Genomic DNA, 461,373 nt, shown 5'->3' with positions numbered 1-461,373 from the left:
CTGGATATCATTTCTGTAAAAACACCTGTACAAGTTGATGTTCTTTTGGATAAAGAAGTAACGCTGCCGAAACATGTGCTTGATGAGGTTTCATTAGGGGCTGAAGTCATGTGCAAATTGTATGCATCCCCCAAAACGGATGAATTGGCTGAATATTTGAATCGTTTCTTGGAAAAGTACGGTGTGTATCAGGAGGTTCCTATTCATGAACTGTTTGATGAGGATTGGGGTCTGGGTATACCGGAAATGTATCGTTCAAATGAAAAAAAATCAATGGGCATGGAGGCATTTAAACGCAACGCTGTTCTCTTTCAATGGGTTTCGAATGTCATTTCTAATCATGAAATAGAACTCGCCCTTACAGATGAACAGTTAGAGCAACTGATGATTTCTGATAACTACGACACTTCCCCAGAATCAATGGAGATCTATTACAGTATATTTGCTGATTCTCCTGAAAAAGTTGATTCTGGAGACTATTCGCTTTTACTTGGAGCCAGTGCTGGCTCGAATAGAGCGGGTAAAACCTTTGGACGTTTTCTGGATATGTTTAGTGAGGAGTTTGTACAAAAATTCTCCGAAATATATGATCATCACCGATGCTTTCATCCCGATGCGTTATTGTCAGAGATGGTTTTTATGCCGGAACAGGGGAAAATATCAAATATCTCATTAAGCAAAAATTTAATGGCATATGAGATTGTGTCGGGAACCACCTCTTCTAAAGATGAGGACCATACGCTCTGTATTGATGATTTAGTGGTGGGTGCTACTCATGATCGTTTTTATGTCAAGTCCAGACGTTTGGGTAAGGAAATAATCCCCTTGCAAACACACATGCTGAATTACAAACTTTCACCACATATATTCAGATTTCTAACGGATATTACCAATAAAGAGATTGGTACGTGGTCTTATTTTGACTGGGGGCCATTAGAGCAGTCCCCTTTTTTGCCAAGACTAGTATATAAAAAGATCATTATTAGTGCTGCGCAGTGGAAACTGAGCAAAGCTTCATTGAATATTTCAGAATCATGCGAGTCCAAAGAAGGAGAAGAACTTTTCCATGTGTGGAGACAACAATGGAATGTACCGCGCTATGTTTATCTAACGATGGGGGATAATCGCCTTTTATTAGACCTATGTAACCTCTTCCATATCAAAGAATTGCTACATGAGGTGAGCAAGACACGTGAAGGACAGGAACTTCTTCTTACCGAGTGTTTGGGTAATCCCTTCCATACCCCAGTACAGGGGACGGCAGGAAGATATATGGGAGAATTTGTGTTTCCACTAAAGAAGAAAAAAATAAAGGTGAAACCGAGTATCCCTAGTTCACAAAACCATATTGTTTCTCAAAACTTCATTACTCATACTCCTTCCAGCATTCATAGAGGCATATTTCCAGGAGGGGAGTGGCTATACCTTAAATTGTACGGAGTCAAGGAAAGAGAGACTGACCTGGTAGGCTTAAGCCTAGGGCATCTCTTAAAACAGCCGGGGTTTAAGGATTGGAGTCGAAAATTTTACTTTTTGCGATACGTTGATCCTGAACATCATATCCGTTTACGTTTTCAGGGAGAGCCCGATAAGCTATGGACAGCTGGTTTGGCGCAATTAAATCAGTGGGCAGCCGAGTTACGTGAAGAGGGGCTAATAACGAATATGGTCATAGATACATACCATCCTGAATTGGAGAGGTATGGAGGACAGACACTTATGGAGCTGGCAGAACAGGTTTTTGACGTGGATAGTCAATGGGTCATCGCCTATATGAAGGGAATTCGCTCTAATGCTTTCAATCTGGACATAGAGATTGCGGCTGTGATTAACATTATTCATTATCTGAGTGGTTTTGGTTTAACGATTCAGGAGCAAGTGAAATGGCTAGAAGAGAGAATTGATTGCAAGCCTCATATGAAGGCGTTCAGGGATGTCAAAAAAACATTGATTACCGCTGTAGAATCGAATTATGAATGGATTGGACAAGCAGATACGAACACACAGGTTGCTTTCTTAGCGCTTGTAGAAAAAAGACAGACTATGATTCAGCAGTATGCTCAAGCGATAATCCTGGCTAAAAATAATCACGAACTTACCAATCCTTCTGATGATATTTTAGGCAGCATCATTCATATGCATTTGAATCGTCTGCTTGGTGTAAATAGGGAGCGAGAAATAAAATGTATGGCTTTAGCTAAGCATACAGTAGCTAACCTGTTGCATAGGAAAGGGGTAAGCTATGTCACAGTCTAATGGACAAACCAATGACCTGATCTCTTTGTCCTATAAAAATATATTTCGTACCTTTTTATTTTGGCCTCGTATATTCAGGCTGCTTTGGGACACACATCCTTCCTTTTTGATTGCTATACTCATTACGAATTTATTGAAGGGTGCAATTCCTGCTGTGATCCTTTTAACCACGAGAGAATTAATCAACAGTGTCGTGGCCGGAGCGTCAGGGGGCAGCTTTCAACCTGTTTTTATAGCTTTTGGCGTCTTGATCGGTGTCAATTTGCTGTACGATCTGATCAATATTGGCGAAAGCTTTTTTCGTAAAATGTTTCAAAGCCGGCTATCGAACCAGGTAAATATCAGAATTATTGAAAAAGCACAAAAGATGTCTTTGCAGTCGTTTGAGGATGCAGATGTGCAAAATATGCTCCAACGTGCTCAGGGAGAGGCAGATTTTAGGCCGTTTGAAATATTTACTCAAATCCTTGCCATTATTAGCAGTGTTGTAACCTTATTTTCGACGGGTGCGATTCTCATCGCATGGAGATGGTGGGCATTCTTATTCATTTTTCTCATTCCATGCTTATCATTTTATTCTTTTTTACGTATCGGGCAAAGAGAATTTAATGTTCACTTTCAAAGAGCAGGAAGACAACGTGAATCCTGGTACTTGTCGTTTTTAGTGACAAGAGATAATAGTTTTAAAGAAGTGAAAATATTTCAACTGGGAGACTATTTGCGAAAAAGATATAAAACGATACTCGAAGGGTTTTATCGCGAGGATAAAGTGCTAGCGGTTCGTAGATCCTATACCTCTCTTGTATTTCAGATTGTAAATCAGGGTGCGTGTGCATTTATTATTTTCATGGCCATACAAGCCACTTATGTTGGTCAAATTTTAGTGGGGAACTTGGTGAGCTTAATTCAGGGTATCACGTTAACCCAGTCAACATCGCAGAGCATTGTACAAGGGATTTTAAGCTTGTGTCAAAATAATTTGTATATCAAGCAGCTATTTGACTTTTTGGATATGCCGGAAGAGGCAAAAATACAAAAAACGGTTCAGCAATTGCCTTTGTCCACTATTCACAGTATTGAATTTCGGAATGTATCGTTTAGATATCCGAACACAGAGGAGAATGCCATTTCTAATGTTAGCTTCAAGCTTCATCAAGGAGAGAAGCTAGCCATTGTAGGGAGAAATGGATCGGGTAAATCAACGATTGTGAAGTTACTGACTCATTTGTATTCCGATTTTGAAGGAGAAATCTTAATTAATGGACACTCAATACATGAATTGGATAAAGACAGTTTTAGAGAAAAGATAGGCGTTGTTTTTCAGGATTTTGTACATTATGAGATGGCTGTTAGAGATAATATTGGCTTTGGTAATGTGGCTTCGAGAGAAAATGATGAGGCCATTTGGACAGCTATAGATAAGGCGGGGATTACAGATTTGATAGTCGGCCTGCCTGATAAAATGAATACCTTGCTTGGAAAATGGTTTGAAGATGGACAGCAGCTATCTGGAGGACAGTGGCAGCGTATTGCAATAGCCAGGGCCTTTATGAGAAATGCGGATATATATGTCTTGGATGAACCGAGCTCTTTTTTGGATCCACACGCGGAGAAAGAGGTTTTTCAAAAGTTTGATCAGCTTATTCATGAGAAAATTGGAGTGTTTATTTCACACAGATTGTCCTCCGCACGTATGGCGGATACCATTATTTTAATGGAGGAGGGCAAAATTGTGGAAGCAGGTAGTCATGAACACTTAATGGATATAGACGGAGTGTATGCAGAAATGTTTAGGCTGCAAGCCTCCTCGTATCTTTCACAACGAGAACGTGGTTTTGAGGAAGGAGATCTGTCGCCCTCGTTAGTAAGGACGACAGGTGGAGCCTAAGAAAGGACAGATGCCCTCCTATTGTAGGAGGGTAATTTTTTTCTTCACCACAAAAGTCGAATTACAGCCATACTCACAATACCGACAACGACGGTAGCCAGCAGGTTTTTGCTCCACAAGGCGGTCACTAGCGTAGGAAGAACAGCCATAAGCACTTGCCCATTAAGAGTGACTGAGGTTTCGGTTCGAACGAGCAGATTTTCCATCACGAGGGCCGTGAATATGCAGATGGGAATATAGGAAAGCCATTGTAGCACTGGCTTGGGTAGCGCCAGCCTTTGCAGCACGACAAAGGGAATGATCCTTGGAATCGCCGTGACAATCATGGCACCGATAATGATATACAGGACATTGGGATTAATGTTCATTTGTCGGTTAACACTCCAATCGTTGCGGTGATCATGGTCGCTATAATGACGGCGATATGTGATGGCACCCACCAGGCCAAAAGGTACATCAGAACAGCCATACATAGCACAAGCAGCAGACGATGCTTGAGTTTGGAGGTCTGGACACTTTGGAGCTGGGAAATGAGCAGGGCAAGAAACATCGCTGGCAAGGCAAAGTCCAGACCAAAAGCCTCCGGCCGGGAAATCCAGTTCCCGAGAACCCCTCCCGCTACACAGGATGCAATCCAGGCGAGATAAGCTGTAATATTAAGCCCGTTCATCCAGCGGTCACTGACCTGCCCGCCTTTAGCCAATTTATCCGACGCTACTCCAAAGGATTCGTCCGTCAAAAGAACACCGATGCCTATGTTTTTCCACAATGAATATTTAGAAAAGTAAGGAGCCAGCGACGCACTTAACAGCAGATGACGAGCATTCACAATGAAAGTCGTTAAAATAATGACGGATGGAGGACTGGCTGCAGCCAGCATCGAGCACATGATAAACTGGGAGGCTCCTGCGTATACAAGCGCCGACATGAAGGCAATTTCCATGGTGCTAACCCCTGATGAAGCGCCCACAATGCCTGCCGCGAACCCAATACATACATAACCGAGCAATGTAGGAATACAATCTTTAACCCCTTGTAAAAAGCTGAGTGAATCGTGCTTCGTTCCGCTCAACTCCGAAGCTATGGACATTTTAACCTTACCCCCAGTGTATAAATTTTATAATAGTATATAACGTAAGTTGTAAAGTATCAATATATTATACGTTTGTATGTTATGTTGAATAGTTCCTGCAGGAGAATTGCTCTTAAAAAGCTGTTTTACTGTTGACAACCCAATGAAGGCTATGTACTTACCAAAAAGGTTCGGTCGTGTTCCGGTTCCAGACGATTTGGCAGCAGCCAGTCATCCAAAAGTGGTGTTCAAATGTGCTCCCGATGAGCTCTTCGAAATGGAAAATGAGCAAGAACTGATGATGAATCAAAGCAGCTCGGATGTGTTCATACAAGGGCTGTTTTGACTGAATGGGGAACTCGTAAAAAAAGGGCGTCCCAGTCAGTTCATGACTTATGGGACAACCCTAAGGTGGTGATTTATATAAGCTCCTGCCGCTTTTTCAGATATCCGTAGAGAATAATTCCCGAGATCGCGCAGATGGCTGCGCATAGACCGATAACTCCATATCCCGCCTGAAGTCCGCGCAGTATGCCAAGCTCAGTGGTTGCGCCGTAGACTATCTTGACCCCTTCGATTACCCAGCCGATCACATAGTTGCCAATGACACTACCTATGCCCATCAGCGTGACGACGAACGTAATAGCTGTATCACTGTCCTTCGGATATCTCCTTGCTATGAACGCCATCACGGTCGGATAGATCATTGCAATACCTGCACCCGATACGGCAAAGAGAAACGCCAGTCTCTCTCCACCCGCGATTGCTGCGAACGTACATATCGCTGAGAAGGCGGAGAATAGAATCGTCGAAAGCACGAACCCCATCCGGTCTGTGAGTGGACCAAGCAACAGGCGCCCCAACGAGAAGGTAAGAAAGAACGCTGAGAGCATGCTGGACGCCTTCACCGTGTTCCATGAATACGCTTTCTCTAAAAAGTTGACCAGCCAGCCCCCAACTGCGAGCTCAGAGACTACTCCAAACGACAGGATCATTACCATCATCCAGAGTGCTGGATCGCGGGTTAGCGTCTTGAGTGAGGTTCGATCCTCATGCTGCAAATCGTCTCCCGGGAAGGTGCTGAGCAGTGCGGCCACAATCGGCAGCAAGCAGAGCGACAACATAGCCAGATACATCCCCCGCCAGTCCAGCATATGTCCAAATACCGTCAGTGACATGACTCCCGTCGCCAGCAAAGGGGCGACTGTTGAGCTGAGCCCATAGAAAAAGTGGGACAAATTCATCATCGTGCCGGTATTTTTCACAAAAATCCTCGCCCCCAAAATTGCGAGCGCAATCTCCAGCATGCCGTTCCCGATATACATCAAGAAGTAGGACGAGGCGAAGAACGGATACGTGTGCGACAGATAGATGAACACTCCCGAGATGATCATGGAAGCAAAGGAAATGATGCTGACCGCCTTGATTCCCCACTTACGGACAAGGACAGCGGTGAACGAGCAGGCAATCAAATAACCAAGTGCGTTTAGAGACAACAATGTTCCGAGCTGCTGTTCATCCAGATTGAAGTCGAATTGGATGCGTGGAATGGCAGGGCCTTTAATATTTTCCGAGATGCCAAATACAATAAAGCCAATAAAAATTGTCGCCAGCTGCATCGTATACATGTGGCGGGACTTGCGGGTTTGCAGATTCAAATTTAGTCCCTCCTAGATAGCCAAACTTGATTTTCTCACCTGTTGGGTGTTCAGGGACGGAAAAGTCATAGGATAGCAGCCCTCCTTCAGGATATTACAATAGTTTTGAAAAAAGTTTTAATAAGTGAAAAGTTTAAGGACATTTATATTCAATGTCAAATGTTTTTATTGCATGTTGAAGTAAGCGAGGAACCTGACCATATTACAATTACAGTAAATTGTAGCATGTCTACTTCCCGTTTAAGCTTTGTATTACCTTGATCGGCTACACTTAATTTACTGTGGATAATAAGTCATGCATCCAAAATTGCAAAAGATAAATGATATTTTACGATACAGTCTATATATAGCGAACACACAGTCTTTTGTGTATTCTTCTTATATAGACTTTTGGATACAAGGAGGCATCGTCCGTGGATTCAATGCAGCATATTATTGGCTCTAATTTGGCTCAAATCAGGAAGACTAGAGGATTAAGTTTGGATAAGGTGGCTGAACTGACAGGGGTCAGCAAAGGGATGCTGGCTCAGATTGAGAAGGGGAAATCCAATCCTACGGTAACAACCCTTTGGAAAATTGCGAACGGTTTGCATGTATCCTTCTCCACCTTTCTCAAAGAAGATCCGCCGCAAATCACGAAGATTCGGAGGGAAGACCTGCATCCGGTTATTGATGAGGACGGTAACTATTTTGTTTACCCTGTATTCCCGTATCACGCTGAAAAGAAGTTTGAGGTGTTCACGGTAAGTCTGAAGCCAGGTTTTACACACCAGGCAGAGAAGCATTTGGGGGAGGAAACGATTCTCATGATCCGTGGGGAAATGTACTTTGAAATGCAGGGGCAACAGCTCAAGCTGAGTGCAGGGGATGCCGTGCAATTTCAAGTATCTGACATACATACCTACCGGAATGATTCGGATGAGGATGCCGATTTTTATGTATTGATTTATTATGCGGATTAGTGGGATGATTAGCATAGTCTAAAACAGGCTTCCACATCATGATTTTGCAAAATCCTGAGATATAAAAAGAGAGCAACGAGGAAAAGAGAGGAAAGAATCCATGGAAAGCAAGTACATCCGAGAAACCTACTGCTTCAAGACGTCCCGAGTATTTCCCAACGATATCAACAATCATAACACGCTCTTCGGCGGCCGATTAATGTCGTATATCGACGATATCGCATCTATTGCAGCTGCTAAGCTGTGTCGTACGAACACAGTTACAGCCTCTACGGATTCGGTGGATTTTTTGCTACCTATCCATCCGAGTGATTCTGTCACTCTAGAAGCGTTCGTAACCTGGACAGGCCGTAGCTCGATGGAGGTGTTCGTAAAGGTAATTCGTGAAGGACTGATGACTGGTGACCGAAAAATCGCAGCCACCGCCTTTCTGACCTTTGTGGCATTGGACGAGAACAACCGTAAGGTGACTGTCCCGCAGGTGATTCCAGAAACAGAAGAGCAGTTACAATTGCACCAGACGGCTCCATCACGCGCAGCCATACGGCGTCAGCGGAGGGAAGAAAGCAAACAGTTGGCTAGTTTTTTGACAACAGATTATCCGTGGGAATTGTAACGTACTAGAGATTATCAATTTCATCGTTTTACGTAAAAAGGAGCCGTCTTTTCCGTTAGCAGTCACCATGTCTGCTCGGAATACGGCTCCTTTTGAAAATAACTTGAGCTATTCTACTTTAACTACACGGAAATGCTGATTCGTCCCACCATTATCGCCCCATTGAATGGCTTTGGCTCCATCGGCGGTGGCGCCTTCAGAAATATCGATCAGCTTGCCGGTTGCCCGATTTTTCAGCTTGTAATAACCACCGGTTACGGATACTAATTGCCAATGCTGACTGGACCAGCCTCCGTCACTCCACTGCTCAATAACTGTACCGTCTGTTGTGGTACCGCTTTCAACACCAATTAGCTTTCCGCTGTTGCGGTTCACAATTTTATAATATCCGCTGCCTGCATCCTTGAGCTGCCATTGCTGGTTTGCAGCTCCGGAATTTGCACGCTGCTCCAGGTCTGCGCCGTCCGTCGTTGCATTGCCAATAATGCTTAGTGGCTTATTGCTCTTGCGATTCACTAGCTGATAATAGGCATCCGGATCAATGGCAATTGGCGTTGTTATCCCCTCGACCACACCACTGGCGGTGTCAATATTAATGCTGTCGAACCAATCCATGGCTAATGAAGTCGCTGTTGGAAAACGCAGTGGCAGCCATACATATTGAGAATCCTGCACAGGACCGCTCCACGCACCCGCCCAACGGTCGCCCAAATACAGGTATGAAGTTGTCTGGGCACCTTCAACAGGAATCACGTAAGCCGACTGTGAACCATATGTCGTACCGTCCCCGAAGTTTATCGTATTACTCCAGGTTCCTTCAATGCTGGATGCGGTAGCATACTTGGCTTGATTGGGATTCCAGCCGGTTGCCCCGGATGTAATCAGGAAGTAGACGTCTCCTTTTTTGAACATCGCCGGAGCTTCACGATATTGTCCTGGCCAAAGTGTAGTCACCAGCGATTCAACTTGCAGAAAATCCGGTGTCAGACGATAGATGTTCAGATCCGCGTTTACCCGGGTAGCCGAAATGAGGTAAGCTGTACCGTTATCGTTGTATACGGTCATATCGCGCGAATCGTGATCCAGAGGACGGAAGCTGCCCTGATACGTGTAATCGCCGTCCACGGTATCGGAAGAAGCGACAGCCACTCGGGCCTCGTTGTAATTAACCCCATTCTCCTTATGCATCCATAATACGTATTTACGTGTTTTTTCATTGTAAATCACTTTCGGACGTTCAATATTCGAAACATTCAGCTCTACAGCGGAGCTGCTGGTTAGTACGTTTTTACGAAACTCCCAGTTTTTTAAATCAGAGGAACGGTAGGCGGATACCGCCTTGAACGTGCCGTTGGGATTACGATTTTCACCAAACCAATAATAGTAACCGTCTACTTTAATCATACCACCCCCATGGGCATGGACCACGTTTCCATCTGTATCTTTAAACTGAATGCCATTCACAACATTCGCTGAAGCGGCTGAAGCGATCTTAGGTGAAAACATCTGAAAAATGCTCAACGTCAGCAAAATAGAGAGCATAATACACAGCAAGCGGGCAAAATCATATTTCATTGTTTCGTCCTCCTCTGTATGCGTTATTTTAAAGCGCTTTCATTAATAGGCTCTATGAAGTAGTTTTAATAGAGATGCTTATCCCAATTGTATCCATATTGAATTGAAAGTGCTAGAGTAGTATATTGACCATGTACACGGCACACGCCATCCATATCTAACAGACTTCAATCGAACGGTGAGTGTTACAAACTGGCTGATATTCATTAGATATACAGGAGGCAACCATGAAAATATACGCGATTGATACGAGCAAGCCGGAAGCTGAGGAGCATTACGAATTACTGGTAAATCGGGTTTCGCTGGAAAAGCAGCACAAGTTAGATCGTTTTTTACATCGGGAAGATGCTTTGAGGGGCTTATATGCCGATGTGCTGCTAAGATGGTTGGTCTGCCGGCAATTGAAGGTATCTAATGCTAGTCTTCAATTTACATACAATGCGTTCGGTAAGCCTTCCTTGATAAATGCACCCGCATTCCATTTTAATGTTTCTCACTCGGGAAAATGGGTGGTGTGCGCTATTGATGATCACCCGCTTGGAATCGACATTGAACAGCTCCGTCCTATTGATTTTGAGGTAGGTAGAGTGTGCTTTTCGGACAAAGAGTATGATGCGTTAATGCGTCAGGACGCAGACAACCGATTGTCCTATTTTTACGATCTATGGACGCTTAAAGAAAGCTTTGTGAAGGCCGAGGGGCAGGGACTAACTCTACCGTTGAAGTCTTTTTCATTCGAACTGAAGGCACAACCGTTCATAGGCTTCACGACAGAGGGCTTTACCACCGAGTATTGTCATTTTAAGCAGTATGAGTTGGATCAGGATTATAAAATGGCTGTCTGTGCAGCTCATGACCAATTTGCCCAGCAGGTGCAGCAGATAGATATAAATACACTACGCTTGGAAGTGGCAACACAGGCGTAATATGAAGTGGATATGCGTATAGTTGAAAAAAGGAGATGAGTGGCGTTGACATTCGTTTTGTTCAAGCACGGCCGGTTGCATGGGGATTGGGCTTCCAAAGGAGACTCCATCGTTGTACAGCAGGGTCGGATACAAGCCATCGGATATGCTCGGGAGCTTGAATTGCAGTTGACCGGTAAGGAATATGAAACTGTGGATTGGGAAGACGCCTATGTACTGCCAGGCTTAACCGATTCACATATGCATTTGTCTATGCATGGTATGAAGCTGGCTATGCTGGATTTAACATCAGCTACCTCCAAGGAAGAGATGCTGGCTATGCTGCGCAAACGGGTCGCTGTAACACCGCCGGGAGAGTGGATTTTAGGACTTAACTGGAATGAAAATGCGTTTATTCCTGTTGAAATTCCGGGTATAGCCGAGCTGGATGCCATTACAGATCAGCATCCGGTATATCTCACTCGTACGTGCTTTCATACGTTCTTGGCCAATTCAGAGGCATTTCGGCGTGCGGGTATTAGCGAGGACACCCCTGACCCGGCTTCGGGAGCCTATGGACGAGACGCACATGGACGGTTGAACGGATTGATTTATGAGGAAGCATCCTTTGCCTTTACTAGCGTGCAGCCAGAGCCGGATTATTCGGTTAAGAAGGATACGATTCGGCGGGCTTGCCTGGATGCGCTACGGCTTGGTCTAACTGCTGCGCACACGGAAGATTTACGTTTTTTGGGCAGCGTGGAGACGATGCAGCGAATTTACAGGGAGCTGAGGGAAGAAGGTCTTGCTTTTCGCACACACCAGCTCATCTATCATCCCTTTATGGAAGAAGCGAAAGTGCAAGGGCTGCGTGCAGGTACCGGAAATGAGTGGTTTAAAATCGGTGCGATTAAAATGTTTGCCGATGGCGCTATTGGTGGAAGAACGGCATTATTGTCAGAACCTTATAGTGATGCTCCACATACCCGCGGAATGGCGATTCAACCGCAGCCAGAGCTGAATCAGATGGTGGCAGCTGCCAGGGCCGCAGGCTTTCCAGTGGCTGTACATGCTATAGGGGATGGGGCAGCGCACATGATTTTGACAGCGATGGAGGCCCATGTGCTCACGGAGGAAAGCGGTTTGCCAGATCGCCTGATCCATGGACAGGTGCTTAGGAGGGATTTGGTCAAGAGAATGGCGAAGCTGCCGCTGATTGCGGACATCCAGCCCCGTTTTGTCGCAAGTGACTTCCCTTGGGTACTGGATCGGGTGGGGAAAGAACGGACTGAATATTTATATGCCTGGAAAAAGCTGTTGGAAGCAGGCATTCCATGTGCTGGAGGTAGTGACGCGCCGATTGAGCCGTTAAACCCTTTTCTTGGTATTCATGCGGCAGTGACTCGCGCCAAGCCGGAAGAAATGCATGAGGGCTATCTTCCCGCTGAAAAGCTGGATGTACATGAAGCCATTCGTCTGTTTACCACGGGAAGCGCAGTAGCAGCCGGAGAAGCTGATGAAAGAGGGGCGATAGCTGAAGGGAAAGCCGCTGACTTTACAGTCATTGACCGTGATGTATCGGAAAGCCCGCAAGCTTTACTTGACGTGAGGGTACGAATGACAGTTGTAAACGGGAAAGTAGCATATCGGTCATAGGCTGGTGATAAGTTGTATGCCAAAAGCCTTCAACTTCACTTTTCACGTGAGGTTGAAGGCTTTGTATTTTATAAACCACGCTGTATAAATCGGTCTGCGTTTTTTACACTGGACCATAGATCAGAGCTGGCTCCGCCCGGATACCAGTAGGCGAAGCCAGCAAACCCAGCATCCTGCCCCAAGCGATACTTACGAGTGAAGGATCGTCCTTCCTCAAGCCACAGCTTATGAAGCTGTGTGTCTTTGTAAGACACGGTATACTGCTGAATATCCTCATTCCAGATTGGTTTGGAGACGGAACGGGATACTAGCTGGTTTTGCTGATCTAGTGATATATCAGAGGAAGCGATTGAATGTCCGCTAGCATTAAGAGTCCAGTTCCGTGTAAATAATGGCAACGCCAAGATCGCTTTTTCCGGATAGGTGGTTTGTACGAAACGCCGCACGCTTTCACGGAGCCATGGCAATGAGGACACAGAGCCGGGGATCGAGCTACCTCCCCAATGCTCGTCATATCCCATCAGGATCAGATAGTCTGCCGCAGCGCCAAGCTGTTTATAATCAAAGGCGGCAGTCCAGTCCGTTCCGTAATCAGGAGATACACAAATCGCCAGTACCGTATTCTGACTCTTCAACTTAGCTTTTAATTGTTGGACGAACAATGTTAAATTGGCACGATCCTGACCATCTACATTTTCAAAATCAATGACAAGTCCGTTCAAACCGTATACAGATACGGCATTGGCAAGCTGAGTTATAGTTTTATTCCGTAGAACCTCACTGGATAGAATTTGGTGCGTCAGCACCAGATTGGAACGGTTGCCTACCATAGCCCAGATATTTTTATGATGCTGTTTGGCCCAGGTAAGCAGCGACGCATTGGTATAGTCGCTTATACTACCTGTTTCATTTAGAAAAAACCAACGTGGTGACAGGGTGTTGATGTTGGATTGGAGCACCGTATTTTCAAACTGCTGAACGGTTTGATCATATTGCCAGCCTAGTCGGATGGAAGAAGCGGTGGAAGCAGTTTGGTTAGCATGCTTTGTTGAATACGTTAGCAGACGCTCCAGCAATGCCGCTGTTTCTTCGCGGGTTAGAGAGGATGCTGGACGAAAATAGTTACTTTCACCTTTCATAAAGCCGTAACGATTTACGGTGGTTACCGCATCAAGAGCCCAATCTGCAATTTCCCCAGTATCTGTGAAGGAGGAAGTAGCATTTCCTGATCCGCCCGAAGAACGGATGAGACGTGCGATCATCAAGGCCGCTTCTTGACGGGTTATAGGACTATTAGGTTGGAATGTGGCAGACGTTCCCCCCTGAACGATATTGAGTTGAGAAGCCGCTTCAATCCATCCATAGTACCACGTCTTTTGGGCAACATCTCGGTAGGAGGAAACGGCTGCTTGTACAGGCTCCAGACCGAGTGTACGGTCCAGTGCGGTAACCCATTCGGCTCTGGTAACAGCCTTTTTAGGAGAGAAGTAACCAGGTTGTGTACCGTTCAAAATTCCTTTAGCGTGCAGGGAAATAATAGACTGATAGGCATAGCTGTGTGCAATATCTTGGAACGTAGCGCCGGATGATGCTGCTGCTGGAGCAGCTAAGTATGAAGTGAATGTTGTGAATATTGTGATGGCTGCAGTTGCTGAAAGGGTGAGCCTGGTTAACCAACGTGATCGTTTGGAACTCATACCAAATAACCTTCTTTTTTATGATAGATTGTAGATTCATATATCGTTACTCGACGAATAATACTATCAAAAAGAGGAAAGTTATTCATTGCTAAATTGCTGGAAAAACACCAAAAAACCCGCTACCTATGCGGCAACGGGTTTGATATTGGATAAACTATGCTTTTTTGGCATACATAATACCGATAGTCTGTGGACCACAATGACTGGAAATGACACAGCCTGCTGTAGTTAGCAGTACCTCTTGTGCGTTCGTTTCTTCTTTCAAGCGAGCTTGCAGCATCAGCGCATCTTCCTCGGCCAAAGCGTGCACGACAATAATGATATCGTTATCCATCTGATCTCGTTGATTCAGAGCGTTTTGCAGCATCTGATCCAGTGCTTTTTCACGTTTGCCGCGGACTTTGTAGGCAGGCGTCATTTTTCCGTCAATCACTTTGATCACCGGACGAATTTTGAGCAGACTGCCAATCAGGTTTTGCATGCCTGAGCATCTTCCGCCTTTATACAGGTATTCAAGTGTATCAATGACAAATTCCGTGTCTATTAACGGCCTGGTTTTTGTCAACATGTCTACAATCTGCTCTATCGTATTGCCGTTGGTTGCCGCACGAGCAGCTTTCATCACAAGCAGGCCAAAGCCGCACGACAAATTCAAGGAATCAAAAACCGTAATGCGACCTTCCGGAAATTCGGAGGCAGCGAGTAGCGCATTCTGGTACGTCGATGATAGCTCGGAAGACAGACTGATATATAAAATGTCGTCCCCTTGTTCTATGTAGGGCGCAAAGGCTTGAATAAAATCCGACGGAGAAGGTGCGGCGGTACGCGGTAAATGTCCCTCGCGGCTTACACGTTGAAATAATTGTTCTGGGTGAATGTTTACACCATCCTGCAATGCCTCATCACCAAATACTGTATACAATGGCACAATACTAATTTCGTACTGTTGACGCCAGTGAGCAGGAATATCACTGGTACTGTCGGCAAAAATTTTAATTTTGTTCATACATTGAATCCTCTCTGTGTGATGCAGAAAAATTATAAAGATTGCACGGAGGAAGGATAGATATCCGCTGTGCTATTCGGAACGGAAAGACCGATGGCAAGAAGTGCAATAAAGCCCACAATAATAAGTGCATTAATGATTAAGCCTGTAATAGCAAAGGTTTTCTTACGGTTTTTTAACGCAATTCCAATGATACCGACCACAAGTCCGCTACAATTCAGCAACAGGCTGCCTAAAAAAATAAAAGGAAGCAGTACCGTTCCGGTTTGCTGCAGAGCGACTTCCGGGTTCATCGTTTGGTATTGGCCGAAATGAGCCAGCAGATTAATAACCATAATAGCCAGAATAATATATCCGATCAGGCTGACAAGCGACATAATAAAAGAAGCAATTCCGGGACCGGAATGTTTGAGCTTGACCGGAGGCTGGAACACAGGAGTTTCTGAAAAAACAGGGTGCTCCTCAGGCGCAGCAGGCTTTTGCAAATTAGGATCTTGGTAACTCATTTTTTCAACTCCTTGAACATAGTCCGAACAGGTACTAATTTTCCACAAAATAAACAAAAAAGCAAGCCACCCTACACATTACCCTTCAAAAGACAGGGTCTAATCATCCAATTCTGTATGCGGTCTGTTCACACACGCTGGCTGGTAAACTTCATACGGTTTCGATAAAATAAGAAGAACATTCGGTTAAAAGGATGAGATGAAAAGGAGTACACAAACATGCAACGAAAATGGATATTTGTGGGATCTATAATGATGATGTTGGCGGTAGCCATTGGAGCGTTCGGGGCACATATTGTGAAACCCCGGATCGACGCGGATGCTTTGGCCGTGTATGAAACAGGTGTGAAATATCATATGATTCACGCTGTCGGTTTGCTGATCATTGCGTTGGCTGCTGGACAGTGGGGTTCTTCCAACCGTTTGAGATGGGCAGCGCGTCTGTTATTAACGGGTATCATTTTGTTTTCCGGCAGCTTGTATGTGCTAAGTTTGACCGGAATCCGTGTGCTGGGGGCTATCACCCCCTTAGGAGGCGTGTGTTTTATTGCAGGATGGATATTGCTGGCATGGGCTGCCATGGGCCTGAAGAAAGAGGATTAGAGTTCTTTTCGGATAATGCAAAAAAAAGAGAACGGGCAAGAAAAACGTTATGTTTTTCCTGCCCGTTCTCTTTTTTTTTTGCTTCGTTTTTTTATGAAGTATTTACATTTACGATGTGATTTCATCGATCTCATTCATTTTAAAGGAGTACACTTGTTTCTCATCTACATGATACACACTCAGCAGGCTATTATCATGATCCAGATTGAGGATGCGGCAAGGGATGCTACGCTGTCCGCCATAGCGGTTCACGATTAACCGTACAAGCGTATTATCTTGTATATAGCGTTTGATCCATTCATACGTACTAAGTTCTTGTTGTGTTGCAGGCTTTGGCTGTACGTGGGATTGTTTGATCTCTTGAACGACTGGCGGCTTGTTCGTAACTGCGGCTGACTTCTTTTTGGAGAACTTTTCCGCAAGCGTAGCAGCTGCGTCAGACGGGTTATTACTGGCTGACTGTTTTTTTAGATACAGTGCAGCTTCGATTAAATTCCCAAGTTCAATACCGGATTGAATCCGGCTATCCGCAATGTGTTCGTTTTGGCTCAAGAGATTAAGCAGGAACTGAAGGGCCTCTACGTTCGAACGGCCTTTAACTAACACATCTACATTAAATAAATAACTGGTTTCGTCTTGATTTGATTCCTTTTTCATACATCCTCCAGCCCAAGCCATGGGTAATTAGTCTTTTATAGTACCTATCAATATATCATTAAAACGTAATCTATCATAGTGCCTAAGGCCCTGTTGTTGGATATTAACAAAAATAAAATCTATATAAAGCCCTATGTGTAAAATTTTAATGGAGTACACCGGAATTGTACATTTTTGCATGTGTACACGAATGAGGTCAGTATGTGAGCACTAGATATAGATAAGCAAAGCCAGAGTTACATATACAGAGAATAAAGGAGGTAGGGGGTGAAATCAAGTAGTTTAAATTTTAAACATGTTACGGTGGAAAAATATAACGAAGCAGTATCATCCATCCAGAAGAAAAGTAAAATCCCCCTTAACGAAAGGGGGGATGGGGCATATCAAAAACATGATATATTATAGTAATCGCAATTAAAGTAAATTTTATTTGCGATCAAAAGGGGATTCGTTGTGGTCGAATAAGGTAGTCATGTTCGACTGCCCAACTCACAAGACCACTCCAGAAATCTTCACAGGCTGAAATGATCTTCGCTGGTTCAGCTAAATCTCCGGACATCACCAACTTAACTACATGATCAAATCCTTCTGGACGACTCGGCAGTTCCAGGGCCTCCGGTAGAACCATTGAACCCGTTGAGAAAAGCTTCTGATTGTGCAACCCAACTAACATAGCCCCATATTGGGCAAACTGCATTACCAAGTACGGCAAGTAGGTATGAGGGCCATTTACACGGACATTTCTAAGCTTTCCTATAAACTCGTACATTTCACCTACAAGCACTTCGTTGATGGCATGCCTGAAATCTTCCTTTGTTGGGGATTCGGCCGCTTCCTTTAATATAGAAAAAAAGTTTTTAGGATCATACAGACGAAGTGGGGAAAAGAAGGGTTCATGTGTCAATGGCCAATCGCCCTCAACAGTAGAGGCAATTTTAAGAAGAATGTCTGAACTACAGACGTTCACCTCAGCTTTCCAGGGCCCCGCCGACCATTCATGGCTAAATTCTACGGGGCCGTTTGGTTCACTTAGTACACAAAACATTTCAATGTCCGAGAAAGGGCCGTCAGTACCTTTGGCAACAGATCCATAGATCCCTATAGCCAGAATTTTGTCTCTGTATACTTCATGTAACCTCGCAGCTATTTCGTGGCAAGTCTGAAGTCTCTCACTTCGAGAAATGTTGACAGGTCCATTCATGTCCATTAGTGATCTCCCTCTATTTCCTACGGTCTAAGTGACTTGTCCAATTTACGGATTTGCCATTCAGCGAGGGTTTAATTTCACTTGTGAGCCCTTGCCGCCCGTCTGGATTCCAGTTTCCTTCACTCCGGCTTCCTTCAGATCGACCAGTAGCCGCTCTAGTACCGCTTTAGCAACAGGTGCTTCTTTTGCTCCAGAAGCTTTAACGACCAACTGCACCGGTTTGCCGGAACGCAGATGTTTGTCTGCCTGACGCAGCTTCGTGTCGTAATCATGCTCCTCAATATGAGCAGTGAAGCGAAGCTCCTTGACCTTTTCTTTGCCGCTGTTTTTTGCGGTTCGGCCGACATTCGTTTTGCTTGCTGCGGCTTCTTTTTGCGCAATCGCTTTTCCTTTGCCCTTTGCGACCAAGCTACAGGGCGGTGGACTGCTCATCAGTGAGGTGCAGACCAGGTCCACCCCTTTGGATCGGGCCATAGCCAAGGCTTCTGACTTCGAGACAACGCCGAGCTTCTCCCCTGCGAGTCCAGTGAGTACCACTTCGTCAGCTTTAATTTGCTCGTTGATTAATACTGCCACGTAAATGTAGCCTCCCTTAAACAATGATAAAGCTATCATATACGGAACCCGTTTGCGATTCAATTTTAGATCTATCCGTATTGACAAAAGTCACTAAGCCCTATACTCTTTTACTGATAATGATTATCATTTTCCAATGCAATATACATACAGGGGTGATTGAGAGAAATGAAAAAGATGTTGAATAGCCTATTGTTATTTGTAGTATTTACTATTGTATTGGCGGGCTGCGGTGCAGCTGGGGATAGCTCGAAGACGGAAGGTACTGCTGGGTCTGAGCAGACATCTACTACGGCTGGTCCGGTTACGGTTAAGGACGACCACGGGGAAGTCAAGCTGGACAAGCCAGCGGAACGTGTCGTTGTACTCGAATGGACGTTTACCGAGGACCTCATTGCACTTGGCGTACAGCCTGTCGGCAATGCGGACAATGAAAACTACAAGCTGTGGGTAACACCGGAGGCAAAGCTGGCTGATACCGTAACTGATATCGGCACACGGGGCGAACCGAATCTAGAAGCGATTGCGGCGCTCAAGCCAGATCTTATTATCTCTAACGCCGATAACAATGCAGCGATCTATGCACAGCTTAAGGGGATTGCACCGACGATAGAATTCGATCCTTACAAGGGGAACGGCTATGATTACGACCGTATGGTCGAAATTTTCAAGCAAGTCGCTGTGGCTTCCGGAAAAACGGAACAGGCTGATAAGGTCCTAAGCGAACTTGACCAGCACTATATAGATGCAAAGGCTACATTGGAGAAGGCAGGCAAAGCAGACTTTCACTATGCGCTGACACAAGCCTTTACAGCTCAAAATGCTGCCAGTCTGCGAATGTTCAAAGAAAATTCGGTTGTAGTGGGAACGCTTGCGAAAATCGGCATGGTGAACGACTGGAAGTCGGACAAGACTGAGAAATATGGGTTTAGCACCGTTGGCATTGAAGCTCTTCCAGCTGTGCAGGACAGCAATTTTATCTATATTACGCAAAAGACGGACGATGTATTTGGAGCCGCGATGAAGAACAACTCGGTATGGAACGGACTGAACTTTGTCAAAGAAAAACGGACCTACCCACTGGACGGTACAACATGGACGTTCGGCGGCCCAATCTCATCTAAAGTGCTGGTTGATCAAGTAGTCGGAGCTCTGACGAAATGACCCGAACAGGCACAACGGGTTTATCGAAGACTTGGCGTGTAGGAAGCATTTTTGGGGGCGGATTGATCGTCCTCATCGTGCTTTTTTTTGTAAGCTTGTGTTATGGAGAGGCTTCAATCCCGCTGCATACAGTAATTGAGGCGTTGACCCAGCGTCAGAATACGCTCGATCATAACATGGTGTGGGATCTCCGAATGCCGCGTACGGTCATTGGAATCCTAGCAGGTGGTGCGCTGGCCATCGCCGGTGCTCTGCTCCAGGCCATCACCAAAAATCCGCTGGCGGCTTCTGATACACTAGGAATTAACGCCGGTGCCTACTTTGTGGTCGTCCTTGGCGCGGTGATGTTTCCCGGATTGCTGCATCAGGCGCCGTTTCTATTTGCCGCTGTCGGCGGCCTGCTTGCAGCGGTGCTGGCTTACTTCATGGGCGGGGGACGATCTGGAAGTCCAATTCGGTTGGCGCTTGCCGGTTTGATTGTATCCATGGTTCTCGGTTCGTTTACCGGAGCTTTGCATATCTTTTATTCATTTGAAACGCAGGGACTGTTTCTCTGGGGTTCTGGCTCGCTTGTGCAAAACGACTGGAGCGGGACGACTTACGCCTGGCCCTGGGTCGTAGGACTCTCGATCATTGCCGTTCTGCTGTCAAGGCAGTTTGATGTTCTGGATCTGGATGAGTCCACATCCACGTCGCTCGGACAAAAGGTTAGCTTGACCCGGGCGGTGGGAATTGTATTGGCTGTACTGCTGTCGACCATTACAGTCAGCGTCATTGGACCCATTGGTTTTGTGGGTCTGGTAGCTCCGCATTTGGTTCGCTTAAGCGGTCTAAAAATGCATCGTTGGGTGCTGCCTGGTTCCTTCCTGTGGGGGGCATTACTGTTGACTGGCGCTGACGTGCTGGCGAAAATGGTCCACCAATCAAGCATGGATTTGCCGACCGGAGCAATGATGGCCTTGATTGGGGCTCCTTGGTTAATTTGGCTGATTCTGTGGAAAATGAAGCTGCCTTCTGGTATTAGCGGGCAGTCTTCAATGAACATAGGTGTGCGCTCTCGGAAATTACCGTATGGCAGGCTGGTCATGTTGCTTGGGTGCGGTGCCGTGCTGTTGACCGTATTCAGCCTGATGTTTGGAGGAATGCGAATTCCGGTCGGCGATTTGCTGTCCGGCCTGTTCGGCGGTGAGAACACAAATTCGGCCTTGCTGCAGTTTAGAATTCCGCGCACGCTGGTGGCAGCCGGGGCTGGTATCGCACTTGCGGTCAGCGGTGTCTTGATCCAATTAGCCGTTCGTAATCCCTTAGCGGATGCCTCGATCATTGGTGTTTCTTCAGGGGCTGGTTTCGGCGCGCTTGCAGTAATTATCGTTTGGCCTGGGCTGCCTGTTTATATGCTGCCCATCGCGGCGATTGCCGGAGCGACGGTTTCGGCGGCGGTGATCTTCTTTTTATCATGGAACAAGCACCTAAACCCGTCTGTGGTCATCCTACTTGGGATTGCCGTATCAGCGATCGGAGCAGCTGGCATTCAGATACTGATTATCCAAGGTTCGCTTTGGGGCAGCACAGGCTATATTTGGCTGACGGGTAGTACCTACGCTCGAAACTGGGGGCAGGTGGCGACGATTCTGGCTTTTCTGCTCGTGTTGTTGCCAATAGCCTGGTGGCTAGCTCGCCGCTTCGATCTTTTGGTATTTGACGATAGCAGCGCCATGGGACTGGGACTTCCGGTGCGCCGCACCCGGCTGCTGGCCATGACAGTGGGTGTGCTGCTGGCGGGCGGAGCGGTGGCCTGTGTGGGTACAGTTGGCTTCATCGGGCTGATTGCCCCGCATATCGTGCGTACGTTGATTGGGCACCATGTACGCCGCTCCATTGTTCTGTCGAGCATCTTGGGAGCGGTAATGCTGGTGCTGGCTGATACGATTGGCCGGACAGTGCTTGCGCCGACCGAAATTCCTTCTGGATTGCTGATCGCACTGATCGGTGCACCGTATTTCCTGTACTTGATGTATCGCTCCAATAAGAGTAAGTCAGTGTAGTTGAATATGTACACAAACAGGCTGTTTCCCAGCGGATTTCTGTGGGGAAGCAGCCTTTATTATTAATTCTCCTACGTAGTCATTGGGCTTTATATTTACAAATCTAATAAAATAGATATAATATTTTATATGGAACCGTCATTGATTTATAAAGCATTGTCAAACGAAACTCGTCGTCTAATTATGCTGTGGTTAAAAAAACCAGAAGAGTTTTTTGATGAACAGGCTTATCTAAAGCAAGGGCTTAATTTTCAAATTGGTGTATGTGTGGGAGATATTCAGGCTAAAGCGGGACTTGCGCAGTCTGTGATTTCAAGTTATTTATTAACGATGCAAAAATCCGGTTTGTTAGAGTCTGAGCGTATTGGGAAGTGGACGTACTATCGTCGGAATGAAAAAACAATCCGGGAATTTGCCGAGTACGTTCAAAAGGAACTATAAACAGAAAGGAGGTTTTTTTTTACATAACATATCTACAAATCTATATATATAATTAAATTGGAGGCTTATACTTAAAATGAAAAAGGTTAACCCGTTACTTATTATCATTCTGGCTTTAGGCGTATTCGGCATTATTACAACGGAAATGGGGATTATAGGTGTTCTCCCCCAAGTAACTCAAAAATTCAATGTATCAGCTGCCCAGGCTGGTTGCCTCGTCAGTATTTTTTCTTTAGTTGTTGCCATTTCAGGTCCGTTCTTGACCTTACTCGTTTCCGGCATGAATCGTAAAGTCATTCTATTAACCGCTGTATTCAGTTTTGTCATTTCCAATATTGTCTATGCCTATACCACTCATTTTGAGGTCATGCTCATTTTTCGTGTTCTTCCTGCTATTTTTCATCCTGTCTTTTTTTCGGTCGCTCTCGTGACTGCATCTCATCTTGTCCCCCCTGAAAAGAGTAGTAAAGCGGTCACCAAGGTTTTCGCTGGAATTACAGTAGGATTTGCGTTTGGCGTGCCTTTGACTTCCTATCTTGCTGATAAGATATCGTTAGAAGCTGCTTTCTTATTTGGTGCTGTCGTAAGCATGATTGCATTTGTAGGAATACTCGTATGGCTTCCTTCCCTGCCAGTTCAGGAAAAGATGTCTTATGGCAAACAGCTTGGTATATTACGTAAACCTCAATTGTGGTTCAACATTGTGACTGTTATTTTTATCTTTGCAGCTATGTTTTCGGTGTATAGCTACTTTGCCGAATATCTTGGAGAAGTAACTCTTATGAACGGGTCATGGATCAGTATGATGTTGATGGTCTTTGGAATCGTCATGATTTTTGGAAACTTTTTATTTGGAGGATTATTACATAAAAATCTGACTAAGACCGTCATCATGTTCCCATTGCTATATATGGTCATTTACGTATTCACTTATGCTCTGGGGGCATCTTTCCTACCGATGATTGTGGTTGTGCTCATTTGGGGGGCCGTGCATTCCGGGGGGCTAATTATTAGTCAAACATGGTTAACCACTGAAGCGAAAGAAGCTCCAGAGTTTGGTAATAGCCTGTTTGTCTCATTTTCTAATCTAGGTATTACGATGGGAGCTGCTATAGGCGGCTGGTTTATCTCTCACTTGGGAATACACCAGCTCATCTGGAGCGGAATGATGTTTGCGCTGCTAGCGTTTTTATCTATGATTATAAAAATAAAATTGTTCAATTCGAATGCAACGGAAGCCAGCGTGCGTTAAAATATGGATAGACATTAGAAGAGTACTCTACATTATGTATTGGGAGGAATAGATGAATATTCGAATGTATCATGATCTGGAGGCTTAATTGGAAGAGGAAATTTGGGCTCTTGGTGAGGAAGCAGCTCATATACTCCCATTAGATAGCAACTTAGCTGAGGAAAAAGCACAGAGGGCCTGGGATCTAATACCCGAACCTAAGCATACATGAGGCATTACAGGTGTAACCCTACATCAATACGTTCAAATTCTTAATTATAACGGGCATACTCAGCGATCAGTAGAGCTTTTAAATGGGGAGATTATAGATTTGGAAGGTTCAGGGTACCGGATTATACATGCTGAACCTTATATCCAGATGGCGGAAACACTTCTTCATCAGAGCAAGCTTGTATTAGCTCATGAATATCTCCAGAAGGCATACTCGATTGGGAGTGCAAGAGCATTTCGGGACCAGCCCAAGCTTTATCTCAAAATGGCGAAAAGTAAAGCACTGGATGAACAGGATATACTACTTCAATTTGCAGCGTTAGATGTGAATGCCAAACTTCTAAGCGATTTAAAGGATAATCAATAACCAATGAAATGGCCTCATACAGTCTGAGATAAAATGCTGATCTGGATACGACGGAAAATGGGTTTCAATATTATTTATGGGGAGGACCAATGCATTGAAATTAAAAGAAGTGCTCTTAGGCACCCACAGTTTCGAAGCGATAAAAGCTTTTTACGGCTCTCTCTTGGATTTGCAGGTTGTGGAGGAGAACCCTTCGCGGTTGTCTTTTCAAGTAGGGGAATCGGTTCTTGCTTTTCAGGAATCTTCTCACATGGAAAATGAATTTTATCATATTGCGGTTACGATTCCAACGAATAAATTCATAGAAGCAAAACAGTGGATAATCGACCGTGGGATTTCATTGATTTCAAGACCCCAAGAAGATGAGTTTTTTTTCGAAAACTGGAATGCAACAGCGCTTTACTTCTATGATCCGGATCATAACCTTGTCGAGTTCATTGCTCACCATACACTCAACAACGCAGTCACTGAAGCTTTCGGGCCCCACTCTCTACTTCGTATAAGCGAGATCGGTCTTCCTGTCGATGATGTCTCCGAAGTATCAAGGATAATCACCGAAACGTTCCAACTTGATTCATGGGGAGGGGCTGGACAGAAATTCGCGCCGCTAGGGGATGTAGAAGGATCATTTATAGTCATAGACAAGCAACGGCCTTGGTTCCCTGATGATAGGCTTCCGGCCGTATTTAACACCAGAGTCTTGTTCGAAGCTCCATGCTCTGCCAGTCTTTCGCTTCACAATGGTTTGTATGAATTGAGATCAAACTGATTTAGGGCTTCCCCGGATTTCTGGAATAAAGCTTGCACAAGGGGGAAATCCGGGGGGCCATAATACATTCAGGAGAGAATATATGAATATTAGACTACTTGATTCAAATGAAAAATATCCATTAGAGCTCTTGTTACTAGCTGATCCTTCGCACCAACTTGTTGAGGAATACTTAAAAAGAGGGCAGTGTTTTGTAGCAGAGATTGACCATCATATTGTTGGAGTCTATGTTCTTTTACCTACAAGACCTGAAACAGTTGAGTTAGTGAATATAGCAGTATCAGAAGGTATGCATGGTAAAGGAATAGGCAGACAATTAGTAACACATGCAATTGAAACAGCTAGGGCACAAGGTTATAAAACGATGGAAATGGGCACAGGAAACTCTAGCATTGGGCAGTTAGCTCTCTACCAAAAATGTGGGTTCAGAATTGTTGGTGTAGATCTAGATTTCTTTGTCAGACATAACTATCTAGAAGAAATTTATGAGAATGGCATACAGTGTAGAGATATGATTCGTATGTCTCAGGATTTATAGAGCTTAATTTCTTTGCAAACCCTTCAAAGGTATCTTAAGTAAGGTTCTGAAAGGTATATGATATTGTGCCAAAAGATGGTACAATAAATTGCGGAAAGGCTATACAATCATTGGATTGCAATAGTCCTCTTTTTAATGAGTTGATATCCTAACAAGTTCCTGATAAGGGGTGGTTACTTTTGTACAACACAACCACGATACTCACAGAGATAACAAAACATATGAAAGATAAAGATTTAATCCTTAGTGATCTTGCCAGAGAGGCAGAAATGAATCCGGGAACCATGAGCAGTATTATTAATGGGAACCGCACTCTTTCAGTGGATCAGCTAGACCGAATTACAAAAGCAATGGGGCATCCCGTTGGCTATTACTACGAACGGTATGTGTCTGAGTATTTAACAGAGGCTAATCCGAATTGGCGTCGAATGAGTCCTTTTATACATAATTGTGCGAAATTGAACAAACTGGACTGCATTCATGATGTGGTCAATCTATTAATGGATAAGTTGGGCTATTCAGAATCCTTATTTGAGCTTGCTGAAGAATTATTTCATGAAAAGATGTACCAAGCGGCAGCCATACTTTATGAAAATGTAGCTGTAAGTGAGAAAAAACAATACTCAGAACGTCTGGCTATGTGTCAGTACCGCTTGTTCCATACGAGGCAAGGAGACAATCAAGAGAAAAACTATGAAGCGGCAGTTCAATTTGAAATATATGTTGAACGACTAGATGAGATAGATCAGTTAGAAGCGTTAAAAGATTTGGCGAATACATACCGTTCGTTACGTAAATGGGACAAAGTAGAATTGTTCGCTAAAGCTTTGGGAGACAAAGCTAAAATTCAATACAAATTGGAACAACAGCGGCACCATGTGAAAAAAGAAAATTCAAAGAAACCAAGTTTTCCTCTGTTTGCTTATTGGGCATTTTCTCATTTACTTCGGGCACAAGCATATGACGAGAGGAAAGACTATGAAAAGGGACTTCATCATATCAAAAAATATGCTGATTTAAGCTGGGTTACTGATACAGATGAAGAAACATTGAAATGGAAGTATAAATATGAGGATTGGGCAGTAGTAAATACGTATGTAAATAAGCTTCTTTCAGGCGAAGAGAGCGTAATTCCCGAGTATGTAGCTTATATTTCTTCAAGAAAAGATGAGGTTCTTCCCGCACTTGATAATATCCTTGAGGCGGCAAATCGATACCATTTTGATGTAGATGATATTTTAGAGCAATTCGAGGAGGATATTTTATCTTATTTGGAACAACAAAAAATCGAAGGCTTTTATACTCAACGATTTATAACAGAGCGTTTTATACATTTTTCTAAGGAATTATCAGTCTACTTTTTGACTAAAGGAAGATTTTCTGATGGCTTTAAATTTTTATTAAATTGTTTGGGAAAATCTACATTAATCAATAATAAATCATATATAATCAAATGTATGAGGCTGTTTGAGTCTTATCAGGAGCATGCATCATTTGAGACGAAGACAGCTTACAGAAATTTGATTAATGAGGTGGATCAAGATGAAGCGTAAAATAATTCTGACCTTTTTAGCAACCAGCTTTATGTTAGTAGCGATAGTTACTGCCCCTTTACTTTTTCATGGTCAAGAACATGGCTATCAACCGAGTCACCATGGCGAAATGTAATTCTTTCTAACAGGAAAAGATACTTGATATTTAATTCAATTAAATGGGTCGGAATATTAAACCAAATGGATAATGGAACAGGTTAGATGGAATGATCCGTCTAGCCTTTTTATTTCCTGTTTTGCTGTATTTAAGCAATATGAGGAAATCTTCTTTTGAGAAATTTATGTAAAAGGTGTAAAAATGTAATGTGTGCTGTTGCAAACAACTAAAGGGTATATGGCTTTGTTCTAAAAGACGGTACAATTATGGGTGAAAAAGTATTTTTTCCAACTGTTTCTCTATTACATGGTTTAACTATGTATCATATGCCGAGTCTACGTTGAAAGGGTGGTTTATTCATGGAAATCACACTTACGATTGCAGCAGAATTAAAGCAATACCTAATACAAAAAGGCTTGAGTATGACTGAGTTTGGACACATCATTGATTTGAATGTAGGTACGGTTAGCAGTATTGTTACTGGAAATCGTATTTTATCCGTTAACCAATTGGATCGCATTACTGCCGGAATGGAATTGCCACCAGACTATTTTTATGAACGTTACATTGAGGAGTGTATCTTAGAAGAAACGCTCAACTGGCGGAGAATTAGCCCTTTTTTGTACCGATGCGTGGAGCTTGGCCGACTTGATTGCTTGCAGTGCGTTGTATTTCTGTTGCTGGATAACCCAATCTATCCTCCGTTACTCTTTGAAGTAGCCGAGAATATTTACAGAGATGGTTACAAGGAAGCAGCGGCGTTTCTTTATGAAAATGTGAGCGAGAGTGAAAGGCAGCAACATTCAGAGCGATTGGCAGTGTGCCAGTATCGATTGTTTACGATTCGTATTGGAGACGATCAAGAGAAAAACTATGATGCAGCCATTCAATTTGAGCCTTACGTTGATCGATTAGATGAGCTAGATCAGTTAGATGCCTTAAAAGACTTGGCGAATACATACCGCTCGTTACGAAAATGGGACAAATTAGAATTATTCGCTAAAGCTCTTGGAGATAAGGCTAAAATTCAATACAATTTGGAACAAAAACGGCATCATATGAATAAAGACATTTCGAAGAAACCCAAATTTCCTTTGTTTGCGTATTGGGCATTCTCGCATTTACTTCGGGCAGAAGCTTGTGAAGGAAGGAAAGACTACGAGCAAGCACTTCAGCATACTTATGCTTACACCGATTTGAGTTGGGTGAACGCTACAGATGAAACTGCTTTGAAGTGGAAGAGGCAATATGAAGACTGGGCAGTAGTAAATACGTATGCAAATAAGCTTCTTTCTGGTGATAAGGGCGTTCTTCTCAATTATGTAAATTATATTTCTTCAAGAAAAGAGGAAGTTCTTCCCGCACTTGATAATATGCTTGAAGCGGCAAATCGATATCATTTTGATGTAGATGATATTTTAATACAATTTGAAGGAGAAATTATTTCCTTTCTGGAGCGAAAAAAAGTGGAAGGGTTGTATACTCAACGCTTCATAACAGAGCGATATACTGATTTCTCAAGGGAATTAGCAATCTATCTTTTGCGCAAAGGAAAGTTTTCAGACGGTTTTACATTTTTGTTAAGTTGTTTGGAAAAGTCTGCTGAAGTTAATAATAAAATACAAGCAATTAGATGTATGAGGTTGTTTACGTATTTTAAAGAACATGCATCTGCTCACACGAGGGCAGTCTACGGAAATCTAATTAAAGTGGTTAATGAAGATGAAGAGTAAGTTGATCCCGCCCTCCTAGTATCCAGTTTTATGTCAGTAGCATCAGTAATTATGATCCAACTGGACAATATAGAGGAATGTTGGAATAAAATAGTCTCAAGTTCAAGATCACAGTAGACTTAGAAAAACAACTATGATCAAGAGGTTAGATGGAATTATCCGTCTAGCCTTTTTTAAATGGCCTGTTTTGCTCTACATAAATAAGCTTCTAGAAGTGACTTAGCTTGGACTTTTATCTGTCAAATGCTTATTCGATCATTGGAAGATTATCATTGGAAGATTATATAATGTGGAAAGTAGTATTTAAATAACAAGACATATTGCCTATTCCCTTCATTTCCCTTATGATAATTGCACTACTACCAAAGAAGGAGATACATATGAAGAAAGCTATTCTACTATTATTGATGTTTGCTATTTTAATTCCATCACAAGTATTGGCAGCAACATCTACAAAAGCAATGTCAACAAGTGAAATCGAAAAAATATACTTTGAGAATTACAAAGATCGTGTGAAGGAAATTAAAATTGCACAAAAAAAACTTAATGCTGTTCTGGGGGCAGAAGTTCGTGAGCTAACTCAGAGATTAAGTCAAGCATCAGCGCGCTATAAAAACGAAGTGAAAAATAAATCAAGTAAAGCGGTAATAGCTCAAGCCAAGGCTGATTGTGATAAATTAAAGAAGCAGCTCGGCGTGGCTAAGGTGGAACTAAATAAAACAGTTAAAAATTACAAAAAAGAAAGCGAACAAGCATTAAAGGATATTGCAAGTCAGAAAGCAGAGCTTATAAAATTCATTAAGAATCACACAGCAGGAAAAGATAAACTTACGGAGTCTCAATTTAGCAAACAAGTTAATGGAGATATTATGTCGATTGACGGCTCATTTACTGGCATTTTAAAAATGTTGACGGAAGCTGAATAATGGTGAGTAAAGGCAGCAGGTATCACCTGTTGTCTTTTTAATTTAGGCTTAGAATGGAAAGGTATTGTTAGTCGACTTTGGATTGCTGTGAAATGGGGACAAAGAGGATATATGGATATGGATGAAATGAATTTGTTCGTTTTTATATAATGAAGTACGATTAGCGAGGAGAAAAATTTATGAATCGTAAGTTTTTTATCATGGCTTTGATAAGGGGTATTTTCGGGTATTTCCCTTGTGGGCTGGGAGTTGCAGTATTATTGGAGGCTTATAGCAGATATAGTCTAAGAGGTTTTTTAATTGGAGCTACATTTTTCCTTATCGGGGGATTGGTGCTTTATTTCACAAGAAGCTATGAATCATCAGATTGGTTACTATAGATAAAACAAATATTTCATTACAAGGAGTATATGATGTTATCACCAAAACAAGAAGAGAGCCTTAGTAAATTTATGAGTAAAATTCTTAGGCATACACCAGAACAGTTTGGAATTAAGTTGGATCATGAAGGTTATTGTCACGTGCATGACTTAATTTCAGCAATTAAGTCAGAGAATAGATGGTCGGATATAGGAGAAGCAGGGATTGATCAAGTCGTAACTAATTGTCCAAAGAAGCGATACCACATGGTAAATGGATACATACGAGCGAACTACGGGCACAGTGCAGGAAGATTAGATTACGAAGAATCCATTCCGCCAACTGCTCTTTATCACGGAACAAATAGCAAAGTAGTTGATAAAATTATTACCGAGGGAATTAAACCCATGGGGAGAAAATATGTTCATCTATCTGAGACACTTGAATTTGCAACATTGGCAGGTAAGAGACGTGGTGAATTAGTCATTCTTGAAATCGATACAGTAAAATCAATGGCTAACAATGTTAAGTTCTATATCGCTAACAATGGTGTTTGGCTTGCGGATTTTGTGCCCCCACAATATTTTAAAAAAATTTAACACTGATATTTTCGTTTATATTAAAAAGAGGCTTTATACAATACTTTTGACATAGTAAATCTGTTTATATCAGTCCATTTGTCACATAATATAAAAGGAAATTTCAGGATAACAGGTGGATATCCCTAAACATCTCCTTCTGATAAGATTATTTCCATCTAAATTAAAATGGACGTGATCAATTGGGGAGAATATTGGTTCCACCTGACAAGCTTATGGAAGTGGCTGACCAGTTCTTGCATGGTAAACACGAAATGGAACGTATGTTGAATTTACTGAATGGAAGAATTGATTTTGTCCAACAAGGTTGGTTTGGTGCTACCCGAGAGAGGTTTTCCAAGATTTTCAGGTCTCTAGACAATCCATGGGCGTGACGCTTGAACGACTTTCTACGGTTGCACAAGAACTCATTTTTATTTCAAAAAACTTCACACAGGTAGATGGAGAAAAAGTCGTACTGGATGTGCCGGGGAATGGTGTGCCTGTTAAAACGGCATCAAGCGGTGAAGGTTGGTTACATAAAATCTTTGAACAGATCGGTAAAGCTGAGATCACAAAAGCCGAAGCTCAGATGGAAGCTAGTAAGCTTCAAGGGGAAATTTTGTGGGATACTGCTCAGGGAGCGAAAGGTGCTATTCAGGAAGATTTAACCTTGGGAATGCTGCCCGACAAAGACCGTGACTATGATCATCCAATGGCAGCTAAAGTAGGTGAAATTCTCGGTCACGTAGCTACGACATTGCAGGGGGCTGGTGAGGTAGTAGCTGGAATAGGTGGAGAAGGATTATCAGTTGCTGTTTCATCCACGGGAGTTGGTAGTATTATCGGAATACCTGGATTGATTGGCTCAGCAGCTTTAGCGGCACATGGAGGTACAACCGCAGTTAAAGGCGCAAGCGGAATAGGAAAAAGCTCAGCGGAATTGTGGCAGATGATGAAGGGAGAAGGTGTACCTTCTTATGGGAAAAAATCTGTTCCAGCAGGTCCTTATCGTGAAGTTGACAGTTACCCTGTAAAAGTAAAACACGGAGATCAGGAGAAGCATATTGTTGGGACGCCCAACTACAAACAAGACTTAGCCAATGGTAAGAACAAGAGTATTTTCTATGGTGATAACAAAACCGCACAAGAATTACTTGATAGTTATTCTGGAAAAGGTGCTATGTTTAAAGCAGGGCGAGAAAGGATTGATTTCGGAAAACCTATCGGGAAATATTATAATAGAGATACTGGTATGTTCGAAGAAACAACAAAAGGAATTATTCATTACAGTAAAGATGGCGCACATATTGTACCAGCAGCGCCTTAAACCAAGGAGGAATATATGGGATATGATTCTTTGATTAAAGCCATTATTTCAGTACCGAAAGAAGAATTAACTATTCAGTGGGGAAGTGGATTTAAGATTATTGGTACTAGGGACACCATTTATGAAACAAACAATGGTTTAGATGAAGATGATAATGAATTCATTGAATATGATGCTGCGGTTATTGAAGTTAAAAAGATAGTATCTAAGCCGATTAACGACGAAGGAAGTATATATAATTGGTTACAAAAAGGAAAGAGCCCCTTTATTGAAATTTCTCTCCATAACGATCCTCCCAGCATGATAACATCTACTGATGGATCTATTATTTGGAAATATGAATAACTCTGGAAATCCTCAATTGTGTATTTTTCACTCAATCGAGGCTAGATGGGATTATCCATCTAGCCTTTTTGGTTTGTATGGGTACCACATAAATTGTAAGCACGACAAAGCATATAGTCCCCTATGGTCTAACATTCGTTATAAAGTAGTAGGATGCCATTACACCTAAGAAAATTAAAACAATTGCGCTACATGCGATGTAGACTACACGGATCATGGAAATTCAAAGCAGCATCCAGAGTGGCCTCATGAACATGTTTTTGAATGGAAAGAAGATGGGACATTTAAAAGAGTTAACAAGAAGTAGGAGGGACTGTTTTGGAATATAATGAATTGGTGGAACGTTTTGAAATGGGGGAAGAGTTTCAGTTCTACTATAAAAATGATAGCTATTGGATTAGCCAGAATGAAGAAGAGTACTTTCTTACTCGTCAAAGAGACAGTTTTTCGCAATCATTTGAATCAGCAAGAGAGTTGTTCAATAATGGGAAGATTGAAGATAAGACTATTTTAGAGTTGTGGGATAGCATAGAGATTTAAAAAAGTACAATTTGAGTCTGCTCCTTAACAATAAAAATGGGAGTGGGCCTTTTTACATAGTTAGCCAATCTGAATAAAGGAGGATGACATTTACAACCACCTTGCTTCAAACGAAGGTGCGTCAAATTCAGGTCACCATGTTCCAATATCAATCATGATCAAATTGTTGAGCTAAGGATATGGGAATCAAGCAGATGAACAAAATGTCCCTATAAAAAATACTACCGATATTGTTCAGGAACTCGGTATCACGAAACAACAGCTACAGAACTATAAAAAACTCCTAAAGTTGATTCCTGAGTTACAGGATATGATTGAAGATCAGGAGTGGAAAGCGATGACTATAAGCTTTTGGTCATAGGTATAAAGTTATCTTATTTCACATAACAATTAGGAATTAAGTTCGTTTTCCATAAATCGGAATAATGTTACTATGTCATAACGAACTCAAACAGAGGTATATTATGACAACAATTAAAGTGACACCTGAGCAGCTTATGACTGCCTCCAAGCAGTTTGAGTTAGCACAGCAAACGGCAACTCAAATGAATAGTAATTTAGTACAACAAATTTCATCTATGGGGCAATTGTGGGAAGGACTGACTAAAGAGCACTTTTACTATTCCTTCCAAACCTCTCAGAAGAATATGAATGACTTTGTTACCTTGACGGATTCTATTGCTAGGGAATTACGTCACCATGCAGATAAATTCAGATTAGCAGATCTGATGGAAGCAGGTAACATTGACGCAAGTTGTTTACCACCTCCACCGAATTCATGTGCTGTTCCTGCTCCAGATACACGGAATGCGTTCCAGAAATCAGTAGATAGCTTAACTGAACTAGGTCAGGATTTTGTAGACGCTAACTCAGTACGCTATGAGAAAAAGTTTAATTCAGTCTGGAGCTTTCTAGATTATATGTCATATGGTATTCCAAAAGGAATGTACCAAGGGTACATGGAACGGGCAGCTAAACAAAACGATTCATGGAATGACATGCTCAATTTCGGTACATTTGGAGTAACAGGTATGATTCAAGGGGCATTTAATCCAAACAATGCCTGGTCAAAGGAACACTGGGCTAATATGATCGGTACAGCAGGATTGTTTGGAGGAGTTAGTTCGGTAATCAAACCTAAAATTGGGATTGGTAGTACAATAAAGTTAAACGGTGAAGTTAGACCATTTCCCAAAGGCCATGATCTAGATTTGAAATTGTGGGAAGAGATGCCTGTAAGCGGTCAGAGAAGGTTAACACCAGATGGATTAAAAATTATGAATGTTAGTGAAATAAAAGCTTTTAAAAAAGAAATGAATGCTATTGATGTAAAAGTTATAATTGATAAAAAGGGCGCTATACTTCCAGAAGAAGCTGTGGGTGGCTTTAATCCTAGTACAGGACAGATTGTTATACGACCAGATGCTTCCTATCTAAGTGCAATTCACGAATCTTACCATGCAAAACACTTTGGAGAACTTGGAAAAGAAAAATATATGAATTTATCCACTATAGCTAAAGAAGAGTATGTTTATAATGAAATCATCAAAAATAAAGACAAATTTAATTCCTCAGAAATATACGAAGCACAGAGATACATTTATAAAGTGAGAAACGGACAGTGGCCTCTGTCTAATTGGAAAGGGTATGAAGAATAATGGATGAAAAAGTGGATACTAAATTAACAGCTACTCAAGCTAGAAAAATTGCTCAGGATTATCAAGAAAAATATAAGTTATATGGTGTAATACATGATGACACTGAGCAGTCCGTCAAATTTTACCCGGAATTCTACAGGGTTGAGGGTGCTGCATGGTTAGTTTTAGCTGATATCACACCAAAGAGTTATGAAGGTGATGATGAGATTACTTTTGTTGTCTCGGATAGAGATGGGGTTGTGGATCATGTACTTGATCATAATGGACTACCACAGCGTTATCATGTACCTAGCAATAGAGATTATACAGATGAAGAGTTTGAAGCTATTTTTAATGATGAAGAAGAGTAAGTTGCTTTACAATACCAGCGTCATATAGTCAGTGTTAAGCTTGCTCCTTTAATAATAAAAATGGGAGTGAGCTTTTTTATAGTTATCCAATCTGAATGAAGGAAACTGTGATTTTTAATATACCTTACTTCAAAATAAGGTGCGTCAAATTCAATTCACCATGTTCCAATATCAATCATGATCAAACTGGAATAGTGACAAAGGAAATAATTGCAAAAAAGGAGATGCACAATGAAGCGAAGGTAAAGTGGTTTGCTCTAAATGCTAGTCGAAGAATTACAAGGACAATACATATAACCGTGATCTTGTTCCAAAAGTAGAAGTGATTGAATGAAGTACGAAGTGCTAGGTAATTCCTAGATTTAAGATGAGTAAATAATTTGAGATCGGCAATTTGATATTGTTTATTTGTCTTAGAAAGTCTTATTGTTGGACAGAGAAAAGGGAGTGTAATGGAAACGCGGCTTCGGGAAATTGGAGTAGTCTGTCTTGTGCTAGTGATTTTGTTTTGATATTTGATAACTGTATTAATGATATACACAATAGGTGGAACTTTCTTTGTTTCGGGAGAAAGCATTATCTTTGTATACGCTCAACTGCGTAATTATCACATAGTTTGCTCAATTACGACAATACTTAGGGTCAGTTTAGGTGAACGGAATTAATATTGAGAATTGTGGAACTTGATGTTATTTCGTCTATCTATCAGGATTTAAAGTTGTTTGTTGTATGCTTTTTTGGGAATAGATAAAATCAGCGGGAGTATTTTTATAGATGAAAAGCGTCATTAATTTGTAAAAATTGTCTATTTACCTTTGGTTAAAGGTATTTATGCAATGAACAGAAAGGAGAAATTTTGACATAAACAACAAGGCAAAGGATTACTTTTCAGATGTACTAACTGAACATATCCACAAATGGCAACGTGGAGATATTATTACAATAGAAGCTGGCTGGATTGTTTGGAGGAGTCAGCTCAGTTAGTTAGAATGGAGATGTTCTTTTGGAGATTATGAAGTTAGACGATATTATTAAAACACCCAATAAAGGAATCATTTTAATTGGAACAAATATTGGATTAGATAAGCAGGATCATACGAATCTGAAAAGTTTGATAGGTTCAAAAATACAAGTAGATAAGGTAGATGGGACAAAATGTGAACTGGACGTATTGGATATTAGCCTTTCTTTTTCCATTGCTAACCTTCCACTCATTGGTATTAGTGTAAAGGATTCAGAAAATATTAAAGATATAAAAAAGGGAACACAAGTAGTGCAATTGTTGGATGGATAAGGTAATCAAGCAGATGGACAAAATGTCCATATAAAAGATATCCCCGATTCAATTGGAGAAGATGAATGGGTTGAAGACTATAAATGGTATGCTGCAATAGCAGCAAGGAACAGCCACATCTGAGCAAGTAAGGATGTTGGACCAGAGATACTGAAGGAATAATATTGTGAACACAGATAAAGTAAATGTGTCCACTTTCTAGTCTAGACCCATAAGCCTCCTAATATTTTGAATGTATCCACGGGCGTCCACACTTACCCGGAAATGCTGCATAAAATATCCCGGGTGAACAAAGAGGAGGTGCATGTAATAACCATGATACACATGGAATCCGTGCAAGTGGGTGAGCATACATTTATCGGAGTTGAGGTCAAACTGCCTAAAACAACGCTGTTGACGATCTCTAACTCCCGTGGTTACATCATGTGTGGTGCCCTGGATGTTGGACTGCTCAATGAACGGCTGGCGGATCGGAAAATTCTTGCCGCACGAGCTGTGGGGGTAAAAACGCTGAAAGAATTGTTGGAAGCGCCGATGGAATCGGTGACGACAGAAGCGGAGCAACTGGGGATTAAGCCAGGTATGCCAGGATACGAAGCACTTTTGAAACTGGTGTAATGAAGCCTATGTGCATATGTTGCATAAGAGTAGAGGAACAAGAACGAAAAAAAACCGGACTTTTTGGCTCCGGTTTTTTTCTGTGAAAAGTTTTATTCTATCGAGTAGAATTATCATTTGAATTATATACGAACGGTATGACATGCAAGAACAATTATTCGGCAAACAAATGGGTCAGGTTCTCGCTAAAGGGTGCTTGTACAATCCCTTTTTCGGTAATGATGGCGGTAATGTACTCATGAGGTGTAACGTCGAATGCTGGGTTGTAGACTTTGATGCCCTGCGGGGCGGTCCTTTTACCAAAGCTTTCGGTAACTTCCTCAGCAGAACGCTCCTCGATCGGAATATCTGCGCCTGTTGCGGTCTGCAAATCAATGGTAGATAGTGGCGAAGCGACATAAAAAGGAATGCCATGCGCCTTCGCTAGCACAGCTAGGCTATAGGTGCCGATTTTGTTGGCCACATCTCCATTAGCAGCGACTCTATCTGTGCCGACAATAACGGCCTGTACCCATCCTTTGGACATCACCATGCCCGCCATATTGTCACAGAGCAGGGTGACATCAATGCCTGCCTGCTGAAGCTCGAAAGCGGTCAGGCGCGCCCCCTGCAGCACGGGGCGGGTTTCGTCGGCAAATACTTTGAGGTGAATGCCGTTCTCCTGCGCAAGGTACATCGGCGCGAGCGCTGTTCCGTATTTCGCTGTCGCCAATCCGCCTGCATTGCAGTGAGTAAGTACGCCCATCCCGTCCTCGAACAGAGGTAAAGCATGGATGCCGATCTGGCGACATACTTCCTCATCCTCTGCCTGAATGGCTGTGGCTTCACGCTCCAGCCCGGCATTCCAGTCTTCGACCTGACCTCCGCTAGCTTCAACGATGAGTTCCCCAGCCCGCTTCTTCATGCGGTCCAAGGCCCAGAACAGGTTCACTGCCGTCGGGCGTGAAGTAGCCAAATGTCCGCACACGGCGTGTACATGCTGCAGCCACCCAGCAGCGTCGGTGCCGTCGTAGGCGGTAGCTCCTAGCACAACGCCGTAGGCCGCAGCCATCCCGATAGCGGGCGCACCACGTACCTTCATGGCATGTATGCCATCCCATACTTCCTCGGCCGTGAATAAATCCAGCATGACAATCGTTTCGGGCAGTAGACGCTGATCCAACATAGACAAGCGGTTGCCTTTCCACACCAGCGAAGATAGAGCCTGACTGGGCACTGCAGCTTTCCCAGAGGTTACGTGCGACGATTCTTTCTTTTCACTCATATTCATTAAGCTCCTTTAGTTTGGGCAGCTGTTGCTGTCCGAACAATGTCTCCCAGTTCCCGAATCGAATGAAGCTCGCGATTGCGAAGAACCAAGGATTTACCGATAGATAACGCCAGACGTTCCGCAGCTTCCTTGATAGCAGGATCGGCAATGGTGTCGATATCTGCCACATGCGACAGGCTGATGATACGGCGAATCACTTTGCACCCTGCAAAACCAATCGTATCTTGCAGTACTTTCTGGAGATACAAGTCCTGATATCCCGCTGTACGTGCCATATGATCGGTGACATGCTCGTCCCACAGTTTGCGGAACCTACGCTCAAACTGCTCCCATACCTGAATGGCGGTCTCCAGAACCCAGTCACGCCTTTCCTTTAGAGCCTTCTCGCCAGAGGTCCATCCGGGTTGTGCTGCGTAGTTCAACAGCAGATTGGCGATCACCGCTCCGATATCAAAGCCCATGGGTCCGTAGTAGGCAAATTCAGGATCAATGACTTTAGTCGATTCGGTCGTTACAAAAATGCTACCAGTATGAAGGTCACCGTGCAGAAGCGCTTCGGTTCGTGTCAAAAACTTTTCTCGCAGCAAAGCCACTTCCAGGTGAAGCACTTGATCTGTACGTAGTGCCTCTGCTTCGTCTTCGATGTACGCACCATAGTTGTTATTATCTGAGATCCGATACGGTTCATCCAGAATCAGATCTTCAGTTATTTTGCAGAGATCCGGGTTGATAAAGCGTTTAACCAGGTCTTTTTTATCCTGCTGATTCATGCCCAAATCTGAGGTGAAGAAGAGCGTGCGTGCCAGAAACTCCCCAATATGATTAGCGAAATATGGATAGGTGTTTCCTTCTATTAGTCCCTTGCGCATGATGGTGTGTGAGCTAAGATCCTCCATCACGGTCAACGCAAGCTCATCGTCATACGCCAGTACCGCAGGAACCAATTCGGGGCAAATGTAGTGTTCCTGCTGAAGTGCCTCGCGTTCAATACGGGCACGATCCAGTGAAAGCGGCCAGGATTCACCCACAATTTTTACATAGGGAAGTGCCTGCTTGGCAATGATACTCTTGTTAGATTCAGAATCCGTAATATGAAAAACCAGATTTAAGTTACCATCACCGATTTCTCGGCATTCCAGATGGGCTTCCTGACTAAAAAATCCGGGGATGTTCTTCACGAATTCGATTGCTTCTTCAGTCGTTAAAGGATGATATTGGGACAACGAAGTCACCTCCATAAAATGTGCGCATGTAAATAGTTTAAAAAATATCACAATATTAAACCAAGTATTTTGATAGGATAGAGAAAGTATAACGAAAATCATTGAAGTTTTGTACATTTTTTTTATGGGAATTGAAAGAGGAAGAAAGGAGTACTCTTTTTTTGTTTCGTCTCCGTATAGAGAGGGTAAATATGAGACAGACGTCCGGCAGGTGATATTAGGATGCCCGCTGGCGTCTTACCGTCAGCAATGGCGGTGATGGATACGTAAACGTTCCTGAAAATCAATTTGATGAAAAAGGAAGGGATTTATGATGGCTAAAACAACAAGTAACTCGAAAAATACGCAAACCAAATCGGTGGAGGAACTTTTAAACCGTCAAGTCGCTAACCTCAATGTGTTATATGTAAAAATTCATAACTATCACTGGTATGTGAAAGGCTCCAGTTTCTACACACTCCATGTTAAATTTGAAGAGTTATACAATGAAGTGACATTGAAAATGGATGAGATCGCCGAGCGTTTGCTCGCGTTGAAAGGTTCTCCTTCCGCAACGTTGAAGGAATACCTGGAGCTGTCGTCGATTCAGGAAGCAACCGGCAACGAAGATGCTCCTAAGATGGTACAAACCTTGATCGAGGATTTTGCAACTGTATGCGAGGAGTTTCAGGAAGGTATCGAACTGGCGGAAAGCAATTCCGACCAGCCAACTGCAGATTTGCTGATTGGTTATAAAGCGGATCTGGAGAAACATATGTGGATGCTTCGCTCTTATTTGGGCTAATTGGCCGAATTTCGCTCCATCACTCAATGCCTAGTTCGGTGAATTTAATTCCACTCCATAGTGATGGGGTTACGCTCTGAAATAAACTCTCTACATGTAAAACGCTACTGACGTCATGCTGTCAGTAGCGTTTTTATGGCTGGAAAAAGATCATGCATCCCATGTTTTTTGTACAAATTTATAATTATATGAACAACCACAGGATGAATTTTGCTATTTGTGTGCCTGGTAGGGTGAACATTTTATGAAGAAAGTTGGATAACGTGTGTCTGTTGGTTGCACCCTTAAAGATATTTATTATAAAATAACTTGAGAATCATTGAGAATCAGTTTAGAATGATTATAAATAAATTTTTAAATATTACTTGAAATCAGGGGGCTCCCCTGTTTAAATATACTTTCTGATTTCGACACCACACTACATTTTTTGGAGGGTATTGCGAATATGGCTACAAACTTTAAGATTGAAGGTCTCAAGGCGACCATTGAAGGCAAGGAAATTTTGAAAGGTATTAACCTCGAAATGAAGGGCGGAGAAATCCATGCCATCATGGGTCCTAACGGTACGGGTAAAAGTACACTCGCGTCTGCTTTGATGGGTCATCCTAAATATGAAGTCACAGATGGCAAAGTAACTTTGGATGGAGAAGACGTGCTGGATATGGAAGTGGATGAGCGTGCACGTGCAGGATTGTTCTTGGCGATGCAGTATCCGAGTGAAATTGCAGGGGTAACGAACTCCGACTTTTTGCGTAGTGCGATCAACGCACGCCGTGAAGAAGGACAAGAAATCTCCCTGATTAAGTTTATCCGTCAAATGGAAAGCAAAATGAAAGAGCTCGAAATGAATCCTGAGTTTGCTCACCGTTACCTGAACGAAGGCTTCTCTGGTGGTGAGAAAAAACGGAATGAAATTTTGCAAATGATGATGATTGATCCGAAAATTGTCATTCTTGATGAAATCGACTCCGGTCTGGATATCGATGCTTTGAGAATCGTGGCTAGCGGTGTCAACGCTATGCGTTCCGAAGAGCGTGGTTTCCTTATCATTACTCACTATCAACGTCTGTTAAACTACGTTAAACCAGATTATGTACATGTAATGATGCAAGGACGTATCGTTAAATCCGGTGGTCCTGAGCTTGCTGAGCGTCTGGAAGCGGACGGTTACGACTGGATCAAGGAAGAGCTGGGTATCGTTGATGAAACTGTAGGACAAGAGGCGTAAGCCGGAAGCGAGGAGGAAAACTAATGACTACACAAACAATCCTTCCGGTAGATTCCGAGCAACTGCGTGTTCTGTCCGAACGTAACGGCGAACCATCTTGGTTGGCCGAAGACAGACAAAAAGCACTTGAGCTTGCAGGCAAACTGGAGCTTCCGGTATTTGAAAAAACAAAAATCGAACGATGGAAATTAAACGATTACGGTCAACATAAACAGAACGAGGTCATTGCATCGGTAGGGCAGGTCCCGGCAGCCATTGCTGATCTGGTCAAAGAGCAACAGGAGGGTGGTCTGATTATTCAGCGCAACTCCGGCGCGGTATATGTGAAGCTGAGCGAGGAATTGGCGGCGCAAGGCGTCATTTTCACGGATTTACAAACAGCGGTTAAAGAGCATGCTGATTTGGTTAAAGCTCATCTGAACACAGTTATTAAGGCTGAAGAAAATTCATTATCTGCATTGCACGCAGCACTCTGGAACGGTGGAGTATTTGCTTATGTGCCTAAAAATGTAGAACTGAACGTTCCGCTTCAAGCTGTATTTCTGACGGACGATGCGACTGCAACGTTTGCACCGCATGTGCTGCTCATTGTTGAAAGCCACAGTTCCGTGACTTACGTAGACAACTATGTATCTGCGGATTTGGCGGCACCTGTTCTTCATAACGGTGCGGTAGAAGTTGTTGCAAATGCAGGAGCTAAAGTACGTTATGCGACAGTCCATCAGTTTGGAGAGCAAGTAACGGATATTTCGATTCGTCGTGCTACGTTGGGAAATGACGCAGCTATCGAATGGATTGTGGGCGAAATGAACAACGGTAATACAGCAAGCAATACCATGTCCGTGCTCAAAGGCAATGGCTCCAATTCGGATGCCAAGATCATTGCTGTTGGTTCCGGCTCACAAAAGCTGAACTATACGACACAAGCACAGCATTTTGGTAAAAATTCCGCCAGTCAGATGATTACGCGCGCAGTAATGCGTGAAGAAGCGTCTTCCATCATTAACGGAATTACAAAAATTGAAAAAGGTGCTACCAAAGCAGACGGTCAGCAAACAGAACGTGTTCTGATGCTCAGCCCGAAAGCGCGTGGTGACGCTAACCCGATCCTGCTGATTGATGAAGATGATGTAACGGCAGGTCACGCAGCATCGGTTGGTCAGGTAAACCGTGAACAAGTGTATTACTTGATGTCCCGCGGGATTAGCCGTGCAGAAGCTGAACGTCTGATTATTTATGGCTTCTTGGCACCTGTCGTATCTGAAATTCCGCTCGAAGGACTTCAACATCAGCTGCAAAGCCTTGTTGAAAGGAAGTTAGGCCAATGAATACTGCATTGATCCGTGAACAGTTCCCGATTTTACATCAGGAGATTAACGGTCATCCGCTGGTTTATTTGGATAATGCGGCCACTTCGCAAAAACCGCTGGCGGTCATCGAGGCGATCAAGCACTACTACGAATATGATAATTCAAATGTTCACCGTGGTGTGCATACCTTGGGTAGTCGCGCAACGGATGCTTATGAAGGTGCGCGGGAGAAGGTAGCCCGCTTTCTGAATGCAAAGCGCAGTCAGGAAATTATTTTTACAAGAGGAACAACAACGGCGTTGAATCTGGTCGCTTCTTCCTATGGCAGGGCTAATTGCCAGGCAGGTGATGAAATTGTCATCACACAAATGGAGCATCACAGTAATCTGATTCCGTGGCAACAGGTAGCCAAAGCCACAGGCGCGACTTTGAAATATATTCCACTTCAAGAGGATGGTAGCGTTGATCTTGCTGATGTTGAGAATACCATTACAGAAAACACGAAAATTGTAGCGATTGCGCATGTCTCCAATGTGCTGGGTGTTGTGAACCCTGTCAAAGAGATTGCAGCTATTGCGCATCGCAACGGCGCAGTCATCGTTATAGACGGTGCACAAAGCACACCACATATGAAAGTAGACGTGCAAGACATCGATGCTGACTTTTATGCCTTTTCGGGTCACAAAATGTGTGCTCCTACTGGGATCGGAGCACTGTACGGCAAGAAGGCGCTGCTGGAAAACATGGAGCCCATTGAGTTCGGCGGTGAAATGATCGACGATGTGGGATTGTACGAATCCACATGGAAGGAGCTGCCTTGGAAATTTGAAGGTGGTACCCCGATTATAGCCGGAGCCGTTGGTTTGGGAGCTGCCATTGATTTTCTGGAAAGCATCGGACTGGACGCCATTGCACAGCATGAAAGCCGTCTGGTCGACTATGCTCTCAAACGTCTCCGTGAAGTGGAGGGATTGACGATTTACGGACCTGCAGACCGTCATGTTGGGCTCGTAACATTCAACTTGGATGATGTGCATCCGCATGATGTAGCTACCGTATTGGATAGCAAAGGGGTGGCTGTACGTGCAGGCCATCATTGCTGCCAGCCATTGATGCGCTGGTTGAAAGCCAGTGCGACTGCACGTGCCAGCTTTTACCTCTATAACACGGAAGAGGAAGTCGACGCTTTGGTCAGCGCCTTAATCCAAACAAAGGAGTATTTTGGCGATGCAACTTGATGACTTGTACCGACGCGTGATTATGGATCATTATAAAAATCCGCGCAATCGCGGACGTTTTGAGGACGATGCCGTTACGGTGGATTTGAATAATCCTACGTGTGGTGACCGGATTTCTCTTCAACTCAAAACGAAAGACGGCGTGGTCGAAGATGCCCGTTTTACTGGCGAAGGCTGCTCGATTAGTATGTCCTCAGCTTCGATGATGACAGAAGCGGTCAAAGGAAAAACGATTGATCAGGCACTGGATATGGCAAGCCGCTTCTCTTCTTTAATGAAGGGAGAAGCCGTTGAATTCGATGATTATGAAGAATTGGAAGCTTTGTCAGGCGTAAATAAGTTCCCGGCCCGCATCAAATGTGCGACACTGGCTTGGAACGCGCTGCGCAAAGGGATTGATGAAGATAAATAATTTAAATAGAACAGAGGAGGTTTGAGAAACATGGCCAAGAAAGCACCGGAAATGGAAGAGTATAAATATGGCTTTCGTGACGAGCACAAGTCCATTTTCCAAACAGGTAAGGGTCTCACTCCGGAAATTGTAAAGGAAATCTCCAAAATTAAGGATGAGCCAGAATGGATGCTGGAGTTCCGTCTGAAAGCACTGAAACAGTTTGAAAAAATGCCAATGCCAAACTGGGGCGGAGATATGGATGAACTGGATTTCAACGATATCCAGTACTATGTAAGACCTTCCGAGAAACAAGGGAAGACATGGGAAGAAGTTCCGACGGAAATTAAAGAAACCTTTGATAAACTGGGTATTCCTGAGGCGGAGCAAAAGTTTTTGGCTGGTGTATCCGCACAGTATGAATCCGAGGTTGTCTACCACAGTATGCAAAAGGAACTGGAAGACCAGGGCGTTATTTTCATGGATACCGATACGGCGTTGCGTGAGCATCCTGAGATTCTGAAAGAGTATTTTGCAACAGTTGTACCTCCTGCGGACAATAAGTTTGCTGCACTGAACAGTGCGGTATGGTCAGGCGGTAGCTTCATCTATGTACCAAAAGGTGTGAAATGTGAAGTTCCATTGCAGGCTTACTTCCGTATCAACTCGGAAAACATGGGTCAATTTGAGCGTACGCTTATTATTGCCGACGAAGACAGCTTTGTGCATTATGTAGAAGGTTGCACGGCTCCAATTTACAGCACGAACTCACTGCATAGTGCCGTGGTCGAAATTATTTGTAAGAAGAACGCACGCGTTCGTTATACAACGATCCAGAACTGGGCACCAAACATCTATAACCTGGTAACCAAACGTGCGGTTGCAGAAGAAAACGCAACGATGGAATGGGTCGATGGTAACATCGGTTCCAAGTTGACGATGAAGTATCCAGCCGTTGTATTGAAAGGCCGTGGAGCGAAAGGGATGGTCCTGTCCATCGCTGTTGCAGGCAAAGGCCAGCATCAGGATGCAGGTGCGAAAATGATCCACTTGGCACCAGACACCACCTCCACAATTGTATCCAAGTCGATCAGTAAGCACGGCGGTAAAGTAACGTATCGCGGATTAGCTTCATTCGGTCGTCAGGCTCAAGGTGCAAAATCGAATATCAAGTGTGATACGCTGATTTTGGATAATCAATCAACTTCAGATACTATTCCTTATAATGAAATTATGAATGACGACATCACGCTTGAGCACGAAGCAACGGTTTCCAAGGTATCGGAAGATCAGCTGTTCTATCTGATGAGCCGTGGTTTGACTGAAGCAGAGGCAACGCAAATGATCGTTATGGGCTTTATTGAGCCGTTCACCAAAGAGCTGCCGATGGAATATGCGGTAGAAATGAACCGTTTGATCAAGTTCGAAATGGAAGGTAGTATTGGTTAAAACGCAGTAACCCTTGGTGTGACAAGGTTTTTGAGGTATTCTAAAGCTGTTAAATTGGAGTCGTGTCGATTTTGTGCCGACTCGGATTTCCTGCTAGTACAGAAGGCGAACTTTTTAAGTTCGCCTTCTTCTATTTTTTCCGTAATGTCTAAAAAGATGTCGGCAGTTTTCTGAATTGTCTTATGATCTAACGCTTTTATAAGGGGAGATAGAATTAAAAAAAATTATTGTTAGGACTGCGGATAATTGCCTAGCACTTAACTATGTTTGCTTAATAGGATATTGTAAAGCCACAAAACATAAGGAGGCAGGCAACGGATGCAGAAGAATAAAGCTGGAGTGAAGAAGAAAACCCTCTCTTCTAAACAGACACAGAGGCATGTACATGAATTTGAAGGTAGTACCAAACTGGCTGAAGAAGGCGCAGACCGACATAACCACCGCTTTGCAGGTGTTACTGGGCAAGCGATTCGAGTTGGAAGAAGTCATGTCCATGAAATTGATCTTTCAAAAACTGATTTCGTGAACCATTTTCATAATCTGAGAAGGATTAGAACAGGACCCGCTATTCCAGTCGGAAATGGCAAGCACGTACATTTTGTTACGGGCCAAACCACATTAAATGATGGTCATGTACACCAGTTCAATTTCGCAACATTGATTCAGGCACCTCTTATTTAATAAACAAATGTAGCAAATAATATAGTAGTAGAAACGCGTTTTTATTGTTTTTGATCGTTGTAAATTGTGACTAGGTTAATGTCCCTAACATAAAAAGAGGCTGTCCTTCGCAGAAGAACCTACGAATCAAGGACAGTCTCTTTTTATTCGCGTAGCCTGGGCTTCGGCAAGACATTTCGTTCCACCGAAGTAACGCCGGGAGGCAGTAGCGGATCAGGATTCCAAATAAATTTCATCAATGGATACATGGCGTTCCCTAGACAAATCTACATATTCATCATCGTTAATTCTCACTAAGGGTCTGAAGTAATCGGCAGGATTGTTCAGAATAATCGTTCCTGTCTGCCCTGTAGTCAGCAGAACCTGCTTATTAATGAAATTAGGAAGCATATGTCTGATGAACACTTGGGTAGCTTCTGGGTTTAAATGTCCAAAACTCATGCTGTGCAGCTCGCGTAATACGGCGAGTAGCTCCTGCTTCGTCTGGTACACACGATTGGAAATCATCGCGCTATACACGTCTGCAATAGCTGTTATGCTGGCAAAAGGATGAATTTCTTCCTTGAACAGTCCATGGGGATATCCACTTCCATCTTCACGCTCGTGATGCTGCAAGGCGACAATTGCAGAAATCTCATCGCTGGTTGAATTGCGAATAATATCATAGCCATAGAGAGAATGTTTCTTCATTTCATGAAATTCTTCAGGTGTCAGTTTATCCGGTTTGTTCAAAATTTCATCCGGTATCATGGATTTGCCTATATCGTGTAAATATCCGGCTTTACCAGCGGCATAAGCTTCTTCTTCTGTATATCCAAGCCATGTGGCAATGTAATATGACAGTACACCTACTTGGAGAGAATGATTATAGGTATAGTGATCTCCCCGCTCCATAATTAACAGCAGAGATACGACATCTTTTTGACGAGCCAGCTCTGAAACGAGAGGGCCGAACAGTTCATCAACTCGATATTCATCAAATTTTCCAGTTGAGGAAGCTTCGAGAAACATGCTTTCAAAGCCACTGATCGTCTGCTCCATGAGGGGAACGGCGCGTTTGAGGGATTCAGGGGAAGCTGGAACATCGGGGGCAAAGTCAACCGGAATGCTCGCAGAACCGGCATCAATGTCGATATAATCGACACCATGCATAATGAGTTTGGAAATGTCGTCATGCTGAAGCTCGGTGCCCTGAATCATGACAGGTACACCGTGCCCATTGTATGTATCGGATTTGAGGCGATCTCCCGGCTTGGCATCGGTAACGTGAACTCTCATGTGCTAACCTCCTTATTGTCGTAAATTTGTCGAAAATATGAAACAACCCTAATATATCAAGAATTATATGGGATGACAACGACTAAATTACTATTATTCCAAGCTGTAAAATAGGTCCCAGGAACCCGTTTCCTATCAGATACCTACAGTAGATAACGTCAATGCTTTTCACTATGTTTATGATGTGAGATTGTTCAGAGAGTACAGCGAAGCTTAAGGACTATGTCCACTCATATGTACCATATTGCTAAATAACATGGTATGCTTAAACATTAGAAGCTCCAAAGTCGATATATATAAAGTATAGAGGAGGGCGGTTATGGAGATGACGACTCGGCAAACGTTGACCATTTTGCATACCAATGATATCCATAGTCATTTTGGCAGTATGCCTTCGATAGCCGCGATGATCGATGAACGAAGAGCCGCATCACGGGATGCGCTGCTTGTGCTCGACATAGGAGACCACATGGACCGGATGGCCCCCGAAACGGAAGGAACGCTCGGTGGGGCAAATGTGGATGTGATTAATCTAACAGGATACGATGCAATTACGATCGGTAACAATGAGGGACTGACTTTTACCCCGGATATGATTGAACAGGCATATGCGGGAATTCATTGTCCGGTCGTATGCTGCAATATGACAGAGCGTGCTACGGGGATGAGCCCTTCGTGGATGAAGGAATCCCTTATCGTAAACAAAGCTGGAATCAAGGTCGGTTTACTCGGTGTGACGGCTCCTTTTGTAGAGTTTTATCAATTGCTGGGCTGGGATGTGCTCAATCCGTTTGAGGTGCTGGGGAAGCAGATCGCGGCACTGAGAAAGCAGGTTGATGTTTTGGTCGTGATGTCGCACCTGGGTCTACCTTCCGATCAAAAATTAGCGTCGCAGTTTCCTGAAATTGACGTTATCCTTGGAGGTCACACCCATCATGTGCTGGAGGAACCGCTTTGGATCGGAAAAACAGCTTTATGTGGGGCGGGGAAGTTCGGAACGCTGCTGGGTGAAGTGACACTAAGTCGTAACAATAGCCTCGAACCGTTTCGAGTCACGTCAGGCGGCGTAGTTCCTGTAGATCAGACACTACTGGACGAAAAAGTGGCATCGGCCATTGTGGTGCATCGCAGACAAGCAGAGCGCGCCATGGAGAGCACCATTGCGGTGACGGATCGGAAACTGGAGATTGCATATGATCAGGAATCCCCTTTTGGGAATATGCTGGCACAAGCGGTGTCCCATTTTACAGGAACAGAAATTGCCCTCGTCAATGCGGGACAACTGCTCGGCCCATTACCTCAAGGGGATATCAGCAAAGGAATACTACATTCCTTATGCCCTTCGCCGATTAATGCCTGTGTTATGAAGTTGCGGGGAAGAGATATTCGGTTGGCGCTGGAGCAGTCCTTGCTGCCTGAATTTACAGACAAGCCCATGACGGGCTTTGGCTTCAGAGGCAAAGTGCTTGGCACGATGTGTGTGGAAGGCTTGGCCATTCAGTATGACTCGGGCCGTGCTTCTTATGAAAAAGTGACGGACATTCGTGTAGCGGGTCAACTATTGGAAGAGCATGAGGAATACACAGTGGGCACGTTGGATATGTTCACTTTCAAAGCAGGTTATGAAGTGCTTGCGAACGGAACAGATCTCCGATTTATGCTTCCAGAATTTTTACGGGATTTGATTGAAATGGAGTTGAAGCGTCCGGGCGCGATGGAAGAATGTTTTGCAGCTAGGTGGCTTCAGGTATCAAAACAATCGGGAGAGGATTAAGCTGCGACTGGTACCTGTTACATTATTGAGAGCCGGCATGAAGCTGGGCAAAAAAATATACAATGAAAACGGAATGGTGCTGCTCTCGGAAGGTGTTGAGCTTACTTCGCGATTGATTGAACGTCTAGGCCAAGTCGGTATTGGATATGTATACATTGAGGATGCTGTGACAGAAGATATCGTCATTCCTGAGATGATCCATGAACAGACAAGGGCCGCGGCGCTACAGGAAATCAAAAAGCAGTTTCAAGGGTTGTCATCCTACTCCGTAGATCATAAGCACAAATATTTTGGCAAGTCATTTTACAAGGTGATGGAATCCATTCTGGACGATATTGGAGGCCGTCAGGACACCATCATTATGTTGATGGATATCGGGGCCGCGGATCAGGATTTGTATCATCATTCTTTGAACGTATGTTTATATTCACTAGTACTTGGAATATCCAATGGCTACGATAATAACCAGCTCATGGAGCTGGGGATAGGTTCACTACTGCACGATATCGGTAAAATGAAAATTTCACCTCAAGTACTCTATAAGCCGGGTAAATTGACGGATGAGGAATATGAGCATATGAAAACACACACGGTGATCGGCTACAAGCTGCTCAAAGACGAGCCTGGAATTCCCTTGTTGTCGGCTCATTGTGCATTACAGCATCATGAGCGTATCGACGGTAGCGGATACCCACACGGTTGGAAAAAGGACCAGATCCACGAATATGCGAAATGGATCGGTCTGGCGGACTCGTACGACGCAATGACAGCAAGTCGGATATATAAACAGGCTTTGTTGCCTTATGAAGCGATGGAAGTGCTGTACGCCGGGGCAGGAACGTTATATGAGCAGCGAATGCTGGAAGCCTTTCGTGACTGTGTAGCTATTTACCCCCTGGGACTCTCTGTGGTGCTCAACACGGGGGAAGAGGGGGTCGTGGTGCGTATACATCCCAAAATCCCGCAAAGACCCGTCATTCGCATCGTAAGGGACCGGGATGGGCAGGAAGTGAAGGCACCTTATGATGTCGATTTGTCCGTATCCCTCTCGGTTATGATTACAAACACATTGGGCGCTACTGCCGCCCCTTTCGGAGGAGTACACGTAGATTAGCAGATGATGTGGAAGAAAGCATGCAGACACTTTACACATCATGATATGATAATTATACGTCTTTTGAGGTTAATAACAGAAATAAGGTGAAAACATAATGACAGTTCTACAAAATAACACGCTACCCCAAATATCGCCAACCTATGATCCGTGGGACCCGATTGTCTCACTGCGTACACATGGTCGTCATTTGCTAACGAGTGTGGAAATGACCGTAACGCATCTATGTAATATGCGCTGTGAGCATTGCGCTGTTGGCGACATGTTAGTTATGAAGGAGGCCCCTTTCCTACCGTTAGACCTAATGCTGAAGCGTCTGGATGAAGTCGAGCATCTGGAGACCATCAGTATTACAGGCGGGGAACCTGCTTTACTCGATAAAACAGTGGATGAAGTGATCGTTCCACTGCTGAAATATGCCAAGGAGCGCGGTATTCGCTCGCAAATCAACTCCAATCTGACGTTAGATATTCGCAGATATGAGAAGATGCTTCCTTATCTGGATGTGATGCATATTTCGTTTAACTATTTGAATGCGGACGATTTTTATGAAGTGGGTTTTGCAAATACCGGCCGGCCGACTCCACGTGCGGGCGCTGTTCGCCTGTATGAAAAAATGATGGAAAATACCCGCAGATTGAGTGAAATGGGAATGTTCATTTCAGCTGAATCCATGATTAATTATCGGACACACACGAAGCTGGAGGGCATTCATCAGTTAATCAACGAAATGGGATGCCGACGGCATGAAGTTCATCCAATGTATGCGTCGAATTTTGCCTCTGCTTTGCCTGTGCTTTCACTCGACGATATGCGAAACTCTATCCATAAGCTGCTGGATGTACGTAATCAGGACATGTGGATGTTGTTTGGGACATTACCGTTCTTTGCTTGTTCGGATCGGGAAGAAGACCGTAAACTGCTTCGCCGCTTGCGTCAGGAACCGAATATTACGGTGCGTAATGATCCAGACGGAAGAAACCGTGTGAATGTGAATATGTTCACGGGTAGCGTGTATGTGACGGATTTTGCAGACATTCCGGCTTTCGGAAACATTCAGGAAGACAGTCTGGACGATATTTTTGGTGAATGGCTGAATGAGCATCCGCTGAATCAGACTGTGAACTGTCATTGTGATGCCGCTGCCTGTTGTGGACCGAACCTGCTCGTGGCGGATATGTACTACAAAGGAATAGACTTTAAATCAAGAAAAGCATTACAATTATGAGTATTTTTGCATGATTTTAATTAGCAACTTCCAATCAATAAAATTTGGATTGAATTGCTTGCAAACCAAAAGATGCAAAATGCAAACTATAGAAATGGGGAGTTCGTATTGGATGGTCATACCGAGTTTCATTGGGGATTGCTAGCTGTGAATCTCCTCTTGGTACTGCTGCTTGTCTTTCTAAATGGTGTATTTGTGGCCGCAGAATTTTCGTTGGTCAAAATGCGCCAATCCCGATTGACGCAGCTCCAAAGCGAGGGTCATCGCCTGGCAGGCTATGCGCTGAAGGTGAACCAAAAGTTGGATGCTTATCTGTCCGCCACCCAATTGGGCATTACGCTGGCTTCATTGGGCCTAGGTTGGATTGGAGAGCCAGCAATATCCGGCTACCTGATAGAGCCACTCATGCACAAACTCGGTGTAACTGACGGTACACTGATTACAACGGTATCCGTTATCGTCGGATTTTGCGTAATTACCTTTTTGCATATCGTATTGGGGGAACTGGCGCCAAAGTCCTTAGCGATTCAGAAGACCGAAGGTGTGGCGTTGTTTTTATCGGCGCCTTTGCTGCTTTTTTATAAGGTCTTTCTGCCTGTGATCTGGGTACTGAATGCTGCGGCAAATTTACTGTTGCGTGCATTCGGCATTCAGCCGGCGAGTGAAGCCGAAGCGGCTCATTCGGAGGAAGAGATTCGTATATTGATGAATCAGAGCGCCAAAAGCGGTGTGATTGATAAGGACGAAATTAAGCTGATGGATAATATTTTTGATTTTTCTGACTTGCTTGCCCGCGAAATCATGCTGCCGCGTACAGATATGGATTGTTTGTACACGAATTTGTCGTTTAAGGAAAATCTCAAGATTATCAGCGAGACCAAGCATTCCCGTTACCCGGTAGCGGTTGAGGATAAAGACCAGATTATCGGTTTTGTCCATATTACGGATCTTCTGCTAGCTGAGCAGGGAGAGCAACTGGATCTGGCTTCGGTGGTACGTCCGATTTTGAATGTGCCGGAGTCCATGGAAGTGAGTCACGTGCTACGCCTTATGCAGAAAAAACATTCCCAAATGACTCTCGTGGTAGATGAGTACGGAGGAACGGCCGGGCTGCTGACAGCGGAGGAAATTTTGGAGGAAATCGTCGGGGATCTCTATGATGAATTTGAGGATGAACGCCCGAGCGTGGAAATGAAGGAGAACTTCATCTCTGTGGACGGTCGTATGCTCATTGAGGATGTCAATGATTTGACTGGAGTGAATATTGAAGACGACGAGGTGGATTCCATCGGGGGATGGCTGTTCAAGGAATTGGAAGGCATTCCGGTGAAAGGGAAGAAAATTGAGTTTTATAACCTTACCTTTGAGGTGGAGGAAGCAACAAGGCTTCGCATAATGAGAGTGAAGATTCACCGCAAGCCTGAGCCTGTGATTGAAGATGAGCTTTCTACCGATTGATTCCTGATCCACAGAGATAGGTAAGATCAGTTGAGGTATGTAAGTTATTATAGAGTGCTGAAGAAAGAGCCTTTAGATCCACGTACCGTGGTTTTAAAGGCTCTTTTTTGATTAGAAACAGTTCTATAGTTATTTTCTTTGAACAATTATTTTTATCTGTGATTTTTTGTTCGAGACTTGGGCGATGCGGCATATGTTGAATAGTAAAGCAGATGGATCAATCAAAGGAGGTCCCGGCCCGTGAAATTTCCACAGCAAGGTGAGTATGCCCCGTTTGTCGGCCCGTTCGATCCGTGTCCACCCGTCCTGTGCAAGACTTATGTGCTTCCGCCAAACTTATTTGTACAATTTCAGCCCCCTGGTCTACCGCAATTCAGTCCAGATGAGGCGCTGACGAAGGGGACACTATGGCCTCTACTTTACAGCCCTTATGAGCCTATGAGAAACCAGGGGGGAGGCGAATAGAATGGAGAATCCAAAACAGGGTCAGTCCCCAAACCCATTCCAACAGCAAATTCAGCATGAGAGTGGGTATCAACAGCCGAATCCATATCAAAGCCCTTATTCAAATCCGTATTCATACCAGAACCAGTATCAGAGCCAAGCTCAGGACTATAGTCAAGCCGGAAACCCAGCCCAAGGCTGCACGCCCCAAACCAAGCCGGGTGATGCCCAGTTTTATGCGCTGTTGGAGAAGCTTCAGGCGGTAGATTTTGTATTGGTGGAACTGAATTTGTATCTCAATACACACCCGGATGATTTACAGGCTATCGAACAGTTCAATAAGCTGACGCAGGAAAGAACGGCGATTGCTAACGAGTACCAGATCTTATATGGGCCTTTACAAAATTTTGGCCGTGCCTATTCCAAGTATCCTTGGGAATGGAACCAAACTCCTTGGCCGTGGCAGGTCTAGGTAGGTACAACCTTTTATAAAGGAGGAACATGAATGTGGGTATATGAGAAAAAACTGCAATATCCCGTACGTGTCAGCAAATGTGATCCTCATATGGCCAAACTGCTTATGGAGCAGTATGGTGGAGCGGATGGCGAGCTGGCGGCGGCTTTGCGGTATCTGAATCAGCGGTATACGATTCCGGATAAGGTTATCGGCGTACTTAATGATATAGGTACAGAAGAATTTGCGCACCTCGAAATGATTGCGACTATGATTTACAAGCTGACCAAGGATGCGAGTGTAGAGCAAATGAAGGCAGCCGGGCTGGGGGAATATTATGCGGCGCATGATCATGCGCTGTATTACCAGAGCGCAGGCGGAGTTCCTTTTACAGCGACCTATTTTCAAGCCAAGGGTGATCCAATTGCGGATTTGTATGAGGATATTGCGGCAGAAGAAAAGGCGAGAGCTACATATCAGTGGCTGATTGATTTAACCGATGATGTGGATTTGCAGGATAGTCTGAAGTTTCTGCGTGAACGTGAAATAATCCATTCGCTCCGTTTCCATGAGTCTGTGGAAATTTTGAAGGGGGAAAGAGACCGGAAGAAAGTGTTCTGAGAAAATGATACACAAGGTCTCTTGGTGAGCTTAAGCTTGCAGGAGACTTTTTTCTTTTGAAGTCATCTAAGCTATGAAATGGTCGTTCCCAAGGAGTAGCAATGGGCATTTGTATATATGAGGGGGCAAAAATAAAAGCCCCCAAAAATTGAAGGCTGTCAGCCCGGGTATCGTGCCGAGCACATATCGGCATGATGACTAAAAGGCCGGCTACATTAAACGACCTTCCCTGGCGCGTCTTTCTCATCCCTATTGCTTCAGTTGTGCAAAATATTGCTCGTTATATAACACGCTTGGATGGGTAGGATGGTGCAACTGAGCGATGCGATGATGCGATTTTGCCTTTTCGATGTCACCGATTCGGTCGTAACACAGGCATAATTGCAAGTGTGGAAACCAGGTATAGTACGAGGAATTGGTTAAGGCCATCACATCTTGTGGAGGCTCTATCAGCGTCGCCTGACGAAACCAGTAAATGGCTTGAGTATACTGCTCATCTTCAATGAACAAATTGCCAAAGGCACAGCAGAACTGTGCGCGTGGTACATCAAGGTTAAGTGTGCGAAGCAGAGCCATACGCTGCTCCTGTTTCTGACCCTGGTGAGCGTAGCAATCCGCTAGCTTAAAGCAAGCAGCAATCCGATCTTCAATCCATCCGAGATCTAGACCCAGATAGTGTTTGTACTGCTGGATGGCTTCTAGTATGCGTCCGTTATCATAAAGTTCATTAGCGAAGTAGTAGTGATCTCGTTCAGAAAATGCGGTGCCTTGCTCCCGATGCTTGAGATAGATATGCAAATTACGATCAGTGTAAGCACGTGTCTTTTTATGAGTCACCGCCATATTACTGTGAAAGGTACTGCCTGTCACATTCAGGAATTCGTGAACAAATCCGATCCATCTGAAGTTACGATCACGTCGCACCATTCGGTTTCTTTTGAGCTTATGCAGCGGCTGCCCCTGTTCATCTACAGATAGCACATAATCCATCGTAATGCTGTCATACGAGACGGTGGCTTGTTTTTTCCAGTCGAGAAATGCCAGTCGGTCTTGCTCTTCTAGGATGTCGTCGGCATCCAGCCAAAATTGATATTCCTGTGTTGCCTGATCAAACGCATAATTGCGGGCTGCGGAAAAATCATCACACCATTCAAAAGGGTATATCCGAGCGTTGAACGATGCAGCTACCTCTTGGGTACTGTCGGTAGAGCCAGTATCAACGATAATGATTTCATCTACCAGGTCATGGACTGATTTCAGACAGGTATGAAGTGCTTCTTCTTCATTTTTGACAATCATACATAAGCTGACAGTTACCATGCTCTTTGTCCCTCCCAAAAAACTTGATATAATCTCCATTTTATGTAGGATAGCTTGCTCATTATGTAGTAATTCCGATGGAGCATTTAGAGGATGTGTAATGATCATAAATTCAAACTTGCTCTAATAAATTAGAAAATCAAAGTCTGATATGAAGGGGGAGGAGATTGTGCGAAATTCGATATTATCAAGTGCGACCGGGAAATAAATTTGATGGCTAAATGTAGTTGGAAAACAGGTGAAAAACAGAAAAAAGGCAGTTAACTGGATGTTAAGGTTGTATTTTTGTATTGATGTCGTTTTCATTGATATTTCCAGGTGTAAGTCCATTCCTACCACGCTCACTCCCATATCGCTTGGTCGCATATGGTATGCCTTAGGACATGGAGGGAGAACGGTTTATGAGGCTTCTACCTGATGGAGGCGTTGAATCATGCGTATACTAATCGGTAGCCCGGTGCACCAGAAACCGGAAACATTGTCTTTATTTCTTCAAGCTTTGGAGCGACTGGAGGCACCTGACGTGCTGCCCGATTATTTATTTGTCGATGATAATGACAATCCGACTTCAAGCCAATGGCTTGCCGATTTTTCCAATCGACTGCCAGGCAGGGTTTTGCCCTTGTTGACAGGCTCACAGCAAGTGGAGAACCGAAGTGATGAGCACACTCATTATTGGCCGCCTGCCCTCGTCTGGAAAGTGGCTGATTTTAAAAATCGTCTTATTGATTATGCACTTCAGCATAATTATGACGCGCTGTTTTTGGTCGATTCAGACCTGATTCTCCATTCCCGTACCTTATGTAAACTGGTAGAGGCGGAGAAGGATATTGTATCTGAGATTTTCTGGACACGCTGGCAGCCGGAGGGGCCTCTATTGCCTCAGGTGTGGGTTAGTGATGAATATAATTTGTTCCATCGTGAAGAAGGCGAAGTGTTGTCGGCAGAGGAGCGAGCGCAACGCGAGTTGCATTTCATACACCAATTGCATGTTCCTGGTTTGTACGAGGTGGGTGGTCTAGGCGCTTGCACCCTAATCCGCAGACGTGCACTGGAAGCAGGGATTCACTTTGGTAAAATCAAAAACGTTTCCTATTGGGGAGAAGATCGACATTTCTGTATTCGGGCAGCTGCATTTGGATTTCCACTTTTTGTGGATACACACTATCCGGCGATGCATCTGTACCGGGAAGCGGACAGAATAAAGGCAGAGCAGCTACTATTCACCCTAAAGTATTTTACAACGAGTGGTGTTCATACGGACCATTCAGAACATTTAGCATATCTGGATCACTCCGATACTTCTACTAACTCTCCTGCCTTCAATCATTCTGCATCATCAAGTCCCTCTAAGTTCTCTGAACCTCCTGTTATACCTTATGATCTCCGTGAGTCAGCTGTCTTTGCCAAGTACACTGCAGATTCTTTTGCTGTACCACAAACATTCTCTGGTCCACGACAAAGTGAACTTCATACGCCGCCTGTCTCCAAACCCAAATTGACGCTGACCATGACGGTATACAATGAGGCAGATCGCAAGCTCATTGACGTGCTGCGGAGTCATCGGGAATATATTGATGAAGCGGTCATTATTGATGATGGCAGTCAGGATGATAGCGGAGAGTTGTGCCGTGAGATCCTGAAGGGAATCCCATTGCGTTTAATACGCAATGAAACAGCTTCTTTTACCAATGAATTAGAGCTGCGAAAACAGCAGTGGAGAGAGACGTTGGCATCCTCTCCCGAATGGATATTAAACATGGACGCTGACGAAATGTTCGAATCCCGTTTTGCTCAAGGGGTACATTCGTTGTTAGCGGGAACGAAAGCGGATACGATTTGTTTCAGGTTGTTTGATATGTGGACTTCCACGCATTACCGTGATGATGATTATTGGCAGGCTCATCAGTATTACCGTCCTTTTTTAATTCGATATAAGGAAGGGTTTTCTTATAAATGGAAGGAGCAGTCCTTGCACTGTGGGAGATTTCCCGAAAATGTGCTTGACCTACCCAGTGAAATCAGCAACTACCGCATCCAGCATTGGGGATGGTGTACACCTGCTATTCGCATGGCCAAATTTCAGCGATACCAGTTGCTTGATCCAAGTGCTCGTTATGGCTGGAAAGAGCAATATGAATCTATTTTGGACCCGAACCCCCGACTCACGCTTTGGGTAGATCAGGACAACATAAATGGAGAAAAAGAAACTGCACCAGAGTATGAAGCTGCCGATGATGTGAACGCCATGGATGTTGCTGAGATTGCGAGTGTCCAGGTTATTAATAATTCCGACCTACAAATAAAAAGTGAAACAAAGGACTTACTTTATAGTAAATGCAAACTGTGTGGCTCATCCGACACGGCAGTATTTCATAGCTATGAACGCTTTACCTTGATGGGATGCGGCTCCTGCGGATTGGTTTTTCGTAATGATGTGGATCATATACAGCCAGAGGATATGATTGCAAAAATTTATAATGCCGAATGGGTTGCTATGCGGGATAGTGCAGCAACTTCAACTTATGGAGATCATGCCCTTTTTGGACTCATGCTGCTGGATATGTTCAGTACCGGTAAAGGAAAATTGCTTGAGATTGGATCAGGTACCGGAGAATTTATCCATGCTGCCCTTCAAGCCGGCTGGGATGCAGTGGGCATTGAACCTTCCATAGACTCGCGTGCTTACGCCAAATACAAATATGACGTGGATTTATTGCCGGGTTACTGGGGCGATGAAGCCGAAGAAGATACTCAAACCGAAGAAGCACATGAAATACAGGAATTGAATGAAGAACAAGAAGCAGAAGAAGATACTGACTTAGCACTGGATCATAAATACGAGGCCGTAGCATGCTGGCATGTGTTGGAGCATATTGCGGACCCTGTTACATTTTTGACAGATTTAGGCGAACAGCTTCAACCTGACGGAACGTTATATATTACGGTGCCCAACAAAAACTCGTTCACCAATGAGGCTTATGGTGTTTATTCGCCTTTATTTACGGAGGAAGATCATTTGTATCATTATTCTGAGCACACGCTTGCGCTCTTACTAGCAAAGTCTGGCTTCCGCCCAGTGGCTATGTTCACCCGCCAACTTCCCTCTGGTTTGGATGCCCTGCTGCAAGCCCATCCTTTGTACGGTGAGCTTGCCTTTACGGAGCAAATGGGATTGTTAGCCAAACTTCAAGGCGAGAAACGGGGTCATGAACTGTGCTGTGTCGCAAGAGTAATTTAATCATCCCTAAAAGGAGGCAGCATCCATGAACATGTCTGACCCGTATCTGTCTCGCTTTTTTGTATATTCTGATCCCAACTCCTCCAGCATGATTTACAGACTCCCCCAAAGCTGGTGGAGTCGCCCCTATGAGTATGAGTGGTGTCTTCAATTTATGTCTGGGCAAGATACAGTGCTGGACGCAGCATGTGGAATCCCACATCCATTCAAATTTGAGTTGGCCCGCCGTTGCGCTCAGGTCTATGCCTGCGATCTGGATATTCGGATCATTTCCGTGGATGCCATTTTGGCCGAGGTGCGGCGGGATATCGGAGAGGAGGCTGCCGAGCGCATTCAGGAGATTTTGCCAGTTCGGCTCCACTCCGCACATGCCAATCTGACGGCTCTGCCCTATGAGGATGCCAGTTTTGACAAAATTGTATGTATTTCGGTGCTGGAGCATTTAACACCTGATGAATCTTTGGCAGCCTTACGTGAATTTCACCGGACCTTACGCGATGACGGAATGCTTCTGCTGACGTTTGATTACCCTACAGTGGACCTGTCAGCGATGGAGCAATGGATAGAGCAGGCGGGATTTTCGTATTGGAATGGTGTGGATCTCAAGCTTCCACGGGGTGCTTTACACACGGATATGTGGGGTGGTTTGCATTGTTTCAGGACTGTTTTAAAAAAATATAAGAGTTAGCGGTATGCGCAATGAGGTTTACACGGACCTCTCTTATTGCTTATCATGAGAGGGGTTAGAGTTGTAAACCTACATAGGAAAGGAATGACTGATAACTACATGAACAATGCACCTGTGTTGAAGAAACCTGAGGCTATGGTATTTGATATGGACGGTACACTTTTTCAGACGGAGACGCTATTGCTTCCTGCGTACCACAAGCTGTTTGATACGCTGCGCGCCGAAGGGCTTTATGAAGGAGAGACTCCTCCCGAGGAGCTTATTTTGAATAGTTTGGGCATGCTGCTGGATGAAATCTGGAGAAGAGTGATGCCGGAAGCCAGCGAAGCGGCCCATAGAAGAGCGGACGAGCTGCTGCTTCAGCTGGAACTGGAAGGATTGAAGAACGGAAGTCATGCCCTGTATCCACATGTAAAAGAAACACTCCAGACCCTTCATGAGCAAGGTGTTCGATTGTTCGTAGCCAGTAACGGGCTGGAGGACTATGTAAAGGGGATCGCTGCTGCGTATGAAATGGTTCCCATTTTTGAAGGACTGTACAGTGCTGGGGAGTACAGCACGCTTTCCAAAGTGAATTTGCTGGAAATTCTGTTGAGCAAGCACGATATTTCGAACGTATGGATGGTAGGAGATCGTTCCTCAGATGTGGAAGCAGGCAAAAAGAACGGACAGACGGTGATCGGTTGCGCTTATGCTGGATTTGGTGTGAACGATGAGTTGAAGGGGTCCGATGCGATTATTACAGACTTTACGCAACTGCTTACACTTTATAAAAACGCCGAGTAACTGTGAAACACAGGTAATTGGTTATAAATAGGCTCGACGCACCATATAATTAAAACATGCTGGTACTGTCGGGCAGACGAAAAAAGAAAGGAAGGCAGCCACTTTACGTGGAGCCTTCCTTTGTCTTATTCTCTGTCTTATTCTCTGTCTTATTTTCTGCTTTATCTTCTGTTTTATCTTCTGCTTTGTAGTCCGTCTGAGGCTTAGGATTAATTTGTGTGTGGTAGACCCACAAAGCATATTCCATGGGCTTGGCGATGGAACGGCGATAGGTTTCTTTTTCACCAATACGTGAAAAGACCTCACGGGCTGGCTTCGGGTTGACTTCCAGCACGTATATATGACCGTCCTTATTAATTGCCAAATCGAGCGCAAGCTCGCACAATGCCCCGTAGCTTTCTTCCAGATATGCAGCGATGTCCAGTCCGAGTTTTTCCCCTTGCTTGATGATTTTCTCTCTATGGCTTTCATCACGAATCCATTGCGTCAGCAATTGGCTCATCGGTACCGCCTTGCCTCCACCATGCAGGTTGGAAGTGACACTCCGATGTGCCCCGATTCGCCCGGCACATCCGGTTAGCTCCCATACTCCTTGGCTATTTTTCTGTACCAGCATACGGTAATCATGGACTCTGCCATTCGGCAACTGCACAGGAATGCCTTCCTGAACAATGTAGTTATCCATGTTCCAGCTGCTCAGACGCGGCTCCAGACGGTCTAGACGTACCCGCTGCTGGGGAATAATATGGCGTTTGCGATTGCGGCCCTCAATCAGATACAGGCCTCCTTGCTTGTTAACAGGTTCAATACGTAAAATGCCGCGGCCTCCCGTACCGTTAATCGGCTTGAGGTACACTAGTGAATTCTGTTTAAGCATCCGTTTTACACTATGAAATCCACTGAACAGCTCTGTTGCAGGCAAATGGGCGCGAAAGGCAGACCTCCTCGCAAGCTGCTGATGAATGACCCACTTGTTACTCAGCGGTCGGTTTAAATATACAAGGTCTGTGTATTGCAATCGGAACTGCTTCAACTGACGATATCGCTCACTGCGCTGTACCCGGCAACGGTCGAAAATCATATCTGGAAACTCTCGCCATTTTCGGGTCCATTTTCCGCTGTGTGGATCATAGATTTGGGCAAGGAGCAGCCTGCGATCCTTGTGGACATCTGCAGGAGTGAATACATATATATCCAGTCCCAGCCTTTTCCCTTCTGCAATCATGCGCTCATATATGTCGCGCTCCTCCAATTGCTTCTTGTTGTTCAAATACAAGGTCATGATGCCTAGGACAGGTTTTGGCACAGCATTCCACCTTCCTCTGCCGTCTGCTTATCTTGGGATAACTCCCCGTGAAATATCAGCGTGGGTTTCCCGGTCGGTCCAGTCGTCATTTCGTGCGCAACAAGTCCAGCGCGGAAACAGGTTTTGAGACTGGACATATTGTCGGCGGCTACGCTGCACGTCAGACGGCGCAGCTGTTTGAGCTGGGCGGACAGCAGTCTAGCGCCCAGTCTGCGGCCCCGGTAAAGCGGACGAACAATTACGATGCAAGCATCCTTCCCGTAATTCAGAGCGAGGGAAAATCCCGCAATCCGCAGCCCCTTCTCCGTGCGCACATATGCGCACAGGAGGGAGGAGCCAGGGGTGTTCAATAGCTCGGGCGTTAAAACTGCCAACTGCCGCAGAGCATTACGAGTAATGCGCATGCCCCCTGAACTGCGGGCCAAAAACAGCAACTGTCGTCGTCTCAGTAGCCAGCTCCGGGCAGGCAAATGTTGAACATCGCTAATTTGCGGCATGATTCCACTTCCTTGATCATGATTTCAATCGTCCGGCCAAAAAGGAGCTGTACTGGAATATGCGTCTAAGCGACTTTTGGCGGATTTCCGGCTCGTCAAATTTCATCGGTTTGGCATTGGCCTCAAAAAACCAGAGTGTTCCGAGCGTATCCACGCCCAAATCCATGGACATTTCGCCGTGAGAAAGACCGGATGCACGTTCAATTTGACGTGCAATCTGTATGGCCGTACTTTTAACTTTGTTCAGTAGATCCGTGCTGTCCTCAGGCCCAAACAGCGAGGACAGCAGCTTGAACGGGTCCTCTACACTCCCGCCACGCGGGACATGTGTGGTGATGCTCCCTTTACCCGCCAGTCTGGCACCGACCCCGGTTATACTCCAGGAGCCACGGATATTTTTTTGTACCAGGATACGCAGGTCGAAGGGTTTTTTCTGATAGGTTGCCAGATCGATACCCTGTTGAATGATATAAGGCGAGTTGCCTGCTTCCCGGCGGATACGTCCCCACAGCCGGGATAGCGATACAGATTTGTAGGTTACACTTTTTTTGTCATGCTGAATGGTCAGTCTGTAAGCCATGAGATGGTCTGGGTGGAATTTAAGAATCATAATCCCTTTTCCGGCCTTACCGTTTTCCGGCTTGAGATACAGGTATGGATACGCAGACAGCATTTTTCCTAATGAAGACAGGTTGCTTAACCGTTTGGTTGCCGGAACAAGCTGACGAGTGGTTTCCGAGGTACGCAACCACTTGAACAGTTCCCATTTGTTAAAAAAGCCTGGATTGTACAGTTCAATGCCTGAGGCATGTGAAATTTCATCCAACTTTGTGCGCACAGAGGTTTTAAGTTCATAATTACGGTTTGGGATGCGATTATAAATGACCTGTGGAGGTGGGAAATTCTGTTCCTCCCACGTCTGTAAGCTCTTGTTGAAGACATAGCCCTTAACCGTCTCATCTGCCAGTTTCAGGTCCCTGACGGTAACAATGTACACCTGATATCCCATCCGTGTTCCCGTTTCAAGAATATCCCTGAAATTGCGCTGATTGCCCTTGAAAAATTGCCCTTCGTCGTGCACTGTCAATACAGCAACGACTGGCTTATGCTCCGCCCGGGTATTCATAGTTCCTCTTTTCTGCGGAATTTACTGAGGTAAAGACAGTGGTCCAAAATATGCTCCACGGATGCTTTACCCTCCGCACGCAACGATGGATGCTGAAAAATGGATCGGCCTGGCTTGGAGTTGGCTTCAAACATCCATACCTTTTCATCCTGATCAATGCCCAGATCAAAGCCGATTTCACCCAGTAGATGCTGGTGGTGGTGTTCAATGGCTTCAGCGAGCGTAACTGCTACGTTCTTGGCACGTTGAAGCACTTCACCCGCCCGGTCTCCGAATACCCGGTTCAACGCCTGTTCAGGTGTCATAAGGGAGCCACCATTTTTGATATGGGTTGTGACACTGCCACGTCCGGATTTTTTAGCTCCAATGCCGACAACGACCCACTGGTTATTTCCATTTTTATGCATGTGAAACCGGAAATCAATCGGGCAATTGTCAATCTCGATCAGCTGGATGCCCTGTTGAATGACATAACCCTTTAGCATCTGTCCCTGATTGGAGTGAAGCATCCTGAGCATGGAGTTAAAAGAGGTGAATTTTAGCAATACATTGCTATTTTTCTTACGGTACCTCACATAATATCCTTGCTTGGGAACATGGGACAGACGGTAGATTCCTTTACCGAGACTGCCTCCACTTGGCTTGTAATAAGCAAATTGATGTCGCTCCAGCATACTTCGGATACGTTCAGAGCTGGGATTCGTGTATGATTCAGGGACATAGCGGTTAACATCTGGGTTATTCTCCAGCAGATTATAGATATCGGACTTATTGAAAAAGCTCCAGTTAAAGAAGGGAATTCGTTTGCGGGAAAAGCGTTCGCGTAGTTGATTGATCGCCGGGGAAAAATCAGAGCGACGGCTCGGCAAACGATTATAGATCACGTCTGGCAAAGGTACAAGTTTACGTGTGAATTCCCCGCTGGATGACAGAAAATAGCCGTTAATCGTATCATTTTGCCAGTTGATATCCCGAGGGGTGAAGGCAAAAATATACGATTTTTTGCTACCTTCCTTCAGCAGTTGCTTAATAAAGCCTGTGCGTGATCCGAAAGGGCGAGTGGTGGAGGTGGTACCGTCAGACAGCACGCCAATCAACGGCCCTAGCTGTATATCACCATCCAGATTTCGCAAATAGATGGACCCGCTTTTGGGAACACGGATTGCGTTACGTAAGCCGGAGGTCAAGTATAGATGGCGTCCCGCCTTCTGAATTGGTTTTACTGTAGCGGGGATCTGATCCTTACCGAGCCGCAGACGAACGGACTTGGCTCCGGATAATTTAAGGCTTTTCAACAAGGCAGTGGATATATACGCCACCTTGTCGGGCTGCTGTGAGAAATGCACATTGCAATGCGTTAAACTCATCTGTTTATCCTCCTATACCGTATGTTCAAGGGAGGCGTCCGCGCCCTTTGGCCCTGTCGCTTTGGAATGGGTCATTAAATATCGAGCATATTCGAGCGGGCGGTTGACCGACTGGAAAGCGCACTCTGGCTGACGGGTCTGAAAAAAGGAGGCCCGCCCAGGTCGGGAATTAACCTCCAATAGCCAGATGTTCCCGATCCGGTCAATACCGTAATCAATTCCCAACTCGCCAAGGCGGCCATAACGTTCCTCCAGCGCCCTGGTAATGGTCAAGGACAGCGTCATCATCTGCCTGATGATGAGACGCGTGGTGTCCGCGCCAAATTGTTCACGAAGGTAAGGCTCAGCAGGATGGGCTTCGCCTCCACCGTGCAGATTAGAAGTCAGGGTTCCTTTTCTGCCTTCTCTTACGGCAAAGCCCGTCAGGCACCAATAGCCGTTGCCATCCTTTTGCATGAGTGCGCGAACATCAAAGGGATGATTGCTTTGGCTTGTTAATTTCAAATAAGGCTGCACGATATAAGCGCGTTTGTGTGCAATTCCGTGGATCCATGACAATCCTGCATCCAATTCGGAAAACGAGCGCCGGAACGGGCGGTTACGGGAGTCTCTACCCTGTACAAGTAGTCCCTGCCCTCCTTCTGCCAGCCGGAGATACAGTGTGCTCTTGCCATGTGTTCCGGTCTGTGGCTTCATAAACAGCTCCGAATGGCGTCGTAGCCATTCCACAAGCTGAGTCGTGTCTCGGTAAGGCGCCGTAGGCGGCACAAAGGGACGCACTTTATCTACCGCATGCAAAGCGCGATACACCTGCCATTTGCCAGGTAAGTTACGCGACCAGTAGATGAGCTTGCGCGATTTTTGCTCCGCCATGTCTTCCAGTGTGCGCCTGACATTCTGGCTCTCGTGGACATGGAGACAGCGGTTATACACAATGTCCGGCAACGGAAAGCGGCCGGATGTCCATACTCCGTTACGATAAACATAACCTCGTATGGAGTGATCTTCAGGTGAGACTCCTTCGGCGGTAAACGCCATTACGCTAAGACCAGAGCGCCTGCCCAACAGACTTAGCCTGCGGCAAAAATCGGCTTCGGTAATAGGGGGAGTGACGGCCTGATTCCGGCTAACAAGCACGCCCAGCGTACCTGGCACAACAAGAGACACCGACAACAGCTCCTTTGGCAGCCAGACTCTGGAAGAGATGAATTCATTTGAAGCCGGCTGAATAACAGCAGTATTCAATCATTTTTTTAACGGACGGGCGAGTTTTCTGATCATTTAACGGCGTGTTGTCATTCTTTGATGGCTTAGAATTGACCTCCAGCAACCAGATGCGCCCTGTGCTATCTATTGCCAGATCAATACCAAATTCCGCGAAATGGGCGGGAATTTCTTTTTCCACTCCGCTTGCGATATCCAGTGCTGCTGTTTTCAGAGAGGTATGCCCATTCGATTTAACGGTTGCGGGCAGCGTGGTTTTGGCAAGTGCTTCCTTGACTGTGCTCAGCGTGCCGCCTCTTGCCAGATTGGACACAAAGTGGCTTCCTCCAGCGATCCGGGCGACAATGGATGTTACGGTCCAGGTTCCGGACGAATTTTTCTGTACAAGCGCACGAAAGTCGACCGGACGCTTACCGTGATCAATCAAGGTAAGTCCCTGTTGGAGTTGAAAGCGTGTTGTTTTCATTTTTCCCGCTAAGCTTTTGTACAGCTTATCTACGTTGGCATACGTTTGCTTGCGGGGCGTGCCCGCTGTTGTGGATAACACCGAAAAGGTGCCATCGGTTTGCTTGTTAATGCGCATTATGCCTTTACCTAAGCTTCCGCGCACTGGCTTGAGAAAAACAGCGGGATACTGGTTGCACATTTTTTTGAAAACAGCAAAGGTTTGCAGCAAGTGGGACTCGGGTAAATACTTGCGCAGGGAAGAATTTGATTTAAGCGCATCAAATACTTCATTCTTATCCAGAAACTTTTCGTTAAAAATGGTCGTGCCGTACTGCGATTTTACTTCTTTCATGAAATGCTGTACGCTAGTTCTGTTCTCGAGTTTACGGGAGGTAAGACGATTATTGACGACATCGCCGGCGGGCATGACCGTCTTTTTCCAGCCTCCGTCATACACCCATCCCTGAACTCGCCCGGGCTGACTTCCGATATGCTCCGGGGTGAAAAAATACACATATGCTCCTTGTCTGCGGCATTCCCCGACTAGTTCACGGCAGAACAGGGTGATCGACCCGAAAGGCTTGTCGGGCTGTTCGGGATAGTCCCGACTGACCAGCACGCTAATAAGTGGGCCCACTCGAAGTGTCCGGCGACCTCGGCTGTAGGTTACTCGCAGATCACAATTGGCATGAAGCCCCATTTTTCGGGCTAGCACGCTTCCCACACGTAGGCCGCTGTAGCGGGGCACCGATATGACGGTAACCTCTTGGCGGAACGAACCGAAGGCGAGCTGAACGGGGTGGCCAGCGGATATTTTCCATTTGCGAAGCAGGGACTCGCCGACCATGAGTACGTCATCCTGCAAGATGCCCGATCCGATGATTTGAATCGTTGTTTTTTTGATGGACATCGTGGATCTCCTTCCGGGCAGCAACTTGATGTCTTGAAAGTAACGGGAAACGTGAATGGGCTGTAATAGCACTGATTCATCATATGAGGACATATATCCCTTGGTGATTGACGGACAATGTGAAATGTTGACACTAAACTTGTATTGGAGGAATAAACAATCATGAACATCTATGACAAAGCCCATGATTTAGCGAAAGCATTGAAGGAAAGCAAAGAGGTAGAGGAAATTACGTCAGCGATGAAGCTGATCGAAACCGATCCAGAAGCTAAGAAAATGCTCGACGATTTCCGTGAACGCCAAATGGAAGTACAGCAACGGATGATGAGCGGCGATATGCCAGCACAGGAAGAGATGGAAAAGATGGAGAAGCTGTTTGAGGTACTTAGCTTGAACCTCAACATCCGACGCCTGTTCGACGCTGAACGCCGCTTGAGCGTGATTATTGAGGATGTTAACAAAATTATTGCAGACAGTCTTCAAGATTTGTACGGTTCATCTCTGTAAGTTTGTCTCATATTCCTTCCTGTCCTCTCATAGACTAGATACATAGAGTCACAGGGAGAGGAAGGGATACGATTGGGTTCTTTTAAAAAATGGAAACACGGTTTGTACACACTGATTGCGCTGGCTATGGTCTTGGTTGCGTTACCACGCATCTCGCTTGCAGGCGGTTTGAACTGGGTCAACGGCTTTGGAATAGTATGGGTACTTTTTGCGCTGCTAGTCATCGGGGCGAACATGCATTTTTTGCTGGGTGTGGATGAGGAAAAGCGCAAAACGCTGGAGCGTGTGCGGCGGGCCAAAATGCAGCAGTGGCAGATGAAATGGGATAAAAAAGCTGACAAAGGTAGCATGCAGTGAGTTTTTTTTAGCTTGTCCTGGGCTTGCCCCCAGATACAAATCAATCATAGTAAGAAGCGTTCCTTGTAATAGAGGGGATCGCTTTTTTGCTATTTCCGAAGCAGAAAACTCAAAATGAACAAAGGTCTAAAATAAAGGGATTTTGTGCTATAATAGATACAGAATGATACAGATTGAACGTTGGGGGTGTAACAGAGTTGGACGGGCTAGATGAAACAGTTACGAAGCATGAGCAGCTATTGCGACATATCGAGCAGTTGAAAATAGGCTCCAAAATTTCTGTGCGCAGGTTGGCTAAAGAAATGAGCGTCAGCGAAGGAACGGCCTATCGGGCCGTGAAGGAAGCCGAGAACCTGGGAATTGTCATTACCAAGGAACGGATCGGAACAGTACGAGTAGAGAAGCGTCCGCGCGGCTTGTCCGAGCAGCTGACCTTTGCAGATGTCGTGAATATTGTAGAGGGACATGTGCTGGGCGGAAGTGAGGGGCTGGAGAAGCCCTTGCACAAGTATGTTATTGGGGCGATGCGCGAGGAAGCTATGGCCCGTTATATTGACGCTGGCAGTTTGCTGATCGTTGGTAACCGTGAGGATGCGCATTCACTTGCATTGGAGCAGGGGGCAGGTGTGCTGATTACAGGGGGATTCGGTACGAGCCGAGAGGTTAAGCAGCTCGCAGACAAGATCAGTCTGCCGATTATTTCCTCACGCCATGATACTTTTACAGTGGCATCTATGATTAATAGAGCCATATTTGACCGCTTGATCAAAAAGAAAATTATGCTGATTGAAGACATTGCGGCAGGCAAACCGAAAACGTTGACCTTGAAAATCAACAGCACGCTTACCGAGTTTGAAGAACTTTCGGTGACGACTGGACATCATCATTTTGCAATAGTGGATGAATGGAATCGTTTAATTGGTATCGTCAGCCGCAAAGATGTGGAGGGGCTTCAACCTGAGCATACGATGGATAAATGTCTTATCCGCAATCCGATAACGGTCACTTACCAGACCTCGCTGGCTTCAGCCGCGCAAATGATGGCGTGGGAAGGTGTGGATTACTTGCCGGTCGTGGACCGCAACCGCAAGCTGCTCGGGTCCGTTACACGGCGTGAGGTGCTGGAGGCGCTGCGTAACGCCCAAAAGCAGCCACAACTTGGCGAGACGTTCGACCAGTTGATCTGGAACGGGTTTGCTGAAGAGCGTAATGAGGATGGATCGTTATTTTTCCGCGGTTTTATCATTCCGCAAATGGCGACCAATTTAGGTACGATCTCGGAAGGCGTACTGGTCAACGTGATGACACAAGCGGGCTACCGGGCAGCTAGAGACATGACCGGCAAGGATTATGTGCTGGACAATTTAACGACTTATTTTATTAGACCCGTACAGATAGAGGATGCTGTCGTTCTTCGTCCGTTGTTGCTTGAGATGAGTCGCCGTACCTGCAAGCTAGAAATTGCAATTTCACGGGAAAATCATTTGGTATGCAAAGCAGTGATGACGCTTCAATCCATTGAACATGGTTAGTCTACCAATGGATTGGAGCAAGGTGTGAAGGCGAATAGATCGACTTAGTGGCTTTCAGGCAATCTTTCTTTTGCTTCCAGCCAAATTTGCAGCACACCTTCCATTACAAGCATCGTTTTGACCTGGATCGTATACTCCTTGTCACGAACGGTGTATTTTTTTTGGTGCAGCAACATACGTACCAGCTTGCTGTCAGAGTCAATCTCAAACATATCTCTGCCACGCAGCACCTCCAGATCACGACTGACACGGCGCAGAAGTTCCTTTAGGTTAATAGAATCAATTTTTTCGGCCGAAGCTTCCTCCGGAATCAGCTTGATCTCTTTGACAACGGTTTGGCGCTTGCTGTATTTGCGCAATGTTTTGTTGTCCTCCTCGGCTTGCTGGAGCTGGAATTGAAGATCCTGGTTGTTCGTCCATAGCTGATTGAAGCTGGCATGCCAGATGGCATTGTAGATCATTCCTCCCGTAATCATACCGAGTACAAAGACGGAGGATAATTGCATAAAAGGGCGCAGGCGCTCAAAAGGGGGGACTCTCATAGTCGTTTCACCTCACGGCCGTCCGTTGCCGCATACCCACTTGACCAGCTCTGCACCCATATGAGCGCCTAAAAAGGCGAAAATCAAATACAATATCTGCTTAATGGCAGGTGACAAATTACCATCCAACATATTGCTTTCAATGACCCGGATCGGGTCCATCGTCCCCCCCACAGCAGCGGCAAGCGCCCATATTTTAATTCTTCCAGCAACCTCCAGCATCGTCTGGGTAGGCGGCTGAAGCGATACCACAGCTCCCATTCCGCCGAGCATGGCTCCCCCGAGCACGATGCCGAAGGCAATGAAGAAGTCGAGAATCGCTTTGGATATAAAAGTGCTCATGCTCTTTTCCTCCTTAGGTATACGAATCAGGACCGCGCTTGTCCGCCGAGGTCTGTACTTTTATTCTATGGGCGCTACTAACGCGGATATGATAAAATAGTTTGAAGAAAATCAAGCGGTGAAAGGAAGAGAAGCGCATGAGTTCATTTGTGCATTTGCATGTTCATAGCGAGTACAGCCTGCTGGACGGCGCGGCTCGTACCGCGGAGTTGGTCAAACAGGCATCAGCTTACGGAATGAAGGCGCTGGCCCTTACAGATCACGGGGTCATGTACGGTGCCATTCCTTTTTATAGAGCGTGTGTAGAAAACGGCATTAAGCCGATTATCGGGTGTGAGGCCTATATGACGGCAGGATCGCGCAAGGAGCGTGGCAGCCGGAAGGATCAGCCCATATATCATTTAATTTTGCTCGCCAAAAATAAAACAGGCTATCAAAATCTGATGAAGCTGTGCTCCATCGGCCATTTGGAGGGCTTTCACTACAAGCCGCGCATCGACATGGAGGCTTTGGCTGCCCATCATGAAGGTATCATATGCCTGAGCGCTTGTTTGGGCGGTGAAGTGCCGCAGCATTTACTGCATGGTCGGGAAGCCGAAGCACGACGAGCAGCGGAGCGATATCGTAACATTTTTGGTGATGATTTTTATCTGGAACTCCAGGATCATGGTCTATCGGAGCAAAAACGCGTAAATCCTCTCTTGATCGCACTGGCGAAGGAACTGGATATTCCACTGGTGGCGACGAATGACGTGCATTACTTGACTGAGCCAGATGCAGACGTGCAGGACGTTCTGATCTGTATCGGGACAGGGAAGACAGTTGACGATGAGGAGCGCTTGCGTATACCAACACGTCAGTTGTATCTGAAAAGTCAGGAGGATATGGCTCGTTTATTCCCGCATGTGGCAGAAGCCATCGCCAACACGGTGCGTATTGCTGAAAAATGCGAACTGGAGCTGGAATTCGGTCAATCCATTTTGCCTGAATATCGTCCGCTGCCGGAAGGAATGACCTCTTCGTCCTATTTACGCAATCTGTGTGTGCAAGGGCTGGAGCGTCGCTATGGAAGCGATCCCGGATGGGAGCAACTGGAGGAACGGGAAAGGCTGAACCAACGGCTAAACTATGAGTTAAATACCATTGACAGTATGGGTTTCAGCGATTATTTCCTGATTGTATGGGATTTTATTGCCTTCGCTCATAAGCATAAGATAGCAACGGGACCGGGGCGGGGTTCCTCAGCAGGCAGTTTGGTTGCCTATGTGCTTAACATCACGAATGTCGATCCGATGAAATACAACCTGCTCTTTGAACGGTTTCTGAATCCCGAACGAATTAGTATGCCGGATATAGATATTGATTTTAGTGATGAACGGCGTGACGAGGTTATCGACTATGTAGTACAAAAGTACGGAAATGAGCATGTAGCGCAAATTATTACCTTTGGAACGCTGGCGGCAAGAGCCGCTGTCCGTGACGTCGGTCGTGTATTGAACGTGCCATATGGCGAGGTGGACAAGGCAGCCAAGCTGATTCCGGCGCAGCTAGGCATTAATATCCGTCATGCGTTGGAAATTACCCCGGAGCTGAAAACGCTATATGAAACGAAGCCTAAGACACGTGAACTGCTGGATATGGCGATCAAGGTTGAAGGAATGCCTCGTCATGCTTCGACACATGCAGCAGGTGTTGTCATTTCGCGGACTCCATTGACCGATGCGGTTCCGCTTCAAGAGGGGAGTGAAGGGGTACCTTTGACGCAGTACTCGATGGAAAATCTAGAGCGCATTGGTTTGCTTAAAATGGATTTCCTTGGGCTGCGTACACTCTCCATTATTGAACGGTGCATACACTGGATTGCGGAAGACCATGGAGAAACGCCTGATTTTAGCCGTATTCCCGATAATGATCCACATACCTATGACTTGCTGGGCAAAGGAGATACAGGAGGCGTATTCCAGCTGGAGTCGGCCGGTGTACGCCGGGTACTCAAGGATTTGAAGCCGAGTGTATTCGAGGATATCATTTCTGTCCTGGCTTTGTATCGTCCGGGCCCGATGGGCTTTATTCCTAACTTTATACAGGCCAAGCATGGTCAGATTGAGATTTCTTATCCGCATCCTGACCTGGAACCGATCTTAAAGGACACGTACGGTATTATTGTGTATCAGGAGCAAATCATGCAGATTGCTTCGCGCATGGCGGGTTTTTCCCTGGGAGAAGCCGATCTGTTGCGCCGGGCTGTGTCCAAGAAAAAGCGCGAAGTGCTGGATCTGGAGCGCGGGCATTTTGTCGAAGGCAGTATCAAGCAGGGATACACGGAGGAGGAGGCCGGAAGGGTTTACGATATGATTGTCCGTTTTGCTGACTACGGCTTCCCGCGTGCCCATGCAGCTGCTTATGGTGTGCTAGCATTTCAGACGGCTTATCTAAAGGCCCATTATCCGGTACAATTTATGGCTTCAATGCTGACAGCGGTGATGGGAAGTCATCGAAAAGTGGCTGAATATGTTGTCGAATGCCGTCGTATGGATATCGCAGTGTTGCCACCTGATGTGAATGAGAGCGGGGTGCTGTTTACTCCGTTACAGCAGGGAGGCATCCGCTTCGGCCTGGCTGCGATTAAAAATGTCGGCACACAGGCGATGGAGAGCATTCTCGCTGTTCGCAAGGAACGGCCTTTCGACAGCCTGCTCGATTTTTGTCGACGTGTCGATTTGCGGGTATGTAATAAGAGAGTAATTGAATCGCTTATTCAGGCAGGGGCCTTTGATTCGTTGACAGGTCATCGGGCACAGTTGCTTGCCATGCTGGATGAAACGGTGGATGCAGCCGTCAAATGGCGCAAGGAACGGGATGACTTGCAAATTGATATGTTTGGTTTTGTGGAAATGCCCAATTGGGATATCGAATATCCCAATGTACCCCAATTTAGTGCCAGCCAGCAATTAGAGCTGGAACGTGAACTGCTGGGACTGTATTTATCGGGGCATCCGTTGGATGATTTTGAGTCGCTGTTGGAAAGCAGCGAGGCGGATCGTTTGATGGAGCTGGGCGATGTCCCCGATGAAACGGTTGTTGTGACTGCAGGCATGGTAGTGTCACTCAAAACGATTACGACCAAGCAGGGTAAGGCTATGGCCTTTATTGAGCTGGAGGATCAGATTGAGCGCTGTGAGGTTGTGCTGTTTCCTGAGGTATGGAAGCGAAGCCAGCAGTGGATTGAAAAGGGAGCTTTGCTTACGCTTCGAGCCAAGATGCAGCAGCAGGACGAGCACTTCAAGCTCCTTGCGGATGAGACCGCCCCGCTGGCGGAAGACTCGCTGGCACGGCTCCTCCAGCGCCGACGTGCCAGTACGCGCTCGTCCGCCCCTGGAACATCCGTGCCAGCTGCTGGCCCTGCTGCTGGCCCTGCTGCTGGCGGCGCGGGTGGGAGAGCGTCGCGTATGTCGTCTCCGCCTTCGGCAGCCACTGCATCTGCTTCGCCTCAGCCGAAGGCGGCCCGTCCCGTGACGGCTGCTTCACCGCGCGGAGCCGAAGCGGATCGCGGTGAACAGGTGCCGGTCCCGCGCAGCGTGGAGTCGACCACTCGTCAGCGGGTGTTTGTCAAAATCACTCGCCATGCCGAGGAGGACGCCAGCTTGCTGGTCAGTCTCAAGGCACTGCTACAGGAGCATCCCGGTGCTATGCCTACCGTACTTTTTTATGAGAGCAACCAGCGTCTGCTGGCGTTGAGCGATGCTTACAACATTAAGCCTTCTCCTCAGCTGTTTGATCAAATGGAGTCGATGTTGGGTGAAGGCACGGTGAAAGTCAAATGATAGGCACACAGCAAACCGCCCTTATTGTAACGGTTTAATGAACATTTTCCTTCCTTCCCGCATACACTTGGAAAACTGGCGGAACAGGAGATTCAACACGTACCCTGCACCATAAGGTCCCGTACGGTGAAAGAATAGAACTGCACGGTGAAAGCGGGAGGGAAATTATGTCCTATGAATATGCAGAAACTTTGTTAAATCGCAGAGGCATTCGGATCGAGTCCATTGCGGACATTGTTTTTCAGCTTCAGCTAAAATATTATCCTCATTTGACGATGGAAGAATGTATAGACAGTGTCAAAGCGGTTTTGCAAAAGCGCGAGGTTCAATATACGTTGCTCACAGGTATTGCGCTTGATGAACTGGCCGAAAAAAAACTTCTCCCCCAGCCATTGCAAGCCATTATGGAGGCTGACGAACCGCTGTACGGAGTGGACGAGACACTGGCTCTTGGAATTACGAGTGTGTACGGTATGATCGGCTTAACCAGTTTTGGTTATCTGGATAAGGAAAAGACGGGGATTATTGAACAGCTGAACCAAAAAGGCAGTGGTATTCATGTGTTTTTAGACGATCTTGTCGCCGGACTGGCTGCCGCTGCTTCTTCGCGCATTGCACATCGGAGCCTCCATGCTAAGCATTATCCTGCATCATTGGACGCTTAATTGACCTGTGTGGACAGAGTTGATGATTTTCTAGGCCCTCCGACGGAACTTGAATGATCAGGAGGGCTTTTGTTGCGGGAAAAAAGTAAGGTATGTTATCATGAGTCTATTATATGGGCTCAGAACTTGAGGCTTAGGGGGTAGAAACAAGGCATGTGGACGGTGATTTATATTGCACCGACGGCCAGACTGGCTGACATGATTAAGCTCAAACTGTCTGAAGAAGGTTTTATGGTGCAGGCCCGGGCCATCAGCGCATCCAAGCAACAGTTTGAGATACTTGTGCCTTCGGGTGAAGTCGAAGAAATACAGGAAGTGCTTAATTCGATTTTGCGCCCTTGAGTCCGGAACGGCGGAAGTGATACAGCAGCATGAGTGGAACAAAGGATGCACGATCGGCGGTAATGTTTTAGTAACAGGCGTTGACGTGTGTATGAACATAATGCTTAGAGGTGCCGCATAGACGGCAGAGGACCTTGTATCGGTTACGGCTGACAAATAAACGGCTGGAGAGGTGTAGTTGTGTTTAAAGATTTATTCCAAAAGAAGCGTAAATACGCGACCATCCCTTCGGAACGGGCGCTGAGCGGCGATCAAGCGGACATGCCGGATCGTCCCAAACGGGAAATTCCCGAAGGTCTTATGACCAAATGTGGCAAGTGCGGAAGTATTCAATACAGCAAAGAACTAGAGAAAAATTTGAAAGTGTGTCCGGTGTGCGGATACCATATGCGTTTGAATGCAATGGATCGCATTCGCATGGTGCTCGACGAAGACACGTTTACGGAATATGATGCAGATATGATTTCGGTTGACCCGCTGGACTTTCCGGGATATGCGAGCAAGCTGGAGCAACAGACCCTGAAATCTGGCTTGCGAGAGGCTGTCGTTACAGGCGACGGCCTTATTTATGGACATCCTGTTGTCGTTGCTGTGATGAGCTTTGACTTTTTTACTGGCAGTATGGGTTCGGTCGTAGGAGAGAAAATTACACGCGCCATTGAGCAAGCAATAGACAAGCGTCTGCCGCTAATTATTTTCTCAACTTCTGGCGGGGCACGTATGCAGGAAAGTATTTTAAGCTTGATGCAGATGGCCAAAACAAGTGCTGCTCTTGCTCGTCTGGATGAGCAGGGCTTGCTCTATATTTCTGTTATCACCGACCCGACTACAGGCGGAGTATCCGCCAGCTTTGCTACGCTTGGAGATATTAATATTGCGGAGCCAGGAGCTGTATTCGGCTTTGCAGGGCGTATTGTAATTGAACAGACAATCAGACAGAAGTTGCCGGATGATTTTCAAACATCCGAATTTAATTTGCAGCACGGACAATTGGATATGGTTGTACACCGCAAGGAACTGCGTGATACCCTCGGGCAACTGCTTGATCTGCACAGTGTGAAAGGGGTGGAATAGATGGCTGGTGAATTGCCTTATGAAAAGCCCCTGGTCGAGATGCGACAGAAGATCGAAGAACTCAAGCAATTCGGACAGGATAAGCAAATTGATTTTACAGATGAAATCAACCGTCTCGAGGACCGTTATCTCGAGATGGAAGAAGAAATATATTCGAACATTACAGCACCACAAAAAATGCATTTGGCCCGTCATCATCAAAGACCAACGTCTCTTGATCTGATTGAGCAGGTGTTTACGGACTTTATTGAATTACACGGCGACCGCTTGTTTGGAGACGATCTGGCGGTTGTGGGCGGAATTGCCAAGCTAAATGGCATTCCGGTGACCGTCATTGGTCAACAGCGTGGTAAGGATACGAAAGATAACATTGCACGTTTCTTTGGTAGTGCTCATCCGGAAGGATTTCGTAAAGGCTTGCGTCTTATGCAGCAGGCTGATAAATTCAAACGCCCTATTATTACATTCATTGATACGAAGGGCGCTTATCCGGGTAATACAGCAGAGGAGAGAGGTCAATCGGAAGCGATTGCCCGCAACTTGCGGGAGATGGCAAAGCTTTCGGTGCCTGTTATTTGTGTGGTCATCGGCGAGGGTGGAAGCGGCGGTGCGCTTGCGTTTGCAGTTGGTAACCGTGTGCTGATGCTGGAACATGCCATTTATTCGGCCATTTCTCCAAACGGTGCTGCCTCGATTCTATGGAAAGATGCTTCCAAGGCCGATCAGGCAGCTGAAGCCATGAAGATCACGGCTAATGACCTCCTGCGCATGGAAATTATCGAGGATATTGTGCCGGAGCCGAAAGGGGGCGCGCATCGTAACTATGAAGTGACCGCTGCCGCAATCAAGGAGCTATTGGAACGTCATTTGGCAGACCTTACGAATATGAGCTGCGATGAATTGAGGGAAGATCGGTATCAAAAATTCCGAAAAATAGGTCAATACACCTTCTTGAAGTCTTCGGAATCTGAGCCTATGTTGTAATACGCTGTAAACGGGTAACAATAAATATGACGAACTTCCTATACAAATAGGAAAAAGTGTAGTAGATTTAATTGTTGGAAAAAGATATAAAGAGTAGCACCTTTGAAAACGGAGGAAAAACCCAAATGCGCAAAACTAAGATTGTATGTACCATCGGTCCTTCCAGTGAGTCATTGGAAAATGTGAAGAAACTGATTTTGGCTGGTATGAACGTAGCCCGCCTGAATTTCTCTCACGGTGATTTCGAGGAGCATGGCAACCGGATTAAAAACATCCGTCAAGCTTGTAAGGAGCTTAACAAGAACGTTGCTATTTTGCTCGATACGAAGGGGCCGGAAATCCGGACAGGAAAGCTCGAAGTTGAACCTATTGAGCTTGTTCAGGACGAGTTCATTACGCTGACAACGGAAGAAATTCTCGGTACGCAAGATCGTATTTCTATTACGTACAAAGATCTTCCCTCGGACGTGGAGCCCGGCTCCACCATTCTGATCGACGATGGTCTGATCGGACTCACCGTTATTGAAGTATCAGGCACTGAAATCAAATGCCGCATTGTTAATGGCGGAACGATCAAGAGCAAGAAGGGCGTTAACGTTCCAGGCGTCGCTATTTCTTTGCCTGGTATTACGGAAAAAGATGCTAATGATATCATTTTCGGTATTGAGCAGGACATTGATTTCATCGCGGCTTCTTTTGTTCGTAAAGCAAGTGATGTGCTGGAAATCCGCGAATTGCTGGCGAAACACAACGCAAGTCATATTCAAATCATCTCCAAAATAGAAAATCAGCAAGGTGTTGACAACCTGGATGAAATTTTGGAAGCTTCGGATGGCCTGATGGTTGCTCGTGGTGACCTCGGTGTGGAAATTCCTGCTGAAGAAGTGCCTCTGGCGCAAAAATTGATGATTAACAAATGTAATGTTGCTGGCAAGCCTGTTATTACGGCAACACAAATGCTGGATTCCATGCAACGTAACCCGCGTCCGACTCGTGCGGAAGCAAGTGACGTGGCGAATGCTATTTTTGACGGAACAGACGCAATTATGCTGTCCGGCGAAACAGCTGCGGGTAAATATCCGGTAGAATCCGTATTGACGATGTCACGTATTGCAGAAAAAGCTGAGTCTTCTCTGAACTACCGTGATTTGTTCAAAAAACAAAGAACGGCTCAAGAAATTAGTATTACAGAAGCAATCAGCCAATCCGTTTCTATTTCTGCGCTTGACCTGCATGCCAAAGCGATCCTGACGTCCACACAAAGCGGAACAACGGCGCGTATGATTTCTAAATACCGTCCTGAAGCTCCGATTGTTGCTGTTACAACACAGGAAAGAACAGTTCGCCGTTTGGCTCTGATCTGGGGTGTACATGCAGTACAAGGCAGACCAGTCGTTGACACAACAGATAGTCTGTTTGACAATGCGCTGGAAGGCGGTCGCAAATCTGGCCTCGTTAAAGAGGGCGATTTGGTTGTGATTACTGCGGGCGTACCTCTTGGTGATTCCGGTTCTACGAACCTGATCAAAATTAGCTGCGTTCCAGCACAAGCGTAATTAAAGTCTCGAAATAATACCGAGGCTGTATGTATTCGTTACAACAAGCAAAAGAGCATTCAAGTCAATAAGACTTGGATGCTCTTTTTTTATGTTCTCTAGCTTTTTATTTCCAGTCCTTCTCGTCGTATGAAATCAAGGAATGCCTGTTGCGTCAAGTTCATGTGTGTATCTTGTTGGTACACGATGTTTATTTGATAATGACTCCTTTTGTTATCAGCCTCGGGATAAGGAAGCCATTCCACCGAGGGAACAGCATTTTCATTATTATCGACTCCACTTGCAGGAAAGAAGGCAAGCGCTTCTCCGCCGCTTACGACTTGCTTTACCGCTTCCCAAGAGTTGATCTCCAGATGAGGCTTAACTAGCGAGGAATACTGATCTACAACTGATGAACCGCTATATTTTACCCATGTGTGCTTGTCCAGCATATCGGGTCCATCGAACTCCTCTGATATGGATGCAGGTGCAAGTGCAGATGCAGAACGGATAACTCCTACTTGATCTGAAGCCACTGGCTCTGCCACCGTATACTCTGAAAGAGAATCTCTATCGTCGAGAAAAGCAAAATCAATTTCTCCCTGTTTCAGTAGCTGCTTAATGGCATCCGGGGATTGAATCTCCAACTGAATACGACAATCTGGATATCGTTGAGCAAACTTAGCCATCAAAGTGGGGAGGAGATACGTACCTGATATCGACTCTGCACTCAGATGTAATTGACTCTGTGACTCTTCTGTCAGTTCATCTACAGCTTGTCTAGCTTCTTGCTCCAGAGAGATGATCTGTTTTGCGTAAGGTAATAATTTTTTTCCAGCTTCCGTTAGCATAATCCTGCCTTGTTGAAGAGAGAATAGGGAAACACCCATTTCCTTTTCCAAGCTTTTCATATGAAAGCTGACGGTAGGTTGTTTGACTTGCAAAGCTTCGGCCACATCCGTCGCCTTATGGAATTTGTCGATCAGCATCAAGATACGCAATTTTAGAATATTCATGGAATCCAGCAGCTCTCCTTATATGTCATTCATATGTGAATTTCAAACTATAGATTAATTATATACCGAAAAAAAATTTATCTATCAATATTTTATATTTGTTTTACAAAACCACGTCGTTCGTCTAACATTCCAGGCCTACAATGTAAAAGTGTTGATGGTCATAAATAAAAAACCGTCACTTAACTAAGGGGAGGACAATAAAAAATGTTGAAAAAATGGCCGTTCATTCTGATGACTCTCACCATGGTATTTGCACTTGCAGCTTGCGGATCAGGTAACAATGCTGCACCACAAGGAGAAGCTGCTACAGGAACAGACAATAAAGCAGCTGCTGAACTGACAGGAAATATTCTGGCTGTTGGCTCCACTGCACTTCAACCATTGGTAGAGCAAGCGGGACAAAAATTTATGGCTGTCGATAAATATAAAGGCATTGCAGTTCAAGTACAGGGCGGCGGTAGCGGTACTGGCTTGACTCAAGTTTCCGGCGGACAAGCGGACATCGGTAACTCCGACGTGTTTGCAAAAGAAAAACTGGAGAGCGGCGCAGATGAACTGGTCGATCACCAAGTAGCTGTTGTAGCCATGTCAGCGGTAGCGAATCCTAAAGTAGGCGTTACAGACCTGAAAAAAGATCAATTGGTACAAATCTTTACAGGTAAAATCACGAACTGGAAAGAAGTTGGCGGTGCAGATCAAAAAATCGTTATCGTAAACCGTCCAAGCAGCTCCGGTACTCGTGCAACATTTGAAAAATACGCATTGGGACAAAAAACGGAAGATCTGCCGGGCTCCATTCAAGAAGATTCCTCCGGTACTGTGAAAAAACTGATTGCTGAAACACCGGGTGCGATTGGTTATCTGGCTCTGTCCTACATCGACAACACAGTAACTACTTTGAAATACGATGGCGTTGAAGCTAACGTTGAAAATGTAGAACAAGGTAAATATCCAGTATGGGCTTACGAGCATATGTACACTAAAGGTGAGCCAAAAGAGCATGTGAAAGCATTCCTTGACTACATTCTGTCAGATGAAATCCAAAAAACGGATGTCGTAGACTTGGGATACATTCCAGTAGCAGGTATGCAAGTGAAACGTGATGCTGACGGTAATATCACGAAATAAGGAGAGTCACACCTCCTGTTCGATGAACGCAGCTAACGCGAGTATATTCACGAAGAAGAGGCGGACTAGCGTCCTGCCTCTATTCTTCGGTTAAAGGAGTTACAGTATGGAACCAATTGAAGGGAAGGCATACATGGAACAGAATAAACGATCCCGAGTTATGAAAGAAAGACATTACTGGGAAGAATGGACCGGCCGCATATATACGTCGGTTTGTGTCGTTTTTTTAGTTGCAGTCATTGTCTCCATCGTATATTTTGTTGCCTCCAAAGGTGTAGCTACATTTGCGGTGAATGGAGTCAGTCTGCGAGAGTTTTTCTTTGGAACCAAATGGAGCCCGGATGGCGAGCCTAAGTCCTTCGGAGCGCTTCCGTTTATTACGGGTTCTTTTGCAGTAACCATACTGGCGGCTTTAATTGCCAGTCCGCTCAGCTTATGTGCGGCTTTATTTATGACGGAAATCGTGCCGAAATCGGGTAAACGTATCCTTCAACCCGCGATTGAATTATTATCTGGTATTCCGTCGGTTGTATATGGCTTTGTCGGCTTGACCGTCATCGTCCCGCTGCTGCGGAACGTGTTTGGAGGACAAGGCATTGGCATTCTGGCAGGCTGCCTAGTGTTGTCAGTCATGATTTTGCCGACGATTACGAGTATTATGGCGGATGCGTTGTCTTCCTTACCGGGGGGGCTGCGTGAATCCTCTTATGCTTTGGGTGCTACCCGCTGGCAGACAATTGCCCGTGTTATTATTCCGACGCTGCTGCCTGCTCTTTTAACAGGAATTATTCTCGGTATGGCTCGTGCCTTCGGGGAAGCGTTGGCTGTACAGATGGTAATCGGGAATGCTCCGCACATACCGCATTCCTTGCTGGAATCCGCTTCGACCTTGACCAGCGTCATTACACTTAGCATGGGGAATACAGCGATGGGCTCCGTTCATAACAATGCTCTCTGGAGCATGGCGCTTGTTCTTCTGCTCATGACATTCATTTTCGTGCTGCTGGTAAGGCTGCTTGAAAGGAGAAACCGGGTTTGATGAAAGCTAAAACGACCGACAAGATCGCTACATTTGTAATCTGTTTCTTCGCCTTGTTCATTGTTGCGCTTTTGGTGGGATTACTGGGCTTCATTTTGGCCCGCGGAGTCAGTCATATTTCTTTTGACTTTTTAACCAGTGCTCCCCAAACATTACGTGCAGGCGGTGGCATTGGCCCACAACTATTTAATTCCGTATTTTTGTTAATCTTAACTTTGATTATCACCATTCCGATTGGCTGGGGCGCAGGTATTTACATGGCGCAATATGCAAAGCCGGGGAAAATTACGGACTTTATACGACTTGTCGTCGAAGTATTGTCCTCCTTCCCGTCTATCGTCATCGGATTGTTTGGACTACTACTTATCGTAAATACGTTTGATTTTGGCTTTTCCCTCTTATCAGGAGCCTTGGCTTTGGCCGTATTCAACCTGCCGCTGATGGTTCGCACAACTGAGCAGGCTTTCCGAGCTGTGCCGAAGGAGCAAAAGGAAGCTGGACTCGCGCTTGGATTATCCAAGTGGAAAATCATCACCTCCATTTTGTTGCCAGCTGCGCTGCCAAGCTTGATTACGGGTACGATTTTGGCCGCAGGCCGTATTTTCGGGGAAGCCGCCGCACTGCTGTTTACAGCAGGGATGAGTACGCCGCCGCTTGATTTTACCGATTGGAATCCATTGCATGCCAGATCGCCTATTAACCCGATGCGACCTGCTGAAACATTGGCTGTTCATATTTGGAAGGTCAACAGTGAGGGGATTGCTCCTGACTCCAAAGATATTGCTGCAGGCGCTTCTGCCGTACTGGTGCTGCTTGTGCTTGCATTCAACTTGAGTGCAAGATGGTTCGGAAGAGTTGTATACCGCCGTCTGACAGCTGCCAAACGTATGGATTAGAAAGGGGATGGAGAACAATGGAACATGTGATTACGCGAACGGCAAAAACCGCCGCACCAGCAACATCCGTTCAGTCTACGCGTTCGGAACAGCTTGCGGGGCAACCGCCGCATCCGTTCAGTACTGAGGATTTGAGTATTTATTATGGCAGCTTTGAGGCTGTGAAAAAAGTGAATCTGGCCTTTCCCGAGCAGACTGTGACTGCCCTGATCGGGCCTTCCGGCTGCGGTAAATCGACCTTTTTGCGCTCCCTTAATCGAATGAATGATGAGATTGCATCTTCCTCTACAACAGGTCACATCTGGATGGATGGACAGGATTTGACAGCACCGGAAACGGACGTGATCAAGCTGCGTCAGCAAATTGGCATGGTGTGGCAGCGTCCCAACCCTTTTTACAAATCTATTTACAATAATATCGCCTTCGGTCCCAAATACCGTGGGGTGCGTAAGAAGAAACAGCTTGATGAAATCGTCGAAAGTAGCCTGCGTAAAGCAGCATTATGGGATGAGGTCAAGGATCGCCTTCATGACTCCGCTCTGGCGCTGTCTGGCGGGCAACAGCAGCGGCTTTGCATTGCACGTGCACTATCCGTTCAACCGAAAATTCTATTGCTTGACGAGCCAGCCTCCGCGCTGGACCCTGTGTCTACAGGCAAGGTAGAAGAGCTCATTACCGAATTAAAAAAAGAACTGCGCATCGTTATTGTGACGCACAATATGCAGCAGGCTGCACGAATTTCCGATTATACTGCTTATTTTTATATCGGAAGTCTGGTTGAACATGGGAAAACGAACGATATTTTCACGAATCCTGAAAATGAGCTGACTCAGGAGTACATCATGGGTCGATTTGGTTAAGCGATGTTGCTCATCGACCTACTATATATTAGCTGCACGTAAAATCCTCTTACTAATCCAGCATTAGTAAGAGGATTTTTATTGTTTTCAACGTTTTGTAACTTTTTTAATCTATTAGTAAATTAAAATATATTGATCGTTTGGATATATTTTCATATAATACAACTAACTATTTATCATGCATAAATAGTGGTTCAGTTCCCTTCGCTATCAAAAAGAATCTTCAGCAAGAATATATAGGGTTAAACTGAACGCAATTACCCAACTCAAAATAAGGGAGAGGTTCAAATGAAGAAGAAGATGTGTCCAACCGTAAAGATGATAGCGCTCTCAAGTTTGGCGATTACAGTAACGTCAGGACTCCTAAGTCCCTCATGGGCTGCGGCACAGGAGATGGTGCCGGCTACATATGATTCAGGACGTGAATCGGCGACTGCTTCTTATGAGCTTACCACAGATTCAGCTGTGGGACGGGACGTTTATGGTGACGGTGTAAATTCAGGTGTTTTGGATCGTGAGCAATTATTTGGGCTGTCGGCTGTGACGAAGCCAACCGCTGTTGTGAATACAGACAGCCTCCTGAACAAAATGCGCGACTTTAGCAAGTTCTCTACGGGGAATACATCCAAGGATACTACACTTGCCTTAAATATTGTATCCTGGCAATTACCACATGGCGGATTCTTCAAAGCTATGGAAAAGAATTATAAATCCAAATGGGATGGCAAAACTGCACGCTCCACATGGAAGAGCAAGGATGGTGTTGAGCTCGGAACGTTCGATAACGAGGCCACGACAACCGAGATTCGCTTTTTGGCGGATGTATACAAAAAAACAAAAAATAAAGACATTAAGAACAGTGTACAAAAAGCAATTGACTTCGTTTTAACCTCTCAGTATTCCTCCGGTGGCTGGCCGCAAGTATACCCTAAACGTGGTAATTATTCCGATGCTGTAACTTATAATGATGATGCGATGGTTAGAGTTATGGTTTTGGCTGACGATATTGTGAACAAGAAGCAGCCGTTTGATAGCGATATTTTGGACGATGCATCTCGCTCCAGACTTCAGCAAGCGCTAAACAAAGGTATCCAGTACACAATTAAGTCTCAAATTGTAAATAATGGTACACCGACAATCTGGGGTGCACAGCACGATCCGGCTACTTATGCATCTGTTGAAGCCCGGGCATTTGAGCTACCTTCCAAAACAACTACGGAATCAGTAGGCATTACTGCTTTTCTCATGTCCCAGCCGCAAACCGCTGAAGTGAAAAAAGCGGCTCAGAGCGCTTTGAAATGGTTCGACGCGAACCGAATCGACGGTATCAAATACAATCGTCAAGGTCCGGAGTTTTTTCAAAAGGATGCATCGAGCGTAATGTGGTATCGTTTCTATAATGTGGAAGACAATAAGTATTTCTTTTCAGACCGGGATGGCAAAAAGTATACCGACATCATGAAAATTAGTGAGGAAAGACGACTTGGTTACGCCTGGGCGGGAAGCCAGGCTAAGAGTTTGCTTAAGCTGGCTTCGGATAGCGGATATTATAAACTGTCCAAGCCGTTGCCACAATAATAAAGGCATTATTATATATGATTTGCGAGGGTGGACCGGTCGGTCTGCCCTCTTTTTGTTCCTGGGCTGTAAATATGGTTTAATGGAGAGAGGGCAAAATAGAGATAAAGATGCACAAAGATAGGAGAGCTTGTATGACTCAAGAGGAGAAACAAACGGAATTACGCTGGTATGGCGCACCGCTACGTGTCCGTTATCAGGAAAGCGACCAGATGGGGGTCGTATATCATGCAAATTATTTGAACTGGTTTGAGATCGGGCGTACCGAAATGATCCGGCAGGCGGGCTTTAACTATCGGAGCATGGAGGAACGAGGAGTCTTGCTGCCAGTTATTGAAATCAATGCGAAATATGCGAGTCCTGCTCGATATGATGATTTAATTACCATTTATACGGCAATTACGGACTTCTCTAGACTACGTCTAAACTATACCTATGAGGTTCGACGGGTAACGGACGATGAGCATCAAAGGTATCTGGGAAAGGTATGGACCCAGGCAGACACGCTACCGGGAGAACTGCTTGTCACAGGGATGACACGTCATGTATGGTTGAACACCGAATGGAAGCCTGTTCGACTAGATCAGGCGCTACCTGAGCTGTACACTGCATTAAGGTTTGCTTTTACAGGCGGGGAGGGGCAGAAGTCATGATGATGCGTAAACGTCTATGGCTGTTGCTGCTGCTCATTCCTTTGGCGGAGCTGTACGGGTTTATATGGGTAAGTCATTGGATTGGAGCGGGCAAAACGATTTTACTCATCATTCTGACGACCCTAATCGGGGCTGCCATGATGCAATTTGAAGGTCGTAAGGTGATTGCCGATGCGAAAAATGAAATGAACCGGGGGCAAATGCCCGGCCGTAAAATGCTGGATGGATTATGTGTCTTTTTCGGTGGGAGCTTGCTGCTTATCCCCGGATTTTTAACAGATATTATTGGTTTTACGTTGGTATTCCCTTTAACACGAGCGTTGTACCGACGCTTTTTATTGAAGTGGCTGGAGAAAAAAATGAAAAACGGCAGTATTACGTTTCGGCGATTTTGACGTGAGCTGCCGTTTTTCCTATCCATGATCTAGCGGACTCTTCCAGCGAGAATATAGTTGCGCAAGTCCTGAATGACATTCGCGCGATTCAGTGCATCAACGACAATCAGTGATACAGGTCCGATAATTAGTCCTAAAACGCCAAACAGCTTGAGCCCGATGAACATACTGATGAGGGTGGGAAGCGGGTTCAAGCCCACGCTGCTGGCCAGCACCTTAGGCTCCACGATCTGTCGTCCAATCAACAGGATGATATAAAGGATCGACAATCCTACCCCTAGTGCCAAATTACCAGACATATACGCATACAGTATCCACGGAATCATCACAATGCCAACCCCCAAATAAGGTAGCAAGTCCACTAGCCCGATCATCAAACCGATGGTAAAGGCGGATTCCACACGCAATATGAACAGCCCAACAATGACTGTTAATGCCGTAATGGAGATAATAATAAACTGTGCACGCAAATAGCCGTACAGTGCTTTACGCAGATCGTGCCATATATCCGACAATGGTTTGCGAATCGTATCAGGAACCGTATTTGAGAGCATCCGACTATGTCGGTCCCAGTCCTTACTAATAAAAAAGGCTGCTAATACAATAACCATTAGAACTGCTCCCATATTAGGCAGAGAGGTTAGCAAGTTCAAAACTCCATTAAAAAATTGAGCGACTAGCGTAGTGACAGCCGAACTCACGGTTTGAGTTGTCTTATCAATATTACTGTTAATGGTATGTTGGTAATCCGGATTATCCCGGATAAAATGGTTAATTTCAATAATTACATTTTGAATCAAATCGCTTTGTGTCCAATCGATAAACAGACTTTTAAAACGCTCAATATGTCCGTCGAAAGTCATGGCCAACTTTATAACTTCTCGGACCATGCGGGTGATTGCCGCAGATAGGATAATTGCAATTCCACCTAAATATACAAATAATGAGACCGTGACAGCCGTCCAACGCGGCATACGGGCTTTGTTACGCAGAAAACTAACCAGTGGATTCATGGCATAAGCCACAAGCCAGGCGAATAGGAAAGGATAGATGAGAGGGAAAAGCGCATATATGCCCAGTAACAGAGCTACAATCACGATTGCCACCCATAGAGCACGAAATATGCGATTCAGGATTAACCGGCTCAAGCTCTCACGGCTCCTTTCTTTTGCGATAGTTTTTCATAAAATAAATGCTCTACTATACATATGCGGGAAAGGGGGGAGACAAGACCTGTGTAAAAAAGTGCAAATGAATCAATAATTTTTGTAAGGGGTTTCAAAAAATTCTTTATGGAAGCGATAAATAAAAAACACCATCGAACGTTGATATAAAAGGGGTTTGGGTTTTTTCTTCCCACAAAAACCCCACGGTCAAATTATTCCGTCCATTAAACTGTCGAGTTTTTCAACTGCTGCTCGACGTCTTTGCTTGGTTACATGTAAATAAACGGCCTTAGTTGTGTGATCGCTACTGTGCCCTAAAAGTTTTTGGATAGCCTCTAATTCCACACCTGCCTCTGCCATTAATGATGTATATGTGTGTCTGAGAGAGTGGGGGGTTAGTGGGTGGTTTATTCCAGCTGCTTTAAGCGCTGCGGACATGTAATTGTTAGCCTCGTATAAGCGCAACGGATAACCCATAAAACGCCCTTCGGTAAAAAATATAAAATCTGATTCATCATTGAACCATCTTCTATATTCCATTCTAAATTTATTTTTCCAAGCGATTTGTTCTTTTAAAATTGATATAACTCGTGAGCTCACGTCGATTTTTCGAATGGACGATTTGTTTTTCGGAGTATTCAGCTTATAATCTTTCAAAGAACCTGGAACGTATAGTGTTTTTGTGATTGATATTTTTTTGTTCACTTCGTCTACATCTTTTATTTTCAAAGCACATAATTCACCTATTCGCATACCAGTGTATGCAAGCACAAATAGTAACCTAAACGCTTGAGGACTTTCGAGCTCTTTGGACTTTTGAAGTAGGGTAGCCAGTTCTTCCTTCTCTAAATACTTAGGGATCTCATCTTTAACTTCTAATTCTTCAACAGTTTCAGAGAAAGAAGGAAGTATTGCATATTGAGTTATATCTTTCTTGATAAGCTCTAATTCTAAAGCTTTTTGGAAAATCATTCTCATTACTGCATGGAAATTCGTAATAGTACTCTTTGATTTATTTTCAATATTTTTTAAAGTGAGTAATTCTTTTTCGTATCTTGCAGTAGTTAGCTCTTGTAATTTCAAACCTCCGAACTTTTCCTTTATTTTTTTTACAACACTTTTTCGAAGATCCACTGTTATTCCTTTGACGTTAGTCGCTTTATAAAACTCAATCCATCGATCTGCAAATTCACCTATTAGTATTTTTTTGTTTTCAATATAAGTTCCGTTAATTATTTCTGCTTCAATTATTTTTCCGGCTTCTGAAGCTTCTTTAGCGCTGGTGAATCCGGGTGTTTCTTTTTGGATTCTGTTACCATTTGCATCTTTTATACTGTAGCGATAATGAAATTTTCCTTTTCTCTCACGTACATTCTGATATTTTTTGGCCATAGTTCCCCACCCTAGTCTTTTTTGATAGAACGTTCCATGAGTAGATTGAACATTTTGACTTCTTCATCTGGAAGTGAAAGTATCAATTCAATTGCTTTACGCTTGTCCTCGCTCAATTCCTCGGTGTCAATGTTTAGTTTATTTTCGATTTCTTTGTATGTATTCTCAAATAGGAGATCATCGATAGTTACGTCTAATATCTGTGCGATGTGATCTACTTTACCCATCCTCGGTTCATTACGTCCGCTTTCCCAGTAACCAACAGTTACGCCTGATACTCCAATGCGTGCGCCGAGTTCTTCCTTGGATAACCCTTTATTCTCTCTAAACTTTTTTAGATTTTCTGCAAAATTTAGTTTGTTCACAATAACTCTCCTCGTAATTAATTTGACTTAATAGTACCACTAATAAAACACTATTTCCACATTTTTTCTAACTTATACTTAAAAAAAACGGTTTTTCCGTTGACATTTAACTTTAAGTTAGATATAGTGAAAACACGCAAGGGGGTGAGCATATGCCGTACCGTCGCAGAACACTAAGGGAGTGGAGAGCTTATAGAAAGCTATCTAAAACTGCTGTAGCTGAAAAATTAGACATCCATACAAGTACTTATACGCGTATGGAAGAACGTCCTGAGACTATAACAATGTTGGAGTCAATGAAACTAGCTAAGGTGTTTGGATGTGTCGTTGGGGAAATCATTTTTTTTGAAGAAAATCCTAACATTATGTTAGATGTATCGATTGGTTCCTAACAAAAGGAGGGAAAGAGAATGGAACATCTGCCTTCAATTCTAACTGTAGAAGATGTCATGGAGTATTTCAGAGTAAGCAGACCAACAGTGGCTAGAGCAATTAAGGCACGGAAGCTTAAAAGCTATAAGTTAGGTGGTCAAAGACGAATAAAGTTGGAGTGGCTAAAAGAGTACGAAGATTTACTTATAGCCTCTTCTGCTGAGGGAGGAGAAACAGTATGACTCAATTAGTATTTATCCGTGAAGGACAAGCCGTAACGGACAGTTTGACCGTTGCCCGAGAGTTTGGAAAAGATCACGATCATGTAATGCGCGACATTCGTCAGCAACTTAAAAAATTGCAAGAGGCAGATGAAACAGAATGGAGTGTCGCCAACTTTGGGGAGGCCCAATATCAACATCCTCAGAATAAACAATGGTATCCCAAATTTGATATGACGGAAGATGCTTTTGCGATTGTAGCAATGTCATACACAACCCCGGAAGCAATGAAAATGAAGGTGAAGTTTATTACTGAGTTTAAGCGAATGCGAAACGAATTAACTATCAATACACAAGCATTATCGCCAGAATTGCAAATGTTTAATCAAATGTTTCAGGCTGTTGCAAAAGTAGAGTTGGAAAACTCGCAACTAAAAAACGATGTGAACGCCGTAAAACAGCAACTTGATAACCAAGCCGAAATTTTGGCCCTGAACCCCACAGAATGGCGCAAGAAAGTCCGCTCTCTACTGAATAAGATTGCACAGAAACGCGGCGGTCATGATGCGTACTCAGAAGTGAACAGCGAGAGCTACGAACTGCTTGAACAACGCGGGAACTGCAAACTGGGCATCCGGCAGGAAAACATCAAGAAGCGCATGGCTCTGGAAGGTGCCGCTAAATCGAAGATCAATGCAATTAGTAAGTTGGAAGCAATTGCGGAGGATTCGCGCTTGACGGAAATATACCTAGCTATTGTTAAGGAAATGGCAATCAAGCACAGCGTTAAGGTGGACTAATAAAAAGGAGTGAATACCTTGAATTTAACCAAACAAGAAAGCGAACTTATCCAATTTATTCGTACATTAGATTTTGACGACATGCTGAACGTGCTGGACGGCATTAAAGCAGTAGCAGAAGACTTGTCTACTAAATCTGTGGTGCATGCATCCAAAGGTAATGACAGAACCGCACAAGCCTTTAAAGCCCAAGCTGAAAACATGGACAAGCTTGAGCAGTTACTTGGTGAAGCAAATGAAGAATACCGTAAGGAAATCTATTCTGGATTAGAAGAAGGAGAATGAAGAATGTTATCACATCAAACACAGGCGGTAGTGGAAAAGACAATTGTAACGTTATGCGAATTGGCTCAAAAAAAGCTAAATAGCAATTCAATGTCCAATGGAAGTTTTTCAGAAGTGAAATTGTTAGTAGAGGCAGCAGCTGAGCTTGTTGATTCTGTGAGGAATTGAAAAACTCGGCAAAACCAATTGGATGCCGAGTTCATGGACAATACATTATCTACCTTGTAAAGATTCATTCACAGATTTAGCAATGATTTTATAAAACGCTCCAATTTCTTCAGCACGCTTTTGGTTGTAATGGCTTAATTGCTGGTCGGTATAACCTGATCCATTGGCTGGCGCGATAATAAAACCTTTTTCAATAGCTGCAATCGTTATTTCCTTTGCAATTTCAGATGGTGTTTGGTTCGACATTTAAATCACCTCCATGGAAAGTTTAATTTAATTAATCTCAATCAGTGAAACTAAATCAATTTGTTTATCTTTGAGATTAATAAATGGCAACTTAATGGATTTGTCTAAAGATGTTGCGTTTAACAGATACGGATAAAAAGGAGTCGGCTCATCCTTAACATCAGCCAATTCAATAATCTTCAATAAAGTATCAAAAAATAATTCGAGATCTTTGATGCTGAACAGTGGATTGCTCCAATAAGATCTTGGAGATGTAGTCTTTGTTAGGGTTTCCCATGTTTTTTGCAGAAGCCCTGTTGCATTAGTGCCATCAGCATAAAAATGCACAGGTTCAACGTCTCCAGAATCATCAATAAAGGATTGATATGGAACGCCATCATCATATTTGATGAAATCCCCAAAAAATAATTGTCCTTCTAAGTTGATGACAAGTTTTAGATTCTTTCCGAAAAAATTTGATCGTTGTGTACGTGTGATGCGTTCAAGAAGGAAATCAAACGCTTGTAATTGTTGAATAGAGTACATTTAATCACCTACCTTTCGTGAAATAGCGTCTGGACAACTCTATTTTAAACGAAATGGAATAGATTGGATAGTAAAAAAATGTAAAAGGAGAATGAGTATGAGCGACTTACAACAACGTATTGCCGAACTAGAGAATATGTATGATCTGCTCGCGGATAATCCATCGTGGGTACATCCAGAAGTATCACTGGCATCCTTCGGCTGGCTGCTGAACGAGATTATGAGCCTTCGGGCGTTGTTGCCAGCAGAAAAAAGAGTGGCGTCATGATATGGCGATGGTGGCGTAAACGTCCTGTGGTAGTCACCAAGGATCTTACGGGGCTGAGTGTACTAACGGATGAACATCTGGAATACTTGGGCCGATTGTATGAGCAGGAACCGGAATATGGCCTTATCAAAAACCGTATCTCATTTGGTCGTTATGTTGAGTTGGCGCAAAAGATTCAGTGGGAGGTTTGATATGGTGATCAGATGTGGATGCGGAGCTGAGGCAAAGTATCTGGTATACGAACATGAGGAACCACACTGCAAAGAATGCATGTTGGATGCAATTGAGTGTAAAAATCAGGTGCTTGTGAGGGTGATAGACAATGCATATGGGAATAAGGATCAAGGCCAGTGATGAATTTGAAGATAGGTTTGCCTTAACTTTAGTCGGTGGTTGGGTAGTAGATGGACCGCATCCAAAGTTTGCATTTAAAAACGAGGTGCAACGCCGTGAATACGATCGGATTCGAAAACAGATCAAGGAGGGAGAACATGCAGAACCTACAGCAAGCCCGGAATCACGTCCAGTCAGCCATCCGAAGATTAGAAGCAATCGCAGAAAACACGGATACCAAATCTAATTCTACAGCAGCTATTTTGGAAGCACTTATGGAAATGTACCGTTACGAGGATATTCCTAAAATGGTGGACGAGCTTAAACAAGTGGATTTGTATCTGGAAAGTAAAATGACCCCGGTTGCAGCCGAAGTCAAATAAAGCACTTATTAATAACAATTTACGGAAACAATATCACACTTTTAGGAGGTTGTAAAGATGTCTGAAGAGGTCAAACTTAATTTGTTTCAGAAAATCAGCGCTGTTATGCGAGACGTGGAGTACCTTTCCAAAGACGATAAGGTGGAATTTGGCAACACCAAGTACAAGGCTATCAGCGAGGAAAAAGTTACCGCTACGGTACGGGCGAGTCTCATTAAACACGGTCTTATTGTTCTACCTATTAAACAAGTTCATACCAAGGAAGGTAATTTGTCTACGGTCGATGTGGATTACAAGATTATTGACATTGATACAGGAGATCACGAAATTATCGTTTCTTCTGGTACGGGAGCCGACACGCAAGACAAAGGCGTGGGCAAGGCTATGACCTATTCATATAAATATTTGTTCCTGCGGACGTTTGCTATTCCAACTGGAGAGGACCCCGACAAAATTACCAGCGCAGAACTTGATGAAAAGCAGCGAAAGGCTGAGGAAGAAGCAAAGAAACCGCCAGCTTCGTTACGCGCCAAATGGAAGATGTTAAGCGGTGGGATAATTGCTGGCTTTGACGATTGGGTTGTTCAGCAGGTCAAAAAAGGCTGGAGCTTTGCAGACATGGAACGTGCCTTGTTGACCAAGATCGAAGAGAAGAAAGCAGAGGAGGAAGCTGCTAATGCTTAATCGCACGATTTTGATAGGACGCTTGGTTGCTGATCCTGAACTTAAATATACACCTTCGGGCGTTGCCGTTGCTCAATTTAAACTGGCAGTAGATAGACCGTTTACTAATAACGGTAATCGTGAAACTGACTTTATCCCAATTGTGACCTGGAGGCAGCTTGCAGAGACATGCGCTAACTATCTTCGTAAAGGCCGTTTAACCGCCGTAGAGGGCCGTGTACAGGTGCGGAACTACGAGAACAACGAAGGCAAGCGTATCTATGTAACTGAGATTGTAGCGGATAATGTGCGGTTTCTGGAGTCGAACCGCAGCCAACCGGACCCGAACGAGCCGGATCATCGCCGCAATTATGATAAAGACCCGTTTGCAGACGATGGGAAGCCAATTGATATAAACGATGACGACTTACCTTTCTAGGAGGATAAATGGAAGTAGCTAATGTAACGCAAGAGTTGTATGCCGCTTCAAAACGGCTTGGTAAGTCAGCGGATGCCTTGTTTGGTCTAGGCCGTGATAAAGCAGAAACAGAGCGCATCTACCGCGCTGAACTGGCTAAGGAAATGTTTAAGCTTCGGCAGGAAAAAATGCCCGTGACTCTTATACCGGATCTGGCAAAAGGAAATGTGTCAGAAAAACTATTTGACCGGGACTTGGCAGAGACACAGTTTCAAGCTGGTATTAAAGCGGCGGATGCTATCAAGGTTCAAGTTTCGGCATTGCAAAGCATCCTCAAATTGCAGACGGAAATATAGGAGGGCCTATGAAGATAGATTTAATGGATGAATGGTATCCCGTTCCTAAGCCCGGCAAAAGCAAACGTGTAAAGCTCACACAGCGTCAAAAGGGAGATATAAGCCAACAGGTAGATAAGCAGCTTAAAGCACGGTCACACGGGCTCTGTGAGCTTTGTGACAACGCATTGGCTACTGAACGAGCTCACTTGATCGGACGTAAGCACATTAACCATAAAACGAGAGTAACGGACTTATTACATTTATGTACAGAGTGCCACGACTGGTTGGACGAAACGCCAGAAGGAATACGAGCACGCCGCTGCATGGCGATGCTGGCAAACACGAACGAGAGGGGAAACAAAAATGAAGAATATCGGACTTAGCATAAAGGGGCTTTGTAAACAAATCAAGGCGGATAAAAACCGGATGATCTGGTCCTTAAAAGATGGGGTGTACTCCATAACCAACCGTCACTGGATGATTACTCTAACCGAATTGCCAAGGGAAGTGAAAACAGTATTGCTAACTATCTTTGGGGATTTCCCAGAAGAAGGCCGTTGCTTACAAAACACTTCATATAGTGCGATTCCTCTAAACAGTCCATCGGTAGATGGTTTGATACTAGACCGTGAGCATGCCGTTCCTGCTAGAAAAACAGATTATTTGTTATCGTCTAGCAAGGTAGGTGATTTGAGGATTTTCAAGGCTGGGGAAGATTTCATTTATATAAAAGAATCATTTTTGGAAGCAATCGATCCAAATTTAGGATTTGAAAATATGAGTTCCTTTGGGAAATTATCACCATTTATTTTTGAAGATTTGAATTATGTTGTGCTACCTGTACGGATCGGGGAAGAAAAAGATTTGCTTACACTCAAGGAACTAACTAACGAGTAGGTGGTGAAATGTCCGGGAAAGGTTGGATCAGCGTACACCGTAAAATGCTGGATAATCCGGTTGTATGTAAAGATGGCGACTACATGGCGGTATGGATGTATTTGCTTCTGAACGCCACTCATACCGAGTATCCAGCGCTGTTCTCCGGGAAGAAGGTTATCCTTCAACCCGGGCAGCTTATAACCGGTAGAAAGTCGATATCAGAGAAATTGAACATTTCAGAAAGCAAGGTACAACGGATACTAAAATCGTTCGAAAGTGAACATCAAATTGAACAACAAAACGGAAACAAAAACCGCTTAGTAACAGTGGTTTCATGGTCTGAATACCAAGAGAGCGAACAACAAAATGAACAACAACTGAACAACAAGCGAACAACAACTGAACAACAAGTGAACACAAACAATAATGTAATAACAGAACAACAGAATAATGAAAATAAAAAACCACCTTCTCCGAAAAATCCTAAACGGATTTATTCCGAGGACGATCGGAATTTTAAACTGGCTAAAAGATTTCACGAACTGGCTTATCAAAATGCATTAGAGATTGGAACGGATCATTTAATAGAATCACCTAACTTTCAGAAATGGGCCAATACGTTTCGTTTGATGATTGAAAAACAGAAACTATCGGAAGCCGAAATTGGTGAGGTTGTTAAATTCGCTTTATCGGATTCATTCTATCGAACTATCATATTCAGTCCGGATAATCTTCGAAAACAGTATCAAGCTATTTTAACCAAAATGAGAACACAGGGAGGCGGTGGACGTGGACAGCGTAAAGCCAGCTATGCAGCAACTACTCAAACGGGTGGAGGCTATGAAAGCCCAACAGAAGACCTCATCCTTGGAAAATCAGGATCAGAAGAAAAATCTGTTTCCGAAGAACTCTTACAGAGAATTAGAAGCACCTGAGGGCTGCGCTAAGTGTGATTACACAGGAACCATCAACGTAATGCGCTGGATAGAGAAAGAGGGCTACACGGACAAGTACGGGGCTCCTATGAAGGTCCAGGTCGCCCAGGTAGAACCGTGCTCATGCTTACTGGACAAACAACTCAAAAAATACACAGCAAACAGCAGCTTCAGCCATGAGCAAAAACAGAATACCTTCAAAAATGCTGTGATTGACGCAAAAAACGCTGAACACTTCGCAATAGTAACTGATTTTCTTAACAATATCGACTCTCACAAAGAAGACGGAACATGGCTTTATATCTTCGGGGACGAAACCCGGATTAAGGGGAATCAGAGCGCTTACGGCACTGGCAAGACGTTTTTAATGGACTGCATTGCCAATGCTCTAGCAGAACGGCGCATACCAGGCCTCTACGTGACCGAGGAGACGCTTTTCGGGGATATCAAGTCTACTTACAGCCGGAACAGCGAAGAGAGCGAGAACGAGGTCCTAAGCCGCTATTATAACGTACCTGTGCTGATGATAGACGACCTGTTTACGGCTTCTTATACCGAATGGTCCGAAGGCAAGCTGTACAGCATCCTGAATGAACGCATGCAGAATGGCATGATAACGATTATAACTAGCAATTATTCTACTGATCGGATACATGAGCGACTACCGCTAAATGGCCGAAAGATTGCCAGCCGGATTGTTGGACAAGCTCAGCGGATTGAAATGATTGGCCCTGATCGGCGTGAAAAAAAGGCCCGGGATAGACTCCAATAAGAAGGGAAGAAGATAGATGGGTCATTACACGCTGATAGAGAAATCTACAGGTCGGAAGATGGGGTGTGCCTGCGGAAAGCTTCCTGATAAGGTACTGGAGAAGTTAGACGCCCGGATGGAAGAAAGTAACGCAGAGGATTGTGAAGAGTGCTTGGGAGAGGGGATAGAGGAATGATCCTATGGACTAAATACGACCCGAAGGATAGATCGATTGAAAGTCACGTAGACCACTTGGTTATAACGAGTTCAGGGGGTTGCAGTATTGCACAACATGCTAAGTCACTGGTTAGTGATGGATATGTTTGGTGCGGCATTGGTGGTTACAGAATCAACAATGTAACGCACTACTCAAGAATTAATACGCCGTAGGCCCCCGAATCGACCGAACAGCCTAGCGAAGCGGCAGCCGAATAAAATCATAGCCCCTAAAGGGCAAGGAGAGGAGATAACAGAATGATCAAATGGATCAAACCTCTGATCTGTAGATACAGGGGGCATAAGTGGGAGACATATACAGTCAGCACAGGTTACGGGAGCAATGAAATAGAACAAGCAGGTTATTGTGTTCGGTGTGGTTGGGACACTCATGGAGAATATGAAGGGCAGCATGAAACCGAGGAATCATTTGATTATGTTGAATCTTGGGAAGCTGAGGAGGTCTAAACCATGTATAAGATAAAAGTCCATTTGAGAAACGGAAAAGAGATTGAAATTTGTGCTAAGGATTTTGAATTTGAACGGTCTAACGATGGTGCGAGGTTTTCAGGATATAAGTTTGGCGGTATAACCTCACATGCTAAGTTTGGCTTTGATATAGCTGAAATCGTTGCATATGAAGCATGGGAATTGACCGTAGATAGTCCAGCTAATGAGCAAAGGGAAGAGGTTGATAAGGTTGGATAAGAAGATACAAGAGATACGAGAAGCACTGGCAGCAGCTACACCGGGCGATTGGCAAGAAGAAGGCGCGGAAATTTGGAAGCGTGGCAAAGATTATCAATGCGATAACAGACATGTGCATATCTGCGATGTTGTTGATGATAGCAATCGCAAGTTAATAGCTAATGCACCAACCTATATATCCTACCTCCTACAACAGATAGAGATTAAGGATAAGGCACTTGGGTTTTATGCTGATTTAGAAAATTGGGAGCAATATTATGGGTCACTGGATATAGATTCTGCGATTCTCAATGATTGCGGCATTATAGCCCGTGCAGCTTTGAAAGGAGAGGATACAAATGAGTAGACCCATAAAATTTAGAAAGTGGGATAAGGATTTAAAAAGGATGCATGTGTTCGGTGAGGATGTCCGTGACTCAATAATTTTCGATGATAACCAAGAAGCATATTATTACAGCGAGGCGTTTTATTACAGTCTCCAGAATGACAGTGCCCGTGAATTGATGCAATATACCGGACTAAAAGACCGTAACGGTAAAGAGATATACGAGGGAGATATATTGGCGTGGCAGGATCACAAGCATTTATGGTCTACGGCGGATGATAGATTCACCGCAAAAGCAACAGTGGAGTTTGATCTTGTGGAATTAAAGTATACGGTTGGTCATTTATCTTTGTCGGCAAAACGTGAGTTTGAAGTGATCGGCAACATCTATGAAACTCCATTGGAGGATACCCCATGAATCCAATAGACCCCAAGCAAATGGCTGATGCAGATTTAATCATAAGCCTTTACGATAACACGTTATGCACGGATTACCGTCAAGAACTGGCTAAAGAAATCTATCGGAGGGCAGGCGAAGCGGATGGCTATAGCAAAACGGATTGACGCATTCTATCAGAAAGAGCGGGGATACAAGATTAGGGACCAGAAAGGACAAACAGTAGGCGAAGTATATTACCTAAGCCGCTGCCTGACTCCTGATAAACGGATGATGATCCTAAGGAGGACGAGCCATAGATGGAGCGACTAATATTGCCGGGGCTGGCACCAAGTGTTAACCATATGTATCGAAATGCAATGGTGAGAGGGCGGCGGATGCGGATTAAAACCGAAGTAGCTGAACAGTGGTTCGCAGATACGATTCTACGGGCTAAGGTGTGGCAACGGGAAAATAAGTGGTCTACCGCCACAGGAAAGGTCACTGTGAGACTCTGGTTTTACTTTCCGGACAAACGGAGGCGGGACACGCACAACGCGCTCAAGGCGCTGCTAGATGCCTTAGAAGATGCGGGTATGTACGAAGACGATAAGATGGCTTTGCCACAAATAATAGATTTTGAGATTGATCAAAAAAAACCGCGCATCGAAATTGAGTTTGAAAAAATGACAGAATAAGGGTGGGGAACATGGATGACGCGAAGGTGATCAGAATGATTGAAGAAAATCAAGGGCTAGTACACAAGGCAGCTCAAAAATATTTGGAAGTATGCAAAACCAAACGAATTGACTATGAGGATATGGTCAGCGAAGGCAATATCGGTTTACTACTTGCTGCAAGAAGATTTGACGAAACCCAGGGACATGCGTTTTCGACATATGCTACACGATATATTCATGGGTATATGCTGATATATATAAACGACAAAAGCGAATTAATAAGGGTGCCAAGAAACCAAAAAACACGTGGTAACATGGCACAAAAATTCAAGTATGTATCATTCAACCGGAAAATACATCGGGATGATAAGGGCGGCGATGCTGGAAGAACGATGGGAAACGTTTTATGCCAAGACGACGACGATAAAACAAGGATATATGTTGAGGAATTCTTGGATATGTTGACACCGAAACAACGGGTAATTGTCGAAGGTCTGATGCAAGGTAAAACACAGCAGACCATGGCTAAAATAACTGGTATGAGCAGGCAAAACATGTCTGACAATGTCATCAAAAAAATACGAAATAAAATGAAATTATATCAAGAGCTATCATCAAAGTAGAGGCCATCAAAATGACAGGTAAATAATTATGTAATTCATATAACAACGAATAAAGGAGTGTTGATAATGGAGAACAAGACTCTTAAATATATCCCTGGCTATTATCCATATCGTATCGACGAAGACGGAAAAGTATTTGCTCCACATGCGAAAACAGGCTTTCCGGTTTTGGTGAAAGAGAGCAATCGGATGGTAAATGTCCGTCAAGATGGGCGGACAAAGAAAGTAAAAGTAGCTGAATTATACCGTAGAGCATATAACAAGCTGCTTCCAGAGGATTAAATATATAGCCCCCAAGGGCAGAGAGGACATAACAATGGATAAAGTGAAATTGACGAAGGCACAGGCGTGGCATTTGGAGAACTTGAGAGAACATCATAGTGAACGCGATATTGTGGCGACTGCTATAAACGATCCGGGAATTACAGCACACGTAAAAGGAGGTATTAATTCAATAGATCACGATACCTTGATTCGTGCTTTATATATCGGATATGAAGTGGAACAAACATTGGAAGAGAAACTACATGAGGCATTTGAGGATACTCCACCCAGTCTCCCTAATCCTTCATGGACAGATGAAGATAATGTCAGAATGTCATATCAGTGCGGTTTTAGGACGGCGCTTCGTACAGCAGGCATTAAAGTACCCGGCATTAACAATTAAGCCCCATAGGGGATAAGAAGGAGGCTTAGCCCTCCATAAGGGGGAGAGACACATATGCAAGGAGTACGCAGCCCATTGATTTGGTTTGGTGGCAAGAGCAAGTATGCGCAGCACATCATTAGTCGCTTCCCGGCACATCGGAAGTACGTGGAGCCGTTCGGTGGTGCAGCTCATGTTATTGCTCAGAAGCCACGCATAACCCATGAGGTATACAACGATATTGACGGTCTGGTGGTTAACTTCCTGATGGTCAATATAGGGGATCCTGAACGGTTACGCGTTGCTTGTGAGGCACTTCCATATAGCCGCCAACTATTTGAACGGTGGAAGCGTGAGCCGATGCCGCAAGAGCCATTTGAAAAGGCCGTTCGCTTCTTCTACCTGAATCGTTCGGCTATAGGAAAGGGCAACGCCGAGGAAGTACCGCAAACAGGCTGGCGACACAGTACAGTTTCTGGCCAAAGCCCAGCGAACGGATACCTTAGCGCCTGCAAGCTGCTACCGGACTTCGCGGAGCGGATGAAAGGTGTGATGATCGAGCATACAGATTTTCGGACAATTATTGAAAAATATGATGATCTACACACACTGTTTTACGTTGACCCACCTTACGTGGGCAGGGAGAAATATTACGCAGGCAGCTTCACAGAGCGTGATCACCGCGACCTGGCGGACTTGCTTCATAGAGTACAGGGGAAAGTTGTCCTGTCCTACTATGACGATCAGCTTGTAAAAGAGCTTTACCCTGACTTCACTCGAGATCCATTCGACGCGCATAAGCAAGTAGTTGGCGGCTCCGGCGCGGATATCGACACTGAGGAAATGTTGCTCATGAACTTTGACAATCGTCAATTAACCCTATTTTAAGGGGGATACACCCCCTACTACCTATAAAGGAGAGATATACATGATTAGACCATCAAGCATTAATCCAGATAAAACATTTATCGGCAAAAGTGGACTTATGAGACGGGTTAACAAATTCAGAGTATGCGGTGTTGATGGGTCTGGACCGATTGGGGACGTATTTTACACACCCATCGACCGGAGCGGCAAGGAAGGCAAAGAAAAGTCTTGTTACTCGTTTGATTTTGCAAGATGGGCAGTGAGTGAAGTGAATGCTCAGGAACCGCTAAAGCCCGGTGATCAGGTTGTAATGCACGATTGCTATGAAGCCCGTAAGGAGAAGTACAAGGATAAGGTTTGGACGGTAGAATCTGAGCCTTGGGACCTGTGCGGATCGGAAGTTGTCCGGTTGGAAGGATACAGTGGAGGCTTTGCAACGGAAAATCTAAAAAGGGTTGAGGCATAACAGCCTCTTACCCTATACCCCTATATACCTTAAAGGAGCGAACCGATTTGGATGGACTAATCATTAAACCTAATTGGGCTGACATGGTGCTGTCGGGCATTAAACCGTGGGAGATACGCGGCAGCCGGACACACAAACGCGGCACCATCGGAATTATCAAGAGCGGCAGCGGTCTTGTATACGGCACAGCAAACCTTGTAGACTGCATCCCGCTTACCATGTATGAGTGGGCCGCTAATAAAGATAAGCACCATGTAGATTACGTAGATATAGACTACAAAACACCGTATGCATGGGTAATGCAAAATCCAGTCATTTACCCGGAGCCTATACCTTATAAGCATCCACAAGGGGCAGTTATATGGGTTAAGCTGCCCTATAACCCGGAGCTGCTACAGCCCCAAGGAGGCGGTAAAGGTGAGTGAACGGATAATTAATTTACCGGATGGTCTGCAACCTATGTCAGAAGAAGATTTGAAAACTATTTGGAACAAAGCCGACGATGCTCGGGGTGAAGAAGCTCATATGAGTAATGATGTGTTTGATTTGGTCAACGCTCTTGATGCCGCCTATGCACAAATAGACTCACTCCAGCAGCAGTTAATCCAGAAAGACCGTGAAATGTCACATGTATCTGAAAGACTTAAATTCATTGACGATGGGATGGACAAGACTGTTGCTGGTTTTGATAGGGTTGTTGCACAACGGGATGCTCTCCGTGAGCAGATTGCAGAGAGGGACCGCAAAATAGCCTGGCTTACTAACGAGTTAGGGGAGTAACCACCAATACAATACGCTCAGTCACCCTGACGGAGCGTTGGAAGGATGATAGATATGTCAGTGGATATGATAGACGAGAAATTAGATTTTGCTCTTGCTGGTTTGTTGGGCTGGGTGAATGTGTGGGATGGTGTGAGGCTTATATGGGTTGATGGAGCCACAAAAGAGTTTCGACGCAAGGTTACGGATTGGCACCCTTCATCCGATCCTGCCGCCTCTCTGGAGGTACAGGCAAAGGCGCTGGAAGCGTCCTACGTGAAATACTGCGAAGAACTGAGGAAGGTTACGAATCCAACGGGCAAGTGGTATTCCGATGCCATCGAACTAGCCGCAAGTCTTCTCGGATCAACAGCAAGGCAGAGGGCAGAGGCTGCTTATATGACATTATCAAGCAGGGTGTAGGTCCTGCACCCACTAAGGGAGGATATATAAACCATGAACGTATACCAAATTGGACGGAACTATATTGCTGCCGAAAATCTGGAGAAAGCCTACTACGAGCATTTGGAACATGAGAATAACCTTGAGTTTTTGTTCGACGGTATCAGCCTTGAACCGGGAGAAGAAACAGAAGTAACCATTGAAGCTCGTCGATTGACGGAAAAAGAGATAGATAATGAAACTGTTCCATGCTGTCAGGATGGATGCGATGAGTGCGAGGATTTAGATGACCATGTTTATAAAACTTACCGTCAGTTAATCAACGAAGGCGGAGAATTTCCTAAACTCCTGGCTTTTGATCTCTAAGGAGGAACAACAATGACAGATAAACCACGTAACTGGCAAGAGGATATGAACGGATGTGCTGGCCTGCCACCAACGCCTTGGACATGGGTAGAAACGGATGAAGCTGAGTGGATAGAAGATTCTAAACAGGAAATAGTCATTGGTAGTGAGTTTGAGTATATTTTTGATGATTTACTTGGTCCAAATGTCAGAAAGGAAGCATTCATGCGTTTCATGATTAATGCACCTGAAGCCCTTCCTTACTGGCTCCAACAATATGACATAGAGTTGAGAGGACGTATACGCTGGTCAGAGGTTGCTAAAGGATTGGGAGATGACCTAGAACAGCAAGGCAAGGAAATGATTAGATTACAAAAGGTTATACAACAAAAGGATGCAGAGATCGCGAGGCTAAAGAAGTCTATAGAAGGCCTACAGCTGATTACCAAAATAGAAAGGTCAACGCGTGTGCAACCTGAACATACGTCTTTCCTGCGAGATAAAGGAGACAAGCTATGACCATAGCTGATTGGATGATGGCTCACCCTTGGATGGCATTCTGGATGTGGATCTTCTTCTGTGTAAGTACAACCTATTGGGGGAAAAGTCGATGATAAGAGCCTATACCTCTATATTATGCGCATTACTGTTATATGTGGGTGTAGTCAGTATAGATAGGTATATGTTGATTGAGAAAGTGCCACCAAGCGAGGTGAGTATAAAATATGGCAGATAACAACGATAAAGTAACAGCTACAACGCATTGGGTATGGACAGCCAAGGCAGAAAAGACCAATGCCAGCCGATCCGTTGAGGGTGAACCTATTTGGCCTCATTACCAGCAGCGGGCGCCGAAGCGTTGGTTAGATGAAGGGTTGATACAAGATTCAACCGAATTTGCGGGTAAAGGACAAATGGATCTTTACGAATTGATATAAAAAGGAGTGGTCAGGTGGAGGCGATGCAGATGGAATTATTCCCGACAGCAAATAGGTCAGACATGCAGGCGACTCGAAGCCTTTTGAATCGGTACACCAGGATGCGTAAAACCGTTGATAGCCTGTCCGCCAGGAGTACAATAGGTGAGAAAGAACGGCTGGTTATGGAGGAATATAGACAGAAGACAGAGGCTGTAGAAATGGCTGTGAGCCTTATTATGGACGATAACGTTCGCCGGGTAATGGAATTCCGATTTATTCGGGGCAATACGCGCTGGGGTACTGTGAGCCGGTTCAGTAGCATAACAGATCGATCAGTTGATAGGCGAATTGTACGAGGAGTAGAATCCGTTGCGGAAACTCTGAAGTTAATTGGCATTATTTAAATATCACTATTTAGTATTATATGTATAAAATGTAATTTTAAGTATTACTGAAGCGTGAATATAAAATCAAAAAAGAGCTTAAAATACTTTATGTAAATTCAAACTATAAGGAGTGGTTATCTATGCAAGTTGATACTGTGACAGAAGCAAATTTTTCGAAAAGTTTATTAAATATTGGGTTTGATCGTTTACCGGATTACGTAAGAGCAACAGCAGATTATGAGGTTAAGCCGGATTTTACTGCAGATAAGGCTATTGACGGAATAACTGATACTTATTGGACAAGTGGTCTTTTTACAGGAGCAGGAAATTTAACCTTATATTTTCAAGGTCACCCTCAATCAATTTCGGTGCTGAGAATAAAAACAGGATACTTTGTTCCAAAATCCGCTGTTTTTCAAATATATGCAAAAAAAAGCATAAGTGATAATCAGTGGATAGATGTTGGAAGAGCTTCAGTACAAATTAATGCAATGGATATAAGATATCCTCAGACAGTAGATATTTCAATTCTTCATGATTCGTATGAAGTTGTTCGAATACAATGTGAAGGCGTACCAGTTATAAATGAAATAGAGACGCTTTAAAGTAAATTTGCGTCTGTACCACGTCTGCACCGTGTCCGCACGTTGTCTGTGGGTCAGCCTTACAGTAGGGATATAGGGAATAACTTCCCGGGTATCCCTGCTGCCCCTTATCGCCGCAGGACTCGTCTGCGTCGAATCAGCGTTGAAGCCTTTCACGGAACAGAGCGTGAGAGTGGAGCTGTAGCACAAGTAGCAATTAGATGTTGCGGCGGCGTGGAAGCGGGGAAGGAAGGGTTAAAATCCCTTTCAAGCGCTCCGCCCGGGCGCTATAGAACTACGGGCAACAAATCAAATAATCACTCATGACCTTCATGGTAGAAAGTATTGAGTGAAAAGAAGACGAAAAGCGACGGCAAACCGCCGCTTTTTTGCTATGTAAAGGAGGAAACAAACAATGGCACAGAATTACGCGTATCTTGATCAATACGGCATTCTGCACTTGCATAACCAGCAAGAGGCCGCTAAGCACGGTAAACATGTTGCTACCAATCTGCAAGCGGACGATAGCGGCTATCCGGTAGTGGATGGCGAAGGTGTGGTTTACTACAGCCAAGAAAACGCAGCATACATCCGTGGTAACCGTAAAGACGGAGAACGAGTAGCTACGCCGGCTGTAATCAAACAGCTTGCTGATCAACTAAAGTAACACCTTTTTCCCGGCATAGTCCGGGGATATGACACATACAGGATTATAGCGGTTCGATTCCGCTGTGTGTATAAAAAAAGAATGAGAATAAATTTACTATTTAGACTATATTATTATACTAAAACTACTTCGAAATCTGTTGCAACAGGATATATACTGAATGTATTCCAAATTTAGGGGGTTTTCTAGGTGAAAAGATTTGGTAGTTCCTTCGCGATTCTACTTTTTTTAATGTTTGCTTTGGGAACACAGGTATTTGCTGATGATAATCAGGTCGGTGCTCTTGCTAACGGTAATACGAAGGAATCAGGAATCATTTATGGGCAGCACAAGTATGGTATGTTACGTATGGTTCATATTTCTGGTAACTTTGATGTAATTGTTAGGATACAAGAATTGACTTCAAGTAATTCTTGGAAGGATATTTACGCAAATCATGTTAATGCTAGTAATCCTAAAGTTGACATTTCTTATTATCTTGAAGGTGGTAAAGCTTACAAATTAGTAGTCCAGAGTGCAGGCGCTGGTGGGGCATATCTTACTAATTATCTTCCTTAAAAAATTTAAGAGATACTAAGCACCCTTCCGGGTGCTTTTTTCGCGTTACATACAAAACCAACACAACGCCGGGGGTGGTGATCCATGTAGTGGCTGAGCAACGTTTACTAGCCAAAGCCGACTATCAAAGCGGCATGAAATACAAAGAGATTGCTGAGAAATATAACGTATCCCTTAATACCGTCAAGAGTTGGAAGCAGAGATACGGGTGGGATCGAAAAAAGGGCGCACACAATCAGAAAAGGGCGCACACAAATAAAGGCGGCGCACCACCAGGAAATCAGAACGCCAAGGGGAATCGCGGAGGTCCAGGAGGACCGCACGGCAATGATAAGGCGGTAACACATGGATTCTTCCGTAAGTTCCTGCCAGATGATACAGCCGCAATTTTGGATGCCATAGAAGATCGTTCGCCACTGGACATGATTTGGGATCAAATAACGATTCAATACGCCGCTATACTACGGGCACAACAAATTATGTTCGTTAAAGACCGCGAGGATGTGACCAAGGTACTGACCGAATCCACAGACAACGCCTTTGGCGGATCTGAAAAGTGGGAATACCAGCATGCTTGGGATAAACACGCTGCTTTCATGAATGCTCAGAGCCGCGCTATGACCACGCTACAAGGACTCATTAAGCGGTATGAGGAAATGTGCAGGCTTGGTTATGCCGATGAAGAACAGCAGCTACGCATCAAGAAACTCAAGGGTGAAGTCGAGAAGATCAGTGGCGAAGAGAAGAAGCAGCCTATGCACATTACAGTTGATTATGGTGATGCGCCATGACTGCGGTAACCGTTTCGTTCAATCCGAATTTCAAGGAAATGAACTTCACTCAAAAGCGTTACAGAGTATTCAAAGGCTCTGCGGGTTCTGGCAAATCCGTAAACGTGGCTCAAGACTTCGTTATCAAACTGTCAGATTTGCGCTATAAGGGCGCTAACCTTCTTTGTATCCGTAAGGTCAATGACACTAACCGGAACAGCACATACGCAGAGTTACAGGCCGCAATCAATCGCATCTATGGTGACCAAGTGGATGATTATTGGGATATGCCGCAATCGAGGTTGAGTATTAAACATAAGGTTACTGGCAATGAAGTCATTTTCCGTGGCGTTAACGATGCTAGGGACCGGGAAAAGCTTAAATCAATCAACTTTGCTCATGGTAAGCTGACTTGGATATGGGTCGAGGAAGCAACTGAGCTACAAGAATCGGACATTGATATACTTGATGACCGGCTTCGGGGGATATTGGATAATCCAAATCTGTATTATCAGATGACTTTCACATTTAACCCAGTGTCCGCCACTCACTGGATCAAGGGCAAATACTTTGATACCGAGCATGAGGACATCATAACGAACCATAGTACGTACCTGATGAATCGTTTCATTGATGATGCTTACCACCGCCGTATGATGCTCCGTAAAGAGCGAGACCCGGACGGCTATAAGATATATGGCCTTGGCGAGTGGGGCGAATTAGGGGGAACAATCCTATCTAACTTCATAGTGCATGACTTTGAAACGTCATTCTCCATGTTCGATAGTATGACATTCGGACAAGATTTTGGTTTCAACCATGCTAATGCGATACTCTCTGTCGGTTTTAAAGATGGGGAGATTTTTATATGCAATGAAATCTACGTTCATGAGAAGGATACAGGCGAGATCATAGCGTTGGCTGATGGAAAACTGGACAAGCGTATACGGATGTACTGCGATTCTGCCGAGCCCGACCGTATTAAGACCTGGCGTAAGGCTGGTTACAAGGCTAAGGCCGTGGTGAAAGAACCAGGCAGCGTAAACGCCCAAATTGACTGGCTAAAGAAACATAAAATACACATACATCCGAGTTGTGTGAACACGATCAAGGAGATACAACAGTGGAAATGGAAGCATGACCCTAAGACGAATACCTATACGGATGAACCAGTCAATGTGTTTGACGATGCAATGGCTGCGCTTCGTTATGCTGTTGAAGGGATGCGTAAAGGACCTACATTCTCTTTTGATTAAGAAAGGGGGATTTAATTGGACGCAGTAGGCACGACAGAGGAAATGATCCGAGTAATAGAGGCGGGAGCTGCATCAGCCATGTCGGACGAACAGATTATTCAACAAGAGATTGGCGAATGGCTTCTTTCTCCCGAGAGACAGGCGATGCTTGAAGGCGAACGGTATTACAAAAACAAGGGAGATATCACGCGGCGCAACCGAGAGACCATTGGCGAGGATGGGAAGCTGGTTGAGGCCAAGAACCTCGCTAACAACAAATTGGTGCATGGTTTCCTTCGGAAGTTGGTAGACCAAAAAGCCGGATATTTACTTAGCAAAGAAATGAGCATCCAAACAAAGGATACAACCTATAATGAATTGCTTACAGACATCTTCGATAAGGGATTCAGGCGCTTACTTAAGAGCTTGCTTAAGGAGAGTATCAAAAAGGGCAAGGGATGGCTGCACATCTATTACGATGAAAAGGGAAACTTTCGTTTCAAAAAGTTGCCTTCTGAAGAGATTATCCCACTCTGGCGAGATAAGGCACACACAGAGTTAGATGCGCTGATCCGTATTTATAAGGTGGAAGTGTACCAAGGTATCACAAAAACAATTGTACAAAAAGTGGAATTTTGGCATAGCGGTGGGGTGAATCGGTATGAGTCAGGACAAGGGAATTTTAGTGCGGATACAAACAACCTAATTCCAGATGTAGAGTTGGGTGAGACTGCTCCACACATCATGTCTCGGGGCAACGAAAACAAAGGATTTAATTGGGATCGGCTACCTTTCGTTTGTTTTAAATATAATGAGGATGAGTTGCCGCTTATATCTCTGCTTAAGTCTCAAATTGATGAGTATGACCGCAAAAAGTCCGACAACAGTAATAACTTAGAGGATTTACCTGAGAGTATTTACGTAATTCGAGGGTATGACGATGAGGACTTGGGGACGTTCAGAAAAAACCTGACCACATTCAGGGCCGTCAAAGTGAGCGCAGAAGACAACGCTGGCGTGGATACACTTAACCTCGAAATCAATACAGAGGCATACAAAAACCACATGCAGATGACACGAAAAGATATTTACGAATTCGGTCGCGGTGTGGATACTCAATCCGATTCGTTCGCAACAGCACCAAGTGGAGAGGCGCTGAAATTCCTTTATGCTGATCTTGACATGGATGCGAATGATATAGAGAACGAGTTCCAGGCAGCCCTTGAACAGTTAATGTGGTTCGTGAACACGCACATCTCTAATACTACTCGTACGGATTATTCAAACGAAACGGTCAATTTTATTTTTAATCGCGATATTGTCATTAATGAGTCCCAAGTTATTACCGATGCCAAGAATAGCGAAGGAATCATATCCAAAGAAACTCAACTGGCAAATCATCCTTGGGTTACTGACGTTAAAGAAGAAATGAAACGAATGGATGCTGAGAAAAAGGATGCTGAAAATAGAATTGGGGAATACGGTGGTCTGCCTGCCAATACGCCCCCAGAGAGCGACGAAATCGGAGCCGCTGACCAATGAAGTCCGAGGAGTACTGGTCTAAGCGGATGGATGCCCTCAACGAGGCGCAGCTAAGCAAGGGTGATGCTTACGTTCGTAAGATGGAAATTGAGTATGCCAAGGCTACCGCATCCATACAACGTGACATAGACGCCTTTCACCAACGGTTCGCAAAAAATAATGAAATCGGCCTGGCTGAAGCACGGCAAGTGCTCAAAGCTGGGGAACTCAAAGAGTTTAAGTGGACGGTTGAGGATTACATTAAAGCAGGCCGGGAGAATGCCGTAGATCAGCGTTGGATGAAAGAGTTAGAGAATGCTTCCATAAGGGTGCGTATGACCCGCTTAGAGGCTCTAAAGTTACAGATGCGGCAACATGTCGAGGTGTTGACTGGGAAGCGGCAGGCAGGCGCTAAAGAGCTTATGGGTGATATATACAAGGATGGGTACTATCATTCCATCTTTGAGCTCCACAAAGGCACTGGGTTGGGCGCTACATTCTCTAAATTGGACAAGCGGCAGATTGAGGCGGTCATAAGTAAACCTTGGGCGGCAGATGGCTCAAACTTCTCTGCACGGATCTGGAAAGACCGTGACAAGTTGGTGCATGAGCTTCAAACCGTGCTTACACAAGGTATGATAAGGGGCGACACGCCGGACAAGATGATTAACGCCTTATCTGACCGTATGGGCGTTTCCCGATCAGCTGCAGCAAGGATCATACAAACGGAATCAGCCTACTTTGCCGGACAGTCCCGTATGGATGCCTATAAGGAGCTGGGTGTAGAACAATACAAGTTTACGGCTACCCTGGACAAACGCACATCCTCAATTTGCCGTCACATGGATGGAGAGGTATTTGGGGTGTCTGAAGCTGAGGTAGGGGTGAACTACCCACCATTGCATGCTTATTGCCGTTCTACCACGATTCCACATTATGAGGAAAATGTCCAAGAGCGAGTTGCGAGGGACGAAGACGGTAAGAATCAGGCTGTTCCCGGTGATATGACTTATTCCGAATGGGAAAAGGAATATGTGAAGCCGAACGCACCGAATGAACCCACAGAAAGCAACGTGCCAGATCCTGAGGTTGAAGAACCTGGAGGCAGCTTTAATCGGAAGTACAATCCAAAAGCTTCTTACCATGTTGATCTGCCAAACGTCTCCGAACCGGTATTAGAAAAGTTAGCTGAGGTTAATCGCAGTCTTGCCCGGGAAGGTCACAAAGCAGGCAAAGAAATCATGGTCATTATGGATCAGACAGCAGGTAAGAAAATCGGCAGAGCTGATGGTGTCATAAATAAGGTTACATTTACTCCTGAGATACATGAGTCACTTATCAAAGCACCGCCGAATAGCGTAATCCTTACTCACAATCACCCACGAGGAACAAGGGTTAACGTTAAGGATATTCGCAACATGGCGATTTATCCGGCCATTGCTAGCCTGCTTGCAGTTGGGCATGATGGTGGAGTGAGTGGAGTATCATCCAATGGTAAATCTTCTGATCTACTTGTATTTAATAATGTGCTGGAATCCACTGCCATGACTGCTCTTGAACAGTTACAAAGCAGCGAGAACTATGCTACAATGTCAGAAACAGCCAAGAATGAGTATATGGATTACCTTTGGTTGCAACTCATAATTAAGAAGCTGGGGTGGACGTATGTCGAAGACTTCTGGGCAGCCAAAGCGGACTATCGGTTTAATCGATGACACGCCGCTGAAGCTGGATTTTACTAAAACGCCTGAAGAAATAGCTGCTGACATGCTAAGGCAAGTCAAAGAGCCATTTGAAAAACAAAATAGTAAAGATTAAAGCCTGATTGCACATTTAGATGCAGCAGGCTTTTTATTTTGCCCTGCCATACGGCTATAAACTGGGTACCGCCCTCTTTAAAGGTTCGGGGCTGACTGAACGTATCCTATGCGTGGTGGGTTACACGTCATAAAAACTAATTAGGGGTGTTAATGATGGATTTGAAAGAATTGCTTGGAGAAGATTTGTATAACCAAGTTGTTGAAAAGGCTGGTGATAAGAAGCTAGCGGTCGTTAATGATGGCAATTGGTTCCCAAAAGAAAAATTCGATGAAGTGAACAATACAAAAAAACGACTCGAAACGGATCTGAAGGACCGAGACAAACAATTGACTGATTTGCAAAAGTCAGCGGGAGACGTACCAGCATTACAGGAGCAAATTACCAATCTCCAAGAGGCGAACAAAGCGACTGCAAAGCAATATGAAACTGATATGAAAGAGCTGCGCCTCAACACGGCTCTAAAACTGGCTCTAAGCGGACAAGCACACGATCCAGACATTGTGGCTGGACTGCTGGACAAATCAAAAATCGAACTGGACGACAACGGCGCTGTAAAAGGTGGCTTGGACGACCAAATCGCAAGCCTACGCGAAAGCAAGGGCTTTTTGTTTGCGGAAAAACAAGAGACTGGTGGGAAAGAGTTTACGGGCATCACTCCCAAAGACGGTAACGACAAGAGTATAGAACAACCGGACTTTAGCCGCATGTCTGACGAGGAGTATTACCGTTACAAAGAAGCAAAAAAATAATACCGGACAAGCCGGACTATGGAGGAATTACAAATGTCTAATACATTTTTAACAGCTCAACTTATCGCGCGTGAAGCTTTGCCTTTGCTGCAATCAAACATGGTTATGCCTTACTTGGTACACCGTAACCACTCGGACGAGTTCAAAAAGAAGGGAGACACAATTCAAATTCGTAAACCAGCCGTATTCGTTGCGGACGAGTTTGGCGGAACAATCAACCTGCAAGATGTAGGGGAAGGCCAAGTGCTGGTGAAATTGGATAAGATTGCGGACGTGTCTGTTGAGCTTACATCCAAAGAACTGACACTTAATGTAGAGGATTTCAACCAACAAATTCTTGGCCCTGCGGTACTGGCGATTGCTGAAAAGGTCAATCGTGATCTGTTGGGACTTTATGTGGACGTGCCGTATCACGTTGGTGCGGCAGGCTCGGTACCTAGTACACTGCAAAGCTTTGCAGATGCTCGATCGGCTTTGAACAGCCGAAAAGTGCCATTGGCTACCCGACGCGCTGTATGGAACCCTGATGCAGATGCTCAACTGTCAATCATCCCTGCTGTTGTTAACGCTGAGAAATCCGGCACCACTCTGGCTCTGCGGGAAGGTTCTATGGGCCGTATCCAAGGCTTGGACAACTACATGGCGCAATCAGTATTCACACACGTCGCCGGTGGATACACGTCGCTGGCTGATGTGACTGTAACGGCTGCTAAGGATGCGACTGTTATTAAAATGGAGAGTACGGCTGGAACTGCAACTACGGCACTTAAAAAAGGTGATATTTTCACTTTGGGTGGTAACCAGTATGTAGTAACTGAGGATACCACTTCGGCCGTGGCTGGTGATATTGCAAGTGTGAAAATCTACCCTGCACTTAAAGCGGCTGTAAGTAATGCACCGGTTACATTCACGGATCGCACATCCGCAGCGCACGCTGCTAATCTAGCGTTTCACGAGTCGGCGTTTTGCTTGGTTACGAGACCGTTGGAATTGCCACGCGGGGCTACTGAAGCATATGTCACTAGCTTTAATGGACTTAGCCTTCGGGTAGTTTTTGGATACAACGTTACTACTAAAAAGCAAACAATGTCTGTGGATATGCTTTATGGCGTAAAGACTATGTATCCAGAACTTGCTGTACAAGTCTTAGGATAATCTTGCAGGAGGCTGAAATGCCTCCTAGAAGGAGGAGTATACATGATTTGTCACATTTGTAACAAAGATTTTTCTTCCGTGGTATATCCATATCATGTAGAACGTTGCCAAGCAGAGCCGAAAACCCCGGAGGATATGAAGTTACCAGAACTCAAAAAATATGCTGAGTTGAATGGTATTGATCTAGCGGGTGCAACTAAAAAGGAAGATGTGCTCGCAGCCATACTGAAAGCGGGTGAAGGCAATGGAACCGAGCCGCAGGGAAGCGCTGCTGACCAAGCTTAAAATCCTACTTGGCATCCCGGTTACTGATACAAGTAAGGATGTACAACTTGGATTTTCCTTGGATTTTACCATTGACGGGATACAAAATTACTGCAACATATCCGATATTCCGACCCAACTGGAAAACACGGTGTTGCAGATTGCAGAGGACTACTACCGCACTAAATACTCAGAAGAGTTTGCAAAGGCTGCTCCGGTTGTTACTAGCGTTAAACGTGGAGACGTAACGACTGCATTTGGGCCAACCAAAGCGGCAGTATCAGCAGGCTCAGGTACAGCGTTTGTGCGTAACTATGCGGTGCAACTGAACGCATTCAGGAAATTGAGGTGGTAATGTGTCATTTGGAATTGCGGAAGCAGAACGAGCGGCATTGGAGAGCACTTATGAGGGTGTTTGCCGAGTCGAAGGACAGACAACCAGCAAAGACCCAGTAACAGGCACTGAGCGACCGCGCAAAGGCGTTATATTAGATAACCAGCCTTGTGCATTGTCTCAAGCGTCTTTGCCAAGCGCGGCCCAAACGGACACGAACAATGATGTCGCATATGACGGCAAGCTGTTTATTGCTCCAGATGTCACAATACCATCTGGCAGCCGTATCTTTGTTACGCAGGATGGTATGAATTATGAGTTTCAGCAGTCAGGCGAACCATTTATCTACCTGACTCACCAAGAAGTAAAAATGAAGCGGGTTGGTAAGGCATGAGTTTTGCAGAGTTTGATTTTAGCGAGTTCGAACAACTGGGTAAGAACTTAAAAAGGATGCAAGCTGATTACCCACAATTCGTCGAGAACTGTATACGAGAACTTGCCAGCAGGCTACTAGCTAAAACGGTGGCGAGGACTCCCGTAGATACGGGGATGCTCCGGCGTAACTGGCAGCTAGGCCCCGTAGAGCGTGTAGGGGGCGGTTACAGCATTGAGTTATTTAATCCCATCGAATATGCGCCTTATGTGGAATATGGACACCGCACAAGGCTGCACACCGGATGGGTGGAGGGGCGGTTTATGCTCACTATCTCTGAACGAGAGTTGGAGCGCGAATTGCCTGCACTCATGGATCGCAAGCTTAGACGCTTTATGGAAGACCATCTGAGGTGATGCAATGGAAGATGTCAAAAACGGAATATTGAAGTACCTGAGCACCTTTCAAACGGGTGTGAAAGTGTACGACGAACGAATTGAGCAGGGTTTTCATGAACCGTGCTTTTTTGTGCTGCTCATAGACGGCGCACAGGCACGAGAGTTAGGCCGCCGCTACATGCGGACTGATAGTTTCGATGTTCACTATTTCCCGGACCCAGACAACCTGGAAAAGCGCCGTGAATGCGAGGCGGTGGCCAACAGGCTGTATGAGGAACTGGAATACATCCAGTGGGAAGGCAGCCTGTACAGGGCGGTTGGGCTGAAACACCAAATTGTTGATGATGTGCTGCATTTCTTCTTGGATGTAAATGTCCATTTAATGCGTCCAAAACAGGAAGAAACAAAAATGAGGACTTTAAAACAGGAGGCTGGTATACGTGGCTGATAACCAAGAAACAGAAACTGGGGCAACGCCTGCTGTGACACCTACGAAGAAAGAGACGGCAACATCGTCAGCTTCGGTAGAACCCCGTTTTGCCAAAGAACAATTTCAAGAATCACAGCAGTTTACACAGATCGAAAAAGATACACTAAGCGTCCTACTTGAAGACGGACAGAATTACACCATCGGTGAAGCTAAACGAGTTCTTACCGAATGGTTAGTGAAGGAGGTTAAATAATGGCCGGTACTTGGGTTACACAGAACAAGGATCTACCTGGCGTATATACCAACGTTGTTTCTGAGCCTAAACCACTAGGCACGTTAAGTGATCGTGGTACCGTCACCCTGCCGTTGACATTAAGCTGGGGGCCAGCAAAACAAATCATTACCATTGATGCTGGTGACGATATCGCAAAAGCGTTGGGGTACGACATTACAGATACAAGCCTCCTGCTGGTTAAGGAGGCTCTTAAGCGCGCCAAAACGCTGCTGGTGTACCGATTAAACGAAGGGACAAAGGCCACGGTTACCAGCGGTAATTTAGTCACCACAGCTAAATATGGCGGCGTACGGGGTAACGATATTTCCATTGTGATTCAGGCTGACATTGATACGCCTTCGAATTTCAATGTTCGTACATTAGTTGAGGGTCGGGAAGTAGAAACGCAGAAGGTCACGAACATTGACGGTCTGGTAGCTAATGAATGGGTGAGTTTCAAGGCATCTGCTACTGATAAAACACTGGCAGCTACGGCAGGAGCCCCATTAGCTGGCGGGGCAAACGGCACTGTAACCAACGCAGATCATTCCGATTATATGGCCGCCATTGAGACTCAAGATTTTAACACCGTTGGAGTTCCTTACGATGACGCAACCCTGAAGCCTTTGTATACCACCTATGTTAATCGCCTGCGCAATGACGAGGGCAAAAACGTACAGGTGGTACTACCAAACTACAGCGCGGCCGACAACGAAGGAGTAATAAACGTCACGAATGGAGTTATTCTTTCAGACGGCACAGTGATCGACAAGGTGAAGGCAGTTGCTTGGGTAGCAGCAGCGACAGCAGCGGCCAACGTTAACGAATCCCTCACTTACGCTGACTACGATGACGCGGTAGATGTAGACATTAGATTTACAAACCGTGAAGCAATTGCAGGTGTGCAAAGCGGCCAATTCTTCTTTATCTATAAAGGCGGCAAGGCCAAGGTACAGCAGGATATCAATACATTCCGTAGCTTTACGCCTAAAAAGAATAAAGATTTCCGGAAGAATCGCTTACTTCGTACATTGGATGGTATCAATACTGATTTACAGAGAGTTTATGAAGACTCCTACATCGGTAAGGTAGATAACAATGCTGATGGCCGCAATCTCTTTAAGAAAGAAGCTATCTCGATTTTCGAACTTAACCAAAGCATCAACGCAATCGAGGATTTTAATAGCCAAACGGACGTAACGGTAGTAGCTGGCACTGACAAGGATGCGATTTACGCTGAATACTTTGTTAAGCCTGTGGATAGCATCGAAAAAATCTATCAGAAAGTGCGGGTGAGATAATATGGCATACTTAAAAGCCGGAGATACGATCTCCGGTCAAGAGGGACGAGCTTTTGCCACGATTAACGGCAACGTAGAAGAAATGTTTTACGTTAAAACCCTCGAGGCAACAGCTGAGAAGGAAAAGACCGATGTCAAAACACTCGGTAAACGCGGCACCCAGCACAAGGCCAACGGCTGGAGCGGTTCGGGCAGCATGACGATTTACTATACAACAACACGATTCCGACAACTAATGTTGGATTATATTAAGACAGGTAAGGATACCTACTTTGACATTATGATCGTCAACGAAGATCCGTCTTCGTCTATTGGCAAACAAACCGTAGTTCTGAAAAGCGTGAACTTAGATAGTGTGATCATGGCTAAAGTCGATACCGACTCCGAAGTTTTGGACGAGGATATCGACTTTACTTTTGACGACGTGGATGTACCTGATAGCTTCAACGCCCCTACATTGGGAGCCTAATTTAAACTAAAAGGAGATCAATATAATGAGTGACTTGACTTTGTTTTACGCGGAGAATGTGGAATCTGAGATTACTGAGGAGATTGCTCTTTCTGAGCGTTTTAAGGATGCGGAAGGAAAACCATTATTGTGGAAGATTCGTAGCGTTTCAGAGAATGAAACATCCATAATCCGAAAGGAATCCGCTAAAAAAGTAAAGGTGAAAGGCGTTTACCAGACCGAGACTGACTCTGACCTCTTTTCAGCGAAATTGGTTGTGGCTGGAGTGGTTCATCCTAACCTTAAAGATGCTGGACTGCAATCGTCTTATGGTGTTATGGGGGCGGATTCCCTGATCCGAAAAATGTTACTTGCTGGGGAATATACTACGCTCATTGAACGTATTCAGACGCTGAGTGGATTCGATCGCGACATTAACGATCTGATGGATAATGTAAAAAACTAATCGTGGAGAGCGATCCAGATGCAACCTTTGCATACTACGCTCTCCATGAACTCCATATTCTGCCGCACGATCTCATGGCAATGAGTCAGCGAGAACGCGCTGCTATTTACGCTATGATCTCTTATCGGATTGACAAAGAGAAGGCAGCACAAAAGAAATCTAAGAAAAAATAATAGACGTTCCCTGAATGGCTTGGTAGAATGATGGTAAAATCTACCCATTCAGGGAGGGTCATCTGTGAAGAAAGTCCTGACTTTATTTTTGTTGGTTATTTCATTAACGATTGTTTCTGCGTGTTCTTCCGCTAAAGAAGAAGCGGCTACACCTGCTCTTGATGATTATGTAAAGGCGCTTACGGATGCTGGGGCTAAAGATCAGGGAGAAAACGCATATGCTTTAGTCAATGCTTCTAACGGGAAGCTTCTCGCGCTAGGCACTACCCCAATACAAATTATAGAGTATGATTCGGTTGACGAAGCGGAAACGGCATTGAAAGAACAGCCCAAACTCAAAAAGTGGTCAATTCGTGGGAAGGTGCTATACAGCACCAAAAGCGACGAAGCAAAAAAGATACTTGATGAACTAAAAAAATAAATTGGTTGAGAAGGCGCCTATGAAGGCGTCTTTTTTTATGCCAGAAAGGAGAAGCGATGGCAACAGTATCGGCAAGTCTCCAGCTATTCGATAATTTCTCGCAACGGCTGAATACGGTTAATCAAGCAGTAGAGAATGCAACAAGGCATATGGAACGTTTGCAAGCAATTGCACGAAATAATATACGAATCAGCGCAGATGGCAGTAACGCTATTCTACAATTAAACGCTGTACAACGCGCTCTGCAAGCCATTAATGATAGGATATTGATCCATATTGACGCTGCGAATGCTATAAGAGAGCTTGAAGTCGTTAAGAACCACATTAGGCAAATGGGTTCAGGGTCAGTCGTAAGCATCATCATAAATTCAGCGGACGTATTAAGGGAAGTATCGCTTATACGCGACCGCATTAGGACGATGTTTACTAGGTCGGTTGTAGATATAACGCTGAATGCTGGGGATGTGATTAGCCAAGCAAGACGTATACGGCAACAAATCGAAAGCCAATTGCGCCATATACACGCTCGTATACAGGTTGAATTACCGATAGCCCTGCAAGCAATGTTCGGAAACTTACAGATGCTTGTACTAAGGCTGATTAGAGTAGTGCGGCAATTACGGACAACCAGCGGTGCAAATGCCGCTGAACTTCAAAATGCATTGCTACGGATAGCGGATTTGGAACGAAAAATAGCTCAATTGCAAGAGCAGATAAACGGAAGTTTGAGAAGAGGGGAAGGTGCTTCATCAGGTTTACTGGCTAACCTCAAGGGCATGGCGGCTGCTTATCTGTCACTCCAAGGAATAAAAGAATTATTCAGTGCTACCGTGGGCGGCGCAATGGATCAGCAGAAAATGGAAGACATGTTCGTTGCGCGAACAGATCGAGAAGATGTCGGACAAGCGATGTTTGACCGTTTTAAGAAAAACGCATTGGCAGCCGGACAAGATGTGAATGAATCTTTACAAGGAACTCTTTCATTTTTCTCAGCTACCCAAAATGTCAACCAGCTCGAAAAATTGAACAACCTTGCTCAACGCCTAAATGCGTTTGACAGTGCGGGAAACGGGATAGAAGGAGCAAATTTCGCCCTAAAGGAAGCGTTGAGCTCTGACATTGTTTCTTTAGCGGAGCGCTTCAACATGGGTAAGTCAGATATTCGGGCGTCTGGAATTGTGGACATGGCTAAAGCGGGAAATATCGACGGTTTCATAAAAAGCTTCGACAAGCTGTTGGAATCTCAAAAGATGGGGCAAAAAGCGTTTGATACTATGTTGGCTAGTCCTGCTAAACAGTTGGAAATCATGAAAAACAATGTGAGATCCATGTTTGCGGATGCTGGCGGAGCTGCTACCAAGTCACTTCTTCCAATGATACAAATGTTAAACAACGCCTTTAAGCAAGGCAAATTTGACGCATTTTTTGCTAACCTGAGCAAAGGTTTGGATTGGGTAGTACAGAATGCAATTAAAGCTTTTAATGCTATATCTCAGGTATATGGATTCGTATCAAGCAATTGGCAGAACATAGCTCCTATTGTTAAAGGAGTAGCGGCAGCGTTTATCGCTTGGAACATTGCAATGAAAGCTGTAGCAGTCACCCAAGGGATTATAGCTTTTGCCACAGGAAGTAGTACAGCCGTGATCTTTGCCCAAACGTTAGCTACTCGTGGGCTCTCTGCGGCCTGGGCAACTCTGAATACAGTTATGAAAGCAAATGTGTTTATTGCCATCTTAACAGTGTTGGTCGCTATAGTGACGTGGATGTATGAAGTTTATACAACTAACGATATGGTAGCGGCGGCAATGTTGCTAAAGTGGAATGAAGTATTGAACTTCTTTGATCAAGTCCCAATCTTTTTTGCAAAAGTTGGTGTGGGTATTGCTCAAGCGTTTATGGATGCTAAAGCTAGTGTTATGCAAACAATGCAAGACATGGCCAATGGTGTTATAGACAAAGTTAACGATATGATTGAGGCTCTAAATAAAACGAGTTTGGTAGAAATTGATTATGTCAGTCAAACTCGGTTTGCAGATGATTCAAAGATAGCTGCTGATAAATTTCGAAACGATTCTGCAGCTAAGATTGCAGCAATGGAAGCCAAGGCAGCAACTAAAGCGAAAAAACGCCAAGACGACACTATGGACTATATCCGTAAACGTGATATGGATCGACGGAAACAAAACGCCGCTGCTAATCCTAAAGCCGATAAGCCTTTTGACTTCACCAAATGGAATGCAGCAGCTGACGCAGCTAAAAAAGCTAATGCTGGCGATGACAAAAAGAAGAACGTTGGCAAGGTGGATAAAGTCGGCAAGATTGAAGACAAGGTAGATATCTCATCGGAGGATTTGAAGGTTATGAGGGATATCGCAGAAATGAAGTCTATACAGAACTTCGTGACTCTTACCCCTACCGTCCAAGTGAAGACCGGGGACATCAACAACGGCGCAGATATCGACGTGATAATCAAGAAGATTGGTGACCATCTGGAAGAAAAGTTCGTATCTACCGCACAAATGGTTTACGACTGAAGTGGAGAAGTAAATGTTATACGAACAGCGTGATAAGTGTACGCGAGTGATAAATAAATCAGGTATTAAAGAATAAGAAAAGTCGCTGTTAAACAAGCAGCGACTTAAATGAAAATAGAAATAATTAATCAATGTTGTTCTTGGCGGTCACACCTACAATCTGATCTGGGAACAAACATAGATCTCCAAAATGAATAGAGTTTTGCGGATTGGAGAATGGCTTTACCTCAACATTTCTGAGGTAAACCACTCCCCCGTCATTTGTTAAACGGCGCAATCCACCTTCTGCTTCAAATCTTTCGACAAGAGAGTTCCTTTGCTCAAACATGTGTGTGAACATAAACTTATTGAAATCATTAAAAATTAATTCCGGATCGTCATTATTTCCTAAATCATCAACATAATCACCCGTTATGTAGCCGAAATTAGTCAAGATAACGAGTTCTAATTTGTGGGGTACTTTTATTTGCTCAATTTTCCCACTGTTAATAACCTTCAATACGCCGTCCAATGCAGAAATAGTTATCGCTTTCAGATCTACCCTTTCATTTAGTAGGTTAGCTAGCTTTTTCGTTGGTTCATTTTCCATATTCGAGGCCTCTTTCCAGGTTTATAGTAGTTCCAAACAACTACATCATAAAATAAAAGGGAAATTATTGAAAGCTTGAATTTTATAAGGAGGGATTCGCTTAGTGGAACACGCCATACTACTAAGTTACAACAACGGAGAAGAAGCATTCCGCATTCCGGTCAATCCGCCTGAAATGAGCATCAAGGAAGCTGGTGACGGCTCCACATTTAAAATCGTGGACGGGGGCGAGATTAACGCAATCCAGTCACGGAAACTTACGGAAATATCGTTCTCCAGCTTCTTTCCTGGTCAGGCATATCCTTTTGTGAACACGGATGAATTGCTTCCAATTCCTGAATATATCGCACTAATCACTAAGTGGATGGACACCAAGCGGCCCATCCGCTTTATTTATTCTGCGATCAGCTTTGAGCCTGGAGCGCAGAAAAGTCCGCAGGAAATTGCTATAAATATGCCAGTCACAATAGAAGAGTTTGAATGGAAGCCTGTTGCTGGTACATCGGATATTGATTACACCATCACATTTAAGAAATACGTGTTTTACAATGCGGTGCAAGCCAAGGTGAAGCAGACCACAACCAAGGCAGGCGCAAAAAAGACGACAACCACCAAAGCAAAGGCCAAGCGGCCTAACGAAAAGATTAAGCCTAAATCCGTGAAAGTGAAGGCCGGGGATACGCTTTGGATTATCGCTAAGAAGAACCTGGGTGATGGGTCCCGTTACAAAGAGATTCAAACACTCAACAAGATTACAAACGCACAGGCCAAACGGCTAAAGGTTGGGCAAGTGCTAAGACTGCCGGGGTGATGGTATGGATATTTTTATCGACAACCGGGATGGTAACGTGTGGCAAGTGTCTGGCGAGGCGATGGCCAGCAAAGAAAATGCGGCCGGGTTGGTTTCTGAGCTCACATGGAAGACCGAGCGCACTGGGAGCCCAGGTAGCGTAGATATCACGCTAGTCCGTGACGGAATCTACCAGAACAAAAAGTTCAAGGTCCAGAACGGGGATATCGTCCGAATTACCAGAGGCAAGTACAAGATATTTTACGGCTATGTGTTTTCGGTGGAACAATCGGAGAAATCCGACATGAAGATCACGGCCTATGACCAAATTCGCTATCTCAATGCCAATGACACTTATGTTTTTAAAAACCTGACGGCCGGAGCGGTGATAAAACGGATTGCAGAGGATTTTAAGCTGAAAACTGGAATGATAGCCGACACGGGATACAAAATACCGGCAATGGTCGAAGACAACCAAAAGCTTTTGGACATCATTTACAAAGCCATCGACCAGACGCTTATGTCTACTGGATCAATCTATGTATTTTACGACGATTTCGGTGCTCTGGCCCTTAAACGTGCCGCTGACATGCTTGTTTCGGTGTCGGTGGGTGATGGTAGCCTAATGACCGGATATGCGCTTAAAAAGAGCATAGACAGCGAGACCTACAACTATGTAAAGCTGGTGCAGGACAATAAAGAGTCAGGCAAGCGCGATGCCTACGTATACCAGGACAGCAACAATATCAAAAAGTGGGGCAAGCTCCAGTTGTACGACAAGGTAGATGAAAAAATGAACGCAGCACAGATTAAGCAAAAGGCGCAAAACTTGCTCACCTTACACAATAGGGAAAGCAAAAGCTTGAGTATAGATGCTATGGGGGATTTAAGTATACGGGCAGGGTGTTATGTGCCTGTGTTTATTGATGATTTGAAGGTGAGTCAAGTGTATTTGGTCGATTCATGCACACATAAATTTTCAGGGCTTGAGCACACGATGAGCCTGGAACTGAAGGTGATCTAATGATAAAACAACTGCAGAAAATAGCGTTAGGCAGCATGGAAGCATCCAAACCAAGCGAGAGCATGGTAGGGCAGGTGACGGGAGTAGATCCGCTTGAAATTACCGTTGATCAACGACTGGTGTTGGATGCAGATTTATTGCTTGTCACAGAACGTGTAAAACGGTATGTGGTTAGCCTTACACACAGCCATGTATACAAAGATGAGACTCCAACGGAGACGGCTACCAAGACCACTCAGACGGCGTTACCCGATGTGTTGGTGATTCGTGAAGGGTTGAAAATTGGGGATGCAGTTATCTTGCAACGAATGAAAGGCGGTCAGCAGTTCGCCGTAATGGATAAGTTATGATACCAGAGGGCGGCAGCATCGTTGATGAGGAAATAGAAGAGGAAGAAATGCCCACCAAGACATACGCCTTAGACTTCACAAATGGACGCGCACGCGGCATTGTAGACGGCCTAGAGGCTATGCGGCAGGTGGTGTATAAGATACTTCAAACACTGCGATATGAAAATCTCATTTATTCTGACGATTATGGCGCTGAAGTAGACCGGCTGCAAGGGCAGAGCCGGTTATTTGTGCAGACAGAGCTTAAGCGGCTGGTGCGTGAAGCTTTACTGGCGGATGACCGGATTACAGATGTGAGGGATTTTCAATTCACCTTTACAGGATCGGACGTACTGGCAGAATTCGAAGTTGTAACTACGCAAGGTAATTTCAGGAACGAAACGGGGGTGAGCGGCATTGTATGAGGCTCAAACATTTGAAACCATCTTAGAGCGCATGTTAGCACGTATACCGGACAGCATGGATAAACGGGAGGGCAGCGTTATATATGATGCGTTGGCCCCAGCTGCTTCCGAATTAGCGCAAATGTACGTGGAATTGGATACGAATATAAGCCTGATATTCCCGAATGCTGATAATGAGGAATATTTAGATTCGGCTGTGGCTTGGTCTGGCATAGTGCGAAAGGCGGCAACAAAGGCGCACTGGAGAGGTAAGTTTTACGATAACCAGGGCGCATTAATGGATGTACCTATTGGTAGTCGCTACAGTTACGAGGATCTAAACTATGTCGTGCTCAGCAAATTGGGTGTCGGACAATTTGTCGTGGAATGCGAAACGGCTGGCGTAATAGGTAATCAATTTTCGGGTTCACTGTTGCCGATTGACTTTATTAACGGGTTAGCTAAAGCGGAATTGGTGGATCTACTTGTTTCCGGCGAGGATACTGAAACGGGCTCGGCTCTATTTGATCGGTACCAAGACAGAGTAACTAAAGCTATCACCAGTGCAAATAAAAACCAATATGTTAACTGGGCAAGGGAAGTGCCAGGCGTAGGTGATGCTAAAGTATTCCCTCTGTGGAATGGTAACGGCACGGTAAAGGTAGTTATTTTGAATAATGAAAAACGTGCTCCATCGGCAGCAGTAGTTCAAGCTGCGCAAGACTATATAGATCCTACACAAGACGGACACGGCGAGGGTCAAGCGCCTATCGGACCAATCGTAACTGTTGTTGGAGCTGGGGAAGTGCCTATAAACGTCAGCGTGCGGGTACAACTGGCACGAGACGCGACAACGGACGATGTAAAAGAGCAGTTGGAAGCCAGCATTGCTAAGTATCTGGAAGGGCTGGCTTTTAACGAAACGGATACATTGGTGCGGATTACTCGGATCGCTAATTTTATCTTGGACGTGCCGCCTGTAATTGATTATTTCGACCTTACTATTAACGGCGTAACCAGCAATATCCAAGTGCCTTTGGACAGCGTGGCAGTGCTCGGGACGGTGAATGTGTATGTCTAAAAAGCTTATGTCTTACTTACCGGATTACTATGAGGAAATCCAAGAATTTGTTGAGATAATGCAGTCGGAAGATATCGAGTTCGACAAGCTTAATGCTGCGATAGTAGATACATTCCGGCAGTTTCACCCGGAAACAGCAACCTGGGGAATCAAGTATTGGGAGAAGGATCTGAAAATAGTCTCCATACCTTCGAAACCGATTGAGCAGCGCCGCAGCGTGGTTATCTCTAAGATGCGTGGGAGCGGCAAGGTGTCTGCAAGCATGATTAAAAATGTGGCAGATAGTTATGATCGCGGCGAGGTAGATGTCACGGTGTTCCCGTCCGAGTATTATTTTGTTATTCGGTTTATCGGGACTCTAGGCATACCGCCAAACCTGCAAGATTTGAAGGACGCCATAGAGGAAATAAAACCAGCACATTTAGAAGTGCGATATAAATTTCGCTATTTGGTTATTCGTGAAATACACCATGTAATGCGGATAAATGAAATAAATAAAACACCATTAAACAATTTTGCAGGAGGTGTAAGGATTGGCTAGTAATACACCTAATTTGAGCCTATACATGAAGGACCCGGTGGCAGAAGGTAACGATTTCTTTGATGTGAAAACCATGATGAATGATAACTGGGAGAAGATAGACGGTTTTGCTGGTGTTATGGATGAGGTTAAAGAACGCTTTGATACTATATCTCGACAGGAAGTAACGCTGAATGCAGGAGTACAGATCATCACCGCCATTAAGTCAGCTTTGTTTTCTTTGGACGGTGTGACCGGGCGAATGCTCGTAAACTTGCTCGGGCGTATGGGTAATTGCGAAAGCGTGGGGTTATGGTCGTCCAATACCACAATCGCAACAGATACAGCTAATAAAACCAGCGGAACCAGCAGTTTCAAGCTTACACTTGGCTCTGTACCAGCTACAGCATCGGCAAGCTTTTTAACCATGCCGGGCAAAAAGTATGTAGCCATTGCTGACGTGAAAAACGGAAATACCAGCAAGGTTGCCATATCCATAAACGGTATTGCTGGTGCAGTTGGAAATGAAGTAACATCGGCCTCTGCTTTTGCTCCGTCTGTTGTGCGGTTGGCAGCTACAGACTTTTTTCACATCTTGACCGTTACAGGCACGGGTGCGGTTGGCAGCACGTTTAATATGGACAGTGTGCGTGTTTATGAGGTATCGGACGCAGACTATGCAGCATCGGCAACCTTTACGCCTGCTCAAGTAGCAGCAAAGTGGCCTTACGTGGACAGTATAATGCCTGTGCGCAATCCATATGCAATCCGCTGGACAGATACAAACAAGACCGATATCGCGTCCATGCTGGCATTACAAACTGACCTGTACGCCGATCCGATTACAGGAGCTAATGCAGATACGGTATTCGAGCGTGACGGGCAATACTTCATGAATAAAAATTGGCAAGGATTGACGTTAAACGGATCGTTACCATGGGTCTATTACGAAACAGCGACAGGTTATAAGGTTGTACGGCTCCCGATCACAAACGGACTTTCCGACAAAGAACGCGTAGCGAAATACGACGGGAAACTCATTCAGCATGCTTTCCCAGTTAGTGCTTCCGACCAATCATACCTAAGCGCTGCCTCTAATGCCCTTGGTCTCTCAATCCCTGTTGCAGACAGCGGATGGGCAGACGGATACACGCCAACGACAGACGACATCAAGGCCTATTTTTACGGTTATAAAGCATATGACGCTAATACATTCTTTCCCGCAGACGCTCAAGTAGCTACTACGGCAACATGGAGCGGTACAGGTACCAAGTATTGGGTTCAGCGTGTTGGGGCGGCTAATTACACGCAAACCGTTCCGCAGGCATCCTATGCAGGGTACACGCCGTACCAGCTCGTATACCAACTTGCAACGCCTACCGTGGAACCTATCATAAGCGAGGGGCGGCTCGCCTTTGTTGAGGGAGACAATCAGGTTGAAGTAGGTACGGGGATTGTATTGCGCGAAGTGGTCAAGCCACAGCTTAATGGGCAATATTTTATTAATGGTGCTACGACTACGTCTTCCGCTCTTAAAAATAGAGTCGGTGACATTTTACGTATTTATCGCAATAGCAAGGATGATAAGGCGTGGGAGATAATCGCGCATAGCGTACCTGCAAACCAAAATTTATACGGCTTTAAGCAGGCTAGGCTGGATGCATCTCTATACGATCCATCAGCATCCTACAGCGTCACGTACCTAATGCTGGACAAATCGCCTGTCGCTGCATTTGTTGGTTCTTACGCAGCCAATGAAAAGACGCTGCTTGCGGACTTGGTAGATAGTGTACAGCAAACTAGTACACGTCTGTCTGTGGTAGAGAACAAGAAAGCAGAAAAGGATGCCCCATCGTGGATTACACCTACTACACTACTCAATGGTTGGGTTAGTATGGGTGTGCTGGGCTACCGTAAAATTGACAATAAGGTACAAGTTAAGGCCCGGATTAAAAGCGGTGTAATAGGCCAGCCGTTTATGATTCTGCCAGAAGGATATAGGCCGCTTGTGGGTCAGGTTCGTCCGGCACACTCTTATACGACGACGGACGTGTTTGCCGCCGTGCTAATCAATGCAGACGGTAAATTCATCGTGTCGGGTGGTAGTAATAACGAAGTTAATATTTATTTGGAATTCACAACGGACTAAGGAGGGCAGCGCATGAAATCAGTAGCTAAAGTAAATACAGACGGCCTCTATTTGGAGGACGAGCTAGTGGACGATGCCTTTTCGGGTGTCGTCCCTTTTTATGCCGAATCCGTTGGAGAGCAGGACGATTTAATAGCACCTCAAAAACCAGCGCTTGCAGGCTACGCGGTTGGCATACCGATTTCAACATCGGGCCTGTACAAGCCGCGTTTTGATCTTGCCGCGTGGGAAACGTACCAAGCAGCCGTTTATGAGGCGCAGGAGGCGTATATAGCCGCGCTAAACGATTGGCAGGCTAAGGGCAGGATTGCAGAGGAGCAGCCTGTATATGTTGCACCTAAAGAGCCAGAAAAGCTATGGACAGAAGGACTCACTCCAGAACAGATAGCGGAGCTAACCAAACAGCCAGAACCGCAGCCGAAACTTCGTGAAGAACTTACAAATACGCAGATTGCAATGGCGGATATGTATGAGCAAATGCTTGCTATGCAGGCCGAACTTAAAGCTCTTAAAGAGGGGAGGTGATTAACGTGGCAGCCATATATGGATCTCTAATCATGAAAGGCATAAAGACGTTTGCTCAGGTGCCAGATATACAAAAGGAACCGGTTAGGGCATATCTAGCTAGTTGGGGATTAGACGTGGATGGCACACCATTAGAAAAGCGGGAAGAGTAGAACAGGAAAAGTTTCCTGAGCCAAAATAGAGAGAGACGGGGGAAAGGTCATGAACGAAACGGGGGATATCTTCAAAGGAGGGGAAGGTGATGTAGTGCCTTTGCAGAGACTCGAGGACGTGGAAAAGGGATTGGCTCATTTGTCTAATGAACTTTTGCTTATATCTGCTGAAAATGCTAAGTTTCAGAACCAAATTCAAGTGTTGCAAACTACGACAGAGCGACATGAGAAAGAAGTCAAAGAGATCAAAGATTTAACCAGTGAATTACGCATGCAGTATAAGGACATAAAAGAAAAACTGGATGGGTTAGATACACGTATTTTTTTGCTATTACAACAAAGCACCACCGAAAATCATTCTGTGAGCAAAAGTATTTTTGAATTACTAAAGTATGTAATAGGTGGAACGATTATAGTCATGGTCGCTGCGCAATTCGTGGGGGCTAAGTAAAAGGAGTGATTCATAAAGTGTTTAATCCAAATAAATACACGATTGAACGGCGCTACATCAACAAGCGCCATAACGTAAGACCGGGTACTCGATTAACATCGGGTGCGCCGGTCTTTTTGGTTGCACACGATACAGGTAATCCTGGAGCATCTGCGGATAACCATTACACCTATTTCAATGGGCTGGTAGATCGTTCTGCTTCAGCACAGACGTTCATAGACGACAAAAAGATTCTTGAGATAATCCCAACTGGTACCGGACCCGATCCGGCAGAAACGGCGTGGCACGTCTTATATAACATTAAGTTGGATAACGAACTGTACGGCGACGACGCAAACGATATAGCTTTGGGTGTGGAATTGTGCTTCGGTGGCAAGATTGACACCTTGGAGGCTTACAAACGCTTTGTATGGTATCTGGCCTACTGCTGCAACAAATGGGGGATTAACCCACGCACCCACATACCGAGCCATAAGCAGCTTGACCCTGTTCGTAAGAGGGACGTAGACCAAGCATTAGCTACGATTGGCAAGACGCTGAAGGATTTGGTTTATGACGTAGAAACAGAGCTCAAAGGCGCTTCTACAGCTCCAGCTGCGCTGGACTTCACGCCGTTGCCCGTGTATATCGCTCAATCCTTAATTGATAACTATGTATCCCCAGCTTGGTTCGCAAGCCAGAAGGCAGCGAATCAGGAAGGCAAGACACATTTTCATAACCTCGCCAACAACCTTCGGGCGGCAGCCGGGCTGAATGAAAAGAACCTGCCTCTTGCGGGAGCTGTGAAACTGTTTAAATCCAATGCACAAGAAATCATTTTCCGCTGGCTCCAACCAGCTTGGTTCAAGGCTAAACAAGCCGGCGACAAAGAACAAATGCAACATTTCAACAATCTGGCTAATTATCTGCGTTCTGCCGCAGGTCTGCCGAAACAATAATAGGGGGATTTATCATGCAAACAATTATTGAAACTGTACAACCTTATGTAAGCACCATTGTCACAGCTATTTTAGGAGTCCTAACGGCTCTTGTTATCGCCGGGCTAAATACAATTAAGGTAAAGGCCAACACATGGATAGATGCCCGTACAACAGAGTCGCAGCGCGTCCTGTTACACAAGCTGGCTGAGGAAGGATTTTCCCTTGCAAAGACCGCCTATAAAGAGGAAGATGGGCCTAAGAAACTTCAGGAAGCTTTGTCCTATGTTACCGGACAGTTGGAGCAAAAGGGAATCAATCTGACTTCAGTGGAAGTCCAAGCGGCGATTGAAAAGGCCTACCTAGACTACAAAGCCAAGTCCAAGCAAAAGCCCATTAGCACGGAGGAAGCCACTATAGCAGATGCAGCAGCCAAGGTTAGTACCGAAGAAGCGGCTCAAGCAGCAGCGAAAGAGGCTATGGCTGGTTTGGCAGCTAGGGTAAACGAACTGTTGGCTCAGGCTACGGCAGAGGTAACGCCCGTTGCTCTTGCTCAGGTTCAACCTGCACCTGAGCATATTCTGGAGCCAGCAACGTCCGAATAAGTGCCTATTACTGAGGAATAAACTCATAAAGTTAATGCCCTACTGGTTTCGGGTGTTATGTCAGTTAAGGGGTTGCTTGAACTGACGTTTTAAGTACAAAACGTGAACAACGAAAGACGACAAAGCTGCTTAAAAATCAAAAAAACGCCCTGCCGAGCAACATTCCCTGGCAGAGCGTTTTTTTTTGATTTAGATTGTTTTTTTCAAAATTATAGGATATAATATATTTAGGGATCGGGATTACCCGGTCGACCGCCCGGCGATGCTGTGGCGGCTTTTATTTTTTTAAGGCCTCCAAATTTTTAATCCCCAACCGTTGTGTCTTGGATATTTGTACAACTTTTTCTCGACAATATCGTATGAGGGATTACCTTTGCTTAGGTCACCCCCTCTATGTTGTTTATGGATAGGAAAACAAACCAAATCGGCGTATTCTAGAATAACAAAAGAACTTTGGGAGTTATCGTTTTCCCACCACTTTGGATTGAAATATACTCCTGCTATATTACGAAAGTGTCTTGGTGAATTTGCATTCGTGCCTTCTTCTATTATTTTAACAATATAATCAAGCACAAATTGATCTTCTTTTTTTCCTCTCGATTCCAGCATAACGATACCTGTCATACCGCCTTCATTTAATCCGTTACAGAATCTTTCAAGTATAAATTGCGCTGACAAATGATAGGGATGTATAGGAGTAGTGTATTTTTTATAATGAGCCAACTTATCTATGTGACAAGAGATAATTTTGGCATCTACAGCTTGTATCATCTCGGTAATAGATGTTGTAAAAAGAACAGGATCCAAGGTATTGAAAGGGGCAGATTTTTTACGTATGTCTCTCGAATGAAAACAAACTCTTTTCGGAACACCTTTATATTCACTTAGACCGTTTTCCCAATATTTAAACTTAACAGCATTCACTGCTTTTTTTAGTTCGTCATATCTATTCTTATCTACTATAACTCCAGTTAATGTGAAATCTTTCATAGTGAAGTCTATTTCGTGTTCTTTACCAGTATTCATTTTTCTGCTGATTGAAACAAGGTCAGCAGTGCCGCTTTCGTCCATACCCATTACGTAATCGACGCCATCGGGCCAATATTCTATGATTTTAGGCCTACTTTTCCAATCGACTTCCATGGTACATTCCTCCTGATTCTAAAAGACTACTTATATCATATTTTGTTGGTTTGGAAATTTCAAACATTTTTTTTAGGTCGAGGGGAAGTAGACTGTTTGAAGCTGAATCATACATGCAAATTATTTACAATATCAAACAACCCATATATACTGACAACAACACATACGGAAGCACCGTTGTGCAATCCGAAAGCATCGGTGATACCCTGCTGGCATACGCTGGTGGGGTATTTTTCTGTTTGCCGTTGAAAAGATATCAAATTAAACAGCTCAATTTCCGATATTATATTAATAATGCAGTGTATAATTTTATAAACCATACAGGGATTTAAATATGAAACTTATAAACTGTAATAGCGTAAAGGAATAATATAACATTTGGATTTTGAGTGTTAGGAGGAAGTGTTTATATATGGGAGAACAAGCTATTTTGTGGATTTTTGTTATTGGTGCTTTTTCTGTTTTTTGTATAATACCGATTATAATGCAAACATGGGAAGACATGGACAACAAAAAGAAGCCTATTGTGACCCGTGTGGCTAAGGTACTTGATAAGCGAATGTACCAAAAGGAAGACAGTTCGATTAGATACTACTATTTTACCTGTGAATTTGAAGATGGAGAAAGGGGAGAATTTGAAGCACCTGAATCTGAATACGGAGTAACTATTGTTGGAGATAGAGTTATTGTACTTCAGCAAGGTACATTTTCAAAGGTCGAGAGAGTTGTTGGCAATTAATAAGCATTGAGGTTCTACTTGCGTACTGATAACAACACATTTTGAAGCGCCGTGGCACCCTATTGGCTAAGCTGGTAGGGTGTTTTCAAGTGTGTGAAAGCAATATTGTATGTATAATATTAACATACGTAAGGGTGATTGTATTGAGTATTAGAAGAGAAGTAGCGGAGGGTATTAGAGATTACAAAACTGCTGGTTTTGCAGAGGGGTTTGTTCTAGCTGAAATTTTGTTTCTGTGTGTAGTTACTGGTATATGGGCTGATAGAACTTGGTGGCCAGAGGGAGAATGGTGGGTTGGTGCTTGGGTTTTTATCGTGTGCCTACTTCTTCTTTTTGTTCCTGTAACATGTCTAATTATGACTGTTGTATTTGGTCTAGCTTGTGGCATAGCGGGCTGGATGATAGGTGACTATTTATTTGAGAATTTAGGTGCTTCTGTTGTAATTGCAATCATATCTGGAGTATTAGGGCTAATGATAAATATGGTAGGCTGTCCTAGATTTACTTCAAAGCGTTTAGCCCAAGAGTTTATTGATAAACTTTAAAAAATCTAGAGGGAGCGAAATTTATTCTATAGAATAACCATATATGCCTTCCTGTTGTGATGCTATGTATAGCTTAAAAAAGCCAAATGATGAGATATTAAATGCTCCGCCTAAAGGGAAAGGAGCAACACTTAAAATAATGTACTTAGTATAAAGAAATTTATTTGGAATTTCTTATGGAGGGACAATTATGGGGTGGATTGTTTTATTAATTGTTATTGGATTAATAGTATGGGGATTTATTGCGTTAATGCGAAACGATGAGAAAAATGCTAAACAGCCAATAATAGTAAGAAATGCAACAGTGGTTGATAAGCGGGTACAATGGAGCGAAGGGAGCTCTTTAAAGTTTTATTATCTGACTTGTGAATTTGAAGACCTCGAACGTGAAGAAGTAAGTGTACCTGAAAAAAAGTATGGTCTATTTGTTGTTGGCGATGAGGTCAAGGTTACAAAGCAGGGAGACTGGATACAGGCAGAACGTATCTTAAAGCGAAGTGATCAGAATGAACCACACATATAAAGTCTTAAAGTCGGATATAGAACTATTTGCAGCTGCATTAAGCCAGGTAAGAGTATATGTAGTACAGCCGTTGGGAGAGGATTTGATAGATATTGTGGACTATGGGGGTGCAGTAGAGAAGATTACACCAGAATCTATCAAGATTAACGGATCTTATTTCTTTCGTAATCAGTTTGAATTTAGAGTAGATGTGAAAAAGGACTCCACTGGTATGTAACCAGTACGGAGTCCTTTGTTGTTTATTTACTTAAAAACACGCTTATTTGAACGTGTACATCGTATTGTAGTTATACGGTCATTATGGCTAGAATGGTTATGCCTTTCGAATTAATCAGGTTTGGTAATATAACCTTGATAGTACGCCACGTATACATTATTTACCAGTGCAGTGTCATACAATGTTAACGATCCACCCCAACCAGTTCCAGGTTCTGTATAACCATAAGTAGTAGGGATTTTATCTCCTTTCTGATATTGTCGTGTAATACCGGTTACATATTTCTGGGGAAGACCTTGTGGTGTAACTACAGACGATGTTTGACTATTCGTGGATATTTGATTATCAATGGGTGTTGAAGCAAACGCGGCTGACGAACTTCCTAACAAAGCTAATGACAAAAGGGAAGTGGCGACGATCTTATTCAACTTCATTCAAAAACATCCTCTCGAATAAAATTTGATTACTTATTCAATATATAGTATATATTGTTATTTTTAATGCGAAATAGATCACATTGAATTGACAAATTACTATTTGATTAGTGCGAATTAGGTAGACGTAAAGGACTCTGCAGGGTAATTGGCGAGTCTTTTTTTGTTTTACGACATGCTTTGCGATACTTCGACATGACTCTCCAATTAGTATAGAGAAGATTTAAATAATATGGAGGTGTCATATGATAAAAGTAATCGCAAAAGGATTAATCGTATTTTTACTAGCTGCTATTTTTTCCATTCAAGGCGTCTATGCTGAACCGGCAGTAATTAGTCAACAAGCAACAGGGTATACGTTGGAGTTTCCAAGCTCACGCTACCCTGAAACCGGAGCGCATATTAGGGATGCCATTGCAGCCGGACACTCTGCTGTATGTACAATCGATAGAGATGGAGCCGAGGAAAACAGGAAGGAGTCTCTAAAGGGATATCCGACTAAAAAAGGATATGACCGCGATGAATGGCCAATGGCAATGTGTGCTGAAGGTGGCGCAGGTGCTGATATAAGATACATAAGCCCTAGTGATAACAGGGGAGCAGGATCATGGGTAAGTCATCAGTTAGATAAATATGCTGATGGAACTAAAGTGAGGTTTATTGTTAAATAGTAAAAGGCTCTGCTAACCTTAATTGGTCGGCAGAGCTTTTGTTATTTGAACAATTTTCCGATCAGCTTAAACAAATCAAACGTTGACCGATTGTACACCTTATTGTAAGCCGCCTTACGTGGGTTTCTGAGCCATCCCCAGCCCCGTGGCATCTTGAGTCCTGCGCGGTGTACAATCTGCCGTTTGAGGCTGGTACGAGCTACTAAACGCTTGTTTAGGCTGGGTTTACGCGGGCCGTATTTCATGGCTATTCCTCTCTTTTTCGGATCAATTTAACCACCGCTATAACCAACCCAGTCAACGCGACAATACTGACCAGTATAGTAATAATCATAAACCAAATTGCCTTTACCATAAGTTTACCTCCTAATATAGAGGAGCCTCAGAAATATGTTACTTACTCAGTTTATATAGGCAATACTGATTCAGGGAGATATTTTCGGCCGCTGCTCGTTCGGATAACTGGCGGTGTAGACTTTTGGGAACACGTAAGTTAAATTTTCCGCTGTATTCGTCTTCTCCTGGCGGCTCTGGAATAGGATCACCGTATTCCAACTTCACGGACAAGTACCCTTCCATGGCTTCACGAACGCTCTCATAAGCTTCTGCAAAGGTTTCCCCGTCACTTTGGCATCCGTCTAATTCCGCTACAGTAGCAAAGAAGTAGTGTCCGCTTTCATCGTTCATTGGTCTAATCTGTATAGTGTACGGAAGCGCCATGTAATACGCTAAATCTTTATGCTGATTATTATTTGCCATTATATATCGGCTAGGATATATTGAGGATTAAGGAAAGGGGAGCGGTCACTCCCCAATCCGACCCAGTACGTCTTTGACGTACGCCGCCTTTAATGGGTTTTTCTTTTTGATGGTGATTAGGTCCCCTTTATCATTCCGGAATTGGCAATGTGACGTTCCATCGTGTCTTGCCTTTATGTATCCGTAATGTTCAAGTACCTTTTCAGCTTCTTCAAATCGAATCCCGTTAGGGCGGTCTTTCATTTTCTGGATCATTTTATCTATCCTAGCCATGTCTCACCTCCTGTATTTATAGTACCATATACAGTACCATTACACAAGGGGTGATGGAAATATATTCTCTGTTTAATAAGAACGTGTGTTTGTATATAATAGTAACAAAGGAGTTGGTTGCTTTGTTACCCGATATCGAACGTAAGCTACTACGGATACTCTACAACTATTCTGCTGGGCGAAGACGGATGCCAACGATGAAGGAACTGGAGATAAAGACCGGTAGGAGTGTAGCGGATATAGAGGCGGGCCTGTTGGCTTTGGAACAAGACAACTATATTGTGTGGGAAAACAAATCGGATACTCGGCATATCGTAATTATTGAAGGCTGGGACAGGGACCAGAAGATTGTAACGCCGCCTGGAGTGGCAAACCGATACTACACAGAGTATTGAGCCTCGGAGAGATCTGAGGTTTATTTTTTTGTTTTCTGGAAAACATATTCCTTGTAAGGAACAAATGTTCGTAATATAATCGGTACATAACACATCAGGAGGCTACATACATGTCTAAAAAATTAGAAGAAAATGGCTTGTGGGAAAGCAGCCGCATTATCATACCGGAACACAAGGAAGCTTATTTAAAGCTCATGCAGGATCGCCAGAGGCGGGGAAAACCGGAGTTGGACGACCAGGAGGTACAATTGATTGAGCAGGCACTAATAGAGTCTTACAACTCACGTATGTCTGTCACGGTGACCGTATTCAGCCCGTTTGATGATGAAGAACTGACAGGGGTAGTTACTTCTATAAACACGGCTAGACGTGAAGTAAAACTGTTTCGTGGGGAAGATGATTTCAACTGGATTAAGCTAGAGGATATTGTTTCAACCGGTTAAAGCGAAAGCCCTGAATTTCTTCAGGGCGATTAATCATTTCAGACCATATTGCGCTTTGTTTGTGAGTTTGCCACCTTGAAACATCAAGTTTGCATTTGCTCCAAGGGAACCTTCTCCTTCGTACTGATAAATAATTGTGTGAAATGGTGTACCTTCTGCTTCGCCTTCAGAGAGCACCTCTCCATAACCGCCAATAATGTCAGTTGCCTGATCGTATGACATGCCTATTTTCAGACGGTTGAACTCACTTAAGTTAATCGTTGATGGGTTTTCGACAATCTCCTTTTTTGAAGGCTCAAGTTGGCTGTTTTGTTGAGTTGCATCTGGCGGGGATGACACTAATGCCAAGGCATTGCTTACAACAAGTGCAATACATATAACAAGTGATCCGATAGATGATAGAAACACCCATTTTGCTTTCCCTGTTTTTTTAAATAAATGCACTATAGATAAGACAATTAAAAGAAGAAAGAGGAGGAAACACAATATTGATAATAAAACCATAAATAACCTCCAGATAGATGACTATATTCACGACCCAGTCTATCAGACCTTGGGATATTTTTCTATAATCGCAAAATAAAAAAAAGGTGGTATTTAGAATGCATATTAATCAATTTCCTCAGGAAACACAGGATTATATCCATGAGCTTTGCGCAAAGGCGATTTTGAGGGCAATGCGCAATGGTACATTTATTGAAGATTTATCTTCTAAAAAGGAGGGGCAGAATGAGGAGTAAACAGGACTTTCTTGAAAAATTACTGAAGGACATAAATCAATACATAGATGAAGAAGTTGAAGTACGTTACAGCGAAAGGATATTAAGCGATAGCGAATACGATATATCGACTGTGGCCAAAGAAAGGAAGACATTAAAATCGCTTCCAGACGTACTTACATCTAATGATATTGCTAAATATATGAGCATCTCAAGACGTACTGTATATGAGTTATTAAAAATAAATGAGGACTACGGTGGTATTCCTAATTTTTCAGTGGGTAACAGCAGAAGAGTCATGAAAAGCGACTTTTTAGATTGGATTGAAAAACGTAAACAAGAACAAAGAGATAGTTATAGTAAAGAGTAACTATTATTGAGATGACGCAATTATAGAATTTGGAAAAAAGATAAAAATATTTCTCTTGTATATGGACAAAAATTACCAGAATACTAGGTTATTGCATTGCCACAAATTCCAGTAAAATATACAATTACAGCAGGCGAAATAAGAGGATGGTGTTTCTGTGTTATCTGCTTTTTTGTATATTTTACTAGGCGTTTGCGATGCATTTGCTATGCTGTTGTTGGTCTTGAAATTGTATATGATGCCTGTCTTGAAGTATAGGAACAGAATAGTTTTATTTGTTTTATTCATTGCGGTTTTTTCTTATCTAATCCGAATTGTTCTGGGTGTTCCTAAATTTGATTTACCGTTACAATACCTTTTATTTGTTATCTTCTTGAGGTTTGGAATGGGGATAAAACTTCATCTAGGTGCTTTTATTTCAGGGGCCGGTATAAATGCATATATTGCGCTGCAATTAGCATTCTATTTTCTTCTAAATTTATTAGGGAGCACAAATACAAATACTCTTAGTCAGAATACAGGTTCCACGGTTTTTACACTGCAAATAATAACTATCTTGGCTGCTGTTCTAATAGCTACTTTGTTCAAGTTATTTAATCTTGGATTCTCTTTCATATTTTCTCCACCACATGATTTTCTCATCAAAGAAAACTACATGACTAAGACCAACAAAATGATGATATCAGGTGCCGTTATATCGCTTGTGACCATCTCTCTAACGCTATATTTGCTCTATAATTTGAATGCAATAGGAACGTTAATAATGACATCGATCACTTTTGCTGTTTCTTACTACATGTCAGATCGGAGTGATTATGAAGATGTTAGAGAAGCTGTCGAGGCTTATCGCGAAAAAAATAAAAGAAACTGATCCAGAGGGGCCTGGCTCCGTTGAAATATTTGAATGGGAATTAGGCATTAGATTAAACCTTATTGCAACCATAATTTTAACGTTGCTATTTGGGTGGTTATTTGGACATATTATTTTGTCTCTTGTAAGTTTATTGACCTTCATTTTAATTAGGAAAGCATCAGGCGGCATACATATAAAATCACTAACTTTATGCGCTATCGTATCTGCCTTTATTTTTTCTGTGATTCCTTTTTTGAAATTGGAAATGTTGGAGAAGGTTTTATTAAGCTGCATAAGTTTCTTGATTTTTTTGAAATGGGCACCTAATGATTTTGAAGAAGTGTATACAACTAATAGTTTTAAAAAATTAAAATGGGCATCCGTTATTATTGTTTTAGTTAGTTTTATTTCTCAATGGCCTGTATTAATACTAACCGTATTCGCGCAGGCAATCACTATATTACCGATTTGGAAGTCTTGGAGGGGAGGTGGAGACATTGATGAACAAAATAGCACGCTACATGTCTAAGGATCTAACAAGAGCTGCAAGTAAGTCCGTTAAAAAAAGAAAAAGCGTAATCGGAGCTAAAACGATTCCAGAAGCGCTTAAAAGTGAAGTGAAAAAATAAAAAATGCCTATGCCACGTAACGTATTCGCTATAGAGGTGGATCTTGATGGCAAAGTGGGCAATCTTTACTCTTTCCCTGAGGACCTTATCCTTTTTATAACTACGTGGAAGCCAAAAAGCAATTATCAAATCCCCTTAATCTATACGAGGATAGGAATATTTACGGTTGCTACAACCTTAGAGGAATGCAGTTTTGGTCTACCTAACTTTGTTAAAATCCAGAATTCACTGATAATTAATCCTGATCACGTTGTGCATATCTTTGAAAGTCAGACAGGAGCGCAAATCAAATTTGATAATAGCGCTCCTGCCATTAGTATCTCAGACTATAAGTGGCGAGGTTTTGATTGGAGCCTTGTTTTAAACAAGGAGGAACAAAGTCCAGATTGGTTTATACCCGCAGTGTCATTGGATCGGCGTGACAAGGCTTCAGGAGTTTGTTTTGTGAAGGTTAAGGATATCTATTCAATAGAGGATATTAAATTGAAAAGCAATTATTACGTACCTAAATTCTTGGGTATTTCATCTAGTTATAGTATTGCGACAACCCTTCAAGCGTTTCAGGAATTATTCCCCAAATTAGTTTCCATGGGTAAGGATAGTCTAGTCAATCTTGACGAAGTCGAACGAGCAGAAAAAATACCGTACGATATAATTGTATATTTTAAAGATTCAAAGCACACTACAACTATGGCTAAAAACAAAGAAAAGTATTTTAAATTCTTATTCAAATAAAGCCCGTACAAACATGCAACGGGCTTTATTTGATGCATATAATCTATCGTGTGTCAAGTTTTTTTCACCCTAGGATGATTCGATTCGCAAAATACGACAAAGAGTGACATGTTACGCGAAAACGTTGTGGTAAAATATGAGTAGGAAGGAAGAAATATTATCAAAGTCGATAAAAAAGGTCGAAAGAATCGAAGTTAAAATGATTTTAGGACCTAATAGGTCTTAAAATACCCGAGGGAGCTGCGGGCAACCCGCAGTACCTACTCCAAAGTCCACTCGTAAAAACGTTCCATGGGTACGTCCAGTATAATGTGAGCCATGTACAAAGCTTCAACGGACATCCGTTTATCATTATTGCAGTAATGAGAAACAGTTCGAACGTTAATACCAGAACGTCGAGCGAATTCGGCCTGAGTCATCTTCCGGACATTCAGCCAATTTTGGAGCAGACATCTCCCTCGGGAGACATTTGCCACTTTTTTCGGCTCCTTCACATTAAGAAAGGGAGGTATATTACATAATATTCAAACCGTAATTATACAGGAAAATAGTTTTAGGGTAAACCGACTTATTTATCAATCACATCAGGGGAGAGAAATAGATGGAAAAAACAAAAAAAGTAGGTATAGGCACTGTAAGGCATGAACTTGGATACAGTATCGAAGAAGCTGCAACCTATGCTAACATTACACCCGATGAATTGACGAGTTATGAAGCTGACCATAGCACAACTCCGATTATAGTAGCCGTTAAGTTGTTAGAATTTTATGATGTTCCCTTCGAAAAAATCGCCTTTAGAAATTGAAAATCCACCCCACATTTTTCCCACAATTCGCGTGAATCACGTTGAAATACGTTGATTCACGTTGAATATTTTTTTGTGTAGAAAAGTGCAAATAACATTCACGCTCCGCACAAGCTGATATCCAGTGATACACGTTGAAACAAATTATTGAAAGCGGTTCTTTATGGAAGCGATAAAACATTTGAATGTGTTGGAATAGCCCTCAATGTTCACATAAACGACAAAATCCAGTATAGTGAAAGAAGGTTTAAATATTGACATATGGCGTTAACATTACTCAGCTATTTAAAAGACATATCTTACTTTTGAAAATGTTTACATTGCAAGTCCGTTCACAATGTTTTTACAAAGGAGAGATGTAACGATGACAGCGACTAAAGGTCTGGAAGGGATCGTAGCGACCACTTCCTCCATAAGCTCTATCGTAGATGGCGTTCTCACGTACCGGGGTTATAACATTGATGATTTGGCTGTTAACGCCGATTTTGAAGAGGTAGCTTATTTGTTGTGGTTTGGAAAATTACCTGATAAAGAGCAATTGCAGGAGCTTCGCAACCAGTTAAGCGAATACGCTGCTATTCCGGATGAAATTGTTACTCAATTAAAGTTATACCCGAAAAATTTGAGCACGATGGCTGCCTTGAGGTCAGCCGTATCGTCTCTCGCTTTGTATGACCCAGAGGCGGATGATATGTCGAGAGAGTCTAATGTGACTAAAACCGTCAAGCTTCAGGCGCAATTGCCCACCATTGTGGCAGCGATAGCACGTATACGCGAGGGCTTGGAGCCGATTGCGCCTAAAAAAGGTATTTCCATCGCTGAAAACTTTTTGTATCAGCTGACTGGCAAGGATCCAGAGGAGACGGCTATTAAAGCGTTCAATCAGGCTCTTGTGCTGCACGCCGATCATGAATTAAATGCTTCTACCTTTGCTGCGCGTGTAACGGTAGCCACATTGTCGGATATTTATTCCGGAATCACATCTGCTATTGGAGCTTTAAAAGGACCACTGCATGGTGGGGCCAATGAGGCTGTGGCCAAAACGCTGGAGGAGATTGGTGGTTTGGATCAGGTGGACTCCTATATTCAGGCGAAACTGGATAACCGCGAAAAAATTATGGGCTTTGGACACCGAGTCTATAAAAACGGTGATCCGCGTGCCAAGCACTTGCACAAAATGTCCCGCGAGCTGGGGGAAATGAACGGTGACACAACGTTGTTTGATATGTCAGTTCGAATTGAAGGAATTGTAACAGGGCAAAAAGGCTTGAAGCCCAATGTGGATTTTTATTCTGCCTCTGTGTATACCCAACTGGGTATCAAGAGAGACCTGTTTACACCTATTTTTGCTGTGAGTCGTGTATCTGGATGGACCGCACACATTTTAGAGCAGTATGAAAATAACCGCCTGATTCGTCCTCGCGCCGAATATACAGGTCCAATGGATCAAAAATATGTATCACCAGAGTTGCGCTAACCCCTTGTCGAAGGAAGATTGAGGTTGTATACCCTGAATTTAAAAAATAAGGTACAATAGAGGGGACGACGAGAGATGTACGTTTTTGTCAGTGATAAAGATCATGTCTTTCGTCCTGTACCCATTCATATCTGAGGAGGAAAAGGAACTTATGGCGAAATTTGAAAAGTTTGAGCTCCCAACTGAAGGCGAAAAAATTACGATTGATAACGGTCAACTACAGGTTCCGAACCATCCGGTAATTCCGTTTATCGAAGGTGACGGCACGGGTCGCGACATCTGGAAAGCTTCCAAACGCGTACTGGACGCAGCTGTAGAAAAAGCATATAACGGCAGCAAAAAGATTGCCTGGTATGAAGTATTCGCTGGTGAGAAAGCTTTCAATACATACGGCGAATGGCTCCCTAACGATACTTTGGAAGCCATCCGTGAGTATATTGTAGCCATCAAAGGACCACTTACGACACCTATTGGCGGTGGTATTCGTTCGTTGAATGTGGCATTGCGTCAAGAACTGGATTTATACGTATGTCTGCGTCCTGTTCGTTATTTTAACGGTGTTCCTTCTCCAGTGAAACGTCCTGAATTGGTAGACATGGTTATTTTCCGTGAGAACACAGAAGATATTTACGCGGGGATCGAGTATGCTGAAGGGTCCGAAGACGTGAAAAAGGTTATTCAGTTCCTCCAACAAGAGCTGGGTGTGAACAAAATCCGTTTCCCTGAAACCTCTGGTATTGGCATTAAGCCAGTTTCTTCCGAGGGTTCAAAGCGTCTGGTGCGGGCTGCCATTCAGTATGCTGTTGACCACGGACGCAAGAGTGTAACGCTCGTACACAAAGGTAACATTATGAAATTTACCGAGGGTGCCTTCAAAAACTGGGGTTATGAAGTGGCTGAGGAAGAATTTGCAGATAAAGTATTTACTTGGGCCCAATATGATGTAATCAAGGAAAAAGACGGTGAGGATGCGGCGAATGCAGCTCAAAAAGCAGCTGAAGATGCAGGCAAAATCATTATCAAGGATGCGATTGCTGATATTGCACTTCAGCAAGTACTGACTCGTCCTTCTGAATTTGATGTGATTGCTACGCTCAACCTGAACGGGGACTATCTGTCCGATGCTCTTGCTGCCCAAGTTGGTGGAATTGGTATTGCGCCAGGTGCGAACATTAACTATGTAACAGGGCATGCTATCTTTGAAGCTACACATGGTACAGCTCCAAAATACGCCGACAAAGACGTAGTGAACCCTGGTTCCGTAATTCTGTCGGGCGTAATGTTGCTTGAACACTTGGGTTGGCAAGAAGCGGCTGACCTGATTTACAAAGGGCTGGAGACGTCCATTAATAAGAAGATTGTAACTTATGACTTTGCTCGTCTGATGGATGGTGCTACACAAGTGAAATGCTCCGAGTTCGCAGATACCATTATTAGTAACCTGTAAGGAAGGGGAATACCACTTGTCCATTCAACGTAAAAAAATATCCATTGTTGGCGCCGGTTTTACCGGTGCCACTACCGCATTGCTGCTGGCTCAAAAGGAGCTAGGTGATATCGTACTCATCGATATTCCGCAACTAGAGAATCCGACCAAAGGCAAGGCGCTTGATATTTTGGAGGCCGGTCCGGTACAGGGATTTGACAGCCAGATCACGGGCACTTCCAATTACGAGGATGCAGCTAACTCGGATATCGTCATTATTACAGCCGGGATTGCACGCAAGCCGGGTATGAGCCGTGATGATTTGGTAAATACGAACGCAGGAATTGTAAAATCCGTTTGTGAGAACGTGAAGAAGTATGCGCCGGATTCTATCGTCATTATTCTGAGTAATCCGGTAGATGCTATGACCTATACTGCCTATCAAACGCTTGGGTTCCCGAAAAATCGGGTTATTGGCCAATCAGGTGTGCTGGATACAGCGCGATATTGTACCTTTATTGCACAAGAACTGAACGTTTCTGTCGAAGACGTGCGCGGCTTCGTTATGGGTGGTCACGGTGATGATATGGTGCCCCTGGTACGCTATTCCAGCGTTGGAGGTATACCTATCGAAACCCTGATTTCGCAGGAACGTATCGAAGCAATCGTACAACGTACACGCGGCGGTGGCGGAGAGATCGTTAATCTGTTGGGTAATGGTAGCGCATATTATGCTCCGGCAGCTTCGCTTGCACAAATGACAGAAGCGATTGTAAAAGATAAAAAACGGATTATTCCGGTCATTGCATACCTGGAGGGAGAGTACGGCTATCAGGATTTATTCCTTGGCGTACCGACACTTCTTGGCGGCAATGGCATCGAAAAAGTGTTCGAGTTGGAATTGACAGCCGAAGAAAAAGCAGCGCTCGATCAATCCGCCGAATCGGTCCGCAGTGTGATTAAAATAGTTACCGTATAGATTCAATTTTCTACTAAGACGGTATACTTTTACTTGAAGAGGTGTCCCCAAGCCATAGTCATGGCCGCTGGACACCTCTTTTACTTTTAAGTAATCTATTCGTTTTCTTCTGTATTCCTTTGCTTTGACCCACTTCCCCGGTATAATAGAGTCATATGTATTGATAGTTACATGAGGATTTTGCAAAATCCTGACATAGAAAAGCATGTCCCAAAACACTGAAAAGATGGTAGTCATTCGTTGGAATATGATCGTTCTATGGAAAAAAAGTTTGTAAGAAAACAAAGAAATGGAGGTTGTAAAGAATGTTTTTTATTCACATTATTGGATCACTGGCAATGGGTTTTTATTTATTGCTCCCCTTCGTTGTGGGCAAAATCGACAAATTGGCTCCTAGCGTGCAGGAGGGAACGATATCGGCTGTTCAGCTATTGAACCGTTTGGCTCAATTTGCACTGATCCTTGTGCTTGTTAGCGGTATCTATATGATTTTTCCCTGGGGTTCTTATTCGGTAGCATGGATCGTTGTCGTTTTGCTGTTGTTTCTCGCCATTTCTGGTATCGCGGGAGCCATGGGTAAGCCGTTACGGCTGTCGCTGGAAGCGATTCGTAGCCAACAGCCTATTACGCAATACGCTGGCAAAATGCGAATGTTCAGTACGCTGCTTGCCGTCTTCCTGATTTTAATTACGTTTTTAATGGTATACAGCCATATTATTTAATTATGCATTTGGTGAGAGCCTGTAATCGAATGATGAAAAATGCTAAATTGAAAAAACGGTCTGTGCTGAATAAGCATAGGTCGTTTTTTTGTGCGCTCAAATAACTACATTTTTCGTTTAACGAATAACTTTGTGTGGTAAATCAGGAGTAGAGTGGATGCAAATGTTGCATCCTAAAAAATATCTGATTTTGAAGGGAGAATGTACAATGCCTAAAAGTAACCAACCTCAGCAAACCTTGCCCCCACAGCATCAGGACCAGCAACCGGGGATTGAGTCCAAAATGTCGCCTGCACCCCAGTTTGAAAAACCAACTTACAAAGCTGCTGGCAAGCTAACAGGTAAAGTTGCACTTATTACTGGTGGAGACAGTGGAATTGGACGGGCTGTAGCTGTCACGTATGCCAAAGAAGGTGCGGACGTAGCTATCATTTACTTGAATGAACACAAGGACGCGGAAGAAACAAAACGTCAGGTAGAGCAGGAGGGACGCAAATGTGTGTTGATTCCTGGCGATATCGGAGATGACCAATTTGCCAAAAAAGCGGTTCAACAGACGGTTCACGAGCTGGGCAAGCTCGACATCGTTGTGAACAATGCGGCAGAGCAGCATCCACAGCAAAAGCTGGAGGATATTACCAAAGAACAGTTGGAGCGTACTTTCCGTACGAATATTTTTGGTATGTTCTTCCTGACGCAAGCAGCATTGCCGCATTTGAAGAAAGGAAGCACTATCGTCAACACAACATCGATTACCGCGTACGCTGGGAACAAGACACTCATTGATTATTCATCGACGAAAGGGGCAATCACATCCTTTACTCGTTCCCTTTCACTCAATTTGGCGGATCAAGGTATTCGGGTGAACGCTGTAGCACCAGGGCCAATCTGGACGCCGTTAATCCCGTCTACATTTGATGCCAAGACGGTCAGCGAGTTTGGAGGAGCACAGCCAATGAAGCGTCCGGGCCAGCCGGAAGAATTGGCGCCAGCCTATGTGTACCTTGCTTCAGACGATTCTTCATATGTAAGCGGGCAGGTTATTCATATCAACGGCGGTGAAGTTATAAACGGATAAGAGGATAAAGGAAAGGCTGGGGGCGTGTTATGCCCTGGCCTTTTTTTCTTTTCACAGTGGAACATAATGAAAGTAGCCTGTAGAATGAGACTTAACCTACATAAAGGATGGGCATATTTTATGAAATCGTTTCGTTTCAGGCTTACCCTGATCATGCTGATTTTGATTGGCGTATCTGTCCTTGCTGCTGGAATCACGATGGGACAAATTTTTAAAAATTCGAATATGAAGGTGCTAGAGGAGAACATGGGACGGGAGATTGACCTTCTTCGGGCTACATTCCCTTTTGTTAATGCAGATGCCCTGTCTAGTACGGATTATGTCTCTTATTATTCTCAAAAGGCGAAAGAAATTGCTCGTCTGACGGAATCGCGGGTGACCTTCATTCGCAAGGACGGGACGGTGGTTGGCGATTCGTTAAGTGATCCTCGTAAGATGGAAAACCACGCATCTCGTGATGAAATACGGCAAGCCACGGCGGAAGGAATCGGTCGGACAATACGCTACAGCGAAACTCTGCAACGAAACATGCTATACGTCGCTGAACCTGTTGTATCGGACAAGGGCTTTGATGGGTATATCCGTTTGTCTATGAGCCTGAAAGCGGTGGAGGAGGGAGTACGGCGTGGCTGGACGGCCATCGGGATTGGTCTTGTGTTGCTGTTTATTGCTGCTGGACTGGTGAGCTATCGTATTGCTCGCAGCCTCACCTCGCCCATTGAACATATTACAGGGGTAGCCAACCGCATATCAGGGCTGGATTATGACGCAAGAGTCGGTGTACAGCGCCGGGATGAGGTAGGGCAACTGGGTGAAGCCATTAATCGTATGGCTGACAGTCTCCAAAACCAAATGAAAACGATACGCGACAATGAGGATCTACTCCAGAGCGTCATGAGTAATATGACAGGCGGAATTCTAATGATTGATGCAAGTGAGTGTATTGCGCTTGTAAACCGTGAGTCTGAGCGAATGCTTGGTGTCGTGGGTAAACGGGTGACGGACAAGCCGTATCATGAGTTGAAAAAGCACTATGAGCTCACAAAGCTAATTGAGGGCAGCATACAAAGCAGAGAGAGGTTGCATGGTGAGGTTCATTTGTACAATCCCGAGGAGAGACTCGTGTTGCTGGACGGTGTCCCGATGTATGAGGATGAAGGCGGATACCGCGGGATGCTGTTCCTTTTACAGGATATTACGGCCATTCGACGGTTGGAAAATATGCGGAGTGAATTTGTGGCTAACGTTTCTCATGAGCTAAAAACACCGATTGCCGCGGTCAAGGGCTTTGCCGAGACGTTACTCGGTGGCGGGGTTAAAGATGAAGAAACGGCCCGCTCATTTTTGCAAATTATATATGATGAAAGCGAACGATTGAATCGGCTGATCGGTGACATTCTGGAGCTATCCAAAATTGAATCCAAGCGTTCTCCGCTGGATTGCTCGCCGGTGCACGTTTCGTCGTTCATAGATTCATTGCTGGAAAAACTGAACAATGTTGCGGCCAAAAAAAGAATTACGCTACACATGGATATCCCGGATGAGTTGTTTATGGAGGCAGATGAAGATAAGCTTCAGCAGATTTTCTTGAACCTTTTGTCTAATGGCATCAACTATACACTTGATGGTGGCAAGGTAAAGATTAAGGTTCTAACGATACAGCGGGAGAATGACACGGAAAAGGTCGTATTTACAGTCAGTGATACAGGTATTGGAATTCCGAAGAAGGACCTGCCACGTATCTTTGAGCGCTTTTACCGGGTGGACAAAGGACGCTCGCGCAACTCTGGCGGAACGGGGCTGGGATTGTCGATCGTCAAACACTTGGTCGATTTGCATCATGGCACCCTTTCGGTGGAAAGTGAGCTTGGATTGGGTACCACGTTTACAGTTGAATTACCACTATTGCAACAGGAAGAATGAACTAGAACATTTTTTACATTCTGTTAACAATGCCGTGATAAAATAAACGGGTGTCGCATGAGTATGGAAAAGGTTTCAGGATTTTGACCAATGCGCCTTTAACAGGTAAACAGGAGATGAAGTTATTTATGGGACAACGCTTGCTGGTTATTGAGGATGAACCAACGCTTGCCAGATTGCTATCCTACAATTTGATACAAGAAGGCTTCGAAGTGGACACGGAGGATCATGGCAGTGCCGGGTTTGAGAAAGCCTCCAGAGAGTCCTACGATTTGATCCTGCTGGATTTGATGTTGCCGGGAATGAACGGACTGGACATTCTGAGCAGACTTCGCCATCAGGGGCTGACGACGCCTATCATTATTTTAACGGCCAAAAACGGTGAAGCAGAGGTTGTTCAAGGGCTGAAGTCGGGTGCGGATGATTACATCACGAAGCCTTTTGGCGTTTCTGAGCTGTTGGCCCGCGTGACGGCTGTGCTGCGAAGAACTTCCGGCGGGGATGAAGGAGTGTTGTCTGATCAGAAAGATAGCTCCAAAATTCAATTGGGCGAGCTGGAGATTTACCCCGAAAAATATGAAGTCATTCTTGGAGGTCAGTCCATCAGCCTCAGACCAAAGGAATTTGAGGTGCTTCTTTATTTGTCCCGCAAGCCGGGTGTGGTATTGACCCGAGATGATCTGATGAATGCTGTTTGGGGTTTTGACTACATTGGCGGTCAACGGACCGTGGATGTGCACGTCAGTTCCTTACGTAAAAAGCTGGAGCTAGATCCCGACTCGGTTCATATTGATTCGATCCGTGGAGTGGGGTACAAGCTGGTTGTAAATAAAAAAAGAAGCGCTTCTCATTTATTATAAATGAGGAGCGTTTTTCTTTGTCCAAAGCAGTTTCCGGCGCTTTTGTGTCCATTTCGTGATTTTACATTTCATTAACAAAACTAGTCGCTAGAATCAACAAATGACCGATATGATGTTCCCGTCACTCCAAGTAGTTAAAAAAAGGGGACTTCAGAACGATGATAACGGAACCAAAGACCCAGCCGAGTTCCACTGCCGTGATTGAACGTGAAGCATACAAGCCGATTACTACCTATGTGCCATGCCGGGAGGTTCCGATCATTGGTACGGACATGTCTTGTAAAGAACTGTTAGCACTTATGAAAACACAGGAAGATATACCTTGTGTTATTGTTGTGGATAAAAATGATCTTCCACTGGGCATTATTATGAGAGATGCGTACAATCGCCATTTTACGGGCAGATTTGCTGCGGCGTTGTTCTATGACAAGCCTGCGGCCATATTTGCCGACCCCGATACATTAATTGTGGATTTAAAAAGCCGGGCATCGGACATTGTGGAATTGGCGATGTTGCGTGAAGAACAGCGTTTTTACGATTGTGTGTTGATTAAGGAAGGCACACGATTACTCGGCGTACTCACGATTCGTGATATCCTGTCCGTCGTGCAGCGAATGCAAAGAGAAGCGGACGAAGAGCGGGGCGATGTGATTCGGCATAGCTATGACGGAGTCCAGCGTATTCAGCTGACTGTGCTGGATGCAGCTAAAGAGGCCGATGACAGTGTGCGGCTAACCCGCTCAATGAGTGAATTATCCCGCCGTGGCAAAGTAGAATTGGAGGATGTTTTGCTCTCCTATCGTGCGGTCACGGAGCAAATGAAGCGCCAGCATGAGCAGATGACGGCGTTGACCCAATCGCTGAATGACATTGCGGGCATGGCCTCATCCATTCGTGCACTGGCAGATCAAAGCGGACTGCTGGCGATCAATGCGTCCATTGAAGCGGCGCATGCTGGCGAACACGGACGAGGCTTCCAGATTGTGTCTCAGGAGGTGAGGAATATGTCACTCCAGACGAAAGCTTTTTCCACGCAGATTACAGGCTTACTCACCCATATCGAGCAGATGCTGCGTGACACTGCTGAACTGACGGATACGAGTATGCAGCAGATTCATACAGGCTCTCAATATATTTCTGCTGGAACACAAACTTTTGCCAAACTATTGCAGGCTGTCGATGAAATTGAAGCCAAAAACAGCGAAATGTCCCATTCCGCAGAGGAAGCGGCTTTGAATGCAGCCGAAATTGCACAGGAGCTTGAACTCATGCTAAGTTCTTGATCATTTTACATACCGTTAACAAATCCACCACACTAAATTTACACACAGCTTATATAATCTTCATATTGTGCAAATCAGGTGCAATGCTTGAGGATCATAACTGCAACACGAAGGAGATCATAAATCCATGAATGATTCCGTAATCCGGATTGATAAGCTGAATTTATATTATGAGAAATTTCACGCGCTGAAACATATAAACCTCGATATTCCTGAAAAAACGGTAACTGCCTTTATCGGCCCGTCCGGCTGCGGCAAATCGACCCTGCTGCGTACGCTGAACCGGATGAATGACATGATACCGGGAACGCGTATTGAAGGCACCGTGAGTATCGCAGGTCAGGATATATACGGCGATACTATGGAAGTAGAAACTCTGCGTAAGCAGGTAGGAATGGTTTTTCAACAGCCTAACCCATTTCCCAAATCGATTTATGATAACGTGGCCTACGGCCCACGTCTGCATGGAGTTCGGCAAAAGGACAAGTTGGACGAATTGGTCGAGCAAAGCCTGCGGCAGGCGGCACTCTGGGAAGAGGTCAAGGACTTTCTGAAGCGTTCAGCTCTGAGCTTGTCCGGTGGACAACAGCAGCGGTTGTGCATTGCCCGGGCGCTTGCTGTACAGCCAGATATTTTGCTTATGGACGAGGCGACATCTGCGCTAGATCCGATCTCCACGATGAAAATTGAAGAACTGGTTCAGGAATTGCGAGACACATATACCATCGTCATGGTGACGCATAACATGCATCAGGCAGCGCGTGTGTCCGGTCGAACTGCGTTCTTTTTAAATGGTGTTGTGGTGGAAGCGGCGGATACAGAGACGATGTTTTCCACGCCGCAAGATTCACGTACAGAAGATTATATTTCAGGGCGATTTGGCTAAAGCCTACCAGATGAATATGCCAGAAGGGGTGACTTCGAAATGATACGTAGAAAAGGTTTTGATGAAGGGTTAGATGAGCTGAGAGCCGTACTGCGCGAAATGGGTGCACACGTTTCGAAGGCGCTCGATCAGGCCATTGAATGTTTGCAGACCAAAAATATAGAATTGGCTCAGCAGGTGGTCAAAAATGATGCATCCCTCAATACGCTGGAAGAGAATATTCTCGATATGGGTTCCAAGCTCATTATTACCCAGCAACCGGTAGCGAAGGATTTGCGCCGGATCATTGTTGCATTTAAAATTTCCAGTGATCTGGAACGAATGGGCGATTTGGCACTTGATATTGCCAAGGTGACACTTCGTTTGGAAGGGCAGCAGATCATTAAGCCTCTGGTGGATATTCCGCACATGGCTTCCATTGTTAAAGAAATGATAGATGATGCGATCAAATCCTATTTGGATGAAAATACAGATCTGGCCTACAAAATGGCCAAAGAGGATGATCGTGTGGATTCCATGTATAGCCACATGATCAGCGATCTGTACGCCTTTATGGTAGAAAAGCCGGCAGAGGCTTCACAAGCCATGCTGCAACTGCTTGTAGGACGATACATTGAACGAATTGGTGACCATGCTACGAATATCGGTGAAAGTACTGTATATCTCGTGACAGGGGAGAGACCAGATTTGAACCAGTAGAGCTTTCAGGTATATAGCGGTTGTTTCTGACCCAGACTTGTCTTTGAGCAAAAGGCAAATTTGGTTAGGAAGCAGCCGTTTTTTTCTGAAAAAGGAGTCTTGTATGTTAAGATAGGAAGAGGAATGCGTAAAACGTAAGAACGTTACGAATGCATTGATGAACTTGCGAGGTGCTAAATGGATAAACTCATGCTTATAGATGGTAACAGTATCATTTACCGGGCGTTTTTTGCTATGCCACCGTTAACGAATTCGAGCGGGCAGCAGACGAACGCGGTGTACGGATTTACGACGATGTTATTGCGGCTCTTGGAGGAGCACAAACCAACACATATTCTGGTTGCCTTCGATGCCGGCAAAATAACGTTTCGCCATAAAGGATACGAGGATTACAAAGGTGGACGGGAGAAAACACCGCCAGAGCTGTCTCAGCAATTTCCGTTGCTGAAAGAGCTATTGACCGCTTTCGGCATTGCCCAGTTTGAACTGGATGGCTATGAGGCGGACGATATTATAGGCACCCTGTCCAAGACAGCGGACGAAGCCGGTTTTAATGTGCTGGTCGTGACTGGGGACAAGGATATGCTCCAATTGGCCTCAGACCATGTCACAGTCGGCTTGACCCGCAAAGGGGTTACTGAGGTGGAGACGTATGGACCTGAGCAAATTCAGGAACGATATGGCCTGAAGCCGCTGCAAATTATTGATCTTAAGGGTCTGATGGGCGATACGTCGGACAATATTCCTGGTATTCCTGGCGTGGGAGAAAAAACAGCGCTCAAGCTGCTGCATCAATACGGTTCAGTCGAAGAAGTGCTGGCGCACACGAATGAGCTGAAGGGCAAAATGAAAGAACGTGTAGAGACACATGCTGATGATGCGCGAATGAGCAAAGATTTGGCGACCATTTATCGGGATGTAACGTTGGACAAGCAGCTGGAAGATGTGGCCTTCGGCGGGCTGCAAGCAGAAACGGCCGGGCCAGCTCTGGCGAAGCTGGAGTTCAAGTCCTTGCTGGAGCGTTTATCCTTTTCAGGTGAGGTTGGAAGTACTGGGGTAGACGTAGAGGAAGCCGAGGCTGACGTAACAGTGCTGGATGAGCAGCGGATTAGCGAATTGGTAGAAGTGTTGGATCGTGTGGATGTGCTGCATGTTGAGACGCATGGTGATAATCCGCATCATGCTGACATTGTAGGTCTGATATTTGCCGCAACGGGACAGCAATTTTTTATGACACTGGATGCACTGCAAAGCGATGCAGCTACACCTATTCGCGCATGGCTTGCTGACCCTGAACGCAAAAAACGCGGTCATGATCTGCATCGAACGGATTTGGCTTTACACTGGCATGGAATTGAGTTTGCAGGTGCCGAGTTTGATGTGCAACTGGCAGGGTACTTGCTGGACCCAACCGATGCAAACCAGACATTGAGCGGATTGGCAGCCAAATATGGCTTGTCTTCGATCCGTCCAGACGAAGAAGTGTTCGGCAAAGGAGCTAAATATAAAGTCCCTGACGTGGATGTACTGTCCGATCATGTGGCGCGTAAGGCAGCGGTGATTGAAGCTTTGGTGCCTGTGCAGCAGGCGGAGCTGGAAAAAACGGAAATGCACAAGCTGTTTCATGAACTGGAGATGCCGTTGTCCCGCATTTTGGCGGATATGGAGAAGCAGGGCATCTTGGTGAACGTAGAAGAACTGCGCGCTTTGGGGAAAGAATTTGAAGCCCAGATTGCAACGTTGGTGGGTGAAATCTACAGCATTGCCGGAGTAGAGTTCAATCTGAATTCACCTAAACAGCTGGGTGAGATTTTGTTTGATAAACTGGGTTTGCCTGTCATTAAAAAGACGAAAACGGGGTACTCGACCGATGCGGAGGTATTGGAAAAGCTGGCCCCCTATCATGATATTGTGCAAAATATTTTGCAGTACCGCACTATTGCCAAACTCCAATCGACGTATGTCGAAGGATTGCTGAAAGAAATTTCGGAGAAAACGGGTAAGGTGCATACGTATTTCCGGCAGACGGTTGCAGCAACTGGACGCTTGAGCAGTCAATTTCCGAATTTGCAAAACATTCCGATTCGTCTTGAAGAGGGTCGTAAAATCCGCAAAGTGTTTGTTCCGTCCGAACCGGGCTGGTCTATTTTGGCGGCAGACTACTCACAGATTGAGCTGCGGGTGCTAGCTGATATTTCGGATGATGAACGTTTGAAGGAAGCCTTTGTCCACGATATGGACATCCATACCAAGACCGCATCCGATGTGTTTGGTGTAGCAGCGGAAGATGTGGACTCCAACATGCGGCGTTCTGCGAAGGCAGTCAACTTTGGGATTGTCTATGGAATCAGTGATTATGGTCTGTCACAAAATTTGAATATTACGCGGAAGGAAGCGGCTCGCTTTATCGACCAGTATTTTGATGTGTTCCAAGGCGTTCGCCGTTACATGGATGATATTGTGAAGGATGCGAAGCGGGACGGCTACGTAAAAACGCTGTTGGAACGCAGACGCTATTTGCCGGAGATTAACGCCAGCAATTTCAACCTGCGTTCATTCGCTGAGCGTACAGCGATGAATACGCCGATTCAAGGTACCGCTGCCGATATTATCAAGTTGGCGATGGTACAGATGGATAAGGCGCTACGTGAACGTAATCTTCGCAGCAGAATGCTGCTCCAAGTACATGATGAGCTTGTGTTCGAGGTTCCGCCTGAGGAAATGGAGACGATGAAAGAGCTTGTCCCGGCTACCATGGAAGCTGCATTAAAGCTGGCTGTGCCGCTCAAAGCCGAAGTAAGCTATGGAAGCAATTGGTATGAGGCCAAGTAAGATATTTCAATGAGTAGATAGTCCCAATTTGACGCTGCTTCCGTTATAATATAGGGTGAGGTGAAGACATCATGCCGGAATTACCGGAAGTAGAAACAATTAAACGAACGCTAAACGAGCTTATCGTTGATAAACATATAGATCATGTCACCGTGAATTTACCGCGGATCATTCAACGGCCCGATGATATCCATGCTTTTGCGATGGAATTGGCCGATCACCGGATTACAGGGGTGGAGAGACGCGGAAAGTTTCTGCGGATTTTGCTGGACGGGCTGGTGTTGGTCTCCCATCTTCGAATGGAAGGGCGATATGGATTGTATTCGCAACATGATCCTGTGGAAAAGCATACCCATGTCATCTTTCATTTTAAAGATGGTACGGAGCTGCGTTATCAGGATGTGCGCCAGTTTGGCACGATGCACTTATTTCCGGCAGGACAGGATTTGCTGGAAAAGCCGCTGAACAAGCTTGGTTTGGAACCGATGGACGAGGCCTTTACACCCGAAATGCTGCGTGTCGCTGTTGGAACTCGTTCGACTTCGATCAAGGCAGCGCTGTTAAACCAGTCATATGTGGTGGGCATTGGGAATATTTATGTAGATGAATCGTTGTTTAAGGCGGGGATTCATCCAGCACAGCCAGCCAAAAGCCTAACGGATAGCCAATTTCATGTCTTGCATGAAGCTATTGTCTCCACGCTGGGTGCGTCGATTCAGGTTGGAGGCTCGTCCATTAAATCGTTCGTTAATGGACAGGGCAAAACGGGCGACTTCCAGCATCAATTGCAAATCTATGGACGTAACGCGAAGCCTTGCATTAACTGTGGCACATTGATCGAAAAATCTGTCGTAGCCGGACGTGGCACACATCATTGTCCGGTCTGCCAGCCTCTGCGCTAAACAGGCACAGTCACCCCAAGCCCATCCCTCTCATATATTGTTCCAAGTACCAATACTGCGGAGGGTTTCGGTTGTTATAAGGCCCTGCCTTCGCAATGGGAGGGAATTGGAGTGGCTAATCATTGGGGAGCCCTGCTGTTACTGGCATTTGCGCTAAGTTTGGACAGTTTCGGAGTCGGTGTTACATATGGTCTGCGCAAAATGAAAATTCCACTGTTGTCGATTGCTATCATCTCCGTATGTTCAGGTTTGGTGATTGGCATATCCATGCAATTGGGCGCATTACTATCTCGTGTCCTGTCTCCTGTATATACGACCGTTTTCGGCGCTGTCATCCTGATCTGTATCGGCTGTTACTCTTTGTTTCAAGCTCTGCACCGCAAAGAGGATTCGCTAGAGGATTCAGCGGAGGCCTCTCGGGGGCTGCTTCTTACAGAACAGACTGATCCAGTGAGCAGATCTGTTCTTGGAGAGAAGAAGAGTATAGAGGATGCTGATACAGAGGCTTTCCTTAGCTCAAGAAAAGATCTGTCGGCAGAAGCTTCTGTAGAGCAGCAGGAGCGAACGCTATTTTCTCTGGAGTTCCGCAAATGGGGACTTGTTATTCGGATTCTTCGAAGCCCGTCTGCTGCGGATATGGACCGTTCTGGCAGTATATCTGCTACCGAAGCGGTTTGGCTGGGTATTGCATTATCGGTCGATGCGTTCGGAGCGGGATTAGGGGCAGCTATGCTTGGTTTTCAGCCACTGTCTACTGCGCTGGCTATTACGTTATTCAGTGGAACATTTTTGATTGCAGGGATGAAGGCAGGCTTCTTTCTATCAGCATTTCGATTTATGAAGGCGCTGGGTGTATTGCCGGCATTATTACTGATTATGATGGGCATATTGAAGCTGTTATGAGGTGAAAGAGCATGAATATCGGATTAACCGGAGGTATTGCTACCGGAAAAAGCACCGTGTCGGCTCTTTTGGTCGCCAAAGGTGCGCTGCTGATCGACGCAGATGCCATTGCCCGGGAAGTGATGCTTCCGGGGCATCCGGTGCTGGCGGCGGTCATACAGCATTTTGGACAAGCTATAGTGAACAGTGACGGAACCCTGCACCGCAAAAAACTGGGTGAGATTGTATTCGGAGACCCTGCCCAGCGGCAGGCACTTAACGATATTACACATCCTGCTATTCGTGAGGAAATGCGACTGCGTATGGAAGCATATGAACGGGAACAGCCGGACAAGCTTGTTTTGGCAGATATCCCGTTAATGTACGAGTCCGGGCTGGAGAGCTTGTACGAGGAAATTATGGTTGTGTACGTACCACGTGATATTCAGCTCCAGCGTCTGATGCTCAGAGACGGTCTGACGGAGGAACAAGCTGGACTTCGGCTGTCCGCACAAATGGATATTGAACAAAAGAAAAACTTGGCCGATATCGTTATCGATAATAGCGGAACACAGTCTGAGACGAAACGACAAATTGATCAATTTTGGCAGCGGAAGGGACTTGCATGAATATTTTGCGAAAGAAAAGAGTCCTGCTCACTTTGTTTGTCGGGTTTGTCCTGATTCTGTTCCTCAATTCAAATTGGATGTCCTGGTTCTATCCGATTCAATATAAGGATGAGATTCGGCAGTATTCACAAACGTATGAAGTGGACCCATTTTTGGTGGCGTCTATTATCCGCGTAGAAACCAATTTTAAAACCAGTAAGCAATCGCATAAGGGTGCACTGGGGTTGATGCAGATTATGCCGAATACAGCAAATTGGATTATGGACAGCGCCCAGATTCAAAAGGTTCCGCTAGACAGTGTCAAGCACGAGCCTGGTACCAATATAGAGCTGGGAACCTGGTATTTGCATAACCTATCCATGAAGTTTCAGGATAATCCTGTAGCAATCGTAGCTGCTTACAATGCAGGGCCGGGTAAAGTTCAAGAGTGGCTCGATAAGGGAGTGTGGGATGGAAAAGAAGAGTCCATTAAGCAAATCCCTTTTGGTGAGACACGACATTATGTACAGCGGGTCATTTATTACTACAGGCAATACACGAAAATTTATAATGATTTTTAAAAGACAAGTTAATGACATGATGAGCCTTTTCGCTTTAAAATGAAAAAAAGCGCAGGACAGGCTGTTTTTAGCAGCCCGTCCATACACTTTTTCTTGTTATTTCTGCATTATTACCGCGATTATTGGTATTGACCTGCCAATTGTTGTTCGGCGATCGTTACGAGGCGTTTTGTGATGTAGCCCCCGATCGAACCGTTCTCATAGGAAGTCATGTTACCTTGGTATCCATCTTGAGGAATGCTGATACCCAGCTCTTGAGCGATCTCATATTTCATTTGCTCCAGAGCGCCGGAGGATCTGCTGACTACCAGATTGTTGGAGTTGCCATTGTTTCCTTGTGCCATTGTTGTTCACCTCCTCGCGATGTGGTAAACATATTATGATCCGTTTTGACAAAATTATTACTAAAAATCTTCGGGAATTTATTGGAAAAAGAAAGTGGTGAGATTATGAAATGTCCGTATTGTGCCTACAATGGCACAAAAGTGTTGGATTCGCGACCTGCGAATGATAACAAGTCCATCCGTCGCCGCCGTGAATGTGAGCAGTGTGCCAGGCGTTTTACCACCTTTGAAATGGTGGAGGAAACCCCACTCATGGTCATCAAAAAAGACGGCAGCCGTGAAGAGTTTAGTCGTGATAAAATGCTGCGCGGTCTCATTCGAGCCTGTGAGAAGCGCCCAGTATCCGTCGAGCAATTGGATATGATCGTATCCCAGGTGGAGAACGCTATCCGCAACACAGCAGCCACAGAAGTCGATAGTCAGCAGATCGGGGAGCTGGTCATGGAACAGCTTTACCCAGTGGATGAAGTCGCCTACGTACGTTTTGCGTCCGTCTATCGTCAGTTTAAAGACATCAATATGTTTATGAAGGAACTGAAAACATTGTTATCTAAAGATACAGCCAGCGACTGATCGCTGACTGTATCTTTCTTGGGTCAAGGTGGGAAGATGATTATATTTTTTTTATAAAAGTATTGACACAGGAATAAAAATTTTATATGATATAGAAGTCGCTTGAAACGTTGATTAACTTACTTATGATGGGGCCTTAGCTCAGCTGGGAGAGCGCATCGCTGGCAGCGATGAGGTCAGGGGTTCGATCCCCCTAGGCTCCACCAAACTTTTATTATGGACTCTTAGCTCAGTTGGTAGAGCAGTTGACTCTTAATCAATTGGTCCAGGGTTCGAGTCCCTGAGAGTCCATCCTTTTAGAAAAAACGGCAGAGATGCCGTTTTTTTGTTGTTTATAGATCTATTCCCAGTCTAACCGAGAACAGTTATGGGGTTTTCATTAGCATTTTTTCATTAGCATATCAAAAGAAGTATGGCAAAAAAGAACATCATTGTTTAACGCTGACTGACATAATCGGAAAGGGATTTGAGATACTCACCATTCACCAATTTTCTTGGGGCGAATACGGCTGTTAAGAAAGTTAGAGATTTTGAACGCGCGATTTTTTCATCCATCATGGAATGGTCGGCTTCAGGTAAATGAATCACGGACAGCAGTTCTGGAGGTATTTTCTGGCGATAGACTCGCTCGGTATCCTTTACATCAACATTAATATCTTTGCCAGCCAGAACCAAGAGTACAGGAGAATGGAAGTGACTTAATTCTTCGGTGGAATCAGACAGAAAATTTTTGCCTATAAAGCTCCATCTTTCTTTGGAAATCATATCGTCAGGATCGGCTATGCCTAGATATTCTTCATAAGAAGCATGCTTTTTCAGTAACTGTAGAACTTCTTGATCGTAGTTCAATGTCTTTTGAATTTCTTGCGGAGTAGCTCCTTCTTGTTCCATTTCTTTTCTGGTATTAAATTGTCCTTGGGAAATCCAGTTCACGGCAGGCGATACAAGGATGCTGAATGCAATACCATGCTCCTCTTTAACGATCTTCGGAATGACCCATCCTGCTTGACTGGCTCCCCATAGGCCGATTTTTTGCTTATCAATCATCGGTAAGCTTCTTGCCCAGTCTATTGCATATCGGATCTCCTGTGCGCGGTCCTCCATGCTTTGGTCGAGCCAATTGCCAGGAGCGCTGTTAATACCGGGCTTATTCAGTGACAGGGAGGCATAACCCTTGGAAGCGAACTTTTCCCACAGTGGTTTGTATCCATCATCATATGTGTCATTAATAGGACCATCCCCATGGACAAAAACAACCAATCCAACCTTTCCCGAGTAGTTCTTAGGCAAAGCTAATGTACCTGTTAACAGCCCTTTAGGTGTCTTAATTTGTATTTTTTCTTCTGTCATCTTGTAGGAATTTTGATATAGAACAATTAGTATCAAGGCAACAGCCAGAGTTGCCGCAATACCAAAAGTAAGCTTGAATGTTTTTTTCAACGATGCTCTCTCCTCGAATGCAGGTTCTCTTTCCAACTCATCAGATACCATACAGGCTCCTTGAACCAAAAATGCCGTAACCCATTATACTTGGATTGTTCTACTTCAAACGCCAGTTTGTGATACAAACGGATAGCCCCTTGGTTCTTATGCGCTACATGAAGCGTCAATGCATGAAACCCAGATTCAACCGTAAATTGCTGTGCGAAAGCTAGAAGACGGCGCCCTATTCCCTGGTTACGATGACTTGAACGAATTGCCAAATGATCAATGTAACACTCATTTGCAGCGGGGGTATACTCCAGCGCATGCATACCTGTCAAAAATTTAAATACATTGAAGCAACCAAACTGTTTTAGGAGCGGAGCTAAAGAAATGGGATTTGTTTCAGGAAGTGAAGAGGAGGGTGCCTTCCATTTGAGGGAAAGAACACCGACAACATCTTCGTTCTCTTTGGCTACAAATTGTTTCATAGATGAAGAATAAGGATTTTGAACCCAAACCTGCATTAACAACTTCTGTATATCTTGCTCCTCCAGTGTAACAAGAGATTGGAATTTTGCTTTAAACGATTCGACTAAAAGACTGCAAACAGCTTCATGGTCTTGTTTCTGGTATGCGACAATGTCAAAGGATTTTGCACTCATTTAACGCCCTCCAAGATTTATTCTACTTTAACCTGAATTTCGTATTGCAGCTTGTTGTTGTCGAACATCGAAAGATAAGATTTTTCTACTAGAACAATCTTGCTTTGGCAGTTATATTGGTGATGAGCTACATATCGTTCCATTTGTTTAATTTCATAATCAATCTCTGGTTCTTCAATGACGGAAAGATGCTTATAAAGATAGTTGCCCTCTTCCAGAATATAGTCAGCCACATCCGCCGTTTCATAACATAGCTTCGCCTGTCCAGCATCAGACAAGTAATGCAGGTCATTTTCAAATAATCGAGGTGGGGCAGGGCGGTGTTCAAATAGGTTACCGGCAGTGAGCTCTTGACCATTCTCCAATGCAAACCATAGCTTTAAATGACGGGGAGCTAATCGTTTGACCTGATACTCATCGTCCTGCTGGGTCCGATTATTATGTTCTTCTAACACTTTGTGAATAAACTGTTCATGCATCTTCAAGTTAGCTATTTCGGCCTGTACCTTCTGCAACGAATGCTCTAAAAGCTGGTTATAGTCATCGGCAGCATAGGAAGTCATACATTCTTGAATCTGACCGACAGGGACATTTAATTTGCGTAATAATAAAATATGCGAAAGCTGATAAATCTCATGAAGCCCGTACATTCGATATTGATTTTCTTCTGTATGTGATGGATACAGGACTCCCTTTTCTTCAAAATATCGCAGTTGATGTACAGATACATTCATGAGCTGAGCAAGCTGGCTGATCGTAATGTGTTCTTTCAATGACAGGACTCCTTACTGATAGTTGAATAACTCCACTATAAACCTTAGGTCAGACCTAGGGTCAATAGAAAATATCAAATCAAATCTTGGATAGGCGTATGTGTCGAGCATTTGATGCCCACACCAAGGGGGAGACTGGAGAGTTTACCTGTCGGTGATAACCCGTTATAATCATAAGATTAGTGAGCATAAACAAGATGCTCCGGATGAAGGTTAGAATGGGGAAATCATGTTGAAAACTTTTAAAAAGGTATACATTGAGATAACGAGCATTTGCAATCTCGCATGCAGTTTTTGTCCTCAAACACAGCGTGTCAAAAAATTTATTGATCCGGAAGTCTTTCGAAATGTGCTTGATCAGGTCAAACCACATACGGATTACATCTATTTGCATGTAAAAGGAGAGCCGTTGCTCCATCCGAAAATTGATCTTTTGCTGGAAAGTGCTCATGAGAAAGGCTTGAAGGTCAATATAACCACCAATGGTACCTTGCTGCCGAAGACCGGACATAAGCTGCTTGGGCAACCAGCGCTGCGTCAGATGAACTTCTCTCTCCACAGTTTTGACGGGCATGAAGGCTCCGTGGATCGAGAAGGATATTTGGGTAATATTTTCACGTTTGTAAGAGAAGCGGTGAAACACAATGTCATTATTTCGTTCCGTCTCTGGAACTTGACTGAAGATAATTTGACTAATGTGCAGCGTCAGCGCAACCGGGAAACACTTGAACGACTGGAGCAAGAATTTGGACTGGACTATCGGATTGAGGAAAAGGTGATACCAGGCAGTGGGGTCAAAATCGCACCAAACGTTTATTTGAATCAAGACCATGAATTTGAATGGCCGAGCCTCAGTGCCCCCGAAGATGACGGAAAAGGCTTTTGCCATGCACTCCGTAGCCAAGCGGCGGTATTGGTGGATGGAACGGTGGTCCCTTGCTGTCTGGATGGAGAAGGTGTCATTAATTTAGGTAACGTGCATGAGCAATCTTTTTCCGACATTGTGGAAGGGGAGCGTGCAAACCGTCTGTACTTCGGGTTTTCTAAGAGAGAAGCGGTAGAAGAGTTATGCCGAAAATGCGGGTACCGCAAACGATTTGGAACATAACGGAGATTTGGCAGGTGGAGACTTCGAATCTCTGACAAATCGTTACCTCCGTTTTGAGTTTAGATTCTTAGGAAAAATCCGCTAAACATCAAGGATTTCTTGGTGTTTAGCGGATTTTTTGCATACGTAAAACATACTTACATTCAACTATTAACCAGCGCTTTGGCATACTGTTTGCCTGCCGAGAGAAGGCTGTCACTCAGTTTAGGATCATTAACAGAACGTGCAAGCACAAGAGAACCAACCATACTACTGAACAATGCACTGCCCTTGGACTGATCCATTCCCCCCAAATTGGAGATAAACGTAATCATTCTTTCCAGCTCCTGCGTGAATATCTGCCGGATTTCTTCGGAAGAACGGGCTATTTCTACGGAAAGGGCAGGAATAATACAGCCTATTTCTGTTCGGTCACGGTGATGGGTGCTTAAATAGTAATCGATGACAACATTAATTTTAGGATCTTGCTTTTCTTGGTCAACGGCCTCCTGAAGCAGTGCGAGGGTATCACTGACGGCATAGCGACAGGCTTCGGCGACTAGCTGTTCTTTGTTATCAAAGTGTGAATAAAACCCGCCGTGAGTTAATCCTGCCCCTTTCATAATAAAGGGCACACTTACATCTTGAATACCGTTGGCACGGAAAGCTTGGGCAGCACTTTCAACGATCTTACTCCGCACTTTCATCTTATGGCCTTTTGGATAAGGCATTGTAATCACTCCACGGGTTCATAATGCTAACTTCAAAATATTATAATCATCATAATAAAACGTGTCAATTTGTCTTCCTATAACGACAACTTCAGAAAGGCTGATCAAGACTATTGACGCTTTTAAAATATGATGATTATAATATATTATAATCATCATATTTTAAATCATGCCATTTTAACAGGAGGTATTAGTTATGAGCAAGCTTGAATCTGTAGAAACACTGGTCATTGGATCAGGGCCAGGAGGTTATGTGGCAGCATTGCGTTCTTCTCAGCTTGGAATGAAAACGGCGATTGTTGAACGCAGTCAGCTAGGTGGAGTGTGCACGCATGTGGGCTGCATTCCATCCAAAGCTTTGATTGCCGAAGCACATCGCTATGAGATACTCAGGCAGGTAAATCAGGCAGATGTAGCGATGTCATTCGTGAATGCTCAGGCTTTCAAACAGGGGATTGTGAATAAGCAGGCAGGCGGAGTTGGCTTTTTAATGAAAACGGCGGGTGTGAGCATTCTGGAAGGGGAGGCAAGTTTGGTTGATGGGCATACAGCCATCATCAATCAAAATGGAGCGGAACAAACGATATCCTTTAAGTATGCCATATTGGCAACCGGCTCCCGTCCAATCGAGCTGAAAGCATTTCCGTTTGGCGGACGTATTTTGTCCTCTACAGAGGCGCTTTCGCTTCCAGCGGTTCCGTCCAGCCTGATCGTGATAGGTGGTGGATATATTGGCGTTGAGCTTGGACAAATGTATGCCAAATTTGGAACAAAGGTAATGATTCTGGAGGGAGGGGAACGGGTGCTGCCGGGATTTGAGACGGACCTTGTGGCCCCTGTTGTTAAGCAATTGAAAACAGATGGTGCAAGCATCGTAACTGGGGCGATAGCCGAAAAAGTCGTGCAGAATACGGATACTATTACGCTGCATTATTCAAAAGATCAAGAGCAGCATCATGTCACCGCTGAGTTTGTATTAGTTACTGTAGGCAGAAAACCGAATACGGATGGCAGATTAGGATTGGAGCACATTGGCTTGCCACTGACGAGCAGGGGGTTGATCGAGACAGACGAGCAGTGTAGAACGGCTATTCCGCATATTTTTGCCATTGGAGATATTACGGAGGGTCCAGCCCTTGCCCATAAGGCTTCCTATGAAGCGAAGATTGCGGCAGAAGCGATTGCAGGTCAAGCTGCTAAAGTGGATTATAAAGCCATGCCGTTGGTTGTCTTTTCTGAACCAGAGCTGGCTAGTGTTGGCCTAAGTGAAACAGAAGCAAAGGAAAAAGCCTTACCGATTGTCATTGGCAGAGCTTCCTTTGCAATTAACGGCAGAGCATTGGCGCTAAGGGCAGCAGAGGGGTACATCAAAATCGTAGCAAAGCAGGGGTCGGGGATCGTACTGGGGGCGCAAATCGTCGGCGTCGAAGCTTCAACACTCATTTCCGAGCTTGCTCTGGCTATAGAGATGGGAGCAACCGTAGAAGACTTAGCTCTAACCATTCATCCCCATCCTACATTGGGAGAAGTAATCATGGAGGCTGCGGAGAATGCGATCAGAAAAATGGACCGTCCAAAGTAGAGGCTCCGTATGAAATCACTTCATTGCCTGTGAGAATAATTATCAACTATAATATATTATAGTTTGAATATGAGTGTGAGCAGGTACGTGGATGGTTTAGATCGGGGGCTGAACAAAAGCAATGAAGTTGAATGATCACATTTTGCTGTGGAATCATGTTTTTATACAGGTGATGGATGTTCGTCATAAGAAGATCGAAGAAGGGGAGGAGCTACGAACCTATCGACTTCCTGCCAGTGCGTTCTTGTATGCCGTTCGTGGAAACGCACGGGTACGGTTGGATAACAGTATTCACAGGGTAGAGCGTTTCCATGTACTGCATGGCGGAAAAGGAATGTGCCTGAGTATCCTCGCGGAAGAGGTGCTTGAATATTACATCATTTTGTACAAGGCAACGTTGGCCCTGCCTAGCCGCAAAGAGATTGCACAATTGCTGGAAAAGGAAAATCCTTTTCAGAACCAGTATGCTTTCGCACCTCATTACCCACTGCCTCTGTACGATAAAGTGAAGCTGTTGGAGCAAGAATGGCGTGAAGCTTCCGGACTTGGCAAACTGCATGTCAAAGCCTTATTTCAACAATTTGTATATGAGTTGTTGCAGCAGTTGTATCGGCAGGGCATTGAGCCTCTTAAGCCCGACCTGGTATCGCAGGCTGTAGCCTATATTCGTGAGCATTTTAGCCGGCCTATGGCACTTGAGTCCATTGCAGAGGAGCTAGAATGCAGTACCGGACATTTATCCAGGTTGTTCAAAAATAAAATGCATACCAGTCCGATTCATTACTTGGGCCAAGTAAGAGCAGATCGAGCGGCAGAACTGCTAATGCAGACGGACGCCACTTTGCAGGAGATCGCAGAGCGTGTGGGATATCCAGATGCCCATTCTTTAAGTCGCAGCTTCAAGAAATATAAGGGACTATCTCCCGTACGATTCAAAAAGGAACGGGAGCATCATGCTCAGAAGCAAGATCAAGATATGCCCCAAACGATGCTTAAATATGCCCTTCAGCGGACATCTTTCGCACGTTATACTGATATTGATTATCAATATCGGTATAACGCGGAAGGAGATTTGTTTATGCACGGAAGAGTCAAAATAACGGCCATGATGATTATGCTGTGTTTATCATTGATGCTGGGAGCTTGCTCGGCTCCGACGAATACAAATGGAAGCTCGCAAACGAAGGCTAATCATACAGCGACATCATCCAACAGCGATGGACAAGCGGCAGTGCAAGCACAGACAAGAACGGTTAAGACATTAAAAGGCGATGTGGAAGTACCTGCAAACCCGAAACGAGTGGCATCGGATCAGTATATGGGTCATCTTTTGAAGCTGGGGATTATTCCGGTGGGGGTCAGAAGTTTTATGCTGAATGAGGCTTGGATTGATCAATCGGGATATCCCAAAGAGAAATTGGCCGGAATCAAGGATCTCGGTGAATTTCCTATGGATTTGGAGGAACTGACCGTTCTGCAACCGGATTTAATTATCGGTTCAATCGAAAAGAACATCGACAGCTACCAAAAGGTAGGAACGACTGTGTTCCTGCCGTATTGGGAAGGCGAATCTACAGCGGGACCACTGGATAAATTCCGCAGAATTAGCGAAATCTTTGGCAAGCAGAAAGAAGCCGAGCAGTGGATTACTGAATATGAGAAGAAAGCTGCAGAGGCCAGAACGAAAATTCAAGGTATCGTTAAAGAAGGAGAGACGGTTTCAATTGTACAAGTCGCCAATAAATCGATATATGTTTTGGCAGCAAAAGGCGGCAATTACGGAAGTCCGACCATTTATCAGATGCTAAAGCTGCCACCTACCAAAAAGGCATTGAACATGAAAGAAGGATTTGAAAATATTTCGCTTGAGGTTTTACCCGAGCATATGGGAGATCACATCTTTGTATACGGTTCAGAAGATGAAGGGGCTAATCAGATTCTGCATAGTGAGCTATGGAAAGGCCTTCCGGCTGTAAAAAAAGGACAGGTTTATATGTACGGTTCATTCAGCGATAAAGGGGATGAGTTTGTGATGGAAGACCCTTATTCATTGGAGCTTCAATTGGATACCATAGTTAATCTCTTATTAGCCCACAAAAAATAAAGCTGAATACAGCTATAAAAATCGAAAATACGTTACCGATGAAACACTTGATTCATAGACAAAAAAACTGCTAAAACGAGGGTAAACCTCTGTGTTTAGCAGTTTTTTTGTCGTAATTCAACAGAGGCACTCACCTCAGTCGCTTATTGTAGTCGTCACCACGCCATTAATGACTGCCGTTCGCTGCAACGTCCCCGTTTACAAAAAACAGTGACTATTCTCACAAAAAACGACATCTTCCGACACTGGAATGCCATATTATAGTAAGTGTTGATAGGCTATAATCGTAGCAGTGAAAACGGATTGTCACAAAAATTTATTAGAGTCAGGATTGGTGGTTCAAATAATGAAGCTGGCAACAAAATTAACTTGGATGATGCTCATCATACTGCTTCTCGTAGGCTCCTCCATTGGATACTTCGGATATCGTACCGCTTACCATCAAGTGGATGAAGCTGCTGGGATCGAGCTGGTGGGTTGCGCCAATATTACGACTGGCCTTATAGATCCTGCGGATATATCGGCTCTGGTCAGTGGAGATAACAGCAAACTTGCTGCCATTGAAGACCGGATTGGCTGGATTGTAGCACATAAGCCTATTTTTAAGGAGGCTTTTATTATCTCTTTGGATGGAAAAATTTTGGCCGCCGATGCCAACTTTAAGCAAAGAGGCTATCAAGCTGGCGATTCCTTCTATTTTACAGACGAAGACAAAGAAATGATAACTACCATGAAGCATTCAGCATATTCCAAGGTTTATACATATGAAGGAACCTCGCTCAAAACTGGATACGGCCCCATTTATCAGGACCATGATCCCACCAAGCCCATTGTTGCACTGATGGCCATCAATTTTGACGGCTCGTTAATTCAGGAACGGACGTTGGATATTATTGTTCAGCCCTTTATTATTGGCGGCTCCATTTTCATGGTGGCTATCCTTGTTGTTTACCTGTTGATTCGCCATATGGTAAGTCCGCTTACCAAGCTGTCAGCCTCTGTGAACACCATTACCAAGGGCGACCTTACCCATGAACCGCTTCTCTTCAAAAACAAGGATGAAATCGGGACGCTGGCCCGCGACTTCAACGATATGACAATGAACCTGCGCAACCTGATTACCCAGGTCAATGACACCTCTATGCTGGTCGCTTCTTCCTCTCAAGAGCTGTCTGCCAGCGCACAGGCAACGAACCGTGCTGGAGAGCATAGCGTGAATGTTACGATTGAGTTGGCTGATGGGGCGCATACCCAATTGCAAAACCTGGAAGGAAGCTATAAAGCTATTCAGGATATGTCCCGCTTCATCAGCGATATTGCTGGCAATGCGGACATCGCAATGAACAAGGCCGCGGATAATGTCCAGAAAGCACGCCTTGGCCGGGAATCAATGGATTCCACCACCTCCCAAATGGGAGTTGTCAGCGAAAGCATCGGCGATCTCTCAAGCATTATTCATACGCTTGGCAGCCACTCCAAGGAGATTGAGAACATTGTCGGCACCATTGCCAGCATCGCCGAGGAGACCAACTTGCTGTCTTTGAATGCAGCGATAGAAGCTGCGCGCGCCGGAGAAGAAGGTCAGGGCTTTGCCGTTGTCGCTGGCTCTGTCCGCAAATTGGCCGAACGTTCTGCCAATTCTGCCACACAAATCAGCGAACTGATCAGTCTGATTATCGCCCAAATGGACAAGGCAGGAGAAACTATGAAGCGTTCCACGAACGAAATGATGCAGGGCAAGGAGTTGATCATATCAGCCGGGCGCTCCTTCTCCGAGATTGAAGTCTCCATCTCCGACATGTCTTCCCAAAGCGAGCAAATATCAGCCACAGTTCGGGATCTGGCGCTGATCTCTGAAGAGCTCGTTGAAGCCATTCAGAATACCGTAATGGTCTCTAACCATACGGTTAAAGGGGCAGAGTCCCTGTCCGCCTCTTCGGAGCAACAGCTTGCTGCCATGCAAGAAGTGGAATCCTCCGCAGCGCTCCTCTCATCACTGGCCGAGAAGCTTCAGGTGCTTGTAGAGAACTTCAAGATTTAAATATTCGAGGTTCAAAGAGAAATAAACCGCTAAAGACGAGGATAAACCCTGTGTTTGGCGGTTTTTTATAGTAATTTTACGAAGGCATTCTCTCAGTCGCTTATGGTAGTCGTTACTGTGACATTGTTGACAGAGGTTGAGGAAGCACTAGAGTTGAAATTAACAACCTCAACGACTACTGTTGCACCAACAATCAGGCCTGTATTTATAATTAGATTTGTAGCAGAAAGCGTTGTTAAGCCGCCTCGCTGCAACGTCCCATTTACAAATACATTGTAGTATCCGCTACTGGTCGGAACAACAAGACTGTTTGCCGCGACTGAAGTACCACTATCATTTGTGAAATTTTGTGCCGGGATAGTGGTCACTCCACCTAATATATTACCAAGCACGACAATAGCTGTGTAACGATTAACCACTGGAGTGACATTGATACTTGTTGTAATAGCAATGTTTCCAGATACGATACTGTCTGCTTCCAGATAGATTCGAATAATAGACATAGGAATTCCTCCATTCCTAATATTCCAGATAAATATTATAGTTTATGTGAATATTCTAGATATGGATTGGATGGGGGAGGAGTCTTCCAATTATTTCTCTTTGTTCAAGCTTCTTTGGGCCCGGGTTACTATTCGCTTCGTTTCTTTGGTATCCGAAATCATCAGCCATGCATTACAAACTTGAAGAACCCATTCTGGGTTGGTTTTGCTGGCGTCATTCAACCAATTACCAACGGAGTCCTGGACATATTTGGCCGGATCGGACTGAACAGCCTCCAAGAGAGGAAGAGCCAGCTCGGGATGTTCTTTTAGTTCAGGGATGTGCTTGGCCCAAACGCCTTGCGGTCGGGTTAATTCAATGGCAAAACGACGTATGTTAGCATCCTCATCTCGCACCCAACTGTCTAACAGGGCAAGCCCTTCAAGCAGTTGCAAGGATATGGATTCTCTCACGGCCATCCAGGCTATTTCACGTACTCCGAAATGGGAATCGGCTGCAAAGGGGCGAATGCCAGCCAATTTTTCCTTTACACTTAAACGGGGATCAATCCCGATGATGTAGGCAGCCCAGCAGCGAATACTGTCTGAAAGATGGGAGGCCATCGCATCAAAGATGCGAATACGTTCTTCTATCGCTTGTTGCTCAAACACATGAAGCCACGCTCGCGCGATTGCGGGAATCATTTTCATGATCTTCTTTTCCTTCAGCTGATTCAATTCGGTCATGAAGACATCGGATGATCGCTGCAAGCCAAATTCATCAAGAGTATTTTGCAATAGTACAACATGATCGACAGCCAGCCATTCGGTGAGATTCACCGTCTCAAGCCGCCCCTGCTGTAGCAGCTGAAGCACATCATTAGGAATATCTGACCCTTTGCGGGCCCCTTTTCGGTGTAACATTTCATTCACTCCATATCGTAAATTGTCTGATAGGTATACGATACTTTTTTGGGTAGGAGTATAGATGTAATGTAGTTTACAACTTCATTAGCTTTTCGCGATGGATGTAAATCGTCTTAAAGCCGGTTTTAATGACCTTTTCTTTGACAAGCTCCTGAAGAGCAGTTGTTACAGCCTCACGGGTGGCCCCGACCAGATTCGCAATTTCCTGATGGGAGAGAGGAAAATTGATTTTGCAATACTCTTCACGGCTTTGGAGGGCGAACTGATCGGACAATTTCAGAAGAACATACAAAATTTTATCCTGTAAATTTCCCAAAGCTAAATGCTGGGCCAGACTGCTCATTCCTGAGATTCGGTCACTTAACACCTTGATCATGTTCATCATGAACCGGGGATGTTCTATTAAAAAATGCTCGAATCGGTCTTTGTCCATCCGGCAGATATCGCATTCTTCTATCGTTTCTATATACATATCCCTTGTTCCTAGTGAAATCATATCCATTTCACCAAATACATTTCCTTCGCTGAGGATATCCAAAGTAAATTGCTTTCCGTCAGCGTTTAGCTTATACAGACGTACTTTTCCCTTTTTCACAAAATAAAGTCCCTCGGAAAAGGTTTCTGGGGTTTGTATAAAGGTTTTTTTCGCTATAGTCGTAATGGAGGTCATTTGGTCCATTTCAATTAAATCTTCTAATGAGAGACTATGAAGCAAATTAAATTGGGACAGGTATTGAATGCTATTCATATGTTCTCCTTTTCGTTGCACAGGGTATACAGAATCATAATACAATTATAGCTTCTCTGAGGTATTTTGACCTCTATTACTCACTTGTTTGCGCTAGAGTGAATAATGAATTTTGGGGAATCTGTCGGATTTATGTAAAGGGGAGGTTGGTATAAAATAGATATGCATGTTTGATAGTAGATACATAAAGAGCGAGGGAATAACGATGATTAAATTAAAAGATGTAGGCAATTTCGAGGTCCTTCCTGAGAGAGCGATGCATATCGTTCAAGGCAATATATCCGCTTTACGCCAAGCGCTGACCGAAGGCTGGGATATAGAACAAGGGATCGTACTCAGTAAATATACGACATTAAGTCCATTGGATATTACACTCATCACTGAGCAAATGGAAGTCTTGAAGCTACTGGTCGATGAGGGGGTTCAACTTAATGTGAAGGATAATCCCGCATTCCTGACGGCTGTTCGCTATGGTACCGAAGAGATTGTCAGTTATGTGGTCGCCCATGGCGCCAAGCTGGACGGGAAAAATCATGTCAAATCCGGTGCCTATGAGCAAGCTTACTACGGTAACAAAAGCAATATGCTGCTTATCCATGAGTTGGGCCTCGATATGAAGCAGCATGCTGGAGCAACACTCCGCAACGCAGTTAGTAAGCATGACCTGAAAACAGTAGCATTACTATTGGAACATGGCGTAGATATTAATTTCAATGCCCCAAATATGGTATATCCTTATAAAGCCACGCCTTTGACAGTGGCGGCACGCAACAATGATTTTGCGATGGTGAAGTATTTGGTTCAGCAAGGCGCTGATGTGACGCTGGCAGAAAAAGATGGAGAACGGGCATATACAATTGCACTAAGTAATAAAAACGTGGAAATGGCTGAGTATTTAAAGTCCTTAGAGCCTCCAGCATTTCATAATCTGGAAAATAATCGACATGCTTTGAAAAGCTACAAGCTTCCGAAGGATCTTATAGCCTTTCTGACGGGGGATCAGCTCCGTGTGGACCTGTCAGAAAATGATCTTGATATTCAATTTGTTGAGTTCTTCTCATTCATAGATACGGTTGAGATGAAGGTGGGTCGGCAAAAGCTGTTGCGTCTGTCTCTAAAAGTAGATAATTACTCGGATATTATATTGGTGTGGAATCCGAAGCAGAAGTGCCTGGGTTATTATGACGAGGAGCATCAGGAATATGCGGATGTGTGCAGCTTTGCCGAGTTTCTTGCACAGCCGGAAGATTATCTGGAGAAGATTATTGAGGGTGAATATTTATCATAACGAGGTGAGCCATGAATGCGGTATGCACGCAGTCATGGCTCTTGTTATTTTAAAATACAGCGCTAGTGTACACAGATGCCTAATGCTCATCAGGAATGGTTACGTATGAGCTGAATGAGATTTAGGGTAGCGGTAGATAGGGGTTCGTTCTTGCGGGTACAGATGGCGATTGAATTGAGAAGCTGGATGTCTTCTACATATACCCGGCACAGCTCGCCGCGTTCTACATATTCACGCACGACCAGTGAGGACACAAAGTTGGCACCATATCCGGCAATAACCGCGGTAATCGCCTCATGCAGCCCTGTGAAGTTTAGGGTGACTTGGGGGGGCGGGGGCACTTCGCTTCTCGCATCCTGGCACCGTTATTATCGGTGATAATGTTATCCGTGAAGGAGAAGTAATTCAAGCTTATAGCACAGACCCTCGGGTGCAGGGAGTAAGAAAGTTTTATGATATGCTGACTGAAGAATCAAGAATTACAGCTACAGCTATCCAAACCGTGGGAGCAAGGGGTATGACGGTTTCGTCATTGGAATCGTTAAGGGCTGAATGCTAAGCGTCTCGATTGGCTAAACACAAAGGGGATCAGTCCTCGTGTTTAGCTTTTTTCTGAGTAGAGAAGATGGGGACGAATTGTGCGCATAATGGTAAAATAGTACTGATGGAAGCCTTAGAACGTTTTTGAACGTTTACTGCTGAATTCCTATGTAAGAAGAATGAATTTACATAAAAGTAGATGGATTTTCTTTAAAATGTAAACGCAATCATAATGATTGGAGCAGGAATTCACCATTTTGTAAAAAAATGAATTAGAAATGAATTTTTTTGAATCTTTTTGAAGAAAAATGATTGTTTTTTGTCAAGTTTGTGGTACGATATGAACAGTTGGGGGAATGATGATGCTGACGGAAGAAAGATACAAGTTAATAATACAGCGCTTACAAGAATGTGGTGTTGTAAAGTTGCAAGAATTGGCTGATCTGTTGGGAGCTTCTGAGTCAACGATTCGGCGTGATTTGATAGATCTTGAGGGCCGTCAGTTGCTCAAGCGGATTCATGGCGGGGCAACCTTGCTGAATCAGAAAAGTCAGGAACCTGGCATGGAAGAAAAAACATTCAAAAACGTTCAAGAAAAAAATGCAGTGGCCCGTATAGCAGCCAAAGAAATTTTGGATGGCGAATGTATTTATCTGGATGCGGGAACAACAACGATGGCGATGATTCCTTACATTGAAGCTAAAGACGTGACGGTCGTGACGAATGGACTATCCCACGTAGAAGCACTGGTAAGCAAAAGAATCAGAAGCTATCTACTGGGAGGGATGATGAAAATTCATACCAAAGCCGTAATCGGGAGTATTGCCCTACAAAATTTGGACAATTTTCGATTCGACAAGTGCTTTCTAGGAACGAACGGGGTGGATATGGAAATGGGGTATACAACTCCTGATCCTGAAGAGGCGCTGATCAAGCGGCGTGCCCACCAGCTGTCTGGCAAAACGTATGTGTTAGCCGATTCCAGCAAAATTGGAGAAGTAACCTTCGCCAAACTGTTCGAGCTCAAGGAAGCTATACTTATTACCGAATCGATGCCAGAACGGTCACGCCGATCCATCGCTCAGAAAACTAAGATAATCGAGGGATAACAATGATATATACAGTAACGCTGAACCCTTCCATTGATTATATCGTGGAAGTTGATGATTTGAAGCTTGGTGATTTGAACCGGATGAAACGTGATTTAAAACTGCCAGGTGGTAAGGGAATTAATGTATCACGTGTACTGAACCAGTTGGGAGCAGATAGCACGGCGATTGGTTTTCTCGGAGGATTCACAGGCAGGTTTATCGACGATACATTGCGGGAAGAATCCATTAAAACTGATTTTGTAATTATCGAAGATGACACACGGATTAACATTAAGCTCAAGCATGGCGATGAAACGGAAATTAACGGTTTGGGACCTGCGATTCGTGAGCAAGAGGCCGATGCGTTGGTGCAAAAGCTGGCGGGACTCCAGAAAAATGACATTGTCGTCTTGTCGGGAAGTATCCCGCCGTCACTTGGAGGAGACTTCTATGATCGGCTGATTAGCGTATGCCAGCAAACTGGAGCTGAATTCGTCATCGACACCACAGGTGAGGCGCTGATGAAGGCACTGGTTCATAAACCGCTGCTCATCAAGCCGAATCACCATGAGCTGGCTGAGTTGTTTGGCGTAACTATTCATTCAAAGGAGGAGATCGTCACTTACGGTCGTAAGCTGCTGGAAGCAGGTGCAAAAAATGTACTGATTTCCATGGCAGGAGAAGGGGCTTTGTTCATTACGGCAGATGAAGTGTATCACGCAAATGTACCAGCAGGAACGGTGAAAAATTCTGTAGGCGCAGGTGATTCAATGATTGCTGGATTCGTGGGTACGCTGGCTCTTCATGGCGATCCGATCGAAGCATTCCGTGCAGGAGTGGCATCCGGAAGCGCAACTGCGTTCTCCGATGATCTGGCTACTAGAGAGAAGATTGAACAATTACGGCCGCAAGTCACGATTTCAAAACGGTAATCCAGCTGCATCATGAGCTTATTATGCGTGTCTCGACACGCTGATCGAACTTAGGAGAGTGTGAAAAATGAGAATAACAGACCTGATGATTAAAGAAACGATGATCATGGACCTGCAGGCGACGACAAAAGACGAGGCGATTGAGGAGCTCATCGCTCGTCTCGAAGCAAGTGGACGTATTAATGACCGTGCCTTGTTTAAAGAAATGATTTACAAACGCGAAGCAGAATCCAGCACTGGAATTGGCGGCGGCATTGCGATGCCGCATGCCAAGACCAAAGCCGTGAATGAAGCGACCGTCGTTTTCGCCAAAAGCAGTAAAGGCGTAGAATTCGAATCGTTGGATGGTGAGCCGGCGAAAGTATTCTTCATGATTGCGGCTCCAGAGGGAGCAGCAAATACGCATCTTCGCACATTGGCTGCCCTTTCCCGGCTGTTGATTGATACCGATTTTATCGGGAGCCTTATGAAAACGCAAACACCGGATGAAGTATCTATGCTGTTTGATACCAAGCAGGCGGAAGAAGAAGCTGCCAAGAAAGCAAAAGAGGCTAAGAAAGAGGATGCCAAAGCACAGCAAACGCCAGACGTTATCGTTGGCAATCCGAATTCTGACGAATTTGTGGTTGCAGTGACCGCTTGTCCTACAGGCATTGCACACACGTTTATGGCAGAAGATGCTCTCATTAAGAAAGCGAAAGAAATGGGTGTAAATATCCGTGTAGAGACGAACGGCTCGGAAGGCGCACAAAACGTACTGACAGCGGATGAAATTCGCCGTGCCAAAGGTGTAATCGTTGCAGCTGACAAGAAGGTTGAAATGGCCAGATTTGACGGTAAACCTGTATTGCAAAGACCGGTAAGCGACGGTATCCGTAAATCTGAGGAACTGATCCGCAAAGCGCTGAATGGCGATGCCCCAATTTATCGTAGTGAAGGTAAAGGCAGCGCTGATGAGTCGAAAGCGGAGAAGAGCAGCGTGGGCAGCAAAATCTACAAGGATTTAATGAACGGTATTTCTCATATGCTGCCATTCGTTGTAGGCGGGGGGATTTTGTTAGCAATTTCCTTCTTGATTGAACAAGTGGCAGGAGAAGACAATGTATTGTTCCAACTGTTGCAGACAATTGGCGGTGGAACAGGTGCGTTCCACTTCCTGATTCCGATACTGGCCGGATTTATCGCGATGAGCATTGGAGACCGCCCGGCACTGATGCCAGGTATGGTTGGGGGTCTGATGGCTGTAAACTCTAATGCAGGTTTCCTTGGCGGTCTGGCAGCTGGTTTCATGGCTGGTTATGTGGTGATCTTCCTGCGTAAAGCTTTTGCAGGTCTGCCGAAAGCGCTGGATGGTTTAAAACCAATCTTGTTATACCCTGTATTTGGACTCCTAATTTCAGGCGCGATTATGTTCTACCTGTTCGATCCGATTTTCGGTGGTATTAATACGTGGCTTGTCAATGTTCTGAACAATTTGGGAACAGGTAATGCAGTTATTTTGGGTCTGATTCTGGGCGGAATGATGTCGATCGACATGGGTGGACCTTTTAACAAAGCAGCTTACGCATTTTCGATCGGTGTCTTTACTTCCAGTGGTAACACGAACGGAGCTATGATGGCGGCTGTTATGGCAGGTGGTATGGTACCTCCGTTGGCGATCGCATTAGCTTCGACGTTCTTCAAAAATAAGTTTACTGAGCAAGAGCGCAAGTCTGGCTTGACGAACTATGTACTTGGATTGTCCTTCATTACGGAAGGAGCCATTCCATTCGCAGCTGCTGATCCTCTGCGTGTCCTGACCTCTTGTATTGTAGGTTCAGCGATTGCTGGTGGTCTGACGCAGTTCTGGCAAATCAATCTTCCAGCTCCACATGGCGGAATTTTTGTAGCAGCTCTTGCCAATCATGCTTTGTTGTTCTTGCTTGCAGTGGCGATTGGTTCCGTGATTTCCGCGCTCATTCTGGGATTGTGGAAAAAACCGCTCGAAGCGAAATAACGGGTATCACAGGAGTGAAAAAAAAAAGAGGGTCACATTTCCTTAGGCCTTCAAAATAGTAAAGCCGCTAAACACCAGGTTTCTGAGTGTTTGGCGGCTTTTTCTTTATGCAAAGGTGTCGGCTTTGCCTATATAGCTTATTAGTAGTTATTGCATTGGAGCTATAGCCTACAAAGCTCCTTAACCAGCTGTATAAACAGCTTTCGGGCCGAAGACATATACTGCTGGTGATGGTTGTTTTGTAGGAGTCCAATAGGAATATTCGGGTCTGTTAACTGGAGGGGGACGGTGACCAGTTCCTCCTGCATAGGCATTGATGATAGAATCACTCCAACTGAAGGAATCGTTTTTACAAATGTGGGGATCGACGAAATTTGACTGACAGTATAAAAAAACGGCATCGACGGGAAGCGGGAAAGTTCTTTTTCCAGTCGTATATGGTACAAGCAGTTCTTACCTCCGACGATAAGCGGGTACTCGTACAGATCTTCGAGATGAAGCTCACTTTTTACCGCAAAAGGGTGATTACGGGACACAATAAAGGCGATGTGTTCGTGATATATGGGTTCAAAGTGTAAGGAAGGAATCGAGTGAGGTTCCCCAGAGATTGCAAAATCCAGCTTACCGTCCACCAAAGCATTTGCGAGTGCATCCGTGTTTCCAACTGTAAAATGGCACGTAATATTCGGTTTATGCTCTCGAAACTGCTGTAGAACCAAGGGCAGTACGGTAGCCGCCACCGTTTCAATCACACCGATATGAAGCGTGCCAATCTCCTCCTTTTTCAAAGACTTCGCCTGGTCCATTACAAAATTCCAATGCTGAATAAGCCCGTCTATCTCCTCGGCATATAGTTTGCCTGGGGACGTTAACTCCGCATCCCAACCCCTTTTAAAAAGTTGAAATCCCAGCTCTTTCTCTAGCCTCTGGATTTGGCTCGTGACTGTAGACTGAGCGTAGTTTAATTTGGCAGCAGCTTTTGAAAACGTTCCTTCTTCGATTATGGTACGAAATGTAGTTAATTCTTTCAGATCCACGCATGCTCATCTCCATCGGTGAAATTGAATATATTTATGATTATTTTCAATTATACAGATGAAAGTAAGGGGAGTACAATTATCTTATCCCAACGGATAGGAGAGATGAGCATGCCATTTGTACGAGTTGGATACATGGAGCAGCAATACACAGAGCAAGAGCTGCCTTGGATTAGCCGCTGTATCATGAACGCTTTGATCGAACATTTTCAGGTTCCGGAAAAAGATTACTTTCAGGTTTTTCATGCTCATAAGCAAAGCGAGTTTTATTATAGTCCCGATTATTTGAATGTACCCAGAACAGATAAGCTGCTGTATATTCAAATTACAATGGGAACGGGTAGAACTACGGAACAAAAAAAGAGTTTCTACCAAAAGTTAGCGGAACTCTTATCTATTGAATGTAAGATTAGACCGGAGGATGTATTTGTGACACTGATAGAGACTGAATTAGAGGATTGGTCCTTTGGCAACGGACTTGCCCAGATGATTGTATGAAGCATAAATTGATCAGATCGAGTGTTCGGGTAACGATCGGTGATTTTGCTCCCGCTTTTGTAGGTTATACGGAGGATGTTCTTTTTGGAGATGTATGGAGAAGAAGTGAGCTATCTCTCAGAGAACGGAGTCTCATCACCGTCTCCGCATTGGTAGCGGGTGAGCATGTAAATCAACTCCCTTATCACCTGAAACTGGCCAAGGAGAACGGGATTTCGGAGGAAGAACTGGTTGAGGTCATTACACAGCTTGCCTTTTATGTAGGATGGCCTCGGGCAGCCTCAGCTATTCAGGTTGCCAAAGAGGTATTTTGTAAAGAAAAAGAGAGTTAAGCATGAACCTAAAAAAACCGCTAAGCACAAGGGATTCCGAGTGTTTGGCGGTTTTTTGGTATGGCATACAAATGGAGAAGCCAAGGACTATCTGATCAGATGCAGGCAAAAGTCCAGATCAGCCTGCAGATGCTCCTTCATCAGCCGTTCTGCTGTATCGCCGTCATGTGCGCGGATAGCCTCACAAATATGCTGGTGCTCATCAATCAGAAAGGGACGATGATAGTAGACGACCGTATGACGGAATAAATAAATAACGGATTGCATCCGATCAAACAAATCAATCATCATCGAATTATTGCTGGCCTTCATAATGATCTCATGAAACTCTTTGTTCGCATGCATCACCTCATCCAGCGAGCCGGAACGCCCGATGTCCACACATTGCTCCAAAGCCAGTAGCTCTGTCTCGGACAAGTAGGCAGCCGCGCTGCGCGCCGCATGTCCTTCAAGCAGCATCCGTAGCTCAAAGGTATTGCGCAGGTCGGTTTCAGATAGCTTGACTACACGTTTATTGACGATAAGCCCTTCCTGCTCCAATTTGCGGATGGATTCACGGATAGGCGTGCGGCTTACACCGAGCTGCGTGGCAAGCTTTTCCTCGACCAACTTGGTTCCTTGAGGGATGGTTCCGTTCAGGATCATATCACGCAGTGTTTCATAAGATTGCTGGTGCGCCGTTCGAGAGTTATTGCTGCTGTACTGCATGTCATTCACCTCTACGTCTACTTTAGCGAAAAGATGGAGGTTAAACAATGTCTTTCCTATATATTTGATAAAAATTGATACAAATTTTAATTTTTTGTATACAAAAATGAATTTATTGTGTACAATCGCAGATGTGAAGACGAATTAACAGCGCTTACATGTGATAAAAAGCGTTTACAAATGGGTTTTTCTAAAAAACCTGAATAGGAAATCGAATTTGAAAAGCTATGGAGGGACTTTAACATGACAAAGAAAATTGGATTTATTGGATTAGGTATTATGGGTCGTCCGATGTCGTTAAATCTTTTGAAAGCGGATTATGAGCTGACCGTATTTGATATTAATCAGGAAACCGTCACTGCTTTGGTTGCGTCAGGCGCACATGCAGCGGCATCCCCGAAGGAAGTTGCAGAGCGCAGTGAAATCATTTTTACGATGTTGCCGAATTCCAATCATGTGAAAGAAGTCATTTTGGGCGAGAACGGGATTTTAAAAGGGGCTAGTATTGGAAGCGTTATCGTAGATATGAGCTCGATTTCTCCAGTCGTCTCCAAAGAGCTGTCGGTGAAAGCCGTTGAGGCTGGTCTGCACATGCTGGATGCCCCTGTCAGTGGTGGCGAACCGAAAGCAATTGATGGGACATTGGCGATTATGGTTGGTGGCAAAGAATCAGTGTTTGAGCATGTCTTGGATGTTCTGCATGTGCTGGGTCAGGATGTCACCTTGGTTGGTGATAACGGCTGCGGCACAACGGCAAAGCTGGCTAACCAGATCATGGTGAACCTGAATATCGCGGCCATGTCCGAAGCGCTTGTATTTGCAGCCAAGGCGGGAATTAATATTGAAAAAATGGTGCAAGCGATTCGCGGTGGATTGGCAGGCAGTGCGGTACTGGATGCTAAAGTTCCTCTGATCTTGCAACGGAATTTTGTAGCTGGGGGTCGGATTGATATTAACCTCAAGGACATCACGAACGTTATGGAAACCGCGCATGACATCGGTGTACCGTTGCCACTTAGTAGCCAACTGCTGGAAATATTCCACGCACTCAAAGTGGATGGTAAAGCGGCGGATGATCACGGCGGAATCGTGCAATATTTTGAAAAACTCGCAGGCGTACAGGTAAAAGCAGAGTAGTAGAGCATGCTAATCAAGAATTTGAATAAGGTGGAGATCACATGAATGTAAATGCAGGATATACTTCGTTGTTAGCTCTTCAAGCAGAATTGCCTCCTGAATGGGACAGCAAAGGATTGCGTCAGGAAATTCGCCGGATTAATGACGCCAGAGGACGGAAAATTATCGTATTAGACGATGATCCGACCGGGGTACAAACCGTTCATGATATTGATGTTTTGACGCAGTGGGATGAAGCATTGCTTCGTGAAGCATTCGACTCACCGGAAACGCTATTTTATATCCTGACCAATACACGCGGACTTGATGCGCAAACCGCAGAACGGATTAACCGCGAGATTGCTCGCAACGTACAGGCTGTCGCCACCGAAAAGGGCAAATCATTTACCTTTGTCAGCCGTAGTGATTCCATGTTGCGTGGGTATTACCCGCTGGAAACGGACGTACTGGCAGAAGAAGGATCGCGTCAAAGTGGACGGAGCTACGACGGTCATCTGATCATTCCAGCCTTTTTCGAAGCTGGGCGAGTAACTGGAGGCAACACCCACTATATGGTGGAGGACGATACGCTAATTCCCGTACATGAGTCGGAGTTTGCTAAGGATAAGGTATTTGGCTATGAAAACGGTGATTTGGCGGCATGGGTGGAAGAAAAGACAGAAGGCCGTATTCATGCCTCGGAATGTCTTGTCATTTCACTGGAACAGATTCGCAAGGGACCAGACGCTGTGCAAGAAGTATTGCTACAAGCGAAGGATAACGTACCAATCATCGTCAACGTGCTTTCGTATGCGGATATGGATGTAGTATCACTGGGGCTACTGAAAGCAGAAGAGCAAGGGAAAACGTTTATTTTCCGCACAGCTGCTTCTTTTGTGAAATCGTATGCCGGGATATCTGACCAGGAATATTTGCCAAAGGAACGACTGATTGCAAGTGGACAGGAAGGTCACGGTGGTATTGTGGTCGTCGGTTCCTATGTTCAAAAAACAACAAAACAGCTGGAGCAGTTACTTACGTACCCGGAAATTGTGGGTCTTGAAATTGATGTGGAACGGGTGTTGGATTCTGAGGGCTACACACAGGAATTAAGCCGTGTTATCGCAGAAGCCAATACACAACTGGCTGCGGGCAACAATGTGGTGGTATACAGTAGCCGCAAACTCATTGCGGTAGATAATAAAGCTGATAATTTCAAAATTAGTCAAACGGTATCCGGTGCACTGGTCGAAATCGTACAGTCGCTTGAGACGGTGCCTAAGTTTATCATCGCCAAAGGCGGCATTACTTCCAGTGATGTGGCAACCAAAGGTCTTGCTATCCGAAAAGCACGTGTACTCGGCCAGGTTGCGGCAGGCATCCCTGTGTGGCTGACCGGAAACGAAGCCAAATTCAGCGGCATTCCGTATATTGTGTTCCCTGGTAATGTGGGCGGAGAACGAACATTACTGGAAACCGTAGAGAAAATTGAAAACGAGCAGGGTTAACCCCTGTTTTTCAACAAACTTAGAGAGCGCTTACTTAATGAGGGGGTTATAACATGTATTCCGTATTCGGACTCAGTCATGATGCAAGTTTGTTATTATATGCACTTATTTCTATTATTGGACTGATTCTGCTGATCGCTAAAGTCAAAATGAACCCATTTGTCGCGCTCATCGTCGGTGCTGTGTTCATGGGTCTAATTGCAGGTATGCCGCTGAAAAGTATTGTGACAGCTTATCAAGAAGGTGTGGCCAGTGTGCTCGGTTTTATCGCCATTGTTCTTGGTCTGGGTACGATGCTGGGTAAGCTGATGGCTGAGTCTGGTGGTGCGGAGCAGATTGCCAAGACCATGGTGCGGGTGTTCGGTGAGAAAAATGTCCATTGGGCCATGATGGTGGTCGCTGTCATTTGTGGTATCCCGGTATTCATTCAGGTAGGTATCGTACTGTTGTTCCCGCTCGTATTCGTTATTGCCAAGCATACCGGAACTTCGCTCATTAAAATCGGGATTTCTCTTGTAGCTGGATTGGCGGTTGTGCATAGTCTTATCCCTCCGCATCCGGCAGCGATGCTGGCAGTAGGTATTTTTAACGCGAATATTGGTAAAACGATCTTCCTTGCGCTTATCGTAGCATTGCCGTCCGCAGCGATTGCGGGTCCGATCTACGGAAGCTGGATTTCCAAGCGTATCAAGGTGGAGACTTCGAGTGAATTGATGGAACAATTTACAGAAACGAAAGAAAGAGAATTGCCAGGCTTTGGTATTACACTCTTCACCATTATGCTGCCCGTTATTTTGATGTTGCTGGCGACGATTGTCGATCTGATTTTGCCAGAAGCCAACGTCTTCAGACAGGTCATTGATTTCATCGGCAGTCCGATTATTGCGTTGCTGATTGCTTTGCTGTTCTCGCTTTACTCTTTTGGTTATGCACGCAACTTCGATAGCAAGCAGCTATTGAAGTTTACGAACGATTGCCTGGGTCCGGTTGCTTCTATCATCCTGCTGATCGGTGCAGGCGGTGGTTTCAACAAGATTCTGACTGCCAGCGGTGTAGGAGATGCGATTGCAGGTTTTGCCCAGCATGCACATTTGTCTCCGCTTGTATTGGCCTTTGTGATTGCAGGTCTTATCCGGGCCGCCGTTGGTTCCGCCACGGTAGCCATGACGACGGCGGCAGGTATTGTCGCTCCGATTGCAGTCACGATGCCGGGGGTGAGCCCGGAGCTACTGGTGTTGGCTACCGGAGCAGGCTCGATCATTTTGTCCCACGTGAATGACTCCGGCTTCTGGATTGTTAAAGAATACATGAACCTGTCCGTACCTCAAACGCTGAAAACGTGGACAGTCATGGAAACCATTCTCGGGTTCAGTGCTTTTGGTATCGTGATGATACTCAGTATTTTTATCTGATTTGTTCATAAACGATCTTCCCAGAAGACTTTTCAGCATGATTGTATTGTTATTCTGCTTTGAAAGCGGTATAGTAAGAGTAATTGAATGAAGGGTCAAGTGCCCTTCGGGATTGTTACTGGTTAGCAGGCGATACCCAAATAATGACTAATTGATTTAGTCGTTATTTGGTTTTTTTTGTTATTACAAACTTTGTCATTACATCAATGAGGTGAGCAGATAAATGATCATCCGGCAAATATTTAACAACAATGTCATCCGGGCCGAAAATCAGGTGGGTCATGAATTTGTTGTCATCGGGAATGGTCTGGGCTTTAAAAAGAAAAATGGTCAGAGGGTTGATGAGGAAAAAATAGAAAAAACCTTTGTATTAAAGTCTGATAAAATTCCGCAAAAATTAATTGATCTCATTGGAGAAACATCTGTAGAGTATTTAAAGGTGGCGGATGAAATTGTAGGCAGCGCGAAAAGGGAAATGGGAGATATTTTTAGTGATAATATCTATATTTCTCTGATTGACCATATTCAATTTGCCATCTCTCGATACAGAAAATCCGTGGGACTTAAAAATTCACTGCTATGGCAAATTAAAAAATTTTACAAGAAAGAATTTATGATTGGAATGAATGCATTGGATATCATCCATGCTCAATTTGGCATCCAAATGGATGAGCATGAAGCCAGCTTTATTGCTATGCATTTTGTAAATGCAAGACAAGACGGTCAGGGAATGAAACAAACGGTTGAGATTACCGAGGTCATTGATGACATTTTCAACATTGTAACCGATTACTATCAGATTACACTTGATGAAACTTCGTTCAATTATTCCCGGTTTATTACTCATTTGCAGTACTTTGCCCAACGATTGCTGAGCAATGAACAAGAGCAACTGGCTTCAGGTGACAATTTCTTGTATGATCAGGTCAAAGATAAATATGCGAGGGCTTTTCAATGTACCCAATTAATCAATCAATATTTGGAATTAAAGCATGAAAGTGCTATGTCGATTGACGAAAAAGTGTATTTGACGATTCATATACAGCGTGTAACCTCCAGAAACGATATGGCTACTTCTTAGAAAAAAAGCTTGCAAACGATTTCTAAGTGATTTATAGTAGGCTCACAACTTAAATATAAGGATTGTTACTGGTTAAGCAGGCGATACCTAAATGAATGGCAGTGATCATTTTCTTTGATCATATGGGCCTTTCGTTTAGGTATTTTTTTGTTTTCAGGCAATCTGCCCAAGAGGAGAATGAACATGGACCATAAGAAAATGGGCGAAGACATCGTACGTCTCGTTGGAGGAGAAGAAAATATCAATGGGCTTGTCCATTGTGCTACACGACTCCGATTTGACCTGAAGGATTCACGAAAAGCCGAAAGAGAAGCGCTTGAGAAGCACGAGGGGATCATTACAGTTGTTGAAAGCGGAGGACAATTTCAAGTTGTTATTGGCAGCCATGTTGCCTATGTATATGCGGAGATCATGAAAAACAGGAATTTTGAATCGAATTCCTCTACAGCCAGTGAATCTAGTGGTAAAAAAACATCGGTCATATCCACAATCTTTGAAGTCATTTCGGGCAGTTTCTCCCCGTTGATTCCGGCGATGGCGGGCTCAGGAATGATAAAAGCACTCCTGACGGTTCTGACTCTGCTGGGATGGATGTCTGCAACAAGTGATACTTATATGATCCTGTCTGCTGCAGGGAATGCTGTGTTTTACTTTTTGCCGATTTTGCTTGGGATCACGCTTGGTATAAAGCTGAAGGCGAATCCTTATGTAGCTGGTGTGATCGGTGCGGCTCTCATGGAACCCAACTTTACGGGACTGATGGACAAAGGGTCTGATGTATCGTTTTTAGGAATACCGGTAGTCATGATGAACTACTCCGCCAGTATTTTCCCGATTTTCATATCCATTAGCATATATGCGTTGGTGGATAAGTTTTTGAAGAAGATCATTCTTAAGGATTTACAACTATTTTTAGTTCCGATGCTGGCTTTGATGATTATGGTTCCGCTATCTGCGATGGCTTTCGGACCTTTCGGTACAGGGGTAGGAGATTGGATTTCTTCAGGTGTGACATGGTTAATCGGTGTAAGTGGCATTTTGTCAGGGATTGTTCTTGGCGGTTTTATGACCTTTATGGTCGTCTTCGGACTTCACTGGGGTTTTACACCCATTACGATTCAAAATATCGGTGTTGGCGGTGATCCGATTGAGGCGATGGCTGCAGCAGCTGTATTTGCTCAAATTGGTGTCGCATTTGGTATCTTCCTGAAGGCGAGAAAAGATAAAACACTTAGAACTCTTGCCGGTTCCACGAGTATTACAGGATTGCTGGCTGGTGTGACAGAGCCGATTGTGTATGGTCTGGTGCTTCGTTATAAACGTGTCATTCCGATTGTCATTATCGCAGGCGCTCTAGGCGGAGCTATCAATGGACATTTTGGAGTGAAAATGACGGCTTATGTTTTTCACAACATTTTTGCAATTCCAGTATATACGCCAACCTTAATTTATGTTATCGCCATTGCATGTTCATTTATAGCTGCAACGATGCTGATCCTTATTTTTGGATATGAAAGCAAGGTAAAGGGGGAGGCCCCAGAAACAGTTGAATCCGTGAAAACAGCAGAACCAGAGCCTGTTGTTACAGCAACCAAGGCCGTTGATATCAAGAAAGAAACAATCTACAGCCCGATCACAGGCAGGACCACACCACTGAGTCAAGTGAATGATTCTGCATTTTCTACAGGGGCCATGGGAAAAGGGTTAGCCATTGAACCGTCTGTCGGCGAGGTTGTAGCGCCAATAGATGGAGTCGTAACCTCGCTGTTCCCCACAGGACATGCCATAGGATTGACTTCCAGTGCAGGTACAGAGATATTAATTCATATCGGAATTAACACCGTTGCGCTGAAAGGGAAGCATTTTAATCCAGTGGTTAAAGAGGGCGACAGCGTGAAACAGGGCGATTTGTTAATCCAATTTGACAGGGAGCAGATTATTGAAGCAGGATACGAAATCGTGACGCCTGTCATCGTCACACTTACGCAACATAAAGTGGACGTATTTGAGACAAATCAGGAGCAGATTCAAAAAAATGAAGTATTGTTAACTTTGGTTGTGTGATACTGGCAAGCATCATCACATACACGAATTGCGAACATCAGAAGGATATAACTATAACTGGAGGGACTAGATCATGAAACATAATCAATTGAAGGCATTTCCTGAAAATTTTTTCTGGGGAGCTTCCACTTCCGCTTATCAAGTAGAGGGTGCATGGGACGAAGATGGAAAAGGACCTTCTGTCATTGACATGGCTAATCATGTCGAAGGGGTCACTGATTTTAAGGTAACCAGTGATCATTACCATATGTTCAAAGAAGACGTAGCTCTGATGGCTGAAATGGGCTTTAAAGCATATCGTTTCTCTATTGCTTGGACACGTATTTATCCCCAGGGCGCAGGTGAAGTTAATCAGAAGGGAATCGCGTTTTACAGCTCATTAATTGATGAACTAATTAAATACGGGATTGAACCGATTGTTACTATGTATCATTTTGATCTGCCTTATGCTCTTGAAAAACAAGGCGGTTGGTCGAAGAGGGAGACGATTGATGCCTTCGAACAGTATGCCAAAACATTGTTTGAGAACTTTGGAGACAGGGTGAAATATTGGTTAACCATTAATGAGCAGAACATGCTGATTCTCCATCCCGGTTCTATTGGCACATTAGATACAAGTCTCGAAAATCCACAAAGGGTACTGTATCAACAAAATCATCATATGTTAGTCGCGCAGGCGAAAGCAATGGTATTGTGCCATGAAATGCTACCTGACGCGAAAATTGGACCTGCGCCGAATATCGGGGTTATCTATCCAGCCAGTTCCAAGCCGGAAGATACACTGGCGGCTGATAACTATGCAGCGATTCGCAACTGGCTCTATCTGGATATGGCTGTATTTGGCCGTTACAATCACATTGCGTGGAGCTATTTGGTCGAGAAAGGCTATGAGCCTGTCATTGAAGAAGGGGATATGGACATTTTAGCGAAGGGGAACCCGGACTTTATCGCATTTAATTATTATACCTCTCAAACCGTAGGAGAAAGTTTAGATGACGGAAATGATTTTTCACATACAGGAGATCAGCATGAAATTGTGGGTGAACCCGGAGCATATCGAGGTTCCGTCAACCCCAACCTGCAAACGACGGAGTTTGGTTGGGAGATTGATCCGGTCGGTTTTAGAACCACATTACGCCAAATTTATTCTCGCTACCACTTGCCTTTAATCGTGACAGAGAACGGCTTGGGCGCTTTTGACAAGCTTGAAGAAGGGGATGTAGTGAATGATCCTTACCGCATTGACTTTTTCAAGAAACATATCGAGCAGATTCAACTGGCTATTACAGACGGTGTAGAAGTATTCGGCTTCTGTCCGTGGTCTGCGATTGATCTTGTTAGTACCCATCAGGGCTCCAGCAAGCGTTACGGGTTTATCTATGTGGATCGTGAGGAGTTTGATCTCAAAGATCTGCGTCGTATTCGTAAACAAAGCTTCTATTGGTATCAAAAGCTGATCTCCACAAACGGTGAAATTCGTTAATTAAAGCAGCCGTGAAAAAGCACCTCCTTGAAATGGAAGATTTCCATTTAGGGAGGTGTTTATATTTTTTAAACCTTAGGGGGAGAGGCTAATTTCATTTAAGCAACAATTATCCCTTCTCCAGAAGTGTGATTATGTATTATATAATAGAAGAAACACAAACGGAAAGGACATTATGCATTGACCTTACAACAATTAAAATATGTCATTGAGGTTGCCAATCGTGGCTCCATGAATGAGGCGGCGAAGCGGTTGTTCATTTCCCAGCCCAGTCTGTCGAACGCGATTCGCGATTTGGAGGAAGAAATTCATATCACCATTTTTGAGCGTACCAATAAGGGGATTTCTTTGTCCAAGGAAGGCGTGGAATTCCTCGGTTATGCACGCCAGGTCGTTGAGCAGGCGGAGCTGCTGGAAAGTCGCTATCTGGATGCCAAGCCTTCACCACAGCATTTTGCTGTGTCCACGCAGCATTACGCTTTTGCTGTAAATGCATTTGTGAATCTGGTGAATCAATATGGTCAAGAAGAGTATGAATTGGCTTTACGAGAGACCAAAACCCATGAAATCATACAGGATGTCAAAAGCCTGCGCAGTGAGATTGGAATCCTGTATCTGAACGAATTTAACGCCAAGGTCATTAACAAGCTGCTAAAAGATGCGAATCTGCAATTCAATAGCCTGTTTACGGCCAAGCCGCATATTTTTATCAGTGCCAATAATCCGCTATCCCGACAGTCTATCGTGACCATTGATCAGCTTCATCCGTATCCGTATTTGTCCTTTGAGCAAGGGGAGTACAATTCCTTTCACTTTTCCGAGGAGATTCTCAGTACGTTGTCACATCCCAAAAGCATTCGTGTCCATGACCGGGCGACCCTTTTTAATTTGCTCATTGGCTTGAACGGCTATACGATTTCTACCGGGGTGATCAGTGCGGATCTGAACGGTAACGACATTATTTCCGTCCCTCTGGAATGTGATGAGTCTATTAATGTGGGATGGATTTGCCATAAAAACGCTGCGCTCTCCAAGCTGGCTACCGTCTATGTAGAAGCGTTGCATGAGGCGATAGGGGAATAAAAGGTTGGGTATAGCCTTAGGCTATAACTAGCTATAGTTTATTGGAGTTACCTTATAACTGAAAATGTATGTTATCTTTCTTACAAGAACTTCACTACAGAAGCGAAAAAGGAGATAACCCTAATGAGCAGCATCCTTGACAATGCATCCCAACGTAAAGTGACCCCTTTTAGACATGATATGGTCGGCAGCTTTTTGCGCCCGCAAGCGATTAAAGACGCCAGAATTCAATTTCAAAATAATGAAATCTCTGCGGACGAGCTGAGAAAGATTGAAGATAACGAAATTATCAAGCTAGTGGAAAAGCAAAAATCGGTAGGACTTCAAGCCGTGACAGACGGTGAATTCAGACGCTCCTGGTGGCATCTTGATTTTATGTGGGGTCTGGACGGCGTGGAAAAGGTACAGCTTTCGAACGGCTACCAATTCCAGGGTGTGGAAACAAGAGCGGAAACCGCACGCTTGTCCGGTAAAATCGGACATTCCCGTCATCCTTTCATTGAAGATTTCAAATTCCTGAAGCAAGTAGCAGGTGAGGATGCCATCGCGCGCCAAACGATCCCGGCACCTGCGCAATTCCTGGCCGAGCTGTTGCGCGGAGAGAATAAAGAAACAACCGATACGTATTACAGCAATCTGGATGAGCTGGTGACGGATATCGCCAAAGCTTACAAATCCGTGATTCAAGCGTTGTACAATGAGGGCTGCCGCAGCTTACAACTAGATGATTGCACATGGGGTATGCTCTGTGATAAAAACTATTGGGAAGCTAGACAGCATGCGGGTGAGAATGTGGAAGATACCAAAAAGCTGTTTGCCCGTGTGAATCAGGAAACGGTGAATGATCTCCCAGCCGATTTGGTCGTTACGACCCACGTATGCCGTGGTAACTACCATTCCACCTGGGCATCCTCTGGCGGCTATGAGCCTGTAGCTGAAACTCTGTTCGGCATCGACAACATCGACGGCTACTACCTCGAATTCGATACCGACCGTGCAGGTGATTTCACACCGCTTAAGCATCTGAAAGATCAAAAGCAGGTCGTACTGGGCCTCGTTTCCTCCAAAACAGGTGAACTGGAAGACAAGCAGACGGTCATTAATCGTATTAAGGAAGCGACTCAATTCGTCGACATCAACCACATCTGCCTCAGCCCACAATGCGGCTTTGCTTCGACAGAAGAGGGCAATATTCTGACAGAAGAGCAGCAGTGGAAAAAGCTTGCTTTCATTAAAGAGATTGCGGACGAGATTTGGAAGTAAGGGTAAATAGGGAGTTAATATAGCTTTCCAGTGAACTCAACGAGCTACGACAATAGACTCTGATATTAAAGGATAGAAGAGATAGAGGATTAGCAAGCGAAGATCAAGGAGCGTGTAGATGAGATTATTCAAATTTCAAACAATCGGCAAGCTATACTAGAACAATTTGTTGATAACCTAATTAATGCGTTGGTGGAGAAGATCACGATTCTCTCACCAGTGCATTTTGTTTTTACCTTGAAATGTGGAATGAGCATAGATGAAATATTGGACTAACAAAATCATAGGTGGCGTAATGCTTCTTGAAACCAATCTGGCCAACTTGACATGGGAAACAGTTGTAGAATTAGTCGGCTCTGGACTTACTGGAGCAGCATCAGCGGCTGGAGTGGTTAATGATCGTTCACAAGCTAGATCTAGTCTTAAACAAGCATATAATTATATTCAACGTATGTAATTTTCGAATGAAGAGTAATAAAATTAGCAAAGGTGATATTAAACCTTTGCTAATTTTATTTTAAAGGGGGACATGCAAATATGGTTTTCGTTATTATCTCGATAGTATCTTTCTTACTACTATTTTTTCTGATTTATAGAATTATTAAATATAAGACAAGGAAATATAACCGTGAAAATTTTGGGCTATCATTAATTATGCTTCTTATTCTAGGAGGAAGAATATATACCAATACAGGAGAATCTAATCTAAAACCCTTGCTAATAGGTTATACATTTTTGTTCTCTGTTTTATTATTGATTTTTTTATTTGGCATGATTCGTAAGAAAAATAGTAAGCAATGAACGGAAGACCGTTTTACTGGTCGTCGTTGGACTTTTTATGTAGTGAATTTTTATTATGAAAAATCAAATAAGGGAAAACATCGAGGCCTCCATGCTCTAGTGATCAGATCGGTCAAAATGCCGGCCTTATATTGAAGGGATTGTTTTCCTAGTTAGTAAGCCATCCGCTAAGGTCGTCACTGCTCGAACCACGACCAGTTCTTTGCCTTGTCCAATTGTAAGGTGATGAGGTCGCCCATCGCATAGTATTGCAGACTTTCGATCATGTAGGTGACATACGAGCCAGCACGTTCTCCCGGCTTTTTTACATCCAGCTCATGAAATGTTTTTCGTACACGATAAAATACATCCTGCTCTACCTTATGTTGCTTGCCTTCTAGCATCCCGAAGAAAACCTTGGGCGAGGCTGCGCTTACCTCTGGCACAAGTACGGAGCCAAAGCGAGAGGCGAGACGTTTTAAAAACGCCCAATCCGTCTCCTCATATTGTAAAACAAATGTATCCAGCTTGGCATAATTAGTTACGGTATCAATGGCATCTCCGTACTGATATTTTCGAACCAGTGCTGTGACCAGATCATCATAAGTACGGTGAATATCTTGATAGGAGCGTCTTTTACGTTTAATATCCATCTGGTATGAATGGGAAGCGGCCTCCAGTTCAAATGTATACACGCCTCGCACACAGTGTACGGACATACGTGTAACAATCCCATGGAACAGCCTTCTCAGCGATTGTCCCTGATCATTCAACTGACGAATCACAATCGGCTCTTGCTCCATATTTTGACCGATACAAGCGGCTCCCTGTTCTTCAGAGAGCATGCCACTGATATGTAAATAGACATGATCGTTAATGGTACGTGTTATTTGAAGTTGATCGATGTGTAGGGGCTGAAAGGGACCATAAAAGCGTAGGCTTTCATATCCGATCCCATCTGATAATACGCTCAAGTGAGTTCATGACTCCTTTCTAGATGCGATGGCTGATTACAAAAGTAAAGTGCAGTATTTTTAATTCGAGTCTGACTAATAGAAGAAATGGATGAATACAACTTTGAGTCAAGACCTATATGTATCACTGAGTTTGTTGGGTATAAAGTTACGAGATGTGATATTTAAATAACAGTCCAGCATATGTATTTATCGGTTAAAAGAGAGATTTAGTTTACAGAATGACCCATTGATTGGTGTATTTACTATGTGTATTTTTGGAAGTAGGAGAAATGCGAGGGGGTTAAGTTGTGTACAGTGGCGGTTATTATCAATACTTTCATTACTCAACTGATCGGATATCTGTGTAAACAAAAAAACGTATTTAGTTTACTCGACTAAATACGTTTTTTCCTTTTAAAAATGCATATTTATGTTTTAGCTACGACTTCCGAATGAACCCACATATGTAAGATCATTGCTGTCAATGACTTGACCTGGAGTTACAAAAGCCTCTTTATTTGGAGTATAGTGACCGATAATATAGTCTGTGTCATAGTTTCCATAATAGAATGCTTGCCAAATAAATTTAGAGCAGTAATTAGGGTTTATAGTTTTAAGTTGAAAGTTATCCCAAGAATAAATAGGTATATGGTAACTTGTTACCGAAGAGTAATTGTTTTGTGCCCAATAAGCTGCGTTACGGCCATGAGTCGCTCTATAGACAGCGATTGATTCACCAGCCTTATGCCTCGTTTGGTAATAAGAAATGGTATCCCTTTTTCCGCCTTCTCCTTGATTATCATTAACTGCATTTACATGATAAACCATATAATCAGGTCCAATGATACCAACATGTCCAACAATCATTGCGCTTCCGCCTAATGCTTTTGATGAATAAAGTACATCTCCTACCTTAACTCTGATATTGGTTCCTGGGTAGGTTGAATCTGGCTCTAACGCTGATGGAGAAAAGTCATACGTGGCCTCTGGAGCACTTACAGAAGGATTAACCTCAGGAGCACTTATAGAAGGATCAACTTCTGGAGCACTTACAGAAGGATTAACCTCAGGAGCACTTACAGAAGGATTAACCTCAGAAGCACTTACAGAAGGATTAACCTCGGAAGCACTTACAGACGTTATACCAAAAAAAGAGGTAAAGAAGAGAAGCATTAGTAGAGCAGGTAAAAAAACTTTTATTTTTTTCATAATGCACCGCCATTTTCCATAAATTTAATTGCAATACTTATTATACACAGAATGTACTGGAAGTAAATAGAATAATAAGGTATGATTATCCTAAAAGAAGATTTGTTTGTTTGAATAAGATGAGGGAGATGAAAAATTGAATTTTTATAATAATAGAGTGGTTCAGATATTAAGCGTAATACTCTATCCCATTTCGGCATTCATCATATTAAGTAATGGTGATAAGATAGTTTCATGGGGTATACCAGCAGTCATTGCAATTTTGTTTTGTTTTCTTTGGAAAAATGTTCGACATCTAATGATTTCCAATGCATTGTTATGGATTTTATCAGTACCAATTTGGTTGTTTTTGATTGAGGGAGGGCAGGGAGCAGAAGTTTTCATTGCATCTTTACCATTCATCATACCCCTATATATATTTATTGTGTTTCTACCAGAAATTATAATTGTTTTGATTAGGAATTTCCTTCTCAATAAGTTTAGACGGTAGCGTCAAGAACTATGTGTAAATGAAAATAACCTTTCTTGTAGAAGTTGGTATTCATCTTTGCTGGTGAACATGATGAGTCCGCTACAGAAGGGCAACCAATGGATTTATGCTCGCTTGTCAGAGACTCACGTTATCTGATTGCCTCGGATTGTAGTCATAGACTATGTTTAGAGAACAGCCCCGATTAATCAATGATTCTATTCTTTTCGATAGACATGCTATTTCTGATCATAAGTATATTCTTTCCATCGTCTCGACACACGTGGAGTGCGTGGTAGTAATATACGGGAAGATATACTGGAGAAAGGCCTCGCTATAAGGTGCAGTAATATTTGGTCTCTCATCATATTGGAGTGTGGAGACAACCATAGTCGAAGAACCCACCTGTATTTAAGAAACGGGTGGGTTTATTTGATTTTCATAATTTTGAAAACAAAAAAATCTTTTTTAATTTGTAATTTCCCTTATCACATTCCTCGCCAAACGTACTTTCTCTGGACTCGACTTTTTGAGCATCGTAATAATTTCTATAATATCTTCATCAGACTCCACAATTTTGGGGTCCTCGCTTACATATGAAAACAACTGAACTAAGTTTACGTCTAGTGCTTTTGCAATTTTAGCTACATTTATCAAAGAAACATTCTTTTCTCCACGTTCGATCTGTCCAATGTATGTAAAATGAAATCCACCTTTTTCCCCAAGAGCTTCTTGTGAGAGGCCTTTTTCTTTGCGCAACACTCTTATTCTAGCCCCAACTAGCTTTAATACTTCTTTGTCCTGCATTTATCTACACCCCTTTATACTAAAAAGTGTAGTCAAGATTTTCTTGGGTAAACATGAGATTAAGAATCGTATATTTAGTATAAATTATATCTATAAGTATTATTTTAGAGTATAATAAGACTAATATTGAAATTCTCTGGAGGAATAGATATGAAAGAAGCTCCTTCTACCTTTATTCCAAGTTCCACTCAACCATCCAGACCTTCACAACACCTACATAATTCAATAACTGATTTTCACACTCTATCCCAATACCACATGAAACTAGCCCAAATCCTGTACAAGCACAATCAAGTCCAATGCTGCATTATCCTATGTGACTGGGCGTTGACTTCCATGTTAAAAGCACTATATATGAAAGAAAACAACAGCCTTTTCCCTCCCGGATTCCTGTCCATGACTGATCTGCTGCACTTATTACATACCGAAACCAACCCGGGATTGGATGTTGTTGTATTTATAGGTACCACTCAATTTCTTTCATCCCAGTTAGAAACCCCGCTCCTTCAAAAAATGAAGTACAAGGATGTGAGCAGGTTACTGCGAAGAACGGACGACATTCTCTGCCAGTTGTCATCCCGAGTGATTAGCGATCCATCCGCGACGTATCAGTCCATTTTCTGAATAGCCCTTCCATGGCAAATAAACTTGCCAATTCGCCCTGTCGTAATCCGCTTTTCTTCATACGATAAGAGTAAGCTTTAACGCAAGGAGGGATTCAGACATGGGTGAAGTAGGTTACGGTGGAGCATGGACATCCACAGGAGCGATTTTGGTATTGTTCATTTTGTTGGTGATTATTACTAAGTCTTTTCTGATCTAACAGCAGGTTAGATCGCTTAAATCCACAAATCGGCCTTCTTTCACGACATCGTGAGGGAGGGCTTTTTTATGCAGAATGGGTGTTAGCCCAACATGTTGTCTGGCCCTGCAAGCATTGTTATACTTTACATACAGGGAGATTTTCCCTCAAGTATATGGCAATACGGATAGCGTAAGACGTGGGAAAACAGAAATTGGCTGACCAAAATCAGGAGGATCGGATGATGAATATGGCAAGCAGTCCATTTCAATTTACGACAGACACGGCGACTCTCTGCCTATTTGATACGCAAGCACTTAAGCATCGTTTGGACGATGATCCGGATTGGTGGTCCATCGAAGAGGACGAGCTGGGCGAGTTGAATGCGGGAAATGTAGCTTTTTTGAATCTGGGAGCCGACGGGACCTATGAGGTTGTGATGACAGATCATATTGACAAGCCTGCTGTACGACTGTTTTTGAAGGTTCCCTCAGGTAACCTATTTATTGGAGCAGGGGAGGAAGCCACAAGTGGTGGACTGGAGCCTGAATGTGTATGGGGAGGGACGTTCCTTTCTGTGCAACCCGGACTTTATGAATGCTTGGCGAGCAGAGAAGACAATCGTATTTATCTTTCTTTAAAAAAAGGAAGCGAAGGCACCAATAGCTTTACGGGTCTGATTCGATTGTAGGTTGCAGGATCAACCCGTAACGGCCCATACAAGCCACCTGAACAGGTGGAAGCAGGAACAACCGGAACCGGGGAAAATGGATAAAGGGCTATCCCCACGGCTTACACATCCGTGAAGACAGCCCTTTATCCGTCTATTGATACTTTACAATAATGGCATTGCTGATTTGGCGCCCGGGTGTGGTGAGATAGGAGCCGTTGTAATACAGCCCGCTGGAAGCACCGCCGTCCAAGTTCATGGCCTGATAAGCGCCGGCCTGCTTCATCATTTGGGCGAGTTGCGGTATAGTCGCTCCGCTTGTGGTCAGGAGGATCAGCTTATGATCCCGACTCATTCCGAGTGCGCTGCGGGCGCCGCCGCCTGTTAATATTTTCGGATCCTTGAAGCCTTCGGCTTTGACATTTAGGGAAACCTGTCCGTTCGTGACCAGACGAGGCCCAGCTTGCAGGGCACCTTCGACGTTACCTTGGCTTAACCGTTGTTCAAAGGCAGAACCTGACACCAGCTCGGATAAATGGTTAGCATCGTAGGTGAAGACCGTCCGTTGGTCGCCGGAGCTTTTTTTCAACATCTTTCCGTGACTGACCAGGTAGCCGTAAGGCGTTTTGTAGGAGCTTTTGGTATAGGCGTCAAAGAATGTACCATTTATGGCTACAACCGCTTGATTACGTTTGGCGAGACTGCTTAAGTCTTCCACTTTGCCGATAGTATTGCCTGCCAGAGCCACATCCAGGCTTACCTTGGGATGGAGCATAGAGATGGTGACCACCTTAGCGGAAAAGGTACGAGATCCGACCTTGAAGCTTTTATGAGCCGTCGTAATGGGTGTAGTATTTCCGGGTAGCTTACCGGTAAGTACCGGAAGCGTGACGGACGTTGTACCCTGCTTAATGTGTACAGCTGAGGTTTCCTTTTGCCATGAGACTTGCAGGTTTAGATATTGGCTGATGAACTGCAAGGGTACATAGGTCGAACCATTATCGGTAAAAGGAGCATTTTGCAAACGGACCGTTTGATCGTTCACTTTGGCAGTAGATTTTCCGGCAAATAGGGTAATCCGAGTATTGCCTTGCGCAATTTCTATTTTTTTGTCCGCTGCCGTCATGTTGAGTGTGATCCCTTCATAGCTGTTCAGGAGACGAAGCGGGATGAAGGAGTGGTTACTCTGGTCCACATAGACCAGCATAGGTGCTGGGGCAGCAGCGTAGATCGGGGATACAAGTAATAGCAAGGACAGGATAACAAGTGCGGTGATTCTTTTCATGAATAGATCAATCTCCTTATGTAGTCTTGACACTTTACGAGGTGCTTGTAATTATATCGGGTTTTATAAGTTGTAAATGTATGTTATGCGAATTTTGAGTGTTTAGCTGATATAGGAAGCGGGAGGTTGGAGATGAGCAGGTATGAGACAAGACTTGAGGATTACCGTCGCAGAGAGCGCCCATCTTATCGTGTATTTGAAGGATTGCAGGAATTGGTGCGTAGCGTGGGGCAACTGCATAATAACTGGTTATATGTGAATGTGGATCAATGGGATCAGGACCCTGTTCACACACCGATTTATTATTGGGATGAGCATTGGCTAGAGGAATGTGCAGAGGAGGGTACAGCCGTAACCAACGAACAAGATGAGTATATTCCCAAGTGGGTGCCGGATCGTCAGGTTCAAACCTGGTTTGAGTTGGCGACCTTCGAAAGTATTGTGGAAGTCCTTAAGGCTGCTGGACAGCCAGTGACGCTTCAGATGGTGATTATGGCGGTAAAATACTATGACAAACGAGATGCCTATCTGGACTATGAAGAGGTGAAGGCAGTGACAGACCTGTGGTCTGTGCTGACAAAGGTGAGAAACCACCTTACATAATGAACAAAGCCTGTAGAACAAACAGGGCATACATACACTGGATGGGGGAAGCAAATGAGTAATCATGAAATGGCAGCAAAGTGGCGACAGGAAGGAAAAAGGTATGCCGCAGATGTGAATGAATTTATCAGAGTCGGCATGGAAAGTGAATGGCAGCAGGAGCAATCAGAGCCAAAGCAGGACGAACGCCCCAAGATGGCTAAAGATATTTTTCGTATGATTCAGGAGGCAAATCAGGCTGGTGAAATGGAGCAGTTACGTCGAGAAATTCCAGCCGCGTCTTGGCCGCTTACACCAGCATTCGAGGAGGCTTTGCAAGCCGTTAGGCCGATAGCTTTTGTGAATGGAGGCAATGAAATCATTGTACATGCGGGCAATCCTCGGGAACGTGGGACGATCTATGTGACGGGAAAAGATGGAATCTTGCAAATCCCCGGACTGCATCGAGTAGGCTGTTCGCCGGACGGGACTTATTTTGCGTTGGTGGATGGACAGGGGATTCGTATTGTTCGTCAACCGGACCGAAATCTGCAAGGAGAAGAGACAGCACATTTTCAGTGGAAGGATATACAAGGACGCTTAAAAGCATCCATTCCTGATCTGGAGTGCTTGGGAGATGAGGAGCATCTTGAGGATATATTAGATGAAGTGATTCCGTTTGGCGATGGACAGCGACTTCTGCTGGTTTGTGGTTACGGCGTTTATTTGCTGGCTGGTGATCAGGTGGATTTGATCCATCCTAAGGCGTCTGAACGAAGAGAACTAGAGCTGGAAGATACGATTGTGGATATGGCTCATGGAGCTGTGTCGAGGGATGGACGCTGGATCGCTTACGGCAGCCAGATGAGTGAGCATATGCTTATGGATCTGTCCGATAAGACGGTGCATACATTGGAGCCAAGTTCTAGTTATCCGCATTATGCTCTATTTTCCAAAGATGATCTGGACGTCTGGTACAATGCCTGTCATTTCTACAACGGTGCCACCATTCAAGTGTCGATTGCTGAGGTGGAGCAGGGTCTTGCTCAGAATAAGGAAGAATGGTCGATAATGAATGAAGAAATGCGAGTATACGCTGCAACAGCGCTGACACAAGGATCTATTTTGGGTGATGCCTACGGTTATCTCCGTTTGATTGACAGGGAGGGTCGTGAACTTTGGCGCTATTTTGTCGGCAGTACGATATCCGGGCTGGCAGTTACACCTGATGAAGGTATGTTGGCGGTTGGAACGTATGGCGGTATGCTTCATTTGATTGATTTGCAGAGCGGCACGAAGGATGAATATAGCATTGGCACCGCGCGAATTCACGAGACAGCGCGTTGGGTGATCTGGCGGAACTATGAGCCATTGCGCTGGTAATACTAATATTCCGCAAATGGTGATAAAAGCAAGTTCTGATAAGCTGAACTTAAAAAGTGTAGTAGCACATGATTACAATGCTATTTTCAGATAGAGGGCATTTGGCATTAACCCATGATGCAAAATGTGAATAGAAAGGAAAGAGGTGTGAGGACATGGACAAGAAAGCGGATATTCGTACATCCATGAAGGAACTATTTGCTCAGATGGATGAAGCCTTTTTTATGGATGTGGAAGAAAATGTACCGATTGAAATGCGTGATGGGAATGTCGACGAGGAGGGATGGATCAAGTGGAAGCCTCTCCCTTCGCAGATTACTGAACAGGAAGTTCGGGAGATGGAGGAAAAATACCATTTTGAGCTACCGCCCCTGCTGAGGAGTTTTATCATGTCCTACCATTATGTATCTTTACAATTCGATAATGAATCCATTCCGGGAGTATACTGGAGCGATTGTACGTTTGTTGAGTTTCCACGTCTGCCTGTAGGTCAGGGCTTAAAGGCATTTTATGATTTGCTCGATCAATGGTCACCTCTGCTATCAGCAGGCTACATTCCTTTTGCAATAGCAGAGGACGACCAGGGTCCCGTTTGTTTAAATGCAGGCAGCAGACATAAGGACGGCGATTATCCTATTGTTTGGTTCTTTCATGAAGACCTACAGCATTTGAATGAGGATGAGCTGCGGATCAGGAGTAATCTGCTTCCCCATGTACAGGGGCTGTTTCCATCTTCTGTCGAAATGTTTAACGTGATGTTTAAGCACATTAGACACTAGCGATTTCCTAAAATGTAATTTTACTGCTCAGCCAACCGAGATATTGACATAAAAAATGAGGAATGTTATAAAAAAGGTAGGCTAGCACTCGAATGATGGGAGTGCTAACAAAGTTGAATCGTTTGCATAGCTCATATCTGCTGGCCTTACATAGGTTCATATCTGAAAGGAGATATCCGAATGGAGAAAAAACAGTTTCAGGCTGAGTCCAAGCGTCTGCTAGAAATGATGATTAACTCGATTTACACGCAAAAGGAAATTTTCCTAAGAGAGCTGATCTCCAATGCAAGTGATGCGATTGACAAAATTTATTACAAAGCATTGACGGATGATCAACTGGTCTTTGACAAAGAAAATTATTATATCAAAGTAACTGCCGATAAGGATAACAGAACGCTAACCCTGCGTGATACCGGGATTGGTATGACCAAGGAAGAACTAGAAAATAACCTGGGTGTTATTGCTAAGAGCGGCTCGCTGGCATTCAAAAATGAAAATGAATCCAAGGATGGTCATGACATCATCGGTCAATTCGGCGTCGGCTTCTATTCAGCTTTTATGGTAGCCGATGTGGTTACAGTGACTACCAAGGCTTTGGGAAGTGATACTGCTTATATATGGGAATCCACAGGTGCAGACGGGTATACCATTGAAGAAGCTGAGAAGGACGAGGTTGGAACCGAGATTGTTCTAAAAATCAAGGCAAACACCGAAGATGAGTCCTACGACGAATATTTGGACGAGTATCGTTTAAAAGCACTGATTAAAAAATACTCCGACTTTATCCGCTATCCGATTAAAATGGATATTACAGGCAAGCGTCTGAAAGAGGGAAGCGACAACGAATTCGAGGATTACGAAGAAGAACAGCGTATCAACAGCATGGTTCCTATCTGGAGAAAAAACAAAAGCGAGCTGACCGACGAGGATTATCAAAATTTCTATGCGGAAAAACGCTATGGCTACGACAAGCCGCTCCAGCATATCCACGTCAGCGCGGACGGCGCGGTAGTGTACCAAGCTATTCTGTTTATTCCTGAAAATATCCCGTTTGATTTCTACTCCAAGGAATATGAAAAAGGGCTGGAGTTGTATGCCAACGGTGTGCTGATTATGGAAAAATCTCCTGACCTGCTGCCGGATTATTTTAGCTTTGTCAAAGGTATGGTTGACTCCGAAAGCCTGTCACTCAACATTTCCAGAGAAATGCTGCAGCATGACCGTCAGCTGAAGCTGATTGCCAAAAATATCGAAAGCAAAATCAAAGGCCAATTGCTGACCTTGCTCAAAAATGACCGGGAGAAGTATGATCAATTCTACAAATCATTTGGCAGACAATTGAAATTTGGTGTTTACAACGATTACGGCAGACATAAAGAAACTCTCCAGGATCTGCTCATGTTCTACTCTTCTACAGAGAAAAAGCAGGTTACTTTGGACGAATACGTATCACGTATGCCAGAGGATCAGAAGTATATTTATTATGCTTCCGGCGAGTCCAACGAGCGTATTGAAAAACTGCCGCAAACCGAAATGGTGGCCGATAAAGGCTACGAAATTCTGTACTTCACCGATGATATTGATGAGTTCGCTATTAAAATGCTCTTAAGCTACAAAGAGAAAGAATTCAAATCTGTATCGAGCGGCGATCTGGGCATTGAGCCTGACGAAAACGAGAAAGAAACAGAGGCAGAACAAAACGACAACAAAGAGCTGTTCGAGTACATGAAGGGCTTGCTGGAAGGCAAGGTATCCAGTGTTAAAGCCTCCAAGCGCTTGAAGACACATCCGGTATGTCTGTCCGCAGACGGCGAAGTGACGATTGAGATGGAGAAAATCTTGAACGCTATGCCTAATAACGCCGATGTCAAAGCGAATAAAGTGCTGGAAATCAACATAAACCATGCGGTGTTCAACTCTTTGAAAGAAGCTTTTGCCGCGGATAAGGAGAAAGTAAACCTCTATACGGCATTACTGTATAATCAGGCTTTGCTGATCGAAGGCTTGCCGCTGCAAGATCCGGTTGAATTCACGAATGATATTTGCAAAATCATGGTTTAAAAAGCTTTACTGTATAGAGCCGTTCCCATACTGGGGGCGGCTTTATTTATCATAAACGCTTCTTAAAGCTCCATAATAGGTCATATAGCGCTTACAGAAAAAGGATGGGCCACACAATGCCGATCATACTCAATACAAAGGAGGGCGATTACATGAGTCTGGATCGAGCCAGCGAGGAACTCCAAAATTTAAACCGAAGTGAGCTTATACAGTTGGTGGAAAAAATCATCAGAGATGAGGGAACAGAAGAGGAAATCGACAGCATGCTGACCATAGTGATGCAAAATACGCCCCATCCGGGGATCAGTAATTTGATCTACTGGGATGATCGTGATTTGAGTGCGGCAGAGATCGTAGATGAGGCATTACGCTATCAGCCCATAATTTTACCCCCACATGAATCTTCTTCATAGGATGCGGAGGGGTGGTCTTTTGTTTAGAAATAAGATAATATTAACTCTTTAGGGCTATGAGCATTATATTCAAAAAAACTTCCGTTAAATGCGTGCTGACTTCCCTGGTATGTATGGGGTAATGTTTGTTTTCTGCACACTTTACGAAGTTTTTATGCCTAATTTTGGGATTTGTAAAGTTTTTGTGACATGCTCCTGTGAATTTTGATACAGCAAATTGTCGTTTTTCTTGATTATTTGGTGGGATGTCTTTATAATCATTTTGTTTGCAAGAATGATTAGCGATTAGCGTATGGAATAAGGAGGTTATTTATTTTGGGAAAAGCATTGATTATTGGCGCCGGTGGCGTGGCCAGCGTTGTGGTGCATAAATGTTGCCAAAACCCAGATGTATTTGAAGAAATTTGTATCGCAAGCAGAACTGTTGAGAAATGCGATGCGCTTAAAGAGAAGCTGGGTGGAGGTCGTACGAAGATACAAACGGCTCAGCTTGATGCTGACAACACCGACATGGTCATTGACTTGATTCGAAGCTTTCAACCGGATGTAGTTATCAATGTGGCTCTCCCTTATCAGGATTTGACGATAATGGATGCTTGCCTTGAGACAGGTGTTCATTACGTTGATACGGCGAACTATGAACCGCCGGATACGCCGAAGTTTGAATACAGCTGGCAATGGGCCTACAAAGAAAGATTCGAAAAAGCAGGAATTACAGCTCTGCTGGGCAGCGGTTTTGATCCAGGCGTAACTGGAGTATTTACGGCTTATGCTCAAAAGCACTACTTTGATGAAATTCATACGATTGATATTGTGGATGCGAATGCAGGGGACCACGGATATCCTTTTGCAACTAATTTTAATCCGGAAATCAATATTCGTGAAATTACGGCGAAGGGCCGTTACTTTGAAAACGGAGAATGGATTGAAACTGAGCCACTTTCTGAGAAAAAGGTATACGACCTTCCTGAAATTGGACCGAAAAATATATATCTTTTGTACCATGAAGAACTGGAATCTCTTGCAGTGAATATTAAAGGCGTGAAAAAAATCCGCTTCTGGATGACGTTCTCGGACAATTATCTGAATCATTTGAATGTACTTCAAAACGTAGGCATGACTTCGATCGAGCCTATTGATTACGAAGGACAACAAATCATTCCACTGCAATTCCTGAAAGCTATTTTGCCAGACCCGGCTTCTCTGGGACCAAGAACAAAAGGCAAAACGAACATTGGTTGCATCATCCAAGGTGTGAAAGATGGAAAACCAAAAACGTATTATGTTTACAATGTTTGTGATCATGAGGAATGTTATGCAGAGGTTGGCTCTCAAGCCATTTCTTACACAACTGGTGTTCCTGCCATGATCGGCGCAATGCTTATTATCAAAGGTATCTGGAAAAAACCAGGCGTTTACAACGTTGAGGAATTTGATCCAGATCCATTTATGGAAGCACTAAATAAACACGGATTGCCATGGCAAGAGAACTTTACGCCAACGTTGCTTGATTGAGGTCTGTGATGAATATTGATATTACAGGACTTCCATCACCTTGTTATCTTGTTGACGAAAGACTTCTTGTCAAAAACCTTGAGGTTTTAAATTCCGTCCAAGAGCGGACAGGCTGTAGCATTTTGCTCGCTCTTAAGGGATTTTCGATGTTTTCGACCTTTCCTCTGGTTGGCAAATACTTAAAAGGCGTAACCTCCAGTTCGTTGTTCGAGGCACGACTTGGTCGCGAAAAAATGGACAAGGAGGTTCACGTATACGCACCTGCTTATGTTGACAGTGAATTTGATGAGCTATTGAAGTATGTTGACCATATTGTTTTCAACTCCTTTGATCAACTGAAACGCTACAAAAGCAGAGTGCAAGGCGTAACTTCCAAAAAAATCGACATCGGCATTCGGGTTAATCCGGAATATTCGGAAATCGAAACGCCGCTGTATGATCCTTGCTACAACAACTCCAGAATGGGTGTGACCCTGGCTAACTTTAGACCTGAGGATCTGGATGGCGTGGATGGTATTCATTTTCATACGATGTGTGAACAGAATTCAGATACGCTGGAGCGCACCATTAAAGTCGTGGATGAGAAATTCGGGCCATACATTAAGAATATGAAATGGCTCAATTTCGGCGGCGGTCACCATATTACCAGAGAAGACTATGATCTGGACACGCTGGTACGCTGTATTCAATATTTTCAGGATAAATATGGTGTGCAGGTTTATCTGGAGCCAGGCGAAGCTATTGCTTTGAATACCGGATATCTGGTGGCTACCGTATTGGATACGATGAAAAACGGAATGGATATTGCCATTCTGGATACTTCGGCTGAATGTCATATGCCTGATGTGCTGGCTATGCCATATCGTCCGAATATCATTGATGCAGGCAAGCCTGGTGAGTATGCTTACACCTACAGACTTGGTGGACTTACGTGCTTGGCTGGAGATGTGATTGGAGACTATTCCTTTAAAGAGCCATTGAAGCCGGGAGACAAGCTTGTATTCTGCGACATGGCCCATTACACGATGGTCAAAAACCACATGTTCAACGGAGTCAACCTGCCAGCCATCGCCAGCTACAACGACGAAGAAGGCATTAAGGTAATCCGTCAGTTCTCCTACGAGGACTTTAGCTCGCGTTTGTCGTAAGACAAGGGTAATGTGAAATAACAGAGTGTACCAATTGCATGATCTTAAAAAAGAGCCTAGCCCCTTAAAAAAGAGCCTAGCCCCTTAAAAAAGGGGCTAGGCTCTTGGTGTAGTTAGAGTTTTTTGATTTTTGTACGCGCCTTTTGTATGTATCCAACACAACAGCAGGCAGTAAATAATAATTTAACTATTTGGAAAGTTACATAAATTTATTTAGGCTACCTTATAACTTCAGTAGAGATTTTATAGTCGAATACCTTTCCTCCAGGTTGAAGTCCTGGTACATCGACAGCTAGGTAGTATTCCTTACCTTTTTCAAGATCAGCATTTAAAGAATATTGGGCGTTTTTTGAACGTTTAATTCGTTTACCATTACTATCGTAAAGAGTTAGTTCCATCCAAGAATCAGGGTATTGGTCGCCTTCAATTATAAACTGAACTTCGTTCGATCTAAAAACCTTAATTTTAAATACATCGTAGGCTTCCCAGCCTCCTTGAACCTCTTTACCAAGGGTACCGATGACAGCATCACCTATAAAAAAATAGTTAGCTTGTTCAAAACTATCATTTGGCTCCTGTTCATTATATTCAAGTACAGAGGTTAGAGTTGATTCCTTTGCTACTGGTACAGAATTTGCTTCTTCGGCTAAAGCGACACTGGCAGAAGTACTTAACATAAGTGTCAGGCCTAATGAAGTTAACAACATTTTTTTCATTGATAAACTTCCTTCCTTTTTTGTGATTTATATTCATTTATATGAATATATTAGTAATTACGCTCGAGTTTATTGTATATCATTAACCAGGGAATTGGAATAATAAAAAGGGATATTTATCAATAAAATAAATATAATAGAACATTTTGTTACGGAATTGCATTTCGCTTGTTTACAGGTTTTTTCTAGGGCTTCTGTTTAAAGGTTAGGTTTCTTGGAGGAAAATATATATGGTATACTCATTGGATTAAGAACAAACTTCGACATGAGTTGGATAATAAATTGTAACGATAGGCAGAGGTGAATTGTACATGTTCGACCCTACGGTTTTTGATAATTTAAAAGTGGCTATGGAAAATACGGTTTACGATCTGGATAATTTGGATTCACGTATTGACATTACACAGCGGATCGACAGATTGGAAATGTCCGTGATGTCACGTGAATTTGCTGTCCAATTCAGACTGAGAGAACACCCGAGTGTGACAGCAGAGATTCAACTAAAGGCGGATTTAAACAACTTGGCTGCGGAAATTTTGGAAATCAAAGATCAAGTTCCGGGATGTGTCTTGTTGCTGAGTTTTTACATGGAAATTCGTGAGATTGAGTCACAATGCAGCCGGATTGAAAATATACTGGCCGAAATTTGGAAGCCCGATCTTAGACCGGTACAAACCCTTAGTCAGATTTACGGAGAGAAGACGTCTATATACCAAAACAGGATTGAACTCCGATTTTCCAGACAAATTAACGAAGATCAGATGGAAGACATTCCAGAGCTGTTGGAACACATATTGCTGACGCTTATGGAATTAAACAAGGTCTAAAGGGTTAGGGACCTAATGTAAATGACATTAGTAGACCAACAAGTTAACGTTAGAGGAGTTGAAAGTATAAATGAATGAACTAGAATTCTCTCAAGTATATGCGATTATGGAGGCTTCTTTTCCTGAAACGGAATGCAGAACATCCGAGTCACAAAGGGCTCTGCTTCATCATCCATGTTATCGTTTACTTACCAAAAAGGACGAACAAGGGCAAATAATTGCTTTTTTGGCGGGATGGGAGTTTACAGATTTTCGGTTTGTAGAGCATATTGCCGTAGATTCGGCTATACGAGGTGGCGGGTTAGGTAAAGAGCTTATGAGCAAGTTTATTTCACAGTCCGGTAAACCGGTAGTACTGGAGGTTGAGCCACCAGTGGATGAATGGACTCAGAGAAGAATTGGTTTTTATGAACGTTTGGGGTTTCATCTGAACCATTTTGACTATGTACAGCCCCCTTTAAGAGAAGGACAGGCTGATCTGCGGCTTCAAATTATGAGCTATCCAGGTGCGCTGGCTGAACAGGATTTTGCTCCGTTTAAAGAGATTTTATATACCGAGGTCTATAGGTTAAATAAGAAGACTATATAGTTAAAGATGCTTCATTATCGTTCATGTTTTGTCCATGCCATCACAAATTCTTTCTCGTCAGTTTCGGCATCAACAGATTCCGCTTGAATGGTAAATCCATTTTTGGTATAGAAGTTAAATGCTTTCGTGTTCGACTGGTATACTTTTAATTGAATCTCATCATGTTGCTTCTTGATCCAATCTAGTAGTAACTTGCCATAGCCTTTTCTTTGAGAATCAACACGTATAAACAGAGCCGCCAAGTATCCATCCAACATGGAGACGAAGCCGCCAATGCTATGATCATCTTGTATGATAACGTAGTTTTGAGCGAGAGGAAGATACCTGTTTTCCATCTCGGTAACTTGTGATGCCCAATACTGCGGAGCAATAAAATGATGGGCTTCTATGGAAGCATCTAGCCAGATGGCTGCCAACTCGTTGAGCTCTTCCACATTTGCGGGTCTAATCGACATCGTATCTCCTCTTTTCACAGTGCAGTATGTAATCTTATAGATGATGTTGAAATAAAAAAGACCGTCCGAGGACGGTCTTTCTACCCGTGACGCTTAATTAAAGCTTTGATCCGTATCCCGCGCCTCCGTCAACTCTGTAAATTAGAGAATAACGGACCGGGTAAGGGATACGCTCAACATGTGATTATTGATGTTGACGCACCTCCTTTCCTGATGGACCCATTTTACCATATATGGATTGTGATATCCAGTGATTTTCTTATATTTGCGGAAATGATTCATAGAAAATACAAAATAAAAATGGCTTGATTTTATGTTCTATGGAAGATATAATCTTAATTACGGTGACTGAAAAACATCGGTGTGAGTACATAATATGCGGTCGTGGCGGAATTGGCAGACGCGCACGGTTCAGGTCCGTGTGGGCTAACCCCCGTGGAGGTTCGAGTCCTCTCGACCGCATCATAGCCTAACATTTACAGGTTCTTGGATTGGCTGGATGCCACCAAGAGCCTGTTTTTATATGGTTAAGATGCGTGTACCATTATAACTATTTTATTTATACTGAAATATATATTTAATATAGTCCTTTGCACTCTGATTAATGTCTTCGTCGCTTGCTTGAAATGAGGCTCCGAAGACAGCGAAATAGGGTAATGTTATCGCGCCAACATGCACTGCGCTTGCTTTAAAAGGTGCTATAACTTCATCTACAGTAAAAGAAACGGAACCAGTAGGTGAGTAATTTTCTTTTTTATCGCCGATGGACATGGCTATCCCTAGCTTCTTTCCTTTTAGCTTATCACCTTGTGAACCATAAGCCCATCCATGAGTAAAAACATCATCCAACCACTTTTTTAATAAAGGTGGGTAACTATACCAATATAAAGGGAATTGAAATATAATATTACTATGTGCTTCAAGTAGCTGTTGTTCTTTCAAAACATCAATGCTCCAGTTTGGATACTCTTTATAAATTTCGTGGATTGTAATTTCATTGGTATATTGAAGTATTTCTCGTTTCCATCTGTTATTTACTCTAGAATCTTCGATATGGGGATGAGCTAAAATCACAAGAGTTTTCATCATAAATCACCTTTCTTACGTAACATATTTGCCTTTGTAGATGCTCTATTATTATTCTGTATGCTTCAAAAAAAGTAAATACACACAATAAAGTAAGATAGTTACTTGAAAGTGTGCATTGGACTTAGAATGAAGATACGCAATTATAAAATTAATTAGATAAACTTTGTTATTTTTAGCGTTGAAGAGGTGGTACTATGAAACAATATAATTTAGGCATAGAAGCAACACTTGAGATCATCGGAGGTAAATGGAAATCATTAATCATTTGTTTATTAATGTCTGGTAGAAAAAGGACAAGTGAATTACAGCGTAGTATTCCGGGCATTTCTCAAAAGGTTCTTATACAGCAACTTCGCGAACTTGAAAAGGATGGTATCATAGGTAGACATGTGTATAATCAAATGCCTCCAAAAGTGGAGTATTATATAACGGAATATGGAATTACAGCAAATGAAATTATTGACTTAATGTGTTCTTGGGGAAGGGCTAATATCCAAATAAGACAACAGCAAGGAGAAGATGTGATGTTGTTAGAAAATGATTCAAAATGAATAGTGGAGTAAAAAAGCGTTGCAGACTATGATGTTTACGGTAGTTTTCTTCGGCTGTCTTCAAGTGTTATGTTATGTGTTGAGCCGCAAGCTGATTTGCTATATAGTTATGACTGGACAACCATTACATCCATATTAAATGAATGCTAAAGTAGGGGGACCCTTGCAATGATTATTAAACCGAAAATCCGTGGTTTTATATGTACGACTGCACATCCTGCAGGATGCGCGGCTCATGTTAACCGTCAGATCAACTACATCAAAGACAGCACATCAATACAAGGAGCTAAAAAGGTGCTTGTGATCGGAGCATCTACTGGATACGGGCTGGCTTCTCGTATTGCTGCGAGCTTCGGTCTGGGAGCGGACACCATAGGGGTATCCTATGAACGTCCCGCATCAGAGGGGCGCACGGCTTCAGCAGGCTGGTATAATACGGTAGCCTTTGAAAGAGCGGCCAGAGCAGCTGGCTACATAGCGGAAAGCATTAATGGAGATGCTTTTTCTCATGAAATTAAGCAGGAGACGTTGAAGCTGGTAAAGGAAAAGCTGGGCAAGGTAGACCTGATTGTATATAGTGTCGCTTCACCGCGACGGACACATCCCGATACGGGTGAGACCTTTAATTCCGTTCTCAAGCCTATCGGACAGTCTTTTTCTAATAAAACAGTGAATACGAATACAGGTGTCGTATCACAAATTACGCTAGAACCGGCTACGCAGGAGGAAATTGAGAACACCATTACGGTAATGGGTGGCGAAGATTGGTCCTTGTGGCTGAAAGCGTTGGAAGAAGCTGATCTGCTGGCTGAAGGGGTAACCACACTGGCTTACTCGTATATTGGTCCCGAAATTACGGAGGCTATCTATCGTAAAGGAACCATTGGCCAAGCTAAAAATGATTTGGAAGCTACAGCACATACTTTAACAAAGCAACTGGAGCGTTATCATGGAAAAGCTTACGTTTCTGTGAATAAAGCTTTGGTTACACAATCCAGTTCGGCTATTCCAGTCGTACCTTTGTATATTTCTTTGCTGTTTAAGGTCATGAAGGAAAAGGGACTGCACGAGGGATGTATTGAGCAGGCACAACGTCTGTTCGAGACGCTATACAGTGGGTCCACTGTGGAAACGGATGAAGAAGGACGCATTCGGCTGGATAACTGGGAAATGAGAGACGATGTGCAGCAGGCTGTCAAAGCAGCTTGGTCCGAAATCACTACAGAAAACGTATCTGAATTGGGTGATCTCGAACAATACCGTCTGGATTTCCTCCAATTATTTGGATTCGGGTTTGATGAAATTGATTATGAATTAGACGTTAATCCATAGGTTGATACACTTTCATAAGTGATATTTGTAAAACAAAAACGGGTACTCTCAAGCGATGCAATTGCTTAAGAGTGCCCGTTTTTTATGTATATTGGCAAAAAACAAGTTGCACTCGTTTCACTAACAGCATTTATCGAGAATTAGACGTGGAAAGCGACTTACGGTGCAGCAAGCGAAAAACGGCAATGGTAATGATAATCCCCGCTACGCCAAAGACTGCAACAGAAGTCAGAGCTCGATAGGCTTGCCAGCCGAACAAAAATGCAATACCACTGCCAAACGTTGTACCTGCCAGTAAACCAAGTGCGCAGGCAATATCCGTTCCAAATTTCATAAACATGTTCCTTTCGAATATATAAATTAAAAAGTAACTTGTACTTTTTCGCTGGACTTGGACACACACTTGTGCGTACAATTAAATAGTAATCGTTTTCAAACGGAATCTCTTAATCATTATGGATCATTCTTGTGCAAATTATTCCTTTTTCAGGAGGCTGATGAAATGAATATGAATGAACAGATCAAGCTGTGGAACGAAGAGGCGCAGGCTAGTAACGCTGACCATCCTCACCGAAAGGTTGAATTGTGTATCGAGGTACGAGATGGAGCACTGGAGTCTGTTGTTCCTTATTTGAACCAACTGGATTATCGTCATGTAACTCTGGTAGAAGATGAGCATACTTCGGCGGCGGCAGGAAAAAAAGTGGCTGAGCTGATCCGTGAGGCAGGTTTGACAGTTGATGTAGTTCGCTTACCTCAGAATGCTGTAGGGGATGTCATTGCTGATGAAACCTATATTATGAAAGTGCTGCTGGGTGTGGTGGATAAGAGTCAGGCTGTACTTGCTGTAGGCTCCGGCACAATTCATGATCTGGTTCGCTTCGTATGTTATAAAATGAATCGTCCGTTCTTGTCAGTACCGACGGCTGCTTCGGTGGATGGTTTTACCTCCGCAGGCGCACCACTAATTGTGGACGGCAGCAAGCAGACATTCCAAGCAGTTCCGCCAGAGGCGATCTTTGCTGATTTGTCCGTGCTGGCAAATGCGCCACAGACGATGACTGCGGCCGGTTTTGGCGATATGCTCGGTAAGTTCACCTCACTAGCGGACTGGCATGTTTCCAGAGATTTGGGAAACGAGCCGTATTCACCTGTGGCTAATCGCATTACTGAGGAGGCTCTGCGTGACTGTGTAGAGCATGTCGACGAGATTGCGGCAGGTAGCAAGGCTGGGGTCGAGGTATTGATGAATGCGCTGATTGCATCCGGTATTTCGATGCTGATGATAGATCATTCCCGTCCAGCGTCAGGGGGAGAGCACCATATTTCCCACCGAATTGAAATGGATTTTATCGCAGAGGGACGCAAGCAAGTTTTGCATGGTGCCAAAGTGGGCGTAGCATCCGCATTGCTGTCTGACCTGTACAGGGATTTAGCAGCCAGTCAGGATGTAGAGGCATTTAAGGTGTATCGGGAATTGCCTACGTCGGAGCAGATGCGCGCATGGCTGGCTCAGGTCGGAGGCCCATCTACCATTGCCGAGCTCGGGGTTACGGAGGAACAGCTCGCTCGTGCATTGCGCACGGCTCATACCTTGCGTGATCGCTATACTGGACTTAAGTATATGAATGAACATCAATTGCTTCGTTCGTAATGTGCAACATCTACACAAATTGTCCTTAGATATTCGGCCAGTTATGTGTGGCAAGGAAGGGATAAGTGAATGGGTTTACACCTCCGGCAGCAATACGACGATATCCTGCTCCTGTAACATTTGTATGTACAAATGAACGGTATGCTATAATCGTGGAATATGAACAGGTACACGATATTGCAAGTACGGAGGAAATTATGGCGCCCAAATATATACAAGTTAAACAGGAAATTTTGTCCTGGATTCATTCATCTAAACTGGAACCACAAAGCCAGCTTCCATCTGAGCATGAAATGTCTGAGCAATTTGCCGTTAGTCGGCAAACGGTGCGTCAGGCGCTGGGTGAGCTGGTGCAGGAAGGCTGGCTGTTTCGGATGCAGGGCAAGGGAACCTTTGTCGCGACACGGGACAGCAAGCAGCCCGAAGATCCAAAGACGATTGGAGTCGTTACAACCTATATATCGGATTATATTTTCCCATCCATTGTACAGGGAATTGAATCCAAATTGAGTCGCCAGGGATACAAGATGCTGCTGTCAAGCACAGGTAATGACCCTGAGCAAGAAAGTCAGTGCCTAGAAATGCTGTTAAGTCAACCGCTGAGCGGAATTATTATTGAACCGACCAAAAGTGGAGAGCGTAACCCCAATCTGAACTATTATTTAACCGTGGAAAATCGCCAAATTCCTTATTTGATGATCAATGCGCGTTATGAGGAAATGGATGCGCCATGTCTGCGGGTAGATGATGAAAAGGGTGGTTTTTTGGCGGCCGAGCATCTGATTAAGCTGGGACATCGACGCTTGGCTGGGTTTTTCAAAACCGATGATATGCAGGGGATTCTTCGTATGAAGGGATTTGTGGCCGCTCACCGCAAATATGGAGTGACATTACACCCGAACGCAGTAACGACTTACCGGACAGAAGAAAAAAATGAGATTCCGCTACAACGTGCGTCGAGGCTGCTGGCGATGGAGGCGGGAGAGCGTCCTACTGGATGGGTGACCTATAATGATGAGTTGGCTGTTCGACTCCTGGATATTGTACGTTCGGCGGGCCTGAACATTCCCAATGATCTATCGCTGGTTGGGTTTGATGATTCATTTTTGGCGACAGCAACGGAAATCAAGCTAACGACAATTCGACATCCAAAGGAAGAATTGGGGTTACGTGCTGCCGATACCATGCTGTCGATGATTGAAGAGAAGGGGTACCATGAAGAAGATCGTCAGTTAATTCTACCGCCTGAGCTCATCGTTCGTGAATCTACGGGGCCTGTTCAGGTAATGCCTGGAGAAAACAAAACTAGGCAGGGAGATCAGTCTTAACATGTAAGGACAAGTTAGTAAGTGTACAGCTTCAACGCTTAATATTTGATGGGCATGTTTTTCGCCATACCGAACAGTCTGTTTTCTGGATTGCAGAAATAGACTGTTTTTGCTATGTTTTTTCTGAAAATGAGTACATAAATCTATCGAGAAAATACATAAAAAAGACTAGCTAAGTTGTACGTACAAGCATATAATGAAAGCGGAACCAAGGATAAAGGGTCGTTAAGACCTTCCTGTAATTTTCCATTTGAAGTTAGTTTCAGTCACCTCCTCCATTGCAGATTTCAGAAATGATAGTAAAAGGTGTGTCTTATACATATTAGAACAATTGAAAAAGGAAGTATGGGAGGCCAATTTGGCTCTTCCAAGGCGTGGCCTATGAAGAACTGAAAGCGGAGCAACTGATTGTGCTGAATCTACAAGGCGTTTATTTGCGTTCGCTCTTCGTCAGATACGCATACACATCTGGCATTGTACTGTTCTTTCGTTCGGAATCCAGAATTCACCTCAATGGATCTGGCACTGCTGGGTAAGCATTTTCTGCGCAAGCATGGGGCGAACGCTTATGATGGTCAACGATAAAGGAGGAGGCACACAAATGAGCAAGTATACAATTGGTGTCGATTATGGAACGGAGTCTGGCCGTGCGGTCATTGTTGACCTGTCTGACGGAGCTGAAATTGCTACACATGTAACACTTTACCGTCATGGAGTTATTGATGAAGTATTGCCTGGTAGCGGACGCAAGTTGGATATGGATTGGGCGCTGGAACATCCGGCTGATTATATTGAAGTCCTGACTACTTCCGTACCTGCTGTTATGAAGGAGACAGGGATTTCTCCAGACGATATCATCGGGATCGGAATCGATTTCACAGCATGTACGATGCTGCCGATTGACGCGCAGGGACAACCGTTGTGCTTTGACGAGAACCTGAAAGATGACCCGCATAGTTGGGTGAAACTGTGGAAGCACCATGCAGCACAGGAGGAAGCGGACCGTTTAAATGACATTGCCTCGCAGCGCGGAGAGGCGTTTCAGCCCCGCTATGGAGGGAAAATTTCTTCCGAATGGATGATCGCAAAAATTTGGCAAATTCTGAACGAGGCACCGGACATTTATAATCAAACAGACCGCTTTGTAGAAGCGACCGACTGGGTAATTTCCCAGCTCAGCGGGGAACTGAAACGTAATCAGTGTACAGCTGGCTACAAGTCTATTTACCATCATCGCGATGGTTATCCGGATCGTGAATTTTTCAAAGCGCTCGATCCGCGTCTAGAAAATTTGACGGATACGAAGCTGCGCGGTGAGATTTATGAATTGGGTGCCCGTGCGGGTGGATTAACAGAGGATATGGCTGCAAAACTCGGACTGAACCCGGGAACGGCAGTAGCGGTAGGCAATGTGGATGCTCATGCGGCTGTTCCGGCAGTAGGCGTCGTCACACCAGGCAAGCTGGTGATGGCGATGGGAACTTCCATTTGCCATATGCTCCTCGGTGAGGAAGAAAAAGAAGTAGAAGGTATGTGTGGCGTTGTAGAGAACGGAATTATTCCGGGCTATTACGGGTATGAGGCTGGACAATCGGCGGTAGGAGACATTTTCGCATGGTTTGTGGAACATGCTGTTCCGGGCGAAGTGAAGGAGCAGGCAGCTGCGGAAGGTGTGAACGTCCATGTATGGCTGGAGCGTAAAGCGGCTGAATATAAACCGGGTGAAACCGGATTGCTGGCACTCGACTGGTGGAACGGTAACCGTTCTCTGTTGGTTGACACCAACCTGACGGGGCTGATTGTCGGATATACGTTGCTGACGAAGCCAGAGGAAGTGTATCGTACATTGCTGGAAGCAACTGCGTTCGGAACACGTAAAATTATCGATGCATTCCATCATAACGGCGTGCCAGTAGACGTATTGTATGCGTGCGGTGGATTGCCGCAGAAAAATCGTCTTTTGATGCAAATTTATGCTGACGTAACCGGACGGGAAATTAAGGTCGCTGCTTCTACCCAAACTCCTGCGTTGGGTGCAGCCATGTTCGCAGCAGTGGCTGCGGGAGCTGAAGCTGGAGGGTACGACGATATCGTCGTAGCAGCGCGTCATATGGCGCGTGTACGGGACGAGAGCTTCAAGCCGATCCCTGAGAACGCGGCCGTGTATGATAAGCTGTACGAGGAATACAGCCGTCTTCACGACTACTTTGGACGTGGAGGCAATCCGATGATGAAAAAGCTAAAGTCCATCAAGGAAGAAGCCAAACGTTCAACTGAAACGGCAAGCATTCATTCTTAAAAAGCTGACAAAATATAAGCAAGAAGTATTTAAAGGTCTGTTATCTAAAAAGCACAGTGCGCCGAGGAATCGGCAGACTGTGCTTTTTTGCATTTTTATATTCTGTGAATTACATGATGTGAAAGTCTCAGCGGATGAAAGATGGTAATGCGTTCCTTTCAAAGACTTTCATGAAAATTACAACCATTTCTCTTTTACGGACATTTTTACTTTTTCAGCATGGCATCAGCAAACAAAATGGATTTTGGAATACGGAAAAACTGTTCCGCCTGATCCTGGAAGGTTTGCGAAGGAACGGTACCCTGATGCAACCATTTCCGAAATGTACCGGGGTGAACACCAATCCAATGACTCACATCGGTCACCGAAATATCATGTACCATGCATAGACCCGCCAAGATCCGATTTTTAACCGGAGAACGAGTCACAGTCCGTTTCATAAAACGGGACGGCGCTGGTTGACAGATGAGTGGTGAACGCCGGACAACCTCTTCATTAAATAGAATATGGTGCGGATAACCAAGTGTATTACACGTCTTTTCCAGATTAGTGTTGCCGGGAATGCGACCTTCATATACCCACGCACTGACACTACGGGAGGAAATGGAAAGCTCCTCGGCAAGTTGGGACAGTTTAATGTCATTAGCCATCAAAACGGCAAGCAAAACGCGATTGCGCACTTGACAGCGTGTTGGTTTACGAAAACGTTTGACACGCACACCTTTTCCCAAATATTTGCGATTGATCAGAGACCACGCCTGAATGGAATGTTTATCTTGTTGTTTAGGCATATACCCTCCGATTTTTTTTAACCACATACTACTATACCCGAAGGGGGGTTTGCAAGTGACTCCTCTCCTGATTTTCTTTTAATCCCATGGGCTTAACCGGTTTATGGAAAATAAGGTCCATTTGGCCTATAAAAATGGAAGTTTAAGGTGTCGATATATTAAAATGTGACATTATTAATGGGAATGGAGGTAATATGTTCTTCTCTTACGATTGTAAGGATGTACAGAGAGAAAAGTGGGTCTTTGCAGCCCAATATGCATTTTTTTGACGAGAAAAAGGGAGGTTATACAGCTAGATGATTTGTAAAAAGGTAGTGGTATGGTTTCTGACGGCGATTTTAGCGATTAACACCTTGCTGTGTCTGCCTGTTGAAGCAGGAGCAGAAAAACAAAATGCAACGGGCGGAATACAACAAGGTCATGCAGGTTTGGTACAGGAGGAACAGGAGATCACTAATGAAACAGTTTCTTTTGATCCGCCAACTTCTGTAACAAACAGCGTTTATAATGCACTCATGATGAGCTTGGCGGCAACGGTGGAGTATACGTCAATCGTTATCGAACCTGGGGAAACCTATGAATTCGAGAATACAGATACGATCAGTAAGTCCATATATAGCAACGCTTCTCAATCAAAAGGCATTTTGTACGATAGTGTAAGTTACAAAGAGGACGGAGACATCAGCACTGTCCATATGGACTATGGCATTAGCCCCATTGGTGTTCCTGGGGGAGGCACAGCGTTTATTACGAATACAGGAACAGCAGCATTAACCGTAAAAGTAACGGACGTCTTCACCTACAGTACATCGGAGGACCCGGCACTAGAGCGAGTTACGGTCTCTAAAAATGAAAGCTATCGGATTGTGAATGAAGGATGGACTGCCCGTTCGATTCAGCATGATGGGTCAAATGCGGACAATCGCCGTTTTGATTACGCAAAATACAAGGCAGACGGAACTTTATCCGCATCTGATCTCAATAGCATTGCTCATCCCTCTTTGGGTGATGGCGAGGAACTGATTATTACAGGTTCCACTGCCAATGCGGTGACCTTCGGATTTCCATACGGCAAATACAGTATAGAAAGCACCGGCGAGCCGGCTTATGCGCGGGTTACCCTAAATCAGGGGGAAAGCTACCAATTTATCAATGTGGGAACCCGATTGGATACGGTGGAAAGTGACGGTACATCTAAAGATAAACTTGACTATGTTGTTTATCTGGCAAACGGAACAGAGGCTTCACGCGGCAGTGGCACTACGGCGAAGCCGCAGATTGCTGTGGACAGATACGCGGTAATTACCCAGGTCACTGCCAATCCGGTTACATATGGGGCTCCATATCGCAATTTTATTGCTCGTCCTGTGGGTGGTGATGCAATCAGCCGTGTGGAGCTTGAGGTGGGCAAGAGCTACATTTTCCACAATAATGGTACGCTAATGAATCCGATCTACAATAACTCCAAAAAGGTAGGAAGCTTGTTCGACTATGCTATTTACAAGCCGGATGGAACGGTAAATTCCTCTGGTTTTAACAGCCAGTCTGGTCCCATGATCCCGCCTTCGGGATATGCCATTGTGACTGTGATCGGTCCGAGTCCTATTATCTTTGATTATACAGATGATTTTTCCTGGGAAACTAGCAATGATCCTGCCTTTTTACGCGTAACACTGTCTAAAGGCGAAAGTTATGCTTTTACTAATATTAGTGATCATTTGAGGAATCTGCATAGCACAGCCAGTACCGTTAAAGGAAAATATGATGTGGTTCTGTACAAAGCAGATGGTACAGAGCAATCCAGGCGCAATACCGGAAACTCAACCTTTTTGGTTGGTGCAGGTAAAAAGGCTAGTGTGACGGTAACCAGTGACACGCCAATCACGTTTGGTGGTATCTATCGGAGCTTTAAGGCCAGCGAAGATGATAATGGTATCGGGCAAACGACGCTGGAGCCAGGGGATTCGTACATTTTCCGCAATCATGATAGCAAATCGAATTCATTGCGGCATGACAAAAGTAGTGGAAGTGCACGCTTTGATTCGGCAAGCTATCGAGGGCTTCGTTTACTGACATCAGATCATTTCAACAATACAGTGGACCCAGAGATTGTTGCAGGCGGTGAAGCCATTGTCACCAATGTATCCGATCGGCCAATCACCTTTAGTTACAGCAGTAAGGTAGAGGCTATGCTTAACGCACAGGCAGCCTTCCATCGAATTACATTGAAACGCGGTGAAAGCCGGAAATTTATCAATGTAAGCACTTTGGACAAGGCTCTGGATGTCATTTCAGTCAGCGGTATGAAGTGGAATTACATGAATTACAAGGCAGACGGTACGGTGTACAGTCAGGCCAGTGATACGACTCAATTGCCGTTGGTACAGGCTGGTGGATATGCCATTGTAACGACGGTTTCGGATGTGCCAGTGACTTATGGAGCTGTGTTAGGAATATTCGACGTTGAGGATGCTCAGGTGCCGACAGGCAATCATGTCACTGTCAAGCAGGGAGAAAGCTATGTATTCCATAATACTGGTTCACAGGCTTCCTCATTAACGACAGATGCTTCAAACGAAAGCCGCCTCTACGACTATGCCATATATGAAGAAGGTAGCGGTGTAAATTCCAAGGTGGATAGAGCAGGTATGGATGCTTCTCTACCTGAAATCTCACTTGGAGCCGGAGATACGCTTGTTGTGACTGTCACTTCGCCGCAAGCCGTGACCTTTCATTTCAAGAATGAAATTAAAGCGGAGCCAAGCACAGAACCGGCGTTGTTAAAAACGTCTTTGTCTGGCGGAAAGCAGGAGATATGGATCAATCGCGGAAGTCAGGAGGCCCCTATCGTGACGAATGCGAAGGCGGCTGGTGGAACGTATCAATATACCGTTACGGATCAGGCTGGAAAAGTGATTCGTGAACATAAAGAGGCGACAGATAATCAACAGCAAGTGCCAGCTAATGCAAATATTCATCTTGCCGTAGCTGCAGCTGCTCCTGCTGTTAACTTTGGAGCGCCTTATCGTGTGTTTGCTGTAAAAAATAACGATGACAGCAAGCTGGACGAACTAATTGAGCTCATAGATAAAGAAGCTGACTTTACGGCAGGCCAACAAGGGAAATATCGGTTTACACCCAAAGAAGACGGGATATACCGTTTTGCGGTGAAGGAGAAATCCAACTTTGCTGCGCAGCAACCCATTGTAAGCTTGTTTACGGACCCTGATTTTAGTAACCAGCTTGTCTCTTCAACAGAGCAAGCACAAATATATGGTTGGGATTACACGGTCTTAGAGTATGAGATGAAGGCAGGCCAAACGGTTTATGTGAAGCTGACAGAAACCAATAGCGGCGCATTACAAACCGTAATTAAGGCAGCACATATGGCGCTTGGTAAGGATACTTCATATGAATATGGAAAAGGGAACCGAATGAATAAAGTTATTTTGTTCACCGGTGATCAAATTCAACTGGATTATGACTTAAACGGAAACGTCATTAGACGGACGAAGAAGGTATTTCCTTTTACAGATTAAAAGGATGTCTTTGCTTCGAAAAAACATAACAGATAGTTAGATGTACAGGCATTATTAAATAGGGGTGAGCGAGTGTTTAAACGTTATATTTGTAGTCTACTATGTATGGCAATGTTGCTGGGTCCATGGAGCACATGGGCATATGGAGAAGAAGGGCACGGAGAGGCGGCAGCTTCTCAGTCTTCTTCGTCTTCCACTCCACAGATTATTACCAGAGCATGGCTTGCGCAGCAAACTGGTAAAGATCAGGCTTGGGTCAATGCACAGTTATCCAAAGGCTATACTTTATATGATATTTATAAAGCTTGGCAAAAAGATGGTGGAGAAAATTCATTACCGGAGCAAAGTCCAAGCTTGTGGGTACAGCAGAATGGGCTGACATTGAGCACAAATGCAAAGGCGGAACCGTCTGATGAGTCGGCTGAGCTGAAGGAAGGTGAAAAGCCCACTCAGGCCGCCCAGGATGAAAAGGCAACTCAACAACCGCTAGATAAGGAAGAGGATAAAGCGCCGGCTCCAGACACGACTGAGATGGATATACCATCCATCCCCCGAGTAAATGATTCCGTATATGCTCCGACTCCAGGAGAAAACGGACTGATCGGGAAGGATTTACTTAAACAAAGTTTGTTGCAGGTATCTGCTACAACAGATGTGTATGCTCCTTTTGATCAGGCGGCGCTTGCACAAAGCAGGTTGAGTGATGATACATCGCGTTATGGAATGGATTATGGTGACAACAGTGTGTCCACCGCTTCAGGACAGCTCGTTGTTCAAAATACGGACTTGGTACTGCCGGGGTCATTGCCCTTTGCATTGGCTCGTGTGTATAACAGTTCATTGGCAAATAATCAGATTGGTGTGCAGCAAAATGAAGGGTTGTATACAAACATAAGTGCCATCCGCGAGGAAGAAGCAGCTTCTGGTCTAGGGAGAGGCTGGAAATGGGATCTTCCTCATATGCAGAAACAGGATGGTAAACGGTATTTGTATATTCCGGGAACAGGCTCCTATGAACTGAGAGATGATTTGCAGCTTGAAGGATATGCATACAAAGATCTGAAGATCGGAACAGATCAAAGCGCAAGTGTGCAGGGAGTAAGCAGTGCATACAAAATAGCAGTGTTGAATGGAAATGACTATTATCTCGATCAGGACGGTTATTTGATTTTAATCCAGGATGCGTATAAGAATCGAGTGGAATTTGATTATACAAGTTCTGGCGGAGCAAAGCTTATTCGTTCGATTAGAAACAATGATGGCAAAGAACTTGATTTCACTTACAATGCTGGACAGCTTGTTGTTAAAGAGCAAGGCACGGACCATCAGTATACCTATCGTCAAAGTAGTGAGGGAAGCAGCAAGGTGCTGTCAGAAGTACTGGATTCTCTTTCCCGAAGCACAAGCTATACGTATACATTCATGGATGCTCCTTTTAATGTGGTCGTAGATGGTGAAAGAAAGACTGGAGCCCTGCAGCCCAATGAAACCGCGTTGCTTACACGAATTGTACGACCTACTTCATCGATCACAGACATTCGTTATGAAGCCTATAACAAGCAGATAGGCGTGTACGGTACACAAGGCGTGTTCAAGGTGGCTTCACGCGCTGATATGTACAGTACAACTGCCGGCGATCGTTTTTTAAATAAAATTGATTTCGCGTATTCCGGAGAAGATCTAGCCAGTTATGGCAAAAATGCTGAGTGGACGGTGGTTGCCAAAGGGACGCGTACAACAGAAACCTTCCATTTTGGTAAAGTCTTTAGAGGAGATAACACACCAGACAAGCTTGTTCTTAACCGCTATGATCAAGAGGGTGATTCTACCGGCTATCATATAAACTACACCTATAATGAGGCCATAGATTGGAATTTGCCTGTGCAAATGGAAGAGTCCTATACGGAAGGAGGTTCTTCGTCAGAACCTGTAACCACCTCCTATGACTACAATGAATATGGTCTTCCACTAAAAGTATCCCAAAGTACTGGATTGGAGACTGCTCATACGTATAAAACCTCTAGTGAGCCTTTTTTCTGGGTTCAACCTACCCAGACGGTTACTAAAATAAGTGAAGGAAAAACTGGAACGACAGTTCGAACTTATAAAGCAGAGGGCGCATTGTATGAACTGAAAAACTATGAAGGTACAGAGCAAGGGAAGCTTTTATCACATACCTATACTTTTTACAATGCAAAAGGGAATGTAAGTGGTCAGAAAGTTCTTATTGATGACAGAAACTATACGGATGTTTCTATTGATTATAAGTCTCCCTATGGTTCTCAGCTCCCAACAAGGCAGCTTTTGCCTAAAGGTGTTGAGTATACGTATGATTACTATCCGACCGGAGAAATCAAGTCCCAAACAGATGCCAAGCGCAAAACGGAGTCTTATGTGTATGACGCATTGGGGCGTGTAACAAAGGTTACTTATCCGGACGGCACTCAAACTGTCGTGGTGTACAAGGATGATACGAATGATGTCACTGTTACCGGACCCGATGGTGTAAGCGTTGAAAGATTGTATAATCCGTTCGGGCAGATGCTTCAGCAGCAGGTGGATGATGCAATCTATGGTTACGGTTATGATGATCATGGAGATATGGTAGAAAGCACGGATGCCGAACAAGCAACCACTCGCTACGCCTACGATGCTTTTGGACGACCTGTAAAGACGACCTATGCGGATGGAACAACAGATACCGTGGCGTATAATGCAGTGGATCGTACCGTTACTCAGACGGATGCCTCTGGCTACCGTATACGTGAAGTATCGGATGCTCTAGGTCGTGTGACCTCCACACAAGAGGCTGAAAATGGATCATTTCAGCCGCTGGAGTCGTTAGCTTACAATCATGCGGGTATGGTCACTAGCCGGACGGACGGTAACGGTCAACGTATGATCTATGATTACGATGCTCTGGGACAAATGACTTCGGTCACAGATCCATCCGGACAGCAGGTTAGCTATATGTATGATCTAGCCGGAAATTTGAAGACCGTTCAGTTTCCAGATGGGCAAAAAAATGTGTATTCATATGATGAGTTGGGCAGACGTACGTTACTTGAGAAATCAAGCGGAGGAACTACGTTAAATATTTACGATACGGATGGAACTATCTCCCGTATGTTGACAGGAAAATCGGATGCCATTACCTTTCAATATAACACTGACGGATTAGTTACCGAAGCGGCAGGTCCCGATTTTAAAACCAATTATACCTATGACAGCGCAGGACGAAGAAAAAGCATGACAGATGGTCAGGGAACGACCACCTATGCCTATGATCCATCAGATGGGTCGTTGACTGGGCTGAAGTACCCTGATGGTACGCACATCAGCTATGAATACAACAAGCAGTCTCGTACAGGCTATGTGCTAACAGATGCTGCTGGCACGTCTATGCACGTTCAATCCAAGCTGGACAGTGTGGGCCGAGTTACCCAAATGGACATTAGCGCTGGGACCGGTGTGGCAAATGTACAGAGTTTGGGAGAAGCGAGTGCTGCTGCGGGTGGATCACTAGATAGCATGACGTTTGATTATGCTCCTAATGGTTTGCTAAAAGGTCAGTCTTCGAGCAGAGGACTGAGTACACGATTCAGCTATAACGGACTGGATTTATCCGGGGTTACGGTGGAGCAAGGCGGTACGGCGCTATACCAATTTGGTTATGAACGGGATGGGAATAAAAACATCATCGGACGTACACAAAACGGAACAACAGACCAGTTTGGATATGACCCGTCAAATCGGATTGCCAGCGAAGCCGCTGGTGAAAAAAATAAGACCTATGGCTACGATCCGAATGGAAACCGAAGCGCTGAAAGCAGTGGCAAAGTGTTCGGCATGAAAAATGCTGAATATACGTATGATTCTGTCAGCCGTCTGACAAAGGTGACCGGTGAAGGCAAAGAGGTCGGGTACAGCTATAACGGAGACGGTCTACTGTACGAGCGTACAGAGGGCGGCAAAACGACTCGGTATTACTATGACGAAGAAGCGAAGCTGATTGCGGAAGCCGAGGTCCAAGGTGGAACAGCCAAGATCACTTACGCTTACGTGTATGACTTGTCCGGTCAACTGTGGGCCAGACAAGACAAGGTAAGCGGGCAGTTGCAATATTATCAGCTCAACGGTCACGGTGATGTAGTAGGCCTAAGTGATAGTTCGGGCAAGGAATTGAATAGCTACAGCTACGATATCTGGGGCGGCCCGGAGAAGGTCAAAGAGACCGTTCCGAACGTGCTGCGTTATGCTGGCGAGTATTGGGATGACACGACTGGGCTTCAGTACCTGCGGGCTCGCTGGTACGATCCGGGCACAGCCCGTTTTATGGGCGAGGATACGTATCAGGGCGAGATCAGCAATCCGCAAAGCTTGAACGGGTATGCGTATGTAGCCAATAATCCACTAATCTATGTGGACCCGAGCGGACATTATTTTGAGACCATTGATTATCAAGAGCTTAGAATATTACTAAATGAAGCCAGACTTAAATCGGGTTCCAGCAAGAATCAGAATTATCAGTTATACAAGGATTTCATACGAAAACGATACGATTTTGTGTCCATTTATGGAGGAGCAAACCAGTACAATTACTTATACGACCTGTTAACGGGAACAAGTGACTATAAGAATAGTTCTGGCAAGTCTGATTGGGCTAAAGATCAGTTGTTAAGTGCATACCAAAAGTGGACAGATGCCGAAGTCCTTGGCATAGCTGCGATGGGAATGATTAGCGATGTGAACTTTAGTGGCAAAGGGAAGTATAGTGGTAAAGTAAAATCAGGGAAATGTAATTGCTTTACAGCTGGTACTAAGGTTCAAACAGACGAAGGAGAGAAACCTATCGAGGAAATCGAGGTAGGGGAGAAGGTACTTGCTAAGTCTGATGAGACTGGAGAAGTGGCATATAAAGAGGTCGTGGGGCTGTTCCAAAAACAAGCTGACGAAATCTACTATGTCCATATCGGAGATGAAATCATCGAGGTAACAGGTGAACATCCTTTTTGGTTGGATGGTAAAGGATGGACGTTTGTTAAAGACTTAAAAGCTGGTGACTTACTTGTTTCGAGTGATGGTTCTAAACTGGCAATAGATAAGATTGAGAAAGAACCGCGAAAAGCAACAGTTTATAACTTTGAGGTTAAAGACTTCAATTCGTACTTCGTTTCAAATCTCGGAGTTTGGGTGCATAATTGTAGTGTTTTAAGATATGCACTAAAATCACAAGATTTGGATTGGAGGGGTGCTGGAAAGTCCTGGAGAGATGCGGTTAATTTAGCATTTAGTAAAACAGGTGTTGATAAAAGTGGATTTACAGCAACAAAATGGGCGAAAAATGTAAATGGTAAATCATTTCCAGTGGAATGGCGATCAAAAAACGGAGCAGAAGTTAGTATTGATTATGCACATTATGGAGTGGATAGAAACGGGAACTGGGCTTCCGGGCCTGATGCGCCACATGTTGGTTGGCAAACCCCGGGTAAAAAGAATACAGTAGGACATATAATAATTGATTCTGTACCATTTGGGAGACCAGCGAATAAATAATCAAATGGGAGGACACATGTGGAATATTAAAGAACAAATATTTTCAGCCTCAAGTAAACTAGATATTGACTTGAGTATTTTGCCCGCAGAAGAAGCAGTAAAAATAAAACAGAGCATTATGAGTAAGTACTTGGAAGATGGTAGTTCACATAATTTTCCGCTTTTTGAAAGAATACATGATTATGTAGGAATTGATGTTCCAGATTCATGGATGTGGATATCCAATTTCGTAAATAAAAATCCAGTAATTTTATTCTTTAATCCAGAGGATGAAAAGGGGTTTTTCAAATTAAATAGTGGTGAGGATGTGGTTTCAATTATCGATGAGATTTACAATGTTGAATTTTATGTAACTAACTTTGATACCGAATATTTATTAGGGTACAACCATTCACAATGTTTGATTGCTTCTGGAACAGCATCGTTCTGGCTAGAAAACCACGAGGGCTATAAAGCAAGATATAATAAATAGACAGAAATTCTTTTTAAGAAGACCTTGACGAGGTAGGGACGGGACTGACCCCCGTTTGTGAGACAGGGATCAAAACACCTTGCAAGTTTAAGCAGCCAGTCGCCTGTAATCCACCGGCGACTGGTTATTTAGTTTCGCTTGAATCCGAATTGAGTTATAGTAGGTGATGTAGTCTCGAACGGTCTGTTCAACGATTGCAGTCGTTGTACACATGAGATCTTCGAGGTAGAACGTTTCAGACTTTAATGTGGAATGAAACGATTCGATGGGGGCATTATCAGCGGGCGTTCCTTTACGGGACATGCTCATGGTAATGCCTTTTCCCTTTACTGCAGCTTGATAAGCCTGTGACGTATATACGCTTCCCTGGTCGCTATGGAGCAGCATACTTGTCCGTTTTGGAAGTTGATTCAGCGTATCCAAAACCAAGGACGTATCTTGCTTGTCCGCTATACTGTAAGCCACAATCTCCCCGTTGTACAGATCTAGAATGCTGGAGAAGTACAACATCTTTCCGCCAAATGGTAAATAGGTGATGTCCGTGACGAGCTTTTGCAGGGGCGCCTCTGCATGGAATTGCCGCTTCAACAGATTTTCTGCTGGATGAGCGGGCTGCCCAGTGGCCTTTCGTTTCTTCATCCTCACGCGGCACTGTAGCCCCTCACGCTGCATCATCCGCTGAACTCGTTTGTGATTCGTTCTTTGCTCTCTCCGAAGGAGTGCGGCGATTTTCCGGTAACCATACCGAAATTTATGACGGATGCAAAGCTGCCGGATTTTCTCTATCGTAGCATCTGTACGCTCTGTCTCCACGCTTGCTTTCCAGCGGTAGTAGGTAGCTCTTGCGATCCCGAGCCATGCACAAGCCTCAGACACCGTCACTTCTTCTCGAATGGACTCGACCCAGGCAATGACGACTTGAGGTTCCACCTCCTTTCCAGTTCCTTGTACTTTTTTAGCAGGTCCAGTTGCTGCTTCAGGAACCGGTTCTCCGCTTTTGATTTTTCGAGCTCCGAAGAGTGTTCCGGACCTTTTCCGTAGCTGTACTGTTTACCCACAGGTTGCTCCAGACGATGCACTTCGCCTTTTCGATACCACCTCATCCATGTTTTTAGCTGTGTCTTATTCCGTATTCCCAATTGCTCCATAACCTCTCTTACTGGAACTCCTGCCAATCTCATTTCAATAGCTTTCATCTTTATTTCTAAGGGGTAACTCACTCTCGTTGCCAACGTAAAAACACCTCCAAGGTTATCTCCATATCTTACGACATGGCTCGATTCTCTTGAAGGTGTTTTGATTTGTCTCACGTTATGGGGTCAGTCCCCAGTCCCGGTACGCCTCTCAAGGTCTTTTTTCACCGCACCTGGTGCCGAATGAATTGGAAGCTATGTCGAAGCAGATTTTACGCTCATCAATTTCATATGATACTCCGTAAATACGATTGTACGCATATATAAGTTTTTGATTAATATACCTTTATTATTTTTACCTCCGCCCCTTGTCCCAAAGTCATGGGAATGGTCTCGGACAGCCCTACTTTTTTAATGGAAGACAAGAAGAACATGTATAAGTAAAACGAGAGAATGGAACTCGAGAACGGCCAAATTCCTATAGAGATTTTTGTGAGCTCAGGTTTTGACATGGATACCACCTGTTGCAACGCTAGAGTTACTTGTACCGACTGCAAATAGTAGGAGGTTTTTTAGATCCGGCCAATTTATTCACAACTTTGTAACCTTCTCTGGTAGGGGGGTTGCGAGATTGTTTTCAAATTGTTTTACTATATTTACCTACTATAGTCTGGTAATCTATTAATATATATAGGGGGAACGAAAAGACGTCAGGTTCAGTCGGTTCATACGCGTTTATGTTCTATATGTTGAGTGAATGTCTATATTGCCATGTCTATATCGTCATGTCTGTATAACTTCATAGACAAGCTAGAGATAGCTCCCGCACATTATAAAATACAGCACAGGATGGTGTAATGAATGAAGCTTTTAAATGCAAAATGGATGGCTGTATGCTTGATGGCAATCTGTTGTTTGGGTTTGCTAGGTATACATACGAATACGGCGAGTGCACAAGCGAAGGCTCCTTTGCTGGGGGTCAATGATGTGTTGCTAGATTCGAATACCATTCAGCCCGTAATGAAAAATGATAAGTTTTATGTTCCTATCGTTACATTAGGGCAAAAGATGGGGATTTCTACTTCGGCCAACGGCAACACATTGGTACTGACTGGACATAATCGCAGCTTTACGCTGGATTTGAACAAGGGGGATGTGTTCGAGCGTGGAGATCGTACAATGGTGCCAATTCGCACTTTGACCGATGCGTTCGGCTTCACTATTACGCTTCCAACAAGTAATCTATATCGAATTCAGAACGCAAATGCTAGTTTGTCTGATGCTCAGTTTTTGAATACATTCGCAACAGAAATTAAACAGTATGCAGCTGTCAAACCGGGCAAAGCCAGCAATTCAGGCAACAAGGGAACTGCCTCATCATCCAGCCGTACGATTTATTTGAGCTTCGATGATGGTCCTACGGCGCATACGTCGCAGCTGCTGGATATTTTAGATAAATATAATGCGAAGGCTACTTTCTTCATGCTGGGACCTGAAATTCGTCAACATAGCGCAGTGATGAAAAGAATGGTAGAGGCGGGTCATGGTTTGGGCCTGCATGGGATGACGCATCAGGTGAAGAAAATCTATGCATCCCCGGCAGCAGCACTCGCAGAGATGAATCAGGATAATGAAATTTTATTTAAGGCTACAGGAAAACGCACTTCTTTGATTCGTACACCTTATGGCAGCAAACCGTATTTGAAGAAAGCATATCGTGATCAACTGACGGGTGCAGGTTATCATATTTGGGACTGGAATATCGATTCCAATGATTGGCGTTATACTAAAAATCCAGAGCATTTTGTACAGACTGTCCTAAGTGATATTAGAAGATTGAAAAAGCAAGGCAGAACACCAGTCGTTCTTATGCATGATAAGCCATCTACGATCAAGGTTCTTCCACAAATCATGGCCGCTTTGCAGAAAGAAGGATATTCGTTCGAGCCGTTGAATGATAACCTGACTCCGCTTAATTTTTGGAATGATCATCGTTAATTGAATAGCATGAAAGAAAAGGCACCTTTTCAACCATTATATAGTGGTTGAAAAGGTGTCTTTTTGTTGTATTCGCTCGGAATTGTGAAGTTTGCAGCATGCTTTATATGAATCTATGAATTCATGTCTATGCACAGGTCATATGACTTTACGGGTTACCACGTCGCTGCATATATTACAGTAACCGCCCCGAGAGGAGGAGAGGTATGAATATTAATCCGAGTATGTTTAGTATGATTTGCGCTACCGCAGGAGCCCTTATTACGTTTGCCTTTGGCGGCTGGAATCAGCTAATGGTGCTATTCACGGTTGCAATGGCTGTTGATTATGTGACTGGAGTCGCCGCAGCAATTAAGACTGGGCAAGGTTTAAGCAGTAAAGCCGGCTTTTGGGGGCTGGCTAGAAAGGCTTTAATGCTAATGGTAATTTCTTTGGCGCATCACGTGGATCTCCTGATGGGTACCGAAATCATGAAAGGGGCGACAACGTATTTTTATTTATCCAATGAATTGATCTCTATTACGGAAAACTGTTCACGAATGGGTCTGCCGCTCCCACCGAAGCTCAAGAATTTTTTTGCCCTATTAAAGGACAAGGAGTCTGATGGTAAAAATGGCGGAAAAGATCGCTAGAATTACAAAGTTTCTTTCCGTATGTGGGGCGTTATGATAAAATTTTCAAGAGAACATTTTAAGATAAGGAGCCTATACGCATGATTAAACATATTGTTTTGTTCAAATTGAAAGACCGCTCCCCCGAAAGCATTGAGCACACGGCATCCATCTTGCGCAGCATGAACGGCAAAATCAAAGAGCTGCTGTCACTCGAAGTAGGTACGGATGTGATTCGTTCGGAACGTTCTTATGATATTTCCCTTACCGCAGTTGTCGAAACACTGGAGGATTTGCAAACGTATCAGGTACACCCTGTGCACCAGGAAATTATTGTACACATGAATGAAGTAAAGGATGTATCTATCGCAGTTGATTATGAAATCTAAAGCGATTACTGGAGGTGTAGGACCTTGTATTATGTCAACCGGGAACAAATTGAGCTTCGACTAGGGGCTGTTCCCGACATTGTCGCCGGACTTCGCCAGACTTCTGCTGCCTGGAACGGCGATCTGTTGCAGGGGCTAGTGCAGGAGCGCTGCCTTCATCTGGCAATTGAGACGGTAACGGACGTAGGAAGCTATATCATCGACGGATTTATTATGCGTGACGCTAGTAGCTATGAGGATATTATCGGTATCATTCATGAGGAGGGTGTACTGGATGATACCGTATTTCATTCGCTAGTAGAGCTGGTAGGCTTACGTAAACCCCTAGTACAGGAGTACTTCCATTGGGACCGGACAAGCCTTCACCCGCTTACACCAAAGCTGCCTGGGTTGCTGGAGCTTTTTGCATCTAACGTGCATGATTATTTAAATAAGGAATTGGGTCCCCAGCCCGAGGGAGTGTAAAGGCAAAAGTGACGGATAAGTATATCGTACCCGAAATGCCCACTAGGCGCATGATCATGACATTATTGAAAACCCAGGGACCTGTGGGCGTCGGAAGCTTGGCAGCTCAATTGGGCATTACCGAAATGGGAGTGCGCAGGCATCTCAAATTGATGGAGCAGGATGGTCTGATCGTGGCTACGATCGTGAGACAGGCGATGGGACGTCCGACGTTTTTATACAGCCTGAGCGAGCAGGGAAGCGAGCAGTTTCCTCGTAATTATGATCATCTGTTACTGGAACTGTTAGAGGAGCTGGATGAAGAACAGGGAATGGAAGCTGTTTACTCGCTGTTTGATGGTAGAAAACGTAAAATGATGAAGCGCTACGCCCCTCACATGGAGGGGAAGACTACACTGGCCTCACGTGTGGAAAAGCTTTCGGGCATCCAGAATGCTTCCGGATATATGGCAGAGTGGCACGAGGAAGAGGATGGTAGCTACTCTATTGTGGAATACAATTGTCCTATCTCTCAAATTGCAGGCCGTTACCGCAAGGCTTGTGAATGCGAGCAGCAAATGTTTGAGGAGCTGCTTGATGCCGAGGTTGTTCGTGAGGATTGTTTGGCGGATGGGGGCCGTTGTTGCCTGTATCGTATCCGCTCTAAAAAAAAGTAAAACTTTTCAGGCTTGTTTCCTGTATCATGACAAGCTCTCCATGCTTATAATGCACTAACAGATGGGCATTCGCCCGGGCACAAGGGAGAGATGATGATGAAGGAGAACTGCAAAAGTTTTATCCGAGGCGCGTTGGCAGGCAGCATTGTTGGTTCGGTTGCTGCTTTGTTATTTGCCCCTAAGTCTGGTCGTGAGCTGCGTCAGAATATTACAGATCAGGCGCGCAACGTAAGTGATAAGGGACAGGAGCTAGCGGGGAAAATTTCAGACACCTCAATTGAGTATACTGACAAAATTAAGGAGACAGCCTCAGCCGTCATTCATGAAATCGGGCAATGGCGTAAAAAGAGTGAAATTATTCCTGAGGTTAGTATTTCATCAGCGACTGGTCAAGAAGATACGGAAAAAGATGCTCTGTAACGGTTTGTAAAACGTAGGTGAAACACTGAATACAGTTTGAATTCGTGGCTTCTCCCGTTGGGATGGAGCCTTTTTATTGATCACTTCCTCGTTTTAGGGTAATCTTTTGGGGTACCTTTTACACGAATACGACATAAGGTATGTAGCAACGGATAGCTTTCCGAGATGAAACAACTCATATTTGAACAAAAAAGGAAGCGGTGTGTACGTGCAGCAAGCGATTGCAATATTGGATTCCGGTGTAGGAGGTTTGACGGTTGTAAAAGAAGTCATGCGTCAGCTTCCACGGGAAAAAATCATTTATTTTGGAGACACTGCGCGCACTCCGTATGGCCCCCGACCATCGGAAGAGGTTAAAAAATTTACAGAGCAAATGGTTGATTTTCTGATTCAATTTGATCCGAAAGTCATTATTATTGCTTGTAACACGGCTACTGCCGCGGCATTGGACTATATAAGCCAAAAGGTATCCATTCCGGTGATCGGAGTCATTCACCCTGGGGCTCGTGCTGCGATTAGCGCGACGGCTACCGGGCATGTCGGGGTGATTGGGACTGTCGGTACGATTCGAAGCGGAGCGTATACAGCTGCGCTCAAGCAATTGTCTCCTTATGTAGACGTGGTGAGCCATGCTTGTCCTGCGCTTGTTCCATTGGTGGAACAAGGGTTATTCCGCTCCAAGACGACATCGCAGGTTGTGGAGGAGACATTGAGACCTATTCAAACGTATCCGATTGATTGTCTGATTCTTGGTTGTACGCATTATCCTTTTTTGAAGGAAACGATTCAAGAAGTCATGGGGCCTGCAGTAAAGCTCATTAGCTCGGCAGATGAAACGGCGCGTGAGACGAGTACCATTTTGTATAACAAAGGCAAGTTGGAAGCTGGGGACGAAACGCCGGTGCATCAGCTTTTTTGTTCCGGCGATCCTGAATTGTTCCAGCGCATTGCCGCACAGTGGCTCGGGGAGCAAATTCGCCAAACGCCTGTCGTCTGGCAAGTCACCAATTTGGATTAACGAGACAGCCGACTTTTTTTGTCATTGGACAAAAGAAGTCGGTTGTTTTGCTTTTCGCTACATCAAGACACGCCGCGTCTGCATAACATGCAGTAAGGCAGATGGAAGGGGCGTAGTAAGATGAGGGAATATATCGTTCAAAAAGGAGATACATTGCACCGGGTCGCCTCGGCTTTTAAACTATCGGCGGATACTTTGATCGTAGATAATCCGTGGGCCGCCACGCAACCCTATCTGATTAGTGGTCAAGTGTTATATATTCGTCCGTCTACGGATCGTAAATACGTTATTCAGCCTGGTGAGTCTGCAAGACAGATTGCCAAGCAGTTTGGTGTGGAGCTTGATGAGTTACGGCTAGCCAATCCAGGACTTGCGGAGCATGATTTTACGGAAGGAAAAACTATTGTTATTCCTGAAGACCATCAGGATCAGATTGTACGATTACGTGGAGAGTATGGATATGAAGATTTAAAGGAAGACCTAGCGGCCTTGGCCCTCAGATATCCGTTTATTGAAGTTGGCAGCATTGGCACCAGTGTCATGGGGAAGGATATTCCTTATGTACGTATTGGGCAGGGAACCCGTAAAATTCATGCCAATGCTTCTGTTCATGCTAATGAATGGCTGACGACGCCTTGTTTGCTGCGTTTTATAGAGCAATATGCACAAGGGATCGATGGGACTGAAGAACATATAGGGACCTCTCAATGGGTGTATGGAGGTTCTCCGCAGGATTTGCTGGAGCATACATCCCTATGGGTGGTTCCGATGGTCAACCCGGATGGGGTAGAGCTGGTGCAACAAGGTGTACTCCCAACTCATCCGTTGTATCATGACCTCAAAAAGTGGAATGAAGGACGTGCTGATTATCGCGGTTGGAAGGCCAATATTCGTGGTGTCGATCTCAACGATCAATTTCCGGCATATTGGGAAGAAGAGGTACGCAGACGCGGTAAAATAGGTCCGTCTCGACGAGACTATGCAGGACCTGCACCTTTGTCTGAACCAGAGTCCAAGGCGCTTGCCGATCTGACGGAGCGCGAACAGTTCGACATGGTGTTATCCATACACAGTCAGGGACAGGAGATCTATTGGAATTATCGGGATCTAGAGCCTAAGGAGAGCCGAGATTGGGCCTTGCGGCTAGCTGCCGCAACAGGGTACCGGGCGGTAAAGCTGGGTGGGAGCGATGCAGGGTACAAGGATTGGTTTATACAGCGATTTGGTAAACCAGGGTTTACCGTTGAAGTCGGTCTAGGTGTAAATCCGCTGCCCATGCGTGATTACGATGATATTGCAGCAGAAGTGGGCATGTTAATGGCAACAGTGCTGTCATGGTGAAAAATTCGGCCTACTGAAACGTATCGAATCATTTGCGCGTATTAGGAGGAACACGTTTTTTATAAGTGTTCCTCTTTACATGTCCCTTCAATGGGGTATATATACTTAGGAGCATTGGAAATGGAGTGAACAACTATGAAGTGGAAAAGATTACTATCTCTCCGTCAATGGTCACATGTATTTCGTCGTATGCCCCGATTTATTACTTCATCAAGGATTCCGCTGGGAGAAAAGTTACTCTTTGCGGTGCCTGTATTGCTCTATTGGGTATTACCTGATGTCATGCCATTTATGCCCATCGACGATATTGGTGTGACGCTATTGCTTATGAATTGGTTTGTCACCCGTGCCGAACGAAAATATCCAGATGTGCTTGAAAAACAGCATGTACGTGTTCGGTAGATAAGCTTATGAATTTCGTGATTGCGATTTTTCACGATTTTCTTTACAATAGGAATATTGCCTTTTGCTATGCTGAATATAATTGTGGTCTATCGGCTCATGATGATGTTTCAGACGCAGCTGTGCTGCCGTAGTACCTCTTTCCCTCTGGGATAGAGGCTAATTATTTGAGTTGTTGATTTTACCCGCTAGGTTGTGTGGTGTGGATAGGTATCCAATGAACCACATTTCATTTAATGAATATGAAGGAGATGAAGTTTGATGAACTGCAAAATTACTCGTAACGCAGCTAAAGTATTGAAACTTGAACTGGATAAGGAAGAGAACCAAGGGAAGAGCCTGCGCGTTGTTATTACTCATGCTCATGGAGATCATGCTCATTACGGGCTGGATTTGGACACGCCTAAAGAAACAGATACTGTCGTATCTACAGATAAAGGCATTGACGTAATTTTGGAAAACGGCCAGCCGCTGCTGGATGGTGTAAAAATTGATTACTTGTACTTCCCCGAAGAAGGATTTGTCATTACTAACCCTTCCCAAGGTAATCACGGCGACCACTAAGCCGGAGCTCGGAGGGATGACAGATGGCCAATGATATTCGCGTATGTGATGAATGCAATCATATCCGCTTGAAAACGATCTTGCCCAAGTTGCAAAAGATGGCACCAGATGCCGAGATCAAAATCGGCTGCAAATCGTATTGCGGTCCTTGTGGGAAACGAGCGTTTGTATATGTGAACGGACGTTATGTGAGTGCGGCCACAGAGGATGAAGTATTGGAGAAGGCTGCGCGCTTTATCAAATAGTTCCAGTACGCAGCATTCGCAATTTTTGAATAGTTCTCCTTCTTCTGATCCATGCTAATGGATGTAGACCACTGCCCAGAAGGAGGAGTGACTCATGGCCCAATATGATTCTAATCTCGACAATCACAGTGTTGAAGCTCAAACACAAAACTCGGTGGACAGGCTACACAATGCCGTCTCTCAGGCATTGTCACATCCGGCTGAGCAACTGATTGAACAGGCGGAGCAATCTCGCACTCATGCGGAACATGCCATACAGCAGGCAAAGGATAGCCTTGGTGACGACTCAGTAGAAGTTGCAGAGGACATGCTTGGTGAAGAGGTACAACGGCTTGAACAAGCTAAAAAAACGTTGCGTTCCTAGCGCAGTCGAGTGACAATCCATATAAAAAAGCACGATCCACAGCACTTACAAGCTGATGGATCGTGCTTTTTTGTTATATACAGGGTGGGTATGCGATCGGCATCCTTAAAAGAGTTCGGGGAGGATGCTATGTTAGCAACCTCCCACAGAAAGTCTATTAGATAAAGAAGGAGTTACTTCTTTGTTTGTGGTTCCCATTCGCGAATAAGATCGTATGTGATAACCTGATCGGATATGTTCAACCGATTGAGAGCTTCGGTATAGCCCGGTCCGCAGGCGTTAACATCTGTAGGCTGGCCTGTACTCAGGTTGTAACAGGTCCCTTTGGAGAATGTACCGTCCTCAGATGGAATGTAGTACACTCGTCCATCGGTGAAAGCACCAGTACGCAGTACAACCATACGAGGCTTCCCGCTAAACAGATCGTTTCCCATAAAATGATATGGTTTTGTAGAAATCCCAAGTAGGTGCATTACGGAAGGCGTCAGATCCAACTGACCTGCCGGTTCCGTATACGTGCCCGCCTGACTTCCGTCAGGAAGATGCACAAGCAATGGCACTTGATTCATGATTTTCTGCATGTCCAGATCCGTAAGTGGCTTGCCTAAAAACTTCTCATACAGTGCTTTGTCTTTAATAGAATTGTCATGATCCCCATAAAACATCAGGATCGTATCATCCCACAGTCCGTCTTTCTTCATCTGATCTACCAATTCGCCCAGTGCTTCATCTACATAATGGACAGATTTCAGATAGTCTCCGAACATGGTACCTTCAAACTCGCCAACGTCCAAATCTACCGCGTCAGGTGACAGGTTGTACGGATGATGGCTGGAGATACCGACCATATAGGCGTAGAACGGCTGCTTAACTTCGGTGGTGAGATCATTGAGCGTTTGACGGAAAAAGGATTTATCTCCTAGGGACCAACCCAGTGGCTCATCTATTTTAAAATCTTTTTTACTGTAGAACTTGTCATAGTTCATTGCCTTATACATGGTGTAACGGTTCCAGAAGCTGCTATCGTACACGTGAAACGCATTGGGACTATACCCAGTATCCTTCAAAATGGAAGGTAACGTATCGAATTTATGGTCCGCATAACGGATAAATACCGAGCCAGTAGGGAGCGGATGCAGCGAAGCATGTGTAGAGAAGTCCGCGTCCGAAGTACGACCCTGCGCAGTCTGGTGAAAATAATTGTTGAAATACATGCTTTCCTTCGTCAGTTTGTCAAAGTTAGGCGTAATCGCTTGACCGTTGATCTGTTTGCCGATAAAAAAGTTCATGAACGCTTCAGCTTGTATGACCATCACGTTTTTGCCCTTATACTTGCCAGATAGATCATTTTTAACCTGAAGCAACTTTTGGTGCTGATTAAACCATTCCTTATCCTTATCGGATTCTGCTTGAGCCAATGTAGGCTGGGGACCAAGGTGATCCTGACCATAGCGGTAGATGTCATATCCATGAAATCCGATCAATCCGGTTACGTTGTACAAGGCCATCGACCACCAGTTACCGACAAATATGCCAGTTGCCCATGTGGAGGTATAATATTTGATCGGCCCAAATGTCAATACATAGCCAATCAGGAAGGCCAATGCCCCTTTGGAGAAGCGAAGCAGGAACCTCCTTGTGAACGAGCTTCGGGATGCTTCTAAATAAGTATCATTCGTTGTAAGTCGACGTCGTAACGAAGCCACAAATATGACATACGGAATGAATAGAATCCAGTCTGCAAAAAAGAAAATGTCCCACCAGTACATAAGGGATGCGATACTTCCGCCCAGAGAGTCAACTTGTCCGGCTTGAAGTAAGACGGGAATCGTAATGAAATCCTGGAAATACCGATAATAAACCATGTCGGAATAAATGAGCGCGGTGAGCAAAACATCGAGCACCACAAGAGCAATCAAACGTCCGCGACGTGGTAGCCATAAGGTCCAGAAGCTCACAAGTAAAAGAGAACCAATAGCGATGACATAATCCAGCGGATTCATGTCAATATTTTGGGCATGCAAGTTATAGTGAATCAGTACGAGCTTGCCGATCATAAGTACAAAAAACAGACCTAATCCAAAATATCGAGACAGCAGCACTCTGCTGAACGTGTTACCAGTGCGACTTGCACTGGACGTGCGAATAACCAACACTTTACCCCCTCCGGCAGAAATGTTCGGCTAGTATAAACTACATATTAACGTAATGTTAAAACCGAAATGCCTTTAATTATTATAGCGCTCATCTCGCGCATTTCAATGATTAAGTAAAGAAAATACAGCACAAATCAGGCCAGAAGAACGAACAGAGGGTTCGTTTCCTGGCCTAAACTTCATCATATTTAAGGCTGCAACGGCGAAGTATCTTTGCGGCGCGGAGGCAGAGGGCCTAGATACTGATAGTATTGGCATTCAATACGGCCGTTAAACAACTTCCGGCGCTTGTCTGCTTTACGGCCCCAATAATGCTCAAATTGCTTGGTGGAGCTGATGGCAAAGAAGGACCAAGTCTTCATTTCGGCTGCCGTGCGTGCGAGTGAACGGATCAGCTTTTCCACCTCGGATTGCTCGCTCAGCCTCTCGCCATAAGGTGGGTTTGTAATCATCACACCATATTGTCCTTCGAGTCTGACTTTAGTTACAGGCATTACCTTAAGAGGGATGTCTTTAGCAAAGCCTGCTGCTTTTACAGCTGCCTCAGCAACTTGTATGGCATTTGGGTCGATATCGCTACCTGCAATCTCAAAAGGAATGTCATCGCGGGTCAAATCCATCGCTTCGTCGCGAGCCTGATCCCATAATTCTCTGCCAATGACAGGCCAGTCTTCCGAGTTAAAGGTACGTCTCAGGCCTGGTGCAATGTTCCAGGCTTGCATGGCAGCTTCGACCAATAAAGTACCGGAACCGCAGCATGGGTCATAGAATGGTCGGTCAGGGCTCCAGCGACTAAGCTGAATAAGAGCAGAAGCCATCGTTTCTTTGAGAGGCGCCTCTGTAACGAGCTTACGATAGCCGCGTTTGTGCAGTCCTGGACCGGTCGTATCAAGTGTCAGCAACGCACGATCATTCAATAGAATGACCTCAATGACGTAACGAGGGCCATCTTCAGCAAACCAATCTGTGTGGTAGGTTTCCTTGAGCTTCTCTACAATCGCCTTCTTGACGATTCCCTGACTGGCTGGTACGCTACTAAGCTGTGATTTGTGCGAACGTCCCTCTACGGGAAATTCACCATCTACAGGAATCCAATCCTGCCAAGGCAATGCTTTGGTACCCTCGAACAGCTCGTCGAAGGTAGTTGCAGCAAATTCACCCATTTTTATAAGCACGCGGTCTGATGTGCGAAGCCACAGGTTACACCGGCATATATCCATATAATCTCCGGTAAAAACGACGCGGCCATTTTCAACGGTCAGATCTTCGTACCCGAGTTCTCTGAGTTCCCGGGCCACGACGGCTTCAAGTCCCATTGGCGCAGTTGCAATTAGTTGCAGTTGAGTCATTAAACGTATTCACTCCGTCCCCATAATCATGTAAGCTTGGTTCAATCCCTATAGTATAGGTCATTGTACTCGAAGAGACAAATCATTAAGGTAAAAAATTTACGAAGGACATCACGTCCAACCTGCGCTATGATTAAGCAAGAAGGAGAGATGAACCGTGGAAATTACACCAAATATGACGCCTGAACAATATGTAGACCAGCTGGTACAAGAAGATGAAGCACTGCGCAGTATTAGGGAGGCTATCGTTAAAGAAGGTATGCCGGAAGTATCCGTTGCTCATCCTTACGGAAAACTGTTGACCTTTCTAATTGAAGTATCTGGCGCACAGCATGTACTGGAAATCGGCGCATTAGGCGGCTACAGTGGATTATGTCTGGCTCGTGGGCTGGGAGAAAAGGGCCGCATTGTGTCACTGGAGCTGAAAGAAGCGTACGCAGCGCTGGCACATCGACATATGGAAAACAACGGATACGGTGACCGTGTCGAATATCGTATCGGACCCGCAGCGGACAGCTTGAAGGAACTTCAGGAAGAGGGAAGAACTTTCGATTTTTTCTTCATTGATGCAGATAAGGAAAATTACCCAGTGTATCTGGAATATGCGATTGCTCTGGCGAATCCGGGTGCCATTATTGCGGGAGACAACTGTTTCCTTCGCGGACGGACGCTGAATACGGATAAGAACGGTCCTGCCGTCCAGGCCGTGAGACGTTTTAACGAAACGATAGCAACAGATCCACGGCTGGTCAGCACGCTTTTGCCAGCTTACGATGGATTGGCGCTAGCTCGAGTTAAATAGTGTTCATTCCCTATGTATAGCTATACAAAAAGAACCTCCTTGTCCACAGCAGCGTGGAGCGGAGGTTCTTATCTGTTAAGGCAGGCTTGTCTTACCACGAGGTTATCTTACCTGAAATCAGGCGTAGCCTTACGATCAAAAAGCTTCATGCGTACCCAGAATATGTTGACGATTAACAGGACACCTGACATGATAAACAGTCCTTCGATGCCAATAAACCCGGATAGCACCCCGCCAATGACAGCACCCAGCATATTTCCGAGCGCTAGCGAACTGGTATTGAAGCCGAAAGAACGGCTTTCCATTCCTTCCGGTGTATACGTGCGAATCAACGCATTTACGCTTGGTAGCAGACCGCCCATAAATACACCCATGAAAAAACGGATAATGACAAGTTGCCATACTTCATTGACAAAAGCCTGCGGAATGAGCATAACCGCCGTTCCGAGCAGTGCAATGGTCAAGATCTTGTGCGCTCCTATCTTGTCACTCAATCTTCCAAGGAGCGGTGCAGCAACCATATTGGATACGCCTGTAATAGCCGTAACGAACCCGGCAATCAGCGCAATTCCTTCTGCCGACCCATACAGTTTTTGCACATATAACGGTAGCAGAGATACCGTACTGATCATGGCAAACTGGAGCAGAAACGTTACGGTGAACAAAGCCGGAAGCTGGGGCGTATGGCTTAGCTCCTTTAATCCGGCAAGAACCGAAATTTGCGGTATGCGTGCAGCTTCCGTTTTGCTGAAATTTTCTTTAACCAGAAACATTGCGATGAGCGAGGCTATAAAAATTAGAGCGCCTGTAATATAAAAGATCGGTCTGAATCCGACCCAGTCAGCCAAAAATCCGCCTAGCAGAGGACCGAGAATCGTGCCAGCCATCTGACCGGATTGCATAATCCCCATAGCGAATCCGGTTCGCTCTTTGGGAGTGGTACCCGACACTAGGGAAATCGATGCCGGATTGAAACCCGAAATCGTACCGTTCAGCAGGCGAAGCGCCAGCAGTTGCCACGGGTGGGTGACCAAACCCATACATCCGATGACCAAAGCCATACCAAAGCCTGAGCGAAGCAGCATGACTTTACGTCCATATCGGTCAGCCAGCTTGCCCCACAAAGGCTGGAACATAAATGAGGTCAAAAAGTTAGCGGCAAAAATAACTCCGGCCCATAGACCAATATCGTGCTCTCCCTTCACATGAAGGTCCTGAGCCAGATACAGGGCGAGGAACGGAGTAATCATCGTGATACCCGCATTGACCAGAAACTGACCGAACCAAAGCACAATGAGATTGATTTTCCACGTCTCCCACGTTTTCAATGTGCTTTCACTTCCTTTCTGCCCATTCTCATCCTGTTGTAAATCCTACTTATCAAAGCATAACTTCTCCGGAGCTTTAAAAAAGCCATTTCTCTAGTATAGCACACTTCATTGAAACTTTATCCAAATGTCATGGGTTTGTCATGGTTTGTTCGAGAGCTGCGGTTGTTACGACTCTTGAAAAAGGGCATAATAAAATATAGTATTTATGATTCGAACTGGAGGCTGAAGTCATGACCTACAATGATACTTTTATCCGCGCTTGCCGCAAGCAAGCTGTGGATCATATTCCCGTATGGTACATGCGGCAGGCCGGAAGGTATGACCCTGAGTATCGCAAAATTAAAGAAAAATACACATTGCTTGAAATATGCCGCCAGCCCGAGTTGGCCGCAGAAGTGACCTTGATGCCCGTGCGCAAGCTTGGGGTGGACGCTGCAATTTTATATTCTGATATTATGAATCCGGTAGCCTCGCTAGGGGTTGATTTTGATATTGTCAAAAATATTGGCCCGGTTATTGATAATCCGATCCGGTCAGCTGCAGACGTAGACAAGTTGCGTCCGATTGATGTGGAACGCGATTTGGGTCATATTTTGGAAACGATTCGTATTTTGGACCGTGAACTAAACGTGCCATTGATTACGTTCGCTGGAGCGCCTTTTACCATTGCAAGCTATTTAATAGAAGGAAGGCCTTCGAAAGGATATATTCGCACCAAAGCGATGATGTATGGAGAGCCTGAGCTGTGGCATCGCCTGATGGATAAGCTAGGAGACATGGTTATTACATACGTGCGAGCCCATATCGCTAATGGCGGTAAGGCTTTTCAATTGTTTGATAGCTGGGTAGGTGCGCTCTCGCCTTATGATTTTCAAACTTTTGTGCTGCCGACTATCACACGTATTTTCCATGAACTATCTGATCTGGATGTACCTAAAATTTATTTTCCGGGCGTAAGCTCTGGTGAATTGCTCCCACACTTGAATGGGTTAAAAGCCGATGTGATTGGACTGGACTGGCGGGTAAGTATACCTGAAGGACGTCGTCGCTTGGGGAACGGTTTTGGTGTACAGGGAAACCTGGATCCTTATGTGCTTACTGCGCCAATCGATGTTATCAAGCAGTATGCGAAAACCATTGTAGATGAAGGCATTTTGGAGCCGGGTTACATTTTCAATCTCGGTCATGGTTTATTTCCTGAGGCCTCGCTAGATAAGCTAAGAGAGCTTACTAATTATGTACATGAGTATTCCCGCTCGGTTTTGTCAAAAAATGAATACATTAGAAATGTTAAGAGGTGATCTGTTAATGAAAACAAAAGTGGGTGTACTGGTCATGTCCTACGGGACGCCGGAGAGTCTGGATCAGGTGGAAGCCTATTATACACATATTCGTCGCGGCAATGCTCCCTCGCCGGAGCAGTTAAAGGAATTAAAGGATCGTTATGAAGCTATTGTAGGCGGTGTGTTTCCGCTGCGGCAGAACACGGATCGGCAGGTTCAAAACTTGCAGGAAACCTTAAATCGGGAAAATCGCAACCCGGACATTGAATTTATCTGTTATCAGGGACTCAAACATGCCAAACCGTTTATTGAGGACGGTGTGGAAGCTATGGTGCAAGATGGCATTCGTACAGCGGTGGGTGTCGTGCTGGCTCCTCATTATTCCGTTATGAGTGTAGGCACTTATATTAAGCGCGCACAGGCTAAGGCACAGGAACTGGATCTAGCCATATCATTTGTGGAGAGCTATTATCTTCATCCAAAGCTGATTAAGACGCTGACTGAGCGTGTAAACGCCAAACTGGCGCTTTTTGAAGAAGCTGGAGCCAAGCGGGATGAGGTTCGTGTTCTGTTTAGTGCGCACAGCTTGCCTGAACGGATTTTGGCTATGGGTGATCCTTATGTTGAGCAATTAATGGCTACATCGCAGGCTGTTGCGGACAAGGCGGGAATTACCAACTGGCAGTTTACGTGGCAAAGCGCCGGTCGTACAGCAGAGCCATGGCTGGGGCCAGACATTTTGGATACCATGCACAGTCTTAAAGAGGAGCAAGTGGAGTATGTGCTGGCTGCGCCAGTTGGCTTTGTTTCTGATCACTTAGAGGTGTTATACGATCTGGATATTGAAGCACAGGCGTTAGCGAAGGAATTGGATATGCGTTTTCAGCGTATTGATTCACTCAACAGTGATCCACTGTATATGGAGACGCTTAGTGATGTCATCATAGACCAATGGAAAAAGGGATGAGGACATAATGGAGCAAAAGTTACGTAATATTGTAATTGTAGGCGGAGGCTTGACCGGGCTTAGCACTGCTTTTTATACACGAAAAATGTACAAAGAAGCTGGCTATACACCTCGAATTACGTTGGTGGAGAAAGCTTCCGTGCTGGGCGGGAAAATTGAAACGCTGCATAAAGATGGTTTTGTAATTGAAAAGGGGCCAGATTCCTTTCTGGCCCGTAAAACGGCCATGATAGACCTGGCAAAAGAGCTGGAGTTGGATCATGAACTGGTGAGCACAAATCCTGAGGCTAAAAAGACATACATTTTGCATGAAGGACAGCTTCATCCGATGCCTCCTGGGCTGGTGCTGGGGATTCCAACAGAGCTGAAACCTTTTTTGCGCAGCGGCTTGATCTCTCTAGGCGGGAAAATGCGGGCTATGATGGATTTTGTCATTCCGCCTCGCCGTGTACCGGGAGATGAGGCGTTGGGTGATTTTATTGAACGCCGACTGGGCAAAGAAGTGCTGGAAAATGTAACCGAGCCACTGCTGGCGGGGATTTATGCTGCCAACATGAAGACGCTAAGTTTGCAGGCGACCTTCCCACAATTTGCTGAGGTAGAGCAGCAATATGGAAGCCTCATTCACGGGATGATGACAGGCCGAAAACCAGCTGAAACACATACAGGTACGAAAAAAAGCGCCTTTTTGACCTTCCGTCAAGGCTTGCAAAGTTTGGTGCATGCGTTGCTGAATGATTTGTATGACTGTGATTTACGCACCGGAATTGCTGTTACAGAATTCACAAAGACCACGGAAAGTGGAGACAGCCCATATCGCGTTATGCTGGATAATGGAGAGACGCTGGAGGCGGATGATATTTTTGTAACGACTCCCAACTTTGCTGCTGCGCCGCTATTGCGAGATCATGTCAATGTGGCTGCACTGGAAGCCGTTAATTATGTCTCCGTAGCAAACGTGGTCATGGCCTTCGATAAAAATGATATTGAGAATGTCTTTGACGGTTCTGGTTTTCTGGTCCCTCGCAAAGAAGGACGCAGCGTGACCGCTTGCACATGGACGTCTGCCAAGTGGCTACATACTAGCCCGGATGATAAGGTGCTGTTGCGCTGTTATGTAGGGCGAGCAGGAGCTGAAGACACTGTAGAGTTACCGGATGATGAGCTGATTGCACTGGTACGTAAGGATTTGAAAGAGATGATGGGAGTTACAGCAACTCCGCTGTTCACGGAAATTACACGTCTTCGCAATTCCATGCCGCAATATCCGGTAGGGCATCCGCAGGCTATAGCTGATTTGCGGGAAGAGTTACGCACTGCCATGCCGGGAGTGTATGTGTTGGGTGCTGGCTATGATGCGATTGGTTTACCGGATTGCATCCGTCAAGCTAAGGAATGGGCCTCCCATGCCGTTCAAACGACACAGCAGGAGGCGGTCCAGGTACAGGTGTAAATGTTCAATGATGAACCCTTCGCGATCCAGGCGAGGGGTTCTATTTATATTGAAATTTGATATATAATGGAGAAGGTGTAAAATTCGCCAGCTAATAAAGAAGTTATGCATATGCAATAGCATAGAAGGAGTGAAGAATGTACCCTCCCAGATCACAGAGAAATGAAGGTCGCAAGAAAGCAAGAAAACCAAAAATAGGCAAGGCTTGGATTATTACGAATCTGGTCCTGCTGCTTATGATCGTAGGTCTTTTCGGTTATTATTACATATTTGAACACGACAACAGTGGCTCTCTTGCGGAAAATGCCGGGTATTCGCAAACGGAGAAGAAAATCCAAACGGAATCTGCTAGTGAAGAGCGGTCTACTCCCTCGGTCAGTGAAAATGTTACAGCCTTGTCAAATAAACAGCTGGACGAAGGCCCCCATGCAGATAAACAATTTGCTGACGATGAAACGAAGCAATCTGCTGCTTCAGACACAAGCCATCGTCCCGCGACAACGTCTGACACAAATGCTCCCGAAGGCAGCTCTTCAGGAGCAAAATTATCCTCGGGGAAAGACGGGCAGGCAGGGAACGATACGTCTAAGGATGTATACGACGGTAATCCATCCGCCGATAAGGGAGGAACGGAGGATCTAAAAAAATCCAAAACAGACGGTGCAGATTCTCCGACAGTCACGCTTCACTTTGTAGGGGATGTGCAATTTTCCGGTAAAGTTGAGCAGCGATTGGAACAGAATGGGTTTGATTTTCCGTATCAATATCTCGGAAACTTGTTTCATAAAGACGATCTGACGATTGCCAATCTGGAAACGCCCGTGACAACGAATGGTGTGGGTGCGTTAAATAAAACGTATGTGTATAAATCTTCGCCCAAGGCGTTAACTGCGTTGGCTGCGGCAGGGATAGATGCTGTCAATTTGGCCAACAATCACATTTTGGATCAGGGCACGGGCGGATTACTGGATACACTGAAATATCTGGATGAAAAAGGTATTGCCCATGCTGGAGCCGGACGTAATGCAAAAGAAGCGTATGCGCCGCATTATTTTGAACGTAAAGGGATCAAAATTGCGTTATTAGGGACTACACGTGTCATGCCTGAAGCCAACTGGAATGCAGGCGCCAAACTGCCCGGTGTAGCAGGAGCCTATGATTCGACCGCTATCGTAAAGTCCATCCGTGGGGCACGAATGCAGGCCGATCTGGTGATTGTCATTGCCCATTGGGGGAAGGAGCGCGCTACTGCACTTGAGCCCCATCAGACCGAGTTATCGCACGCTTTTATTGATGCTGGAGCTGATCTTGTCATTGGTGGTCATCCACATGTGCTTCAAGGGATGGAGCAATATAAAGGTAAATGGATCGCATACAGCACAGGCAATTTTATTTTTTCTAAATCAACGGTGCCAGCCACTTGGGATACAGCGATATTTCAGGCAACCTGTACCCGAAAAGGGGCTTGCGAAATGAAGCTGACCCCTTACCGAGCGGAGCTAGGTCAACCGATCCCATTAAAGGATACGGAGGCCAGCAAAATTTTGCAGAGAGTGGCGGCACTGTCACCGGGAAATGTCTCGATAGGGACGGATGGTACAGTAAGCACTCAATAGAAGTTCGAAAAGAAATTTTTTATATGGAAATTGACGGAATGATCGTATGAGGGACTCCTTTGTGGATGGAGGTCATAACAAGATGAATCATTTGTGCGTGGCTCACCGCGGTTTTTCGGGTATTGCTCCCGAGAACACGATGGCAGCCTTTAAGCTTGCGTTGGAGCAGCCGTTTGTACACTGGGTTGAGCTGGATGTACAGCTGTCAAAGGACGGTGTTCCGGTGGTAATTCATGATTTTACGCTGGAGCGAACGACGAATGGTACAGGGAAAGTAAAGGATTCAGACTGGAAAGCATTGCAACAACTTGATGCTGGTAGCTGGAAAAGTGCAGAATACCGTGAAGAAATGATCCCTTCCCTCGCACAGGTACTGGATTTATGTCGTGGCCGCGCATCACTCAATATTGAGCTTAAAACAGCGGGAGATATGTATCCGGGACTGGAGAAAGCCGTACTCCGTGAAATTGTGATGAGAGGGATGGAGGGAGAGGTGGTATTAACCTCTTTTGAGCGTGCCGCATTACGCCGGGCTAAGGAGCTGTCTCCTGAGATCCGTACCGGATTGATTATCGACGCGCGTCCAGATGATTTGGCAAAGCAACTGGAGCAGCTACAATGCACTTTTTTATCCATGGGCTATCCGCGTTTGGATCGAAACCTGATGAAAGATCTCACTGGCCGCGGTATTACTGTCATGGCGTGGACGGTGGATGACCGCCGTATAATGCGGAAATTGTCCTCATTACATCCTGAATTGATGATTTGCACTAATTGGCCGGATCGCTGGGAACAGGTTTTTTTGCTTTCCAAGCACCGGATGTGGCACTATATACGTAAACTTATTCGTTAATCAATTGGACTACATACGCGGGAAGGGTGACGGATCGTAATGAACGTGGAAATTCGTAATGTTTACTGTGTTGGGCGCAATTATAAGCTGCATGCGGAGGAGCTGGGTAATGAGGTTCCCGCAGAACCGATGATTTTTTTGAAGCCGTCTCATGCGGTTGTGCCGCTGGATGGCGCCACGCTGGAGCTTCCTCAGGGGCAGGGAGATATTCATTTTGAGACTGAGCTGGTCGTGGCTGTAGGACGTAAATACGAACCAGGCATGTCTGCAGATACGTGTCTGAACGCATTTGCATTCGGCATTGATTTTACCCTGCGTGATGTACAAAGTGTTCTCAAGAAAAAAGGCCATCCATGGACCGCCGCCAAAGGCTTTAAATCGTCTGCTCCCGTGACACCATTCCTGCCTTTAGAAAAATTGGACATGCTGGAGCAGCAGGATTTTTCCTTGCTCAAAAATGGACAGGAAGTCCAGCGTGGACATGTTAAAGATATGATTTTTTCTATCCAGCACATCGTCGAATATATAGCGACTCATTATGGGCTGGGTGAAGGAGATATTATTTTTACAGGTACTCCAGCAGGAGTAGGGCCTACAGCAAGCGGGGATCGCTTTGAGCTTTTCTGGGGGAGTGATCGTCAGGGGAGCTTCACCATCGCATAAACTTGTGAACGGCATTCATGGATGAGGATTAAAAAAGGGAATGTTCTTGGTAGTTGGGAAATAAAGAGCGATTCCCTTAGAAAAGCATTGTGAAGGCCGTGTCCTGTGCCAAAGCATGGGACACGGCTTTTATATAAGTGTAGAGCATTGTACAATAATATACAGAACGAAAAAAGAAAAACGGAGATTCATTTCAAAAGCGGGGGTATATCATGGACTGGATCATCGGATTGCTTTGTGCTGCTGTGGTGGCGGGAGCTGCATTTTATAAAAAATCCTTAACCTTATCTGGCTTTGCCACGGCTGTACTGATGGGAACCGTATATTATGGGGCGGGTAACCTGTTCTGGTTCGGCACATTGCTCTTGTTCTTTATCACGTCGACCCTCCTGTCGAGGTTCAAAAAGGAGCGCAAGGCTGAGCTGGAAAAATCGTATGCCAAAACCGGAAACCGGGATGCAGGCCAAGTATGGGCCAATGGGGGATTAGGTATGCTGTTATGCCTGGGCTATGCGATATGGCCTCATGTTACGTGGCAGCTGGCTTTTGTCGGTGTCATGGCTACGGTAACATCCGATACGTGGGCAACGGAATTTGGCAGCCTGAGTCGTAGGCCACCCCGTTCGGTGCTTAACGGGAAGGTGCTGGCACCCGGAACCTCAGGTGGAGTATCTGTATTGGGAACGGCTGCGGCCTTGGCTGGGGGTGTACTGATCGGCATAGGTGCATGGGGCTTTGGACACGCCATAGGAACGCCGAGCTTGCCGTTATGGTTGTGGGCACTGGTTGGAGGTATATCCGGTAGCGCCGGGGCCTTTGCTGATTCCTATCTAGGTGCTACAGTGCAAATGATGCGTTCCTGCACGGTTTGCGGACGGGAAGTAGAAGTAGACTCACATTGTGGACAAACGACGGTCTATGTACGAGGCTGGCGTTGGATGAGCAATGATCGGGTGAATAGCATTAGTTCTATTTTCGGAGGATTGGTCGCTCTTGCAGGTATTTTTTTTATACTTTGAACACAGAGCTGGAGATCATTACAAGGAAAAATTTGTTATAAGAATTGACCGTGTTTCAATCCTTGTATAAGGAGGTGCTAAGATGGGCGATATACAAGGAGATAAATATGAAGCTATTTTGGACGCCGCTTACACCGTCTTTGGCACCAAAGGCTTTTATGAAAGCAAAATTTCCGAGATTGCAGAACAAGCGGGAGTTGCCAAAGGCACAGTATACTTGTACTTTAAAAGCAAAGAGCAGCTATTTACAGCAGTCACACGTAGAGATTGCGAGCAATACCTAGCCGAAATGCAAGGCGCATTAATCAATCGTACTTTGGGAGAAGGACTGCTGCGGATGGCAAATTTGCATCTGCACTACTATTTCAAGCGCAAGCAGCATACTAAATTATTTTTTATGACCCCCAACAGTGACCCCGACCTAATGGAGTTTATGTGGGGATTTATCCAGGACTATACTGATTTGGTCAAAAATAAACTGGCGTCAGAGGGTGTACAGCAGTCTGAGTTTCATGCGAAGGCATTCATTGGTATGTTGGAACGCCTAAAAATGGATATTTTATTGAATAAAGATTTCCGCGAATGTGACGTAGATCAGACGGCTGAATTAGCGGCGAACTTATTTATGCATGGCTGTAAAGCCGGGGTACAAAAATCCTGACATCTTGTTGCTAAAAAACCGTACTGACTTCGTTCAGGTAACGGTTTTTTTAATCATTGGCTGTGTCTGTGTTAAAATAAACAGGATGCATCACAAAATAGGGGAAGAGTAGGGAATCCGTATGAATATTATGACCGTTGAACATATAACGAAAAGCTATGGCGAGAAAATGTTGTTTGAGGATGCTTCCTTTGGTATGGATGAACGTGACAAAATAGGGGTCGTCGGTGTAAATGGTACCGGCAAATCAACGTTTTTACGTGTAATTTCCGGCTTAGAGCCGCCAGATGATGGCAATATTGCAGTGAACAACGATGTGCGAATTCAGTATCTAGCACAAAATCCGGAGTTTGATCCCGAAATGAAGGTGCTCCAGCATATTTTTCATGGCAACCAGCCTGAGATGAAGGCGGTCCGTGAATATACGGAAATCATGGAGTTGTTGGAATTAAATCCGGGTAGCGAGGAGCTTCAAAATCGTCTATTGCGAGCAAGTCAGCAAATGGATACGTTCCAGGCATGGCAGCTGGAGAGTGAGGCCAAAAATATACTTACCCGACTGGGGATCACCCAGTTTGAGTCTCGTATGGGTGTTCTATCCGGCGGGCAGCGTAAGCGGGTGGCTTTGGCGGCGGCTTTGATCCAACCCTGCGAGTTGCTCATTCTGGACGAGCCTACAAACCATATTGATAATGAGTCTGTTGAATGGTTGGAGCAGTATTTGCAAAAAAGACGTGGTGCGTTGTTAATGATCACGCATGATCGCTATTTTCTGGATAGAGTTGCAAATGTCATGTTGGAGCTGGATCATGGCCGCCTTTTCCGTTATGAGGCTAACTATACCCGTTTTCTGGAGCTGAAGGCAGAACGTGAGGAGCGGGAAGCGTCTACGGAACAAAAAAGGAAGAACTTGCTGCGTAATGAGCTGGCCTGGATTCGTCGTGGAGCAAAGGCTCGTTCCACCAAGCAGAAAGCGCGTATTGATCGATATGAGCAGCTTAGGGATCAGCAACCGGAAGCTCGTTCTGGATCTGTAGATATGTCTGTCGCCTCCACACGTCTGGGTAAAAAAATATTGGAGATCGAGCATCTGTCCAAATCGGTAGATTCCCGTAAGCTGATACAGGATTTGAGCTACATTGCGGTTCCTGGTGATCGTGTTGGTATCCTAGGTCCTAACGGTAGTGGGAAATCCACCCTGCTCCAAATGATTGCACAGCGTGTAGAACCCGATTCCGGCAGCGTTGTGCTGGGACCGACGGTGAAGATAGGCTATTTTACTCAGGAACATCAGGAAATGAACGAATCATTACGTGTTATTGAATATATTAAGGAAGAAGCCGAAGTGATTCGTACAGCAGACGGTTCGACGATTACAGCAGCACAAATGCTGGAGCGTTTCCTGTTTGCACCAAGCGCGCAATGGACGGTTATTTCCAGGCTGTCCGGGGGCGAAAAACGGCGCTTGTATCTGCTTCGTGTTCTGATGTCGGCACCGAATGTGCTATTGCTGGATGAACCAACAAATGATCTGGATATCCAAACCCTTTCCGTTTTGGAAGACTATCTGGATGAATTCCCGGGCGTGGTGTTTATTGTTTCTCATGATCGCTATTTCCTGGATCGGACAGTGGACAAAATACTGGCGTTTGAAGGGGACGGACAGGTACGTGTACATGTAGGCGACTATAGCGAGTATGCAGAATGGATCAGTAAAAATGCTCAATCTTCTGTGAATACGTCTGTCTCGACGAGTACGGTTTCCTCGAATCGCTCTTCCGCGCCTAAGTCTGCGGGTCCTTCCGATTCAGTCAAGGAGACAAGTAAAACCAAGCTTAAATTCACCTTCAAGGAACAGCGGGAATATGAGCAAATTGATGAGCTGATTGAACAAGCCGAACAGAAGTTGGCCGACATTCAGCGGCAGATGGAAGAGTCTTTCAGTGATTCAGCACGACTACAGGAGCTCATGGCTGAGCAAGCAAAGGCCGAACAGCATCTGGAGCACCAAATGGAACGCTGGACCTACCTGAATGAGCTAGCCGAGCAGATTGAACAAAGTAAATCTTAAAAATACAGAAGCAAGTCACCATTCAGAGTGGGGGCTTGCTTTTTTTATCGAATTATTAATACGTTTTTCATATTAAAAGCGAGTGAATTATATATTTCTAATATTAAATTACAGTGGGTATAATGGATTGCAGATGGAGGGGAGGAATTGAAAATGGAATATCGTAAACTTGGAAAAAGTGGTTTGATGGTAAGTGAGATTGCATTGGGGAACTGGATCACCCACGGTGCCCAAGTGGATGATACCATAGCGCAAGCCTGTGTAAAGGCTGCACTAGACTCAGGGATTACCACGTTTGATACCGCTGATGTGTATTCGGATACCCTTGCGGAAACGGTTTTGGGTCATTCTTTAAAGGGAATACGCCGTGAAAGTATTGAATTATGTACTAAGGTTTTTCATCCCACAGGTACCGGACAGAATGATAAAGGGCTGTCTCGTAAACATATCATGGAGGCCTGCCATGCTTCTCTTCGACGCCTACAAACGGATTATATTGATGTATATTATGCACACCGTTTTGATCCAACCGTATCGCTTGAAGAAACTTTTTTGGCCTTATCCGACTTGGTGCGGCAAGGGAAGGTTTTGTATGTAGGAGTAAGCGAGTGGACAGCAGAGCAGATAAAGCAAGGAGCTGCTCTGGCTAGGGAATTAAAGGTCCCTTTCGTGGCAAGTCAGCCCCAATATTCCATGCTGTGGCGTGTCATTGAAGCTGAAGTGATTCCCGCTTGTGAGCAGGAAGGGATTGGGCAGGTGGTTTGGTCACCTCTGGCACAAGGTATCCTTTCTGGTAAATATACAGCAGACAAGCCGTTACCCGAGGGTTCACGAGCTTCTACGACAGCAGGGTCACCATTTTTCGAACGTTTGGCTGGACAATGGTTACGTAAAGAAGTCCTTTTGGCAGTAAAGAAAATTCAGCCGATTGCAGAAGAATGCGGACTGACGCTGCCCCAGCTTGCAGTCGCATGGGTTTTACAAAACCCGCAAGTGTCCTCAGCTATTATCGGTGCTTCCAAGCCCGAGCAGGTTAAAGAGAACGTAAAAGCTGCGGGTGTCCGTCTAGATGGGCAGGTCATGAGACAATTGGATAGCGTTTTAAATGGTATTGTTGAACGTGATCCGAGAAAAACAGGTTAAGATATACGATCAAGGAGATTTACATGTCTAACTCTTCGTTACAAGCTGTTTCTTCAACCACTTCCAGAAAATGAGTCAGAACAGTTTCATGTGCACCTGTTTTCCATGCAGCATAAAGTGGGATGGACGGAGACTCTTCTTGAAATGAACGAAATACGACATCACTGCGTTGAAAGACAGATACGGAAGAGGGGACAATGGAGATACCTATACCCGCCGCTACCAAGTTAACGATCGTATACATTTGAACGGCTTCCTGTACGATTTGAGGCTGAAATCCATGTTGTCCGCAAAAGTCGAGTATGAGATTATGAAAAGAAGCTCCCATATGAGGCGGAGACAGGATAAAAGATTCGTCCGCTAAAGAACGTAAAGTCAAGGTTGAATGGTGGGCTAACGGATGTGTCTGAGGAAGAACGGCCATGAGTGATTCGTTGGTGTAAAGACGAGAAGTGATATGTATAGATGGATCTGCACTGCGCAGGAAGCCCACATGAACTTTGCCATCGTGTATGGCTTTTAGTTGTTGGGCAGATGTCATTTCAAATAACGTAAGCTTCACATCTGGGAAGCGCTCTCGGAATTTCTTCAAGGCATTAACCATCAGACTGCCAGAGGCTGAATCTACAAAAGCGATGGATAATTGTCCGAATTTCCCCTGACTTGCAAGCTGTGTGATCTTAATAGATCTTTCCAATTGAGCAACCATATTTCTGGATTCTTCTAAAAATATCGCTCCTGCTGACGTAAGTCGAACTTGTCTTTTGGTTCGTTCCAAAAGCTTCACACCAAGCTCTTCTTCAAGGCTTTGAATTTGTTGGCTCAAGGGAGGTTGGGTGATATTCAGTTTTTTCGCAGCACGGTTAAAATGCAGTTCTTCCGCTACTGCGATAAAGTAACGTAGTTTTTTCAGATCCATAGCTGTGATTTCCTTTCACTAAGCCTTCACCGACCTATTCTCCAGTGGAACAGGTCGGTTTTTATCGTTCGAATTAAACTGTCACATAAGCTGCAAGCAGACGTGCAGTGTTCACCACGGCCTGCTTGTGCGTGCGCTCCATTGCATGGGAGGCGTGTACGCCAGGGCCGATCAAAGCAGCACGGATGTTATTACCTGCTCTTAGTGCAGCCGAAGCGTCCGAACCGTAGTGCGGATAAATATCTACCGCATACGGAATATTCAGCTCTTTGGCCAGCTCAATCAGACGGGTCGTCATATTATAGTCGTAAGGCCCGGAGGAATCTTTGGCACAGATAGAAACATCCGTTTCCTTGCAGCTCAGATCTTCACCCATACAGCCCATATCGACAGCTACCATCTCACTGATTCCTTCAGGTATGTAAGCCGCTCCGTGCCCCACTTCCTCATAGTTAGAAATGAGCAATTTAACGGTATGTCGAGGCTTCCAGTTTCCATGTACAGCAGATTCCAGTAGACCAAACAGTGCAGCTACACTAGCTTTATCATCCAGATGCCGTGACTTGATAAATCCACTCGGTGTTACGACTGGACGCGCATCGAACGAAATAAAATCGCCCACCGCAATACCGAGCTGAAGCACGTCTTCTTTTGACTCAACAAGCTCGTCAATCCGAACCTCCATGTGGCTCTCCTTGCGCTCAAAGCTTCGTGCATCATCATAGACGTGCACGGATGGATGGCTGGACAGAATAGTGCCCGTATACGTTTGTCCGCTTCGGGTATGAATAAGGCAGTATTCGTTCTCAATGCTGTTCATCATGAAACCGCCGACGGATGTCAGACGTAGGGTGCCTTGTGCTGTAATCGAACGTACCATCGCGCCCAATGTATCCACATGTGCGCTCAGCGCCACCGTACGGTCCGTTTCCTGACCTTCCAGAGTCAAGATGGCACCCCCTTTTGCATTCCATTCGATGGGTACCCCGAGGCTCTCAGCTTCCTTACGAATCAGCTCCATCACATGGTGTGTGTACCCACTGGGACTGGGCGTGTTCAGTAGCTGATTTAAAAAGTTCATCATATAATCTTCATTTAATTGAATCGTCATTTGTTGCTCCTCCTCATTTGGACAACCGATCAGGTTTAGAGGACGGTTGCTCTATATCTTGGTCGAAAGTAGACCCTGTGCTGGAAGACCCAGTCGTGTCATAGGTCACATCCGCGTTTGCTTCCACCGTGGATGTGTGCTCTTCTTGTAATGTATGAAGCTGAGTAGTCAGACGTTTAATCTCTCTCTGAAGCCTATATTGGCGGAAAATACCGAAAGAACCGACAATAAGTCCACCTAGAAGAGTGCAACCAAGAATAAGCAGAATCAAAGGAATGCTAACCATACTGAATAGAAGGTTCACTTGAACCGAATTCACATTAATAACAGCAAATACAGCTGTTAACAGAGCAATAACAAGAGCTGCGATCAAAGACCATTGTGTTTTCAAAATGCCACCTCCTCCCGTTACATTATAAAATCCCTTGCCCGCCATGGACAAGGGATTTATCCGTGCATCATTTCAATGCTGGATTTTAAGGGCGCACGGTTTTACTTTCCTTCAGTTAGCTTTTCCATTTCTGTAATGACTTCTTCGAATACGCTCATCGCTTCGCGGATCGGCTGCGGAGAGGACATGTCAACGCCAGCTTTTTTCAAAATATTAATTGAATAATCACTGCCACCGCTCTTTAAGAAGCCCAAGTAACGGTCAACGGCTGGTTGGCCTTCTTCCAGAATCTGTTTCGAGAAACTAGTTGCTGCCGAGAAGCCAGTAGCATATTTGTAGACATAAAAACTGTTATAAAAATGAGGGATCCGTGCCCATTCCATTTCAATGTCTTTGTCTACCTTCATGCCAGGCCCGTGATATTTCACATTCAGATCATAGTAAATCTCCGATAAAAGCTGTGGTGTAAGGGATTCCCCCTGTTCAGCGCGTTCATGTACAATTTTCTCAAATTCCGCAAACATGGTTTGACGGAATACCGTTGTGCGGAATTGATCTGCATAGTAGGTGAGAAGGTACATTTTCTCTTTCGGATCGGTTGATTTGTTCAGCAAGTAGTCCATTAGCAACGCTTCATTGGTTGTGGATGCCACTTCAGCCAGGAAAATGGTGTACTGTGCATCTCTATACTTCAATGCGTTGTCTGAATAGTACGAATGCAACGCATGCCCCATTTCATGAGCAAGTGTGAACATGCTGTTCAGGTTGTCTTTATGATTCAGCAGCACATATGGGTGGGTACCATAAGCTCCCCAACTGTATGCACCAGTGCGTTTGTTTTCATTTTCGTATACATCAATCCAGCGCTCATCATAGCCTTTTTGCAGTGAAGCCAGATAGTCCGCGCCAAGTGGCTTAAGGCCTTCCTTTGTTTGCTTTTTGGCGTCTTCATACGTAATGTCCATCTTGTATTCGTCCACAAGTGGAGCGAACAAATCATACATATGGAGCTCGTCCACACCTAACAACTTTTTACGCAGCTTGATGTAACGATGGAGCAGAGGCAAGCTTTCATGAATGGTATCAATGAGATTCGTATATACTTCCTTCGGAATATTGTCACCGTACAGTGACATTTCCAGTACAGAAGGGTATTTGCGAACACGAGAATAAAAAATATTTTTGTTTACATTGGCACTTAGTGTAGAAGCAATTGTATTTTTATTTTTGGCATATGTGTCATATACCGCTTTAAAAGCACGTTCGCGTACTTCGCGGTGCGGACTTTCGAGGAATTGAATGTAGCTGCCATGAGTCAGCTCAACCTCTTTGCCGTTCTCATCCTTAATTTTTGGAAACTTCAGATCAGCATTGTTGAGCATGCCAAAAATCGTTTGCGGGGCTTGAGCCAGATTGCCAACCTGAGCGAGCAGTGCTTCTTCTGTCTTGCCCAAAATATGTGCTTTTTCCCGCTTCATTTCTTGAAGTGTAAACCGATAATCTGCAAGCTTCGGATCTTCAATGAAGGCATCAAGCTGTTGATCCGGCAGTGCCAAAATTTCAGGCGTCACAAAAGAAAGAGACTCGCTAACCTCAACGCCTAATTTTTTGGCTTTTTGCGAAAGACCCTGGTATGTAGGTTCAGCTGTATCCTCATCATGATGCAGATGTGCGTACACATATACACGCTCGGTTTTAAGCGACAATTCATCTTCCAATTTAAAACAGCTGCCAATCGACTCTGCTGAATTGAGCTTGCCTTGGAATTGTTCAGCCTTTTTGGCTAGTTGTTTGACTTCTTCGTATTCTTGATCCCATGCTTTGCGGTTAGGAAACAAATCTTCCAGTTTCCATGTATTTTCCACTGGCGCATCAGCGCGTTTTACAATTTCACTCATGGAGAGCCTCCTCTGATCGAACGTAATGTGGGGTAGGGCTGCGGCAGTAAGGGACGGATGCCAAAACGAAGAAACCGCCACGCTTACCGTAAGCAGCAGGGCAAGAGGTTTTACAGGATGCATGTAACGGCAGATCCTCCTTATACCATGGCTTGTTATGCCATAGTATGACCTCTTACGCCCGAAAGTATAATTTTCCTTACTGTGGGTTGGAACCTATATTTAATAAGCTGTATACAATAAGATAAAAGGCAAGGCAAACCATGATTACAGCAGTGAGGGCCATCCACTTTTTGAGAGGAGTCGGTATCGTATCACGCTTCATGATCAGCACTCCGCCCAGCGTGAAGGCCAGAATAATGAAGATGAGATAGCTGTTGGACACCATGAATAGGCTAGACCTGTTTGAAAGCGTTCATGATCCGCTGCCACTCTTCCTCATTATCTTGAAAGGACTGCTTGGGAAACCGATTTTGAGCCCAATGCATCAGCGCCGGACGGCTTAAAAACGTGTGGGCTTCCTCGCCCCAATCATCGGATATTTCCCGTAGAACGATGTAACGGCCCTGCACCTCGACAGTCATCATGTTCCAATTGTCTTTTTTGTATATTTCGTGTTTTTTCATCATATGCATGTCTCCGATTTTATAGATGTTTTGGTTCATGATACCGCAGTTTCCGCCGCAAAAGCAAATCATTCCAGCCCGAAAAACCAGGGAAAACATCAATTGCATTGTGAAAAAGCATGAAGTATAATATGGATATTCGCCATAGATGGCGGTATTTTTAGGAGGTTGTTCACTTGAAAGGTACAGTTAAATGGTTTAACGCAGAAAAAGGTTATGGCTTCATTCAAATGGATGGTGGCGAGGACGTATTCGTACATTTCTCCGCAATCCAAGGCGACGGCTTTAAAACTTTGGAAGAAGGTCAAGCGGTTGAATTCGAAATTACTGAAGGTAACCGTGGACCCCAAGCAGCTAACGTAATCAAACTGTAAGTGTAACTGAATTGTAAGAATGGTTCCGTTTCTACGGATGTCTTATATATTACGGTTAAACTATGAATTGAGAGCGCAGTTCCTTACATTTAAGGGACTGCGCTTTTTTGCGTAAATACGTTTACGATATGAGAAGATTGAGCAGGAATAGGGTATTATACGTAATAAAACTAAGCAGAAGACATCTTAAATTGAAGGAGTTGAGAAAATGAGTGCAGCAGAGGCTAGTCGTAAGCCTTCCCTGATTGAAGGTCCTATTGCCAAAACGCTGTTTATGTTCTCTTTGCCGATGCTGTTCGGAAACATTCTGCAATCCCTGAATGGAACGATCAACTCGATCTGGGTTGGAAAGTTTCTGGGAGAAGCCGCATTGACTGCCGCTTCCAATGGAAATATTATAATGTTTTTTCTTATCAGTTCGATTTTTGGCGTCACCATGGCTGCCACTATTATGATCGGACAAAATATTGGAGCAGGAGACGTAGCTGAAACCAAGCGTGTAGTAGGTACAAGTGCAGTCTTTTTTCTGGTGCTTGCTTTTGCTATAGGTATTATCGGATTTTTGAGTGCGCCTTGGATTCTTCATGTACTCAATACACCTGCCGAATCAGTGGATATGGCGATCACATATACGCGTATTATTTTTGCGGGCATGCCCTTTTTGTACGGCTATAACTACATAATGACCGTAATGAGAGGCGCTGGAGATTCCAAAACACCATTTTATTTTCTAATCGTTTCCGTCGTACTGGATGTACTACTCAACCCGCTGTTAATATTCGGATGGGGACCGATTCCTGCTATGGGCATTGGAGGTTCCGCTACTGCTACCCTGATCGCTCAAGGGATCAGCTTTGTGTTGATCCTCATTTACCTATATCGAGTAAAATATTTTTTGCGCATTACTTCTTCAGAGCTTCATTTACTCAGATTTGATTGGAAGATTATTTGGACCCTAATCCGTAAGGGAGTGCCGATGGGGTTGCAAATGATTGCTGTCTCCACCAGCGCGATTGCTTTAATGAATCTGATTAATGGCTACGGAACAGTGGCAGCAGCAGCTTATACAGCAGCCAATAATTTGTCCAGCTATGTGCAGATGCCGGCAATGGCGTTAGGTGCAGCTGTATCTTCCTTTGCCGCTCAAAATATCGGAGCCGGACGTTGGGATCGAGTGCGCATGACAACCTGGATTGGGATTGTGTATAATTTTGTGTTGACTGGTGGAGCTGTGGTATTAATTTACATGTTTAACCGTCAGGCCTTGCTCATGTTCCTTCCTTCTACGGGGGGTGCATTGGAATTGGGCATGCGGATTAATCTGATCACTTTGTGGTCTTTTGTTATATTCGGTGTTACCAATGTCATTACAGGTGTTGTTCGATCAACGGGTTCCGTAATGATACCGCTTTTAATTACCATTATTTCATTATGGGGCATTCGTATACCTTTGGCCTATGCATTTGTCGATGAGTATGGTCTAGATGCTGTATGGTGGAGTTTTCCTGTTGGTTTTGCTATCTCTGCCGTAGCAGTCATTTTCTATTATGCTTTCGGGAAATGGAAGCAGGCAAGCATGGGAGAGGGAATCCAAGGGGTGAAGCCAGCAGAGGACAAGGGATAGGTTGGCGGTAGGCCATTTATACTATTTGCGATTAAAGTCTTATAAGGATAGATTTTGTGTAACTCCTATTTTTGACTAATAAAACATTACAGGTATAAAGTCTTTTTGTGAGAATAGCTCATTTTTCTTGAATTTTAAAGAAAAAAGTGAGGTTGTTCATTTGTGCTAAAAGGACGAACATATTATAATGGATATGGTTTGGATAGGTATAATTACGTAGACAACAATGTGGAGGCACCGTCATTTGAGTTATGTTGAGCAAGGACGTTATCAAGTACCGAGAGGCCCCATAGGTCTAATGAGCCGAATGTACAAGCACATTCTCCCTGAAACGAAACTAGAATTGAGTAACTGGAAGAGCAAGGCCGAACAAATTCCGGACCCTGAGCTGCGAAGCCAGGCGCTTGCGAGCATAGCGGATAAGACGTTTCACTGCGTGGGTGGGGCGGTTTATGCCGCAGCCAATATGTCTGCCCGGCAGACGCTAATTCCGCTGATCGTAGCGTATCAGACCATTAGTGATTATCTGGACAACCTGTGTGATCGCAGTACGTCCATGGACCCGGATGATTTCAGGCTGTTGCATCAGGCTATGCTGGATGCGGTTAATCCGACGGCTAGGCCAGTGAATTATTATGAGTTGCGTCGTGAGCAGGAGGATGGCGGTTATTTGACCGGGCTGGTGACAACCTGTCAGTCTTGTGTAAGCAGGCTTCCGGGCTATGAGGCGGCAATGCCTTACGTTCAGGATTTGGCGCGATTATACACGGATTTGCAAGTATACAAGCATATTAAACCCGAGCTGCGGGAACAAGCGCTTTTGGACTGGTGGTCGCTTCATAAAGACCGTACACCAGAGTTGCGCTGGAATGAGTTTGCTGCGGCTACTGGTTCAACTCTGGGGGTCTTTATGCTGTTTCTTGCTGCCAGCGACCAGCATCTGACTGATGCAGGGGCTGCCTCAATACATGCATCGTATTTTCCACATGTGTGCAGTCTTCATATTTTGCTGGATTATCTAATCGATCAAGACGAAGACCGGAAGGGCGGAGATCTTAACTTTTGCAATTATTATGAAGATACCGACATGATGCTAGACCGGATCGCCTACGTTGTGAATCGGGCGCGGGCTGATATTGCAGATGTCCCTGCCAGCTCCTTTCACCGGATGATTATCGAGGGATTGCTGGCTTTATATTTATCCGACCCTAAAGTTAGCGAGCAGCAGGACGTTCGCGCTGTTTCGAGACGTTTAATGAAAAATAGTCCGCTCATGCGTTTGTTTTTCTTATTAAACAGTCGATGGATAAGAAGGCTTATATGATTATTTTGAGGAGGTCATAAATCATGACAGCAGTTAAGAAAATTGCAGTATTAACAAGTGGTGGAGATTCACAAGGGATGAACGCGGCAGTTCGCGCCGTCGTACGTAGCGGATTGTATTTTGGACTGGAAGTATTCGGGATTCAACGCGGTTATCAAGGCCTTTTGAACGATGATATTTTTCCAATGGATCTGAGAAGCGTTGGAGATATTATCCAACGTGGGGGTACTGTACTTCAATCTGCAAGATGTCTGGAATTTACGACTGAAGAAGGACAGAAAAAAGGCGCTCAAATTTTGCGTAACCGTGGAATTGACGGCGTAGTCGTGATTGGTGGAGACGGTTCCTATCAAGGAGCTAACAAACTGACCAAGCAAGGCATTAAAACCATGTGTCTTCCGGGTACGATTGACAATGACATTTCCTTCACGGACTACACTATTGGTTTTGATACAGCGGTTAGTATCGTAGTGGACGCAATCAACAAGCTGCGTGATACGATGTCATCGCATGAACGTTCTTCCATCGTGGAAGTTATGGGACGTCATTGTGGCGATATTGCTCTGCATGCAGGGCTGGCTTCTGGCGCAGAAACGATTTTGGTGCCTGAGGTAGAATTTGATCTGAATGAAGTATCCGATCGGATGAAACAAAACTTTAAGCATGGCAAACGCCACAGTATCATTATTGTTGCTGAGGGTGTAGGCAAAGGCGAAACAGTAGCACAGGTTATCCAAGAAAACTGTCCGGATTATGAGCCTCGCGTTACAGTGCTTGGACACATCCAACGTGGAGGCACACCAACAGCGTTTGACCGCAACCTGGCGAGCCGTTTGGGTGACTTTGCTGTTCGCCAATTGATCGAGGGCATATCTGACAAGGCTTGCGGAACGATCGACGGTAAGTTGGTAGCTACAGATATTGATAAGGTTGTAAATACCAAAAAAGATTTCAATATGGAGCTTTATGAGCTGGCCTTGCGTTTGTCCCAATAATAAGAGCCTTTATGTAAAATAGATCGGCTCTGATATTGGAAAAGATCAAAATTATGCGGATGACCCGAGTCATCCGCTATTTTTTTAGCTTTGAATCCTATCAGGAGGTAGTCATACATGTACCTATTCAAAATCGAAGTGGACAGTTCGGAAGGAGCGCTGACCGTCATTCTCGCTGCTGAAAATGAAGAACAGGCATTTGAGGAGATTGAACAACATGTGGAGAGACACTTTCTATTTCCTCCCAAGCTGAACGAAGTGGCGATTGTGGAGAAAAAACGAATAACTTTAGGCGCAGCATATGTAATCGAGACACGCAAAGGCTAAATAGCCTCTGCGTGTTGTTTTTTTTCGGAGAAACGACGTTGTACTTTCACCAGACGCCAGAGAAGTAAAATAGCGCCTACTGCCAATCCTGTAATCAAACCGATCCAATAGCCGTAGGGCCCCAATGAAGTCCAGCGTGCCAGTATATATCCTACAGGAAGCCCAATGACCCAATAGGAGAGGAATGTGAGCAAAAAGGCTGGATTGACGTCTTTATACCCGCGTAGCGCTCCTTGTGTAGGTGTAGCGACAGCATCAGATATCTGAAAGAAAATCGCATAGATTAGAAAATGCTGTGCCAATTGAATGACCTGCGGATCGGTGGAGTAAAGTCGAGCAACCTGTTCACCCCAGATAAGCAGTACAATAGCTGTAATCAGTGATAGACCTACTGCGCTGCTGATACCCATTACACTATAAGCTTTGGCATCCCGCGGGCGAGTAGCCCCTGTTTCATAGCCAACCAGAATCGTAAGTGCCATGCAAATGCTGAGTGGAATCATATACAGCGTAGATGCAAAGTTCATGGCGGCCTGATGTGCGGCTATGGTAGCTGTATTATAACTGCTCATGAAGAGGGTGACGGCTGAAAAGACGGCAGTCTCAAAAAATATAGCAAATCCAATCGGTACTCCAATCTTGATGAGCTCTTTCAAAGCACCAGCAGCAATCCCGTATATTTTGTTAAAGATTCGGTATTCGGCAAATATTTTTCCACGATGCGCAGTGATACCGGCAACCAGCATGATGATCCAGTAGGTGGTCGCCGTCGCTACCCCGGAACCCACACCCCCCAGACGCGGAAAACCCCAGTTTCCATAAATAAGTAGATAATTTAACAATACATTGATGGGTAACGACATGAGCGTGATTAACATCGTAAAGCGGGTTTGTCCCAATGCATCCATAAAGCTTCGGAGCACAGTGTAGGCAAATAGAGGAACAATCCCGAAGGCCATGGCACAAAGGTAGTATATGGCCACATTATGAACTCTCAGTTCCAAATTCATACCGTTCAAAATAGGTTTGACCAAAATAATGCCAGCAATCAAAACGACCATAGACAGGGCGAGAGAGAGCCAAAGTGCTTGAATGACATAGTAGGAGACTTTATCTTTGCGCTGTGCTCCTACCAATTGAGATACAATGGGCGTGATAGCCATAAGTATTCCATTAAGGCCTGTTTGTACAGGAACCCATAGGCTTACTCCAATGGCTACTCCAGCCAGATCGGCAGGGGAAAAGTGCCCTGACATATTCGTATCGAAAAAAGTCATGGCAGATAGTGCAAGCTGGGTAATCAGGATAGGGAGCAAAATGTAGAAAAGCTGCTTCCATTTCTGCCCCGTTGTTAGTGTCAATTGCATTTTTGTTTTCCTCATTTACTAGGGATTGATTATTTGTATATATCATAACATGTAAGTATTTATTGTAAGGGATACCGCTACATTTGAACAGTAATAAAAAAGACTGCACCCGTTCGCCAAACAACGGGACAGCCTTTGAAATAATTATATAATTTCTAAATTTTGTATAAGAGAACGAGAAGTCCGGAGGGATAAATTATTTGTAAGTTACTCCACTTGTATAGCGGTTTGTGGCATTCCAGAGTAAATATTCATCCACTTTCATATCCTTAAGCGCGCGAATTTGATCCTCTACTTGAGTTTTCCCATACTTGGCATAATGTCCGCTCCCCAACCAACTTGCGGTAAAATCCTGGATCCAAGGACGAATAATTGGCTTTAGCTTGCCCGTCGGATCGAGCTTTTTGTGGGTATCGGCCATGGAGCCTTTAATCGTCTGGTAAGGATTTTTATCGGGATCTTTTACACCGAACCAGCCTGTGGTGTAGTGACTTGGATAAACCATGGGCGAAATGACATCCACATTTTCGGAGATTTTAGTGAAATCCTGTCCGATCCCCTCCGCAGCAGGAACGGATGCAGCATATCCGAAAATATCTACCGATACTCGTACACCTAATGGAGCAAGCTCTTTGCGGGCATATTGTACGAATTCAGCGACTGCATCCGAGCGGGATTGATCTGATTTGGTATATTTCAGCTTGTCTGCTCTTTTCTCAAAGCCTTCGGGGAAACGTACATAGTCAAATTGAATTTCCTTAAAACCAAGTTTGGCTGCTTCCTTAGCGATGGCGATATTATAATCCCATACTTCTTTATTATAGGGATTAACGAACCCGTCTCCTTTGCCGTTTTTCCAGACAGAGCCGTCAGGGTTACGGAAAGACATCTCGGGATTTTTGTTGGCCAGTACCGTATCTTTAAATACGACAATACGAGCAATCGGGTAAACATTATGCTTTTTCAATCGGTCCATCAAACCGGAAATATCCCGAATGAATTTTTGCGGCTTGCCCAATTTGAGCAGCTCGGGAGTGGTCGTTGGATAAGTGATGTAACCTGCATCGTCTTTAATATCAATAACCATGGAATTGAGCTCTGTCTTGTCAAGCAGTTCAAGCAACTGGGTCATACGCGAACCGCCTGCGCTATAAGCCGTGACATAGATGCCCTTGATAGCAGGAGTCGTCGGTTGTGGGTCAATTTTAACCGGAGGATTGGAGGCATCCACCTTCATATTATTGTGCTGAGCCTGAATCATGGCTCTGCTAATTGTTGTTGCCACCGTATCTTTTACATTTGGAGCGTTGGCTGACTGATCCCCGTTTCCGCCTATCCCCATCGCCAATAGCATAATTGCCCAAATCATATTCATTTCCTAACTCTCTCCCTTATGTATGTCGCTTACCTGATTATACGTAAAGTTATGTATCGAAAAACAACACGCTTGTAACCAATACTGGAATCATCAGGCACAGTCTTACATGATTAACCCAACCGGTGTTCATTGAATCCATAAAAATGCATAAATAATGCCGCTCTCTTCGCGGTCGTAGATGCAACCGGAAGAAGCGGCACTTGGTAAAGAAATTTATTGAAGATAATTATTGTCTTGATGCTCGCAAATACTGTACTGAATAATTTCTAGCGCATCCGTTGGCTTGAGTATGGCCATCCCGTCCCGAAGCACAATCATCGAGTTAAGCTCATCCTTTTTGAGAGAAGGGAGCATTTCCGGGTACCATCTTAAGACAATGTCGGACAGTTTTACCGTTTCCATTTCCACAAAAATCACCCTTTCCTGCTCGGAATCATTCCAAAAGAATCATTCAATACGATTCGGAAAAGCAAAGTGCCTGTGAAATAGCAGGTAAAGCTGGTCTTTATATACTATGGGAACAGCGCACATATAGTGTACCACAGAAACTGTATTTTGACACTTGGGTTTGTGCTTATCTTCGGCGAAATGAACCCATCACCCCAACTGTTTCCACAATATTGACAAAAGCAGAAGGGTCCACTTCTTTAATGATGCGTTTTAATTCAACTAGCTCGTAGCGTGTCGTGACAGTCATCAGCATGTCCTTTTCGGTATGTGAAAATGCGCCTTCAATTTTTATTTTGCTAACACCGCGTGGTGTGGTCAACATACGCTCCAGTAGCTTGTCGGTGTGCTCTGTAATAATGTAGACAGTAATCTTCGTGTGACTGACATAGATTTGATCCAATACCTTGCCAGTCACAAAAATAGATAGCATCGACGCAAGTGCAATATTCCAATCATCGTTCAAATATCCTGCTGCAAGAATGACCAGTCCATTCATGCCAACAAGTACAGTTCCTACGGGGAAGTCACGATAACGAGTGACGATGGAACCGATAATGTCAAAACCGCCCGTGGACCCTCCTACCCGAAAGGAAATTCCTGCTCCAACGCCGATCATTACCCCACCAAAAACGGAGGCCAGCAGGGGGTCCGACACGACAGATTGCACCGGCACCCACGCCAAAATCCACGTTGTAACGACAACGGATAAAATGCTCAGGCTAATAAAACGCTTGCCTAAAATAAACCAGCCTGCAATAAGCATCGGGATATTGATAATAAAATACATCGCGCTGATATCAAATTTTGTGAAGTAGCCGATTAACATGGAAAGCCCGGCTACTCCTCCGCTCAGCAAGTGGTGTGGCACGAGAAACAGATTAAAACCGCATGCAATGGCAGCGGCTCCAAAAATGACAGTTAAGCAGTTTAACACTATTTTTAACAACTTAATTTCACCTCATTTAAATTATACGGGAAGCAACTTGCTGGTATTCATGAATTGTTCTGTGCTATAATGCGATGTGGATATTCTTGAGTAGGGACCTATGTCCAGAGAAACACTTAAAATTTAAACTGTTTTAAAAAGGATAAATTCGTTTAAGATGTATCGGATAGGTTCCCCAAATTCATTACAGAAAGATGCAGTTATAGGTCTAAATAAACTGTCACTGTATTGGGGAAAACTTATACAATAATATCGCTACTTAAGAATACAGACAACATTGTGGATTGTCCACCACATCCACCATTATGAAGGAGTTTGAATAAATTTGACGACATTTGCAGAATTTGATCTTGAACCGAAAGTAATTCAGGCGATTACAGAACTGGGTTTTGAAGAAGCAACACCAATTCAATCCCAATCCATCCCGATTGCACTGCAAGGCAGAGACATGATTGGCCAAGCCCAAACAGGTACTGGTAAAACTGCTGCGTTTGGTATTCCGCTGATCAACAAAATTTCTAGAAGCGACGAAAAAATCAGAGCCCTGATCATGGCACCAACACGTGAGCTTGCTATCCAGGTAGCTGAAGAAATCGAAAAACTCTCCCGTTTCAAAGGTCTTCGTACTTTGCCAATCTATGGTGGACAAGATATCGTACGCCAGATTCGTGCTTTGAAAAAGAAACCTCAAATAATTATTGGTACGCCAGGACGCTTGCTTGACCATATTAATCGCAAAACCATCAAGCTGGAAGATGTAAACACAGTTGTTTTGGATGAAGCAGATGAAATGTTGGATATGGGCTTCATGGAAGATATTCAATCCATTCTGAAGCAAGTTCCTGACGAGCGCCAAACGATGCTTTTCTCGGCTACAATGCCTCCTAATATTAAAAGATTGGCTGAGCAATTCCTCAAAAATCCTGAGCATGTTTCAGTTATTCCTAAACAAGTTAGTGCTCCACTGATTGATCAGGCCTATATCGAAGTTCCTGAGCGTCAAAAATTCGAAGCATTGAGCCGCTTGATCGACATGGAATCCCCAGAACTTGCTATCGTATTTGGTCGTACCAAGCGTCGGGTAGACGAGCTGGCTGAAGCTCTGCAAAAACGCGGATATTCTGCAGACGGTTTGCACGGTGACTTGTCTCAAAACCAACGTGATGCTGTAATGCGTAAATTCCGTGACGGAAGCATCGATGTGCTCGTAGCGACTGACGTAGCTGCCCGTGGTTTGGACGTTTCCGGCGTAACTCACGTTGTGAACTTTGACCTTCCGCAAGATCCAGAAAGCTATGTTCACCGTATTGGACGTACTGGACGTGCAGGTAAAGAAGGGGAAGCTTGGTCTTTCGTAACGCCTCGTGAAATTGACCATTTGCACTTTATCGAACGTGTAACTCGTCACCGCATTCCACGCAAGCCGCTTCCAACCTTGGCTGAAGCTCTGGAAGGCAAACAACGTATCATTGCTGAACGTCTCCTAGAGGCTGTAGAAAGCGGTGAGCTGAACGAGTACAAAGGTTTGGCTATTCAAATGCTGGAGCAATATGATTCTGTACAACTTCTCTCCGCAGCTCTGAAACTGATGACTGGTGAGAAAAGAGAAGCATCGATTGAGTTGACTCCAGAAGATCCGATCCGTGCAAAACGTCGTAAACCAGACGTGCGTTCTGGCGGTCGCAAGCCTTCCAACTATAGCGGTCGCAGCAACGGTGGTTACAATTCCAACCGTTCTGGCGGTACCGGCGGTAGTGGAAGTAAAGGTGGATATGGCGGTTACAACCGTGGCAAAGAAGGCGGTGGCTACAACCGTGATTCAGGAAGCCGCTACAGTGGAGATCGTAAACCACGCCCGAGCAGCAATGGAGAAACTCGTCGTCCTGCAAGACGTGAAGATTCCTCTTCCGAATAAGAAATGAAATAATGAAAAGTCGAAGCAGATGAAGCTTCGGCTTTTTTGTTATGATTGATCAGTATGAATGAACCTTTTAGCGATCTGCTTTAATGGGTCATGTATTGATTTCTCTGGCGTATTAGGGCTGAAATACGGTATGATATAGTCAAGAGCCGGAATTTATAGGCATAGCAACATGAGTCTTGGAACTGCCAAGGCTTGCGGAGGGAGAGACTGACATTGGAGTTTAAAGGAGCTATGGGTGGTATTTACCGCCTGACCGAGTGGATTACCCGACTGGCGGCTACAAATTTGTTATGGGTGTTATGTTCGTCGCCTTTTGTATTCTGCCTCATACTGAAACTACTTGTAATGAATCAGAATTTGGCTAATGAGTCTTTACAAATGAACTGGGCGATGGCTATTTTGGCACCGCTTACTTTATTTCCAGCCACATCGGCTATGTTCACAGTGGTTCGCAAATGGGTAATGGGTGATACCGATACGGGCGTGTTTCGTACCTTTTTTAAAGGGTATAAAGAGAATTATAAGCAGAGTCTGATCGGGGGTATCTTTTACACATTGCTGTTTGTCATCATGTATGTGGATTATACCGTATATATGACACAACTCAGCAACTTGCAAATCGTGGGCGTAATTATGCTTATTCTTATCATTATTTTGCTTGTGTCTATGTTTAACTTCTTTTCGATGGTGGCTCATTATCATATGTCTACCGGACAAATTATTAAAAATGCGGTTTTATTGACGCTGATTCGACCATTCCGTGTATTTTCCACCATGCTCGGCAGCGCCGTTGTTATATTTATTGGAGTCAAATATCCTGTGCTTTTCCTATTCTTCATCGGCAGCGTGGTTGCCTGGTTCGCTTTCTTTAATTTTTATGGAACATTCCTCAAAATGCAAGATCAAATGGAAAAGATGAAGCAGAAAGATGAAGATACGGCAACCATTGAAGACAAGAAAAGTGATAACCTCTAAAAATAAAACATATTTCTCCTAGCATTTACTTTCTGAGTGAGAAGCGCTATAATAAGGTCACATCCTGCGATGCACGTTACGGTCATTTGTTGTTTTGAACCAATGACAATGTCTAGGGAGATCTATACGGATGAACAGCTGAAAAGCCCTGTCAATTCCTGACAAGGGGACTTCAAAAGTTTATTCTGCGGTCACCCACCTGCTAAAGCAGGTTCAGAAGACGCTATGGTCGGACGGCATCGGCGGGTACTCCAAAGATAATGAATACACTCTGTTCATGCTTCGTGCAGAAACAGGGTGTTTTTTGTATGTAACAATGTTAAACTAAGACATGAGGTACTAAGGTCGCATACCACAGGTATGGTCGGTTAAATTTTTGTTGTTTAACGTTTTTATAAAGCGCTTGCAGCAAAAAAACCGATGTGCTGCATTATGGCAACGATTATCGTGAAGGAGGAAATGTCTTGTCGTTGAAGAGGACTCTGGTAGGGATTGTGCGCAGCCAAGAAGGTACAAGCGACCGGGTCAAGGACCCCCAAATGAAGACACGCTATTATAACTTATCGAGAGACAAGGCTTGGGAAGAAGTATCATCTATTTTGAAAAAAATTCCTGGCTACAAGGTACTCCATGAGGTAGCATCCGTAGGTGAGATTACGTTAGAGAAGCGAACGGCGTTCGGTAGAACTGTCGACATTACCGTTTCTATATTGTCCGTCTCGCCAGTTCGGAGTGCGGTGGATATTTATTCTGCTTCACGCGGATCGCTAGGGGACTTGGGCGCGAATTACCGCATCATTTTGCAACTGTTCGCTGTGATTGACAAGAAGCTGTCCGCTCATAAGGTCGTGCAGTAATTGTAGATGTGTGAGCAGTGATGTGGCAGACAAACGTCAAAAAAAGCGAGGAAGGCAACCCTTCACTCGCTTTTTTAATATTCAGTCTTGATTTAGACGAGTTTTTTCACTGCTGCAATCGCTTGCTCATAGTCAGGGTGCTCGGACATTTCGCTCAAGTATTCTACGTAAGCGATTTTGTCATTTTGATCAATCACAAAAATAGCTCTATGATCCAAATGGAATTCCTTGATGAACACACCATAAGCTTCGCCGAAGGAATGATCCTTATAGTCGGACAGTGTCAATACGCGGTCGATACCGGCAGCACCGCACCAACGAGCTTGAGCGAAAGGCAGATCGACGCTGACAGTCAGCACTACGACTTGATCCCCAAGGGAATCAGCTTCCTGGTTAAAACGTCGAGTCTGTGCGTCACACACGCCTGTATCCAAAGAAGGAACAACACTGATCAATTTGACTTTGCCTGCAAAGTCTTGGAGCGTAGCTGCTTCTAGCAGGTTTTTCTGTAATTTGAAATCAGGTGCCTGATCTCCAACCTTCAGTTCAGGACCTAAGAGTGTCAAAGGATTGCCTTTAAAAGTAGCAGCTCCTGTACGTTCTTGTGCCATATGTAATAGCCTCCTTGGTTTTTAGCATTGGTTATCGTTGCCGAAATCTATTATAATCTTTTATAAAAGACATTGTCCAATTTGAATAAGGTGGAGACACCCATGAAGGAAGGATTGCCTTGATTTTTTTACGTTATGAGAACTGGAAAAGTTATTTGCGGTTTTACCCAGTAACCTGTCTGATTTTGCTCATTAATATTGTGATGTTTATTGTACTCACCGTACAGGGTGGATCGGAAAATAGTTTGACGTTGATCCGATATGGAGCTTTGATTAATGAAGCGCCATTCACTGATCAACTGTGGCGATATGTATCAGCTATGTTTTTACATGCAGGGTTTGATCATCTTCTGTTCAATTCCTTCGCCATACTCGTCTTCGCTCCTCCGCTGGAGCGTTTGCTGGGGTCCTTCCGCTATGTGTTATTGTATCTGGTCACGGGCATTGTAGGGAACATACTGTCCATCGCGCATTACAATATGATGACGGAAACGACAGTCTCTGTAGGGGCTTCAGGAGCGATTTATGGCATCTATGGAGCATTCCTATACGTTGCCCTGTTCCAGCGGTCACTGATGGATGACGCCTCGCGTAAAACGCTGTACACGCTGCTTGGGTTTGGTATCCTGTTTTCTTTCGCTGTAGCGAACATTAACTGGACCGCTCACTTCGGGGGATTGCTCAGTGGGTTTTTCCTTTATGGATTAATGATCAGATTGACTGGCCAACGCAAACGTCACTAAAGATAGTTTTACGGTAAGTTAGCAGGGGAAGAAAGAGGATGATGTTCGATTGACGTCTTCTTCCGGATGTTGAAAAACAGATTGGAGCGAATATCGGAGTGGAATTACGACAGTTGCAATACTTCATGAAGGTAGCGCAAAAAGAACATGTCACTCAGGCAGCCGAGGAGCTACATGTGGCGCAATCTGCGGTAAGTCGGCAAATTCATCAGCTTGAAGAGGAGCTGGGAGTCAATCTTTTTATGCAAAAGGGTCGCAATTTGCAGCTTACGCCAGTGGGACAACTATTTTGCAAACGGGTTGAGACGATTATAAAAGATCTAGAGCGAGCTGTTTTAGAAGTTCATGAGTTTTTGGATCCTGAGGGGGGCGAAATCCGCATCGGTTTTCCGCACAGTTTGGGGATTCATCTTATTCCTACGGTGGTGGCTGAATTCCGAAAGCGGTATCCCAATGTTAAATTCAGATTTAAACAGGGGATGTACCCGAGTTTAATTCGTGATGTGTTAGCGGGTGAGGTGGATTTGGCTTTTGTATCTCCTTTTCCGGATCGTCATGATCATGTAGAGGGGGATGTGGTGCTGACCGAGGAGTTGTTTGCTGTTCTCCCGCCCAATCATCCTTTAGCTACGGCCAAACACATTACGCTGAGTCAGCTTAAAGGAGAAAAATTCATCCTGTTCAGAGATGGATATTCGTTACGTCCGATTGTCTGGCAGGCTTGTCTGGAGGCAGGGTTTACGCCGGATATCGCTTTTGAAGGTGAAGAGACAGATACGATTCGCGGATTAGTTGCGGCTGGTATGGGAGTCAGTCTTTTGCCTGAAATGGCGTTGTTTCAGACCAACCCGCTTCAACCTGCAAGAGTGTCGATTGTTGATCCAGAGGTCACGCGAACTATTGGCTTGATTCATCGCAGAGATGACAAACTACCATTAGTTGCAAAGTCATTCCGAACTTTTTTGTTGCAATATTTTGGCCTTAAAGGTAGTGCTGCTACTCCGAATGGAAGTGCTAAAGCGGATTTAGGGCAGTGAGTATAGCTGATTGGTTTTAGATAAAGGAAAAAGGTTGTTCCTCTTGGTAGAGGAACAACCTTTTTTTGTAATACAAGCAATTAATCCCGGCTGTTAAAGATACCGATTAAGCGGATTAGTTCCAGCAATGAAACGAGAGCTGCAGCCACATAAGTTAATGCAGCAGCATTTAATACTTTGGCTATACCCCGTTCTTCATCACTACGGATAAACCCTTCGGAAACCATAATTTCTCGGGCGCGGTTGGAAGCATTGAATTCAACCGGTAATGTAATTAATTGAAAAGCGACAGTAGCCGAGAAAAAGATGATACCCAAGCCAATCAGGTTCGTGTAGCTGAATAAGAAACCGGCAATCAGCAGAAACGGTGCAATCCCGGAAGCGAAGTTTACGATCGGAAAGATCCGGTGACGGAGTGCCAGCATGGGATAATGCTCTTTATGCTGAATGGCATGACCAACCTCGTGACAAGCTACGGCAACTGCGGAAATGGATTTTTCATAATAAACGGGCTCGGACAGCCGTACGACTCTTTGCATTGGATCATAATGGTCAGATAACGCACCAGGTACTGGTTCAATAGGCACATCATGCAAACCATTGCGATCCAGCATGTGCCGAGCTGCATCATAACCGGTCAACCCATTTTCGTTTGGGACATCAGACCATTTATTAAAAGTACCTTTTACACGGAATTGCGCCCATAAGGATAATCCGAACGCAAGAATAATCAATATATACATACCCATCATAAAGCAACCCTCCATTATTGTTCATCACTAGCCCGGGCATCTACATCATAGAACTATGCTCCAGCAGATACTTCAGAGCTTCGATACAAGCGGCGCTTTGTGGTAGTAGACCAGTAAGCAACTTGCGCGCTTGAACGGGCTTGAGCTGCCCCAGAAGAGGCTGTAGTTCATTGACTTCACGTTCCAGACGCTGCATGTGCATCTCTAGACTCGTTAGTTTGTCCGTGACGTGCTCTTCCCCCGCGACCGAGTTCCATTTAATCAGTGTCTGTCTGATTTCCTCGAGGCTATATTTCTCTTGTTTCATTTGGTTAATACGTTCAAGCCTGTTTAAGGTTTCATCATTATAAAGCCGATAATTTTTCAATGATCGTTCTTCAGGTGTGATTAAACCAAGCTTTGTGTAATAATCAATAGTTCGTTCGCTGACACCAGCCGCCTTGGCTAGCTCACCAATTCGATACAGCTTCATATCCCCATCTGTCTTCACCTCGCGCTCTTCGTTCAACCTTCAATATTAGCATTTGCAAACGGAGTGTTTATAAAGAATATTTTACATGATTCCCAACCATACAGTCAAACGTCATGCTTTTTTTCGGACAGAAACAAGCTACTTTTATAGTTAGTAAATGTGACATGGATTGTTTGGGACCATATTTTTTTAACATAATAAAAAAAATCTTGTCAACTTTCATGTATTCTGATTATAATGACAATAAGAATTTCACGAAATGTAAAGAAACTTAACATTCGAGGGAGTGGGCTTCATGAGAAAAAAGTGGTTAGTTGTATTATTGGCCATGCTGACAGTATTAGCTTTTCCGGTAGGTGCGTTTGCTGCTGATGGTCCGACAAATATTCAACTTCAAGCTGGGTTAAACACGGCCTTTACGTTCTTGGCATTTATACTTGTATTTTTTATGCAAGCGGGATTTGCATTGCTGGAGGCAGGCTCGACACGAATGAAGAATGCGGGCCATGTCGCTGGTAAAACGATTCTCACCACGGGTGTTGCGGCTTTGTCCTTCTGGGCACTTGGATTTGGATTCGGCTTTGGTAATGATGGCGGCAACGGATTTATGGGACTGACGGGTTTCTTCATGAGTGGTACGGATGCTGCAGTATCGTTTGATGCTCTTTCAGGTCTGGATGTTCCGATTACAATTATGTTTTTGTTCCACTTTGCTTTCGCTGCGGTATCACTTTCTATCGCATGCGGGGGGATGGCAGAGCGTGCAAAATTAAGTGTATACATTATCTTCGGTATTTTATTCTCCATCGTAATCTATCCGGTTGTAGCTCACTGGGTGTGGGGCGGCGGATGGCTTGGTAAGTTGGGAATGCAGGATTATGCCGGTTCGACGGTAGTCCATTTGACAGGCGCTACGGCGGCACTCGTCGCTACACTGCTGCTCAAACCGCGTCTGGGCAAGTTCAATAAAGATGGCAAGCCGAACATTATCCCTGGTCATAATCAGGTGTACTCTATCTTGGGTGTTATTATTCTCTGGTTTGGTTGGTTTGGATTTAACCCAGGTAGTGCTGTATCGGCTATGAACGACGGATTCTTTGGATATGTGGCCTTGACTACCAACATTGCTGCTGCGGCAGGTGGAGTTTTCGCTTTGCTCGTATCCTGGATGGTATACGGAAAGGCAGATATTCCTGCTATGTTAAACGGTGTGCTGGCGGCTTTGGTTGCCATTACTGGTTCTTGTGCCTTTGTAGCACCTTGGGCGGCACTGGTCATTGGTGCAGTTGCAGGGATCGTCACTTTCTTCACAGCGCAATGGTTTGAGCGTGCAAGAGTAGATGACCCGGTATATGCTTTCTCCGTGCATGGTGTTGCAGGGATGTGGGGCGCAGTGTCCACAGGGTTGTTCGCTACTCCTGAGCTTGTAAAAATAACAGGTGTAGGTCAAGCGGGTCTGTTCTATGGTGGTGGATTTACCCAATTAGGAGTACAGCTGCTTGGACTGATTGGCACCTTGGCTTTCGTGTTCGTCATTTCCTTCATTATTCTGGGTGCGATGAAAGCAATTATGGGTATTCGCGTTACGGAAGAGGAAGAAACAATGGGACTGGATATCAGTGAACACGGTACGTACGGCTATCCTGAGCAAATGAAGTTGGTTGCTGAGGCTGAAAAGCGTTCTGGAATTGTGAACTAATATGTAAAATATAAAGAACCAGTATGGATGAGCGGAGGAGATGGAAGTATGGAACTGCAAAATATGGCCCCTTGGGTGAGTTCCGCCGAAGCGATAGATCATGCAGATACACCTGAATCGCTAAGGCAGGCCAGGGTCGACTCTCAAAAATGGCTGCTGGCTTCCCAAGCCTCCGCTCCGTTATCAGACTGGTTACGAACGGCGAATGAAATGCATGACCGCATCGCGGCCAGAGCTGTACAAATGTGCGAAAAAGGGATGGTTGAGGATGGCTTCGGCCCTCCTCCCGTCCCTTACGCATTTATAGCCTTCGGAAGCATGGGGCGCTCGGAATCGACGCTGTGGAGTGACCAGGATAACGGTATGATTATCAGTGACACAATATCTGCTGACAAAGAATTGTATTTTAGAGAGTTTGGTCGCAGAGTGTCTGCGATGTTAGAGTATTTGGGATATCCCAAATGTGAAGGGAAAGTAATGTGCTCGGAGCCGTTGTGGCGTCAAACATTGTCTGGATGGCAAAAACAGCTAACGAAATGGTCGGATGATTTTGCTTGGGAGCCGATCCGTTATCTGATTATCTCGTCTGATATGAGGCATATCGCTGGAGATGAGCGACTATCTGCAAACTGGAAACGAAGTTTTTATGAGTTGTTCCGAAAACATCCTGATTTACCCTCGGCGGTACTTAGGAACACAGTGAGGCATAAAGCGACACTTAATATTTTAGGTCAGATCGTTACCGAGCGCTTCGGTGAGCATGCGGGCGATTTTGATGTGAAATACGGATTGTACATTCCACTGGTGAACGCAGTCCGTTTTTTGGCGTTGCAACATGGTGTAGAGGAAACCTCCACCTTCAAAAGGCTCAGTCGTCTCGCATCACTGGAAGCGGCACCGTTGCCTTTACTCGATGCTTGCGAGCGAGCCTTTCGGATTGCGCTTCAGCTACGAATGGCTACGCCAGTGAAAGAGAATGATGGATTGCTGGTCAGCAATGGCTACCTGGCTGTAAAGCCGCTGAAACAAGGTAAAGGCTGGCATGAGTTGCGCGAGGCGCTTTCGACGGTACGACGGCTGCATCGTGCGTTGCAAAGGCAGTTGCGATTTATGGAAGGGAGAAGGTCATGAAGGAACCGGCGCAGGGAAGTGGCTTCTGGAGCGCTCTCCGCAGAGGAGGAGTACCGTCTGCGATCGCATCTGTAATGGGGGCTCCTACGGCTCAGCAGATGGCGTTTATTCGCTCCTTAACCCGGGAGCAACGGCGCTCTGAAGTATTGCGGACCCCGCTGGATCGTTTGGAGACGGTAGTTTTTGATCTGGAGACAACGGGATTTTCAGCACAGCATGGTGATGAGATTTTATCGTTCGGGGCGATTCGGGTTGTCGGGGACATGATTATGGAAAAAGAGCAGTTTTATACGCTTGTTAATCCACGGACTGTGATTCCTGAGCACATTACCGAGCTAACTGGGATTACCCGGGAAATGACGGATCAAGCTCCACCACTTATGAATGGACTGCACGACTTTATGTCCTTTGTAGGTGGGCGAGTACTTGTAGCACATGCTAGCGCTCATGATAAGGCCTTTTTGAATGCTGCGTTATGGAAAACATCTAAAGTCCAATTGACTCATCGTGTTCTGGATACGATGATGCTTGCCAAATGGCTCGAGCCACAGCAACATCAAACCTACAGTTTGGATGAATTGTTGGCCTACCAATCCATTCCGATTGAAGGGCGGCACCATGCGTTAGAGGATGCGAAAATGACGGCTAAGCTGTGGGTTGCGTATGTTCAGGAAATGCTGAAGCGTAACGTGACCAATTTGGCAGATGTCTACGCGCATTTAAGTCATGCCTGATTCAGAACAAGGCATAGCATTCATATACACATAAAAACAGCAAGTTCGCGATTTCGTGGGTTTGCTGTTTTTTTTGCGTCCTGTTCAGATTTAGAAGGTTAGAGGTGGGAACAGTATGGGCATCCTATGGAGAAGGTAAGGGTTATTTAGATGAAAGACAGGTGATAAGACGTGAAAAGATTTCTTTTCATCAGAGCGATGGTTATGCTGGTTGTGGTTGGGGCTTCATGGGGAGTTATTGCAAACACAACTTATGCAGCAAGCCTGTCTATAAAAAATGTACCATTAAAAGAGGAATATGGTAGAGAAAGACTTGAAGCTGAGAAAGAGGTAGAGGCTGAAACACATGCGGTAGAGGTAATGAAAAAGATAAAACCTGGGCAACGGCTTCCTTCTATGATTTTAAAGGGGTTAAATGGCAAGTCCTACGATGTAGGGGCTACGCGCAATAAAGCTTTGGTTATTAGCTTTTGGGCTTCGTGGTGCGACCCGTGCCGATTAGAAGCACCTATGCTGAATGAGTTGTATAGTAAGTACAAAGATGATGTGGATGTTTATGGTATCAATGTAACTCGCTATGATCGATTGGAGGATGTACAGAAGTTTTCCCGCTCTTTGGATCTCCAATTTCCCATTTTACTTGATGAGCAAGGAGCATTGTTTGAACGATTTGGAGGGGTGGCTTTTCCGACCCATGTACTGGTTGATCATCATGGACAGGTCCGCGAAATCATAATCGGCATGCTCAGTGAGCAGGAGTTGGAACGCAAAATAAAAACTCTTCAAAAAAAGAAGGTGTCTTTGGGAGCCGAGTAGACTGCCAAAGGCACCTTATAGCTCATGCGAGCACCTGATTAGTGATTAACTAATCCATGATGAGTAAGCTCTGCCTGATCGTTTTTTGGAGTTGGTGCTTCCAACAATGCGTAACGGAAACTGTCCAAGAGAGCTTCCCAGCTGGCTTCAATTACATTTTCGGATACACCTACGTTACTCCAGACGTCCTCGTAATTTTTAGACTCAATGAGCACACGTACCTTGGCGGCGGTGGCATCCTTTTCGTCAAGCACACGTACCTTGTAGTCAGCCAAATGCATGTCCCGCAAGGCAGGGAAATATTGAGAAAGAGCCTTGCGGAGTGCGTTATCGAGCGCGTTGACAGGACCGTTGCCTTCAGCTGCGGTATAGACACTCGTCCCTGCGACATTCAGTTTCAAGAATGCCTCGGATACGACCGGGCGGCCGGCTGTTTTCTCTACCAGCACTTTAAAGGACTCAAAAGAGAACATTTCCTTCACTTCACCGCCTGCTTCACGAATGAGCAGTTCCAGCGAAGCATCCGCGCCTTCAAACTGGTATCCCTGATGCTCCAGTTCCTTGATGCGGCTAATTACGCCACGTGCCTCATCACTGGATGGGTCAAGGGTGATGCCCAGCTCTTGCGCTTTGGATACCACGTTGCTTTGCCCGGCCAGTTCGGAGACCAAAACCCGCTGCTTGTTCCCCACGAGTTCAGGAGCGATGTGCTCATAAGTTCGCGAGTCGCGTAGAATGGCTGACACGTGGATGCCCCCCTTATGGGCAAAAGCTGCATTGCCAACATAAGGCTGGTTCACAGGCATATTGACGTTGGCGACTTCGCTCACAAAGCGGGCTGTATTGTGGAGTTGATTTAACTTTTCAATATCTAGACAGTCGTAGCCCAGCTTGAGCTGCAAATTAGGAATGACGGAGCACAGGTTAGCGTTACCACACCGTTCACCGTAGCCGTTGATGGTACCCTGAACCTGCCTTGCGCCTGCTTGTACAGCACTTAGAGAGTTCGCTACTGCCAATTCGCAGTCATTGTGTGTATGAATACCCAACTGTGACCTCGTTATCTGGCTTTGCAGCATAGTGACAATTTCCCGAATCTCATGCGGTAGGGTACCGCCGTTTGTATCGCACATCACGAGCCAATCCGCGCCTGCTTCTTCAGCTTTTTTCATAACGGCCATTGCATACTCGGGATTATTTTTATATCCGTCGAAAAAATGTTCGGCATCAAAAATAACCTCCATGCCCCCTTGCTTTAAAAAGGCGATGGAGTCGTAAATCATAGACAGATTTTCCTCCAGTGTCGTCTGTAAGGCGGTGTGTACATGAAAATCCCATGATTTACCCACAAGTGTAGCAGCCTGAGCGCCGGATTCCAGAATTCGTTGCAGATTGACATCCTGTGCTGCGATGCTATCTTTGCGTCGCGTGCTGCCGAAGGCGACAATCTTTGCCTGAAGGCCCAGCTCTTGTACCCGTTTGAAAAATTCGATATCCTTGCTGTTGCTTCCGGGAATCCCGCCTTCAATATAATGAACACCGAGATCATCGAGTTTTTTGGCGATTTTCAATTTGTCATCAGCAGACAAGCTAATTCCTTCTCCTTGAGTGCCGTCTCGCAGCGTTGTGTCAAAGATAGAAATAGCGGTGGACATGAGGGACTCCTCCTTTGCGGATTGCTCAGATTGGTGATGCTCTGCTTTTTTAAGCATATTAATTTAGTTGTTTAACGCTTAAAAACAGGAAAGCGTTAGTTTGTCGTGTTCGTATGTTAGTCGATTATATCAACTTATGACTTCAATTGTAATATATAATTATCATTTTTAGCCGCAAAACCATTATTTTTATGTAAAATAGAAATAGCATTTAAAAGTGTCTCAAGTATAAAATCAAACACATATTCCCGCGATGACGGGTGAATTTACAGTTAAAAAGAAGGGTTGAGCATGAAAGATGTCAGTGCTTATTATCCGGCTGGTGGGCGAGTTATTCTGCATGTGGATATGAATGCATTTTATTGTTCCGTTCATGCAGCGGAGGAGCCGGAGAAATATAAGGGACTGCCTACCGCGGTGGCAGGCAGTAGTGAGCTGCGCAAAGGTGTAATTGTAACCTGCTCTTATGAAGCCCGACGATTGGGCATTTCAACAGGGATGGTCGTTCAGCAGGCTCGCCGGATCTGTCCACAGCTCATTGTAATACAGCCTGATTTTCACTTGTATCGTCGTTATTCCAAAGCATTTATGAGCATTGCATATTCGTATACGCCTATGCTTGAAGCGACTTCAATTGATGAGTGCTATCTGGATATTTCTGGCTCCAAACAGTTTGGAACACCTATGGAAATTGCTGAGGAAATCCAGCGCAGAGTAGAAGACGAGCTGGGCCTGCCCTGTTCAATTGGAGTTGCTCCTAACAAGTTGCTGGCCAAAATGGCTTCTGATCTGAAAAAACCACGCGGGATATCTATTCTACGTTTGCGTGATGTACCCAATATTTTGTGGAACCTTCCTTGTGGTCAATTGTTTGGTGTGGGCCGCAAAACGGCAGATAAGCTTCTACAAATGAATATTCGTACCATTGGGCAGCTGGCTAAGGCCGATGAGCATATGCTGGTTGGCGTATTTGGTGTGACGGGTTCGTGGTTAAAATTGGCCGCTAACGGAATTAACCATTCACCTGTCAGCACTGAGCGGGAGCCAAACAAGTCCATTGGTCACACGACTACCCTGCCTATGGATGTGGTAAAGCTGGAAGAAGCCCAACGGGTACTTCTTAACATTAGTGATCAGGTAGCCCGGCGGCTTCGACGACACGGTATGCTGGCAGGAGGTATACAATTGACGATTCGGACGCCGGATATGAAGACCTTTACGCGTTCTCAAGTCAGGAGCACTCCTACGGAAAGTGCAGAGGACATATATAAGGAAGCTTGTTCGTTGTATCGTCGCCATTGGGGAGAAGATAAGCCTGTGCGCTTACTGGGGATTACGTTACAGCAGCTCATTCCAAAGGAGGAAGCGGCCGTTCAAATGGATCTATTTGAATACCAGGATCAGCCTAAGAAAGAAAGCTTATTGAAGACGATGGATGCACTGCGCGATAAGTTTGGTGAAAATGCAATTTTGACCGCTGGGATGCTGGGAGATGATCCTTCGGTACTTCTTCGCAACTCCAAGCTGCGCGGAACTTCGCTGCAAAAAGACAATCTACCAACTCCGGAGTGAACTTTTGGATAGATTATTGCAAGCATCACAAGCTTACGTTATAAGCATTTTTTGCACGAAGGATAAAGGAAAATAATTTGTAATAATATTGGGTTTGTATTAATATGTGAATAGAATGTAAAAGCTGGTTTGTTTGATTGTATAGGAGGAAGAGAAAAGTTATGGCTAAATACACTTGGGTAGAAAAAGATACATGCATTGCTTGCGGAGCCTGTGGCGCTACAGCACCTGACATTTATGATTATGATGATGAAGGTTTGGCTGAAGTGATCTTTGAAGGGGATGCAAACCAAGGCATCAAGGCAATCTCGGATGATTTGTTTGATGATATGCAAGATGCTTGCGACGGTTGCCCTACAGATTCCATTAAAGTAGCAGACGAGCCGTTCAATAAAGAAGGTTAAGCGTAGGCTTCTTTGATAGGCACAGCACCGACAGCTCCCTTCGCCGTATAACGGTGAAAGTAAGCTGTTGGTGCTGTTTTTTTTTTTAGATTATAAAATGGTTTAGCGGAGCTGAGCCATTCTATAATCGCAAGAAAAACTTCTGCCAAACGCGGTCTGGCTTCCGTGAAAGTCCATCGATAGACGTTTTTTTTATGTGCTGTCCATCGAGTCTATTTTTACCGATATACATAATAGGAAGTATGCAAGATTACACGATCAGGAGGATCCGATGAACCATTCGCCTCATCTTAAATCGTATGTAAAAAAACACCCTGATAATAAAATGGCCTGGTATTTACTCGGCAAAGAGTATGAGAGCAGCGGTCAGGAGGGCAAAGCAAATTATTGCTTCAATCGCGCAGGAGAAGTGTTCGAAGCCTTCGAGCATAAACAGATTCCGGCAGACGTATGGATGGAATATCAGGATAAACTGGTTCAGATGTCCAAGGAGAAGGAGCGAAGGACGGCTCGAACACGCCACCTGTTAACTGCGTTAATGGTACTACTGCTCATATGGGTTCCTTCAGCCAATTCACCGAGACCCTCAAATGAAAATACATCTGTTCCATCCGGAACTGAGCAGGCAGCAATTGATAATATTGAAGTTACGAAAGTGGCCACTGCTGATCCGAAGGAGATGGCCCAGATCGGTGCGGTTGGTGGTGTGTTTACGGCTCAAGCTCGAAAAGGGAGTGGAGCTGGAACGGGGCTTACTGATATGTTGGCTAAGACTAGCCGATTGCCGTCCAAGACTACGGTGTTGGGCATGGAGCAAGGGGGCTCGTGGCTGCTCTGGAGAGAGGGCATGAAGCCATTACTTAGTGTACAGAACAAAGGAAACGGCGAATTAGCTGTTCAGTCTTACGACGCCGCTGCGTGTGCTTGCAAGCCGTCAGACAGTGAAAATCTTCGCAAAGCAGGTCTAAAATGGGCTGCTGGACAGGAGGAATTAGCTGTGTTGAATAGCTCCATGCGTGCTTTTCGCTCACAGCATCAACGTCTTCCCCAGAGTCTTGATGAACTGACTCGAGACTTTCCCGCTAACACGATGTACGGTACGACAGACGGGATGAAGAAGGCTTTTACACCTATGCGTAAATTACTTGCTTCACCTGGACATGGAACTGGGAAGGCAGTAGATTTAGACGCTGACTCGTCGGCCGAAAGCAGTCCACTACTGGCATCGTCATTGCACGGACGACCTTTTCTGGGGCAACCGCTGCGAATTGTGGTGGACAAATCTAAGCACAGGCTCGCCCTGGTAAGTGGCAATGTACTTATTCGAAATTATCCTATCGGTTTGGGTGGAGAAAGAACACCAGAAGGGAAATTTGTGATTACCGATAAAGTAGTAAATCCGAACGGTAAATCCAACGGTGAGTTTGGTAGTCGTGGAATGCAACTGTCTGCAACGAATTATGCCATTCATGGCACGAACGAGCCGGACAGCATTGGCAAAAATGAGTCGTTGGGTTGCGTCCGAATGGGTAAAGAGGATGTGGAGGAATTGTTTGCACTCGTACCTTCGGGTACGGAGGTGGTCATTGGTAACGGGGGATTGCCTGATCAAGTGCTTGTGCCTGGTTCTCGATTTACAAGTGAGCCGCAGCATGACCAGACGAATCCCCGCAAAACCTATCACTGGCTAAATTAACGTTTTGATGCTATTGCTACTTGGTGTTTAACGATTTCCTGCTTGTGCTAAAACAATGACCAGAATAATCACAATGATGAGGAGAACAAAGCTGACGGCGGTCCATACAATCGCTTTCTTGTTCACCTCATCCTTTTTCTTTTGCAGACTGGGCGGCTTGCGCTTGGTCTTCATATCAGCAATCCCTCTTTTCTAACGGGCTAAGGTCTTGTCTTACTATGTCCATTGTAAATGGTTTGATTATACATTTTCAATGACATCTCCATGACAACTGAATTGTTCTGATACTACACCTCGCAAATTACTTTCTTTTTGGTATGGAAAAAGCTAAACTATTTTGTAGAGATGTTTTTTTAGGATTGTGCAAGGGCATAGAACGGAGTGGATGAATCGTGTTGTATCGAAGGATTGCGAAACCTGTTTTTTTTAAAATGAGTCCAGAGACGGCCCATCATGTAGTCATTGACGGCTTAAAACATGCGGGTTCACTCCCTGGTGGAGCAGCGACACTGCGAGGGATGTACGGAGTCAAGGAAACGGAGGATCTTGCCGTTGATCTGTTTGGCATTCATTTTCCCAACCCGATTGGACTGGCTGCAGGACTGGATAAAAATGCAGAAGCGGTTACTGGTTTTTCTTCCATCGGGTTTGGATTTATGGAAGTGGGAACGGTGACACCTGTGGGACAGCCCGGCAATGATCGACCTCGTTTGTTCCGACTGCCTCCCGATGAGGCGTTAGTTAATCGGATGGGCTTTAACAATCTGGGTGCTGAGAGCATGGCCAAACGTCTGGCTGCACTCAAACATCGACCTGTTCCGGTCGCAGTTAATATCGGTAAAAATAAACTCACGCCCAATGAGGATGCTCATAAGGACTATGAAAAGTGTATTTCTGCACTGTATCCATATGCGGACTTCTTTGTAGTGAATATTAGCTCGCCGAATACGCCGGATTTACGAAAGCTCCAGCATGGTCATGAACTGAAGTCGCTATTGGAAGCGGTTCGGGCAGAGATGGGAGTCCAGGCGAAAAAGTATGGCAATGCCAAGTCTGTACTGGTTAAAATTGCGCCGGATGTATCGGATGAGGAATTGGAATATATGACAGACGCGATTGCTGCCAGTGGAGTAGACGGCATTATTGCGACCAATACAACAATATCCAGAGCTGGTCTGACGCACCGAAATGCGAGTGAAACAGGAGGGCTGAGTGGTAAGCCGCTGCGTGACCGTTCCACAGAGGTCATCGGACGGGTGTATCGCCAGACGGAAGGTAAGCTGCCTATTATCGGATCAGGCGGCATCTTCACGAGTCGTGATGCCTATGACAAAATTAAAGCAGGCGCAAGCCTGATTGAAATTTATACAGCATTGATCTACGAAGGGCCGGAAGTAAATAGGGCTATACATGCTGGCCTGCGTGAGCTGCTTCGAAAGGACGGCTTTAGACACATTAACGAGGCTGTTGGTGCAGATCACAGATAAAAAAGTGTTGTCGGAAGAGACAGGAGGTACGGGGATGGACGGAAGAGACTGGGGAACATTTTTACTGCCATACGATCAGGCGGTGGAAGAGCTTAAGGTCAAGTTCAAAACAATGCGTGCGGAGCTGAAAAAGCGCGAGGAATACGCTCCTATCGAATTCGTAACCGGACGGGTTAAAAAAATATCAAGCATCCTCGATAAGGCGAAGAGATTACAAGTTCCTTCTGATCAGCTGGAGACGGGAATCGAGGATATTGCAGGCATTCGCATTATGTGTCAATTTGTAGAGGATATTCGGCGGGTGGCCGAATATATCAGAAGACGTAAGGATTTGACCGTACTGTATGAAAAGGACTATATCACCAATTATAAAGACAGCGGCTATCGCAGCTTTCATATGATTGTGGAGTATCCGGTTCAGACAGCAGTGGGGTTGAAAATCGTGCTGGCAGAGATTCAAATCCGTACGTTGGCTATGAATTTTTGGGCAACTATTGAGCATTCTCTTAGCTATAAGTATCGTGAAAGCTTGCCTGATAATATGCGCACACGGTTGAAAAAGGCAGCTGAGGCAGCCTTTGTATTGGATAATGAGATGTCTTCCATGCGTATTGAAATATTGGAAGCGCAGAAAAAGTTCGAGGATGAAGCCAATATCGTATCCAAAGTGCTAACAGGTATGCATCGGCTGTATTTCTACCATAAGATCAGTGAAACGATTGATGCGCAGCGCAGATTTAATGAACTGTGGGAACGGCACGACATGGAAGGAATCAAGCTGCTTCACGATGAGGTTAAAGAGATGCTAGAAGCCTCTACCAAGGAAGAAGACAGGGATGAATATTAAATGGCAAACCTTTCCTACGAACCGCTGTACGTGACTTATTTGGTATACTTCAATCGGGATCGGGATTACTTTGAATGTCATGAGGTACTGGAAGAGCTGTGGCTTAAGCTGGACCGTGACCCTGTATATAAAGGTTTGCTGCAAGTTGCTGTAGGACTGTATCATTTTCGGAATGGTAACTATCGTGGTGGACATATGATGCTGGATAGTGCGGTCCATCGGTTGAAGCATGCTCCTTCGCAGGCGCTGGGCATTAATATGGCGAAGCTGGTGGACGAGGCGCGCGTTTGCGCCCGTCAGCTTGCTGAAGCTGTTATGACCTGCACGGAGGAGCTTCAGCACCAACCGCCGGTTTATCGGGATTTGACGATTGAAATCGTCGAGCCCGGGTTGCGCCGTGCCGTGGAGAAGGCATCGTCGTCCATTCCAGTCAACATCCCGCAGCAGAGAGGTCCTCGGCGTGGGGAAAAGCATGAGCAGCGTCAGCAGGCGCTGGAAGCTTCAATTAGGCGAAGACAGGCCGCTGGCGGATCGGGCTTTGTCTCGGTGGAAACGAAGGATGCGCCTTGAGTTTGAAGCACATGCACATGATAAGCAAGCAGCCCGATCCGTTTCATGGGGATCGGGCTGCTTTATCGTTTCAGGTGTGTGAACGTTTGACTAGGAGGTTACGTTCTTTTTATATTTCTCAAAGAAGGCTTTGAAATCGTCGAGTGTGTACCCATTGTCCGAAGGACTTTCCTTCAACCCGCCTACCATACGTTCCTTTTCCACGCCTTTTTCGTAATAAATGAGCGTAGGGGTATACTCAATCTTATACTTGTCCCAGCCATCCTCATACTCACGCAGGTTAAATTCGTGCATCGTGATGTTCTCCTGCTTGCTCAAAGGCAAGAGCTTGGGAGTAGTGGCGCGGCAATGCACACAGTCGGACGCGAAATGATAGACGAAAAAGTTTTCCTTTTTATCAATTTTGCTCTGTAGATCTTCCGGCTTAATAATTTGCTGATAGTTCGGGTCATTCAGCAACTCTTGAGTAGCAGGATTTAACGAGGCTGTGGAAACGCCATACAGCTTGTTTTTAGTGCCTGAATTTAAAGCGAGCAGCACTCCAAGCAAAATGACCAGCACAACAAAAAAGCCGATGACAGGTATAAGCTTTTTTTTGTTGGATTTTTGTGCGTTCAATGCAATCTCTCCTATCAAAATTCAAAATATGTAGCTATGAATCTCATTATTATACAACATTACAGCTTGTAGTGAAAGTTTGTAAATCACACCGATATTGCAGGATAACAGGTTGAATATGGTACAATAAAATTTATTTTAAAAGGACAGGATGATTACGATTATGGGTGTACAGCTCCCCACAGCATTTGTAAAGCGCATGGAGCAATTGCTCGGCGACGAATTTGAAGCATTTATGACCGCCTATGACCACACGCCCCATGCCGGAATTCGCGTCAATACGTTAAAAATTCCGGTGGAGGAATTTAAGGAACGTTCTCCGTTCGAACTGCGGCCGATTCCGTGGTGTGCCACGGGTTTCTACATTCCGCACGGTACAAAGCCGGGGTTACATCCTTACTACCATGCGGGGCTGTACTATGTACAGGAACCGAGTGCAATGTCTCCAGTTGAGCTGCTCAATGTAGCTCAGGACGAAGCTGTATTGGACTTGTGCGCTGCACCGGGCGGGAAATCGACCCAAATAGCTGCCAAACTACAAGGAAGCGGCGTATTGGTGACAAATGATATTAGCACGGACCGAACCAAAGCGTTGGCTAAAAATGTGGAATTGTACGGTGTACGTAATGCCGTGGTACTGAATGAAAGCCCAGATCGAATCGCCGATGCCTTTCCTCATTTTTTTGACAAGATACTAATTGATGCACCTTGCTCGGGAGAAGGTATGTTCCGCAAGGATGAGGATATGGCAAAACAATGGGAGACGCATTCGGTGGATAAATGTGTAGTCATGCAACGGGACATTTTGCGTGTAGCGGCCTCAATGCTGAGCGCAGGAGGGAGAATTGTCTATTCGACCTGCACCTTTGCGCCAGAAGAAAATGAAGGAATGATCGCAGAATTTCTGGGGGCTCATCCCGATTTTGACGTAGTCCCTGTTCCATCAGGCTTTGCACCAGGTCATCCGGAATGGATGAGTGAAGAGGTCGCGGCAGCACACCCTGAACTGCGGGAAACAGCACGCCTTTGGCCGCATCTCGTAGAGGGAGAAGGCCATTTTATCGCTGTGTTGCAACATCGGGGTGGCAATGCTGCTGCGATGGAAGATCACACTGAATCAGAGGATTTGACTCCATTTGAGGACAAGAATGACAGGGCGTTGAACATAGATGCAGCGTATTCACGGAAGAAGCAGTTTTTGTCCGTCAAGGAAGCGCTGACGCCAAGCGGTCAAGGAAGACATGCGACTGGTGAGCCTAAACGAAGTGGTAAAGGAATGGACGGGAATTCCGGTAAAGGAAAGTCCGCGCGCGGCTTGGGTGGCAATAAGTCCCGTTCTGGCAAAGAAAATGTAAAATCCGCTGCACGCTCCCCACAGGATGTGCTGGAGTCCTATCACCAATTTGTGAAGGAGCAGCTGGAGGTGTGCTTAACAGGCTATACGGTGGTTTACGGAGATCGCATTTATCAGTCGCCACTGGCATCACATCGTTTGGACGGCCTGAAGGTGGTGCGACCAGGCTGGTTTATGGGTACCGACAAGAATGGTCGCTTTGTGCCTTCACATCCGCTGGCGGTGGCATTACGCCCTTCAGAGACGGTTAGAAGCATCAATCTCTCCAGTTCAGATGCTGAGGCCATCCGGTATTTAAAAGGTGAGACCTTGTCCATCCCCGTTGAGAGAATGGCACTGCGGAACGAAGTCCAGCCCAAAGGCTATACTCTCGTGTGCATTGATGGTTATTCGGCTGGGTGGGGCAAATGGCAGGACGGCATGCTCAAAAATGAATACCCTACAGGCTGGAGGTGGACATCGGTATGAGTGGAAAAGGAAGACAAACGCAACGTTTGGACAAAGTTTTAACCCATATGGGATATGGCTCCCGTAGTGATATCAAGAGACAAGTTAAGCAAGGGATGATCACGGTAAACGGGAGAACCACCAAGGATAGCGGCTTACAGGTTCATCCCTACCAGGATCAGATTGAAGTGAACGGGGAACTTGTTGTTTTTCGGGAGTATATTTACATCATGCTGCACAAGCCACCGGGCGTCATATCTGCAACTGAAGATACGAGGGAGCGGACGGTGCTGGATTTGCTGAGTGCGGAAGAACGACATTTTGAGCCCTTTCCAGTAGGACGCTTAGATAAAGATACAGAAGGACTATTGTTGTTGACCAACGACGGTAAGCTAGCGCACGAACTACTTTCTCCACGGCGGCATGTCCCTAAAACGTATGAGGCTACCGTGTCGGGTCATGTCACGGAGGAGGATATTCATCAATTTACAGCAGGAGTGGAACTGGATGATGGGTATGTTACCCTTCCCGCGCAGTTGACCATTCTTCGTCACGAACATCCGTACCAGGCAGATGGAGAAGTCATTTCCTATATTTCGCTTGTAATCCATGAGGGTAAGTTTCATCAAGTGAAGCGTATGTTCGAGGCGGTTGGTAAAAAGGTGACCTATTTGAAAAGAACGGCCATGGGGCCATTGAAGCTGGATGAACAGCTTCCACTGGGCAGCTATCGAGAGCTGACTAGTGAAGAACTGGCATGGATCGGCCGGGATATAGCATCTGCAACGTCAGAAGTTTGATAGGCAGATTAAATATAAATGACGCACAGGCTCTTATGAGATTCCTGTGCGTCATTTTATGATATAGACAACCTGACAGAGAATTATTCAAACTCAACGTTCAACACTGAATCGCAGATTACGAATTATTGTGCGCGTGCTGCCCGACTTTTTTTCACTTCGGCTGCTTTATAAGCTGTAACCTTGTTTTTACCTGTCGTTTTGGATATGTACATTGCTTGATCGGCCTGCTTGACCAGTTCATCCGGGTTCATTTCTTTCTTCACTGTACTGTATCCGACACTGATCGTGACAATGCTTTCTTCCGCGACCCGCTCGCGGATACGTTCTGCGACATGTCCAACCTTGGCACGTCGATCCACAACCATTGCGACCAGTTCCTCGCCACCGTATCGTCCGGTCAGTCCGATTTCATCCAGTTCATCCTCCATAATCTGTGCGACCTGTTTGAGTACTTCATCCGCACGAGCATGGCCCTGCGTATCATTCAGCTTTTTGAAATTGTCAATATCGCAAAAAATGACCGACACGCGGATTCCTTGATCCATATATCGTCGTAGTCGTCCCGAAAAATATTTGCGGTTATACAGCCCTGTCAGACCATCGGTGATGGAAGAACGGTAAATCCTTTGGAGCAGCTCCACAATCCGTTCAAACAGGATGATGAACAACGTAGTATAGTACAGCAATGGTAAAAATGACATATACAGGACTGCGTTTGACCTGCCTGCTTCTTCAGGGATGTCATTTCGCAGCCACAAATAGCCGAGCCAGAGCAAATACATGAATAAGCCCGCTACATACTTCTTTGGCTGTCCGATTCGTGGGGTTATGAACACAAGGCTCAGTATAAGTACCAGTACTCGATAAAACAGAGTGAACCCAACTAGTTTCGCTGCGCTGATCCAAGCGGGCAACAAACCTGCAGTCCAAGCAATAACCGGCAATATCAATAACGCACCCAGCAGCAGCAGGGTCCATGTCTGCACACGTTTCAGCTTCCGGTAGAGTTGAAATACGGCGGCATTGATGAGCACGAAGGCAGATGCCTCCAGCGCATTTTTCCACACGATTCCTTGGAGTTGTATCTTGCCTCCGCCTGCTGAATAGAGATTCATGGCTTCATATGTCATAATAATAATAGCGGCAACCGAAAAAAGGATATAGGCTTTTTTTCGTTGTCTGCTATATATGATCACGCACATCAGTGCCATCATGAGTATAATATACAAACCGCAGGCTGCACTTACGGCCCCGGCCAGAGATGGGAAACCCAAGGTTCCCGATAAGGACAACAACGTCAACATCACCGACTCCATTTGCAAAAGTAGTCAATCTATTGAACGGATGATACCGTTCCGATACAATAGACAGGATTTATCCCATTTAAAATGTTATAATTTTCTTTTGTGACTAACATTTATTCTCAATATATCATCTTTCAGAAAATCCGGAAACCTATACATACAATCTGTGATCCGGGCAGTTTAATGCTTGAAAGGGGAAGCACGTCATGAAATTGCTACAGGCTCTCTTTTTCCCACCCGAGCAACCGGGAGGCGTTTCATCCATGATTCCATATCTGCAAGAGCGATTTACATCCCCCCGTTGGGAAATGGAGCTATTTTCAATCCCTAAACGGATTCGCAACAAGGGTAGGGACGAAGTAACTTTTGATACCTTTGACTGGACGAGATATGAACAATATCCAATCGTCCAAAAATATATTCAGACGTACCGTGACTATTTGTGGTGGACACGGCTTCGTATTCAGAAGCCCTATGACCTCATTCATGCCCATCATCCTATTGCCGGAATCGCCATGAAAACTGTTTTTCCTGACATTCCGCTCGTACAGACGATTCACTCTTCCTATGAGAAGGAGTTAATTCTAAACGGGAAAATAGAGGAGAACGGGCCTGAACACCAATTCTTGGTGTCACTGTATGGGGAAATGGAGCAGAAGGCGGATCGCTTGATAGCGGTATCTCATTCTTTTCAGCATTACTTAACTCCTTACGTTCAGAATCCGCAAGACATTGCAGTCATTCCGAACGGATATGATGAGAAGCGCTTCAAGCCCATTCCACACGAAAATGAAGTGACACAGCTCATAACCGTTTGCCGCCTTGTTCCGGCGAAAGGACTGGATATTTTATTGCGGGCCTGTGCTGAACTTAAAAAAAGAAATCTGGAATTTGTGCTTCATATTATTGGAGACGGTCCGGTTCGCCCTGAGCTGGAAGAGATGGCACGACAGCTCGATATATACCATGAGACGATTTTTTATGGATATACCCTTCATCCAGAAGAGTTTATGCCTTTCTTTGATGTATTTGTTTTGCCTTCTCGGGCGGAGGCCTTTGGTTCGGTATTTGCGGAAGCAGCGTTGAGTTGTCTGGCATTGGTAGGTACAGAAGTGGGAGGAATACCGGAGCAGATTGAGGATGGGGTAAATGGCCTGCTCGTGCCACCCGACAATCCGAGGGCACTGGCAGACGCTTTAGAGAAGGTCATTGCTGACCCTGCCTATCGTTATGAGCTGGCTAGATCTGCCTGCGATAAGGCTAAATCAAGCTATTCTTTAAGTCGGGCGGTTAACGAGTTGAAGAAAATGTATTTGAAATTTCCACATTAACCATGACGAGTATCACCTGGTTTGGAATCGGAATGCCGAAAGCTGGAGCGAGGACGTGAGGAACGGAAAGGTCTCCCGCGTCCTGCTATGATCAGTTTACTAACCCACATCAGACTGAGCATTCCGAAAATAGGATAAAGGACAGATAACAGTGAACTGAAGCCGAACTGACTGATTAAAAAACAGGTGAGCATAATGAATAGTGTGATGAGCTTGGGCGAAATTTGGACATGCTGACGAATTTGCAGACTGACTCCATAAATGTCGGCTACAAAGGTACTGAAGATTTCCATGAAAATGAGTAGAATGTATATGATTTCGACAAAGGCACCCAGACGGTAAGCAATGCTTCCCATAGGGATTTCAAATTGCTGAATACCCGGCATATGTGCTGACATGGCAAAGTGCGCAGCCATCAGCATAAATCCGACACCAATTCCTCCCAAAACTCCACCCCAGCGGATGGTTCTTCGGGAAAAGGTTTGGCTGCCAAGGGGTACAAGCACGGCTTGGGCCATAGTCAGGTTGAAGGACGTGTACAGCAGTGGAGAGAGCAAGGTTCGAAATGTACTGTGATCTGTCGTATTCGTAATAAAACTCTGAGGATTAGGCATGGAGAGCGTGCTGTGAACGAGCAGAAGAGACATGATGATCATCAAAGGGACAACCACGGTGTTCATATGCAAGATGGCTTTAATGCCTTTACTTAGCAGCAAATAAGTTCCAATCAGTGTAATAAGCAGTCCGGTTTGGTAATGCAGGTGAAGGTGCTCTACAAAAACAGAGCCGGCTCCTGCCAGCATGACGCTGTTTACGCCAATCAGCACGATGAGTGTGAACCAGCTAATCCATTTCCCGGCATTGGCGCCAAAAAGATGTTTGTTCAGGTCCTCGTAGGATTTGGCTGAAATATCATGAGCGATCAGCATCATTTTCGTACCCAACCATACAAATATGATTGTGGATAGCATAATAGTGAGTGTAGCCCAACGACCATACTGCGTAAAAAATTGCAGAATTTCTTGTCCGGTAGCAAATCCGGCACCGACGATTGTACCAATGTATGTAAAAGCAATCTGAAAAACATGAATATTACGTTTCATCCCCAGTCCCTCCTTGCCTGCTTGAATAACGCTGCAGCGAGCATATAATACAAACTATGTTCAACTGAAATAGGACATGACTGGATGAGACTGAAAATAATTAAAGTGAATTTAATGAATAGCTTGACGGGAGCGTAATTTATGGGTCAAATCCTTGCATGGATACTGGAATACGGATATTTGGCAATGTTCGGTTTGCTTGCACTTGGAGTAGCGGGTATGCCGATACCCGACGAAGTGCTAATGATCGCCTTCGGCGGGCTCGTGTCTCAAGGGCACTACAACTTCATTGCTGCACTGGCAGTCACATTTTTCGGTAGTATGACGGGTATGATGCTTAGCTACACACTGGGGCGTCTGCTGGGCAAACCACTTTTGCATCGATACGGAAAATGGGTGAGGCTTACGCCTTCTAGAATTGCCTCTTCTGAAAATTGGTTTGGGCGCTATGGTACCTGGGGAATCCTGTTCGGATATTTTGTCCCCGGCTTGAGACATGTATCCTCATATCTGGCAGGTACAACCCGTCTAGGCGTTTTTCGCTATATCAGTTATGCATCAGCAGGAGCTTTGCTGTGGTGCGGTACATTTTTGGGGATTGGACATGCGGTGGGCATGCATTGGGAGCAGGTGGCGAAGCTAATGGAGAAGGTGACGCATCGGATAGGGCTGGTCGTTATTCTTTTAATCGTTGTGGGAGGAATCACCGCATGGTTCTGGAACAAGCGTAAAAAAAATGTCACATGACCGCATGGAAAGCAGCTATAGCTTGAAAGCGGCGGGTGAAGTATGGTACTTTTACCGCATAGGAATGTCGTGGGAGGTCATGTAATGGAAGTATTAAAGAAACGAATTTTAAATGAAGGCGTGATTGCATCAGATCAGGTGCTGAAGCTGGATGGTTTGCTTAATCACCAGGTTGATCCAGAGCTGACAATGGCAATGGGACGAGAGTTCGCAGCACGTTTCCGGGAAGAGAAGATCACCAGAGTAGTGACCGTGGAGTCCTCAGGCATTGCCATCGGGTTTGCGACAGCATTGGAATTGGGTGTACCGTTGGTATTTGCTCGTCGTAAAAAGACCCTATTAGCTGATCCAGACGCGCTATGTGAACGCGTACCTTCGTTTACTAAAGGTATTGTTACGGATATTATGCTGTCTCGTCAATTTATTCACGAAGATGATCGTGTTCTGTTCATTGATGATATTATCGCTAATGGTGATGCGGCACGAGGCATGGTTAAAATCATTCAACGCTCCGGAGCGGAGTTGATTGGATTCGGTGTCGCGGTGGAAAAAAGCTTTCAGGCCGGAGCGAGAACCATCCGTGAGCAGGGTATTCGTGTAGAGTCATTGGTCAAAATTTCGTCGTTAGCTGACGGCAAGATTGAGTTTGCTGAATAGTAACAATTCAAAACTCCTGATCCTTATTTCTAATAATAACCTTTGCATGAGCTTCAATTTCGCTTATAATATAGATAAGGTTTTGGAGAGGAGGCAGCAACATGGGGAAAGAACAATTGACCGAACAGTTTTTTCTGGAAAAACTGGCAGCGGCTAAAGTACACTTTGAGCGTGCCTTGGATTGTAAGCATACGGAATTCGACGATTTGTATCCCTATATGATTGAACATCCTCAGTTTTTTTGGTATAAACGCTATGTGGCCTGGTCTGAGTTGTTGACGTTGGTTAACCTATGCGAAGAATTGTCCTTCTCTTGGAAAGAAGAATTTACTGCTCACCAAGTGGAGTATGTAGATCAGCGAGTGTTGTCTGCACAAGTGCTGGACTTCTGGTACGAGAAGAACGATACAAAAGAACATGATCACAGTGTAAACCAGTCGGGATAATTTGTCGCTCTGTTGGCAATCCATATAAGTAGTAAGAGAGAAGAGACCTAAATGATTGTTTAGGTCTCTTTTTAAACTTTTTTCATGTATATAGAATCATGGTTGCTGTGTTAAAAAAGTGAATAAGGAGGGGACAAGGATGATTATGGACGAAGAATTGGATGCTTATCGACTCTCCGGTGAAAAGGTGCGTGTCGTACGCGATGGATTGGAGTCCAACGATGTTGTTGGCATTGTACTGGCATGGGATGATGAACAGGTGCTTATTCGCCGCCAGAATCGACGTGTGGTCAAGTTGGATCGCAGTTATACATACCAGCCGTTCGGCGAGCCGCGTCACAATCCGATAGATCTGGGTTAGGAAGGGGTTCCAAATGGGTGTTGGATAAAAATAACTGAGCGATTCATTAGGCATACAGAAACTCTAAATCGGACACAGTAATGAAGGGAAATCCAACAGAGAGGACGTGCTGTGTCAATGACGGTTATGGACGAAAAAGTACATGCATACAAGGATCAAATCAGCCATTTGGAAGATCAGTTGCCCGAGGTAGTTCATGCATATCATCGCTTTACCGGAGAGTGCTTTCAAGCCGGCAGCTTAGATGAGAAAACCAAGCAACTGATTGCGCTAGGCATTGGCTTATTTGCCAACAATGAAGTATGCACGTTTTATCACGTGGACGAGGCGCGGTCCAAAGGAGCCAGTGATCAGGAAATTATGGAGACCATTGCTGTGGCCGCAGCAGTAGGTGGAGGACATGCTCTAAGTCAAGGGGTTACGCGTGTACAGAAGGCGTTGCAATAAAGCAAATCATTAATAGATATGCTTATACTTCGTGATAGCGAATATAGATCGATTTTGATATATGATGGTTATGGAAAGGAGCTTCCGAGCACAGTTGGTGTCTGCGGAAGCTTCTTTCTTTTGCGTGTTTGTTGTGCGGGGATTATGCTCTTCTGCTTGCGGCAAAAGCAGCAGGGCGAGACGTTTTACGCTTATAGGCCAAAGAGGATGTAACCAAACTTCGTTCAACGATGCGTAGGGGTTTGGAAGTTGAATTGTTTGGTAATTCGAGGCGATGTTTCTCTAGTAAAGGAAGGGCGGCTGTATGAGGCATGGAGGTCGAGAGCCCCAGATATGCTCGCATCCGCTCATACATTTCTTTGCGGAATGCTGGCATAGCCATATTGAACTGCTCTTTATTTCCTTTACTTATATAGGTGGCGTGAACGCCGGAGTGGTTTTGTTGTATGTCCAGAACATGAATGTGATATTTATTAAATTCATGTTTTATTTCAGACAGCAGGATTCCGGTACGATCTAAACCTGCGTTAACCATTTCGACATAAAGATCAGGGGTTTTCAGCATACCGCTTTCTTCAAGAATTAGGCTGTCCCGCTCAAATACTTTTTGAATAAAGGTAAGGAGCAGATAACTTTTCACAAGAGACCATTCATGCTGAGTAGTATCTAAAGAAGTCATGACCATTCACCGCCTTAGGAAAATGTGATGATAATTCATAACCGATTGAAAAAAAGAACCTTCGTTCCTGAGAACTTATGTTCTTACTTTAGCTTATTATTCCTTTTTTATCAAGGGGAAATTAACAAACATAAAAGGTTTGACATCATGATATGAGCATGGTATGATCTATCTTGTCGCTAAGAAAGATAGATCTTTCGAGGTATATGACAACATATATGCGGTCGTGGCGGAATTGGCAGACGCGCACGGTTCAGGTCCGTGTGGGCTAACCCCCGTGGAGGTTCGAGTCCTCTCGACCGCATCATCTTATAATATGCAGGTTTGTGAATTGCTTTTATAGCAGTTTGCGGACCTTTTTGTATGCTTAAAAAATTTAAGTTGTTACCCAAGACCTGTGTCGAAGAAATCTCTCCGAAGCTATGAGAACAGGATAATAAGTCTACTGTTGGAATGATCTTTTAAGCGCATTCCGGTGGATTTTTCCTAATTGAATCTACTAAATACGAGACTTTTGGAGGCGATTAAAAAATAACAAATAAAACAACTGCCGAAGTGAGATGTAGCGGCAGTTGTTTAGAATTAACTACATGGAATTAACTGTATCAAAACTCAACATCTCTTTTTTTCTTGGAGCGCGCCCCTGCCAAACGGACAACTAGCGAAGCTACCACCAAAATTGCAGTTACTCCCACAAGGATAACAAAAAAGGATTGATCAAAAGCAGAACGGCCCGCATCTTTCAGTGCTTCTGCAGCCTGGGCAGGCAAACCCTCTGCAGCTATGAGCGCTTCATCCAGGCTGTCTTTCACATTCGCTGGAACGTGGAGTCCCGTAGGGACTTTCATAGCTAGGGAATACGCAAGAGTTGACATGCTTCCGATGATAGCAATCCCTGATGCTCCCCCCATTTCATAGGCAACTTCTTCAATCGATGCAGCCATGCCTGCTTTGTGTGCCGGGGCATAGTTCATAATGGAGTGAGATGCTGCTGTCATACCTGCTCCCAAACCCACACCAAGTAAAGCCAATCCAAGAATCTGCCCGGCCATGCCTGAATTAAATTGCGTGAGATAGATGCCCATTCCCAGACCGGCAATCAGAAGAGAGAAGCTTTTAATACGGATAACGTCATAGCGATGCAATATGGACCCGGTTAAGGGGCCAGCAATGAGAGATGCAATCGGTATGCTGATCGTGTACAGTCCTGCTTGGAGAGGCGACAGACCTTCCACCAGTTGAAGACGCTGAGTTACAATATATTGAATCCCCATCTGTGTAAATGCACCCACCAAGGCCGTTATAAATCCGGTGCTGAACCTTGTAATTTTAAATAAAGTAAGATCAATAAGAGGGCTAGCGCTTTTATTTTGACGACGGATAAAGATGATAAGTGCCAAGACGCCGATAACCGCACCTATTACGGCCAATATTGGAGACCCGTCACGACGGGCAAACTCTTTGATGGAATAGATGAGTCCCACCATGGCGATCATGATTTGGATGGAGCCGGTAAGATCCCATTTTTTCTCTTTATTGCCCGCATGTTTTGGAACATAAATCAGAGTTAATGCAAAAGCAATGATCGCAATCGGCAAATTAATCAAAAATACAGAACCCCACCAAAAATGCTCTAAAAGAAGCCCGCCGACGATAGGACCTAGTCCTGCTCCTCCTGCAGAAACGGAGCCCCAAATGCCGATCGCGAATCCACGCTCGCGTTCATCTGTAAATGTAACCCTAATGATTGACAAGGTAGCGGGCATCATCATAGACGCTCCGACTGCAAGAAGAACCCGAGACGCCACCAATACAAAGGGCACGGGGGAAAAGGCGGCAGTAAGCGAAGCAGCAGCAAATACAAGCAACCCGAGGGTAAAGATTTTTTTATAACCCAAGCGGTCCCCAAGCGTTCCCATTGCTGGCAGCAGACCCGCCATAACGAGCGAGTAGCCATTGAGAATCCATAATTTTTCTGACGCTGATGCACCGAGGTCATGGGTTAAGCTCGGCAATGCGGTATACAGGATGGTCATATCCATCACAATAAGCAAAAGAGCGCTTGATACGATAGCCAGAACCAACCAGCGTTTGAATTTAGACATGTTGTTCCTCCGTGAATATAAATTTAAGTTATTACAATTTAAAACCTTAATCTATAGGGTTACCCTATAGTCAAGTGCTAATTCTCGGGATAAAATAGACATACTAAACTTCTAAAACATAACGGAGGAATGAGTTATGTCAAAAAGTCACAGCCCATACTTTACTACCAGTGAGCTGGCCAAGACTTGCGGAGTCACCAAACATACCCTGTTCCATTATGATGAGATCGGGCTCTTGAAACCAGAATTCACAAACTCAAAAGGCTATCGTTTTTACTCCATTCAGCAATGCTACGCGCTTGATATTATTAATGTGCTAAAGAAGGCGGGAAGCTCACTACAGGAAATCAAGGAATTTATTGAGAATCAGAATACGCCTCTGCTCATAGAGCTATTCAAACAGAAACTGCATGACCTTGAAGTGGAACGGATTAGAATAAAACGGATGCAAAGCCTACTGAAAGATGCCATTGAAATGACGGAGCAAGCCAAGGGAGAGTTACACGATGGACCGTCGATAGAAGAATGTGAAGAGGAATATTTCATTGCCACACAACTGGAACAGGGTGATGGTGATAAGGAGTTTGCTCACAAATTAAGTGAACATCGAGATTATTGCGAAAATCACTTTACTGATTATGAGTTTCCGATCTGGACCATTTTATCCAAGGATCGGTTTGAGTCAGGGGATTATTATTCCGATTATATTGCCAATAAGCTAAAGGCTCCGACTGTGGGAGAGAGAATAGTTACCAAACCCAAAGGCCTCTATGCTGTCTTAAATCACAGAGGATCATATGAAACAATGTCTGAAGCGTACTCCGTTATAAAAGAGTATATAGCGAGTAAAGGGATGACTGCGTGCGGGAGTGCGTACGCAGTGGATTTGCTCAACTATTTCGCAGAAAAAAATCCAGACGACTATGTAATACGGATATCGGTTGAGGTTTGTAAAGGGAGAAAATTTCTTTTATAAGGTTATCTTTTAAGATATGATAAAAAATAACGCACTTTATGATTGAAGCTATTGAAAGGTTGGATGAAATATGGAGAAAGCAACTTTTGCAGGTGGATGCTTCTGGTGTATGGTGACTCCGTTTGAGGAGCAGCCGGGCATTCATGGCATTGTGTCAGGATACACTGGAGGAACGATTCCCGATCCGACCTACGAGCAGGTTAAAACAGGAACTACAGGTCACTACGAGGTGGTGCAGATTACTTTTGAGCCTGAGCTGTTTCCTTATGAAAAGCTGCTCGAATTATATTGGCCGCAAACAGATCCTACCGACGGGGAAGGTCAATTCCAGGACCGGGGTACACAGTATAAACCCGCAATTTTTTATCATACAGAGCAGCAACGTGAGCTTGCGCAACAGTCCAAGGAGCAGTTGGTACAAAGTGGACGTTTTGATAAGCCAATTGTAACGGAGATTCTTCCTGCTTCTATTTTTTATCCGGCAGAGGATTATCATCAGGATTACCACAAGAAAAACGTGAAGCACTATAAGGAAGATCGGGCCCAATCAGGCCGTGATGAATTTATTGATAAGAACTGGTAAGCGGCTTTAATATAAGTTTCTACGCACGATAAGGCAGATCAGGGAGTATTCCATGGATCTGCCTTATACATATTTAGACGAGGTTACTCACACAATGAAGGGACAGAGAAGGAGGCTGACCCGCAATGAGTACACGACGGAAGCTACACATGAGAAACATAATAAAAAAGGCTTTAAAGGCATCTCGCGGCCGGAAAGAGCCAGCTTATGTACCTGTATTCCATTCAAGCTCTAAAATACGGAGAACCGTAGTACTCTGTATTTCGGTATGCATGTTATTCATGGTCTGTAGTACTGGTGTTGCAAAAGCATTAGACAAACAGGACGTGCCGCAAAAGATGGTTGCCGTCATTATCGACGATCTGGGAAATAATATGAAAGGGACTGAGCAAATTTTAAATTTACCCGTTAAGATTACCGTTGCTGTGATGCCTTTCCTGCCTACAACCAAGCAGGACGCTATGGAAGCGCATAAGCGTGGTCATGATGTCATCGTCCATCTTCCAATGGAACCAAAGCAGGGAAAGCCCGAATGGCTTGGACCCGGAGCAATTAAGGCAAATATGACGGATGAAGAAGTACGCGCTAAGGTGACAGCAGCCATAAAGGATGTTCCTTATGCGATAGGAATGAACAACCACATGGGTTCCAAGGTCACTTCGGATAAACGCATTATGTCTATTGTTCTTGATGTTTGTAAGGAGCATGGACTATTTTTTGTCGACAGCCGTACTAATTATTGGTCAGTGGTACCTGAACTTGCCGCTAAAAAGGGAATGCCACCGGTACGCAATGATGTTTTCCTGGATGATGTCCATACACTCGCTCATGTGAATCGGCAACTTACAAAAGTGGTTGAGTGGCTGGACGAGCACGATACATGCGTAACGATTGGGCACGTTGGCGTGTCTGGCATGTATACATCCTCGGCTCTTCATTCATCGGTTCCCAAGCTAAAGGAGCACGCCAAATTTGTGGGTATTAGCGATTTGGTGCGTGCTGTATGGGGATGGACTGGAGACCCAGCCACCAACACTACCATGCCGTCAGATGCGCAATAATGCCTTCGGCAACAGCTTCAGCAATGCTTTTTTGACCGCGATCCCCGGAAAGCATGGCTCTGTCCTGTTCGTTACTGATAAATCCGGTTTCCACAATTACAGCGGGATGCTGGATTTTATTCAGAAGATAAAAGGGTTTTCCGTACACTGTTTCTCTATTCATGCAAAATAAGCGGTTTAATGAATGCTGAATCCGTTCAGCCAACAGATAGCTGCTGCCTTCATCCTGATACAGCACAATGGGTCCACGTTTTTCGGTACGTTTGGTCCAATTGACATGCAGGCTTACAACCAAAGCGGTGGGCAGTTGTTCTGTTAGACTTTTACGTTGAGCCAGGTCTTTAAGGTGCCGGGATTTGGACTGCAACCAACGGTTATCGTCACTCAGTGCGTAGTCCTTGTCCCGATTCAGGACAGCAGGGTAACCCTGGGAGCGTAAGATCAAGTACAGCTTTTGAGCAATGGCGAGATTGATATCTTTTTCCAAAAGCCCTTTGTGACTTGTTCCACCATCCACACCGCCATGGCCTACATCAATCAGGACAACGGGCTTGGCAAAAGCGTGATAGGACGAATGTACGTTGGATGGACCCTCTGTATACTTGTTCGGTTCGCTACTTTTCTCGTTGGGCTGAGCAGCTAGATAGGTAAATGGGGCAAATACAGCACTGCAAAGGATGCATAGACTCAACCCCAGCCCTTTCAGCCATATCTTGTTTAACTTTTTTTTTCGCACGTTCTATTCCTCCAGTGGACGAATTGATTGTTTACTGAAAAACCATGCATAACAGACATCAAACCTAAAGCAACGTAGCTGCCTTCAAACATAACAATTAGCCTTGAGGTAACTGTTATGTTGAAGATAGTATGTTCCATTTAAGGGAAACCATGCATAGTTATTCCCACAGGGGTTAGACCTTTTGGAAAATGAGCAAGCTAGTTGTATCTGCACCTAACGTGTAAATCCGATATTTCCAAGCAATGTGAATGGACATGATAGGGGCAGAATAGAGGAGGTCATGGAGGATGGCGAAGAGTGACGAACTGGTGACGTATATTACGCAGCGAATTGTTCGCTATATGGAAACGCCGCGTGATGTTCGACGCAGTCAAAAACAAGCCAGAGAGCCGTGGGTGAGCAAATGGTTTGGCATGTTGCCTCTGGCTCTGAAAATGTGGATGAAATCCACACGCAGAGAACGAAGAGAGCGACATTAAACTCGCCAAAGAGACCACAAGAGGCATAGGGGATGCCATTTGAGGTCTCTTTTTGTGTTGTAGGGATCATTCCGAATCATTTTGCGTGTTTCTTAATAACTAAGAGTCCAAACGAAAAAATTCACCAGCTGACAATAACTGTTTTAATGGTACAAATCGGGACAGTCCATGATGGTAGGTTAACGCATATAAATTGGGTTGGGACGGATGATCTGGGGATATCCAGGACTGATACCCACTAATGGATAAGGGACCTCCAAAGGCAAAATTGATACCTGTGGCAGAAAATATAATACGCGGTGAAATACTCAGTGTATCCATAAATTGGGCTGTGTTACGGACAGAAAGTTTTTGCTTGGGTTGAAGCCAACCCAGATCGTCATAGGGATCAAAAGGAGCAGACGAGACCGTAACCGCTTGCGCCTTTGTTTTCAAAAAGGGTACAGATAAAGAGAATGCGTTGTTCTGGAGCTTATGTTTCCAACTCCCATCTGCCACTTCTACAGGTAACGGATCGCCAGTCACAGCATCAATACATATTTCGCTGCCTGTAGAGGAACGCACCAGCCAGTAGGCTAGTAGCGGTTCCTCATACATAGGTGTGATTTGCAGCTTGTCGATAGATGAAAGATCAGTATCTGTGAGCGACACCAGGGATTGACGAAGTACAGCCATACTATAAGGCCCGCCCGGACCATTCCCGTATTCGTTGAGTTGATATGCGCCATTGGAGTCTGAGCCGATAATCAGGTAGCCGATGTATTCTCCCGCACGGTTTACTTGAACAAGCCAACTATGGGTTCCAGGTCCGAGCGGATGATAGCTAAGCTCAGCATCTTTCCACGAGGCAAAAGGGGGCTGCGATGATAGGGATTGTACCGTGTTGTCCGCAGTCTGTTTTACGTCTGCGGGCACGCCTTGCTCCTCAGTAGGAAAACTTGCTGAAACGTCACCTGGGGAAGGGGGAATAGGACTCGTGGAATTCAATGGAGGAACCCACGAGCTTTCGTTGTAGAGAGACACCGAGTTTAAATTGTTGCCTTGTGCGGCTGAGGGAGCCGCATGAATGGAAGTGAACGGACAGACTGCGGACAGGCCGATCAGAACAGCTGCGATCATACCTATGCTATAGTGCCCGGAATGACTCTTATTCAATGTAATCCACCTTTCTGTCGGCTTGATTGCCCGACGGAGGCATTCTTTTTTATCCAGCATACAGCCTGTCCGATAAAAAGACTGCTGCACCTTGTCGGCATAAATGTCGTATCCAGGTTCGTTTTTTGCTGTCGATACATAGGAGACATGTTTAACCAAACTTGTGGTTACAGCAGCGGAAACTGATGTAGGCTGAAGCAAGATGTTACAAGCTGACGATACCTCTGCAACTTTCCTGCGAAGGAGCGAGAGATATCGGTTACCGCAGATGAAATATCCCGCAGTTAATGGCGGATACGAGTACCTTTGGCTCATATTGCCATACCATTTCTTTACGGCGGGCTTGATGCTGCTCTGAAATGGCTTCTTTTTTATCCTCTTCCTCTTTCTGCTCTTTGATTAGATCATCGTAGTAGTGGTCAATAACCTCCAATTCCTCGCGCAATCGTTCCTTCGCCTGCTCAGCCCAACCATAATCTTGCTGACGGAGTTGTTCAGTGATGTAGCTTTCAAGCGAGGTGGAAGCTTCAGGGACAGATAGCTTGGCAGGCTGTACATGCATATTGCCCGCCAGCAGCGGGCTTAGCTGCCGGGTTTCGAGCATGGCGCCAAAATCGGTTACAATGGTGCCGCTTTTGAGCGAAATACCTAGCCACTGAAGTTCCTCACGCTTCAAATCGCAGGCGAATTCAATCTTATAGCAAATGCTGAGCCAAGCTTCATAGACTACGGGAGAGCGGGCAGACAGCTGACGGGCATCAGGCTGCTCAAACAAATAAACATATTTCCCTCCATCTCGTGCGGCTTCAAAAATTTGATGCAGCCGACGGCTTCCATATCGAAGCTCCTCCTGCAAAATACGTCCAGGTCCTAATTGTGGTAACGTTGGTACATGACCGAAGTAACGCCCCATGACCTGATCCTGTGCTGCGTTGCCTGATGCTGGAGTTGGTGGCGTATGATCCGCTAAACGTTCCTGTTCTGTGCGATAGGCTTCCCCATCAAAGATGAAAGTGAAGGACATCGTCTGCGCTGGAACGCCAGTACGCTCTACGTATCCCCAATAGTAGGGGCGGTTTGTTAGGGCTTTATCCGCTTCTGGAGAAAGCTTGACGGTTACATGGTGGGGCGACCTCTCGATGACACTACATCCGGTAGCTTCCAGATAGGTGTGGACAAAGCGCTGGACTTGCTGTGCATTCATGGTCAAACTAGCGACCTCCCTTCACACTGCGTCGAGCTTTGCCTGGAGGAACCGTATTGCCTGCTAAGCCTAATAAATTCTCGGTGTTTGGCTGGTCTGTGCGCAGTTGTTCCATTTCCTGTTTGATGGAATCCAGCGAGTGACCCAGATTTTGCATTTTTTTGCGAATTTCATCATCGCTACTGGATTCAAGCATAATTTTATACAAACTTTTTTCAATGGATTCTTTCTTCTCAAACTTCTCCAGAATAACGTCCAATCCGCCAATGACCATCTCAAACATATTTATCTTTTCATGCAGCAGATGCAGGATATGCTCCTCAATCGTTCCAGTTGTGGACAAGTTAAAAATATTAACATCATGCGTCTGTCCAAGTCGATGTACCCGTCCGATCCGCTGCTCCACGCGCATGGGATTCCACGGTAAATCGAAGTTAATCATATGGTGACAAAATTGCAGGTTAATGCCTTCACCACCCGCTTCGGTGGCAATCATGACCTGAATGCGCCCACGGAACAGATCCATCATCCAATCCTTGCGTCCACGGTTCATGCCGCCTCGGTAAGGAACAGCAGATAGGCCACGGTCACGGAAATAGTTCAGCAAATACTCCTGTGTGGCTCGGTATTCTGTAAAAATGATCACTTTTTCGTTCATCTGACGGATAAGCTCAAGCGCTTTTTCTGCTTTGGAATTGGCCTTGATCGCTTTAATGTGTGCAACCAAATCCCAGACACGATCGCGTAGAGGAGAGTCTGGGGCCATCTTTTTGGATAAATTGACCAGCGTCACGAACACAGCGTCCCGGCTGCTGCACACTTCCCGTTGAAGGGTGACGAGAGACAGCATGCTACTTAAATTTCCGCCATTCGCCTGGTATTGCTCTTTGACAAAAGAGGTCACCCCATCGTACAGCGCTTGCTCTTCCGGCGAAAGTTCCAAGTGAATGTTAGAAACATTTCGTTTGGTGAATTGAACCGGGCCTTCTCCGCGACGATTGCGGATCATAACTTTAGACAGCTCATCCTTGAGCTGATCTTCATTTTTAGGCAAACGTTTATCTACAACAAAGTTGGCTGAAAAATCGCCATGTCTTCCCAATTGACCGGGCTTGAGCAGTGTAATCAGGTTAAACAGCTCAGACAGATCGTTTTGTACAGGTGTTGCTGTCAGGAGCAAACAATATTTTTTACGCAGCTTCATAATGAACTGGTAGTTGGATGTCTTTTTATTTTTCAGCTTATGAGCCTCGTCTATAATGAGCAGGTCATAATCCGTATCTAGCAGGATGTTACTATGGGGCTCCCGCTTGGCGGTATCCATAGAGGCCACGACGACCTCGGAAGACCAAGAATACGCTTTCTTCTGGGCGACAGCGGGAATACCGAATTTGCTGTTCAGCTCACGCACCCATTGTAGGACCAGGGATGCGGGTACAAGAATAAGCACTTTGGAAGCCAGCCCGCGAACCAGATATTCTTTTAGGATCATTCCAGCTTCGATCGTTTTGCCTAGGCCGACTTCATCGGCAAGAATGGCACGTCCGGACATTTGAAACAGTACCTTCCGAGCGGTATCCAGCTGATGGGGTAGTGGAGTGAGGTCTTGCAAATGCTGTAGACATTGAAGCTCATCGAAGCTCGGCACCAGCTTGGCTTTTTCAGCCTCAATGGCCAGCTGATACAGATTCCAATCTCCCCAAGGGCCACCTTTGCGTAGGCGTTGGTCCAGCTCATCCTGCCAGCTTCGATCAAATTGCACCGGAACAGGCAGTGGCGCTTGATTGTGTATATGCGGGGAACTTGTCGATTTGGCTTTCATGATGATTCCCTCCCTCCTGGTAGTAGCACAGTTGAAGCTCTTGGTTCTGTCACATATGTGGCATCTATTTAGCACAGATCGTAGATGTAGTATGGACGGAAAAAGATATCTTCATAACAGGAGGGATGAAATCCTTTAGCTGCCTTCCATTAACTTTTGGAGTTTACTTTCCGTAGAGGTTTGCGCATTGGGGGTGTAAATGCTACAACGGAGATCAACACTGCCTTGTACCTGAAGAGAAGTCAGGTCAAATAGCATTTTGCCAGCCTTGGCATGTCGAAATTCAATGAGCACCTCCGGTGCGGAGCTTACTTCGCTCTGATTCCAAAGCTCGTTAAACTCTGGGTAGGCCTGGCTCATATTTTGTATAAATTGTGCATACCAGGGGTCTGTCACGTATTGCCCGTAATAAGCGCGGAAAATAGCAAGGAATCCCTTTACAAAGTGTTCCCAATTCACGGCTAGACTTTTAAACTCCTTTTTGGTGAATAGCAGTTCAATCATATTGCGTTGCTCATGGGGTAGCTCGGCAAAATCCATAAAAACATGAGCAGCAGCGGCGTTCCAGCCGACAATATGACAGCGCCGATCTGAAATAATAGCAGGGCAGTAGTGCAGCTCTTGTACGATTTTTTGCAGAGAGGGGGAAATGACGGCTTGCTCTGCAGGAGCAGGAAGGCTGTGAGACCCGGCCTCAATCGCCAAATCATACAAATATTTGCGCTCGTCTGTGTTCAACTGCAATGCGGCAGCAATAGCATCCAACACAGAGGCGGACACCTTAATATCTCGTCCTTGTTCCAGCCAGGTATACCAGGTCGTACTGACACCTGCCAGCTGAGCGACTTCTTCTCTGCGCAAGCCTGGTGTTCTGCGACGTGATCCTTGGGGGAGACCGACCATATGTGGGTGTAGGCGGGCTCTTTTCGTTTTTAGAAAAACAGATAGTGCTTCCAGACGTGCTTCCGTTTTCATAGGTATTTTCTCTCCATTCAATGGGTATATCCGAAGTGAGCAAATAAGGCATTTACTATAGTAGTGTTCATTATACCAGGATAAACAAACACTTGTAATAGGATAAGACGAGGTTAGAATGAGGATTATAAGTAAGTCACCGAGCAGGAGGAATGAATAGCTTATGCAAAGAGTAGTGATAACAGGTATGGGTGTCGTTTCCCCACTGGGTAATGAAGTGGACACGTTGTGGAAGAATTTGCTGGAAGGCAATTCAGGTATACGTAAAATTGATACATTCGATGTGTCCGATTTGAAAGCACAAATTGCTGGACTGGTACAGGATTTTGATGCAGAAAAGCAATGGGGACGTAAAGATGCTAGACGAATGGATCGGTTTACTCAGTTTGCATTATATGCGGCAGAGCAAGCACTCAAGGATTCCGGTCTGGAACTGGATCACACCGATTTGGAGCGTGTCGGTGTTTATGTGGGATCGGGAGTCGGCGGTTTGGATACGTTGGTGGACAATGTAGATGTGCTGCTACATCGTGGACCGGGTAGAGTTAGCCCAACGCTGGTACCTATGATGATCTCGAATATGGCTGCTGCTCAAATTAGTATCGCGTTTGGAGCGATGGGACCTACGCTTTCACCCGTGACGGCTTGCTCTATTGGGAATACAGCAATTGGAGAGGCGTTTCGGACGATTCGTACAGGAGATGCGGATGTCATTTTTGCCGGTGGGGCTGAAGCGGCGGTGACTAGATTGGCCTTGGCGAGTTTCGCTAATGCGACTGCCTTGTCCACACGTAACGAGGAGCCTTCTATAGCAAGTCGACCTTTTGATCAGAATCGGGACGGCTTTGTCATGAGCGAAGGTGCAGGTATTCTGGTACTGGAGTCACTGGAACACGCTATCCGACGTGGTGCGGAAATCTATGGTGAGGTCATCGGTTATGGAGCCAGTTCGGATGCTTATCACATGGTTGCACCGCATCCCGAAGGAACCGGAGCTTACTTGGCGATGAAAGCGGCCCTTCGTTCGGCTCACATCTCCCCTGAAGAAGTGGACGTGATTAGCGCCCACGCGACGAGTACGTCTGTCGGGGATGTCGCTGAGACCCTTGCAATCCACAAGCTTTTTGGTGATTATGCCTATCAGATTCCGGTTACTGCGAATAAGTCCATGCTGGGTCATATGCTGGGGGCTGCGGGCGGTGTTGAAGCGATTGCACTTGTGCAAAGCCTGCGAGAAGGTATCATTCCTCCAACCATGCATCTGGATAATCCAGACCCTGCTTGCGATCTGGATTATGTGCCTCACGAAGCGCGCAAGGTTCCACTAAATATTGGGCTATCTAATTCTTTCGGCTTCGGTGGTCATAATGCGGTTATTGTGCTGAAGCGCTACGAGTCATAATTTGTAAGGAGTTATTGAAACCTCAGGCATTCTATCCGGCTGGATAGAGCACCTGAGGTTATTTTAATCGAAGAATAACAGATTCATTTTAGAGAAGAGATAGAGTAAGATGAAGGAAAACATTTGGAGGGACGGGAAACCATGATTTTAATCAGGAACATACAACCAGCAGACGCTGAAACGTATTGGAATTTGAGACTGGAAGCCCTGCAAATGAACCCTGAAGCTTTTGGAACCTCCTATGAGGAAGCTGCACGAGTTCCATTATCTGATGTGGTGAAGCAGATACAAAATAAACGAGATCATTACATACTTGGTGCATTTACAAAGGATCATCAGCTGGCTGGTATGACTGGGTTTAGAAGAGAACAAAAAATAAAAACGCAGCATAAAGGAACGATTTGGGGAGTTTATGTACCATCGACCTACCGAGGTCAGGGGATCGCTAAAAAACTTTTATTGGAAGTCATCAGCCAAGGTAGAAAATTGGAAGGTTTGAAGCAAATTAACCTGAGTGTGGTAACTACCAATCAAGCTGCTGTTAAGCTGTATAGGAAGTTGGGATTTGAAACCTATGGTATAGAAAAGAATGCTTTAGAATATCACGGACAGGAATATAATGAGGAACTCATGGCTTATTTTTACTAAGGGTGAAAGGTTTTGAAAAAATGAAAATTGACCGATTGCTTTCTATCGTCATTTTGCTGCTAAAGAAAAATAGAGTACAAGCGAAGGAACTGGCTGATTTATATGAGGTTTCGATCCGGACGATCTATAGAGATATTGAAGCGATTAGTATGGCAGGTATTCCGGTGGTGACTTATCAGGGAGCCAATGGGGGAATCGGTCTGATGGAAGGATACCGTTTGGATCGCAGTATGCTGACGGATAACGATGTCAAGGACATTGTGATGGGGCTGCAGAGTTTGTCCTCGACGTTGGGCAGCCCAAATGTGTCGCGGTTACTTCATAAATTTGAAAGTATTATGCCGGAGTCCGGGAAAGAGCGATTTAGTGTCCGTACCACACAGTTTATCGTCGATCATTCGGGATGGGGAAATCAAGCTGCACAGGAAGGCAAATTGAAAAAGGTGAAAGAAGCAATGAGCCAAGCGCGTACTGTCGCTTTTACCTATCGAAATGCGGAAGGAGCCATAACGGAACGGAATGTTGAACCGCATACGCTCGTTCTGAAAGGACAACAATGGTTTGTATATGCGTATTGTCCCGATAGGGAGCAGTTTCGTCTATTCAAACTCTCCCGCATGAGTGACCCTGTGGTTACAGAGACAGTTTTTGCTCGCAGGGACCTTTCTTATGAAGTGCTGCCGTGGAATGAGGGACGGATGGAGGCATCCAGAGCCGTACAACCATTTACGCTACAATTTAACCGTAATTCAAGGCATTTGGCGGAGGACTGGTTTGGCGTAGAAGCATTGACCGAGCAGGAGGAAGGGATCTATACGGTTTCGGTCCCGTTTCCTGAGGATGCATGGGCGTACGGATTTATTTTAAGCCTGGGACCGGATGTGGTTGTCAAGGAACCAGCCCATTTGCGAGACAAGATTCATAAGATGGCGCTGAGTATTGCGTCTAATTATGAAGAAGTTCGGGAATCATCTTAGATTAAGTAAAACAAACCTGACCCATAGTTGTCAGGTTTGTTTCGTTATACTGGTGGCATACCTGATATCAGTTAGCGAAAGGGGATTTACGAGGATGGATAAAGCTTGTCAAAGTTGCGGGATGCCGTTGGAGCATGAGGACCAATATGGAACGGATGCACAACATCATAAAACGGATGAGTATTGCAAGTATTGTTACAAGGAAGGCGAATTTGTACAGCCTGAATTGACTATGGAGGGAATGATTCAGCAGTCTGTGCCTTTCCTGGTAGAGAAGGGGATGCAGGAAGAAGAAGCGACTTCGATGCTGCGTAATTACCTGCCGTTTTTGAAACGATGGCGGTCCTCAGAGGATACGGGGCTTACACTGGATGGACCCATTCGGGAAGAATATCGAGGTGAGATCCGTTTGATTGGGTTGAAAGCACGTACAAGTAATCAGAATGAACAAACATCTCACGGGATCATTCCAAGCATGTGGGAACGTTTTTGGAGTGAGGACGTGCCTGGTCGGATAAAGGAAAAAGCAGGACATGCTTCTGTCTATGGTTGTTATACTGACTATGAAAATGGAGCTTTGGGCGAGTATACATTTTTTATCGGGAAGGAAGTGGCTGTTGATTTCCAGACTCCTGATGACCTTGAAGAACTTGTCATTCCGGCTGCACGCTACGCCATTTTTCAGGCAACTCAGGAACCCTCTTCTGTCTTCCGTGTATGGCAGACGATCTGGGAGTGGGCTGCCACGGGACAAGGGGAGCGGACATACACAGGTGATTTTGAAGTGTACGGCAGTCCTGATGAACCTGTTTTGATTTATATTGCAATCAAGTGATGATTTTGTCGTGACAGAAGAGAACCGCCTGGCCATTATTGTGGACCAAGCGGTTTTTTCTGATTCAATCAATAGCAGTCTCCCCATCAAGTTGAACGTCGAGTTACAGCCCAAAAGATGAGAGCCAGAGCACTGACACCAGCTCCTAATAGACACACCCCGTTCCATCCGGCATAGATGTACATATGAGTGGAAGCAATGGCCCCGGTGGCGCTACCGATGGAATAAAATATCATGTAGCCTGCAGTAAGTCGGCTCCGTGCCTCAGGGCGAACATTGAAAATCAGGCTTTGGTTGGTGACATGTACAGCCTGTACGGCCAAATCCAAAAGTATTACGCCAAGAACTAAAGCGAACAGAGAATGCTCGGTGTAGCGGATAGGTAACCAGGATAGCAGCAATACAACTAGTGCGATACCCGTCGTCCGTTGTCCCAAGCCCTGATCGGCAAGACGCCCTGCTCGTGCTGCTGCTAATGCCCCGGCGACTCCAGCCAGGCCAAAGGCTCCGATGGCTGTATGTGAAAGAGATAGAGGCGGGGCACTGAGAGGTAACACAAGCGAAGTCCACAATATGCTGAACGCCGTAAAAATGAGCAGCGCAAGGACAGCACGAATACGCAGAATTCGTTCTTGCACGAACAGTACGATAACCGAGCGGAGCAGTTGCGGATAGGAAAGTGTCACACTTGTGGGTTCGTTCTTTGGCAACACCCGCAACAGAGCTACAGCCATAAACAGCGTAAGTATAGCAGAAACAAGGTAAACTGAACGCCAGCCTGCCAGATCAGTTAATACACCGGCCACGGTTCGTGCCAGCAGAATGCCGATAACGACTCCACTGGTCACCAGACCTACGATACGCCCACGTTCAGTCGGATTAGCCAAGGTAGAGGCGAAAGCCACGAGTGTTTGAGTGACTACAGCCAGCAGTCCAATCATTGCCATTCCCATAAGCAGTATTGTACGGGTAGGAGCAAAGCTAACCACGATTAGTGCCAGCACGGATAGCAGCATTTGCCCTGTAATCAGTCGCCGTCGATTCAAAAGATCGCCAAGCGGGACGAGCAGCAACAATCCCAACGCATAACAAATTTGCGTGATGGTAATGACCATGCCTACCGATGAGTGCGTAATGCCAAATTCGTTTGCCAGCGCATCCAGCAATGGCTGTGCATAGTAAATGTTAGCGACAGCCAGCCCGCAGGCTATGGCAAACAAGAGTGCCACAGATCGGGACAAGGAGGGAATGGGGGCTGTTTCGGCAGCATTTGCTACCGTTTGATGAGGGAGGAGTACCGCTTTTTCTTCTGACGTCTTCATTTTCACATACCACGTCGCTTTCTGTAATTTACATACCGTTGAGTATAATATACCGATTGGTATGTAATGAATTTAGGTCAATATAACTCGTGCAAATATAAAATGTCAAGAGTTTATCATGTACATATTTGACAGTTTCTTTTCCTGATCATACAATCTTAATATACTGAACGATATGAAAAGAAGGAGCTGCTTATGGTTCGACCACGGGAATTTGATGAAGATCAAGCGTTGAATGCAGCGATGCAAATTTTTTGGGAAAAAGGATTCGAGGCTACATCTTTAAGCGATTTAACCTCCAAAATGGGAATTCAGCGCCCTAGCATTTACGCTGCTTTTGGAGACAAGAAGCAATTATTCGAAGCCGCGCTGCGCAAATATACGCAATCCCACGCTGCTTATGTACGCTCTAGACTACAAAGCAATTCTTCTGTAAAAGAAGCGTTTTACAATTTTTTTGGAGGAATCGTGGCCGAAGAGTACGAGGATGGGCCTAATAGGGGATGCTTTTGTATCAATACGATGGTAGAATTAGCCCCTCATGATGAAAGATTTGAAATTTTAACCAGAGAACATCAGATGTATCTTTCTGCCGTCTTTCAGGAAACCCTTGAGCGCGGTATACGATCAGGAGAGCTGGAGGCTAGCATGGACGCACGAGCTCTGGCCCATACGATGGTCTCTTTGTTAATCGGGATTACCGTGATGATGAAATCACGTCCAGCGCGCTCTTTTGTAGATCAGGCGGTTGCGACTTTACTTATATTACTGGATGGGAAATAGAGATGAAGGGAAGAAGCAGGGATGCCACAGATAAAGGCCGTTCAAACCCCGATTGGAGCATTGTATGGACGAGATGCGATCTATTTGGACCATGTGCATATGAATTATTCGAAGAAGGAGCTAGTTTTGAAGGGAGAGATTAATGGGGGGCTGGCAGCGGAAGCAACAGATGGTTTTGTGCCCTACGAACTGATATTCACAGAAGTCTACTACTTCAACATGATTGAACTGGACGTTGCTTTGCACCTGTCTGATCGGGAATATACGCAGGGCAGCAGCTTTGATGAGCTTACAGATACGCCGTTATTGGCTACAATAGCAAGTGCACGGGGGAAAAATCTAAAGCACCTTATGCTGAAAACCTATGACGATATAGTAGAAATTGCCTGTGGAGACTATAAGATGACTATATAAACGGTTGATTTTTAGAAGAGGAGCAGGATCAATGGATACCCAAATTGAACTATTAAACGTGACTGTATGCTGAATATGTTATTCATACTGTCGGTCCTGTGTGGAATGGTGGCGACCATCGGGAAGAGGAGCTATTGGCGAAATGCTACCATAATGCACTCCAATTAGCTTTAGAACTGAATGCACGAAGCATTGCCTTTCCGAACATCAGCTGAATGAGAGAATACATGCGTGGAAATTAGGGGGGATCATGAATGCATGAGGAGCAAAACCAGGAACATTGGCCGGTGTGGGCTACGGAGCCTGTAAAAATAGTGAATGCTGATCCTGCCTGGTCAGAGCAGGGCTTAAAGGTCATTCACCAGTTGCGGGAGTTATTACTGCCGTTTAAGGTGACGGAAATCGAACATATAGGAAGCACGGCAATTCCCAATCTTTCCGCTAAGCCCATTATTGATATTATGGCAAAATTAGAATCTTGGGATCAACTGGAACAGGTCGTATCTGCTTTACAACCAGCAGGCTGGAACTATGTTCCACCTGAATTGGACGGTCGGGAATGGAGAAGATTTTTGGTTAAAGTGGAACAGGATCAAAGAAAGGGACATCTGCATCTCATGCTGAAATCTGATGAGCATTGGGATCAGCAGCTATTGTTTCGGAATCGACTTCGTGAACAGCCTGAGCTGATTCAGCAATATGATGTATTAAAAAGACGGCTGGCGATGGAAAATCAGCATGATCGTGAAGCATACACGGAGGCCAAGACTGATTTTGTGCAAAACGTTCTGAATACCGGACATCCTAAAGATTAGGACGACCGGACTCCTGGATACTTTCCGACCAAGCGCCGAAATCTCCGACATTTGTTATTGCCGTGTAGGGGAATGGCCGGAAGGCTTGCCAGCACACCAGAAAAAGCTTATTCAGAAGCTGCTAAAGTAACTTTCATCCAGTACTCATGTTCATTTCATGATAGGAAAAATCGTATTTATAGACGTTTCAAGAATACGCTGATGCGTTCCAAAGCCATTTCCAACTGTTCTCGTGATGATGCATACGAGCAGCGGATAAAGCCCTCGCCGCCTGGGCCAAATGCGGAACCGGGTACAGTAATGACTCCTTCTTCTTCCAGCAACCGCTTGGCAAACTGCTCTGAGCTTAACCCTGTGTGCATAATGGAGGGAAAAGCATAGAAGGCACCGTTTGGTTCGTGACATGGCAGTCCTGTCTGACATAGGCCTTCAACGAACCATTTTCTACGCAGATTGTAGGATTCCATCATACGATCTTTTTCCTCCAGCCCGTTACGCAGGGATTCAATTGCGGCAATTTGCCCGATAATAGGAGCGCACATGGCGGTATATTGATGAATCTTCAGCATAGCTGAAATCAACTCTCTTGGGCCGCACACGTAGCCGACCCTCCAGCCTGTCATCGCAAATGCTTTGGAAAATCCGCTGATGAGCAGGGTGCGCTCTTTCATTCCCGGCAGAGCAGCGAAGCTTACATGCTTCTGTCCATAGGTCAGTTCTGCATAAATTTCGTCTGATATGACGACAAGATTATGCTCCTCAACCAGGCGGGCAATCGGTAGCCAATCCTCATAGGTCATCACCCCACCCGTCGGATTATTCGGATAACAGAGAATAAGCACTTTGGATCGTGGAGTCAGCTTGGCTTGGAGTGCCTCAGCTGTCAGCTTGAACTGCTGATCCGCAGAGGTTTCAACCGTTACGGTATGTCCTCCGTTCAGAAACGTGATGGGTGAATACGAAATATAACATGGAGCCGGAATGAGTATTTCATCGTGTGCGGTGATCAGGGCGCGTAGTGCCAAATCCAGTGCTTCACTGCTGCCAATGGTAACCATGATTTCATCTGTCGGGTTGTAGGATGTGCTGAAGCTGCTCTCCAGATATCCGGCAATCTCCTCACGAAGCTCGGGAAGACCAGCATTCGGTGTGTATGATGTTTTACCATTTTCCAGTGCTGTGATACAGGCCTTTCTGACATGTTGAGGGGTTACAAAGTCAGGTTCACCGACACCAAGCGATACAATATCTTTTCTGCCTGTACTATATTCGAAAAACTTACGGATGCCTGAAGGTGGCATTTCCCGTACAGCTGGAGTCAAAAAATCGGTTATTGATACTGCTGTCGATACATTTGTCATGATGATTTCCTCCTTTTTAAAAAACAAAAAAACCCGCCCCTGTAAAAGGGACGAGTTTATACCCGTGTTACCACCCTAGTTTCATTCCATAGGAAATGACACTCTGTTCACGTATCCATCAATACGTGTTCCGGTTAACGCTGGAAAGGCGGCAGAGCTTACTTCAGGTTCAGCCCGCTTCTCAGAGATGGCGTTCGGCTACCCTCGGAATGTTGGCTTTCACCTGCCCCAACTCTCTGCAAATCCGCTGTATAGCTTACTCGTTCTCGTCATTGAAATTTGTTACCGTATCAAGTTAGGTGTAATTATAAGCACAACATTTCAGGATGGCAAGTCTTTTTTTTATAAACTTTAAAGACACATCATCATCATTGACGACTGGAAAATAACGTATATAGTGGTATCAAGGGGATTGTGCCCCAGATTTCAATGTGTTATATGACTATATTGCCAGAGAGGAATGGTATCCATATGAACGTATTTGAACGCTTTAGCAGTGAAGTTTTGCCGGCGGATTGGAGCTGGATCAATGAGCCGGCTGAGTGGAGATTCGATGATTCCAAGTCTTTGCAAATTTCTGCACCTTCACAGGCAGATTTCTTTAGGGATCCGTCTGGCGCAGCGACTAAATCGTCCGCACCCTTTTTGCATACAACGCTTCAAGGTGATTTTACAATATGGACGAGGGTCCGTGTTGATATGAAGCAGCCTTATGATTCAGGATGCTTGATGATGATGGCGGATGATACCCACTGGGCTAAGCTGTGTTTTGAATATTTTGAAAGCACTCCATCTATTCTTAGTGTGGTCACTCGGGATACATCCGATGATTGTATCTCTGGGGCGATGGACGTGTCCAATCCGTATTTACGAGTGGCACGAGCTGGAAATTGCTTTGCATTCCATTATTCATCAGACGGTCAGCATTGGAAGCTGGCGAGATATTTTGGTATGAATGTTCCTAACCAGCTAAAAGTTGGAGTTGTTGCTCAATCCCCGGTGGGGGAGGGCTGTGCTGTTACCTTTGATGCCTTGACGATAACAAACCATGTATCCGAGGACATACGAAACGTGGAGTAAATAGACAAAGGCTTTCTCTCTAAGTATGAAAGCGCTATAAAATAGGGCTTGAAAAGACGTATATACGCATACTCAGGCAGGAGGTAGATGGAAACTTGCTGTTAAGAAGGAAGGGCTACAAGCTGCCCAGTTTGTTGGGAGTGCTGCTTGTAGCTACGTTGGGCTGTTTCGGACTCATTATGTATTTACAGTCCACAAGCGGAACGAGGATGTATCAATTTCTGTACTGGGATATATTCCTGGCCTGGGTTCCGGTCTTTATCACTCTGGGAATGATGGCTTTATCCAGACTGCAAAGTACAAAAGTGAGAAGTATTCTTTTATTTTTTTCTTCAATTGTATGGTTGTTTTTTCTGCCGAATGCTCTTTATTTGGTGACTGAGTTACTTCATGCGTTTCGTTTTTACGATATGAATCCTGATACACGTTTTTGGTTGAACACACAATTTTGGTTTATCTTATTTACGTCTTTTTCAGCAGCAGGGCTGGGCCTTTTTCTTACATCCCTTTGTGTATTGGTGATCCACCATATGCTGAGGAGGGTTTGTTCAGGTGGACTCGCATGGGCTGTAGTTTTTGTGTTGTTGTGGCTGGCCAGCATAGGCGTATATATTGGCAGATTTGCTCGCTGGAATAGCTGGGATGTATTATTGCAGCCACTGGTGCTCCTTGCGGATATTTGGAGATGGGGAGTACATGCAGGACCAAGGCTTCATTTGCTGTCCTTTTGCTGGCTGGTGTTTGGGATAGCAGTCATTTTTTATTTATTGATCTATATCTCTTTAAGTGAGAATCAGGATGTTTAGGCCGAGGACATGTATTCAATGAATACAGGCTTCGGCCTATTTTTTTACATGTAGAGTGTCAGGAGTTAGTGTTGTCCTCCCCGTGCACATCGTAAAGTACGCGTACAAGCAGATCCTGACTGAAATTCCCGAATCTTTTGCCAAAAATAGTGAGCCCACCTTTGTTTTCCGATTGATCGGTTACGGATAAACGGAGTGTAATGTCGCTTTTATAGTTAAGGTTAATATCGTCTATTGTGACTTCGGATATGCGGCACCCGTCAATGAAGCTGCCATGCTGATTGATGCGAATTAATTTGAGCATACCATATTGATTCAAATGCGGTGGCCACCAATCTGGATTCAGAACCCCCGGCACTTCTCCAAAATCTCCGGCGCTGGTCCAGTGCCCAATAGGGATACCGTTAATATGAAAACAAATGTCAGAGGGATATTCCTCACAATAGCAGGGTGCTTCTGAGCCCAGTTCTGCGGAGAATTGAATTTCCTTAAAGGATTGATTCGCTTTCAGATAGTTGGGGATGCGGTATTCCAAAAAACCTTCGGCCATCCAGATCATTTCCGACTCCAGCCGCCCGGGATCTGCAAAATAGCGTGGATCATCAAAATCACCGATTATGCTGTCTCGGGTCACCAATCCACAAGTGGGGGACGCTTGGTAGTTACTATAATGACCTACGCGAATCTCAACCTCATACACATTTTTTTGTTCTCTGCTGCGCAAATCTACCATCAGCTTATCCTTGTTCAAATAACACATTTTTCGGGTACCGTGCTTGCCGCTCACGGTATTGATCTCCACAAGGCCGCATTCTTCCAACTTTCGAATATGCATTGTAATGGTACCGTTGCTCAAATTAAGTTTGTTGGCAATGTCATTCATACTTTGGCCCTGATAAGCAAGTAGCTCGAGAATTTGAATGCGGATTTCTGACCCCAGTGCTTTAAAAATATCTAACCCTGACATTAAGTCCTTAATATAAATCATATCTATAGACCATCCTTATCTATAAAAATTGTGATGTAAGCGCTTATATTTTTTACTTTGATTTATGTTAAAATAAAATCAAAAAGAAGTAAACTGCTTTTTTGTAAATTTTTTTTACTAAATAAAGAGGGGAGTGAATTAGACTCCAAATTAGAGATTATTTCATAAATGAATCGTATTTAAGTTTTATTTCTAGTTTTTTAGATAAAAATTAACTTAAATACGATTTAATTTTGCTTTTCATATTACTCTAATCTATGTTTTATAATTATTTAAAAAGATTGAAAAATACATTGACGAACTGAGGAAGGGCATGCTATATTTTGTTTGTAAACGAATTCATTATTGATAAAGTAAAATGTTAATTATATGGTACATGAGAGGGATGATAATCACAGCGGCAATCAACAACGGGTTGTGTACCGCACAGTTAAAGATTAGGCCGAGTGGTATGAAGTTATTTTAACACCAAATGTATGCGGTTTCATTTAAATTTAGGAGGGGTCGCGTTGATAAAGAAAAAAGGTTTTGCAATAGCAATGGTTGTTCTGTTGTTAATGATGGCTGCATTGACTGGTTGTGGCGGGGGAAGTTCCAGTAGTGATGGAAGCAAGGAACTGACATTCATGTTCCGTGGTGGAACAGATGAGCAAAAGGCTTATAAGGAAGTAATTAAGAAATTTGAAGCGGAACATCCTGGCGTAAAGGTTAAAATGGTCGTGACAGCAGCGGACCAATATGCTACAAAGCTTAGAGCTGCGATCACAGGAAATAATCTTCCAGATGTTTTTTATTTTAACCCTGGAGATGTGAAAGCTTATGTAAACAGTGGGGTACTGAAGAACCTCACCCCTTACATTGAGAAGAATAAGGATATAAACCTAGATAACATTTGGAAATACGGTGTGGATTTATATCGCTATGACGGTAAAATGGCCGGTCAAGGAGATATTTACGGTATGCCGAAGGACTTGGGTCCATTCGCACTTGGCTACAACAAAACGATGTTCGAAAAAGCGGGCGTGCCTTTGCCTGATAAAGACAAACCGTATACATGGGATGAGTTCATCAAGGTCAACCAAGAGTTAACCAAAGATACCAATGGTGACGGCAAGCCAGATCAGTATGGTACAGGCTTTAACGTTCAGTGGGCATTACAAGCCTTTGTATGGAGCAATGGGGCGGATTGGCTGGATGAGAGCAAAACCAAAGTAACGGTTGATGATCCGAAATTTGCGGAAGCGCTTCAGTACTTTGCTGACATGCAAAACAAATATAAAATCACACCTGGTATTGAACAATCGCAAACATTGGACACATACCAACGTTGGATGAAGGGCGAAATGGCATTCTTCCCGGTAGGTCCTTGGGATATGAGTACATTTGAAAAACTGCCATTCGAATATGATTTGCTGCCGTTCCCAGCCGGATCGACTGGAAAATCGGCAACATGGATTGGTTCCCTGGGTATCGGCGTTTCCTCTAAAACAAAATATCCAGATGAAGCTGTAGAACTGGTTAATTACCTGACCACTTCCAAAGAAGGAATGAAGCAGCTGGTAGATGCCAAGGTACAAATTCCGAATCTGCTGGACATGGCTGATGAATGGTCCAAAGATACGAAAACCAAGCCTAACAATAAACAGGAATTTATTGATATCGTAAATGACTATGGACGCTCATTACCAGGCAACTATACGTATAATGCAGAATGGTATGATATTTTCTTCACAGATATTCAGCCTGTACTGGACGGCAAAATTACGGCGGCAGATTATCTGAAGCAAGAACAACCGAAAATGCAGAAACTGCTGGATAAAGCGGTGGAGCAAGAGAAAAAATCACAGAAATAATGCGTAAATAGAGGAAAAAAGGATGATGTTAGTGGCTAAATATCATGCTGCTAACATCATCTTCATTCCAAATTAGAAACAGAGGTGAGCCCTGTGATAACCAAATCTAATCTCTACCGCAAAGAGAAGATATATGGATACTTATTTATTCTTCCACCTATTCTCGGTCTGCTAATCTTTACGTTATTCCCGTTTGTCTATTCGTTATACGGCTCTTTTACAGACTGGGACGGATTGGGACAAATGAATTTTATTGGTTTCGACAATTTTAAAGATTTATTTAGCGATGAGCTCTTTTATAAATCGATGTACAATACTCTTTTCTTAATGCTTGGTATTCCAATCGGTCTTGTACTAGCTTTACTGCTGGCACTAGGTTTGAATCGCAAGATTCCAGGTACGACAACATTTCGTGTGATTTACTATATCCCGGTTATTTCTTCGTTGGCTGCCGTTTCTATTATGTGGAACTGGGCATACAACGGAGACTATGGTTTGGTGAACCAATTCCTCGAAATATTCGGTATTAAGGGTCCTAACTGGCTGATGGATAAGGATACGGTCAAACCGGCCTTGATTCTCATGACCGTCTGGAAGGGTCTCGGCTATACGATGCTGCTATATTTGGCAGCCCTGCAAAGCGTGTCTCGCTCTTATTATGAAGCAGCAGAGCTAGATGGAGCTAGCGGATTCCAGATGTTCCGCAATATTACATGGCCAATGGTGAAACCAGTAACCTTCTTCCTGGTCGTAACTAATATCATTGGTGGTTCGCAAATCTTTACTGAAATGAACATTATGACACCTACAGGGGGTCCGGAATACTCGTCCGCCTCAATCGTCTTTTATATTTGGGATAAGGCATTTAAAAACCTGCAAATGGGATATGCCTCCGCGATGGCTATGATTCTCGGCATCTTCATTTTTATCGTAACTTTGATTCAATTCAAAATGAATGAAAAATCGTCCTTTGATGGGGATTGATTTTCGCGGAAAGGAGTGAGTCTGATTATGTCCCATAGTCAAAAAACGAAAGTTACCAATACCATTATCTTTATTGTACTAGCGATTGGAGCGATTGTGATGATCGCGCCGCTGCTTTGGATGCTGTCCACTTCGGTGAAAGAAAAGCAGGATGTCTTTGCTCTTCCGCCAGTATGGATACCAGAGGTGTTCCAGTTTGGCAAGTATAAGGAAATTTGGGAAGCAGGACCTTTGTTAAGCGGGATCAAGAACAGTGTGATTGTGGCTGTAAGTGTTACCGTTATAGGTACCTTTACATCCAGTGTAGCCGCTTTTGCATTTGCAAAGCTGAGATTCCCTCATAAAAATAAACTGTTTCTGGCACTCATCGCATCTATGATGATTCCATACCCAACGGTTATGATTCCACAGTTTATGATGTTTTCCAAACTGGGCTGGGTCGATACACTTTTGCCTCTGATTGTTCCAGGTTTGTTCGGAAATGTAGTTATGATCTTTTTCCTGCGGCAGTACTTGCTTAGTGTACCAGATGCCATTATCGAAGCTGCTAAAATTGACGGAAGTTCTTATTTCCGACTCTATTCGTCGATTACGTTCCCGCTCATTAAGCCAGCAGTTGCAGCACAGCTTATTTTATGGTTCATGGGGATTTGGAACGATTATTTGGCACCGATTATTTACTTGAACTCACCAGAAACGCAGACACTGCAGCTGGTTATCGCGAATTTTAATGCGACTTACGCCATTCAGACGGACTATCCGCTTATCATGGCAGCATCAATTATAGCCTTGTTACCTGTACTGATTATATTCTTGATCTTCCAGAAACAAATTATTGAATCGGTTGCCATTTCGGGTGTCAAAGGCTAATTGACACTTGGAGGGTATGGATGAATGATGTAAGGCAGTCACAATATGTAATGGGTAAAGGAAGGAGGAGAATAACAGTTATGGTTATGCTGCTCATGCTGGGTCTATCCGGCTGTGGGGATAACACTCCGGACCCTGTGTATCCGCAGGCTCCGCCTCCCGATCACTTGTATGATCAAAGTACGATTAACGATGAACAGCGCTGGACCATTAACAATGCACATGACCCGGCGATTATCAAAACAGATCAAGGCTATTATGTCTACTCAACGGATGTAAAGACAGGTGGAGAATTGAGACCTGGTGTTATGGTACGCAAATCGACTGATCTGATTCACTGGAACTGGGTTCAGTATGCACTCCCCGGCATTCCAAAGGAAGCGGAGGCGTGGTCATCAGCAACCAATCTGTGGGCACCGGACATCATCAAGATGGGTGATACCTATCGGATGTATTACTCCGCTTCTACCTTTGGCAGCACACGGTCTGCGATCGGATTGCAGACATCCAGCTCCCCGGAAGGCCCTTGGAAGGATGAAGGGCTGGTCGTTAAAACGGGAGAGCATGACAAGTTGAATGCGATTGATGCCAATCCGGTGCTGGATGCAGAGGGAAATCCATGGATGGTATACGGCTCTTTTTTCGGCGGTATTTACATTACGCCGCTTGATCCCCTGACTGGAAAGCTTAAAGAGTCCGGCTATGGCAAAAATATCGCTGCCAGAGATCGGGCAACTGAGGACGGTGCTGTAGAAGGGCCTTACATTGTGTACAATCCAATGTTCCGTAAATACTACTTGTTCGTCTCGTATGATTCTTTGTTCGAGGACTACAATGTTCGCGTTGCTCGCTCAGATTCTATCACAGGGCCTTATGTGGACATGAATGGACATGACATGGCAGATACCAGCTATTTGCCTCAATACGAGATTGGAAACAAGGTATTGGGCGGTTATCGGTTCAGCGAAGGAGAAGGCTGGGTTGCGCCAGGTCACAATTCTGTCCTGAAGGACGGTGCGGATTATTATATTGTACATCATGCGCGGGGAGAAACGGACAAGAGCTGGCCGTACCTGCATGTACGCAAAATATTATGGACGGCAGAGGGCTGGCCGGTCGTCTCTCCGGAGCGCTATGCGGGGGAAAAGGAGCAGGATATACCCAAAAGGCTATTATCCGGCAACTGGGAGCGCATCGTGATAAGGCAGGAAGTAGATGGTCAGGTGGAAGCTGAACCGCTCCGTCTTGAGGATGGAGGGCGGGCAACCAGTGGTTCTCTTGAAGGTCACTGGAGCTTTGATGGCAAGCGTACTCTAACAATGGATTGGAGCAATACATCCGAAGGAACAAAGGAAGAACTGTTATTGCTTCCTTCATGGGACTGGGAGCTCGGTCGCCATACTCTAATTTTCACAGGTATGAATGAAAAGGGAATTTCCATCTGGGGAAAACGTATCAGCGATTAATTGTATGAACTACATACTACACATAGAGGAGAGAAAAACCATGAATCAATCTGTACCCTTTAATAATCCGGTCATTGAGCAACGGGCAGACCCTTGGATTTACAAGCATAGTGACGGATACTATTATTTCACCGGATCTGTGCCAGAGTATGACCGCATTGAGGTTCGACGAGCAAGTACTATTCAAGGCTTGAGTACAGCAGAGCCTGTCGCAGTGTGGCACAAATATGAAACGGGCCCGTTAAGTGCGAACATTTGGGCACCGGAAATTCATTATATTAACGACAAATGGTACATTTATTTTGCAGCAGCTCGTACAACGGAGACGAAGGAAGGCCTGTTCGACCACCGGATGTTCGTGCTGGAAAATGATTCAGCTAATCCTCTGGAAGGGGAATGGGTGGAAAAAGGACAGATCAAAACCCGTTGGGAGACGTTCGCCCTTGATGCGACAACCTTCCAGCATAATGGAGTTCTGTATTATGTGTGGGCTCAGAAGGACCCGGACATCGTCGGTAATTCCAATCTGTATATTTCTGAAATGAGCAATCCGTGGACGCTGCGCGGTGAGCAGGTCATGATCTCCACTCCTGAATATGATTGGGAAATCATCGGTTTTAAGGTGAATGAAGGAGCAGCGGTTCTGAAACGGAACGGGCGGATCTTTATCAGTTATTCAGCTAGCGCCACAGACCACAATTATTGCATGGGCCTGTTGACAGCAGATGAGAATGCGGATTTACTTGATCCGAAATCATGGACGAAATCACCTGAGCCGGTATTCTGCACCAATGAGGAAACAGGACAATTCGGGCCAGGTCATAACAGTTTTACGGTTGCTGCTGACGGTAGCGATGTAATCGTATATCACGCCCGGAACTACAAGGAAATTACAGGTGATCCGCTGTATGATCCGAATCGTCATACACGTGTTCAGCCGTTCAACTGGAAGGAAGATGGAACACCTGATTTTGGTATTCCAGCACCAGATGGCGTTTCTGTTGATAAATAAGCGAAATCTATTATAGATGGTTGACGTGTTGCACAGCGGTACTGTAACTTTCTAGAAATCATAGGGAATTATGATTCGACTGCGTATAACAAGAGTAATAAGATATCTTCTGAGCCTTCAGGCTGGAGGATATCTTTTTGCTTTTGGGACGGCAATGAGGACTCTTTTCAAAAACTTCGATTTCTGCTATATTTAAATCGTAATATTTACGAATTGATCAAGGGGTGGAAATCTCGTGAACAAGCGGATTGATCCGTTTACCGTTAAAAAGGTTGAATACCTGCTGAATGGCTATATTGCGCTAAAGGTGCCAGGCTACGTGCGTTCTGACGTGCGGCTCATTTATCAAATAGAGGATAACTGTTTGATCTTGACGGAGGAAAGGCCTTCTAATGAAACTGAGTCGTGGGATCGCACGGACATTGTCCAATTTCGCTGGGAGGAAAATCATTGGCATGTATATGCCCGGCAAGAGGCTGAAAGCTGGCAGCGCGTAAAAGAGATTGCACCTAATCCGTGCTTTGAAGAACAGCTCGAACAGGTAGAAATAGATCCAGCAGGTATTTTTTGGACAGGTTAACGAAGTGCAGAATGATAAGTTCGGAAGATGGAGGTAGTGGGAGTCGTCCCGTTAAACTATATATGGAAGTAAACAGGCTGACCGTAACTCCTTATATGGAAGTTACGGTCATTTGTTTTGTCTGGGGTGGCACTGTCTAGTTTACGTTTCCATGTCTTGTCATGGGGCTTGTTACGGGCACTGTAAATCAGGGTATGTGAAACACAGAGCGTGATAACGAGTGGGGAGCGGTGTGTAGTGAATGAGCAGCAACGTAATGACAGACAAAGGCGTATAGATGAGCAGTATCGACCGGAACCTGAGATAAGACAAGTAGAGCGGGAGTGTGAAGCATTGTATCCAAAAGGCAGATCCCGAATTGCACTGACAGGCGCCAGTGGTTATATCGGGCATAATCTGCTGCAGAGGCTGACTGAGCATGCAGATGTCATTGCCTTATCCCGCAGTGGAGATCAGCGTAAAAATACAGAGCACGTGGAATGGCGCTCGTGTGATTTTTTTTCTATGGAGGATGCAAATCAAGGATTACATGGAGCGGATTATGCCGTATATCTCATTCATTCCATGCTGCCCTCGGCGAAGCTGACACAAGGAACATTTGAGGATATGGATGTGATTTTGGCAGAGCATTTTGCCCGGGCAGCGCGTAATAACGGGGTGAAGCAGATTGTATACTTGAGCGGTATCCTTCCCGAGCATACAAGTGAGGATGAACTATCCCGACATTTACGCAGCCGTCTGGAGGTTGAGCGTGTATTGAAGTCTTTTGGAGTACCTGTAACCACAATTCGTGCAGGCTTGATCGTCGGCCCACAGGGTTCATCGTTTCCAATTTTGCTCAAGCTCGTTCGCAGATTACCAGTCATGATTCTGCCTCGTTGGACCCGAACCAAGACCCACCCGATTGCATTGGAGGATATTTTGAATGCGCTGGATCGGAGCATCGGCAACCGCACTCTTGATGAACAAATTATAGACGTAGGCGGGCCGGAGGTTATGACATATAGAGAAATGATGCAAAGAACAGCGGAAATAATGGATAAAAAGCGTCGCTTTTTTAATGTGCCGTTGCTGACGATCAAACTGTCCCGCCTTTGGGTTACCCTAGTGACTGGAGCCTCCAAAGAGATGGCTTATCCGCTGATTGAAAGCTTGGCTCATCCGATGGTGGCGCAACGGAAACATAAGATTCAAGGCATCAGCGATGGGAAGATTTCCTTTGACAAAGCAGCTCGAACCTCACTCGAGCAGGAAGAAGAATATCGGCATAAGAAGAATTCCCATAGCAAGTCCAAAAAGCCGTTAAAGTCAGCAATTCGATCATTAAAATCTGATGTACGCTCGGTGCAACGGATCAAACTCCCGCCTGGTAAGGATGCAACATGGGCCGGGGAGCGCTATTTGGCCTGGCTTCCGGTCTTTGCAAAACCTTGGGTTCGTGTCGAGACACGGGGCCCGGATACTTATCAGTTGTATCTCTTGGGTAGTCGAAAGCCGTTGTTAGAAATGATTTATGACCGTGCGCAGAGCACCTCTGAGTTTGCACTCTATCGAATCACAGGTGGCACTTTTGCCACTGTAAAGGAAGACCATCGCGGCAGGCTTGAGTTCCTGCAAATTCCCGGTACAAATATTTGCGTCGTAGCCATTCATGATTATGTGCCATCGCTGCCTTGGTTTATTTATAAATATACACAGGCCAAAGTGCATTTGGGGGTTATGTATGCGTTTGGCAAGTATGTCAAGCGGTTGATTGATACAAATGTTTAATATTTTCCACGAGATGGAAGCTACAAATGTATGGTAAAGTGTAATATATACAAGGTTTTATCCAAATGTCCTATCCAAAGTCTCCTGTGCATACCGAATCCGAATCACACGAGGTGAGAAAAATGCTGCAATCGTTAAAAGCCATTGCTAATTACAGGAAAGAAAATGATCTGGCCTGGGATACACCGACTTGGTTAAAGCTGCTTGTTTCGGCTGAGGAGCGTATTGTAAATTTGGAACGCATTCGATCTATAGGTGAGTTAAAGGATGCCAATCCTGTACTGGATTACGTGGAGCGTACGTTGCTTATTTTGGACGGACTTCCATTGTCATTCTGGGTTAAAGAGCTACTGGAGGATGTATTGGTGTGGTCTGAGACAGCCAAAGGAGGTACAGTCCGCGAACGGCTACGCTGGCAGCATGAGGGCATTAATTTATTTGTACATAATATCGGCTCCTCCCAACTGTATGTCAGACAGGCCCAAGCGGAGTCCCCTGCGTACCCGCGCAATAGCATGACCCGAATTCTGATTGAGACGCATGGATTGATCGGGCAATATATACGGGGAGAAATTCCTTTTGCGGAAAATCGACTGCTGCTTGAAATTACTCGTAAGGGCTGGCTGAGCTCTGAGGAACTGGAGCTTGTTTTACGGGCCCTGAACGAGTGTATTATCGCCGGGGTAGAACCTGCATTATGGGACCAAGTACGCAGTGAAGTAGAGCAGCTGATCGGCTGGATTGCATGGGATAACGCACCTGTAGTCTGGAGTGTAAAGGAGCGACTGGAGAGATTACGGTCGGTTTCAATTCATGAAGGAGAGCCGTTCGAGCAGGCTTACACAGAACTAGAGCGGGAGTTGAATGTAGAGAAGGCGCTGGCTCCGTTGGAGAATCGGACACTTTGGTATGTAGAATCAGCTTTGCAGGATTTTTCACTTCAAGAACTGGTAAAGGTATTCTTACTCACATTGAGGGATGGGACGGGGCAGGAACAGCCTGCGACCGTTCGCCATATCAGTTTCGAATCGCTTATGAATACGATGTATTATGACTATCGTGGTGTCAAGAAAATTAACGTATATAAAAAACGAATGATAGAAAAATATTTAAGTGCACTGTCCTGGCAGGACATCTCAAAAGGGAAACGGAAGCATAATCCTCATTTGAGTGTGATCGTGGAGCATAAAGAGGAGCTGCCGAGTACTGTATTTTTTAATTTTGTATTTTCATCTGCGGCTGAGAAACTAATCGATTTTTGTATTGAAGCAGAAAAAACGCCTCTGTATGACAAAGCAGTCCTGCTGCTGTTCGATCTGTTCGGATTACGGCGTGATGCTTATGATCGCTTTCACAATGAGGAAACATATCTTACAGATATGAACCAGACCGTAGATTACAAAAGGGTCATTTTGGATTATGTGACGGGAACCCGCATACTGGATATTGGACCCGGCGGGGGCGTGCTACTGGATCTGATCGAACAGGAAAGACCAGATGCGAAGCCATTAGGTCTTGATATTTCTGTGAATGTCATTGAGGCACTTAAACGTAAAAAGCAATTGGAGCGCCATCGTTGGGATGTCATCAAAGGAGATGCGCTTCGGTTGGAGGAATATGTGGAAACGGGGAGCATGGACACGGTCATCTTCTCTTCGATTCTTCACGAGCTCTATTCCTACATCGAACGAGATGGAATTCGGTTCAATCCACAAACGGTGGAGGATGCTTTGCAGAGCGCCTATCGTGTGCTTGCACCCGGCGGGCGTATCATCATTCGTGACGGTATTATGACCGAACCAGTAGAGCAGCGCAGACGAATTCGATTCTTGGAGCCGGATGGAATGGAATGGCTGATGCGGTATGCGCAAGATTTTGCGGGACGCCACATTGAAATAGAGCGTGTGGGTGAGCATGAGGCTGTTTTGCCAGTGAACGATGCGATGGAATTTCTATATACCTATACATGGGGGGCGGAAGCCTATGTACATGAAGTGCAGGAGCAGTTTGGTTATTTTACCCCGTCACAGTATGAAGAGTGTATCCGTAACACACTTGGATCACAAGCGATTATCCGGGTGAGCCGCCACTATTTACAGGAGGGCTATGCCGAGGCGCTGTCCAGCCGTGTTGAGTTCATGGATGAGCAGGGCCAGCGGGTTCCTTTGCCAGACAGTACCTGTCTGATCGTGATTGAGAAGCCGAATAATAGGGCTGGAATTGCTGAATGATTTTTAATTTGAACAAGAGAATGCCTTCTGATTTGTGCCAAGCACGATTGGAAGGCATTTTTTAGAAAGCTAGTGGAGGTGTGTTCATGTATGTCCTCGCAGGTGGAAATATCCGGGTATGACCCGCAGTGGGCTGAAGAGTATATGCAAGAGCAAAGGAAAATTGTAGAGGCTCTCAAAGATGTATGTGTCGGCATAGAGCATATCGGTAGTACGTCCGTTCCTAATCTGGGAGCCAAGCCTATTATTGATATTATGGTTGGAGTAGAAGAGTTGGCAAGTCTTCAATCCGAACATCGAGAGCGTCTACAAGGGTTTCAATATGAATATGTATATAAGCCTGATTTTCCAGAGAGAGCTTTCTTTCGCCGTGGAGAATGGGGAGCTGGGACTCATCACTTGCATATTTACAAGTATAAAGGTGAGCATTGGGAAAACCATCTATTGTTCAGAGATTACTTAAAAGCGCATCCTGATAGCCTACGAGCGTATGATACTTTAAAAAAAGATTTGGCGTACCAATTCAAATATGACCGTGCAGCGTATACCGAAGCCAAAGGACCATTCATTCGGCAGGTGGTTGAGCGAGCGAAGCTTGAAAGATATAGGCAGGGACAGATGAATTCTTAGTACGCATGGACAAGGTGGAGGAATGATGAAGAATATGATGCTTGATGCACAGGTAACGCCGAATGGTTTAATAGATAGAATGATGCTGCTGTCAGCGCTGGACATTATATTGTCTCCAGAAGATTGGTTACGCACGTATCGTATGCAGTCTGAATGGTCTGGTGATGTATGCCTGGGTGAGGTGAACAACGGCGCGGGAGATACGATTCATATGCTATGGACGCGTGGAGGTGTGCTGTTGAAGGGTTTTGACCACGAATCTCCTGTAAGTCCTCATGCGAGAGACGAATATGAGGTCTGGCCGGGCATGTACGACGGTGTGCCTGATGATATGATGGAGCTCTTGGAAGACGAAGCCCTGGAGAAGGAGGACGTTACCTTTTGTATGTGGAGGGAAGCGGAAGATAAGGAGTGGCGTATGGGCAATGCGAACATTCCCGAGGCGTATGACGATGGCTCATCCTTTTTGCTGGGGAAAATTATAGTTACACCGGAGGAATATCAGGATTGGGCTGAAAGTTACTATGAGTTGCCGATTTCTCTAGGGGTGGTAAGCCAGATTTTCAACGGCGTTCCGGTCACTGCACAGATGATCTCTGCGCTTCATCCACAGCGTAACGTTACGGAAGCGATAAAGGAGCTAAAGCAGCTTGGCGTTCAGGTGCATGAAATCTAAGAATACAGATTTGTTTTTCTTGACAAGTTTTGTATATAATACAGGAGAAATGGCTGGGTAATCACCTTGAATTAAAGGTGTTGAAGATGTCCAAACGTTTGATTCCTTACATCACGATGGATGGAAATGCAAAAGAAGCAATCGAATTTTATGAAGAGGCATTGGATGCTCAACTGCTTTTTATTCAAACCTTTGGGGAAATGCCGGAAAACCCCGATTTTCCCATTCCCGCAGAGGTCAAGGAACGTGTGGGACATGCTACCCTTAAAGTGGGTGAGACAGAGCTCATGTTTTCTGATACCTTTCCCGGATCACCGTTTAGCAGCGGGAATCAGGTGAGTATCTGTATTACAACCGATAGTGTGGAGCAAGCTCAAAAAATGTTTGATGCTCTACAGCAAGGAGGACAGGTGGGAATGCCTTTGCAGGAAACCCATTTTAGTCCCGCTTATGGGAATGTAACAGACAAGTTTGGTGTCACCTTTCAAATGTTCACAGAGGCTCGGTCTTAAGAAATGGAAAACGGCTCGATTCCGCTACTTTAGCGATCTGGCCGTTTTTTTTACGTATAGTTCAATTCCTAGAATAAATAATGATTTTATTATTGTTGAAATAGAAACAAAAATATATTATATTATGTTGTTAATGCACCAACGGGTGGGAGGACAGGCCATGAACAAAGAAGAACAGGTCATAATGGGTTTCAGGGACTTATATAACAAGATGGTTTGGCTTAATAAGGATAAGATGGAAGACAGTCTTAAGGGTTATAAGTCTTCTGAAGTACATTGCATCGAATACATTGAAAGAAATGTAGATTCCAACGTGACAAAACTTGCGGAGTCCCTTTATATGACTAGCGGTGCCATAAGTAAAATAACTAAGAAGCTCATAAAAAAAGGCATTATCGAAAGCTACCAGAAGCCGGATAACAAGAAAGAGATCTATTTTCGGCTTACGGAGCAAGGGAAAGTAATCTATAAAATCCATGAGGACCTGCATAAAGAGTTTCAAGAGCGAGATAAAGCCGTATTTGAGCAGGTAACCGAGGAACAATTTGATAGTATGCTTAACTTCGTGGAAAAGTATAATAGGCATTTGGATGCAGAAATAAAGAAACAGGGTATAGATATTAAGTCGGAATAAATTTGAATAATGAAAATCAAACCACAGGCAGCCGGGCTCTATTGAGAACGGGCTGCATTTTTTTTGTTATTATTTTGTTGCCGAGGAAGCAAAATTGTGATACGATATTTTTTGCTTCCTAGGAAATAAAAACATAGATTTTGAGGGGAGAATTTAATGTTCAAATTTAGATCACACAATGAACAGAACACAGAACAAACCGTAGATAAACACGCTTTAATATTCGGTCTTATCTCTGTGTTTCTTTGCGGAATAGGCTTCAGTATCATAGCACCTGTCGTCCCATTCTTAGTACAGCCTTATATAAGCAATCCGGGAGAACAAGCTATCGTTGTCACGCTGCTGACCTCTGTTTATGCATTCTGCGTGTTTTTTGCGGCTCCCGTGCTTGGAGCTCTGAGTGACAAATATGGCCGTCGTCCATTGCTCTTAGTATGCCTTTTGGGTTCCGCAATCGGGTACTTGGTTTTTGGCATAGGAGGAGCTTTATGGGTACTATTTGCGGGACGCATAATAGAGGGTATAACAGGTGGGAGCATAAGCACGATCTTCGCCTATTTTGCAGACATCATTCCTCCAGAACAGAGAACCAAATACTTTGGATGGGTGAGTGCGGTTGTAGGTGTAGGCACTGTCATTGGCCCAACTGTAGGCGGATTACTCGCCAAGTTTGATTATTCTGTACCCATGTATTTTGGAGCAATCATAACTTTAGTGAATGTTATATATGGGTTCTTTTTTATGCCTGAGAGCCTTGACAAGAAACATAGACTGAAAGAAATTACTTCTGTAAGACTTAATCCATTCATACAGCTTGCAAACCTGCTTTCCATGAAAAACTTAAACAGGCTACTTATCTCAGCGTTCTTACTTTGGATACCCAACGGATCTTTACAGGCAGTTTTTTCACAATTTACAATGGATACTTTTAGTTGGAAGCCTACACTAATCGGACTTATGTTCTCAATTGTGGGTGTCCAAGACATTATCTCACAAGGTTTCATCATGCCAAAGCTTTTGAGAAAACTTAGTGATAAACAGATAGCCATTCTTGGAATGGTTTCGGAGATTATAGGCTATAGTCTTATTGCAGCCTCGGCATTGTTCTCATTCTATCCTCTTTTTATCGCTGGAATGTTTATATTTGGTTTTGGTGATTCGATCTTTGGGCCTTCATTCAATGGGATGCTCTCCAAGTCTGTCGATTCTAGTGAACAAGGAAGGATTCAAGGAGGTAGTCAATCTATTCAGGCTTTAGCAAGAATGATTGGGCCTATCATTGGAGGTCAAATCTATGTGTCACTTGGTCATGCCGCACCCGCTTTTATGGGTATGATCCTTATAGCAGCGGCAATACCAGTTTTATATAAGCGAACGCAAGTAAATGAGGATTTTGCAAAAATCCCATAAGCGACTTCCAATGAACAAGATATAGATCGAAATGGTTTAGTTCGTCTATATCTTGTTCATTGGAGCGACTGGAATCGAATTTTGCAAAATCCTGAAATATGTAAACTATCTACTTTGTTTACAGTCTGAGCCATCCGCATGCGGACGGCTCTTCATAGTATCACCTTGCTAAATTAATTTCACGTATTTGTACTTATACGCCAAAATTAAAATCATCATCTGTCAGCGGCTCTACATTCATCGCCCGCACATAGCCGTTTCCTTTTTTAGAAAAGAAATCATGCTGCTTAGTGTGGGTGCTGATGCCGTTGAATACAATGGGATTAACTTCTTCTTCTTCAAACAGTGGATCAAAGCCCAAGTTCATCATGGCCTTGTTGGCGTTGTAGCGCAAAAAGACTTTCACATCGTCTACGAGTCCAATAGGAGTGTAAATTTGCTCGGTGTATTGTTCCTCGTTATTGTGCAAGTAGCGGAGCAAGCCTACCAGCGTCTGGTAAAGATCACGTTGTTCTTCCTCGGCCAATTCTGCATAAATCTCCTGTGCCAGTACACCTACGTACACACCGTGAATACTTTCATCCCGCAGGATCAAATCGATAATTTCTCCACTGCATGTCAGCTTGCCCTGGCCCGCCAGATAAAGAGGGTAGAAGAAGCCGCTATAAAATAAATAGCTTTCTAACAGCACCGACGCTGCCATCGCAAGATACAGGTCTTTGGGTGTGTGGATATTCATATAATACTGACGAATGGTTTCTGCCTTGGTTTGGAGATGTGGATTTTCTTCCACCCAGCGGAATACACCGTCAATTTCTTCCGTGGAAGCTAGCGTTGTAAAGATGCTACTGTACGACTTGGCATGAATTTGTTCCATCATCGCCATAAAGCTTAGTACGGCTTTGCGTTGCAGTCCGTCCACATGCTCCATAATTTGCGGCATACCCACGCCGCCTTGAATGGTATCCAGTAGCGTCAATCCGCCCAGCACCTTCATGTAGGCTTCTTTTTCGATATCACTGAGGGTTACCCAGGACATTTTATCGTCAGACAACGGGATTTCATCATCCGTCCAAAATTGCATAATGTTCTGGTTCCAGAACATCAGTGTGAAATCATCGTCCGAGCGATTCCAGTTTACAGCTTGTATACCTGTCATTGTTAGCATTCTCCCTTCAGCTTGCGAGATTCCCTGGAAACACATATTGAAATAGTGCAGGCGAATCATCGTATGCTTGACATACGGAAGCTGTATCCGCGAGGGTCTTGTCCAGTCCCGTAAAGGTCTGAACCACACGCTGGATACAGCTTCTAATGCAAAGCATCCATATCTATTCAAAATCTAATTTTTATACTACAGCTTGTTACCATTTATGCTTTAGATGGAGCAGGTGAGGCACTCTTCCACAGACAGCTTTTTGGTGCGTGTGTAGTATAACGATTTAAGTCCTTTGTGTGCGGCGTACAGATAACAACGTGCTAACTGACGCGTAGTCACGTCACTGTTCACATGAAGCACGGTCGAAATTCCTTGGTCCACGTGCGGCTGGATTTCTGCAATCAGATCAAGCACTTTGAACTGATCCATTTGATAAGCGGATTTATAGAAGAACACGTTATCCTTTTGCAAATAAGGCATTGGATAGTAGGTCGTCGAATTGGCATAGGTACGGGTTTCAATCTGCTCAACAATCGGCATGACGCTGGATGTTGCATTTTGAATGTACGAAATGCTAGCAGTCGGCGCAATTGCCATACGATAGGCGTGGTACAGGCCATTTTTCATCACATCTGCTTTTAATTTGTCCCAGTCCGCTGAAGTCGGAACATAGATGCCTTTGAACAACTCTTGCACACGTGCAGTTGTCGGACGATAATCTGTGTTCAGGTATCGGTCAAAATATACGCCTGTCGCATAATCCGATTCCTCAAATCCATAAAAGCTTTGTCCAGATGCTTTCGCGATTTCCATACTCTTTTCGATGGAATGATAGTTCATCGTCATGAAGAAGGTACGGACAAAGTCTTTTGCTTCATTGCTTTCATACGCAATTTTGTTTTTGGCAAAGTAGCCGTGCAGATTCATAACACCCAGACCGACGGAGTGCATTTCACGGTTCGCTTTCGCAACACCTGGTGCATTAGCTACTTGGGTCATATCGCTGACTGAGGTGAGCGCGATCATACCCTCATGAACGGATTCGCGAATTTTACCATGTTCCATCACATTTACAATGTTCAGAGAAGCCAGATTACAGCTCACGTCCCGGCGGATAGTATCCTGTTGTCCGTAATCTGTAATTTCGGAAGTTTCCTGCAACTGGAAGATTTCCGTGCATAGGTTCGACATCTTGACTTGACCCACGTTTTTAAGAGCATGTGCCTGGTTCGCGTTACTTTTGTTCATGATATATGGATAACCAGACTCCAACTGAATCATGGCAATTTTCGTCAGCATGTCACGTGCGCTCATCGCTATTTTTTTCTTCACCCGATCGTCAGCAAGCAGCGTGTCGTACATTTCATCCAAATCCATGTCGTCCAGATGCGTTCCATAGGCTTTGAACACACTGTAAGGAGCAAATACATGCAGCGGTTCATTATCTTGAGCCAGCTTGTAAAAGCGGTTTGGCACCAGCAATCCAATAGAAAGTGTCTTGAGACGTACTCTTTCGTCAGCATTGATTTTTTTGCTATCCAGGAACTCAAGCACGTCCCATCCGAAAATGTTGTAATAGGCTGCGCCAGAACCTTTACGTTGTCCCATTTGATCTGCGTAGGAGAAGCCGTCTTCCATCAGCTTCAGCACAGGCATTATGCCTTTTGCTGCGCCTTCTACACCCTTAATCGCTTCACCGCGTGCCCGCAGCTTCGACAGGTTAACGGCAACACCGCCGCCAATTTTGGACAACTGCATGCAAGTGTTCAGCACATAGTTGATTGAGTTCAGGGAGTCGTCCATTTCGAGCAGGAAGCAGGATACCAATTCCCCACGGCGGCTTTTGCCTGCATTCAGGAAGGTTGGTGTCGCTGGCTGGAGACGTTGCTCCATCATCGAGCAGGACAACAGGCGTGCCGTATCGGCGTTACCGCGTCCTAAATGCAGCGCGACAGCAGCAACCCGGTCAGGGTAATGTTCCAGATAGACTTTACGGTCGTTACTCTTCATTGCATAGTCAGTATAAAACTTCGATGCTGCCATATAGGAAGGAAATTTAAAATTATAGCTATGAGTGATATGGAAAATATCATTAATTTCGTCAGCCGTGTAGCTGTTATAGAAATTTTCGTAATAATCATTCTCAATCATATACAGCACTTGAGCGGCTGTGTCAGCAAACTTCAAACTCCGTTCCTGAACTTCCTTCATAAATTCCGCTACAGCCTCTTGGTCCTTTTCCAATTGGAAAAAGCCGTCTGTATCGCGTTTCATCAACATGTTGTTCAATTCAATATGCCGCAACTCGGCTCACCTCCTGTTTAAAACGTTCTACATCTCCGAACGTTCCAGATAATTCAAATTTACTAATTACGGGGACATTATAGTGGTCGGAAATCAAATCCGCACTTTTGGCAAATTTCTCACCCCAGTTACGGTTGCCGCTTGCAGCTACACCAACAAGGTTTTGTGCATTTTTTTTCAAAAAGGAAGATACCCTCTCAGGTATCTGCCCAAACCCGGTTGTATATGTAATAAGTACGTAAGGTTCTTCTATAGTCATTTGCTCCTCAATCTGAACCGCTGGAAGCTTGAGCTTGTTTATAAATCTTTTTACATTGCCGGTCTTGGAATCATATGCAATCAGCATGGTATGCAACCTCCTTAAACAATTAACGAAAAAAGAAAACGGCATTGCCCGAGATCCATCATAGCTGGAAACCCTTGCTGGCTGTGCCATTTAAAATTTTTGACTCTATATTTACATGTATTTTCATACCCGTATCTTCAAGATATCGGGCATAAATACGTTTTTTACACTATATTTAGAGTACATTCTCTATTTTATATCTATATATAGTTTTGTCAATCGGTCTAGAAGGGATCAGCGGACCCAGATCGGGTATAAGTCCAAGCGGGGTGCGGAAAAGAGCGAAAGAACTTTTTTTTCGTAAGTATGTTAAAAAAGTATTGGAGTTTTTGAGGGTGAAGATGTACGATTTGTCAATGGGCAATAGAATGGAAAATTTACATTTTACTGTAGAAAGGATGAAGCTGATGGGAATTGTCAAAACGATAGGAGCGGGCCTGTCCAATCAAGCAGCCGAACGGGTACAACGTTCATGTAAGGTTGTGGATAAACGGACGAGAGTGCGTGGGGGATCAGGCGATTTTTCAGCTTCGACATATTATTATATCACCTTTGAGTTTGACGGGGGTGAGCGTATGGAGCTGGAGGTGAAGGATACAGACTTTGGTATGATTGTGATCGGGAATCGTGGGGAGCTTCATTATAAAGGTACACGTTTTCTGGAGTTTGTGAGAGTAATGGAAGCGTAAAGGTGTTGGCGGGGAGTTAGTATTGCCAAAACAGATACATAATTGGAGGGAAGATTAAGATGCCGCATATCATTGGAAAACGAATAGTATTGAGAGAATACCGTCAAGAAGATATACCAGCTATCCGAAAATGGGTCAATGACCCGGAAATCACACGTGGTTTAAGCGACGTGTTTATCTACCCGCATTCACAGGTGAATAGCGAATCCTTTGTGCAGATGATGATTGACGGCAACCCCGAGATCAAAGGTTTTGTCATTGCGCATAAAGACACACTGGACTATATCGGACAACTGGATTTATTCAAAATCAACTGGGTAAATCGGCACGCCACCCTTGGTGTTGTGATCGGGCGTGACGGTGACCTGGGCAAAGGCTACGGACGGGAAGCGATCCGGCTGTTACAAAAATTTGCATTTCATACGCTGAACCTGCATCGGCTGGAGTTGGAGGTCTATGCGTTCAATGAACGTGCACACCGTTGCTATTTGGCATGCGGCTTCAAGGAGGAAGGTCGGCTACGGGAAAAGCTATTCAGGGAAGGGCAATACTATGACATTATTCAGATGGGGATTTTGCGAAGTGAATATGAGGCTGCACAGCAAGCGACGGAATCCTGAGAGTGCAACCTCATAAGCTATATTACTCCGTCAGCTTTCTTCAATTTTTTATGAGTGAAATCACGGGGACTACGCTCATCCTTTTTTTATTAGCTAAAGGACTTTCTCTGCAGAGTGCCAACTTCTTACTGGTTGTATTCTTTGTAAGTATTTTTCTGTTTGAGATACCCACGGGGGCTATTGCAGACAAGTATGGAAGAAAAATTTCTGTTATTTTGGGACTTTGTTGTTTTCTAGTCTATAGTGTGTTGTTCGTTTGGACAGATCAAATCGGGGTGCTTGTGTTTGCGCAAGTCTTTGGAGGTCTGGCTATATGTTTACAATCAGGTTCGTTGGAATCATGGGTTGTGGAAAATAGTGATAAGCCCATGGAAGTTCTTTTTACAACCTCTAACAGTATACAGTACATTTCGGGATTTATTTGTGGTCTGTTGGGGGCCTTCCTCGCAACTTTTAACTATTCACTTCCATGGGCGGCTAGTATTTTATCTATTATTGTATGCATTTTTCTATGTTTCTTTTATATGGATGAGGAGAATGTTGCACATCGAAAGACGTCTAATACTCGCATTAAAACGATTATCGGAGAAAGTGTCCGTATCGGTTTTGAAAATAAGTCTATCTGGATTGTGTTTATGATTGGCTTATTTATCAGCTTTTCGAACTCGGCGGGGAATACATTCCAACAGCCACGTCTGGTTGGCCTTTCTGAACAAGGGATTTGGATTATGGGGTTTATCAAGGCAGGGTATTCACTATGTATGACTTTGGGAAGTTACCTGGTTCGAAAGCTAGGCGCACGATTCAGTGATGTACATATACTTATGTATGCCTGCGGCATGATTGGGATATGGCTCATTTTAGCCGGTGCGTTCAACACATTTTATCCTGTGCTGCTTACCTTTTTGATCTATGAAATTGGGCGCGGCATGTACCCGGTTGCCAAACAAATTTTTCTGAACAAAAGAATCTCTAATGAGTATCGTTCTACACTACTATCTCTGGATTCTGCGATTTCACAATTAGGCATGTGCATAGGTTTAATCGTGACAGGGATCATCAGTCGTAATTTTACGGATTTGTCTTCCGATCAAACACCTATTCAAATATCTTGGGTGATGTGTGGGGGGATTGCGTTGATTCCAATCATTTTATTGTTTTACGTCAATCGTGTATCAGGGAAAAGTAATTCTTGGAAAGAAAAAGAAACCAAACAGAATATGTAATGTAAAAGTTAATGTAGAAGGGCTGAACAGCATGGTCTGTCAGCCCTGTAATATTTCATTAAAAGACAAACCCTATTTTTCGCCGTACCACAGCTTCAGCCGATTTTGGATTAGGCCAGTGTAGATTTCTTCAGCCTTTGGCACACCCGCCTGATCCAGCTCTTGGAGCATGCGGTCATACACAGCGTCGAACTGATCTGGCTTGGCGAGTACGGCCTCAGGAATCCGTTTGCGTACAATGTCCTGTGACTTCTGATAAATAACATTGTAATTCGTATTAGTCGGAACGGGCATGTTGTAGGCAGCCCCCCATTCTTTTACCGGAAAATCCTTTTCGTTCGGGAACAGGTCTTTCCACGTATGGGCTTTGTATGCCTGAAGGGACTCTTTTTCGGCTTGACTATAATTTTCGGTAATCATCTCCGGATAATTGGTTGTGTAATAGTTGCCAGAAGGGTCCTTTACGCTATCGCCGTAATGTGGCCCCCATATCCAGTACAAACCGATTCCTGACTCTCTACTAAAAGAAGCATTATCGGTGTTTTTACGTTGTTGCACATCCGCCGGAATGACACGTTTGCCGTTCTCTACATTGTAATGCTGGCCTTCAATTCCCCAATTGCGTAAAATTTGCCCTTCGTCGGAGGCCAGAAAATCCAGAAACTTGATAGCTCGCACCGGATTTTCACATGAGGTTGTAATTCCGATCCCGGATGCGGTATCGAAGCCAATGGGCTGGAGGGAATGATCCTCGTATTTCTCATTTAAAGTGACTGGAAAATGGGCGTAAGTGAATTCATCCTTACCTGCTGCCTTGAGCGCATTTTCGGCATCTTGATAGTTCCATTCCTGATCAATGAGTCCGATGACACGGCCTGCGGCGATTTTGGACTTATACTGATCACTTTTTTGCACAAAAGTATCCTTATCCAACAGTCCTTCATTGTACATATGGTTCAACCAACGGAAATATTCACGTTCTTCTGGGCGCTTGTAGTGAAGAATGGCTTTGTGTGTTTTAGGATCAATATAATATTCGCCATCGTCGGGTCCACCTGTAGCAGTAACAGCCGGGTTAGTCACTGTAATTTGAATTTTCCAGTCTTCGGCATCAAGTGATAGGGGGATGGTTCGCTGGCCATTGGTAGTAGGGTATTTGGCGACATAATCTTTAAGTGCTTTTTCAAAATCTTGAACGGTGCGGATTTTAGGATATCCAAGCTTCTTAAGTGCCTGATGCTGGATTTCGAAGCCGGCTTGTGCATCAAACGCGATGTGATCCACACCCAAATTGGTCGGGATCGTGTAGATGGCTGGATCTTCACTACTATATTTAATACGATTAAAATAGTCTCCATACACTTTCTTAATGTTAGGGCCGTATTTGTCAATGAGGTCGGTTAGGTCAATGAGTGCTCCGGCATCGACCAGCTTGCCAATGTCTGATTTGGGGTACACGAGATCTGGATACTCTCCGCTCGCTGCCATTAAAGCAAACTTTTCCTCGCCTCGGCCATTGACAGCATGTTCAGCATTTAGCGTAACGCCCGTTTTCTTGATAATTTCCTGCCCGACAGCATCCTTCATGTTGTTCCAGTTAGAGCTGGAATCACCGCCAAAGAAAGTAAATGTAATAGGGCTGGTGTCATTAGGATCTTCCTTTTCTGCCTTACTGCCTGTTCCGTTCGCACAGCCCGTTGTAACGAGCAGCAGCAAAGACAGGAGCAGGATGGAGCTCTGACGTACCGACCTGTTCATGAACATTTGCAAATCCCCCTTAATAAGTATGATTTACACAATGTAAGTGCTTTCAATAGTAAATTGTAGGAAATAAAAAACCTCACGTCAAGTTATTTATAATTGTTTGTTATGCGGTTTGTTTTTTTATTAAGCAAACATATTTTGGTGGAGGGTGTGGATTTGTACAAATCTATCATTTGATGATCTAAAACAAAGTATGCTACGATGGTACCAGTTTATAGGTACACCCGTGTATTAGAAAGGTTAAGGTAGAAAAAGATTCCGAATAGGGTTGGGTGAGAAGATGCGTGGAAAAGTAACGTTGCAAGAAATTGCGGATGCGGCGGGCGTTTCAAAGTTCGCTGTTTCGCGTGCACTGTCAGGCAAACCCGGTGTAAGTGACGAAACAAGGGCGGTTCTGGTCAAGCTTGCTGCCCAGATGGGCTATTTTCGCAGTCATCCCAAAATGACAGGGGTAGAGCCTCGGGACACAGATCCCAGAGAATGGTCGGGTACCGTGCTAGTGTTATTTCCGAATATTAGGTACCAGAACAGGGAATCCAGGTACTGGGGGCCTGTATTTGAAGGGATTTCCGAGCGTCTGAACCGTAAGGGTATGGATATGATCACGTTAACGGAGCCCTCGACTGAAGATACGTTTTCTCTACTGAACCCGGAGGCGATTAAAGGGATTATCACAGTAGGAACGATTTCAACTTCGTTGTTGCTGAACATTTATCGGATGGGTATTCCGGTCGTTATGGTAGATCATTGGGATTCTGCATTTTTAAGTGATACGGTGTTTACAGATAATCGCACATGCATGAGTGAATTAATGAAGGACTTGCTGTGCAGGGGCTATACCCGCTTTCAGTTTGTGGGTCATATTGATGACGCTCACAGTTTCTACGAACGCTGGGAAGCTTGTCGTTCCACACTGGAAATGAGCGGAGTAGAATTGCGGCAGAATAAAGCCCTTCTTCACGGAGGAGCGCAGGCGCTTGCTGAGGAAATGGACAAGTTGTCTGAGGACGAACTGCCTGAGGTTTTTGTATGTGCTAATGATGTGACTGCTGCGCAAGTCGTGGATGTGCTGAAAGAAAAGGGGATTGACGTTCCGAGGCGTTGCGGAGTGACCGGGTTTGACGATACGAATGAACAAATGCCGATTTATGCCACGGTGAGAGTGGATAAGGAATTGCTGGGAATGCGTGCAGTGGACCAGTTGTTGTGGCGCATAACGAACCCGGACTCGCCTGTCGAGAAAAAATTGCTACATGCTGAGCTATTCGTACGGGAAGTTCATGCACCCCGGATCAGTCGGGAAAATGACGACCGTGAGCGTTCCATCAGCACAATCACATATAGTTAATGTCCAGGTACGTGTTATGACACCATACACCGTGGAGACGAAGGAGGTCGCTTTTAGCCTGTTTAGGGGCAGAGGGCGACTTTTATTTTGTATTTTGTCATTTGTTCCAAAAAACAATTGACTACTTTGTTAGCTTAATGTTATTTTTGTTATGTTACTGATGAATCCAGATGTTCCCAATCATGCTTATAGGGAGGCTTGTGACGATGGTTAATGTGATAGGGTTGGATGGCTGGAGGTTTAGGGAAGCACAAAGTGATGAGTGGCTCAGCGCGAAAGTGCCGGGTTGTGTGCATACCGATCTTTTACGACATGGCAAAATTCCTGATCCGTTTATCGGTATGAACGAGATGGAGGTACAGTGGATTGATAAGCAGGATTGGGTATATGAAGCCCATTTTGAGATAAATGCAGATCAGCTTCAATGTCAATGTGTAGAGTTGGTGTTGGAAGGTCTGGACACATACGCGGATGTAAAAGTGAATGGTCAATCTGTCTTGTCAGCCAATAATATGTTTCGGGTATGGAGACAAGATGTGAAGGCATTTGTTCAGCAAGGGGAAAATCGGCTGGAAATCAGTTTTCGTTCTCCGATTGCTGAAGATGTACCCAAGCTGGAAAGCTTAGGTTATGGACTCCCTGCACCCAATGATCAGTCCGAGATAGGTGGTTTGTCCGACAAAAAGGTAAGCGTTTTCGCACGTAAGGCTCCCTACCACTATGGTTGGGATTGGGGACCGAGGCTGGTGACGAGCGGTATCTGGAGAGAGGTCCGGATCGAAGCGTGGTCGGGTCTGATCGTGAGAGACTTGTTTATTCGACAGGACGAGGTGAATTCGGTAGGGGCTAAACTCATGGCAGTGGTAGAGATCGAAAATGCAGATGAGATTAGAGATGCCGAGTTGCGTATTTCCGCTGACGGGAAGGTGTGGTCCAAGCCAGTTCGGCTGCTGAAGGGGAAGCAGACGGTGGAGCTGGAGCTGGAGATGAAGAAGCCGAAGCTGTGGTGGTGCCGTGGGCTGGGGGAGCCGTATCTATATACGTTTGTGACCGAATTGGTGGAACAAGAACAAGGAGCTGTAATTGCGGAAAAATCAGTAAAAACGGGACTGCGTTCCATCCGTCTTGTACGTGAACGGGATGCAGCAGGAGAGAGCTTTCATTTTGAGCTGAACGGAATTCCAGTGTTTGCAAAAGGGGCTAACCATATTCCGAATGACAGCTTTGTCACTGAAGTTACGCTGGAACGATATCGGTATGAAATTGCCAGTGCAGCAGCCTCGAATATGAATATGTTGCGGGTGTGGGGTGGCGGTATTTATGAACAAGACGTATTTTATGAGCTTTGTGATGAATACGGTTTGCTCGTGTGGCAAGATTTTATGTTCGCCTGCAGCATGTACCCAGGGGATGAGGATTTTATGGACAATGTGGCACAGGAAGCCGAGGACAATATCAAGCGGCTGCGTCATCATCCCTGCATTGCCTTATGGTGCGGCAACAATGAGATCGATTCTGCATGGGCGCATTATGAAGAGAACGGAGGCTGGGGGTGGAAAAAGGACTACACACCTGAGCAACGGGAGCGCCTGTGGGATGATTATGAAACGCTCTTTCATCGGATTCTACCGGAGGCGGTACACACTTGGTCTGCGCAGACAGCATATTGGCCCTCCTCCCCACTGATTGACCTGACGAGAGATCGGAACCAGCATGCCCATCGGTCTTCAGCTGCAGGTGATATTCATTATTGGGGTGTATGGCACGCGTCTGAGCCGTTTGAGAATTACCATGTCCATGTGGGTCGTTTTATGAGTGAATATGGTTTTCAGTCCTTTCCAGAATACAAGTCCGTTCGTACTTATGCGGAAGAAAAGGATTTGGAGCTGGAATCTGCGGTGATGCTGGCACATCAGAAGAACAGCGCAGGCAATCGTCTGATTAAAGAATATATGGAGCGGTACATGCGAGAGCCAAAGGATTTTACAAGTTTTCTTCCCATGAGCCAAATTTTACAGGCAGAAGCAATGAAAGTAGCTATAGAGGCGCATCGTCGTCACAAGCCTTATTGCATGGGAACATTATACTGGCAAATGAATGACTGCTGGCCCGTTGCCTCCTGGTCGAGTATGGACTATTTTGGTCGTTGGAAAGCGCTCCAATATACGGCTAAGCGCAGCTTTGCCGATGTGCTGTTGAGTGCAACAGATACAGGACAGGGGAATAAGGCCCTGCATCTGGTCAACGATACACTAGAGCCGATATCAGGAACGCTGCGGCTGACGCTTTTGCATATCCGTAGCAGCCAGGCTATTCGTGAAGAAAACGTTAAGGTAAATCAACCAGCAGGCGGTGCAGGAATTGTACATATACTGCCTATCGACAAATGGCTGAGTGGCCTGAAGCGGGCGGAGCATATGCTGGTCGCGCGTCTGACGCAGAATGGTGAACAGGTGGCCTCTGGTGAAATTTATTTTGCAGACACAAAAGAGATGGATTTACCGCAGGCAAAAATTGAAGTGACAGAGATTCAGGGAAGTGGAGGCAGCAGATTCATGCTGTGTTCGGATGTACTTGCTAGACACGTGTGGCTATCGGCAGAGCAGGAAGGTATTTTCAGTGACAACCATCTGGATCTGGCTCCCGGTATTCCAAAAACAGTGGAATTCTTGGCCTTGCGCAACGGTTCATCAGCATTTGTGACAGCTGCGCCGGGTACATTGACAGTACATTCATTGGTCAATTGGATACAAGGTTAGACAACAGTAAAAGCTTATCCGTCTTTAAGTAGATGATGGATAGGCTTTTTTTATAATATAAATTTATTTTATGATATGTATAGCGTTTTCATAATGTTAATATACATAACAAAAGAGGGTTTTCGACTTAAGTGATAACAGATCATTTGTAAGAAATCTATCTATTTAGCATCTAATTTTGGTAGAATAGGTTCAAAGTATAATCAAATCCGCATTAAAACTGACATCACGAGTATGCTTAGTGTTGAGCGAAGCCCTATAGAGAGGGTCATGAAAGCATTAGGCGGCAGGGGGAGGACATGATGCGAAAGAGCTGGTACAGGAGATTGCTTTTTTCCTATTTCCCGATTTTTATGTTAACGGTGTCGATCCTCATTTTTTTATCCTTCCTGATTGTAAACGAAATATCGCGCAATGAAACTGGAAAGGCGAATCGGATTACAACCGGATTTGTGCTGGACAGTGTGGAGAAGTCGCTGACAAAGGTAGAAATGGACGTATTAAGCGAGGCGGAGACGAACAAGAGCTACAGTTCTTTTCTGAATGGGCAGGCGCAAAGTGGCAGCACGATGCTGTATGGGCTGGTTGGAAGCCTACGCGCGCTTAAGGATAATCATGAACTGGTACATTCCGTTTATATTTATCGAACGAAGGATCACACGGTGTTAACGAGAAGTGGACTTCAGGATGCTTCGACATTCGGTGATTATCCGTATATTGAGCAGGCTCTTCGGTCGGAGGATCGGCAGTGGTCACCTGTGCGGGAATGGACGGAGCCGGGAACACATACGTCAGAACGTGTAATTTCGATGCATAAGCGCCTCCCGTTGCCTTTTGGAGGACAAGGGCTGCTGGTAATCAATATCGGTGTGTATCCGTTGCAGCAAATGATTGGTCAAATGACGAATCCGACAGTTTCCTATCTGGTGATTAATGATGCTAGCGGTCAAGCCATTTATCCAGCTGCATCCGGTACAAAAGATGCTGTAAAAGCAGAGGACGGGCAGCAACTGACTCATCTGATGTCCCCCCGGCTGGGATGGAGTTTTGAAAGTGGTATTCGTGCCGGACAGTTGTTCGAGTGGGTGTCTGTTATCTCTTACGTCTGGATTGTAGTTGGATTGGCTGTTGTTATATTAGCGGTGATCTACATTATTTATGTGACCCGCAGAAATTACAGGCCAATTCAGCTGATGATGCAGCGTATTCAACAACTGCCCAGCCGTCCGGGTGAGGAAAACAACAAGGACGAGCTGTGGATGATTGATCATGCGTTGCAAAGTCTGATTCGGCAAACGATTGATTATGAACAGCAGGAGCATGCGAATATACTCATTCGGCGGCGGCAGCTGTTCCTTGATCTTATGGAAGGTACAGGCACCGAAACGGTAGAGCTTCGGCTGAATGATCTTTCTCCTTTTGCGGATGGCGGGAAGAGAGGTGTTACTCTGGTTTATGCTGTCATGGTGGTAGAGTTGCACGATCTGGATCTGCCACAGACAGCAGACGGTAGCAGACGTTTAGAGGATCATGGGGGCGAAGATCAGCGTTTAAGCCTGTCGTTGCTTGGCGTGGTACAGGAACTAGCAGCTACCTATGGATGGCAGGGCTGGGCAGAATGGATGAGTCGTAAAAGAATTTCCATTTTATTGCGGAAAGAGGTAGATGATGGGGAAGGCTTACTGGGTGTGAAGCTGCAAGAAATGGCACAAACAGGCTGTGAGTGGCTGCATGGGCATCTGGGTGTACAGCTCACGATTGGGATAGGTGGCCAGATTCACGAGTTGGAACATATTCAGGATTCTTATCGGTCCGCCATTTCTGCCCTACGGTACCGGTTAACGCTGGGAGTGCGTGATATTGTGACCAGTGATCAGGTTCCGCAGGCCAATGACATTCCATTATACTCCTATTTGCCGCTGATTTCGGAGACGATTCGTTCTTTTCGGCTGGCGAGCCACGATTGGCGTGTACAGCTGGAAGGACTATTTGGGGCAATGGAAACAGACAAGCTGAAGGATGGGGATATTTTAACGGTAATGCGGTGGATGCAAGAACTGCTGCAACGGGAAATGCGTGAGATGAAGGATGTATCGGGGGCGCTGGATCGTTATTTTAACGGACCGGAAGCAGAAAGATGGAAATGTGAGGTCGAGTCTGCTTCTTCATTGGCTGTGATGCATACGCTAATGCTGGAGCACATGACCACTGTGTATCGGACTTACGTTGCCGCCAGTGAAACCAAAAGCTACCGGGCTATGGTTAGCGAAATGAAGCAATATATTGAAGAGCACTATACGAATCCGGATTTATCGTTAAATCATTTGAGTGAACGTTTTGATGTGTCACCTAAATATGCTAGTCATCTATTTAAAACAGAATTTGATATGAAATTCGTCGATTTTTTGACCCGGCTCCGTATGAATCATGCCCAGCAAATGCTGTGTAACACGACCGAGACGGTTCAGCATATTGCGACTCAGGTTGGTTATGCCAATTCGATTACCTTTGGGCGGGTATTTAAGCGGGTAGTCGGCGTAACGCCGGGAGATTATCGCAAACTGAGATTAAAACCGGAGGATTCATTAACAGGGGGAGCGCTATAGGCGCTCGCCTTTTTTGTTTTTTTCATTAAAAGGGGGAGTAAAGCGCGTCAGTTTATGGGGCGGAATTTAGTTTATTGCGGCACAGGTGTTCAAATGCGATACTTATGTCCATATCTTGAACCTACAGGGCGTCAACAGCCGATGTATTGGCAGGCATGATGGCGAACCGGAATGACGGAGGATGGCTATGGCGGACATGTATGTACAAAAGCAACACAGGGATGAGCCGAAGGCTTCCGGCTGGGCCGCAGGCATTGATGTTGGCGGGACGAAGACGCTGATCTGTATCGGCACAGCGGAGCGGCAAGTAGTGGTGAGGCATAAATTTCCGACAGTTCATACGAAGGATGCCCATTTTTTCTTTGAGAGTCTGTTTGAGGAGCTGGACCATTGTCTGAAGCAGGAAGGCTTGTCGCTGGCACAGTTAAAAGGCATAGGTATCGGTTTCCCTGGTGTGGTGGATAACGATAGCGGAACGATTACCCACGCCCCGGCAATTCCATGGAGTGTTCAAGATCGTATACATGGCGACAGTACGCATGGCGGTAATGCGCATGAAAGTATACGATCTATCGTTGCACACCGATACAGTGGTCGCTTAGTGCTGGATAATGATGTGAATATGGCTGCTTTGGGAGAACAATGGTTAGGGGCAGCTCGGGGATTACGGCATGTGATGATGATAACGGTGGGAACAGGTATCGGTTGTGGCCTTATTTTAAATGGAGAGATGTATAAGGGAGCCGCAGGCGGAGCAGGTGAAATGGCTTATTGGATTGCAGGCGAGGAACAGGCACGGCAAGCAGCAAAACAGAAAGGGACGGATGAGTTCGGTGTGTTCGAATCTTTAACATCGGGGACGGCAATAACGCGCAGTGTAAAATCAGCACTCGCCTCTGGCATACCAGGTACACACATGATCCGGCTAGCAGGAGGAAACAGGGACGAGGTAGGGGCGAGACATGTATTGCAAGCGGCGTCCGAAGGGGATGTAGAAGCACAGATGATTTTAGAGCCTGCACTAGTGCATATGGCGATGGCTTTGACGAATGTGATCAGCCTGCTGAACCCGGAAATGATCGTTGTAGGTGGCGGTGTAGCAGAAGGTAACACGTATTATTTGGATGAAATTCGGCAAAGAGTAGCCTTATGGACGGATATTCCTTGTACTATTGTACCTGCTGGTCTAGGTAATGAAGCCGGGGCCATCGGAGCATTGGCTACGATTCTGGACAACTCGGTACGCTAAACAACAGGGAGGTTTCCAGATGGTAGGCTCACAAATGCTGAAGCTACGAAGCTTCTATTTGTTTATTGGCTTGGCAGGGGGCATGTTTAATCCATATTTGACACTACTGCTGGTTCAGAATGGATTGACGAGCAGCAGTGTCGGTGTTCTGATGGCAATTGGTACGCTGGTATCCATTTTGGTTCAGCCGATATGGGGAATTATTGTGGATCAATATCGTCAAATGCGGCTGGTGCTCATTTTGAGTGTAGCGGTTCCGGGAATTATGGCTGTATGTTATCAGTCGGAGCGTTTTGTTCTGATGGCGCTTGTGTATTCCACTATGGCAATATTTACGGCAACGCAGGCGCCGATTGCGGATTCCTATGCGATTGTGGCGGCCAAGAAGGCAGGAACGACCTATGGCAGTATACGATTTATGGCGAGTATAGGCAATGCGGTGGGCGGTTACGCCGGGGGGCTATTTGTATCGCTGTTATCTGTGACTATGATGTGGGTACCTTTTTTGGTGCTGAACAGTCTTGCGGCCCTGACGGCGCTGGCGTTGCCGAAAAATACGGAGGAGGATCTCGTGCTGCGCAAATCGTTTTCGGACGGCATTGGTCAATTGATACGCAACAGGACATTTTTAATATTTTTGGGGGGCAGTTTTTTAGTAAATCAGACGTTAACTGCATTCAACACCTATTTTGTATTGGCCTTTAAGATGTCGGGAGGACTTACGAGCTTGGTCGGGGTTGCTCTGCTGATTGCGTCCATTACGAATGTCCCCTCCATGCTGCTCGCTTCACGAGTGATTCGAAAGATTGGGTTAGAGAGAACTCTTTTGCTAGGGGCAGTCGCTTATATGATTCGATGGGGAATTCAATTAGCTTTTCCCGACCCTACCGTTATGATTGCTGTGCAGGTGCTGCACGGATTGTCATTTGGTTTTTTCTACATCGCAGCGGTCGAGTATGTTTCACATGTAACTGAAAAGGATATGCAAGCGACCGGACAAAGCGTGTTCAATATGGTATTTGCCGGGCTGGCAGGGATTGTAGGTAATTTGTTAAATGGCTTTCTTCTTCACGCTGGAGGGCCGCAATTAATGAACCTGGCGTGTCTGATCAGCGCAACCTTGGGGGCATTAATGATGGTTTATGTATCACGTAGCCGTAAGGATGGGAAAACAGGGAAGGTACGCAAGCTATCCATGAGCCTCCCTTCAGAGACTTCACAGTAGGAGCAGTGACGTTAGTATTTCATTGATTGTGAGCATCGAATCCCTGATGAGGGTGAGGATGCTCTTTTTTTTCGTGCGAAAAACTTTTAAATCACGTGATATGGAACTATAGCTCACACAAAACGAACAAAGAAAATGGTTTATTCACAGGAAAATAGTGATTTTTAATAAGAGTAAGCGCTTCATCATGTTCAGTAATCGCTTTCAATCAACCGGTTTATGATTGGGAAACTAGTTTATTGTCAGTTTTCCTGCGGTCATGTCATACTAAGGCACATCCCGGACCAAAAGGGACAGACTCATGCCGATGCATGAAATGTCATAACCTCCTCCTCAGAAGAGGCGACGAACGGGAAAAGCAGACAAAGGGGTGTTCAGGAATGAGTGGGAATAAGGCTGGAGGAACATTGAAGAAGCTTCGTCTGCTGCTTGCAGCTACGGTTGCACTGTCGGTTGTATTGAGCGGATGCTCGTCGGGTGAGGCGGACAAGGCTTCGACCGCTACCGGAAACAAGGGTGGTTCATTGAAGGTTGAAATTTTTGACAGAGGCAATACACCTCAGGGCTATACCATTACTGACAGCTATTTAACCCGATATGCAAAAGAAAACTTTGGCAAACCCAACGATATTGATCTGACGTACGTGCCCGTTCAGCGCTCCGAAGAAGTTACCAAGCTGAATGTTCTGATGGCTAGCGGTGGTGATGTACCTGATATCGTGTTCACTTATGATTCCGGAACCTTTGAACGGTATGCGGAGCAGGGTGGACTGACAGACTTGACCCCTCTGCTGAATGAGTACGGCCCAAATCTTAAAAAATTCCTCGGTGAAGATACGCTCAGCTACGGTCAGGTGGGGGGCAAGCAGTTCGCCATTCCCGGCAAACGTACCATCTTAGGGAAATATTCCTCTTTTATTCGTCAGGATTGGCTCGATACGCTGAATATGCCTGTTCCTAAAACGACAGACGAACTATACAACACGCTAAAAGCGTTCAAGGAAAAAGACCCCGGCAAGACCGGCGGTAAGGTCGTTCCGCTGGGGATGACGATGGAGCCGGGGCAATATGATCCGCTGTTGTGGTCTTTTATTAAGCCAGTGACAGATGAGCAGAAATATACGCTAACCCAAGAGCTGGGTTCCCGTGACTATCCAATCCTGCTACCTGGATTCAAGGATGGAGTTCAGTTTATGAACAAGCTTTACAATGAGAATCTGATCAGCAAGGACTTTGGTCTGGATAAGGACAAAAAACAGCTGACTCAGGATATTCAAAGCGGAAATACCGGTTTTTTCAGTGAAGATTACGACAACATCTATTATAACGACTCCGCCTATCCGAATCTGTTGGCTAACCAGTCCGCAGCGAAGCTGACTCCAATGGACCCTTATACCAACAGTGAGGGTAAGCACGCCAAGCCAGAATTTGCATCCAATGGACTCTACATTATGGTACCTAAATCCAGTGAGCATGCGATTGAGGCGATCAAGTATCTCGACTGGATGTCTTCCGAGAAGGTGCTGCTTGATATGCAAAATGGTGTGGAAGGCGAGAACTATACCTTGAAAGACGGAATTCCAGTTGCCAAGGAGAAACCGACACAAGAAGCGCAGGATCGTATCTATAATCAGGGTGATGTGGTCATTATTGCGAATGGCAAGATTGCAGGAGACGATAACAAAAACAAGGAAGCCTTTGTTTTGGGCATGCCGTCCCAATTCCAGGAGGATGTTCGCAAGGCGATGGATATTTCCAACACGGACACAATTTCACCAGTGAAATTTGACCATCCGATTAAAGCCGAGTCCAAATACAGTAACTCATTGCTGGATAAGTTTGACGAAATGGTCGTTAAATCCGTGATGGTGCCTCCGGCGCAGTTTGATGCAACATTCGAAGCGGCGTTGAAGGATTATATGGTGAGCGGTGGTCAAGCGATATTGGATGAGCGTACCGAAGCTTATAAGGCCATGACAGGCAAGTAAGAAGGCGGAAAGTAAAGGAGGAGACAGCGCATGAAAGGGAACGTTTACTTCCGCAGATATTGGCAATTATACGCGTTGCTTGTGCTGCCCCTGGCCTACTTCATTGTGTTCAAATATGGTCCGATGTGGGGCGTACAGATCGCGTTTAAGGATTTTAACTTTTTTCAGGGAATTACAGGGAGTGAGTGGATCGGGTTCGATGCGTTTAGAGAAGTGTTTCGTATGGACGATTTTTATCGAACGCTGCGCAATACCATCGTCCTAAATCTGCTTGATTTGCTGGTATCTTTTCCAGCACCTTTAATCTTGGCGATTTTGCTCTATGAAATGAAAGTAGTCTGGTTTAAAAAGCTGTCACAAACGATTTTGTACGTTCCCCATTTTATTTCGTGGGTGATTATTGGCGGGATTGTGTACCAGGTGTTTGGTACGCAGTCCGGCATGATCAACAATGTGCTTACTTCGCTCGGGTTTCAGGCGATTCCATTTTTGACAGATAAAAATGACTGGGTACTCACCTACCTGCTGACAGGGGTGTGGCAAAGTGCAGGCTGGGGAACGATTTTGTACCTCGCTGCCTTGACTGGGATTAACCGGGAATTGTTCGAAGCTGCCGAGGTAGATGGTGCAGGACGCATGAAAAGAATTTGGTACATTACGATCCCTGGCATGAAAACGACAATTGCTACGCTGCTTATCATTAATTTGGGTAATATGATCACTATTGGCTTTGATCGTCCTTATGTAATTGGAAATGTGGCGGTTCGAGATTATTCCGATGTACTTAGCACGTTCGTGTATCGCATCGGGATGGAATCCGGGCAATATACGCTGGCAACGGTGGTAGGCCTGTTCCAAGCTGTGGTTGGTCTCATCTTCGTATTAGGAGCTAACTATGCCTCCAAGAAACTGACAGATGAAAGTATTATGTAAGGGGAAAGGAGCTGACATCTGATGAGTGAACGTACTGCAAATCGCACCTTTGATATCGTAACCACCGTGTTGGTGGCTGTGGCTGTACTACTGTGCTTGGCCCCGTTTATTCACATTTTGTCTATTTCCTTTAGCTCGAACCGGGCCATTACATCCGGGGAAGTTACTTTGTTCCCAGTAGAGTTCAATTTGAAGGCATACGGAAAGGTCTTTTCTGATATGAGCATGATCCGTTCGCTCGGGTTTACAGTTATGCTGACGCTGATCACGACAGTGCTGAGTATGTTAATGACAATTATCGCAGCATATCCATTAACAAAGAAACACCTAAGAGGTCGTAAAACGATTATGTTCATTATTGTAGTAACGATGTTTTTCAGCGGCGGCATCATTCCTGAATACATTCTGGTGCGCGACTTACATTTGTTGAATAATATGTGGTCCCTTATTTTACCAGGTCTGATCAGCCCGTTTTATCTGATTATTTTGATTTCCTTTTTTAATGGGATTCCAGAAAGCTTGGGAGAAGCAGCAGAAATCGATGGCAGCAGCCAGTTCGGCACTTTGCTTCGGATTGTACTGCCGCTGTCCCTGCCTGTGCTGGCGACATTAAGCCTGTTTTACGGTGTAGGCCGTTGGAACGGATTTCAGGATACGCTGATGTATATTCAAACCCCCGACTTGTTCCCGTTACAGCTCAAGCTGTATCAAATGATTCAAAATAATATGGTATCCGAGCTAACCAGGCTGGAAGGAGCCAGTGGCGCGAGAATTACGCCTGAAGGGTTGAAGGCAGCAAGTGTCATTTTTGCAACGGTTCCAATTCTGCTAGTGTATCCGTGGCTGCAAAGATATTTTGTCAGCGGCGTGATGGTGGGAGCGGTGAAAGGGTGATGATAATGAAGGCGAAGGGGGAATATTCCTTTTCCACCTGTTGGAATATTAAAAAGCATACGGTCGGCCGAGAACTTGTAGAGGAAATCCGTCAGTTGGGCTTTAGCAGGGTGGAGTTGAACTATAACATTACCCGGGAAATGCTGACGACGATTGAGCCTATGATTGAGCGGGGAGAAATCGGCATATCGAGTGTGCATAATACATTTCCTCATACACCAGACCCGGATTACGGCACGGATTCCGTTCTGCTCGGGTTTGACGATGAAAGCAAGCGACAACGTGCGATAGAGCTGTTGGTGCAATCTGCGGAATATGCGCATCGTTATGGTGCAAAAGCGGTAGTTGTGCATCCCGGAGAGGTTCCATTTCCATATGATATCAGTGAGGAACTAGAGGATATTTTCAATGAGCAGGGCAGGGATTCTGCTGCTTATCAAACGTTGTGGGGCCAAATGCTGGAGCGTCGGAATTCACTGAGTGGGCACTATGTACAACGCATCCGTGATAGTCTGGAAGAGGTGTGTGACCGCATCGCATCCAAGGGATATGATGTAGCCATTGGCATTGAAACGCGTTCACGTTGCTATCAGATGCCTACGTTGCAGGAGGCAAAGACGATTATAGATCGTTTGAAGGGTGCACCTGTCTATCTGTGGTATGACATTGGACACGGTATGATTATGGACCGAATGGGACTGTACGACAACGCCAAGGAAGCCAATGAAATGATCGACTATATTCTTGGTGTTCATATTCATGAAACCATTGGATTATCTGATCACTGGTGCCCTTATATTCATAGCGGTGATCTGGAGTTCTTTGATCGTTTCGTGAATATTATCCGGCAGGCCCCTATTAAGGTTTATGAGCTGAAAGCAGCTTGTCAGCCGGAGGATATTGAACGTAGCCATGAGTTGCTGACAAGTAAGATAGCGAAGCTTCAGCCGCAAGGATGATAAACGATTATGGATATTACAGGGGTTGAGAGGAATGTATAGTAAAATCGTAGCGATCAACGATGCCTGGGTAAAACCAGGTATGGACCATCAGGTACTGGATGCTGACAGCCGTTATTACGGCGGAGTGACTGATGATGAGAATGGAATCGCCTGGCCTAATCATTCGGTTGGTACTCCTGCCGCAATGGCGATCTGGGCGGCAGCGCTCGTCAATCCGGATTCTGCATATTATCGGAATGAGGATGTACTCATCCGACTGGAGCTGGCTGCGCAGTACATGCTACGTGTGCAGCATGAGGACGGTTCTATTTCACCGGGCTGGACCAATTTTCACTCGCCACCGGATACAGCGTTCGTGGTGGTAGGCTACGCCCAGGTCTATCAGCTGCTGGTTGGTGACGACTGGCTGGAGTTGCGTCGGGTGACTGATGCGATCTACTTGTTTCTGGAGCGGACGATTCCGGTCATGCTGACCGGAGGTTGCCATACGCCAAATCACCGTTGGGTATTGTGTGCTGCGCTGGGATTTCTACATGAGCTGTTTGATCTGCCCGAGGCGCTCGTGCGGGCTGAGGCTTGGCTAGCCGAAGGGCTGGACGGGACACCAGATGGCGAATGGACGGAGCGCAGCAACGGAATTTATAATGCCGTTAGCGATATTATGCTGATTCATGCTGCCCGATTATTAAAACTGCCGGAGCTACTAGAGTCGGTGCGCCGTAATTTACGCATGATGGTGTACCTTGTCCATCCTGATGGCGAAGTGGTCACAGAGTATTCAGGGAGACAGGATTTTGGGGTGATCATGAACTTATCTTCTTATCTTCTACCATATGCCATGCTGGCTACAGAGGATGAGGACGCTATATTTGAAGCGATGGCTGTCGCCGCTATTCAAGTCATGGATCATCCTGGCGGTGCTCCTATCAATGCGGCTGTGCGCTTTTTACTAGATCCGCGTTTGCAAACTCGTAAAGTATCGCCAGCTACATTACCTGTCACCTATAACCAACTACTGAACGGAGACTTCCCAAGGGCTGACTATCTGAGTCGAATGGATGAGGCAGGCCATCACCAGCAGATTTATCATAGCCGACTGCATACGGACTTTGGAGCGCCAGTCGTTCGATATCGGCAGGAGGATACCAGTGCCACACTGATGACCGAGGCTTCATCATTCCTATCGTTGCGGCACGGAGATGCACGATTATTGGCGGTTCAGGCTGCATCGTATTTCTCGCCTGGTTTTGTACCCATGCAGAAGCTGACAGCTCACGAACATGGTTGGACTCTGTCGGGCACACAGGTCAAAGGTTATTATGGCCCTGTAGCGGCCTTAGATCTGCCGCCTACCTCGGAGGAGGAAGTCAGTCCGTGGTACTTGCTTCCGCATCACAAACGGCCATTAACCCATGAACAAAAGCATGAAATTCGGGTCGATGTGGATCGTCAGGGTGATGTGTGGACGCTTCGTTTTCGCTCAGAGGGTCCAGTAGATTGCATGACACAGATTCGTTTTATTTTTGGGCGCGAAGGACGCTTCACTTGCGGGGAATACAGGCTGGTTAACGAAACGGTTCAATGTTGGACTGGCGGTATGGCGCGCTATGAATCTGGGAATGCGTGGTTTGAGCTGCTGGGAACAACCGTAGAGCATAAGGCTAATTCGGTAAGGGGAGCCACTCTCCCCATGGATTGCCATACATTGCTGGTTAATTGGGTGACTCCGTTTGATCATACGATCCGCATTCGTATGTCGCCTTTACCTGTGAGTGAAGTCTAAAACACAGTAAGCATCTATTTTTCGGGGATGAGGTCAATTCCCGGAGAACGGATGTTTTTTTATGTTCATTTATGCCGGGGTAGAGCGCTTCCATTGAGCTTGAAGCCATTGTGGTGTACACTGTCCAGAACAGGTGTAAATTGGAACGTCAGGAAGGCAGGACGGTTACAAGGAGGAAAGACACATATGTATGCCCGTTTAAGATCGTTAAATTATCCACTAAAACTCTATGTTTTTTTAGCACTGGCCTTATGCTCCGTAATCAGTACATTGTGGATCATTAACGTGCGACTGCCCTCAGGGGGCCGCCCTTATCTTTTTATTTGGTGGAATATGATGTTGGCCTGGATTCCTATGCTGTTGACGCTACTGCTTGATGTAATGTACAGCTCGTGGAGGCGGGGAACAAGGACATTTTTACTCTGGGTTACGGGGGCGGCATGGCTTTTCTTTTATCCCAATACACCCTATTTGATCACAGATTTGCTGCATGTATTCGCCAGATATCCATTTCTCGGGGAGCAACGTTTCTGGGGAAATCCGTACTTTTGGAATCATGTACTGGGAATGCTGCTGGTAGCCGTACTTGGCCTGACAATGGGTTTTGTATCGCTCGAATCCGTACGACAATTGGTACAGCGTGCACGTGGTGGGCTTGTTAGTTGGCTGTTTATGTTGGCGGTACTCTTGTTGAGTAGCCTGGGTATTTACATTGGCCGTTTCTTTCGAGGGAACACATGGGATATTGTTTCTGCGCCCTCTCAACTGTATGCACAAGTATCTTCCATATGGGCAGACTCCTTGCAACGTACTCATTTTGTGGAGTTTAGTGGGATGGTATTCGTCATTTTGCTCGTCAGCTATGTATCCACGATGTGCGTAGTCTGGATGGGGAACAACCGCCAGGACGAATGGCGTCGCTGGTGATTTGATTGCAGCTGAGTGGCTGGATATCATCAAAAAATGTAAAAACAAAGGAGGAATAGCTACAATGAACGGACAGAATCGATCCGATATCCGCGCTGGTCTTCAGGTAGATATTGTACTTAAAAAGGATCAGCCTACCGGTAAGCTGACGCGAGGAACGGTGAAAGATATTTTGACCAATTCCCCGCGTCATCCGCATGGAATCAAAGTGCGTTTGGCAGACGGACAGGTTGGGCGTGTCAAACATATCGTAACGAACGAAGGCTAGAGCTTTGGGCTGAGGAGGAATGAAGATGAACCAGGCAACGGCATGGTCTAAAAATGATCGCTACCCGCTTGTTTTACTTGTATTGCTGGCGCTTGCCCTCATTTGGTCCTTGATTCGCCCGGTGGATTATTTTACATGGGTACTGGAAGTTCTACCCGCGGTTTTGGGAGCTGTGCTGCTGACGGCTTTGTACCGTAGATTTCGGTTTACCAATCTGGTATACACCCTAATCTGGCTGCACGCATTGATCTTGATTGTCGGTGGACATTATACCTATGCCGAAATGCCACTGTTCAACTGGATCCGGGATACGTTCGGACTGGAGCGCAATTATTATGATCGACTTGGGCATTTTGTACAAGGTTTTGTACCTGCACTCATTGTCAGGGAAGTGCTGTTGCGTAAAACGGCCTTGGGAAGCGGGAGCTGGCTCACTTTCCTCACGGTTAGTGTGTGTCTTGCGATCAGCGCTGTGTACGAGCTGATTGAGTTTGCTGTAGCCAAGGCAACCGGAACGGCAGCAGAAGCCTTTTTGGGCACACAGGGAGATGTATGGGATACCCAATGGGATATGCTTCTTGCGTTCATCGGTGCCTTGACCGCAGTGATTTTGTTGAGTGGGGTACATAACAAGCTGCTGAAACAATTAAGGTATTAGCAGAATTTATTTACCTCGCTTTTATCATGCTATCTGGAATTTCGCTGTTTTTGAAGGCTACATTCGCGTCATGGGACGGCTGTCGAGGTGTAGGGTTGCTGCGTCCATGTAGCTGTCCAGTAGCCGTTCAAAAATACGGTCCCACGTCTGCTCCAGGCTGTAGGCTCTACCCGATCTGGACATAGAATCGCGAAGTGAGGCATCCTCGTACAACAGGTGTACAGCTTTGGCAAAGGCAGCGGCGTCCCCAGCAGGACACAATAGTCCTGTTTTTCCATGGATTAGATTATCTTTTACCCCGCCTTCATTGGCACCGACCACAGGTGTACCGCTCGCCATAGCCTCCAGTACAACGTTGCCGAAGGTTTCCGTGGTGGAAGGGAAGAGAAATACGTCGGCTGCGGCGTAGAGTTCAGCTAATTCCGGCCCTTTCACAAAACCAAGCCAGTGGACTGCATGCTCCGGTACCCCTATATCCGCTGTAGTTTTGACCTTATACAATGGACCATCTCCTGCAATGACCAACACAGAGGCTGCGCGGACGTCGTCGGGTAACTGGAGATAGGAATCCAGTAACGTGTCTATCCCCTTTTCCGGTGCAAGCCTGCCCACATACAAAATAACAAATGCATCTGCATGAACGCCCCATTTCCTCCATACTGCATTACGGTCCACCTTTGGTTGAAATCGGTCAGTATCAATGCCTCTACTCCAGATTTCGAGCTGCCCCATTCCTTTATTGCGCAACAATTCCATGGTTGATTGAGAAGGGACATACACCCTTTCGCAATGTCTGTGAAACCAGAGCATGTATTTCCATAACGCGGGTTCAAGCCAGCGAAGCTTGTAATATTCGAGGTATTTATCAAAGTGGGTGTGATATGAGGCGACGAGTGGAATATGGTGTTTGGCTGCGTAGCTTGTTCCATACAGGCCAAGGTTAAACGGAGTAGCGACATGAATCAAATGCGGGGAAAAGGCTGACAGACGCTCGTTGATCTGTTTGGCGTTGGGGATCGCAAGTCTGCATTCCCGGTACAATAAAAAGGGAATACTCCGAAATCGCTCCACACCCGGCCCAGAGGGCAGATGATGGTCTGCCTCCGGTGCGAAGACGAGCGTAGATACTCCATGTGTCTCCAGATAGCCAATCCATCGTTCCAGGGTCAGAGCAGCGCCATTCACGTCAGGCGTATACGTGTCCGTAAATAATGCAACTCGAAGCATGCCTTCATTCCTCCTCCGCCATTCTCATTTATCCTATGACGTTCCAGGGGAGTCCGCTTGGAGGCTCCGGCTTTTATTGTGTCATGATTTTGTATACGGGCTTGCCGGGTTTTGTAAAAGCTGGCCCGCGGACGGGCGCTTTTCTCGGAACATTCTGTAATAGACGAGGGAAGACAAAATATAGAAAACACCTGTCATGCTAAATGTGATGGCATAGCCCCAGTAGTTGCCATAAGTTGTAACCAAATAGGCTTGTACAGGTCCCATACCTGCGGTGCCTAGCATCCAGGTCGTCTGGAGAATGGAGTTGGCAATGCCACGATTTTTATCTGACACACGTTCGACGAGAATGGCGGTTTGCAGCGGATTGGCTGCATTCATTAGCGCTTGCCTGAATAGAAAGCTGATGGAAGCGATCCATAGCACGTTCGTAAAGCCTGTAATGAGAAGGAACGGTAGCGAAAGCATTTGGAAGCCAACTACAGCTCTGACCAGTCCTATTCGGCTACCGAGGGTAGGTCCGATCAACATGGAGAGGATGGTCATGAGCTGGCCGAGTGCAATCAGTAAACTCATTGCGCTGAGTGATACGGAGAAGCGGTTCGTAAAATACAAATTAAGATACGGGATGACCAGACCTGAACCTAACCCAAGAAAAAACTGGGCCAGAACAAATTGTCCAATAACCCGGCGATCAGAAGAAGCAGCAGGCGTCTCCGAGTCAGGTATATCGGATGTACTGTGCGGCGTATGTACTTGTTCTGTTTGAGGTGAAGATTCGGCAGGAGCTGGTGCTTCTAAGGTTGCCGTAGTTTTTGTGATGAATAATAGAGGAATAAAAGCGGTCAATGTTGCCATTCCTCCAAGGAACAGAGCAACCCGCAGACTGGATAGCGGTGTGATTCCCCACGTCTGCAGCCCATCTGCGAGTACACCACCCCCGAAGCTGCCTAGGACTTGGGCTGCCAGTACAAGAGCTGAGTAATAGCTGAATATTTTTAAGCGTTGGGCTTTACTTATGCTTTCCGCTAAGAAAGGCACAGCCAGCACCTGAATAAAGGCGGCGAATACACCTGAGATTACGGCAAATACCAACATGCTTCCACTGGTATCTGTAAAGGTACGGGCGAGAAAGGCCAGGCCGCTGAATAACGCGCCGATGAGCAGCATATTTTTGCGGCTCGTCCGATCGCCCCAAAATCCGACCGGAATGAACAGCAACGCCGTCGCTAGCGCCTGCATGCTGACCACTTGGCCGTTCATATCATCGTCAAAGCCAAGCTTTTGGATATACAGGTTGTACAGCACAGAAAACATTCCCGTACCCATCTGGTACAGCAGATTGGCCATAAAAAACAATCGGATATTACGCGGCCACTTTCGGGGCTCTTCTAACATTTTGCTAATCCATGACACGATGAGTTCCTCCTGTGACGTTGTTGAAAATAAGTTAATTCTGTTGATATGTATTCTATCAGGAACTGTACATTTCATAAATATTCCTGATCTCCGATTGATTTGGGTAATAATAAAGCATGGACTTTACATTGAATTTTCATTATAGTAATTCGGTATGAATAAATTTGAAAGGTAAGCAGGAGGGATGGCTTTGGCTTTTGGAGCACGGGTGTTAAAAACGGGAATCGCAGTGACGCTCGCCCTTTTTCTGAGCACGCTTTTGAACACCCATTCGCCTGTGGGGGCAGCGATAGCCGCTATTTTTGCCATGCAACCGTCGATATATAGGTCGTGGCGTTATTTTCTGGATCAACTCCAAACAAGCACACTAGGTGCAATCATGGCGTTGCTGGGCGGAATGGTATTTTCGAATGAGCCGATTGCAGTCGGGCTGGTATGTGTATTGGTACTTATGATATGTCTGAAAATAAATATGGCTGATACGGTTGGATTGACACTTGTGACCGTTGTTTCTGTAATGGAAGCCTCAGGAGACTGGAAATTTGCGGTGACCCGCTTTGCGCTCACTTTGATTGGGATTGTGTCTGCTTTTGTCATCAATGTTAGCGTTTTTCCCCCGAAACCGAAAAGGCAGTTTATTAATCAGATTCAAAATGTATTTAACAGCATGTCTTTGTTGCTGCGTACTGCCATTTCCGATGAGATTAAGGAGTCTGTCTTTAAAGAGGAAAAAGGAAATCTGGAGGGAGCCATTAAATCGCTTTCGGACAAATATCATTTGTTCGAGGAAGAGCAGAAGAAACTCAAGCGCTCTAAGTTTAGTCAAACGAGACAAATGGTAGTATACAAACAAATGCTCGGAAGTTTGCACAAAGGATATGAGGTACTGGATGCAGTGGAAAGGCACTACTTCCAGTCTTTAAGGCCAAAGGGAACGGATGCTTTTTTTGACAGTCATCTGGAGCTACTGATTCGTTTTCACGAGCATGCTCTACTGAAATTCGAAAATAAGCTAAAACCGAATGAGGACGAAAGTGAATTGTTTCAGCAAGCCAACGGCGAATTTATGAAGCATGCGATTACACGTTTTGACCATTGTCAGGAGGGAATGCTGCGGCTTTCCATTGTAGCTGCGGCGATGTACGACTATGGTCATCAGCTGGAGAGGCTGAGCAGACTGGCCGATCATATTCATCCTGTGGAAGAGAGCAGATAGGCGAATTTCCTAAAAGAAAAGCGACCGCATTCATCAATCAGATGGCTGGTCGCTTTTTTATGTAATGAATTCAATTATGTAAGAACAGGTTAATAGAAGGTTGCCAGAACGCACAAAAAAAGCCCGCTGGTTGCGAACAGGGACTGAACTTGATACAATAGAGGATGCTCTGTTTTATGGTAAAACCATATGCTTAAGTTGTAAATCACACTTCTTTTTATATTATAGCATGCTTCAAAGGATTAGTCAATTTTCCCGGATCAGGGGGATGCCGTGAGTATGCCCGGGTCCATAATAGAGCATAGTTTGTACGCAAGGGAGCCCTGCGTGGAGCAGGAGGAAACGGAACAGGAGCGATGTCAGTGACTACTGAACAGCAATGGAATGAAGAACAACGAAGAGTAGAAGATGTGACCGCAGTGATTAGCGGGCGTATTCGGAAGCTAGAGACAGAGGTTGGTTCTGTGCGCGGAGATGTCGTCGATATGCGTAAAGACTTCTGGGATGAGGTAACGATCAATTTCAGTGAGGCGGATGATGTGGGCGAGACGTCCACCAGTTTGCGTCAGCAGTCTGAGATTTTGTCTGAGCGGGAACGAAGACACAAGCATTCTACAGAGGCGTTAGGTCGTTTGAAAAAGTTACTTGATTCACCGTATTTTGCACGCATTGATTTTGCTGAGGAAGGGCAGACTGCGGAACGTGTTTATCTGGGAATTGCCTCCCTGCTGGATAATCAAGATGAGGAGTTTCTGATATACGACTGGCGCGCGCCTATTTCCAATCTTTATTACGATAACATGCCGGGGCCCGCTTCATATAAGACCCCGGCAGGGGAGATGGAAGGGGAACTCACGCTTAAGCGCCAATTCTCGATCCGTGATGGACAGATCCGTTTTATGTTCGATACAGGGGTGACGATTGGAGACGAACTTCTTCAAGCAGTATTGAGCCGCAGCTCGGATGCTCAAATGAAAAGTATTGTCGCTACCATCCAAAAGGAGCAGAATCGCATCATCCGTGATGATCGAAGTCGGATGCTCATTGTTCAGGGGGCGGCGGGAAGTGGCAAAACCTCTGCTGCGCTTCAGAGAGTAGCGTATTTGCTGTATAAGTACCGGGATCGCTTACGAGCGGATCAGGTCGTGTTATTTTCGCCTAACCCGATGTTCAACAGTTATGTATCGACAGTATTGCCTGAATTGGGTGAGGAAAATATGCTTCAGGCCACGTTTCAGGAATATTTGGAGCGGCGTTTGGGCCGGGAGTTTCAGTTAGAAGATCCATTTGAACAGCTGGAATATGTGCTTTCAGCGTCGTTACAGCCTGGGTATGAAGCTAGGATGGAGGGTATCCGCTTTAAGTCGTCCAAGACATTCTTACATGTGATTACAGGCTACAAGACGTATTTGGAACAGGAGGGAATGCGTTTTAAACCCATCCGCTTTCAGGGACGTGAGGTGGTTTCAGTAGAGCAAATGGCACGCAAGTTTTATGAATTCGACTCTACGGTGCGGCTGGCGAACCGATTGGAACTGCTGCGGGATTGGATGCTCAAAGAGCTGGCCCGCTTTGGTAAGGAAGAATGCTCCGCCCCATGGGTGGATCAACAGATGGATCTGATGGAGCCGGAGGATTATCAGCGTGCCTATAACCGCATGCGCCGTAAATCCAAGAATAAGGGCGATACCTTCGACGATTTTACGCGTGAAAGAGAAATATTGGCGCGTATGGTGGTCAGTGACCGCTTAAAGCCCCTGCGCAAATGGATTAAGGCGCTTCGCTTCGTAGATACGACCCGGCTCTACAGCGAGCTGTTTATGAACGAGACGCTGCTGAGCCAACTGGCGAATCATGCAGAGCTGCCCGTCAGCTGGGGTGAAATTAGTCGACAAACTCTGGAACGAATTCAGGCTGGGGAGTTAGCGTATGAGGATGTGACACCCTTTTTATATTTGCGTGAGTTGATGCTGGGTTTCCGTTCTAATAGCAACATCCGTCACGTGTTTATTGATGAGGCACAGGACTATTCCCCATTCCAACTGGCTTTCTTCAAGCGCTTATTTCCACAGGCTAAAATGACGGCACTGGGTGATTTTAATCAGGCTATCTATGCCCATGCCTCGGTGCTTCAGGATGCAGAGCCATTGTATGACTTGTATGGTGCAGATCAGACCGAAATGATTTCCCTGACACGAAGCTATCGCTCAACACAGGAGATTGTGGAATTTACTCGGGGGATGGTCGCTGGGGGAGAGCACATTGTACCGTTTAATCGTAAGGGTGAGAAGCCTCTTGTAACCGAGGTGCATTCGCGTGAAAAGTTGCATCAACAGATAGCTGGGAATGTCACAGAATTGTTGGCAGAAGGCTATGAATCCATCGCGGTGATTTGTAAAAATGCTGACGAAAGCGCGGCAGCCTACGAAGCGCTGGAAGGAAAGCTGTCAGTGAAGCCAAAATTGATTAAGAAAACAACTCCCGCTTTTGAAAAGGGGATTCATATCATTCCGGCCTACCTGGCAAAAGGCGTGGAATTCGATGCGGTCCTGATTTATGACGGATCAGCGAAACAATACCAGCGTGAGAGTGAGCGTAAGTTATTCTACACCGCCTGTACGCGAGCGATGCATCTGCTGCATATTTATAGCATAGGGGAGATTACGCCATTCGTGAGTTTACGGGATTCGGATACGTATACTCGCAAAGTGGAAGAACGTGATCGTGTTCTATAGAGAGGACATTGGCAATCAGCTGGGGGCAAATACCTTAGAAACCCATGCGATGCTTGAATAGATGTAGAGTTGGCTGGCATTATGGAGCGTATTCCAGTAACATAAGCAAATAAGAAAAACAGGTAAGAAGCATAAACGGAGGTTACAAACGTAATGGACATGAAGAGTGTATTTCAACGCCCGCCGCTGGCGGACTGTGTACCCGAGCTGGTGGCTACAGCTAGAGGGGAGCGCAAGGCATCGCTGGTGATCCGCGGAGGAACGCTGGTCAATGTGGTATCGGGCGAATTGCTGCCAGGCATGTCTATTGCTGTGCAAGGTTCTCGTATCGCTTACGTCGGTAGGGACGTCAGTCATACGATTGGAGAAGACACCATAATCATTGAAGCCGAAGGCCGCTATATGGCACCGGGGTTACTGGACGGACATTGTCACATCGAAAGCACACAGCTGACCGTAACTGAGTTCGCTAAGGCTGTACTGCCGCTGGGAGTGACGGGTGGTTTTTTTGACCCGCATGAAATTTCCAATGTACTGGGTCTAAAAGGGCTTCGTCTGATGCTGGACGAAGCACGTACGACACCGCTTGCTGCTTACATGCAGGTGGCTTCTTGCGTGCCGTCCACAGGTCCGGAACTGGAAACGACGGGTGCCTCCTTCGGCCCGGCGGAAGTCGCAGAGGCGTTAAGCTGGGGCCCGGATATGATCGGGCTGGGCGAAGTCATGAATTTCCCTGGTGTCGTCTATGGAGACGATGTGATGATCGGGGAAATTCAGGCCACGCTGCGCGCGGGCAAGGTGGCGGATGGCCATTTTACATGGGCCTCCGATGATTGGCGTCTGCCGGTCTATGCAGCCGCGGGAATTACGGGCGACCACGAGTGTGTCACGCCCGAGGATGTAGCCGAGCGTATCCGACTCGGCATGTATGCCAAGATGCGGCAAGGCTCCGCATGGCATGATGTGGCCGAGACGATCCGAGCCAGCACGGAAATGGGTCTCGACACGCGCCGCATGATGCTGGTAACGGATGACCGCAGCGCAGAATCCTTGCTCCATGAAGGACAGATGGATTTCGTCGTGCGTCATGCCATTGCACAGGGCGTCAAGCCCGTAACCGCGTTTCAGATGGCCACGCTGAATACGGCAGAGCGCTTCGGCGTGGCACGGGATATCGGAGCGATCATTCCGGGTGCGATTGCCGACATTATTTTGCTTGATGGCCGATTGGCCGAAGTGAATGTGACGGCTACCATCGCAGCGGGCCAGCTGGTGGCCGAGCACGGTCAAATGGTCGCCGATTGGGACGGCTTCGATTATCCTGCGGAAGTGATGGACACCGTCCATCTGGGGCGAGAGCTGAGTGCTGCAGATTTCCGCATTGCGGCTCCAGTACAGGAGGGGGATGTACCTGTACGAGTGATTCGTGTTACGGAAAATCACGTGGACACGAAGGAAGTGCGGATGACCGTTCCGGTCCGTAATGGAGAAGTCACGGCAGATTCTGCACAGGATTTGTGCAAAATAGCCGTTTTCGAGCGCCATCATGCCAGTGGCAGTCACGCGGTTGCACTTGTAACAGGTGTAGGCTTCACCGAGCCGGCTGCGATTGCCATGACCGTCGCGCATGATAGCCACAACCTGCTCGTCATTGGTAATGATGACGAGCTCATGACCCAGGCGGCGAAGCAGGCTGTTGCCCTGCGTGGTGGCGTGGTCGTCGTATCCGCCTCGGGTGAGACGCGCTTCCCGCTGCCTATCGCCGGGCTGATGTCCCCAGCTCCGTTTGCAGAGGTGGCTGCGCAGTCCGAAAGTATCAGCCGGGCGCTTCAGCAATCCGGCTGCATGCTGAACAACGCGCTGATGACACTGTCACTGCTCGCACTGGTCGTTATCCCTGAAATCCGTCTGTCGGATCAGGGGCTTGTCGTGATCGGAGCGGATGGCATCCGCAAGGTATCTCTTTTCGTGGAAGAGGATGCTGCGGAAGTCTGATAGAACACGTCGCTGGGGGTTGTCCTGCAGGTCTGCCCAGACCTGAGGGATAACCCCTGTTTTTCATATACGAAGCCAAAAAAGTTATCTTCGATTCCTTTATAAAAGTCAAGGAGTGGTGAGCAGATGCATCCCTGTTATCGTTCATTAGAAAAGATGGCTCATCAAGCCTCGATTATAGAGCAGGATTGGAACAGGTTTGTAGAGCAAACCCATGTGAAGCATATTCAGCAGGGAATTTGCCTTTTATCTTTTGGAGACGAAAAAAGTGTAATTAGAAAAAATCACATTATACAGTTGTGTTACTTATAATCTTCAGAAAACCGTTTTTCCCAGCGGTAAACATTAACTGATTAATGGATTTTCTTGCGGTATCGTTAAACAAATACCACTCATCTTTCGATACGTCATGAACTAAAATCTCTGGATATTCTGTTGAAAGTTCAGATGGAACAGGACTAATTAAAGAATAAATATCAAAACGAACTAAGCTTTTCCCTTTTTGGTCTAAGAAATCATATTGTGCATTTTTATAATAAGACCCAAATGTGTCAATAGTGAAGCTCCAAGAGTAGTTTGCAGGTGCTTCAACCTTTTCACCTATGTTTTTTGCAAAAATATTATAAATGGTTTCATTAAATGCATTTACATTAATTTGCTGAACTACGCCGCCCATAAACATATGGTATTCATATTGCAATGCTTTTACTTGTACACCGTCTATGAACAATGGTTTAGTATCAACAGTCACTGCAAAGTTGTTGTAATTGACATTACAGCCAAACGTCTCTGCAATAAAACGAAGTGGAACATATATGCGATTATTTTTCGTGTATGGTTTTACATCAAGCAGTATCTTTTCTCCGTTTTTTTCCGCGGTGCTTCTATTTATTGCTAATTTCACTTTCATATCGCTTTTTGCGAGAATAACCTCGGAATTGGACCACTCGACGCTAGCCCCCAAACTTTCACTAATAACACGTAGAGGTACCATTGTGCGTTTGTTCTTCATTTCGGGCTTCACATCGGATGTAGTAGTCACACCGTCAACTTTGATTTGATTTTCTGCTGCATAAGTAGTGGACGATGAAATAAATAAAAAAATTGTAAGAAAAGCCCCAAAGAAAGCTTTTTTCATAAATGATTGCTCCTTTCTTGGTTTAATTTGTTGCACAGCAACTTTACCCCATATTAAGACGCAACTGGATAAAGATCGTTGCGCTGTCCTGTCTGTTAACTTAACGTAACAACCAGTTTGTACTATTTAATTAACTTCCGACATTTACCAACTTTAAACTTCTAATCTTCCTGGGGAATTATGTCGATAACATTGAATATTATTCATAAAATTTATCAAAGTAAATCCTTAGGGGGAAAGTTAATGAGAATACAGCTAAAAGTTGCGATTTCTCTAGCATGTTTAATGATGTTTATAGGTTGCTCAGCCTCACCAGTATCACAGCAGACGACCAAGATTACACTTTTGAATTCCAAAAGTGAAATAAAAACTCAGTTAGAAGAAGTAGCAAAACAATACAATCAAGAGCACTCTGAAGTATCTTTGGAGATTATTACCGCTCCTGAGGGGACGTCTGCATATCAAAAGCTGATGTCGATGTACGGCTCAGGAAGTCCCGCTACCATGTCGATGCTGGATCCTGGGGATGCTCAGCAATTTCTGGATAAAGCCGTTGATTTAAGCAAAGAAAAGTGGGTAGCTGATACGATAGAAAATGGACTTGACGCCGTTAAGAAAAGTGATGCTGTGCTGGGGTTTCCATTTGCAGTGGAAGGCTACGGATTAATTTACAATAAGAAAGTGCTGGACAAAGCAACAGGTGGGGCTTTTGATGCTTCCTCGGTAAAAAGCAGAAGCAGCCTGAACTCATTAATGGCTAGGATTCAGAAGACGGGAGTAGCACCGGTCATGCTTTCACCAATGGACTGGTCTCTCGGCTCTCATCTTTTAGCTTTGTCTTATTCTGTTCAGCCTGGGGGTTTTCCGGAGTTTGTTAAAGGTATGCAGGATAACTCCATAGACATGTCCCAAAACAGTGTGATGTCTGGATGGGTACAAACTTTAGACCTACTCAAGGATAACAGCATCAATAAGAATTCGCCTTTGGACAGCACGTATGACGATGGAGCTAAAGCATTAGGAGAGGGAAAAGTGGGGCTTTGGTTTATGGGCAACTGGGCTTGGGCGGGGATTAAGAGCAATGATACAGCAAATGAGGAATACGGTTTTTTGCCCCTTCCGTTAAGCGATAATACGGATGACCCTAACAATGCTAAGATTACAGTCGGTGTAACAAAGTATATTTTCATTGACTCCACAGCTACCACACCTCAGGAGCAAGAGGAAGCAAAGAAGTTTCTGAACTGGCTGGTATACGACAAGTCCGGACAAGATTTTCTGGTAAACAAGGCTAATACGGTACCCGCGTTCAAAAATATTGATTTAGAGCCTGCCGATCCTTTGGGAAGATCAATCAAGTCGTATATCTCGAGCGGAAAGACGCTGCCGTTTATGTCAACCCTTCCACCTGATCATGCAGCCATCACAGGAGCATCTATCCAAAGCTACATCAGTGGAAAGATAGATAAGGCTGAGCTGTTGCGCCAAATACGCATATACTGGAAAGCTCAGCAGTGATGATACGAGACCAGTTACGGGAGGAAGATAAAGATGATTAAATTAACGTTAAAGAAAAAAATAATTAGTGCAGCACTCATACTGGTTATCGTACTGTCCCTTTCAAGTGTTATAGGCGTCATTAAGATGTCGGAAATGGGTGAGGCTTCTGACAAGGTAAATAACAGGTCTTTACCCGCGGTTATTCTTCTTCAGGGTATGGATAAGCAGATTACAGAAATCGATAGACTCACCGTTCGATTGATACTTGAAGAGGATGCGGCTGTTCGCAGCACTTATCAAGAAGAACTAACCAAAGCTACTGCTTCAATGGATAAGAGTGTAAATGAATATCAAAGTTTAGCCTCTACGGCAGAGGAAAAAGAACTGTTCACCAACTTTTATGGTCAGTGGGCAATGTATCTTCGCCATCTCAAAGTGGTTTCCGCTGCCATGGAAGAAAACGACAAAGTGATGGCCTACATGATCATTCATGGAAATTCTTCTATTTATAAGGCAGCATTAGACGATGTAAATAAACTGAAGCTACTTAATGAGCAGTACGCTACTGATGCCGCTAATCAATCGAGTCAATCTTACCATTCAGGTAGAATTTTAATGATTTCTCTGACGATCATATGTACGATACTTGGAATCATTGGTTCTTTTTTACTGGCTCAATCGTTCACTAAGCCCATATTAAAGATAGCGGAACAGATAAAGCTGGTAACGAGGGGGGACCTGCAAGTGGAACCCCTTAGGGTCCGATCAAAAGATGAGGTCGGGGAACTGGCATCCGATTTTAATGAAATGTGCGATTCACTGCGCAACCTTTTAAAGGAAGTTGTGGATAATTCCTTACTGGTTGCCTCTACGGCTGAACAGTTAACGGCCAGTGCGGAACAGACAAGCATCGCTACCGAGCAGATAGCTATAAGTGCCACTCAAGTTGCAGAGGGATCTCAGACACAGCTTGCAGATATAGCTGAAACGCTGAATTACACGGTAGACGTTTCTAAAAGTGTAGACAACATAACGAATCGCTTTGTTCATGTGGCTAATCTCACAACCCAAGCACAAGAAAAAGCAAACAACGGGAAAACCCAAATGTCTTCGACTGTCTCCCAAATAAGAGATGTGCATACCAAGGTAACTCAATCCGCTGAAGTGGTAAATATTCTAGGAGAAAAGTCTGCGGAGATCAGACAGATCACAGCTATGATCCGTGAAATAGCAGCCCGAACCAACTTGCTTTCAATAAATGCGAGTATAGAAGCTGCGAGGGCGGGAGAGCAGGGAAAAGGGTTTGCGGTTGTCGCTTATGAAGTACGCAATCTGTCGGCACAAGCAAGTGAAGCAACAGGCAAGATCTCTTCGCTCGTCAACGAAATTACCTTAAGAACAGATGAAGTTGTGATTTCAATGAATGAAGGTGTTCAATCTCTGAATGAAGGTATGATGCTTGTCGAAGGTGTCGGTAACGTCTTTTCTGAGATTGTAGGTGCCGTTGAAGAAGTGAGCGGTGAGGTGGACACTGCGGCTGTAGAAGCAAGATCTGTAAATGAAGGAACCGTTTCTATGGTGGAATCTATGAGAAAAATTGCTGAAATCTCCGAACGTGCAGCCGATTCTACTCAAACAGTCGCAAGCGTGGTCGAGGAAACTACCGCTTCCATGCAGGAAGTGTCTGCAGGTGCTAACATGCTTGCCAAGCGGGCGGAAGAGATGAATCAAACGGTGTCGGTATTCAAGATTTAAAATAAGCTTCAAATTAACTGGATTTAAGAGCGGCAGCCTTGGACGAGAAAAACAAGTCCTAGACTGCCGCTGTTCTGTTAAGCTCAAACCATTAGATTACGAATGAACTGCTTCAGCTTTTTTGTTTGCTCTTTTCAAATCTTGTTTACGGCGTTCCTCCAGATACCGTTCCCCATTCTTCTTGTCTGCTGTCAGTGTAAAGCAGGATATGATGGTGAACAGGCCTGCAATGGAACCCAGAATTACATAGGTAATCGGGAAATTTAATACTTCATACATATGCCCGACAATGGGCGAGAAAATGGAAACCACCAGGGAGCCCATAAACAAATACAGCAGGTACATGGTGGAGGACAGGCGCTGGTCAAAGTTAACGGTAATATATTTGAAGATGGCTACCAGAATAAGCGGTTTCTCCAGGGAGTGAATCATCTTCATTGCAGCGACCCATATGGAACCGAATGGCAACGAAGAGCCGATAATACGCAAAGACATAATCGATCCGGCAATAATTAATGCCCATTTGGCGGTCGTTTTGTTCACAAACCAAGGGGTAACGAAAAGGAACACAAATTCCAGGAAAACTTGCACAGCGCTCAAATCGCCAAGGAATTGATTTCCTTCCGCTTTGGAACTGAACTGCGATACGAAGTATGTGGCAAACTGTTGGTCATATACCTCATAAATTTGGGTCACGCCAACCATGAATAGCATAAGAAACCAGAACTTTTTGGTACGTACGAGATGCAGTACATCAATTAGCTTTAACGATTCTGTTTTCTGCTGCTCCTGTCCGGAAATTTCGACTTTGGTCAGGAAGATGCAGATCATGGCAACAATGGCAGATACCGAGGCGATCCAGAAGGTCAGATTTACATTGATATTGATGACCCGTCCAGCAACAAAAGTAGCCGCCGCCCATCCGAGCGAACCCCACATACGAACCCGTCCGTATTCAAAGCCATATTTACGCGAAACTTTGTCCATATACGAATCGACGACACCGTTACCTGCATTAAACACCAGGCCGATAAATAGCGCACCAACAATGGCACCAATGACGAACTGCGTTTGAAGCAATGGACCGTACACATAGATAAAAAAGGGTCCGACGAGCAAAAGGATTGTAAAGAGTATGTACAGCAGATGTTTTCTCAAGCCCAGCTTGTCAGATAAGTAACCGAACAGGGGCTGCATAATCAAGGCGACGATTGAATTAGCCGCGTATAGAAATCCCGTGTAGGTTTCTGAAATTCCCAGGCTTTGTCCCAGCCAAATGACAAAAAAAGACATGGCGGCAGACCATGTAAACAGATAAGCGAAGTTAAAAATACTCAAAGACCAATAGTTGCGTTTTGCCAAATTCATCATGTTTAAGCACCCCTTTAAATTGTAGCGGCTCAAATTGTATACAACGTCAATATGCATTGTCTGTACTATTAATTGTAAGGATTATTCAGATGCTTCCATAGGGCATTTTCCCAAGATTTCCTGTGCTTATTACAATCAGTTGATAATTCGAATAAAACAGCCGATCCTGATATGGATTAAATATGGTAAAATATACAAAACAGATTATGTATTACTCTTTCGAACAGAGATGAAGAATGCGTATGATTTTAAAGAAATCTAACATAGCGAACGCTTGAGAGTTAACTCACTTTCTTTATCCAAAAGCAACCAGGTAGCTCTTGATGTAAGCGATATGACGATAACATGAGAATATGCTGTTACATGGGTGTTTGAACTAATTAAAAACTTTTACGAGACCTACCGGGTGTGTGTAACTACATCTACGTCTTGTAAGAAATAAGTCCTAAGTGTAAAATTCCCTTATAGTTCATTAAGCTCACTAAGTAGGAGGAGAAACATAGGGGGGCATCATAATTGTAAAAGCAAGGGGATGAAGTGATTCATTTTGCAAGTACAAAGTTACTTGAAACAGTGATCGTATATAAAGTATTGTGTAACGATGAGTTAAGACGAAACCCACTCACCCTAAGGGACAGGTTATCACCCTACACTAGTCAGAAGGGGGGAGCGGATGGCTGTCCCTGATTGGTGATGGCATTTAGATCGAACTGAGCATTATTTGTGAAAAGCACCAGATTACATACTCTAGGCATTCAGATACCGTTCTTTGGATGCAACATGGGCTACGTCCCTATTAACATATATTATACAAATTAAAGAGAAAACGAATAAAAACAAAATGTTGTGAATTCGTAGTTGGAGGATTTATTATGTCGAAAAGTGTTTCTTCGTCCTTTATTATCATTATAGGATCAATGCTATTTGCCTTATTTTTTGGTGCAGGGAATCTAATCTTTCCACCTATGCTTGGGCAAATGGCTGGAAAGAATGTATGGATAGCCAATGCAGGTTTCTTGGTTACCGGAGTTGGCTTACCATTATTAGCCGTCACAGCCTTTGTTTTTTCGGGCAAAAGCAATTTGCAAACTTTAGCGAGTCGTGTACATCCTGTATTCGGCATTGTCTTTACAACCATTCTTTATCTAGCCATCGGGCCTTTATATGCAATTCCTAGAACCGGTAGTGTGTCATTTGAAATTGGAGTCAAACCTTTTTTTTCAAACAATGCAGATCATCCTGTCGCACTTTTTGTATTTACTATCCTTTTTTTTGCAGTTGCATGTTTGTTATCACTTAATCCTACAAAAATTATTGATGTAATCGGAAAGTTTTTAACACCCATTAAATTGACATTCATTGGATTACTTGTGATTGTAGCTATTATTCACCCAATAGGAAAGTTCCAAGAACCTGCGGAGGGTTATACATCGAATGTCTTTTTCAAAGGCTTTCAAGAGGGGTATTTAACATTGGACGCTCTTGTAGCCTTTATTTTTGGAATTATCATTGTGAATGCAATTAAGGATAGAGGAGTTACTTCCAAAAAAGAGTTGATGATCATTTGTGCCAAAGCGATAGCAATTGCGGTTATACTCTTAGCTTTTATCTATACGTCTCTTTCATACATGGGAGCTTCTAGCGTTGAAAAATTGGGTGTTTTAGGAAATGGAGCTGAGGTGTTAGCTAAGGTTTCCTCCTATTATTTTGGATCTTATGGTTCTATTCTATTAGGCTTAATGATTACAGTAGCGTGTTTAACGACAAGTGTGGGGCTTATCACTTCCTGCTCTTCCTTTTTTCATGGATTATTTCCAAAAGTCTCTTACAAAAGAGTTGCTCTCATGTTATCAATATTTAGTACCCTTGTAGCCAACATAGGTTTAACACAGCTCATTAAGGTTTCAACGCCAGTATTAATGGCAATATATCCTATTGCTATTTCTCTGATATTTTTAACTTTTTTACATCCCGTATTTAAAGGAAGGTCAGAAGTATATCAAGGCAGTTTGATATTAACTTTTATCATTAGTTTATTTGATGGCTTGAATGCTGCTGGAATAAAAATTAATGTAATTAATGATTTTTTCACTCATCTTCTTCCATTATATAATGTAGGGTTAGGGTGGTTAATTCCCTCTGTTTTAGGAGGCGTAGCTGGCTACATATTTACTAAGTTAAGAGGAAGAAAAATAATTTTAGTACTTATGAAGCCCAAAAAAAATAAATGATTTATCCTATGCATATTAGTCTGTTATATAAGGGACAGCAAGCGCCTGATCTGCTTCGTGCTGCTTACGGTACTGCGAAGGGGTCAGGCCGTTCCATTTTTTAAAGGTCGCAATAAAATAGCTTAGATTGTCAAAACCAACATCCAGCGCAATATCAACCACTTTGCGATCACTTTGCTCCAGCAACCTGCAAGCCTTTTGAATCCGATGATAGTTAATATATTCTACCGGGCTTTTCTGAACCATCTGCTTAAAAAAACGGCAAAAATGCCCCTCACTCATTCCAATCTCATCTGCGATCTCCCGTAAACGTATAGGCTCATGAGCATGACTGTTAATATACACCAGCGCTTTTTTGATCCGTTCAACTTTATTGCGTTGCCCTGCCATAATCACATCCTCTCCGTTAGCGGGGGTCATGTGTGGGTACAGACAGGCGATCATGCTATAGAGCTGCGCCTTGGTCGCCAGTTCACGGGCAGGCGCATTCTGCTCATGGCTGGTGATAATGTGTCGCAATGCAGCCAGCACCTCTTGCTCCCAGGGCTGCACGCCGCGAATGTGAGGGGGAGGGACAAGCTTTTTACTGATAAATGGGTCAATAAACTGCGTTTGCACCGTATCCTGCGTGCGGCTGTGCAGCATGTCGGGGTGAAACACCACCGCAGAAAATACGCAACGAGCGCTTTTTTGTAAATAACCTGCATGAAGCTCGCCGCTGTTGACAAAAAGAGCTTCACCTTCGTTCACCTCCGTATAGACCATATCCGTCTGAAATATGGCGCTCCCCTGTTCCACTACGATAAACTCCATCTCCTCATGCCAATGGGACTCCAGTACACTATTTCCATTTAGCTGCTCTACGCTCGGATATACGCTGACCGGATACATGGGATTGCCGTGAATTCGATTTTCCCGCAACATTTCTCTTTGCATTTCTATGACTCCTTTTCCGCAAACTGATTTATATATAAAACATCAAAATATTGATACAATACGTCAAAATAAAAGAAGTAAACCCTTACATAAATCAATATTATTATAGTAAGGATTTCGAAAAAATCCAACAAGCGATTTGAGATTAAGAAAATAAAGATTGAAGCGGAGGAAGAAACAGATGAAATTTACTGATGGCTATTGGATGGTTCGCAAGGGCTATGAAATACAAAATCCTGCTGAAATCCGTGATATTGTGACGGACGATGCTTCCATGACGGTATATGCAGCCACCCACCGGATCGAGCATAAAGGAGATACGCTGAACGGAGCGTTGCTGAAAGCGACCTACAGCTCGCCTATGCCGAATGTCATTCAGGTGCGTCTGAACCACCATAAGGGACGGGTGCATCAGGGACCGAATTTTGAAATTCACACCTTGCCAACAGAGGTAGACATTACGGTGGATGAGGACGTAGCGGTACTGAAAAGCGGCGATCTGAGTGTGCGAGTCGGCCGTGGGAAGAGCTGGGATGTAGGCTTTTATGTCGAGGATCGCAAAGTCACAGGCAGCGGACATCGGGGACCAGGCTATATTACAGACCCGCAGGATCAGCCTTTTTTCCGGGAACAGCTGGAGTTGGGCATCGGTGAGTACGTATACGGACTTGGAGAGCGTTTCACTCCGTTCGTAAAAAATGGCCAGGTGGTTGATATCTGGAATGAAGATGGCGGGACTAGCAGTGAGCAGGCATATAAAAACATTCCATTTTATCTATCTAATAAAGGGTATGGTGTGTTCGTCAACCATCCAGAAAAGGTATCCTATGAGATTGCATCGGAAAATGTATCAAAGGTTCAGTTTAGCGTCTCCGGCGAATCGTTAGAGTATTTTATTATTGGTGGAGCTAACCCTAAAGAAGTACTGGACAATTACACCAAGCTGACGGGTAAGCCTGCATTACCACCAGCCTGGACCTTTGGTTTGTGGCTGACCACTTCGTTCACAACAGATTATGATGAAGCGACAGTGAACCATTTTGTCGACGGGATGGCTGAGCGGGATCTGCCACTCTCGGTATTCCATTTTGACTGCTTCTGGATGAAGGAATACCAATGGTGCGATTTCCAGTGGGATCAAGACATGTTCCCGGACCCGGAAGGCATGCTGCAGAGATTGAAGGCAAAGGGTCTCAAAATTTGTGCATGGATCAATCCGTATATTGCGGAAAAATCCATTTTGTTCGATGAAGGTATGGAGAATGGTTATCTGGTCAAAACCGCCGATGGCAGCGTGTGGCAATGGGATATGTGGCAGGCGGGGATGGGGCTGGTTGACTTCACGAATCCAGCTGCAGTCGCATGGTACCAGGATAAGCTCAAGGTGTTGGTAGATCAGGGGGTGGATTGCTTTAAAACTGATTTTGGCGAGCGCATCCCTACCCATGTAGTATATCATGACGGCTCTGATCCAATGAAGATGCATAATTATTATACGCATTTGTACAACAAGGCTGTATTTGATGTGCTGGAGGAAAAGCTGGGTAAAAATGAAGCCGCACTATTTGCACGTTCCGCTACAGCCGGGGGGCAACAGTTCCCGGTTCACTGGGGCGGAGACTGCTCGTCTACGTATGAGTCGATGGCGGAATCCTTGCGAGGCGGTTTGTCGCTTGGTTTGAGCGGCTTCGGCTTCTGGAGCCATGATATTAGCGGCTTTGAGTTAACGGCTGCGCCGGACGTGTACAAACGGTGGGTACAATTCGGGCTTCTGTCCTCTCATAGCCGTCTGCACGGAAACGAATCCTATCGCGTGCCTTGGCTGTTTGATGAAGAATCAGTCGACGTGGTGCGCAGCTTTACAAAACTCAAATGCTCGCTAATGCCATACCTGTATCCTTCTGCTGTGGAATCCTCAGTAAAGGGACTGCCGATGATGCGGGCTATGGTATTGGAATTCCCGCAGGACCCAACCTGTGCAACGCTGGATCTGCAATACATGCTGGGGGATTCCATTTTGGTAGCCCCGATCTTTAATAAAGAAGGCAATGTGCAGTATTATGTACCAGAGGGTAAGTGGACAAATTTACTTACGAATGAGAGCGTGTCAGGTGGTTGTTGGGTTAACGAGCATCATGATTTTACAACTTTGCCTGTGCTCGTGAAGCCGAACACACTTTTGGCAATCGGTCATGAGAACAGTCGTCCGGATTATGATTATGCTGATCAAGTGGCGCTTCATTTGTTTGAACTTGGTGAGGGGCAACAGGCTCGAACGATTATCGTGAATACGTCAGGTGAAGAAGAGCTAACGGTTACTGCTAGCCGCAAGAATTCTGTCATTACGGTGAAGGCAGAAGGTGCTGTTAAACCATGGTCGATAGTCCTGCGCGGTATCCACGAGGCTGTTCAAGTGGAGGAAGGCAGTAGCCAGTCGGGAGAACAGGGTGTAACCATTACACCAGCTTCCAGCGGACAGCAAGAGCTTACTATTCACTTGGGCTAGGTAAGGCGCTAGAAAGTGGATGAAGTATGTCATAATGTAGCGATTATATGCAAAAAAGGGCTTGCCTGATCCAATAGGCAAGCCTTTTTTGATGCAGATTTTTGATAGAGACCAGTTGCAACTTTTAGCTTTGGTGTTTATTTCTATTTATTCTGCTGGAGTAGCAGCGGTACAATATACTGCCGGAAAATATCTACAGGAGTCCTTTTCTTTTTAAATCTATCAGCGGTAACGACAACAACCATGTCATACGACGGGACGACAACAATATATTGCCCACCAAAGCCGAGAGCGTAAAAATAGTCCGTTTCAGTTCCTATCTCTGTTTCATCTGAAAAGGAAGAAGTCCACCAGTGCCAGCCGTAAAATGCCTTTTGTGGTTTGGCAGCAGGAAGAAACGGACGGGTTGAATATCGGACTGTCTCTGTTTGGATGATCTGCCGTCCTTCCCAGCCTCCTTGGTTCAGATAAAGCCGCCCGAATTTGAGCATGTCCATCGGCCTGAGATGCAGTCCGAATCCACCCGTATGAGTACCCTGAGGATCGGTTTCCCAATGATAGCTTTCGATACTGAGCGGTTGGAATAATTGCTGCTCGGCAAATTCAGCAACTGTTTGTCCAGAAACATTACGTAGTATGGTGGCCAAAAGTTGAGAACAGCCAGAACTGTATTCCATTCGCGTACCTGGCACATCCGATAATGGCTGTGAAAGCACAAATTGCACCCAGTCTGACGTTTTGCTCATGGTAGGAAAAGAATTTTGTCCGCCAAATTCCGTCCAGTTAAAGCCTGCGGACATCGTCAGCAGATGTTCAATCGTAATATCACGCTTACGAGAATCACTATCTGTGGCCAACTGGGGAAAGAATTCGAGGATCGGCGTCTCCGGTTTCGGTCCCCGTTGCTGGTCCATAGCGATACTAACTAATGCGGAAATCACGCTTTTGGTACAGGAATTTATTTTATAGAGTTCATTAGCAATTTGAGGTTCACGATAGTAATTCATGATCATGTTACCCTGCTGCTCAATAAGGCAGCTGCGGGTTTCCAATTCGTTAAGCACGTGAATAAGCGGTTTTAGTTCCAGACTTTTCATGCAGATCCTCCTTGAGGCTTATGGCATAGCAATACATAGTATATCATTTTAATAGTCCGAAATTCGAAGAGTACAAACTGAAAACAGTTCATTTACTAATTTTGAATTTTTTTGTTCTTTGATATTAAAAAAGATATATATGTTCACTGAATAGACACAAGTATATTTAAAAATCTATACACTTTTTCTGTTTCATTCAAAAAAACAATCGAATAAAACGATATATAGTAAGTTGGACATTTTATTCAGAAATAACTGGGGGACCGATTCATGAATTTAACAATTAAGGCCAAAATGATTCTTAGCGCGATACTGATTCCGAGTGTGATTGCAGCTATGCTGCTGACCAATTACATTTTAAGCGTACATAGTGAGAATGAGTACAAGGATATTATGAATCGTGAAGAGGCTATTGCGTATAACTCGAAGTCTCTTCAATTTTTGTTAAACGGCATATCTAATGATGAGCGGGCATATTTGCTAACTCGTGATGAACAGTACGGGCGAGAGATCGGAAACAAGCAAAGTGAAGTTGCAAAGTTGCTACAGGAGACAGAAGCTCTGCTTAATACAGGTAATGAGGATTCTAAGAAAAAAATGACTGATCTCAAGACGGGGATTAATACTTACATGAATCAAGTTCATCGTTTACTGACTACAGCGGGGTATCAGAGTACAAGAGACGATGCTTTCCCGCCATTTTCTGATTTGCTCGATGATTTTGAAAACGAACGGGTGTTGCGTAAGCAACTTGATACCAAGGTAGTAGCCTTTGTCAAAGCTCAAGAAGATATGGTAACGGTGAAAGTACAGCAAGCGCACCAAACGATGACGAATACATCCTTGATTACGAGTATTGTAGGACTTCTAGTTATCATTTACAGTATTGTTCAATCCATCGTTTTGATTCGTTCAATTCGTCCATTACACCATATGAATGAGCAGCTGTTGGAAATGTCTGAAGGTGGGGGAGATTTGCGTAGCCGACTGGATATTACGTCCAAAGACGAAATCGGTATGATTGCAAGCTCCTACAACAAGCTTATTGAGGGGTTCCGCAGTATTATAGTGGATGCTCAGGATACGGCGCGTACATTAACCGTAACCGCAGAGCGGGTTAGCGTAAGTACAGAGGAAATGAATCAGGCCAATCGTCATACTTCCGGTGTAATGGAAGAGCTAGCGGCTGGTATGGAGCATCAGGTCGATGATATTACACAAACTACAGATACCGTAAAAGAGCTAGCCCACGAACTGGAGCATATTGCAGCTACGAGCCAGCAGGTGTATGAGTTGTCTGATACAGCCGCTAAAGATGCAGAAGCAGGAGAACAATCTATAGGTCAGGCTATGCTTCAGATGGAGAAGGTAAGCGAAAGTGTAGACAGCTCTGCACGTGCTGTACGTTCACTTAGTGAACAGGCCGAACAGATTGGCATGATCGGAGCTGTTATTACTGGGATAGCCAAACAGACAGGAATGCTGGCGCTCAACGCGTCGATTGAAGCGGCAAGAGCCGGAGAGCAGGGTAAAGGATTTGCAGTTGTAGCCTCTGAGGTAAGAAGATTGGCCGAGCAGGTATCGGTTTCAGCAGCAGAAATCACACAATTTGTGCAAAATATTCAGGAGCATGTTGGAAATGTCGCTTCCAGTATGCAGACAGGGACGGTTGAAGTGCAGTCTGGCGTAAAGGTTATGCAATCCGCAGAAACCGCATTTCGTCAGATTGGAAGTTCCATTCAACTGGTCAGCGAACAGATTCACAGTGTAAATCGGTCTGTAGAACAGATGTCCGGCGGTTCCGAGCGAATGGTGGAAGCGGTGGAACGCATACGTGAAGTAGCAGAGCAGTCGGCAGGGGGAACCCAGAGCGTCAGTGCGGCAGCTGAAGAGCAGCTGGCTTCCATGGAGGAAATTGCATCATCTATTCATACACTGGCGGATATGTCGCAACTGCTGAATGCAAGGGTCGGTGGATTTAAAGTGTAACCGCATAAATCCCCACCAATGTAAACACAATAACATCTGTTGAACGAATCAGAACAGCTGTGTTATTACTTTTGCAAAGGTGGTAACGGGATGCAACAAAATAAAGGGAATCTGCTTGCGTTAGGTTCCATCCCGCTGATGATGACGCTGGGTAATTCCATGCTGATTCCTGTTTTACCGGAAATCGGACGTAAGCTACATGTAAGCTCTTTTCGGATTAGCATGTTGATTACAGTATATGCGGTAGTGGCCATTTTACTGATACCGATTGCGGGCTATCTCTCCGACCGATTTGGCCGTAAGGCGGTAATTGTTCCCTGTCTGATTCTGACTGTGATTGGAGGGGGGATTTCTGCGGCGGGAGCATGGCTGCTTCACGATTCGGCAGCATACTGGACCATTATTGGAGGCCGTCTACTTCAGGGTGCGGGAGCGGCAGGGGCTTTTCCTATAGTCATTCCGCTTGTAGGTGATTTGTACGAAAACGAGGATGAGGCCAGCAAGAACCTGGGCGTCGTCGAGACCTACAACACATTCGGTAAAGTGTTAAGTCCGATCCTCGGTGCCGCGTTGGGAGCAGTTCTATGGTTTTTGCCATTGGCAGTAATTCCAGGACTCTGTCTGATTTCGCTCATTTTGGTGCTTTGGCTGATCCATGTGCCCAAACGTAAGAACCAACCGATTATGTTTCGAGAGTTTGTGGGAAATGTGAAGCGGGTGCTTGCTGAAAAAGGACGCTGGCTCTATGCTATTTTCGCTATGGGCGGTATTTGCATGTTTGTCATTTTTGGCGTCTTGTTTTACTTATCCGACATACTAGAAAGTCGTTACAACCTCCGTGGAGTCTGGAAAGGTTTTGTGCTGGCCATTCCGCTTATTTCCCTCTGTCTGTGCTCTTATGTAGGAGGCAAGATTATCGGCAAGCACAAAAAGCGCATGAAATGGATCGGTTTCAGCGGTTTGGCCATATTGACGATCAGCTTTGCCATTCTCGGATTTTTTCAACATATTTATGCGGTGATTGGGTTGTTTACGTTAGGGGGAGGCGGAATTGGGCTCGCATTGCCTTGTTTGGATGCCCTGATTACGAAGGGAATTGAAAAAGAGGAGCGCGGAACCATTACTTCGTTGTACAGCAGCATGCGCTTTGTCGGGGTATCGCTAGGCCCTCCGGTTGTTTCCTTGCTGCTGGGTCGCAGTGGACATGGTCTGCTCTTTGGCGTGATGGCCGCAGTGGGAGGCATTGCAGCTCTGCTGATGCTGTTTGCGGTCAAACCCAAGCAGGATGAACCAACAGATGACAAATCCAGTGACCGTATGAGTGTAAATGAGGAGCTGACAGGCTTGTCCCGAGAAAAGCCTCTTTCTCCCAAGCTAAGACACAAAACTCCTGCGAAATAAAATGAAAAAGCACCCGTTGTCCACACAACCATGGCAACGGGTGCTTTTGATTATAAGCAGTTATAAACTAAATGTATTTGAAAACAATAGCTTTACCCATTGAGAGAAACATGCGATTTAGGCTTACGGCTTGCGATGATTTGTATAACATAGATCAGCAAAAACAGTATAATAAACAGCGAGGAAAGGCGGTACATCCACGCATAATCACTTGCTTTGGCAATAATGCCAAGTATAAGCGCACCGGCTGCAACCCCGAAATCGAGGGAATTGAGAAACATACCATTTGCCATGCCTCTTTGTTTAGGAGATACAATCTGAATCATCCAGGTTTGCAGGGTTGGCTGCATCACACCAAATCCGATACCGTAGCAAAGAGCCGACACATACATGAAATCATCACTGTGCGCGTAGGAAAGCAGGAGCAGACCGCCAATTAAAAAGAGGGAGCCGGGGATGAGCAGTGCTTTTGCTCCTTTTTTGTCATAAATACGGCCTGAGAAGGGACGCACGATTAGCACGGATACCGCATTAAACAGGAAAAAGTAGGCCGGGTGCGCCAGATTTGCTTCATCCCCGTAAAGCGCCATAAAGCCGAGTAGCCCACCATATGTGATAGACATCAGCATGTTTAACAAGGCGGGAATCCACAATTTACGGTTAAATGCCGGTTTTCGCCCTTCTTCCAAAGGAACCATAGGTGGTTCGATGTGCCCTTTGGGTAGTGTACGAATGAGCCAGTGAGCCAAAGGGAATATCACAACAATTACGGCTGCTGTCGTATAGGCAAGCAGGTTAAAACTCCCGTATTGCAGCATCGAAATGCCGATGGTTGGCCCAATCGACATCGCTAGACTGGTGGACAGACTAAAGAAACCCATTCCTTCACCAAGGCGCTTGGACGGGATGACGTCAGAGGCCATCGTTGGAAAAGCCGTACTGCTCATACCGAAGCCGATCCCGAATAACATCCGCATGAGCAGAAGCACTGTAATCGTCGGCGAAACACTGTACCCCAGCGTTCCTGCCAATGCAAACAGCAGCCCCACGAAGATCAGAGTGCTGCGATGCCCTTTTTCCAGCATACGGGCGGAAAAGAGCCGTGCCGCAATCGCACTTAAAGCAAATAAAGTGGTAACGAGACTAACCTGAACGGAACTAGCGTGGAATGTATTTTTCACATAAGAAGGAATAGAGGATAGAATCATCTGTAATTCCAAAAACAAAAATAAATTGGAAACCGTAAGAACAATAAATTCCTTGGTCCAAAGAGGTTGCTTGCTTTGTTGCATATTAATCGTTATCTCCTTGTTTTTCTGATTCGGTCATGTTGGCGTGAATTTGTAAAAGAGTCTGGCGGAATTGCTCCAGATCGGCTGAGGAAATTCTTCTTACAAAATCGTGATTGGCATCATATTCAATAGGAAGAATCTCTTTTACAAGCTGTCGGCCTGCTTCAGTCAAATGAAGTAAATAGGCTCGACGATCCTGAGGGCTATTCACACGCCGTACCCAGCCCTTCTTGTCTAATAAATCAATAATTCGAGTCGTGGTCGGCTGGTCCTTCACGGCCTTAGCTGCAATTTCTTTCTGATTTAAACCCTCAGCCTGATAGATTTGGTACAGAACCGACCATTGCTCTGGGGAAATATCATAAGGCTTGAGACGCTGCAAGAGCTGCTGACTCATTTTGCGGTGAGTAATCCCGAGCAACATCCCAATGGAACAATCGGGAGGCAAGTTATTCATAAGGTACTCCTTTCTGTTTCCCGTACATAAATTACTTTGAAATCAATTAGTTGTTATAACAATTATATGAACAACAAGTTATTTTGTCAAAAAAAGTTGTTCGGCGTTTTTAATTCTGCCATCACAAAACAAAACAAAAAAACAGCCCATAAAATACGGGCTGTTTAGGTTGATATAATATCGTTTGCCATGACTGGCGAATTAAGCTTTAGGTACAGTTTCCCAGTCCTTCAGGAAGCGTTCGATACCACTGTCTGTCAGCGGGTGTTTCCACAGAGAAGGGAGCAAGGAACCTGGAATGGTGGCAATATGTGCACCAGACAGAGCAGCATCTTCTACATGCTTAATGTTGCGGATGGATGCCGCGATGATTTCGGATTTCAGACCATGGATGTCCAAAATTTGTCTTAGTTCACGAATCAGCTTCATACCATCAACAGCGATATCATCCAGACGTCCTACGAATGGGCTGATAAAAGTAGCGCCAGCTTTGGCTGCCATCAAACCTTGAGCCGCGGAGAAAATCAGTGTTACATTCGTTTTGATTCCGTTCTTGGTCAGCTCGTTACAAGCGTACAAGCCGTCTTCGGTCATAGGAAGCTTGATAACCACGTTCGGTGCCCACTTGGCGATATCATAAGCTTCTTTGAGCATATCTTCAGCCTTCAGGCCAATAACCTCAGCACTCACGGGACCTTCAACGATACTGCAAATCTCCTGAATGACTTCCTTGAACACTCGACCTTCTTTAGCGATCAGTGAAGGGTTCGTTGTTACACCATCAACCAGACCCAAACGTTCAATACGTTTGATTTCTTCAATGTTACCAGTATCCAAGAAAAATTTCATTTGATTTCCTCCTCAGGTTTATATAATTCATAATACATATCACATGCGATGTACACTAGCTCATTTAAATGTAGCATATTGCACACGTTAAACTTATAATTAGTATGTATTACATCCTTAATTGTGACACATTTTAAATTTGAAAACAAGCTGTCTATGATTAAAATTTGATGAATTGTCGGAAGATGCTGAAATTTACCGATCTATGCTCATTTATAATATATACTACCCCACTTCATAAGGAGGTAATCATTATTCAACTGTCTGAAAGACAGCGGGAAATTGTTGATATTGTCCAGCGTCTGGCACCTGTAACAGGGGATAAAATTGCTGAAACACTGGGACTGACGCGTCCGACTCTCCGTTCTGATCTTGCTCTGCTCGTTATGCTCGGGCTGGTGGATGCCAAGCCGAAGGTAGGCTACTTGCCAGGACGTTACCCCAAATATGATAGTCATATCGGCAACATGCTCAAAAAGCTGACTGTGGCGGATATACTTAGTGATCCGATTTTGATTTCCGGTGAAACGACCGCCTATGATGCGGTGCTGATGCTGTTTCAGCAAAATACAGGCACGCTGATGGTCACAGGGGAGGAGCAGGAGCTCATTGGAATTGTTACGCGCAAGGATTTGCTGAAGGTCATGCTGGGGCATACCGATCTTCACACCGTCCCGGTGACCATGGCAATGACGCGCCGGGCCCAAATGACGACGCTTGCTCCAGAAGACTCTTTACTGGAAGCGATATCGAGACTGATTCGGCATCAGGTCAATTGTCTTCCAGTTTTGGACGAGCAATGTAGCTCCTCAACTCCAATTCAAGGGTTGGTAGGGCGGGTTACGAAAACGGACATCATGAACGCCATTCTGAGCTTGACAGAAGAAAAAACGTAAAAGATGAATAAGGGGGCCTTGTATGTATTGGTTGGCCATGCTGACGATGCTGATTGACCATGTCGGACTTGTGTTTTTTCCGACGGATCCGGCTTGGAGAATTGCCGGCAGACTTGCTTTTCCAATCTATGCCTACGCGCTGTATATGGGGTATACCCGTACCCGAGATATGCGGAGCTATATGCTCCGTCTACTCGGGCTGGCTCTGATTTCTCAGGTGCCCTATATGCTGGCGTTTGATGTATACAGACCGAATGTAATCTGGACGCTACTGGCCTCGTTGCTCGCGCTGGCTGCTGCATCCCGCTTGAAGCATTGGGCGGCTGTAACGGGTCTGTACGTCCTTACAGCTCTGGTCATGGAGTTCAGCCAGATGGATTACGGGGCCTATGGTCTACTGCTGGTTCTCATTTATCGATACACTCGCTCATATATGATGATTGCAGCCCATTTTGCTTTGAACGTTGTGTATGATATGGTGCACCACGCAAATCTCCAACACTTTAGTCTGCTGTCCAGCATTCTGATCGTATGTTTTGCAACGGGAGAGAGCGGATTTTATAGTCGGGTACCGCGTTGGTTGTGGCGCAGCTTTTACCCGGTACATCTGGCTGTTATCGCGGCAATTCGCATCTGGCCCTAATCTACATCTCATACAACAAAAGAACCTTTAAAACCACGACATAAATGGTTTTAAAGGTTCTTTTTTATCCTTGAATAAGCTAGCTAACGTTTAGGATACCTTGTTAGGACCTTGGGCAAAAGGAAGTGGGCGAAGGGGAGCACCTTCCTTCATGTATTGCACCAATACTTCTGGAATATTGTGTATTCCACCTGCATTGACGCGATAGCCGTTCATTTGCCCAGGCGAGTTAATCCCCCGTTTTACCGTGAATGTAACGTCAATTCCCAAGGAACGGCAAATTTCCAACGTCTCCTTGGTATACCCACCATAAGGGAAGGCAAGTACATTCTGATCATTGTGTAGATGCTTGAACAGCTTCTTGTCAGCCATGTCCAAGTCGGTATAAACCCGCTGTTTGAACTCATTCTCTGTTTCCATTCGCCCCAGCTTTTTCGAATACACCGGGCCCATCAGAAGCGGCTTTTGTTTGGTGCGGGCTGTGTTGGAGTATCCGTAAGCATGCTGGTCATTGGTGTGATTGTAGAAATCAATGCCTTCGGCATGCATCTGATGAATTTGATCCCATGTGAGCTTTGGAATACCAATGTGCTTGGGATTGCTGATCGTGGACGTGATGAGAAAATTGGTTGCCGGTACCTGGTACTTTTTCAATACGGGAAAAGTGTCCGTGTAAAAGGACTCATAGCCATCGTCGAATGTCATGAGTACCGCATTATCAGGAACCTTGGCTTTATGTAAAATAAAGTCGGTATACTCTTTCATCGTGATCCAGTGGAAGCCGTTAGCTTTCATTTCGTCCAACTGCCTCGTTAAATTACTAAGCTTGAGAGCGCCGGGATCAGGTGGAGTCTTGGTCACCTCATGATACATCAGGACAATGACTTTGTTTTGGTAATATACTTTATCTGGTGTAGGCGTCAGTGAGAATAAATGGCGTACCAGCCGATCTGCATGAGCTGTACGTGTACGATGAGTCCCTTTAACTGTAGGTGTGTGGTATATGCTACGTGCTTCATACACCAAAATCCCTAAAATAGCCAACAAACTTATGATTAGCAACGTTCTTTTAAAAAAAGTGTGTTTCATTGAATGACATCCCCCGCATGCAAAAAATTCTGAAAGTATAGAGGTTTATACTAAATATGAAACTAGCAAAATCTAGTCTATCATACCGAAAACATTCGGGGGAAATATCACAACTTTGTTACCTCTGTGTTGCTTTTACAGATACCGATGAAGAGGTCGGGAAGTAACCGATCTCGACGGCATGCTGGATCATGTTCCGAATAAAGTTAAGGTCGGTTGCCGGGCATTGAACGCCAGCTTGTTCCAGCAGAGCTGCGGTTACAGAGCATCCGTAACGGTAAGCTGAATCCTTAGCTCCGTCACCTTCCAGTTGTCCCATAGCAAGGTGAAGTGCATCCTCCTGAATGCCGGAAGACGGATTCAGCAGCCAAGCGCTGTAATCGTCAAAAGGCAGGGTTTCTACTGCGTAACCGAGTTGGTTTACCATAGCGATCAGTTCATCATATGGCAATGGGTTCTGATTGCAGATATGGAAAATGCGGTTTGCGCTTTTTTGATGAACGGACAGCTCTACGATAGCACGGCTGGCGTAATCAATCGGTGTGAAGTCCGTATGCCAATCAGCTTGTGGCGCTTTGCCCAGCAGCAGCATCGCCTTCATCATGCGATAATAAGCATTGCTGTCGATATTTCGCTGGAAGCGTCCGTTGGCCGAATGGGCTGTCAAATTACCCGCGCGATAGATCGAGACAGGCGTACCCGCTTGAGCTGCTTGGAACAATAGCTTCTCTGCTGCGAGTTTACTGTTCGTGTACAGGTTGTCCACGTTCAATTCGTCTGGGAAGGCAGAAAGCTCCAATGCCGACTCCCATTTTCCTTCGTTTGCAAGATCCTCCGGTATCCCCATAGTGGAGACATGATGGAACGATACTCCCGGCTTGGCTTGAGCGATTTTCAGCAGTTCCAGTGTTCCGGTCACATTCGTGCGATCGAAGGCTGCCGAATCACCAAAATGGCGAACATCAGCGGCGCTGTGAATGATGCCGTCGATTTGGTGCTCCAGCATATGGCGGTCGACGGAAGAGAGACCAAGATCAGCTTGCTCCAGATCCCCATAGACAGCTTTTACCCGTCCTTCGATCAAGCTGGAGATATCTTGTCCAAAATATCCCATCAATACGGACTGAATACGCTCGATACCGGATGGACCGTCCTGAGAAGGGCGTACCATCGCGTATACTTTGGCTTCTGTCCGTTGAAGCAGGTCATACAGAATGTGCGAGCCCAGATAGCCTGTAGCACCGGTCAACAAAATCACGCGCAAGTCGCGGACTTCAGCTAAGTCAGAAGCACCAGACAACTCAATAGGATGCTCATTCAAGTCCATTTTTTCTTGAGAAATCGCAAGTGGCTTGCGTTGCGGCGTTTGTTCCGTACCTAATTGTTCCACATATTCAGCAAGCTCGCGAACGGTTTTGTAGCGGAAAAAATCTCCGATGCGCAGCGCGCCATAGCGCGGCTTTAGAATAGCCAGCACATGAATGACACGAAGCGAATCGCCCCCAATCAGGAAGAAATCATCGGTAGCGCCAATGTTATTTTTACCAAGCACTTGAGTCCATGCTTCGGCAATAAGTGTTTCGGTTCCTTCTCGGAGAGGTTCCCCGCCAAATGAAAGATCAGACGCTTCCGGAAGTGGTCGCAGGGCCAACTTTTTGCGATCGATCTTGCCAGTTGGTGAAATTGGCATGGCTTCCAGATGAACGACATGGCTTGGTACAAAATAAGAAGGCAGCTTGCCCCCAATATAAGACTGAATAACGTCTTGTGGAATGGATTGTCCATCCGAAGTGGTAAAATAGCCAACTAACATGTTCTGATCTGTGTGATCTTTGACGGCTACTACAGCGACGTCCTGAACACCTGGATGTTTGGAAAAATGGTCTTCAATTTCTCCAATTTCAATCCGATTCCCCCGAATTTTGAGTTGTGAATCCTTGCGGCTTACGTATTCAATCGTACCATCTGGCAGCAGCTTGGCGATATCACCCGAGCGGTACATTTTTTCACCCGGAACAAAAGGATTGTCCACGAATGATTGGGCTGTACGTTCTGGCTGATGGAGATAGCCATGGGCCAATGCAGGAGTAGCAATGCATACTTCACCCGGAATATTGACAGGGCAAAGCTTGTTATCATCGTTAACGATATACACTTTGTAATTGTAAATAGGCTTGCCGATCGGAATATTGACGACATGCTCAGGCACGGCACCACGGACCCGATGGGTCGTCGTTGCTACGGTGCATTCTGTCGGTCCATATACGTTTACGATGTCGGTATCTGTACCGAATTTGCTTTGGAACGCTCGAACTTGTGAGCCGTACAGCGCTTCTCCTGCCACGGTAACAATCCGTACCTTAGCGAGTTTGCGATAGCCTTCGTCTGACAAGTACGTAGATAGCTGATTAAAGAATACGGTCGGCAAAATGGTAATAATCGTCGTGCCTGTACGTGCAATGGCTTCAGCGAATTCTTCAACAGATACACGTTCTTCGGAAGACAGCAAGTACAATTTTGCACCGTAAAACAAGGCTCCAATTGTATCCCAAACGGATGCATCGAAGCTGTAGGTCGCAAATTGGGTCAATACATCCTGAGGTGTAATGTCGCAATCGCGTTGCACGACAGCTCCTAGGTTAACGACACCGCGGTGAGCGATCAGGGCACCTTTCGGTTTGCCTGTAGAGCCGGATGTATAGATGACATAAGCTAGATCATCCGGACTTACATTAACGTTCGGATTGCTTGCAGCATAGCCTGCCAGTGGCCCGTTAATCGCTAAAATTTCTTTTACCGTCTCAATGGAACCGCACAGTTCAGTCGCTTGTTCCATGAGTGCGGAAGTTGTTAAGACAAAAGGAGAACGCGTGTCTTCGACAATGTAGCTACTCCGGTCAGCAGGGTGGGCGGGATCAACAGGTACATATACGCCTCCGGCTTTCAGGATACCAAGCAGTGAAATGACGGTCTCTAAGCTCCGTTCCATGAAGATAGTCACGAATTCACCTTTGGTAAGACCTTTGGATAACAAGACACGTGCGACTTGGTTAGCACGTTCGTTCAACTCACGGTACGTGTACTCTCCAGTGTGTGAAGCAATAGCCGGACGATCAGGGTATTGTGAAGCCGCCTCCTCAAACATTCCATGAATAGTTTGGTGCTCAGGATATTTCACAACTGTATTATTTAAAGCTTCGTGAGCAGCTCGATCCGCATCCGATAATATATCAATGGAATTCACAAGTGCATGGCTGTTGGTTAGCGCGCCACGCAAAAGGGTTTCAAAGTATTCTGCGTATCGGACAACCGTTGTTTCCAGCAAGAGTGATTGATCATAACGTATCTGTATTTGATAAGCGCCATTGTGTTCACTAACAGCCCAGTCCATAATACGGGATTCTACACCGCTGTCCGTAGGCAGATTTGCCGAAAATGAAGTATCGGCTTGTGGTTCCGCAAGGTATGCATTAGGCTCACGGAGCATGTCCTGAAATAAGTCTGCTAGTTCGTGAAAAGTCGTTTCCTTTTCGACTGTCAGCGAAGCTGTAAGCAGACCGGTTTGTGGCACAAATGTAGAAAAAGAAACTTCTTCTTCTGCGGATAGGCGATATACCCATGCAGTATATGCTGATAAGAGCAACGCTTGCTTGTCTTCCGCAGTTTTTTGCTGATTTAATTGTTCCGAGATGGACGCTTCTAACTCTACTTGATAAGTAGAGGATGTATGCTTGCGTTGTATACGTGCACAATCCAAGGGAACTAGGAATGGGGATGGGATTGTCTGTGTGCTGTTTTGTAGTAATGAAGCCATTACGCTAACCTCCTGAATGTATGATGTCTTAATATAAATGATAAACTCAGTAAATGCCTCCGATCCCTTCAAATGCATGAACAGGAGGGAGGCATTACCGAATGATTTACTTATGAAATTAATTTTGGAGTCGATAAATAGTTATTATGATTTGGTACGGTTGGTGTCTGCAATTTTGAAATAAGATGTAATTTCTTGAAGCTCTTCAGACATGGATGTCAATTTATGGGATGAATCAATAATCGAATCCAAAGAAGCTTTTTGTTCCTCCACCGTTCGCACAATGTGAACACTGTTATTGGCTGTTTTGGTTACGGTGGAAGAAAGATCGTCTGCTGTTGCTGTCATTTCCTGTGTACCCGCAGATATTTGCTCAGTAGCACTGGATACTTCTTGGATTTGCCATGCTACATTTTTAGTTGCTTGAAGAATATCATTGAACAGCACGCCTGCTTGTCCGGCAACGACGATTCCGTTTTGAACTTCAACGTTTCCTTGCTCCATCGACTTCACAGCTTGTCCGATTTCACTTTGAATTTCTTCAATCAGGGACGTAATTTGTTTGGTTGCATCCGCAGATTGTTCTGCCAGCTTACGTACTTCACTGGCAACAACGGCAAAGCCTTTACCTTCTTCACCAACACGGGCAGCTTCAATAGAAGCGTTCAGAGCGAGCAGGTTGGTTTGACTGGAGATGCCTGAAATGGTACTGATGATATTGCCAATTTCCTGCGAACGACTGTCCAGCAACTTGATGATACGGGAAGTATTGGTTACTGTATCGGTAATCAAGTGCATTTGGGATGATACCTTACCTACAATCTCGTTGCCTTCATTAGAACGTTTCTCTACCGAATTGGCTTCCTCCGCAACATTGGAAGAACTAGTGGCAATATTTTGAATTACCGAAGCCATTTCAGCCATGGCACGTGCACTATCACCTGTTGCTTTTTCCTGCGAACGGATATTCTCCGTGATTTCACTGATGTTTTGATTGATGATGTTGGAATTGATTCCGTTTTGCTCGCAGATTGCGAGTAATTCCTTGGCAGATTCATTGACTTCATCCGTTGTCTGCTTCACTTTGGTCATAATGCTGTTAATATGACTTACCATATTGTTGAAGTTCTGATTCACGAGCCCCAAATCATCATGACCTGCATGAATTTGAACATCCAGATTTCCTCTGCTTACTTCACTGATACCGTACATCAGTTGCTTAATCGGGGACAGCGTGCGTTTTACAACCCAATATTGAAGCGCCAGGCAGATCAGTAGGAAAATCACTAAAATGGTAGCGCCGCTAATGAGTAGCTTGGTCAATCCTGCAGGTACGGCACCGGCATCTGCATCGACTGCAAAATATGCAAAGATTTTGCCACTTGGATCTTTAATCGGAGTCATCAAAGTCGTCCATGTACCAAAAGAATCATCGTAGAAGCTGGTGAATGTTGGTTTGCCACTGTCCAGCATACCGGTTACGCCTACTGCTACGACATTGGGTTGCTCGTACATGGAGCCAACGAGCAGCTTATCTTTTTCAAATGCTTCTCTGAGATCCGTTGGCATCGCCACAATAGATGTTAGATTGCCATTTTCGAGCTCCGTCCCGAAAATATAAGCATGAGAGATATTCGGATTCGTCGCCATGATGTTATCTAGATACGCGCGGAGTTTGGTTTGAACGGGTCCATCATAATTTTTCTCTTGAACCGCTTGGGTTACTTCATCGGAATTAATGCCCTGGGCCCACTTCAATGTGATTTTTTCCACTTGCCCATGCAATTGGTCTATCAAAATCGTACGTTGGATCAAATAACTGGACACAATAAGGACTAGCCCAATCAATACGATGTTGAAGAAGGATAATAATAAGTTTTTGGTGAAGAATGATAAGCTACTCCACTTTTTCAAAATGTTCCACTCCCTGGTTGTATTTTTGTATATGGTGTTGAACCGCTTATCGAATGAGATAATCAAGTCCCCCTTACAAACATATTAATCGAGATCATAGACCCTTGAATTTTAAGTAATAGGTCTTAAGTCCTTTTATAGACAAGTATGATATCCCTATATATATGTCGTACGAAAAGCCCTTGAAATGAATACCTTACACAATAAAAAATTAATTTTTAATAGGTAAACGCTGTCTGTGTTTCAGTATATTCCAATTTATACTTCTACTTGAAATTCGACTTCATTACAGTCCATAAGCAACTATTCAACAGAAACCATCATACTTTATAATAGAGTCAAATGCACTTATCAATTTGGGACATTTTTCATATTTGACGTTGGAAATGCTTGATTTAGCGCGGTTTTTGTGAATTGTTTGCGAAATGAGTCCTTATATCCATGTAAAGAGAAGAGGGATAAGAAGAATGTCCAAGCTTACGATTTTAAAGGTTGAGAGTAATCATGAGGATCTGCATAAGTTGATCCAAAGGCTGGATGAGGACTTGCTGGAAAGGTATCCTGCCGACGAAATTTACTTGGTCGATTTTTCCAATCCGAAAGTTAAAAAAATGGTTTTCGCTGTTGTGTATGTGGACGAAAAACCGGTGGCTTGTGGAGGGCTTAGGCCTATAGATGCGGAAGAAATGGAGCTCAAAAGGTTTTATGTCGATTCCTCTTATCGCAGACAAGGAATTGCGGTGAGTCTATTATCTTTTTTGGAAGAGGAAGCCAGCAAACGGGGAGTTGTAAGAATTAAACTGGAGACCGGAGCGGCTCAACCTGAAGCGATTGCTCTCTATACCAAACGGGGATACGAACCTATTGAACGGTTTGGGGAGTATGAACACGATGAAAACAGCCTTTGTTATGGTAAAAAGCTGTCTCTGTTATTATAAAGCGTTCTCTTATAAAATGGATGATGATCAATACTAGCCTATATAGCGGGAGAGATGATAATGAATTTGAAGCAAAAAGCGGCCGAAAAAGCAGTTGAAGCGATTCAGGACGGCATGAAAGTAGGACTTGGTACAGGATCGACAGCCTTTTGGGCTATTCAAAAAATTGGTGAGCGTGTAGCGCAAGGATTACATATACAGGCTGTAGCTACATCCCAAGCTTCGGAGGATCAGGCCAGGGAGCTGGGGATTCCCATCATTCCGTTTGATCAGATTGGAAGGCTTGACGTTACCATCGACGGTGCAGATGAGGTGAACGAGCAACTGGTACTGGTGAAAGGTGGAGGCGGAGCCCTACTGAGAGAGAAAATTGTGGAAAGCAATAGCGACCGATTAATTATTATTGTCGATGAGTCCAAGGATGTGAAGGTGCTGGGTGCATTCCCTTTACCCGTTGAGGTCGTACCCTTTGCCAGTGAATGGACGTTGGAGGCTTTGCGGCAGACGGGCTGTAAAGCGGAGTGGCGTATGAAAGACGGCGAGCGCTTCCTTACGGATAATGGTAATTATATTGCCGATTGTCGCTATGGTACGATCGAGAATCCGCAGGAATTGGAAATCCGCTTGAATCAAATTCCGGGTGTAGTCGATAACGGACTGTTCATTAATATGGCGGACCAGGTTATTATCGCACGGGCCAATGGACAGATCGACGTCCGTAACAAGTAATGTCTAGGACCCGCCTGCTTCATCATGTGGCATTGATGTTATTGATTTTATATACAGGGCTTCTATTATATTGGATGTTTCTCGGTTTTGGTCGTACATTACGACCAGGACCCCCGTATTCGTATAATATTGTTCCGTTTGATACGATTAGGCAATACTGGCGGGCAATGGAGTCGTTTCCTTTTCGGGTATGGGGTGTTAATTTGCTCGGTAATATTGGCGTATTTATTCCCTTCGGTATCCTTGTGCCTATCATTTGGGTGTCCATGCGAAGTATAGGCAGTCTGTTGTTAACGATAGTGATCGCACTGGTCATTCTTGAGGTGTCCCAAATGCTACTGGGCGCAGGTACAATGGATGTAGATGACATCATACTGAATGTTCTGGGAGTATTATGCGGCCGTGTTGCCTACGTATTTGTACGTAAGAAGTTAGGGATAACAACATAATCGTCCCGCTCTCTGGATCAGTGCTTTAAGACTGGCTGAGAGCGGGCTTTTTTTACATAATGAACTGTAACTTTCACATAATAGACGGTAATTCCTCCATTTATAGGCCGTAAGAGCAGGGAAAGGAACGCTTAAACTTGACAAAAGTGCACAATTAAGATATCTTGGAATAAAGATATGAGTAACGGAGGCTGTTAATATGTCTGTAAAACCAGATGATCAGGACTTAGCACTTAATTTGTTCGTTGTTCTGGCTCGTGCTTATAATTCGGTCACGTCCCGTACGAATCGGGACATTCATAGTCATGGATTAAATACAACAGAATTTGGAGTGCTTGATCTGCTGTATTATCGGGGACCACAGCCTTTGCAGAAGATTGGAGAAAAGGTACTAATCTCTAGTGGGAATATTACGTACGTGGTAGATAAACTTCAGAAAAAAAACTTGCTTACCCGTCGTGCATCACAAGATGATCGGCGTGTGATTTATGCAGAATTGACTGATGATGGACGTCATTTCTTTGAGCAAATATTCCCGCAGCATCATCGTGTCATTATGGAGACCGTAGATGGCTTATCTGTGGAAGAGAAAGAGCAGGCTATTCATCTGTTAAAAAAGCTTGGACTAACGGCTGAGGGGCAGAAGAGTAACGGATCATAAATTGTGCGTATGCAGGTTAAAACTGCTTTTAGATAAAATACCGACTTCTCGGTATTTTATTTTTTTGTCGTATTTTGGGGAGTAGGGTTAATGTAGAGACGCAAATCAGGTATAATTGTCTAATAGTCACGTCTGGAACAAATCCCCAGTATCTGTTTCGAATACAAATACCTTGTCGGGGAAGGAGCTGTACATGAGTATACAGCAATATACCGCAGGTGAATCGCTATTGATGCAAGCAGGAGCTTTGGCTGAATTAGTTACCCATAAGCAATACGAATTACAGCCCGATCTTTTGCAGCGTTTTGGGGATAACGGTAAAATAAAGACAAAACAGGATTCTATATATAGTTTGAACTATTTAGCTGAAAGTGTAATCATGAACAGCCCTATTTTATTTACACAGTATGTTTCCTGGTTAAAAAAGCTTCTGGAGGGTTTCGGCATAACCCAAGAAGATTTGAGCATCAATTTCAGATTAATCCAGCAGACGTTGGTAGAGCACTTCGATCATACGGATAAAACCATGGTGCTGGAGCATCTGGATTTGGGGATACAGCAAATTGGAAAGAAAGAGGAGTATGCCTCTTTTATTACAGATGATAATCCTTATGCTGCTAACGTGGCTCAATATTTGGAATATTTACTTTCAGGTAATCGCAGACAGGCTTTGGATTGGATCGTCCGTTTGCTGGATGAGGGTATCTCTATTCAACATACGTATAAATATATTTTTCAAATTTCGCAATATGAAATAGGCCGTCTATGGCATGAAGGCAAAATCACCGTCGGTCAAGAGCATTTTTGCACTGCCGCGACTCAATTTATTATTTCCAGCCTGTACCCCAGATGGATGGGAAGTGGAAGTAAGGAACGCTGCCTCGTGGCGGCGTGTGTAGGCAGCGAGCAGCATGAATTTGGTCTGCGTATGCTGGCTGATATATTTGAAATGGATGGTTGGGATACGTATTATTTAGGTGCCAATGTACCTAACCGGAGTCTGCTTCAGGCCATTGTGAGTTACAAGGCGGATGTGGTGGCTATCTCAGCTACCATGGCTTACCATGTCCATCTAGTGAAAGAGTTGATTGCTCTCATTCGGCAAGACCCAACGACTAGCCATGTGAAAATTATGGTCGGAGGCTTGCCTTTTAATCTCGATTCCCACTTGTGGCAGGAAGTAGGGGCGGACGGATACGCACCAGGTGCGGAGGAAGCACTGGAGGTTACAGGTGACTTACTTTCGCTCAGGAAATAAGGTTAGTTTTGTGAACCTGTTAGTCATTTTGTAAAGGGGGCCTTTTAATATGAAGGAACCGACAGCAGAAATGGCTGTCCTGCGGAAAACGGTCGAACAATTAACGGATGAGATTGTGAAAAGCAAGGCTGAGGAAGAAAAGCTGCTGAATGAATTTTCATCAATGAACAACGAACTGGTCAATCTGCAGCGTCAGCTTGCCAAAAGTAATGCGGAATTAACACGGACGAAGGAAGAAGCGGTACGGGCTAATGACCTAAAGAGCACTTTTCTGGCTGTGGTTAGTCATGAATTCAGAACGCCAATGAATGGAATACTTGGAATGATCGAAATGTTAGGTTCATCCAAACTTTCCCCAGATCAACGGCAGGCCATCGGTGTGATACGTGAGTCAGCCTCCCTGTTGTTGAACATGATTAATAATCTGCTTGATATATCCAAAGTGGAAGCAGGACAGATGGAACTGGAGATCGGAAATGTCAGAGTTCAGGCGATTATGAGCCACGTTGCTCAGTTGTTGGAGCCGCAAATCTATCAGATGGGTAACCGATTGAGTATAGAGACCGATACCAGTGTGGCAGAGCATCTGGAGGGAGATTTGGCAAGGATCATGCAGATCTTGCTCAATCTGTTGAACAATGCGAATAAATTTACGAGTGACGGATTGCTCATCGTTCGAACAAAATTAGTGGAGGAAACAAAAGATTCCCAACGTGTTCGGTTTGAGGTGCAGGATTCGGGTATTGGGATTTCACCGGAGGATCAGAATAAGCTGTTTCAGCCCTATGTACAGGCCGGTGAAGGAAGCGCCTCCCAATATGGAGGAACGGGTCTGGGGCTATGGATATGCAGTTCATTTGTGGAACTCATGCAGGGAGAAATTGGGGTCGTCAGTGAAGAAGGCCAAGGCTCTACGTTCTGGTTTGAAATTCCCTTCATGAAAGGATCGGAGCAGGCAGACGAAATGGAGAAGCATGAAACTGGTGATTTGAAGGTATTTAGCGAGTTGCTGCGTGAGCATAGTCATTCTCAAACTATTTTGGTGGCTGAGGATAATCGGGTAAATCGTCAGGTAGTGCAATTACAGCTTAACCACTTGGGATTCCAGCATATTGATTTTGCTGAGGATGGACAAGCTGCTGTAAGAGCGGCCTCCGAACGATCCTACGCTTGTATTCTAATGGATCATCATATGCCTCTGCTGAATGGTCATGATGCGGCGAAAGCGATCCGCCAGCGGGAAGCAGAAAACCAGCAACCACCTGTGCCAATCATTTCTTTGACCGGAAATGTGTCCGAGGAGGATCAGGCACGGGGCCAGGAGGTTGGAGTGAACGATTACTTGATAAAGCCAGTAACGATTGAAAGGCTCTCTGAAAAGCTTGTCAAATGGCTTCCAAAGCCTGAAACCGAGCCGATTTTGGATGAGGAAGTTATACGTGAAATTATGCTGCTGGACGAGGATGGCAGCACGGGACTACTGGAGTCATTGGTGGAAATGTATACTAGTGATACACCTGCCAAAATCAATAGGTTAAGAGAACTGGCTGCTGCGGGCGAAGCCACAAAAGTAGTAGAGGCTGCTCATGAGTTGAAATCAGGCAGCGTGAGTCTGGGTGTCGGGCGTTTGTCCTCGTTGCTGTCCGATATTGAACAGCTTGCACGGGAGAACCGACTTGAGAATGCGAAAGCGAAGTTGTCTGCGCTCCAATCTGTCTATCAAGCAACGTGTTTAGAGCTGGAACGCTATATTCACCAGTGCTAGACAGGTTTCCCCCTTGTTAGACTTGCATACGGAAGGAGGACGTAAGAGACATATATGAAAGAACAGTTACGTTCCATTCACCCGCTGGCCTGGACGATTATTGTCGGTACAATTTTTGGACGGATGGCGACATCCATGAGTATCCCATTTTTGTCTATTTACCTTACCACCCGTCTAGGGGTGTCACCCTTTCATACGGGGGTGATCGTTTCGGTCAGCTCGTTGGTCGGCATTTTTGCCAGCTTTTACGGTGGATATATTTCAGATCGAATCGGACGGCGTAAGGTGATGCTGATGTCCATTGCGAGCTGGGCGCTTGTATTCGTTGCTTTTGCGTTGGCGGAAGCAGCCTGGGCCTTTTTTGTGATTAATGCTCTGAATGGGCTGTGCAGATCCTTGTTCGAGCCAACCTCACGGGCACTGTTATCAGATGTAACCCCGAAGGAGAAAAGACTGCTTATCTACAATATGAGATATGCGGCCATTAATGTTGGTGTGGTGGCAGGGCCGTTGCTTGGTTTAATGTTAGGATCTGCATCCACGGGTACGCCGTTTATGGTAGCTGCTGGTGTGTACGCATTGTACGGGGTACTGTTGTTGATCCAATTTGCCCGGTATGCATCGGATCTGCATATAGGTACAACGGCGGGAGAGGCTCCACTGCGGATGGGCGAGGCATTCCGTACAGCCAGCCGTGATCCGGTGTTTATGCCGATTTTGCTGGGAACGGTATTTTGTGTGATGGGCTATGCTCATTCCAATTCCACAATGCCTCAATTCTTGTCCTTATCCTTCGCAGAAGGAACCCGATGGTTTACATACATGCTGACGGTCAACGCGGTTTGTGTATTGGCATTTCAATATCCGCTGGTGCGATTGGCAAGTCGATTTTCCCCGGTGAATTCCTTGATTGCAGGGAATATATGTATTGCGGTCAGCCTGTTGCTGTGCGGTATGCTAAACTCAGGCTGGATGTTTATACTGGATATGGTGCTGTTTACGGTTGGTGAAGTGTTATTGTTCACGATGTTGGACGTACTGATTGACCAAATTGCAGATGCTCAATATAAAGGGACCTACTTCGGTACAATCGGCTTTAATAATTTGGGAAGCGTGCTGGCTCCTTTATTTGGTGGCTGGTTGCTGGATATCTATGGTCAAACGGCGCCGCTTGCCGTTTTTGTTCCGGTTGCCCTGTCGGTTGTGATTGGCATTCCGTTTCTTCTGGTCGCACGCCGCCGTCTGGCGCAGCGTACAGCACGGATCGCGGCTCAAGGAGGAGAATCGGTGCAGCAACTGTCATCATAAAAAGGGAGTTGAGTGCAGGATGAAGTCGGAAGAAAATGTGCTACGAATCATACAATATATGAATGATCCGCAGGTACTGCAAGACTTGCGATATGTGCGAGAGCTGAAGTTGCCGCAAGGATGTATTGCCGCAGGCTATGTACGTAACCGGGTTTGGGACAAGCTCCATGGCTATACAACTGCTACACCTTTAAACGATATTGATGTTATTTACTTTGACCCGAAAAATACGCTAGAGGAACGAGATGAGTATCTAGAATTGTCCTTGAACCGTAAGCAGGCTGGACGTAACTGGTCTGTCAAAAATCAGGCTCGGATGCATATTCGCAACGGAGAGGCTCCTTATTCCTCGATAGAGGATGCGATGAGCCGCTGGCCAGAGACGGCAACGGCTGTGGCGGTTAGATTGAATGACAAGGATCAAATAGAGGTCATTTGTCCGCATGGATTGGAAGATCTGCTGGATATGCGGGTACGGCAAAGTCCTTTGTTTCGTCACACAACGGCTTTTCGTCAGCGTGTATTTGAGAAGCAGTGGCTTGATAACTGGCCGTTGCTTATTATGGAGAATTAGAGGTAATCCTAATTTCAGGATATTAAGGAGAGACGACATACAATGTTTAAAAATATAAAAACAGATTCAGATCGTGAGGAGGTTCTGGAGCTGTTAACCTACGCTGTGCTGGATCATCCTGAACGCGGAGAAGCAGCTTTACGTACCTATCAAGCCTCGGATGACTGGAAGCTGTTCGGTGTAGAAGATGAAGGACTTATTGTAGGTATTGTTGGCTTTGAGGAGCAGGAGGATGGAACAACCGTAATTCGCCATCTGGCCGTGTTGCCTGAAAACCGTCATAGAGGATATGCCAGAGGCATGCTGCTTACGCTTATCCAGGAGCGTAATCCGAAACGGCTTACTGTGGACACGGATGCGGAGGGGGCAGATTTCTTCCGCAATGTGGGCTTTGCCGTATATGGATCAGAGGATTTGCCGGATGGTGGGCAATTCCATTGTGTATATGAAATAGACGAAGAATAAGCGAATCTCCGGGTCCCGCGTTCCTCTTTCTACATAAGATATGTTATGTAGAAAAAGGGAGGTGGGTTTCATTGGCGTACCACTATACAGCGATTGGAGATTCTTTAACAACAGGTGCGGGGACGTTGCTGAGCGGCGGATTTGTACCTATCTATCGGCGAATGGCAGAAAGACATCTCCGTACGCCAGTCAGTTACGAGAATCTGGGAATCAACGGGCTGACATCGCAGGAGTTGCTGTCAATGGTCCGCAACAATCCGCTTTTTCGGTCGGCGCTCAGCCGGGCTGAACTTATAACGGTAACGATCGGCGGGAATGATCTGCGCCCATACATCAGCGCCCTTGCTGGAGATTCCGGCTTGTCGGGTTCCTCCATTCCGCAAGCCCTGAATCACACAAAAGAACATGTGCGCCAAATTGTACATGCCCTGTATCAGATAAAGTCCGGTCAGCGTGAGCCATTTATCATCCGAATGGTGGGATTATATAATCCTTTTCCAGGGGTAAGGGAGGCGGGAGTGTATGTGCGCCAGTACAACTCGTTTCTCTACACATTGGGCGGACCCAATTACCGGGTGGCGAACATTTATCCCGCATTTGAGGGCTATGAACGGGCACTACTTTCGTTAGACCGGGTGCATCCGAACAGTCGTGGTTATCGCGTGATTGCAGAAGAGCTGAATCGGCTTGGTTATGCACCGTTACGGTGAGCGTGATAGGATGCTTGGGATCGGACAAAGTATATTAAAGAAAGAGGTTCATCATGGCAGTAGAAACTGACCATCATGAACCTCTTTCTTTGCATTTCGGCGTGCTGTTTAGCCGATTATTTTACGGAATAAGCTGCGCGCAGCCCACTTGCGCTCACTTCGTTTGCGGTATTTGGGCAGAGAGCGATAGACGGCAATGGACTGGTTAAAGGCTACAATGGCCTCATCCTTGCGTCCCAGCATACGGTACATCAAGCCTGTCAGATAATAGCCCTCACTGGAAGAAGACTGAATCTCCTGAAACTGCTGCAGATAATGAAGCGACTTATTGACGTCACGTTCCTTGAAAGCAGCGGCTAAATGCAAATAAGGCTCACCGTATTGCACCCGCGGGTTAATATCCAGTGCTTTCAATAAATGCTGTTCTCCAACCTCCAGATGGTTTGTGTGTACTTCAGCCGTTCCCCGTGCGTTCCAATAGTCTGCTGATTCTTCATAACGGGATTCAATTTCCAATAACAGCTCCAAAGCCTGCGGATATTTCTTGCTTTCGATCCAGATACGTGCCAAATCGAACTTGGCAGCCACATCGTTGGTGTTTAGCGCAATCTGTTGGCGCAATCGAGCGGCATTGCGTCTTCTTTTCCATGGTTTGCTGATGCTGGGCAATACACCGACAAAGCTGCGATCCAATATATAGATCACGATTAGGAGTACGAGCATTGCCAAAAACGGGTTGCCGAGCAAACTCCATAGTAGAGAGAAAATTAAAAATTTCCCAATCATTCTGCTCCAATCCTCCTGTGCATGTAACAATCCATACTTTCCACATTATAGCATAGGGTCACTTTAAGGGTCATTAGCATGATGAGATTTGGAAGGATGGTAGAGGGGGCGAGAAGAGAAATACTTATTTGTGATGCTCGATGTATAGTTTTACGAGAAAAGGAACCTTTTTTTATTTCCGCCAAAAGGTTGAACAGTCTGCCTTATCCAAAATATTAAACTCGATCATTTTCTCAAGTAATGAGAAATCAACTGGACTATCCCACTGGATACGTACCAACTGCTTGGTGTGATCATAGCCAGCCTGCACAATTAACTCAGAAAAATGATTAATCCCTGCCTTTTCAGGGGCAACGGCCAAATGATGTTTGGCTACGCTAAAGCCAATAATAAATGTGCCGTGATCCGTAAACATAGGTTGATTCCACGCAATTTTTGCCATTAAATTTGGAAACTTCTTGGTTACCCAAGCCAAAACCTCTTGCGTTCGGGCCCGATGTTGGGGGTTATCAATATGCTCTAAATATTCTGCAAAAGCTTCCATGTTGTTCCCTCCTTAATTAAAAATTATATCGTTCAGAAAAATTCCTCAAACCTATTTGTAATTAAATGGTTTAAATATCATTTTATCGCAGCAACATGTTTCTCAAGGAATAATTGTCTGTTGAATAATCAAAAATATATTTAGATATAAAAAACACCTTTTATGTCCTGTTATATTCCTCAGCAAGAATAGAGTGCAAACATGAATCATGAAACTCACCTTTGTAGTACCAGTGTTCACGCATCAAACCTTCACGTTGCATTCCGATCTGTTGCATAACCTTCTCAGAAGCCTTGTTTTCTGGACGACATGTTGCATAAATACGGTGGACAGCAAGTGTGCTAAATCCAAAGTCTAGTAACGCTCGTGCTGCCTCTGCTGCATAACCCTTCCCTTGATAATCTGGATTCAAAACGTAACCCAATTCTGCATTAGTATCTTTGACATGAATACCCATACCGCCGATCAGGATTCCATTATTTTTCAGACAAACGGCTAGTTCGTAGTCTTGTCGTGGCTGTTCCTGCTGCGAAGCTAAAACTTGTTCTATATATGCCTTTGTATCTTCTTCTGTATTCGGTCCCCAGGCTGTATATCTAGTAACTTCAGGCAATGACGTGTACGTATGTATACTTTCCCAATCAGATCTGAAAATATCACGAATGATGAGCCGGTTTGTCTCAAATTGCATAATTATTTATTCCTCCTGTCTATAGTCAAAAGACTCTACCTAGTATTTCAAAACGATTAATACCTCAATCCAATTTTTTAAGCGAACGTAGTCTTTAAACGTTATGACCTCCATTTTACAATGAATCCAGACCTTTTGCCGCCTGAACGCAATCCGCAAGGGAGCGTCCGGCAAAAGGCAATTAGAAGATAATGAATGTGGACTGGAATAGCCTACTGTTACTGGCTATCTGGTTCGTCCTAAAACAGCCTGCGCGCTGTTACGAAACGTTTCTGCCATTTATCGTCAAGCGTGTCAAAATGAACGCCGCGTTCTTTGGAGAATGTATGCAGCAATTTGTTGTTCCCTGCATAGATAGCCACATGGCCGATCTCTAGCCCGCGTGCGCTGAAGAACAGCAGGTCGCCTTTGCGCAGCTCGTTCAGCCCGACCTCCCGCCCTTCTTTAGCCTGATCATAAGAGACACGGGGGAGGTCGATAGAGAGCGTATGCTGGAACACTTCCCCCACAAAAGAAGAACAATCAAAGGTCGATGTCTGTCCGTTTGCTGCGCCGAATTCATAAGGGGTACCGAGAAATTTCTCTCCGTAGGCGATGAGTTCATCTCCCTGCCGTTCCGCCAGGGATGGGCTGGAATAGTCGCTGTATTTTGGTTTTGCCGATATGTATCCGGTCAGGTTGTCTTTAGTGCGCACTTCCAGCCAGAGAGCATTGGCCTCGCGGATGACGTGAACCTTTTCGCTGGCTGGAATAAGCCGCAGGGAAGGGGAAGCTCCCGATGAATCCGGTTCGCTGCGCAGGTTGACCCTGGAAAGAACTGTTGTGAAAAAATCGTCCCTGGAGGCAATCCGGATTGTCCGGGTAAGGGCATCCCACTTCACTGTGCTCCCAAGTGCTTCGCTCACAAAACGCAGTGGAATCATCGTGTTGCCCTCAACGATCTGTCCCGGAACATTCAGGGACAGCGTTTTGCCGTTTAGGGTAGCAACGAGTTCCCCGATGTGGTAGGTCAGCACCGTGTCGGTTTTGGTTGCTGTTACGGTTTTGCTGAATCCGTTCCAGGAAAGCACAGCTCCTTGCGCCTCAAACAACTGACGCATGGGGACGAGCGTTGTCCCGTCTAGCAGCAGCGGCTCGGCGGCAAGCTGAAGCGGGTGGTCATCCACATAAACGGTCGTCACTGGAGTCAGCGGTACCGACTTCGCATAAGACGGGTTTGCTTGGAGCAGCGATACTGCCAGCAGAGCCAGCAATACTCCCTTGTTGATTGTCATGCTGTCATCACCTCGTTGTTAATGTGTTCATCTAAGTTGTACGAGGCTTCCTCCGATTAGTTGTGTACCAAATATTGGATTCGTTTAAAAAACAAAACAAACAAAAATAAAACCAATAAATATCTGTGTTTTATTATTGACATCAAAATAAAATAAAGATAAAATTATAAATGTGAAATATTTCACTTTAGAGAATAATTCCGTATTTAGCGAGGCAACAAGAAGTGAATCCTTTAGGAGGCCGATTTTATATGAGCGCACATGTATTTTTTGTACCATCTATCAATCTTATGGGAACAGGCTGTTTGCATGAAGTTGGGCCGTATATAAAAGAACTGAATTTAAACAAAGCTCTAGTCGTTACGGATAAATTTTTGATGAAGAGTGGCATTGCAGGCAAGGTTACATCTTTGCTAGATGATATTGGATTGAACTATGCGGTATACGATGAAGTAAAACCAAATCCGACCTGTAAAAATGTACATGATGGTGTTCAGTTTCTGCAAGAAAACGGATGTGACTTTTTAATTTCGATTGGCGGAGGATCACCACAGGATACGGCTAAGGGAATCGGCATTATTGCTACCAACGGGGGACATATAACCGAGTATGAGGGCGTTCATAAATCCAAGCACAAATCGCTTCCTATTGTAGCTATTAATACCACAGCAGGAACATCGGCTGAAATCACGATCAATTATGTCATTACGGACGAAGAGCGCAAGGTCAAGATGGTTATGGTTGATAAGAATAGTGTAGCTACGATTTCGGTCAACGACCCTGAGCTGATGGTAGACAAACCCGCCGCGTTAACGGCAGCTACAGGGCTAGATGCTCTGACCCATGCTATTGAAGCTTTGGTTACGCCAGGTTCCTATCCTGTAACGAATGCGACTGCGTTGGCAGCAGTAGAGATTATTTTTAATCATTTGGCTCGTACAGTGAGCAACGGTCATGATATAGAAGCACGTGAGCAAATGGTATACGCTATTTTCTTGGGAGGACTTGCATTTAATAATGCCGGATTGGGTTACGTTCATGCGATGGCGCATCAGCTTGGCGGCGTATACGATTTGCCTCATGGTGTTTGTAATGCCATGCTGCTGCCGATTGTGGAGGAGGAGAATGCCAAGCATGTACCAGAGAAGTTTCGTGCCATCGCTAAGGTCATCGGTTTTGAAGATAAGGGGAAAACGGATAAGGAATGCGCAGACTATGTAATCCAAAGAATCAAAGACCTGTCGAAGGAAGTAGGGATTCCTTCCAAACTTTCTGAACTGGGTGTAAATGAAGTGGATTTGGATCTGCTTGCCGAGAACTCAATGAAGGATGCTTGCGCTCCGGGCAATCCGTTCATACCTAGCAAAGAACAAGTTATCGAGATGTTTAAGAAAATTCTTTAAATAAAAGATGCAATTATTTTACTAAATACTATAAGGGCTGTCCCAGGAACTGATCGAAGTATACTGGGAACGGCCCTTTTTATTCGCATTTTCTGCTAAGAGATTTGTGAGACTAGAGATAAGACAACCCCATTGAAGATTAAAGGCACAGCTCTCTCGGCTAAATCTGTAGGAGACTCTTTTTTTCCTTCCACATTCCAGCGAAAGGTTACACCATAAATGGACCAGCTTAAAATGGTCGCGGCAAGTTCTAACGTTCTTTGGTCTGTATTATTGGCTTCTCTTGTTATGAGTTGAAGTATGAATTGCTCTAATTGATTCTTAATATGTTCTTCCAGGATCGGTGCCACTGAATTATATTTATGAACGCATTGGTTACTTGAGTCGTGATAGTCACATAACGAAAGAATAAGTTTCTGAATGATCTCCTCCGACAAACGTGCCTCAGCATCAATCCTCTTGATAACATACTCCAAAAATGCGTCTGACAAAAGGGTTTCAAGCAGTGCATATTTATCTTGAAAATGTGCATAGAACGTGGCACGGTTAATGGTGGCTTTTTGGGTAATGTCATTGATCGTAATCGTGTAGAAGTCTTTCTTATTTAATTGGTCAACGAATGCGTCGAGAATTAATCTACGTGTTCGAATGACGCGCGGATCGTTTGGGTTGGGTGAGGTTACACCAGGCATCCTCAAGACACTCCTTTCAGGTAAATTAAATGATTCCCCCATTATAAACATGTGTTGTTTTGTCAACAAGTGAGTTTAGATATACAACAATTTTATAACTCTTTTGGTTAAGCAACAGAATGAACATTTTGTCGGTTGAATGATAAATTAAACATTGCTAACATTTCACTTGCACCCCGTTTGATGGTGCACGAGCTTTTTATATATCGCTAAAAACGATAAAAGAAAATGGGGAGGTACAATCCTTGAGTAATCAACCGCAAAATGTCCATTCAACAGAAGCTTTATTTCAACCTTATACCATTCATAATCTGACCCTACAGACTCGTATTGTAATGCCGGCAATGGGCCGCGCTTTTTCACCAAATGGTGTGCCAGGACCGGATGTAGCCGCTTATTATCGCCGTCGCGCAGAGAATGGTGTAGGTCTTATTATTACTGAAGGTGCAGTAATTGACCATCCTGCTGGAACAAGTGAGCCGAGGATACCTAATTTTTATGGAGAAGCGGCTTTAAACGGTTGGGCTGAAGTGGTCAGACAGGTTCATGAAGCCGGTAGTAAAATTTTTCCACAGATTTGGCATATGGGGATGGCTCGCCCTTTGGGATCTCAGCCGAACCCAGAAGCGCTGTCGATTGGTCCATCAGGGCTGGATCTGGAAGGAAAAAAAGTGACCGAGCCGATGACAGAAGAAGAAATCGTCAAGGTCATTGGGGCCTATGTCGATGCAGCTGCGAATGCAAAACGATTGGGCTTTGACGGCGTTGAAATTCACGGAGCGCACGGCTATCTGGTTGATCAATTCTTTTGGGAGAGAACGAACCAACGTACGGATCGCTATGGTGGCGATATCATAAAACGTGCACAATTCGCCATTGAGCTTGTGGAAGCTATTCGTGCTGAGGTTGGCCCTGATTACCCTATTGCCATGCGCCTATCCCAATGGAAAATGAATGATTACAACGCAAAGCCGTTCGATACACCGGATAAACTGGGGCAACTCCTGAATGTGTTAGTACAAGCGGGCGTGGACATCTTCCATTGCTCGACACGGCGCTTTTGGGTACCTGAATTTGAAGGCTCCGATTTGAGCTTTGCCGGATGGGTGAAGAAGCTGACTGGAAAAACCACGATTACGGTTGGCTCTGTAGGTCTGGATGAGGATTTTGTAAGTTATACGGAAGGGAAAGGGGCAGGACACCAAGATATTAATGAACTTCTGGAACGGCTGGACAACAATGAATTTGATCTGGTAGCTGTTGGGCGTGCGCTTCTGGGTGATCCTGCATGGGCTACAAAAATACGTGAAGGCCGAATTCATGATCTTCAAACCTTTACACCTGAGGTACTTCAAACGCTCAACTAAAACATATCATACTTCCAATATCTCTTTAAATAAACAGTGTAAGCCAAAATACTCAAAGTCAGGTAAGGAACTTTGGTGTTTTGGCTTTTTTATGCGTCTGCAATAGTAGTCCACCATGAACCATTTTAGATTAAGTCATATTTGCTTTAAAGTTTTCTTGGGTACTCAAGTATTGAATTTTCTTTAAAAGCTGCTCCATTTAACAAGCTCCTATCTATTTTAGATTTCATTATATCAAATTTAATCCTAGTTCTTTGAATCATTCATATGCTAAAACCAGATCAGACTGAAACCAACACTTGATATATATAGATGTCTATGTAATAATGCTTGTATGTTAAAAAATAATGCAGCTGCACTGATAGGAACCATTAGAGACTCGATCAATAAATTGATTGTGTCTGAGCTCGAATCGAATGGAATTGAAGGAATTGTTCCTACTCATGGTGGAATTCTAATGTTCCTTTATCAAAAGGACGGGCTTTCCATTAAGGAATTGACGCAAAAAATTTCTCGTCAGCAACCCACTGTCACTGTTTTGATAGACAAGCTAGTGAAGTTGGGGTATGTCGAAAGAAAAAAAGAAAGGGAGGATAGTCGGGTTACCTTGATATTTCTGACCGATAAGGGAAGAGAGATAGAGCCTGTATTTGAGATGATCTCCAATAGATTACAAGAAACCATCTATGGTGGTCTCAAAGATGAAGAAAAAGAACAGCTGGAATATTTGCTGGAGCATGTAAAAAACAGATTATAAATTTTTTTAAGTAAATGTATAGATATCTATATTAATATCAAAATAACAATAAAACATCTGGAGGTTATTAAAATGAAACATCTTATTATCTATGCTCACTCTAACGCAGAAAGCTTTAATCACGCGATACTCGAAACGGTTGTAAATACTCTGAAAGAAAAAGGTGACGAAGTCGTTGTACGTGATCTATATGCCCTTGATTTTCAACCTGTATTAAAACCTGAGGATACTGCCGCTATGAGAGCAGGGCAAACTCCGGCTGATATCAAAGTGGAGCAGGAATACATCTCACAATCGGATACAATTACTTTTATTTCTCCCATCTGGTGGACAGGTCTTCCTGCCATCCTGAAAGGTTACGTTGACCGTGTATTTGCATACGGATTTGCATATACGGCTGGTGCGGAAGGGATTAATAAGCTGCTTACAGGTAAAAAAGGTTTTATTGTGAATACACATGGTACTCCCAACGCGATCTACGATGAAATCGGTATGACCGCAGGATTGAAGATCACATCAGATACGGGAATTTTTGATTTCGTTGGAATTGAATCCGTCGGTCACTTGCTGCTTGGAAGTATTGGTTACCTTGATGAAGATGGTTATAAAGGACTGCTGAAGCAAGTCCAAGACACGGTTAAAACGGTGCTGTAAAGTCAGTTTATGTTCTCTTAGAAACGTAAGACATTCTTTAAATGATGAGGTCAACCCGTATTTAGTGGTTGGCCTTTTCTTATAGTGCTTATATATCTCCAACATCCCGGTTCATAGATCTTTTGAATTTGTAATAGCATCTTGGGGCAGATATAACTGGACATTCAAGGGTGTGTTGAAGCATGACTCTATGATCTTTCGACAGTTTTGGAATGTCCCTCTACGATTAAGTACATGTAAACGTCAATAGGGTCCTCACGTTCAATTTTAAAACCAAACCGTTCATAAAGACGTCTGGCTGAGCTTCCTTGCAGAACATTTAAGGTTACATGTTTTCCTTTTACATGATTTTGTTCTAGCAGATTTTTTAATATTTGACTGCCGACTCCTTTACCTTGGTAACTGGGATGAATATAAAAATGCTCCAATAAATAACCGTCTAATCTCGGTTTAAAAGCTATGCAGCCCACAAAAGAAGAGTCTTCCTCAATGATCCAGGTATGGACAGAATCGAATGCATCACGAAAGCGTTGACGAACTTTCTCTTCATCAAACCTTCCTAATCTGGTTAAATCGTTCCGCAGTACAATCGCCCGTAAATTAGCAATGCTTTCAATATCCGAATTGTGGGATTGGCGAAGAGTAAACCGTTTCATCTTATGTAACAACTCCTTTACCGTAAACTGGCAAGAGGTGATCAAGCGTATTTTTTCTTATTCGACGCTGAGCTCATTAACCCTTGTATTAAAATTCACAAATATTTCATTGTTATTATCGTGGGCAATTCATTATAGTACATAGTATTAATAGTTAACTGTATGTATTATGTGTTTTGCGGAGGTTCACTATGAAAGATTATGAACTAAGGGACGAATTGAGAGAATCCGTTAACCGGATTTATGACATGGAATTATTCAGTAGCCTGACGGAGCTTGTTCAGGGGGAAAACCATGTGCTTCAATATTTAGTTCAGCATCGGGATGATGAAATTAATCCTTCCTTGCTCAGCGATCATCTGCATGTATCCAGATCAAGAATTACGGCAGCGCTTACGGGATTAAGGAAAAAAGGCTATGTGACTATGGAAATGTCTGAGCATGACAGACGACGAATGTGTGTAAGGCTCACAGTAGATGGTGAATCGTTGATCAAACAGAAGCAACAGAGAATTGAGGGTTATTTTGAAGCGCTTGTAGTAGGTTTGGGTGAGAAGAATGTGAAGGATTTTATACGGTTAATTGAGCTTTCTTTGAGTATTATGAATGCGGGTTCTATTGAAAAATAACATAATGTGAGGGTGTACCGGGTGAGATATAAAATAATAGCAGACAGCTGCTGTGATTTAACGAGAGAGCTTAGAGAAGAGATGCAAGTTACTACAATTCCGTTAAATATGACGCTGGGAGATAAATGCTTCGTAGATGATGACACATTGGACTTGCCTCAGTTTATGGAAGAAATGAAAGCCTGTACAACCAAAATTGGATCCGCATCACCGTCACCTATGCTGTATAAGGAAGCCTTTCAAGGTACGCATACTTCTTTTGCCATTACATTATCCAGCAACCTGTCCAGTTCTTATTCCAGTGCATTGGTAGGAAAAGATATGGCGGAAGAAGAGGGGGCGGATGTTCATGTATTTGATTCGAAAAGCGCTTCGGCTGGACAGCTCTTGTTAGCTCTAAAACTACGCAAGCTAATCGACGAGGGCTATCATAAAAGCGAAATTATTTCTTCCTTGGAGAGCTTTATCAGCAAGATGAAAACGTACTTTGTTTTGGAAAATCTGGATAATTTGGTTAAAAACGGACGGATGAATAAAATCACAGGAAAGATACTTTCACTCTTGCATATCAGGCCTATTTTAGGCTCGGATGGTGACGGGAATATCGCATTTTTTACTCAAGCACGCGGTCAGAATCAAATTATCGAAAAGCTGGCAGATACTATTGAAAAAAGTGGCCGGGCTACCGAAGGAGAAAGCATCGTCATTACTCACTGCAATAATCCTGGGCTGGCGGAAAAATTAATGAATGCGCTGAAGAAACGCTATCAATTTAAAGATATTCATATTGTGTCCACCAGAGGGATTAGTTCAATGTATGCCAATGACAAAGGGATCATTATGGCTTTTTAAAAATATTCAGGGTTTATCCTCGCTGTATGGATAAACCCTTTTTAGTACACTGAGACTTTGCGGGAGTTCAAGCCTATCTCAATTTTTTAATGAGGACAGAAGCGTTTATACTGGCTTGAGTTCCTCCGGCTTGTGTTTGCAGGGTAACAGCAGTAGTAGAGCTATGGTTTCGCAGAGTAAGGACGTCACCGCATGCCAGAGCGAGGATAGCTTGCCCTGTGTTCTGTTGTGTCCCGGCTCCTGAGCCGTATACAGTTCCCACAGCCAGTGCGCCATTAATAAAGATGGCGAATTGGTTAGGTTCCATACCGGACACCGAAAAGTGAACTTCATATTTTCCAGCATCGGATACAGCAATCTGTGTAGTTCCTGGAACATGAGCAATTCCAGGTGTAAGTATACCGTTCGTATCCAAAATGACATCCCCTTCAATCGGAACAACTTGGGGCTTCACATTATAAATATAACCGAACTGCGCTAAATCACCTATGGTTCCAGGATCCCCATCAGGCCCTAAAGTGCCATGATTAATATTCACATTTACAAGTTGCTTTTTGACGATGATATCTTTTCCAACCCCTTTCCGTTTCGAGCGGACTTTTCTCTTTGGGGGCTTCTCCTCAAACTTTTTTTCTAACTTATCAAACCAGGCACGGACAAAAACATTTTTTTTACGGCCTTTTTTTCGTTTTAATTCAGGATGACCCAATACAAACACCTCCATATGGTTTGTTGTATACTACTCCATTCATCTAGAGGAGGCATGGATATCTGTCCTGTGATTCATAGGAAACGATCTATTTTGACTAAAAACGGGCTGCTGTACAAGGTGCATTCGTCTAGTATGTAAAAAAGCACCTTTGAATGTGCACTTGGATGACAACCAAGGAACAGACAAAGGCGCCAGTAGAGACGTGTCTCAGGATGAAGCGGTTTGAAGCCGTTTTTTGCGCACATATAGGGCGTACAAGATGCCCCCAAGCAGGCACAGGATACAGGCGAAGCCTGCCAGCAACCACGCCGAAGAGACTGCTCCACCACGATCCATGCTATTTCCAAGCCATAAAGGCAGCAGAGCTCCCCCAACTCCACCTGCGCCGATAAGCAGGCTAGTGGTAGATTCTTCTGTACCCGGCATCATTTTGCTGGCAAAAACAAGTGCGATGGAGAAGATGCCGGACATGCCCAGCCCCAGCAGTACAATAAGGATAAAGGCGCCTTCAGTCCCTTTGATCAGCGGGAACACGCACAGCAGCACGGTCGCTGCCAGTGAGCTCAGGGCGACAAAGACACCGTAGCCGTATCGATCGGCAATGTAGCCTGTGAATAACCGGCCGGTAGCCATTGCTAACCAGAAGCAGGTGACACTAAGTGCTGCTTCGGCTTGTGTGAGACCCAGCCGTTCGATGAACATGGAGGGCAGGAAATTAGCCAGGCTCATCTCTGTCCCTACATAGATAAAGAAAAAGACGATAAATAGTGCAAGTAGCTTCCAATTGCCTATAGGGCTACCCTTAGAAGCCTCCACCGTGGGGGATTTGGGTGAGTTAGTGGAACGCGTATGGTTGTCACCTTGGTGTTCCTGTTGGTCTAATACAGCGTCCAGCGTGCCGAAGGACCCGCGCAGCCAAGCTATAATGGTGACGGCTGCAAACATGGAAATGATGGGAAAGGCCAATCGCCACCAACCGAGTGCAATGAGCTGGCTGGCGATAGCGGGCATAGCCAAAGCGCCGATCCCAAAGAAGACTTCCAGACGGCTCATCGCCGCGCCCGTTCCTTGAGTAATACCGCTGATAATAATAGTGCCAATGAGTGTTTCTACCATGCCGAAGCCAAACCCGGCTGCTGCCCCGACGGCATATAGCCAACCCCAAGGCGGCAGCAATGAGTACAGCACTTCCGCCGCGCATAGCAGGAGCAGGGCGAATACCAGACTTCGGCGTTTGCCGAAACTCCGGGCAAGCCACGGCGACAGCAGGACTCCAGCCAGAAAACCGGAAAATTGAGCGAAGATTAGACTTCCGCCATCCGTATAGTTTCTACCGTAATGCTCTAACAACACAGGCAGTAGGGAGCCTACAACCACGTGTGCCAGGCCGATTAAAAAATAAGATAAGCTGCCGATCCATAGCAGTCGTTTCATGATGAACTCCTTTGATACCTAGATTTGACTCATGCGGCAAGCTAAACTGCATGAGTCAAATCTGAGTGATTATGATAGCTCCAGTACATGAAAGCCGTAGCCTTCAATAGAAATTTCTCCTTCCAGGTATTTACCGCTGATCAGCTCATTCCCTTTCTGATCATCCAGATGATATTGCTGCGTCTGGGCGTTATGGTTCAGAACGAATAGATATGATTTTCCATTTTTGGTCCGTACAGTGGCTTCTACACCCGCAGGAGCGCGCAGCAGGGATGGAATCCCTTTTTGCTCACAAATGTAGCCCAGCAGGCCATCAAGGAAAGCTTCTTCAGGGTCTGAAGCAACGTACCATGCCTCACCTTGACCGAAACCATTGCGTGTCAGCACTGGCATGCCCTGATAGAAATCATCGCCGTATTCGGCCAGTACTTCGGCGCCTTCGCTATGCAACAAGTCACAGAGTAGACCGCATTTATATTCACCTTGTAATACGCCCACCTTTTCTTTCAATACAATGCGATTGTGTGATTCCGGCAGAAGCGCGTCAATTTCTTCCACCCAGATCCCGAGCAAGTTACGCAGTTTACCAGGATATCCTCCGGTTGTGACCAGATCGTTTTCATTCACAATGCCACTGAAAAAGGTCGTTACGAAGGTGCCGCCATGCTCTGTGAATTGTTCCAGCTTCTCGGCGGTACCCGGCTTGACCATGTAGAGTACAGGCGCGATAATGAGATCATATTTCTGGAAATCTGCATCAACAGAAACCAGGTCTACCTGTACATTCCGCCGGAAGAGGGGAGCATAATACTTGTGTACCTGATCCATATATTTCAAGGCGACAGAAGGGCCGCTTGATTTTTCCAAAGCCCACCAATTATCCCAATCGAATAAAATGGCTACTTTGGCATTAACGGTCGCGTCAAGTAGTGTGTTGCCTAATGCGCCAAGCTCACTGCCAAGCTGTGCCACCTCGCGAAATACACGTGTGTTCTCATGCCCGGCATGCTCAATGACGGCCCCGTGGAATTTCTCACAAGCGCCGATCGAGCGGCGAAGCTGGAAGAACATGACCGTGTCCGCGCCATGCGCGACTGCCTGATAACTCCATAACCGCATAACGCCGGGCCGTTTAAGCGAATTATACGCCTGCCAGTTCTGCTGGCTCGGTGTTTGCTCCATCAGCATAAAGGGTTGCCCATCCTTCAAGCCGCGCATCAGATCGTGCGCCATCGCCGTATAGCTTATCGGAGTATTGGCCCCGGGATAGCTGTCCCAAGATACAATATCCATGTACTTAGCCCATTTAAAATAGTCCAGTTGCTTAAAAAAGCCCATCAGATTGGTTGTTACCACGGCATCGGGAACATGTTTTTTAATCGCGTTATATTCCAATAGGTAGCAATCCAGCATACTGTCTGAATTGAAGCGCGCATAATCGAGGGATATGCCCTGAAAGCAGGAGTGATTTTCTCCCCAATGCTCGCTCAGATTATTTGGCGGTACAATTTCATCCCAATCATAGAAGGTGTGACCCCAGAAGGAAGTATTCCACACCCGGTTTAGCTCTTCCAGTGATCCGTATTTTTGCTTGAGCCACACCCGGAATGCGGCCGCGCAGTTATCACAATAGCAATCCCCGCCGTACTCATTGGACACGTGCCACACGAGGATCGCGGGATGGTTTTTGTATCGTTCTGCAATTCGGTCAGCCATCTGCTCCGCGTATTTTCGATACGTTGGACTGTTCGGACAGGAGTTGTGGCGGCCACCGAATTTCCGCTTCCGTCCGTCAGCGTCTACCCGGAGAACGTCGGGGTAGCGGGTAGCCATCCAAGCAGGGTGCGCTGCCGTGCTAGTAGCTAGACAAACGAAGATATCGCTTTCATAAAGACTGTCAATCAATTGATCCAGCCATTCAAAATGATATGTGATTTCGTCGGACTGAATTTTGGCCCATGAGAATACGTTGACCGTGGCGATATCAATCCCTGCTTGCCTGAACATCCGTAAATCTTCCTGATGCGTGGCCTCATCCCATTGCTCAGGATTATAATCTCCACCGTAAAATACTTTAGGAAGTTTGCTGCTTATCATGCCAATCACCTCTGTATATAAGAATAATTCTATCTTATAATACAAATAACTGCTTTTAAATATAATAAAATGAACGTGTATATAACAATATGGATCTACATGAAGAATATATACCCGCATACGCCGGAGGTGCTTTTTATGATTTTAACTCCCCATCATTTAAGATTTTTCCTGACTACGCGTGAGCACTCTTTACCCCTTTTTATTGAAAGTATCGGATTTAACAGCAGGCAGGAGGATGTGTCCCGTCCAGAGGGTTATCCGTGCTTTCACTGGATTCAGACGGTGTCTGGTGAAGGGATGTTTACATTTAAAGGGGGGACCTTCCGTCTGGGAGAGCAGTCCGGGGTTCTGCTGCTGCCCGGGGAATCCCATGCATACAGACGGGCGACCAAGGTTTGGCGAACGTTATACATTACATTTGACGGCCCCATCGCCGCTGCTGTATTGACTGCACTGGGATTGAAGCATACGCGTGGGTATCATTGGGACCCGGATAGCGAGCTGCACAGCTTTGGGGAAACTATGCTCCATTCCATGGTTAGTGAACGTGATTTGTCTGGATTAGATGCTTCGGCCAATATGTATCGTTTTCTGACTCTACTGCGTAAACATGGACAACATAGCTCGATGCCTTCCCTATCCCATAATGTGGAACGTTTAACCCCTGTACTGGCCTTTATGGAGCAAAATTATGCCAGTCCAGATGTGGGCCTAGGTGATATGGCAGTTATGATGAATGTCAGCTCCCGTCATTTAAATACATTATTTAAGCAAGCGTTTGGTGTGACTTCTTATGCTTATCTGATTGTAATTCGGCTGCGGAAGGCCAAGGAAATGATGACGGAATATCCGCAATTAACAGTAAAGGAGATTTCGGAGCGAGTAGGATTCCGAGATGCCAGTCATTTTGTGGCAACTTTCCGCCGAGCTGAAGGAATTACCCCGGAAAGGTTCAAATTACTGTATACATAAGGGTATTTTATCGAAATACTCTTTCTTACTCGGGAATGCTCTTTTTAGGGAGCATTCCTTATTGTTTTTTTCAGGATGAGGGAGTATAAAATAATAGTTCATTTGTTTCATCAAACTGATGTGCAGGTGACATAATAAACATAAGATCCATAGTTCTTTTGCAAAACCCTCATCCAAAGAAGGAGTCAACGAAATGCTGAGTAAAGTCAAAAGATTATTAATCGGTCGTCCGCGAAAGTCGACGGCCCTTGAAGATGAGAAACTGAATAAGCTCAAGGCACTGGCCATTCTGTCCTCAGATGCCTTGTCCTCTGTAGCTTACGGAACGGAGCAAATTCTGCTGGTTTTAATTACAGCTGGCTTCGCTGCCCTATGGTATTCCATTCCTATATCCATTGCGGTATTGGGTTTGCTGATCATTCTGATCCTGTCCTATAGACAGACCATATTTTCCTATCCTGGTGGTGGCGGAGCGTACATTGTTGCACAGGACAATTTGGGAAAGAGTCCGAGTCTGATTGCAGGTGGTTCTTTGCTGGTCGATTATATTCTGACGGTAGCAGTTAGCTCATCAGCAGGTACAGATGCCATTACATCTGCGTTCCCGTCGTTACATGATCATCGGATCGCCATTGCTCTGATTATGATTATCTTTTTGACTATTATGAACTTGCGCGGGGTGACAGAATCTGCCTCGGTGCTGGCTGTACCGATTTACTTATTTGTTGTTGCTATTTTTGTTTTGATTATTAGCGGTATCATTCATTACGTGGCAGGGGGAGCTCATGCTGCAGCACCGCAATTTGGAGCTACGGTGTCCAACGTCAGCCTGTTCCTGCTACTGAAGGCGTTCAGCTCGGGTTGCTCGGCGTTAACTGGGGTAGAGGCTGTCTCGAATGCCATTCCGAACTTCCGCAAGCCAGCTGCCAAAAATGCAGCAACTACACTAATGATGATGGGTTTGATTCTCGGGTGTATGTTTATCGGAATTAGTTTGCTGGCTTATTGGTACGGTGTTCGTCCTAATCCGCATGAAACGGTCATTTCGCAAATTGCGAACGCCACTTTTGGGCGCGGTGTGATGTATTACATCATTCAGGGCGTAACGGCGCTCATCTTGTTTTTGGCGGCGAATACAGCCTATTCGGCCTTTCCATTGCTTGCTTTTATGCTTGCGAAGGACAAATACATGCCGCACATGTTCATGGTTCGTGGAGATCGGCTTGGATACTCTAATGGTATCCTGTTTCTGAGTATCTTCTCGGCATTGCTGGTTATCGTATTTGGCGGAAACACAGAAAATCTGATCCCGCTTTATGCCGTAGGGGTATTTATTCCGTTCACGCTCTCGCAACTTGGCATGATGATTCGCTGGATCAAGCTCAAACCGCCAGGCTGGATCGTCAAACTTGCTATTAATACGGTTGGGATGCTGACCACGCTGTCGATTACGCTCATCTTTATTTTCACCAAATTTAGCCAGGTATGGGTAATATTTATCTTTCTGCCTTTGGTTCTGTATTTCTTTATGAAGATCAACAGGCATTACAAAAATACGGCTGAACAACTGCGCATTGATATTACCAAGGATAAACCTATGGTGAAAGGCAATACGATTATTATTCCGGTGGCAGGTATTACGCGAGTCGTTATGAATACGATCAGCTATGCCAAAACCTTGTCGGATAATGTGGTTGCCGTATATGTGGGTGTGGATGATGAGGCGATTCAAAAAATGGAACAGAAGTGGGAAGAGTGGGACGTGGGCATACGTTTAGTAGTGCTGAGATCCCGTTATCGCAGCATCATTAATCCGCTCCGCAAGTTCATCGATACAGTAGAGTGGAAAAAAGCAGACGAGGACCATATCACTGTTCTCATTCCACAATTCATCACCAAGCACTGGTGGGAAAATATTCTACACAATCAGACCAGCTTACTGATGAGAGCTTATTTGATTAATTACAAAGACGTGATCGTAACGACCGTACCTTTTCATTTAAACAAATGAGGATTTTGCAAAAATCCCATAAGCGACTTCCGATGAACAGGATATAGATCGAAATGCTTTAGTTCGTCTATATCTTGCACTTCGGAGCGACTGGAATCGAATTTTGCAAAATCCTGAAATAAAGTCACTGCCAATTAGCCCAACTCATTTGCGTGAACTGACTATAGCAAGGACAAAATGAACATCTTTTGGCCGCATTTCTTTGCGGTCGGAGGGTGTTTTTTTTTTGCATAACGGAGATATTTACTTTGGTGATACATTTTGTGTATTATAGATACGAAATGTATCATTCGAGACTGTTATGGAGGGATACGATGCCCGAAGCCAAGGGGAAAATGGAAGATGACAAGCTGCAATTTGTAGATACGCTGAGGGCGCTGGCTATTATTGGAGTTTTACTTGTGCATGTCAGCCAGCATGTAGACGGATTAAACGGATGGTTGCAAAAAGGCTTGAGTATAGGAGCTAAAGGAGTCGCTTTATTTTATATGGCCAGCGCTTTTACACTATTTCTGTCCTTGAGCAGACGTTCAGGTGACAAGAGGGAAAGAACTTCAGCTTACCTGTTGCGTCGTTTTTTTCGAATTGCTCCTTTGTATTACGTGATGTTAGGAATCTATTTGGTTGTGAACGGGACAGGTCCACGATTTTGGCTTGGAGATCAGGAGGGAGTCACTGCCACCAATATCACTGCTCATTTCCTGTTTTTGAATGGTCTGAATCCGTACTGGATCAACAGCATTATTGGTGTGGAATGGTCCATTGCGGTGGAATGTATGTTTTATATGTTTATCCCCCTGTTATTTAAGCTGATCCGATCAGTCCGCCATGCGACCTGGTTTGTTGTGATGGCACTTGTGGTAAGCTTCGGGCTAAATACGGTATTTGTTCAATATCCATGGATTAATGATCACTCTTTATGGGGGCACTATCTGTATTTATGGTTTCCGAATCAATTGCCTGTCTTTGGGCTAGGTATATTGTTGTTTTTCATTTGGAAAGACGAGCGGCATTGGAAAAGTATAGACCGGGTCAGTGGAGGTTGGCTGCTGGTTTCTGTGCTATTTGCGTTTTTTGGAGGCATGACCGATTATCTCATAGGTGTCGGGTTGCTGCTGGGAGCGTATGCTTTGTATCACTGGCAGCCGATCTGGCTGCTTAATCGGGTGTGGTCATGGATCGGCCGCCTTAGCTACAGCATGTATTTGACGCATATGCTGGTTCTGGGACTAATCGTACAGGTTAAACTACCTTTTGCTCCCCTAGTCAGCCTCACACTTATGTTTATCATGACGTTGCTATTCACCATCGGACTATCCTGGTTTACCTACTCGTGGATTGAACAGCCCGGCATCCGTTGGGGGAAAAAGCTTATATCACGTATGAAGCCTGTGCACAAGCAGGGAGATTCGGTCAAAGAAAGTGTTGCCTAAGCTGCAACTTGAAGCAGCATCCGATAACATTTGGTTGAAGTGCTTGAATAAATCTATGAAATAATTGAAAAGACCTCTTGAAAAGTAGCTCCCAGCCCTTTATATTCGATGTACATCCAAGTTTTTGAATACACCGATGAGGTTTGTTGGAATTGTAAAGGAGATGCACGCATGCTTTTGAAGCCAATCGGCTTTTTGCTTTTCTCCACGCTTGAGGGAGTAGCTGTTTTTGCACTGATTTTGAGTATTTTTAAAGTTAAAATGACCCCTTATCTATGGCAGGCCATTTTTGTTAACCTGATTATGAATTTGCAAAGTTATATGCTCCGAGAGGAGTTTTCCTTTTCGTATTTGGTGCCCGTCGTTAATATGCTGCTTTTTATTTTTTTACTCGCTACGGTCGTGAAGATTCCGATTGTGTGGTCCGGTATTATGACGGTTACAGGTTATTTTGCATATGCCGTTGTTCAGTCTGTATTCCTAAAAGTCATGTTCGGCAACCTTCCGGTTTCTGAGCTGCAGGATGGGTCCTTGAAGGGCTATCTGCTACAAGTGGTAAGCGCGGCAGTAGGACTGCTTATTTCATTGATGCTGTATCGAAAAGGGATCGGCTTTTCCCCTAATTTCAAGAAGCTAAAGTTCAAAGAGGAATATGGCATTGTCATCACGCTGATTATCCTGTCGCTCATTTCAACTTCTATTGTGCTCTACTATAACGAGGTATGGTTAAATATGATATTTTTTGCACTGGTTTCGGGATTTTTCATCTATTATGCAATCGGAAAGGAATACCGGGATGATTGAAGCGATGGCTTTCAAACTTGCTAACCAGATCAAACGTACTGTGCCTGATCATCCGGCCTCTGTCGCGGTACTTAAATACGCACTTGCTCTCATTCTGAATGCGTCCATGATCATCGTGTTAACACTATTCGCCTCAATCTTCACGGGGCGGATGGTAGAGGCTGTAATGATTCTCGTCGCTTTCGCCCTACTGCGCCAAATATCAGGAGGCATTCATTTGAAAACGGGCATGGCATGTGTGTTGGTGACCTCAGCAGCTTTTACTTACATATCCTGCATTGCCTTAAATAGTTGGTGGACAAACCTGTTTACCGGAATAGCTCTCATTCTCGTTTTATGTTTTGCCCCGTCCAGAATTGAAAAGCAGTCGCGCATTCCAGTACAATTTTATCCCCTCTTGCGACTGTTATCCTCCTTGCTTGTATGTACTAATTTTGTAATCGGTTCCTCTGTAGTGGCTATTGCTTTTTTGGTCCAAAGCCTAACATTGATCCGGGGAAGGAGGTGAGTGGAATGATGAGGAAAATGGTATATGGATTAGCTACATCGTTGTCTATGTTTGCAACATTTGCTGTATCAGTGGCGAGTTACGTGTATGTTTATCAAGGGGATACACCCGAGGAACTGCTGAAATAAACAAAATGCCGAAATAGAAAAATGATACATAGAGCTGCTATTAAGCAGCTTCTTTTTATGCAAAAAAAATCAGGCGCTCCATTAAAGAGCGCCCGAATGGGAGAGGAGAAACCGGACGAAGAGCTTATGGGGAAACGTAAGTCTTCTCCGCGGTTGTCTACGACATTGGTTGAATGCCGATATCCTAAGGATGCCCAGGGAATGGTTTTTTATACCTGCCTCATCCTAAGTTTTTCAAACGGCGGTGCATGTGGTACGATAGCGTCATAATCTTATATGGTTATGAACACATATAGAAAATAGGTGAGTTTCAGCGTGAGAGTGGTATCGGGTAGTGCCAAAGGAAGGCCGTTAAAGGCAGTTCCCGGCACAGGGACGCGGCCGACCACGGATAAGGTCAAGGAAGCGCTATTTAGCATGATAGGTCCTTATTTTGATGGGGGAGTCGCACTTGATCTGTTTGCTGGCAGTGGTGGCCTGGGTATAGAGGCGCTTAGCCGGGGAATGGACAAGGCTGTTTTTATTGATATGGAATCCAAAAGCATTGATGTCATTAAAGAAAATTTGCGAAAAACTGGATTGGAAGGACAGGCTGAAGTGTTCCGCAATGATGCCGGACGAGCGCTCAAGGTGCTGGCAAAACGTGGAGCTCTTTTTGATGCTGTTTTTCTGGACCCACCCTATCGTCTCAAACACGGAGATGAATTAATGAGCCGTATGGCTGAGTTGAACTTGCTTCGTTCAGATGCAATCATCGTGCTGGAGTATGAATCGGGACATGAATATCCGGAAAGCTTCGGGCCGTTCGAACAGGTCAGAAAAGCAGTTTATGGTGAAACGGCGTTATCTATTTATCATTTTGCAGCCGATGTTTTGTCGGATGTCGTAGAACATACAGAAGCCGGAGGGGTCAAATTCGGCATCAGCGAATCAGACGGGGAGGACCATCATGATTGAGCACAAACCACGTATTGCTGTATATCCGGGAACTTTTGATCCCGTGACGATGGGGCATCAGGATATTATTCAAAGAGCAGCCAGACAGTTTGATCTATTGATTGTCGCGGTTCTTAACAATATTAGTAAAAATCCGCTGTTTTCACTTGAGGAACGAATGGAGTTACTGCGAACGGTAACTCGCGATATCCCGAACGTTGAAGTGGACAGCTTCCGTGATCTGACAGCTAATTATGTACGTCAAAAAGGGGCCCAGGTTATTGTCAGAGGAATTCGGTCGGTGACTGATTTTGAATATGAGCTACAATTAGCCTCTACAAATCATAAGCTGAACCCGGATGCGGAAACGATCTTTATGATGACCAATCCAGCTTATTCATATCTGAGTTCCAGTATGGTGAAGGAAATTGCGCATTTTGATGGCAAGGTTGTAGATCTGGTGGCACCGGAGGTGGAAGACGCACTGCGTGCGAAGGTCAACGCGAATCGTGGCGGCTCCACCATGAAGTCATAAAGGAAAAGGCCAACAGGGTAACTATAATTGTACCTAGCAGTGCAATGGACAGTACGGTTAGTTGCCAGGGGTACATAGATGTTCCTTCAATTTGTGTTAATAAGCCGCTGGCTCCGGCCATGACAGGATGCGTGGCGGATTCATTTACGCTTTCCGCAAAAGAAGACACAGAACTGCGACTGACGTAAGCGGGAGTTGTATTGCTGAAGATGCGGCTAAGCGGGACCCATGTCGCCAAGGTAAGTCCAAAAGCAATGATCCCATGGAGCACTCGTGACAGGGTGAAGGTGATGCCCTTGTCGGAAGGCCTGGTGACGGCGGTAATTTGAAGCCAGCCGCACAGGCCACCCCAGCCCAACACAGCACTGATCAGGGCTGCTTGTGTACGGAGATCAAAGGGCAGACGGCTGATTTCATAGGAACCCAGATGGATTTCCATCCAGGCAGGCCATATGAAAGAAAGCGATCCTTGGCCTGTATATATGGACAGCAGTCGAATCAGTACGGAAAAGAAAATAATGAATCCACCTGTCACCATCAGCGTCTGTACAGCATGGGATACGGTTTCGCCCAACAGTTTTCCGAAACTGCGGCCGTCCCGTTCTCTGGCAGAGCGGGTAGCTTCCCATGCGGATCGGATCAGGGAGGGAGAAGTACGGGAAACTGAGGTGCGCCGGAGGGCAGCTGGCGTTTCCCGTTTTTGCAATTCTTTGGACGGTACAGGTAGTCTGGCTGTGATCCAGCCTGCCAGCAGCCCGGAAATCCAGTGAACGGCAAGTAACATCACACCTGCGGCAGCATTGTGCAGTAGCCCTGTCCCGATGACGAGCAGGATGGTAATCGGATTGCAGAAATGAGCGATAGCGGTTAGACGTCGAAGCTGAAACGCGGTCATATCCTCCTGTTGTGCCCATTGGCGCACTGCTTCCGCAGCAGCCGGGAATCCTGCGGTCAGGCCGAGGGCCAACACCCAGCCGCTTCGCCCGGGTAGACGGAACCAGAATCGCATAAACGGCTCCAGCAGGACACCTAGTCCATGGACTAGACCAAAGGCGATGAGCATTTCGGACAGCATCAAAAAAGGCAACATGGCCGGGAAAATAATACTCCACCATAGCTTAAGGCCTTGAGTAGAGGCTTGAAATACTTTTTCTGGTGAGGCGACAACAGCCAGTACAAGTAAAATGGCTCCAAGGCCAAGCAGTACGGTTGTCCAATAAGGAGCGGAATGGGCTTCCTTTTGCATCAAAGAATTCACCTCTCATAAATATACTAAGGAGAGTCGGATGCTGTCTCCAGCGTTTATTCACGTTCGTTGTCTTGGGATAGGTTGTTCGTATACGTTGTCGTAAACAATGTATGCTTTTTCGGAAGGCTTGAGAACAGGTGGCGTAGAGGCACTTGGGTAAGATAGGAGAAGTTAGGCTGCAAGGGGGAGAAGCAATGAAACGAATAAACCGGAAAATAGCTTTTTTTACAACCGGTTATGTCTTAATGCTGGCTGCAATGGTCTATGTGCTGGTCTATATGCCAACCCCTTATCTGATCTATGGACCAGGTGGGGCAAACGAGATCAAACCGATGGTTAGAGTCCAGGAGGGTGACAGCATCGAACGGGGGACTTTTATGATGACGACGGTATCGGCGCGTTATGCCAATGTTATCATGTTGGGCCTGTCCAAGTTGGACCGCAATTCGGAGATTCAACGCAAAGAGGATCGTCTGCATGGAAGAAGTGAAGACGAATATGCGGCAGAACAGGTATGGTATATGGGGGATTCCCAATCTTCCGCAATGGAGGCTGCCTACACCCGTGCCCATGTCCCCTATCGGATTGTGCCAGATTATGTGTATGTATTTAAGGTCCCGGGCTCGAACAGCGTGTTCGAGCCTGGAGATGAAATATTGGAGCTGAACGGAGTGAGGGTGACCGATAATCGTTCCATTCGGAAGGCTTTGGAGGACGAAAAACCGGGAACAATGGCTAAAGTGAAGCTAAAGCGTGATGGAAAGTTGCTGACCGTGCAAGCTCCCTTAACGACCATCAAGGACAGTGAGACGGGCAAGCAACGTTCTGGATTTGGCGTCAGTATTGCCACGGTACAGAAGGTACAGCCGAAGGATGGACGTAAAACGATTCATTTTACATCTACGGATGTTGGCGGTCCTTCGGCAGGTTTGATGTTTACCATGGAAATCTATAACCAACTGACACCAGGTGATCTGAGTAAGGGATATCGTGCAGCCGGTACGGGTACTATTGATAAGGACGGTCAGGTTGGAGCGATTGGTGGTGCAAAGTATAAAATAGTTGCTGCTGACCGTCAGGATGCGGATTTGTTTTTCGTCCCTGCAGATAATTATAAAGAGGCGAAGGCCAAAGCTGAGCAAATTGGAACCCGGATGAAGCTTGTTCCGGTTCGCAAGCTTGGCGATGCGCTGGATTATATGGAAAAGCTGCCCATCAAACCATAATGGGCGGTCGCAAGTAATCAGCATACATGTCGCGGATGGCGGGACGTGGCATCCCAGCTGCGTATATGGCGGCTGCGGCTGTATCCCAGTCCAGCTGAGGATGTGATCCGGCAGACAGCTTGACCCATACCGGAAGGGTGGCTGTCTGCTTCATACGTGCCAGCAGCTCGCGTCCAGCCCTGTTAAAGCCGAGCACGCGGATATAGCCCGGACCTTTCGCCAGCTCAGCCGGAGTCATATCGGTTTTGGCATGATTCAGCAAAATATGTGTACACATCCGCTGAAGCTTCGTACGAGTATACCGCCTTGTCTTGATCGCGGCGAGCAGGGCCTCCACAGAAGGCTGGGGCAACGTATACAGCGATTGCCGCAGACGATGCTCCAGCCCTTCGGTGACCTCGTGCAGCTCCGCCAGCTGCTGCGGGCTACGTGTGATCAGAGCGTTCAGCAGCGGCTGGCTGAACGCTTCCCAATGCAGCGGCGCGCGTTCGGCTTGCCACTCGCGCCGCAAAATCTCCAGTGTCGCCGCAGGTATGTACGGCGACGCGGCCTCAGGCCCGCCGTTCAGCAGCAGACGGCGGATGGCCGTGGCGCTGGCGATGACTCCGTCCGTAGGGGCCGCGGCTTCATGGTAGCCCGATCCCGTGCGGGCTACCGTGAAGGGCTTGATTGTGCTGCCCAGCCTTTCCAGCGCAATCAAGTAATGCAGCCCCAACGTATTGTTGGGCTGCTGCATGAGGGCGGCGAGCGCAGCGCCGTCCTCTCCTTCGGCCGCCAGCGCGGCTGCGGCTCCCGCGTAGGCAGCGGGATAGCTCGCGCCGCTGCTTAGGCGCTGCGCGATGCCGGCCTTGAGCTCGGCCGACTCTGCCGCCAGCACGCGGGCCAGCGCGCGCAGCGGGGCGATGTCTCCGCTCTCGCTACCGAAGCAGAGCGCATCGACGATGCCCGTCGCATGGAGCAGGGCGACCGCTCCGCGGGCAAACCATTCTGCAGGCTGGACGGCATAGGCCACAGGCAGCTCCAGAACTAGGTCCACACCCATGGCGAGTGCCATTTCGGTGCGGGACCATTTGTCTGTAATCGCGGGTTCACCCCGCTGAAGGAAAGGGCCACTCATCACAGCCACTGTGCGCTGTGCACCAGTGATGCGAAGAGATTCCTCCCAGTGATGGACATGTCCGTTATGCAGAGGATTGTACTCTACAATCATACCGAGTGTTTTCAAGACCGTATGTCGGCTCCTTTCTTAAAGTAACTTATTGGGTAACTATTTTGATAATAATGGTTAAGTACCCGTGAATGATTGTTTTCAGGGCAGCTATACTGATTTTTCATCGTCGGCATGAACAAGACCATTGAGACCTGGACGAAAAAGCTTTATACTCGCATTATTGTACACGAAGAGTGGCGGGGGTACGAATACTCATCGGTACATGTTTAGCACAATGCATTTTTGCTTCTGCATAAAACTTGTCGAACCATTGGAAAACCGGTGGATTTGTGAGTGGTGTAAAGTGAAAGGTGTTGACAAACGACTCGATCAGTCGGTATAATAATTTTTGTTTGTTTGGAGTGATAGTGATGCAACTATTTTTTCGCAAAGTAGCAACAAGTGACGGTCCTTTTCCTATCCGTGAATCTCTTAATGTGAGTGAATTGGTGGATGATCGTGCTGATGTTACGGCCGTTTCCCCGCTGGAGACCGACTTGGTCGCCGTTAGTCTGGGTCAAGGCTTGATGAGCGTAGAAGGCACGTTGACCGCAGGTCTGGACATGCTATGCTCACGCTGTTTAAGCCCGATGCACGAGGATTTAAAGATTGAATTCCGTGAACGGTTCAAGCAAACCTCTTCGAGTGTTGAAGAGGAGGATGAAGATGGCGATTTTATCGCAGTGACGGAGGACTCCTTCGACATTGCACCGTATTGTGAAGAACTGTTTGTACTGCATGTGCCGTTTGCGCCTTTGTGCAGTGAGGATTGTCAGGGAATCGCACCAAAGACCGGACAAAACTGGAGTATTGGCTCCGATGACAGTAACGATGGCGATACGGAAAAGATTGATCCGCGTCTGGCAGGGCTTAAGGATTTTTTTAAATGAGAATTGAGTTCAATTCTGAAAAATCATCATCCGCTTGTGCCGGAGAGTTACTGAACCGATGCGTGGATGTTGCAGGCTTGATTCACCGGCTGTAAGATAATTGCTTCTGGCATTTTCTTTCAGTCTTGAATGAGATAAGAAGTCATACCCGCTATGCGGGGGTGATCTGGTTAAGGAGGTGGGAATAATGGCAGTACCTCAACGGAGAACATCCAAAACTCGTCGCGACAAACGTCGTACTCACTTTAAACTGGCAGTACCAGGTATGGTGAAATGCTCCGAATGCGGCGAATTGAAACTTGCTCACCATGTGTGCAAAGTTTGCGGAACGTACAAAGCTAGAGAGATCATCTCTCAATAATGTCCGATAAGCGGATTCTTTGGAATCTTCGCAGGAAGAGTAGCGCTTCACTTCAGTGAGGCGCTACTTTTTTTTGTCTGCATGCTTCCTTTTTACGTCAGCATGCTATATACTGTTTTAGTACCAGGTTCTAAGAAAGAAGGGCCGAAGAGGTTCCTTTATACATACAAGAAGACAAATCGGCTTGAAGTTTCGCCGTTAGAAAGTGAAGTAAAGTAACCCGAACTGTCGTCTGAACGACAGTTTATTGTAGGGAAAGGAGGCGTCACTGACATCGAACGTTTGCCGAAGAGACAGAGACAGCAGCGGCTGACTCAATTAATTGATGATAATCCGTTTGTAACGGATCAGGAATTGACAAGACAGCTGAAGGTAAGTATTCAGACTATTCGGCTGGACCGGATGGAACTGGGAATCCCAGAATTGCGGGAACGGCTAAAGCTGATGGCTGAGCGCTCCTACGACCAGGTTCGTTCCTTGCCTTTGCATGAAGTGATCGGGGATATCGTTGATCTACAGTTGGATCGAAGCGGTATTTCGATTTTTGAGATTAAAGAGGAACATATTTTTTCGCGTACTGGCATTGCGCGGGGGCATTATGTATTTGCTCAGGCCAATTCATTGGCCGTTGCCGTGATTAATGATGAGATAGCATTGACTGCATCAGCGGATATACGCTTTGTCCGCCCGGTTCATTTAGGTGAGAAGTGCATTGCCAAGGCATATGTACGCTCAAATCCAGAACAAAAAGGGAAGGCTAAAGTGGAAGTCTTTGCCTACGTAGGAGAAGAAATGGTGTTCCAAGGCAACTTTGTCATTTATCGCTCCACGGAGGAAGAGTATAGCGAAGGAGGAAGTCAGCATGCGGATCGCCATTGATGCCATGGGGGGAGATAATGCTCCTGAGGCGACAGTAGAGGGCGCGCTATCTGCGGCAGCGGAATGGAAGGATACGGACATTACGCTGGTTGGTGACCTGGAACGAATTGAATCGGTTCTGAACGGTAGGGCGTTGCCGACGAACCTCAGCATTCGCCATGCATCCGAAATGATAGATGCGCAGGACGAGCCTGTAAAGGCAGTGCGCCGTAAAAAGGATGCCTCGATGGTCGTAGCTGGTCGAATGGTCAGAGAAGGCGAAGCGGATGCCATGATATCCGCAGGTAATACAGGCGCGCTAATGACCACAGGGTTGCTGGTGGTTGGAAGAATGGAGGGCATTGAACGTCCGGCTCTCGCGCCGATGATACCAACGATAGATGATCAGGGTATTCTAGCGCTGGACCTGGGAGCCAATATGGATGCCAAGCCTGAGCATCTTGCCCAGTATGCACTGATGGGGAGCTTGTATCGTCAGAAAGTTCACGGTGTGTCTTCTCCAAGGGTGGGTCTGCTGAATGTGGGGACCGAAGCTGGGAAGGGCAATGAACTGACGAAGTTGGCATATCCACTTATTGAGCAGTTACCTGTCAATTTTGTGGGTAATGTTGAATCGAGAGATGTGTTAACCGGGAATTGCGATGTACTGGTGTGCGATGGATTTGCTGGAAATATCATGCTAAAATCGCTAGAGGGTACAGCCGGAGCCATATTTTCTCTCTTAAAAGAGCAATTCACCAAATCCTTGAAGACCAAGCTTGCGGCAGCCTTGATTATGCCTGAGCTTCGCAGTCTGAAAGGTAAATTGGATTATAAAGAGCATGGTGGGGCTCCTTTGCTGGGTTTGAGTGGACTCGTCCTGAAAAGTCACGGTTCGTCTGACGGCGTTGCCGTCAAAAATGCGGTAAGGCAGGCACGTACGGCCTTGCAAAACCGATTGGTAGAAAGTATATCCAAGGAAATCAGCAGGAAGTGAGTGACGATATGAATAAATTACGGCCGGTTGGTGTTATCGGAACAGGGAAATACGTACCTGAGAAAATTCTGACCAATAAAGATTTGGAAGCAATCGTAGAAACGAGCGATGAATGGATTGTCAGCCGTACAGGGATTCAGGAGCGCCATATTGCGGCTCCAGAGCAGGCTACATCTGATTTAGCTTATGAAGCAGCAATTAAGGCGTTGGAGTCCGCGGGTATGACGGCACAGGATCTGGATTTAATTATTGTAGCTACAGTTACACCGGATATGGCGTTTCCGTCAACTGCCTGCATTCTTCAGGACAAATTGGGAGCCAAAGGCGCAGCAGCTTTCGATTTGTCTGCGGCATGCTCGGGTTTTGTATACGGACTGGCTACGGCAACGAGCTTCATTAAGACAGGTATTTATAATAATGCATTAATCATTGGGGCAGACTGTCTTTCTCGGATTACAGATTATACCGACCGCAATACCTGTGTTCTATTCGGAGATGGTGCAGGAGCTGTAGTGATTGGTGAAGTGCCTGAAGGTAGAGGATTCCAATCCTTTGATCTCGGGGCTGAGGGTGCCGGAGGCAGCTTACTCAAGTTGGAAGCAGGAGGCTCGCGTTTGCCTGCGAGTGCAGACACACTGGAAAATAAACAGCACTATATTTACATGAACGGACGCGAAGTGTTCAAGTTCGCGGTTCGTGTTATGGGAACGGCAACGGTCGATGTGTTGGAAAAAGCAGGGCTGTCCAAAGATGATATTGATCTGTTCGTTCCGCATCAAGCCAATGTTCGCATCATCCAATCGGCGATGCAACGTCTGGATTTACCAGAGGAAAAGGTAGTTGTTAATGTTCATAAATATGCGAATACATCGGCAGCATCAATCCCTCTCGCTCTTGTGGAAGCAGCTGAGGAAGGCCGCATGAAGGAAGGCGACCGTGTATTAATGGTGGGCTTTGGCGGTGGCTTGACCTGGGGAGCGTCGGTTCTTGTCTGGTAATAAGATGGAATTTTTGATATAATATTGAATTTGTGTAGTGTTTTACAGGACAAGCATTGGATACAGAGAGGTGCATACACGATGGGCAAAACGGCATTTATATTTCCCGGTCAGGGTTCACAAGCTGTAGGTATGGCTAAAGATGCTTATGAAGCAGTTCCAGCTGCAACAGAAGTATTTCGCCAAGCGGACGAACGGTTAGGGTTCGCACTAAGCACACTGATTTTTGAAGGGCCGGACACAGCTTTGAAGCAAACATCCAATACGCAGCCTGCACTGTTAACGGCGAGCATTGCGTTGTATGAAGCGTTCAAGGAAAAAATGGGCATTCATCCCGATTATGTGGCTGGACACAGTCTAGGAGAATACAGCGCGCTAGTCGCTTCCGGTGTCCTCGCATTTGAGGATGCGGTTGAAATCGTTCGTACACGTGGCGAGTTCATGGAGCAGGCCATTCCTGATGGGCAAGGCGGGATGACTGCTGTGTTGGGAGCTGATCGTGAAGCATTGGCAGCATTGTGCCGTGATATTACGGAGTCTGGTCAACTGGTCGAACTAGCCAACATCAATTGTCCTGGACAAATTGTTGTATCTGGTACGAAGGAGGGCGTAGCTGCTGTCGCTGAACGTGTGAAGGAAGCAGGAGGCAAGCGCGCTATTACTCTGGAGGTTAGCGGTCCTTTCCACTCGTCACTGATGAAGGAAGCAGCGATCAAGCTCTCCGGCAAGTTGGGGGCTGTAACTTTCTCCAAAGCTCAGGTTCCGGTTGTTGCCAATGTAACAGCTAAACCTGTACGTGAGGGGAGCGAAATTCGCCAACTGTTGGTGGATCAGGTCTATTCTCCGGTACTGTGGGAAGACAGTGTAACATGGCTACTAGAACAAGGTGTTGACACCTTTGTTGAGTTTGGACCGGGAAGTGTATTGACTGGACTGGTTAAAAAAATCGACAAATCGGTTAAGCTGTATAATATAAGCAGCCTGGAGTCGTTTGCTTCTGTAACGGAAGCCTTGGAGGCCCGTTAAAAGTATAATCATTGCCTTAACGGGTTATATACTTGCAAGGGGGGGACTATGATGTCTAAGCCATTGAGTGGAAAAACGGCGCTCGTTACGGGAGCGTCGCGCGGAATTGGCCGTAGTATTGCGCTGGCGCTGGCTGAAGCAGGTGCTAATGTGGCGGTAAACTATGCTGGTAGTGAAGCGGCTGCGACTGAGGTAGCAGAGCAGATTCGTGCCAAAGGTGTAGAGGCTATTACAGTTCAGGCTAATGTCGGTCGCGCTGACGAAGCAGATCAGTTGATCAAGGATGTGATTGGCGCTTGGGGCAAGATTGACATCCTGGTGAATAATGCCGGCATAACAAGAGATAATTTAATCATGCGCATGAAGGAAGAGGAATTCGATCAGGTGATCGAAACGAATCTGAAGGGTGTGTTTAATTGTCTTAAGTCGGCAACACGTCCAATGATGAAGCAGCGTTCTGGCCGAATTATCAATATCTCCTCCGTGGTTGGTGTACTTGGCAACGCAGGCCAAGCCAACTACGTTGCTGCTAAAGCAGGGGTAATTGGTCTTACCAAATCCTCTGCTCGAGAGCTTGCTTCGAGAGGTATTACAGTGAACTGTGTGGCTCCTGGATTCATCGATACTGAGATGACGCAGGTACTGGCTGATGATTTGCGTGACAATATGCTGAGCGGTATTCCGCTGGCCCGTCTTGGACGGCCTGAGGAAATTGCTGACGTGGTGCTGTTCTTGGCCTCGGATGCTTCCTCATATATGACGGGCCAGACTTTGCATGTGGATGGCGGCATGTATATGTAGTAGCATGTTGCAATCCGCATGCCCCGATGAAGAGTTGTCAATGAAAACTCTCTTCTATGGCATTTTAATTGTAATTTTCGTATAATACCTAAGAGGAGGTGAGCCGGATGTCCGATGTATTGGAGCGCGTAAAACGCATTGTCGTTGACCGTTTGGGAGCCGACGAAGCCGAAGTTACACTTGAAGCATCTTTTAAAGATGATTTAGGCGCTGATTCTCTCGATGTAGTTGAATTGGTAATGGAATTGGAAGATGAGTTTGATATGGAAATCTCTGATGAAGATGCAGAGAAAATTACAACTGTAGGTGAAGTTGTGAAGTACATACAATCTCATACCTAATTCATGTCATCAAAAGTCCCGTTCTGTTACAGGCGGGACTTTCTCCTAATTATACAGATTGAACTAAAGACGGAATTGCCGCGTGTTTTTGAGTCTGGCTCAGCTTCACTTAGTCAAAGGCTGAGGAGTATGCGGCATTACTAACTTTAGTTGATTCTATATTATTTTTACGCACAAGAGAGTGCGGTCTTAAAATACAATATGCAGTAGACATAGAGGTGATTATCTTTGAAACAACGTGTTGTCATAACAGGAATGGGTGTAATCACTTCGCTGGGACAGGATTTGAACACACTATGGGATAATCTGATGGCTGGAAAATCCGGCGTCAGTGAAATCGAAGCTTTCGATACAAGTGAGTACACTACGAAAATAGCCGCTTCCATTAAAGATTTTAATCCAGAGGATTATATTGAACGTAAGGATGCGCGTAAAATGGACCGCTTTGTGCAGTTTGCGGTTGCTGCTAGTAAATTGGCGCTTGAGGACAGCGGACTTGTAATCGGAGAAAATGCGGATGCTGAGCGTGTTGGTGTATCTGTCGGTTCCGGTATTGGCGGATTGGGAACTTGGGAGGATCAGCACAACGCACTGATTGAAAAAGGACCTAAACGCGTAAGCCCTTTCTTCATCCCGATGATGATTGCTAATATGGGTTCCGGTCAAGTGTCGATTTCACTCGGTGCTAAAGGCCCCAATACATCACCAGTTACGGCTTGTGCCACGGGCAGTCATGCTATTGGTGATTCCTTCCGCATGATTCAGCGCGGTGACGCAGACGCCATGATTTGCGGAGGAGCTGAGGCGACTATTCGTCCGATTGGTATGGCTGGATTTTGTTCCATGCGAGCAATGTCCACGCGTAACGACGAGCCTGAAAAGGCAAGCCGTCCTTTTGATACCGAAAGAGACGGGTTTGTTATGGGCGAAGGCTCTGGTGTTCTTATTCTAGAATCGTTGGATCATGCTTTGAAGCGTGGTGCGCGTATTTACGGTGAAGTGATTGGCTACGGTCTTTCTGGCGATGCCCATCATATGACGGAGCCTGATCCAGAGGGAGCAGCACGCTGCATTAGAATGGCGATCCGTGATGCTGGATTGAATCCTGAAGAGATTGATTATATCAATGCACATGGTACATCTACGCCAGTCGGTGATAAATCCGAAACGGAAGCAGTCAAGAAAACGCTGGGAGAGCATGCCTATAAGGTAGCGATCAGCTCAACTAAGTCGATGACAGGGCATTTATTGGGTGCAGCGGGCGGCGTTGAAGCCGTGATCTGTGGTCTCGCCCTTCAGCATCAGACGATTCCGCCAACGATTAATTTGGATAATCAAGACCCGGCATGCGATCTTGATTATGTACCTAATAAGCCGAGAAAAGCGGAACTGAATGTGGTTATGTCCAATTCCTTTGGTTTTGGCGGTCACAATGCTACGGTTATTCTAAAAAAATATGAAGCATAAGGGGTCAGTTCGTTGAGTGGAGACTTGAAGCAATTACAGCAGAAACTTCATATTCAATTCAACAATCGGCAGCTTCTGAAGCAGGCCTTTACGCACGCTTCCTACGTAAACGAACATCGGTTCAGTCAGCATGCAGACAATGAGCGTCTTGAATTTTTAGGTGACGCTGTTCTGGAACTGACGGTGTCCGAGCAATTGTACAATCAGTACCCTAATCGACCCGAAGGCGAACTCACCAAGCTACGTGCAGCTATTGTCTGTGAGCCTTCTCTGGTGAAGTTTGCTGTCGGGCTTGAGTTTGGGCAATATGTACTGCTTGGAAAAGGTGAAGAGTTGACAGGTGGACGTACTCGTCCGGCTCTGTTGGCTGATGTATTCGAAGCGTTCGTAGGTGCGCTTTATTTGGATCAGGGTCTGGAGGCCGTCCGGTCGTTTCTGGAACGTTATATTTTTCCTCAAATTGTATTAAACGGTAAGCTTCAGATGAGTGATTTCAAAACAGAGCTTCAGGAACTGACGCAGCATCATAACATGGGGATGCTTGAATACAAGATTGTAGAGGAGCGCGGACCAGCCCATGAGCGCGAGTTTGTAGCTGAGGTATATATGGACAGCGAACGGCTAGGGGCAGGTACGGGACGCTCCAAAAAAGAAGCTGAGCAGCAAGCGGCGGCAGTAGCTTTAAACCGTTTGAAGCTGGCAGAATCGTAATCGGTACCTGAGCAGCCCGGACGGGTTACGCAAGCAGGGGACACAAAGTAAGAGCAAAGGGCAGTCCGCGGGGAGTCCCGGCCCGTAATGGCGAATGGACTGCGTTTTGCTCTTTTTTCGTGGCTTTGCTGGTGTAATGTGAGTGTCGGTACTGTGCTTTATACAAGCTAGTTTATGCTACAATAGGGATAATTCATATCAATCAGGTGTACGGTGTTGTACAAGCATATTTGAAATGTTAGAGGTGAGATTGAGCATGTTTTTAAAGCGCATTGAGCTGGCGGGCTTCAAATCGTTTGCAGATAAAACGGAAATGGAATTTGTCCGCGGCATTACGGCAGTCGTCGGACCCAACGGAAGCGGAAAAAGTAATATTTCCGACGGGATTCGTTGGGTGCTTGGCGAACAGAGTGCCAAATCACTGCGTGGCGGCAAAATGGAGGACATTATTTTTGCGGGTAGTGATGCTCGTAAGGCTGTTAATTACGGTGAAGTATCGCTTACGTTGGATAATGAAGATCAGGCGTTGCCTCTGGATTTTGGTGAAGTCACGGTAACACGACGTGTACATCGAAGTGGAGATAGTGAATATTTCATTAATCGGCAATCATGCAGACTCCGAGATATTACAGAGCTGTTTATGGATACAGGGATTGGTAAAGAAGCTTATTCAATTATTGGACAGGGACGCATTGAAGAAATTCTGAGTACCCGATCTGAGGATCGTCGAGGTATTTTTGAGGAAGCTTCGGGTATCGTAAAATATAAATCGCGTAAAAAAGATGCGGTTCGCAAGCTGGATGAAACGGAGCAAAATTTACTGCGTATTCACGATTTGGTTAGTGAACTGGAGGATCAGATTGGACCGCTTAAGGAGCAGTCTGAAAAGGCGATTCATTTTAAAGAGCTACGCGGTGAATTGAAATCCAAAGAAATTTCAATGTACGTCCATCAAATTGAACAAATTCATACTTCGTGGAGCGATGCGACTTCCAAACTAGCTTTGCTGCAGCAGGAGCAACTTCAGTTGTCTACGGTGGTGTCCAGCCACGATGCGATGCTGGAAAGCGACCGCAACGAATTACGCCAGCTGGAGGAGCAAGTAGAGCGGTTGCAAAGGGATCTGCTGCAATACAGTGAAGCGACGGAGAAAAGTGAAGGCTACGGCGAATTGCTCAAAGAGCGCACACGCAATCTGGAGGCTAATCGGGAACAATTGATCTTATCACTTAGCACAAGCGAATCACGGCATTCCGAGCGCAGGAGTGAACTGGATCAACTGAACGAAAAGCTGTCTGCACTGAATGTAGAGCTTGACGAGTTGCGTGGGCGGCTGTCTGACGAAGAGGCCAAACTGATTGGTGTTACAGGCGGAATCAGCCAGGAGCAGGAAGAAAGCCTAAAGGGTGGTCTGCTGGAGCTGATGAATCAGATGGCGCAGGCGCGTAACGAAATTCGTTATACAGACCAACAGAAGGAAGCATTGGAACGGCGTGTGACTCGCGTAAGTGACGAATCCGGCAAATGGGAAGCCCAGAAAGTACAACTTGAACAGCGCAAAAAGGGATTGGAAGCTGCGGTTCAGAAGCTGGGGCAGGAAATCAGTAGTTTGCGTAGTGGCTATATTCAGGGAAGTGAAAAGTACCAGGCCCTGCAAAAACTACTGGAAGAAAACCAGGGTACGGTTCGTAAATGGGAACAAAAGCGTGAGGCTCAAATTTCACGGCGAGATACAATGAAGGAAATGCAGGATGACTTTGACGGCTTCATGCTTGGAGTTAAAGAGGTATTGAAGGCTGCACGAAAAGAAACTTTGCACGGTGTGCATGGAGCGGTAGCGGAGCTGATTCGGGTGCCTGAGCATTTAGAGCAGGCGATGGAAACCGCTTTGGGTGCTTCAGTTCAGCATATCGTGATGGAAAATGAATCCGTATCCAGACAGGCGATCAGTTTTCTAAAGCAACGTCAACTGGGCAGAGCGACATTTTTGCCTATGGATGTTATCCGCCCGCGTCAAATCAGCGCAGGAGAACGCCAAATTGCAGAAGGCGCTGAAGGCTTTGTCGGGATCGGTGCAGATCTTGTTCAGTATGATGATCGATATGCCGGAATTGTAGGCAGTCTCTTGGGGAATGTGGTCATTGCCCGTACGTTGGAAGATGCAAACCGTATTGCGGCCCGTTGCCAATATAGATACCGCGTGGTCACTTTGGAAGGCGATGTTGTCAATGCAGGGGGTTCCATGACTGGGGGAAGCCAGTTCAAGAAAAATGCTAATCTGCTTGGACGTAAGCGTCAGCTGGATCAGTTGGATCAAGACATTGTAGATACGGAGCAGCAAATTGCAAGGTTGCGCCAGAGTGCAATAGATACCAAACGCCAGCTGGAGGAGACACAGACCCGTCTGGACGAGTTGCGTCAGGGCGGCGATGTGAAGCGCGGTGAAGAGCAGCAGATGGCAATGGAGCTCAAGCAACTGGAGCATGAACTTCGTCATGTTCTGGAGCAGGTCGCTGCGTCTGGTCAGGAGAAAAAGGGCTTTGATCAGGAAATCAAGGAGCTGGAAACTTCCCGTGAAGAAGCGTTGATAAAGTTGGCTGCGCTGGAGGAAGAAGAGAAGAAAACGCATCAGGCCATTCACGCTGCCGAATTCGCCCGTAAAGCCAACGAATCTGCCAAAGAGCAGCTGCAGGGAGAGCTCACGAATCTCAAGGTAAGAGAAGGAAAGCTGGACCAGGAGCGCTTTTCATTGGAAGAGCAGCTGCGCAGATTGCGTGGGGATTATGATACTCTTGGTAAGGATTCGAGACAAAACAAGACCTTGCTTGCTTCCATCGAAGCAGATTTGCTGACCAATGAGCAGGAGACCGTGAAACAGATTGAAAATCTCAATCAATACCGTTTGAAAAAGGAAGAAGCCGCACAGCAACTGGAATTCAAGCGGGCTGCACGCAGCAGCTTGTCCAAAAAGCTGGAAGTGGCTGAGAACGACACGAAAGAACAACGAATTCAGCTCAAGTCAGTGGAGGAGTTGCTTCGTCAAACGGAAATTGGAGTAAATCGACTTGATGTGGAACTGGAAAATGTTCTGAAAAAATTAAGTGATGATTATGAACTCAGCTATGAGTTAGCCAAGCAGCGTTACCCTATACCTGAAGATATTGAAGGTACGCAGAGTGAGGTAGAAAGGCTCAAACGTGGTATTTCCGCGTTAGGTGAGGTGAATCTAGGTGCCATTGAGGAATACCAGCGTGTGCATGAGCGTTATACGTTTCTTGATGAGCAAAAGTCTGATTTGGTGGAGGCCAAGACAACGCTTTATCAGGTTATTCGTGAAATGGATGAAGAAATGTCCAAACGCTTTAAGACTACATTCGATGCTATTCGGCGCGAATTTGGAACGGTATTCTCCAAGCTGTTCGGAGGCGGACGTGCTGATCTCGTGCTGCTTGACCCGGAACGCTTGCTGGAGACGGGAATCGACATCGTAGCTCAACCACCGGGCAAAAAACTGCAAAACTTGCAGCTACTGTCGGGCGGTGAGCGTGCGTTAACAGCGATGGCGTTACTATTTGCCATTTTACACGTTAAACCTGTTCCATTCTGTGTACTCGATGAAGTAGAGGCTGCATTGGACGAAGCAAACGTGGTGCGTTTTGCCCAGTATTTACGAGAATTCTCGGAGCAGACACAGTTCATTGTAGTCACACACCGCAAGGGCACAATGGAAGAATCAGATGTGCTATACGGGGTTACGATGGAGGAAGGCGGGGTTTCCAAACTCGTATCTGTCAAGCTGGACAACGATGAAGCTGAGATTGCCTGACATTAAATAACATACTTTCAGACCAACGGAGGGAATCCATGAGTTTCTTTAGGAAATTGAAGGAAAGCATTGCAAACAAAACTGAATCTGTCACAAAACAGTTCAAAGATGGTTTGGAAAAAACACGTAAAGGTTTTGTTGAAAAAGTAACAGACTTGATGATTCGCCGTAAAAAGATTGATGAGGAATTTTATGAGGAACTGGAAGAAATTCTGATCGGAGCGGACGTAGGCGTCAACACGGTTATGAACCTCATTGAAGACCTGCGAGAAGAAGTGAAAAAGCGCAAAATCGAGGACGCATCCGAGTTACAGCCTGTATTGTCAGAAAAGCTGTCTGAGTTGCTGCGGGGTAATGACAATAGTCAGCTCAAAATGAATCCTGACGGGATTACAGTCATTTTATTCGTGGGAGTCAATGGCGTCGGCAAAACAACAACCATTGGCAAGTTAGCTCACCGTTTTAAACAAGAGGGCAAAAAAGTATTGTTGGCTGCTGGGGATACGTTCCGCGCGGGTGCGATTGAACAGTTGGAGGTATGGGGCGAACGGGCAGGTGTAGAGGTTATTAAGCAGCAATCCGGTTCCGATCCGGCTGCGGTTATGTTTGATGCCGTACAGGCTGCCAAGCAGCGTCAAGTGGATGTTTTGTTGTGTGATACCGCAGGACGTCTTCAGAATAAAAGCAATCTAATGGAGGAACTGAACAAAATTTTCCGTGTGATTCAACGCGAAATTCCAGATGCTCCACATGAAGTGTTGTTGGTACTTGATGCGACGACTGGACAAAATGCACTTAACCAAGCCAAGCTGTTTGGTGAGAAAAGCGGTGTAACCGGGCTGGTACTAACGAAGTTGGATGGTACAGCGAAGGGCGGAATTGTTGTGGCCATCCGTCAGGAGCTGAATTTGCCTGTTAAGCTGGTGGGCTTAGGTGAAAAAGTGAATGATCTTCAACCGTTTGATTCCGAGCAATTCGTTCATGCGTTGTTTGCGGGGTTGATTCAGGAAGAGACGGTCGAAGCAACTGCTACAGGTGAGGAAGAACAGAACTGATACGTTTAAAGTAGGCTTTCATGCTACGTTTGGGACTAAGTAGCCATCCTGTTGCTGCTCAAGTTCGCCCAGATGTATAATGAAAGCAAGAAGTCTGTCGATGCCGTATATGTAATGTATCTTGTATGTAAAATATAAATCAGGAAGTCGGGTGAAAAACCGATGGCAAACACCTATACCTACTCCCGACGGGAAGAAGTAGCCAACGCCATTACACATGGAATTGGAGCCGTTTTAAGCGTAGCAGCGCTTGTGTTGCTCATTGTTTTTGCTAGCATGAAAGGAACCACTTGGCATGTCGTCAGCTTTACGATTTACGGGATTACGATGTTGCTGTTGTACACCAATTCAACGTTGCTTCATAGCCTGCGTGAAGGGAAAATGAAAGATTTGTTCGAAATATTCGATCATTCTTGCATTTACCTGTTCATTGCAGGTAGCTACACCCCGTTTATGCTCGTTGCACTGCGAGGTACTATGGGATGGACGCTGTTTGGAGTGATTTGGGGGATTGCACTGTTTGGTGTGTTGTTCAAGGCGTTTTTCACCAAGCGCTTTCTGTTTATGTCTACCGTGTTTTACATTGTGATGGGCTGGCTCATCACCATTGCCTGGAATCCTCTTGTTGCGACTGTTCCCGCTGGAGGGATGACGTTATTGTTCGTAGGTGGTCTAATGTATACGTTGGGCACGATTTTCTATGTGTGGCGGGCATTTCCATATCACCATGCGATCTGGCATCTGTTTGTTTTGGCAGGCAGCATACTTCATTTTCTGGCTGTTCTGCTGTATCTCACTCCAGTAAGGGTTTAAGTAACAGTGGGCAAAAAGCCGATCCGTACTTCCGTTTAAGGGCAGTGGATCGGCTTTTTTTTGTATGACAAGGGATAACGCTTGACATCTTCTTTTCTTTTATGTATCATAAGGAACGTTGAAAAGAACTGTAAAGTGTTTTTCCTTGACGATGGAGGTATACAAGATGAGTCAGGAGAATCGGCTGGAAAAGACAAACCGGATTAACCGACTGTTTGACTTCTATGAACCTCTGCTTACAGAGAAGCAACAGATGTTTTTAAAATATTACTTCCATGATGATTTTTCTTTAGGGGAAATTGCATCGGAATTTCAAATTAGCCGTCAGGCAGTGTATGAACATATTAAACGTGCTGAACAGGTATTGGAAATGTACGAGGAAAAGCTTGGTTTGCTAAGTAAGTATGAGCGTAGAATCCAAGATCTCGAAGAATTAAATAAGACGTTGTATGAGGCATTCGGTAAAATCGGTGAGTCCGATGAAGGCACTCTGCAACATGTCCATCAAATTGTAAATCGCCTGCAGGAATTGTAGGACATATAGATATAAGAACAAACAACCCTGGTAGACAAGGAGGTGCGAAAGTATGGCATTTGAAGGATTATCGACTCGCTTGCAAAATGTATTCAGTAAACTGCGCGGCAAAGGAAAAGTGTCTGAGGATGATGTAGCTCAGGCGATGCGTGAAGTACGATTAGCTTTGCTTGAGGCGGACGTTAACTTCAAGGTTGTAAAGGACTTTATTGCCAAGGTAAAGGAGAAATCCGTTGGTAAGGAAGTGATGGACAGCTTTACGCCAGGCATGGTCATCATCGACATCGTGAACAAGGAACTGACCGAGTTGATGGGTGGCAGTCAGGCCAAGCTTGCCAAAGCAAACAAACCGCCTACGGTCATTATGATGGTGGGTCTCCAGGGCGCAGGTAAGACGACGACGTCTGGTAAACTGGCGAAATTGTTGCAAAAGCAAAATCATCGTCCATTGCTTGTAGCTGGTGATATTTATAGACCAGCCGCGATCAAGCAACTTCAGGTTCTTGGGGAGCAGATTAATACTCCTGTATTTACACTGGGAGATCAGACAAGCCCGGTAGAAATTGCGAAACAGGGTTTGCAGCATGCTAAGGATAATGGTAATGACTACGTTATTATAGATACTGCGGGTCGTCTTCATGTTGATGAAGAACTCATGGAAGAGTTACGCCAGATTCATACCAACGTCAACCCGGATGAAGTTCTACTGGTTGTAGATAGCATGACGGGGCAGGACGCGGTTAACGTTGCAGAGCACTTTAATAGTAGCTTGGAATTGACGGGAGTTGTACTGACGAAGCTGGATGGTGACACTCGTGGTGGTGCAGCATTATCAGTTAAGGCTGTGACGGGATGCCCGATCAAGTTTGCTACATTGGGTGAAAAGCTGGATGCGATGGAGCCGTTTCATCCTGAACGGATGGCTTCACGGATTTTAGGCATGGGTGACATGTTGTCCCTGATTGAAAAAGCGCAGTCCAATATCGACGCCGATAAGGCGAAGGAAATGGAACGTAAAATGCGTAATGCCGAGTTTACTTTTGAAGATTTTCTGGAGCAAATGGATCAAGTTAAGAAGCTTGGCCCAATCGACCAGATTCTTGATATGATTCCCGGTATGGGCAACATGAAGCAAATGAAAGATATCAAAGTGGATGACAAACAGATGGGCCGGATTGAGGCTATCGTTCATTCTATGACCACACAGGAAAAGCAAAACCCAGACATGATTAATCATAGCCGACGCAAACGTATTTCTGTAGGCAGTGGAACATCACTGGCTGAGGTAAATCGTCTGATAAAGCAATTTGACGAAATGCGTCGCATGATGAAGCAGTTCTCAGATATGATGGGACCTAAGGGTGGCAAAAACAAGGCTATGAAGCAGCTGAAGAGTATGGGTAAAGGTATGAAGTTTCCTTTCCGCTAAGGCCGTTAGGCCCTTGGAATTATGGGATAACAATATACAGTCTACTTTTTGAAGGAGGTGAATTTTCGTGGCAGTTCGTATTCGTCTGAAACGTATGGGTGCACATAAAGCTCCTTTCTATCGCGTCGTGGTATCTGATTCTCGTTCCCCGCGTGACGGTCGTTTTATCGAAGAAATCGGTTACTACAACCCAATCACAGTACCAGCGGTTGTAAAAATTGATGAAGATAAAGCGCTGAAATGGTTGCAAGATGGTGCACAAGCATCCGACACAGTCCGTAACTTGCTTAGCAAAGCGGGCGTAATGAAAAAGTTTCATGAATCTAAACTACAGAAATAAGGTGCTGATACGGAGGGTCAACCATGGAAGAATTAGTGATAATCATTGCTAAGGCTTTAGTCGATCATCCGGAAGATGTAACCGTGAAGACCTTGGAGAAGGATCGGCTTGTTGTATATGAGCTTAGTGTGCATCCTGAGGATGTAGGCAAAATCATTGGTAAGCAGGGTCGTATCGCCAAGGCGCTTCGCACTGTGGTTGCATCAGCAGCCGTTAAGATGGATAAACGGGTTACCGTAGACATCATATCTTAAAGATATACGAAAGTGGGTTAGGATGTATGTCCTAACCCTTTTTCGTACATGATGAAGATGATATGGAGCGGGACCGATTACAAGCAGGAGGAACACGATGCAACAATTGTTTAATGTCGGAAAAATTGTGAACACCCATGGAATCCGTGGGGAGCTTAAAATATTAACGACGACAGATTTCCCAGAAGATCGTTTTGCTAAAGGTAGTGAGCTTTTGATTGTTCCGGCGGAAGGTAAAGCACCGATCCCCGTAACTGTTGAAACAGCGCGTTTTCAAAAAAATATGGTTGTCGCTAAATTTAAGGAATATCACAATATTAATGAAGTCGAAAAATATAAAGGTACATTGTTGAAGGTATCTGCTGAGCGGTTAGGCGAATTGGAAGAAAATGAATTCTATTTTCATGAAGTAGTCGGCATGGAAGTGGTGACCGAAGACGGAAATGAGCTCGGCGTGGTCAAAGAAATTTTGACTCCGGGAGCCAATGATGTATGGGTAGTCAAAATGCCTAAAGGCAAGGAACTGCTATTGCCGTATATAGAGGATGTTATTTTGGATGTAAACGTGCGTGAAAAACGGGTTACGGTACGGTTAATGGAAGGTCTGCTGTAATGAGGGTGGATGTGCTAACCCTGTTTCCAGAGATGTTTGATGGAGTATTTAATGCAAGCATTCTGGGAAAAGCAAGGGATAAGGGAATTGTATCACTGCAAGCGGTTAATTTTCGTCAGTATGCTGGCAACAAGCATGGACAAGTGGATGATACGCCCTATGGCGGTGGGGGCGGCATGGTTTTGAAGCCTGACCCTATTTTTGCTGCTGTGGAAGCGCTGTTGGATAAATCAGAGCAACCAACATTAGAGACAGCCGATGAAGTTATCCAACATGAAGGGGTAGAACGTAACACAGACATAAAATCTCCGCGTATCATTTTGATGTGTCCACAAGGCGAGACTTTTACGCAAAAGAAAGCGGAAGAGCTGGCCAAAGAGGACCATCTTATTTTTATATGTGGGCATTATGAGGGTTATGATGAGCGTATTCGAGAGTATTTGGTGACGGATGAGCTTTCTATCGGAGATTATGTATTGACTGGTGGTGAGCTTCCAGCCATGACCGTCATTGACAGTGTGACACGGTTGCTACCAGGAGTGCTGGGGAACGAAACGAGTGCGGTAACGGACTCGTTTAGTACGGGGCTGCTGGAGTACCCCCATTATACCCGGCCTGCGGAGTTTCGGGGCTGGAAAGTACCCGATGTACTCCTGTCAGGGCATCACGTCAATATTGATTCTTGGAGACGCCAAGAGGCGTTACGTCGCACGATGGAACGCCGACCAGACCTGTTGGAACAGGCTGAACTGACAGGCAAGGAGCGCATGTGGATTGAGGAGCAGCGCAAATCTGACTGTTTGGGGGATAAGCAATAAAGCGCCTTAGACATGAGTGGATTTGAAAGCAGGCGGTGACCTGTTTTATAATGGAGTCAATTAAATAATGTTTGGTCAAATCCCTTTTTGTTGTTGCAATGCGGTATCCTCCATGATACAATACATCTGTTGTGTGTAATACGGTGGTCCTCTGTGGATGATGAAGGAAACGGTTGTGTTTCCAGAAGAAGCATGAACACCTGTACGGAAGGAGGGAGTCATAGATGAATATCGTCCAAGCGATCACTGAAGAACAACTGCGTAAAGATTTGCCTAACTTTCGTCCTGGTGACACTTTGAAAGTGCACGTGAAAGTTATTGAGGGAACTCGTGAGCGTATCCAGTTGTTTGAAGGTGTTGTAATTAAACGCCGTGGTGGTGGAATCAGTGAGACTTTTACAGTTCGTAAAATTTCTTACGGTGTAGGTGTGGAAAGAACTTTCCCGCTTCATTCCCCGAAAATCGATAAAATCGACGTGGCTCGCCGTGGTAAAGTGCGTCGTGCGAAGCTTTATTATCTTCGTGAACTGCGCGGTAAAGCAGCGAGAATTAAAGAAATTCGTCGTTAATACAACGAATAACGAAAGGGGCTTGGTTACAAGCTCCTTTCGTTTTTTCTACGTACATAGGGAACTGTGGATTATTGACCGTAAAGAGAGGACAGTGAGCTATGGAGCAAGAAGTAGGACAAGGAGCTGTACAGCAGCCAACTGATCAGGATGGTACGCCCAAGCGTAAACCAAAAAATGAGATTTTTGAGTGGCTCAAGGCCATCATTATTGCGTTAGTGCTTGTCTTTTTAATCCGCTGGCTTCTCTTTAAGCCGTTTATTGTGGATGGCCCGTCGATGCAGCCTAACTTTCATACCGGAGAACGCGTCATTGTAAATGAGATTTTGTATGATTTCCGTGCCCCTAAACCAGGCGAAGTGATCGTGTTTCATGTGCCGGAGGAAGGAAGAGACTTTATCAAACGCGTCATTGCCGTTGAAGGAGATACGGTCAAGGTAGAAGGTGACACGATTACAGTAAATGGTAAGCCGATTCAGGAAGCTTATTTGAAAGCTCCTTTAGAAGAAGCCCATCAGAATGGCGAGCTTTACAACAAGTTTACAAATTTTCCAAATGAGAAGTTTAAGGATGGAAAAGTTCCGGCAGGGCATATTTTTGTAATGGGAGATAACCGTTCCAATAGTACAGACAGTCGGATGATTGGATATATTGATTTGAAGGAAGTCGTAGGTCGGGCTGACGTTATTTTCTGGCCGGCAAAAGATATGCAGTGGATTAACCACTAGAATAACTAATAAGCAGCATAGCTGCCGTAATCCTAACTAAGAGCCTAAGGGTAAAAGTAGGAGTTACGATCAATGGGGTGATGACGGTGACGATTCAATGGTTTCCTGGTCATATGACCAGAGCGCGCCGCCAAATTGAAGCAAAATTAAAGTTAATTGATTTGGTCATTGAGCTGATTGATGCTCGATTGCCGCTCTCCAGCCGAAATCCAATGATTGATGATATTTTGCAAGGCAAGCCGCGGATGATTATTTTGAATAAAGCAGATTTGGCGGACCCGGTAGTATCACAGCAATGGATTGCTTATTTTAAGGAGCAGGGGCATGTGGCCCTTCCGGTGGATGCCACAACTGGGACGGGACTAAAAGAAATTCCGATTCAGGCTAAGCTGCTGCTTAAGGAAAAGATAGATCGGCAGATTAGGAAGGGAATGAACCCGCGTCCTATGCGTGGGTTGATTGTTGGTATTCCGAATGTTGGTAAATCGACACTGATCAACCGAATGGCGGGACGTAATATTGCAGCTACGGGTGACCGTCCAGGGGTAACGAAGGCACAGCAGTGGATCAAGATCGGAGAAATTGAATTGCTGGATACACCAGGTATTCTATGGCCTAAATTTGAGGATCAGAATGTAGGCTATCGTCTGGCAGTTACAGGTGCGATCAAGGAAGAAATTCTGAATGTCGAGGATATTGCCTTTTTTGCGACTAAATATTTAGTTCAGTACTATTGGGATGCACTGGCAGAGCGCTTTGAGCTCACCGAACGTCCTGAAGATACAGAAAATCCTGATGAAATTGTCAACGTTATGGAAGCGATCGGACGTAAACGTGGCTGTATTGTTAGCGGCGGACGTGTAGATCTCGAAAAGGCGTCAAAAATCATTTTGCGTGAGCTGCGTGCAGGGAAGCTGGGACGATTCAGTTTGGAAGCTCCTTACTGATTTTACTGGTACACCGATGCAGAACATAGCATTTTGTGGCAAGGAAGAACCTTCCCCATCTCTCCGGAGAGGAGGAAGGTTTTTTTTGGTATTTGAAGGCAGTTAGAAAAGGGTTTTGGACGGTGAAGGTCTGTGGTAAGCTGAATTCAATCGCTAGAGCTACGGCATGAATGACGCGTTAAACTACATATAGATGGGCAGGTATTGAATATGGAAAATAAAGAGATTGTAGCAAAGGACATGCTACATTATGAAAAAAAATGCTGGGAGCAGTCTTGTGAGCGGATTGCAGGTATTGACGAGGTAGGTCGTGGGTGCCTGTTTGGTGATGTTGTGGCCGCAGCAGTCATTTTACCAGTGGGTGAGTTACTGGAAGGTGTGGATGATTCCAAAAAATTGACGGATAAGAAGAGAGAAACATACTACGAGCTGATTATGGAGAAGGCCATTGCTGTAGGAGTTGGCTATGTAGACGCGCACACGATTGATGATATCAATATTAAGCAGGCAGCTCGTTTGGCTATGAAGCAGGCTATTGAGGCTTTACATGTATCTCCTGATTATTTACTGGTGGATGCAGAAAAGGTAGATGTGCCTATTCCTCAGCTCTCTATTATTAAAGGAGATGCGAACAGTCAGTCCATTGCGGCGGCCTCTATCATCGCCAAGGTAACCCGTGATCGGCTGTGTAAAGGTGAATGGGATGCGAAGTATCCGGAATATGGGATCGGTATACATAAAGGTTACGCTACCAAGTTGCACAGGGAACAAATTTTGGCGCTAGGACCTACAAAGATGCATAGACGCAGCTTTCTGGGCAATTTGTTGACAGAGCAACCGACACTGTTTGATCTGTAGTTACTTATTATGAATCGGGACAATGCCGATATAAAGTATAACTAATACCATAAGCCCCTTTGAATGGGGGAGAGTGAGAGGAGGGGCGATATGAACATCGGATCTGTATTTCGTGGATTACTTGGAGATGTGAAGGCTGGAGAGGCTAAAAAACTTGATATGCAGCCAGGTCAGGTCGTACGAGGAGTCGTGCTAAAGGTGTCTGAGGACGGCGGTGAGGCTGTGTTGCAAATACAAGGTTCTCAGGTCAGGGCAAAGCTGGAGACCCCTCTTCAACCTGGACAGACTACAACGTTTCAGGTTCAACCGGCTTCCCCCAGCGGAATGACGGTGCTTAAGCCTCTGAACGATGTGGCCAATACACCACAGCAAACCGTAGCGCTGACAGATGTATTGGAATCGGTGGGACTGCCGGATACAGCTCAGAACAGGGAGCTTATACAGGCAATGCAAAAGAATGGTGTGCCGTTGACGTCGGAAAATGCGGCTTCTTTGCGAGAAGCTATGGCGAAGCAAAGCGGCAATGTACAATTGGGAACGTTTGTGCAGGCGGCGGCAGTTGCCTTTCAGCGTGGACTTCCATTGACGACAGAAAGCATAAATGGATTGCGTCAAGCGATGTTTGGGCCTCCTTTAAATGATCTGTTGTCTTCGCTGGAGCAAGAGCTTGAAACGGTATTAAAACAGCAAGCACAGGGAATATCCACTGACCGTTCAGTGGGGGAATCGACAGCTATAAAGAACGCTGACCGAATGTCTGCTAGTCCAACAGGTGCTTCTTCTGTGGTGGTAGATGGGCAGGAAGGCCAAGCACCTCTATTGTCCAAGGATGTTTCTACCGCTGCAAAGCAGGCAGAAGCTGGACAAACCACAGGCGGCAAGGAATTGTTAAAAGGGACTCAAGCAGCCAACCTTGCTGCAGCAGCGAGTGCTTTGGCAACAGATTCAGATACTGCGACGGGGGCTACATCTGCAGCCAAAGGGACTGCTCCAGGAGAATCGGAGGCAGCCAATGGACGCGGAGCGACAGTGGCATCGGAGGCAGCCAATGGACGCGGAGCGACAGTGGCATCGGAAGCTGGCGTAAATGCGCCAGAATCGAGTGCTGATGCATTAAATGGTCCCCGCACCAGAGTGGAGCAGTCACAGTCACAGCAAGCTCCAGCGGCAAGCACACAGCTTAAGGATGCGGATGGCGCTCCAGCGGCTGCCACGGCAGAGCCTGCGGGGGCCAAGCCCGCCTTAACCTCAGCCACGGCTGACCGTCTCTCGGCACAGCAGGCTGGTGCCCCTGTGCCGCAATCCACAGCAGGCAACACTGCTGCGCCAGAGGTGCCGCTCCAGCGGCTGCGCACGCTGTTGCAAGAGCTACGCGCGGCGGTGCCGCCCGCACTGAGCACGGCTGCCCCAGAGCAGCCCGCAGCGGAAGTGGCGCAGCGGGCGGCTGGCGCCTCGCGGGCCGCAGACGCCGCTGCATCGCAGCCTGTGGCGTCCAGCCCGCAGCTCACCCCCACGGAAGACCCGTGGGTAGGCCGCGTACTGAAGCTGCTCGGTGCAGAGCACGAGCAGCAAGTGCACCGCGCGACTACACAGGTCGCGCAAGGGGCGGCGGCACGTATGGAGCCGCCAGAGGGAATGCCCCAGACGCTGCCGGGATTAGCGGCTGCGTCTGGGGACACGGTGTCAGCAGACGCAGACACCGTAAAAGGGGCACTGCTCCAGCTGATGAGCAGTGACGACCTGCCGCCCGCTTTGAAAGAGGCGGCTCAGCAGGTTGTACAGCACCTGACAGGTCAGCAGTTGCTGCTCAATACAGACCGAACGGCGCCTTTTGCCCAAGTACACATGTTTATACCATTCGTTGGACCGGACGGTCGCGAAACAGCTACGATCCAGATTCAGTCCCGCCGCGGCAAACGGGGAGAGCTGGACGCCTCCAACTGTCGTCTTTGGTTTGATTTGGACATGAAGGGACTTGGACCGACCCTGGTAGATGTCCAGGTTGTAGATCGGATTGTAAGTGTCAAGCTCCATAATGATCATGAATGGGCGGCTTCGTTGTTAACCAGTGGGCGTGAGTCCATTCACACAGCGTTGGAGTCACTAGGATACCAGCTTCTATCGCTTCGTACCGAGCCCATGCCCATAAGGACTGAACAGAACAGCCTCGCCTCTTCTGAAGTACAAAGCTATGTGCCTCAGCCGTATAAAGGAGTCGATCTTAAAATATGAAAGAGCCGTTGGAACCTCCTTCTCCTTCCATAAAGAAGGCGGTCGCCCTTAAATATACGCCTGGTGAGAGCGAAGCACCGATTGTCGTTGCCAAGGGGAGCGGCCGTATTGCGGATAGCATTTTAGAAAAGGCCAAAGAACATGGTGTTCCCGTTCAGGAGGATGCTGCGCTGGTTGAAGTACTATCCAAACTTGATTTGGACGAACAAATCCCTGCTGAGCTCTATCAGTTGGTGGCAGAGGTGCTTACCTATATATATCAAATGGATCGGCTTGCTTCAAGGGATGACTGGTGATGTGGAATGAAATGAAGGCTGGAGGCAAGGATCAACGGAAAGCTAAAGGAGCGATGGGCGAAGAGGCAGCGGCTTTGTTTTTAAAAAACTTGGGTTACCGAATCATAGAGCGTAATTGGCGATGCCGCAGTGGTGAAATAGATCTGATTGCCAAGCAGGAGCATACACTCGTGTTTATTGAGGTACGTAGTCGAAGTAGCTCCAAATATGGAACGCCAGCAGAATCAGTTACTGCGCGTAAAATAGCCCAAGTTCGCCAAACAGCCGCTGTATATTTGCATATGAACGGGATTGGAGATGCTCCAATCCGCTTTGACATGATTTCTGTACAATTAACTGACGAAAAGGCAGTTGTTACAAACCATTTAATAGGCGCATTTTAAAAGAGTAAGAGCTTTTTCGAAGGTAAGAGTGCGTGACTGAATTCATATGTGCAGGTTGACAGGAAGGAAAGCTACAGGTATATTTTATTGAGAATAGTTATCATTTTCATCTGGAAATGAATATCGAGCAGTTGTACCTGTAAAGGAGGATTTACGTGACAAAGCATACCTTTAGTGAACATGTCATAGATGTAATTCAGGAACGCCGGACGATTAAACGATTTAAATCCGACTCCATTCCGGTAGATACGATCAAAGAACTGCTGGACGTCGCTGTGTGGGCTCCTAATCATAAAATGCGTGAACCGTGGCGTTTTCTGTTGTTTGCTGGTGAAGGACGGAAAAAGCTTGCAAAAGCAATTGCAGCCGATATCGGTAAGGACAACAAGTTTGAGAGCGGCATTTTGCACAACCCGATCCAGCTTTTAGTAGTGCTGGAAGAAGACCCGCGTCAAGCGGTTTGGGATGAGGATTTTGCAGCGGTCAGCGCGCTTGTACAAAACTTTATGCTTGCCGCATGGAGCAAAGGAATCGGAACGTTTTGGGTGACAAAGCCATTTTTGTATTCGCCTAAGTTCCGTGAGCACTTGGGAATTCAACCAGGTGAGAAGGTAATAGGAATGATATATGCAGGCTATCCTGACGTTATCCCGGAATCAAGACCACGTACTCCCGCAGCCGATAAGCTGACCTTGTTTGACAAATAATCTGTCGTCAGATAAACTTAGTCAAGAATTTTGAAAGCATAGTTCGGAGCTAAAATTTCGAACATCACATTTGCAAAGAATGAAAATTTGGAAGCACCTTTTTTCATATATGCAATGATTCCCGAGAGGGAGCATTCCAATATGAGGAGAGGTGCTTTTTGATATGTATGGAAAATTACACGGAGCTTGTCTGTATGGAATAGATGGCGTTCTGATTGAAGTTGAGACTGATTTGTCCAATGGCTTGCCTCAGACAGCGATTATAGGATTGCCGGATTCGGCGATTCGAGAGGCAGTGGAGCGTGTCAGAGCAGCAATTAAAAACTGTGGCTTTAAATATCCGTCCCAGCGTGTCACGATTAATTTAGCTCCTGCTGATTTGCGTAAGGAAGGTTCATCTTTTGACCTTGCTATCGCTTTAGGGTTGCTGACAACCAGTGAACAGGTCGTTTTACCCGTGGGAGAACGGACGCTGTTTATTGGCGAGCTGGCGCTGGATGGCAGTATTCGCCCTGTAAATGGGGTGCTGTCCATGGTTGATCTGGCCAAGCGAGAAGGATTCAACTCCGTGCTGCTTCCCCAGGAAAACGCAAGCGAGGCTCGTCTGATTACGGGTATACGTATTTACGCTATACGTCATCTATCAGATATTATCCCGATTGAAGATCGTGCACAAGGGACTGTTGATAGGCAAGCGACAAATCAGAGTTGTACTGCCAGTAAACAAGTCATGATCTGTTCCTATGACCATTTACCTCAGGCAGAGCATTTACCGTTGTGTGAGAAAGAAGAGATAACTAGCAACATGGAGGATTACAGCGATGTGCTGGGTCAGCTGCACGCCAAGCGTGCGTTAGTCATCGCTGCAGCCGGAATGCATAATATCCTGCTTATGGGACCGCCGGGGGCTGGGAAAACCATGCTCATCCGCAGGTTGCCATCTATCCTTCCGCCTTTGACTGAAAAGGAGGCGCTTGAAGTCACCAAAGTATACAGCGCTGCCGGGAAGTGGAAGGAGTCATCGCCTCATCTGATGAATATTCGTCCCTTCCGTTCGCCTCATCATACGATCTCTGCTGCTGGTTTGGTGGGTGGGGGAGGTATACCCAAACCAGGAGAAATCAGTCTTGCACACCGGGGGATTTTATTTCTGGATGAGTTGCCTGAGTTTAGCCGTCATGTACTAGAAGTGCTGCGCCAACCATTGGAAGACCACAATGTTACGATCAGTCGTTCACGTGCTGTTTTTAAGTATCCGGCGCATTTTTTACTTGCTGCCTCTTTAAATCCGTGTCACTGTGGCTTTTTCGGAAATGATACGGAACATCAGCGCTGTACCTGTTCACCTGCAGCAGTAGCTCGCTACCGTTCACGTATTTCCGGTCCACTGCTGGATCGGATTGATCTTCAGCTTGAAGTATCGCAGCCGAAGGATTGGCGGGAGGAAAAAGAATCATTGTCATCCGCTGAAATGCGAAGGCAGGTGCTGGCTGCTCAAGCGATACAAATCCACAGATATAGCAAGCTTCCCTTTTCATGGAATAGTGAGCTGTCCGGTCAGATGCTTCGTAAATATGCCATATTAGAAAAAAATGCAGCGGACTTGCTTGATCAGACAATGGACGCACTCGGTTTAAGCATGCGTGCGTATGATCGAATTCTCAAGCTTTCGCGTACCATTGCAGACTTACATGACTCAGAGAAAATTTTGACTTCACATGTGGCTGAAGCTATTCAATACCGCCATATGGATAGAGCAAATGCCAGTTTTCCCGAAAGTTAAAAAGCAATAAAACTAGTAGTTATAACACGATCATTTTTATAAAAGAGTTTTTCCAAAGGGTATGTACAATAGAAAATGGAAAAAAGGACAAAAAAAGCTCCAGACAATAAAGATCTGGAGAAGAAAAATAAGATTATGACAATAGTGATTATACTATGAGTATATCAATTTCGTATATACGATTATGCATCATCTCCCATGTTACTTGATGGAAAAAAATAAACAGTCTTTAACGAAGGGATAGCTGAAAGGATAATAAACCCCTCGACAAAAACGGTTGAGGGGCTTGTTGTGAAATTCATTCTAACGAGTACTATTAAATTCAAGAAGAGAGATGGAGATGTCCCCCTACATATGCTAAAGAAAATCTGAGTTACAAGACGTTCAGTTTCACTTCAATATTACCGCGGGTAGCGCGGGAGTATGGACATTGTTCATGTGCGCCTTCCACCAGTTTTACTGCAGTTTCATGATCGACGCCTTTTACCAATACATCGAGGTTTACTCCGATTCCGAAGCCGCCGTCTTCCACTTTGCCGAAATGGACCGTAGCTGTTACTTCAGTACCTTCATGCTTAACACGTTGCATGCGAGCAACCATATTTAAGGCACTATCAAAGCAAGCGGAATAGCCTGCTGCGAACAATTGCTCTGGATTCGTACCTGCACCGCCTGCGCCACCCATTTCTTTTGGGGTATCAATATCTAAACGAAGTTCAGGGGAGGAAGACTCGATATAACCGTTACGTCCACCAACCGCTTTTACTGTTGTTTCATACATTTTTTGTTGAATGGTCATCATAATCCAATCACTGCCTCTCGCTCAATTTATATTTTACACAATTTAATTTATCAAAATAATTATTGTTTGTAAAGTATTTTGTGCAATTAGCATGTATTTTATTATATAATGTGCTAAAATAATGACGAAAGTAGGTGATCAGACAGCATGGAAAACAATCCCAATGAAGGTACAGCGTTAAAACTTGATAATCAGTTATGCTTTGCCATATATGCATGCTCCAGAGAGATAACGAAGCTATACCAGCCTTATCTGGAAAAGCTCGGTGTGACGTACTCGCAATATTTGGTACTTATCGTGCTCTGGGAGCGTGAAGAGTGTACAGTGAAGGAATTGGGTGAGGCACTATATTTGGACTCCGGCACACTAACTCCGCTATTGAAGAGATTGCAGAACGCCGGGCTGATCGATCGAAAGCGTTCCACTCAGGATGAGCGTAAGGTGCTGATTTCTTTGACGACAGAGGGAAGCGCATTGCGGGAAAAAGCTCTATCTGTACCAGGATGCATCCAGGAAAAAACAAGTATGACTCATGATCAATTTGGGTCGCTTCTGCTCCAGTTCAATGATCTGCTTGATCGTGTTCATCAAGCGAATGTACAAATTGAAAAATCATAAGATATTTTCAGTTGCTCTTGCGAATCTTATGGCATGAGTTGTTCTCAGCTGAAAGTAATAATGCTTGAAGAAATAAAGTGCCTCTTAATGCGGATTAGGTAATCCCGTGTTGTAGAGGTGCTTTTATTTGTGTGAATTTGTATTAATCGTAATATCCAATAATATCCAAGCATTCGATTTTGGGAATGATAATGATATCAAAATACTGTAATTCATGAGGTTAAATTATAAGGAAAGCGTTTTAAAAACATGTTACAATGATGTAGGTTTAGTATAGATTTCCTTGTGAACCGCCCTTGTTGCAGTCATGTTGATAGGAGGATTCCAGAATGAATATCCATGAATATCAGGGTAAAGAAGTATTAAAGCAGTACGGAGTGGCTGTACCGAACGGTAAGGTTGCCTATACGGTGGAGGAAGCCGTTGCTGCGGCAGAATCGCTTGGAAGCGCTATTACGGTGGTAAAAGCACAAATTCATGCTGGTGGACGCGGTAAAGCGGGTGGCGTGAAAGTTGCCAAAGGTTTGGATGAGGTGCGCACTTTTGCTTCTGAAATTTTGGGTAAGGTGCTGGTGACGCATCAGACCGGACCTGAAGGTAAAGAGGTCAAACGCCTTTTGGTTGAGGAAGGCTGCGATATTCGTAAAGAATATTACGTCGGCGTTGTCGTAGATCGTGCGACTGGACGTATCGTAATGATGGCCTCAGAAGAAGGCGGTACGGAAATCGAAGAGGTGGCTGCAGCCACTCCGGAGAAGATTTTTAAAGCGGTTGTTGATCCAGCGATTGGGCTTCAGGTGTATCAGGCACGTAAGTTGGCGTATGACATTAATATTCCTAATGAGCTGGTAAACAAAGCGGTCAAGTTTATGCTGGCGCTATACGAAGCTTTTGTGGACAAGGACTGTTCAATTGCAGAAATCAATCCCTTAGTCGTTACGGGTGATGGGAATGTACTGGCGTTGGATGCCAAACTGAATTTTGATTCTAATGCGTTGTTCCGTCATAAGGATATTTTGGAATTGCGTGATTTGGATGAAGAGGATGAGAAGGAAATTGAGGCATCTAAATACGATCTAAGCTATATCGCTCTGGACGGAAATATTGGCTGTATGGTCAATGGTGCGGGTTTGGCGATGGCAACCATGGATATTATTAAATATTACGGTGGCGATCCGGCCAACTTCCTAGACGTAGGGGGCGGTGCGACGACGGAAAAGGTAACCGAAGCGTTCAAAATCATTTTGTCCGATCCGAAGGTAGAAGGTATTTTCGTGAACATTTTCGGCGGAATTATGCAGTGTGACATCATTGCGAACGGCGTCGTGGAGGCTGCCAAACAGTTGGGGCTGACTCGTCCGCTTGTTGTCCGTCTTGAAGGTACGAATGTTGAGCTCGGCAAACAGATTTTAGCGGAATCCGGTTTGAATATCGTGGCAGCCGATTCCATGGCGGATGGCGCCCAAAAAATCGTCGAACTTGTTCAATAGCCTGTTTGCATTCCGATATGCCGAATAAACGATAGGGGATGTGAAGATCGTGAGTATTTTGGTCGATAAGCATACAAAGGTGATTACACAGGGGATTACGGGAAAAACGGCGTTGTTTCATGCCAAGGGTGCACTTGATTACGGTACACAAATGGTAGGTGGCACCTCTCCAGGTAAGGGAGGCACCGAGGTAGAAATTACACTGGAGAACGGACAACAGGTCAAATTGCCGGTGTTTAATACAGTGAGCGAAGCCAAGGAAGCTACTAGCGCAACAGCGAGCGTGATTTACGTGCCACCAGCTTTTGCCGCAGATTCCATTTTGGAGGCTGTAGATGCGGAATTAGA

471 protein-coding genes, 4 tRNA genes, 1 other RNA gene, 5 pseudogenes and 1 other annotated feature (2 of these 482 running past the window's edge) are annotated in these 461,373 nt (G+C 45.1%); of the genes and pseudogenes, 363 read left to right on the top strand and 118 right to left on the bottom strand.

The features are described 5' to 3' along the window. Together MKX59_RS20070 and MKX59_RS20065 are read left to right on the top strand one after the other, a co-directional pair. A protein-coding gene (locus MKX59_RS20070; protein ID WP_340859007.1) for a lantibiotic dehydratase crosses the window boundary here: on the top strand, positions 1 to 2,256 show its 3' portion. The gene continues 864 nt to the left of window position 1, outside the view; the window shows 2,256 of its 3,120 coding nt (coding positions 865-3,120); its start codon lies off the left edge, out of view; its stop codon occupies positions 2,254 to 2,256. A 106-nt stretch (positions 2,257 to 2,362) separates the two neighbouring features. Beyond that, positions 2,363 to 4,144 carry an ABC transporter ATP-binding protein gene (locus MKX59_RS20065; RefSeq protein WP_340858798.1) on the top strand — a complete coding sequence of 594 codons (1,782 nt, stop codon included), beginning with the start codon at positions 2,363 to 2,365 and terminating at the stop codon, positions 4,142 to 4,144. 44 nt (positions 4,145 to 4,188) lie between these two features. On the opposite strand, the gene MKX59_RS20060 is transcribed toward MKX59_RS20065, so the two are convergent. Beyond that, positions 4,189 to 4,512: an AzlD domain-containing protein gene (locus MKX59_RS20060; protein WP_023987839.1), complete on the bottom strand. Its 324-nt coding sequence runs from the start codon at positions 4,510 to 4,512 to the stop codon at positions 4,189 to 4,191. Next, positions 4,509 to 5,234, bottom strand: coding sequence for an AzlC family ABC transporter permease (locus tag MKX59_RS20055; RefSeq protein ID WP_023987840.1), 726 nt, complete (start codon positions 5,232 to 5,234; stop codon positions 4,509 to 4,511). The genes MKX59_RS20060 and MKX59_RS20055 overlap by 4 nt, the downstream gene beginning before the upstream one ends. A 154-nt stretch (positions 5,235 to 5,388) precedes the next feature. Here MKX59_RS20055 and MKX59_RS20050 point away from each other — a divergent pair, with 154 nt between their 5' ends. Then, positions 5,389 to 5,562 (top strand): hypothetical protein, encoded by a 174-nt coding sequence (locus tag MKX59_RS20050; RefSeq protein WP_160790889.1) that lies wholly within the window; start codon positions 5,389 to 5,391, stop codon positions 5,560 to 5,562. 73 nt (positions 5,563 to 5,635) lie between these two features. On the opposite strand, the gene MKX59_RS20045 is transcribed toward MKX59_RS20050, so the two are convergent. Beyond that, complete coding sequence (locus MKX59_RS20045) at positions 5,636 to 6,874, bottom strand: MFS transporter (RefSeq protein WP_075153979.1); 1,239 nt, start codon at positions 6,872 to 6,874, stop codon at positions 5,636 to 5,638. 413 nt (positions 6,875 to 7,287) lie between these two features. On the opposite strand from MKX59_RS20045, the gene MKX59_RS20040 reads away from it, so the two are divergent. Both MKX59_RS20040 and MKX59_RS20035 read left to right on the top strand, forming a co-directional pair. Then, positions 7,288 to 7,836 (top strand): helix-turn-helix domain-containing protein, encoded by a 549-nt coding sequence (locus tag MKX59_RS20040; RefSeq protein ID WP_023987843.1) that lies wholly within the window; start codon positions 7,288 to 7,290, stop codon positions 7,834 to 7,836. 100 nt (positions 7,837 to 7,936) lie between these two features. Next, entirely contained in the window at positions 7,937 to 8,452 is a 516-nt protein-coding gene (locus MKX59_RS20035; protein WP_013309488.1) for an acyl-CoA thioesterase, read from the top strand. Positions 8,453 to 8,560: 108 nt separating this feature from the next. Here MKX59_RS20035 and MKX59_RS20030 read toward each other — a convergent pair whose 3' ends face one another. After that, positions 8,561 to 10,027, bottom strand: coding sequence for an RICIN domain-containing protein (locus MKX59_RS20030; RefSeq protein ID WP_025723966.1), 1,467 nt, complete (start codon positions 10,025 to 10,027; stop codon positions 8,561 to 8,563). Between the two features lie 227 nt (positions 10,028 to 10,254). Between MKX59_RS20030 and MKX59_RS20025 the strand changes: the two genes are divergently transcribed. Continuing rightward, positions 10,255 to 10,953, top strand: a complete 699-nt coding sequence (locus MKX59_RS20025; RefSeq protein ID WP_028542930.1) for a 4'-phosphopantetheinyl transferase family protein — start codon at positions 10,255 to 10,257, stop codon at positions 10,951 to 10,953. 45 nt (positions 10,954 to 10,998) lie between these two features. Further along, positions 10,999 to 12,588, top strand: a complete 1,590-nt coding sequence (locus tag MKX59_RS20020) for an amidohydrolase (RefSeq protein WP_028542929.1) — start codon at positions 10,999 to 11,001, stop codon at positions 12,586 to 12,588. 68 nt (positions 12,589 to 12,656) lie between these two features. Here the strand turns inward: MKX59_RS20020 and MKX59_RS20015 are convergent, their stop codons facing one another. From MKX59_RS20015 to MKX59_RS20005, 3 genes are all read right to left on the bottom strand, one after another. Continuing rightward, complete coding sequence (locus MKX59_RS20015) at positions 12,657 to 14,285, bottom strand: S-layer homology domain-containing protein (protein ID WP_028542928.1); 1,629 nt, start codon at positions 14,283 to 14,285, stop codon at positions 12,657 to 12,659. A 157-nt stretch (positions 14,286 to 14,442) separates the two neighbouring features. Next, entirely contained in the window at positions 14,443 to 15,294 is an 852-nt protein-coding gene (locus MKX59_RS20010; protein ID WP_068940141.1) for a DegV family protein, read from the bottom strand. Between the two features lie 32 nt (positions 15,295 to 15,326). Beyond that, a complete protein-coding gene (locus MKX59_RS20005; RefSeq protein ID WP_053325059.1) occupies positions 15,327 to 15,800 on the bottom strand; it encodes a hypothetical protein in 474 nt (157 codons plus the stop codon). A 219-nt stretch (positions 15,801 to 16,019) separates the two neighbouring features. On the opposite strand from MKX59_RS20005, the gene MKX59_RS20000 reads away from it, so the two are divergent. Further along, positions 16,020 to 16,403, top strand: coding sequence for a DUF423 domain-containing protein (locus MKX59_RS20000; protein ID WP_028542927.1), 384 nt, complete (start codon positions 16,020 to 16,022; stop codon positions 16,401 to 16,403). A gap of 108 nt (positions 16,404 to 16,511) precedes the next feature. On the opposite strand, the gene MKX59_RS19995 is transcribed toward MKX59_RS20000, so the two are convergent. The 3 genes from MKX59_RS19995 to infC all read right to left on the bottom strand — a co-directional run bounded on the left by MKX59_RS19995 (position 16,512) and on the right by infC (position 18,843). Next, positions 16,512 to 17,060, bottom strand: a complete 549-nt coding sequence (locus tag MKX59_RS19995) for a hypothetical protein (RefSeq protein WP_023987852.1) — start codon at positions 17,058 to 17,060, stop codon at positions 16,512 to 16,514. Positions 17,061 to 17,496: 436 nt separating this feature from the next. Beyond that, positions 17,497 to 18,267: an ANT(4')-I family aminoglycoside nucleotidyltransferase gene (locus MKX59_RS19990; protein WP_023987854.1), complete on the bottom strand. Its 771-nt coding sequence runs from the start codon at positions 18,265 to 18,267 to the stop codon at positions 17,497 to 17,499. A 60-nt stretch (positions 18,268 to 18,327) separates the two neighbouring features. Further along, on the bottom strand, positions 18,328 to 18,843 hold the full coding sequence (gene infC, locus MKX59_RS19985) for a translation initiation factor IF-3 (RefSeq protein ID WP_053325060.1): 516 nt from the start codon (positions 18,841 to 18,843) through the stop codon (positions 18,328 to 18,330). 168 nt (positions 18,844 to 19,011) lie between these two features. Here infC and MKX59_RS19980 point away from each other — a divergent pair, with 168 nt between their 5' ends. The 20 genes and pseudogenes from MKX59_RS19980 to MKX59_RS19885 all read left to right on the top strand — a co-directional run bounded on the left by MKX59_RS19980 (position 19,012) and on the right by MKX59_RS19885 (position 37,011). Continuing rightward, entirely contained in the window at positions 19,012 to 20,007 is a 996-nt protein-coding gene (locus MKX59_RS19980; RefSeq protein WP_071558968.1) for an ABC transporter substrate-binding protein, read from the top strand. Next, complete coding sequence (locus tag MKX59_RS19975; protein ID WP_071558967.1) at positions 20,004 to 22,052, top strand: iron ABC transporter permease; 2,049 nt, start codon at positions 20,004 to 20,006, stop codon at positions 22,050 to 22,052. Before MKX59_RS19980 ends, MKX59_RS19975 begins: the two co-directional genes overlap by 4 nt. Before the next feature lie 129 nt (positions 22,053 to 22,181). Beyond that, a complete protein-coding gene (locus MKX59_RS19970) occupies positions 22,182 to 22,493 on the top strand; it encodes an ArsR/SmtB family transcription factor (RefSeq protein WP_023987858.1) in 312 nt (103 codons plus the stop codon). 76 nt (positions 22,494 to 22,569) lie between these two features. Next, positions 22,570 to 23,745 carry an MFS transporter gene (locus tag MKX59_RS19965; RefSeq protein WP_076264326.1) on the top strand — a complete coding sequence of 392 codons (1,176 nt, stop codon included), beginning with the start codon at positions 22,570 to 22,572 and terminating at the stop codon, positions 23,743 to 23,745. A 310-nt stretch (positions 23,746 to 24,055) separates the two neighbouring features. Next, a complete protein-coding gene (locus MKX59_RS19960) occupies positions 24,056 to 24,322 on the top strand; it encodes a hypothetical protein (protein ID WP_233903853.1) in 267 nt (88 codons plus the stop codon). Positions 24,323 to 24,416: 94 nt separating this feature from the next. Continuing rightward, the gene (locus tag MKX59_RS19955; protein WP_053325064.1) at positions 24,417 to 25,091 is read left to right on the top strand and encodes a VOC family protein; all 675 of its coding nucleotides are present in this window, start codon (positions 24,417 to 24,419) and stop codon (positions 25,089 to 25,091) included. Positions 25,092 to 25,173: 82 nt separating this feature from the next. Continuing rightward, complete coding sequence (locus tag MKX59_RS19950) at positions 25,174 to 25,629, top strand: GNAT family N-acetyltransferase (RefSeq protein ID WP_053325065.1); 456 nt, start codon at positions 25,174 to 25,176, stop codon at positions 25,627 to 25,629. 221 nt (positions 25,630 to 25,850) lie between these two features. Then, a complete protein-coding gene (locus tag MKX59_RS19945; protein ID WP_371917978.1) occupies positions 25,851 to 27,182 on the top strand; it encodes a helix-turn-helix domain-containing protein in 1,332 nt (443 codons plus the stop codon). After that, positions 27,172 to 27,297, top strand: coding sequence for a hypothetical protein (locus tag MKX59_RS19940; RefSeq protein ID WP_256026507.1), 126 nt, complete (start codon positions 27,172 to 27,174; stop codon positions 27,295 to 27,297). Before MKX59_RS19945 ends, MKX59_RS19940 begins: the two co-directional genes overlap by 11 nt. Before the next feature lie 341 nt (positions 27,298 to 27,638). Then, positions 27,639 to 29,012 carry a helix-turn-helix domain-containing protein gene (locus MKX59_RS19935; protein ID WP_071558965.1) on the top strand — a complete coding sequence of 458 codons (1,374 nt, stop codon included), beginning with the start codon at positions 27,639 to 27,641 and terminating at the stop codon, positions 29,010 to 29,012. A 380-nt stretch (positions 29,013 to 29,392) separates the two neighbouring features. Continuing rightward, positions 29,393 to 29,938 carry a hypothetical protein gene (locus MKX59_RS19930; protein ID WP_023987866.1) on the top strand — a complete coding sequence of 182 codons (546 nt, stop codon included), beginning with the start codon at positions 29,393 to 29,395 and terminating at the stop codon, positions 29,936 to 29,938. A gap of 179 nt (positions 29,939 to 30,117) precedes the next feature. Next, positions 30,118 to 30,318: a hypothetical protein gene (locus MKX59_RS19925; RefSeq protein ID WP_023987867.1), complete on the top strand. Its 201-nt coding sequence runs from the start codon at positions 30,118 to 30,120 to the stop codon at positions 30,316 to 30,318. Between the two features lie 33 nt (positions 30,319 to 30,351). Further along, a complete protein-coding gene (locus tag MKX59_RS19920; RefSeq protein WP_071558964.1) occupies positions 30,352 to 30,897 on the top strand; it encodes an RNA 2'-phosphotransferase in 546 nt (181 codons plus the stop codon). Between the two features lie 182 nt (positions 30,898 to 31,079). After that, positions 31,080 to 32,206, top strand: a pseudogene (locus tag MKX59_RS19915) (polymorphic toxin type 50 domain-containing protein). 15 nt (positions 32,207 to 32,221) lie between these two features. After that, entirely contained in the window at positions 32,222 to 32,551 is a 330-nt protein-coding gene (locus MKX59_RS19910; protein ID WP_023987870.1) for a hypothetical protein, read from the top strand. 318 nt (positions 32,552 to 32,869) lie between these two features. Continuing rightward, positions 32,870 to 33,091 carry a hypothetical protein gene (locus MKX59_RS19905; RefSeq protein ID WP_023987871.1) on the top strand — a complete coding sequence of 74 codons (222 nt, stop codon included), beginning with the start codon at positions 32,870 to 32,872 and terminating at the stop codon, positions 33,089 to 33,091. A gap of 464 nt (positions 33,092 to 33,555) precedes the next feature. Continuing rightward, on the top strand, positions 33,556 to 34,749 hold the full coding sequence (locus tag MKX59_RS19900) for a WXG100 family type VII secretion target (RefSeq protein ID WP_028542913.1): 1,194 nt from the start codon (positions 33,556 to 33,558) through the stop codon (positions 34,747 to 34,749). Further along, entirely contained in the window at positions 34,749 to 35,099 is a 351-nt protein-coding gene (locus tag MKX59_RS19895) for a hypothetical protein (RefSeq protein WP_049828507.1), read from the top strand. Before MKX59_RS19900 ends, MKX59_RS19895 begins: the two co-directional genes overlap by 1 nt. Positions 35,100 to 36,111: 1,012 nt before the next feature. Further along, positions 36,112 to 36,393, top strand: a complete 282-nt coding sequence (locus MKX59_RS19890; protein ID WP_233903891.1) for a hypothetical protein — start codon at positions 36,112 to 36,114, stop codon at positions 36,391 to 36,393. Positions 36,394 to 36,708: 315 nt separating this feature from the next. Continuing rightward, a complete protein-coding gene (locus MKX59_RS19885; protein WP_023987881.1) occupies positions 36,709 to 37,011 on the top strand; it encodes a YunC family protein in 303 nt (100 codons plus the stop codon). A gap of 154 nt (positions 37,012 to 37,165) precedes the next feature. On the opposite strand, the gene mtnA is transcribed toward MKX59_RS19885, so the two are convergent. Continuing rightward, positions 37,166 to 38,275 (bottom strand): S-methyl-5-thioribose-1-phosphate isomerase, encoded by a 1,110-nt coding sequence (gene mtnA / locus MKX59_RS19880; protein WP_028542909.1) that lies wholly within the window; start codon positions 38,273 to 38,275, stop codon positions 37,166 to 37,168. 5 nt (positions 38,276 to 38,280) lie between these two features. After that, the gene (mtnK, locus tag MKX59_RS19875; protein WP_028542908.1) at positions 38,281 to 39,504 is read right to left on the bottom strand and encodes an S-methyl-5-thioribose kinase; all 1,224 of its coding nucleotides are present in this window, start codon (positions 39,502 to 39,504) and stop codon (positions 38,281 to 38,283) included. 313 nt (positions 39,505 to 39,817) lie between these two features. Here mtnK and MKX59_RS19870 point away from each other — a divergent pair, with 313 nt between their 5' ends. The 7 genes from MKX59_RS19870 to MKX59_RS19840 all read left to right on the top strand — a co-directional run bounded on the left by MKX59_RS19870 (position 39,818) and on the right by MKX59_RS19840 (position 46,585). Further along, positions 39,818 to 40,288 (top strand): Dps family protein, encoded by a 471-nt coding sequence (locus tag MKX59_RS19870; protein ID WP_013309551.1) that lies wholly within the window; start codon positions 39,818 to 39,820, stop codon positions 40,286 to 40,288. A gap of 445 nt (positions 40,289 to 40,733) precedes the next feature. Continuing rightward, entirely contained in the window at positions 40,734 to 41,516 is a 783-nt protein-coding gene (gene sufC, locus MKX59_RS19865) for a Fe-S cluster assembly ATPase SufC (protein ID WP_013309552.1), read from the top strand. A gap of 23 nt (positions 41,517 to 41,539) precedes the next feature. After that, the gene (sufD, locus tag MKX59_RS19860) at positions 41,540 to 42,844 is read left to right on the top strand and encodes a Fe-S cluster assembly protein SufD (protein ID WP_023987884.1); all 1,305 of its coding nucleotides are present in this window, start codon (positions 41,540 to 41,542) and stop codon (positions 42,842 to 42,844) included. Further along, on the top strand, positions 42,841 to 44,064 hold the full coding sequence (locus MKX59_RS19855) for a cysteine desulfurase (RefSeq protein WP_028542907.1): 1,224 nt from the start codon (positions 42,841 to 42,843) through the stop codon (positions 44,062 to 44,064). The genes sufD and MKX59_RS19855 overlap by 4 nt, the downstream gene beginning before the upstream one ends. Beyond that, positions 44,054 to 44,476 (top strand): Fe-S cluster assembly sulfur transfer protein SufU, encoded by a 423-nt coding sequence (gene sufU, locus MKX59_RS19850; protein WP_013309555.1) that lies wholly within the window; start codon positions 44,054 to 44,056, stop codon positions 44,474 to 44,476. Before MKX59_RS19855 ends, sufU begins: the two co-directional genes overlap by 11 nt. A 30-nt stretch (positions 44,477 to 44,506) precedes the next feature. Beyond that, complete coding sequence (gene sufB, locus MKX59_RS19845; protein WP_013309556.1) at positions 44,507 to 45,904, top strand: Fe-S cluster assembly protein SufB; 1,398 nt, start codon at positions 44,507 to 44,509, stop codon at positions 45,902 to 45,904. A gap of 318 nt (positions 45,905 to 46,222) precedes the next feature. Continuing rightward, positions 46,223 to 46,585: a YmaF family protein gene (locus MKX59_RS19840; RefSeq protein ID WP_023987886.1), complete on the top strand. Its 363-nt coding sequence runs from the start codon at positions 46,223 to 46,225 to the stop codon at positions 46,583 to 46,585. Positions 46,586 to 46,798: 213 nt separating this feature from the next. Here the strand turns inward: MKX59_RS19840 and MKX59_RS19835 are convergent, their stop codons facing one another. Further along, positions 46,799 to 47,863 (bottom strand): HD-GYP domain-containing protein, encoded by a 1,065-nt coding sequence (locus MKX59_RS19835; RefSeq protein ID WP_023987887.1) that lies wholly within the window; start codon positions 47,861 to 47,863, stop codon positions 46,799 to 46,801. 319 nt (positions 47,864 to 48,182) lie between these two features. Between MKX59_RS19835 and MKX59_RS19830 the strand changes: the two genes are divergently transcribed. The 7 genes from MKX59_RS19830 to MKX59_RS19800 all read left to right on the top strand — a co-directional run bounded on the left by MKX59_RS19830 (position 48,183) and on the right by MKX59_RS19800 (position 54,956). Then, entirely contained in the window at positions 48,183 to 49,637 is a 1,455-nt protein-coding gene (locus tag MKX59_RS19830) for a bifunctional metallophosphatase/5'-nucleotidase (RefSeq protein ID WP_340858797.1), read from the top strand. After that, complete coding sequence (locus tag MKX59_RS19825) at positions 49,591 to 50,751, top strand: HD-GYP domain-containing protein (protein ID WP_025722542.1); 1,161 nt, start codon at positions 49,591 to 49,593, stop codon at positions 50,749 to 50,751. The genes MKX59_RS19830 and MKX59_RS19825 overlap by 47 nt, the downstream gene beginning before the upstream one ends. Before the next feature lie 97 nt (positions 50,752 to 50,848). Then, positions 50,849 to 51,979, top strand: a complete 1,131-nt coding sequence (gene yfkAB / locus MKX59_RS19820) for a radical SAM/CxCxxxxC motif protein YfkAB (protein ID WP_340858796.1) — start codon at positions 50,849 to 50,851, stop codon at positions 51,977 to 51,979. A gap of 108 nt (positions 51,980 to 52,087) precedes the next feature. After that, a complete protein-coding gene (locus tag MKX59_RS19815) occupies positions 52,088 to 53,437 on the top strand; it encodes a hemolysin family protein (RefSeq protein ID WP_023987891.1) in 1,350 nt (449 codons plus the stop codon). Positions 53,438 to 53,677: 240 nt separating this feature from the next. After that, the gene (locus MKX59_RS19810; protein ID WP_025722540.1) at positions 53,678 to 53,902 is read left to right on the top strand and encodes a spore coat associated protein CotJA; all 225 of its coding nucleotides are present in this window, start codon (positions 53,678 to 53,680) and stop codon (positions 53,900 to 53,902) included. A 1-nt stretch (position 53,903) separates the two neighbouring features. After that, positions 53,904 to 54,353 (top strand): spore coat protein CotJB, encoded by a 450-nt coding sequence (locus MKX59_RS19805; RefSeq protein WP_023987893.1) that lies wholly within the window; start codon positions 53,904 to 53,906, stop codon positions 54,351 to 54,353. Between the two features lie 33 nt (positions 54,354 to 54,386). Further along, a complete protein-coding gene (locus tag MKX59_RS19800) occupies positions 54,387 to 54,956 on the top strand; it encodes a manganese catalase family protein (RefSeq protein ID WP_013309567.1) in 570 nt (189 codons plus the stop codon). A 249-nt stretch (positions 54,957 to 55,205) separates the two neighbouring features. Here the strand turns inward: MKX59_RS19800 and MKX59_RS19795 are convergent, their stop codons facing one another. Continuing rightward, positions 55,206 to 56,276 (bottom strand): glycosyltransferase family 2 protein, encoded by a 1,071-nt coding sequence (locus tag MKX59_RS19795; protein ID WP_160789503.1) that lies wholly within the window; start codon positions 56,274 to 56,276, stop codon positions 55,206 to 55,208. 433 nt (positions 56,277 to 56,709) lie between these two features. Between MKX59_RS19795 and MKX59_RS19790 the strand changes: the two genes are divergently transcribed. From MKX59_RS19790 to MKX59_RS19780, 3 genes are all read left to right on the top strand, one after another. After that, a complete protein-coding gene (locus MKX59_RS19790; protein WP_340858795.1) occupies positions 56,710 to 59,517 on the top strand; it encodes a bifunctional glycosyltransferase/class I SAM-dependent methyltransferase in 2,808 nt (935 codons plus the stop codon). A gap of 25 nt (positions 59,518 to 59,542) precedes the next feature. Beyond that, positions 59,543 to 60,205, top strand: a complete 663-nt coding sequence (locus tag MKX59_RS19785) for a class I SAM-dependent methyltransferase (RefSeq protein ID WP_023987896.1) — start codon at positions 59,543 to 59,545, stop codon at positions 60,203 to 60,205. A gap of 84 nt (positions 60,206 to 60,289) precedes the next feature. Further along, positions 60,290 to 60,991: an HAD family hydrolase gene (locus MKX59_RS19780; RefSeq protein ID WP_013309571.1), complete on the top strand. Its 702-nt coding sequence runs from the start codon at positions 60,290 to 60,292 to the stop codon at positions 60,989 to 60,991. 103 nt (positions 60,992 to 61,094) lie between these two features. Here MKX59_RS19780 and MKX59_RS19775 read toward each other — a convergent pair whose 3' ends face one another. The 6 genes from MKX59_RS19775 to MKX59_RS19750 are packed head-to-tail and all read right to left on the bottom strand — an operon-like array spanning position 61,095 to position 67,868. Further along, the gene (locus MKX59_RS19775) at positions 61,095 to 62,297 is read right to left on the bottom strand and encodes a YheC/YheD family endospore coat-associated protein (protein WP_340858794.1); all 1,203 of its coding nucleotides are present in this window, start codon (positions 62,295 to 62,297) and stop codon (positions 61,095 to 61,097) included. After that, positions 62,279 to 62,794, bottom strand: coding sequence for a GNAT family N-acetyltransferase (locus MKX59_RS19770; RefSeq protein ID WP_023987899.1), 516 nt, complete (start codon positions 62,792 to 62,794; stop codon positions 62,279 to 62,281). The genes MKX59_RS19775 and MKX59_RS19770 overlap by 19 nt, the downstream gene beginning before the upstream one ends. Before the next feature lie 16 nt (positions 62,795 to 62,810). Continuing rightward, entirely contained in the window at positions 62,811 to 63,920 is a 1,110-nt protein-coding gene (locus tag MKX59_RS19765) for a YheC/YheD family endospore coat-associated protein (protein WP_053325093.1), read from the bottom strand. Then, complete coding sequence (locus MKX59_RS19760) at positions 63,917 to 65,287, bottom strand: YheC/YheD family endospore coat-associated protein (RefSeq protein WP_013309575.1); 1,371 nt, start codon at positions 65,285 to 65,287, stop codon at positions 63,917 to 63,919. The genes MKX59_RS19765 and MKX59_RS19760 overlap by 4 nt, the downstream gene beginning before the upstream one ends. A gap of 12 nt (positions 65,288 to 65,299) precedes the next feature. Beyond that, positions 65,300 to 66,454, bottom strand: a complete 1,155-nt coding sequence (locus MKX59_RS19755; protein ID WP_069080141.1) for a YheC/YheD family endospore coat-associated protein — start codon at positions 66,452 to 66,454, stop codon at positions 65,300 to 65,302. A 43-nt stretch (positions 66,455 to 66,497) separates the two neighbouring features. Further along, positions 66,498 to 67,868, bottom strand: coding sequence for a YheC/YheD family endospore coat-associated protein (locus MKX59_RS19750; protein ID WP_023987902.1), 1,371 nt, complete (start codon positions 67,866 to 67,868; stop codon positions 66,498 to 66,500). Positions 67,869 to 68,030: 162 nt separating this feature from the next. Between MKX59_RS19750 and MKX59_RS19745 the strand changes: the two genes are divergently transcribed. From MKX59_RS19745 to MKX59_RS19735, 3 genes are all read left to right on the top strand, one after another. Next, positions 68,031 to 68,375 carry a YlbF family regulator gene (locus MKX59_RS19745; protein WP_013309578.1) on the top strand — a complete coding sequence of 115 codons (345 nt, stop codon included), beginning with the start codon at positions 68,031 to 68,033 and terminating at the stop codon, positions 68,373 to 68,375. A 72-nt stretch (positions 68,376 to 68,447) separates the two neighbouring features. Next, entirely contained in the window at positions 68,448 to 68,732 is a 285-nt protein-coding gene (locus MKX59_RS19740; RefSeq protein WP_013309579.1) for a hypothetical protein, read from the top strand. Positions 68,733 to 68,929: 197 nt separating this feature from the next. Beyond that, entirely contained in the window at positions 68,930 to 70,264 is a 1,335-nt protein-coding gene (locus MKX59_RS19735) for a DRTGG domain-containing protein (RefSeq protein ID WP_013309580.1), read from the top strand. A 44-nt stretch (positions 70,265 to 70,308) separates the two neighbouring features. Here the strand turns inward: MKX59_RS19735 and MKX59_RS19730 are convergent, their stop codons facing one another. Continuing rightward, complete coding sequence (locus MKX59_RS19730; RefSeq protein WP_023987904.1) at positions 70,309 to 70,806, bottom strand: hypothetical protein; 498 nt, start codon at positions 70,804 to 70,806, stop codon at positions 70,309 to 70,311. A 12-nt stretch (positions 70,807 to 70,818) separates the two neighbouring features. Continuing rightward, positions 70,819 to 71,148: a YtrH family sporulation protein gene (locus MKX59_RS19725; protein ID WP_013309582.1), complete on the bottom strand. Its 330-nt coding sequence runs from the start codon at positions 71,146 to 71,148 to the stop codon at positions 70,819 to 70,821. Between the two features lie 137 nt (positions 71,149 to 71,285). On the opposite strand from MKX59_RS19725, the gene MKX59_RS19720 reads away from it, so the two are divergent. From MKX59_RS19720 to pyk, 6 genes are all read left to right on the top strand, one after another. Continuing rightward, on the top strand, positions 71,286 to 74,972 hold the full coding sequence (locus MKX59_RS19720; protein ID WP_340858793.1) for a DNA polymerase III subunit alpha: 3,687 nt from the start codon (positions 71,286 to 71,288) through the stop codon (positions 74,970 to 74,972). A 167-nt stretch (positions 74,973 to 75,139) separates the two neighbouring features. Then, positions 75,140 to 75,637: a phosphatidylglycerophosphatase A family protein gene (locus MKX59_RS19715; RefSeq protein WP_023987905.1), complete on the top strand. Its 498-nt coding sequence runs from the start codon at positions 75,140 to 75,142 to the stop codon at positions 75,635 to 75,637. A 153-nt stretch (positions 75,638 to 75,790) separates the two neighbouring features. Next, positions 75,791 to 75,979, top strand: coding sequence for a hypothetical protein (locus MKX59_RS19710; RefSeq protein ID WP_013309585.1), 189 nt, complete (start codon positions 75,791 to 75,793; stop codon positions 75,977 to 75,979). Positions 75,980 to 76,159: 180 nt separating this feature from the next. Continuing rightward, positions 76,160 to 77,053, top strand: a complete 894-nt coding sequence (gene accD / locus MKX59_RS19705) for an acetyl-CoA carboxylase, carboxyltransferase subunit beta (protein ID WP_013309586.1) — start codon at positions 76,160 to 76,162, stop codon at positions 77,051 to 77,053. After that, positions 77,054 to 78,037: an acetyl-CoA carboxylase carboxyltransferase subunit alpha gene (locus MKX59_RS19700; protein WP_023987906.1), complete on the top strand. Its 984-nt coding sequence runs from the start codon at positions 77,054 to 77,056 to the stop codon at positions 78,035 to 78,037. 125 nt (positions 78,038 to 78,162) lie between these two features. Then, positions 78,163 to 79,593: a pyruvate kinase gene (gene pyk / locus MKX59_RS19695; RefSeq protein WP_023987907.1), complete on the top strand. Its 1,431-nt coding sequence runs from the start codon at positions 78,163 to 78,165 to the stop codon at positions 79,591 to 79,593. A 98-nt stretch (positions 79,594 to 79,691) separates the two neighbouring features. Here pyk and MKX59_RS19690 read toward each other — a convergent pair whose 3' ends face one another. Further along, positions 79,692 to 80,588 (bottom strand): LysR family transcriptional regulator, encoded by an 897-nt coding sequence (locus MKX59_RS19690; protein WP_028542897.1) that lies wholly within the window; start codon positions 80,586 to 80,588, stop codon positions 79,692 to 79,694. Between the two features lie 207 nt (positions 80,589 to 80,795). On the opposite strand from MKX59_RS19690, the gene MKX59_RS19685 reads away from it, so the two are divergent. The 7 genes from MKX59_RS19685 (at position 80,796) to MKX59_RS19655 (ending at position 87,140) form a co-directional block, all read left to right on the top strand. After that, positions 80,796 to 81,719 carry a phosphate ABC transporter substrate-binding protein PstS family protein gene (locus tag MKX59_RS19685; RefSeq protein ID WP_025722004.1) on the top strand — a complete coding sequence of 308 codons (924 nt, stop codon included), beginning with the start codon at positions 80,796 to 80,798 and terminating at the stop codon, positions 81,717 to 81,719. A 106-nt stretch (positions 81,720 to 81,825) separates the two neighbouring features. Next, on the top strand, positions 81,826 to 82,758 hold the full coding sequence (gene pstC, locus MKX59_RS19680; protein WP_013370343.1) for a phosphate ABC transporter permease subunit PstC: 933 nt from the start codon (positions 81,826 to 81,828) through the stop codon (positions 82,756 to 82,758). Next, positions 82,758 to 83,654 carry a phosphate ABC transporter permease PstA gene (gene pstA, locus MKX59_RS19675; RefSeq protein ID WP_023987910.1) on the top strand — a complete coding sequence of 299 codons (897 nt, stop codon included), beginning with the start codon at positions 82,758 to 82,760 and terminating at the stop codon, positions 83,652 to 83,654. The genes pstC and pstA overlap by 1 nt, the downstream gene beginning before the upstream one ends. Before the next feature lie 17 nt (positions 83,655 to 83,671). Next, on the top strand, positions 83,672 to 84,514 hold the full coding sequence (gene pstB, locus MKX59_RS19670; RefSeq protein ID WP_023987911.1) for a phosphate ABC transporter ATP-binding protein PstB: 843 nt from the start codon (positions 83,672 to 83,674) through the stop codon (positions 84,512 to 84,514). A gap of 288 nt (positions 84,515 to 84,802) precedes the next feature. Then, a complete protein-coding gene (pelA, locus tag MKX59_RS19665; RefSeq protein ID WP_028542895.1) occupies positions 84,803 to 86,092 on the top strand; it encodes a pectate lyase in 1,290 nt (429 codons plus the stop codon). Positions 86,093 to 86,226: 134 nt separating this feature from the next. After that, complete coding sequence (locus tag MKX59_RS19660; protein WP_023987913.1) at positions 86,227 to 86,745, top strand: acyl-CoA thioesterase; 519 nt, start codon at positions 86,227 to 86,229, stop codon at positions 86,743 to 86,745. Further along, positions 86,742 to 87,140, top strand: a complete 399-nt coding sequence (locus tag MKX59_RS19655; protein ID WP_013309596.1) for an FxsA family protein — start codon at positions 86,742 to 86,744, stop codon at positions 87,138 to 87,140. The genes MKX59_RS19660 and MKX59_RS19655 overlap by 4 nt, the downstream gene beginning before the upstream one ends. Positions 87,141 to 87,169: 29 nt before the next feature. On the opposite strand, the gene ytvI is transcribed toward MKX59_RS19655, so the two are convergent. From ytvI to MKX59_RS19640, 3 genes are all read right to left on the bottom strand, one after another. Further along, a complete protein-coding gene (ytvI, locus tag MKX59_RS19650; RefSeq protein ID WP_340858792.1) occupies positions 87,170 to 88,288 on the bottom strand; it encodes a sporulation integral membrane protein YtvI in 1,119 nt (372 codons plus the stop codon). Positions 88,289 to 88,513: 225 nt separating this feature from the next. Beyond that, entirely contained in the window at positions 88,514 to 89,698 is a 1,185-nt protein-coding gene (locus MKX59_RS19645; RefSeq protein ID WP_340858791.1) for a site-specific integrase, read from the bottom strand. Positions 89,699 to 89,709: 11 nt separating this feature from the next. Continuing rightward, on the bottom strand, positions 89,710 to 90,063 hold the full coding sequence (locus MKX59_RS19640; RefSeq protein ID WP_340858790.1) for a helix-turn-helix domain-containing protein: 354 nt from the start codon (positions 90,061 to 90,063) through the stop codon (positions 89,710 to 89,712). A 152-nt stretch (positions 90,064 to 90,215) separates the two neighbouring features. Between MKX59_RS19640 and MKX59_RS19635 the strand changes: the two genes are divergently transcribed. From MKX59_RS19635 to MKX59_RS19615, 5 genes are read left to right on the top strand one after another with little or no spacing between them, the layout of a single operon-like run. Then, on the top strand, positions 90,216 to 90,455 hold the full coding sequence (locus tag MKX59_RS19635) for a helix-turn-helix transcriptional regulator (protein ID WP_340858789.1): 240 nt from the start codon (positions 90,216 to 90,218) through the stop codon (positions 90,453 to 90,455). 18 nt (positions 90,456 to 90,473) lie between these two features. Then, on the top strand, positions 90,474 to 90,677 hold the full coding sequence (locus MKX59_RS19630) for a helix-turn-helix domain-containing protein (protein WP_340858788.1): 204 nt from the start codon (positions 90,474 to 90,476) through the stop codon (positions 90,675 to 90,677). Continuing rightward, on the top strand, positions 90,674 to 91,456 hold the full coding sequence (locus MKX59_RS19625; protein ID WP_340858787.1) for a Rha family transcriptional regulator: 783 nt from the start codon (positions 90,674 to 90,676) through the stop codon (positions 91,454 to 91,456). Before MKX59_RS19630 ends, MKX59_RS19625 begins: the two co-directional genes overlap by 4 nt. 18 nt (positions 91,457 to 91,474) lie before the next feature. Then, positions 91,475 to 91,741 (top strand): hypothetical protein, encoded by a 267-nt coding sequence (locus tag MKX59_RS19620; RefSeq protein WP_340858786.1) that lies wholly within the window; start codon positions 91,475 to 91,477, stop codon positions 91,739 to 91,741. 3 nt (positions 91,742 to 91,744) lie between these two features. Beyond that, positions 91,745 to 91,909, top strand: a complete 165-nt coding sequence (locus tag MKX59_RS19615; protein ID WP_340858785.1) for a hypothetical protein — start codon at positions 91,745 to 91,747, stop codon at positions 91,907 to 91,909. 45 nt (positions 91,910 to 91,954) lie between these two features. On the opposite strand, the gene MKX59_RS19610 is transcribed toward MKX59_RS19615, so the two are convergent. Beyond that, positions 91,955 to 92,155, bottom strand: coding sequence for a GTPase-activating protein (locus MKX59_RS19610; RefSeq protein WP_340858784.1), 201 nt, complete (start codon positions 92,153 to 92,155; stop codon positions 91,955 to 91,957). A 27-nt stretch (positions 92,156 to 92,182) separates the two neighbouring features. Beyond that, a complete protein-coding gene (locus MKX59_RS19605; RefSeq protein WP_330707733.1) occupies positions 92,183 to 92,680 on the bottom strand; it encodes a hypothetical protein in 498 nt (165 codons plus the stop codon). A 97-nt stretch (positions 92,681 to 92,777) separates the two neighbouring features. On the opposite strand from MKX59_RS19605, the gene MKX59_RS19600 reads away from it, so the two are divergent. The 49 genes from MKX59_RS19600 to MKX59_RS19360 all read left to right on the top strand — a co-directional run bounded on the left by MKX59_RS19600 (position 92,778) and on the right by MKX59_RS19360 (position 121,846). Beyond that, complete coding sequence (locus MKX59_RS19600; protein WP_340858783.1) at positions 92,778 to 92,948, top strand: hypothetical protein; 171 nt, start codon at positions 92,778 to 92,780, stop codon at positions 92,946 to 92,948. Beyond that, complete coding sequence (locus MKX59_RS19595) at positions 92,945 to 93,139, top strand: hypothetical protein (RefSeq protein ID WP_340858782.1); 195 nt, start codon at positions 92,945 to 92,947, stop codon at positions 93,137 to 93,139. The genes MKX59_RS19600 and MKX59_RS19595 overlap by 4 nt, the downstream gene beginning before the upstream one ends. Before the next feature lie 300 nt (positions 93,140 to 93,439). Beyond that, positions 93,440 to 93,664 (top strand): hypothetical protein, encoded by a 225-nt coding sequence (locus MKX59_RS19590; RefSeq protein WP_340858781.1) that lies wholly within the window; start codon positions 93,440 to 93,442, stop codon positions 93,662 to 93,664. A gap of 57 nt (positions 93,665 to 93,721) precedes the next feature. Further along, the gene (locus tag MKX59_RS19585; RefSeq protein ID WP_340858780.1) at positions 93,722 to 94,348 is read left to right on the top strand and encodes an ERF family protein; all 627 of its coding nucleotides are present in this window, start codon (positions 93,722 to 93,724) and stop codon (positions 94,346 to 94,348) included. Then, positions 94,341 to 94,766, top strand: coding sequence for a single-stranded DNA-binding protein (gene ssb / locus MKX59_RS19580; RefSeq protein ID WP_340858779.1), 426 nt, complete (start codon positions 94,341 to 94,343; stop codon positions 94,764 to 94,766). The genes MKX59_RS19585 and ssb overlap by 8 nt, the downstream gene beginning before the upstream one ends. Before the next feature lie 8 nt (positions 94,767 to 94,774). Further along, a complete protein-coding gene (locus MKX59_RS19575; RefSeq protein WP_340858778.1) occupies positions 94,775 to 95,101 on the top strand; it encodes a hypothetical protein in 327 nt (108 codons plus the stop codon). Between the two features lie 8 nt (positions 95,102 to 95,109). Then, on the top strand, positions 95,110 to 95,466 hold the full coding sequence (locus MKX59_RS19570) for a hypothetical protein (protein WP_340858777.1): 357 nt from the start codon (positions 95,110 to 95,112) through the stop codon (positions 95,464 to 95,466). Next, a complete protein-coding gene (locus MKX59_RS19565; RefSeq protein ID WP_340858776.1) occupies positions 95,447 to 95,980 on the top strand; it encodes a hypothetical protein in 534 nt (177 codons plus the stop codon). Before MKX59_RS19570 ends, MKX59_RS19565 begins: the two co-directional genes overlap by 20 nt. An 8-nt stretch (positions 95,981 to 95,988) precedes the next feature. Then, positions 95,989 to 96,897, top strand: coding sequence for a hypothetical protein (locus MKX59_RS19560; protein WP_340858775.1), 909 nt, complete (start codon positions 95,989 to 95,991; stop codon positions 96,895 to 96,897). Then, positions 96,803 to 97,669, top strand: coding sequence for a DnaA ATPase domain-containing protein (locus MKX59_RS19555; protein WP_340859006.1), 867 nt, complete (start codon positions 96,803 to 96,805; stop codon positions 97,667 to 97,669). The genes MKX59_RS19560 and MKX59_RS19555 overlap by 95 nt, the downstream gene beginning before the upstream one ends. A gap of 16 nt (positions 97,670 to 97,685) precedes the next feature. Next, entirely contained in the window at positions 97,686 to 97,844 is a 159-nt protein-coding gene (locus tag MKX59_RS19550; RefSeq protein WP_340858774.1) for a hypothetical protein, read from the top strand. Between the two features lie 278 nt (positions 97,845 to 98,122). Beyond that, a complete protein-coding gene (locus tag MKX59_RS19545) occupies positions 98,123 to 98,332 on the top strand; it encodes a hypothetical protein (protein WP_340858773.1) in 210 nt (69 codons plus the stop codon). A 3-nt stretch (positions 98,333 to 98,335) separates the two neighbouring features. Next, on the top strand, positions 98,336 to 98,572 hold the full coding sequence (locus MKX59_RS19540) for a hypothetical protein (protein WP_340858772.1): 237 nt from the start codon (positions 98,336 to 98,338) through the stop codon (positions 98,570 to 98,572). Then, entirely contained in the window at positions 98,565 to 98,918 is a 354-nt protein-coding gene (locus MKX59_RS19535; protein ID WP_340858771.1) for a hypothetical protein, read from the top strand. The genes MKX59_RS19540 and MKX59_RS19535 overlap by 8 nt, the downstream gene beginning before the upstream one ends. Continuing rightward, entirely contained in the window at positions 98,911 to 99,315 is a 405-nt protein-coding gene (locus MKX59_RS19530) for a YopX family protein (RefSeq protein ID WP_340858770.1), read from the top strand. The genes MKX59_RS19535 and MKX59_RS19530 overlap by 8 nt, the downstream gene beginning before the upstream one ends. Then, on the top strand, positions 99,312 to 99,461 hold the full coding sequence (locus MKX59_RS19525) for a hypothetical protein (protein ID WP_175405213.1): 150 nt from the start codon (positions 99,312 to 99,314) through the stop codon (positions 99,459 to 99,461). The genes MKX59_RS19530 and MKX59_RS19525 overlap by 4 nt, the downstream gene beginning before the upstream one ends. Positions 99,462 to 99,593: 132 nt before the next feature. Further along, entirely contained in the window at positions 99,594 to 99,971 is a 378-nt protein-coding gene (locus MKX59_RS19520) for a RusA family crossover junction endodeoxyribonuclease (protein ID WP_340858769.1), read from the top strand. An 11-nt stretch (positions 99,972 to 99,982) separates the two neighbouring features. Next, positions 99,983 to 100,576 (top strand): sigma-70 family RNA polymerase sigma factor, encoded by a 594-nt coding sequence (locus tag MKX59_RS19515; RefSeq protein ID WP_340858768.1) that lies wholly within the window; start codon positions 99,983 to 99,985, stop codon positions 100,574 to 100,576. 66 nt (positions 100,577 to 100,642) lie between these two features. After that, positions 100,643 to 100,858 carry a hypothetical protein gene (locus MKX59_RS19510; protein ID WP_340858767.1) on the top strand — a complete coding sequence of 72 codons (216 nt, stop codon included), beginning with the start codon at positions 100,643 to 100,645 and terminating at the stop codon, positions 100,856 to 100,858. Between the two features lie 34 nt (positions 100,859 to 100,892). Then, on the top strand, positions 100,893 to 101,243 hold the full coding sequence (locus MKX59_RS19505; RefSeq protein ID WP_340858766.1) for a hypothetical protein: 351 nt from the start codon (positions 100,893 to 100,895) through the stop codon (positions 101,241 to 101,243). Positions 101,244 to 101,297: 54 nt separating this feature from the next. After that, positions 101,298 to 102,110, top strand: a complete 813-nt coding sequence (locus MKX59_RS19500; protein WP_340858765.1) for a DNA adenine methylase — start codon at positions 101,298 to 101,300, stop codon at positions 102,108 to 102,110. 40 nt (positions 102,111 to 102,150) lie between these two features. Then, on the top strand, positions 102,151 to 102,555 hold the full coding sequence (locus tag MKX59_RS19495; protein ID WP_340858764.1) for a hypothetical protein: 405 nt from the start codon (positions 102,151 to 102,153) through the stop codon (positions 102,553 to 102,555). Between the two features lie 47 nt (positions 102,556 to 102,602). Continuing rightward, the gene (locus MKX59_RS19490; protein ID WP_340858763.1) at positions 102,603 to 102,980 is read left to right on the top strand and encodes an ASCH domain-containing protein; all 378 of its coding nucleotides are present in this window, start codon (positions 102,603 to 102,605) and stop codon (positions 102,978 to 102,980) included. Further along, a complete protein-coding gene (locus tag MKX59_RS19485; RefSeq protein WP_340858762.1) occupies positions 102,973 to 103,335 on the top strand; it encodes a hypothetical protein in 363 nt (120 codons plus the stop codon). Before MKX59_RS19490 ends, MKX59_RS19485 begins: the two co-directional genes overlap by 8 nt. A 54-nt stretch (positions 103,336 to 103,389) precedes the next feature. Then, positions 103,390 to 103,737 carry a hypothetical protein gene (locus MKX59_RS19480; protein ID WP_340858761.1) on the top strand — a complete coding sequence of 116 codons (348 nt, stop codon included), beginning with the start codon at positions 103,390 to 103,392 and terminating at the stop codon, positions 103,735 to 103,737. A 33-nt stretch (positions 103,738 to 103,770) separates the two neighbouring features. After that, complete coding sequence (locus MKX59_RS19475) at positions 103,771 to 104,082, top strand: hypothetical protein (protein ID WP_071558590.1); 312 nt, start codon at positions 103,771 to 103,773, stop codon at positions 104,080 to 104,082. Between the two features lie 12 nt (positions 104,083 to 104,094). Then, the gene (locus MKX59_RS19470) at positions 104,095 to 104,580 is read left to right on the top strand and encodes a hypothetical protein (RefSeq protein WP_071558591.1); all 486 of its coding nucleotides are present in this window, start codon (positions 104,095 to 104,097) and stop codon (positions 104,578 to 104,580) included. A gap of 206 nt (positions 104,581 to 104,786) precedes the next feature. Then, positions 104,787 to 104,999, top strand: coding sequence for a hypothetical protein (locus tag MKX59_RS19465; RefSeq protein WP_340858760.1), 213 nt, complete (start codon positions 104,787 to 104,789; stop codon positions 104,997 to 104,999). Positions 105,000 to 105,022: 23 nt separating this feature from the next. Beyond that, a complete protein-coding gene (locus MKX59_RS19460; protein WP_340858759.1) occupies positions 105,023 to 105,385 on the top strand; it encodes a hypothetical protein in 363 nt (120 codons plus the stop codon). 122 nt (positions 105,386 to 105,507) lie between these two features. Continuing rightward, on the top strand, positions 105,508 to 105,972 hold the full coding sequence (locus MKX59_RS19455; RefSeq protein ID WP_340858758.1) for a hypothetical protein: 465 nt from the start codon (positions 105,508 to 105,510) through the stop codon (positions 105,970 to 105,972). A gap of 394 nt (positions 105,973 to 106,366) precedes the next feature. Further along, on the top strand, positions 106,367 to 106,618 hold the full coding sequence (locus MKX59_RS19450) for a hypothetical protein (protein ID WP_068939718.1): 252 nt from the start codon (positions 106,367 to 106,369) through the stop codon (positions 106,616 to 106,618). 189 nt (positions 106,619 to 106,807) lie between these two features. After that, positions 106,808 to 107,176: a hypothetical protein gene (locus MKX59_RS19445; protein ID WP_340858757.1), complete on the top strand. Its 369-nt coding sequence runs from the start codon at positions 106,808 to 106,810 to the stop codon at positions 107,174 to 107,176. 89 nt (positions 107,177 to 107,265) lie between these two features. Next, positions 107,266 to 107,967, top strand: a complete 702-nt coding sequence (gene terS / locus MKX59_RS19440; RefSeq protein WP_340858756.1) for a phage terminase small subunit — start codon at positions 107,266 to 107,268, stop codon at positions 107,965 to 107,967. Beyond that, a complete protein-coding gene (locus MKX59_RS19435; protein WP_340858755.1) occupies positions 107,964 to 109,202 on the top strand; it encodes a PBSX family phage terminase large subunit in 1,239 nt (412 codons plus the stop codon). The genes terS and MKX59_RS19435 overlap by 4 nt, the downstream gene beginning before the upstream one ends. Positions 109,203 to 109,217: 15 nt before the next feature. Next, a complete protein-coding gene (locus MKX59_RS19430) occupies positions 109,218 to 110,723 on the top strand; it encodes a phage portal protein (RefSeq protein WP_340858754.1) in 1,506 nt (501 codons plus the stop codon). Continuing rightward, positions 110,720 to 112,417, top strand: a complete 1,698-nt coding sequence (locus tag MKX59_RS19425) for a minor capsid protein (protein ID WP_340858753.1) — start codon at positions 110,720 to 110,722, stop codon at positions 112,415 to 112,417. Before MKX59_RS19430 ends, MKX59_RS19425 begins: the two co-directional genes overlap by 4 nt. Positions 112,418 to 112,672: 255 nt before the next feature. Continuing rightward, positions 112,673 to 113,272, top strand: a complete 600-nt coding sequence (locus MKX59_RS19420; protein ID WP_340858752.1) for a phage scaffolding protein — start codon at positions 112,673 to 112,675, stop codon at positions 113,270 to 113,272. A 33-nt stretch (positions 113,273 to 113,305) separates the two neighbouring features. Then, positions 113,306 to 114,427 (top strand): P22 phage major capsid protein family protein, encoded by a 1,122-nt coding sequence (locus MKX59_RS19415; RefSeq protein WP_340858751.1) that lies wholly within the window; start codon positions 113,306 to 113,308, stop codon positions 114,425 to 114,427. 42 nt (positions 114,428 to 114,469) lie between these two features. Next, the gene (locus MKX59_RS19410) at positions 114,470 to 114,712 is read left to right on the top strand and encodes a Rho termination factor N-terminal domain-containing protein (protein WP_340858750.1); all 243 of its coding nucleotides are present in this window, start codon (positions 114,470 to 114,472) and stop codon (positions 114,710 to 114,712) included. Then, the gene (locus MKX59_RS19405; protein WP_340858749.1) at positions 114,672 to 115,046 is read left to right on the top strand and encodes a phage head-tail connector protein; all 375 of its coding nucleotides are present in this window, start codon (positions 114,672 to 114,674) and stop codon (positions 115,044 to 115,046) included. The genes MKX59_RS19410 and MKX59_RS19405 overlap by 41 nt, the downstream gene beginning before the upstream one ends. Before the next feature lies 1 nt (position 115,047). Next, the gene (locus tag MKX59_RS19400; protein WP_340858748.1) at positions 115,048 to 115,419 is read left to right on the top strand and encodes an ABC transporter ATP-binding protein; all 372 of its coding nucleotides are present in this window, start codon (positions 115,048 to 115,050) and stop codon (positions 115,417 to 115,419) included. Continuing rightward, a complete protein-coding gene (locus tag MKX59_RS19395) occupies positions 115,416 to 115,814 on the top strand; it encodes an HK97 gp10 family phage protein (protein WP_340858747.1) in 399 nt (132 codons plus the stop codon). Before MKX59_RS19400 ends, MKX59_RS19395 begins: the two co-directional genes overlap by 4 nt. A gap of 4 nt (positions 115,815 to 115,818) precedes the next feature. Continuing rightward, entirely contained in the window at positions 115,819 to 116,244 is a 426-nt protein-coding gene (locus MKX59_RS19390; RefSeq protein ID WP_340858746.1) for a phage tail terminator family protein, read from the top strand. Beyond that, positions 116,237 to 116,479 carry a hypothetical protein gene (locus MKX59_RS19385; RefSeq protein ID WP_340858745.1) on the top strand — a complete coding sequence of 81 codons (243 nt, stop codon included), beginning with the start codon at positions 116,237 to 116,239 and terminating at the stop codon, positions 116,477 to 116,479. Before MKX59_RS19390 ends, MKX59_RS19385 begins: the two co-directional genes overlap by 8 nt. After that, complete coding sequence (locus MKX59_RS19380; protein ID WP_340858744.1) at positions 116,479 to 117,801, top strand: phage tail sheath family protein; 1,323 nt, start codon at positions 116,479 to 116,481, stop codon at positions 117,799 to 117,801. Before MKX59_RS19385 ends, MKX59_RS19380 begins: the two co-directional genes overlap by 1 nt. Before the next feature lies 1 nt (position 117,802). Continuing rightward, complete coding sequence (locus MKX59_RS19375; protein WP_322160031.1) at positions 117,803 to 118,270, top strand: phage tail tube protein; 468 nt, start codon at positions 117,803 to 117,805, stop codon at positions 118,268 to 118,270. Between the two features lie 25 nt (positions 118,271 to 118,295). Next, positions 118,296 to 118,715 (top strand): phage tail assembly chaperone, encoded by a 420-nt coding sequence (locus tag MKX59_RS19370; protein ID WP_340858743.1) that lies wholly within the window; start codon positions 118,296 to 118,298, stop codon positions 118,713 to 118,715. Positions 118,716 to 118,952: 237 nt separating this feature from the next. After that, the gene (locus MKX59_RS19365) at positions 118,953 to 119,309 is read left to right on the top strand and encodes a hypothetical protein (protein WP_340858742.1); all 357 of its coding nucleotides are present in this window, start codon (positions 118,953 to 118,955) and stop codon (positions 119,307 to 119,309) included. A 56-nt stretch (positions 119,310 to 119,365) separates the two neighbouring features. Beyond that, the gene (locus tag MKX59_RS19360; RefSeq protein WP_340858741.1) at positions 119,366 to 121,846 is read left to right on the top strand and encodes a hypothetical protein; all 2,481 of its coding nucleotides are present in this window, start codon (positions 119,366 to 119,368) and stop codon (positions 121,844 to 121,846) included. 124 nt (positions 121,847 to 121,970) lie between these two features. Here MKX59_RS19360 and MKX59_RS19355 read toward each other — a convergent pair whose 3' ends face one another. Next, the gene (locus MKX59_RS19355; protein ID WP_340858740.1) at positions 121,971 to 122,435 is read right to left on the bottom strand and encodes a hypothetical protein; all 465 of its coding nucleotides are present in this window, start codon (positions 122,433 to 122,435) and stop codon (positions 121,971 to 121,973) included. 103 nt (positions 122,436 to 122,538) lie between these two features. Between MKX59_RS19355 and MKX59_RS19350 the strand changes: the two genes are divergently transcribed. The 12 genes from MKX59_RS19350 to MKX59_RS19295 all read left to right on the top strand — a co-directional run bounded on the left by MKX59_RS19350 (position 122,539) and on the right by MKX59_RS19295 (position 131,382). Next, complete coding sequence (locus MKX59_RS19350) at positions 122,539 to 123,246, top strand: LysM peptidoglycan-binding domain-containing protein (RefSeq protein WP_340858739.1); 708 nt, start codon at positions 122,539 to 122,541, stop codon at positions 123,244 to 123,246. A 4-nt stretch (positions 123,247 to 123,250) separates the two neighbouring features. Further along, the gene (locus tag MKX59_RS19345) at positions 123,251 to 124,249 is read left to right on the top strand and encodes an XkdQ/YqbQ family protein (RefSeq protein WP_340858738.1); all 999 of its coding nucleotides are present in this window, start codon (positions 123,251 to 123,253) and stop codon (positions 124,247 to 124,249) included. After that, a complete protein-coding gene (locus tag MKX59_RS19340; protein ID WP_250268533.1) occupies positions 124,249 to 124,599 on the top strand; it encodes a DUF2577 domain-containing protein in 351 nt (116 codons plus the stop codon). Before MKX59_RS19345 ends, MKX59_RS19340 begins: the two co-directional genes overlap by 1 nt. Further along, entirely contained in the window at positions 124,596 to 125,003 is a 408-nt protein-coding gene (locus MKX59_RS19335; RefSeq protein ID WP_209950261.1) for a contractile injection system sheath initiator, read from the top strand. Before MKX59_RS19340 ends, MKX59_RS19335 begins: the two co-directional genes overlap by 4 nt. Further along, positions 124,996 to 126,063 (top strand): baseplate J/gp47 family protein, encoded by a 1,068-nt coding sequence (locus tag MKX59_RS19330; RefSeq protein WP_340858737.1) that lies wholly within the window; start codon positions 124,996 to 124,998, stop codon positions 126,061 to 126,063. Before MKX59_RS19335 ends, MKX59_RS19330 begins: the two co-directional genes overlap by 8 nt. Beyond that, positions 126,056 to 126,604, top strand: coding sequence for a YmfQ family protein (locus MKX59_RS19325; protein ID WP_340858736.1), 549 nt, complete (start codon positions 126,056 to 126,058; stop codon positions 126,602 to 126,604). Before MKX59_RS19330 ends, MKX59_RS19325 begins: the two co-directional genes overlap by 8 nt. After that, entirely contained in the window at positions 126,597 to 128,732 is a 2,136-nt protein-coding gene (locus tag MKX59_RS19320) for a hypothetical protein (protein ID WP_340858735.1), read from the top strand. The genes MKX59_RS19325 and MKX59_RS19320 overlap by 8 nt, the downstream gene beginning before the upstream one ends. A 12-nt stretch (positions 128,733 to 128,744) precedes the next feature. Next, a complete protein-coding gene (locus MKX59_RS19315) occupies positions 128,745 to 129,257 on the top strand; it encodes a hypothetical protein (protein WP_340858734.1) in 513 nt (170 codons plus the stop codon). Between the two features lie 5 nt (positions 129,258 to 129,262). After that, complete coding sequence (locus tag MKX59_RS19310) at positions 129,263 to 129,409, top strand: CD1375 family protein (protein WP_340858733.1); 147 nt, start codon at positions 129,263 to 129,265, stop codon at positions 129,407 to 129,409. A gap of 49 nt (positions 129,410 to 129,458) precedes the next feature. Then, on the top strand, positions 129,459 to 129,860 hold the full coding sequence (locus MKX59_RS19305) for a protein kinase interacting protein (RefSeq protein ID WP_322160053.1): 402 nt from the start codon (positions 129,459 to 129,461) through the stop codon (positions 129,858 to 129,860). Between the two features lie 116 nt (positions 129,861 to 129,976). Beyond that, positions 129,977 to 130,798 carry a peptidoglycan recognition protein family protein gene (locus tag MKX59_RS19300; protein ID WP_340858732.1) on the top strand — a complete coding sequence of 274 codons (822 nt, stop codon included), beginning with the start codon at positions 129,977 to 129,979 and terminating at the stop codon, positions 130,796 to 130,798. 14 nt (positions 130,799 to 130,812) lie between these two features. Beyond that, positions 130,813 to 131,382 (top strand): phage holin, LLH family, encoded by a 570-nt coding sequence (locus MKX59_RS19295; RefSeq protein WP_340858731.1) that lies wholly within the window; start codon positions 130,813 to 130,815, stop codon positions 131,380 to 131,382. Between the two features lie 285 nt (positions 131,383 to 131,667). Here the strand turns inward: MKX59_RS19295 and MKX59_RS19290 are convergent, their stop codons facing one another. Further along, entirely contained in the window at positions 131,668 to 132,525 is an 858-nt protein-coding gene (locus MKX59_RS19290) for a DUF3800 domain-containing protein (protein WP_340858730.1), read from the bottom strand. 412 nt (positions 132,526 to 132,937) lie between these two features. Here MKX59_RS19290 and MKX59_RS19285 point away from each other — a divergent pair, with 412 nt between their 5' ends. The 4 genes from MKX59_RS19285 (at position 132,938) to MKX59_RS19270 (ending at position 134,549) form a co-directional block, all read left to right on the top strand. Beyond that, positions 132,938 to 133,264, top strand: a complete 327-nt coding sequence (locus MKX59_RS19285) for a DUF2500 family protein (RefSeq protein ID WP_254348879.1) — start codon at positions 132,938 to 132,940, stop codon at positions 133,262 to 133,264. 143 nt (positions 133,265 to 133,407) lie between these two features. After that, positions 133,408 to 133,809: a hypothetical protein gene (locus MKX59_RS19280; protein WP_254348880.1), complete on the top strand. Its 402-nt coding sequence runs from the start codon at positions 133,408 to 133,410 to the stop codon at positions 133,807 to 133,809. Positions 133,810 to 133,999: 190 nt separating this feature from the next. Beyond that, a complete protein-coding gene (locus MKX59_RS19275; protein ID WP_340858729.1) occupies positions 134,000 to 134,332 on the top strand; it encodes a DUF2500 domain-containing protein in 333 nt (110 codons plus the stop codon). Beyond that, positions 134,316 to 134,549, top strand: a complete 234-nt coding sequence (locus MKX59_RS19270) for a hypothetical protein (protein ID WP_340858728.1) — start codon at positions 134,316 to 134,318, stop codon at positions 134,547 to 134,549. The genes MKX59_RS19275 and MKX59_RS19270 overlap by 17 nt, the downstream gene beginning before the upstream one ends. A gap of 110 nt (positions 134,550 to 134,659) precedes the next feature. Here MKX59_RS19270 and MKX59_RS19265 read toward each other — a convergent pair whose 3' ends face one another. After that, complete coding sequence (locus MKX59_RS19265) at positions 134,660 to 134,983, bottom strand: hypothetical protein (RefSeq protein ID WP_340858727.1); 324 nt, start codon at positions 134,981 to 134,983, stop codon at positions 134,660 to 134,662. A 245-nt stretch (positions 134,984 to 135,228) separates the two neighbouring features. Here MKX59_RS19265 and MKX59_RS19260 point away from each other — a divergent pair, with 245 nt between their 5' ends. Further along, on the top strand, positions 135,229 to 135,654 hold the full coding sequence (locus tag MKX59_RS19260; protein WP_340858726.1) for a NucA/NucB deoxyribonuclease domain-containing protein: 426 nt from the start codon (positions 135,229 to 135,231) through the stop codon (positions 135,652 to 135,654). 41 nt (positions 135,655 to 135,695) lie between these two features. Here the strand turns inward: MKX59_RS19260 and MKX59_RS19255 are convergent, their stop codons facing one another. From MKX59_RS19255 to MKX59_RS19245, 3 genes are all read right to left on the bottom strand, one after another. Next, positions 135,696 to 135,899: a hypothetical protein gene (locus MKX59_RS19255; protein WP_340858725.1), complete on the bottom strand. Its 204-nt coding sequence runs from the start codon at positions 135,897 to 135,899 to the stop codon at positions 135,696 to 135,698. Between the two features lie 148 nt (positions 135,900 to 136,047). Next, positions 136,048 to 136,413: a type II toxin-antitoxin system HicB family antitoxin gene (locus tag MKX59_RS19250; protein WP_340858724.1), complete on the bottom strand. Its 366-nt coding sequence runs from the start codon at positions 136,411 to 136,413 to the stop codon at positions 136,048 to 136,050. Between the two features lie 45 nt (positions 136,414 to 136,458). Then, entirely contained in the window at positions 136,459 to 136,686 is a 228-nt protein-coding gene (locus MKX59_RS19245; protein ID WP_340858723.1) for a type II toxin-antitoxin system HicA family toxin, read from the bottom strand. A 122-nt stretch (positions 136,687 to 136,808) separates the two neighbouring features. Here MKX59_RS19245 and MKX59_RS19240 point away from each other — a divergent pair, with 122 nt between their 5' ends. Together MKX59_RS19240 and MKX59_RS19235 are read left to right on the top strand one after the other, a co-directional pair. Then, entirely contained in the window at positions 136,809 to 137,081 is a 273-nt protein-coding gene (locus MKX59_RS19240; protein ID WP_340858722.1) for a hypothetical protein, read from the top strand. A gap of 110 nt (positions 137,082 to 137,191) precedes the next feature. Further along, entirely contained in the window at positions 137,192 to 137,524 is a 333-nt protein-coding gene (locus MKX59_RS19235; protein WP_340858721.1) for a YolD-like family protein, read from the top strand. Between the two features lie 33 nt (positions 137,525 to 137,557). Here the strand turns inward: MKX59_RS19235 and MKX59_RS19230 are convergent, their stop codons facing one another. Beyond that, positions 137,558 to 138,028 carry a hypothetical protein gene (locus tag MKX59_RS19230; RefSeq protein ID WP_340858720.1) on the bottom strand — a complete coding sequence of 157 codons (471 nt, stop codon included), beginning with the start codon at positions 138,026 to 138,028 and terminating at the stop codon, positions 137,558 to 137,560. A 98-nt stretch (positions 138,029 to 138,126) separates the two neighbouring features. On the opposite strand from MKX59_RS19230, the gene MKX59_RS19225 reads away from it, so the two are divergent. The 6 genes from MKX59_RS19225 (at position 138,127) to MKX59_RS19200 (ending at position 140,830) form a co-directional block, all read left to right on the top strand. Next, positions 138,127 to 138,264, top strand: coding sequence for a hypothetical protein (locus MKX59_RS19225; RefSeq protein WP_340858719.1), 138 nt, complete (start codon positions 138,127 to 138,129; stop codon positions 138,262 to 138,264). After that, positions 138,254 to 138,613, top strand: a complete 360-nt coding sequence (locus MKX59_RS19220) for a helix-turn-helix domain-containing protein (protein ID WP_340858718.1) — start codon at positions 138,254 to 138,256, stop codon at positions 138,611 to 138,613. The genes MKX59_RS19225 and MKX59_RS19220 overlap by 11 nt, the downstream gene beginning before the upstream one ends. 157 nt (positions 138,614 to 138,770) lie before the next feature. Next, complete coding sequence (locus MKX59_RS19215; RefSeq protein ID WP_340858717.1) at positions 138,771 to 139,484, top strand: hypothetical protein; 714 nt, start codon at positions 138,771 to 138,773, stop codon at positions 139,482 to 139,484. Continuing rightward, positions 139,435 to 139,995 carry an accessory gene regulator ArgB-like protein gene (locus MKX59_RS19210; RefSeq protein ID WP_340858716.1) on the top strand — a complete coding sequence of 187 codons (561 nt, stop codon included), beginning with the start codon at positions 139,435 to 139,437 and terminating at the stop codon, positions 139,993 to 139,995. The genes MKX59_RS19215 and MKX59_RS19210 overlap by 50 nt, the downstream gene beginning before the upstream one ends. Further along, complete coding sequence (locus MKX59_RS19205; protein WP_340858715.1) at positions 139,967 to 140,095, top strand: hypothetical protein; 129 nt, start codon at positions 139,967 to 139,969, stop codon at positions 140,093 to 140,095. The genes MKX59_RS19210 and MKX59_RS19205 overlap by 29 nt, the downstream gene beginning before the upstream one ends. 3 nt (positions 140,096 to 140,098) lie before the next feature. Continuing rightward, entirely contained in the window at positions 140,099 to 140,830 is a 732-nt protein-coding gene (locus MKX59_RS19200) for a LytTR family transcriptional regulator DNA-binding domain-containing protein (protein WP_340858714.1), read from the top strand. 260 nt (positions 140,831 to 141,090) lie between these two features. On the opposite strand, the gene MKX59_RS19195 is transcribed toward MKX59_RS19200, so the two are convergent. Continuing rightward, positions 141,091 to 141,306 carry a helix-turn-helix domain-containing protein gene (locus MKX59_RS19195; RefSeq protein ID WP_340858713.1) on the bottom strand — a complete coding sequence of 72 codons (216 nt, stop codon included), beginning with the start codon at positions 141,304 to 141,306 and terminating at the stop codon, positions 141,091 to 141,093. 125 nt (positions 141,307 to 141,431) lie between these two features. Between MKX59_RS19195 and MKX59_RS19190 the strand changes: the two genes are divergently transcribed. The 16 genes from MKX59_RS19190 to MKX59_RS19115 all read left to right on the top strand — a co-directional run bounded on the left by MKX59_RS19190 (position 141,432) and on the right by MKX59_RS19115 (position 158,773). Beyond that, the gene (locus MKX59_RS19190) at positions 141,432 to 141,635 is read left to right on the top strand and encodes a helix-turn-helix domain-containing protein (protein WP_340858712.1); all 204 of its coding nucleotides are present in this window, start codon (positions 141,432 to 141,434) and stop codon (positions 141,633 to 141,635) included. A 364-nt stretch (positions 141,636 to 141,999) separates the two neighbouring features. Then, complete coding sequence (gene citZ / locus MKX59_RS19185; RefSeq protein ID WP_028542893.1) at positions 142,000 to 143,112, top strand: citrate synthase; 1,113 nt, start codon at positions 142,000 to 142,002, stop codon at positions 143,110 to 143,112. 151 nt (positions 143,113 to 143,263) lie between these two features. Further along, positions 143,264 to 144,559, top strand: coding sequence for an NADP-dependent isocitrate dehydrogenase (gene icd / locus MKX59_RS19180; protein WP_023987916.1), 1,296 nt, complete (start codon positions 143,264 to 143,266; stop codon positions 144,557 to 144,559). Between the two features lie 16 nt (positions 144,560 to 144,575). Beyond that, positions 144,576 to 145,517, top strand: a complete 942-nt coding sequence (mdh, locus tag MKX59_RS19175) for a malate dehydrogenase (RefSeq protein WP_028542892.1) — start codon at positions 144,576 to 144,578, stop codon at positions 145,515 to 145,517. Between the two features lie 305 nt (positions 145,518 to 145,822). Further along, on the top strand, positions 145,823 to 146,239 hold the full coding sequence (locus tag MKX59_RS19170; RefSeq protein WP_023987918.1) for a hypothetical protein: 417 nt from the start codon (positions 145,823 to 145,825) through the stop codon (positions 146,237 to 146,239). A gap of 208 nt (positions 146,240 to 146,447) precedes the next feature. Further along, complete coding sequence (locus tag MKX59_RS19165; RefSeq protein WP_023987919.1) at positions 146,448 to 147,317, top strand: SDR family oxidoreductase; 870 nt, start codon at positions 146,448 to 146,450, stop codon at positions 147,315 to 147,317. 120 nt (positions 147,318 to 147,437) lie between these two features. Continuing rightward, positions 147,438 to 149,240, top strand: a complete 1,803-nt coding sequence (gene pnpS / locus MKX59_RS19160; RefSeq protein WP_028542891.1) for a two-component system histidine kinase PnpS — start codon at positions 147,438 to 147,440, stop codon at positions 149,238 to 149,240. Positions 149,241 to 149,368: 128 nt separating this feature from the next. Then, positions 149,369 to 150,100 carry a response regulator transcription factor gene (locus MKX59_RS19155; RefSeq protein ID WP_013309604.1) on the top strand — a complete coding sequence of 244 codons (732 nt, stop codon included), beginning with the start codon at positions 149,369 to 149,371 and terminating at the stop codon, positions 150,098 to 150,100. Positions 150,101 to 150,258: 158 nt separating this feature from the next. Continuing rightward, positions 150,259 to 151,383: a methyl-accepting chemotaxis protein gene (locus MKX59_RS19150; protein WP_023987921.1), complete on the top strand. Its 1,125-nt coding sequence runs from the start codon at positions 150,259 to 150,261 to the stop codon at positions 151,381 to 151,383. A 127-nt stretch (positions 151,384 to 151,510) separates the two neighbouring features. After that, positions 151,511 to 152,269 carry a phosphate ABC transporter ATP-binding protein PstB gene (gene pstB / locus MKX59_RS19145; RefSeq protein ID WP_023987922.1) on the top strand — a complete coding sequence of 253 codons (759 nt, stop codon included), beginning with the start codon at positions 151,511 to 151,513 and terminating at the stop codon, positions 152,267 to 152,269. A 39-nt stretch (positions 152,270 to 152,308) separates the two neighbouring features. After that, the gene (gene phoU, locus MKX59_RS19140; RefSeq protein WP_023987923.1) at positions 152,309 to 152,968 is read left to right on the top strand and encodes a phosphate signaling complex protein PhoU; all 660 of its coding nucleotides are present in this window, start codon (positions 152,309 to 152,311) and stop codon (positions 152,966 to 152,968) included. 177 nt (positions 152,969 to 153,145) lie between these two features. Further along, positions 153,146 to 155,800 carry a DNA polymerase I gene (gene polA / locus MKX59_RS19135; RefSeq protein ID WP_053325101.1) on the top strand — a complete coding sequence of 885 codons (2,655 nt, stop codon included), beginning with the start codon at positions 153,146 to 153,148 and terminating at the stop codon, positions 155,798 to 155,800. Between the two features lie 71 nt (positions 155,801 to 155,871). Further along, positions 155,872 to 156,702 carry a DNA-formamidopyrimidine glycosylase gene (gene mutM, locus MKX59_RS19130; protein WP_023987925.1) on the top strand — a complete coding sequence of 277 codons (831 nt, stop codon included), beginning with the start codon at positions 155,872 to 155,874 and terminating at the stop codon, positions 156,700 to 156,702. A 111-nt stretch (positions 156,703 to 156,813) separates the two neighbouring features. After that, complete coding sequence (locus tag MKX59_RS19125) at positions 156,814 to 157,605, top strand: MntP/YtaF family protein (protein WP_075154009.1); 792 nt, start codon at positions 156,814 to 156,816, stop codon at positions 157,603 to 157,605. 11 nt (positions 157,606 to 157,616) lie between these two features. Then, positions 157,617 to 158,213, top strand: a complete 597-nt coding sequence (gene coaE, locus MKX59_RS19120) for a dephospho-CoA kinase (RefSeq protein WP_023987927.1) — start codon at positions 157,617 to 157,619, stop codon at positions 158,211 to 158,213. Beyond that, positions 158,210 to 158,773 (top strand): lytic transglycosylase domain-containing protein, encoded by a 564-nt coding sequence (locus MKX59_RS19115; RefSeq protein ID WP_023987928.1) that lies wholly within the window; start codon positions 158,210 to 158,212, stop codon positions 158,771 to 158,773. The genes coaE and MKX59_RS19115 overlap by 4 nt, the downstream gene beginning before the upstream one ends. A 119-nt stretch (positions 158,774 to 158,892) precedes the next feature. Here MKX59_RS19115 and MKX59_RS19110 read toward each other — a convergent pair whose 3' ends face one another. Continuing rightward, positions 158,893 to 159,117 (bottom strand): alpha/beta-type small acid-soluble spore protein, encoded by a 225-nt coding sequence (locus MKX59_RS19110; protein WP_013309613.1) that lies wholly within the window; start codon positions 159,115 to 159,117, stop codon positions 158,893 to 158,895. Between the two features lie 105 nt (positions 159,118 to 159,222). On the opposite strand from MKX59_RS19110, the gene nrdR reads away from it, so the two are divergent. The 3 genes from nrdR (at position 159,223) to MKX59_RS19095 (ending at position 159,981) form a co-directional block, all read left to right on the top strand. Beyond that, positions 159,223 to 159,690: a transcriptional regulator NrdR gene (gene nrdR / locus MKX59_RS19105; protein WP_013309614.1), complete on the top strand. Its 468-nt coding sequence runs from the start codon at positions 159,223 to 159,225 to the stop codon at positions 159,688 to 159,690. Positions 159,691 to 159,820: 130 nt separating this feature from the next. Continuing rightward, positions 159,821 to 159,896, top strand: a tRNA-Ala gene (locus MKX59_RS19100). A gap of 12 nt (positions 159,897 to 159,908) precedes the next feature. Further along, positions 159,909 to 159,981 (top strand) — tRNA-Lys (locus MKX59_RS19095). A gap of 144 nt (positions 159,982 to 160,125) precedes the next feature. Here the strand turns inward: MKX59_RS19095 and MKX59_RS19090 are convergent. Genes MKX59_RS19090 through MKX59_RS19080 form a run of 3 tightly spaced genes read right to left on the bottom strand, consistent with a single transcriptional unit; the run spans position 160,126 to position 162,550 of the window. Next, entirely contained in the window at positions 160,126 to 161,130 is a 1,005-nt protein-coding gene (locus MKX59_RS19090; protein ID WP_076264321.1) for an alpha/beta hydrolase family protein, read from the bottom strand. Then, positions 161,127 to 161,777: a GNAT family N-acetyltransferase gene (locus tag MKX59_RS19085; RefSeq protein ID WP_104411499.1), complete on the bottom strand. Its 651-nt coding sequence runs from the start codon at positions 161,775 to 161,777 to the stop codon at positions 161,127 to 161,129. Before MKX59_RS19085 ends, MKX59_RS19090 begins: the two co-directional genes overlap by 4 nt. A gap of 17 nt (positions 161,778 to 161,794) precedes the next feature. Continuing rightward, a complete protein-coding gene (locus MKX59_RS19080) occupies positions 161,795 to 162,550 on the bottom strand; it encodes a helix-turn-helix domain-containing protein (RefSeq protein ID WP_023987931.1) in 756 nt (251 codons plus the stop codon). A gap of 229 nt (positions 162,551 to 162,779) precedes the next feature. Here MKX59_RS19080 and MKX59_RS19075 point away from each other — a divergent pair, with 229 nt between their 5' ends. After that, positions 162,780 to 163,658, top strand: coding sequence for a radical SAM/SPASM domain-containing protein (locus MKX59_RS19075; protein ID WP_025719701.1), 879 nt, complete (start codon positions 162,780 to 162,782; stop codon positions 163,656 to 163,658). Between the two features lie 143 nt (positions 163,659 to 163,801). Here MKX59_RS19075 and MKX59_RS19070 read toward each other — a convergent pair whose 3' ends face one another. Beyond that, positions 163,802 to 164,368 carry a TetR/AcrR family transcriptional regulator gene (locus MKX59_RS19070; protein WP_023987933.1) on the bottom strand — a complete coding sequence of 189 codons (567 nt, stop codon included), beginning with the start codon at positions 164,366 to 164,368 and terminating at the stop codon, positions 163,802 to 163,804. A gap of 196 nt (positions 164,369 to 164,564) precedes the next feature. Between MKX59_RS19070 and lpdA the strand changes: the two genes are divergently transcribed. From lpdA to MKX59_RS19055, 3 genes are all read left to right on the top strand, one after another. Continuing rightward, the gene (gene lpdA, locus MKX59_RS19065; protein ID WP_023987934.1) at positions 164,565 to 165,950 is read left to right on the top strand and encodes a dihydrolipoyl dehydrogenase; all 1,386 of its coding nucleotides are present in this window, start codon (positions 164,565 to 164,567) and stop codon (positions 165,948 to 165,950) included. 121 nt (positions 165,951 to 166,071) lie between these two features. Further along, on the top strand, positions 166,072 to 168,054 hold the full coding sequence (locus MKX59_RS19060; RefSeq protein ID WP_034095007.1) for an AraC family transcriptional regulator: 1,983 nt from the start codon (positions 166,072 to 166,074) through the stop codon (positions 168,052 to 168,054). 346 nt (positions 168,055 to 168,400) lie between these two features. After that, positions 168,401 to 170,095: a methyl-accepting chemotaxis protein gene (locus MKX59_RS19055; protein ID WP_023987936.1), complete on the top strand. Its 1,695-nt coding sequence runs from the start codon at positions 168,401 to 168,403 to the stop codon at positions 170,093 to 170,095. A gap of 92 nt (positions 170,096 to 170,187) precedes the next feature. On the opposite strand, the gene MKX59_RS19050 is transcribed toward MKX59_RS19055, so the two are convergent. From MKX59_RS19050 to MKX59_RS19040, 3 genes are all read right to left on the bottom strand, one after another. Continuing rightward, positions 170,188 to 170,598: a DUF4183 domain-containing protein gene (locus MKX59_RS19050; protein ID WP_023987937.1), complete on the bottom strand. Its 411-nt coding sequence runs from the start codon at positions 170,596 to 170,598 to the stop codon at positions 170,188 to 170,190. Positions 170,599 to 170,688: 90 nt separating this feature from the next. Further along, on the bottom strand, positions 170,689 to 171,501 hold the full coding sequence (locus tag MKX59_RS19045; RefSeq protein WP_023987938.1) for a DNA alkylation repair protein: 813 nt from the start codon (positions 171,499 to 171,501) through the stop codon (positions 170,689 to 170,691). A gap of 76 nt (positions 171,502 to 171,577) precedes the next feature. Then, positions 171,578 to 172,252 (bottom strand): Crp/Fnr family transcriptional regulator, encoded by a 675-nt coding sequence (locus tag MKX59_RS19040; protein ID WP_023987939.1) that lies wholly within the window; start codon positions 172,250 to 172,252, stop codon positions 171,578 to 171,580. 205 nt (positions 172,253 to 172,457) lie between these two features. On the opposite strand from MKX59_RS19040, the gene MKX59_RS19035 reads away from it, so the two are divergent. After that, positions 172,458 to 173,540: an ankyrin repeat domain-containing protein gene (locus MKX59_RS19035; protein ID WP_340858711.1), complete on the top strand. Its 1,083-nt coding sequence runs from the start codon at positions 172,458 to 172,460 to the stop codon at positions 173,538 to 173,540. Positions 173,541 to 173,629: 89 nt separating this feature from the next. On the opposite strand, the pseudogene MKX59_RS19030 reads toward MKX59_RS19035, so the two are convergent. Continuing rightward, positions 173,630 to 173,875: pseudogene (locus MKX59_RS19030) on the bottom strand (LysR substrate-binding domain-containing protein); the annotation flags it as partial. 2 nt (positions 173,876 to 173,877) lie between these two features. Between MKX59_RS19030 and MKX59_RS19025 the strand changes: the two are divergent. The 4 genes and pseudogenes from MKX59_RS19025 to MKX59_RS19010 form a co-directional block, all read left to right on the top strand. Further along, a pseudogene (locus MKX59_RS19025) lies at positions 173,878 to 174,092 on the top strand (methyltransferase); the annotation flags it as partial. A 350-nt stretch (positions 174,093 to 174,442) separates the two neighbouring features. After that, entirely contained in the window at positions 174,443 to 175,189 is a 747-nt protein-coding gene (locus MKX59_RS19020) for a DeoR/GlpR family DNA-binding transcription regulator (RefSeq protein ID WP_023987941.1), read from the top strand. 2 nt (positions 175,190 to 175,191) lie between these two features. Beyond that, complete coding sequence (pfkB, locus tag MKX59_RS19015; RefSeq protein ID WP_023987942.1) at positions 175,192 to 176,103, top strand: 1-phosphofructokinase; 912 nt, start codon at positions 175,192 to 175,194, stop codon at positions 176,101 to 176,103. A 67-nt stretch (positions 176,104 to 176,170) separates the two neighbouring features. Beyond that, positions 176,171 to 178,099, top strand: coding sequence for a PTS fructose transporter subunit IIABC (locus MKX59_RS19010; RefSeq protein ID WP_340858710.1), 1,929 nt, complete (start codon positions 176,171 to 176,173; stop codon positions 178,097 to 178,099). Positions 178,100 to 178,260: 161 nt separating this feature from the next. On the opposite strand, the gene MKX59_RS19005 is transcribed toward MKX59_RS19010, so the two are convergent. Beyond that, on the bottom strand, positions 178,261 to 179,136 hold the full coding sequence (locus tag MKX59_RS19005; RefSeq protein ID WP_338533437.1) for a LysR family transcriptional regulator: 876 nt from the start codon (positions 179,134 to 179,136) through the stop codon (positions 178,261 to 178,263). 111 nt (positions 179,137 to 179,247) lie between these two features. On the opposite strand from MKX59_RS19005, the gene MKX59_RS19000 reads away from it, so the two are divergent. Both MKX59_RS19000 and MKX59_RS18995 read left to right on the top strand, forming a co-directional pair. Continuing rightward, positions 179,248 to 179,634: a tautomerase family protein gene (locus MKX59_RS19000; protein WP_220027503.1), complete on the top strand. Its 387-nt coding sequence runs from the start codon at positions 179,248 to 179,250 to the stop codon at positions 179,632 to 179,634. Beyond that, entirely contained in the window at positions 179,631 to 179,966 is a 336-nt protein-coding gene (locus MKX59_RS18995) for a carboxymuconolactone decarboxylase family protein (protein ID WP_028542876.1), read from the top strand. Before MKX59_RS19000 ends, MKX59_RS18995 begins: the two co-directional genes overlap by 4 nt. Before the next feature lie 87 nt (positions 179,967 to 180,053). On the opposite strand, the gene MKX59_RS18990 is transcribed toward MKX59_RS18995, so the two are convergent. Then, positions 180,054 to 180,674: a GntR family transcriptional regulator gene (locus tag MKX59_RS18990; protein WP_028542875.1), complete on the bottom strand. Its 621-nt coding sequence runs from the start codon at positions 180,672 to 180,674 to the stop codon at positions 180,054 to 180,056. Between the two features lie 243 nt (positions 180,675 to 180,917). On the opposite strand from MKX59_RS18990, the gene garR reads away from it, so the two are divergent. The 9 genes from garR to MKX59_RS18945 all read left to right on the top strand — a co-directional run bounded on the left by garR (position 180,918) and on the right by MKX59_RS18945 (position 192,141). Further along, positions 180,918 to 181,811 carry a 2-hydroxy-3-oxopropionate reductase gene (gene garR / locus MKX59_RS18985; RefSeq protein ID WP_071558949.1) on the top strand — a complete coding sequence of 298 codons (894 nt, stop codon included), beginning with the start codon at positions 180,918 to 180,920 and terminating at the stop codon, positions 181,809 to 181,811. A gap of 41 nt (positions 181,812 to 181,852) precedes the next feature. Further along, positions 181,853 to 183,298, top strand: coding sequence for a four-carbon acid sugar kinase family protein (locus MKX59_RS18980; RefSeq protein WP_279831317.1), 1,446 nt, complete (start codon positions 181,853 to 181,855; stop codon positions 183,296 to 183,298). A gap of 53 nt (positions 183,299 to 183,351) precedes the next feature. Next, complete coding sequence (locus MKX59_RS18975) at positions 183,352 to 184,710, top strand: GntP family permease (protein ID WP_023987950.1); 1,359 nt, start codon at positions 183,352 to 183,354, stop codon at positions 184,708 to 184,710. 223 nt (positions 184,711 to 184,933) lie between these two features. Next, a complete protein-coding gene (gene licT / locus MKX59_RS18970; protein WP_023987951.1) occupies positions 184,934 to 185,791 on the top strand; it encodes a BglG family transcription antiterminator LicT in 858 nt (285 codons plus the stop codon). Positions 185,792 to 185,974: 183 nt separating this feature from the next. Next, positions 185,975 to 187,855, top strand: coding sequence for a beta-glucoside-specific PTS transporter subunit IIABC (locus tag MKX59_RS18965; protein ID WP_069080132.1), 1,881 nt, complete (start codon positions 185,975 to 185,977; stop codon positions 187,853 to 187,855). Positions 187,856 to 187,928: 73 nt separating this feature from the next. Then, complete coding sequence (locus tag MKX59_RS18960; protein WP_254347963.1) at positions 187,929 to 189,338, top strand: glycoside hydrolase family 1 protein; 1,410 nt, start codon at positions 187,929 to 187,931, stop codon at positions 189,336 to 189,338. A 180-nt stretch (positions 189,339 to 189,518) separates the two neighbouring features. Next, a complete protein-coding gene (locus MKX59_RS18955; RefSeq protein ID WP_023987954.1) occupies positions 189,519 to 190,421 on the top strand; it encodes a LysR family transcriptional regulator in 903 nt (300 codons plus the stop codon). A gap of 123 nt (positions 190,422 to 190,544) precedes the next feature. Then, positions 190,545 to 191,684: a 5-methyltetrahydropteroyltriglutamate--homocysteine S-methyltransferase gene (locus MKX59_RS18950; protein WP_023987955.1), complete on the top strand. Its 1,140-nt coding sequence runs from the start codon at positions 190,545 to 190,547 to the stop codon at positions 191,682 to 191,684. 259 nt (positions 191,685 to 191,943) lie between these two features. After that, on the top strand, positions 191,944 to 192,141 hold the full coding sequence (locus MKX59_RS18945) for a hypothetical protein (protein WP_143109547.1): 198 nt from the start codon (positions 191,944 to 191,946) through the stop codon (positions 192,139 to 192,141). A gap of 497 nt (positions 192,142 to 192,638) precedes the next feature. On the opposite strand, the pseudogene MKX59_RS18940 reads toward MKX59_RS18945, so the two are convergent. The 4 genes and pseudogenes from MKX59_RS18940 to MKX59_RS18925 all read right to left on the bottom strand — a co-directional run. Next, positions 192,639 to 193,438, bottom strand: a pseudogene (locus tag MKX59_RS18940) (contractile injection system protein, VgrG/Pvc8 family); the annotation flags it as partial. Between the two features lie 417 nt (positions 193,439 to 193,855). After that, positions 193,856 to 194,629 (bottom strand): hypothetical protein, encoded by a 774-nt coding sequence (locus MKX59_RS18935; protein ID WP_023987959.1) that lies wholly within the window; start codon positions 194,627 to 194,629, stop codon positions 193,856 to 193,858. 183 nt (positions 194,630 to 194,812) lie between these two features. Further along, the gene (locus tag MKX59_RS18930; RefSeq protein ID WP_158451761.1) at positions 194,813 to 195,034 is read right to left on the bottom strand and encodes a hypothetical protein; all 222 of its coding nucleotides are present in this window, start codon (positions 195,032 to 195,034) and stop codon (positions 194,813 to 194,815) included. A gap of 532 nt (positions 195,035 to 195,566) precedes the next feature. Beyond that, positions 195,567 to 195,905, bottom strand: a complete 339-nt coding sequence (locus MKX59_RS18925; RefSeq protein ID WP_023987960.1) for a helix-turn-helix domain-containing protein — start codon at positions 195,903 to 195,905, stop codon at positions 195,567 to 195,569. A 336-nt stretch (positions 195,906 to 196,241) separates the two neighbouring features. On the opposite strand from MKX59_RS18925, the gene MKX59_RS18920 reads away from it, so the two are divergent. The 3 genes from MKX59_RS18920 to MKX59_RS18910 all read left to right on the top strand — a co-directional run bounded on the left by MKX59_RS18920 (position 196,242) and on the right by MKX59_RS18910 (position 197,398). Continuing rightward, the gene (locus MKX59_RS18920; protein WP_340858709.1) at positions 196,242 to 196,529 is read left to right on the top strand and encodes a hypothetical protein; all 288 of its coding nucleotides are present in this window, start codon (positions 196,242 to 196,244) and stop codon (positions 196,527 to 196,529) included. A gap of 100 nt (positions 196,530 to 196,629) precedes the next feature. Then, a complete protein-coding gene (locus tag MKX59_RS18915; protein WP_014599622.1) occupies positions 196,630 to 196,728 on the top strand; it encodes a hypothetical protein in 99 nt (32 codons plus the stop codon). A 220-nt stretch (positions 196,729 to 196,948) separates the two neighbouring features. Continuing rightward, the gene (locus MKX59_RS18910) at positions 196,949 to 197,398 is read left to right on the top strand and encodes a DUF6386 family protein (protein ID WP_023987962.1); all 450 of its coding nucleotides are present in this window, start codon (positions 196,949 to 196,951) and stop codon (positions 197,396 to 197,398) included. Between the two features lie 133 nt (positions 197,399 to 197,531). Here the strand turns inward: MKX59_RS18910 and MKX59_RS18905 are convergent, their stop codons facing one another. Further along, positions 197,532 to 198,662 (bottom strand): phosphodiester glycosidase family protein, encoded by a 1,131-nt coding sequence (locus MKX59_RS18905; protein WP_340858708.1) that lies wholly within the window; start codon positions 198,660 to 198,662, stop codon positions 197,532 to 197,534. A gap of 132 nt (positions 198,663 to 198,794) precedes the next feature. Between MKX59_RS18905 and MKX59_RS18900 the strand changes: the two genes are divergently transcribed. From MKX59_RS18900 to nspC, 7 genes are all read left to right on the top strand, one after another. Then, entirely contained in the window at positions 198,795 to 199,265 is a 471-nt protein-coding gene (locus MKX59_RS18900) for a DUF7716 domain-containing protein (RefSeq protein WP_076264308.1), read from the top strand. A 54-nt stretch (positions 199,266 to 199,319) separates the two neighbouring features. Further along, positions 199,320 to 200,627 (top strand): PQQ-binding-like beta-propeller repeat protein, encoded by a 1,308-nt coding sequence (locus MKX59_RS18895; RefSeq protein WP_340858707.1) that lies wholly within the window; start codon positions 199,320 to 199,322, stop codon positions 200,625 to 200,627. A gap of 155 nt (positions 200,628 to 200,782) precedes the next feature. Then, complete coding sequence (locus MKX59_RS18890; RefSeq protein ID WP_053325132.1) at positions 200,783 to 201,406, top strand: SMI1/KNR4 family protein; 624 nt, start codon at positions 200,783 to 200,785, stop codon at positions 201,404 to 201,406. 180 nt (positions 201,407 to 201,586) lie between these two features. Continuing rightward, entirely contained in the window at positions 201,587 to 203,467 is a 1,881-nt protein-coding gene (gene htpG / locus MKX59_RS18885; protein WP_340858706.1) for a molecular chaperone HtpG, read from the top strand. Positions 203,468 to 203,619: 152 nt separating this feature from the next. Beyond that, positions 203,620 to 203,880, top strand: coding sequence for a bacteriocin immunity protein (locus tag MKX59_RS18880; protein WP_023987968.1), 261 nt, complete (start codon positions 203,620 to 203,622; stop codon positions 203,878 to 203,880). A gap of 315 nt (positions 203,881 to 204,195) precedes the next feature. Next, the gene (locus MKX59_RS18875; protein ID WP_013309649.1) at positions 204,196 to 205,395 is read left to right on the top strand and encodes a saccharopine dehydrogenase family protein; all 1,200 of its coding nucleotides are present in this window, start codon (positions 204,196 to 204,198) and stop codon (positions 205,393 to 205,395) included. Positions 205,396 to 205,403: 8 nt separating this feature from the next. Next, positions 205,404 to 206,543 carry a carboxynorspermidine decarboxylase gene (gene nspC, locus MKX59_RS18870; protein ID WP_028542859.1) on the top strand — a complete coding sequence of 380 codons (1,140 nt, stop codon included), beginning with the start codon at positions 205,404 to 205,406 and terminating at the stop codon, positions 206,541 to 206,543. A 218-nt stretch (positions 206,544 to 206,761) separates the two neighbouring features. Here the strand turns inward: nspC and MKX59_RS18865 are convergent, their stop codons facing one another. Beyond that, the gene (locus MKX59_RS18865) at positions 206,762 to 207,259 is read right to left on the bottom strand and encodes a hypothetical protein (protein WP_023987970.1); all 498 of its coding nucleotides are present in this window, start codon (positions 207,257 to 207,259) and stop codon (positions 206,762 to 206,764) included. Positions 207,260 to 207,570: 311 nt separating this feature from the next. On the opposite strand from MKX59_RS18865, the gene MKX59_RS18860 reads away from it, so the two are divergent. Beyond that, a complete protein-coding gene (locus MKX59_RS18860; protein WP_028542858.1) occupies positions 207,571 to 208,086 on the top strand; it encodes a hypothetical protein in 516 nt (171 codons plus the stop codon). A gap of 70 nt (positions 208,087 to 208,156) precedes the next feature. After that, complete coding sequence (locus MKX59_RS18855) at positions 208,157 to 208,675, top strand: GNAT family N-acetyltransferase (protein ID WP_028542857.1); 519 nt, start codon at positions 208,157 to 208,159, stop codon at positions 208,673 to 208,675. A gap of 14 nt (positions 208,676 to 208,689) precedes the next feature. On the opposite strand, the gene MKX59_RS18850 is transcribed toward MKX59_RS18855, so the two are convergent. After that, positions 208,690 to 209,130 carry an N-acetyltransferase gene (locus tag MKX59_RS18850; protein ID WP_028542856.1) on the bottom strand — a complete coding sequence of 147 codons (441 nt, stop codon included), beginning with the start codon at positions 209,128 to 209,130 and terminating at the stop codon, positions 208,690 to 208,692. A gap of 378 nt (positions 209,131 to 209,508) precedes the next feature. Between MKX59_RS18850 and MKX59_RS18845 the strand changes: the two genes are divergently transcribed. Beyond that, positions 209,509 to 209,592: transfer RNA gene (locus MKX59_RS18845), tRNA-Leu, on the top strand. Positions 209,593 to 209,685: 93 nt separating this feature from the next. Here MKX59_RS18845 and MKX59_RS18840 read toward each other — a convergent pair. Then, on the bottom strand, positions 209,686 to 210,216 hold the full coding sequence (locus MKX59_RS18840) for an NAD(P)H-dependent oxidoreductase (RefSeq protein ID WP_028542855.1): 531 nt from the start codon (positions 210,214 to 210,216) through the stop codon (positions 209,686 to 209,688). A 197-nt stretch (positions 210,217 to 210,413) separates the two neighbouring features. On the opposite strand from MKX59_RS18840, the gene MKX59_RS18835 reads away from it, so the two are divergent. Next, the gene (locus MKX59_RS18835; RefSeq protein WP_023987974.1) at positions 210,414 to 210,770 is read left to right on the top strand and encodes a winged helix-turn-helix transcriptional regulator; all 357 of its coding nucleotides are present in this window, start codon (positions 210,414 to 210,416) and stop codon (positions 210,768 to 210,770) included. Between the two features lie 168 nt (positions 210,771 to 210,938). Continuing rightward, entirely contained in the window at positions 210,939 to 212,102 is a 1,164-nt protein-coding gene (gene fabV, locus MKX59_RS18830) for an enoyl-ACP reductase FabV (protein WP_160789611.1), read from the top strand. Positions 212,103 to 212,232: 130 nt separating this feature from the next. Here the strand turns inward: fabV and MKX59_RS18825 are convergent, their stop codons facing one another. Then, a complete protein-coding gene (locus tag MKX59_RS18825; protein ID WP_069079879.1) occupies positions 212,233 to 212,436 on the bottom strand; it encodes a hypothetical protein in 204 nt (67 codons plus the stop codon). A gap of 168 nt (positions 212,437 to 212,604) precedes the next feature. Here MKX59_RS18825 and MKX59_RS18820 point away from each other — a divergent pair, with 168 nt between their 5' ends. The 3 genes from MKX59_RS18820 to MKX59_RS18810 all read left to right on the top strand — a co-directional run bounded on the left by MKX59_RS18820 (position 212,605) and on the right by MKX59_RS18810 (position 217,383). After that, positions 212,605 to 213,756, top strand: a complete 1,152-nt coding sequence (locus tag MKX59_RS18820; RefSeq protein WP_340858705.1) for a sn-glycerol-1-phosphate dehydrogenase — start codon at positions 212,605 to 212,607, stop codon at positions 213,754 to 213,756. Positions 213,757 to 213,953: 197 nt separating this feature from the next. Beyond that, positions 213,954 to 215,084 (top strand): GntR family transcriptional regulator, encoded by a 1,131-nt coding sequence (locus MKX59_RS18815; protein WP_340859005.1) that lies wholly within the window; start codon positions 213,954 to 213,956, stop codon positions 215,082 to 215,084. A 601-nt stretch (positions 215,085 to 215,685) separates the two neighbouring features. Next, on the top strand, positions 215,686 to 217,383 hold the full coding sequence (locus MKX59_RS18810; RefSeq protein WP_340858704.1) for a ribulokinase: 1,698 nt from the start codon (positions 215,686 to 215,688) through the stop codon (positions 217,381 to 217,383). A gap of 206 nt (positions 217,384 to 217,589) precedes the next feature. Here MKX59_RS18810 and MKX59_RS18805 read toward each other — a convergent pair whose 3' ends face one another. Next, entirely contained in the window at positions 217,590 to 218,174 is a 585-nt protein-coding gene (locus MKX59_RS18805; protein WP_007429779.1) for a helix-turn-helix domain-containing protein, read from the bottom strand. A 296-nt stretch (positions 218,175 to 218,470) separates the two neighbouring features. Between MKX59_RS18805 and MKX59_RS18800 the strand changes: the two genes are divergently transcribed. From MKX59_RS18800 to MKX59_RS18790, 3 genes are all read left to right on the top strand, one after another. Continuing rightward, positions 218,471 to 221,713 (top strand): hypothetical protein, encoded by a 3,243-nt coding sequence (locus MKX59_RS18800; protein ID WP_340858703.1) that lies wholly within the window; start codon positions 218,471 to 218,473, stop codon positions 221,711 to 221,713. Between the two features lie 72 nt (positions 221,714 to 221,785). After that, positions 221,786 to 227,269, top strand: coding sequence for a polymorphic toxin-type HINT domain-containing protein (locus tag MKX59_RS18795; RefSeq protein ID WP_340858702.1), 5,484 nt, complete (start codon positions 221,786 to 221,788; stop codon positions 227,267 to 227,269). A 16-nt stretch (positions 227,270 to 227,285) separates the two neighbouring features. Further along, positions 227,286 to 227,741: a hypothetical protein gene (locus MKX59_RS18790; RefSeq protein WP_160789790.1), complete on the top strand. Its 456-nt coding sequence runs from the start codon at positions 227,286 to 227,288 to the stop codon at positions 227,739 to 227,741. Positions 227,742 to 227,828: 87 nt separating this feature from the next. Here the strand turns inward: MKX59_RS18790 and MKX59_RS18785 are convergent. Next, a protein-coding gene (locus MKX59_RS18785; RefSeq protein WP_340858701.1) for an IS3 family transposase occupies positions 227,829 to 228,973 on the bottom strand; the annotation gives its coding sequence in 2 pieces (ribosomal slippage) (positions 227,829 to 228,700 and positions 228,700 to 228,973; 1,146 coding nt in all). A gap of 762 nt (positions 228,974 to 229,735) precedes the next feature. Here MKX59_RS18785 and MKX59_RS18780 point away from each other — a divergent pair. The 12 genes from MKX59_RS18780 (at position 229,736) to MKX59_RS18725 (ending at position 237,347) form a co-directional block, all read left to right on the top strand. Next, complete coding sequence (locus tag MKX59_RS18780) at positions 229,736 to 230,872, top strand: polysaccharide deacetylase (RefSeq protein WP_340858700.1); 1,137 nt, start codon at positions 229,736 to 229,738, stop codon at positions 230,870 to 230,872. Positions 230,873 to 231,078: 206 nt separating this feature from the next. Next, the gene (locus MKX59_RS18775) at positions 231,079 to 231,504 is read left to right on the top strand and encodes a phage holin family protein (protein WP_023987985.1); all 426 of its coding nucleotides are present in this window, start codon (positions 231,079 to 231,081) and stop codon (positions 231,502 to 231,504) included. A gap of 80 nt (positions 231,505 to 231,584) precedes the next feature. Next, positions 231,585 to 231,872, top strand: coding sequence for a Dabb family protein (locus tag MKX59_RS18770; RefSeq protein ID WP_013309679.1), 288 nt, complete (start codon positions 231,585 to 231,587; stop codon positions 231,870 to 231,872). Between the two features lie 24 nt (positions 231,873 to 231,896). Beyond that, a complete protein-coding gene (locus MKX59_RS18765; RefSeq protein ID WP_023987986.1) occupies positions 231,897 to 232,337 on the top strand; it encodes a DUF86 domain-containing protein in 441 nt (146 codons plus the stop codon). An 8-nt stretch (positions 232,338 to 232,345) separates the two neighbouring features. Next, positions 232,346 to 232,993: a helix-turn-helix transcriptional regulator gene (locus MKX59_RS18760; RefSeq protein WP_028542843.1), complete on the top strand. Its 648-nt coding sequence runs from the start codon at positions 232,346 to 232,348 to the stop codon at positions 232,991 to 232,993. Positions 232,994 to 233,089: 96 nt separating this feature from the next. Beyond that, positions 233,090 to 233,413 (top strand): YtxH domain-containing protein, encoded by a 324-nt coding sequence (locus MKX59_RS18755; RefSeq protein WP_075154021.1) that lies wholly within the window; start codon positions 233,090 to 233,092, stop codon positions 233,411 to 233,413. A gap of 208 nt (positions 233,414 to 233,621) precedes the next feature. Next, positions 233,622 to 234,431, top strand: a complete 810-nt coding sequence (gene racE / locus MKX59_RS18750; protein WP_023987989.1) for a glutamate racemase — start codon at positions 233,622 to 233,624, stop codon at positions 234,429 to 234,431. A 120-nt stretch (positions 234,432 to 234,551) separates the two neighbouring features. After that, complete coding sequence (locus MKX59_RS18745; RefSeq protein WP_071558939.1) at positions 234,552 to 235,772, top strand: M14 family metallopeptidase; 1,221 nt, start codon at positions 234,552 to 234,554, stop codon at positions 235,770 to 235,772. Positions 235,773 to 235,907: 135 nt separating this feature from the next. Next, positions 235,908 to 236,174: a hypothetical protein gene (locus tag MKX59_RS18740; protein WP_023987991.1), complete on the top strand. Its 267-nt coding sequence runs from the start codon at positions 235,908 to 235,910 to the stop codon at positions 236,172 to 236,174. Between the two features lie 261 nt (positions 236,175 to 236,435). Next, complete coding sequence (locus tag MKX59_RS18735) at positions 236,436 to 236,738, top strand: heme biosynthesis protein HemY (RefSeq protein WP_013309686.1); 303 nt, start codon at positions 236,436 to 236,438, stop codon at positions 236,736 to 236,738. A 23-nt stretch (positions 236,739 to 236,761) separates the two neighbouring features. Then, entirely contained in the window at positions 236,762 to 236,983 is a 222-nt protein-coding gene (locus tag MKX59_RS18730) for a DUF1450 domain-containing protein (protein ID WP_007429791.1), read from the top strand. A 94-nt stretch (positions 236,984 to 237,077) separates the two neighbouring features. Continuing rightward, entirely contained in the window at positions 237,078 to 237,347 is a 270-nt protein-coding gene (locus MKX59_RS18725; protein ID WP_023987992.1) for a hypothetical protein, read from the top strand. Between the two features lie 173 nt (positions 237,348 to 237,520). On the opposite strand, the gene MKX59_RS18720 is transcribed toward MKX59_RS18725, so the two are convergent. Both MKX59_RS18720 and MKX59_RS18715 read right to left on the bottom strand, forming a co-directional pair. Then, the gene (locus tag MKX59_RS18720) at positions 237,521 to 239,503 is read right to left on the bottom strand and encodes an LTA synthase family protein (RefSeq protein WP_028542840.1); all 1,983 of its coding nucleotides are present in this window, start codon (positions 239,501 to 239,503) and stop codon (positions 237,521 to 237,523) included. 188 nt (positions 239,504 to 239,691) lie between these two features. Beyond that, the gene (locus MKX59_RS18715; RefSeq protein WP_023987994.1) at positions 239,692 to 240,852 is read right to left on the bottom strand and encodes a THUMP domain-containing class I SAM-dependent RNA methyltransferase; all 1,161 of its coding nucleotides are present in this window, start codon (positions 240,850 to 240,852) and stop codon (positions 239,692 to 239,694) included. Positions 240,853 to 241,009: 157 nt separating this feature from the next. Here MKX59_RS18715 and MKX59_RS18710 point away from each other — a divergent pair, with 157 nt between their 5' ends. Then, positions 241,010 to 241,654 (top strand): O-methyltransferase, encoded by a 645-nt coding sequence (locus tag MKX59_RS18710; protein WP_023987995.1) that lies wholly within the window; start codon positions 241,010 to 241,012, stop codon positions 241,652 to 241,654. A gap of 107 nt (positions 241,655 to 241,761) precedes the next feature. On the opposite strand, the gene MKX59_RS18705 is transcribed toward MKX59_RS18710, so the two are convergent. Further along, positions 241,762 to 242,982: an MFS transporter gene (locus MKX59_RS18705; protein ID WP_013309691.1), complete on the bottom strand. Its 1,221-nt coding sequence runs from the start codon at positions 242,980 to 242,982 to the stop codon at positions 241,762 to 241,764. A gap of 233 nt (positions 242,983 to 243,215) precedes the next feature. On the opposite strand from MKX59_RS18705, the gene hemE reads away from it, so the two are divergent. The 10 genes from hemE to MKX59_RS18655 all read left to right on the top strand — a co-directional run bounded on the left by hemE (position 243,216) and on the right by MKX59_RS18655 (position 254,714). Further along, complete coding sequence (gene hemE, locus MKX59_RS18700; protein WP_023987997.1) at positions 243,216 to 244,286, top strand: uroporphyrinogen decarboxylase; 1,071 nt, start codon at positions 243,216 to 243,218, stop codon at positions 244,284 to 244,286. A gap of 7 nt (positions 244,287 to 244,293) precedes the next feature. Next, positions 244,294 to 245,235 carry a ferrochelatase gene (gene hemH, locus MKX59_RS18695; protein ID WP_068940250.1) on the top strand — a complete coding sequence of 314 codons (942 nt, stop codon included), beginning with the start codon at positions 244,294 to 244,296 and terminating at the stop codon, positions 245,233 to 245,235. 7 nt (positions 245,236 to 245,242) lie between these two features. Then, a complete protein-coding gene (gene hemG / locus MKX59_RS18690) occupies positions 245,243 to 246,688 on the top strand; it encodes a protoporphyrinogen oxidase (protein WP_076264302.1) in 1,446 nt (481 codons plus the stop codon). A 137-nt stretch (positions 246,689 to 246,825) separates the two neighbouring features. Further along, a complete protein-coding gene (locus tag MKX59_RS18685; RefSeq protein ID WP_076264301.1) occupies positions 246,826 to 248,304 on the top strand; it encodes a CapA family protein in 1,479 nt (492 codons plus the stop codon). Between the two features lie 82 nt (positions 248,305 to 248,386). Next, on the top strand, positions 248,387 to 249,157 hold the full coding sequence (locus tag MKX59_RS18680; RefSeq protein ID WP_075154025.1) for a glycerophosphodiester phosphodiesterase: 771 nt from the start codon (positions 248,387 to 248,389) through the stop codon (positions 249,155 to 249,157). 39 nt (positions 249,158 to 249,196) lie between these two features. Further along, positions 249,197 to 249,820, top strand: coding sequence for a fumarylacetoacetate hydrolase family protein (locus tag MKX59_RS18675; protein ID WP_028542835.1), 624 nt, complete (start codon positions 249,197 to 249,199; stop codon positions 249,818 to 249,820). Positions 249,821 to 250,032: 212 nt separating this feature from the next. Next, positions 250,033 to 250,839, top strand: a complete 807-nt coding sequence (locus tag MKX59_RS18670; protein ID WP_028542834.1) for a DUF92 domain-containing protein — start codon at positions 250,033 to 250,035, stop codon at positions 250,837 to 250,839. An 82-nt stretch (positions 250,840 to 250,921) separates the two neighbouring features. After that, the gene (locus MKX59_RS18665) at positions 250,922 to 251,500 is read left to right on the top strand and encodes a TetR/AcrR family transcriptional regulator (RefSeq protein ID WP_028542833.1); all 579 of its coding nucleotides are present in this window, start codon (positions 250,922 to 250,924) and stop codon (positions 251,498 to 251,500) included. A 121-nt stretch (positions 251,501 to 251,621) separates the two neighbouring features. Then, on the top strand, positions 251,622 to 253,571 hold the full coding sequence (locus tag MKX59_RS18660) for an ABC-F family ATP-binding cassette domain-containing protein (protein WP_076264300.1): 1,950 nt from the start codon (positions 251,622 to 251,624) through the stop codon (positions 253,569 to 253,571). A 153-nt stretch (positions 253,572 to 253,724) separates the two neighbouring features. Beyond that, positions 253,725 to 254,714 carry an aldo/keto reductase family protein gene (locus tag MKX59_RS18655; protein ID WP_023988006.1) on the top strand — a complete coding sequence of 330 codons (990 nt, stop codon included), beginning with the start codon at positions 253,725 to 253,727 and terminating at the stop codon, positions 254,712 to 254,714. Between the two features lie 19 nt (positions 254,715 to 254,733). Here the strand turns inward: MKX59_RS18655 and MKX59_RS18650 are convergent, their stop codons facing one another. The 6 genes from MKX59_RS18650 to MKX59_RS18625 all read right to left on the bottom strand — a co-directional run bounded on the left by MKX59_RS18650 (position 254,734) and on the right by MKX59_RS18625 (position 259,662). Then, positions 254,734 to 255,633, bottom strand: a complete 900-nt coding sequence (locus tag MKX59_RS18650; protein ID WP_023988007.1) for a LysR substrate-binding domain-containing protein — start codon at positions 255,631 to 255,633, stop codon at positions 254,734 to 254,736. 73 nt (positions 255,634 to 255,706) lie between these two features. Then, complete coding sequence (locus tag MKX59_RS18645) at positions 255,707 to 256,744, bottom strand: M42 family metallopeptidase (protein WP_076264299.1); 1,038 nt, start codon at positions 256,742 to 256,744, stop codon at positions 255,707 to 255,709. A gap of 13 nt (positions 256,745 to 256,757) precedes the next feature. Next, complete coding sequence (locus MKX59_RS18640) at positions 256,758 to 257,180, bottom strand: LapA family protein (RefSeq protein WP_034095010.1); 423 nt, start codon at positions 257,178 to 257,180, stop codon at positions 256,758 to 256,760. Positions 257,181 to 257,236: 56 nt separating this feature from the next. Next, complete coding sequence (gene pepF, locus MKX59_RS18635) at positions 257,237 to 259,033, bottom strand: oligoendopeptidase F (protein WP_028542827.1); 1,797 nt, start codon at positions 259,031 to 259,033, stop codon at positions 257,237 to 257,239. A gap of 199 nt (positions 259,034 to 259,232) precedes the next feature. Then, positions 259,233 to 259,421 (bottom strand): hypothetical protein, encoded by a 189-nt coding sequence (locus tag MKX59_RS18630; RefSeq protein ID WP_025715827.1) that lies wholly within the window; start codon positions 259,419 to 259,421, stop codon positions 259,233 to 259,235. A gap of 7 nt (positions 259,422 to 259,428) precedes the next feature. After that, on the bottom strand, positions 259,429 to 259,662 hold the full coding sequence (locus tag MKX59_RS18625; protein WP_013309704.1) for a hypothetical protein: 234 nt from the start codon (positions 259,660 to 259,662) through the stop codon (positions 259,429 to 259,431). 173 nt (positions 259,663 to 259,835) lie between these two features. Here MKX59_RS18625 and MKX59_RS18620 point away from each other — a divergent pair, with 173 nt between their 5' ends. From MKX59_RS18620 to MKX59_RS18600, 5 genes are all read left to right on the top strand, one after another. Continuing rightward, positions 259,836 to 260,033 (top strand): cold shock domain-containing protein, encoded by a 198-nt coding sequence (locus tag MKX59_RS18620; RefSeq protein ID WP_013309706.1) that lies wholly within the window; start codon positions 259,836 to 259,838, stop codon positions 260,031 to 260,033. A 208-nt stretch (positions 260,034 to 260,241) separates the two neighbouring features. Then, positions 260,242 to 261,657, top strand: a complete 1,416-nt coding sequence (locus tag MKX59_RS18615) for an MATE family efflux transporter (protein ID WP_071558934.1) — start codon at positions 260,242 to 260,244, stop codon at positions 261,655 to 261,657. A gap of 244 nt (positions 261,658 to 261,901) precedes the next feature. Beyond that, positions 261,902 to 262,981, top strand: coding sequence for a tetraprenyl-beta-curcumene synthase family protein (locus MKX59_RS18610; RefSeq protein WP_013309708.1), 1,080 nt, complete (start codon positions 261,902 to 261,904; stop codon positions 262,979 to 262,981). Positions 262,982 to 263,004: 23 nt separating this feature from the next. Then, on the top strand, positions 263,005 to 263,976 hold the full coding sequence (pfkA, locus tag MKX59_RS18605) for a 6-phosphofructokinase (RefSeq protein WP_023988013.1): 972 nt from the start codon (positions 263,005 to 263,007) through the stop codon (positions 263,974 to 263,976). A 117-nt stretch (positions 263,977 to 264,093) separates the two neighbouring features. After that, on the top strand, positions 264,094 to 264,303 hold the full coding sequence (locus MKX59_RS18600) for a DUF3906 family protein (protein ID WP_023988014.1): 210 nt from the start codon (positions 264,094 to 264,096) through the stop codon (positions 264,301 to 264,303). Here the strand turns inward: MKX59_RS18600 and MKX59_RS18595 are convergent. The 4 genes from MKX59_RS18595 to MKX59_RS18580 form a co-directional block, all read right to left on the bottom strand. Then, positions 264,300 to 265,670, bottom strand: a complete 1,371-nt coding sequence (locus MKX59_RS18595; protein ID WP_023988015.1) for an MATE family efflux transporter — start codon at positions 265,668 to 265,670, stop codon at positions 264,300 to 264,302. The genes MKX59_RS18600 and MKX59_RS18595 overlap by 4 nt on opposite strands. A 196-nt stretch (positions 265,671 to 265,866) precedes the next feature. Next, on the bottom strand, positions 265,867 to 267,045 hold the full coding sequence (locus MKX59_RS18590; RefSeq protein WP_023988016.1) for a putative glycoside hydrolase: 1,179 nt from the start codon (positions 267,043 to 267,045) through the stop codon (positions 265,867 to 265,869). 216 nt (positions 267,046 to 267,261) lie between these two features. Continuing rightward, positions 267,262 to 267,450, bottom strand: a complete 189-nt coding sequence (locus MKX59_RS18585; protein WP_080683009.1) for a hypothetical protein — start codon at positions 267,448 to 267,450, stop codon at positions 267,262 to 267,264. Positions 267,451 to 267,622: 172 nt separating this feature from the next. Then, positions 267,623 to 268,444, bottom strand: coding sequence for a YitT family protein (locus tag MKX59_RS18580; protein ID WP_023988017.1), 822 nt, complete (start codon positions 268,442 to 268,444; stop codon positions 267,623 to 267,625). Positions 268,445 to 268,769: 325 nt separating this feature from the next. On the opposite strand from MKX59_RS18580, the gene MKX59_RS18575 reads away from it, so the two are divergent. The 4 genes from MKX59_RS18575 (at position 268,770) to MKX59_RS18560 (ending at position 272,200) form a co-directional block, all read left to right on the top strand. Continuing rightward, complete coding sequence (locus MKX59_RS18575) at positions 268,770 to 270,359, top strand: DEAD/DEAH box helicase (RefSeq protein ID WP_023988018.1); 1,590 nt, start codon at positions 268,770 to 268,772, stop codon at positions 270,357 to 270,359. A gap of 222 nt (positions 270,360 to 270,581) precedes the next feature. After that, positions 270,582 to 271,343 (top strand): YesL family protein, encoded by a 762-nt coding sequence (locus MKX59_RS18570; protein WP_023988019.1) that lies wholly within the window; start codon positions 270,582 to 270,584, stop codon positions 271,341 to 271,343. Between the two features lie 58 nt (positions 271,344 to 271,401). Further along, positions 271,402 to 271,596, top strand: a non-coding RNA gene (gene ssrS, locus MKX59_RS18565) — 6S RNA. Positions 271,597 to 271,807: 211 nt separating this feature from the next. Then, positions 271,808 to 272,200: a DUF1499 domain-containing protein gene (locus tag MKX59_RS18560; protein ID WP_013309718.1), complete on the top strand. Its 393-nt coding sequence runs from the start codon at positions 271,808 to 271,810 to the stop codon at positions 272,198 to 272,200. Between the two features lie 92 nt (positions 272,201 to 272,292). Here MKX59_RS18560 and tpx read toward each other — a convergent pair whose 3' ends face one another. Then, positions 272,293 to 272,811 (bottom strand): thiol peroxidase, encoded by a 519-nt coding sequence (gene tpx, locus MKX59_RS18555; RefSeq protein WP_053325164.1) that lies wholly within the window; start codon positions 272,809 to 272,811, stop codon positions 272,293 to 272,295. A 119-nt stretch (positions 272,812 to 272,930) separates the two neighbouring features. Between tpx and MKX59_RS18550 the strand changes: the two genes are divergently transcribed. Continuing rightward, positions 272,931 to 273,554, top strand: a complete 624-nt coding sequence (locus MKX59_RS18550; protein WP_023988021.1) for a rhomboid family intramembrane serine protease — start codon at positions 272,931 to 272,933, stop codon at positions 273,552 to 273,554. 98 nt (positions 273,555 to 273,652) lie between these two features. Continuing rightward, positions 273,653 to 274,591, top strand: coding sequence for a LysR family transcriptional regulator (locus tag MKX59_RS18545; protein ID WP_023988022.1), 939 nt, complete (start codon positions 273,653 to 273,655; stop codon positions 274,589 to 274,591). Between the two features lie 80 nt (positions 274,592 to 274,671). Here MKX59_RS18545 and MKX59_RS18540 read toward each other — a convergent pair whose 3' ends face one another. Then, positions 274,672 to 275,343 (bottom strand): zinc metallopeptidase, encoded by a 672-nt coding sequence (locus tag MKX59_RS18540; RefSeq protein WP_023988023.1) that lies wholly within the window; start codon positions 275,341 to 275,343, stop codon positions 274,672 to 274,674. A gap of 40 nt (positions 275,344 to 275,383) precedes the next feature. Continuing rightward, the gene (locus MKX59_RS18535; RefSeq protein ID WP_023988024.1) at positions 275,384 to 275,815 is read right to left on the bottom strand and encodes a MerR family transcriptional regulator; all 432 of its coding nucleotides are present in this window, start codon (positions 275,813 to 275,815) and stop codon (positions 275,384 to 275,386) included. Between the two features lie 295 nt (positions 275,816 to 276,110). On the opposite strand from MKX59_RS18535, the gene MKX59_RS18530 reads away from it, so the two are divergent. The 4 genes from MKX59_RS18530 to MKX59_RS18515 all read left to right on the top strand — a co-directional run bounded on the left by MKX59_RS18530 (position 276,111) and on the right by MKX59_RS18515 (position 280,195). After that, positions 276,111 to 277,514: an ammonium transporter gene (locus tag MKX59_RS18530; RefSeq protein ID WP_013309724.1), complete on the top strand. Its 1,404-nt coding sequence runs from the start codon at positions 276,111 to 276,113 to the stop codon at positions 277,512 to 277,514. A gap of 48 nt (positions 277,515 to 277,562) precedes the next feature. After that, positions 277,563 to 278,645, top strand: a complete 1,083-nt coding sequence (locus tag MKX59_RS18525) for a DUF294 nucleotidyltransferase-like domain-containing protein (RefSeq protein ID WP_023988026.1) — start codon at positions 277,563 to 277,565, stop codon at positions 278,643 to 278,645. Further along, the gene (locus tag MKX59_RS18520) at positions 278,642 to 279,379 is read left to right on the top strand and encodes an exonuclease domain-containing protein (protein WP_023988027.1); all 738 of its coding nucleotides are present in this window, start codon (positions 278,642 to 278,644) and stop codon (positions 279,377 to 279,379) included. Before MKX59_RS18525 ends, MKX59_RS18520 begins: the two co-directional genes overlap by 4 nt. A 171-nt stretch (positions 279,380 to 279,550) precedes the next feature. After that, a complete protein-coding gene (locus MKX59_RS18515) occupies positions 279,551 to 280,195 on the top strand; it encodes a TlpA family protein disulfide reductase (RefSeq protein ID WP_023988028.1) in 645 nt (214 codons plus the stop codon). Between the two features lie 38 nt (positions 280,196 to 280,233). Here MKX59_RS18515 and cimA read toward each other — a convergent pair whose 3' ends face one another. After that, complete coding sequence (gene cimA / locus MKX59_RS18510; RefSeq protein ID WP_028542818.1) at positions 280,234 to 281,850, bottom strand: citramalate synthase; 1,617 nt, start codon at positions 281,848 to 281,850, stop codon at positions 280,234 to 280,236. Positions 281,851 to 282,141: 291 nt separating this feature from the next. On the opposite strand from cimA, the gene MKX59_RS18505 reads away from it, so the two are divergent. Both MKX59_RS18505 and MKX59_RS18500 read left to right on the top strand, forming a co-directional pair. After that, complete coding sequence (locus tag MKX59_RS18505) at positions 282,142 to 283,422, top strand: DNA polymerase IV (RefSeq protein WP_235308035.1); 1,281 nt, start codon at positions 282,142 to 282,144, stop codon at positions 283,420 to 283,422. A gap of 161 nt (positions 283,423 to 283,583) precedes the next feature. After that, complete coding sequence (locus MKX59_RS18500; protein WP_023988031.1) at positions 283,584 to 283,826, top strand: ferredoxin; 243 nt, start codon at positions 283,584 to 283,586, stop codon at positions 283,824 to 283,826. On the opposite strand, the gene MKX59_RS18495 is transcribed toward MKX59_RS18500, so the two are convergent. Then, the gene (locus MKX59_RS18495; RefSeq protein ID WP_340858699.1) at positions 283,823 to 283,975 is read right to left on the bottom strand and encodes a hypothetical protein; all 153 of its coding nucleotides are present in this window, start codon (positions 283,973 to 283,975) and stop codon (positions 283,823 to 283,825) included. The two genes, MKX59_RS18500 and MKX59_RS18495, sit on opposite strands and share 4 nt — an antisense overlap. Before the next feature lie 122 nt (positions 283,976 to 284,097). Here MKX59_RS18495 and MKX59_RS18490 point away from each other — a divergent pair, with 122 nt between their 5' ends. Then, positions 284,098 to 285,522 (top strand): L,D-transpeptidase, encoded by a 1,425-nt coding sequence (locus tag MKX59_RS18490; protein ID WP_076294914.1) that lies wholly within the window; start codon positions 284,098 to 284,100, stop codon positions 285,520 to 285,522. A 27-nt stretch (positions 285,523 to 285,549) separates the two neighbouring features. Here the strand turns inward: MKX59_RS18490 and MKX59_RS18485 are convergent, their stop codons facing one another. Continuing rightward, the gene (locus tag MKX59_RS18485; protein WP_023988033.1) at positions 285,550 to 285,696 is read right to left on the bottom strand and encodes a hypothetical protein; all 147 of its coding nucleotides are present in this window, start codon (positions 285,694 to 285,696) and stop codon (positions 285,550 to 285,552) included. A gap of 218 nt (positions 285,697 to 285,914) precedes the next feature. Here MKX59_RS18485 and MKX59_RS18480 point away from each other — a divergent pair, with 218 nt between their 5' ends. The 3 genes from MKX59_RS18480 to MKX59_RS18470 are packed head-to-tail and all read left to right on the top strand — an operon-like array spanning position 285,915 to position 288,426. Beyond that, entirely contained in the window at positions 285,915 to 287,009 is a 1,095-nt protein-coding gene (locus tag MKX59_RS18480; RefSeq protein WP_023988034.1) for a quinone-dependent dihydroorotate dehydrogenase, read from the top strand. A 34-nt stretch (positions 287,010 to 287,043) separates the two neighbouring features. Further along, on the top strand, positions 287,044 to 287,856 hold the full coding sequence (locus MKX59_RS18475; RefSeq protein WP_340858698.1) for a GTP pyrophosphokinase: 813 nt from the start codon (positions 287,044 to 287,046) through the stop codon (positions 287,854 to 287,856). Then, the gene (locus tag MKX59_RS18470) at positions 287,857 to 288,426 is read left to right on the top strand and encodes a DUF309 domain-containing protein (RefSeq protein ID WP_340858697.1); all 570 of its coding nucleotides are present in this window, start codon (positions 287,857 to 287,859) and stop codon (positions 288,424 to 288,426) included. It begins immediately after the preceding gene. A gap of 90 nt (positions 288,427 to 288,516) precedes the next feature. Here MKX59_RS18470 and MKX59_RS18465 read toward each other — a convergent pair whose 3' ends face one another. Beyond that, the gene (locus MKX59_RS18465) at positions 288,517 to 289,044 is read right to left on the bottom strand and encodes a thioredoxin family protein (RefSeq protein ID WP_013309735.1); all 528 of its coding nucleotides are present in this window, start codon (positions 289,042 to 289,044) and stop codon (positions 288,517 to 288,519) included. A 163-nt stretch (positions 289,045 to 289,207) separates the two neighbouring features. On the opposite strand from MKX59_RS18465, the gene MKX59_RS18460 reads away from it, so the two are divergent. Next, positions 289,208 to 290,866: an RsmB/NOP family class I SAM-dependent RNA methyltransferase gene (locus MKX59_RS18460; RefSeq protein ID WP_340858696.1), complete on the top strand. Its 1,659-nt coding sequence runs from the start codon at positions 289,208 to 289,210 to the stop codon at positions 290,864 to 290,866. Then, complete coding sequence (locus MKX59_RS18455) at positions 290,863 to 291,645, top strand: pseudouridine synthase (RefSeq protein WP_023988038.1); 783 nt, start codon at positions 290,863 to 290,865, stop codon at positions 291,643 to 291,645. Before MKX59_RS18460 ends, MKX59_RS18455 begins: the two co-directional genes overlap by 4 nt. A gap of 125 nt (positions 291,646 to 291,770) precedes the next feature. Here the strand turns inward: MKX59_RS18455 and MKX59_RS18450 are convergent, their stop codons facing one another. Next, positions 291,771 to 292,952: a GGDEF domain-containing protein gene (locus MKX59_RS18450; protein WP_068940274.1), complete on the bottom strand. Its 1,182-nt coding sequence runs from the start codon at positions 292,950 to 292,952 to the stop codon at positions 291,771 to 291,773. Between the two features lie 206 nt (positions 292,953 to 293,158). Between MKX59_RS18450 and MKX59_RS18445 the strand changes: the two genes are divergently transcribed. Then, positions 293,159 to 294,283 (top strand): glycosyltransferase family 4 protein, encoded by a 1,125-nt coding sequence (locus MKX59_RS18445; protein WP_023988040.1) that lies wholly within the window; start codon positions 293,159 to 293,161, stop codon positions 294,281 to 294,283. Here the strand turns inward: MKX59_RS18445 and MKX59_RS18440 are convergent. Next, positions 294,280 to 295,386 carry a YkvI family membrane protein gene (locus MKX59_RS18440; RefSeq protein ID WP_023988041.1) on the bottom strand — a complete coding sequence of 369 codons (1,107 nt, stop codon included), beginning with the start codon at positions 295,384 to 295,386 and terminating at the stop codon, positions 294,280 to 294,282. The two genes, MKX59_RS18445 and MKX59_RS18440, sit on opposite strands and share 4 nt — an antisense overlap. 141 nt (positions 295,387 to 295,527) lie before the next feature. Here MKX59_RS18440 and MKX59_RS18435 point away from each other — a divergent pair, with 141 nt between their 5' ends. The 5 genes from MKX59_RS18435 to MKX59_RS18415 all read left to right on the top strand — a co-directional run bounded on the left by MKX59_RS18435 (position 295,528) and on the right by MKX59_RS18415 (position 298,044). Further along, positions 295,528 to 296,133: a DedA family protein gene (locus tag MKX59_RS18435; RefSeq protein WP_023988042.1), complete on the top strand. Its 606-nt coding sequence runs from the start codon at positions 295,528 to 295,530 to the stop codon at positions 296,131 to 296,133. Positions 296,134 to 296,217: 84 nt separating this feature from the next. Then, complete coding sequence (locus tag MKX59_RS18430) at positions 296,218 to 296,790, top strand: xanthine phosphoribosyltransferase (protein ID WP_023988043.1); 573 nt, start codon at positions 296,218 to 296,220, stop codon at positions 296,788 to 296,790. 101 nt (positions 296,791 to 296,891) lie between these two features. After that, positions 296,892 to 297,236: a hypothetical protein gene (locus tag MKX59_RS18425; protein WP_007429850.1), complete on the top strand. Its 345-nt coding sequence runs from the start codon at positions 296,892 to 296,894 to the stop codon at positions 297,234 to 297,236. 139 nt (positions 297,237 to 297,375) lie between these two features. After that, positions 297,376 to 297,597 (top strand): hypothetical protein, encoded by a 222-nt coding sequence (locus MKX59_RS18420; RefSeq protein WP_023988044.1) that lies wholly within the window; start codon positions 297,376 to 297,378, stop codon positions 297,595 to 297,597. A 117-nt stretch (positions 297,598 to 297,714) separates the two neighbouring features. Beyond that, on the top strand, positions 297,715 to 298,044 hold the full coding sequence (locus MKX59_RS18415; protein WP_013309744.1) for a carboxymuconolactone decarboxylase family protein: 330 nt from the start codon (positions 297,715 to 297,717) through the stop codon (positions 298,042 to 298,044). A 142-nt stretch (positions 298,045 to 298,186) separates the two neighbouring features. Here MKX59_RS18415 and MKX59_RS18410 read toward each other — a convergent pair whose 3' ends face one another. After that, positions 298,187 to 298,723, bottom strand: coding sequence for a hypothetical protein (locus tag MKX59_RS18410; RefSeq protein ID WP_340858695.1), 537 nt, complete (start codon positions 298,721 to 298,723; stop codon positions 298,187 to 298,189). Positions 298,724 to 298,943: 220 nt separating this feature from the next. Here MKX59_RS18410 and MKX59_RS18405 point away from each other — a divergent pair. Further along, a tRNA-Leu gene (locus tag MKX59_RS18405) sits at positions 298,944 to 299,027 on the top strand. Between the two features lie 301 nt (positions 299,028 to 299,328). On the opposite strand, the gene MKX59_RS18400 is transcribed toward MKX59_RS18405, so the two are convergent. Next, positions 299,329 to 300,828: an MFS transporter gene (locus MKX59_RS18400; RefSeq protein ID WP_023988047.1), complete on the bottom strand. Its 1,500-nt coding sequence runs from the start codon at positions 300,826 to 300,828 to the stop codon at positions 299,329 to 299,331. Between the two features lie 136 nt (positions 300,829 to 300,964). Between MKX59_RS18400 and MKX59_RS18395 the strand changes: the two genes are divergently transcribed. The 3 genes from MKX59_RS18395 (at position 300,965) to MKX59_RS18385 (ending at position 303,448) form a co-directional block, all read left to right on the top strand. Continuing rightward, positions 300,965 to 301,804, top strand: coding sequence for a MerR family transcriptional regulator (locus MKX59_RS18395; protein WP_340858694.1), 840 nt, complete (start codon positions 300,965 to 300,967; stop codon positions 301,802 to 301,804). Between the two features lie 70 nt (positions 301,805 to 301,874). Continuing rightward, complete coding sequence (gene msrA / locus MKX59_RS18390; protein ID WP_028542807.1) at positions 301,875 to 302,387, top strand: peptide-methionine (S)-S-oxide reductase MsrA; 513 nt, start codon at positions 301,875 to 301,877, stop codon at positions 302,385 to 302,387. A 125-nt stretch (positions 302,388 to 302,512) separates the two neighbouring features. Continuing rightward, on the top strand, positions 302,513 to 303,448 hold the full coding sequence (locus MKX59_RS18385) for a divergent polysaccharide deacetylase family protein (RefSeq protein WP_053325173.1): 936 nt from the start codon (positions 302,513 to 302,515) through the stop codon (positions 303,446 to 303,448). Here MKX59_RS18385 and MKX59_RS18380 read toward each other — a convergent pair. Then, on the bottom strand, positions 303,423 to 304,184 hold the full coding sequence (locus tag MKX59_RS18380) for an N-acetylmuramoyl-L-alanine amidase (RefSeq protein WP_023988051.1): 762 nt from the start codon (positions 304,182 to 304,184) through the stop codon (positions 303,423 to 303,425). The two genes, MKX59_RS18385 and MKX59_RS18380, sit on opposite strands and share 26 nt — an antisense overlap. Before the next feature lie 290 nt (positions 304,185 to 304,474). On the opposite strand from MKX59_RS18380, the gene MKX59_RS18375 reads away from it, so the two are divergent. Beyond that, positions 304,475 to 304,666, top strand: coding sequence for a YqzE family protein (locus MKX59_RS18375; protein WP_023988052.1), 192 nt, complete (start codon positions 304,475 to 304,477; stop codon positions 304,664 to 304,666). 99 nt (positions 304,667 to 304,765) lie between these two features. Here the strand turns inward: MKX59_RS18375 and MKX59_RS18370 are convergent, their stop codons facing one another. The 4 genes from MKX59_RS18370 to MKX59_RS18355 form a co-directional block, all read right to left on the bottom strand. Further along, positions 304,766 to 306,022, bottom strand: a complete 1,257-nt coding sequence (locus tag MKX59_RS18370; protein ID WP_226887703.1) for a hypothetical protein — start codon at positions 306,020 to 306,022, stop codon at positions 304,766 to 304,768. 58 nt (positions 306,023 to 306,080) lie between these two features. Then, positions 306,081 to 307,031, bottom strand: coding sequence for a YqhG family protein (locus MKX59_RS18365; RefSeq protein ID WP_053325174.1), 951 nt, complete (start codon positions 307,029 to 307,031; stop codon positions 306,081 to 306,083). A 1-nt stretch (position 307,032) separates the two neighbouring features. Beyond that, positions 307,033 to 308,847, bottom strand: coding sequence for a DEAD/DEAH box helicase (locus MKX59_RS18360; protein WP_068940291.1), 1,815 nt, complete (start codon positions 308,845 to 308,847; stop codon positions 307,033 to 307,035). A 135-nt stretch (positions 308,848 to 308,982) separates the two neighbouring features. Next, a complete protein-coding gene (locus tag MKX59_RS18355; RefSeq protein WP_023988057.1) occupies positions 308,983 to 309,822 on the bottom strand; it encodes a helix-turn-helix transcriptional regulator in 840 nt (279 codons plus the stop codon). A 163-nt stretch (positions 309,823 to 309,985) separates the two neighbouring features. On the opposite strand from MKX59_RS18355, the gene fabF (MKX59_RS18350) reads away from it, so the two are divergent. From fabF (MKX59_RS18350) to MKX59_RS18335, 4 genes are all read left to right on the top strand, one after another. Further along, positions 309,986 to 311,224 carry a beta-ketoacyl-ACP synthase II gene (gene fabF, locus MKX59_RS18350; protein WP_023988058.1) on the top strand — a complete coding sequence of 413 codons (1,239 nt, stop codon included), beginning with the start codon at positions 309,986 to 309,988 and terminating at the stop codon, positions 311,222 to 311,224. 141 nt (positions 311,225 to 311,365) lie between these two features. After that, entirely contained in the window at positions 311,366 to 311,872 is a 507-nt protein-coding gene (locus MKX59_RS18345; RefSeq protein WP_028542801.1) for a GNAT family N-acetyltransferase, read from the top strand. A 20-nt stretch (positions 311,873 to 311,892) separates the two neighbouring features. Continuing rightward, complete coding sequence (locus tag MKX59_RS18340) at positions 311,893 to 312,849, top strand: helix-turn-helix transcriptional regulator (protein WP_053326550.1); 957 nt, start codon at positions 311,893 to 311,895, stop codon at positions 312,847 to 312,849. A 94-nt stretch (positions 312,850 to 312,943) separates the two neighbouring features. Then, positions 312,944 to 313,684 (top strand): zinc ribbon domain-containing protein, encoded by a 741-nt coding sequence (locus tag MKX59_RS18335; protein WP_340858693.1) that lies wholly within the window; start codon positions 312,944 to 312,946, stop codon positions 313,682 to 313,684. A gap of 86 nt (positions 313,685 to 313,770) precedes the next feature. Here the strand turns inward: MKX59_RS18335 and MKX59_RS18330 are convergent, their stop codons facing one another. After that, positions 313,771 to 315,006, bottom strand: a complete 1,236-nt coding sequence (locus MKX59_RS18330) for an MFS transporter (protein WP_069080864.1) — start codon at positions 315,004 to 315,006, stop codon at positions 313,771 to 313,773. 195 nt (positions 315,007 to 315,201) lie between these two features. Between MKX59_RS18330 and MKX59_RS18325 the strand changes: the two genes are divergently transcribed. From MKX59_RS18325 to MKX59_RS18310, 4 genes and pseudogenes are all read left to right on the top strand, one after another. Then, positions 315,202 to 315,789: a TetR/AcrR family transcriptional regulator gene (locus tag MKX59_RS18325; protein WP_023988063.1), complete on the top strand. Its 588-nt coding sequence runs from the start codon at positions 315,202 to 315,204 to the stop codon at positions 315,787 to 315,789. Positions 315,790 to 315,810: 21 nt separating this feature from the next. Continuing rightward, a complete protein-coding gene (locus tag MKX59_RS18320; RefSeq protein WP_023988064.1) occupies positions 315,811 to 316,203 on the top strand; it encodes a hypothetical protein in 393 nt (130 codons plus the stop codon). A gap of 62 nt (positions 316,204 to 316,265) precedes the next feature. Continuing rightward, positions 316,266 to 316,415: pseudogene (locus tag MKX59_RS18315) on the top strand (macro domain-containing protein); the annotation flags it as partial. A 42-nt stretch (positions 316,416 to 316,457) separates the two neighbouring features. Next, a complete protein-coding gene (locus MKX59_RS18310) occupies positions 316,458 to 317,018 on the top strand; it encodes a GrpB family protein (protein WP_023988065.1) in 561 nt (186 codons plus the stop codon). 176 nt (positions 317,019 to 317,194) lie between these two features. On the opposite strand, the gene MKX59_RS18305 is transcribed toward MKX59_RS18310, so the two are convergent. After that, positions 317,195 to 318,379: an aminotransferase class I/II-fold pyridoxal phosphate-dependent enzyme gene (locus MKX59_RS18305; RefSeq protein ID WP_023988066.1), complete on the bottom strand. Its 1,185-nt coding sequence runs from the start codon at positions 318,377 to 318,379 to the stop codon at positions 317,195 to 317,197. A 43-nt stretch (positions 318,380 to 318,422) separates the two neighbouring features. Continuing rightward, positions 318,423 to 318,661: a binding site (T-box leader), on the bottom strand. Between the two features lie 189 nt (positions 318,662 to 318,850). On the opposite strand from MKX59_RS18305, the gene MKX59_RS18300 reads away from it, so the two are divergent. Together MKX59_RS18300 and MKX59_RS18295 are read left to right on the top strand one after the other, a co-directional pair. Next, positions 318,851 to 319,459 (top strand): DUF1349 domain-containing protein, encoded by a 609-nt coding sequence (locus MKX59_RS18300; RefSeq protein WP_028542799.1) that lies wholly within the window; start codon positions 318,851 to 318,853, stop codon positions 319,457 to 319,459. A 95-nt stretch (positions 319,460 to 319,554) separates the two neighbouring features. After that, positions 319,555 to 320,265 (top strand): DUF1361 domain-containing protein, encoded by a 711-nt coding sequence (locus tag MKX59_RS18295; RefSeq protein WP_339201844.1) that lies wholly within the window; start codon positions 319,555 to 319,557, stop codon positions 320,263 to 320,265. Positions 320,266 to 320,323: 58 nt separating this feature from the next. On the opposite strand, the gene MKX59_RS18290 is transcribed toward MKX59_RS18295, so the two are convergent. Then, positions 320,324 to 321,253, bottom strand: a complete 930-nt coding sequence (locus MKX59_RS18290) for an ArsR/SmtB family transcription factor (protein WP_023988069.1) — start codon at positions 321,251 to 321,253, stop codon at positions 320,324 to 320,326. A gap of 509 nt (positions 321,254 to 321,762) precedes the next feature. Between MKX59_RS18290 and MKX59_RS18285 the strand changes: the two genes are divergently transcribed. The 13 genes from MKX59_RS18285 to MKX59_RS18225 all read left to right on the top strand — a co-directional run bounded on the left by MKX59_RS18285 (position 321,763) and on the right by MKX59_RS18225 (position 335,881). Continuing rightward, positions 321,763 to 323,106, top strand: coding sequence for an ABC transporter substrate-binding protein (locus tag MKX59_RS18285; RefSeq protein WP_023988070.1), 1,344 nt, complete (start codon positions 321,763 to 321,765; stop codon positions 323,104 to 323,106). Between the two features lie 93 nt (positions 323,107 to 323,199). Then, a complete protein-coding gene (locus tag MKX59_RS18280; RefSeq protein ID WP_023988071.1) occupies positions 323,200 to 324,090 on the top strand; it encodes a carbohydrate ABC transporter permease in 891 nt (296 codons plus the stop codon). Positions 324,091 to 324,117: 27 nt separating this feature from the next. Continuing rightward, positions 324,118 to 324,960 (top strand): carbohydrate ABC transporter permease, encoded by an 843-nt coding sequence (locus MKX59_RS18275; RefSeq protein WP_023988072.1) that lies wholly within the window; start codon positions 324,118 to 324,120, stop codon positions 324,958 to 324,960. 80 nt (positions 324,961 to 325,040) lie between these two features. Beyond that, positions 325,041 to 326,426, top strand: a complete 1,386-nt coding sequence (locus tag MKX59_RS18270) for an arabinan endo-1,5-alpha-L-arabinosidase (protein ID WP_076294904.1) — start codon at positions 325,041 to 325,043, stop codon at positions 326,424 to 326,426. Positions 326,427 to 326,466: 40 nt separating this feature from the next. Continuing rightward, positions 326,467 to 327,438, top strand: a complete 972-nt coding sequence (locus MKX59_RS18265; RefSeq protein WP_068940562.1) for a glycoside hydrolase family 43 protein — start codon at positions 326,467 to 326,469, stop codon at positions 327,436 to 327,438. A gap of 235 nt (positions 327,439 to 327,673) precedes the next feature. Further along, on the top strand, positions 327,674 to 328,018 hold the full coding sequence (locus tag MKX59_RS18260; protein ID WP_231517263.1) for a DUF3024 domain-containing protein: 345 nt from the start codon (positions 327,674 to 327,676) through the stop codon (positions 328,016 to 328,018). Between the two features lie 237 nt (positions 328,019 to 328,255). After that, the gene (locus tag MKX59_RS18255; RefSeq protein WP_305953829.1) at positions 328,256 to 329,788 is read left to right on the top strand and encodes an NAD(P)H-binding protein; all 1,533 of its coding nucleotides are present in this window, start codon (positions 328,256 to 328,258) and stop codon (positions 329,786 to 329,788) included. Between the two features lie 122 nt (positions 329,789 to 329,910). Beyond that, positions 329,911 to 332,019 (top strand): class I SAM-dependent methyltransferase, encoded by a 2,109-nt coding sequence (locus MKX59_RS18250; protein WP_076264285.1) that lies wholly within the window; start codon positions 329,911 to 329,913, stop codon positions 332,017 to 332,019. Between the two features lie 90 nt (positions 332,020 to 332,109). Further along, positions 332,110 to 332,649, top strand: a complete 540-nt coding sequence (locus MKX59_RS18245) for a GrpB family protein (protein WP_076156986.1) — start codon at positions 332,110 to 332,112, stop codon at positions 332,647 to 332,649. A gap of 22 nt (positions 332,650 to 332,671) precedes the next feature. Continuing rightward, a complete protein-coding gene (locus MKX59_RS18240) occupies positions 332,672 to 333,325 on the top strand; it encodes a hypothetical protein (protein WP_340858692.1) in 654 nt (217 codons plus the stop codon). A gap of 86 nt (positions 333,326 to 333,411) precedes the next feature. Beyond that, positions 333,412 to 333,837 carry a VOC family protein gene (locus MKX59_RS18235; protein WP_053325184.1) on the top strand — a complete coding sequence of 142 codons (426 nt, stop codon included), beginning with the start codon at positions 333,412 to 333,414 and terminating at the stop codon, positions 333,835 to 333,837. Positions 333,838 to 333,997: 160 nt separating this feature from the next. Next, positions 333,998 to 334,471, top strand: coding sequence for a MarR family transcriptional regulator (locus MKX59_RS18230; protein WP_068940570.1), 474 nt, complete (start codon positions 333,998 to 334,000; stop codon positions 334,469 to 334,471). A 156-nt stretch (positions 334,472 to 334,627) separates the two neighbouring features. Then, on the top strand, positions 334,628 to 335,881 hold the full coding sequence (locus MKX59_RS18225) for an MFS transporter (RefSeq protein ID WP_076264284.1): 1,254 nt from the start codon (positions 334,628 to 334,630) through the stop codon (positions 335,879 to 335,881). Between the two features lie 193 nt (positions 335,882 to 336,074). On the opposite strand, the gene nrdF is transcribed toward MKX59_RS18225, so the two are convergent. The 3 genes from nrdF to nrdI all read right to left on the bottom strand — a co-directional run bounded on the left by nrdF (position 336,075) and on the right by nrdI (position 339,690). Beyond that, entirely contained in the window at positions 336,075 to 337,040 is a 966-nt protein-coding gene (nrdF, locus tag MKX59_RS18220) for a class 1b ribonucleoside-diphosphate reductase subunit beta (RefSeq protein WP_025723500.1), read from the bottom strand. Between the two features lie 219 nt (positions 337,041 to 337,259). Then, entirely contained in the window at positions 337,260 to 339,344 is a 2,085-nt protein-coding gene (gene nrdE / locus MKX59_RS18215) for a class 1b ribonucleoside-diphosphate reductase subunit alpha (RefSeq protein WP_340858691.1), read from the bottom strand. Beyond that, complete coding sequence (gene nrdI, locus MKX59_RS18210; protein ID WP_053325185.1) at positions 339,331 to 339,690, bottom strand: class Ib ribonucleoside-diphosphate reductase assembly flavoprotein NrdI; 360 nt, start codon at positions 339,688 to 339,690, stop codon at positions 339,331 to 339,333. The genes nrdE and nrdI overlap by 14 nt, the downstream gene beginning before the upstream one ends. Before the next feature lie 356 nt (positions 339,691 to 340,046). Here nrdI and MKX59_RS18205 point away from each other — a divergent pair, with 356 nt between their 5' ends. The 3 genes from MKX59_RS18205 to MKX59_RS18195 are packed head-to-tail and all read left to right on the top strand — an operon-like array spanning position 340,047 to position 342,225. Then, positions 340,047 to 340,379: a DUF2500 domain-containing protein gene (locus MKX59_RS18205; RefSeq protein WP_445669767.1), complete on the top strand. Its 333-nt coding sequence runs from the start codon at positions 340,047 to 340,049 to the stop codon at positions 340,377 to 340,379. 59 nt (positions 340,380 to 340,438) lie between these two features. Continuing rightward, positions 340,439 to 340,999 (top strand): GNAT family N-acetyltransferase, encoded by a 561-nt coding sequence (locus MKX59_RS18200; protein ID WP_076264282.1) that lies wholly within the window; start codon positions 340,439 to 340,441, stop codon positions 340,997 to 340,999. Positions 341,000 to 341,001: 2 nt separating this feature from the next. Further along, positions 341,002 to 342,225 (top strand): MFS transporter, encoded by a 1,224-nt coding sequence (locus tag MKX59_RS18195; RefSeq protein WP_076264281.1) that lies wholly within the window; start codon positions 341,002 to 341,004, stop codon positions 342,223 to 342,225. Between the two features lie 72 nt (positions 342,226 to 342,297). On the opposite strand, the gene MKX59_RS18190 is transcribed toward MKX59_RS18195, so the two are convergent. Continuing rightward, positions 342,298 to 343,989, bottom strand: coding sequence for an ABC transporter substrate-binding protein (locus MKX59_RS18190; protein ID WP_025723496.1), 1,692 nt, complete (start codon positions 343,987 to 343,989; stop codon positions 342,298 to 342,300). A 280-nt stretch (positions 343,990 to 344,269) separates the two neighbouring features. Here MKX59_RS18190 and MKX59_RS18185 point away from each other — a divergent pair, with 280 nt between their 5' ends. The 13 genes from MKX59_RS18185 to MKX59_RS18125 all read left to right on the top strand — a co-directional run bounded on the left by MKX59_RS18185 (position 344,270) and on the right by MKX59_RS18125 (position 361,589). After that, positions 344,270 to 345,337 carry a LacI family DNA-binding transcriptional regulator gene (locus MKX59_RS18185; protein WP_023988088.1) on the top strand — a complete coding sequence of 356 codons (1,068 nt, stop codon included), beginning with the start codon at positions 344,270 to 344,272 and terminating at the stop codon, positions 345,335 to 345,337. A gap of 206 nt (positions 345,338 to 345,543) precedes the next feature. Then, the gene (locus tag MKX59_RS18180; RefSeq protein WP_340858689.1) at positions 345,544 to 348,096 is read left to right on the top strand and encodes a beta-mannosidase; all 2,553 of its coding nucleotides are present in this window, start codon (positions 345,544 to 345,546) and stop codon (positions 348,094 to 348,096) included. Positions 348,097 to 348,395: 299 nt separating this feature from the next. Further along, positions 348,396 to 350,702, top strand: coding sequence for a helix-turn-helix domain-containing protein (locus MKX59_RS18175; RefSeq protein ID WP_340858688.1), 2,307 nt, complete (start codon positions 348,396 to 348,398; stop codon positions 350,700 to 350,702). A 187-nt stretch (positions 350,703 to 350,889) separates the two neighbouring features. Further along, positions 350,890 to 351,951: an ROK family protein gene (locus MKX59_RS18170; protein ID WP_028542782.1), complete on the top strand. Its 1,062-nt coding sequence runs from the start codon at positions 350,890 to 350,892 to the stop codon at positions 351,949 to 351,951. Positions 351,952 to 351,970: 19 nt separating this feature from the next. Continuing rightward, positions 351,971 to 353,176: an MFS transporter gene (locus tag MKX59_RS18165; RefSeq protein WP_023988092.1), complete on the top strand. Its 1,206-nt coding sequence runs from the start codon at positions 351,971 to 351,973 to the stop codon at positions 353,174 to 353,176. A gap of 380 nt (positions 353,177 to 353,556) precedes the next feature. Beyond that, a complete protein-coding gene (locus tag MKX59_RS18160) occupies positions 353,557 to 355,164 on the top strand; it encodes an extracellular solute-binding protein (protein ID WP_028542781.1) in 1,608 nt (535 codons plus the stop codon). A 30-nt stretch (positions 355,165 to 355,194) separates the two neighbouring features. Beyond that, on the top strand, positions 355,195 to 356,097 hold the full coding sequence (locus tag MKX59_RS18155; RefSeq protein ID WP_025721738.1) for an ABC transporter permease: 903 nt from the start codon (positions 355,195 to 355,197) through the stop codon (positions 356,095 to 356,097). Positions 356,098 to 356,118: 21 nt separating this feature from the next. Then, on the top strand, positions 356,119 to 356,991 hold the full coding sequence (locus tag MKX59_RS18150; RefSeq protein WP_103744386.1) for a carbohydrate ABC transporter permease: 873 nt from the start codon (positions 356,119 to 356,121) through the stop codon (positions 356,989 to 356,991). Beyond that, a complete protein-coding gene (locus MKX59_RS18145) occupies positions 356,991 to 357,950 on the top strand; it encodes a sugar phosphate isomerase/epimerase family protein (protein WP_034095012.1) in 960 nt (319 codons plus the stop codon). The genes MKX59_RS18150 and MKX59_RS18145 overlap by 1 nt, the downstream gene beginning before the upstream one ends. 34 nt (positions 357,951 to 357,984) lie before the next feature. Then, the gene (locus tag MKX59_RS18140; protein WP_071558912.1) at positions 357,985 to 359,736 is read left to right on the top strand and encodes a hypothetical protein; all 1,752 of its coding nucleotides are present in this window, start codon (positions 357,985 to 357,987) and stop codon (positions 359,734 to 359,736) included. A 186-nt stretch (positions 359,737 to 359,922) separates the two neighbouring features. Continuing rightward, positions 359,923 to 360,663: a DUF1361 domain-containing protein gene (locus MKX59_RS18135; protein WP_069080066.1), complete on the top strand. Its 741-nt coding sequence runs from the start codon at positions 359,923 to 359,925 to the stop codon at positions 360,661 to 360,663. A 64-nt stretch (positions 360,664 to 360,727) separates the two neighbouring features. Next, positions 360,728 to 360,931: a YwbE family protein gene (locus MKX59_RS18130; RefSeq protein WP_013309792.1), complete on the top strand. Its 204-nt coding sequence runs from the start codon at positions 360,728 to 360,730 to the stop codon at positions 360,929 to 360,931. A 25-nt stretch (positions 360,932 to 360,956) separates the two neighbouring features. Further along, positions 360,957 to 361,589, top strand: a complete 633-nt coding sequence (locus MKX59_RS18125; RefSeq protein WP_023988099.1) for a DUF2238 domain-containing protein — start codon at positions 360,957 to 360,959, stop codon at positions 361,587 to 361,589. 57 nt (positions 361,590 to 361,646) lie between these two features. On the opposite strand, the gene MKX59_RS18120 is transcribed toward MKX59_RS18125, so the two are convergent. After that, entirely contained in the window at positions 361,647 to 362,816 is a 1,170-nt protein-coding gene (locus MKX59_RS18120; RefSeq protein WP_053325197.1) for a glycosyltransferase family 4 protein, read from the bottom strand. 81 nt (positions 362,817 to 362,897) lie between these two features. Next, positions 362,898 to 364,232, bottom strand: a complete 1,335-nt coding sequence (locus MKX59_RS18115; RefSeq protein WP_340858687.1) for an MFS transporter — start codon at positions 364,230 to 364,232, stop codon at positions 362,898 to 362,900. Between the two features lie 187 nt (positions 364,233 to 364,419). Between MKX59_RS18115 and MKX59_RS18110 the strand changes: the two genes are divergently transcribed. From MKX59_RS18110 to MKX59_RS18100, 3 genes are all read left to right on the top strand, one after another. Continuing rightward, entirely contained in the window at positions 364,420 to 365,451 is a 1,032-nt protein-coding gene (locus MKX59_RS18110; RefSeq protein WP_175405266.1) for an FUSC family protein, read from the top strand. Between the two features lie 356 nt (positions 365,452 to 365,807). Then, complete coding sequence (gene helD, locus MKX59_RS18105; protein ID WP_233903858.1) at positions 365,808 to 368,186, top strand: RNA polymerase recycling motor HelD; 2,379 nt, start codon at positions 365,808 to 365,810, stop codon at positions 368,184 to 368,186. Between the two features lie 153 nt (positions 368,187 to 368,339). Next, positions 368,340 to 370,181, top strand: coding sequence for an adenine deaminase (locus MKX59_RS18100; RefSeq protein WP_028542774.1), 1,842 nt, complete (start codon positions 368,340 to 368,342; stop codon positions 370,179 to 370,181). Positions 370,182 to 370,470: 289 nt separating this feature from the next. On the opposite strand, the gene MKX59_RS18095 is transcribed toward MKX59_RS18100, so the two are convergent. Then, positions 370,471 to 371,319: a copper amine oxidase N-terminal domain-containing protein gene (locus MKX59_RS18095; RefSeq protein ID WP_071558910.1), complete on the bottom strand. Its 849-nt coding sequence runs from the start codon at positions 371,317 to 371,319 to the stop codon at positions 370,471 to 370,473. A 243-nt stretch (positions 371,320 to 371,562) separates the two neighbouring features. Between MKX59_RS18095 and MKX59_RS18090 the strand changes: the two genes are divergently transcribed. Both MKX59_RS18090 and MKX59_RS18085 read left to right on the top strand, forming a co-directional pair. Then, positions 371,563 to 372,837, top strand: a complete 1,275-nt coding sequence (locus tag MKX59_RS18090; protein ID WP_071558909.1) for an ABC transporter substrate-binding protein — start codon at positions 371,563 to 371,565, stop codon at positions 372,835 to 372,837. Between the two features lie 33 nt (positions 372,838 to 372,870). Continuing rightward, on the top strand, positions 372,871 to 374,574 hold the full coding sequence (locus tag MKX59_RS18085; RefSeq protein ID WP_071558908.1) for a methyl-accepting chemotaxis protein: 1,704 nt from the start codon (positions 372,871 to 372,873) through the stop codon (positions 374,572 to 374,574). 96 nt (positions 374,575 to 374,670) lie between these two features. Here MKX59_RS18085 and MKX59_RS18080 read toward each other — a convergent pair whose 3' ends face one another. Beyond that, positions 374,671 to 375,945 carry an oligosaccharide MFS transporter gene (locus MKX59_RS18080; RefSeq protein ID WP_071558907.1) on the bottom strand — a complete coding sequence of 425 codons (1,275 nt, stop codon included), beginning with the start codon at positions 375,943 to 375,945 and terminating at the stop codon, positions 374,671 to 374,673. Positions 375,946 to 376,817: 872 nt separating this feature from the next. Between MKX59_RS18080 and brnQ the strand changes: the two genes are divergently transcribed. Next, positions 376,818 to 378,176 (top strand): branched-chain amino acid transport system II carrier protein, encoded by a 1,359-nt coding sequence (brnQ, locus tag MKX59_RS18075; protein WP_023988110.1) that lies wholly within the window; start codon positions 376,818 to 376,820, stop codon positions 378,174 to 378,176. Between the two features lie 15 nt (positions 378,177 to 378,191). On the opposite strand, the gene MKX59_RS18070 is transcribed toward brnQ, so the two are convergent. After that, complete coding sequence (locus MKX59_RS18070; protein ID WP_028542770.1) at positions 378,192 to 379,112, bottom strand: AraC family transcriptional regulator; 921 nt, start codon at positions 379,110 to 379,112, stop codon at positions 378,192 to 378,194. Between the two features lie 181 nt (positions 379,113 to 379,293). On the opposite strand from MKX59_RS18070, the gene yicI reads away from it, so the two are divergent. Next, positions 379,294 to 381,618 (top strand): alpha-xylosidase, encoded by a 2,325-nt coding sequence (yicI, locus tag MKX59_RS18065; protein WP_068940607.1) that lies wholly within the window; start codon positions 379,294 to 379,296, stop codon positions 381,616 to 381,618. 143 nt (positions 381,619 to 381,761) lie between these two features. On the opposite strand, the gene MKX59_RS18060 is transcribed toward yicI, so the two are convergent. Further along, positions 381,762 to 382,715, bottom strand: a complete 954-nt coding sequence (locus MKX59_RS18060) for a serine hydrolase domain-containing protein (RefSeq protein ID WP_023988113.1) — start codon at positions 382,713 to 382,715, stop codon at positions 381,762 to 381,764. A gap of 270 nt (positions 382,716 to 382,985) precedes the next feature. Here MKX59_RS18060 and MKX59_RS18055 point away from each other — a divergent pair, with 270 nt between their 5' ends. Further along, on the top strand, positions 382,986 to 384,704 hold the full coding sequence (locus tag MKX59_RS18055) for a methyl-accepting chemotaxis protein (RefSeq protein WP_023988114.1): 1,719 nt from the start codon (positions 382,986 to 382,988) through the stop codon (positions 384,702 to 384,704). Positions 384,705 to 384,794: 90 nt separating this feature from the next. Then, positions 384,795 to 386,105 (top strand): MFS transporter, encoded by a 1,311-nt coding sequence (locus MKX59_RS18050; RefSeq protein ID WP_076156932.1) that lies wholly within the window; start codon positions 384,795 to 384,797, stop codon positions 386,103 to 386,105. Positions 386,106 to 386,197: 92 nt separating this feature from the next. On the opposite strand, the gene MKX59_RS18045 is transcribed toward MKX59_RS18050, so the two are convergent. From MKX59_RS18045 to fsa, 3 genes are all read right to left on the bottom strand, one after another. Continuing rightward, entirely contained in the window at positions 386,198 to 387,397 is a 1,200-nt protein-coding gene (locus tag MKX59_RS18045; protein ID WP_340858686.1) for an MFS transporter, read from the bottom strand. A gap of 1 nt (position 387,398) precedes the next feature. Then, positions 387,399 to 387,854 carry a MarR family winged helix-turn-helix transcriptional regulator gene (locus MKX59_RS18040; RefSeq protein WP_023988117.1) on the bottom strand — a complete coding sequence of 152 codons (456 nt, stop codon included), beginning with the start codon at positions 387,852 to 387,854 and terminating at the stop codon, positions 387,399 to 387,401. Positions 387,855 to 388,055: 201 nt separating this feature from the next. Next, positions 388,056 to 388,703, bottom strand: a complete 648-nt coding sequence (gene fsa / locus MKX59_RS18035; RefSeq protein ID WP_013309811.1) for a fructose-6-phosphate aldolase — start codon at positions 388,701 to 388,703, stop codon at positions 388,056 to 388,058. A gap of 185 nt (positions 388,704 to 388,888) precedes the next feature. Here fsa and MKX59_RS18030 point away from each other — a divergent pair, with 185 nt between their 5' ends. After that, the gene (locus tag MKX59_RS18030; protein ID WP_028542764.1) at positions 388,889 to 389,599 is read left to right on the top strand and encodes a CBS domain-containing protein; all 711 of its coding nucleotides are present in this window, start codon (positions 388,889 to 388,891) and stop codon (positions 389,597 to 389,599) included. 22 nt (positions 389,600 to 389,621) lie between these two features. Continuing rightward, the gene (locus MKX59_RS18025; protein WP_028542763.1) at positions 389,622 to 390,242 is read left to right on the top strand and encodes a TraX family protein; all 621 of its coding nucleotides are present in this window, start codon (positions 389,622 to 389,624) and stop codon (positions 390,240 to 390,242) included. Positions 390,243 to 390,332: 90 nt separating this feature from the next. Here the strand turns inward: MKX59_RS18025 and MKX59_RS18020 are convergent, their stop codons facing one another. From MKX59_RS18020 to MKX59_RS18010, 3 genes are all read right to left on the bottom strand, one after another. Further along, positions 390,333 to 391,331: a polysaccharide deacetylase family protein gene (locus MKX59_RS18020; RefSeq protein WP_053325209.1), complete on the bottom strand. Its 999-nt coding sequence runs from the start codon at positions 391,329 to 391,331 to the stop codon at positions 390,333 to 390,335. A gap of 118 nt (positions 391,332 to 391,449) precedes the next feature. Then, entirely contained in the window at positions 391,450 to 395,145 is a 3,696-nt protein-coding gene (locus tag MKX59_RS18015) for a non-ribosomal peptide synthetase family protein (RefSeq protein WP_340858685.1), read from the bottom strand. A 144-nt stretch (positions 395,146 to 395,289) separates the two neighbouring features. Continuing rightward, on the bottom strand, positions 395,290 to 397,059 hold the full coding sequence (locus MKX59_RS18010) for a methyl-accepting chemotaxis protein (protein WP_023988122.1): 1,770 nt from the start codon (positions 397,057 to 397,059) through the stop codon (positions 395,290 to 395,292). Positions 397,060 to 397,526: 467 nt separating this feature from the next. On the opposite strand from MKX59_RS18010, the gene MKX59_RS18005 reads away from it, so the two are divergent. The 10 genes from MKX59_RS18005 (at position 397,527) to MKX59_RS17960 (ending at position 405,916) form a co-directional block, all read left to right on the top strand. Further along, a complete protein-coding gene (locus tag MKX59_RS18005; protein WP_028542760.1) occupies positions 397,527 to 397,997 on the top strand; it encodes a GNAT family N-acetyltransferase in 471 nt (156 codons plus the stop codon). A gap of 60 nt (positions 397,998 to 398,057) precedes the next feature. Further along, positions 398,058 to 398,726: a ribose-5-phosphate isomerase RpiA gene (gene rpiA / locus MKX59_RS18000; protein WP_068940619.1), complete on the top strand. Its 669-nt coding sequence runs from the start codon at positions 398,058 to 398,060 to the stop codon at positions 398,724 to 398,726. After that, the gene (locus MKX59_RS17995) at positions 398,726 to 399,175 is read left to right on the top strand and encodes a VanZ family protein (RefSeq protein ID WP_023988125.1); all 450 of its coding nucleotides are present in this window, start codon (positions 398,726 to 398,728) and stop codon (positions 399,173 to 399,175) included. Before rpiA ends, MKX59_RS17995 begins: the two co-directional genes overlap by 1 nt. Positions 399,176 to 399,374: 199 nt before the next feature. After that, positions 399,375 to 399,836, top strand: a complete 462-nt coding sequence (locus tag MKX59_RS17990; protein ID WP_013309820.1) for a MarR family winged helix-turn-helix transcriptional regulator — start codon at positions 399,375 to 399,377, stop codon at positions 399,834 to 399,836. A gap of 193 nt (positions 399,837 to 400,029) precedes the next feature. Further along, complete coding sequence (locus tag MKX59_RS17985; protein WP_075154064.1) at positions 400,030 to 401,094, top strand: cobalamin B12-binding domain-containing protein; 1,065 nt, start codon at positions 400,030 to 400,032, stop codon at positions 401,092 to 401,094. 49 nt (positions 401,095 to 401,143) lie between these two features. Beyond that, a complete protein-coding gene (locus tag MKX59_RS17980) occupies positions 401,144 to 402,859 on the top strand; it encodes an ATP-binding protein (RefSeq protein ID WP_076264270.1) in 1,716 nt (571 codons plus the stop codon). 54 nt (positions 402,860 to 402,913) lie between these two features. Further along, positions 402,914 to 404,167 (top strand): MDR family MFS transporter, encoded by a 1,254-nt coding sequence (locus MKX59_RS17975; protein WP_076264269.1) that lies wholly within the window; start codon positions 402,914 to 402,916, stop codon positions 404,165 to 404,167. Positions 404,168 to 404,186: 19 nt separating this feature from the next. Next, positions 404,187 to 404,741 (top strand): nucleotidyltransferase family protein, encoded by a 555-nt coding sequence (locus MKX59_RS17970; protein ID WP_023988129.1) that lies wholly within the window; start codon positions 404,187 to 404,189, stop codon positions 404,739 to 404,741. Positions 404,742 to 404,783: 42 nt separating this feature from the next. Beyond that, a complete protein-coding gene (locus tag MKX59_RS17965) occupies positions 404,784 to 405,206 on the top strand; it encodes a GNAT family N-acetyltransferase (protein ID WP_023988130.1) in 423 nt (140 codons plus the stop codon). A gap of 71 nt (positions 405,207 to 405,277) precedes the next feature. Next, complete coding sequence (locus MKX59_RS17960; RefSeq protein WP_023988131.1) at positions 405,278 to 405,916, top strand: GDSL-type esterase/lipase family protein; 639 nt, start codon at positions 405,278 to 405,280, stop codon at positions 405,914 to 405,916. A gap of 108 nt (positions 405,917 to 406,024) precedes the next feature. On the opposite strand, the gene MKX59_RS17955 is transcribed toward MKX59_RS17960, so the two are convergent. The 4 genes from MKX59_RS17955 to MKX59_RS17940 all read right to left on the bottom strand — a co-directional run bounded on the left by MKX59_RS17955 (position 406,025) and on the right by MKX59_RS17940 (position 409,211). Further along, positions 406,025 to 406,702, bottom strand: coding sequence for a tetratricopeptide repeat protein (locus MKX59_RS17955; RefSeq protein ID WP_340858684.1), 678 nt, complete (start codon positions 406,700 to 406,702; stop codon positions 406,025 to 406,027). A gap of 172 nt (positions 406,703 to 406,874) precedes the next feature. Next, complete coding sequence (locus MKX59_RS17950) at positions 406,875 to 407,246, bottom strand: iron chaperone (RefSeq protein WP_075154066.1); 372 nt, start codon at positions 407,244 to 407,246, stop codon at positions 406,875 to 406,877. Positions 407,247 to 407,406: 160 nt separating this feature from the next. Further along, positions 407,407 to 407,937, bottom strand: a complete 531-nt coding sequence (locus MKX59_RS17945; protein WP_340858683.1) for a GNAT family N-acetyltransferase — start codon at positions 407,935 to 407,937, stop codon at positions 407,407 to 407,409. A 239-nt stretch (positions 407,938 to 408,176) separates the two neighbouring features. Beyond that, entirely contained in the window at positions 408,177 to 409,211 is a 1,035-nt protein-coding gene (locus MKX59_RS17940) for a C40 family peptidase (RefSeq protein WP_340858682.1), read from the bottom strand. A gap of 251 nt (positions 409,212 to 409,462) precedes the next feature. Here MKX59_RS17940 and MKX59_RS17935 point away from each other — a divergent pair, with 251 nt between their 5' ends. Continuing rightward, complete coding sequence (locus MKX59_RS17935) at positions 409,463 to 410,614, top strand: iron-containing alcohol dehydrogenase (protein WP_023988139.1); 1,152 nt, start codon at positions 409,463 to 409,465, stop codon at positions 410,612 to 410,614. 95 nt (positions 410,615 to 410,709) lie between these two features. On the opposite strand, the gene MKX59_RS17930 is transcribed toward MKX59_RS17935, so the two are convergent. Beyond that, a complete protein-coding gene (locus MKX59_RS17930) occupies positions 410,710 to 411,306 on the bottom strand; it encodes a TetR family transcriptional regulator (protein WP_023988140.1) in 597 nt (198 codons plus the stop codon). A 245-nt stretch (positions 411,307 to 411,551) separates the two neighbouring features. Here MKX59_RS17930 and MKX59_RS17925 point away from each other — a divergent pair, with 245 nt between their 5' ends. The 3 genes from MKX59_RS17925 (at position 411,552) to MKX59_RS17915 (ending at position 414,084) form a co-directional block, all read left to right on the top strand. After that, positions 411,552 to 412,673, top strand: coding sequence for an NADH:flavin oxidoreductase (locus tag MKX59_RS17925; protein ID WP_023988141.1), 1,122 nt, complete (start codon positions 411,552 to 411,554; stop codon positions 412,671 to 412,673). A 334-nt stretch (positions 412,674 to 413,007) separates the two neighbouring features. After that, the gene (locus tag MKX59_RS17920) at positions 413,008 to 413,430 is read left to right on the top strand and encodes a MarR family winged helix-turn-helix transcriptional regulator (RefSeq protein WP_025718540.1); all 423 of its coding nucleotides are present in this window, start codon (positions 413,008 to 413,010) and stop codon (positions 413,428 to 413,430) included. 72 nt (positions 413,431 to 413,502) lie between these two features. Next, positions 413,503 to 414,084 carry an NAD(P)H-dependent oxidoreductase gene (locus tag MKX59_RS17915; protein ID WP_028542747.1) on the top strand — a complete coding sequence of 194 codons (582 nt, stop codon included), beginning with the start codon at positions 413,503 to 413,505 and terminating at the stop codon, positions 414,082 to 414,084. Positions 414,085 to 414,272: 188 nt separating this feature from the next. Here the strand turns inward: MKX59_RS17915 and MKX59_RS17910 are convergent, their stop codons facing one another. Further along, positions 414,273 to 414,740 (bottom strand): GNAT family N-acetyltransferase, encoded by a 468-nt coding sequence (locus MKX59_RS17910; protein ID WP_023988144.1) that lies wholly within the window; start codon positions 414,738 to 414,740, stop codon positions 414,273 to 414,275. 191 nt (positions 414,741 to 414,931) lie between these two features. Between MKX59_RS17910 and MKX59_RS17905 the strand changes: the two genes are divergently transcribed. Then, the gene (locus tag MKX59_RS17905) at positions 414,932 to 415,369 is read left to right on the top strand and encodes a MarR family winged helix-turn-helix transcriptional regulator (protein WP_023988145.1); all 438 of its coding nucleotides are present in this window, start codon (positions 414,932 to 414,934) and stop codon (positions 415,367 to 415,369) included. A 21-nt stretch (positions 415,370 to 415,390) separates the two neighbouring features. After that, positions 415,391 to 416,221, top strand: coding sequence for a DegV family protein (locus MKX59_RS17900; protein ID WP_023988146.1), 831 nt, complete (start codon positions 415,391 to 415,393; stop codon positions 416,219 to 416,221). A 73-nt stretch (positions 416,222 to 416,294) separates the two neighbouring features. Here the strand turns inward: MKX59_RS17900 and MKX59_RS17895 are convergent, their stop codons facing one another. From MKX59_RS17895 to MKX59_RS17885, 3 genes are all read right to left on the bottom strand, one after another. Continuing rightward, positions 416,295 to 416,930, bottom strand: a complete 636-nt coding sequence (locus MKX59_RS17895) for a hypothetical protein (protein ID WP_069080038.1) — start codon at positions 416,928 to 416,930, stop codon at positions 416,295 to 416,297. A gap of 210 nt (positions 416,931 to 417,140) precedes the next feature. After that, a complete protein-coding gene (locus MKX59_RS17890) occupies positions 417,141 to 418,367 on the bottom strand; it encodes an MFS transporter (protein ID WP_028542745.1) in 1,227 nt (408 codons plus the stop codon). Positions 418,368 to 418,436: 69 nt separating this feature from the next. Then, entirely contained in the window at positions 418,437 to 420,464 is a 2,028-nt protein-coding gene (locus MKX59_RS17885; RefSeq protein WP_069080073.1) for a beta-galactosidase, read from the bottom strand. 138 nt (positions 420,465 to 420,602) lie between these two features. On the opposite strand from MKX59_RS17885, the gene MKX59_RS17880 reads away from it, so the two are divergent. From MKX59_RS17880 to coaD, 8 genes are all read left to right on the top strand, one after another. After that, positions 420,603 to 421,439 (top strand): AraC family transcriptional regulator, encoded by an 837-nt coding sequence (locus MKX59_RS17880; protein ID WP_023988150.1) that lies wholly within the window; start codon positions 420,603 to 420,605, stop codon positions 421,437 to 421,439. A 193-nt stretch (positions 421,440 to 421,632) separates the two neighbouring features. After that, on the top strand, positions 421,633 to 423,450 hold the full coding sequence (locus MKX59_RS17875; protein ID WP_023988151.1) for an APC family permease: 1,818 nt from the start codon (positions 421,633 to 421,635) through the stop codon (positions 423,448 to 423,450). A gap of 314 nt (positions 423,451 to 423,764) precedes the next feature. Beyond that, positions 423,765 to 424,883 carry an acyltransferase family protein gene (locus MKX59_RS17870; protein WP_340858681.1) on the top strand — a complete coding sequence of 373 codons (1,119 nt, stop codon included), beginning with the start codon at positions 423,765 to 423,767 and terminating at the stop codon, positions 424,881 to 424,883. A 171-nt stretch (positions 424,884 to 425,054) separates the two neighbouring features. Beyond that, positions 425,055 to 425,687 carry a hypothetical protein gene (locus MKX59_RS17865; RefSeq protein ID WP_023988153.1) on the top strand — a complete coding sequence of 211 codons (633 nt, stop codon included), beginning with the start codon at positions 425,055 to 425,057 and terminating at the stop codon, positions 425,685 to 425,687. Beyond that, the gene (locus tag MKX59_RS17860; protein WP_028542742.1) at positions 425,680 to 426,195 is read left to right on the top strand and encodes an accessory gene regulator ArgB-like protein; all 516 of its coding nucleotides are present in this window, start codon (positions 425,680 to 425,682) and stop codon (positions 426,193 to 426,195) included. Before MKX59_RS17865 ends, MKX59_RS17860 begins: the two co-directional genes overlap by 8 nt. Positions 426,196 to 426,200: 5 nt before the next feature. Further along, positions 426,201 to 426,323: a cyclic lactone autoinducer peptide gene (locus tag MKX59_RS17855; RefSeq protein ID WP_023988155.1), complete on the top strand. Its 123-nt coding sequence runs from the start codon at positions 426,201 to 426,203 to the stop codon at positions 426,321 to 426,323. Positions 426,324 to 426,638: 315 nt separating this feature from the next. Next, complete coding sequence (gene rsmD / locus MKX59_RS17850) at positions 426,639 to 427,280, top strand: 16S rRNA (guanine(966)-N(2))-methyltransferase RsmD (RefSeq protein ID WP_028542741.1); 642 nt, start codon at positions 426,639 to 426,641, stop codon at positions 427,278 to 427,280. After that, on the top strand, positions 427,273 to 427,794 hold the full coding sequence (coaD, locus tag MKX59_RS17845; RefSeq protein ID WP_013309846.1) for a pantetheine-phosphate adenylyltransferase: 522 nt from the start codon (positions 427,273 to 427,275) through the stop codon (positions 427,792 to 427,794). The genes rsmD and coaD overlap by 8 nt, the downstream gene beginning before the upstream one ends. On the opposite strand, the gene MKX59_RS17840 is transcribed toward coaD, so the two are convergent. Next, positions 427,757 to 429,040 carry a nucleoside recognition protein gene (locus MKX59_RS17840; RefSeq protein ID WP_023988157.1) on the bottom strand — a complete coding sequence of 428 codons (1,284 nt, stop codon included), beginning with the start codon at positions 429,038 to 429,040 and terminating at the stop codon, positions 427,757 to 427,759. The two genes, coaD and MKX59_RS17840, sit on opposite strands and share 38 nt — an antisense overlap. A 197-nt stretch (positions 429,041 to 429,237) precedes the next feature. Here MKX59_RS17840 and MKX59_RS17835 point away from each other — a divergent pair, with 197 nt between their 5' ends. Beyond that, positions 429,238 to 430,269, top strand: a complete 1,032-nt coding sequence (locus MKX59_RS17835) for a YlbL family protein (protein WP_340858680.1) — start codon at positions 429,238 to 429,240, stop codon at positions 430,267 to 430,269. Here the strand turns inward: MKX59_RS17835 and MKX59_RS17830 are convergent. Then, complete coding sequence (locus tag MKX59_RS17830) at positions 430,259 to 431,494, bottom strand: nucleotidyltransferase (protein ID WP_340858679.1); 1,236 nt, start codon at positions 431,492 to 431,494, stop codon at positions 430,259 to 430,261. The two genes, MKX59_RS17835 and MKX59_RS17830, sit on opposite strands and share 11 nt — an antisense overlap. A 356-nt stretch (positions 431,495 to 431,850) precedes the next feature. On the opposite strand from MKX59_RS17830, the gene MKX59_RS17825 reads away from it, so the two are divergent. The 28 genes from MKX59_RS17825 (at position 431,851) to MKX59_RS17690 (ending at position 458,115) form a co-directional block, all read left to right on the top strand. After that, positions 431,851 to 432,369 (top strand): YceD family protein, encoded by a 519-nt coding sequence (locus MKX59_RS17825; RefSeq protein ID WP_023988160.1) that lies wholly within the window; start codon positions 431,851 to 431,853, stop codon positions 432,367 to 432,369. A gap of 187 nt (positions 432,370 to 432,556) precedes the next feature. Beyond that, the gene (gene rpmF / locus MKX59_RS17820) at positions 432,557 to 432,730 is read left to right on the top strand and encodes a 50S ribosomal protein L32 (RefSeq protein ID WP_007429979.1); all 174 of its coding nucleotides are present in this window, start codon (positions 432,557 to 432,559) and stop codon (positions 432,728 to 432,730) included. 282 nt (positions 432,731 to 433,012) lie between these two features. After that, positions 433,013 to 433,609 carry a transcription factor FapR gene (fapR, locus tag MKX59_RS17815; RefSeq protein ID WP_007429980.1) on the top strand — a complete coding sequence of 199 codons (597 nt, stop codon included), beginning with the start codon at positions 433,013 to 433,015 and terminating at the stop codon, positions 433,607 to 433,609. Further along, a complete protein-coding gene (gene plsX, locus MKX59_RS17810; RefSeq protein WP_023988161.1) occupies positions 433,593 to 434,585 on the top strand; it encodes a phosphate acyltransferase PlsX in 993 nt (330 codons plus the stop codon). The genes fapR and plsX overlap by 17 nt, the downstream gene beginning before the upstream one ends. A gap of 8 nt (positions 434,586 to 434,593) precedes the next feature. Then, positions 434,594 to 435,583 carry a beta-ketoacyl-ACP synthase III gene (locus MKX59_RS17805; protein WP_023988162.1) on the top strand — a complete coding sequence of 330 codons (990 nt, stop codon included), beginning with the start codon at positions 434,594 to 434,596 and terminating at the stop codon, positions 435,581 to 435,583. A gap of 81 nt (positions 435,584 to 435,664) precedes the next feature. Then, complete coding sequence (gene fabD / locus MKX59_RS17800; protein ID WP_076264265.1) at positions 435,665 to 436,609, top strand: ACP S-malonyltransferase; 945 nt, start codon at positions 435,665 to 435,667, stop codon at positions 436,607 to 436,609. A 51-nt stretch (positions 436,610 to 436,660) separates the two neighbouring features. After that, the gene (gene fabG / locus MKX59_RS17795; RefSeq protein WP_023988164.1) at positions 436,661 to 437,410 is read left to right on the top strand and encodes a 3-oxoacyl-[acyl-carrier-protein] reductase; all 750 of its coding nucleotides are present in this window, start codon (positions 436,661 to 436,663) and stop codon (positions 437,408 to 437,410) included. Positions 437,411 to 437,517: 107 nt separating this feature from the next. After that, positions 437,518 to 437,751: an acyl carrier protein gene (locus MKX59_RS17790; protein ID WP_007429985.1), complete on the top strand. Its 234-nt coding sequence runs from the start codon at positions 437,518 to 437,520 to the stop codon at positions 437,749 to 437,751. 228 nt (positions 437,752 to 437,979) lie between these two features. Next, positions 437,980 to 439,218: a beta-ketoacyl-ACP synthase II gene (gene fabF, locus MKX59_RS17785; RefSeq protein WP_023988165.1), complete on the top strand. Its 1,239-nt coding sequence runs from the start codon at positions 437,980 to 437,982 to the stop codon at positions 439,216 to 439,218. A 12-nt stretch (positions 439,219 to 439,230) separates the two neighbouring features. Next, positions 439,231 to 439,929, top strand: coding sequence for a ribonuclease III (rnc, locus tag MKX59_RS17780; protein WP_013309856.1), 699 nt, complete (start codon positions 439,231 to 439,233; stop codon positions 439,927 to 439,929). A gap of 256 nt (positions 439,930 to 440,185) precedes the next feature. Further along, positions 440,186 to 443,755 carry a chromosome segregation protein SMC gene (gene smc, locus MKX59_RS17775; protein WP_028542737.1) on the top strand — a complete coding sequence of 1,190 codons (3,570 nt, stop codon included), beginning with the start codon at positions 440,186 to 440,188 and terminating at the stop codon, positions 443,753 to 443,755. A gap of 38 nt (positions 443,756 to 443,793) precedes the next feature. Then, positions 443,794 to 444,810: a signal recognition particle-docking protein FtsY gene (gene ftsY / locus MKX59_RS17770; RefSeq protein WP_028542736.1), complete on the top strand. Its 1,017-nt coding sequence runs from the start codon at positions 443,794 to 443,796 to the stop codon at positions 444,808 to 444,810. Positions 444,811 to 444,972: 162 nt separating this feature from the next. Next, complete coding sequence (trhA, locus tag MKX59_RS17765) at positions 444,973 to 445,623, top strand: PAQR family membrane homeostasis protein TrhA (protein WP_023988168.1); 651 nt, start codon at positions 444,973 to 444,975, stop codon at positions 445,621 to 445,623. Positions 445,624 to 445,789: 166 nt separating this feature from the next. Next, entirely contained in the window at positions 445,790 to 446,158 is a 369-nt protein-coding gene (locus tag MKX59_RS17760; RefSeq protein ID WP_023988169.1) for a putative DNA-binding protein, read from the top strand. 52 nt (positions 446,159 to 446,210) lie between these two features. Then, positions 446,211 to 447,587, top strand: a complete 1,377-nt coding sequence (gene ffh, locus MKX59_RS17755) for a signal recognition particle protein (protein WP_023988170.1) — start codon at positions 446,211 to 446,213, stop codon at positions 447,585 to 447,587. A gap of 67 nt (positions 447,588 to 447,654) precedes the next feature. Beyond that, the gene (gene rpsP, locus MKX59_RS17750; protein WP_013309862.1) at positions 447,655 to 447,927 is read left to right on the top strand and encodes a 30S ribosomal protein S16; all 273 of its coding nucleotides are present in this window, start codon (positions 447,655 to 447,657) and stop codon (positions 447,925 to 447,927) included. A 23-nt stretch (positions 447,928 to 447,950) separates the two neighbouring features. Beyond that, the gene (locus MKX59_RS17745; RefSeq protein ID WP_013309863.1) at positions 447,951 to 448,181 is read left to right on the top strand and encodes a KH domain-containing protein; all 231 of its coding nucleotides are present in this window, start codon (positions 447,951 to 447,953) and stop codon (positions 448,179 to 448,181) included. 97 nt (positions 448,182 to 448,278) lie between these two features. After that, positions 448,279 to 448,794: a ribosome maturation factor RimM gene (rimM, locus tag MKX59_RS17740; protein WP_013309864.1), complete on the top strand. Its 516-nt coding sequence runs from the start codon at positions 448,279 to 448,281 to the stop codon at positions 448,792 to 448,794. Continuing rightward, a complete protein-coding gene (trmD, locus tag MKX59_RS17735; protein ID WP_023988171.1) occupies positions 448,794 to 449,612 on the top strand; it encodes a tRNA (guanosine(37)-N1)-methyltransferase TrmD in 819 nt (272 codons plus the stop codon). Before rimM ends, trmD begins: the two co-directional genes overlap by 1 nt. Positions 449,613 to 449,836: 224 nt before the next feature. Next, entirely contained in the window at positions 449,837 to 450,181 is a 345-nt protein-coding gene (rplS, locus tag MKX59_RS17730) for a 50S ribosomal protein L19 (RefSeq protein ID WP_010346403.1), read from the top strand. A 101-nt stretch (positions 450,182 to 450,282) separates the two neighbouring features. Continuing rightward, positions 450,283 to 450,909 carry a signal peptidase I gene (gene lepB / locus MKX59_RS17725; RefSeq protein WP_013309866.1) on the top strand — a complete coding sequence of 209 codons (627 nt, stop codon included), beginning with the start codon at positions 450,283 to 450,285 and terminating at the stop codon, positions 450,907 to 450,909. 86 nt (positions 450,910 to 450,995) lie between these two features. Beyond that, positions 450,996 to 451,856 (top strand): ribosome biogenesis GTPase YlqF, encoded by an 861-nt coding sequence (gene ylqF, locus MKX59_RS17720; RefSeq protein WP_023988173.1) that lies wholly within the window; start codon positions 450,996 to 450,998, stop codon positions 451,854 to 451,856. Positions 451,857 to 452,066: 210 nt separating this feature from the next. Further along, positions 452,067 to 452,714 (top strand): ribonuclease HII, encoded by a 648-nt coding sequence (locus MKX59_RS17715; protein ID WP_076156892.1) that lies wholly within the window; start codon positions 452,067 to 452,069, stop codon positions 452,712 to 452,714. 90 nt (positions 452,715 to 452,804) lie between these two features. After that, the gene (locus MKX59_RS17710) at positions 452,805 to 454,946 is read left to right on the top strand and encodes a DNA ligase (protein ID WP_076264263.1); all 2,142 of its coding nucleotides are present in this window, start codon (positions 452,805 to 452,807) and stop codon (positions 454,944 to 454,946) included. Beyond that, positions 454,943 to 455,242 (top strand): EscU/YscU/HrcU family type III secretion system export apparatus switch protein, encoded by a 300-nt coding sequence (locus MKX59_RS17705; RefSeq protein ID WP_023988176.1) that lies wholly within the window; start codon positions 454,943 to 454,945, stop codon positions 455,240 to 455,242. Before MKX59_RS17710 ends, MKX59_RS17705 begins: the two co-directional genes overlap by 4 nt. Then, complete coding sequence (locus tag MKX59_RS17700; protein WP_076264262.1) at positions 455,242 to 455,625, top strand: YraN family protein; 384 nt, start codon at positions 455,242 to 455,244, stop codon at positions 455,623 to 455,625. The genes MKX59_RS17705 and MKX59_RS17700 overlap by 1 nt, the downstream gene beginning before the upstream one ends. A 155-nt stretch (positions 455,626 to 455,780) precedes the next feature. Further along, positions 455,781 to 456,332, top strand: coding sequence for a nitroreductase family protein (locus MKX59_RS17695; RefSeq protein WP_025723284.1), 552 nt, complete (start codon positions 455,781 to 455,783; stop codon positions 456,330 to 456,332). A 163-nt stretch (positions 456,333 to 456,495) separates the two neighbouring features. Then, a complete protein-coding gene (locus MKX59_RS17690; protein ID WP_076294880.1) occupies positions 456,496 to 458,115 on the top strand; it encodes a YifB family Mg chelatase-like AAA ATPase in 1,620 nt (539 codons plus the stop codon). A gap of 373 nt (positions 458,116 to 458,488) precedes the next feature. On the opposite strand, the gene MKX59_RS17685 is transcribed toward MKX59_RS17690, so the two are convergent. After that, positions 458,489 to 458,917 (bottom strand): organic hydroperoxide resistance protein, encoded by a 429-nt coding sequence (locus MKX59_RS17685; RefSeq protein WP_013309874.1) that lies wholly within the window; start codon positions 458,915 to 458,917, stop codon positions 458,489 to 458,491. A gap of 147 nt (positions 458,918 to 459,064) precedes the next feature. On the opposite strand from MKX59_RS17685, the gene MKX59_RS17680 reads away from it, so the two are divergent. From MKX59_RS17680 to sucD, 3 genes are all read left to right on the top strand, one after another. Then, positions 459,065 to 459,535 (top strand): MarR family winged helix-turn-helix transcriptional regulator, encoded by a 471-nt coding sequence (locus MKX59_RS17680; protein ID WP_023988180.1) that lies wholly within the window; start codon positions 459,065 to 459,067, stop codon positions 459,533 to 459,535. Between the two features lie 329 nt (positions 459,536 to 459,864). Then, positions 459,865 to 461,025: an ADP-forming succinate--CoA ligase subunit beta gene (gene sucC, locus MKX59_RS17675; protein WP_028542730.1), complete on the top strand. Its 1,161-nt coding sequence runs from the start codon at positions 459,865 to 459,867 to the stop codon at positions 461,023 to 461,025. Positions 461,026 to 461,074: 49 nt separating this feature from the next. Beyond that, positions 461,075 to 461,373: the 5' end (the start) of a succinate--CoA ligase subunit alpha gene (gene sucD / locus MKX59_RS17670; RefSeq protein WP_028542729.1), read on the top strand. Its footprint extends 631 nt past the window's final position; the window shows 299 of its 930 coding nt (coding positions 1-299); it begins with the start codon at positions 461,075 to 461,077; its stop codon lies off the right edge, out of view.

This window comes from Paenibacillus sp. FSL R7-0340 (genome assembly GCF_038002205.1).
Lineage (GTDB): Bacteria > Bacillota > Bacilli > Paenibacillales > Paenibacillaceae > Paenibacillus > Paenibacillus polymyxa_B.
Note: the sequence above shows the minus strand (reverse complement) of the source record. Positions and strands in the feature narration are given on the sequence as shown.

Excerpts from the sequence above, each read along its gene's own strand:
- MKX59_RS19255 (WP_340858725.1), bottom strand. The coding sequence starts at position 135,899 with ATGAAATACGGCCCGCGTAAACCCAGCCTAAACAAGCGTTTAGTAGCT.
- MKX59_RS18630 (WP_025715827.1), bottom strand. The coding sequence starts at position 259,421 with ATGGTGTCCAACAGCTATCTCATCTTCATTATTCTGGCCTTCACGCTG.
- MKX59_RS19235 (WP_340858721.1), top strand. The coding sequence starts at position 137,192 with ATGTCTAAAAAATTAGAAGAAAATGGCTTGTGGGAAAGCAGCCGCATT.
- MKX59_RS18130 (WP_013309792.1), top strand. The coding sequence starts at position 360,728 with ATGAACGGACAGAATCGATCCGATATCCGCGCTGGTCTTCAGGTAGAT.
- MKX59_RS19505 (WP_340858766.1), top strand. The coding sequence starts at position 100,893 with ATGGATAAAGTGAAATTGACGAAGGCACAGGCGTGGCATTTGGAGAAC.
- MKX59_RS18415 (WP_013309744.1), top strand. The coding sequence starts at position 297,715 with ATGACGGTTATGGACGAAAAAGTACATGCATACAAGGATCAAATCAGC.
- yfkAB (WP_340858796.1), top strand. The coding sequence starts at position 50,849 with ATGACAGTTCTACAAAATAACACGCTACCCCAAATATCGCCAACCTAT.
- MKX59_RS18865 (WP_023987970.1), bottom strand. The coding sequence starts at position 207,259 with ATGAAAAAAATGTTGTTAACTTCATTAGGCCTGACACTTATGTTAAGT.
- MKX59_RS18965 (WP_069080132.1), top strand. The coding sequence starts at position 185,975 with ATGGACCATAAGAAAATGGGCGAAGACATCGTACGTCTCGTTGGAGGA.
- pyk (WP_023987907.1), top strand. The coding sequence starts at position 78,163 with ATGCGCAAAACTAAGATTGTATGTACCATCGGTCCTTCCAGTGAGTCA.
- MKX59_RS18790 (WP_160789790.1), top strand. The coding sequence starts at position 227,286 with ATGTGGAATATTAAAGAACAAATATTTTCAGCCTCAAGTAAACTAGAT.
- MKX59_RS19250 (WP_340858724.1), bottom strand. The coding sequence starts at position 136,413 with ATGGCAAATAATAATCAGCATAAAGATTTAGCGTATTACATGGCGCTT.
- MKX59_RS18735 (WP_013309686.1), top strand. The coding sequence starts at position 236,436 with ATGAACTGCAAAATTACTCGTAACGCAGCTAAAGTATTGAAACTTGAA.
- MKX59_RS19150 (WP_023987921.1), top strand. The coding sequence starts at position 150,259 with ATGATAACGGAACCAAAGACCCAGCCGAGTTCCACTGCCGTGATTGAA.
- MKX59_RS19290 (WP_340858730.1), bottom strand. The coding sequence starts at position 132,525 with ATGGAAGTCGATTGGAAAAGTAGGCCTAAAATCATAGAATATTGGCCC.
- MKX59_RS20010 (WP_068940141.1), bottom strand. The coding sequence starts at position 15,294 with ATGAACAAAATTAAAATTTTTGCCGACAGTACCAGTGATATTCCTGCT.
- MKX59_RS20025 (WP_028542930.1), top strand. The coding sequence starts at position 10,255 with ATGAAAATATACGCGATTGATACGAGCAAGCCGGAAGCTGAGGAGCAT.
- MKX59_RS18205 (WP_445669767.1), top strand. The coding sequence starts at position 340,047 with ATGGGCAATAGAATGGAAAATTTACATTTTACTGTAGAAAGGATGAAG.
- MKX59_RS18520 (WP_023988027.1), top strand. The coding sequence starts at position 278,642 with ATGAAGGAACCGGCGCAGGGAAGTGGCTTCTGGAGCGCTCTCCGCAGA.
- MKX59_RS18030 (WP_028542764.1), top strand. The coding sequence starts at position 388,889 with ATGCTGAAATTTACCGATCTATGCTCATTTATAATATATACTACCCCA.
- MKX59_RS19510 (WP_340858767.1), top strand. The coding sequence starts at position 100,643 with ATGGAGAACAAGACTCTTAAATATATCCCTGGCTATTATCCATATCGT.
- MKX59_RS17790 (WP_007429985.1), top strand. The coding sequence starts at position 437,518 with ATGTCCGATGTATTGGAGCGCGTAAAACGCATTGTCGTTGACCGTTTG.
- MKX59_RS18165 (WP_023988092.1), top strand. The coding sequence starts at position 351,971 with ATGGTAGGCTCACAAATGCTGAAGCTACGAAGCTTCTATTTGTTTATT.
- MKX59_RS17760 (WP_023988169.1), top strand. The coding sequence starts at position 445,790 with ATGAGTCAGGAGAATCGGCTGGAAAAGACAAACCGGATTAACCGACTG.
- sufB (WP_013309556.1), top strand. The coding sequence starts at position 44,507 with ATGGCCAAGAAAGCACCGGAAATGGAAGAGTATAAATATGGCTTTCGT.
- MKX59_RS19975 (WP_071558967.1), top strand. The coding sequence starts at position 20,004 with ATGACCCGAACAGGCACAACGGGTTTATCGAAGACTTGGCGTGTAGGA.
- MKX59_RS18275 (WP_023988072.1), top strand. The coding sequence starts at position 324,118 with ATGTCCCATAGTCAAAAAACGAAAGTTACCAATACCATTATCTTTATT.
- MKX59_RS18980 (WP_279831317.1), top strand. The coding sequence starts at position 181,853 with ATGAATGTAAATGCAGGATATACTTCGTTGTTAGCTCTTCAAGCAGAA.
- MKX59_RS17940 (WP_340858682.1), bottom strand. The coding sequence starts at position 409,211 with ATGACAATCAACAAGGGAGTATTGCTGGCTCTGCTGGCAGTATCGCTG.
- yicI (WP_068940607.1), top strand. The coding sequence starts at position 379,294 with ATGAAATTTACTGATGGCTATTGGATGGTTCGCAAGGGCTATGAAATA.
- MKX59_RS18070 (WP_028542770.1), bottom strand. The coding sequence starts at position 379,112 with ATGCAAAGAGAAATGTTGCGGGAAAATCGAATTCACGGCAATCCCATG.
- MKX59_RS19345 (WP_340858738.1), top strand. The coding sequence starts at position 123,251 with ATGGATATTTTTATCGACAACCGGGATGGTAACGTGTGGCAAGTGTCT.
- MKX59_RS18225 (WP_076264284.1), top strand. The coding sequence starts at position 334,628 with ATGTTCAAATTTAGATCACACAATGAACAGAACACAGAACAAACCGTA.
- MKX59_RS18175 (WP_340858688.1), top strand. The coding sequence starts at position 348,396 with ATGATGCGAAAGAGCTGGTACAGGAGATTGCTTTTTTCCTATTTCCCG.
- MKX59_RS18655 (WP_023988006.1), top strand. The coding sequence starts at position 253,725 with ATGGAATATCGTAAACTTGGAAAAAGTGGTTTGATGGTAAGTGAGATT.
- MKX59_RS19460 (WP_340858759.1), top strand. The coding sequence starts at position 105,023 with ATGCAGATGGAATTATTCCCGACAGCAAATAGGTCAGACATGCAGGCG.
- MKX59_RS17980 (WP_076264270.1), top strand. The coding sequence starts at position 401,144 with ATGAAGGAACCGACAGCAGAAATGGCTGTCCTGCGGAAAACGGTCGAA.
- MKX59_RS18500 (WP_023988031.1), top strand. The coding sequence starts at position 283,584 with ATGGCTAAATACACTTGGGTAGAAAAAGATACATGCATTGCTTGCGGA.
- MKX59_RS18460 (WP_340858696.1), top strand. The coding sequence starts at position 289,208 with ATGGGTGTACAGCTCCCCACAGCATTTGTAAAGCGCATGGAGCAATTG.
- MKX59_RS19340 (WP_250268533.1), top strand. The coding sequence starts at position 124,249 with ATGATAAAACAACTGCAGAAAATAGCGTTAGGCAGCATGGAAGCATCC.
- MKX59_RS19450 (WP_068939718.1), top strand. The coding sequence starts at position 106,367 with ATGGCACAGAATTACGCGTATCTTGATCAATACGGCATTCTGCACTTG.
- sufD (WP_023987884.1), top strand. The coding sequence starts at position 41,540 with ATGACTACACAAACAATCCTTCCGGTAGATTCCGAGCAACTGCGTGTT.
- MKX59_RS18110 (WP_175405266.1), top strand. The coding sequence starts at position 364,420 with ATGGCTTTGGCTTTTGGAGCACGGGTGTTAAAAACGGGAATCGCAGTG.
- MKX59_RS18300 (WP_028542799.1), top strand. The coding sequence starts at position 318,851 with ATGAACGTATTTGAACGCTTTAGCAGTGAAGTTTTGCCGGCGGATTGG.
- MKX59_RS19585 (WP_340858780.1), top strand. The coding sequence starts at position 93,722 with ATGTCTGAAGAGGTCAAACTTAATTTGTTTCAGAAAATCAGCGCTGTT.
- MKX59_RS18615 (WP_071558934.1), top strand. The coding sequence starts at position 260,242 with ATGAGTGCAGCAGAGGCTAGTCGTAAGCCTTCCCTGATTGAAGGTCCT.
- MKX59_RS19395 (WP_340858747.1), top strand. The coding sequence starts at position 115,416 with ATGAGTTTTGCAGAGTTTGATTTTAGCGAGTTCGAACAACTGGGTAAG.
- MKX59_RS18145 (WP_034095012.1), top strand. The coding sequence starts at position 356,991 with ATGATAATGAAGGCGAAGGGGGAATATTCCTTTTCCACCTGTTGGAAT.
- MKX59_RS18530 (WP_013309724.1), top strand. The coding sequence starts at position 276,111 with ATGAGAAAAAAGTGGTTAGTTGTATTATTGGCCATGCTGACAGTATTA.
- pelA (WP_028542895.1), top strand. The coding sequence starts at position 84,803 with ATGAAGAAGAAGATGTGTCCAACCGTAAAGATGATAGCGCTCTCAAGT.
- MKX59_RS19170 (WP_023987918.1), top strand. The coding sequence starts at position 145,823 with ATGTTTTTTATTCACATTATTGGATCACTGGCAATGGGTTTTTATTTA.
- MKX59_RS19540 (WP_340858772.1), top strand. The coding sequence starts at position 98,336 with ATGTATAAGATAAAAGTCCATTTGAGAAACGGAAAAGAGATTGAAATT.
- MKX59_RS19835 (WP_023987887.1), bottom strand. The coding sequence starts at position 47,863 with ATGAGAGTTCACGTTACCGATGCCAAGCCGGGAGATCGCCTCAAATCC.
- MKX59_RS18925 (WP_023987960.1), bottom strand. The coding sequence starts at position 195,905 with ATGCAGGACAAAGAAGTATTAAAGCTAGTTGGGGCTAGAATAAGAGTG.
- MKX59_RS19920 (WP_071558964.1), top strand. The coding sequence starts at position 30,352 with ATGTTATCACCAAAACAAGAAGAGAGCCTTAGTAAATTTATGAGTAAA.
- nrdI (WP_053325185.1), bottom strand. The coding sequence starts at position 339,690 with ATGCTGATTGCATATGATTCCAAGACCGGCAATGTAAAAAGATTTATA.
- MKX59_RS19725 (WP_013309582.1), bottom strand. The coding sequence starts at position 71,148 with ATGAGCACTTTTATATCCAAAGCGATTCTCGACTTCTTCATTGCCTTC.
- MKX59_RS19950 (WP_053325065.1), top strand. The coding sequence starts at position 25,174 with ATGAATATTAGACTACTTGATTCAAATGAAAAATATCCATTAGAGCTC.
- htpG (WP_340858706.1), top strand. The coding sequence starts at position 201,587 with ATGGAGAAAAAACAGTTTCAGGCTGAGTCCAAGCGTCTGCTAGAAATG.
- MKX59_RS18910 (WP_023987962.1), top strand. The coding sequence starts at position 196,949 with ATGATGAATATGGCAAGCAGTCCATTTCAATTTACGACAGACACGGCG.
- citZ (WP_028542893.1), top strand. The coding sequence starts at position 142,000 with ATGACAGCGACTAAAGGTCTGGAAGGGATCGTAGCGACCACTTCCTCC.
- MKX59_RS18005 (WP_028542760.1), top strand. The coding sequence starts at position 397,527 with ATGTCCAAGCTTACGATTTTAAAGGTTGAGAGTAATCATGAGGATCTG.
- MKX59_RS18850 (WP_028542856.1), bottom strand. The coding sequence starts at position 209,130 with ATGTCGATTAGACCCGCAAATGTGGAAGAGCTCAACGAGTTGGCAGCC.
- MKX59_RS19360 (WP_340858741.1), top strand. The coding sequence starts at position 119,366 with ATGGCAACAGTATCGGCAAGTCTCCAGCTATTCGATAATTTCTCGCAA.
- pfkB (WP_023987942.1), top strand. The coding sequence starts at position 175,192 with ATGATATATACAGTAACGCTGAACCCTTCCATTGATTATATCGTGGAA.
- MKX59_RS18050 (WP_076156932.1), top strand. The coding sequence starts at position 384,795 with ATGCAACAAAATAAAGGGAATCTGCTTGCGTTAGGTTCCATCCCGCTG.
- MKX59_RS19970 (WP_023987858.1), top strand. The coding sequence starts at position 22,182 with ATGGAACCGTCATTGATTTATAAAGCATTGTCAAACGAAACTCGTCGT.
- mtnA (WP_028542909.1), bottom strand. The coding sequence starts at position 38,275 with ATGAGTGAAAAGAAAGAATCGTCGCACGTAACCTCTGGGAAAGCTGCA.
- MKX59_RS19335 (WP_209950261.1), top strand. The coding sequence starts at position 124,596 with ATGATACCAGAGGGCGGCAGCATCGTTGATGAGGAAATAGAAGAGGAA.
- MKX59_RS18400 (WP_023988047.1), bottom strand. The coding sequence starts at position 300,828 with ATGTCTAAATTCAAACGCTGGTTGGTTCTGGCTATCGTATCAAGCGCT.
- MKX59_RS18200 (WP_076264282.1), top strand. The coding sequence starts at position 340,439 with ATGCCGCATATCATTGGAAAACGAATAGTATTGAGAGAATACCGTCAA.
- MKX59_RS18055 (WP_023988114.1), top strand. The coding sequence starts at position 382,986 with ATGAATTTAACAATTAAGGCCAAAATGATTCTTAGCGCGATACTGATT.
- MKX59_RS19605 (WP_330707733.1), bottom strand. The coding sequence starts at position 92,680 with ATGTACTCTATTCAACAATTACAAGCGTTTGATTTCCTTCTTGAACGC.
- pstC (WP_013370343.1), top strand. The coding sequence starts at position 81,826 with ATGGAACCAATTGAAGGGAAGGCATACATGGAACAGAATAAACGATCC.
- MKX59_RS19995 (WP_023987852.1), bottom strand. The coding sequence starts at position 17,060 with ATGAAAAAGGAATCAAATCAAGACGAAACCAGTTATTTATTTAATGTA.
- MKX59_RS19500 (WP_340858765.1), top strand. The coding sequence starts at position 101,298 with ATGCAAGGAGTACGCAGCCCATTGATTTGGTTTGGTGGCAAGAGCAAG.
- MKX59_RS18675 (WP_028542835.1), top strand. The coding sequence starts at position 249,197 with ATGAACGTGGAAATTCGTAATGTTTACTGTGTTGGGCGCAATTATAAG.
- icd (WP_023987916.1), top strand. The coding sequence starts at position 143,264 with ATGGCGAAATTTGAAAAGTTTGAGCTCCCAACTGAAGGCGAAAAAATT.
- MKX59_RS19220 (WP_340858718.1), top strand. The coding sequence starts at position 138,254 with ATGAGGAGTAAACAGGACTTTCTTGAAAAATTACTGAAGGACATAAAT.
- MKX59_RS19910 (WP_023987870.1), top strand. The coding sequence starts at position 32,222 with ATGGGATATGATTCTTTGATTAAAGCCATTATTTCAGTACCGAAAGAA.
- MKX59_RS17870 (WP_340858681.1), top strand. The coding sequence starts at position 423,765 with ATGCCCGAAGCCAAGGGGAAAATGGAAGATGACAAGCTGCAATTTGTA.
- lepB (WP_013309866.1), top strand. The coding sequence starts at position 450,283 with ATGGAGCAAGAAGTAGGACAAGGAGCTGTACAGCAGCCAACTGATCAG.
- fabD (WP_076264265.1), top strand. The coding sequence starts at position 435,665 with ATGGGCAAAACGGCATTTATATTTCCCGGTCAGGGTTCACAAGCTGTA.
- MKX59_RS19730 (WP_023987904.1), bottom strand. The coding sequence starts at position 70,806 with ATGAGAGTCCCCCCTTTTGAGCGCCTGCGCCCTTTTATGCAATTATCC.
- MKX59_RS18725 (WP_023987992.1), top strand. The coding sequence starts at position 237,078 with ATGGCCCAATATGATTCTAATCTCGACAATCACAGTGTTGAAGCTCAA.
- MKX59_RS19615 (WP_340858785.1), top strand. The coding sequence starts at position 91,745 with ATGTTATCACATCAAACACAGGCGGTAGTGGAAAAGACAATTGTAACG.
- pnpS (WP_028542891.1), top strand. The coding sequence starts at position 147,438 with ATGAAATCGTTTCGTTTCAGGCTTACCCTGATCATGCTGATTTTGATT.
- polA (WP_053325101.1), top strand. The coding sequence starts at position 153,146 with ATGGATAAACTCATGCTTATAGATGGTAACAGTATCATTTACCGGGCG.
- MKX59_RS19645 (WP_340858791.1), bottom strand. The coding sequence starts at position 89,698 with ATGGCCAAAAAATATCAGAATGTACGTGAGAGAAAAGGAAAATTTCAT.
- MKX59_RS18445 (WP_023988040.1), top strand. The coding sequence starts at position 293,159 with ATGAAATTGCTACAGGCTCTCTTTTTCCCACCCGAGCAACCGGGAGGC.
- MKX59_RS19885 (WP_023987881.1), top strand. The coding sequence starts at position 36,709 with ATGATACACATGGAATCCGTGCAAGTGGGTGAGCATACATTTATCGGA.
- MKX59_RS18625 (WP_013309704.1), bottom strand. The coding sequence starts at position 259,662 with ATGATGAAAAAACACGAAATATACAAAAAAGACAATTGGAACATGATG.
- pstB (WP_023987911.1), top strand. The coding sequence starts at position 83,672 with ATGGAACATGTGATTACGCGAACGGCAAAAACCGCCGCACCAGCAACA.
- MKX59_RS17905 (WP_023988145.1), top strand. The coding sequence starts at position 414,932 with ATGAAAGATTATGAACTAAGGGACGAATTGAGAGAATCCGTTAACCGG.
- MKX59_RS20015 (WP_028542928.1), bottom strand. The coding sequence starts at position 14,285 with ATGAGTTCCAAACGATCACGTTGGTTAACCAGGCTCACCCTTTCAGCA.
- MKX59_RS19475 (WP_071558590.1), top strand. The coding sequence starts at position 103,771 with ATGAACGTATACCAAATTGGACGGAACTATATTGCTGCCGAAAATCTG.
- nspC (WP_028542859.1), top strand. The coding sequence starts at position 205,404 with ATGAATATTGATATTACAGGACTTCCATCACCTTGTTATCTTGTTGAC.
- MKX59_RS18490 (WP_076294914.1), top strand. The coding sequence starts at position 284,098 with ATGAACCATTCGCCTCATCTTAAATCGTATGTAAAAAAACACCCTGAT.
- MKX59_RS18935 (WP_023987959.1), bottom strand. The coding sequence starts at position 194,629 with ATGAAAAAAATAAAAGTTTTTTTACCTGCTCTACTAATGCTTCTCTTC.
- hemH (WP_068940250.1), top strand. The coding sequence starts at position 244,294 with ATGAAAACAAAAGTGGGTGTACTGGTCATGTCCTACGGGACGCCGGAG.
- MKX59_RS19355 (WP_340858740.1), bottom strand. The coding sequence starts at position 122,435 with ATGGAAAATGAACCAACGAAAAAGCTAGCTAACCTACTAAATGAAAGG.
- MKX59_RS19545 (WP_340858773.1), top strand. The coding sequence starts at position 98,123 with ATGATCAAATGGATCAAACCTCTGATCTGTAGATACAGGGGGCATAAG.
- rplS (WP_010346403.1), top strand. The coding sequence starts at position 449,837 with ATGAATATCGTCCAAGCGATCACTGAAGAACAACTGCGTAAAGATTTG.
- pstA (WP_023987910.1), top strand. The coding sequence starts at position 82,758 with ATGAAAGCTAAAACGACCGACAAGATCGCTACATTTGTAATCTGTTTC.
- MKX59_RS18485 (WP_023988033.1), bottom strand. The coding sequence starts at position 285,696 with ATGAAGACCAAGCGCAAGCCGCCCAGTCTGCAAAAGAAAAAGGATGAG.
- MKX59_RS18730 (WP_007429791.1), top strand. The coding sequence starts at position 236,762 with ATGGCCAATGATATTCGCGTATGTGATGAATGCAATCATATCCGCTTG.
- MKX59_RS17945 (WP_340858683.1), bottom strand. The coding sequence starts at position 407,937 with ATGCAATTTGAGACAAACCGGCTCATCATTCGTGATATTTTCAGATCT.
- MKX59_RS18140 (WP_071558912.1), top strand. The coding sequence starts at position 357,985 with ATGTATAGTAAAATCGTAGCGATCAACGATGCCTGGGTAAAACCAGGT.
- MKX59_RS19155 (WP_013309604.1), top strand. The coding sequence starts at position 149,369 with ATGGGACAACGCTTGCTGGTTATTGAGGATGAACCAACGCTTGCCAGA.
- fsa (WP_013309811.1), bottom strand. The coding sequence starts at position 388,703 with ATGAAATTTTTCTTGGATACTGGTAACATTGAAGAAATCAAACGTATT.
- MKX59_RS18420 (WP_023988044.1), top strand. The coding sequence starts at position 297,376 with ATGATTATGGACGAAGAATTGGATGCTTATCGACTCTCCGGTGAAAAG.
- MKX59_RS18990 (WP_028542875.1), bottom strand. The coding sequence starts at position 180,674 with ATGCAGTACAGCAGCAATAACTCTCGAACGGCGCACCAGCAATCTTAT.
- MKX59_RS18540 (WP_023988023.1), bottom strand. The coding sequence starts at position 275,343 with ATGATGGGTATGTATATATTGATTATTCTTGCGTTCGGATTATCCTTA.
- MKX59_RS18230 (WP_068940570.1), top strand. The coding sequence starts at position 333,998 with ATGAACAAAGAAGAACAGGTCATAATGGGTTTCAGGGACTTATATAAC.
- pfkA (WP_023988013.1), top strand. The coding sequence starts at position 263,005 with ATGACAGCAGTTAAGAAAATTGCAGTATTAACAAGTGGTGGAGATTCA.
- MKX59_RS18180 (WP_340858689.1), top strand. The coding sequence starts at position 345,544 with ATGGTTAATGTGATAGGGTTGGATGGCTGGAGGTTTAGGGAAGCACAA.
- MKX59_RS19260 (WP_340858726.1), top strand. The coding sequence starts at position 135,229 with ATGATAAAAGTAATCGCAAAAGGATTAATCGTATTTTTACTAGCTGCT.
- MKX59_RS18535 (WP_023988024.1), bottom strand. The coding sequence starts at position 275,815 with ATGAAGCTGTATCGAATTGGTGAGCTAGCCAAGGCGGCTGGTGTCAGC.
- msrA (WP_028542807.1), top strand. The coding sequence starts at position 301,875 with ATGGAGAAAGCAACTTTTGCAGGTGGATGCTTCTGGTGTATGGTGACT.
- MKX59_RS18960 (WP_254347963.1), top strand. The coding sequence starts at position 187,929 with ATGAAACATAATCAATTGAAGGCATTTCCTGAAAATTTTTTCTGGGGA.
- MKX59_RS18590 (WP_023988016.1), bottom strand. The coding sequence starts at position 267,045 with ATGAATATGATTTGGGCAATTATGCTATTGGCGATGGGGATAGGCGGA.
- MKX59_RS18240 (WP_340858692.1), top strand. The coding sequence starts at position 332,672 with ATGATGAAGAATATGATGCTTGATGCACAGGTAACGCCGAATGGTTTA.
- MKX59_RS18095 (WP_071558910.1), bottom strand. The coding sequence starts at position 371,319 with ATGAAAAAAGCTTTCTTTGGGGCTTTTCTTACAATTTTTTTATTTATT.
- MKX59_RS17985 (WP_075154064.1), top strand. The coding sequence starts at position 400,030 with ATGAGTATACAGCAATATACCGCAGGTGAATCGCTATTGATGCAAGCA.
- MKX59_RS17970 (WP_023988129.1), top strand. The coding sequence starts at position 404,187 with ATGAAGTCGGAAGAAAATGTGCTACGAATCATACAATATATGAATGAT.
- MKX59_RS18585 (WP_080683009.1), bottom strand. The coding sequence starts at position 267,450 with ATGGAAACGGTAAAACTGTCCGACATTGTCTTAAGATGGTACCCGGAA.
- pepF (WP_028542827.1), bottom strand. The coding sequence starts at position 259,033 with ATGAGTGAAATTGTAAAACGCGCTGATGCGCCAGTGGAAAATACATGG.
- MKX59_RS19045 (WP_023987938.1), bottom strand. The coding sequence starts at position 171,501 with ATGTTACACCGAAAAGGGGCCCGCAAAGGGTCAGATATTCCTAATGAT.
- MKX59_RS19930 (WP_023987866.1), top strand. The coding sequence starts at position 29,393 with ATGAAGAAAGCTATTCTACTATTATTGATGTTTGCTATTTTAATTCCA.
- MKX59_RS19660 (WP_023987913.1), top strand. The coding sequence starts at position 86,227 with ATGACTCAAGAGGAGAAACAAACGGAATTACGCTGGTATGGCGCACCG.
- MKX59_RS18895 (WP_340858707.1), top strand. The coding sequence starts at position 199,320 with ATGAGTAATCATGAAATGGCAGCAAAGTGGCGACAGGAAGGAAAAAGG.
- MKX59_RS19565 (WP_340858776.1), top strand. The coding sequence starts at position 95,447 with ATGAAGAATATCGGACTTAGCATAAAGGGGCTTTGTAAACAAATCAAG.
- coaD (WP_013309846.1), top strand. The coding sequence starts at position 427,273 with ATGATTGAGCACAAACCACGTATTGCTGTATATCCGGGAACTTTTGAT.
- MKX59_RS20030 (WP_025723966.1), bottom strand. The coding sequence starts at position 10,027 with ATGAAATATGATTTTGCCCGCTTGCTGTGTATTATGCTCTCTATTTTG.
- sucC (WP_028542730.1), top strand. The coding sequence starts at position 459,865 with ATGAATATCCATGAATATCAGGGTAAAGAAGTATTAAAGCAGTACGGA.
- MKX59_RS19245 (WP_340858723.1), bottom strand. The coding sequence starts at position 136,686 with ATGGCTAGGATAGATAAAATGATCCAGAAAATGAAAGACCGCCCTAAC.
- MKX59_RS18770 (WP_013309679.1), top strand. The coding sequence starts at position 231,585 with ATGATTAAACATATTGTTTTGTTCAAATTGAAAGACCGCTCCCCCGAA.
- MKX59_RS18450 (WP_068940274.1), bottom strand. The coding sequence starts at position 292,952 with ATGTTGACGTTGTTGTCCTTATCGGGAACCTTGGGTTTCCCATCTCTG.
- MKX59_RS19690 (WP_028542897.1), bottom strand. The coding sequence starts at position 80,588 with ATGAATATTCTAAAATTGCGTATCTTGATGCTGATCGACAAATTCCAT.
- MKX59_RS18825 (WP_069079879.1), bottom strand. The coding sequence starts at position 212,436 with ATGAAATTTGGAACGGATATTGCCTGCGCACTTGGTTTACTGGCAGGT.
- MKX59_RS19760 (WP_013309575.1), bottom strand. The coding sequence starts at position 65,287 with ATGAGTTTAACGCATTGCAATGTGCATTTCTCACAGCAGCCCGACAAG.
- MKX59_RS19770 (WP_023987899.1), bottom strand. The coding sequence starts at position 62,794 with ATGCCGCAAATTAGCGATGTTCAACATTTGCCTGCCCGGAGCTGGCTA.
- MKX59_RS19990 (WP_023987854.1), bottom strand. The coding sequence starts at position 18,267 with ATGGACATGAATGGACCTGTCAACATTTCTCGAAGTGAGAGACTTCAG.
- MKX59_RS18155 (WP_025721738.1), top strand. The coding sequence starts at position 355,195 with ATGAAAGGGAACGTTTACTTCCGCAGATATTGGCAATTATACGCGTTG.
- MKX59_RS17835 (WP_340858680.1), top strand. The coding sequence starts at position 429,238 with ATGAAACGAATAAACCGGAAAATAGCTTTTTTTACAACCGGTTATGTC.
- MKX59_RS17840 (WP_023988157.1), bottom strand. The coding sequence starts at position 429,040 with ATGCAAAAGGAAGCCCATTCCGCTCCTTATTGGACAACCGTACTGCTT.
- MKX59_RS19050 (WP_023987937.1), bottom strand. The coding sequence starts at position 170,598 with ATGTCTATTATTCGAATCTATCTGGAAGCAGACAGTATCGTATCTGGA.
- MKX59_RS18085 (WP_071558908.1), top strand. The coding sequence starts at position 372,871 with ATGATTAAATTAACGTTAAAGAAAAAAATAATTAGTGCAGCACTCATA.
- rimM (WP_013309864.1), top strand. The coding sequence starts at position 448,279 with ATGCAACAATTGTTTAATGTCGGAAAAATTGTGAACACCCATGGAATC.
- mutM (WP_023987925.1), top strand. The coding sequence starts at position 155,872 with ATGCCGGAATTACCGGAAGTAGAAACAATTAAACGAACGCTAAACGAG.
- MKX59_RS18435 (WP_023988042.1), top strand. The coding sequence starts at position 295,528 with ATGGGTCAAATCCTTGCATGGATACTGGAATACGGATATTTGGCAATG.
- MKX59_RS18120 (WP_053325197.1), bottom strand. The coding sequence starts at position 362,816 with ATGCTTCGAGTTGCATTATTTACGGACACGTATACGCCTGACGTGAAT.
- ftsY (WP_028542736.1), top strand. The coding sequence starts at position 443,794 with ATGAGTTTCTTTAGGAAATTGAAGGAAAGCATTGCAAACAAAACTGAA.
- MKX59_RS17950 (WP_075154066.1), bottom strand. The coding sequence starts at position 407,246 with ATGGAAGCTTTTGCAGAATATTTAGAGCATATTGATAACCCCCAACAT.
- MKX59_RS18455 (WP_023988038.1), top strand. The coding sequence starts at position 290,863 with ATGAGTGGAAAAGGAAGACAAACGCAACGTTTGGACAAAGTTTTAACC.
- garR (WP_071558949.1), top strand. The coding sequence starts at position 180,918 with ATGACAAAGAAAATTGGATTTATTGGATTAGGTATTATGGGTCGTCCG.
- helD (WP_233903858.1), top strand. The coding sequence starts at position 365,808 with ATGTCAGTGACTACTGAACAGCAATGGAATGAAGAACAACGAAGAGTA.
- MKX59_RS18150 (WP_103744386.1), top strand. The coding sequence starts at position 356,119 with ATGAGTGAACGTACTGCAAATCGCACCTTTGATATCGTAACCACCGTG.
- MKX59_RS17685 (WP_013309874.1), bottom strand. The coding sequence starts at position 458,917 with ATGATGACCATTCAACAAAAAATGTATGAAACAACAGTAAAAGCGGTT.
- MKX59_RS18375 (WP_023988052.1), top strand. The coding sequence starts at position 304,475 with ATGGCGAAGAGTGACGAACTGGTGACGTATATTACGCAGCGAATTGTT.
- MKX59_RS19570 (WP_340858777.1), top strand. The coding sequence starts at position 95,110 with ATGAAGATAGATTTAATGGATGAATGGTATCCCGTTCCTAAGCCCGGC.
- MKX59_RS18250 (WP_076264285.1), top strand. The coding sequence starts at position 329,911 with ATGCTGCAATCGTTAAAAGCCATTGCTAATTACAGGAAAGAAAATGAT.
- MKX59_RS19480 (WP_340858761.1), top strand. The coding sequence starts at position 103,390 with ATGTCAGTGGATATGATAGACGAGAAATTAGATTTTGCTCTTGCTGGT.
- MKX59_RS18020 (WP_053325209.1), bottom strand. The coding sequence starts at position 391,331 with ATGAAACACACTTTTTTTAAAAGAACGTTGCTAATCATAAGTTTGTTG.
- MKX59_RS18290 (WP_023988069.1), bottom strand. The coding sequence starts at position 321,253 with ATGATTTATATTAAGGACTTAATGTCAGGGTTAGATATTTTTAAAGCA.
- MKX59_RS18265 (WP_068940562.1), top strand. The coding sequence starts at position 326,467 with ATGAATCAATCTGTACCCTTTAATAATCCGGTCATTGAGCAACGGGCA.
- MKX59_RS17680 (WP_023988180.1), top strand. The coding sequence starts at position 459,065 with ATGGAAAACAATCCCAATGAAGGTACAGCGTTAAAACTTGATAATCAG.
- MKX59_RS19275 (WP_340858729.1), top strand. The coding sequence starts at position 134,000 with ATGGGGTGGATTGTTTTATTAATTGTTATTGGATTAATAGTATGGGGA.
- MKX59_RS18170 (WP_028542782.1), top strand. The coding sequence starts at position 350,890 with ATGGCGGACATGTATGTACAAAAGCAACACAGGGATGAGCCGAAGGCT.
- MKX59_RS18060 (WP_023988113.1), bottom strand. The coding sequence starts at position 382,715 with ATGAAAAGTCTGGAACTAAAACCGCTTATTCACGTGCTTAACGAATTG.
- MKX59_RS18840 (WP_028542855.1), bottom strand. The coding sequence starts at position 210,216 with ATGAAAACTCTTGTGATTTTAGCTCATCCCCATATCGAAGATTCTAGA.
- MKX59_RS17890 (WP_028542745.1), bottom strand. The coding sequence starts at position 418,367 with ATGAAACGACTGCTATGGATCGGCAGCTTATCTTATTTTTTAATCGGC.
- MKX59_RS18680 (WP_075154025.1), top strand. The coding sequence starts at position 248,387 with ATGAATCATTTGTGCGTGGCTCACCGCGGTTTTTCGGGTATTGCTCCC.
- MKX59_RS19550 (WP_340858774.1), top strand. The coding sequence starts at position 97,686 with ATGGGTCATTACACGCTGATAGAGAAATCTACAGGTCGGAAGATGGGG.
- hemG (WP_076264302.1), top strand. The coding sequence starts at position 245,243 with ATGGAGCAAAAGTTACGTAATATTGTAATTGTAGGCGGAGGCTTGACC.
- MKX59_RS18915 (WP_014599622.1), top strand. The coding sequence starts at position 196,630 with ATGGGTGAAGTAGGTTACGGTGGAGCATGGACATCCACAGGAGCGATT.
- MKX59_RS17935 (WP_023988139.1), top strand. The coding sequence starts at position 409,463 with ATGAGCGCACATGTATTTTTTGTACCATCTATCAATCTTATGGGAACA.
- MKX59_RS18975 (WP_023987950.1), top strand. The coding sequence starts at position 183,352 with ATGTATTCCGTATTCGGACTCAGTCATGATGCAAGTTTGTTATTATAT.
- MKX59_RS17885 (WP_069080073.1), bottom strand. The coding sequence starts at position 420,464 with ATGATAAGCAGCAAACTTCCTAAAGTATTTTACGGTGGAGATTATAAT.
- MKX59_RS18045 (WP_340858686.1), bottom strand. The coding sequence starts at position 387,397 with ATGCAACAAAGCAAGCAACCTCTTTGGACCAAGGAATTTATTGTTCTT.
- MKX59_RS18995 (WP_028542876.1), top strand. The coding sequence starts at position 179,631 with ATGAAGCATAAATTGATCAGATCGAGTGTTCGGGTAACGATCGGTGAT.
- MKX59_RS19200 (WP_340858714.1), top strand. The coding sequence starts at position 140,099 with ATGCCTATGCCACGTAACGTATTCGCTATAGAGGTGGATCTTGATGGC.
- MKX59_RS18090 (WP_071558909.1), top strand. The coding sequence starts at position 371,563 with ATGAGAATACAGCTAAAAGTTGCGATTTCTCTAGCATGTTTAATGATG.
- MKX59_RS19420 (WP_340858752.1), top strand. The coding sequence starts at position 112,673 with ATGATGGATTTGAAAGAATTGCTTGGAGAAGATTTGTATAACCAAGTT.
- MKX59_RS19595 (WP_340858782.1), top strand. The coding sequence starts at position 92,945 with ATGATATGGCGATGGTGGCGTAAACGTCCTGTGGTAGTCACCAAGGAT.
- MKX59_RS19685 (WP_025722004.1), top strand. The coding sequence starts at position 80,796 with ATGTTGAAAAAATGGCCGTTCATTCTGATGACTCTCACCATGGTATTT.
- MKX59_RS19435 (WP_340858755.1), top strand. The coding sequence starts at position 107,964 with ATGACTGCGGTAACCGTTTCGTTCAATCCGAATTTCAAGGAAATGAAC.
- MKX59_RS19205 (WP_340858715.1), top strand. The coding sequence starts at position 139,967 with ATGAACAAAATAGCACGCTACATGTCTAAGGATCTAACAAGAGCTGCA.
- MKX59_RS18660 (WP_076264300.1), top strand. The coding sequence starts at position 251,622 with ATGAATATTATGACCGTTGAACATATAACGAAAAGCTATGGCGAGAAA.
- MKX59_RS18135 (WP_069080066.1), top strand. The coding sequence starts at position 359,923 with ATGTATGCCCGTTTAAGATCGTTAAATTATCCACTAAAACTCTATGTT.
- MKX59_RS20035 (WP_013309488.1), top strand. The coding sequence starts at position 7,937 with ATGGAAAGCAAGTACATCCGAGAAACCTACTGCTTCAAGACGTCCCGA.
- MKX59_RS19625 (WP_340858787.1), top strand. The coding sequence starts at position 90,674 with ATGACTCAATTAGTATTTATCCGTGAAGGACAAGCCGTAACGGACAGT.
- MKX59_RS18395 (WP_340858694.1), top strand. The coding sequence starts at position 300,965 with ATGTCAAAAAGTCACAGCCCATACTTTACTACCAGTGAGCTGGCCAAG.
- MKX59_RS18800 (WP_340858703.1), top strand. The coding sequence starts at position 218,471 with ATGATTTGTAAAAAGGTAGTGGTATGGTTTCTGACGGCGATTTTAGCG.
- trmD (WP_023988171.1), top strand. The coding sequence starts at position 448,794 with ATGAGGGTGGATGTGCTAACCCTGTTTCCAGAGATGTTTGATGGAGTA.
- MKX59_RS18025 (WP_028542763.1), top strand. The coding sequence starts at position 389,622 with ATGTATTGGTTGGCCATGCTGACGATGCTGATTGACCATGTCGGACTT.
- MKX59_RS18040 (WP_023988117.1), bottom strand. The coding sequence starts at position 387,854 with ATGAATAACTTGCCTCCCGATTGTTCCATTGGGATGTTGCTCGGGATT.
- MKX59_RS17860 (WP_028542742.1), top strand. The coding sequence starts at position 425,680 with ATGATTGAAGCGATGGCTTTCAAACTTGCTAACCAGATCAAACGTACT.
- MKX59_RS18685 (WP_076264301.1), top strand. The coding sequence starts at position 246,826 with ATGTACCCTCCCAGATCACAGAGAAATGAAGGTCGCAAGAAAGCAAGA.
- MKX59_RS18860 (WP_028542858.1), top strand. The coding sequence starts at position 207,571 with ATGTTCGACCCTACGGTTTTTGATAATTTAAAAGTGGCTATGGAAAAT.
- MKX59_RS18325 (WP_023988063.1), top strand. The coding sequence starts at position 315,202 with ATGGTTCGACCACGGGAATTTGATGAAGATCAAGCGTTGAATGCAGCG.
- MKX59_RS19750 (WP_023987902.1), bottom strand. The coding sequence starts at position 67,868 with ATGTCCATCAAAAAAACAACGATTCAAATCATCGGATCGGGCATCTTG.
- pstB (WP_023987922.1), top strand. The coding sequence starts at position 151,511 with ATGAATGATTCCGTAATCCGGATTGATAAGCTGAATTTATATTATGAG.
- MKX59_RS17965 (WP_023988130.1), top strand. The coding sequence starts at position 404,784 with ATGTTTAAAAATATAAAAACAGATTCAGATCGTGAGGAGGTTCTGGAG.
- MKX59_RS19085 (WP_104411499.1), bottom strand. The coding sequence starts at position 161,777 with ATGAGTGCAAAATCCTTTGACATTGTCGCATACCAGAAACAAGACCAT.
- MKX59_RS19020 (WP_023987941.1), top strand. The coding sequence starts at position 174,443 with ATGCTGACGGAAGAAAGATACAAGTTAATAATACAGCGCTTACAAGAA.
- MKX59_RS18355 (WP_023988057.1), bottom strand. The coding sequence starts at position 309,822 with ATGAAAACGGAAGCACGTCTGGAAGCACTATCTGTTTTTCTAAAAACG.
- MKX59_RS17705 (WP_023988176.1), top strand. The coding sequence starts at position 454,943 with ATGAAAGAGCCGTTGGAACCTCCTTCTCCTTCCATAAAGAAGGCGGTC.
- MKX59_RS18305 (WP_023988066.1), bottom strand. The coding sequence starts at position 318,379 with ATGACAAATGTATCGACAGCAGTATCAATAACCGATTTTTTGACTCCA.
- MKX59_RS19315 (WP_340858734.1), top strand. The coding sequence starts at position 128,745 with ATGAAATCAGTAGCTAAAGTAAATACAGACGGCCTCTATTTGGAGGAC.
- MKX59_RS18810 (WP_340858704.1), top strand. The coding sequence starts at position 215,686 with ATGAGCAAGTATACAATTGGTGTCGATTATGGAACGGAGTCTGGCCGT.
- MKX59_RS18930 (WP_158451761.1), bottom strand. The coding sequence starts at position 195,034 with ATGATGAATGGTAAAGATGCAATGAAAACTTCTGCTCCCTGCCCTCCC.
- MKX59_RS17805 (WP_023988162.1), top strand. The coding sequence starts at position 434,594 with ATGAATAAATTACGGCCGGTTGGTGTTATCGGAACAGGGAAATACGTA.
- MKX59_RS18525 (WP_023988026.1), top strand. The coding sequence starts at position 277,563 with ATGGAACTGCAAAATATGGCCCCTTGGGTGAGTTCCGCCGAAGCGATA.
- MKX59_RS19230 (WP_340858720.1), bottom strand. The coding sequence starts at position 138,028 with ATGGTTTTATTATCAATATTGTGTTTCCTCCTCTTTCTTCTTTTAATT.
- MKX59_RS18340 (WP_053326550.1), top strand. The coding sequence starts at position 311,893 with ATGAAAATTGACCGATTGCTTTCTATCGTCATTTTGCTGCTAAAGAAA.
- MKX59_RS18245 (WP_076156986.1), top strand. The coding sequence starts at position 332,110 with ATGTCCTCGCAGGTGGAAATATCCGGGTATGACCCGCAGTGGGCTGAA.
- MKX59_RS18745 (WP_071558939.1), top strand. The coding sequence starts at position 234,552 with ATGAGGGAATATATCGTTCAAAAAGGAGATACATTGCACCGGGTCGCC.
- MKX59_RS19610 (WP_340858784.1), bottom strand. The coding sequence starts at position 92,155 with ATGTCGAACCAAACACCATCTGAAATTGCAAAGGAAATAACGATTGCA.
- licT (WP_023987951.1), top strand. The coding sequence starts at position 184,934 with ATGATCATCCGGCAAATATTTAACAACAATGTCATCCGGGCCGAAAAT.
- brnQ (WP_023988110.1), top strand. The coding sequence starts at position 376,818 with ATGTCGAAAAGTGTTTCTTCGTCCTTTATTATCATTATAGGATCAATG.
- MKX59_RS19790 (WP_340858795.1), top strand. The coding sequence starts at position 56,710 with ATGCGTATACTAATCGGTAGCCCGGTGCACCAGAAACCGGAAACATTG.
- coaE (WP_023987927.1), top strand. The coding sequence starts at position 157,617 with ATGAATATCGGATTAACCGGAGGTATTGCTACCGGAAAAAGCACCGTG.
- MKX59_RS19075 (WP_025719701.1), top strand. The coding sequence starts at position 162,780 with ATGTTGAAAACTTTTAAAAAGGTATACATTGAGATAACGAGCATTTGC.
- MKX59_RS18470 (WP_340858697.1), top strand. The coding sequence starts at position 287,857 with ATGGCAAACCTTTCCTACGAACCGCTGTACGTGACTTATTTGGTATAC.
- MKX59_RS17915 (WP_028542747.1), top strand. The coding sequence starts at position 413,503 with ATGAAACATCTTATTATCTATGCTCACTCTAACGCAGAAAGCTTTAAT.
- MKX59_RS19630 (WP_340858788.1), top strand. The coding sequence starts at position 90,474 with ATGGAACATCTGCCTTCAATTCTAACTGTAGAAGATGTCATGGAGTAT.
- MKX59_RS18270 (WP_076294904.1), top strand. The coding sequence starts at position 325,041 with ATGGTTATGCTGCTCATGCTGGGTCTATCCGGCTGTGGGGATAACACT.
- MKX59_RS20000 (WP_028542927.1), top strand. The coding sequence starts at position 16,020 with ATGCAACGAAAATGGATATTTGTGGGATCTATAATGATGATGTTGGCG.
- nrdF (WP_025723500.1), bottom strand. The coding sequence starts at position 337,040 with ATGACAGGTATACAAGCTGTAAACTGGAATCGCTCGGACGATGATTTC.
- MKX59_RS18900 (WP_076264308.1), top strand. The coding sequence starts at position 198,795 with ATGAGCAGGTATGAGACAAGACTTGAGGATTACCGTCGCAGAGAGCGC.
- MKX59_RS18505 (WP_235308035.1), top strand. The coding sequence starts at position 282,142 with ATGAAAGATGTCAGTGCTTATTATCCGGCTGGTGGGCGAGTTATTCTG.
- MKX59_RS19425 (WP_340858753.1), top strand. The coding sequence starts at position 110,720 with ATGAAGTCCGAGGAGTACTGGTCTAAGCGGATGGATGCCCTCAACGAG.
- MKX59_RS17825 (WP_023988160.1), top strand. The coding sequence starts at position 431,851 with ATGCAACTATTTTTTCGCAAAGTAGCAACAAGTGACGGTCCTTTTCCT.
- nrdR (WP_013309614.1), top strand. The coding sequence starts at position 159,223 with ATGAAATGTCCGTATTGTGCCTACAATGGCACAAAAGTGTTGGATTCG.
- MKX59_RS17715 (WP_076156892.1), top strand. The coding sequence starts at position 452,067 with ATGGAAAATAAAGAGATTGTAGCAAAGGACATGCTACATTATGAAAAA.
- MKX59_RS20050 (WP_160790889.1), top strand. The coding sequence starts at position 5,389 with ATGTACTTACCAAAAAGGTTCGGTCGTGTTCCGGTTCCAGACGATTTG.
- MKX59_RS18425 (WP_007429850.1), top strand. The coding sequence starts at position 296,892 with ATGGGGAAAGAACAATTGACCGAACAGTTTTTTCTGGAAAAACTGGCA.
- MKX59_RS19520 (WP_340858769.1), top strand. The coding sequence starts at position 99,594 with ATGGAGCGACTAATATTGCCGGGGCTGGCACCAAGTGTTAACCATATG.
- MKX59_RS19935 (WP_071558965.1), top strand. The coding sequence starts at position 27,639 with ATGGAAATCACACTTACGATTGCAGCAGAATTAAAGCAATACCTAATA.
- MKX59_RS18190 (WP_025723496.1), bottom strand. The coding sequence starts at position 343,989 with ATGTTCATGAACAGGTCGGTACGTCAGAGCTCCATCCTGCTCCTGTCT.
- MKX59_RS18835 (WP_023987974.1), top strand. The coding sequence starts at position 210,414 with ATGAAACAATATAATTTAGGCATAGAAGCAACACTTGAGATCATCGGA.
- MKX59_RS18640 (WP_034095010.1), bottom strand. The coding sequence starts at position 257,180 with ATGGCGGGCAAGGGATTTTATAATGTAACGGGAGGAGGTGGCATTTTG.
- MKX59_RS19225 (WP_340858719.1), top strand. The coding sequence starts at position 138,127 with ATGCATATTAATCAATTTCCTCAGGAAACACAGGATTATATCCATGAG.
- MKX59_RS19635 (WP_340858789.1), top strand. The coding sequence starts at position 90,216 with ATGCCGTACCGTCGCAGAACACTAAGGGAGTGGAGAGCTTATAGAAAG.
- MKX59_RS19265 (WP_340858727.1), bottom strand. The coding sequence starts at position 134,983 with ATGAAGTTGAATAAGATCGTCGCCACTTCCCTTTTGTCATTAGCTTTG.
- MKX59_RS18080 (WP_071558907.1), bottom strand. The coding sequence starts at position 375,945 with ATGATGAATTTGGCAAAACGCAACTATTGGTCTTTGAGTATTTTTAAC.
- fabV (WP_160789611.1), top strand. The coding sequence starts at position 210,939 with ATGATTATTAAACCGAAAATCCGTGGTTTTATATGTACGACTGCACAT.
- MKX59_RS18345 (WP_028542801.1), top strand. The coding sequence starts at position 311,366 with ATGATTTTAATCAGGAACATACAACCAGCAGACGCTGAAACGTATTGG.
- MKX59_RS18335 (WP_340858693.1), top strand. The coding sequence starts at position 312,944 with ATGGATAAAGCTTGTCAAAGTTGCGGGATGCCGTTGGAGCATGAGGAC.
- MKX59_RS18755 (WP_075154021.1), top strand. The coding sequence starts at position 233,090 with ATGAAGGAGAACTGCAAAAGTTTTATCCGAGGCGCGTTGGCAGGCAGC.
- MKX59_RS17700 (WP_076264262.1), top strand. The coding sequence starts at position 455,242 with ATGTGGAATGAAATGAAGGCTGGAGGCAAGGATCAACGGAAAGCTAAA.
- hemE (WP_023987997.1), top strand. The coding sequence starts at position 243,216 with ATGACCTACAATGATACTTTTATCCGCGCTTGCCGCAAGCAAGCTGTG.
- MKX59_RS18775 (WP_023987985.1), top strand. The coding sequence starts at position 231,079 with ATGAATATTAATCCGAGTATGTTTAGTATGATTTGCGCTACCGCAGGA.
- MKX59_RS18670 (WP_028542834.1), top strand. The coding sequence starts at position 250,033 with ATGGACTGGATCATCGGATTGCTTTGTGCTGCTGTGGTGGCGGGAGCT.
- MKX59_RS19560 (WP_340858775.1), top strand. The coding sequence starts at position 95,989 with ATGTCCGGGAAAGGTTGGATCAGCGTACACCGTAAAATGCTGGATAAT.
- MKX59_RS20005 (WP_053325059.1), bottom strand. The coding sequence starts at position 15,800 with ATGAGTTACCAAGATCCTAATTTGCAAAAGCCTGCTGCGCCTGAGGAG.
- MKX59_RS18100 (WP_028542774.1), top strand. The coding sequence starts at position 368,340 with ATGGACATGAAGAGTGTATTTCAACGCCCGCCGCTGGCGGACTGTGTA.
- MKX59_RS18815 (WP_340859005.1), top strand. The coding sequence starts at position 213,954 with ATGGCGCCCAAATATATACAAGTTAAACAGGAAATTTTGTCCTGGATT.
- MKX59_RS18125 (WP_023988099.1), top strand. The coding sequence starts at position 360,957 with ATGAACCAGGCAACGGCATGGTCTAAAAATGATCGCTACCCGCTTGTT.
- MKX59_RS19925 (WP_023987867.1), top strand. The coding sequence starts at position 30,118 with ATGAATCGTAAGTTTTTTATCATGGCTTTGATAAGGGGTATTTTCGGG.
- MKX59_RS19800 (WP_013309567.1), top strand. The coding sequence starts at position 54,387 with ATGTGGGTATATGAGAAAAAACTGCAATATCCCGTACGTGTCAGCAAA.
- MKX59_RS18820 (WP_340858705.1), top strand. The coding sequence starts at position 212,605 with ATGAATATGAATGAACAGATCAAGCTGTGGAACGAAGAGGCGCAGGCT.
- cimA (WP_028542818.1), bottom strand. The coding sequence starts at position 281,850 with ATGTCCACCGCTATTTCTATCTTTGACACAACGCTGCGAGACGGCACT.
- MKX59_RS19780 (WP_013309571.1), top strand. The coding sequence starts at position 60,290 with ATGACTGATAACTACATGAACAATGCACCTGTGTTGAAGAAACCTGAG.
- MKX59_RS18475 (WP_340858698.1), top strand. The coding sequence starts at position 287,044 with ATGGACGGAAGAGACTGGGGAACATTTTTACTGCCATACGATCAGGCG.
- MKX59_RS19525 (WP_175405213.1), top strand. The coding sequence starts at position 99,312 with ATGAATCCAATAGACCCCAAGCAAATGGCTGATGCAGATTTAATCATA.
- fabG (WP_023988164.1), top strand. The coding sequence starts at position 436,661 with ATGTCTAAGCCATTGAGTGGAAAAACGGCGCTCGTTACGGGAGCGTCG.
- MKX59_RS18410 (WP_340858695.1), bottom strand. The coding sequence starts at position 298,723 with ATGACTTCTTTAGATACTACTCAGCATGAATGGTCTCTTGTGAAAAGT.
- MKX59_RS19410 (WP_340858750.1), top strand. The coding sequence starts at position 114,470 with ATGATTTGTCACATTTGTAACAAAGATTTTTCTTCCGTGGTATATCCA.
- MKX59_RS17875 (WP_023988151.1), top strand. The coding sequence starts at position 421,633 with ATGCTGAGTAAAGTCAAAAGATTATTAATCGGTCGTCCGCGAAAGTCG.
- MKX59_RS19415 (WP_340858751.1), top strand. The coding sequence starts at position 113,306 with ATGTCTAATACATTTTTAACAGCTCAACTTATCGCGCGTGAAGCTTTG.
- MKX59_RS19530 (WP_340858770.1), top strand. The coding sequence starts at position 98,911 with ATGAGTAGACCCATAAAATTTAGAAAGTGGGATAAGGATTTAAAAAGG.
- MKX59_RS18360 (WP_068940291.1), bottom strand. The coding sequence starts at position 308,847 with ATGAAAGCCAAATCGACAAGTTCCCCGCATATACACAATCAAGCGCCA.
- MKX59_RS18015 (WP_340858685.1), bottom strand. The coding sequence starts at position 395,145 with ATGGCTTCATTACTACAAAACAGCACACAGACAATCCCATCCCCATTC.
- MKX59_RS18185 (WP_023988088.1), top strand. The coding sequence starts at position 344,270 with ATGCGTGGAAAAGTAACGTTGCAAGAAATTGCGGATGCGGCGGGCGTT.
- rpmF (WP_007429979.1), top strand. The coding sequence starts at position 432,557 with ATGGCAGTACCTCAACGGAGAACATCCAAAACTCGTCGCGACAAACGT.
- MKX59_RS19515 (WP_340858768.1), top strand. The coding sequence starts at position 99,983 with ATGGATGACGCGAAGGTGATCAGAATGATTGAAGAAAATCAAGGGCTA.
- MKX59_RS18430 (WP_023988043.1), top strand. The coding sequence starts at position 296,218 with ATGGAAGTATTAAAGAAACGAATTTTAAATGAAGGCGTGATTGCATCA.
- MKX59_RS18855 (WP_028542857.1), top strand. The coding sequence starts at position 208,157 with ATGAATGAACTAGAATTCTCTCAAGTATATGCGATTATGGAGGCTTCT.
- MKX59_RS19895 (WP_049828507.1), top strand. The coding sequence starts at position 34,749 with ATGGATGAAAAAGTGGATACTAAATTAACAGCTACTCAAGCTAGAAAA.
- MKX59_RS19375 (WP_322160031.1), top strand. The coding sequence starts at position 117,803 with ATGGCATACTTAAAAGCCGGAGATACGATCTCCGGTCAAGAGGGACGA.
- MKX59_RS18665 (WP_028542833.1), top strand. The coding sequence starts at position 250,922 with ATGGGCGATATACAAGGAGATAAATATGAAGCTATTTTGGACGCCGCT.
- MKX59_RS19295 (WP_340858731.1), top strand. The coding sequence starts at position 130,813 with ATGCAAACAATTATTGAAACTGTACAACCTTATGTAAGCACCATTGTC.
- MKX59_RS19765 (WP_053325093.1), bottom strand. The coding sequence starts at position 63,920 with ATGAATACCCGGGCGGAGCATAAGCCAGTCGTTGCTGTATTGACAGTG.
- MKX59_RS18600 (WP_023988014.1), top strand. The coding sequence starts at position 264,094 with ATGTACCTATTCAAAATCGAAGTGGACAGTTCGGAAGGAGCGCTGACC.
- MKX59_RS19870 (WP_013309551.1), top strand. The coding sequence starts at position 39,818 with ATGGCTAAAACAACAAGTAACTCGAAAAATACGCAAACCAAATCGGTG.
- MKX59_RS18440 (WP_023988041.1), bottom strand. The coding sequence starts at position 295,386 with ATGAAACGTAATATTCATGTTTTTCAGATTGCTTTTACATACATTGGT.
- MKX59_RS19380 (WP_340858744.1), top strand. The coding sequence starts at position 116,479 with ATGGCCGGTACTTGGGTTACACAGAACAAGGATCTACCTGGCGTATAT.
- MKX59_RS19940 (WP_256026507.1), top strand. The coding sequence starts at position 27,172 with ATGAAGCGTAAAATAATTCTGACCTTTTTAGCAACCAGCTTTATGTTA.
- MKX59_RS19455 (WP_340858758.1), top strand. The coding sequence starts at position 105,508 with ATGCAAGTTGATACTGTGACAGAAGCAAATTTTTCGAAAAGTTTATTA.
- MKX59_RS17910 (WP_023988144.1), bottom strand. The coding sequence starts at position 414,740 with ATGAAACGGTTTACTCTTCGCCAATCCCACAATTCGGATATTGAAAGC.
- MKX59_RS19715 (WP_023987905.1), top strand. The coding sequence starts at position 75,140 with ATGTCCTATGAATATGCAGAAACTTTGTTAAATCGCAGAGGCATTCGG.
- MKX59_RS18905 (WP_340858708.1), bottom strand. The coding sequence starts at position 198,662 with ATGAAAAGAATCACCGCACTTGTTATCCTGTCCTTGCTATTACTTGTA.
- MKX59_RS18780 (WP_340858700.1), top strand. The coding sequence starts at position 229,736 with ATGAAGCTTTTAAATGCAAAATGGATGGCTGTATGCTTGATGGCAATC.
- MKX59_RS18320 (WP_023988064.1), top strand. The coding sequence starts at position 315,811 with ATGCCACAGATAAAGGCCGTTCAAACCCCGATTGGAGCATTGTATGGA.
- MKX59_RS19900 (WP_028542913.1), top strand. The coding sequence starts at position 33,556 with ATGACAACAATTAAAGTGACACCTGAGCAGCTTATGACTGCCTCCAAG.
- tpx (WP_053325164.1), bottom strand. The coding sequence starts at position 272,811 with ATGGCACAAGAACGTACAGGAGCTGCTACTTTTAAAGGCAATCCTTTG.
- MKX59_RS19830 (WP_340858797.1), top strand. The coding sequence starts at position 48,183 with ATGGAGATGACGACTCGGCAAACGTTGACCATTTTGCATACCAATGAT.
- MKX59_RS18890 (WP_053325132.1), top strand. The coding sequence starts at position 200,783 with ATGGACAAGAAAGCGGATATTCGTACATCCATGAAGGAACTATTTGCT.
- ffh (WP_023988170.1), top strand. The coding sequence starts at position 446,211 with ATGGCATTTGAAGGATTATCGACTCGCTTGCAAAATGTATTCAGTAAA.
- sufC (WP_013309552.1), top strand. The coding sequence starts at position 40,734 with ATGGCTACAAACTTTAAGATTGAAGGTCTCAAGGCGACCATTGAAGGC.
- MKX59_RS19855 (WP_028542907.1), top strand. The coding sequence starts at position 42,841 with ATGAATACTGCATTGATCCGTGAACAGTTCCCGATTTTACATCAGGAG.
- MKX59_RS17920 (WP_025718540.1), top strand. The coding sequence starts at position 413,008 with ATGTTAAAAAATAATGCAGCTGCACTGATAGGAACCATTAGAGACTCG.
- MKX59_RS19115 (WP_023987928.1), top strand. The coding sequence starts at position 158,210 with ATGAATATTTTGCGAAAGAAAAGAGTCCTGCTCACTTTGTTTGTCGGG.
- MKX59_RS19600 (WP_340858783.1), top strand. The coding sequence starts at position 92,778 with ATGAGCGACTTACAACAACGTATTGCCGAACTAGAGAATATGTATGAT.
- MKX59_RS19390 (WP_340858746.1), top strand. The coding sequence starts at position 115,819 with ATGGAAGATGTCAAAAACGGAATATTGAAGTACCTGAGCACCTTTCAA.
- MKX59_RS18880 (WP_023987968.1), top strand. The coding sequence starts at position 203,620 with ATGAGTCTGGATCGAGCCAGCGAGGAACTCCAAAATTTAAACCGAAGT.
- MKX59_RS19495 (WP_340858764.1), top strand. The coding sequence starts at position 102,151 with ATGATTAGACCATCAAGCATTAATCCAGATAAAACATTTATCGGCAAA.
- MKX59_RS19405 (WP_340858749.1), top strand. The coding sequence starts at position 114,672 with ATGGAACCGAGCCGCAGGGAAGCGCTGCTGACCAAGCTTAAAATCCTA.
- MKX59_RS19190 (WP_340858712.1), top strand. The coding sequence starts at position 141,432 with ATGGAAAAAACAAAAAAAGTAGGTATAGGCACTGTAAGGCATGAACTT.
- smc (WP_028542737.1), top strand. The coding sequence starts at position 440,186 with ATGTTTTTAAAGCGCATTGAGCTGGCGGGCTTCAAATCGTTTGCAGAT.
- MKX59_RS19000 (WP_220027503.1), top strand. The coding sequence starts at position 179,248 with ATGCCATTTGTACGAGTTGGATACATGGAGCAGCAATACACAGAGCAA.
- MKX59_RS17880 (WP_023988150.1), top strand. The coding sequence starts at position 420,603 with ATGATTTTAACTCCCCATCATTTAAGATTTTTCCTGACTACGCGTGAG.
- MKX59_RS18310 (WP_023988065.1), top strand. The coding sequence starts at position 316,458 with ATGCATGAGGAGCAAAACCAGGAACATTGGCCGGTGTGGGCTACGGAG.
- MKX59_RS19555 (WP_340859006.1), top strand. The coding sequence starts at position 96,803 with ATGAAAGCCCAACAGAAGACCTCATCCTTGGAAAATCAGGATCAGAAG.
- MKX59_RS19055 (WP_023987936.1), top strand. The coding sequence starts at position 168,401 with ATGAAGCTGGCAACAAAATTAACTTGGATGATGCTCATCATACTGCTT.
- MKX59_RS19655 (WP_013309596.1), top strand. The coding sequence starts at position 86,742 with ATGATGATGCGTAAACGTCTATGGCTGTTGCTGCTGCTCATTCCTTTG.
- sufU (WP_013309555.1), top strand. The coding sequence starts at position 44,054 with ATGCAACTTGATGACTTGTACCGACGCGTGATTATGGATCATTATAAA.
- MKX59_RS17745 (WP_013309863.1), top strand. The coding sequence starts at position 447,951 with ATGGAAGAATTAGTGATAATCATTGCTAAGGCTTTAGTCGATCATCCG.
- MKX59_RS18235 (WP_053325184.1), top strand. The coding sequence starts at position 333,412 with ATGTCCAAACGTTTGATTCCTTACATCACGATGGATGGAAATGCAAAA.
- MKX59_RS18715 (WP_023987994.1), bottom strand. The coding sequence starts at position 240,852 with ATGACTCAACTGCAACTAATTGCAACTGCGCCAATGGGACTTGAAGCC.
- MKX59_RS19465 (WP_340858760.1), top strand. The coding sequence starts at position 104,787 with ATGGCAGATAACAACGATAAAGTAACAGCTACAACGCATTGGGTATGG.
- MKX59_RS18945 (WP_143109547.1), top strand. The coding sequence starts at position 191,944 with ATGAAATATTGGACTAACAAAATCATAGGTGGCGTAATGCTTCTTGAA.
- MKX59_RS19745 (WP_013309578.1), top strand. The coding sequence starts at position 68,031 with ATGAACATCTATGACAAAGCCCATGATTTAGCGAAAGCATTGAAGGAA.
- MKX59_RS17855 (WP_023988155.1), top strand. The coding sequence starts at position 426,201 with ATGATGAGGAAAATGGTATATGGATTAGCTACATCGTTGTCTATGTTT.
- ssb (WP_340858779.1), top strand. The coding sequence starts at position 94,341 with ATGCTTAATCGCACGATTTTGATAGGACGCTTGGTTGCTGATCCTGAA.
- MKX59_RS17710 (WP_076264263.1), top strand. The coding sequence starts at position 452,805 with ATGAACATCGGATCTGTATTTCGTGGATTACTTGGAGATGTGAAGGCT.
- MKX59_RS20055 (WP_023987840.1), bottom strand. The coding sequence starts at position 5,234 with ATGTCCATAGCTTCGGAGTTGAGCGGAACGAAGCACGATTCACTCAGC.
- MKX59_RS17930 (WP_023988140.1), bottom strand. The coding sequence starts at position 411,306 with ATGCCTGGTGTAACCTCACCCAACCCAAACGATCCGCGCGTCATTCGA.
- phoU (WP_023987923.1), top strand. The coding sequence starts at position 152,309 with ATGATACGTAGAAAAGGTTTTGATGAAGGGTTAGATGAGCTGAGAGCC.
- MKX59_RS18330 (WP_069080864.1), bottom strand. The coding sequence starts at position 315,006 with ATGAAGACGTCAGAAGAAAAAGCGGTACTCCTCCCTCATCAAACGGTA.
- MKX59_RS19285 (WP_254348879.1), top strand. The coding sequence starts at position 132,938 with ATGGGAGAACAAGCTATTTTGTGGATTTTTGTTATTGGTGCTTTTTCT.
- MKX59_RS19470 (WP_071558591.1), top strand. The coding sequence starts at position 104,095 with ATGACAGATAAACCACGTAACTGGCAAGAGGATATGAACGGATGTGCT.
- MKX59_RS19700 (WP_023987906.1), top strand. The coding sequence starts at position 77,054 with ATGGCTGGTGAATTGCCTTATGAAAAGCCCCTGGTCGAGATGCGACAG.
- rpiA (WP_068940619.1), top strand. The coding sequence starts at position 398,058 with ATGAATTTGAAGCAAAAAGCGGCCGAAAAAGCAGTTGAAGCGATTCAG.
- MKX59_RS19840 (WP_023987886.1), top strand. The coding sequence starts at position 46,223 with ATGCAGAAGAATAAAGCTGGAGTGAAGAAGAAAACCCTCTCTTCTAAA.
- MKX59_RS18160 (WP_028542781.1), top strand. The coding sequence starts at position 353,557 with ATGAGTGGGAATAAGGCTGGAGGAACATTGAAGAAGCTTCGTCTGCTG.
- MKX59_RS19805 (WP_023987893.1), top strand. The coding sequence starts at position 53,904 with ATGGAGAATCCAAAACAGGGTCAGTCCCCAAACCCATTCCAACAGCAA.
- MKX59_RS19070 (WP_023987933.1), bottom strand. The coding sequence starts at position 164,368 with ATGCCTTATCCAAAAGGCCATAAGATGAAAGTGCGGAGTAAGATCGTT.
- MKX59_RS19795 (WP_160789503.1), bottom strand. The coding sequence starts at position 56,276 with ATGGTAACTGTCAGCTTATGTATGATTGTCAAAAATGAAGAAGAAGCA.
- fabF (WP_023988058.1), top strand. The coding sequence starts at position 309,986 with ATGCAAAGAGTAGTGATAACAGGTATGGGTGTCGTTTCCCCACTGGGT.
- MKX59_RS18920 (WP_340858709.1), top strand. The coding sequence starts at position 196,242 with ATGTTAAAAGCACTATATATGAAAGAAAACAACAGCCTTTTCCCTCCC.
- MKX59_RS17955 (WP_340858684.1), bottom strand. The coding sequence starts at position 406,702 with ATGATTGGGAAATTTTTAATTTTCTCTCTACTATGGAGTTTGCTCGGC.
- MKX59_RS19110 (WP_013309613.1), bottom strand. The coding sequence starts at position 159,117 with ATGGCACAAGGAAACAATGGCAACTCCAACAATCTGGTAGTCAGCAGA.
- MKX59_RS18385 (WP_053325173.1), top strand. The coding sequence starts at position 302,513 with ATGAGTACACGACGGAAGCTACACATGAGAAACATAATAAAAAAGGCT.
- MKX59_RS20060 (WP_023987839.1), bottom strand. The coding sequence starts at position 4,512 with ATGAACATTAATCCCAATGTCCTGTATATCATTATCGGTGCCATGATT.
- MKX59_RS19720 (WP_340858793.1), top strand. The coding sequence starts at position 71,286 with ATGAGTTCATTTGTGCATTTGCATGTTCATAGCGAGTACAGCCTGCTG.
- MKX59_RS17975 (WP_076264269.1), top strand. The coding sequence starts at position 402,914 with ATGAAAGAACAGTTACGTTCCATTCACCCGCTGGCCTGGACGATTATT.
- MKX59_RS18650 (WP_023988007.1), bottom strand. The coding sequence starts at position 255,633 with ATGGATCTGAAAAAACTACGTTACTTTATCGCAGTAGCGGAAGAACTG.
- MKX59_RS19945 (WP_371917978.1), top strand. The coding sequence starts at position 25,851 with ATGAAAGATAAAGATTTAATCCTTAGTGATCTTGCCAGAGAGGCAGAA.
- MKX59_RS19270 (WP_340858728.1), top strand. The coding sequence starts at position 134,316 with ATGAACCACACATATAAAGTCTTAAAGTCGGATATAGAACTATTTGCA.
- MKX59_RS19165 (WP_023987919.1), top strand. The coding sequence starts at position 146,448 with ATGCCTAAAAGTAACCAACCTCAGCAAACCTTGCCCCCACAGCATCAG.
- MKX59_RS19210 (WP_340858716.1), top strand. The coding sequence starts at position 139,435 with ATGTTAGAGAAGCTGTCGAGGCTTATCGCGAAAAAAATAAAAGAAACT.
- MKX59_RS19890 (WP_233903891.1), top strand. The coding sequence starts at position 36,112 with ATGAAGTTAGACGATATTATTAAAACACCCAATAAAGGAATCATTTTA.
- MKX59_RS17690 (WP_076294880.1), top strand. The coding sequence starts at position 456,496 with ATGTATGGAAAATTACACGGAGCTTGTCTGTATGGAATAGATGGCGTT.
- MKX59_RS17990 (WP_013309820.1), top strand. The coding sequence starts at position 399,375 with ATGTCTGTAAAACCAGATGATCAGGACTTAGCACTTAATTTGTTCGTT.
- MKX59_RS19035 (WP_340858711.1), top strand. The coding sequence starts at position 172,458 with ATGATTAAATTAAAAGATGTAGGCAATTTCGAGGTCCTTCCTGAGAGA.
- trhA (WP_023988168.1), top strand. The coding sequence starts at position 444,973 with ATGGCAAACACCTATACCTACTCCCGACGGGAAGAAGTAGCCAACGCC.
- MKX59_RS19010 (WP_340858710.1), top strand. The coding sequence starts at position 176,171 with ATGAGAATAACAGACCTGATGATTAAAGAAACGATGATCATGGACCTG.
- MKX59_RS18595 (WP_023988015.1), bottom strand. The coding sequence starts at position 265,670 with ATGCAATTGACACTAACAACGGGGCAGAAATGGAAGCAGCTTTTCTAC.
- MKX59_RS19965 (WP_076264326.1), top strand. The coding sequence starts at position 22,570 with ATGAAAAAGGTTAACCCGTTACTTATTATCATTCTGGCTTTAGGCGTA.
- plsX (WP_023988161.1), top strand. The coding sequence starts at position 433,593 with ATGCGGATCGCCATTGATGCCATGGGGGGAGATAATGCTCCTGAGGCG.
- MKX59_RS18805 (WP_007429779.1), bottom strand. The coding sequence starts at position 218,174 with ATGCCTAAACAACAAGATAAACATTCCATTCAGGCGTGGTCTCTGATC.
- MKX59_RS17995 (WP_023988125.1), top strand. The coding sequence starts at position 398,726 with ATGTCTAGGACCCGCCTGCTTCATCATGTGGCATTGATGTTATTGATT.
- MKX59_RS18950 (WP_023987955.1), top strand. The coding sequence starts at position 190,545 with ATGAGCAGCATCCTTGACAATGCATCCCAACGTAAAGTGACCCCTTTT.
- MKX59_RS19040 (WP_023987939.1), bottom strand. The coding sequence starts at position 172,252 with ATGAATAGCATTCAATACCTGTCCCAATTTAATTTGCTTCATAGTCTC.
- MKX59_RS19305 (WP_322160053.1), top strand. The coding sequence starts at position 129,459 with ATGAACGAAACGGGGGATATCTTCAAAGGAGGGGAAGGTGATGTAGTG.
- MKX59_RS19980 (WP_071558968.1), top strand. The coding sequence starts at position 19,012 with ATGAAAAAGATGTTGAATAGCCTATTGTTATTTGTAGTATTTACTATT.
- lpdA (WP_023987934.1), top strand. The coding sequence starts at position 164,565 with ATGAGCAAGCTTGAATCTGTAGAAACACTGGTCATTGGATCAGGGCCA.
- MKX59_RS19785 (WP_023987896.1), top strand. The coding sequence starts at position 59,543 with ATGAACATGTCTGACCCGTATCTGTCTCGCTTTTTTGTATATTCTGAT.
- MKX59_RS19060 (WP_034095007.1), top strand. The coding sequence starts at position 166,072 with ATGAAGTTGAATGATCACATTTTGCTGTGGAATCATGTTTTTATACAG.
- MKX59_RS19370 (WP_340858743.1), top strand. The coding sequence starts at position 118,296 with ATGAGTGACTTGACTTTGTTTTACGCGGAGAATGTGGAATCTGAGATT.
- MKX59_RS18740 (WP_023987991.1), top strand. The coding sequence starts at position 235,908 with ATGAAGTGGAAAAGATTACTATCTCTCCGTCAATGGTCACATGTATTT.
- MKX59_RS19590 (WP_340858781.1), top strand. The coding sequence starts at position 93,440 with ATGCAGAACCTACAGCAAGCCCGGAATCACGTCCAGTCAGCCATCCGA.
- MKX59_RS18645 (WP_076264299.1), bottom strand. The coding sequence starts at position 256,744 with ATGACGATTCAATTAAATGAAGATTATATGATGAACTTTTTAAATCAG.
- MKX59_RS17865 (WP_023988153.1), top strand. The coding sequence starts at position 425,055 with ATGCTTTTGAAGCCAATCGGCTTTTTGCTTTTCTCCACGCTTGAGGGA.
- MKX59_RS19575 (WP_340858778.1), top strand. The coding sequence starts at position 94,775 with ATGGAAGTAGCTAATGTAACGCAAGAGTTGTATGCCGCTTCAAAACGG.
- MKX59_RS19325 (WP_340858736.1), top strand. The coding sequence starts at position 126,056 with ATGTCTAAAAAGCTTATGTCTTACTTACCGGATTACTATGAGGAAATC.
- MKX59_RS19710 (WP_013309585.1), top strand. The coding sequence starts at position 75,791 with ATGTGGACGGTGATTTATATTGCACCGACGGCCAGACTGGCTGACATG.